Genomic DNA, 461,373 nt, shown 5'->3' on the forward strand with positions numbered 1-461,373 from the left:
GGGTCCAGTCGGCGGAGAACTGGGCTCCGACGTTCAGGGCCGCGTCCACGAATCGGCCACGCAGGGCGGCACGGGTGTCGGTCGGCGGGTTGTGCACGGCGTATTCCACGTCGTCTCCTGTCAGCAGCTCACGCATTTGGTTGCGGGAAGTCAGCGAACCGTACAGGCGGCCATTGGCGATGTCGTGGTAGTCAAGCTCAAGCTGTTCCATCTGGGCGAAGGTGACGTCCGGGCGACGGCGTTTGAGCGCATCGAACAGACGCTTCTTGGCGGCCCAGTCCACGCGGTCGGCGAGCGCATCGTATGCACCACGCTCCAGTGCGTCCAGAACGCGGCTCCACTCCCCCATAATCGTGACGATCGTGGTGGCCGGCAGCGAACTTGCCAGCGCATCGCCATGGGTTTCGATGAAGGCCTTGACTGCCGCATAATACCGGCGCTGCAGACCCAGTGCGGACACGGATTCGCCTGATTCGAGCGTCAGTTCGGCGTGCGGGTCGTCGAGGAATCGGCTGACGGTGCGATTGGCCGCAGCCGGGTCGGCGAAGGCGCAGTGTTCAAAACCGGACGGGGTGCCGAGGCGGAAGGCATCTTCGATCGCGCACAGCACAAGGTGCGTGACGGCGAGCTTCATCCATGTGGACCATTGCGAACGGTTCGAGTCGCCGATGATCACATGCAGCCGACGGAAGGAGTCGGGGTCGGCGTGCGGCTCGTCGCGCGTGTTGACCATCGGGCGGGAGCGGGTGGTGGCCGAGGAGACGGCCTCGTCCAGGAAGTCCGCACGCTGGGTGATCTGGAAGCCGTCCGGAGTCACGCGGCCGGCACCGGTGTACAGCTGGCGGGTGATCAGGAACGGCAGCAGCTGGTGTTCGATGGTCTCCAACGGCACAAAGCGGCGGACCAAGTAGTTTTCGTGGCAGCCGAAGGCGTGGCCGGCGGAGTCGACGTTGTTTTTGAACACGTGGATCGTGGCGTGTTCGCTGTAGGATTCGCGCAGCTTGCGCTGGGCCTTCAGGGCCAGATTGCGCATCACATGTTCGCCGGCAAGATCCTGCCCCAAGGCCTCGCGCGGGTCACGGGCCTCGGCGGTGGCGTATTCGGGATGGGATCCGACGTCCAGATACAGACGTGAGCCATTGGCCAGATACGTGTTGGTGGAGCGGGAACGGGAGACGATGGGCTGGAACATGGTCATCGCCACCTGGCCGGCGTCCACGGGGCGTTCGGCACCGGTGACGGCCACGCCGTATTCGGTTTCGACGCCGAAAATACGGCAGAACCCGTCCATCTCGGCGGATGGTACGGGTTCCGTGGCGTGCAGGGAGCGGGTGCCGCTGTCACGCAGTTGGGGCATCACTCGCCGCCTTTTTGCACGAAGCTGTTGACGTATTCCTCGGCGTTGGTTTCCAAGGTGGATTCGATGTCGTCGAGGATGTCGTCCAACACGTCGGCCTGGTCGGTGGACTCGGTTTGGGCGGCGGCCTGCGTGGTGGCGAGGGCGTCGTCTTCCTGGGTCGCGGCCTGCTGTGCTTGAGGTTGTTCGAATTGTTGTGGCATGTTGTCTTCTTTTTGGGCTGTCAAACTCCCCTCAGTCAGCCTTCGGCCGACGGCTCCCCTCACCCGAGGGGAGCCGGAGGAGTCAAAAAAATTATCGCTGGTTGATGGAGTCGGGCCACGGATACTGCTGCAGGTAATGCTGCAGTTCGCGGATGATGAGTCCGTTGGAGGCCACTACATCGTTATCGTGACGCCAGTGGATACGTTCGCCGTCCCAACGGCTCAGCGTACCCTGCGCCTCCCAAACCACCACGGTGCCGGCGGCGATGGCGGGGATATCCCACACGTGCAGCATCGGCTCGAAGTAGGCGTCATAGGTGCCGTCGGCCACTTTGCACAGGTCGAGCGAGGCGGGGCCCACACGCTTGATGTCGGCCGGGCGTCCGGCGAGCGAGGAGGCCACGTCGAGCGCGCGCTGCGATTCGTCGGGCAGGAAGGACATGCCGTAGCTCAGCACGGAACCGTCCAGCGAGGAGGTCATCGACGGCACGACCTTGTCGCGCTTCTCACCGACCGCGGTTTTGTGGATGCGCACGGCACCCGCTCCCCTGGCGGCCAGGTAGGTCAGGCCGAGGGCCGGGGCATGCACGATGCCGATGATCGGCTTGGGCTCATTGTCCGGGCCGAATTCGAACAGGGCGGCGGTTACCGTCCATTCGCTCATGCGGCGTATGTAGTTGATCACACCGTCGATCTTGCCGATGTACCAGTAACGCTGGCCGGGGCGGCTTTCGGCGGGTCGGGTGGTCCAGAAGCCGTCGAAGTGGGCGATGTCGGCGATTCTGGCGCTCATAAAGCGCATAATCTTGCTGTCGACTTCGAGCTTATAGCGGGGACCACGATCCGCGTTCTCGGTGCTCGACTGGGCGAGGTTACGCGGATTGAGCTGGTCGTGGAGGGCATGCTGGCCGGCTTCTTCGAGAAGGCCGGCGACTTTGAGCGCAAGGTTGCGCAGGTCCTGTGGGGTCTCTTCGCGTGTTTCTTCCATAGCTATCAAGTCTATCGTTCGGCGTTGATGGCCAGCGACTTCAGCAGATCGATGGCGTGTTCGGCTGAATTGAGTTCGGTTTCGCAGTGCGCCTTGGTGAAGGCGAGCGGGTCGGAGATGTCGAGGGAGAACAGGTGATGGTCGGTAGCGGCCATATGGCCGGCATTGCCGTAGAATTCGACAGCCTCGCCCTCGTCTGCGGCGCGCGGGTCGCGAACAGTGAGTCGGGACCAGCTGGCGGCGGCCACCTCATCGCCGAATCGTGCAACGAGTTTCGCCCTGAGCCAGGCGCGGGTGTCTGCCGGCGGTTCGGTGGCGGCGCGTGCGATGTCGGCGGCGCTCACCACCCGTTCGGTGCGGGGTTCGAGTTTGGTGAAGATGCTGTCCGCGGGGTCGAGCGCCGCCCATTTCAGTTCAATGACCTTCAGTCGCGGATCATTCCATCCGTTAGCCACGCTGGGCGCAGCTGCCGCGGTGATTTTGCGGCGCAGTTTTTCGAGCAGCTGCCATTTGAGCAGCCATTCGATGCGGCTGGCCTCACCGGTCATGGCCAGGCGTTCGTCATCGTCGGCGGCATGGCGGATGGAGGCGCAGTCGATGAGCGCCTGCTGCCACATCGCCATGATGGATGTGGTGGATTTGTCCGACCAGGCGGGCTCGCCGGCGGTGTCGGCGCCTTCGACCAGTGCGGCGACCTGGTAGACGGCTTGGCGCAGTTTGAGCTGGATAAGCCATGCGTTGGTTTCGCCGCCGTTGGCCAGCGGCAGGCTTGCGCCCAGCGTCAGGTCATGGGAGATGGTGTGCATGGCTTCGACCGGGTCGGCCAGTTCGAGCTCGTCGAGGAAGACGTTCAGATCGAATCCGGCTTCGTCCGCGTGTTCGAGCAGCCACAGCAGCATGCTCGTGGTGCCGAGTTTCAGGGCCTGCGGTACCTCCATGCGGTTAGCGTCGCCAACGATGACGTGCAGGCGGCGGTATGCGTCGGTGGAGTGGGATTCGTCGCGCGTGTTGATGATCGGGCGTTCGAAGGTGGTTTGCAGACCGACTTTGGCATGGATGTAGTCGGCGCGCTGGCTGAGCTGGTAGCCCGGGATCTCGCTGTTCTCGCCGATTCCCACGCGGCCGGAGCCGGCGTAGATCTGGCGGGTGACGAAGTGGAGGGTCATCAGGCGCGTGACCAAGTCGAATGGCACTGAGCGGGCCATCATATAGTTCTCGTGCGTGCCCCAACAGGAGCCCTTGCCGTCCACATTGTTGCGATGCAGGGCGATGGGGGTGCCGGTCTGTGTGCGGGCGCGTTCGGTGGCGGCCTGCATGATGAGGTCTCCGGCGTGGTCATAGCGGACCGCTTCGAACGGGTCGGTGGTTTCCGGTGCCGAGTATTCGGGGTGGGCGTGGTCCACGTAGACGCGGCCGCCATTGGGGGCGATCACGTTGGTGATGTTGAGTTGTGGGGCGTCGGTGAGCATGTCCGGGCGGGCGGCGGCGCGTTCGAGGCGAGTGCCGCGCGCGTCGTTGACCGGGTCCTCCTGCCGGTAGTCCCAGCGGATGGATTTGCTGTGGCTGTCCGCGGCGCCGTTCACCACGTCGAAGGACAGTTGCACCGGGTTGTAGCGGTCCGGGGTGTTCAGGGATACCGCGTATTCGGTTTCGGTGCCCATCACTCGTTTGACGGTCATGTAGTGCTCCTTGAGCTTGAGCTATTCGGCGGTGCGGATGCGGCGGATCGGGTCCATGCCGTTGATGCGCGACCATTGTTCGGGGTCCACGTCGGTCATGGAATCGCGGGTCTCGCGGTATTCGTCTTCCACGGCGGCGGCGAGCAGCGGCACGGTGAGCGCCACGTCCGAGCCGGTTTCGATGGATTCCTTGACCGCTCGGGTCTTGGCCCGGTCCACGATGTTCTTGAGCATCGCGCCGGAGACCACGTCGGCCAGGAAGAGCGCATGCCACTGGCCGTTCTCCTCCTGCACGTCGCATAGATGGCGGCGTTCGGAGGTTCCGTAGATGTCATGCACCAGCACGGCGGACAAGGCGTGCGCGTCGACACCATTTTCCAGAGGCAGGTCGTCGGTGAGGTAATGGTCCACGATGGCGATGGCCTGATTGGTTTTGGGCCGGCCGACGCGAATCTTGACGTCGAGACGCCCCGGTCGCAGCACAGCCGGATCGATCATGTCCACGCGGTTGGAGGCACCGATCACCATCACATTGTCGAGTGATTCCACGCCGTCAAGTTCGGAGAGGAACTGGGGCACGATCGTGGTCTCCACGTCGGAGGAGACGCCGGAGCCGCGGGTGCGCAGCAGCGAATCCATTTCGTCGATGAAAACGACCACCGGATTGCCATCCGCGGCGCGTTCGCGGGCGCGCTGGAAGATCAGGCGAATCAGCCGTTCGGATTCGCCGACGTATTTGTTGAGCAGTTCCGGGCCCTTGACGGACAGGAACACGCCTTTAACGCGGGGTTCGGCCGGGCTGATCGAGCCGTCGCCATTCGAATCGTAACCACCCTCGCACAGGGCGTTCGCCACGGCCTTGGCGATCATCGTCTTGCCGTTGCCGGGCGGGCCGTACAGCAGCACGCCCTTCGGCGGCTTCAGATCGTAGCGCTCAAACAGCGCACGATGCCGGAACGGCAGTTGGACGGCGTCCCTGATACGACCAATCTCACTATCCAAGCCGCCGATGTCGGCGAACGTGACGTCCGGGGTCTCCTCCAGCACCAGATCCTTGTCGCCCTCGGCGGGCAGCGCTTCGATGGCGAGGCGGACGGACGGATCGACGATGATGCGGTCGCCCTGATTGATGCCCGCATACGCGAGCGCGCCGGAACGGCGGATGAGCACGGGATTGCCGGAGGCGTCGGTAACGATCAGTCGACCATCGTCAAGTACCTGCTTGACACTGCGAATCTGGCCCACGGTGTCAGCGTCGCGCTGCTCGACCAGCACGAGCTTCTCGTTGAGCATCACGGTGGCCCCGGCGGTCAGACGGGCGGCGTTGACGTCGGATGCCACGGGCACCACCATGCGGCGGGTGCCGGAAATGACTTCGGCCGACGCGTGCTGGATGCCGTCTGCGTCGGTGCGGGTGGAATCGACCTTGACCATGGTGGCGAAGGTGAGCGGCGGCTGAGCGAGCTGGGCGAGCCGTGACTTCGCCTTGGTCAGTTCCTTGCCGGCACGGTTCAATGCTTCGGCGAGCGCATGGTTCTTGGCCATCAGGCGATCGTTCAGCGCGGCGAGATCTTCGGTGTCGCTCATGCGGGTTCTTCGCTTCCCTTCTATCCGGGATTTTCGGCAACTTATGGCAGTCGGCAGACCCTATTCGTTGCCGTCGGCGGATTTCCTGTTACGTATCACAGTACGCACTTTTCGCACCACGAACCATACGATGACCACAATCACGGCCGCGATGACCACGTCCTCGAACACGCCGAGCGCGCCTTGAATCGAGCACCACTGGTCGCCGAGTAGGTAACCGGCGGAAACGAGGATGGTGTTCCACACGGCCGAGCCGAGCAGGGTCCAGCCGGTGAAGTGCAGGAAGTTCATGCGGTTGAACCCGGCGGGAATCGAAATCAGCGAGCGTACCACGGGAATCACACGGCCGATGAGCACCGACCATGTGCCGTATTTGGTGAACCAGTCGTTGGCTTTGCTCACGTCTTTGCGGCTGACGCCGGGGATTCTGTCTGCCGCGAGATTGATGCGATGCAGGCCCACCCAGCGGGAGATGCCGTACAAGGTCCAGGCACCCAGTACGGAGCCGATGGTGGCCCAGATGATTGCGCCCGGCAGACTCAAGGTGCCGCGTGCGGCGGTGAAGCCGGCGAGCGGAAGAATGACTTCGGACGGGATGGGCGGGAAGATGGATTCGAGGGCGATGGCCAAGGCCACGCCGATACCGCCGATGGTTTCCATCAGCATGATCAGCCAGTCGGTGATGGTGCCGATCAGGCCGGGTTCGGTGGTGGTGCAGATGGGCGTAGGGTCGGTCGCAAGAATAGTGGCGGCTGCCATGGAAAAACTCATAGAGGGCATTGTCCCAAGGTTTTCCCAGAATCAGGAGCATGACGCAAGAAGATGTGCATTTTATTGACAAGTCCGCCGAGAGCGAAGTTGGGAGCCCGGCTGGTTCTGCGGTTTTTGTGCCGACGCTGAGCGAGCCCGGCCTGCTGGTTATGGATGTGGACTCCACGCTCATTGACGAAGAGGTTATCGACGAGTTGGGCGTGGTGGCTGGCTGCGGTGAGGAGATTGCCGGAGTGACCGCACGCGCCATGCGCGGCGAACTGGAGTTCTGCGACGCCTTGCGTGCTCGTGTGGCGCTGCTGAAGGGGCTGCCGGTTTCCGCGTTCGATACGGTGCATGACAAGCTGCATTTCACCAAGGGTGCGCTGGAGCTTATCGACACGCTGCATGAACACGGTTGGAAGGTCGGCGTGGTGTCCGGCGGCTTCCATGAAGTGGTCGATATGCTGGCGGCCGAGGGCCATATCGACTATTGGATCGCCAACCGGCTTGAGGTTGCCGATGGGTGCTTGACCGGCAAGGTGCTCGGCGAAATCGTGAGCAAGACCGTGAAGTTGCACGTCTTGCAGACATGGGCGGACCGTTTGGGTATTCCGATGAGCCAGACCGTGGCTGTGGGCGATGGCGCCAACGATATTCCGATGATTCAGGCCGCCGGTCTGGGTCTCGCGTTCTGTGCCAAGCCAAAGACCCAGCTCGCCGCCGACAAAACCATCAACGACCGCGACCTAACCCACGTACTCGATTACCTGCGCCGGTAAAATTTTACCGACCTCGGCTCCGGCACTTATAGTTGAGCCATGACTACTTCAGGCGCAGAACAGCTGACGCTTGCGGGGCTGGCTCCCCGCAAGCGGCGTAAACGTGCGCCTGCGGAGCATACGCCGGCCGAGCAGCATCCCATAGCGCAAGTCGTGCTGGATGTGCAGGCGCTCCACCTCGGTCAGACATTCGATTACTTCATTGATGAAAAAGACAGCGAGGCCGCACAACCGGGTGTGCTGGTGCGCGTGCGGTTTGGCGGTCAGAGGGTCAGCGGCGTGATCTGGGCACGCACCGATACCAGCGATACGCCGCGCTCTTCGATTCGCTATATCGAGCGAGTGCTAAGCCCCGATGTGCTGGTTCCCGCTTCGATGCGTGAGGATATCGGTCTGGTTGCCAAAGCCTATGGCGGCACACGGGCCAATATTCTGCGTTTCGCCGTGCCACCGCGCGTGGCCAAGGTAGAGACCGAGCAGCGGTTGGCCGCGTCGTTCCGTCGGCCGGTCGGCGGCTCATTGCCGGATAATACGCAGGGTGGTTTTGCCGGGCGTGGCACCAATCCCGATGGGACCAAACCTGCTGGCTCTACCTTTGCCGTTGCCAGTACCGTTTCGGAGGGAGCTGCGCAGGGGTATCGTCGTCTGACCGCCAATTACGCCGATGTCAATGTGCTTCATGACGCGCTTACCGGTCAACGTTTCCAATCTTTTGTGTTTGATTCGTTGCCCGGTGCACAGGAGTGGCAACGAAACATGGCATGGATGGTGGCCACTGCGTTGAGTGCCGGTAAGGCTGCCGTAGTTGAATTGCCCACCATGCGCGAGGTCGAAGACCTGATGCCTATGCTACGCAATTATGGACTCAAACCGTTCGCCCCGGCACCCGCCGGCGGCTGGGTGGGCGACGTCGCCGTGCTCAATGCGGAGACCATGCCTGCGGCCGACCGGTATCGCACGTATCTGGCCGTGGCATTGGGCCAGGTGAAGGTGGTGATCGGCACCCGCGCGGTGATGTATGCGCCGGTTGCAGGCCCGGCACTGTTCGCCATTCTGGAGGATGCCGCCTATCAGAACATGGACGGTATGATGCCATATCCACAGGCCCGTGGCGTGATGCGGCTGCGCGCCAAGTCCCATGGCGGCGTGTTCGTGGCCATGGCCAATGCGCGCACCCCGCAAAGCCAGTGGGAAAACACCGGCCCGGATACGGTGGAGACCCCGGTAAGCGGCTATTCCACCGCGATTCACCCGCTCGCCTCGCCGCTGAAGGATGCGACGCCTTGGGTACGTTGGCTCAATCGCGATGAGCTTGCGCGTCTTGCCGACCCGTCCATCGGCGCACGTGTGCCGCATACAGCTGTCCGCGTGCTTTCCAAAGCGCTGGAGAGCGGCCCGGTGCTGTTGTCCATTCCGCAAGACAATGTCAGCGAGACCTTGAGCTGTGCGAAATGCCATCGTCAGGTGCGCTGCGCCAAGTGTTCCGGACCATTGCAACTGCCGGCCGACCGCCGGGACTCCACACCGCGATGCCGCTGGTGCGGGGCTGCCGCCATCAACTGGAAGTGTCCGGGCTGTGGGCATGAACGTATGCGCGTGGTGCGCGTGGGTGCTGCAGGCACTGCGGCTGAACTGGCCGGATTGTTCCGTGGCGTGCCAGTAGTTTTGTCCAGCAAGACGCAGGGTCTGGTGCGCGATGTGGCTTGCCAGCCGATGATTGTCATCGCCACTCCCGGTTTCGAACCGCGCGTGCGTCCGATCAGTGCCGAGCAGGGAACATCCGGTCATGAGTATCGCGCAGTGGCCGTGCTCGACGCTTGGACCAGCCTGTATGCGTTGGGCGTGGATGCTCGGTTGGATACGTTGACCGCGTGGATGCGTGCGGTGTCGTTGTGCGCGCCGCGTTCCCGTGGCGGCCAGGCGTTGATTCTCGGCGAAACCGACCCGGCCATCGCCCAATCGCTGATGCTCTGGGATTCGAGGATTCTTGCAGCCAAGGATCTTGAGGAGCGTGTGGAGACCGGTATGCCGCCGGCCGTGGCCGCCGCCTGCGTGTGGGGCCGCCGTGATGCGGTGATGACGCTGATGCAGCGTATCGGCGCCCTGGGCGGCGATTGGACGGCCTGCGGCGAGCTGCCCGGCATGTTGGGCCCGGTGCCGATCGCGCAACCGGACACGGTCGACGCCCGGGAGCTCGAAGCCACGGCCGACCGGGTGAAGGCAGTAATCCGTGTGCCGCAGAGTCGGCGAGCCGAGCTGGCGGCCCGACTGCACCGGGAAACCGCTCGTCATGTGGCGTCCCGCGAACCCGGCGAGCTTCGCTTCCGAGTAGATCCCAAAGACCTGATCTAATCGTCTTCAACACGTGAAACGATAATTACGGAACGAACATCGCTATAAGGAGGACACCATGAAGGGCTGGCCTGGAGAGCCGGATATGGATTACGACGTGCTGGTCGCGGACGGCGAGGCCGCTGCGAACGCCGGCAAGCCGATCACCGACGTGATCTTCGATTTCGGCAACGTGCTGATTTACTGGGATCCGGCCGCCGTACTCATCCCCCGCTACAGCCAGAAGACCATCGACGAATTCCTCGACAACGACATCTCCGGCTTCTACGATGCCAACGACCTGATGGACGGCGGCACCAGCACCGACGAGGCCATCGCCATCATGCGCCGTGACAAGGGCGATAAGTGGGCGGACATCCTCGACTACTACATCAAGAACTTCCGCGACTCCCTGACCGGCATCGTGCCGGGCGCGCGCGTGCTGGTCAATGACCTGAAGGCCGCCGGCATCGGCGTGTGGGGCCTGAGCAACTGGGAATCCAGCCTGTTCCACGTGGCCGAGGAACAGTGCGATATTCTGCAGCAGCTTGATGGCAAGCTCGTCTCCGGTTTTGTCAAGCTGCGCAAGCCGCACAAGGAAATCTACGAGGCCGCGTTGAACCAGTTCGGCATCAATGCCGATGGCGCGTTGTTCATCGACGACAAGGCCATGAACATCGTCGGCTCGAATGCGGCCGGCATCCGTGGCGTACGTTTCCAGGATCCGGTCAAGCTGCGTGAACTGCTCATCGCCAATGGCGTGAACATTCCGGCCGTGCAGTGAGCATCGACATTTCAAGGAGGACCATGCTCAAACTCGTATTCGCCGGCACCCCCGACGTGGCGGTGCCCTCGCTCAAGGCCTTTGCCGCCGACCCACGCTTCGACGTGGTCGGCGTCATCACCCGCCCCGACGCGCCTACCGGTCGCGGCCGCAAACTCACGCCCAGCCCGGTCAAGGCGAAGGCTCTGGAACTCGGGCTGCCCGTCATCGATCTCAAACCCCGCTCCCCCGAATTCATGGAGGCGTTGAACGACCTGCATGCGGATATCGCCGCTGTCATCGCCTATGGCAATATCCTGCCTAAGAACGTACTCGACGCAGTACCCATGGGCTGGTACAACCTGCATTTCTCCAACCTGCCAAAGTGGCGTGGCGCCGCTCCCGCCCAGCGTGCGATTTGGGCAGGCGACCCGACCACCGGCGCCGACGTGTTCAAGGTCGGCGAGGGCTTGGACGATGGCCCGATCGTCGCTTCCCTGACCATCGAACTGACCGGCCGTGAGACCTCCGGCGAACTGCTTGACCGTCTGGCCGAAGAAGGCGCACCCATGTATGTGGATGCTCTGGCCGCCGTCGGCGAAGGCACCGCCACATTCACCGCGCAGCCGGCCGAATGCCTGGAATATGCGCACAAGATCACGGTGGAGGACGCCCGCATCAGTTGGACGGACGAGGCCGGAGCCATCGACCGCCAGATTCGCGCCTGCACGCCACATCCTGGGGCATGGACCGAACTGTTTGCGGAGGGGCCAATCGCCGATAATGACGGGTCAACCGCTAAATCCCTCACCCTGCATATCCTCGCCGCGCAACCGGCCGACCAGTCCAATCCCAACACTCCGGCCGATCTCAAGCCCGGCGAGCTGAAGGTGGGCAAGAAGAACGTGTGGGTTGGTACCGGCAGCACGCCGCTGGAACTCACCCAAGTCAAGGCGCAGGGCAAGAAGGCCATGCGCGCCGCCGACTGGGCCCGAGGCGCACGCCTCTCCCCCGCCGCCTGCGTGCGATAACAAGCAATATCGCTCCCGTCATCGGAAGCACAGCAAAAAGCCCGGCATCTTCGCGAGGAAGATACCGGGCTTTTCAGCTATACAATCGGCGATCAGTCGAGACCGGAGAGCTTGTTGATCAGCTCCGGGTCACGCGTCGCACCCTTGTCGGCCGAGCGGGCGAAGGCGGCGTACGCCTTCAGCGCTTGGGAGACGTGGCGGTTGCGGTGAGCCACGTAGCCGTCGCCGGCCTCGAGTTCACGGCGACGCTCGTCCAACTGCTCGTCAGTCAGTTCGACGTTCACGGAACGGGCTTCGATATCGATATCGATGATGTCGCCGTTCTTGATGAGCGCCACCGGGCCCTTATTGGCAGCCTCAGGCGCCATGTGGCCGATGGCCAAACCGGAGGAACCGCCGGAGTAGCGACCGTCGGTGAGCATGGCGACCTGCTTGCCGATGCCCTTGCCCTTGACGAAGGAGGTCGGGTACAGCATTTCCTGCATGCCCGGGCCACCCTTCGGGCCTTCGTAACGAATCACAAGCGCCATGCCGGGCTTCAGGGTATCGTTCAGAATGACCTCGATGGCCTGCTCCTGGGAGTCGACCACCAGAGCCGGTCCACGGAACTTCCAGATCTCCGGCGGAACACCGGCGGTCTTGACCACGCAGCCGTCGGGGGCCAGGTTGCCGCGCAGCACGACGAGGCCGCCTTCGTGAATCTCCGGGTGGTTGATGTCGTGGATGGCGCCGTTGGTACGGTCACGGTCGAGCGAGTCGAACAGGGTGGTGTGCGTCCACGGCTCCGGGGAGATGATGTGGCCAGGAGCGGCCTTGTACATCTGCTGGGCTTCCTCGGTGCAGGTCGGGCGCATGATGTCCCAATCAGCCAGCTTGGCTTCCAGCGTCGGGTAGTCGATGGAGTGCACGTTGGTGTGCAGCTTGCCGGCGCGGTCGAGCTCGCCAAGGATACCGGTGATGCCGCCGGCACGGTGCACGTCGGAAATCTCCCACTTGCCGGACGGCGAGGCCTTGCAGATGCACGGCACGGTGTGGGAAATGCGCTCGATGTCGTCCAGGGTGAAGTCCACGTCGGCGGACTGGGCCATGGCGAGGATGTGCAGCACGGTGTTGGTGGAACCGCCCATGGCCACATCCATGGTCATGGCGTTCTCGAAGGCTTCCTTGGTGGCGATGGAGCGCGGCAGCACGGAATCGTCGGAATCGTCGTAGTACTGGTGAGCGATCTTGACGACCTGCTTGGCGGCACGCTCGAACAGGTCCTTGCGGTAGGAGTGGGAGGCGAGGATGGTGCCGTTGCCGGGCAGGGCCAGGCCGATGGCCTCGGTCAGGCAGTTCATCGAGTTGGCGGTGAACATGCCGGCGCAGGAGCCGCAGGTCGGGCAGACGGTCTTCTCATAATTGAGCAGTTCCTCATCGGAGACGCTGTCGTCGGCGGTGGCGTACATCACGTCGATAAGGTCGGTGCTCTTGACTGTGCCGTCGGCGAGCACCGTGGTGCCGGCCTCCATCGGGCCACCGGAGACGAACACGGTCGGAATGTTGAGGCGCAGGGCTGCCATCAGCATGCCCGGCACGACCTTGTCGCAGTTCGGAATGCAGATCAGGGCGTCGGCGCAGTGCGCGTTGCACTGGTATTCGACGGTGTCGGCGATGATGTCGCGGGAAGGCAGGGAGTAGAGCATGCCAGTGTGGCCCATGGCGATGCCGTCGTCCACGGCCATCGTGTTGAACTCGCGCGGAATGCCGCCGGCTTCCCTGATAGCCTCGGAAACGATGCGGCCGACCTTGTTGAGGTGGACGTGGCCGGGCAGGAACTCATCGAACGAGTTGGCGATGGCGATGATGGGCTTCTTGCCCATGTCGTCTCCGCTGACGCCCGCAGCACGGTAGAGGGCTCGGGCGCCTGCAAAGACGCGCCCTGACATAATTTTTGCAGATCGCATTTCAGTCATGGCTCTATTCAAGCCTTTGCGAGGGACACGCCACTTGTCAAGAGTCGAATAATGGAATCGGCAAAAACGTAACGTTTCTTACACATATTTTTTGGAATACATTCCTCTGGCGAGAGTCCGGTATAGGGCTGACAGAAGTCCCCCCAAACGGCTACACTTGCTTCGGCTGAGATAGATTTTCCAATGTTTGGAGATAAGAACAATGGCTTTTGGTACTGACCCGACACCCGACGGTCTTGCAAACCCGCCGATCGACGACCTGATGAAGCACGCCGATTCCAAGTACGCGCTGGCCATTTTCGCCGCCAAGCGCGCACGCCAGATCAACTCCTACTTCACGCAGCTCAACGAGGGCCTGCTGCAGAACGTCGGCCCGCTGGTCGAATACCAGAACAACGAGAAGCCTCTGTCCATCGCCTTCCGCGAGATCGACGATGGTCTGCTTGAGGAGACCTTGGGCGAGGACGACGCCAACGAGGGCAACTGATCGATTCCGACAATTCGTTTGGATTGTTTGGACAGTTCGTCGCCGAATGATGGTTTGAGAGTTCTCTCACAACTGATTTTGAGCGACACGCTTGCCTGAGTTATCGCAATCAGCTATAACTCATCATCAGGAGCGAACAAGACGTAAGGCTCGAGCCACCGCGCTGGTTGGCACGAGCCTTTATTTATGCCCGCTTCCGCAGTAACAAGTAAAAATTGACACCGTATCATTGTGCCTCGCATCCCGCGGGGCGATAAGTCCTGAAGAAAGGGATGATATGACAGAAGAACATCGGCTTATCTCCGCCGAATCCGTGACCGAAGGCCACCCTGACAAGGTCTGCGATCAAATCTCCGACGCCATTCTTGATGATCTGCTGGCCCAGGATCCGTCCAGCCATGTGGCCGTGGAGACCTCCGCCGCCACCGGCGTGTTCCTGGTCTTCGGCGAAGTCACGTCCAAGGGGTACTGCGACGTGCAGTCCAAGGTCCGCGAAACCCTGCGCAACATCGGCTATACCTCTTCCGAAGTCGGCCTTGACGCCGATTCCTGCGGCGTGGTCGTGGCCATCACCGAGCAGAGCGCCGAAATCAACCAGGGCGTTGCCCGTCTGACTGGCGATCAGGAGACCGCCGCCAGCCGCGAAGAACGTTACGAAGCACAGGGTGCCGGCGATCAGGGCGTGATGTTCGGCTACGCCACCGACGAGACCCCGACGCTGATGCCGCTTCCGATCTACTTGGCACATCGCCTCGCCTTCCGTCTGACCGAGGTGCGCAAGTCCGGTGAAGTGCCGCACCTGCGCCCGGACGGCAAGACCCAGGTAACCATTGAGTATGACGATAACGATAAGCCCGTTCGTCTGGACACCGTGCTGATCTCCACCCAGCATGATCCTGAGGTTACGCAGGATTGGCTTGCTGTTGAGCTGAAGAAGCACGTGATTGACCCGGTGCTTGATGAGGTGCTGGGTTCCAAGGTGCCGCATGACAACTACCGCCAGCTGGTCAACCCGACCGGTTCGTTCATCCTGGGCGGCCCGGCGGCCGACGCCGGTCTGACCGGCCGCAAGATCATCGTCGACACCTACGGTGGCGCCGCCCACCACGGCGGTGGCGCGTTCTCCGGCAAGGACCCGTCCAAGGTCGATCGTTCCGCCGCGTACGCCACCCGTTGGGTTGCGAAGAACATCGTGGCTGCCGGCCTGGCCCACAAAGTCGAGATCCAAATCGCCTACGCTATTGGTGTTGCCGACCCGGTATCCGTCAACGTAGAGACTTTCGGCACCGAGCAAGGCGTGACGCGCGGCCAGATCACCGCCGCCGTACGCAAGGTCTTCGACCTGCGCCCCGCCGCCATCATCGACGAGCTCGACCTGAAGCGCCCGATCTACTTGAAGACCGCCGCGTATGGCCACTTCGGACGTACCGACGTCGAGTTCCCGTGGGAAAAGACCGACAAGGTCGAGGAGCTCAAGGCCGCGATTGCTGCGGAGTGAGGTGTTCTAATTAGGGCAGGGAGACCATGAGAATAGGGGGCTTTCCGTGCAATCCACTATGACGTGCCGCTCCTCGTGTTCGCCGCCTCGAAGGTGAGGAGCGAGCGCTGATTCCTCTCGGGCCGACGCATCGACGCGGCCCGAGATGGACCAAAATCCAGAATAACCGACATTCGCCGCTGTTCCGTTTTTCGCCCAAGGCGTATCTCTTCCCGTATCTTGAGGTGCATCATGTATTGTCGCGGCTAACCAACCGGCGAAACGCGGCATGTTTCGCATTTTGGGCGAAAAGCCCAAGGCCTACAGGAGGTATTGATGACGTTCGTTGCACGGTCGGTGCGCTATGTGCTCAGAAAACGAGTGCGAACCATAGTGCTCCTCATAGTACTGACCATCATAACGGCGAGTATGCTATCCACGATCGCGGTTTCTCGGGCAGCTCAACAGGCCGCCGGACGAATCGAGAAGGAAGCGGTCGGCGGGTTCGTGCTGGCCAGCAACCTGCAGGGCAGCATGCTCACGCCTCGCGGAGGTGGCATGGTGCGTCCCGCCGACGTGCGCAGGATCGCCCAACTGCCCGGGGTCGATTCGTATATGGTCCGTCAGAACGCCACCGCCGATCTCGTGGGGGCGAATGTGGCGAAGGTCCCCGGCGGCGATGATTACGATGCGACCAAGGAGCAGCAGTTCGGCAACGCCGCCAACGTCATAGGCACGAATGATTCGTCGAAACTCAACGTGTTCACGTCGCGCACGCTCGGCATGGCCGAAGGACGGCATCTGAAGGCCTCCGACAAGTACACGTCGATGATCCATGAGGATCTCGCCAAAGCCAACGGGCTCAAAGTCGGAGACACGCTCACGCTCAAGGCCAACGCCTACGACGCCGACAACGAATCACATTCGACGGCGACCGTCAAGACCACCATCGTGGGCATATTCAAGGGCGACAGCGCCAGAAAGGTATCCAGCCGAGCGGAACTCACCGCCAACACCATCTACACCGATCTGGATACCACACGCGATCTGTACCAGTACAAGGACGGCAAGGAAATATACCAGGACGCCACCTTCGTGCTGTCCAAGGGCGTTGACGTGGAGAAGACCATGGACGCCGCGAAGAAACTCCCGGTGGATTGGAACAACTATCAGATCACGCGCAACGACCAGTATTCGTCGAGCATGCTGCATGCCGCCCGCGGCGTGCGCTCCATGATGCGCGGCGCCCTGATCGGCGTGACCGTCTCGGCCGTGCTCGTGCTCAGTCTCATGCTGCTGCTGTGGATGAACGACCGCCGTCAGGAGATGGGCATACTGGTGTCCCTTGGCGTCGGCAAGCCCTCCCTGGTCGCCCAATACCTCGCCGAGATGGTGCTGATCGGTCTGCCGTCCCTCGTCCTCGGCTGGCTGTGCGCGCAGGGAATGGCCCAATGGCTCGGCACCACGGCGCTCCATTCCGTGAACGCCTCCGCGGCGAAGGAGCTGAACAGCATGGGGCAGGTCGGCGGCGATCTTGAATCCAGCATGTCGGTGCGCACCCTGGATTCGCTCACGGTGTCGGTCGATGGGACCGCCATGCTGTACGTGGCGCTCGGCCTGTTGGCGGTGATGCTGGTGTGCGTCGCGGTGGCGTGCATGCCGATGCTGCGCAAATCGCCGCGAGACCTGTCGGAGATTCGATGATGAGCATGAATGTGTGGAAGCGTGCCACGTTGGCGATCGTGCGCAAGCCGGTACGCAGCGGCATCATCGGTCTGCTGATGCTGATGGTCTTCACGAGTCTGGTGGCGCAGGTCGGAGTCTCGACGGCCCTGCGTACCATGTCCGACAGCATCGGCGCGGGCATGGGCATAGGGTTTACCGTCAGCGCCGGCGAGAATCCCATCAGCGCCGAGGAGGCGAGCCGGTTCTCGCATATCCCCGGTGTGACGAAGACCGCCTATGCGACGAAGACCTTGGCGCAGGTGGATGGCGCGCGCCCGGTCATGCCCCGGCAGGGCCCCCGGCTGGACTCCGATCTGGGCATGCAGGTCAGCGTGCTGGGCACCACCGATTCCTCATTGTCCGAGGAATTCCAGAGCGGCCTGTACCGCCTGGAGCAGGGCCGCCATATCTCGGGCGACGGCGACGATGTGCTGGTCCACCGCGACTTCGCGCTGCAGAACGGCCTATCGGTCGGCTCGACATTCCGTCTCCGGCAGGAGGGGCGCAACGCCACGGTGCGTGTGGCCGGGATCTTCTCCGGTAACGTGCAGGCCCAAAGCCCCCTGCCCTCGGACACTTCCGAGAACCTCATCTATTCGGGCAGGCGAGTGACCTCCGCTCTGACCGGCAACGACCAGATCGGCATGATCCGATGCCTGTCGGATAATCCGCAGGACCTGTCCGCGGCGGTCAGTCAGGCCAAGACCATGGCCGGTGGCAAGTACGACGTCACCGACGATTCGGCCCGGCTCTCCGGCGTCCTGCAATCCGTGCAGACGGTGCGTGATCTGGTGCGCATGGTGCTGCTGTCCGTCTGCCTCGCGGACGTACTGGTGCTGGCGATGGCGCTGGTCTTCTGGATTCGCTCACGCATCCATGAGATAGGCACGCTTCTGGCCCTCGGCATCGACAAGATGCGGATAGTCGCACAGCTCGCCATCGAAACCGGACTCATGGCGGCGGTCGCCGCCCTGTGTTCGCTGGGCACCGGCGCCATGCTGTCGGGATACGTGTCTTCCCGACTGTTGCGCGATTCGGGCGTCGCGCCGTTGGAATCGTTGCACGTGGAGGCCTTGCCGCCTGAGCAGACGGTGCTCATCCTGCTGCTCGGATGCGCGGTCATCGCCGTGGCCCTTGCCGTGTCATGCGCCGCCGTGCTGTCCAAATCCCCGAAATCCATTCTTTCCTCTATGCGTTAGGAGTCACCAATCATGTCTAACTGTCTGCAACTGGACCATGTCGATTACGCCTACGGCGCGGCGAAGATCCTTGTTCTCTCGGATGTCAGCGCGGATTTTGAATCCGGGAAGATGTATGCGATCACCGGCCCGTCCGGCGCCGGCAAGAGCACGCTGCTGTCGCTGCTGGCCGGCCTGGACGCCCCCTCCCGGGGAGTGGTCCGCTTCGAGGGGGAGGACATCGCCGCATCGGGTTATGCGAAGCACCGTCGGGAGCACGTGTCCCTGGTGTTCCAGGACCATAACCTGATCGACTACCTCACCCCCGAAGAGAACCTGCGGCTGGTCAGCGCCAAGGCCGATATGAAGATCCTCGAGGAACTGGGTTTGAGCCGTGAGGAATCCAAGCGCAACATCATGCACCTGTCGGGCGGCCAGCGTCAACGGGTGGCGGTCGGCCGCGCGCTGGTCGCCCCGGGCCGCGCGATCCTCGCGGACGAGCCGACGGGCAGCCTCGACCCGGAGATGACCGACGAGGTGATTCATCTGCTGCAGCACGCCGCCCATCAGCTCGGCAAATGCGTGATCGTGGTGACGCATTCCAAGCGCGTCGCCGACTCCGCCGATGTCGTGCTGCGTCTCAGGGGCAAGAAACTGATCCGGGCGTGACTCACCTGGGCCGGGCGGCACCCATACACCGCTTCGGCATTTCGGCACCCGGCGACCCGCTTCGCGCTGCCACCTCCCTTTGTAAGGGAGGTGGCAGCGCGAAGCGGTGACCCGCAGTCGTAAGACTGCGAAACACACAACATCGGCCACAGGCCGATTCCTACAGCTGCTTCGCCACCCAATCGACGATGTACGGGGCGACTTCCTCAATCTGGTCGATGGCGACCTCGAACTCGTGCTTGCCGCCGTACCACGGATCCACCAGATCGATCTGATCTTCGCGGCCGGGCTTCGGCTTGGGCAGATTCGGGTCGAAGCTGCGGTACATGTGCACTTCGGCGCGCTTGCCGGACGGCAGCATGCGCAGTAGGGCGCGCATGTGGGAGGCGGTCATCGGCAGGAACAGGTCGGTACGGTCGATTTCCTCACGTGAGATGCGGTGTGCGAAGTGGTCACGCGGAATCTCATCACCATAGCCACGTTCGCGTAGCACGCGCACGGCACGCGGGTCGATCGGGTGGCTCCACTCCTCGTCGGACACACCACTGGATTCCACGTTCACCTGGTCGCCAAGACCGCGCTCATTAAAGAAGTGACGCAGAATGATCTCGCCCATAGGCGAACGGCAGATATTGCCGGTGCAGACGGTCATTACGGTGTAGGGCTGGGTATTGCTCATAGCTTTGAATAAATCCTCAATCGGACTTCAACGGGCCGCACACGGCCCGACTGTATTGTTGGGGTCGAATGAATATGAATCCGGCTCATGCCGCTATAAAGGGCATAAGCCGGATTCGCATGCTCACTTGGTTTTAGCCAAGATACGGAAACGATAGGAATCGATGCCGGACTCCTCCTTGGCGGGCGTATGCCACTCGCCCACTTCGGCTTCCCGCCACATCCCGGCCTCGACCAGCGACGCCATATCAGGCGCGTAGCTGTCGGCATCCACGGTGGCGGCCAGATCAGTCACATAGGCTTTGTCCGCGAACGGCAAAGCCTCGGCGAACAGCTGGGCACCGCCGATGATCCAAATCTCCGAACGGTCCAGACCGTCGTCCGGAATCGCCTCCTGACGGGCCATATCGAGCGCGTCGTCAAGACTGGTGACCACAGTGGCCCCCGGCGCACGGTACATCGGATCGTGGGAAACGACGATGTTGTCGCGGTTGGGCAACGGCCGGTACTTGACCCCCAGCGATTCCCAAGTCTTACGACCCATAATCACCGGATGGGAGACGGTCAGCTCCTTGAAATGCTTCATATCCTCGGCACAGTGCCAAGGCATGCCGCCATTGAGGCCGATGGCACCGGCGCGACCTTCCTTGTCGCGGGCTTCGGCCCAGATAAGATTCACCGAGAAGGTCTTGGGATAATCGTCACCCCAGTCTTCTTCAGTGGCAGACAGCCCGGCAGATCCGGGCTCGGGTTCGTGATAGCCGCTACGGCTACTGTCATGCTCCATTTCGCTTACTCCTCCTGGATTGCGGAACTGGGCCTTAGTGTAGTGGACAGCGAAGACTCGGGGTCCGTCACCTTCACAGTCTTCGCTGTCCACGAAATGGTAATCAGCATCAGACCGCAACAGGTGCCTTAATAGTAGGGTGATGCTGGTAGCCGACGACCTTGAAGTCCTCATACTGGTAGTCGAACAGAGAATCGGCCTTACGGATCTCGATGGTCGGGTACGGGTAGGGCTTGCGGCCCAGCTGCTCAAGGAACTGGTCGACGTGGTTGTCGTAAACATGGCAGTCGCCGCCGGTCCAGACGAATTCGCCCGGCTTGAGCCCGGTCTGCTGCGCCATCATCATGGTGAGCAGCGAGTAGGAGGCGACGTTGAATGGCACGCCGAGGAACATGTCACAGGAACGCTGGTACAGCTGGCAGCTTAGCTTGCCGTCGGCCACGTAGAACTGGAAGAGCGCGTGGCAGGGCGGCAACGCCATCTTCTCCACCTCGGCCGGATTCCACGCGGAGACGATCATGCGGCGCGAATCCGGATGATGCTTGATGAGGTCGAGCACATTGAAGATCTGGTCGATGGTGCGATTCGGGTCCTCGGGGGTCGGCGCGGGCCAGGAACGCCACTGCACGCCATAGACCGGGCCCAGATCGCCGTTCTCGTCCGCCCACTCATCCCAAATATGCACGTTGTGCTCCAGCAGCCAGTTGATGTTGGAGGAACCCTTCAAAAACCACAGCAGCTCATAGGCCAGGCCTTTGAAGAACACGGTCTTGGTTGTCAGCAACGGGAAGTACTTCGACAGGTCAAAGCGCATCTGCTGGCCGAACAGGGAAATCGTGCCGGTGCCGGTGCGATCGGACTTCAGCGTGCCTTCGGTCAGGATCTTGCGCACCAGGTCCTCATAGGGCATCGGAATGTCCGTTTCGGGACGTGCGGGGATACGGGAGCGAATATCTGCGAGTTGTTCTTCGGTCAAAGCCATGTGCACCAGTGTAGCTTAGGGGCATAATAGAGAAGTCCAATGATGCGGGAGAGCGGCCAGGTGCCGCGCTCCCCCGCTGGCATGGCGATGGGCCAGATCGTCGGCGGCTGAAAATAAAGGAGCAGCTATGGGTAAGCGACTGTGGGTTGAGCGCAACAAAGACGGTTCGTGGGATGCGTTCAGCGACGATGGCGCACACATTAAGTTCGGCAAGGATCGCGGCCAGTTCACGCCGGGCGATCTGATGAAGGTCGCGCTGGCCGGTTGCGCCGCGCTGTCCAGCCAGTTCGCCATCGAACATACGCTGGGTGAGGGCAAGGGTGCCAAGATTGTGGTGGATGGCACGTACGACCCTGAGAACGACGCCTACACCGGTTTCGAGGAGCAGGTGGTGATTGATGCTTCCGACGCCGGGCTGTCCGAGGAGGATGCCGACAAGCTCAAAGAGCGCGTCACCCGCCATATCGACAAGGGTTGCACAGTCAAGCACACCTACGTGCAGGAGACCCCGGTGCGCATGAACGTCACTGTCAAGCACTAGGGAAACACAGCAAGGCCGGGGGAAGGGACGGCGGCCGCACCGCATCCCTTCCCCCGGCCGTCTTGGCGACGCCCCGTCGCAGGACCCATCGCGTCCGGAGTCTAGTGCTTGTCGGGATCGATGGTCTTCTCGATTTGCCGCGCGACCTCGGGTTCGGCCGCAGGCACCGGTACCTCTTCGACGCCGGCGATATCCTCCAAGGACTTGGTGGGTATCTCGGCGGGCGAGCTCGGCACGGTGTCGAGACGCGATTCCGCGGCCTCAACGTACTTGCGCGGCACCACGTACACCGGGCCGGCCGCATGCTGCAGCAGTCCCTGGCTGGTGGAGCCCAGCAGCAAGCCAGTGAAGCCGCCACGACCACGGGAACCGACAACAACCACATCGTGATCGTAGCTGGCCTTGGTCAGTGCGCTGACGGCCGGGCCGGAAACGATCCGCTTGTTGATCTTCAGATCAGGATGCGATTCCTGCAACGGCTTGATACGCACCTCAAGATCGTCCTTGTAGGACTCCATGACGGCGTCCTCGCCATCCACGCCCTTCATGTTCGGCACGGCGGAAATCACGTCCAGTTCCGCACCCCAGCATGTGGCGAAGTCGGCGGCAATATCCAGTGCCTTCAGCCCCCACTTGGATTCGTCGGAGCCGACGGCCACCTTGGTGATTGTGTTGTTCAGGTGCATCAGGTTACCGTCATCATCGGTGTACGGCACCACCACAATCGGGCAGTAGGCGTATGCCGGCAGCGACGAGGACGTGGTGCCCAGCAGACGCTCGGCCAGACCGCCCTTGCCACGGTTGCCGATGACGATCAGATTGTAGTTACGCGACAATTCGACGAACACCGATGCCGGATCTCCGGTAACAATCAGTGTGGCGGCTTCGACGCCCTGCTCGTCTGCGATGGCCTTGGCCTTGGACAGAATCTCCTGAGCATCGGAATGTGCGGCGTTATCGTCCCCCATCGCCGTGTAAGTGGCATCGAACGAAACGGCGGCATAGCTCGGCAGGGAATATGCGCAGACAATCTGCAGCGTCAGCCCCGCGTGCTTTGCATAATTCGCGGCCCACCATGTTGCCTTGTAACTGGCATGCGACCCGTCAACGCCGACGAGAATGGCCTTGTCGTTAATCATGACGACCTCCTTGAAGGTATCCGCGGCACGAATACCGCGTATCTCCAACAATACCCCGCGACACTCGGTTTGGCCGGTATCCTCCGCTCAAAAAGATATTCGTGTATACGAAAAAAGGCACATCCCACAGGACGTGCCTTAATACGAATTCGCTTACCGCATAATTCTTGTCACATCACGCGGCGAATGGAATATCCAGCTCCACCGAATACGGAAACGCCGCTTACTGCCGTTCCCTGCACCGGGTTCATAGCATTCATCACCTGTCCGTTACCGATGTAAATGGCCGCATGAGTACCATTCGCAAGAATGTCACCCGGCTTGGCATCCGCCAAGCTTGCGATCGGAGTACCCACAGTGGCTTGAGCACCAGAGGTTCGCGGCAGGGAGATGCCAAACTGGGAGAAGACGTACTGTACAAAACCAGAGCAATCCCATCCTGCCGGAGTGTTGCCGCCGGCAACATACGGATAGCCTTGGAACTTCAGTGAGAAGCTAGCAAGCTCAGCGCCAGTGCCAGTCATCTTACCCAAGTCAACCTGTGGAATCGACGCACGCTGTTCAGAGCGGCTGGCTGCCGCAGCAGCAGCGGACTGGGCTGCCGCAGCTTCATCAGCGGCTTTCTGAGCCGCCGCCGCAGCAGCAGCTTCCTTCTCGGCCTGAGACTCGGTCTGTGGCACATCAAGAGTCTCAATGCCACCCCATTTAGAGTTCTCGTCAACCGAAGTGGAGGTGGATTCGGCGAACAGATTCTTCTTCACCGAACTCGCCTTCGGGAAAGAACGTGAGGACACCACAGCACTCGTCTGCGCGGAATCGGCAGAGGCAAACGGGGCTACGCATGCAAACATGGCACCCGTGGCGATAACCGCCACTGATGTGGAAATAATATTCTTAACGTTCGTCATCAGCGCCTTACCTTAGCACACATGGGTCGATTTTATAACAGGAATATCATTTCGAAGATGATGTCGCGGGTGTATCACTCGGCAGGAGAACGCAACAGGCCTCGGGTACCGATTGGCATCCGAGGCCTGCAATATATCAATCAATAAGACTACATCACGGGATACGCACCACGATGGTGAGCTTTTCGGTCATGGCACTAGCGAGAGCCACGCTATGGCCATTCCATCCACCATGGACCGCCTGACCGTTGCCGACATACAACGCCACATGATCGTAGTGTGCACCACCGTTCCATCCACCGGTGTTGGCATAAATCAGAATATCGCCCGGCTGCAGGGACCCGTCTGTAACTACGTGGCCACCAGGAACATTGACGTACTCTTCAGGCCAACCGTGGAAGTTAATGCCACGGGCCGCCAACGCTTGACTGACCAATGCGGTGCAGTCCATGCTCTGTCCGATCAACGAGTAGGCACGGTCAACGGAAGCAGCGGCACCAGCGGAAACCGAACCACTGGCATCGGAATAAGTAACAGAAGAGCGAGACTCATTACGGCTCGCGGCGTTGGCCTGATCCCGAGTCGCCTGAGCCTCGGCCTCCGCCTGCTTCTTGGCCTCCTCTTCGGCAACCTTCTTGGCCGCTGCGGCATCCTTTTCCGCCTGAGATTCCGTTTGCGGCACATCGAGGTTCTCAATGCCACCCCAATCAGCATTGTCCTCAACGCTCGTGGCAGTGGCTTCAGTCGTCAGATCTTTGCGCACCTGGGTATACGAGGGGAAGGACTTGGTGGAAGTCACAGTAACACCCTCAGCTGCAGTTGCTGTAGGAACAAACATAAACAAGCAAGCACAGGAGACAATCGCGGCAACAATGGAAGAAGCTACAGTTCTAGTCTTCATAGAACCATCACCCTACACGGTGCGCATTAACTCGTACAGGATGGAAGGAATAAAACACCTCGGAGCTATTGGGATATATCGGCGTGTCGGCATAGGTCAGTTCGGACTAATACGCGGCCGCAACACTTGAAATGTCATTTCGCGCGAACGATTGCCGATAGGGCGACGTCACATCCGAACAGCAATCATCGAATGTAAGCCAATGAAATGAATCAGTAGTGAACGTACTGGAGCTTACCGGCTTCGGCGGCGCTGAACGTACGGGTCGAAATCACGCCCAATCCCTTGGCATTGGATTCGGAGATCTCAATGGAGCCGTCGGCATTGATCTTTTCCAGAACGGCAACATGGCCGTACGTGCCATCGGCATTGGCCTGGCCAGGAGCGAACACCACAGCATCACCGACATGGCGAGGAGTGTTGTCCACCCAATAGCCCAGAGCGGAAGCTGACGCCGCCCACTCGCCACCATTGCCGAAGTTGCCGCTGGAAGGCAGTCCCAGTTCGGCACGACGCTGGTACGCGTACCACGTGCACTGACCCCACGGATAGTTGTTGGAGTTGGTGCCAACGGCATGGTTCGGGTTGAAGCCAGCCGGCACAGCATCGCCATCGACATCCATGAGAGCCGACACCACAGGATTGTTCGCATTATTGCGATTCATCAGCTTGGCGTCCAAGGTGCTGTCTGATTTGCTCAGCCCCCAACCGCCTTCATTGGTGGACTGTGCGGTAACGGAGGATGAACTCAAATCCATACGTGCTTCTGAACGAGAAGCCGCAGTCACATCGCTGATGCGCTTAATCTGCGTGGTCGTCGTGGCCGGATCAGCCACGAACGGGTTCACGGCGTCTTCATTGCTGGAAAACGCGAGAGCGCCTGCGGCCGTGCCGACCAGAGCAGCCAGTGAGGCCGAGGCAAGAATATGGCTACGGTGTTCAGCGGCACGAGCGGCCTCACGAATGGAACGACGAGTCTGGGGAGCGATTTCGTTGATCTTCTCGGCAATGGCCGGATCAAGCCCCAAAACAACAGCGTCGCTACCAGCGGATTGCACCGCGCGCACGGCACGAACGGAATGAGAACCCTTGCCGGAGGCAAACAGTGCCTTCGCTAAGCTGAACTTCTGGCGCGAGACCGTGGTCGCTTTATGCGAAGCATGCTTCATACTACGTTAACTCCTTGGATGGGTTCGGCGGGGTCATTGCGATGACCTCGTATGACCGTCACGATTGAGTACTGTACAACAAACAGAGGTCAATCCTCAATGCGATTCCCTGCCATCCGGGCGTGTCAAACGATTTACGTAACCGTGCGGCAGGGTGAAAGACTGCCTTGTTTCCGCCCGTTCACGAACCTCACTATCCGGTTATCGGAAGAATCACTAACTCATGTCATTCCGACACACCGTAGCCATGATGTGCTGCGTACATTCTGCACTGCATTCCGCATTGCCACCACTGCCGCCCGGCACCCCGGAATTCCGCAGTAGCCCCGCAGTAATCCCGCACACCGAGCATTATCCGCGATATTCCCCAACACTGGTCTACCCTTGAAACCATGACTATCACACTGAGTATTCCCGAGTCGCTGAAGCCCGAAGATGGTCGCTTCGGCTCCGGTCCCAGCAAAATCCGCCCCGAACAGATCGCCGCGCTCGATGCCGGCGCCACCACCCTGCTTGGCACATCACATCGCCAGGCACCAGTCAAGCAACTGGTCGCTTCGATTCGTGAAGGTCTGCGCGAGTTCTTCCACCTGTCTGAAGGGTATGAGGTGGCGCTTGGCAACGGTGGTGCCAGCGCGTTCTGGGAGATTGCCTGCGCTTCACTGATCACCCGTCGCGCCGCATTCGGCACGTATGGCTCGTTCAGTGCCAAGTTCGCCGCGTCCGCCGCGAACGCACCCTTCCTTGAAGACCCGGTGCTGTTCCCCGGCGAGCCGGGCACTTACCGTCTGCCTGAGCTCACCGAGGGCGTGGACACATATTGCTGGGCTCACAACGAGACCTCCACTGGTGTGGCCGCCCCGATTCGCCGCGTGGCCGGAAGTCGTGAAGCCGGTGCCTTGACCGTCATCGACGGCACCAGCGCAGCCGGCGCTTTGCCTGTGGACATCAGCCAGACCGACGTCTACTACTTCTCACCGCAGAAGGCCTTCGGTGCCGATGGCGGTCTGTGGGTCGCCATCCTCTCCCCCGAAGCTATCGATCGTGCGGCAGGCGTCGAATCAAGCGCTCATCTGGAAGGCGCACATCGCTGGGTGCCGCCGTTCCTCTCGCTGACCACGGCACTGAACAACTCCCGCAAGGATCAGACCCTGAATACGCCCGCCGTGGCCACCCTGATCATGATGGAAAACCAGATTCGCTGGCTCAACAACAACGGCGGCCTCGCCTGGGCCACCACGCGTTGCGCCAAGTCCGCATCCATCCTGTACTCGTGGGCCGAGCGCTCCGAATACGCCGCTCCGTTCGTCGTCGATGCGGACGCCCGCTCGAACGCCGTGGTCACCATTGATCTGGACGAGCGCGTCCAGGCCTCCCAGATACTGTCCATCCTGCGCGAGAACGGCATCGTGGACGCCGCCGGCTACCGCAAGCTGGGCCGCAATCAGCTGCGCGTTGGCGTGTTCCCCTCGGTGGAGCCGGCTGATGTCATGGCCTTTACCAAGTGCGTCGACTATGTGGTCGAGCACCTGTGATGGAGGTCTATGCCTCGCATGGCCGACCATATATGCCATGCACATTGATCGGTCTCAACTGATACCGATTGAATAAATCGTAGGGAGGGATGTTTGACGCCCCTCCCTACTCTTACTACAGTGCATGAGTATGAAGTTCGCGCCTCTCATTGACCCTGCCGTCCGCAAGCCCGCACCCAAGCCCGTACGGGTGGATCTGCGAAAGGTGTTTGCCATCGGTACCGGTCTATGGATTGTGGCGTTGATTGTCGTGCTGATTCTGCTGGCCGTGGGCTACAGCGTAATGCCGTTGGTGATTATGTGCGTGGCCGGTGTCATTATTGGCTTGCTACTGCTGATTTGGGAATACTTCGACCGCTGGGACTACCGCCGCCTCGGACAGTAATAAAGTTCACTGCGCCAACGGCAACGTCAGGCTGAACGTACTGCCTTGCCCGGGCGCGCTCCATACAGTCACATCACCATGATGGGTCAGCGCCACATGCTTGACGATGGCCAGGCCCAGTCCCACACCCTCCGCCGTGCGATTGCTCTGTTCCGCACCCCGATAGAACCGCTCGAAGATGCGCGCCTGATCCTTCTTAGCGATGCCCGTGCCTTGGTCGATCACGCGAATCACCGCACGGTCGCCATCCTTGTCTTTGGATGCGGACACGCTGACCACGCCATTTTCCTTGGAATAGCCGATGGCGTTTTCGATGAGCTTGGTCACGGCGCCGTCGATCTGGTCCGCCTCACCATTGATGACTAGATCATCGTCGCCCTTGATGTTCAGCTGCACGCCAGCCTCGGCTGCCTGCGGCTCTAGTCGCGCCGCCGTGGCCCTGAGCTGTTCCATAACGTTCAGTCGGTTGGCGGAAGACGGCGTAATCGGCTCCTGTGCGCGTATGAGCAGTAGCAAATCGGACACCATATGGTTGAGCTTGCTGCAGCTGGAACGCACCTGGCGGGCATCGGCAGCCACCTGCTGTTCGTCCAGATTGCCGGACTCCAGCGAATCGGCGAGTTTGGCCAGAGCTTCGGTGGGGCCCAACAATTGCTCGGACACATTGGTAATAAACGAGTCACGCACTTGAGCGAAACGAATCACGTCACTGACATCGGTAATCAACACGATAACGAACTGCTCGTTGATACGCCCCACAGTCACCTTCAGCCAGTTGGGGCGGTGGACGGACTGCGTGGCGACGTGATCGCCCTTGTTCTGGGCCACGACGTACCGCTCCGGAGTATCGGTGGTCAAGTCGAACTGGCGCTTGCCACCGGACTTGCGCGCCTCGTGAATGGCATCCAGCACTTGCTGCTGGGCAATGGCGTCATCCGACACCACACCCAGGCGGTAGGCGGCGGGATTGCAGCGGACCACCTCGTCGTGCTCGTCGACCACCACGGACGCACCCGGCAGCATGGACAGCAGCGTGGCAGTGTCGTCGGACAGATCGTCATTATCGTCATCATCGGCCAGCGGCGATTCCACGTACACTCGATGTGTCGCAAATCCCACGATGAGCGTGATGATTCCCACCACAAATAAAACAGCCGCGACAATAAGAGCAATCGCGGCGACGAGCGGCATCTGTGTCATGCCCCCATTCTTTCACACCACACGCTGGGATTGCGGTTTCCCGGCACGCCGGTAACATGAATTTCAGGTGAACAACCCAATGAACAGTAGAACAACTTGAGGTTGCCATTACCTACGTTGAAGTGGGGAGCAAGTACTGGAATAATACACTGGTACAGGTTGCAGTAAGCAAGCATGAAAGGCTAGAGAAATGCGCGTTATTTTCAACGAGGAGCTGAAGCAGGTTGCCGATGACCTCGACCGTATGGCGCAGGACGTGCGCAAGGCGATCAACGGCGCCGGGGAAGCCCTGCTGAACCAGGACATTGAGGCTGCACAGACTGTGATTGACGGCGACATCGAGATCGACGCCCTGGAGTCCTCCGTGATCGACCAGTGCGTCAAGCTTCTCGCCAAGCAGAACCCGGTGGCCACCGATCTGCGTGTAGTCGTTTCCACCATGCGTCTGGCTTCCACGTTCGAGCGTATGGGCGATCTTGCCCGCCACGTGGCCGAGGCCGCTCGCCGCACCTACCCCGCCGCCGCGATTCCTGAATCCGCTCAGCCGGTGTTCGCCGAGATGATCGACTTCCTGGACAACACCGCTGACCAGCTGGTGGCTATGCTCTCCGATCGCGATGCCAAGACCGCCGAGGCCATCATCCTGGCCGACGACAAGCTGGACAACCTGCACCACCAGACCTTCGATCTGGCGCTGTCCGATGACATCACCCGCCAGCAGACCGTGGATATCGTGCTGCTGGGCCGTTTCCTGGAGCGCCTCGGCGATCACGCCGTGTCCGCCGCCCGTCGCGTGGTGTACATCGTCTCCGGCTTCGACCCCACCAAGGAACCGGCCCGCGATGAAGGCACCGACATCGACTGATTGGGAGCCTGTCCTCACATTGGGCGAATAACTGAACACTTGTCCTCCTATGGTTTGAGGAGGATGCCCGAAAGCGGCGATCCGGCTACGGCTGGACGCCGTTTTTTGTTGCTTTTGGGCGGTACATCGGCGTATCCATGGGGCGGCAAAACACCCATAGGGCGGTAACTTGCCCATGGGGCGGTTTGAAGGATATGTGAAACCGCGGAATTAAGCCATTCTGGCATACCGCCCCATGAGAGTTTTACCGCCCCATGAGGGTTTTAACGCCCCATGAGGGTTTTACCGCCCCATGAGGGTTTTACCGCCCCATGGGGTGATCACCGCCCCATGGGGATTTGGCAGGCATAGCAAAGGGGAGCCGCACGTTATGTGCGACTCCCCTTACAGCTTGTACCGTGTTAGCGGCTTAGGCTCACTTCTGGCCCTGAGCGGCGACGGCGGCGGCACCGGCAGCAGCAGCCTCCGGGTCCAGGTACTCGCCACGCGGCTTGATCGGCTTGAAGTTCTCGTCCAGCTCATAAAGCAGCGGGATGGCGGTCGGGATGTTGACCTTGGCGATCTCTTCCTCAGACAGGTTGTCCAGCATCTTGACGATGGCGCGGAGGGAGTTACCGTGGGCAGCAATCAGCACGGTCTTTCCGGCCTTGAGCTCCGGCTCGATAGCGGATTCGAAGTACGGCTTCACACGCTCAACAACGTTGGCCAGGCACTCGGCTTCCGGAACCGGATCGCCGGCGTAGCGCGGGTCGTTGTTCTGGGCGTACTGGTCGTTCGGGTCGATCTCGGGCGGCGGGGTGGCGTAAGAACGGCGCCACAGCATGAACTTCTCATCGCCGTACTCTTCGCGGATCTCGGTCTTGTTCTTGCCCTGCAGAGCGCCGTAGTGACGCTCGTTGAGACGCCAGTCACGCTGAACCGGGATCCACAGACGATCTGCGGCATCCAGAGCGATGTTGGCGGTGTTGATAGCGCGACGCAGCAGGGAGGTGAACACAATGTCCGGAAGGACGTTCTTCTCCTTGAGCAGCTCGCCGCCACGCTTGGCTTCGGCTTCACCCTGTTCGGTCAGCGGAACGTCGACCCAGCCGGTGAACTGATTGGTTTTATTCCATGCGCTCTGTCCATGACGGAGCAGTACTAGTTTGTAGGTCATACGGTTCAGTCTACCGCCTCGCACACCCAAAGACGAGTGTTTTCTCGATTATTCGAGTTATGTTTATGCAACATCTCACATTCCGTTGCACAACCATCTGCGTTCAGCTACGGAAACAAGACCATCAGGGCAAACATAACGGTATCCCATTCATCATTCCCGACTTACTGGAATACTCGCATAAAGAATCCATTCGCCATCCTCTTTGCTGGTGTTGAGCACACCTCCGATACTGTCAATCCATTGGGCATGCATCCGCAGACCATTCCCGGATCCCCTTGAACCACGATCTTCGGAATTATCGACCGTCAGATTTGCAATGCCATTGGCCTGCGTGATGATTACCTCATCATTTTTTTCTTCGATAGTCAGAAGATACGGAACGTTTTTATCCGCATATCTACTGATATTGGTGTAGATCTCGGTAATCAACCCCGATATCCGAGCTGTCACGTCAGCTGAAACACAAGCTGTTCCAGCTGCCACTTTCGATGTTCCGCCAAATCCGAGTTTACGCAAACGAACATCTCCTAAGGCACACGCATCCACAAACATATGCCATCCGTCAGGCGAAGACGATTTCGACAAGTCATCCGTTTGGGGAACCGGCCCTGCAGCAAGAAGCCTAATGACCTTATGCACATTATCCAATGTGTTCATCGCCGCTTCATTCACATCATTCCAATCACGCTGCGGAGCTGCGCCATCCTCAATGTTTTTTTGCGCAGTGAATGCAATGAACGACAATCCGCTACTAACCGTGTCATGTGTCCTGCTGGCAATCGCATCATTCTTGCGCATAATGGCCATTCGCTCTTCAATTTGGCGCATTTGCACATTTCGTGCCTTCATAACAAGTAATAGCGCACGATGCGCCTGAACGAATACAACTATCGCTAAATATGTGAGATATATCAAGCAGACAAAACTTTGCAGCCATCGCAGTACCACCTGATCTCGTAAATAGCTGTCCCCAACCTTCAGCAGAAGTAATATCGCCACTGGAATGATAATTACGAAAAAGAGTGCGAGCAGGTCGTTATCAGCCACTTTCTCCATGGAGATAATCATACGGTGCCAAACTTTTGCGGATACGTCCCGATGCGTCTTCCCCTTATGTAAAGCAAGAACCACATCATGCATGATTGAAAGAATCAAATACCCTACGGTCACCACAAGAAGCAGCAGCGACACCATTAACCAGAAGGGATCAGCATCTTGCCGATACATGTAAGCTGCAAGAAAGAAACCAGACACCAACGGCAATGCCTTTATCAGAAAAGACTTGACGGACGCAACATCTCCCTGCGTCTCATGCAACAGTTTCTCCAGCTCATTATCAAAGTCACGCAAAATTCGTTCCCCCATCTAGCCAAATGGCAATGGCCTGACCGCGACTCGCCGCACCTAATTTACGAAGCATGCGGGTCGTCAGCGTTTTAACGGTGTTTACGGAAATATCTAGCTCTTCAGACACATGCACAGAAGTGTGACCTTGAGCATACAGCTGCAAAATCTGCGCTTCTCTGACGGTAAGCGAGGCAACATCGCATGGCTCGTCGGTGGCATCATTCAGCAAAGCGTGCGCCTGCTCGCAAGTATGGAACGCGCATTCCAGACCGGTTTTATTCCATATCCCTCCCTCATGTATCGCATGAATGGCCCGGACCACACTTTTCAGATCACGCTTCGCGATGATGCCTTGCGCACCGGCATTCGAAACGGACGGAGCATATACTTCCATGGGAAACGACGTAATAGCCAGTATTGGCATCAATGGCGTTCGCAAGCGAATCCGGCGCACAACTTCAACACCTTCCATATCAGACAAAGACATGTCAGCAAGAAGCACATCCGGACGTTTCTTTTCATTCAGACAGAGTTCGATCGCTTTCCTCCCCGCCGTCACGGTCCAAGCAATCCGAATGACGGGTTCATGTCTACGTAGATACGCGGTCAGCGCACCAATCGTCAATTCATCGTTGTCGACGATTCCCAACTTCAATACGTCTTCCATGGCTACCATACAACACCTTTTTCGCCTTTCAGGCCAGCCATGTCGCGAAAAAAGGTGACAAAACGATATCTGACACCGATCATCGATCTATCTTGGTTCATAAAAGGAAAGAAATTATGGGAAATAACAAAAAGAAATTAACAGCAGTTCTCATCACTGTTATCATCGGCGGCAGCAGTCTCCTGGTGGGGGCTGAATCTGCAATGGCTGAAGATATTGCGCCGATCTATACGGCCCATACGACCTCTTCATACTCAGACCTCCAGTCTCAAAATGCTGAAACCTACTCAGGAGAAAGCCGAATCGGACTCTCTGCTGTTGCAAAGAGCGTGCTCAAGGTCTGGAATAAACTTCCAGCCTCGGCACGAAAAGCAATTGGAAAATACACAGGGCTCAGCGGATTCCTTGCTGCCATCGATCATTTCACGGGTACAGAAGAACAAGTCATCTACAGTGCCTGTCGATACGTAGGAATGGATAACACAACCGCACAAACTGTTACAAAAATAATTACTTTGTTTATTTGATTATCTTAACTCAATATTAAGGAAAAAAGATGATTAAAGGTATCAAAATAGCAATCTCTTCTTTTATTGCATGCACGATTATTCTTTCAAGCGCTAACGTTGCTAACGCTTCAGAAGCTGAATTCGTGAATCATCCCCACAGTATAAGCAATACACAAACCTTGCAGGAGGAAGAACTTCAAAGAGGCCTGGAATTGATAATGGAAATTCCCGACGATGTCCTCGGAGAGGGGAATGCAGCAACTCGTCTCTGGATGCAGGAACACGACTTCAACGAACAGCCCATGGGTCGCGCCAGTGTTGGCGGATGTGTGGCGGCAATCGCTGCAGTGATCGCCTCTACCGCGTTCCCTGCGGCAAAAATTCTGAAAATTAAAAAACTCATCAAATCTCTGGGCGGCGTTGTGGAAGCGGTTAAGATTATAGCCGGAGCATCCTTCAGCTATGAGAAGTTACATGCTCTCGGCGGAGCCGCATCTGCCCTAGCTGCGGAACTGCTCGGAATCGATGGCATCAAGAAACAATGCTTCGCTTAATTAAGCACATATGAGAATCTGGAAGACGATTGCAGTGTGGTCACTCTTTGCGCTGGGGATCGTTTTGTCGATAAGCAGGCAATACAACTTTGCAATTATATCGTTCCTCGCTTCGGAGACCTTGGCCTTCCTGCATGACAACAAATAGTGGCGGCGGGCTGGAATCGTTGTTTTCCGACCCGCCATCCACTGCCCCCCGGCATTTCACCGCCTAAACCAATATCGACGAAGTCACGTAGACCAGGGCGAGCGCCAGCGAGGCAAGTGTACAGAGCGGTAGTGCTTTGCGGTAGGTTTTTCTTGCGATTGCGCATAATGCGGCAATTTGCGCCGCGCACAGTATGGCAATAACTGCGATTATTACGATCAGCGGAATGCTACTGGTTGCATATATCGACGATTGCAACAGATGGTGCAACGCAAGCAATGCCGAAATAATCAGGATTACGATAGTGAAGATAGTGCCGTTTCGCAGCCCCATTGCAGTCATCCACGTATGTTTTCCGTGATTGCGGTCAGATTCGATGTCACGCAGATTGTTGACGCACAGCACAGCAACCGAAACCAATCCCGCAGCTGAACCACCAAGCAGTCCACTCGCCGAAACCTTGCCAGACAACGCGAACATGGTGCCACAAGTGGCGACCAATCCAAAGAAAATGAATACGGAAACCTCACCCAGACAGTGGTAGCCGTAGGGGTGTTTCCCACCAACATAGAACCAGCCGGCCGCCAGACATGCGATGCCGACCAGAATGAACCACCAATAGCCGGTCAACGCGATGACGGCCAGACCGCACAGGCAGGCGATCAGCGCGTTGATTCCGGCCGCGGCCAGCACCTTCTTGGGACTCACGCCGGATGCGACAAGCCGGGCGGGACCCTGCCGACGCCGCGATGACGGAAGCGTTCCCGATGCCGAATCCGGTTCCGTGGACGGTGCTTCCGCAAACGATCGCGCCGTATCGACGGCACGTCCCTCGTCGGTGCCACGCACGCCGTCGGAATAGTCGTTCGCAAAATTCGCGGCGATTTGCAGGAACAGCGCCACGCAGCCGCACAGCACCGCCACCAGCACGAACCAGCCTGCGGAGCGCTGGCATTCGCCGGCCAACGAGCCGAATCGCATCTCCCCCAGATCATGCTGCCCACCGAAGAACGGGCACGGATCATGCCATGCATCACCGCCACGCGAGTATCCGGACACGCCCGGCCATGACAACGAGGCCCCGATGATCACCGGAGCGACCGACAACGGCAACGTCTTCGGGCGAGCGCCGCGAATCCAAGTCGATATGTGCATGAGCGCCATTCTACGTGCGGTTGCGCTTTCCTGACACCACCATTGTCGGGTGAGCCACATGGCGATCGCCCGGCTGCGCGTTCCAACGTCGGACTTCGCCACGGCACGCCCGGTATGGGTTCCGACCGAGTTCCCGGAGAATCACAGCACAGGCGGACATCAAGCGCAATGGAGCCGTCACCCGCTCGGGTGCACGAAGCCGAAGGGGATTTGAGCATATAAGGTCCATTGTCCATCCTCGAAACTGGCGTTCAGCACCCCGCCCATCGATTCGATGATCGAATGATGCAGCTTCAGCCCTCGCCGCGAAGGCTCCAGACCTTCACGTTCCTTGCATGAATCGTATTGCATGACCGTCACCGACTCGGCGGCAACGGTGACGAATACGCCATATGGCTGCGCAGGATCCGCATGCTTGGCGATATTGGCATAGAGTTCGGCAATCAGATTGAAGACCTCCTTGCAAGCAGGATCCTCACAGCCCATGCCGGCAGGGAACTCGCCATCCAATCTCGATTCCCCATACAAACGAAGACTGTTCATGCGCTCATCACCCTGGGCCATCATGGTCCGCATCCGTTCAGCCGGAGAATCCGTTGTACGCTTCCGAATCTTCGAACCCACTTGCCCAGCAGTCCACCCATCACCTTCATTCCCGGCATCGGTGGCACCGGTATCCTCATGTCGCAGCAGATCAATCACCGCATGCATCTCATCCAACGCGCGTTGCGCCGTATCGTTGACGCGATTCCAATCAGCCGCCTGCCTCGAACCATCGGCGGCGGATTCCTGCAGTTTGTTCTGCGCAAGAAAAGCGATGTACGACAGTTCTCCCGTAACGGAATCATGGATGCGACTGGCAATGCGATTATCCCGTTCGACAAGCCTCACACGCTCGGCGAGCTCATCCACACGTCGATTCCGATCGGCGACGATCCGCCTCACCTCACGCACAACCAAAGTCAGGGCGAACCACGCGATATACAAGGCATACAGCACCGCCGCCGCGATATTGACCCCGATGACGAATTCGGGTTCCAGACCAATCACGTGGATGCAAGATGCGCCGATCACCAGCACAAGAGGGACAATCACGGCGACAATGCCGAACAACCGATCGTTACGTGGGGGACGCGCGTCCTCCACGCCGCCAGGAGCCTTGGCCGCACCGCGAGATTTCCTTCTCATCGCAGCCAAGAATCCTCGCGCCGACGACCACTGAACATATACGCTATATGTCACCATCATCATAACGCAGATCCACAGGTAACCAACCCAGATATCGTTATGGGTGAGATTCCATAGCACCAGACAGCCCGCCGCGCACAGCAGCAACGGCACCGCTACCGCCATCATGGTCATGGACGAGCGTGCGGATGATATCAGATCGGACCAGATGGCATCGAATTCGTCGGATGATGCATCGCCCTGTTCCGTTTCCGACGAATGCTCTTCGGACTTCCGCTCAAGCATTATTTCCACTCGTTCCATCAGCCATCCATATGGCTATGGCCTGGCCTCGATTGGAAGCGCCAAGTTTCGCAAAAATACGATGGGAATACGTTTTGACCGTATTCTCCGTCAACCCCAGATGATCAGCAACCTGCTTGGAAGTAAGACCCCGCGTAAACAATCCGATCACGGCCTCTTCACGCTCCGTCAATCGAGGCTTCCGCCCCTCATCGCCGTGCATGGCGCGTCGATGGGCCTCCGTAGCCGGAAGGAACAGCTCGGCAACATCGCTTTCAACGCCATGAGTCCACGTGCGGTTCTGCAATACGACGCTGATGGCGTTGCAGATTGCGTTCAAATCACGTTTGGCGATGATGCCCTGCGCTCCGGCACGGGCCGCCGATTCGGCATACACCTCCAAAGGGAAAGAAGTAATTGCCAGGATAGGAGTTTTGGCGGTACGTTCCCTGATCGAGCGGATAACCCATTCCCCGGAAAGCCCGTTCAGCGACATGTCCGTGATCAGAATGTCGGGGCGCGTGCGATCGGACAAGGCTGCGGACGCTGCGCGTCCGGCGTCATCGGTAGTCCACGCCACTTCAGCCCCCAACAGATTATTGCGCAACCATGTACGCAACGCGGCCAACGTCAAATCATCATTGTCGAGTATCGCAATCGATGCGGCTTCATCTTCGTCCATAACGCCTCTTCAAAAGCATATTCGATGTCATCTCAATCATTGCCGCACCTTGCCCGCTACGCAACCTCCGTCATCCTTTCGAGCGACATGTCCCCCAGCCGGGCGACAACGCTACGCAACGCAAACCTCTTGGCTTTACATTAGTCACCAACGCATCGCCTGATGCGTCACTGAGCAATCCAGGAGGTTACTTCATGCATCTAGACACAAACAGAAAAGCAGTTGCTTCATTGCTTTCCCTCTCCCTAATCACCGGAATAGGTTTTGCCGCCGGTACGGCTACGGCAATGGCCGATGAACCATCAACCGCATCGAGCGCCGTTCCGTCAGCCGACTCTGAAATTCAACGTGACGCCTTGAGACATGCTGGTTTTACCGACGAGGAACTCACCCAGATCACCAATGATGAAGCTACGACATTGTATGAGGCTCTTATCTCAGGCAATCATGCTCTTGACGAACATGCACCCGCAACAAGAGGAGCATATTCCAAGCTCGCAAGAGCGATTCTTAGGATCTTCAACCAACTCCCCGCTTCGGTTCGCAAGGCCATTGGGCCAATCGGCAAATTCTTGGATTACATCGACCATTTCACCGGCACAACTGAGCATATCATTTACAGTGCATGCAAGGCGGTAGGGATGAATGATTGGTGGGCCAACTTCGTCACTAAGACAATCATGCTGTTCCTATAACAGTCATAGACATAAGGCAGGCATCCAATGACTCCACCGAAGAACCAGCCACAGGAAGACCCCAGAAATACCTGGAAACGGTATGTTCTGGGTAGTATCTGCCTGCTGGGAGCGATAGCAACGGCCGTGCTGTTCTTTCTCGATCTCAAAAACGGCTGGCTTCGGCGAGCCGTCACCTCCGCGATAGCGACCATAGTATTGCTTGGATACTTCGTTCGGGCGTTCCCTCCCGCAGACAAGAGCAATGCAGCCGCTTCAGAGAACATGGATGATTCGGGTTCCGAAAGAGATGATGATAATGCTTAAACCCAATACCAAACGATCGCGCACAAAGTCCGTATGGACGATCGTGTTGCTTTTCCTGGCGCTTTCCTCCATTCCGCTGTGCATCGTCGACCTGTCTCAAGCCGAATGGGCATCCGCGGCGGGAGAAGGAATGGCCGCCATCGTGCTGTTGGGATTCGCTTGGGCCGAATATCACGATTCCGCGCATTCGGGTACAAGCCGCGCATATCGCGAAGCACGCTCACGCTACGATGCGTGGGTGGAACAGAGGATGTATCGCCAGATAAGCAGAATCACGCTCATCGCGTGCGCGTTGACATGGACGGCATCGGTGATCGCGTATAAGGCAACGGGAAACACGGCGACGCTGTCCGTCGCGTTGGGAGCGGCACCGGCGATCATCGTCAATCTCGCACTCGCCCCGATACTCAGCCTGTGGTACGGCCATCGCTTCGAGAAGACCCACGACGGAGAAGCCACGTGGTTTCTCAATCCCGAACGGTGATGCATGGGCCAGTCCCCTGAGCCAGTACCGTCAAACAAGAGCGGGGCCATCGGAATCGTTATGATTCGAAGGCCCCGCTCTTTTGGCATACGCGTCTCAGTTCAGCGGCTTGACCAGCGGGAAGGTGATGGTTTCGCGGATGGTGGCGCCGGTCAGGGCGATCAGCAGACGGTCGATGCCCATGCCCATGCCGCCGGCCGGGGGCATGCCCACGCCGAGAGCCTCGAGGAAGTCCTCATCGATGTCGCAGGCCTCTTCGTCGCCGGCGAGTGCGTCCTTGGCCTGGGCCACGAAACGCTCACGCTGCACGATCGGGTCGTTGAGCTCGGAGTAGCCGGTAGCCAGCTCGAAGCCGCGCACGTACAGATCCCACTTCTCGACCACACCGGGCTTGGTACGGTGGCCCTTGACCAGCGGGGAGGTTTCGACCGGGAAGTCGCGCACGAAGGTGGGCTCGTAAAGCTTGTCCTCGTAGAAGTGCTCCCACAGGTGTTCGACGAGCTTGCCGTGGTTCTCCACGTCGTCGCGCTCCACGCCGAGCTTGTCGGCGATGGCGCCCAAATGCTCAACGGAGGTGCCGGGATGCTCAGGGCCGCCGTTCGGCACGATTTCCTCGCCCAATGCCTCGGACAGCGAATCGTACATGCTGATGGTCTTCCATTCGCCGCCGAAGTCGTATTCGGTGCCATCCAGCAACGTCACCTTGTGGCTGCCGAACACGTCCATGGCGGTCTTCTGCACAAGCTCCTTGACCAGCTGGCCGATGGAATCGTATGTGCCATACGCCTGATAGGCCTCGACCATGGTGAATTCGGGGGCATGGGTGGCGTCGACGCCCTCGTTGCGGAAATCGCGGTTGATCTCGAACACGCGATCGATGCCGCCGACCAGGCAGCGCTTGAGGAACAGTTCCGGGGCGATGCGAAGGTACAGGTCGAGGTCGAAGGCGTTCATGTGCGTGGTGAACGGGCGGGCGGCCGCGCCACCGTGCAGGGTCTGCAGCATCGGGGTTTCGACCTCGAGGAAGTCGTGGTCGTCAAAGGTGCGGCGCAGGGAGGCCACGGCCTTGGAGCGGTTGCGCACCATGTTGCGGATGTTCTCGTCCGCGATCATGCCGATGTACGGCTTGCGGGTGCGGGTGTCTTCGTTCAGGTCCTTGTGCAGGGCCGGCAGCGGCTGCAGGGCCTTGGAGGCGATGGCCCATTCGGTGGCGAACACGGACAGCTCGCCGGTCTTGGAGGCGATGACGCGGCCCTTGAGGTACAGGTGATCGCCAAGGTCGACGAGCTGCTTGAACTGCTTGAGCGAGTCGGCGCCAATCTCCTTCTTGGAGATCATGCCCTGAATCTTGGTGCCGTCACCGGCGGACAGCTGCACGAAGCACAGGCCGCCCGCGTTGCGCAGGAACAGCACGCGGCCCGCGATGCCGACCATGTCTTCGGTTTCCTCGCCGGCCTCAAGCCTGCCGTCATATCGGGCGCGAATCTCCTCGATGGTGTCGGTGACGTCCAAGTGCACCGGGTAGGGGGCGATGCCGGCCTCAAGCATCATCGCGCGCTTGGCCACGCGCATCTGCACCTGCTCGGGATGCCCCAGCGGGCCGAACTCCTTGTTGGAGGGGTCCACGGCTTCGTCCAGCGTGGCACCGGACTTGACCTTCTCGCGGATGGTGGCGTCCTGCTTGAGCAGCATTTCCGCACGTTCGACGGTGCTCATCTGCGGGACGGCCGGGGTTTCGTTCTCAGTGTTTTCGGTATTTTCGACAACTTCAGCCATGATTCATCAGTGTACGCAAGGCCGGCGATTATGAGCCCGGCAGACCGCACGGCCATCTGAACACCCGCTCACATGACGCAAAACCGGCTCTGCACAAGGCTTGAGAGACCTGTACACATGGCGAATCCATCATCACGCAACACTCGCGACATGCCGATTTGCATTGTCCACCACCACAATGTAATATCTACGTCTGTTGCCAAACGGGCTGTAGCGCAGCTTGGTAGCGCGCTTCGTTCGGGACGAAGAGGCCGCGGGTTCAAATCCCGCCAGCCCGACAACTGGACCGGATTGTTGAGGAATCAGCAATCCGGTTTTTCGTTTCCTGCCCCAACAATCAAACCAAGCGATCGAACAGCGGTAAACAACCCGCCGCACACAGCGACAAACCGGCGCGGCAAGCCCCGTATTTGTTGGCGGACCACCGTAATATATCGCTCGAATCAATCGATTGCCGCACTGTTTTTGTAAGTAATACTGAAGTAGTTAGAGGAACCATGAAGAAGAGTCTGCTTGCACTGGCTTCGGGCGCGTTCATTCTCGGTGCCGCCGAGTTCGTGATGATGGGCATTCTGCCGCAGGCCGCGGCCGCCACCGGCGTGGACATCCCCACCGCAGGCCATTACATTTCCGCGTATGCGATCGGCGTGTGCTTCGGCACGCTGATTCTGGTATTCGGCCGCAAGGTGCCGCCGAAGAACCTCATCATATTGTTTATGGTGATTGCGCTTATCGGTAATCTGGCCTCCGCGTTCTCGGTCAATGCCGCCACGCTGATTGTCGCGCGCTTCATTGCCGGCCTGCCGCACGGCGCATTTTTCGGCACCGCCACACTCATCGCCAAAACCTTGGCCGACAAGGGCAAAGAAGCACAAGCCGTATCGGTAATGGTCACCGGCCAAACCGTAGCCAATATGCTCGGCGTACCGGCGGGCACCCTGATGGCTGAGTTCCTATCCTGGCGCCTCGCATTCGGTATTCTGGCTGCATGGGCGGCAATGACCATCGTGCTAGTTCTGGCATGGATCCCCTTCGTTGCGCCGATTAAGGACGCCGGCATCGCCGGTCAGTTCAAATTCCTTACTCGTCGTGGACCGTGGGTGATTCTGGCCGCCGTGTTCACCGGCAACGCAGGCGTGTTCTGCTGGTGGAGCTACGTCTCCCCTTGGCTGCAGAAGACCGGTGGCTGGTCGTCTAACCTGGTACCGCTATTGATGATGCTTGCCGGCTTCGGCATGGTGATAGGCGGTCTTATCGGCGGTCGCATCACAGATAAATGGCGCCACGCCGGCACTGCCGCGCTGGGTCAGACGATTTCCTGCATCGGCTTGCTGATGGTTTTGCTACTGCCGGGAAACCAGGGCACTACTGCTTTGCTGACCTTCTGGATCGCCTTCGGACTGTTCTTCATCTCCGCTCCGCAACAGCTGTTGATGACCGAAGCCGGCCAAGGCGGCGGCGAGCTCATCGCCGGCGCAGCCGTGCAGGTGGCCTTCAACTTCGGCAATGCCATCGGCTCGATTGTCGGCGGCGCGATGCTCACCACCTTCTCGATGAACTATCGCTATACCGGTCTGGGCGGTATGCCGCTGGCTCTGCTTGCCGTAGGGCTGCTGGCCTTCTACTCGTGGCGCTGCGAAACCGATACCGACGCCATTCACCGCATGCGCGAAATCCAAGTATGAGACCGGACGTCACATTCACGCATAATCAGCGGAATGTGACGTTGCTCTCTTCTTACTGAAGTTCATCTGCGGTTCGTTTTCATTACACACGTATTCCACCTTGCCTTTCTAAGTTCTCACTATGAAAGAGCATCTTTCCTGATGCCTCATAAAGGAAGGGAATACAGTGAAACCCATCAGGTTCACGGCGAGGATGATCTCCGCACTCGTCGCCGCAGCGACGCTGTCCAGCGTTGCGATTGCGACCACGACGGCTTCTGCAGATGAATCCGTACCGGCAGCGTCCACGGTCGGTATCAGCGGCATCGCCGCCAGCGGCGCCACGGATGCGTTCAGTGAAACCAAGTACGCGGCCACCACCGAAGGCCGTTACGAAGCCTCGGTCGACGCGAATGACGTCACCGGCTATGCAGCCGTTCCGCAGACGCGTGCAGCCAAGCCGAATCTTGTGCAGCTGCTTGGCGAATATGACAGCTACTGGCAGCCGGCCACCGAAACCGCTGGCGGCAAGGTGCTCAACAAGACCGTGCTCGATCACGATGACGCCTACATCCAACAGATCAACAACGCCGCCGCCGAAGACGGAGACGGCACGACCGCTACCGCACAGCAGCAGCGCGCTCTGGTGGACGCGGATATGAGCGCCGATGAGACCTTGCCGGACTCCCTGGGCCCGGTGCTCGGCGAATATTTTTCCGCTGGTCTGGCCGACGGCAGCCTGAAGAAGGTCGCGGACATCTTCAAGTACGATACAATCTCCACCTCTACCGCCAAGAAGCACTTCCAGCATCCTCGTCCTTTCGAGGATCGCACCAATGGCGGCAAGAACGACATCACGAACATCAACGAGAACATCATGCGCGTCCCCGACTGGACTGACGCCCAAGGCAACGCGCATTCCGCCGAATACGACGGGCTGGTCGGTTCCGGTTCCTTCCCGTCCGGCCACACCACCGGCGCATACTCCTGGGGCGTGGCTCTGGCAGGCATGCTGCCACAACTTGCTCCAGAGATCCTGACACGCACCTCCGAAGCGGGCAACAACCGCATCGTGCTCGGCGTGCACTATCCGCTCGACATCATGGGCGGCCGCATCGACGGCGAAGTGGCAAACGGCTACTACTGGGGCACTTACTACGACAAGTACGTCAAGCCGGCATCCGACCAGCTGCAGTCCTATCTGGCAGCCAAGTGCGTGGCGGACGGCCACGCCACCAAACAGGACACCGATTACGCGACTGTGACCGAATGCGTGAACAACCTTGGCGCGAACGCCTCCAACGGTTACCAGAACGCCTTTGTGGATGCCGTGAGCAAGGAGCCCGTCACCGACCGCGCCTCGGCGTTGCGCGTCTACACGAACCGTCTGACCTACGGTTTCGGCAAGACCACCGCCGGCACCGCATTCACCGCGCCTGAAGGCTCTGCCGACTTGTTGAAGATCGCGTACCCGAAGTTGCACCGCGACCAGCGCGAAGCCATCCTCGCCAAGACCGCGATTGACGGCGGCTACCCGCTGGATTCCTCATCCGACGGATGGCAGCGCATCAACCTAGCCGCAGCTCTGAGCTCCACCGTGACGTTGAACGAGAACGGCGATGTCGTCAAGGTCGAGCCCGGCGCAGCCACCCCGTCCGTGATCGGCGAGGAATACGCCGACAAGGGCAACCACCCGGATTCCGACAACGGTGGCTCCGGCAACCCCAGCCAACCCGGTAAGGACGCCAAGCAAGTGACCGTGTTCGACATCACCGACTTCCACGGACACATCGAAACCGGCCAGTGGGTCGAAGCCGCTTATCAGAAGCTTGCCGTGCAGCACAACCCAGGCAACAGCGTGTTCGTCTCCAGCGGAGACCTCGTGGGTGCTTCCCCATTCGAATCCTCCTATTTCCAAGACACTCCGACGCTGAACATGGCAAAGGCATGGGATCTGAGTGTGAGCGCCTTGGGCAATCATGAGCTCGACAAGGGCACTGCAGACTTCAACAACCGCATCGCCGAACCGAAGTACGGCATCGACTGGGTCGCCGCCAACATCACCGGCGGCTCGCTGACTTCCGACCGTCTCAAGCCGTATACCATCAAGACCGTCAACGGCAAAAAGGTCGCCTTCGTCGGTGCCATCACCTCCGATCTGAAGAACGTAGTCTCCCCCAGCGTGATGCAAGGCGTCACGGTGACCGACCCGGTTCAGGCTGTGAACAAGGTGGCCGACCAGCTGTCCGATGGCGATGAGTCCAACGGCGAGGCCGATGCGGTCGTGGCCCTGATCCATGAGGATGGCGACACCATCGCCTCCGACGGCGACGGTCTGGACGCTAACGTCGATCTGGTCTACGCAGGCCACAGCCACCGCAACGAGTACGGCACCACCACCAAGTCCGGAGCGCCGATCATCGAGGCCGGCAAGTACGGCCAGGATGCAGCTGTCCAGGATATGTACATCGAGGGTTCCGGCAAGGATTCCAAGGTCACCGTGCAGAACGCCTCCCAGTATGACGTGACGTACGTGACCAACAAGGACGGCACCGCTCCGGCCAAGGGATTCGAGGGTGACGACAACGGCCCGGCCGCCAAGGTCTACAAGCAGGCTCAGGCGGATTCCGCCGAGGCTGGTAAGAAGGTCGTCGGCACCATCGACAAGTCAGCGAATTTCGCCAAGGGCAACTGGAGCGCCGAAACCCAGCTCGGCACGCTGAACGCCGATGCCGCACTCGAATCCGCCAAGAAGACGCCCGTGGGCGAGAAGGCCTCCATCGGCTTCATCAATCCGGGCGGTCTGCGCACCGACAACCTCGATCTTGACGGCGACAAGCAGATCACCGTCAAGGAGGCGTACAGCATGTTGCCGTTCGGCAACGATAACAGCGTGGTCACCCTCACCGGCAAGCAGCTGAAGGACGTGCTCGCCCAGCAGTGGCAGATCAAGGACGGCAAGTCCAATGTGGTCCGTCTCGGCATCTCCTCGAACGTGACCTTCGTGTACACGCTGGTCGAGGACGCCAACACCAAGGCACCGGTCGCCACCGTCTCCGACGTGTTCGTTGACGGCAAGCAGATCAAGGACACCGACACCGTGACGGTCGCCGGCAACTCCTTCCTGTTGACCGGCGGCGACGGCTTCACCGGTTTTACCGCGCAGGGTCAGCCGCAGCTGACCGGCACGGTGGACGTGCAAGGTCTGATCGACTACCTTGCCGATCACAAGGATGTCAAGGCCGATGACTCGCCTGCAGGCATCGAGCTCAAGTCCTCCTCCGTTGAAGGCACCAAGGCATCCCTGACCTTCGACCTGCCGGTCTACGCGAATGGCCCTAAGCCAATCGCCCTCGGCCTGTATGCCAACGGCGTGGACTTCGGCGTGACCAAGCTCGGCAGCGCCAAGCCGTCTGAGTTCACCGTGGCCAAGACGCTGAGCGCCGATGAAGCCAAGACGTTCGGCGGCACCGTCTCCACCGTCAACCCGCAGCTGCTTTACACGGACGCCGAGATCGCCGCCGCCGAAAAGGAGCACGCCAACGGTTCCGGCGAACAAGGTGGGAACAACAACCAAGGCGGCAACAACAACCAGAACGGCAAACCCAACGCCGACAAGAAGCCGACGGCCAAGCCGAACAAGACCGATCTGCCGGGAACCGGTGCTTCCATCGCTGGAATCTTAGCCGCAGTCAGCCTGCTCGCCGCCGCCGGTGGCGTGACCATCGTGCTGCGCCGTCGCCAGCAACGCTGAACGATTGTCCGACGCCTGTACAGGTACGGCAATAACCGATAACTGAATACCGAGGAATAGCCCCGCACGTCATAGCATGTGGGGCTTTTCCATGCCTGTTGAGCCTATTTCCACTGAGGACGACAACGGGGAAAACGACAAGCACATACACCAGCTCCGGCAGCCGCCGCACACTGTAACGACACTCACATCGGCGGTCTCCAAATCGTTCACAGTACGCTGGAACCTAGCAATAATCGGTATCTCACGACGAAGGAGATTATGTATGGCCGATGATGCGATGGACGCGCGGCTGGAGCAGGCACTGCTCGGCATGCAGGCGAAACACGCACATGATTTCGATGCGCCTGAAAACGGCCCGGCGGCTCAGGGCGGCAACGAACTGCATGACTTTGACGTGAACGAATTCCTCCACGGCCTCGACGCCATCTTCGACGCCCACAACGCCGCAGAAAAGGCGGGCCCGTATCTTGAACAAGCGGCGGTCGACGCGGAAAACGCCGGAGACGAAGCCGGACTGCTGACCGTGCTCAACGAGACGATGGGGTTCTACCGCTCGCAAGGCCGTCACAAGGAGAACCAGTGGATCGTGCAGCGCGCGCTTGAGTTGGCCCTGCACATGGGGCTTGAGGGTACCGAAAGCTGGGCCACTACGCTGATCAATTGTGCCACTGCCATGCGCGCGGCCAAGCGGTACGATCAGGCCGAGGATCTGTATCATCAAGCGTTGGATTGCGCCAATAAGAACTTCGCTCCCAACGACCGACGCCTGGCTGCGCTGCATAATAACCTCTCCATGTTGTACAGCGAAACGAACCGATTGCCACAGGCGGAAATCGAGCTCAGGCAGGCGTTGCACATCGTTGAGGCGGCGAGCGTGAATCCTGATGCCGACATCGACGTGGCCTCGTCGAACACCAATCTGGCTCTGGTACTGCTGCAGGAGAGCAAGCTCAAGGAAGCGCACATCCATGCCACCAAAGCGTTGACCATCTATGAGACTGGCAAGCTGACGCACTCGGCGCATTATGCCTCCGCATTGGCTGGCTGTGCGCAAGTGCTGTATGTCGAACACCGATATGGCGAGGCGGCCTCTCATTACCGCAGCGCTTTGGCGGTGATCGCCGAATGCTATGGCAAGGACACCGATTACTATCGCGTCACCGAGGCGAACCTGCGCGAAGCCGAGGCGCAAATCGGTAACGATGACGTGCATGCAGCGAACAGCGCCGATGCAACCAGCACCGAAACTAATACCAACACCGATGCCACTGCCGAAATCGCTGTGTCCGGTCTCAAATTGGCACGCGCGTTCTGGACACAGGTGGGCAAGCCGATGATTACGGCACAGTATCCGCAATACGTGGGCCGCATTGCCGCCGGACTGGTGGGGCATGGTTCGGAATGCTATGGCTTTGACGACGCCTATTCTCAAGACCATGATTTTGGCCCACGCTTCTGTCTATGGCTTACCGATGATGATTATGAGGCGATCGGCGAGCAGCTCGAGGCCGATTATGAAGCACTGCCACGCGGGTTCACGATGGACGCGCAAGGCCGTGTGACATTTATCGATATACCGTTCTCCCCCACCACGCCCCGCGCACAAGGTGCCAACCGCCGTGACGGCGTGTTCCGCATCGGCGACTTCTTTGAGTCGATCACCGGGTATCGCACTGCGCCCGCGCAAACCGCGCCGCACGAGTGGCTGATGCTGGCTGAATCGACTCTGGCCGCAGCCACCAATGGCGAAGTATTCGCAGACCCCACTGGGCAGTTCTCCAAAACACGCCAAGGGTTCAAGGATATGCCCGACGACGTGCGGCTTGCCTTGATCTCCAAGCGACTCGGCATGATCGCCCAGGCCGGTCAATATAATCTGCCGCGTTCGTTGAAGCGCGGCGACGGCGCGGCCGCATGGCTGTCCATCCACGAGTTCGTGCAGGCCACCGCCTCGTTGGTGTTCCTGGTTAACGTGCCGATGGTGGTGGGCTATATGCCGTATTACAAGTGGCAGTTCGCAGCATTGCGCAAGCTGTCTGGCTCGATGTTCGCGCTGTTGCCGAACGTGGGCGAACAGTTGGAAACCGTGATGCGATTGAGTTCGACAGCCTGCTATGGCGGGGCCGGATTCGGCGAAGGCGGCAAGGGCGCGGCTCCAGCAATCGAGAAAATCAACGATGTTGTGGAGCAGATTGCGGTGGATATCGTCAGGGAACTCAAACGCGAACACCTGACCACGTCCGGCGAGACCTTCCTCGAATGGCAGCGCCCGTATGTCGAGGACCACATCGCCTCTGATGATCCGGTGCTTAAAAGTTTGTAGATTCAAGCTCCCTCTGTCACGGCTTCGCCGTGCCATCTCCCTCATCAGAGGATTAGTGAAAGGAACGTCGATGACCAACGAACTGACTGATGATGAACTGCGCGAGGCTATTGTGCGCCATGAATGGGATCAGTTCCAGCGCACCAACAATGAGGGTGGACGCGCGGCATGCCAAGGCAACTGGCCGGTGTTCCACCAGATGCGGTTGGCCCAGTTCCTCACATGGGAACGGCCATTACTCACCAGCTATGCCGCTGATCTTGATGCGGCCGACCACGTGGGCCGCAACCTCGTGACCGAAAAATACGGCCGCATGATGGCCTCCACCGCGCCGGAAGATTTCACGAAGAACATAGAGCCGTATATTCCGCGTCTCTCTGAAGAGCGCGTGGCCCGTCAGGAACAGGTCATCGCCCAGCAGGTCGCCTGGGCCAAGGATTTCCGCGAGCGCTACCCCAAGCTCGGCGAGGCGATGCGCGTACTCACCACCACCGACGACACACCATCTGCCACCTCATTCGAAACCTATCTGCGCGGCGAGCTTGGTACGTATTCCGACCAGACCTTCGAACGTTACGAAGCGATGATTGGCGAGCGGGCCGCAGCCAGCCTGCAACGCAATATCACTGAGGAAACCTTGTTGCACACGGTCCAGCTCGGCGGTTTCGACACCTTGGAGGAGGCCGAAGCCTCCCAAGCGTAATACTCAGCCATTCACTGTGTACCGGACACCCCGACTGATGTACGCCGGCCGGCCACACCCAGGCCAACGCAATCTGCCGATCACCCCACACCCAGACCACCAACGCAGCTTGCCCGCCAGGCCCCATTGACCGGCACACATCGGCAGAATTACAGTGAGAATAGGCCCCAGAATGCCAGTGTCATCAGTGTGGTGAGAGTGCCGAGCGCTACCATCACGCATATGACGCGCCGTACACCGACGATATCGGCGCGGCAATACCAGACACGTTCCATTTCCCACGCAAACAGCACCACCAACAGCATGGTCGCTATTCGCAGCACCACCCATCCGACGGCAAACAGCCGCGGTTGAGGCATAACCAATACAGCCGATACGCCTACGGCGCTCATATAGCCGTACAACAGCCCAGTAATCACCATCACCGCTGTGCCGATACCGGCAGATAAGCCGGCAATGCCGTGCAACATGAGCCGCGGGGCGACCCCCAGCTCACTCGGCGTCGCATGCATGGCACGCACAGTCGCCACACTACGTCGCCCGGCCAGCAACGTCTGTAGCCAAGAAAACACAGTCAAGCCAATACCCAATATCGCCGCCATCACGATCAGCACGGGCCCTGCCACCATCAGACCGGCCAGCACGCCGAGCGAGCCGACGATACCGGATCTGGTACGTTGCGGCGCGGCGAAGCGCTGGTGAGGTGTCGCACCGGCGACTTGGGGCGTTGCCCATCCATCGGCTTTGGTTCCGGCAGTCACACCGTTCACCCAATTTTCCAGCGCTTGCGTATAGCCTTCGGCCAATGGCAGGTTCGGGGTGAATAAGCCCTCACCAGCCCGCATCTGATGGTTGCCGGCAAAATAGCGTACGGTGACGTTCTCGTTGCCGGACTTGTTGGCCGTGGCGATGATCCGCTGCGCCCCCTGTTCGATGGGCATGGCCGTATCGTAGGTGCCGTAGTTCACCAGCACCGGCATGGTGAGGGATTTCAGATACCGGTCGGCATCAAAGTCGGCATAGGCTAGATCGAATGGCGCGTAGTCCAGCGACATCAATTTGGCCATGTCTTTGACCACGGGCTTGGGCGCGCCGGCCTCATGCGTATAGGCGCTGACAGCCATGGCCATTTGCTCACGTCCATTGAACACCGGTGCGGATGTAAGTATGGCAAAGGCAATGTCTTGCCGTTTCGAGGTTAGAATCGTGGCAATCCAGGTGTCTTCGGATTCGGCGTAGATGCCGGTTTTGGCGGGGTCCACGCCGCTTATGCCACGCAACACGTCGAGCGAACGCCCGTAGTCGCGAGCAAAACGCGGGTAGTCGCGATGCAGCACGGTGTAGTTGTCGTTGCGCTTGGCCGGCACCAAGGTCACGATACCGGCAGAGGCCATGGCGTTGGCGATATCGCCGAAATCCTCGGCACCGCTGGTACCGGACCCGTGAATGAACAGACAAGCCGGGCGTGGCCCGGGAGCGTCGACCGGTTCACGTAGTACGGCGGGTAGCGTGACGCCATCGCCGGTCTTGATGGATAGTCGGGTTTCACGCGTACGATATCGCCCCTCGTGGGGAATGTTCGCATGGGCAGGGGTGATGGTGGTGTCGGCAGAAGCGATAACGATGTGCTTGGTGTAGGGCCGTGTGTTCCATTGCGGCATCATCGCCCAGCCAAGTGTGGCGAATACCAGCGTCATCGCCATCGCGGTGGCGATGACGCTCGCTACCCGCCGCGCCGAAATCCGTTTCATAGTTACTATGCCTCCCCCATCAGCATAGAACGGTCGGCTCCCGTCATAATGTGATTCTACTGGGACCGTAATGCAATGGTTGTAACGCTATTTTCTCTTCTTGACGGCACCGACTATGGCCCATACAACGGCCACTATTACCAGAATAAGTCCCACTACGGCGCAGATAATAGCCGTCAGCAATTGCGGATTCGGCGAGAACAGCGAAATCATCCGATCCGGAGATATGTACCCGAAAACCAGCGCGATCACGCCGATAATCACGCCTAATAGTCCGAATACCACAGTAGGCGCGCTGATGCTCTGTTTCTGGATGTTCTTGGCACTCTTGACATCCTTAGCATTCTGGACGTTCTTGGCGCTCCCCCCAGACTGGCATGGTTTGCCGGCGGTCTGAGACTGCTCATAGGAAGGTTGCGCTGAAGATGCTGCGTACATCGGTACATCATCGGCAGATGGAATCGGCCCACCATCCCCCTCCACGGCATCGGCAACTGTTTCCAGGGCAATCCGATCTGTGGATGGTTCGATGGGCGATGGAGAGGCAGTTGTCGCCTGCGTATCCGCATCCGAGACCGACGCATCCGCATGATTGTCGGTGACGGGCAGCACAGACGTTTCGTCATCATCAGCTGCGGATGGCAGCACCGTGGTATCGGTTCGGTCATCGACGGTCACCATGGTTGTTGTCGCGGTGGTCGCGTCGGTTTCTGAAGGTATGGCCGTGGTCGGTGTCGCATCCTCGATGGAGGCGAATTCCTTGGTTTCATCAGTCATGATTCCATCTCCTGGTTGTAACGGCTTGATCATTCCGATTGTTCGGTTGTGTTCTTGCTTGTACTGTTGCCGTCGTATATATCGGCAAGCGGCTGGAACGTGGAGCCTCCCCAATCGGAGGCGTACACCACGTTGACGCGTGCTTCCACCGCATAGGGAATATTGATTTTTAGTTCTGGGCCGTTGTCCGGCATGGCGGATTCCTTATCCAACCATTCGTAATCAGGCCCATTCATGGGATTGGTGGCGCTTTCAGCTTCGAAGAAACCAAAGCTTAGACCCATGTAGTTGTTGTATACCATCTCGTATTTGCCGCCAACGCCACTCGAAGTGGAGTAGGAGTCGGCGGTGCCGAAGGCGTAAGTGCAGGAATCCGGCAGAACGATATGCACTTGCGCCTGTGTTGCGGCTATGGTGATGGTACCGACCGGGCAATTACTGATGGAAGTTTTGCCATCCAGCATCTTCACCGTGTGCGGCCCATGTGTCTTGCCCCAATCGGACCAATCAATGATCGCCTGATCGGTGTTGTAGTTTTCACCGCTGAACGCCACACCTTGCTGCAATGTTTCGAACGTGGCATCGCTGGCATCGGCAACGAAGATGCCATCCTTTTGCACATCGTTCATGCCATCGCTGTTTCTCGCACTGACAGATTGGCTCAGTGAAACAACAGTATTGATGCCGCTGGCACCAAAATCACGGTAGTACACGCCAGACGTGCCTGAAACGATGGTCATGCAGAGCGCGCATCCACCGGCAACCAGTCCGAGAGGAATCAGACCACCGGTACGCCGTCCTTTGAATCCGAGAATGATGACCACCAGCCCCATCACTATGCATACTGCGGCAATCCAGATGGTGCTCAGACGCATAATGCCGATAATGCCCATGTCGTTTACCCAAATCAGTCCCATCAGACCGGCAAAGGAGAGGAAGGTAAGGCCCAGTATGCTCAAGACCACGATTGGGCCCGCCGGCTTGCGGCGCTTGGACTCGGTGGGGGCATAGGCCGTCGCGTTCATACGGTCGGGGGCAAGCGGCCCGTTGGGTACTGTGCTGGGCATCACGCTGGGAACCGCGCCGGGCACCGACTGATAGAAAGGCTGTGAAACAGGCTGTGAAACACTAGTCTCGGTTCGTGAAACAGGTTGTGAAACAGGTTGCGGAGCTGAATACAAAGGAGATTGAGGGACCGGTTGCGCGGCTGGATATGAGACAGGCTGTGGAGCTGGATATGACACAGGCTGTGAAACCGGTCGCGTCGCAGATGCCCTGAATCCGTACCCTTCCTGCTGGCGAATGCCGCTCTTGGCTAACAACCAAAGCGCTAAGGCGGCGAGCGCAATACAAACCCACCCCGCACCTGGAATCACGATTGCCACGGCGAGGAACAGGAAGCATCCAAGACAATTCCAGTCCCATTGGCCGGCAATGAGGTCCTCGGCCAAGATGTGCCCATCGCGTACATCCGGCATCAGAAACCAGCCGAGTGCGTACAGAGCTGCGCCAAAACCGAAGAACAATGTACATACAATCACCAAAGCACGTACTAGTGTGGGGCTCCAGCCAAGCCGTAAAGCGATGCCGCTGCATACGCCGCCGATCCACCGGTCGTCGCCGCGAACCAGTCCACTGGATCGCACCCAAGTGAAGAAGCGTCGCGATGTCTTGTTTTTTTGCGGACCAGGCTGCGGCTGTGGCTGATACGGATTCGCGTTTGGATTGCTCATGATTCCATTACACCGCCCGACCACTGCCACAACGCTCGGGGAACACCCTGATTGTTCCCTGAACACCGGGTAAAACCCCGGCCGCAACGCCCTGAGCGCGGCACAATAGGAGTATGACGTCATCTCCCGAACCATTGCTGCCTGCGCGCATGCCGTTGATGCGCCCCCGGCAGGGCCGTTGGCTCACCGGTGTGTGCAAGGGCATCGCCCTGCACTTGGGCATCGGCGTGGCATGGATTCGGATTGCGTTCATCGCACTGACCTTCCTCTACGGCGCAGGCATCATCGCTTATGTATTCCTGTGGGTGTTCATGCCCGCCGGAGACCCGGTGACGGCTGCAGCTCGCACAGTGCCCGTTGATCAGGCGCCGCTTGCGCGAGGCAATCAGTCACTTGCCGCCCATGACGACGAATCGGCTGCCGCACCGGAATCATTGTCCGAGGCCATCCAACGTGCTCCGAAACCGGCCGTCGTGGCATTGGCCGGTTTCGCGTTGATGGCCACTGGACTGTTGCTCACCAGCACCGGTGCGGATGTCCAGATTGTGCTTCCGCTGCTGGTAGGGTTGGGCGGCATCGCACTGGCATGGATGAATCTTAGTCCGCGAGGCACGCAGCTGTTGTCTATGTTGGGCGGCATCGCACTGATTTTCATGGGATGGGCATTGTATGTGCATAATGTCAGCATTCCTGGGTGGGGCGCCTCTCCTCGACGCATTGTTGCCAGCGGATTCATGATGATCGTCGGTATCGTGGTGGCGGTGATGCCGTGGGCGAACGCGATGCTGCAACGGCTCACCCACGAGCAGGCATTGAAGGAGCGCGAAGAGGAGCGCGCGGACATGACCGCCCATCTGCATGATGGCGTGCTGCAAACGTTGGCGCTGATTCAGCTGCACTCCGAGGAATCGACCACCGTATTCGCCCTGGCGCGTAGCCAAGAGCGCGAGCTGCGCGAGTGGCTGTATCAGGAACGTTCCACATCGGATCGTTCGGTGGGAGCCGGATTGAAGCAGATCGCCGCCGAAGTGGAGGACGAGCACGGCAAGCCGATTGAGGTGGTCACCGTGGGCGACGCGCGGCCGAGCGCCCAGACCGATGCGCTGCTGGACGCCACCCGTCAGGCGTTGGTCAATGCGGTCACGCATGGCGGCGAGCCGGTGTCTTTGTATTGCGAGGCCAGCGACACGATGGTTGAAGTGTTCGTGCGCGACCATGGCGAAGGCTTCGATATGGACGCCATTCCGCCCGACCGGCTGGGCATCCGCGAATCGATTATCGGCCGCATCAAACGGCGCGGCGGTACAGTGGAGATAGTGTCCAGAGCCGGCTGGGGCACCGAGGTCAGAATGCATATGCCGATCGCGCTGAAAGCGGCGCAGGGAGAACATCGATGAGCGAGAACGAGACAGCCAAGATTCGTGTGGCCGTGGTCGATGACCATGAGATGTTCCGTGCGGGCGTAATCGCCACATTGCGCGATTCCTTCGATATCGTCGGCCAAGCGGCGGACGTGCCCGGTTCGGTGGCGATGATCGCACAGACCAAGCCGCAGGTGGTGTTGCTGGATGTGCATGTGCCCGGCGGCGAGGGTGGCGGCGGTGCCGAGATCCTCGCCAAATCACGCCCCTACTCCCCCACTACCGTGTTTCTGGCGTTGTCGGTTTCGGATGCGCCGCAGGATGTGGGGGCGGTGATTCGTGCCGGTGCCCAGGGCTATGTGACCAAGACGATTACCGGCGCTGATTTGATTTCATCCATCAAGCAGGTGCATGAGGGCTATGCCGTGTTCTCGCCGAAACTGGCCGGTTTTGTGCTTTCGGCCTTCCAGGGTGTGCCGGCGGCGGGGTCTGATGGCGGCGCTGATGGTGCGGCACGGGCTCATGATGAGGAGCTGGACCGGCTGTCCGCCCGCGAGCAGGAGGTCATGCGGCTGATCGCGCGTGGTTACACGTATAAAGAGGTGGCGGCCGAACTGTTCATTTCGATCAAGACGGTCGAAACGCACGTGAGCTCGGTGCTGCGAAAGCTTCAGCTTTCGAATCGCACCGAGCTCACCCGCTGGGCCGCCGATAGGCGCATTGTGTGATAAACGACAGATGAGCTCCCTCATCAGAGGGAGCTCATCTGCTCATATCACTCCGCGTCGCGGAAACCGTTGGGGTTCTTGGTCTGCCAGTTGAGGGAGGAGGAGGCCATGTCGTCGATGGTCAGCTCGGCCTTCCAGCCAAGCTCCTTCTCCGCCTTGGAAGCGTCGGCGTAGCATGCGGCGATGTCACCGGGGCGACGCGGCTTGATCGTGTACGGAATCGGATGGCCGGCGGCCTTCTCGTAGGCCTTGATAACCTCAAGCACGGAGTAGCCGTGGCCGGTACCCAGGTTGTAGACGAACACGCCTTCCTTGTCGATGTGGTCAATGACGGCCACGTGACCCTTGGCCAGGTCGACCACGTGGATGTAGTCACGCACACCAGTGCCGTCGGGCGTGTCGTAGTCGTCGCCGTAGACCTGGACTTCCTTGAGCTCGCCGACCGCGACCTTGGCCACGTACGGGGTGAGATTCGCCGGAATACCCTTCGGGTCTTCGCCCAGCAGACCGGACTCGTGTGCGCCGACCGGGTTGAAGTAACGCAACAGCACGATGGTCCAGGACGGATCGGCCACATGTACGTCGCGCAGAATCTGCTCCTGGAACAGCTTGGAGGTGCCGTACGGGTTGGTGGTGCCGCCGGTCGGCGTCTCCTCGGTAATCGGCAGTTCCTTCGGCGTGCCGTACACGGTGGCGGAGGAGGAGAAGATGATCTTCTTGACGTTGTGCTTCCTCATCGTCTTCAGCAGCACAAGCGTGGAGTACAGGTTGTTGTCGTAGTATTCGATCGGCTTGGCCACGGACTCGCCCACGGCCTTGAGACCGGCGAAGTGAATGACCCAGTCGATGTTGTTTTCGGTAAAGACGCGTTCCATAAGCGCCTCATCGCGCACGTCACCATCATAACGCTTGACCGGCTTGCCGGTGATCTGCTCGACGCGCTCAAGCGCCACAGGAGACGAGTTGCCGTAGTTGTCTACGGAAATAACGTCGTAGCCCTTGTTGAGCAGTTCGATGTCGGTGTGGGTGGCGATGAATCCGGCGCCGCCCGTAACCAGGACAGTGGTCATGTTTCCTCCTTTGGAAGGACTTGCCTTCGGTTTTCCTTCAGTATTGAGCTTACTTCACCACGCCGGTTTTACCTAGCGACGAAGCCAAGCCCCTCAAGAAAGGCCCGCGTGGCGGTTTTCCGCTTGAACACGGCCGTGTTGCCGAGGATGCGGTAGCAGACGCTGCCGAGCTCGTCGTGTATGGCTTGGCGAATGGCCTCGCGGTCGCGGTTTCCGGCCAATGTTTCAGCGAGTTCGCCCCATTCGAGACTGAATTCGCTGACTTCATCGGGCAGGTCGCGGCCTTCGGCGAGCGCCTCCTCGACGATGCCGAGCTGGTCGACGAGCCGTCCGGGCAGGATGAACAGGCCTTGAGCCTCGATCAGTCCGATTGGTTCCTGCTTGACCGGCCAGTATTCGGGGTGTGCATGGAAGATACCTTCCGGATACTCGTCGCTGATCGCATTGTTGCGGAAGATGAGACTCATCTCATAGCCGCGTTCGGTGATGATTGCGCTGGGCGAGAGGGCGGATTGGCGGTTGCCGTCCGCGTCATGGCTGGCGATGCCGTTCGCCGCGTCGTCATAGCCGACCCATGCCTCGCGGATGATGTCGGATACATCGATGATGCTCTGGCGGTTTTTCGACACCACGCGCACGGCGGTGCCGGGCCAGTCAAGGATTTCAACCACGGCGTCCGGATAGTCGGCGAGCGTGAAGGCGGACCAGGTGGCGGCCTTGTGCATCGGGAGCAGTTCACCGCCGCCCTGGTAGTGGTCATGGGCGAGCACCGAGCCGCCGATGCGAGGCAGCGCGGCGTTGCATCCGAGGAAGTATCCGGGGAAGCGGTCCACGAAGTCGAGCAGGTGGCCGAACGTGTCACGATCCACGTGCATCGGCGTGTGATCGGCATTCACGCAAATGCCGTGCTGGTCGAAATATCCGTAAGGCGAGAACTGCCAGAACCACGGTTCCCCGCCGAGCGTGACCGGCAGGGTGCGCAGGGTGCGCTTGTCGCGTCCCGCAAAACCCTCGTTCTCATGGCAGATCGTGCATTTCGGATACCCGCCGGCCACGGCGTTGCCCGCCGCCGCCTTCTTCATGTTCTTGAATTCGGGCTTGGCGAGGTTGATGGTCACCGTCAGGCCATGCGAATCGAACCGCGGATTTCGGTCGAGTTGGGCGCGCTTGACGTAGTTGTTGGCCACGCAGTAGTCGTAGAACCATTGCATCGCGGCCATGCCGCCGTCCCGATGCTCGACAAGCCGGAACCGGTCGTCAAGGTCGGCGGGACTGGCGCAGAGCAGCCCCATGACGATGTCGGCGTACATCGGGCCCTCCTGCGCTTCGAACAAGCCGCAATCCACCGCCGCGGCGCGAAAAGCGGAGAGCAAGGCGTCGGGAACGATGCGGGCGCGACCGACAGACCCCTCGGGCCCCTGTGCGCAACAGTCCTCCTCACCGCGGCACGGACGACACGAGGTCGCTTCGGCACCGGGATAGGAATCCAGGTCGAACAGGGCGAAAATCCGATTCCGCGCCCAGTCCGCGTTGCGGGGATCGAGGTCAAGGTGGGCGAGCGCATAGTCGATCAGCGCGTCGATGCTTGCGTACACCGTGGTCAACCGATCGTTCATCGCACTCCCTCCGCAACGCGGGCTCGGACATGATGCATCTGCCGGGAGCTCACTTGGTCGTCTCCATGACGTCGGCCACGATGGCGCGGGTCTCATCGGCTCGCTGCTCCATCTCCCTCACGAGCTTGATCTGGGTGCGGGAGCGCACCAGGTTATGCTCGGGGTACTTGGTGGCGAAGTAGACGTCGCCTTCCAGGTAGTCGGCAAGGAACCGCATGCCGCATTCCATGGTGAGCAGATTGCCGCTGAAAGGCAGCAGCTCGGCCTCACGCTCGGTGACGCTGCCACGCAGTTCGCCCACGAAACCTTCCGTATAGGCGCGGAACAGGTCGGTGCTGAAATGCACCTTGTCCAGATCCCGCTCATCCTCCAAGGCCGTGGACGCGCCGAAACGGATGGAATCGCCGAAGTCGAAGAGCATGGACCCCGGCATGATGGTGTCGAGGTCGATGATCGCACGGGCCTTGCCGGTGGTGGCATCCATGAGGATGTTGTTGAGTTTGGTGTCGTTGTGGGTCACGCGCAGCGGAATCGAACCGTCCCTGAGCCCATCCATCACGACGGCATACTGGTCGGCGTGGCTCAGATAGAAGTCGATTTCCGGCTGGCATGCGGCGGCGCGGCCGAACTTGTCCGCGGCGAGGGCGGCCTTGAAGTCCTCGAAACGATGCGGGGTGTCGTGGAAGTGGGCGATGGTTTCGGTCAGCTGGCTGGCGTCGAATTCAGACAGGAAGTTCTGGAAGTCGCCAAATGCGCGGCCGGCCTCACGGAACACGTCCGGGTTCGGCACGAGGTTGTATGACATGGTGTGTTCGATGAACCGGTAGACGCGCCATGCGCCGCCATCAATCTCGGCCCAGGTGTCGCCGGAGGTGGTGCGCACGATGTCCAGCGTCTCCTTGCCCTTGGCTTTGAGGGCGGAGGTGACCAGTTCGACATTGCGCATCAGATTCACCGTATCGGGGAAGATACTGGTGTTCATCTGCTGGAGGATGTAGCGGGGGCCGTCCGTGGTCACCAGATAGGTGGTGTTGATATGGCCGTCTCCGTAAGGTTCGATGCCGGTCACGGCACCTTCCAGCGCAAAATGCGAGGCGATGCCGAATAGAACTTCATTGCTTTCGGTCATGATGAGTCCGTTCTCCAAAACGCGGGATCAGGCTTCACGCCAGGCGATACCGCTGTCAGGCAGGTCGAAGTCCTCGGTGGTGCCGTCGGCCAAAGTCACCGTGGTCTTCTGCGGCTGATCGGTGTTGTTGATCACGCAGTACAGGCCCTGTGCGGGGAAGTGCGCGACCTCGCATTCCGGGTTGGATGAACTCCATGCCGCGTACTTGTCTTCGTTGTGGGAGGCATAGAACAACACGCGTTCCAGCAGTCGGGCGTTGGCCGCCGAATAAGGCAGTCCGGAGATGTACACGCCGCGGCCCTTGCCGTAGTCGTTGGTCGCGAGCTGCACCTGACCGCCGTCCGCGCGCAGCAGGGTCACGTTCTCGTTGACCGGGTACGTGTTGAGCACGGGTTCGCCGAAATCGATGCCTCCCAACGGCTTGATGGATTGGCCACCGCCGCAGCCGCTCAGCGGGGTGCGGTAACCGGCCTGTTCCCATGCCTCACGGGCCGCCGGGTCGACCGGCACGTCGGCGGTGATGAAGTGGTCCGGCACCACCGGCGGGAAGTACTTGTCCACGGAGAGGGTTTGATAGCGTTCCTCGTCCACGCCAAGCACATCGGCCAATTGGAAGAAACGACCCGACTGGAAACGCGGCGCCGAACTCGGCTCGCCCACGCCCACGAACGCGCCGCCGCCACGCACCCAGGCGCGCACGGTTTCCACGAGCTTCGGGTTGGTCCACACGTCGCCGCCGGTGAATGCGGTGTCGACCGGGCCTCCGTTGATGATTACGTCGATATCGCTATCGATGCCATGCTCGAGCACGTCATCGAAACTGATGAACCGCACGTTCACGCGCATGCCGGACAGCGACTCCAGGATGCCGTAGTAGGAATAGGTCTGCTTGTTGGGCAGGGCGTGCGCCACGGTGAACGCCATCCAGGAGCGCATCTTGCCCCAGGAATTCAGGATCGCCACGTTGAGCTCGCCTTCGGCGGCCACTCCGCCGGTGCGGTCATGGATGTCGCGGAACTCGTTGGCGATGTGGGTCACCGTGTCCACGAACTTCGGGAACTTGGCGGCCAGGGAGAGGTAGCCGCCGTAGCCCATGCGGCCGATCGGCGAGCGCAGGATCGCGCGGCGGGCCTTGCGCCAGTTGTCGAGGCCTTCGATGCTCGGATCGTTGCCCTCGTAGAACGTGTCGGGGAAGAAGTACGGCAGGAAGCGGCCTTCGGTGTACCTGACGCCCGGAATATCGGCGATCATGCGGGTGGTGGTGCCGTCGCCGATGGATCCGACCACGGCGTCCAGGCCAAGCTCGTCGAATCCATCCTTGTACGGTTCGGTGCCGATCCACTGGTCGCCGAGGAACATCATCGCCTCTTTGCCGGCGGCGTGGGACATGTCGGCGAGCTGCTTGACGTTTTCGCGCACGAAGCCGGAGAGGAAGTCTATCCAGTCGCGCTGGGCCTTTCTGGGCACACGCCATGCGGAGTTGTAGGCACCGCCGTCCACGAAGTCCTCCGGGCGCAGGCGGTAGCCGTACTTGGCTTCGAAATCATCTAGCGCACGCGGGCTTACGGTGCAGGCGCAACCGAACCAGTCGACGACCTTTTCGCGGCGCTTCTCATCGAACAGGAGCGTGAACTGGTAGAAGAACGTGGTGAATCGCACCACATCGGTCTGCGGGCTGTCCTTAAGCCACTGCTCGAACGTGTCGAACACGAACTTGCGGGTGGCCGGATGATAGATGTCGAACGGGATCTCGTGTTCCTTGTCGCCCCAGTCGTTGGTCAGATGGTTGTACATCTCGACCGGGTCCCAGATGATGTAGGCCAGGAAGCTCACCGTGTATTCGTGCATCGGCACGGCCGCGGTCACGTGCACGGTGTCCTCGCCCGGGTCGAGCGTCCAGCCGGACGGGTCCACGACCTCGCCCGTGGTGCGGTCCACAACCTCCCAGTACTTATGCGGGTCGGCGTCGCGGTTAGGCTTGAGCTGTTCCTCGAAGAAGCCGTCCATCAGCGGCACATCCACCGCGTTGGACTCGGCCAGGATACGGGCGGTCAGCAGGTAGACCTGCGGGGTCTCGTCCATGTGCAGGGTGATCCACTCGTTGTGGGCGCGGGTCGGGAAGTAGGCGCTGTAGATCTTCTTCCCGAGAGCGAGCACTGCCTCGTCCAGATGCGTGCCGTCGGAGTTGCGGATGGCGTCCGCACCCCACAATTCGGCGAGTTCCTTGGTCTTTTCGGCGAAATTCTCTTCACTGGGTAGCGTGAAGCGGCCGGTGCTGGTCATGAGTGCTCCTTTGCATTGCGGTTTTCAAAACATGTGGCGACAACATGTCGCACGGTAATGGCCGACGTCATCGTGGACTCTGAGGACCTGACTGCATGTGTCCTTGACGCCCACGATGACGCCGGACGACTGGGATATACGCCACTGGGATCATGGAGGGAATGTCGCCCGGCATGGAGGCAGTGGATGACATGTCGGAAAGACGGCACCATCGGCAGCGGGAGGGAAATACGCTGCGCGGTGCCGGCGCTCCCGAAACGAAGACCGGCCTTCACGACGAAGCGACCAGACACATCGCGGCCGCAGTCGGGCAGTCCCGTTCTCCGTGCTTCCGCGGCACGATCACCATGCGACGTCATACGCCTACTCCTTCGTAGCGAGCCGACACTTCACCGCGACGGCTCATGGCTAATATATGCCTTCGTTCCTTTATTGTCAACTTAACTAACAATTATCGCGAGCCTCGACGGAAGAACCGACGTATCCATGATGCCCAACACATGACTCATCGACGAGCACCGCAGGGAGAACATGAAAAAGCCCCGGGCAATCCGGGGCCTTGCCACACAAAGCGGACAGAGCGAGATTCGAACTCGCGGAGGGTTGCCCCTCAACGGTTTTCAAGACCGTCTCTTTAGACCGCTCAGACATCTGTCCTATGTTGTGCACAACGGCACAATCAGCCATTATAGCGAAACATGCCGAACAGTCACCTGAACGGAACACGCCGCCATCGCAGCGAACGCCGGGCGACCATGCGAGTCGACATCAACTCGCGCGCCCGGGGAAGCCCGCGTCCATGCGCGGACTCCCCCATCATCTGCTCAGGCCTCCCACTTCGTCGGCTCGATGACTTCCTTGCCGCCCATGTAGGCGCGCATGGCCTGCGGAATCTCGATGGAGCCGTCCTTCTGCTGGTGGTTCTCCATGATGGCGACCAGCCAACGGGTGGTGGCCAGCGTGCCGTTCAGGGTGGAGACCGGGCGGGTGCCGCCGTCTTCCATACGCTCGCGGATGTTCAGACGGCGAGCCTGGTACTCGGTGCAGTTCGAGGTGGAGGTGAGCTCGCGGTAGCGGCCCTGGGTCGGGACCCAAGCCTCGCAGTCGAACTTGCGGGCGGCGGAGGAGCCGAGGTCGCCGGCGGCGGTGTCGATGATGCGGTAGGGCACCTCGACCTTGGCGAGCATCTCCTGCTCCATGGCCAGCAGGTGCTCGTGCTCCTTGTAGGAGTCCTCCTGCTTGGCGTAGACGAACATCTCCACCTTGTCGAACTGGTGGACGCGGATGATGCCGGAGGTGTCCTTGCCTGCGGCACCGGCCTCGCGGCGGTAGCAGGAGGACCAACCGCAGTAGCGCAGCGGGCCGTTGCCGAGGTCGAGAATCTCGTTCTCGTGCATGCCGGCAAGCGCCACTTCGGAAGTGCCGACCAGGTACTGGTCATCGGGCTCACGCAGGCGGTAGATCTCGTCGGCGTGGGAGTTCAGGAAGCCGGTGCCGCGCATGACCTCGGGGCGCACGAGCGTCGGGGTAATGGCCAGCGTGAAGCCGTGCTCCTCGGCCTGATCCACGGCCATGGTGAGCATGGCGATCTGCATACGGGCCACCTGGCCACGCAGGAAGTAGAAGCGGGAGCCGCCAACCTTGACGCCACGGCGCATGTCGATGCCGGCCACGCCGGTGCCGAGGGTCAGGTGGTCCTTGGGCTCGAAGCCTTCGGCCGCGAAGTCACGGATCTGGCCGACCTTCTTGACGACCACGTAGTCGTCCTCGCCGCCTTCGGGAGCTTCGGGCTCCACGATGTTGGAGAGCTTCCACATGGCGGTGGTGTATTCCTCGGCGGCGGAATCGGCCTTGGCCTTGTATTCGGCGACCGTCTGGGACAGTTCCTTGGTCTCGGCGATGAGCTTGGCCTTCTCGTCCGCCGGGGCGGAGGCGACCTTCTTGCCGATTTCCTTCTGCTGGGCACGAGCCTCTTCGAAGGCCTTCAGCGCTTCACGACGTGCGGTGTCGGAGGAGAGCACTTCGTCGACGAGTTCCACGGACTCGCCGCGCTTGCGCTGGGATTCCTTGACGATATCGGTGTGTTCACGGATGAATTGAATATCAAGCATGGGCACCAGACTAGCCGCGTAAGCAGACACCGACAATGGCCGAATGTGCGGGAGTAACGCGGAAATCACAGGGAAGCCCGGGAAAGTCCGCGGACGGGTCCACCCGGCCAATTTCGTCAGATGAGACGCGATTGAACCATGATTGCGCCCCACGGGGCTGTTGCGTGCAGGAAATGTTCACGTACGGCGCACCATGGCCGTAAACGACCTCCCCACCGATAACAATAGGAGCCATGCCTCAGCCTGCCCTCACCGTGTTTCTGATCATCGCCGCAATCGCCATTGTGGCGGCGCTCATCGCCGTCATCGTCATCGCCCTGCGCGCGCAGCGCCGCCGCAAGCTGGCTCAGACGCTGGAGAAGCGCCGGGACGACGAGGTGCAGTACGCCTTCATCGTGAATCCGTCCAAACCGCAGGCCGAAGCCCGCCGGCTGCATATCCAGAGGTTCTGCGAAGCCAAGGGGCTCAATCGCATCCGCTTCTACGACACCCAGCTTGACAAGGACGGCAGGGTCTGCGCGCTTGAAGCGCTGGAGGACGGCGCCGACGTAGTGATCGCGGTCGGCGGCGACGGCACGGTGCGCACGGTGGCGAGCGCCGTCTCCGGCACCGGCCATGCGCTGGGCATCATCCCCATCGGCACCGGCAACCTGTTTGCCCGCAATATGGGCGTTCCCGTGGACGATATCGACGCCGCGCTGACCGTGGCCACCTCCCACGGCTCCCGCCTGGTGGACATGGGCCGTCTCACCCTGCTCGACCACCCGGAGGACGACCACGGCCACGCCTTCCTCATCATCGCCGGCATCGGTTTCGACGCGGCCATGATCGACGACACCAACCCCGAGCTCAAGGCGAACATCAGCTGGCTCGCCTACTTCGTGGGCGGCGTGAAGAACCTGTTCGCGCCGAAGTTCCGCGGCACGCTGACAGTCACCAGCGCCGACGGCTCGACCCACACCATCAAGAATCTCGATTTCCGCACGGTGATGGCCGGCAACTGCGGCCAAATTCCCGTGTTCTCGCTGATGCCGGCGGCCTCCTATGACGACGGCCTGCTGGACTTCGAAATCATCGACACCACTGGCGGCATCCTCGGCTGGGCCAACCTGTTCGGCGACGTGGTGCACCAGACGATCATCGGCAAGCCCGAGCAGAACCCGCTGTCCACGAATTCGACCATCGAGCAGGTGCAGGGCACCAGCGCCGAAATCACGCTGGAGAAGCCGGCCAAGGCACAAGTGGACGGCGACATGCTGCCGGAAACCCGCCACATCCGTTTCTCGGTGGATCACCGCGCGCTGATCGTGCGCGTGCCCGACGCCTCCGCGTTGGAAAAGACCGCGCAGGCCGCCGCTTCGAACGCCACCTCGGATTTCGCCGAAATGACCGGCACACTTGAGCCGATTCGCTGATTCACTGGCTCATATGCGCCAGCCGCGGATGGTCGGGAATATCCGAGGAACGGTTCTGATTCGTTTGATCCGTGACTCGTGCCACATGCAATGTCAGGTAGGCAACCTCGTCTTCGGTCAGCGTGGTATCGAGGCGCAGCTCAATAAGGGATGCGATAAGTCTCGCGCATTTCGAGGCTTTTGCATAGGAGCTCATAATCGAGGGAATGATTGCCTCCGGCTCCCTGCTGAGCTGCTCATGCTGATGAATACGCACGAACAAATACCGAAGATGGGTGATGAAACGGCCGACATTAACCGAATGCTCATCCAGCTCGATGTTATAGGTGCTTTCGATGACGGCGAGCAACTGTTGGATGACGCCGGTCATCATATACGTAGGAGAAAGGTCGCCTGTGGAGAAGCCGGCATTCACAAAATGCAGCGCAAAAGCAACGCTCTCGCTGGGATCCAGCGCATCGTCCAATCTGCGGTTCAGCGCGGCGAGCAGTGCGCAGCCCTGCTGGTATTCACGCTCATACAGCGAACGAATTTCCGAGTTCAGCGGATACGGCACAGGCGGAATGCCGTTCTTGGCGCGGCGTAAAGCACCACACACATGATCCGCGAGCGCCATGACCAACGTCGAGCTTTGTGCAGCCTCTGAACTCAGGCCAATCTCACCCATGGTCTCGGAAATGAGACGAATGATTTCAGGAGGAATATCGCCCAGCAACTGGGCCATATGGTCAGGGTCACGGCCTTGAGCCGGCACGAACACACGAGCCACTTTGGCATCGTCAACTGTCATGCCGGGCTTGGCCTTGAACCCCAGACCCCGGCCGGTAAGGATGACTTCGCGCCCCCGATCCTTCGCCAGGACGACGTTGTTATTGAAGACGCGAAGTATTTCCATGACATCCCTTCCGTTCGGGATCTTCAGGTTACGGTTGCGAACCGACCATGATTACTGTTCGATGGCGATGACTTCGTCACCGGCCGCGACGTTCACATCCGTCTTCGGAGTAACGGACTTGAGCGCTGCGGTGTTCAGTACCGTAACCAGCGTAGTGGTGCTGAATCCAGCCTTCTTGACTTCGTCGAGATCGACAGTCGCCAACAGGTCACCGGCATTCACTCGGTCACCCTTGGCCACATTCACCACGAAACCATTGCCATTCATCTTAACCGTATCAATGCCGACGTGTACCAGCACTTCAATGCCATCGTCGGTCTTGAGACCAAACGCATGGCCAGTCTCAGCAACGGTCTGCAGCACACCGGACACCGGAGCCTTAACCGTGCCGTCAACCGGCTCGATGCCCACGCCCTCGCCGAGGGCACGAGAAGCGAACACCGGACCGCCGGCATCGTCAAGGGATACCACGTGGCCCGCAATCGGAGCGAACACGGCGGAAGTGGCGGTCGCAGCGGCAGCCGGAGCATCGGCAACGGCAACAGCGGCGGTTGCGGTAGCGGTGGTGGCGTCACCACCGTTCACAGCCTTGGCGGACTGAGCCGCGGCACGGGCCTTGGCTTCGGCTTTCTGCTCCGGAGTGCGGTAGTCAAGCATGATAATCATAATCATGGCGGTGAAGAACGACACTGCGATGGAGACGCCGTAAACCCACATCTGGTTGAACACCGGCACGGTGAGCAGCGAGGTGAAGGCGAATGCAGTAGTGGTCACGCCGTGCACGGTCTCGCCGGAGGCGACGGTGGCCGGGAAGAGCCAGCCCATGACGGCGATTACGACGCCGCCCACGCCGCAGCCGACCAGCATACGGGAGTAAATGAGCTTGTAACGCAGGTGGATGCCGTAAAGGCTCGGCTCGGAAACGCCACCGAGCAGGCCGGCGGCAAGAGCACCGACGGAGGTCTGGCGCATGTCCTTATCCTTGTCACGGATGGAGAGGAACAGCACACCGGCAGTGGCACCGAAGCAGGCGAAGTTCCACACGCCCATCGGGCCCTGAATGAAGTCGTAGCCCAGGGTGTTGATGTTCATGATCATCAGAGCGTTCAGCGGCCAGTGCAGACCCAGCGGCACCAGGAACGGGTACAGCAGCGGGATTGCGATGGCGAAGATGAACGGAGCGTGTGTGTTCATCCAGGCGAGTCCGGCGCCGAGGCCGTTGCCGGCCCACACACCGATAGGTCCGATGATGAAAGCGGTGAGCGCACCGACGATGATCATGGAGAAGAAGGGCAGGAAGACCATCTGGACGCTGTCCGGAATGATCTTCTTCAGACCGTGGTACACGACCGCGAGCACGGCGACCATCAGCAGCGGCACGAACACGTTGCCGGAGTAGTCGGACAGCTGCATCGGCAAGCCGAACACCGTGGCGGTGCAGGAGGAGGTGCCCAGCGTGGTGTTCTCCACACACTTGACGGCGTCGCCCCAGGTCTTGGTGTCAGCCAGGGAGGCGAACTGCGGGGTCATGAGCATGCCCATGATTGCGCCGCCCAGCCACGGATCCACTTTGAGCTTGTTGGCGGCATTGTAGGCGACCATAATCGGCAGGAAGTAGAACACACCCTTCCAGATGGCCTGCACGAACACCAGGCCAGTGGTGGCGGTGTCGTTCGGAATCAAGCCCAGGGAAATGCACAGGTTGACCAGTGCGATGATGATGGACGCGCCAAGCAACACACCCAGAATCGGGCGGAAGGAGTCGGCCAGGTATTCGAAGAAGCTATCGAGCCATGCGACCTTGCCGCGGGCCTTGGAACGAGCGGCGGCCTTGACCTCCGCATCGGTCGGCTCATCGGCATTGTCGTCGACGGTGCCGGCGCCGAGACCAGCCATCTCGGGCAGGTGCATGATCTGCTCATACACGGAGGCGACCTGACCGCCGATAACGACCTGGTATCGGTCGCCGGACTGCGGCACGGCGCCCAGCACGAGCTTGTTGGCGTCGAGCGTGGCGTTGTCAACCTTGCCGGCGTCATTGAGTTCAAAACGCAGTCGCGTGGCGCAATGCGTCAGCGACTTGATGTTGGCCGCGCCACCGACACTAGTGACGATCGCCTTGATATCGTCTTGATGCGACATCTCTTACTCCATTCCTTTTCCACGGTTAAGCCAGCGCCTACCAGAGGAACCACCCTGTTCCTGAGCATCTGCGTTCCAGGAACCGGCAGTCACGCCAAATAACAGAAAAGACCTGAGATGTGGACGCCATCATGAATACACATGACTACGCCAACATCTCAGGTCTTGCCTCAACATTCGAGTAACAACCCTGCTAATTACTGACTGAACAGCGATTATAACGAGCTGAAAACAATCCGGCAAATCACACATATGGCCAGAGCCTGCCTATACCTCGAAACATAAGACGAGAGTAAGGAAGAACAGGCTTTAATCGGCGATGAACATCCGGCGTGTCTTTCTTGGACGATGCATCCGCAATGAGACGGCACGCAAGCCCACGCTTAGGCTCTTTGTGCCAGATGCGCGCCACCGCCATACACTTATTCGCACAAAAGTTGACAACTTTTAACATAATCTTGCCCCAGACGGCAAAAAACGTGGCAGAATGAAAGTATGGTAGCAAACAATGCGGGTCAGCCCGCCACCCCAGCAGATCTGATTAATGTCGATGAGGTTATCGGCAAATACTATGACCTCGTCCCCGATCCGGAAGTCCCCGAGCAGCGTGTCATCTTCGGCACCTCCGGCCACCGCGGATCGTCCCTGAAGACCTCGTTCAACGAGGCCCACATCATCGCCATCTCCCAGGCCATCGCCGAATACCGCAAGAAGGCCGGCGTCACCGGCCCGCTGTACCTCGGCTCCGACACCCACGCGCTGTCCGGCCCGGCCAAGAAGACCGCCATCGAGGTGCTCGTCGCCAACGGCGTGCACGTGCGCGTCGACTCCCGTGACGACTTCGTGCCCACCCCGGTGGTCTCCCAGGCCATCCTGACCCACAACCGTGCGGCCGACGGCACCCAGCGCTTCGAAGGCGAGGGCCTCGCCGACGGCATCGTCGTCACGCCGTCCCACAACCCGCCCACCGACGGCGGCTTCAAGTACGACCCCGTCACCGGCGGCCCGGCTCCGGCCGAGACCACCAACGCCATCGCCGCCCGCGCCAACGAGCTGCTCGGCGACTTCAAGTCCATCAAGCGTGTGCCCTACGAGGAGGCCATCAAGTCCGAGTACGTCGAGGGCTTCGACTTCCGCGAGCACTACGTGGACGACCTGGAGAACGTCATCGACTTCGACGTGATCCGCAACTCCGGCGTGCGTCTGGGCATCGATCCGCTCGGCGGCGCTTCCGTGAACTACTGGCCGCTCATCAACGAGAAGTACGGCCTGAACATCGGCGTGGTGCGTCCTGAGGTCGACCCGACCTGGCGCTTCATGACCATCGACCACGACGGCAAGATCCGCATGGACCCGTCTTCCCCGTACGCCATGAAGGGCCTGGTCGACGAGCTCAACGCCGGCGCTTGGGACAAGTACGATCTGGTCGGCGGCACCGACCCGGACGCCGACCGTCACGGCATCGTCTGCCCGAACTGGGGCGTGATGAACCCGAACCACTACATCGCCGTGTGTGTGGAATACCTGTTCGGCGGCAACCGTCCGGGCTGGCCCGAGGGTGCGGCCGTGGGCAAGACGCTGGTCTCCTCTTCCCTGATCGACCGCGTGGCCGCGGCGATCGACGCGAAGGTCATCGAAGTGCCGGTGGGCTTCAAGTGGTTCGTGGACCCGCTGTTCAGCGGCGAAGTCGCCTTCGGCGGCGAGGAGAGCTCCGGCATGAGCTTCCTGCGCAAGGACGGCCGCGTATGGACCACCGATAAGGATGGTCTGATCCCCGACCTGCTGGCCGCTGAGATCACCGCCAAGACCGGCAAGAACCCGGCCCAGCTTCACCAGGAGCAGGTCGAGCGCTTCGGCGAGTCCTGGTACAAGCGCGTCGACACCCCGACCACGCTGGAACAGAAGGCCAAGTTCGCCAAGCTGTCCGGCGACGACGTGACCGCCTCCACCCTGGCTGGCGAAGACATCAACGCCAAGCTGACCGAGGCACCGGGCAACCACGCCAAGATCGGCGGTCTGAAGGTCACCACCAAGGACAACTGGTTCGCCGCCCGTCCCTCCGGTACCGAGAACATCTACAAGGTGTACGCCGAGTCCTTCGTCTCCCCCGAGGCTCTGGACAAGGTGCTCGACGAGGCCACCGTCGTGGTCGACAAGGCCCTGAGCGAGTGAAATCGCTGCGTTAGTCGCGTTCACAGCAACCAATAAGGCTCTGCATTGGATTCATACAATCCACTGCAGAGCCTTATTTTTTCGACCACTGAAACACGCAGGTCAACGGTTCTCCTCATGCACCATGACTGCATTTTCTCAACATCACTGCAGGGCAGGACGGCCATATGACCGCGAAACGTTCGACTGCCTACATTATGACCGAGTTTCCCATCATCATTGTGGGGTCACAGCGGCCAGATGACCACCGAAGCGTTCGGTCGGCTTGCATCATGGTCGAGTTTTAACATCGTTGTGGGACGCCACGACGAATTTGCCCATTCCAGAGTTGCCATCCCACAAAAGCGTGGGACAACAGCTAAGTCAATCGTTTTACATTTCCCCCATCCCACACACTCAAACTGGAAACCCCGGAAAGACGCCATTCCTGCCACACCCGTCACAGCCATTACCCGAGGGGCCGTGGGACGCCACGCAAAAATCGGCAAAACACGCGTAGCGTCCCACACCCATTGGCGCAAATCCACGCTCAATGCACCGACAACACCCCCAATCGACCACTATGACACATTTCCCTCCACAATCGAACACTAGTCATTCACGAAATCCATCACTACGAGGCATCGCAATCGAACGGCATGCAATATCAAGCACACACCACAACAACAGCTCGTACAAATATTGCCTTTACATCAGTCCGTTTCGAACATCATGGTCACAGCAGGCTCTGCGCCAACTCTTCAAGAGACATGGCAACTACATGAAACTCGAATACGGCACCGCGCGAAGCAAGCGCCCTCGCCACGTTGAAAGCGAATTCAGCACGAGCATCCTCGTTAGCGATACTTGCCGCCGTGGCGACGAAGACCAGCCATCTCCGCCCGACCAGCACACCCCTTTTCTCTTGGTCACGGCGCCATTGAGTCTTACTCGTACGATGATGATCGCCATCATATTCAACAGCGACCTTGAACTCTGGCCACGCTAAGTCCAACGTTATGGGAGCTCCAGATGCAAAAGCCGCGTCCGGCACCACATAGTTCGCAACCGGCTGTGGAATCCCATGCGCTACCAGAGAGAGTCGTTCTTCTGATTCTTTGGGCGAATCAGCACCAGGTGATATCAGAGGCAATGCTCGAACGCAGGACGGGCGCCCTCTGAATCGGGTAAATTGCTCCACGAACTTCACCAGATCCTGATAGATTGCAGCAGCATCACGATCCTTAGCCAATACCGGCTGTTTGCTCGTAGCAGTGATGACGGCATCCCCGAGCACAATCAGAGACTCAAAAGAAACATACGGGGCAAGTTGAGCCCATACGTGAAACAGGTCCAGCGCAAACACGTGTTGGTTCATTTCCACATTGGCGGCTTTAGCCGCATGTTTCCAAATATGCGTTTGCAGTGGTGCATGGCGTGTACGAAACCGCTTGCTCTTAACGCTGGATACAGTGTGCAGCTTGGCCGAGTCGAGGTCGCAATCGGCGGGAATCGGTACGGATTGCAGAGCGAGGGAAGTGGTCATGCCGAAAAGCAGCTTCTTGCCCGCCCGTTTCGCTTCCTCAGTGCAGCGTGCGACCATGTCGCGTTTGCGCTGAGCAAGGCTTTCGCTCATGGTCAGTGCCGCCGCAGAATCATGTGCACCACTGTTTGGCGATGACGAGTCGCGAGAAGTCGGGTATTTCGAGTCAGCAGAAAATGACCCCGCAAATTCGGGCGGAACAAAAACTGCCTCCGATTCTTCCGGAGGCGGATCGTACATAGAGTCTGGCAGAGCTCCATAGTTGGTGATGCCGTCGGTCATGCTGTTCATGACACCACCATATGGGTAGTGGGTGCGGAAACGGAAGCCGATCCGAGGTATGTGGTCCTAGCTTCACTTACGCACATCTATTGTGGATAACCATGTAGACACCTCACTTATACACATAGTTATCCACCTCTTCAACCCTGATTTGACACACTAACTGCATCTGATATGATTACAGTATCATAACTGTACACATTATAGTTACAGTATCGACTCGGCAAGGAGGTCGTTTCATGAACGGCGACCATTCACTGGCAGTGCACGCATTGGTCTACCTTGACCATCGCGCCACACACCTGCCCAGTCATATCCTGGCCGAAAACATATGCACCAATGCGGCGCGCGTGCGCAAAGTAATGCGACCGCTCGCCTCAGCCGGACTCATCGCCACTAAACAGGGTGCTGAAGGCGGGTACGCTCTGGCCCGGCCCGCCGCCGAAATCACTTTGCGCGCGGTAGCGGAAGCCACCGGCACCACTTTTGTGGAAGTGAACTGGACACCGGGCGACGTACAAGAGGATTGCTTGGTGTCATCTTCAATGGGCGCAGTGATGGATGACATCTATGCCGGGCTCAACCGCACTTGCCTCGAACAACTCGAACACACCACCATCCACGACATCACCGAACAGATATTCAGCGAGCACAAAGGCGAATAATCCCGCGCATCTCCCCTAGCCAGCATCAGTCGACAACGCTTCGGCAGTCAAAGAAGAAAATCGGCACAGCACGGCGCACAACACATCAGCACAACACACTCTTACCACTCGAATACGTAAGGAAGTAACCATGTCCACCAGCACACCCAATGCCATCAGCACGCCCGACACCATCAGCATGCCCAGCACCTCCCCCACTATCACCACCGACGCCCTGATCATCGGATTCGGCAAGGGCGGCAAAACCTTGGCCGCCAAGCTCAGCGCAGCCGGCCGCAAGGTCGTCGTCGCCGAGGCAAGCGCCAACATGTACGGCGGCACCTGCATCAATATCGGATGCTTGCCGTCCAAGTCACTGATTTTGTCCGCCGAACAGGCGCGGCGGGATGGCGCGAACAGTACTCCCGAAACCCGCGAAGCAGCGTTCGAGGCTGCTATCAAGGAGAAGCGCCGCGTCACTTCGATGCTGCGCGACAAGAACTATCACAAGCTCGCCGACCAAGACAACATCACCGTAATCACCGGCCGCGCTCACTTCACCGGCCCTCATAGCGTGGAAATCGCCACCGCTGAGGGCCCGGTCGCCGTGACCGCCAGCAAGATCTTCATCAATACCGGTGCCACGCCGCGCATTCCGGATATTCCCGGTATCCGCACTACGCCCGGCGTCTACACCAGCACTGGACTGATGGATCTCGACGATATGCCGCAGCGACTGGTGATTATCGGTTCAGGATTCATTGGACTTGAGTTTGCCTCGATGTTTGCCGATTTCGGCACGGCGGTTACCGTGCTGCAGCACAATGCCGAGTTCCTGCCGCGCGAGGATGCGGATGTGGCGGCCGCGATTCGCGCACAGCTGGAAGCGCAGGGCGTCAAGTTCCTGTTCAACGCGGATACCAAGGCCATCGCGCCTGCTGCTGACGGCGGCGTCAGGTTGTCCGTTGCGGTGAAGGGTATGACTCGCGGTGCATCGCAAGCTTGCGATTCCACCCCCGCCGGCACCGGGAACGCTCATACCGATATCACCGGTGCCACCGACGCCACCGGCACCACCGACACTGCAACAACCACCAGCCCCACTAGCAACCCGACCGATCACGCCACGATGTCACACGTTCAAACGAAACCATCAGACGATGGCGAGCCGCGGTTCGCCGAACCGGCTGAAGCCCGATTCTGCCTGACCACCGACGCGGTACTGGTGGCCACCGGACGTACGCCGAACGTCGAGGGACTGCATCTTGAGGCGGCTGGCGTGGAGCTCACCGAACGCGGTGCTGTGAAAGTCGACGAGCTTCTGCGCACCACAGCAGCCGACATTTGGGCTCTGGGCGATGTGAACGGCGGCCCGCAGCACACGTACATTTCACTGGACGACTATCGCGTGGTGTGGTCGCAGCTCAATGGTTCCGCCCGTCCGTACACGGTGAAGGACCGCAAGCATGTGCCGTCGAGCACATTCCTCGCCACGCCTTACTCTCGCGTGGGATTGAATGAGCGCGAGGCGAAGGCGGCCGGATTGGATTATGTGGTCAAGCGATTGCCGGTGGCCGCTGTGCCGAAGGCCCAGGTAATGCGGCGACCGGATGGTCTGATGAAGGCGATTGTGGAACGCAATACTGGCCGCATTCTGGGTGCGATGCTGCTTTCCGCCGAGTCGCACGAGGTGATCAATATCGTCAAGTTGGCGATGGATCTTGACGCGCCGGCCAGCACGTTGCGCGATATGGTGTTCACGCATCCGACGATTGCCGAGGCACTGAACGACTTGTTCGCGTAGTTTGTCCGCATAGCACGCCCGCGCAGCATGACCCGCGTAGCGCGACCCGCAACAGACTCCCCTAATGCGCGCGAAGGTCCTCATCGATGTAAACCGATGAGGACCTTCGCGCTGTTGTCATGATACGTACGTGACAGCAATTACATCCGAACCAGCCGTTACTTCAAGCCGAGCTTACGGTCCAGAATGTCGGAGGCCTCCAATCCCAAGCGGCGTCGGATGAACCAGCCAAGACCGAGTGGCAGGCCCGAAGCCAAGGCCACGCCGTCTGAACCGAGTGCCACGGTTTTGGCGTTGTCTGCGATAAGCATGGTGCCCTTGGATGCGGCCGTGGAGGTCGAACCATCGCTGTCCGCCTCTGGTTTGAGGATTTCGACGTTGCCGTCACTGGTTTTGCACAGTCCCTTATTCTCATTTCAGATACCGGATGCACCATTGTCGCCGACCTCACCCGCAGAGAGGAAATGTCTTGTTTTTCTTGTGGGCGCTCACTATTCACGCGCGATGGCATGTTTTTCAAGCAAAGTCAGTAGGTGTGATGTTATTCACACTCTTCACTACGTTGTTTTGCCTCGCACTGGGCAACCCCACTTCAGCAAGAGATTGCACAGCTTGCGTTAGGGTGGAGAACATGACTATCACAGTATCCACAGACGGTTCCGCATTAGGGAATCCAAACGGGCCAATGGGCTGGGCCTGGGCCGATCATGAGCCGAACACCGGCGGCAAGCCCGGCCATAAGCACGACGACCACGGCTACGACGCCGGCGGCGCGACCAACGGCACCAACCAGATTGGCGAACTGTGCGCAGTGTTGGAAGCTTTGCGAGCGCATCCGGGCCCCGAGCCATTGCTCATCGAGTCGGATTCACAGTACGCCATCAATTGCTCGACCAAGTGGGTCAAAGGCTGGAAGAAGAACGGCTGGAGAAATTCGCAGAAAAAGCCTGTGAAGAACAAAGAGCTTATTCAGGCGATCGACCGTGAAATCTCGCAACGCCCTGGCCCGGTGGATTTCCGATGGGTCAAAGGTCACGCCGGCAACGAGGGCAATGAGTTGGTCGATGAACTGGCACGCACCTATGCGGGCGATTGCCGTTCAGGTGCGCGCGATGGCTATCTGCCGATTGAAGGCTGGCAGTCGCTGCTGGGCTCCGAATACGCACATGGCACCGATGTGCCTCCAGACGTGCAGTTGGTATTGGACGGCAAGGCAGATGCGGCAAGTTTGCGCAAACCGGCTGCGGCGACGGATCCGACGGATGTCACAAGGCCAGAGACCAAGTCTTCGTCCCCCTTAGCGGCACAATCAGCGCACCCTGTACAATCAGCGCACCCCGTACACCCCGCAAAGCCCAGTGGGCTGACGGTATCCGGTACGCTGACCTTCTCCCCCGCGCCGAAAACGAGCCCGTATTTCAACGGGCAGCCGATGCCGATCAAAGGCAGCATCGAAATCGAAGGCTATGTGGACGGCGACGGCAACCTGACCATCACCAACGCACCATTCATACGACACTAACACCCAAACACACGAATATGTACCGCAATCGGACACGATGGCACAAAATCGCTCATTCGCGTTAGGATAGGAGATAAGGCTTCACGCCGTTGATCCGTGCGGCGGAGGCAAGGATGGCAAAGGAGAAACCATGGATAAGGCACAGCAGGATGCGCTGAAGAAGGCGGCCGGCATCGAAGCCGCCAAGCTCGTTGAAAACGGCATGATCGCAGGCCTCGGCACTGGTTCGACCGTGAAGTTCCTGGTGGACGAGCTCGGCCGCCGTCATCAGGAGGAAGGTCTTGAGTTCACTGGCGTGACCACTTCCCGCCGCACGCAGGCCCAGGCCGAGAGCTACGGCATCAAGATCGTGGACATCGACGACGTGGACCACATCGACGTGACCATTGACGGTGCCGACGAAGTCGACAAGAACTTCAACGGCATCAAGGGCGGCGGCGCTGCTCTGCTGTGGGAGAAGATCGTGGCCACCAACTCCAACCAGATCGTGTGGATTGTGGACGAGTCCAAGGTTGTGGACACCATCGGCAAGTTCCCGCTGCCGGTCGAGGTCATTCCGTTCGGCGCTGGCCACGTCATCAAGAAGTTCGAGGCCTGCGGCTACAAGCCGGTGCTTCGTCTTGACGCCGACGGCAAGGAAGTGCGCACCGACGAGAACAACTTCGTGGTGGACCTGCACCTGGAGCGCATCGATCACCCGCAGGAGCTGGCCGAAGACCTGATCAACACGGTCGGCGTGGTGGAGCACGGCCTGTTCCTCAACATGGTCGACAAGGTCATCGTCGGCGACCCGAACGGCCCGCGCGTGATGACCAACGCCAACAAGTGATTGTCTCACATCACTAAGCTTTTCCAAGCCCGCATCTGCACATCGCAGGCGCGGGCTTTACTGTTGCCCGAACAAGGCAAAGAGCCAAGCAAAAAGAGAAATCCCGCGACCATAACGATCACAGGGTTTCTAATGCCATGATTGCAGGTAAGACTACTTACGCTGGTGGCGGGTCTTACGCAGCAGTTTGCGGTGCTTCTTCTTGCTCATCCGCTTGCGGCGCTTCTTGATGACAGAACCCATCTGAAGCCTCCATTTCGATTAATCGTAAAAGTTGCAACTCGCACTATGATACACGTGTTGCCAGACAGAGGGAACCAGTATGTTGCCGATAGTCCGCATATGCCCTGAACGCAGTTGAGGCATCCACATCAGCAATGCGGGTGCCCCAACGTTCATAAGTTTGTGCAGCAGCTGACAGCCGATATTAGATACTACATCGGGAACTTCTGATAGAAGCGATCGACCGCTTCCTTGGTACCGGTAGCTTGGAAGACCACGGTATCGTTCTGCCAGATGGCAACGGCGTTCTTGCTGTTGGAGGCATCGGCCTTCACCACGTACGCGCCCGTGACGTTGCCGGAAACCTTGACGTTGCCGGATGCCGACTCATCGCCGGTCTGCGCAGCGACCAACGCATCGTACTGGGTCTTGGCATTGTCCGCCGACGACCACTGCGCGGCGACCAGCGTGACATCCTTGGCGGCATCACCAGTGGAGTAGGTCAGAGTGTACCCCTCGAGCGGCGACGCGGAATTCCACGTCGTGGAGGCAACCGCCTTGGTACGCGCGTAATTCAGCACGCTGTCCGGCATGGCCTTCAACAGCTCACTGGCATCATCCGGCAAAGCTGTGGCGTCGATAGTCGGCTTGGTCGGCTCGGATGATTCGGTTTTCTGCTGGCTGTTTTGGGTGGTAGTGGAGGTGCCATCATTCTTCTGGATGGCCCAACCCGGCCACACAAAGGCCGAAAGCACTGCCAGGATAATCACAACAGCTGCGGCAACCACCACTGCAATCAACTTGCCATGGGATTGTGTGGTCGAGGAGTTCTCACTATTAGTCATGCCCCGATTCTCTCACAGCCGCGTGACGCTAGGCGGCCGTAATCTTAGTCGTTGTGCGCAAGCCGCGTGAAACTCTTACGAACGGTAAAAATTTACCGTCCGCTGGTGTTTGGGTTAGGGTGAGACCATGGCGAAATCAAGTGTGCAGTATGTATGTTCCGAATGCGGTTGGAACGGGCCGAAGTGGTACGGCCGTTGCCCCGAGTGTGGTCAGTGGGGCACGGTCGAGGAATTTCACGAGGCTCGGCCGGCGGCAGGCTCTCGTACGGCCGCTCCCGGCCGAACATCACGCACGCAGTCGGTTACGGTTGCCAACAACGCCAGATCTGCAGCCCGTCCGATTACCGAAGTGGGCACGGAAAGCGTCGAGCGGCTCGGTACCGGATTTTCCGAATTCGACCGTGTGCTCGGCGGTGGCGTGGTGCCGGGTTCAGTGACGCTGATAGCGGGCGAACCGGGTATCGGCAAGTCGACATTGCTGTTGCAGACGGCCGGCAATATCGCGCGCGTTGTGGCGGTGGACAGTACGTTCCGAGGGGCAGGTCAGCGGTCTGACCAACAGTCGAGCCGGGCGCAGGGCGGCACATCAAACACGGTGTCGACACAGGACAACACAGCATCAACGCACGCCAACACCGTGCTGTACATTTCCGGCGAGGAATCACAGGCGCAGGTTCGTTTGCGCGCTTCCCGCATCAACGCGGTGGAGCCGAACTTGTTACTGGCCTCCACCACCGACCTGTCCACAGTATTGGGGCTGATCGAACAGAACAAGCCGGCCTTGGCCATTGTGGATTCGGCGCAAACCATCGTCTCGCAGGAGGTCGATGGCATTTCCGGCGGTTCGACTCAGGTGCGCGAAGTGGCAAGCGCGCTGATAGATACCGCTAAGACACTTGACATTCCAGTATTTCTGGTTGGTCATGTGACCAAGGACGGTTCGATTGCAGGCCCGCGCACATTGGAGCATCTGGTCGATGTGGTCTGTCAATTCGAAGGCGACAGCGAGACTGCGCTGAGAATGCTGCGAGCGGTGAAGAATCGTTTTGGTCCGACCGATGAAGTCGGCTGTTTCGACATGAGCGGTGAGGGCATCGAAGAGGTCACCGATCCCGCCGGATTGTTCCTGTCTGGAGACGGCCCTGATGCGGCCAACGCGGCACCCGTGGAAGGCACCTGTGTGACGTTCACATTGGAGGGGCATCGCAGTCTGCCTATCGAAGTACAGGCTCTGGTCACCACGTCAGTGCTGCCCACACCTCGACGTGCGGTCAATGGCGTGGACCCCAGCCGTATCGCCATGCTGGTCGCGGTGCTCTACCGCCACAGCAAGCTCAACCTGCTGTCCAACGACCTGTATATCTCCACTATTGCCGGAGGCCAGGCCAAGGAGCCCGGTTCCGACTTGGCGATAGTGGCGGCACTGGCGAGCGCCGCCACGTCAAAACCCATTGCTCGAGCCACGTGTGCCATCGGGGAAATTTCCCTGACCGGTCAGGTGCGCCCGGTACCGCGTATGGAATATCGCCTTCGCGAGGCCGCGCGCCTTGGCTTTACGACGGCGGTCATTCCTCCTCTGCGCAAGCCAGTGCATGTCGAGGGACTTCGGCTGGTGGAGTCCAACACATTGTCCGACGCATTAGACGCCTTGGGAGTGCGTAAATAGCCCTGAGATATGCCTCAGGCGGTAAGACGCTTGGTCTCTTCGACGTTGCGCTTGAGTTCGTCAACGAGTTGGTCGGGGCCATCAAACTTGACCTGCGGGCGCAGGAAACCGATGAATTCAACGCGAACCTTATGGCCGTACAGATCAATCCACTCATCGGTGATGCAGTAGGCCTCCACTACGCGTTCGTTGAGTCCTGTTTTCTCGCTGAAGGTGGGTTTGGTGCCAATGGAGATGGCGGCGGGCCAACGGTTTTCACCATCTACCAGCCAACCGGCATAGACGCCGTCGACCGGAATGTAGCCTGCAATGTCGGAGCCAAGATTGGCGGTGGGGAATCCGATGGTGCGGCCGCGCTCCTCACCGTGCACCACTTCGCCTTCGATGGCGTGCGGAGCACCCAGAATGGCGTTGGCATCTTGGATTCGGCCATGAGCCAGCAGGTAACGCACATTGGTGGAGCTCCATGCGCGCATTGCCTTGGCCTGGTTCTTCTTGCTCCATGCACGGCGCTCGGCCTTGGTGGCATTGGCCAGCGGGTCGACGGGCTCTCCCCATCCGCTCGGGGCTTCCGGCTTGAAATCGCGCGGAATACGCACTTCGCCCGGGCCACGGTCATCGACCACGTCAAGTTCGAATACACCGGTGGCGACGGCAAGATTGGCGATATGCTTCACATCACCTTCTCGTCCCTTGCCCATGGCGGCATCCTGCCCGAGGACCAACGTACGCATGCCCAGCTTGCCGGTGAGTCGGCCAAGGAAAAAAATGTATGACATGGCTGCGAAGGCCAGCGTGTAGTGCACGACCAGCACATGGTCCACGCCGAACTGTTCCATGCGGTGCAGTCGATCATCCACACTGGTCAACGCTTCGGCATCCACATTCTGCGCCGCAGGTTCCTCGCCATGGTGCGAGGCGGCCCAGCCGTGCACGAATGCGGGGCGCGGGTCAAACAGAATCACCACGGAAAAAGCACCATGCTGGTGCGCGAGTTCCACCACGCGCTTGATCACCGCCTGATGACCCAAGTGCATGCCATCAAATGCGCCCAATGTCACCACGGCCTTCTTGTCGTTACTGAACGAGGGCCATTCAATCGAGCCTTCGGCGTCAGGGGTCAGGTGCGTGATATCCATCAGTGTGCTGTTCCTTTTATCCGTACGATGTTATTCGTGCAATATAGGCGTTGTTGTGCGCGGCCTGTATCAAGCTGCACTTTTCACCGCGTCCACTTTACGCGAGGGGGAATACGGTGACCGGCTTGGCCTGATGAGCGTTGGCACGCTCGATAATCGCCGCCACATCATGCGTTTGCGGCACAATGGCGGCAGTGGGCTCGCTGATCGCACGCTCGATACGGCGGCCGAAGCGTAATTCGCTGGCCTCCTCAGGAGTGATGTCAAGCGCCGGCATCGCACCTCGAGCGGCCTGTTCCATGGTGAGGGCATGGTCAAGCAGCCAGTTGCGGCGCTCGTCACCGGCAAGACCTTCAGGAGTGTCCAATACGCACTTGTTGCGCGTGACGGTTTGCCCTTCCCGATTAGTGAACGTCTTCTGATCGGTATGTGCGGTGACGGTATGGGTTCGCGTGTCAAGCATCGCCTCAGGAGCGATAAGTCCGCTGGCATCGTCCGGCAACGCGAATCGGCCGACTCGCGTACGGCGCAAACGGGTCAGGTATCCGCCGACGCCAAGTTCATTGCCGAGGTCGCGGGCGAGCGCGCGGATATAGGTGCCCGATGAACAGCTGACCCGCACGTCAACATCAAGTGCGGGAATCGCTCCCGTGTTCGCGTCTTCCCTCAATGGTTCAGCGGCCTGCTCCCCTGCTACGAATCCGCTGCGGATATCCAGCACAGTGAATTCGCTGATGGTCACCGGGCGAGGTTTGAGTTCCACCTCCTTGCCTTCGCGAGCCAAGTCGTAGGCACGCTGGCCGTTGATTTTGATGGCGGAGAACGTATTGGGAACTTGTTCTATATCGCCGGTGAAATTGGTGGCGATGGTGCGAGTGAGCAGATCTTGCCATGAGGCAGTTGGTAGCGCCGTTGGTTCGCCGCTCTGGCCGCCCTCGGTCAGCTGCGCTGACAGCGTTTGCCAGCGGGAGCGGGCTTCATCATCGACAAGCACCTCACCTTCGGCATCGTCGGTAGTGGTGCGCAGGCCGAGGCGTATGGTGGCCTCGTAGGTTTTGTCATGCGCCACGATGGCGTTGAGCAGTCGCGTGGCGTGGCCGAAGGCGATGACCAGCGTGCCAGTGGCCATGGGGTCAAGGGTGCCGGCGTGACCGACCTTCTTGATGTGCAACGCGCCGCGTACGGCGGCAACGGCGTCGAAACTGGTCACGCCTTGCGGCTTGTCGATGATGAGTAGGCCGCTGGGGGTTGTTTGAGGCATATGTGGTGTTCCCTTGTGTTGCATGCCTTCGGTATGGTCTCTCCCTCCGTCTTGGCACAGCCGAGACACCTCCCTCGTCAGAGGGAGGTCAGAGGGAACTACTCGTTGTCGGGATTGGATTCCTCGTCGAAGTCGTCAGAGTCGTCTTCGAAGTCGTCGTTGGGCTCGTCGTCGTGCTTGTACGGATCGGCGTCGCCGGCGTACTGGGCGGTGGCGCGGGCGCGGGCGAGTTCTTCGTCACGCTTCTTGGCCACGGCGAGAATGTCTTCGATCTCGTGAGCCTCGCCGGGCACTTCATCGAACACGAATTGGAGCTGCGGAGTCAGGCGCAGGCCAGCCTTGTGGCCCACCAGAGAACGCAGGTGGCCCTTGGCCTGATCGAGGGCCTGCTGGGCGCGCTTGCGTTCGCCTTCCTCATGGCCTTCGTGGCCGAGCTGGGTCCAGTAGACCTTGGCGATCTGCAAATCGTTGGTCACACGAACTTCGGTGACGGTGATGCTGGCGAGTCGCTTGTCATGCAGTTCGCGCTCAATGGAGGAGGCGACGACACGCTGAATCAAGGCCGCAATACGTGCGGCGCGCGGGTTGGTTCCTGCCATAGGAATTTCCTTTTCTAGACTTGAGCCCCCTCTGACGAGGGGCTGCCGAACACAGTGAGGCTGGGGGAGAGAAAATCATGGAACTACCATGTCTCTCCCCCAGCCAGCCTGCGGCTGACAGCCCCCTCGTCAGAGGGGGCTTAACAATGACTACTTGCGCTCGACTTCCTGCATCTCGAAGGTCTCGATGATGTCGCCGAGTTCAATGTCGTTGAAGGTGCCGAGGTTGATACCAGCCTCGTAGCCTTCCTTGACGGACTGAACGTCGTCCTTGAAGCGACGCAGCGAGGAGATCTCGAGGTCGTTGACCGTGGCCACGCCGTTGCGCAGGATACGGCACTTCGTACCACGCTTGACCTCGCCGTCCTGCACCATAACGCCGGCGATGTTGCCGAACTTGGAGGAGCGGAAGATCTCGCGGATTTCGGAATGGGAGGTGACGACCTCTTCGTATTCCGGCTTGAGCATGCCCTTGAGGGATGCCTCGATGTCTTCGATCGCACGGTAGATGACCGAGTAGTACTTGATTTCCACGCCCTCGCGCTCGGCGAGGTCCGCGACCTGACGGTTCGGGCGCACGTTGAAACCGATGATAACGGCCTTGTCGACCGTGGCCAGGTTGACGTCGTTCTGCGTGATCGCACCGACGCCGCGGTGGATGACCTGGATGCCGACCTCGTCGGATACCTCGATCTTCATCAAGGAATCCTCGAGCGCCTCGACCGAACCGGACGAATCGCCCTTGATGACAATATTGAGCATGTCGATCTCGGACTCGGCGAACTTCTTCTTGAAGTCCTCGAGGGAGACGACCTTGCGACGCTTGGCCAGCTGGGCGGCACGCTCGGTGGCCTGACGCTTCTCGGCAATCTGGCGAGCGGCACGATCATCAGAGGCGACCAGGAAGAGGTCACCGGCGGTGGGCACGGAGGTCAAGCCCAGCACCTGAACAGGTGTGGACGGACCGGCTGCCTCCATCGGCTGACCGTTCTCGTCAAGCATGGCACGCACGCGGCCGTACGACGTGCCGGCCACGATGGCATCGCCCACATGGAGTGTGCCGGACTGCACGAGCACGGTGGCCACGGCACCACGACCCTTGTCGAGTCGGGCTTCGACGGTGGCACCACGGGCGTCCATGTCGGGGTTGGCGCGGAGGTCCAGCTCAGCGTCAGCCGTGAGCAGCACGGCTTCGAGCAGCTTGTCGACGTGCAGGTTCTGCTTGGCGGAGATGTCGACGAACATGGTGTCGCCACCATACTCTTCAGGGACCAGGCCGAACTCGGTGAGCTGGCCGCGGACCTTCTCCGGGTTGGCACCGGGCACATCGATCTTGTTGACGGCCACGACGATCGGCACCTTGGCGGCCTGAGCGTGGTTGATGGCCTCAACGGTCTGGGGCATCACACCATCGTCGGCGGCGACCACGAGGATCGCGACATCGGTGAGCTCGGCACCACGGGCACGCATGGCGGTGAACGCCTCGTGGCCAGGGGTATCGAGGAAGGTGATCTTGCGCGGTTCGCCTTCAAGGTTCACGGTGACCTGGTAGGCACCGATGCGCTGGGTAATGCCGCCGGCCTCACGTGCGATGACGTTGGTCTTGCGGATGGTATCCAGCAGTCGGGTCTTACCGTGGTCGACGTGGCCCATGACGGTGACGACCGGCGGGCGAGGCTTGAGATCCTCGTCATCCTGCAGTTCTTCCTCGTCAAGGTTGATGTCGAACTGCTGGAGCAGTTCCTTGTCTTCCTCTTCTGCGGAGACGAGCTGGATGTTCCAGCCGATCTCTCCGCCCAGAATCTGGAAGGTCTCCTCATCCAAGGACTGGGTGGCGGTAGCCATCTGACCCAGGTGGAAGAGCACGGTGACCAGCGCGGCCTGGTTGACGTTGATCTTCTCCGCCAGATCGGCCAGGGAGGCGCCCTGACGCAGACGGATGGTCTGGCCGTTGCCGTTGGGGATGCGAACGCCGCCGATGGTCGGTGCTTTCAGCTCCTCATACTCATGACGCTTTGCCAGACGGTTCTTACGGGCCTTTGAGGACTTGCCGCCCTGACGGCCGAATGCGCCTGCGGCACCGCCGCGACCACCACGACCGCCGCCACGTGCGGGACCGTTGCTCGGTGCGCCGCCGCCCTGGAAGTTATTGCCGCCTTGGCCCCCACGGAAGCCGCCGCGTGCGCCGCCCTGACCGGCACCCTGGGAGCCGCCGCCCTGACCCGGACGGTTGTGGCCCCACTGGCCGGGACGCGGACCGCCCTGACCACCTTGGCCCGGACGACCGCCACGGAAGCCGCGGCCCTGCCCCTGGCCTTGGCCGGGACGGCCCGGACGACCGCCACGACCGCTATCAGCAGTCGGACGAGCCATCGGATGCGGACGCGGAATATCACCCGGCGTCGGGGTGTGCATACCCTGCTTGCGGGAGAACGGGTTGTTGCCCGGGCGCGGGCCCTGAGCGTGCGGGCGCGGAATCGCGTTTGAAGCGGCATTGCCGCCATTGGCACCGGCGCCGCCCTGAGCGTGCGGGCGCGGAGCCGAAGCATTGTCGCGGTTGTTCTGATGCTGCCCCGGCTGGCCATTGTTCGGACGGCCCTGGTTGTTACGACGATCGTTGTTACGGCGATCGTTCGGGCGACTCTGACGACCGTTCTCGCGGCCTTCGCGATTATCGCGACCATTCTCACGGTTGTCGTGCTGACCGTGGCGGCCGGGGGTCGGCATGCCGGGGCGTGCGCCGCCCTGCGGACGCGGTGTCGGTGCGCCCGGAGTCGGAGCCTGCTGATGTGCCGAGGCGGGCGATGCCTGACGTGCGGGAGCGGCCGGAGTCGGTGCGGAAGATGAAGTGGAAGCCGGGGCCGAAGGTGCGGCCGGGCGGCGCTGCTGCACGGGCTTGGCAGCCGGCTTTTGTGCGGAAGATGCGGGCTTGGAATCACCCTTGGCGTTGTCCTTGGCGAACTCTGCCTTCAGACGCCGGGCTACCGGCGGTTCAATCGTAGAAGAAGCGGACTTGACGAATTCTCCCATGTCCTTAAGCTTCTCAAGCACGGTTTTGCTATCGACATTCAAAACCTTAGCCAGTTCGTATACGCGTGGTTTCGCCACTAATTACTCCTATTCTGTGACCACGCGCGTGCATGGGCGTGGTCAGTTGGTGATGACGGCAAGCCTACCCTGTCTCATCGTGCGACCATGATCGTGTTACCTCGTCTCTGGTGTGGGCGATTTCGCGCACGCTGCGCCAACCCACATACGCCAATCAAGCATACTCATAGCGCTGGATAGCGTAGACGCAGCGAGCCGCGCCATTGCTGACGCGGCTCATATCAGGAAATAATGCGCCCTGAAGATCATTCGCCTTCAAGTCCGGCGGCCTATTCGGCTTCCGGAGCAGCAGCCTCGGCCGCAGCCTGGGCGGCCTTTTCGGCGGCGACCTTCTTGGCATGAGCCTCGGCGGATTCGATGCCGATCTTCCAGCCGGTCAGCTTGGCTGCCAGTCGTGCGTTCTGGCCTTCCTTGCCGATGGCCAGGGACAGCTGGTCGTCGTGGATGAAAGCGATGGCGGTCTTATTCTTCTCACTGATCACCTGCACGCCGGTGGCCACAGCCGGGGACAGCGCGGCTGCCACGAACTTGGCCGGATCGTCGGAGTAGTCGACGATGTCGATCTTCTCCGGGCCAAGGTTCTCCATAACGGCACGCACGCGAGCGCCGCCGGGGCCGATCAGCGCACCCTTCGGGTTCACGCCATCGGTGTTGGCCTTGACCGCGATCTTGGTGCGGGCACCGGCCTCACGAGCGATGGCCATGATGGACACGGCACCGGAGACCAGTTCCGGCACTTCACGCTCGAACAGCTTGCGGACCAGCTCCGGGTGGGAGCGGGACACCACGATCTCCGGGCCCTTGATGCCACGGGCCACGTTCACCACATACACGCGGATGCGTTCGCCGTGGCGGTAACGTTCGCCGGGCACCTGCTCACGGCGAGGCAGAATGGCTTCGACATCGCCCATCGCGACATGCACGTTGGAGGGGTCGGAAGCATCCTGCTGGATGATGCCGGTGATGAGCTTGCCCTTCTGACCGGAGAACGCGCCGAACACCTTCTCATCTTCGGCGCGGCGGAACAGCTGGGTGATGACTTGGCGTGCAGTGGCGGCGGCGAGACGGCCGAAGTCACGCGGGGTGTCATCGTATTCCTCGCCCAGCTTGGGAGCGGGGTAAGGGTCGTCTTCGGTGGGTTCGACCGGGATTTCGTCGGCGGCCCACACGGTGAAGTTGCCGGAACGTTCGTCAAGCTCCACGCGCGCGTGCTTGGCGGCGTGCGGGGTCTTGAGGTAGGCGAGGCGCAGGGCCTCTGCCAGCGCATCATCCAGGGTTCCGGGGTCGATTCCTTGCTCGGCGGCGAGCTTGTGTATTCCTGTCAGGTCCAGTTCCATCGATCCGTACCTCCTATGAAGTTATGCGGCGCATGGCCTATGAGTGGTCACAGTTAGCTATTAGTGTAGGTTTCCATGCAGACACGCTTCTCTTCAGGACGGTTTACCCGGCGCTTGGCATCCGCACTATGCGCGAGCGCGATGCTGTGTTCGCTTTCGGCGTGTTCGATGCCGCGACTGGCCGGACGGGCCGAGGCGGAAGCTCAGATGAGCCCTTGCGAGAAAGCGATGACGTTGGCGGACTACGCCACCCATCCGGCTGAAGGCACGCCGTTATTGGAGCAGTATGCCACCGGTCTGGCCGCTCCCCTGGCTTGGATTGACGTTGCCGGGTATTGTTCGGGTCGTTTTGCCGAGGGAACGTTACGTGACGCGCAGACCAAGCAATGGCTGACTTTTCTGGCCGATAAATTCGGGCAGTCCGCGCCTGAGGTGACGCCGGCGCGTCTTGATGGCGTCACGTCCGCCAACGTTGACCGATCGGTATTGGATGCGATGGCCGTGGCCGAGGATCGCGCCGGATTCGCTATCGAGGTCTTGGCCGCACGAGGACAGACCGCTGGGGCTACGTTGGCGTTGAGCGATATGCATAAGACCGCCGGGCAGCAGCTGGTGTCGCTGGCCAATGGCAATTTTGATGATTCCGGCGCACAATCCAGTTCTTCCGGCCAAAGCGACCCCCGCCAAAAGGTCTATGCCATCGACCAGCTACTGGCCAACCCCACCACCATCGCCGACAAGGCAAGTGGCCAAACCGTACCGACCGCCGCCGCCATCGAAATGGACTGCGCCCGCGCGCAGATCAAGGCTGTGACCGAATCGAAATCTTCCACCGAGAGCGATACGCTGCTCATCCTCGCCGCACTGGCCGCCAAGCACGCCTACACCGCGTTCCAACTTGGCTACCCAGCGACTGACGCCGCATTATTCGAGTAGACCCACACTGCGGCATATGCCTTTTCCCGCAGTGGCGTATAAGACGACCAGTACAAGACAATAATCTGTAGTTTTCACTCATCTGTAGCCGTCGAATATGTCGTCGTACGATTATCGCAATACGCACTCCCACATTTTTCCCCCGTATTATGTGTTTGCCTCTCACATTTTTCGGGGAAAAAAGTGAGAGATGGTCGATGAAAGCCACACGTCCGACAGCCACCGGTGACGAGTAGTCATGCATCTTCGTCTTGTGGGACGGCAGAGAAGTTTGACCATTTTCTGCGTGCCGTCCCACAAAAACGTGGGATAGCAGAAGCATCAATCGTTTGCCGTCTGCGGCATCCCGCACCGTCGGCCTTCAAAACCGCAGAATAACGCCAATTCCCATTACCAACCATGGTCGTCCAGGGGAGACACTGTGGGACGGCAGACAAAAAACGCCGAAATCCACGTGGCGTCCCCCACACCTCGTAAAACTCTCACCCTGAAAAGTACTACAGGCGCAATATGCAAAGCTACAACCCTATACCATCCGCAACTCAATCGAGGTACGTGCTCGCCGTAGCATGCTGCGGCACACACCGTCCACAAAGCCAATGCGGATTGTCAGTGAGCAAGTCGAGTCGAGGCACGTTCCACCAATGTGAAATCGGTGGTGTACGTACGGGCCGGGCCTGAGTACCCTTCGATGCGGTCGATAAGCATGTCAACGGCATGCTTGGCATAATCGTCGATATGTGGATCAATGGTGGTCATCGCCGGCACCGAGTACTTGGCTTCCGGCACGTTATCGAAGCCGACAACTTGTACATCGTCAGGTACACGCAAACCACGTCGTTGGTTCCGGGGTTTAATCTCAAAAAGGGAGGACGGCCGTTTTGACCGTCCTCCCTAGCAATGGCGGGCAACCGGATGTCAGTCGGCGTCGGTGGTGACCTTGAAGCCGTTGTCTTCCGCGTATGCCTTGAGCTTCTGCTGCGCCTTGGCCATGGCCCCGACCAAATCACCCTTCGCGTTCATCTCAGGAACGATAACGTCGTTGAACACGACCTCCACCTGGGACATGAACGGGAGATACTCCCAATCGGTGTTGACCTTGTCCATTGAATCGAAGTAGACGGCGTTGACATCATCATTGGCGTAGTAACCGTCGGTCTCCTTCTTATTGCGCTGGTTCTCATCGTCCTGATAGACGGAGGCCGCCATGAAGAAGTTGCCGTTGTTGGTATCCTGCCATGACTGGATGGCATCCTTGTCGGAATCAAGCCAGTTGATGAACGCGAGAGCCGCCGCCTGCTTCTCCTTCGGGCAAGCCGCGGAGACGCTCATCATGGAGCCGACGGAAGAGGACTGGTAAGGCTGTCCTTTCCAGGACGGTGGGGCAGCAACCACCATCTTGCCTTTGAGGCTCGGGTTCTGCTCCTTGTAGGTGTTGCCCATCCAGTTTTCATTGATGAAGGTGGCGTAACGACCGTCATTAATCGAACGGTTGAACTCGTCAGTGAAGACGGTACCGCCTTCAAGGACGCCATCCTTCAGGCACTTCTGCAGGAATTCCGTGAATTCCTTTGCTTTTCCGCTGTTCATAGTCAGCTCGACGTCGTCCACGGAATTAACCTTCCACAGACGCGCTCCAACGGAACGGTAGAGGTTAGTGAAGAAGGAGATGTCGGATCCCAGGATTCCCATATATTTGTTGGAATCTTCTTTGTGGAGCTTAATGCCCTCGTTGTAGATGTCTTCCCAGCTTTCTGGCACCTGCAGGTTATGTTCGTCCAGAATATCCTTTCGCACATAGTTGGCCAATGGTGTGGCGTCCTGCGGCGCACCGTAGAGGCCGCCGGCGTAATGCACCTGAGCCCATGCAGTCTTGGTGTATAGCTTGCTCCATGCCTTTTCGATGCTATCGTTGGCAAAATTCAGCAATGCACCCGAAACCGCGAACTGCTGGAATTTATTAGCGCTCATCTGCACGACGTCGGGAATATCCTTCTGGGCTTGAACGACGTTCTGGAACTTGGTGAAATGATCCTCCGCGGCACCGGTGTTGACAAAGTTGATTTTGATGTGCGGGTACTTCTTCTCGAATGCCTTGACAGTGGGCTCCATCTGCTTGGCGGAATAGGCCCAGACGGTCAGTTCGACGTTCTTCGAGGTGTCGGTCAGAGCGGTTTCGACGTCCTGCGCGGTCACATCGCTCTTGGCCTGGTTCCCATTAGTGCTGGAACCACATGCCGAGATCCCGGCCGTCATTGCCAGCGCCGCGATAGCGGCCACAAGCCTGATACTCTTCTTCATGATTACTCCTTTGTGTGTCATGAATTACTATTTTGTTGTTTTCCAAAAGGGCGGATGCCGCACGGTCGCCAAGGCAACGAATGGGTGATCGTAGGGACCGTGCGGCCGAAGGTTCACTGCTTGACAGAGCCGGCCGCGAGGCCAGACTGCCAGTACTTTTGCAGGAACATGAATGCGATGATCAACGGAACAACTGCGATAAGCGAGCCCGTGATGATGAGGTTGTTCGGAACCTGACCGTTGGCAGTTCCCTGGGCACCCATCTTCAGCCACATGTTCAGACCGACCGTCAACGGATAGTCGTTGGTGTCCGAGAGCATGATCAGCGGCAGGAAGTAGTTGTTCCAGACACCGACCAGCGTGAACAGCAGTACGGTGACGAAACCTGGAGACAGCAGCGGGAAACCGACCTTCCAGAAGATGGTCCAAGTGTTTGCACCGTCCAGTTTCGCGGCTTCGATCAGCGAGACCGGAATCGAGGTCTGCGCATAGATGATCATCAGATACAGGCCGAACGGCGTGGCCAGCTGCGGAATAATCACGGCCCATGGAGTGCCGACCAGCCCGATCTTCGAATACATGAGGAACAGCGGCACGGTGATTACCGTAGAAGGAATTGACATGAATGCCAGAGTGACGGCCAGCAGGGCGTTACGTCCAGGGAATCGCATGGTGGCGATGGCATACCCGGCGAAAGTGGCAATGATGGTTGCACCAACACCTGCTACCACTGCGTACATGATCGTATTGAACAGCCAGCGGGTATAGGCGCCATTCTGGTAGGAGAACGTATCCTGCACGTTCTGCCAGAACACATTCTTGTCATCGAACCACAGGCCGAAAGAGCTGAAGATGCCCTCACTGGTCTTTGTGGAAGAGAAGATGACCCACAGCAGCGGCACGAGGCAGTAGATGACCATCACAGCCATAATGATGTGCAGCAGCCAGTTGAGCACACGCTGCTTGCCGGTCAGCTTCGGAGCCGGCTCACGCTGCTGCATGCGCTTGTAATGCTCGCTTGCCTTGAGCGCCAGTTTGGCGTCTCTGCGCTGCAGCGACTTGGAACGTGGTCTTGCGATTGCTTCACTCATCACTTGTTCTCCCACTTGTTGCCGATGATCTTAACGACGGCGACCAAGGCCATGACGATGATGCCGATGACCAGAGAGACGGCAGCGGCATAGTTGACGTTCTGGCCATTGAATGCGAGGTTGTAGGTGTAGATGTTCGGCGTATAGCTGCTGTTGATCACGTCCGGGGCGGAAGTACGCAAGATGTTCGGTTCGTTGAACAGCTGGAGCGTGCCGATTACAGAGAAGAGGACCGTCATCACGATGGTGCTCTTAATCTGAGGGATCTTCACGGACCAAGCGATGCGCAGCTCCGAAGCGCCGTCAATACGGGCAGATTCGTACAGGTCGTTCGGAATGCCGATCAGTGCAGAATAATAAATCAGCATGTTATAGCCAAGGAAGCACCAAGTGCAGATGTTCGCGATGGCGAACAGCATGAGCTGCTTCGACAGCATATTAGGAGCCGCTACGCCAAACATGCCGGCGATTTGTCCAAAAAGACCATACTTATCGCCGTAAATGTATCCCCACATCAGCGCCGCGATGACGCCTGGGACGGCATAAGGCAGGAACAGCAGGATTCGCGGCACCGCGATATGGCGGATCCTCTGGGAGTCCAAGACGAGCGCCGCCACGAGGGACAGAATCAGATTCATCGGAATCTGGATCGCCGCGTAAATCAGCACGTTCTTAAAGCCGCCCCACAAAGCCTCATCCTTGAACGCTCGGATGAAGTTGTCGAAGCCCGCGAATGTGGTGCCACCGAGAAGGGACTGCTTGAAGAAGCTGAGATAAAGCGCGTAGAACATCGGGACGATCATGCCGAACAGGAAGACCACCACGTATGGAAGACAATACAATATGCCTATGTATTGGCGCTTCGGCTTGCGCATCACGGAAGTATCCGGTTGCGCCGTTGCATTTGTCATAGTTTTTCTCCTAACCCGTCTGAATGAGCCTGCCAACAACATCGTCGCCATTGCCGTTTCATCCATCGGTACGTCCTTCAATGTACAAGGCTTTAAAAAAAAAAGCAAATAAAACTTCATCGCGCGTGGCGAAATTTTCGTTATCTTGTTTCCCCGCCTTAGAAGGGCTTTACTGCAACGATATGCACAAATCGCACTCATCGAAGAAACAGCAGCCAATCCATGGCTGCAGCATCCATCTCCGCTATATAGGCAGCAACACGCCGATAGAAAAGCTGTTCTAGAGTAGCGAAAATTTCTCTACTCTATATGTAACGTTTTTTGCAGCGTCGCACACGAAAAGAGAAGAGCCGGGGGGCGGTGACGTTTTGTTGGACTTCGTTGTCTGAATGGTCGTTCGCAACGACAGCACGCACGTTCAGGCGACGAGCCCGAGCTCGATGCGTTTGCCCATGATGCTCATCCCGTATTCGAGTTTGATGCGCTTGTCCCTGTACCAGACCATGTACTCGTCGAGCATTTTGGTGAACCCGTCGATGGTGACGCCTTTGAAGCTACGCATGTGGAAGAATTGTTCCTATAGCCCTTCAAAGGTGAGGTTCCGCAGAAACAAAAAGGGTTCCGGGACAAACCCGGAACCCTAAAGGCGGATAAGGCGAGATTCGAACTCGCGGAGGCTTTCACCTCACACGCTTTCGAGGCGTGCTCCTTAGACCGCTCGGACACTTATCCATGCTGCCAAAATGGCAACTTGTTCATTATGCCACATTCTGCCGACCTGGCAAATCGGAGTTTCGCTGAGCAAGTCTCAAGTGTATGCCGCTTGAGACATGTCAGATCACAATCCCGGAATTCGCCCGAAGCGCTGGCATTGCGTTTACGCGCCAAGCACTCCGACAGGAATTACATACACTCCATCATCGCGTTGATACGCGAACTCGCCGACCCCCACCAACACCGCCAAGAACTCCGGTTCACGGGTTCGCGCACTCGGATTTCTCAGCAGTTTCCCTTTCAGTCTGCATAGATTTGCCGCTGCCTCAGGGACTTTATCCTCACTGGACTTAATCTCGATGCCGCCCCACCGTCCATCGGACAATTCAATAATGGCATCACACTCCAGACCGGAATCGTCATGATAATACCGAACCGGTTCTATCCCAATATCGAGGAGAGATCTCGCATACACCAACAGATCGCGGATGCATAGATTCTCAAACAGAAACCCAAAAGTCTGCCAATCGCCGATAAGAGCAGCAGGACTCATGCCCAACATTGCCGCCGCAATGGAAGGATCGGCAAAATACCGACGCGCCTTGGTCTGGAGTCGCTTTGGATCCCGTGCCGGTGGGACCCAGCCCTTTATCGGATCGATGACGAACATGTTCTCGAACATGGCCGTATACCCGGATACCGTTCTCTCCGAAATGAAATCGTCAAGATTTTCTTCAGTACCGTACATATCCTTACGCAAGGTTTTGAATGTCACAGCTTGACTGATATTGCGCGCAAGCGAATCCAGCAGACGACGAGCCACATCAGGATCCTTGCCTTGCTTGGGCACACTCTCAGTCAGCGTGAGTCGCATGTATTCCCGAATCAGAATCTGTGCGTCAGATACAGGCATAGCCACCGCCTCCGGCCATCCACCTCGGCATACGGCATCCAACAACATCTGTGTATTTATCTCTGATTTTGCAGCGGCGAACTTATGTTCAAACAGTCCACTGAGACTTACCGCACCTGTCGAGAGTCCGGACTCATATAAAGTCAGAGGATTCATACGGATACGTCCGATTCGTCCCGCACCACTATGGTTCGGCCGATTCTCATTGAGAGGAGTGGATGAACCGGTCAGAATCCACTGACCTTTATTCGCGGAGTCATCGTCGACGTGATGACGGACTTCATCCCATATAGCTGGGGCGAGTTGCCACTCATCCACGATATGAGGTCTATCTCCCAACAGCATCAATGACGAATCCGCCTTAGCCGCAGCCAAATTGTTATTGCGATCCACATAGGTAATGCTGGCTGCATGGGCCCGCGCAGACCAAGTTTTCCCGCACCACTTGGTGCCGGTAATCTCCACCGCGCCAAAGATGCGCATATATCGTTCGATCTGTGCATCCACGATACGAGGGCGATAGGCTTTCGGCTTGATGTCGCCCGCCAGAGAATCGGCCATTCCGCGCACCTCCCGTTATTTCACGTCCGCCATCGCAATAATCCGAATTTCCCAACTACCAAAATCCGAATGTTGCAACGACGAAAATCCGAACTTTCTAACTACAATAATCCGAATTTCTCAACTACCAAAATCCGAATGTTGCAACGACGAAAATCCGAATATTGGTGGTGGTAGAAGCGGTGACGGGGCCACTCTGCATTGAGTGGTCTCTCCCTCAGTCTCGCTACGCTCGACAGCTCGAACGCAATTAAGGACAGCTTTCCAGCTGCCATTTTATTTGCTCACCGTCGTTCGCCTTCGCCTAAAAACGCCTCCGGCGTTTTCTTCACGGCTCAGCTCATCAGAGGGAGCTTGGATCTCGTCCTTTACGCCACCTGTTCGTGGACGGAGGCGTTGACCCATTGGGTCTGCTGGACGTTGTAGCCGGAGAAGATGCCGATGTCGAGCATGCAGTCGCGGTAATCGCGGCCGTGGGCGATGGTGATGTAGCTGTCGTCCACCAATCGGTTATGCGTGGGATCCAGTCCGACCCATCGGCCATCCTGATACACCTCGACCCAAGCGTGGGTCGCGCCCTCTCCCCCAAGCAAACCGGCAATGTAGCGCGCGGTCAATCCCACATGCCGGCACACGGACAGCATTACATGGGCATAATCCTGGCATACGCCCTTGCGCTGGGCCAAGGCCTGTTCGGCGGTGGTGCGAATCGTGGTGGAACCGGGCGTATACACAAACGCCTTGTAGACCTCATCCATCACTTCGGCGGCCTGCTGCACCGGAGTGGCGTCGGCAGGCAACGCAGCCAAGCGTTCGCGGCATACGTCGATCATCGCCTCCACGTTCGGGCCGGGAATGGTGAGCGCTGAATTGAATCGGTACAGCGGTTTATAGGCTTCCTTATGGATATGCGCATTGTCCACGAAGGCGATGCCGGTCACCGAATAGCTGAATATGTCGTGCGGCTCGGGGATGAATCCGGTCATCACCACGGAGCCAAAGGAGTCGATGGTGGTTTCGAGTTCGGTTTCGGGCTGAATCTTCACTTCCACGTCAATCACCTGTTGGCGAGGGCCAGTGGCGGGAATACAGCGAAGCTGGAACCTGTGATCGGTGACCGGTGCGCTGAAGGACAGCTTCATCTCATAGTCGAACACGAGTTTTTTCACAACGTCTCCTGCACTTACACACAAGCCGGCAACCGGCACATTCTCGGGATAACAACACTACAGCCATGGCTGAGGTATGGTCCGCGCGCTCACAGCCCACGCATATATTCCGGCAACCTGCTGATACGCATCGGCCGGCACTCGGGCGCACGGTTTTTTCGCCATACCACCATAGCATTTGAACCCGTCAGGGCGAACGTCGGGTTAGGGGCGCTTGGCATCCATGTTCATGGAGCTCAGTGAGCCCATATCTTTGATGGCTAGGGCGCTGACACGGCCGGAATAATCGTCAAGGTACTTCTTCAGCAGGTCGGCGACTTCCTGATATCCGCGAGACGGCAGCTGACCGACCAGCCAGCTCAGCCCATCGGTGAAGCAACTGGGCAACGGCATGCCGTCGAGGATCATCGAGTAGGAGGCGAGCTTCCTAAGCGGGGCTTCCATCTCCTCCATCGTCAAACCGAAGCGCGTGTACAGGTCGATGCGCTCCAGATACTTGCCGATGAAGATGAACGCCTTCAGCGTGGGGTCGACCGGCGAGTTCTCGATGCCGCCCCAGAAGGCGAGCATGTCATCGGTAATATCGCGCTGCTTGTAGATGTCCTCGGCGTCGGCCGCGTATTTGGCGGCATCGGTGATATTGGTCATCGCCAACTCCACGTACTGCAACAGACGCGAGCTCAATTCCGGGCGCAGAATCATGGCGTTGTTGAATGCGGAGGTTACGGCCGACCGCACCGAATCAGGGTTGGACCCGTCGTACAGGAAGCTGTTCACGAACCCGTCGAAGTCCTCGAAATCTTCGGGCAGGTCGAGTGCGTGAGCGAACGGACGGAAGGCGTCCACATCGGTGTCCATCACGCGATCGTAGAACGGGAAGAACTGGTTCAGCGTGGTGAAGGCGCGCTCGGTGTACCGACCCAGCCAATACAGGTTGTCTGCCTTGGATGCGGTAACCAGAGACAACGAGTGGTGGCGGGACTGGCTCAGCAGGTTCGCCACATACGTTTCGGCACCGTACTCGTGCTCGACGCCGGATTCGGGTGCCAACACCCACGTATCCTTGAATCCGCCACCCTGCGACGAGTTGACGATCATCTGGCCGGGCACCGACGAGTATCGAGTCAAGCCCGAATACCACACGTGCGTGTTTTTGCCGGTGACCACGAAGGCACGCAGATCGCATTTGCGCGGCGACATCTCACCGGTCTTCGGGTCCACCACATCGATATCGCGGAACTGAATCACCTCTTGGGCGATGAATCGACGAGGTTCCTCCTTGATCCGGTTGGCGAGCTCCTCACGTGCGGCGGCATCCAGCGACGAACCGAACACCACGCCGTAACCACCGGCTTCGGCCACATCCTTGATGACCAGCTCGCCCATACGATTCAGGACTTCCTTACGGTCGGCCTCGAACATCGGCATATACGTGGGCGCGTTGTTGAGAATCGGTTCCTCGCCGAGATAGTACTTGATCATCTGCGGCACGAAGTAGTAGATGGCCTTGTCATCGGCCGCGCCGTTGCCCGGCGCGTTGACGATGGCCACGTTGCCCGCGCGGTAGGCGGACAGGATACCGGGCACGCCGATCACCGAATCCGGGTTGAAGGCGAACGGGTCGAGGAATTCGTCGGACAGGCGGCGGTAGACCACGCCCACGCGGTGGCGTTTGCCGGCGTAGTCGAGGAAGTAGACCTTGTTGTCCACCACTTCGAGGTCTTCGGGGAAGGCCAACGCCGCACCGGTCTTCTCCGCCAGATAGGCGTGCTCGAAGAAGGCGGAATTGTAGCGTCCGGGGGTCAGCACCACGGCGATGCCTTCGGTGGAGACGAAGTCCATGGCCTTGCGCAGCAGGCGCGGGTATTCGCGATTGTCGCGAATGTGCACGTCGCGGAACAGGCGTGGGGAGATGCGGCGCTCGATGTCGCGCACGAACAGCGGGTAGCTGGCGCCCGAGGGGATACGCAGGTTGTCTTCCAGCACCCACCAGCGGCCGTCCTCGCCTTGGACCAAGTCCTCGCCGGCGATGTGCGCGAAGATGCCGCCGGGAGGGGTCACGCCGTTGACCTGCGGGAAGTAGCCGGCCGAGGTGTATACGTATTCCTCCGGCACCACGCCGTCATGGATGATGGCCTTGTCGGAGTAGATGTCCTTCAGATAGGCGTTCAGGGCGTTGACGCGCTGCTTCAGGCCCTTCTCCAATTCGTCGTATTCGTCGGATTCGATAATGCGCGGCACGGGATCGTACGGGAAGAGCCGGTCATGGTATTCGCCGTTCTTGTAGATGCCGAAGCGTACGCCGTTGCGGGACAGCTCGCGGTTGATCGCCTCGCGACGGTTTACCAGTTCATGGGCCAGTCTGCGTGCTGCGGATTCGATCATCGTGCCTGCTCCTTGCTGTGGCGGCTTCTGTGGCCTCAAGCGGTTAGGCGTTTCGAGCGTACGCTGGCGCCACAAGCCGCAACCGGGTTTGATGGTTACAACCTAAGTCGGGCCCGTTTCAGCAAACGCGCGAGAATGTTACAGGCAGGTCACTTCGCCGGCCGCGCGCATCTTGCCGATCGCACTCGTCTCGCCGACCGCACTCGTTACAATGAATGGCTATGACACGACTGCGCATTGACTTGGCCTACGACGGCGGCGGATTCTATGGCTGGGCCAAACAGCCCAATCTGCGTACGGTGCAAGGCACCATTGAAGATGCGCTGCACAAGGTGCTGCGGGTGCCGGCCGATGACGCGGCCGAACCGTTACGCTTGACGGTGGCTGGGCGCACCGACACCGGTGTGCACGCCTCCCACCAAGTGGCGCATCTGGATGTATCCGATGAGGTACTGAATCGCTGCGTAGGACACATGACCATTCCGGTCACCGAGGCGCTGACCCGCAGACTCAAGGCCGTGCTGCCTCCGGACATCGTCATTCATGGCATTGCCGTGGCTCCGGTCGGCTTCGATGCCAGGTTCTCCGCATTGGAGCGCACTTATGTGTATCGGGTCGCCGATCGTTCGTCTGAGGTCGACCCGCGCCTGCGCGGATGCGTGCTTACCGTGGATGAAGCGCTGGATCTGGAGCTTATGAACCGCGCAGCCGCATTGACCATCGGCCTGCACGATTTTGGCTCCTTCGCCACTCCGAATCCGGGAGGCACTACGATCCGTGAAGTCAAGACCGCCTATTGGCGGCGGGCGCCGATCACTCCCCTGGTGCCGGATGAGATGGCATCACATGAAGCATATCGGACTCCGTCGCTGGAGTCCGGACTGGCGGTGTTCACGATTGTGGCGGATGCCTTTGCCCGTAATATGGTGCGGTCCCTGGTCGGCTCATGTATCAAAGTTGGTTCAGGACGCAAATCACTGGAGTGGTTTGCCGGTAAAATGGCCGAGCCAGTGCGTGAAGGCTCAAGCGGGCCGATTGCGCCGCAGGGCCTGACTTTGGAGCATATCGCATACCCCGTCGATGATCAGCTGGCCGCAAGAGCCGAGGCCATTCGAGCCGTACGTACGTTGTAGATTCTATGAAACAATGCAAAAGGGCTGGAACCCAAACGGATTCCAGCCCTTTCAGCTAGCTTGGCGAAAGCTATTCAGCTCACTCGGCCTTCTCGGCGTCAGCGGGAGCCTCAGCCTCAACGGCGGCGGCCTCCTCGACCGGAGCCTCAGCCTCAACGGCCGGAGCCTCTTCTTCGGCAACCTTGGCGGCGGCTTCAGCTTCCTTCACAACAGCCTTCTTGGCAACCGGCTCGGTGACGAGCTCGATCACAGCGGCCGGAGCGGCATCGCCAACGCGCGGGGCGATCTTGACGATACGGGTGTAGCCACCTTCACGCTGCTCCATCTGCTCGGCAATCTGGGTGAACAGGATGTGCACCACGGACTTGTTGCGGATGACGCGCATCACGCGACGGCGGGAGTGCAGATCACCGCGCTTGGCGAAGGTGATCAGGCGCTCGGCCAGCGGACGAAGACGCTTGGCCTTCGGCAGCGTGGTGGTGATGCGGCCGTTCTGGAACAGGCTGGTCGCCATGTTTGCCAGCATGAGGCGCTCGTGTGCGGGGCTGGAAGCCAGACGCGGGCCCTTCTTAGGTGTAGGCATTGGGTTTACTCCTTATATGTCCGTTCTTCAGGCAAGCAGGTGGGCATATGCCCGAACTTCCGCTTGCCTAGTGAACGAACGATTGGTCAAAGAGGCAGATCACTCGTCTTCCGGCGAGAAGAACGTGCCACCTTCGAGATTATTGGTATCGAAGGCCATCGGCGAGGACTTGAGGCTCAGGCCCAGGGTCTGCAGCTTCTCCTTGACCTCATCGATTGACTTCATACCGAAATTGCGGATGTCGAGCAGGTCCTGCTCGGTGTGGGAGACAAGCTCACCGATGGTGTGGATGCCCTCGCGCTTGAGGCAGTTGTAAGAACGCTGCGTCAGGTTGAGGTCCTCGATCGGAACGGCCATCTCGGGGTTGGTCTCCTCGGCCACCGGGGCCGGACCGACCTCGACGCCTTCAGCCTGGGCGTTGAGCTCACGGCACAGGCCGAAGAGCTCCACCAAGGTGGAACCGGCGGAAGCCACCGCGTCACGCGGGGAGATGGCGGGCTTGGTCTCCACGTCCAGAATGAGCTTGTCGAAGTCTGTGCGCTGTTCCACACGGGTGGCCTCGACCTTGTAGCTCACCTTGAGTACCGGGGAGTAGATGGAATCAACCGGAATACGGCCGATCTCATCGTTGTCCTGCTTGTTCATCTGGGCAGGAACATAGCCACGGCCACGCTCGACAGTGAACTCGATCTCGAGTTCGCCGTCGTCGGCGAGGGTAGCGATGCGCTGCTCCGGGTTGGCAATGGTGACGCCGGCCGGCGGGGTGATGTCCCCAGCCACGGCTTCGCCCTTGCCGCTCTTGCGCAGATACATGACCACAGGCTCGTCGTATTCGCTGGTGAGCACGATGCCCTTGATGTTCAGCAGGATCTCGGTGACGTCTTCCTGGACGCCCGGCAGAGTGGTGAACTCATGCAGGGCACCGGAAATACGCACGGAGGTCACGGCAGCACCCGGGATGGAGCTCAGCAGCGTGCGACGCAGCGAGTTGCCGAGCGTGTAGCCGAAGCCAGGCTCGAGCGGCTCGATGGTGAAGCGGGAGCGCTGCGGATTCAGAGATTCCTCGGTAAGAGTCGGACGCTGTGCAATAAGCACTGTGGTTATCCTTTCAGCTTGAACTCGGTGGTGCACTCACCGGTCAGGCGGTTTTGGATGGATTTGGTATTGCTGAGTGCTCAGACGCGACGACGCTTCGGAGGACGAACGCCGTTGTGGGCTTGCGGGGTGACGTCGGTGATGGAACCAACTTCGAGGCCCGCAGACTGCAGGGAACGGATGGCGGTTTCACGACCGGAACCCGGGCCCTTGACGAACACGTCGACCTTCTTGACGCCGTGTTCCATCGCCTTGCGGGCGGCGGACTCGGCAGCCATACCAGCGGCGTACGGCGTGGACTTACGGGAGCCCTTGAAGCCGACATCGCCACCGGACGCCCAGGACACCACGGCGCCGGACGGATCGGTGATCGAAATGATCGTGTTGTTGAAAGTGGACTTGATGTGAGCCTGGCCGACCGGGACCGACTTGCGGTCGCGACGACGGGGCTTACGAGCGGCTTGCTTAGGCGCTGCCATTGACCCTCGTTTCCTAGTAACGAACTTTGTTGTTGACGTTCGGGCGATGGGATGGAATCATCCCGTGGCCCGAATCATGCCACCGACTACTTGGTGGCCTTCTTCTTTCCGGCGACCGTGCGCTTCGGGCCCTTGCGGGTACGAGCATTGGTCTTGGTGCGCTGACCGCGCACAGGAAGTCCCTTACGGTGACGCTGGCCTTGGTAGCAGTTGATCTGAATCTTGCGACGAATATCTGCATCGACTTCACGACGCAGGTCACCCTCGATCTTGTAGTTGGCTTCGAGGTAGTCACGCAGCGTAATCAGCTGCTCGTCGGTGAGATCCTTGACGCGGATGTCCGGGCTAATACCGGTCGCGGCAAGCGTTTCCTTGGCACGAGTGCGACCCACACCGAAAATGTAGGTGAGGGCGATCTCGATGCGCTTCTCATTGGGGATGTCGACTCCGGCAAGACGTGCCATTGCGATTCCTTCTTGTTGCCGTAGGTCTTGCACCCGCTCGCCCGGTTACCCGGCACGGGCCTACGTACCCGTGGTTCAGTGTCGTTCCCTTGCGGGAAGCACTGTGAGAGAGTGCCTTATTTACTTAGTGCCGCTGGAGAATCTGCTCTCAGCCCTGACGCTGCTTGTGGCGCGGGTTGACGCAGATCACCATGACGCGGCCGTGACGGCGGATCACGCGGCAGTTTTCGCAGATCCTCTTCACGCTAGGGCTGACCTTCATGGTTATCCTTTTCTTGTGTACCTTTACTTGTAACGGTACGTAATGCGTCCGCGGTTCAGGTCGTAAGGGCTCATTTCGAGCACGACACGATCCTGCGGCAGAATACGAATGTAGTTCTTACGCATTTTGCCGGAAATCGTGGCGAGCACGATGTGCTTGTTCTCGAGTTCAACGCGGAACATCGCGTTAGGCAGTGCTTCCACGACCTGTCCTTCGACTTCAATCACACCGTCTTTTGCCATGTGCCTCTAGTCCTATTCCGTTGGATGATTACTATGGCATATCCGAAGACACACCAACTGTCAACTATATACGCACATACCCCTGTACGAACACTCGGCGTGTCGCACAGGGGTATGGAAACGTTGATGTGGTATTTCGGCATCACTCCGGCTTGTTGGCCGGGCTGCCGAACCTACTACTCAAGGTGGCTGATGATACGGCCGCTGATCTCGTCGATGTCGCCGACGCCGTTGACCACGACGAGCAGACCGCGAGATTCGTAGATGTCGAGCAGCGGAGCGGTTTCCTTCTCGTAGGTCTCCAGGCGCTTGGCGATGGCCTCCGGAGTGTCGTCAGCGCGGCCCTGCTCGGCGGCGCGCTTCTTCATACGCTCCAGCAGCACGTCGCGGGCGGCTTCGAGGGCCACCACGTGGTCGAGCGGAGTGTCGAGGTCGGCGAGCATCTCGTCGAGAGCGGTGACCTGGGCGGCGTTACGCGGGTAGCCGTCGAGGATCCAGCCGTTCTTGCAGTCTTCCTTGGCCAGACGATCCTTGACGATCTTGTTGGTCAGGGAGTCAGGAACCAGCTCGCCCTTGTCGGTGTAGCTCATCGCCTCAAGACCGAGTTCGGTCTTGTTTTTGATGTTGTAGCGGAAGATGTCGCCGGTGGAGATGGTGGGGATGTTGAAGTGCTCGGCGAGCAGAGCAGCCTGGGTGCCCTTGCCCACGCCCTGGGGGCCCATGATGAGCAGACGCATGGTGGTCTCCTTTTGTGTCGGTTATTAATACGGTTTCGGCTCCCTTGGTTAAGGGAGCCATTGAGTTATATGTGGAAGAAAGATTGCTCCGTCGTGGAACAGTCCACTGGACTGTTCCACTCCTCGCGCGCCCGCCTGCCCATTGCGGGCGGCCGCTGCCAAGCGGGCGTCAGCCTTCTTTGTGGTCCACGTTTTCGAACAGGAAGCCGGTGTACTGGAACTGTTCGGTCTGGGCCTTGGCCTGACGCAGGGTGTCGAGGCCCACGCCCGCGATGATCAGGATCGTGGTGCCGCCGAACGGCAGCTTGGCGTTGAGTCCGAGGGCCATGATCAGCACGGTCGGGATCAGGGCCACGAACAGCAGGTAGACGGCACCGACGGTGTTGAGTCGGTTCATCACGTAGGTCAGGTAGCGGCTGGTGGCGTTGCCGGCGCGGATGCCGGGGATGAAGCCGCCGTACTGCTTCATGTTGTCCGCGGTCTCGTCCGGGTTGAACGTGATCGACGTGTAGAAGAAGCAGAAGAACACGATCATCAGCGCGTACAGCGCGATGTACCACACGGAGGTGGTGTTCGCCAGGTTGGCGTTGATCCACTTGACCCAGGACTGGTCGGACTTGCCGAACTGGGCGATCAGGGTCGGGATGGCGAGGATCGAGGAGGCGAAGATCGGCGGAATCACGCCGGACATGTTGATCTTCAGCGGCAGATAGGTGGAGGAGCCGCCGTACATCTTACGGCCGATCATGCGGCGCGTGTACTGCACCGGGACGCGGCGCTGGCACAGTTCGACGAAATCGACGAAGATGAGGATGACCACGAGCACGCCCACGACGATGCCGAACTTCAGCCAGTCGCCGTTCTTGCCGTTGGTGCCGTAGCCGATCTCCCACAGCTGCGGCAGGAAGCCGGAGCAGATGGACATGAAGATCAGGATGGACATGCCCTGGCCGATGCCCTTGTCGGTCACGAGCTCGGCCATCCACATGATCAGACCGGTGCCACCGGTCATGATGAGGACCATGACCACGAGGTTCCACACGGAGCCGTCCGGGATGACCTGGTCGCAGCGGTAGTTGAACAGGGCGCCGGAGCGGGCGGTCACCAGGATGGTGGTGGACTGGAGCACGGCCAGGCCGATGGTCAGGTAACGGGTGTACTGGGTGAGCTTGGCCTCGCCGGACTGGCCCTCCTTGTGCAGGGCCTCGAAGCGGGGGATGACCACGCGCAGCAGCTGCACCACGATGGACGCGGTGATGTACGGCATGACGCCCAGCGCGAAGATGGACAGCTGGAGCATGGCACCGCCGGAGAAGAGGTTCACCAGGCCGATGAAGTTCTCCTGGGAGGCGCTGCCGATGGTGGCCATGCACTTGTTCACCACGTTGTAGTCCACGCCCGGGGTCGGGATGAACGATCCGATGCGGTAGACGATGATGATGAACAGGACGAAGAGAATCTTCTTCCTCAACTCTTTGGTCTTCAGGGCCTGGATTAGTGTCCTCACCTGGATTTCCTCCCTATAGCGCGCCAATCACGCGAAATACACAAACTAACGAACGAGCATAGTCTACAGTGCCTACTTCGGCCACTTCATATCTCGCGGATGTTACCTGAATTATGCTCCGTCGTACTGAACGGGGGGAAGCATACTCAAAACGATCATTGTGTTGAGACTGCTTCTCTGCGCTCAGAACAACAATTCTTTAGAAAAGGGAACCCCCGTCCACCTATTGGCGGACGGGGGTTGTACAGCCTATTGCGCTCCCCGTAGGACTAATCAGTCCTCGGAAACGGAACCGCCGGCGGCCTCGATCTTGGACTTGGCGGAAGCCGAAGCCTTAACACCCTTGAGGGTGAAAGCCACGGTGGTCTCGCCGTCGCCCAGAACCTTCACCGGAGCGTTGTCACGAACAGCGCCCTTGGCGATCAGGTCGGCCACAGCAACCTCGCCACCCTCGGGGAAGAGCTCCACGAGACGAGCGATGTTGATGACCTGGAACTCGACCTTGAACGGGTTCTTGAAGCCACGAAGCTTCGGCAGGCGCATGTACAGCGGCAGCTGGCCGCCTTCAAAGCCCGGACGCACGTGGTTACGCTTCGTCTGGCCCTTGGCGCCACGACCGGAGGTCTTACCCTTGGAGCCTTCACCGCGGCCCACACGGGTGCGGTCCTTCTTGGCACCCGGGGCGGGCTTCAGGTCGTGCATCTGCAGGATTTCGTTATCTGCCATAATCAGTCAACCTCCTCAACGGTGACCAGGTGACGCACGGCGTTCACCAGACCACGGTTGGCCGGGGTGTCCTCGCGGACAACGGTCTTACCGATCTTGTTGAGGCCGAGGGTCTTGACGGTGGCGCGCTGAGCCGGGGTACGGTTCACGATGCCGTGGTGCAGGGTAATCTTCAGGTTCTTAGCCATGAGTATCACTCACCATCCTTCTCTTCGGCGGCCTTAGCGGCAGCAGCCTCTTCGCGAGCCTTGCGAGCCTCGGCAATGCCGGCGGCACGGGCGCGCAGCAGAGCATCGGGAGCGACCTCGTCGAGCGCCAGGCCACGACGGGCGGCGATCTCCTCGGGCTCTTCGAGCTGCTTGAGGGCGTCGACGGTAGCGCGCACCACGTTAACGGCGGTGGCGGAGCCCATCGACTTGGTCAGTACGTCGGTGATGCCCGCGCATTCCATGACGGCGCGCACGGAGCCACCGGCGATTACACCGGTACCCGGGGCGGCCGGACGCAGCAGGACGGTGCCAGCAGCGTCGTGACCCTGAACCGGGTGGGTGATGGTGCCGCGGACGCGAGGCACAGAGAACATGTGCTTCTTGGCGTCCAGCTGGCCCTTGGCGATGGCGGCCGGGACTTCACGGGACTTGCCGTAACCGACACCCACGGTGCCGTTGCCGTCGCCGACCACAACCAGTGCGGCGAAGCTGAAGGTACGGCCACCCTTGTGGGTCTTGGACACACGGTTGATGGTCACCACGCGATCGAGCAGCTCGTCGCCGTGGTTTTCTTCACGACGGTTACGACGCTCGCCGCGACGGCCTTCACCGCGCTGGCCACGACGACCCTTGCGGTCCTCGTTGTTGGATTCGGTCGCCACAGTGTTCTGAGTTTCTTCAGCCACTTGGGTTTCCTTCGTTTCGTTGTCGCTCACAGTGCAAGACCTCCCTCGCGGGCGCCATCAGCAACGGCTGCGACGCGACCGGTGTACTTGTTGCCACCGCGGTCGAACACGACTGCGGTGATGCCGGCAGCCTTGGCCTTCTCGGCGATCAGCTCGCCGACCTTCTTGGCGGCCTCAGTCTTGGTGCCTTCGAAGCCGGCGAAGTCGGCCTGAAGAGTGGAGGCGGACACCAGGGTAATGCCCTTGGTATCGTCGACCACCTGAGCAACCATGTGACGGTTGGAGCGGGTGACCACCAGGCGCGGACGCTCGGGGGTACCGGAGATGCGCTTGCGGATACGCGCGTGACGGCGCTTGAGAGCTACCTTCTTGCCTTTTCCGAGAATAGCAACGCTCATATCACTTACCAGCCTTTCCAGCCTTGCGCAGGATGCGTTCATCGGCATACTTGATGCCCTTGCCCTTGTAGGGTTCCGGAGCGCGCAGCTTGCGGATGTTGGCGGCAACCTGGCCCACGACCTGCTTGTCGGTGCCTTCGACAACCACGTGGTTGGCGTCGGTCACCTTCAGGGTGATGCCTTCGGGCGGGTTGACGGTGATGGTGTGGGAGTAGCCGAGGAAGAACTCGATGCCCTTGCCCTTGGCGACGGCGCGGTAACCGGTGCCGACGATCTCAAGAGTCTTGGAGTAGCCATCGTGAACACCCTTGACCATGCCGGCCATGATGGAGCGGGCCAGACCGTGCTTGGCACGGGTCGGACGCAGGTCATCAGCGGCGGTCAGGACGATCTCGTTGCCTTCAACGGCAGCGGTGATGTCTTCCGGAACCACGTAGGAGTCAGAACCCTTGGCGCCCTTGGCGGAGAAGTTCTGGCCTTCAATCTTGACTTCAACGCCAGCAGGGATGGCGATGGGGAGCTTACCAATATGCGATGCCATGTTTCAGCTCTCCTTTCTCACCACACGAAGGCGACAATTTCGCCGCCAATGCCTCGGTCGAGGCATTCCTTCTGAGTCAGCAGTCCCGAAGAAGTCGAGATGATGGCGATACCCAGGCCACCGAGCGGCATCGGCAGGGAGTCGGACTTCGCGTAACGACGAAGGCCCGGCTTGGAGATGCGCTTGATGCCCTGAATGGAACGCTCACCGTTCGGACCGTACTTGAGGGTGACCTCAAGAGTCTGGCCGACCTTGGCTTCCTTAGCGGTGAAGTCCTTGATGTAGCCTTCGCGCTTCAGGATCTCGGCGATGTTCGCCTTGAACTTGGAGTACGGCATATCCACGGTTTCGTGCTTGGCCGCGCTCGCATTACGCAGACGCGTAAGCATGTCTGCGATCGGATCTGTCATTGTCATTTGGGCTTGTTGCCCTTTCTCGCTATGGTTTCCGCCGCCCTCACGCTTCTTCTAGAAGCGTTCGGGCCGCGGACCTTCAGCGTCGATGTTTACCAACTGGACTTCGTAACGCCGGGCAGTTCACCGCGGTGAGCCTTCTCACGAAGGCAGATGCGGCACAGGCCGAACTTGCGGTAGACGGAGTGGGGACGACCGCAGACCTGGCAGCGCGTGTAAGCGCGGACCTTGAACTTCGGCTTGCCGGCCGCCTTGTTCTTCAGAGCGGTTTTTGCCATATCAGTTCTCCTTGAAGGGGAAGCCGAGGTGCTTCAGCAGCGCGTAAGCTTCCTTGTCGTCCTTGGTGGAGGTCACCACAGTGATGTCCATACCGCGCACGTGATCGATCGAATCAGGATCGATCTCGTGGAACATGGACTGCTCGGTGAGACCAAAGTTGTAGTTGCCCTGGCCATCGAACTGGTGGCCGTTGATGCCGCGGAAGTCGCGGATACGGGGCAGCGCGAGGGTCAGCAGACGGTCCAGGAACTCCCACATGCGGTCGCCTCGCAGGGTGACGTACGCACCGATGGCCTGGCCTTCACGCAGGTGGAACTGCGCGACGGACTTCTTGGCCTTGGTGATCTTCGGCTTCTGGCCGGTGATCAGGGTGAGGTCCTTGACGGCACCTTCGATGAGCTTGGAGTCGCGGGCAGCGGCACCAACACCCATGGAGACGACGACCTTCTGGACACGGGCAACCTGCATCGGGTTGGAGTACTTGAACTCCTTCTCGAGCTCAGGAATGATCTGCTCGTTGTACTTGACCTTCAAGCGCGGGGTGGCCGGCGCTTCGACAGTAGTATCGGTCATGCCAGCTCCTTTCCGGACTTCTTGGCGACGCGCACGCGCACGGTCTTCACCTTGCCGTCACGCGCCTCTTCCTTAACGGTGATGCCAACGCGGGTCGGCTGCTTGGTCTCCGGGTCGATGACCATCACGTTGGAGCGATGGATCGGAGCCTCAGTGGAGACGATGCCAGCCTGCTGGCCCTGCTGCGTTGCACGCACGTGCTTCTTGACGATCTGCACGCCTTCGACGATCAGTCGATCGTTGGAGAGCACCTGCTTGACGGTGCCTTCCTTGCCGCGGTCCTTGCCGCGGATGACCTTGACCAGGTCGCCGCTCTTGATCTTGGCTGCCATGTCAGATCACCTCCGGGGCGAGGGACACGATCTTCATGAACTTGTGCTCGCGCAGTTCACGACCGACCGGTCCGAAGATACGAGTGCCCTTCGGTTCACGGCCGGAGCCGAGAATGACAGCGGCGTTCTCGTCGAACTTGATGTAGGAACCATCCGCACGGCGGGATTCCTTGACGGTACGGACGACAACGGCCTTAACCACGTCGCCCTTCTTGACCGACCCGCCAGGAATGGCGTCCTTGACGGAGGCGACGATCACGTCGCCGATGCCGGCATAGCGTCGCTTCGATCCGCCGAGCACGCGGATGGCGAGGAGTTCCTTCGCACCCGTGTTGTCGGCGACATGAAGCCGCGTTTCCTGCTGAATCATTGATTCTCCTTAGCCGAGCTGGTTCTCCCCATTTACCGGGGCATCGTGGTTGCCCATAATGCCCCGGTAAATGGCGAGCCTTGCCGAACTTTACTTACTTGGCGCGCTCGATAATGGATTCGAGACGCCAGCGCTTGGTCTTGCTCAGAGGCCGAGTTTCCATAATACTCACGAGGTCGCCAATGTGGGCGTCGTTGTGTTCATCATGGGCCTTGACCTTGCTGGTGGAACGAACGACCTTGCCGTACAGCGGGTGGGTCGAACGCTGCTCGAGCTCGACGGTAATCGTCTTGTCCATCTTGTCGGACACGACGTAGCCGCGGCGAACCTTACGGAAGTTACGCTCTTCAGCCATAATCACTTCTCCTTGGATTCGGTAGCGGCCGGCTCCTGGCTGATGCCAAGCTCACGCTCGCGAAGCACGGTGTACATGCGGGCGATGTCGCTCTTGACAGCCTTGAGACGGGCGGTGTTCTCGAGCTGACCGGTGGCGTGCTGGAAGCGCAGGTTGAACAGCTCTTCCTTGGACTTCTTCAGGAAGCCTTCGATTTCCGCGTTGGTCTTCTCGTTGAGATTCTTGATGGAGTAATCAGCGGTACCGACTGCCATCAGATATCACCACCTTCACGTGCGATAATGCGGCACTTCATCGGGAGCTTGTCGATAGCGCGGCGGAGGGCTTCCTTAGCGACGTCCTCGGACACACCACCGATTTCGAACATCACGCGACCAGGGCGCACGTTCGCAATCCAGAACTCCGGGGCACCCTTACCGGAACCCATTCGGGCACCGAGCGGGTGCTTGGTCAGCGGACGATCCGGGAAGATCGTGATCCACACGCGGCCACCACGCTTGATGTAGCGGGTCATGGCGATACGCGCGGCTTCGATCTGACGGTTGGTCACGTAGGCTGGGGCGAGGGACTGGATGCCGAAATCACCGAAGTTGATCTCGTTGCCACCCTTGGACATGCCAGAACGCACAGGGCGGTGCTGCTTGCGGTACTTAGTCCTCTTGGGGATAAGCATTCTTGCTCACTCCTTCGTTTCTGCAGCCGGAGCGGCCTCGGCGGGAGCCTCAGCCTTGGGGGCTTCGGCGGCCTGCGGGGCGGCGGAACGGTTGCCACGGCGCGGGCGGCGATCGCCACCACGACGGCCCGGACGGTTGTTCTGCTGAGCCTGCTGCTCTTCGAACTCGGATTCGGTCATGTCGCCCTTGTAGATCCAGACCTTGACGCCGATACGGCCGTACGTGGTCTTGGCCTCGAAGAAGCCGTAATCGATGAGGGCGCGGAGGGTCTGCAGCGGAACGCGGCCCTCACGGTAGAACTCGGAACGGCTCATTTCCGCACCGCCGAGGCGGCCGGAGAGCTTGATGCGGATACCCTTGGCACCGGCGCGCATGGCGTCCTGCTGGGCCTTGCGCATGGCACGACGGAAGGTGACGCGGTTGGTCAGCTGCTCAGCGATGCCCTGAGCGACGAGCTGGGCGTCCAGCGCGGCGTTCTTGACTTCGAAGATGTTGAGCTGGACCTGCTTGCCGGTCAGCTTCTCGAGCTTGGCGCGGACGCGCTCAGCCTCGGCGCCACGACGACCGATCACGATGCCCGGACGGGCGGTGTGAATGTCGACGCGGACGCGGTCGCGGGTGCGCTCGATGACGATGCGGGACACGCCAGCGCGCTCGAGGTCCTTGCTCATCTCCTTGCGGATCTGATCATCCTCAAGCACGAAGTCGCGGTAGCGTTCGCCGGCCTTGTTGGAGTCGGAGAACCACTTGGAGCGGTGGTTCTCAGTGATGCCCAGACGGTAGCCAAACGGATTGATCTTCTGACCCATCTTTAGCGGGCTCCTTCCTTGTTAGCCACGACGACCGTGATGTGGGAGGTGCGCTTGTTGATACGAGCGGCGCGGCCCTGGGCACGAGCGCGGAAGCGCTTGAGGGTCACACCTTCGTCAACGTAGGTCTCCTTGATGTACAGGTCGTTCTCGCGGAACGGCTCGCCGGCCTTGTCGGCCTTCACGCGAGCGTTGGCGATGGCGCTCTCCAGGGTCTTGCGGACCGGCAGGGCCGCAGCCTGAGGGGCGAACTTCAAAATGGTGACGGCTTCGGTCGCCTTCTTGCCGCGGATGAGGTCGACCATGCGGCGAGCCTTGCGCGGCGTCACGCGGACGTGACGAGCGATTGCTTTAGCTTCCATGTTCTATTCCTTATCCTTAGCGACGGGCCTTCTTGTCGTCCTTCACGTGACCCTTGAAGGTCTTCGTGGGGGCGAACTCACCCAGCTTGTGACCAACCATGGCCTCGGTGACGAACACCGGGACATGCTTGCGACCATCATGAACGGCGAAGGTGTGTCCGATGAAATCAGGGGTGATCATCGAACGACGGGACCACGTCTTGATGACGTTCTTGGTGCCCTTCTCGTTCTGCTCGTCGACTTTCTTCTGCAAGTGGGCGTCGACGAAAGGGCCCTTCTTGATGCTACGAGTCATCTTCTCGATACTCCCTTACTTGCGGTTCTTGCCGGACGGACGGCGACGAACAATCATCTTGTTCGAAGCCTTCTTCGGACGACGAGTACGAACCTCGCCCTTGCCCCACGGGGAGACCGGCGGCTTACCACCGCGGGTACGACCGCCGTGCGGGTGGTCGACCGGGTTCATGGACTCACCACGGGTGATCGGACGGTGGCCGATCCAGCGGGCGCGGCCAGCCTTGCCGAGCTGAATGTTGGCGTGGTCCTCGTTGCCGACCTCGCCGACGGTAGCGCGGCAGCGCGCGTCGACGTTGCGGATTTCGCCGGACGGCATACGCAGCTGAGCGTAGGCGCCATCCTTGGCGACGAGCTGAACGGCAGCACCAGCGGAACGAGCGATCTTGGCGCCACCCAGCGGGCGGAGCTCGATGGCATGAACCACGGTACCGGTCGGGATGTTCTTCAGCGGCAGGTTGTTGCCCGGCTTGATATCAGCCTGAGCACCGGTCTCGATGACGTCGCCCTGCTTGATGCCCTTCGGCGCGATGATGTAGCGCTTCTCGCCATCTGCGAAGTGCAGGAGGGCGATACGGGCGGAGCGGTTCGGATCGTACTCGATCTCGGCAACCTTGGCGGGCACGCCGTCCTTGTCCCAACGCTTGAAATCGATGAGACGGTACTGACGCTTGTGGCCGCCGCCGCGATGACGGGAGGTGATACGGCCGTAAGAGTTACGACCGCCGGTCTTGGACTTCTTGCGAACCAGCGACTTCTCAGGCGTAGAACGAGTCAGCTCGGAGAAATCCGAGACGGACGCGTTGCGGCGGCCTGCGGTCGTCGGCTTATAAACGCGGATAGCCATAATGTAGTTCTTCCTTTAACTTTTCTCGGCTAGCCTTCAGTTACCAAAGATGTCGATCGTCTGGCCCTCGGCGACGGTCACGATCGCACGCTTCTGGGAAGCGCGCTGGCCGAAACCGGTGCGAGTGCGCTGCTTCTTGCCAGCGCGGTTGAGGGTGTTGACGTTCGTCACCTTGACCTTGAAGATCTCTTCGATTGCCTGCTTGATCTGCACCTTGTTCGCATCCGGAGCCACCACGAAGGTGTACTGGCCACGGTCGGAAGCGGCGTAGCTCTTCTCGGAGACGACGGGCTTAAGAATCACGTCGTGAGCGGGCTTGTGAATAGCGACCATCTAAATCAGGCCTCCTTCGGCTCGGTCTTGGCAGCCACGAAAGCCTCGAAGGCTTCCTTGGTGAAGACCACGTACTGCGAGGTAATCACGTCGTACGTGTTGAGCTGATCGACGAAAATCGGGTGAACGGTCGGAATGTTGCGCACGGAGAGCCACTCGTTGATGTTGTCGCGAGTGAAGACGACCGTGGTGAACTTGTCCGCGGTGATCGGGGCCAGGGCGGCGACAGCGGCCTTGGTGGACGGCTCGGTGATACCGAACTCCACCACGGCAACGCGACCGGCGTTGGCGCGATCGGACAGGGCGTAGCGCAGAGCTGCGGCCTTCATCTTCTTGGGGGTGCGCTGAGAGTAGTCACGCGGCTGCGGGCCGAACACGGTGCCGCCGTGGTACCACTGCGGTGCACGGATGGAGCCCTGACGAGCACGACCAGTGCCCTTCTGCTTCCACGGCTTCTTGCCGCCGCCGGAAACCATGCCACGAGTCTTGGTGGCGTGGGTGCCCTGACGAGCAGCAGCGAGCTGAGCGGTGACAACCTGGTGGATCAGCGGGATGTGAGCCTGGACATCCTCGGCGGAAACGCCGAAGAGAGCCTCAGGAGCTTCAACGGTGCCGGTGGCCTGGCCCTTGGCGTCGGTGACGTTCAGAGTAACGTTTGCCATGGTTTATCAGGCTCCCTTCACAGCCGAGCGGACGAGAACGATGCCGCCCTTGGGGCCAGGAATGGCACCCTTGATGGCGAGGATGCCGTTCTCGACATCAGCGGAGACGATGGTCAGGTTCTGGGTAGTGGCGGTCACATGACCCATGCGGCCGGCCATACGCTTGCCCTTGAGAATACGGCTCGGAGTGGCGCATGCGCCCACAGAACCGGGACGGCGCTCGTTCTTGTGAGAACCGTGAGTACGGCGGTAGGACTTGAAGCCCCAACGCTTGATGGTACCGGCGAAGCCCTTACCCTTGGTGGTGCCGGTCACGTCGACCTCAGCACCCTCTTCGAACAGGTCAGCGGCCAGTTCCTGGCCGGCCTCGAACTGATCGACGTCATCGGTGCGCACTTCGACGAGGTGGCGACGCGGGGTGACACCGGCCTTGGCAAAGTGGCCAGCCAGCGGCTTGGTCACCTTGGTGGGGTCGATGGCGCCGTAGCCGAGCTGGACAGCCTTGTAGCCGTCAGATTCCTCGGTCTTCACGGCGGTCACCACGTTGGTGGACACGTCGACAAGAGTGACGGGCACGAAGAAGCCGTTCTCGTCCCATACCTGGGACATGCCGAGTTTCTTGCCCAGCAGAGCCTTGCGATTAGACATAATGCTTCCTCCTCCCTTACAGCTTGATTTCGATGTTGACGTCCGCAGGCAGATCGATGTGCATCAGGGAGTCCACGGCCTTGGGGGTCGGGTCCACGATGTCGATGAGGCGCTTGTGAGTGCGCATCTCGAAGTGCTCGCGAGAATCCTTGTACTTGTGAGGAGAACGGATAACACAGAAGACGTTCTTCTCGGTCGGCAGCGGAACGGGGCCAACAACAGTTGCGCCCGCGTTCGTCACCGTTTCGACGATCTTCTTCGCCGATTGGTCGATGACCTCGTGGTCATAGGACTTAAGCCTGATGCGGATTTTCTGTCCCGCCATTGCCGTCCGCCCTTTCTAGCGATGTTCGTTGTACTGTTTACCAACCTGCTTCTAGGGCACCGGCGCGCATGGCCTCCCTTGGACATACGTCCTCTGGCGGTCATCCGACATCAGTGCGCGGTTTCCGGCTGTCACTTCACTTGAAGTGGCTCCCGGCCCGCGCTCGCTTTTTTAATTCCAATTTGCGAGCCCAAATCAGGCAACTTGTTTATTCAAGCATTGAGGTGGGACAGCGCGGAGGAATTCGCGCGTGTCGCGCTCATGCCGTTCGTATTACCTCGCGGCATAGCCGCTCCGCGTGTCGCCTACCAACATCCTTCTGAGGCTTACCTATATATAGTGGTATAGCTCACGTTGGCGAATATGGATTGATTAATTGAGTTGGATGGTAACACGAATTACTCTTAAGGCTCGTGACACAATCACTGGCAAAGAACATCAAACCTATTCGTGAGCACGGCGCCAACGTGTTATATCAGCACGGCACTCTGGCCTTACTCGTGCCGGGGCTGCTGGAAGGTACCACCACCATCGGCGAATTGCTCAAGCATGGCGACACCGGCATCGGCACCGGCGAGGGCTTGGACGGCGAGCTCATCATCCTGGATGGCGTGGCATACAAGATAGGCCAATCCGGTGTGGCCGAACGCGTGCCGGACGACTTCACCATGCCATTCGCCAACAGCCATCGCGCGGCCTTCCAGTACCAGTGCGAGCGTCATGATATCGGCCTAGAAGAGCTCAACGATAAGATCGTCAAGGCGAACGGCCGCGCGAACACGTTCTTTTCGGTAATTGTGCGCGGCACGTTCAGCTTCATCAAGACGCGCGCGGTCATCAAGCAGCAGGCACCCTACCCCACGCTGGTGGAGGTGGCCGACCGGCAGGCCGTGTTCCTGCGCCACGACGTCAAGGGCACCATGCTCGGGTACTTCTCCCCCGTGATGTTCCACGGCGCGGCTGTGGCCGGATTCCACGAGCACTTCCTGTCCGACGACAAGACGTTCGGCGGCCATGTGCTCGATGCGGTGCTTGAGCGCGGCAAAATCTACAGTCAGGTGTTCGATACCTTGGTGCAGCATCTGCCGGTGGACGACCCTGATTATCGCAACCACGACTTCAGCCAAGATCCGATAGCCGAGGCCATTTCCAGCGCCGAGGGCGATACTCAACGAGATTAGTCTCGCATAAACACAATGTGAGCCAAATGAACATTTCCGAACAATCGCACATGTTGCATAATGGCGGAAGCACTGGCTTCTCGCACTTCCTATGTTCGATTGTCGCAATGCAGGTCTCACATCTTTCTTATTGAGAACCATTCGCTGCGATATCATGACAGATATGACTTCCCGCCGCAAGACTCTTAAACGCGATTGGTTCGACAACCAACCTGGCGCATGGGTAATGGTTATGCTACCCGCTGCGGCTGAGGAAGGAGCGCTCGCTGTGGGGCAATGCCGTGTCGGCCATGGCCACGGTGATCGCGTCGTTTGGCAGCGCTGTTGAGACGGCATGTGTTATGCCCATCAACGCAGCACATGCCTCGTGCGCAGCCGCTGATGTCACCGCCACACGCGCCGCCGGATTTGAGCCAGATATTCGACCTTCACGCCTGGTGGCCTGCGGGTTCATTGCCCGTGAACGGGCTGATTGCCACTGTGCTGTTTGCGCTGACGCAGTATGGGTCGGTTTTGGTGGTCAAAACCATGATCCGGGAACGCGGGGTGGCGGCTTCGTGGGTATGGCATGTGGCGCTATTGCTGCTAGCCGCCGTGCCGGCTGGACGCAGCCCGTATCTGATTGCGATGACTGTGCTGCTGTTGGCCCGCGCCGTTGCGTTGCCGGGTTACACGGCGCACAATCTTGAAGCCCGTGGTGACCGGCATTACCGAGGCGTTTGCCAGCTTTATTGCTTTTGGCTGCATTATTGCGGCGATTTAGCGACGCTTCAGCGATTCCATGGGGCGGTAATTCCCTCATGGGGCGGTAATTGGCCCATGGGGCGGACGGTAAAATTTTACCTTCCGCAGAATAGAGCCGTTTTCGTACACCGCCCCATGGGGTTTTCACCGCCCCATGGGCAAGTTACCGCCCCATGAGTGGGTTACCGCCCCATGGAGGTACCTGCTGGCTGAGGGAGCGCCACATATGCAAAGGAGCCCGGCCCCTGTAATGGGGTCGGGCTCCTTGTGTCGCGCTATGCAGCCACTAAGCTGCAACACCGCGGTTGGTGGCTTGATGGTGCCAGCAACCACAAACCGCCTGCAATCAGCGCTCGGAGGCTTCCTCAATGGCGGCCTCACCCTCGCGCTCGATGCGCAGCTTGTGGCCTTCCGCCTGGGAGACGCCGTAGTAGGCACCGACGGCGATGTCCTTCATGTCGTTGATCAGCGGGATGCGCGGGTTGGCCGGGGTGCACTGGTCCTCGTAGGCGCGCATGCCGATCTGATCGAGCACGGACCAGAAGTAGTCCTCGTCCACACCGCAATCCTGGAAGCTCTTGTTCATGCCGAGCCTGTTGTCGCGGTAGTCCTCGACGGCCTTCGCCAGGTTCTCCACGGCTTCGGCCGGGGTCTTGCCGGTGTCGATGCCGAGGTTGCGGGCGATGTCCTGGTAGCGTTCCGGGGCGATGTACTTGTTGTACTTCGGCCAAGAGGTGGGCTCCTCAGGGATCTGGCCGTTGTAGCGGATCACGTACGGCAGCAGGATGGAGTTGGTGCGGCCGTGGGCGATGTGGCACAAAGCACCGATGGTGTGGGCCATGCCGTGGCACATGCCGAGGAACGCGGAGCCGAATGCCATGCCGGCCATGGTGGCGGCGTTGTGCATCTTCTCCTGAGCGTCGGTCTTGGCCAGACCAGGCTCGCCGTTGACGGACTCAGCCAGGTTGTCCCAGATGAGCTTGGCCGCGTGCAGGGCCATGCCGTCGGTGAAGTCGTTCGCGTACACGGACACGTAGGCTTCCATCGAGTGGGTCAGGGCGTCGAAGCCGGCGTCGGAGGCCAGCTTGCGCGGCTGGGTGCGAGCCAGCACCGGGTCCACGATGGCCACGGACGGGGTCAGCGCGTAGTCGGTAATCGGGTACTTGTAGCCGGTCTTGTGGTCGGTGATGACCGCGAACGGCGTGACCTCGGAACCGGTGCCGGAGGAGGTCGGGATGCACACGAGCTTGGCCTTCTTACCCAGCGGCGGGATCTTAAAGGCGCGCTTACGGATATCGAAGAACTTCTCGCGCACGTCGGAGAAGGCGATTTCCGGGTGCTCGTAGAGCAGCCACATGATCTTGGAGGCGTCCATCGGGGAGCCGCCGCCGACCGCGATGATCGTGTCCGGCTCGAACTCCTCGCGCATCATCTCAGCGCCCTTTTCGACGGTCTCGACGGAGGGCTCCGGCTCGACGTAGTCGATGATGCGGAAGGTCACACGGTTGGAGCGGGCGCGCAGCTGGTCGATGACCTTGTCGACAATGCCGAGCTGCTCCATGACCTTATCGCACACGATGACGGCCTTCTCGATGCCGTACATGTCGCGCAGGTACTTGATGGCGTTCGGCTCGAAGTATGTCTTGGCCGGGATCTTGAACCACTGCATGTTGTTGTTCCTCCGAGCAATGCGCTTGATATTAACGAGATTCACGGCCTGCACGTTGCCGGACACCGAGTTGCCGCCGTAGGAGCCGCAGCCCAGGGTCAGCGACGGGGCGATGGCATTGTAGATGTCGCCGATGCCGCCAAGGGAGGAAGGCTGGTTCCAGATGATGCGGCAGGCGTGCATACGGACGCCGTACTCACGCACGAGCTCCTGGTTGTTGGTGTGGATGGCGGCGGTGTGGCCGGCACCCAGCTTGAGCATCTTCTCGCACATCTCGAAGGCCTGCTCCTTGTCGTCGGCCTTGAGCACGGCCTGCACCGGGGCGAGCTTCTCGTGGGTCAGCGGCTCGTCGTCGGAGACTTCCTTGCACTCGGCGGCCAGAATGGTGGCGTCGGCCGGAATCTCGAAGCCGGCGGCCTTGGCGATGAACTGCGGGGACTTGCCCGGCACCACGGAGTTCAGCACGGGCTTGACGCCGGAGCCGGCGGTGCAGCCGAACATGTACTGTTCCAGCTTGGCCTTCTCTTCGGCGTTGACGAAGTAGGCCTTACGGACCTTGAGCTCCTTGATGAGCTGGTCGTAGACGTCCTTGTGGGCGATGATGGCCTGCTCGGTGGCGCAGATCATGCCGTAATCGAAGTGCTTGGAGAGCACCAGATCGTTGGCGGCACGCACGATGTCCACATCGGAATCAACATAGGCCGGGGCGTTGCCGGCACCCACGCCGAGGGCGGGCTTGCCGGAGGAGTAAGCGGCCTTGACCATGCCCGGACCACCGGTGGCGAGGATCGTGGCCACGCCCGGGTGCTGCATCAGCGCGCCGGTGGCCTGGATGGACGGGTGCTCGATCCACTGGATACAGTTCTCGGGAGCACCGGCCTCGATGGCGGCGTCGCGCACGATCTTGGCGGCCTCGATGGAGCACTTCTGCGCGCCGGGGTGGAAGCCGAAGACGATCGGGCAGCGTGTCTTCAGGGCGATGAGGGACTTGAAGATGGCGGTGGAGGTCGGGTTGGTAACCGGAGTGACGCCGGCGACCACGCCGACGGGCTCGGCGACCTCATCGATGCCCATCACGTCGTCTTCACGGATGATGCCGACTGTCTTCTGGCCGGCCAAGTAGTTGGTGACGTGCTCACAGGCGAAGATGTTCTTGGTGGCCTTGTCTTCCACAAGACCACGGCCGGTCTCGTCGACAGCCATCTTGGCGAGAACGAGGTGCTTGTTCAGAGCGGCGATGGAGGCCTTGGCGACGATACGATCAACTTGCTTCTGGTCGAGGTTCTCGAATTCGTCGAGAGCCTTCTTGGCACGGGCAACCAGCGCGTCAACCTCGGCCTCAGCTGCGGCCCGCTTCTCTTCCGGGGTCGGCTTGGCGGCTTCGACCTTCTTCTTTGCTTCTGCCACTTGGGGTCCTCCTCGATCTTCTTGGGGTATATGGCAAAGTTCTGGGCCATCGCCTCGTCACCTCAGTTGCACCAGCGGGATACCGCCTCAGTAACCGAAAATGACCGGTGATGCGTTGTCACACTGCATATGTGACCTGAGTCACAATATACCGAACGGTCCAGCGCGATGCATACGCACAAAATCGACGGCGTTTCACGTTTGATATTGAACAGTTTTTGTTAAGAGTTGTGCGAAATATCGAACAAATCCTCACTTTATTCGGCGATTTGGTACTTTTCGTTCACTTTTTGCCGAGAATCAAACGCCCGCGAACAACACAATACAAGAACTTTTTTAAAGTAAGTTTTCAAAAGCACTCATTCTCTCCACATTTCTAGAAAATTGATTTAAAAAAGTACCCAAAATCGCCTACAAATATACGATTGTTGCCTCATAACCTCCGCGTCGAGGCACATGAAAGCCACTTTCATAAAGTATACTTGCATATATCTCATCGCACAAAGGGGTAACTATGAGGGCAATGCCATCGACCGCAGTGAAAGCGCACAACCGTAGTGCCATGACCCAGTATCTGTATGGCCATAGCCATGTCACCAAACAGGAATTGGAACGCGAACTCGGTCTCAGCCTGCCCACCATCACCCAAAATCTGCGCGCCCTAGAAGATGACGGACTCATCCGCAAAGGCGAACTGCAGGATTCCACCGGCGGTCGCAAGGCGCAAAGTTATGAGTTCAATCCCGATCATCGCACTGCCATCGGGGTAGTGATGCGGTCCAACGAACTGCGCCTGTGCGCGATTAACCTGTACGGCAACGTCATCGAGAAACGCAACGAGGCCCTGCCTTACCGCAACACCAACGTTTACTACCAGCGTATCGGCGACATCATCAACAACTTCGCCGCCGACGTCGAAAAGAAGCACGGCAAGGCGCTCGGCGTCTCGTTCGCCATCCAAGGCATACTCTCCCCCGACGCCACCACCATCACCTTCGGCACCATTATGGGCAACACTGGGCTCACGCTCGAAACCATCAGCCAATCGGTCCATTACCCGTGCATGATGATCCACGATTCCGATGCCTCAGCCATGGCCGAACTCTGGTTCGACTCCACGCTCACCGATGCGGTGTGCGTCTATCTGGAGCGACGCCCGGGCGGCGCGGTGATCGTGGGAGGCAAGCTGTATCAGGGCCCGAACCAGTGCAACGGCGCCATCGAACACATGACGCTGGTGCCGGGCGGCCGCGAATGCTACTGCGGCCAGCGCGGTTGCATGGACACCTACTGCTCGCCGGAGACCTTGCCCGAGGATTACGAAAGCATTCCCGGCTTCTTCAGCGTGCTCGAGCAGGGCGAACGGCATCATCGCGAGCGCATGGATGAGTGGCTGGATTACGTGGCGCAGGCCATCGTCAACGCGCGATCCATCATCGCGGGCGACGTGATTGTCGGCGGTGAAGCAGCCCAGCATCTTGAAGACAGCGACATCGAGGATCTCAAGGCGCGCGTCATCAATCGTAGCCCGTTCGGCACCGACCATTTCAATCTGCGCAAAAGCTACCGCGCCGAAGATCAGAACATCATCGGTGCCGCGTTGCGGTTCGCCGAGAATTATCTCGACGATATCTGTGGTGCTGCGGAACGCGGCAGGAAATCAAGGGCTTCCACCAAAAGTGACAACACGTCTACAATGGAGGTATGAAAAACCCACCGTTGCATCGTTACGCCACTCGCCCAGGGCTGTACTTCACTGACGACGGTGGAGCTGACGCCGTTGTTCGTTCCGAAACCGCCGATCAGGTTTGGCTATGCGTACTGGAGCCCATTGATGAGCCCGGCGCTTTCTTCCAAGACGCCATCCGCCTGTTCGAGGACCCGAATATCTCCTTTATCCAGCAGATTCATGAGTTCCCGGTATGCACGCGCATTATCGAACATTTGTATCTGCGCGAGACCCTGTTCCGCATGACCGGGCCGAACTACGGCCTGTGGTACGTGCACCTGCCCAAAGCATGGGACGGCATGCGTTATGGCTACCGCGTGGACGGCGCATGGGACCCGAAACACGGCGTGCGCTTCAATCCATACAAATTCCTGCTTGACCCGTATGGCAAGGGCATCGACGGCTCCATGGAGCTCACCCCCGCCGCCTTCTCCTATGAATGCGATGTCGTGGACCGCAAGGTAATCGGCTCGGCATACGGTGCCATGAGCACCGTAGACTCGCTCGGCCATGCGCCGGTGTCCGTGGCCATCGACGATCGCGACATCCACAAGCACGAGGCCGATCCGCAGCACCCGCATGTGCCGTGGCGCAAAACCGTCATCTATGAGATGCACGTCAAAGGCTTCACCGCCAACGCACCGTGGCTGCCCGAATCATTGCGCGGCACCTACGCCGGACTCGCCCACCCCACCACGCTCGCCTATCTGCAGGGTCTAGGCATCACATCCATCGAACTGCTGCCGATTATGGCCAAACAGGACGAGCTCTTCCTGCAAGAACACGGCCGCAAGAACTACTGGGGCTACTCCACTCTCAGCTACTTCGCCCCCGAACCCTCCTACGCCACTAAAGCCGCCCAGGAGAAGGGCGCGGCCGCCGTGCGCCAAGAAGTCATAGACATGGTGCGCGCACTGCACGAGGCCGGCTTCGAAGTCATCATGGACGTGGTCTACAACCACACATGCGAAGGCGGCGTCGAAGGCCCGACGGTCTGCTGGCGCGGCCTCGACGACCTGGCCTACTATCGCCATCAAAAATCCAATACCGGTCGACTCGAAGACACCACTGGTTGCGGCAATACGCTGGATTTCACCAACACGCATGTGGCCACCTTTGCCATCGACTCATTACGATACTGGGCCAAGCGTATCGGCATAGACGGTTTCCGCTTCGACCTTGGCGTCTCGCTGGCCCGTCTGGAAGGCGAATTCACCCATCATCACCCGTTCCTCTACGCCCTGCGTTCCGATCTGCTGCTGGGCAACCTGAAGCTCATTATGGAGCCGTGGGATCTGGGCAACCTCGGCTGGCGCACCGGCCAATTCTCCGTGCCGTTCGCCGAATGGAATGACCGCTTCCGCGACACGGCCCGCACCTTCTGGCTGGAAGATGTGGACGGCGGCTCCGATTTCGGGCGTATCAGTTTGCAGGAGATGGCCACACGACTCTGCGGCTCAGCCGATCTGTTCGCCACCGAACCAGGGCGTGGCGCTCCGGCCTCCATCAATTTCGTGTCCTGCCACGACGGTTTCACGCTGACGGACCTCACCAGATACCGCTCCAAGCACAATGAAGCCAACGGCGAAAACAATAACGATGGCTCGTCGGTGAACCATTCCGCCAATTTCGGCGTCGAAGGCGTCTCCGATGATCCAGACGTCATCACGGCACGCGAACAGGCGGCCATGAACATGATCGGCATGCTGCTGCTCTCGCTGGGTACGCCGATGATGCTCGCCGGCGACGAATTCCGCAACACACAGGACGGCAACAACAACGCCTACTGCCAAGACAACGACATCACGTGGCTGAAGTGGGATTGGATGTATTCCACCAACAAGACACGCGAGATGCGCCGCTTGAAAACCGTGTCTCGACTGGTGGCGCTGCGTAAATCACTGGACCTGTATCACCACGAGGATTTCTTCACCCGACTGACCCAGCTCGGCCTGCTCAAGCCCTCAAGCCGCGTGCAGTGGTTCCTGCCCGACGGCACCACGCCGATGGAGCGTGACTGGTTCGATTTGGGCGTACGTAGCTTCACCATGCGATTGCTGTCCAACAGTGAGGTGGACGTGTGCATTGTGGTCAACGGCACCGCTGATGACCGCGCATTCCGCCTGCCGCCAGACACTCACTGGACGCCTAAATGGTGCTCGGCCGAAATCAACGGCCGCCGAGCCGGGCATGGCACTCAGGTCGAGGAATGCGATTTGAACGGTGACACCGCCGTCTGGACGCAGCATGTACCGAACGCCAGCGAGACAGTACGCAAGCTGGTCGAAGAAGTGGCCATGCAGCGTACGGAATCCTCGACTGAGAATGAAGCGGATGTCATCGAATTCGCGATGCCAGTAACGGATCACGCCGCAAACGGCACCTCGTCCGCGCCTCGGGATGAGGTATCAGCTGATATGCCTGATGCCCCTGTGGATGACACGCCGGACACTCCCGTCGACGACAATGTCTGGACCATGCCGGCGCTGAGCATCACGCTGATGAAGCAGGTGTGAGTCACACTCAAAACGGCACGACATAAACACAAAGGCTCTCCGTGGAATTCCACGGAGAGCCTTTGTATGCTCGGTACAGGACAAGCGAAATTAACGCTTGGAGAACTGCGGGGCGCGACGTGCCTTGTGCAGACCAGCCTTCTTGCGCTCCACGACGCGAGCGTCGCGGGTCAGGAAGCCAGCCTTCTTCAGGGCGGCGCGGTTGGCATCACGATCGATGGCGTTCAGAGCGCGGGCAACGCCGAGGCGGATGGCGCCGGCCTGGCCGGTGGTGCCGCCGCCGTCAACGAGGACGATAGCGTCGAACTTGCCTTCGAGCTTGAGCAGAACAATCGGAGAGTTGACCTCACGCTGCAGCAGCTTGGAGGGGAAGTACTCCTCCAGAGTGCGGCCGTTGATGGTCCACTTGCCGTCACCCGGAACCAGACGGACACGGGCGACAGCCTCCTTGCGGCGACCGGTGCCGTAGCCCGGCTCGATCGCGGAGGTGCCGGTGCCAGCGCCAGCGTTGGTCTCGGTGGTGTAGTTGGTGAGCTCCTCTTCGGTCTCGACAACCTGGGAGTCGTTGGTGTTTTCAGCCATGATTCTTATCTCCTCTCAGGTTTCACTTGGCCTGCTGCGAGACCTGGGCGATCTCGAAGACCTGGGGCTTCTGCGGGGTGTGCGGGTGCTCGGCGCCACGGAAGACACGCAGGCGGTCGAGCTGCACCTTGGCCAAACGGTTCTTCGGCAGCATGCCCTTGACAGCGTTCTTGATGATGCGCTCGGGGTTCTTCTCGAGCAGCTCGGCGTAGGAGTCACGACGCAGACCACCGGGACGGCCGGAGTGCGAGTAGAGTTCCTTGCCCATCTTGTTGCCAGTCAGAGCAATCTTGTCGGCATTGATGATGATCACGTGGTTGCCGGAATCGGCGTGCGGAGCGTAGGTCGGCTTGTTCTTGCCGCGCAGCAGAATTGCAGCCTGGGTGGCGAGACGGCCGAGCACCACGTCGGTGGCGTCGATGACGTACCAGTCATGAGTCAGATCAGCTGGCTTCGGAGTGAAAGTTTTCACTGGATTACCTTTTCTATATTGTGTTCCGGGTCTCAGCTGCTTGGCGTGGCTTGGTCAGGGCCGCATCCAAGAGGCATCGAACCTCATTATCCGTGGGCTCCCTGAAAGTCCTCGATGGCGAGTGGGATAGCGCTTTGAAGGACCCCTTAGGGAAACACAACAATCCACTAGTATATCGCCGGGCTTGACATAGGGCAACTGGGGACACTCCACTGGGTTTATGGCTTCTCTTCCCCTATTTATGGTCTCTCTCCCACCCACTTCGGCTAACCGACTCACCTACGGTGAGGCAATTCCCTGCCTTCTCTCAGCTATCGCTTCGTTCAGGCCTCGTCTTCGGACAGTCCACTGGACTGTCCGCTTAACGACTCGGCTCGTCAGGGGAGGTAAAGCGGGTCAGGAATTGAAGATCTGGGCGAAGCGTTGGACACCGGGGGTGTCGAAGAGGGTTTCGAGCGGTACCACGTTGCCCTTGGCGTCGGCCAGCGGGATGCGCCAGTTCGGGTATTCGTTGTTGGTGCCCGGCTGGTTCTGCGCACGCTTCTCCCCCACCGCGTCGGTGATCGAGGCGGCGAGCAGCTTGCACGGCGAACCCTTCAGTGCGCGGTACAGCGCGTCGACGATATCCGCTTCGTGATCCTCACGATGTTCGGCGAAGTCGGCATCAAGATAGCCCTGCTCGACCAGCATGGCCAGCATCGCATCCTGCTCGGCCTTTGCGGAGGCTTCGAATTCCTCGGCCGGGCCGGTCAGCAAGCCCAGACGCTCACGAATCTTGACGTGCTCGTATTCCAGGTAACCGGCGGTCGGCGGCAGATCGTGCGTATTCACGGAGGCCAATGCGTACGGACGCCACTGGGAGGGGCGCGGAACACGCCGTCGCGCTGCTCGAACCATTCAACGGCGCAACCGAGAACACCGTGGCTCGACAGGGAATCGGCCACATGGTCCGGCACCACGCCGAGGTCCTCACCTACGACCACGCCGCCGGCGCGAGAGGCCTCGATGGCCAGAACGCCCAGCATGATGTCTGAGTCGTAGTACACGTAAGCGCCATCCATAGCCGAACGGTTCTCGGGAATCCACCACAGGCGGAACAAGCCAAGGATGTGGTCGATGCGCACCGCACCGGCACGGGCGAACATGCCATGCACCATATTGCGGTAGGTCTCGTAGCCGGTGGCCTCCAGATTGATCGGGCTCAGCGGCGGCTGGCTCCAGTTCTGGCCTTGCTGGTTGAACATGTCCGGCGGTGCGCCGACCGTGGCTCCCTTGGCGAAGCGCTCGGGATTCCACCACACGTCAGCGCCGGAGGGGTGCACGCCGACGGCCATATCGGACATGATGCCGATATGCATGCCGGCGTCCTTGGCTGTCTGCTGGGCGGAGGACAGCTGCTCGGCGGCAGTCCATTCCAGCCAGCGGTAGAAGTCCAAAGTGTCCGGGTACTGCTTGCGCAGATTGGCGATTTCCGGGGAGTTGCGGTTGAACTTGCGCTCCCAGTTGCTCTCCTCGCCGTTGGGCGCCCCCCACTTGTCGTAGCACAGGCACCACGTGGCATACGCCTCCAAGTCGGAACCGTAGTCCGCCTTGAATTGGTCGAACGCGCTTTGGCGTTCGGCGGTGCGGCCGGCCTTGAAGATAATCCACAGGGCGTGCATCTTGCTGTGCCACATGGCGTCACGGTCGATGAGCTGGGAATCACCGTTCAGCGGTTCGGTGTCGGCATGCAGCCCGTCGACGGCGTTCTTGTCGCCCTCGCTGAGCGTGGCATATTCGACGATCGCCTCGGGGCGGATGTACGTGAAGTTGATCAGGCGACGGCTTACCGGCAGATACGGCGACGGGGTGAGCGGGGACACCGGCTCGGCGGCATGCACCGGATTGATGAGCACGAAGTCGGCACCGGTCTTCTGCTTGGCATCCACCAGCATGGTCTTCAGATCCTCGTAATCGCCCACGCCCCAGGAGTTGGATGAGCGAATCGAGTACAGCTGGGCCATCCAGCCCCACAGACCGCCGCCCTTCATCGGGTCAAGCAGATCGACGCGATCAGGCGCACTGATCAAAGTGGCGTCTTGCACACGGTCGGCGACCTTGACATGCAGCGTATGGTAACCGATCGGCAGATCGGCGGGAATGACCACAGCCGCATTCGAAATGAACGTGCCATCCAAGTCGTAGGCCTGGGATCCATCTCCAGGACCAACTTCAACGGTGCCCTGATATGGCTCGCCATTCTCCAGCGTGATGCTCGCCGAAGGCACGTCCAGAATGCCGGTGTTCACCAGCACCCGGTCCTCGCTACCGGCGATATGCAGCACGGTGGGTGCCACCAATCGGGAGTAACGCTCGTTCAGAATGCGTCGGATGGCGATGAGTTGGGCGTTCTCGCTGGAGGCGTCGATGCCCAGCGCTGCCAGCACCTCGATCAGGACGTCATCGTCTATCTCGTGGTAGTCATGGCTCATGCCCACATAACTCGTGCCGACACCGACCAACTTGGCCAGTCGAATCAACGGACGGGCCAGACGCTCTTCACTCTCGGTAATCTCACTCATAGCCCCAGTCTAACGCCGTTTGATTGCGCCACACCGTAAGCAAAATGCCGTGATTCCGCCAAATTATGTACTTTTAGCCCTCACACAGTGAGATGTGAGCGCTCACAATGGTAGATAGGGGGTGATTGCCGCCCAAATTTGCGCGGCAAAACACAGCAACAGTGTGCTTAGCGGCGGCTTTCCACGGCGTGCCGCACTTCGGCCGAGGGGTCGTTGGCCAACTTGGCAAGCATCGCTTCGGACGTATTGGGATTCAGCGCCACGGCACGGCGGACCATCGAGGAAAGCACCGCCGGTGCTCCCTCTTCGGATTCGGTGCCAAGTACGCCCAAGAAATCCAATGTCTCCGCATCCGCAGTGGGGTCCTGCGCGCCCTCAAGCCGCATCTTCCAGCTGGTGCGCTTGTTTTTCAACGCCGTATCCCGGACCTCGGGCACCGGGTCCTTGGTCAGGCGGCCGACCAGCCAATTCTTGTCATCCCCGTTGGCGGCCACGGCTTGACGCACGGACGGTTCGGGGTCTTCGGAGAGTTTGACCAATACGTTCGGGAACGGCATGGTGTCGGCGAGGAACACGCGATCGGCCACCGGGGTGTGCGGGTTGCCGGCCACAGCCTCCAAAAGTGCGGTGGCGCGGGAGAACGCCGCCTGATCGGCACGGTCAGGCAACGGCCGACGGGCGAATTCGGACAGTTCGGCCGGGTCGGTGGAATGACGCAGACGCTCGTATGTAGCGGTCAGCGGTTCGAAATCCACCGGAGCGGCGGACTCGGCTGCGGCCCGCGCGCCTTGGTCCTGCTGCTGGGCGTCCGTGTCGGTTGCGGCCTCGGTTGCGGCCTCGGTGGGCTGGGTCTGCTGGCTGGTGGTGTTCTCGTCGGTCATGATGCCCAGCTTAGTCATACAGGCGTCACGCGAGCGGAACCGGAATGTTGACCATGTCAATCGGATCCGGCACCACCGCGGCATTGAACGCTTCCCGCACACGCTCCTCGAATCGCGCGCAATCATCCTGCGGCACCACCGCGGTCAACTCGACGTTCGCCGCATACGATTCATCCTCCTGACTGCCACCGAGCTGCGCCAGAATCTGCTGGAATCGGGCCAGCTGCGGGTATTCGAGGCGAACCCGGTATCGCTTGGCGGTCATGATGCGGGCGGCGCGGGCGGCTTTCATCGCCAATGATGCGGCGGATGAGTACGCGCGGACCAGACCACCGGAGCCCAGCAGAATACCACCGAAATATCTGGTGACGGCAACCACGCAATCGGTGGTGCCGGACTGCTTGAGTACGTCGAGAATCGGCTTGCCGGCGGTACCGGACGGCTCGCCGTCATCGCTCATGCGTTCGGACAGTCGCCCATCCGCGCCTCCGCACACGGCGGCATACGCCACGTGTCGGGCTTTCGGATGCTGCTCACGGATCGCGGCCACGAACGCGAGCGCCTCGTCGAGCGTATCGACATGGGCGGCGTCGCCGATGAATTCGGACTTTTTTTCGACGAGCGAATCGTGGGCGGGATCGTCGGGCGTGTTGAGAATCGTCTGCATGAGCGTGTTCCGGTGGTCGACTGGCTGGGTGTTCGACTGAGCGCGAGGCCAGGCAGGGCTATCAGCGTTCGGAGACGACGACGTTATAGTCCTCGCCGGCGAAGTAGGCGGTCAGGCAGGCGATCATCTGGCGGGTGAGCTCCTTGAACGCGCCGTCGGTACGCCAGCCGACGTGCGGGGTCAGGACGATGCCGGGCACATGGCAGATGGCGTCGTCGGCAGTCAGCGGCTCGTGGTCGAACACGTCGAGTGCGGCGGGAACATCGCCCTTTTGCAGTCGGGCAAGCAGCGCACCGGATTCGATGACTTCGGAGCGGGCGGTATTGATGAACAGGGTGCCGGGCTTCACATGCGCAAGGTTCTCGGCGGTGACGATGCCGCACGTGGCGTTGTTGAGCGGCAGATGGACGGAGATGACGTCGCTGGTTTCGATGAGCTCGTTGAGATCGTCGACCGGAGTGGCGCCGGAGCGTTCGAAATGTTCGGGCGGCACATGCGAATTCCATGCGGCGACCTCCATGCCGAAGGCGCGGGCGATGCCGGCCACGGTGGCGCCGATGCCGCCCAGTCCGATGATGCCCATGCGACGGCCGGCGAGTTGCAGTCCATCGCCGCCGGCCCACGCCCAGTTGCCGGCCTTGACGTCCTTATCGAGTTGGCCAACGCGGCGGATGAGCTCGAACAGAAGGGCGAAGGTGTGCTCGGCCACGGCGTGATCGCCATAATGTTCGGCGTTGCAGACGCGGATCTTCAGCTCGCGCGCCTTATCGAGATTGATGTAGCTGGCGACGCCGGTACCGCAGAACACGATGCACTTGACGTGCCCCTGCTCGCTGATGGCGTGCAGCAGATCATCCGAAATGTGGTAGCCGCCCACCAGCAGGGCGTCGGCATCCTTCAGACGCTCGGCTATGGTCGCCTCGTCGGACGTGAATTCCTCGAACATACGCACGCGGGCAACGTCGTGGAGCGCGGGGAACTGGGCCTTGATGGGCTCGATCATCGCGTCGAGCACGGACGGCATCACGACGAGGGGCAGATCGGTGCGTTCGCTCTGGGTTTCGTAGATCTCGGTCATACGCTCCACCTTAGAAGGGCGGCGGGAGATTGGAACGAAACGCACCGGACCTCGCATCGATCGGCGCGGCGGCCGACGCATCGGCCGACACACCGCCCTCAAACACGAAAAAGCCGGAAACCGTTGGAAATCAGCGGTTCCGGCTCTGCTCGCGGAGTCAGAGGGATTCGAACCCTCGAGCCGTTTACACGACTAACACCTTAGCAGGGTGCCCCTATCGGCCACTCAGGCATGACTCCACGTTACGCAATAATGCGCAACAGCAAATTACTGTACCACGTCCTGCGGATACGACGTGCCGAACGACACATTATTGGCCGTCCGCGGGCGCGGCATCGCCGGAGAACGTAACGATAACCGCGCAAATCACCAACACCACACCGATCACGATAAGCACCACGGGAACATGGTTGAGGATACCGACCACTGACTTCTTCATGAGGTTTACGCTACTCGGAGAGCAGGGACAGCGCGCAGTGGCTTGGAAGGCGTTGCGGACAGTGACGCAATGTGGACGATTCCGTGGAATCGCACCCACCATGCGAAACAGCCGCACAGTGCGCAAACCCTTGGAATTCCGGTGATATTCGGCATTATGACAATGAGCGCCGCGCCATGCGCGCCACATAGTGAGCATGACCTCGTTCGGCATTCCTACAATGGTGGTATGAGCACCGCACCGAGACTTGAGGCCGCCAAACGCGATTGGGGTCACGACGAGACCGGATGCACCGTGCTGCATATCGACATGGATGCCTTCTATGCCTCATTGGAGGTGGCGCGCAACCCCGGGTTCAAAGGCAAGCCGGTGATCATCGGCACCGGGCCGCGCGCGGTGGTGTCCGCCGCGAGCTACGAAGCCCGGAGATACGGCATCAATTCGGCGATGCCGGCCGCGCGCGCCCATCAGTTGTGTCCGAACGGCATTTTTCTGCCAGTGGATATGGCGTATTACCGCATGATGTCGCACCGAATCATGCATGAGGTGTTTTTGACCGTCACCGACCGGTTCGAGCAGGTTTCGGTGGACGAGGGCTATATGGATGTGTCCGCCGCACTGCTGGAGTGGGGGCGGCCGAGCGCGATCGGCGCGTGGATTCGCGCTCAGGTGGCCGAGCGCTTCCACGTGACGTGTTCAGTGGGTATCGCCTGTAACAAACTGGTGGCCAAAATGGCCTCGACCAATGCCAAGCCGGACGGCATGCTGCTGATTCCGGCGGCCCGCTCGGCTGAGTTCGTGCAGATGATGCCATTGCGTGGCATTCCGGGCATCGGGCCGTCTTTGGAGAAGCGGCTTAATGCTTGGGGCGTGCATTCGGTGGCTGAATTGGCTCAGCTGGATGAGGCTGCATTGACTCGTGCCACTGGCTCCCCGGCTGCGGCACGTGGATTATGGGCGGCCTCGCACGGGTTGGATTCCCGCAAAATTACCACGGTGCGCGAGGAGAAATCCATTGGGTCCGAGGAAACCTTGGCCGAGGATACGCGCGATATGCGCGTGGTGTGTGGGCTACTGCGTTCGGCCTGCGACGAAGTAGCCAGCACGCTGCGGCGCAAGGGGCTGGTGGCGCGCACGCTGACGGTGAAGTTGCGGTTCGCCGACCTGAGCTATCAGACCCGGTCTTTTACGATGGAGCGGCCGACCGATACGGCCGGCGTGCTGTACCCGGAATGCGTGCGGCAGCTGAAAGTCATGCTGGGGCTACCGGCCTCGGCGGAGTCTGCCACTCCCCTGCCCAAAACTATTCGCTTGGCCGGTATGAGCACGTCTTCGCTCAGTGAGGCGGCGGCTACGGCCGTGCAGCCTTCACTGGATGACATGCTCGAAGAGGCCGACAATGCCCGCGTCCAGACCTCACAGGCACGTTTGCATGATGCCGAGGCCGCACTGGACGCTGTGCGCCGCAAATTTGGCAGCAAGGCCGCCCAGTTTGGGGCGTGAACGGCTCAACGCCACTTGCGATCTCATTACGCCGTGAGACGTTCGCAGGCGGAGCGGATGGCCTCGTCGGTGGCGGTGGCGGAGAAACGCAGGTAGGCGGGAGCACCGTAGAATTCGCCGGGGCTGGGGATGATGCCGATCTTGGCGAGCTCGGCCATATCGGCCCAGCAGTCGCCGGACTTGGCCTTGACCCATACGTACAGCGCGCCGGAGGGCATTTGTGCCGAATAGCCATATGCCTTCAGTGCGTCAACCAGCGCGGATAGGCGGCGACGGTAACGCCCCCATTGCTCGTGCACAGCGGCTGTGCCCTTCAGACCTGCGGCCATGGCGGCCTGCACCGGGCCGGGGATAATCTGGCCGATCTGCTTGCGGTATTCGGCCATTTCCTTGACCAGCCGGTAATCGCCGGCAATCAGAGCCGTACGGTAGCCGGCCATGTTGGACTGCTTGGACAGCGAGTAGAGCACCAGGATGCCAGCTGCCGAACCTTCACACACATGTGGATTCAGGGCACATGGCGTGGCGGAGAGACTGAATGCGGTATCGGAGGCGGGCTCGTTGGATTCGGCCACCGGTGCGGCAGGCACAGACGCAGCAGATGCAGACGCGGCAGGCGCATAGGACGCGGCTGTATTGCGGCGCACCGAACGCCAGTCCATTAACGCATAGCATTCGTCGGAGAGCACCACGGCACCGATGCGACGGGCAGCAGCCACGATGTCGGTCAGCCAGTCAGCGGAGATGACCTCGCCGGAGGGATTACACGGCGAGTTGATCCAGATGGCCTTGACGTTCGGAATATTCACCCAGGAATCGATGTCGGTCACATCATCGACTTTGACCACGGTGGCGCCGGCAAGTTGGGTACCGATTTCGTAAGTCGGGTAGGAGACGGCCGGTTGGACGACCACATCGCCTTCGCCAAGGTGCAGCAGGCTGGCCATCAGCGCCACGGCCTCCTTGGAACCCACGGTGGGTACGGCGGCAGCGTTGATGGATTTCAGATCCACCCCGCGCAGTTCGCGGAACCATGTATCGATAGCGGCCTTAAGGTCGGCGGTGCCGGCGGTGACCGGGTATCCATGGGCGTTGGGGGCGTCTGCGCCGGCAACCAGCGCCTGCTGGACACTGCTCGGCACCGGGTCCACGGGGGAGCCTACGGACAGGTCGATCATGCCACCCGGCACGGTTTTGGCGGTGGTTTTGAAGCCGGCGATACGAGACCAGTCGTATGGCGACGAATATGCGTGGAAGCCCATGAGAACCCCTTTCTTGGACGGTATGTTCCTAAGATACGACGAACCCTCGGCCGTGATAGACCGAGGGTTCAATCCGAACTATGCGCTGTGTGCAGCGCTTATCCGCAAATCAGCTTACTGGTTCTGCGGCGGCAGCGCGGCGACCTGTTCCGGGTCTTTGCCGATTGGGCCATTGGCGGAAGCGCCGCCCAAATCGCCGACTTCAGCGAAGAAGTTGATAGCGGCATCCTTGTACCAAGCCCACTCGTCCGGCAGATCATCCTCATAGAAGATGGCCTCGGTGGGGCACACCGGTTCGCATGCACCGCAGTCGACGCACTCGTTGGGGTTGATGTACAGCGAGCGGGAACCCTCGTAGATGCAGTCGACGGGGCACTCGTCCACGCAAGCCTTGTCCTTGACATCCACGCAAGGCTGAGCGATCACATATGGCATGGAATCCTCCTTAACAGATACTGGTACGAGGGTACGCGCCCGTTGGGACGCTCCTCGCTCTCAGCCGTTAACGGCCTTATCGGTTTCGGCGGACAGCGTTTCGGTCAGGTCGCCCTTGCCGAGGCGCGCATGCCAGTAGCCGTAGCCGAAGTAGATGGCGACGCCGACCACGAGCCACACCACGAAACGAATCCAGGTGAGTACGGACAGGTTGAGCATCAACCAGAAGTTGGCCACGGCGATGAGGATCGGAATCCACGGGTTGCCGGGCATCTTGAAGGCACGCGGCAGGTCGGGGCGCTTCTTGCGCATAATCGGGATGGAGATGGCCACCAGCGTGAAGGCGGACAGGGTGCCGATGTTGACCATGTCGGAGAGCACGCCGATGTCGAAGAAGGCGGCCACGAGCGCCACCACCGCGCCGACGACGATCTGCAGAGCGGCCGGGGTGCCATGCTTGCCGGTCTTGGACAGACCGCGCGGCAGCAGACCATCGCGGCTCATGGCGAAGACGATACGGGTCAGGCCGAGCAACAGCACCATAACCACGGTGGCCAGGCCCAGCACGATGCCGAAGCTGATGATCTTGGCGGCCCAGTCGGCGCCCACCAGTTCGAAGGCGGTGGCCAGCGAGGGGCTGTCTTGCTTGGCGAGATCGGCATAGGAGACCATGCCGGTGGTCACCACGGCCACGAGCATGTACATGACGATGATGAGCAGCATGCCCACACCGATGCCGAGCGGCACGTTCTTGTGCGGGTTCTTGGTCTCCTCGGAAGCGGTGGCCACCACGTCGAAGCCGATGAACGCGAAGAACACGAGTGCCGCGCCCGAGAGGATGCCGGGCACGCCGTACACGGATGGGGTCATGCCGGTGGCGAACTGCCACAGCGGCTGGGTCATCAAACCAGTGACGGCGGAGGAGCCTTCCACGGTGGAGGCCGGCTGGCTCGGCGGAATGAACGGGGTGAAGTTGGAGGCCTTGACGTAGAAGAAGCCGACGATCACCACAAAGAACACGATGGCGATCTTGAGCACGGTCATAGCACCGTCCACGCGGGCGCCGATCTTGGTGCCGAATACGAGCAGCGTGGTAAAGAACGCCACGATGATAATCGGGGCGATATCGATATGGAAGGAGCCGAACGTCAGGTTGGTGTTGGCGTTCCAGCCCATCAGGCGCATGAAATCGTTGAGGTATACGCCCCAATACTTGGAAATCACGGAGCCGGCCATCAGCATCTCCAGGATCAGATCCCAGCCGACGATCCAGGCCATGATCTCGCCGACCGTGGTGTAGGTGAAGGTGTAGGCGGAGCCGGCCACCGGAATCATCGAAGCGAATTCGGCGTAGCACATCACGGCTGCGCCGCACACGATGCCGGCGATCAGGAAGCTGATGATTACGGCCGGGCCGGCGTGGAAGGCGGCGGCCTGCGCGCCCACCGAGAAGATGCCGGCACCCACGGCTACGGCCACGCCCATGATTGACAGATCCCACCAAGTCAGGTTGCGCTTGAGCTTGCGGCCCTCTTCACCCGTTTCGGCAATGGTCTGTTCGACGGATTTCGTACGGAACAGTTGCATAGTGCTCTTCTTTTTCTCTGTTGTTTGCGCACCGAATGCGCACAATACCGACAATCGAGTATAGAAGAGCCCGTGTGTCTTGTATATTAATAAGACTTAGAGTCCGCAATATATGGGATTAATACCCCACTCCATCGATCAATAGCGCGATTACAGCACACCGACGCAGACCGGTTCGGGCACCAAGTCCACTCCGAACGCGCTCTTGACTGCCTGCTGAACCGCGCGCGCCAAAGCTGCGATATCGGCCGCGCTCGCTCCCCCACGATTGGTCAAGGCCAGCGTGTGCTGCGTGGATAGACTGGCCGGCGCGTCCGCATCGACCTTATATCCCTTATGGCAGCCGGCATGGTCGATGAGCCAGGCAGCAGACGTCTTGGTGCCGGGAGTGCCGTCGGGCAGAGTCGCGTCAAACCTCGGCGCATCTTCGGGCAGGGCCGCCGCTTGGTCGGCGGTCAGAATCGGATTCATAAAGAACGAGCCGCAGCTGTGGCGATTGTAGTCGGGAGCAGGCAGGCCGTCATCGCCAACGGGAATGCCGGCGGCCTCATTGAGGGAGGCCAGACGCTCCAGATCGGTCAGGATATTGGCCTCGCGCTTGGCGGTGGCCATGTCGGGCAAGGCGTAGCGAGTGGGGTCCTCAAGCATGCCTTTGGCGGCACGTACTGCGAGCACGGCTTTGCGGATGTCGGCGGTGGCCATACGGTCGCCCACTTCGACGCCGAGCGCTTTGGCAAGCTGTCCGTAACCTACCGTGCCTTCGGCCGAGTGGGTCAGGGCAAAGGTGACGGAGAGCACCACGTAACGTGGCGTCGGGAAGAATCGGTCGGCCGGCTGGCCGGGACCGGCGTACATGCTGGCCTTCAGTGCGGAGTATCGATAGCCGAATCGAAGATCTGCTGGCGTGAGGTCGCGCGTGGCTTTGGTGTCTCGATCCCAGACTTCCACCGATTCGACCGAAGTGGCGACTTCCTGCCCGTAGGCGCCAATGTTCTGCACCACGGAAGCGCCGACTGTGCCGGGAATGCCGGACAGTCCCTCGACGCCCTCGAGCCCGAGCTCTACGGTGAAGGCCACGAAATCATCCCAATTGGCACCGGCCTCGGCATTGACATGCACGGTGCGATCCTCGCCCTCTACCGGCGCGGCTTCGTCCGGCACGGTGATGAGACGTCGGGCGTCTCGAACCACCACGCCGTCGAAAGGCTTATCGGAAACAAGCAGGTTGGACCCGCCACCGATGACGACCAGAGGCAGGCCTTTGGAATCGGCATCCTCCACGGCTTCGATGAGCTCCACGCGCGTGGTCGGCTCGATGAAATGGGCGATGGGTCCGCCCACGCCCATGGTGGTGATGTCTGCAAAGCTTGTCATGGCTTCCTATCTTAGTGGCGCAGGTGCGATATCGGGGCAATCATCAGCTGAAACGGCAGAACGCCCGCGCCACCTTCGTTCAGACGCGGGATCTCTGCCGTTTCTCATGCGATGCGGATACTGATTCCACACCCTGCCACTCGCCTCTGGAGCGAATACGCAAAAACCCGGCCGAATGGGCCGGGTTGTGTAAAGCTGTGATGCTTGCGATCAACGAGTCTCGCGGTGCACGGTCTGCTTGCCGCAGCGCGGGCAGAACTTCTTGAGCTCAAGACGGTCGGGCGTGTTACGACGGTTCTTAGTCGTAATGTAGTTACGCTCCTTGCACTCGGTGCAGGCCAGCGTGATGCCCGGACGGATGTCGGCGCTCTTAGCCATTGTCATTCACCTCTGTGTTCTTAGGTATAGTGCGCGCCCACCGGTTAGCAGGCGCGATTTGTAGCGAGGAAGAGGCTCGAACTCTTGACCTTACGATTATGAGTCGTACGCTCTAGCCAGCTGAGCTACCCCGCCAGAGAGCCCCGAGTGAGAATTGGACTCACGACCTCTTCCTTACCAAGGAAGTGCTCTACCACTGAGCTATCGGGGCGTGGCGGATAGTGGATTCGAACCACTGAAGCACGAAGCGGCTGATTTACAGTCAGCTCCCTTTGACCGCTTGGGAAATCCGCCAGTCTGTTTCCCGCCGCGGTGTTTGACCTCAACAGGCAACTTGGCTATATAACCACATATTTTCCAAGTACGCAAATCGACCTCTACGCGAACCTTGTTTTACCGCGGAATTCTGCGGTTTTATCGGCGTGTCTCACAGCGTGTTTTCAGGGTCCGCTTCGGCCCTGCAAACAGCCCCGACCAAGGCTGCACCCCGCACTTCACCCAATCATTTTTCTTATATGATGCTCCAGAACCTTGCAATGGCGCGGTTTTCGAGCGGCGTCGCCTGTTTGCGGCGGCACAGCGCATGCTGGCATGCTGGGTGCATGGCTTCTGATCTTGTACATCACGGATAATCATTCGACGACCAGCCGCTCGGATTCGGCACGCTGGCCATTCGCCTCGGTAACGGGGTCGACGCCAAAACCGGCGCGATCCGTCGCCCCATCACGCTGGCGAACACCTACGCGCTGTGCCCTACGACCCCTCGGCCTTGGCGATTGCCAAGCATCTCGAATCGCTGGATGTGGTGCGTTTCGTGGAGTACCCCGGTCTGGAATCGCACCCGCACCACGAGGTGGCGGTCAGCCAGCTGGCCCGCCCGGACTCCGGGTTCGGCGGCGTGCTGTCGTTCGGCCTCGACACCGATCATGACGGGCACAACCGGTTCGCTTCCAAGCTCAATGTGATTACGTCTGCCGTGTCGCTCGGCCATGACGAATCGCCGATCGTGTTCCTCGGCGAGGATGACGAGCGCCAATACCTGTGTACCCGTCTGAGTTCCACCGCGGCTTCTTCCGTCTGGCCGTGGGGCTGGAGAATACGGACGATTTGATTCGCGACATCGATCACGCGCTGGTGGAGGCCGGATTCGAGGTGTGAGACCGCATCGCGCGCACGATTTCGGCCTCTTCCGCCCTGCTGCCGCCGTCAGTGAGTCACAAGATGGCTCGGTGACGACGATGGCAGGGCTTCTACGTCGGCACAGGGACAATACCTGGCGGTCTGCCGACGATGACGGCACTTATCGTCGGCAGACCGCCAGTTTTTGGACCGTCGCCGACACAAAACGCCGATTTGCCGTTGGCAATGGTCCAAAGACTGGCCCGATAACGACACCAACGCGGCTCAGCATCGGCACATCGCCATTTCGTGGCCCACTGCCGACGCTGGCCTCAGGCCACGGCACTCAGCGTCGGTAGAGAGACAACCATTGGCACAGCGCGACGACACCACGAACCTGCGACACGGAAAAAACAACATACCGTCGATCCACTGCCGTCTTGTGCAAAATGTCTTAAGCCGCTCGGCCAAATCGCCGACTAAGCCTCTTCCATAGGGATCCCAATCCGTTCCCCAGTGCAGATGCGGTGCAACGCCGAACTCAACTACGTTGCACGCATGTACCTTTATGCATAGCAGGCATGGCTGGGCGTTTGGTGGGAGCGGTTTTCGGCTCCCCTCTCTGAGGGGAGCCCCTTTCCGCCTGGCAAGAGAAAACCCCGACTGTCCGCGGGAACAGTCGGGGTTGTTGAAGTTCGCTAGGCGACTAATCAGCCGAGGATGGCGAGAATGTCGCGGGCGCCGACGATGAGGTAGTCCTCACCCTCGTAGTGGACTTCGGTGCCGCCGTACTTGGAGTACAGCACCTTGTCGCCGACCTTGACATCCATCGGGATGCGCTCGCCCTTGTCGTCACGACGGCCCGGGCCAACGGCCAGGACTTCACCCTGCTGCGGCTTCTCCTTGGCGTTGTCCGGAATATACAGACCGGAAGCGGTCTGGGTCTGGGCCTCGGCCTGCTTGACGATGATCTTGTCTTCCAACGGTGTGAGCTTAATCGACACTGTGGGTCACCTCGTATCTACTTGTAGTTCGATAATGCCGCGCCAGAACGCCTCAAGAGGCTGACGATCACTTGCGTTGTCCCTTTGCGCTAGGACACATCGTAGCGCGATTATTAGCACTCTGCCAACTCGAGTGCTAACGCTGTGAGAGAAAATCGGCGAATCGCAACGCTCAGTTGCCGCGGCGGGCAAGAATGGAGTCCAAGCCTGCGCCCAACGAATCGGTGGTCGCCGCTGGCGCTTCGACGTCGGCACGCTCCTCGGATTCGTGGAATGCAGCTCGCTGGGCGGCGTTTGCAGCCTCGTCACCGGCGTCCGTAGCGACGTTCGTATCGGCATCATCGCGCTGCTCCGACTCAGTGTCTACAGCGTTTCCGGCGCCGACAGCCTTGCCCGCATCGGCGGCCTTGGCATCGTCCGCGGCCTTGACGGCTCGGGCCTCGTCAATCAACTTCTCCGCCACTGCGGGTTCGACAGGTTCCGCCTTGGACACCTGACGGGTCGACTTGATCTCCAAGCTCTCCGGAGCGTTGTCGGCGTTATGCTCTCCACCCAAAGTGAAGGAAATGAGATCCTGCGAGGTGGCCATATCGAAGACATCCAGTGCCCGGGCGGGGCGTACGCTGGCCAGTTCCGACGTAGCGTCGGCAGCGGCATCGTCGCGCTCATCACGCTCGTCACGCACCGTAAGCGATGGTTCAACTCGAGGGGCGACGGACTTATCCGACTTAGTCGACTTATCCGTGCGAGCGGAGGCATCGGGCGCGGCGGAAGATTCACTGGTTTCGGCAGCGGACTTACGGTCAGCGGATTCATCGACCATAGCAGACGGTTCGGCGGCAGGCTTATCGGCGGCGGACTGTGCAGTATCAGACTTATCAGGCTGTTTGGCGTGCTCTCCCGCGACCTGATATGCTGCGGCGGACTGACGCAACGCCTTGGCCTTGGCCTGCTCAATCTCGGCATCGCGTAATGCGCAGCGAATCTGCCGTTGTTCCATGACCTCGGTGACAGCATCCTCAATCTGCTCGGCAGGCGCAGTTACGGCCGCAACCGGTTCGGCCTTGTTCACGCGCTTGCTGTCCTTGGACTCGGCAGACGGTTTCTTGGACCAGCCCGTACCGCTATGGGTCCGCTCGTAGCGGACCACCTTGCGCTCCCATTGCCGGGCCTGGCGTGAGGCATTGGCTCCCAGCACCAGCAGCAGCAGCAACAGCACGAACGGAATAAGAGCAAGCAGCGGGCTGAAATGCAGGGGGAACGATACGGCAAACACCAACACGGTTATGGCAAGCAGGCATACGGCGAGAATCTGCCGGCGGCGGATGGCCGCGCGGCGCAGTTCCCGCACATGGGCGATGTGCTCAGGTGTCAGCCTCGCTGACGGTGTTGATGCTGGCATTGCTGCCCCTTTCGCCTTATACGGCTTGATGTCTCCGAATCGTCTGCCGTTCTCTGCATCAACGATATGCAGAGAAGGCGAATAACGATCCTGCCGATGCTCGTCCACACGTTTCATGCCGTTGGCCGTACGTACGGGCAGCCATACAACGATAATAATCGCCACAATCACCAGCACGACGACAGTGCTCAGTGACTCATAACCCATAGAGTCAAGAATAGGAGACGTACCGACGAACTGGGGCTTTCCGCCCGGGCGTGTCGGAGCGGAATTCTTCCGGTCGACGCTTATCTGGAACCGGCGGCGGCGAGTCTGGCAGAGAACCCTTGCCCCATATCTTCAGCCAACAGCGCAAACGTTACGTGATCGCGCCACTGACCATTTACATACATATACCGCTCGCGCAGTCCCTCATGATGGGCTCCGACCTTACGCACCACAGCCAAAGAACGCGCATTATCCGGCAGAATGGCGATTTCCAGCCGATGCAACGCGGGCCCGAATGGGTCTCCGAGCGCCCAATCGGCAAGCATGGCCAGTGCCATCGGCGCGAATCCGTGGCCGGCGTACCGTTGATCGACCCAATAGCCAACCACGCCGGTACGCATGGCACCATACGCTATGGCTCCCAACGAAATCTGGCCGACGATACGCATCTGGTATTCGATGGCGAAGATCACGCCGACGCCATGCTGCTCGTTACGGCGCTGCCGCTGCACCCATTGATTGAATGTGATGGAGCCGCCACGCATCGGGTCACCGGATTCCCAAGGTGCCAGCCAGTCGTTGTTGCGCCAGCGCACTTCGTTCCAGCCGTCCTCATCATCCATGGTCAGGGGGCGCAGGACTATCGGAAAACCGGGATGGGTGAGACGTGGCGGGCGAATCTGGTGGTCCAGCTTGAACGCCTCTTTAATCGACTGGAAAACTGACACGGCCTTTATTGTAGCCATATGAAGGTCTTGCGCCGCTACCGTGGCCACTTTCGTTTTACGGTGGAAACACTAGACTGTGCGGTATGAGCGAAGTGGGCAGTGGCATGAATATCGGCAGCGACCACAGCGGCACAGAGAAAACAGAGAAGACGGATAAAGCGACGCTGCGCCACCATATACTGTCTCGGCGCAAGCGCGTTCCAGCGGAAGAATGCGGAGCGGCCGGCGAATTGCTGGTGCGACGGTTCCCAGCACACATGATTCAGGATGGTCCCACAGTGGCGGCATATGTGTCGATGGGTTCGGAAATCGAAACCCGGCCACTGTTGCGATGGCTGCTGGCCCATGGCTGCCACGTGTTGGTGCCACGGTTGGGGTCTGGGTTGGAAATTGGCTGGAGTGTGCTGGATTCATTGGAATCCTTGCGCTCGATGGATGCAGTGGGTGGCGCGAACAATGCCGGTAGCTGCAGCTCTCCCAGCACCGTCCATCGCGGACCCGATGAGCCATCCTCTAGCACCGTCCATCACAGACCGGACGAGCCAACTGGCGCAGTTCTACCGCCCGAAGCGTTGGAGAAGGCCGATCTGGTCATCGCTCCGGCTTTGGCAGTGGACCCGCAGGGCAATCGTCTGGGGCGTGGTGCCGGCTGGTATGACCGGGCCTTGGCTCGCCGCAAGCCCGCATGTCCCCTGATTGCGGTGTGCTGGCCGTGGGAGGTGTTGGACACCGATTTGCCGGCCGAACCACATGATGTGCCGGCCGACGGAGTGCTGACGCCGGAGGGATACCGGCGGCTTAGCTCATCGGGCCGGTTGAGCTGACCGGCCGGCCAAGATACTCGGCGCAAGCCAGACTGACCAACCAGCCACGCACACTGGCCGATGGAACCAGAGTGGCAACAGCAAGCTGGCTAGTAAGACCGTAACGCCAATGTGTCAGGGCGGCGACTAGGATATGAACGGTTGCAAGGCATGGTGTTGCACGCCATGCGCGAGAAATATGACTTTGTTGGAGGAATCCGTTGCCTACCTATCATTACCGTTGCAAGAACTGCGGCTATGACTTCACCGAACAGCAGTCGTTCAATGACGACCCGATTACCGTGTGCCCCAAGTGCTCGCAGGAGCAGGTGCACAAGGTGTATTCCGCCGTGCCGATTGAGTTCAAGGGTCACGGATTCTACCGCACCGACAAATCCGGCAAGTAAGGTCGGCTCCCCGTTTTTCCTCGGTAAAAGATGGTGTCGACGGCGGTATGCCGCGGATATTGGCACTACGGGCACTGTCTGTTGCACGGGTTTGAAGCGTTGTGGATAACTTGGCAAGCTAGAACCACATAGGTCGATTCAGCTTGCGCTTACGAAAAACTTCAGGTCATCATGGTTGCATGGTGACCTTTTCGTTTATTAAGCCGCCTGCGCGCGGTTCATTGCGGCGACGGCGCATGGCGGATGCCTTGCGCCGACTTACTGCTGCGTTGTGCGTGGGACTCGCAGTGTTGTTTGGGCTTGAAGCCGTATTGGCCGTGGTAGAGACCGAGCCGATGGTGGTGGCCGCTCGTTCGATTCGACGGGGTGACATTATTCTGGCCGTCGACGTTCAGTTGGCTGCTATGCCGGTATCTGCGATAGGCCCGTCTTGGGCGGGCAATATTGAGGATGTGGTGGGCAAGGTGGCGCAAATCGATATCGAAGCAGCCGATCCCATTTCCACGCATATGGCCAGAGATGCGCCCGTAACACCGACCGGCACTACGGTGATTGAAGTCCGCTTGGCCAGTAGCGTCGACGATGTATTGGCCGGCGATCGGGTGAGACTGGTTTCCGCCGTCGGTTGCGAAGGTGCCGATTGCACGCTGGCCGAGAATGCCACGGTGATGAATGTCGGCAAACCGGATACGACTGGCGCATTGGGAGTCAACGACCGACTGGTGTCGTTCGCAATGCCACCGGAGGCCGCGGCCAAGGTTATGGAGCTGCAACAGGCCGGAGCGATTATGGCCGTTGTGCGCTAGGAAGCGGAATCGGCCTTCGGCCGATGCTGTGTTTTCCTCAGCCGTAGGGCTGCGGAAAACACAGAGTTGGGGCGCACAGAGTGCGCCCCAACTTCTACTCGCGCTCATTGAAAACAGCCCAGTGTGGCGGCAGTTCGCCGAGGATGCGTTTGTCGTCGTCGGATTGCCGTTGTTGGTTGGTCTGCATGTCTCCGGGCTCGAGTTTGACGCCGTCAGCGTCAAACTGCTCAGTGCCCTTCATCACCACGCGCTTGTGCTTGCGCGGTGTGCGCCGTGTAGCCGAGTATTCCGCCATGATTATTCAACCTCGCGGTAGATCTCGCCGATACGGCTGACGATACGGTCGACTTCCTTATCGGGGTTCACAAAGGCGGCGACACTCCAGACGGTCATCACATTCCAGCCCAAGGAAATGAGATCCTGTGCCGACAAACGATGACGCCTGCGCGTGGATTGCACGGACATAAAGTTCGCGTCATCGGTCTGCACGGCCAAGGCAAACGGCTTGTCCTTTAATCCCACCACGAGCGGAATCTTCACGCCCTTGTCGAATCCATAATCAACAGCAGCGTTCAGTCCTCGCGCGCGCAACCTGTCGGCGATATCGTCGAACAGCACGTTGCCGCCTGCCGCACCACGCAGTGGAAGCACCGGACGGTCGTCAAGCTGTTCGGCCCACGTCAACATGGTCTTCAGGAACCGAGAACCGGACTGGTGCAGTCGTTCTTCATCCAAATCTTCGGAACCAAAGGCCGACACAATATCCAAGCTGTGGTCCGCCAATGCCAGGGCATCCAACAACAGTCCGCGACCGCCTGTGCTTTCGAGCGGGCCGAACTGCTGAAGCAGACGTCCATGCGTGGTTTTCGCATAGCACATCGACAGAATCACGTCAGTGGCACGACCTCCGGCCACGTCACGCAAGGAAACCAGCCGCACATGGCGCAGGAATCGGCCCATCGCCTTGGATTTGCCTGCCAACGATTTCAATTCGGCACCCAAGCGTGTGCGGAATGCGTCGGTCAACGTCACGACCACAAGTCGATAGCTGGAAGGAACCACGGCAAAACCGGCGGCACGCTGTGTAATCAGACGCACCACTTCATCAATCTCCGGCTGGCTGGATTCCACCAGGCCAGAAGACATAACCGGCACACCGCTCGCTTCCACACGGTGGAATCGCACCTCACCGGCAGCCGGCTCGGTGGCCACATCATAGCGAACAGGACCATATCCCTCGGATTCAAGGAATGCGGACAGGCGCGGCGCACGGCGAGACGGGGCAGCATCCACCTCGATATGAGGCAACGTGTCGATCAGCTGCTTGACGCTTTCGCTGGTTACCGTCGCGCAGTGGGCGATCACCACCACCTGCTGCACGCGGCCGATGATGGACAGCAACTCGATAGCGGGAATGTGCGCGCACGCATCGAGAATCGCCACATCAGCCAGCACACCCGGCTCGGTGAGTGCGGCGAGCGTACCCGGTGCGGCCACCAGAATCGGCTTGGCCGCGGCCAGAATCTCCGGATGATCACGGCGAATCCTGCTCAGCGACACACTGGAGCGCCCTGCCAGCACGGTGTGCATCTGGTTGGCTTCCTGAGTGCGGGAGAACAGCATGTCGCACAGGCGGCGCATGGATTCCTGCGACACCATCGGTCCGATGGAGCGCACGTGCTCCACATCGACCTGTGCGAAGCGGTCGGATGCGGTCTGCAGCGCGGCACCATCCTGGTTGGAGATGATGGCGGACGAACGCACAATGTCCTCAAACACGGTGGTCCACCAGGCCAGCTGCACTTCGCCGCGCACCTGCTCAACGCTCACTCGGCGAGCGTTGAGATCGGCGACCAGCTCGTTCAGTCCGGCAGAGGCGAATTCCTGCTCCAGCAGGCAACGCTCCGGCAAGGTGTCCAGTGCCTTGCGATCATCCAGCAGTGCTTTCAGGCGTGCTTCCACCTTCTCGAAATCGGCGGTTTCCAGATTGCCACCAGCGGGTGTGGTGGAAAGCACGGTATCCAGCGCGGTCATATTGCTGACCAGCGCCTCTTGGGTGGAGATGATCTCGTCGAGCTTGCTGGGCAGCACCGGCCAACCGCCGTGAGGCACGAACTGATGCCACTGCTCCCCTTGCTTGGCGACTACCTTCAACGCTTCGTGCAAGTCCTCGACCTGCGCGCCGACGCGCAACAGATCCTTGGCTTCCTTGATGTGGCGGCGGCGCTCCCAGAATCCCATCGACGTGCCTTCGGCCTTGCGCTGGCTCTTCGGCTTGGTGGCCTCGATCATGGAGCTGATGTCTCGCTCGAAAATCTCCGGCTGGAACACGTCAAGCACTCGTCGCAGATTCTTCAAAACCGTAACCTGACGCTCCCACTCGCGGGTGGTGGGAGGAACCGGGAATCCGCAGGTCTGCACGGTGCGTGTCACCTGCTCACGGGTGGCGGGCAGGAAGCGACGCAGCAAATCGTCCACGCGCTGGTAGTCGGTTACTGCCTGTTCTTCAGTGGTGATGGACGCCTTGTACCATGCGGTGTCTTCCGGGCCGATGGTGTATTCGCCGAGCTCGCCGGCGCGTTCCATCTTGCCGATCCATGTGTCAATATCGTTGGCGATGCTCAGGGCACTTGACTCGTCAAGTCGAACGTGGGTGGCAGGGTGCGTCGGGAGCACGGAGATACGGGCCAGATTCTGAATGGTCTCGTATGCGGACACATTCCACTTATCGTTGCCCCCGTGCAGGTCGCCCAAGTAGCGGGTCAAGCGCGAGCGCACGCCCACGAGTTCGTCGGCCAGCTGGTCGAATCGCTGGGTGGCGACTCCGGGCTGGAATCCGACTGCGGCAATCAGCTGCTTATCAAGCGCGGCGTTGGCGTGTTCATCGGATACATCCAGTACCTGCGCCTTCATCTCATTGGCGGAGGCCGTCTGGATGAACAGACGCTTCTGCTCGGCCACGCCGGGCACGTACAGCACGGAACGACCATTCATCAGGCAGCGCGATGCGATGGCCACAGCCTGCTCCGCGGTGCCCTTCGGGAAGGTGCCGTCGACCACGATGCTATGGCCGTTGGCGGCAAGCGACGCGGCATATCGCACCGTATTGTCCACATCGCCGACTTCGTACTCGGCATGCGGGTCTACGTCGAAAGGACTGTATTGCGGAATATTGGCGTCTTTGAGCGCGGTGCGGGCGGATTCGTCGCCGGCAAGCGCGTCCAACAGCACATTGCCGGTGGGGCCGTTCTCCAGCTGGTCGATAAACTGTCGGCTTTCGCTGATCATCTGCGACGAGGGGTCCATGAAGCATCCGAGCACAATCTGGCGCTCGATGGCGAAGTCGGAAATACGCTCCGATGCTTCGGACGAAATACGGGCGAACATCGCGGAAGTTTCGGGAGTGCCACTGTCATAGCTGGCACCGTCAAACAGGGAATCCTCATCCAGGAACACCCCCTGCTCACGCAATGCATTGACGAACGCGGCGTTCAGGGTCACGCGACCGGTGAATCGAATGGTGGTCGACAAGCCATCATCCGCGATCGTGACGCTCACCGGGTACAACAGTACCGGCAGCGCGTTGCCCTTCCACGTGGCCACGCCGACCACGAGCGACAACTCCGCCACGCCGGAAATCCTGCGCTTGGCGGCCTGGTCATCCAGTACGCGCCCGATATGGCGTTCGGCGGCCTTAAGCACACCCGTGTCACGGAACAACGAATCCAACCGGACATGGCCGGAAGCGAACAGCTGGGCGATGCCGGAGGGATGGGCATGGGTCATCTCCAGCTTCGCGGCCAGCTGATTCACATCCTCGAGCGGCGATGGCGGCTGCATGCTGCGGTATTGGTCACGCCAGCGACGGATGCGATTCAGACCTTCCGTGAGATTCTGGTTCTGAGTCTGGCTCTGGGTCATCTCTCGACTCACTTTCCAACCGCTTCGCGGTATTCCTGATAGCCCTTGTTGTGAGACAGGGCTTCGTCAATATCGGCCTCGCCACGGGCGGCGAGCCAAGAATACATGTCATCGTACAGGTACGGATTCATGGCGAGGAACGCCAGCAATTCAGGATGACGGGCGACTTCGAACTGAACATTGAAATCTTGCGTGGTTTTTGCCTCGTCAGAGGTCAGGCCATCGACTTCGACTGCCGGCTCCTGTGCTTTCAGCTCGCCCTTGGCCACACGCTCGAACACCGAGCCGGGCTCGAAGACTGGGGTGTGTACGCCCGTGGAGTAGATATCAGACGCTTCGGAGACCGACTGCTGGGCGGTTTCGGTTTCGGCAGCCGGCTGCTGGTCTGCTACGCCTGCTGCGGTGGATTCTTGATATGCTTCGGCTGCGGTCCGCTGCTGATCGTCCGGTACGTCAGCTGCCGGCTGGTCGGTTTCAGACTGGGCGGTTGCCGGCTGAGCGGTCTCAGGCTGGGTGTTTTCAGACTGGACGTTTTCGGCTGACTTGCTTGCGCCAGCCGCTGCATCGGATTCAACAACCGCCGCCGATGCCACTGCCGGCTCGCTTGTGCTGGGAGAGTGCTTAACGACAGCATGGGCGATGGCATCTACCGGGACAATACCGGAGATTCTGCTGTGCTTGGACGCGGGCGCTACGGTCGACGACTCAGGCTCAGTTTGCTGCTTCGGCAGTACCACGGAGTCCATGGCCTGCTGGGTTTTGCGTTCGGTCTCCTGCTCGGCATGCTGGGCCAGCGCATCCGCGAACAGGTCACGGGGTATGGCCGGCTCATCGTTTTTCGTCACGGGCTGCGTGATATTCAGTGAGCCAAGTTCAAGTTCGTCAACCTTGCGTCGCACATTATCCGCGCTGAAGATGGCGGTCGGCTCGCCGGCCCGCAAATCAAGAATATCGTCGACGGACATATCCGCCGCATCCGGCTCCTGCGGTGCTTCGTGAACCGCATAGCCAAACAAATCAGGCACCTTGAGGTCGAGCGGCTTTGCCACTGGATCGTCGAGACGAATGAAGTCCGCAGGCACATCACCGAACTGCATGCGCATGGGAGACGCCGGCAACAGGAACTCGGTATTGGCCGGCAAGCGCAACAAATCGCCATTTTCCCGCACCACATACGATCCATTGGTCGATCCAAGATCGCGGACCGAGGCTGTACCGTTGCTCTTTACCGTGAACATGGCGTGCCGTTTGGACATCGATTTGGTTTGATCGGCGACGTCAAGGCGGGTGTTGCCATCATCGGCAAGGGGGCGTAACGGCTTACGGCCGATTTCCACGCACTCCCCCGGCTTGACGCTGATCCGGTCGACACCGTTGATCTTCACCGTCCACTCGCTCACCGTGACCGCCTTCCTGGACACACTATTTGAACACACTATGTGCCATTGTGTCATCTTTTACCGGCTTTTGGCGGATTACTGGGCACAGAATTGACAACTTTCGCTCATTGCCAGCTTTGTGATTCCACGCCGGATCGCGTTCTCCGCCTCGCCCTCGTCAACTAGTCTACTCAGTATGCGGAAACCCCGCAGCCTGAAACACAGGTGCGGGGTTCCTCGAAAAGCTGTGATTGCGGCTTATGCCGCACAAATCACTTGAGCTCGACGGAGGCACCAGCCTCTTCCAGCTGAGCCTTGGCCTTCTCGGCATCTTCCTTCTTGGCCTTCTCGAGGACGGCCTTCGGAGCGCCGTCGACAAGAGCCTTGGCCTCGGCCAGGCCGAGGGAGGTGATGGCGCGGACAGCCTTGATGACCTGGATCTTCTTGTCGCCGACGGCGGAGAGGATGACGTCGAACTCATCCTTCTCTTCCTCGGCCGGAGCGGCGGCACCGGCAACAGCGGCGACGGCGGCGACCGGAGCGGCGGCCTCGACGTCGAACTTCTCCTCGAAGGCCTTCACGAACTCGGAGAGCTCGACCAGGGTCATCTCGCCGAAGGCTTCCAGCAGCTCATCGTTGGTGTACTTAGCCATTATGGCTTCCTTTCAATCTTGGCGGCGGACGAAGTGGTAGATCCGCTGCCTAATAAACCTTATTGTTTAAATTATCGAAGCGACTGATTCATGCCGTGAGGGCGTAAATCAGGCAGCCTTCTCCTGCTTTTCGCGCAGGGCGTCGATCGTGCGCACAGCCTTGGTAGGCAGGGCGTTGAACAGGTACGCGGCCTTGGCCATCGATGCCTTGATGTCGCCGGCGAATTCGGCAAGCAGCTGCGGGCGAGACTTGAGGTCTGCCAGCTTCTTGGCGCCCTCGGCATCGTAGACAGTGCCGTCAGCGGCGGCACCCTTGATGACAAGAGCCTTATTGTCCTTGGCGAAGTCACGGATGACCTTCGCAGCCTCGATGAAGTCGCCCTTCACGAAGGTGATGGCGGTCGGGCCGGAGAGAATCTCGTCGAGACCCTCAATGCCCGCTTCCTTGGCGGCGATGCGTGCCAGCGTGTTCTTTGCCACGGTGTAGGAAGTATCGCGGCCTAGCTTTTCACGCAGATCGGAAATCTGCGGAACGGTAAGCCCGCGGTACTCGGTCAGGTAGACGGCGTCAGCGTTACGGAATTCTTCCGTAAGCTGAGCGACTACCGCTTCCTTTTCGGGCCTCTTCATGGCGTTCCTTCCTAAGTCGGCCGTTGACTTGGAGTTCGGAACTTTCGGCCGGGCAACAAAAAAGCCCTGCACACAGGCAGAGCAATACAATCTCGCGAAGCGACCTTCGCCGGCCCTTGACGGGCTTATATCTCTCAACCTGCGCTGGCTTGGCGAACCAAACTTCGGAAATGCGCTCGCGCGCACTTCAACCAACGGTCTGTGGTTTACAGATGATTAGACTACGGATGGTCAGCGACATTGCAGAATTCGGGCGTGTCGCGGGGCGTTACATCGCGGCGGCGTACTGGGCTACGGACGCGGTGACTTCCTTCAGATAGTCGAGCGAGCGACGCCAGTGGCCGGGCACCTCGATCGAATGGTTGGCATCCGGGCATTCGTGCACGTGCGGGGTGAGCGCGTTGGCGCGGGCTCGATCGTAGAACGGATCGGCGGTGCCGGCGCAGATCAGCGGTGCCGGGCCGGAGTATCGGGAGCTGGCGGCGTGCGACTGGCCGGCCAGTTCTGCGCGGATGATCGCCCTTGCTTCGGCCACGCTCGGGGCCTCGGATTCGGCGACGATATCATCGCCGACAGCCGGCACCGGAATCACCCGGGCGGATGGATCGAAGTCGGCGTGATGCAGCACCGGGGTCAGCAGCACGAACGGCAGACCGTAGTGTGAGGCCACATGTGGGTAGGTCATCGTCGTCAACGACTTGCCGATCAGCAACAGGCGAGGGCCGGACGGGGTGTCGGAATCACCGGCTTTACCCGCGCCGGACTCGCGCGCGGCGGCCACCCAGCCGTCAATCGCCTGATTGAGGACCGGAATCACCGTGGACAGGTCGTCGGAAGCGTTGCGTACGTTCATGCGGTCGATTCGCCAGCCGGCCTCGACCAGAGCCTGGGCCGACCAGTAGAGCAGCGGGCGGTCGCAGTTGTAGCCGGTGCCGGGCATCAGCAGTACGCGGCCGTACTCCTGGCCGGGTTTGACGACGTTCTTCTTCCAAGAGGTGATGCTGACTTCGACGGCCGGCTTCATCGCGCGCCTTCCTTCCACGGGTGTGCCCTGCGTGTCCCCTGAGTTGTTCCGAATTATTCTGGCAGTCAGTCTACTCCCGGACCCGTTCACGTTACCTTCACAAGCTATAATCGGCCACGGTTCTGATTGGGTGCGCAACACCTGACGCGCGTTGGGCAGGCCGATCAGGGCGAGTCGCAATTCTCGCCGGGGCCAGCCGCAGCATTATGCGCGCGGTGCGCAGCCCCGCATAAACCCAAGGAAGTAGAGAGTAGATGGAGAAATTCTTCCATTTGAAGGAAAACGGCACGACCGTCTCGACTGAGATTCTGGCCGGCCTGACCACGTTCTTCGCGATGGCCTACGTCATCGTCGTCAACCCGCAGATCCTGTCGCAGACGGGCATGCCGTGGGGCGGCGTGTTCCTGGCCACCATCATCGCCGCCATCATCGGCACCCTGGTCATGGGCCTGTTCGCCAACGTGCCGTACGCCCAGGCCGCCGGCATGGGTCTCAACGCGTTCTTCACCTACACCGTATGCTTCGGCCTCGGCTTCACCTGGCAGCAGACCATGTGCATGGTGTTCCTGTGCGGCCTGATCAACATCCTCATCACCGTCACCAGAATCCGCAAGATGATCATCCTGGCCATCCCCGAGCCTCTGCAGCGCGCCATCGGCGGCGGCATCGGCCTGTTCGTGGCCTACGTGGGCATGCTGAACGTCGGACTGATCAAGTTCACCCCCGGCGACCCGAAAGCCGCGGCCAAGGGAGGCGCCGTGGCGGCGACCCCGGGTCTGGCCGATTTCAACGACAAGGTGCTGTGGGTCTTCCTGATCGGCCTCGTACTGGCCATTGTGTTCACCGTGATGAAGGTTAAGGGCGGCATGCTGCTGGCCATCGCCATCACCACCGTGATTGGCATCCCGTTCGGCGTGACCACCTGGTCCAACTCGCAGTCCATCAGCGAAACCTTCTCCCAGCTGCCGCAGACCTTCGGCGCGATCTTCTCCGCTGAGGGCTTCCCGGCGCTGTTCTCCGACGTCTCTAAGCTGCCTCTGGTCATCGTGACCATCTTCGCCTTCTCCATGTCCGATACGTTCGACACCCTGGGCACTTTCATCGGCACCGGCCGCCGCACCGGCATCTTCTCCGCCGAGGATGAGAAGGCTCTGGAGAACGGCCACGGCTTCTCCTCCAAGATGGACAAGGCCCTGTTCGCCGACTCCATCGCCACCTCCATTGGCGCTATCTGCGGCACCTCGAACACCACCACCTACGTCGAGTCTTCCGCTGGCATCGCCGCAGGTGGCCGCACCGGCCTGACCTCCGTGGTTGTGGCGATCTGCTTCGCCCTGTCCGCGTTCCTGGCCCCGGTCGTCTCTGCCGTGCCGTCCGCCGCGACCGCCGGCGTGCTGGTGATCGTCGGCTGCATGATGGCCGCCTCCCTGAAGGAAGTCAGGTGGGACGACATCGCCGAGGCCATTCCGGCGTTCTTCGCCGCCGTGTTCATGGCCTTCTCCTACTCCATCTCCTACGGCATCGCCGGCGGCTTCATCATGTACTGCATCGTGAAGACCTGCAAGGGCAAGGCCAAGGAGGTTCACCCGATCATCTGGATTGTGGCCGCGCTGTTCATTCTGGACTTCGTGTGCATGGCGATTCTGTAACGCTGATTGACAACGGATTAGCCTTTAAGGATTAATCCGCCGCCATACGGCATAAAGGCCGGGCTCTCACAAGGGCCCGGCCTTTGTTGTTGCCACAGTGATCAACGCCCATGAGTACCTTCGATGATCATCCGCCATTCAATCAACGGCTGGCCATGACTCGGACATGGCGCGGCACGGCAAGCGGATTTTGCTGTTGGGCAACAACAGACGAGAGAATAGATCCGGTCGTGAGCAACAGGATAGGTGCCATGCGGTGCCGTGTACAAACTGTTGTCAGTTGTCAACGCTTTTTAGCGTGGCTCCAATCATCTTAATGGCTGTTTTCCGCCATTCTTGATGCATGAGAATAGTTGTCAACTGACAACTGAATGTACATGGCAGCAGCACGAGTGCCCTATTCAACATCGAAATATGTAGCGCGAAGAAGCCGAAAAACCAAAAGGCTTCTATACCGAATGAAACGGTATAGAAGCCTTTTGGTTTGCGATTAAGCTCTTCTCACCCGAGAGAAGCTAGAGAACGATCAGTCCTCGAATGCCGAACCGTTAAGCGGGAAGCCCGGTGGGCTTCCCGTAGGTGAGGGGAGCGGCTATGCCGCGACCGATCCGTGAGAGGGCTTTAGTCCTCGAACGGATCAAAGTCGCGACGGACGCGGCGACGCGGGCGCTCAGTACGCTCTTCGCGGTCAGCGCGGTAGTCGTCGTAGTTGTCGTCAGTGGCATAGCGCGGGTTGCGGTCCGAGCCACGGCCACGGCCGCCACGGAAACCGCCACGGCGGTCATCACGATCGCCACGGTCATCACGATCGGCAGAACGACGGCGACGCGGACGATCATCATCACGGGAGTCGCGAGCATCACGGTCATCACGATCATCGAAGTCACGGTCGGCAGAACGACGGCGACGCGGACGATCATCATCGCGATCATCGCGATCGAAGTCACGGTCATCGGAGCGACGGCGACGCGGACGGTCGTCGTAATCATCCTCGAAGTCATCGGAGCGACGGCGACGCGGACGGTCGTCACGATCGTCGAAGTCACGGTCATCGCGATCGGAGCGACGGCCACGGCCGCCACGGCGATCGTCACGATCACCACGGCCACGGCCGCCACGGCGGTCATCGCGATCGCCACGGCTCGGTCGGGCGTTGTTCTCCTGATCCTCGAAACCAGGGATGGCCAGGGAGATCTTGCCGCGATCATCGACACCCTGAACGATCACCTCAACGGTGTCGCCTTCCCTGAGCACGTCTTCGACGGCGTCAATACGCTCGCCGTTGGCCAGGTTGCGGATCTGGGAGATGTGCAGCAGGCCGTCGGTGCCGGGGGTGAGGTTCACGAAAGCGCCGAACGACGTGGTCTTGACGACCTTGCCGTTGTAGGTTTCGCCGGCCTCGGGCACGTGCGGGTTGGCGATGGAATCGATGATGGACTTGGCCTTCTTAGCGGCCTCGCCACCCTCGGAGGAGATGAAGACGGTACCGTCATCTTCGATGGCAATTTCAGCGCCGGTATCTTCCTGAATCTGGTTGATCATCTTGCCCTTCGGGCCGATGACTTCGCCGATCTTCTCAACCGGGACGGAGGTGGTGATGATGCGCGGAGCGAACTCGCTCATCTCGGCCGGGCCGTCGATGCACTCGTTGATGACCTCGAGAATCGTGGCGCGGGCTTCCCTGGCCTGCTGCAAAGCGGCGGCCAGGATATCGGCGGGGATGCCGTCGAGCTTGGTGTCGAGCTGCAGGGCAGTGATGAACTCGGAAGTACCGGCCACCTTGAAGTCCATGTCGCCGAAGGCATCCTCGGCACCCAGGATATCGGTGAGGGTCTTGAAGATGTGCTTGCCATCAACGTCGCCGGACACGAGGCCCATGGCGATGCCGGCAACCGGGGCCTTCAGCGGCACGCCGGCAGCCAAAAGGCTCAGCGTGGAGGCGCACACGGAACCCATCGAAGTGGAACCGTTGGAACCGATGGCCTCGGAGACCTGGCGGATGGCGTAGGGGAACTCTTCGCGGCTCGGCAGCACCGGCACGAGAGCCTTCTCGGCGAGGGCACCATGGCCGATTTCGCGGCGCTTCGGGGATCCGACGCGACCGGTCTCACCAGTGGAGTACGGCGGCATCTCGTAGTTGTGCATGTAGCGCTTGGACTGCGGACCGGACAGCGCGTCGATCTGCTGCTCCATCTTGAGCATGTTCAGGGTGGTGACGCCCAGAATCTGAGTCTCGCCACGCTGGAACAGGGCGGAACCGTGCACGCGAGGCACAATGTCCACCTCGGCGGACAGGGTGCGGATGTCGCGCAGGCCACGGCCGTCGATGCGGTAGTCCTCGGTCAGGATGCGGCGACGCACGATCTGGCGCTGCAGTTCCTTGAAGGCGTTGCCGAGTTCCTTGTCCTTCTCGGCGTCGTCCATGTCGGTGAACTCGTCCGCGAGCACCTCGCGCACGTGCTCCTTGATCTCGTGGATGCGGTCCTGGCGCGGCAGCTTCTCGGCGATGGAGAGGGCCTCGTTCAGATCCTGATGGGCGATCTCGTCGATGCGGGCATACAGCTCGTCGGTGTACTCCGGGAAGAGCTGGAATTCCTTGGTCTCCTTGGCGGCGATCTTCTTGAGCTCATCCTGAGCCTCGCAGATCACCTTGATGAACGGCTTGGCGGCTTCAAGACCACCGGCCACGACCTCCTCATCGGGCTTGGTCTGACCCTCGTCATAGATGAGGTGCCAGGCGTTCTTGCCGGCACCCGCCTCGATCATGGCGATGGCAACATCACCGTTCTCGATCACGCGGCCGGCGACCACGATCTCGAACACGGCGCGCTCACGCTCGCTCCAACGCGGGAAGGCGACCCACTGGCCGTCGATCAACGCCAGACGCACACCGGAGACCGGGCCTTCGAACGGCAGGCCGGAGATCATGGTGGAGGCGGAAGCGGCGTTCAGGGCGATGACATCGTAAGCGTCATCAGGGTTCACGGCGAGCACGGTCTCGACGACCTGCACTTCGTTGCGCAGGGTGTGCGGGAACAGCGGGCGCAGCGGGCGGTCGATGATGCGGCAGGCGAGGATGGCCTCGGAGCTCGGGCGGCCTTCACGGCGGAAGAACGAGCCCGGAATCTTGCCGGCAGCGTACATCTTCTCTTCAACATCGACGGTCAGCGGGAAGAAGTCGTAGTTCTCCTTCGGGCTGGAACCGGCGGTGGTGGTGGACAGAATCATGGAATCGTCGTCGAGGTAGGCGGCCACAGCGCCATCGGCCTGCTGGGCGAGGCGGCCGGTCTCGAAGCGCAGCGTGCGCTTGCCAAACGATCCATTGTCGATTACGGCCTCAACGGCCTTGATTTCGGGACCCTCCATAGGGTTCCTCCTTCTTTAATTTTCTAATTATTCCTACATACTGTGCTGCGGTTTGGCGACTCGCTTGAACCGCAACTGTCCTCTTCAGCGGACGTCACATACCTTGTTTCGACTGGCCCCTTGGCCGTCGTTCCTCGTGTCAACCCCTTCATTCGGGTTCTCCTGTCGGCCTTACCTGCTGGCCTATCCTCTAACCCTCTTGCCGTTGTTGCCGTTGGCTGGCGATATGTAAAACGCCCGAGCACCATCCTAGGTACTCGGGCGGAAGTCTTCAATTATCGACGCAGACCCAGACGCTCGATGAGGGAACGGTAACGGTTGATGTCAACGCGCTTGAGGTAGTCAAGCAGGCGACGACGGTCACCGATCATCAGCTGCATACCACGACGGGAGTGGTGGTCGTGCTTGTGCTCCTTGAGGTGCTCGGTCAGGTCGGCGATACGCTTGGACAGCAGAGCCACCTGGACCTCGGGGGAACCGGTGTCACCTTCGTGCGTCGCGTACTCGTTGATAATCTGGGTCTTCTCGTCAGCCGTCAGTGCCACGGCGTCCTCCTTATTGTGTCGTTGCGCGGTGTTTCGTGCAGGTTCGCTCGAAACGCTCTCTATCCGCGGGCGAAATTACGCCAAATGAAAACTATACGGCAGGGGCCGGACTGGGGCCTCATGAGCCGAGGGTGTAAGGGATAAGGTGTAAAGGGTAAAGGTTTAAAGGCGTAAGGGTGTAAGGGGACACTCACTCCTGCCGGTACAGCCGCGAATACAATCCGCCGGCCTGCAGCAGTTCGTCATGCGTACCGGATTCGACGATCTGCCCATGATCCATGACATGGATGCGGTCGAAATCCCGAATCGATGCGAGTCTGTGCGCCACGACGATGCACGCATTGTCGGAGTCGAGCAACGCCGTCATGACATGTCGCTCGGTATCGTTGTCCAGAGCACTGGTGGGTTCGTCCATAAGTAGGAAGTCCGGTCTTCCGACGACCGCACGCGCGATGGCGACCTTCTGCCGTTGGCCGCCGGACAGGTTCATGCCGCGTTCACTGACCATGGCGTCCAAGCCGACGACCGGATCCATCATCCCCTCGTTGATGCCGGCAACCTCGCACGCCCTGACGATGTCGTCATCCGTCAGCCACGGACGGTGCAGCGTGATATTGTCGCGCAAGGTTTCGTAGAACACCGTGGATTCCTGATGCACATACGCCAGCCTGCCGGCCTTCCATCGGCTGTCCGCGTCGTAAATCCGGCATCCGCCGTCGTTGATGGTCACCGTGCCACAGACGGGTTCGATGAGTCCGGCGAGCAGTTTCAGCAGCGAGGCAAGCAGCATCGTCGCGACCAACGGCGGGAAACCGCTTTGGGCGGCGAGCGACCCATGGTCGACCATATAGCCGGTGCCTGCGGGCACGATCAATGTCAGTCCCTGGACGACGAGCGAGGACAGCAGGCTCAGACCGATGGCGGGCATGTTCCGGCGGAGGAACCCGGTCAGGATGGAGACGGTTCCGCTACGAGGCCGTATGGGAATGGTTGCGCAGCCGTCGTTTGTCGGTTGCGGAATCAGCACCGCGCCAGAACAGTGGGCCGCGAGTTCGCCGGGCGTATAGGCATGGCGCCCATTCGCCGGGTCAGCGATGCGCCTTGTTCGATAAACGGGACACGGTGGCGATGCCATGATCTCATGCTTGCCGTCCGTGCGCGGGAAGGCCGAAGTCGACGTGCGTGCGGTCACGCCCGAGCGTGGACGCCTTGGTGAACGCCTCATAGTCGTCGAATTCGGCGAGCATCATATCCTTGACGAGGTGTTTGTCGTCAAGGATGATGATCCGGTCGGCCACATTCCAACAGTATTCGAGGTCATGGGTGACGGTGAGCAAAGTGCGCTCGTCGGCGCGAAGCTGGTTGACGTAATCGACGAGCAGCGAGCGGGTGATCGGATCGATGGCGTTGCTTGGCTCGTCGAGCATGATGACATGCGGGTCGAACAGCATGCCGGCGACGATGCCGACCCGTTTGCGCAGACCGGTCGAGAGTTCCGCCACCTTCTTGTCGAGATGCCCCTCCAATTCGAAGGCACGGACGAGCGGCTCATCCTCCAGCCGTTTCGAGTCGACGGTATGGCCGCCGTCCGCGATTCCCTTGCCGGACCGGAACAGCAGTTGCCGGAAGTGGATGTTGTCACGCACGGTCATCGTGCCGACGAGATTGCCGTTCTCGGTCATCTGGAACACGTCGCGCATCGACGGCACCCGACGCCTATCGATCACGCATCGCCCTTCACGTGGGCGCAGCAGTCCGACGATGAGTCTGAACAGCGTGGTCTTGCCGACGCCGTTGTATCCGAGGATCGCCAGCGACTGGCCTTCCGGCACGGTGAAGTCGATGTCCTCCAACACGGTCTGTTTCTTCTTGTAGCCGAAAGTGACGTGTTCGACGGCGATGATGGCATGTTCGCCGTTGTCGGTGCGGTCGGCGTGGTTGATGTGGTCGGCGGTCATATTGTCTTTCCTTGTCGTCGATTCGGTTGTGTTCGTATCCGTCATGTCCGGATGTCACAGCTCGATATTGGTGTTGATAAAATATCGACAGAATACTCCGGTTGAAATACCGATGGCGACCACTACCAATACGACATAACCAACCGAGAACAGGCACAGCGGCATCACGTTGACGACCACAAGCATATATGCCAATTGGAGCAGGACCGCAATCAACACCAAAACCAGTTGTGCCATTGTCGGATCGCTGTTCCGGGAGACATAAACCATCGGCATTGCGCCCAAAGAACAGACGATTGTTCCTAAGACTGATACGATAAGAGCACCAATTGCATCATCTGCTCCAGCGGTTATCTGAAAGCCTGATGACAAAACACGCATAAAAGCCAGATTTAAAAGCACGGAAATCACTGTCAGGATAACAGGAAACAGGCATTTACACCAGCAGTAGCTCCAATAGGAACGACCAGACTGTGTATAGAGCTCAAACAGTCCATCTCGGAAATCCTGATACAGGATGGAGACCATCACCGAGCATGACGAACAGATGAAAAACGGTCCAAACAAGACAGCCCAAGTAAATGGGTCTAGAATGCCTGCGCCACTGACACCCATCTCCACGAATATTGCCGTGACCATAAGGATAAGAACCATACCCCAGTTCTTGAATGACTGGAAACATGCCTTGCAGTCACGAAACAGAATCGCCTTCATGCCACTTCCCCTTAACGATAACAAGTGTCAGGTATGGGTAATCATCGTACTGATACGTTCTTCAGAAATGTATAATCGGTACGTTCTTCAGTATACAAGGCTTAAAAAAAAACAAATAAAACGGCTATTCGCTGTTTGTGGTGGGTGATGGTCAAGTGGTGGCGACGGCTTTGAGGTCGAGTCTGCCGCAGGTCAGGTAGATCATGGTGGCGGAGTGGTCCATGTTCCTGAAGCCGCGGGCCCGTCGTTTGACGTTCCGGATGACGCCGTCGGCGCCCTCGAGCACGGCGTTGGCGTACGGGTGCCCGAAGTAGGCGACGATCTCGGCGAAGCGGCGTCGGACCATGCGGGCGAAGTCCTTCATCGGCTCGAGCCCCGAGTGCATCATCCACGAGCACAGGCGATGCAGGCGCACCCACGCCTCGGACGGGGTGCGGCTGTCCGCGTAGACGTCCTGCAGGACCTCGCGCATCCGGCAGGCGCGGCCGGTCCTCAACCGTCGCCCCGTCAGGTTGCGCCTGGCCTCCACCTGCAGTTCGGCCAGGCTTTCCCCGTTCCTGAGCCACAGGTACTCGGCCCGTTTGAGCAGCGGGTCGGAGCGGCCCTCCGTCTTCCCGGCCTTGTCGACGGCCCCATTGGCGTGCCTGGCCACATGGAACCTGTCGACGATCCGCCGCGCATGGGGCAGATGCCCACGGATGCCCTTCCGGGGAGCCCGGGCTCATGTCGCAGGCGACCAGACGCACATACTCCGGGACCCCGTTGTGGCCCATGAAACCACGCGAGAACCGTTCGACCGTGGCCGGGTCCCTGCCCGGCGTCACGTTGACGACATCGTGCTCCACGAGACCGGCGACCACGGTGATGCAATCGCGGCCCCCGCGGCCGGTCCCGTCGATGCCGACGGCCTCCACACCCATGTAGCCCTCCAGCCTCCTCGCCTCGTCGACGTAACGGGCGACGGACCGCCACAAACGGGTATCGGTCTCGTCCAATTGCCCGGCGAGCGTGCCGGCGGGCAGGCGGCGGGCCACCTCCACCGCCCACGCCTCGAACAGGAGCGTGAACCCGCCGCCCGGCCTCGCCCACGGGACGGGCACCGTCCCCACCCCGTGCTCGGGACACGTGACGCGGGGCATGGCGGCGTGGATGAACGCCTTGCACCGGAAGAAGTCCGGATGCCGCCACACACGCCCCCGCCTGTCACGCACCGGGCAGGCGTCTTCCCGGCAGCCTGTCCCGGGACAATGGAAGCGGGCGCCGGGCTCGAAGCCGATCATGATGCGCAGCTCCCGCCGGCCGCCGTCGGCGTCACGGAAGTCCACGGACCCCACCTTCCAAGGTGACTGCAACCGAAGCGCGGCGGTGAACAGGTGAGAGGCATCCATGCCTCCAACCTACCCGACCGGCATCACCCCGCACCCAAACCACCCACCACAAACAGCGAAAGGCCAACAAATATAACACATCATATAAGTACTGAAGGGAGCAGCACACGGTTTGCGCGGTGGTGAGCAGTGAGTGGTGAGTACTGAGCGACGTACGGCGACTCACGTACGCTCACACAGTGGTGAGCAATCCGCCAAACAACACCACGAGCAGGGCGATGGTTTCAATCACGAAGTACAGAATGAAACTCGCCCAGCTTTTGGTCAGCACGTTCAGCGGCGAGGTCTTCCGGATAATCACCAGCAGACCAACAAACACCAGGGCATATACGGCGATGCCGATCGCCGCACCCATAATGCCCAGGTTCGCGGCATTCGCCAGGCCGGCCTGCTTGCCGTAGACCACGTACGTGGAATACCAGAAATTGAGATTGAGCATGCTGAGTCCCGCGATGAACTGCTCGCCGGCCAACCCGATCACAAATACAATCAGCCACGGCCAGGACGGCGAGACGACCACCGCCATCGCCAATCCGACGTACGCGATCACCACGGCCACCCAACCGACCAGCGCGATGCCTTGCGGAGACACTCCCCCGAGCACGGCCACAATGGAGTCAGTATTATTTACCGCCAACGAGCGACCGAACCAGTACGGCGCGATGATGGCGCACAGTACGGCAAGAATAATCAGCGCCCAACGCAACGGATGCGAACGACGGCGCTCGATATCCGCCAGAGACAAATCGGTCTCGGGTATGGAAGCCTCGGGGTGCTTGGAAACCTCGACGGTCTCTAGTTTGCCGCCCACGATTTCCGTCGCCTCGTTAGGTTCTTGCTCGTTGGATTCCTGCTCCATGCACCGCCTCGCCGATTACCTGCTCATTGCCGATTATTGCGATGCCCATCTTAGCGTGCGTGTTGGGCAAGTCTCCGATACGATCGATTACTCGCCCTGGTCCTCACCATGATCCTCGCTACGATTCTCCTTATCCGAATCCGCGGGAGCAACGTCATTATTGCCCGCAGACAAGCCCCGCTCGCCCGATTCGCGTTTCGGAAGCGAGAAAGATGATGCCCTGCTCCCCCGTCGCCCGCCATGCAGCAAAGCCTCGAGCATATCGACCTGCCGCTCCAGCTCATCGATACGCCGTATTTGCTGAACAATCAGCAGGTCACGTAAATCATTGTTCTGCTCTTTGCGGGAGATGGGGAAGATGATGGCGCGGCGTTCGGGGGATACGTGGAAATCGGATTCGCTGCCGGCTTTCGCCGTAATCGCGGCACCCTCCGCCTCACGCCACTCGTTCGAAGTATCTGACGTTCCAGCGGTTCCCGATCGATAAAACTTCGAATGTGATACCCCCCCCCCGACTGTTTTTCTCGGCGGGTTCCGGCGCTTCGGCACCCAGGATTTCATCCTGTGCCTCGCGCCAGCGGGCAAGGCAACGTTCGATGCGCTTGTACCCGATCAGGGCGGAATCGAGCCCGGCCTCACGGAACAAACGCACCGGTGAGGCACCTTCGTTATAACGGGTCACGCAATACCGTTTGAAGTCGTCAGTGTAGGTAATGCGTTTCGAAGTGGCTTCCGCCACCGCCGGCAACGACTTCAGGTACTTGATCTCTTCGGGGCTAAAGGCCCCTCCACCGACAGTCATTTTCATCCCCTACACTCTCTGGAAGGTTCGTCCGCACCCCTAAATATGGGGGCATGTCATAGTTTGGGATGATAGTACTTGTTATACGGACTTTTCTAACCCCTAGTAGGGTAGGTTTCATCCCCGATAAACTGCTCCTTGCCTCATTGCCGGCACTCCCCCCTATTATCACCCTTGCGGGAAGGTGCAACATATGCCGCTTTTCTTACGTGAACCGGTGGCCGGTAGATGACGGTGGCTCCGAAATTTCGGATGGAACAAGTTTTTGCGTCAATAACACAAGTTTCCCCTCAAACACGGCATTTCTAGTACCCATTGACACAAGTTTCTGCGTCAATAACACAAGTTTTAGGTACTATGACATAGATTTCTGTGTCATATGACACGAGTTTCGTCCCGATAGCATGCTTTTCACGTAAAATAACGTACGCTTCAAGCCGATAACACAAATTCTGGTTTTTCACTGTTTGTGTTGGAGGACTGTGGTGCGAGGCGATGGCTACGGAGTGAATTGGGAATCAGGGCCTTTCGCCTGTCCGTCACAGTTCCATGGCCGCAATCTCCGTAAGTTACCTTTCTCAATGAACAACGAATAACTCAAATTTCTGATACTACGACATCGCTTTCGTCGAGGAATAATACAAAAGATTGAATAGTATCTCACGTGTTTCGGATTACTATTCTACAAAGAATCAACCACTTATATGCAGTAAAAAAACTCTTATAATGGAAAGAGTGCCTCTAACTGCCTATGAACCCCTGTTCCGAAAGAGTTATGAAAGGGCTATTCCAGATTTGAAGCTCTTTATTGAACGGTGATTTTCAGCCTCATCAAGCCTTAATCTAATCAAGATCGACTCGATCAAATAGTAGGTGACTGTCAGTCCCAAGGAGTGACGGTCACCTTTTTAAGATATCACGATATCGATTTAAACGATTATTCGTCACTCGAATGAATCAATTCACTGGCAACCATAAAATCTGTTCGAGATCGATTATGCAAAGTTAGCACATCTTGAAGGCCAATAGTTGCATTGTCATCCCCCAGCAGACTTTTTACTAAATCCGCATAGGGATCCCCTGCCAACATATGAGGACAAAGTCGATGATTCGGTCTCATAAGACAGTCGAGATACAGGTATCCATAATAATTCATGTACGGGAATATCCTCGTAGCTGCAGGAATAGTCGAGGGACAATTATTACCGATATCTGCCACTCTTTTCTTATAGTCATTGAGGATCTTATCACGCTTCGATGTATTACGACCCGTTACTAATGCATTTTTATATTCATCCCATGCATCAGCCGTCAATTTTTCCAAGAGCACATTGAAATCATCAACTGTTTTTTATAAGATTTTTTCTTCGGCAGGCTTCCGAAGAAAATCCCAAATTGTTTCGACTTAAGAAATGCTAATAACGCATCAGCAGCCGTACGTTCCGCAATCTTCTTACAGCCATCAGTCTTTCCTGAAGCGAAATCCATCACACCTTTGAAGAACAGGTAGGGGATTTGCCCCCATTGCGAGGCATATCCAAGATGATTGCCTTCCATCTCATAGCCAATCGTCTTATATTTGCCTCTGCGAGCAACATTCTCCCAAAAAGCGTCATAATCTGCAATCTGCTCGCCACAAGCTACAGGGCCGATATGCACATTGAATGAACCGCCCGGCATAGTATTTTGCTGTTGCATCATTTCAATAACTTCTGGCTGAGTGGGAAGTTGATCAATTCTTGCATGCACCACAAAATCATTGACAACCTGATTAAGCTTTTTGTACACTGGAGATGTATTTATTTCCGGTAGAAATTCTCCGTTCTCTTTTTTTCCTGAATCAAGTGAATATACCGAATCTGCAACAATAACATCACACAAATGGGTACGTTCAGGATCTCCCGCACATACACCACACATGGTCAACATCGAAGGGTGATAAGTATCATTGATATGATTAATTACCGGCGCAACTGAACTTCCCTCATTGGCAGCTGAAGCTAACATAATTTTCAGCAAATGTGATGAATCCGTTTTTAAAACACCAATACGAACAACGCCAATTTGGCTATCACAATTGGTTTCCCAATTTATATCATAAAAATCTTGTCCTATTTTCTCGACGGCAACCCCCTCCTCAGCTAGGGCTGTAATAATCACAATATCTATATCATCCATTGCCATATTGCACCTTTGATTCTGGTTATGTCGAATTTGAAAAAAGGAGGCGAGCGAGGTTGGCACTTCACTCGCTTCCAATTGGGGTCAATTCACTGATGAATTAGACCACGCGTTCATTGCTCTCGATTCACGCGTTGAGGGCGCGCTTGGTGGAGCGGGACTTGGCGAACACGGTCGCGGCAACACCGGCGAGGAGCACGGCGACCACGGTGAACAGCATGGTTCCGGCGGCACCGGTGAGCGGCAGCTGGGTGATGGACTTGACGTTCAAGACCGTCTTGTTGGTCGTGTTGACCTGATGGAGCGTGTCAACGGCCAGAGTGCCCTCGCCGCCGTTCGTACCGATGGTCACGGTGAAGGTGACCTTGAAGTTCTCGGCGTAACCGGTCGGGGCCTTGGTCTCCTGAACGGTGTAGGTGCCTTCGGCGAGGCCGCGGACAGCGACCTTACCAAGGGTCTTCTGTGTTCCCTTGCCGTCGGCTGAGGTCAGGGTCTCGTTACCGTTGGCGTCCGGGTAGTAGACGCCGTTGGCGTCCTGGGAGAACTTGATGAAGGTCTTGCCTTTATCGGCGGAAACCTTGAACTCGGCACCGGCCAGGCCCGTGGCGTCGTTGCCGACACCGATCTTGGTGAAGTCGAACTTGCCGAGCTTCTTGACGACAGTCGTGCCTTCGCCGGTCTGGTCGTTATTGTTCTTCACGGTGGCCGTGTTGGTCACCTGGTCGACGGCGTCAGAGGTCACGACGCCCTTGTAGGTCACCTGGATGGTCTTGCCGGCGTAGTCCTTCACGTTCGGGAACGCGATGGTCGTCACGGTGCCGTTCTCGTCGGAGGCGGAACCGTTCTGGGTCAGCGTGTAGTCGGTGTCCTTGGCCAGGGTCTTGTCGGTGCCGTCGGTGTTGCCTTTCTTGACGACGACCGTGAAGTTGGCGTTGTCCTCGGCCACGTTGAGGCCCTTGGATGCGGCATCGGTGATGGTGTACTTGTAGGTGTCGTAGCCGGCTGCTGCGGGCGGGACGACGGCGGTGATCGTGTAGTTCACGGTGTCGCCCACGTTCACGGTGCCCTTGCCGTCAGCCGTCTTGGTCGGCGGCGTCGGGACGTTCTCGTCCTTGGCGTTGAACTGGCCCAGCGTGTCGATGTTGTGCTGGCCGTCCTCGGTGTTCAGCGTGATCTTCGTGTAGGTCTTGCCACCGTTGGTGATCTGGGTGGCAACCAAAGCGGACTTGCCGGCCGTCTTTGCCGTGCTGGTCACGAGGAACCAGCCCTCGGTGGCGGTGATCACGCCGTTCACGGCGGCAGTGCCCTGCTCGCCCGCGGGGATGCGCTTCGTCAGCTCGTCGGTGAACCTACGGGCGGTGGCGGCATCGAACGTGGCCACGTACGCGGCCGGGTTCTCGGCGTACTCGGCGGGAACATCGTTCTGCTGGCCGCCGTTGGCCGCGTCGGCCGCCTGGTACACGGCGTCCTTCCACGCGGCGACGGTGTTCACTTCGACGGACGTGGCATTCGGGGCCGTGCCCTGGACGTTATCGAACGTGGCGAACTTGTAACCCGTGTACGTGTAACCCGCCTGGGCGTTGTTCACCGTAATCGTGGCCTGGTCAGTATCCGCCGCGTTGGCGGTGGCGGCACCGAACGCCATGCCACCCAACAGGGTCGCCGCAGCAGCGACGCCCGCGAAAAGCTTCCTCAACTTCATGAGAAACCCTCTCTTCCTTAACTTGTTTACTACTTGTTTTCTGCAATCACGGAGGCTAAGAACCCTTTTTCACAAGGGGCTTCGCAATCCGCAAATCTTTAATTGCTCTTTTCGGTCTGAGGGAAGTCTCCTGCGCCCCCAGTCCGGCTCCGCCGGCCAGCTCCCCTCAGGGAGGGGAGCCAGGAACGGGCTAGACGAGTTGACGCTTGCGCCACACCGTGTAACCCGCAGCAGCCAACAAGGCCATCAGACCCAGGCCACCGCCACACACCAGCCAGTCACGGGCCGAACGACCACCGGTCAACGGCAGGGAAGACACAGCGATGTACTTGTTCATGAACGTCGGGTTGTTGTCGTTCACAGTCGCCGCCCACTGGCCGTCATCGTTCTTGGCAATGGTCACCGTCACCGTCTTCGTGCTGCCGTCGTAACGCCAGCCAGCTGGGACATTGGTACGGTCCTCCGTCACATTGAACTTGTAGACGAGCTGCGTGGCGTTACCGGTCGGAACCCTGAACTTCAGGTCCCCATTGCCGAAGCCAACCGTCGCGCTCGCGCCGCTAGCAGTCAATTCGCCCTTGGACACAGTCGTAGTCAGTCCATTGTTGACCAAGCCGGTAACGTCAGCACACTTACCAGCATTCGCATCCGTGCTATCCACGCACTTCAGGTTGAAGCTGAAGTCCGAATTAGCAGCATGTCCCTGCACAACCTTCGTCACCTTGACATCCGAAGCGGGCAAGGCCACGTAAGAAGGTGTGTTGGTTACCGTGAAGGCACCGGATTGTGCGGTCAGACCTTGTAGCTTGAGGTCAGTCTTATCGACCTTGGAGTCATAGCCTTCAACCTTGACCTCGGAAACCGAGTATGCGTGCCCCTCAGGGCCGGCAGACACCGTAAACTCGTGAGTCCAGTTGCCGGCGGCATTCAGCGTTGCTGAACCATTGGCATAATCCCTGCCGTCCTGCTTGAGCTGGACCTGCACGGAATCATCCGCGTGATTCTCGCTGCCGTCGGACCAAGTCTTCGTCACCGTGATCTTGGAGACCGGAAGGGTGATGGTCGGCTTCTGCGGGTAGAGGGCGGTCTGCGGATTGCTCGTCGTCGTGCCGCCCTGCGAGGAGGTCACCACGGTCCTGTAGCCGACAGTAGCCCCGGGGTTGTCGTTCGTGAAGTAGCTGTTCGCGTTACCCTTGTTTGGATCGTCCGTGTTCGCCTCATCACTCGCGGCGTCCTTCTCAGGGGTTGCCGAGGCAGCGTTGTCGAACGCAGCCTGCGTCGGCTTGACATTGAAGCTCACCGTGTAGGTGACGCCGTCCTCAAGCTTGCCGCCGTCGGACGTGACCGGCCAAGACACGGTGCCATCAGCCGCAACCGTCGCCTCCGGGGCACCAGCCCACGCCGCGGTCTGGCCGTGCTGGGTCTTCGTGTACGTGAAGCCCGCGGGCTCTCCATTCACGGAGGCGCCGTCGGAGCTCACGACCCAGCTGGACAGCTTGTCGTGAATCGTCACGTCGGCGTACTCTGCCGTCTTGGTGATCTCCTGGCGGATGGACTCGAAGATGTTGTTCAGCTGGTCGGCATCCGTGGCGGCCTTGTAGTAGCTGCTGTTGTCGGCGCGATTGCCAAGCCTGTTCCACGCCGTGGCATTCGGATAGTTACTGGAGACAGCGTGCATATAGGCGTTAAAGCGATTGTTCCAGTTGGTTGACGTGTTGTTCGGGTTCGCGTCGCCGAACACTCCGATGGAGTAGACGGTTGCTCCCGCATCCTTAAGCACCTTCGCGTTTCTCACCGCACCATTTGCAACCGAATTCTCGAACTCATTACTACTCGTCGGTTGTCCGTCCGTGAAGAAGATAATAACCTTTTTCGCATCGGTGCGCGCGTTCTGCAGTGCGACTCGAGCTTTCTGAAAACCGTAGTCAGCCTGCGTGGCTCCCGCAGCGTTCAGCGAGTCGACTGTACTTGTCAGACCATTAAGATTCGACGTCAGATTTGTCACAATCTGGGAGTTGTTATAGCGCTGCCCCCAACGATAATCCCAATAAGTGTCGTTACCCACATTATCGGAAGCAGTACCGGCAAACTTCACCAACGCGATGCGGTTCTGCAGGTTCTGGTCGGTAATCTTCGCGTTCTCGTCGGCCGTCGCCTTGATGAAGTTATTGACCGCGGTCTTGAGCGAGTCAATCTTCGTAGGCTGGTTCCAAGCAATCTTTTCGGCCATCGAACCGGACACATCCAGCACCAGCACGATGTCGAGCGGCTGGTTCGTCACGATCTCGCCCGTACCCGCGCTCTTCGCACCGGTGACGTTCAATGCCACCTTGTACGTGCCGTCTCCATTGGCGGTAACGGTCTTCTCGCGGGCCGGAGCAGACAACGTCGGATCATCTGGCACACCGTTTGTTCCCTCGGTGGAAAGAGGAGTGGGCACGCTGGCGGCCGCCTTCTCATCGGCGGTCTGCGATTGTGTTGTGGAGGCATTCCCATCGTCCGCCATGGCGGTGGCGCTTACCCCAGCCACGCCGGCGACGCCGCCGAGCATCGCCACGGCGGCAACGACGGCCACTAACCGCTTGCCTCTCCTGCCCGCTGCGGCCTCTACCGCTGCGAACCATTCTGCAATTCTCTTCATAGCCTTGTCCGTCTCTCTTACAATCGCGTACGCCAGAACCTGGCGTTACACGTACAAGGCGTTATGCTATTAATCAGAAAGTGCGAATGCGTCCACCCGGATAGGGGAAGATTCTTACCCGATATTGGTAAAGACCTTGGAATTTTCGGAAAGTGACACCCCGCCGCCCCCCCGCGATAACGCACCTTTTCTTCTCGACGGGGCGTGTCGTTCCCACCATCCGGGAACGGAGGCGGATTTGCCACCGCTACGTGGGGTACGGAGTTACCAACGACCGTCAGTATGCCACTGCTCCGTGTGCGTGCAGTATCACACACCATCACACACCGCTACGCATACGCGGAGACACACTACATGTAATTTCTGTGAACGCAAACATACGACTCACCGAGCGGTGTGTGATGCTGGTGATGGCTGGCGATGATGGCGCGGGCGGTGTTGCGAGCGACGCTTTGGTCGCGATCCTATATATGAGGTTCGTAAGGTACGGATCTACGTTACATCGCGGGCGGAAAAGGCCTTATTCCTTGGTATACCGCTGTTGGCTAATTCGTGCTACTGCCCTATATCCTGATTTTCGGTGTTTTCAGGGTATAGAAAAATCCCCGTAGAGCATACTATGCTCTGCTTTTGATGATTATCGAAACATAGAACATGCTTTGGCTCAATCGTCATATGCCCGAAGTGGCAACAATTACAAGTTATCCCGCACCATCGCAACGACATCATGATTGATTTTGTTGATGCCGGGGTCGGCAAGCATCTCATCAAGAGTCATCCAGCGGCAGTCCTTGGCACCAACATGGAACTCAGTGAAACGCCAGGCGTCAGGCATTACCGTTACGCTAGCGCGGTATAGCGTGTATTCGTAATAACGGAGGCTTCTGCTGTTTTCGTGGGTTAGATTGCGGGTTGTGGTAGGTGCATGTCGAGTCCGCCGTATCGGAGCCATGGTCAGGGCGATGAGGTTGTCGACGTGGTGGAAGCCGTAGGCCATGCGGATGGCGGCCTTGATCCGGTTGTCGGACGCCTCGAGCCTGGCGTTGGAGTAGCCGAGTTGGATGGTCCTGAGGATGTCGGGGCGTCAGCGTCGGATCTTTCTGGAGAGTTCGACGATCTCGGGTATGCGGCTGCGCGAGGCCCGGAACACCCAGTGGTCGAGTTCGCCGCGCGCCTGGTCGAGGGGGGTCTGAGCAGGATGCACAGGAGTTCCTTGAGCTGCCAGGCGCGGTAGAGCCGGCCCTTCGGGTCCGTGTTCCCGATGGCGCCGAGCGCGTCGTTCTGCCGGTCGGTCGGGTCGTCCGGGTTCTTCAGGACGGCGTACTTGGCGCCGCGCATGCGCTTGGTCACCTCCTCGTCGCCGGCGCGTCTCGCCTGGTTCCACAGGCGTCTGCGGACCTGGTCGAGCGCGCCGGTCATCCAGGAGACGATGTGGAACCCGTCGAGCACGCGTTCGGCGTTCGGGCAGTGCGCGGCGACGCATGAGTCGATCCAGCGGGCCCCGTCGCCGGCGACCACGCGGATGGACGCCTTCCGCTCCTCGGCGAGCCGCCGGAAGAACAGGTCGAACACGTCCCCGCCGTACCCGTCGTGCGCCCAGACCACGCGGTGACGCTCGTGGCCGACGACCACCGTGATGTACGTATGGCCTTTGCGGTGGCTGGTCCCGTCCACGCCGATCGCCGTCAGCCCGTCGAACGGCGACGGCATCGCCGTCCTGAGCCGATCCGCGACCCTGCGGGCGATGTCGCCCGCGGCGCGCCACGCCACGTGCAGGAACCGCTGACGGTCTTCCGGTTCGCGACGCCCATCAGCCACGCGCACTCCGCCTCGAAATCCCTCGTGAACCGGCTGCCCGGTTCCGCCCACGGCACCCAGGCGACCACGACGCCGCATTCCGGGCAGTCCACGCGCGGCATCGAGGCGACCAGTCCGACGCGCCAGCAGCCGAAATCCTGATGACGCCAGCGACGCACGCCGCCGCCTTGGCCGTAACCGTGGCGTCTCCTGCCGCCCCGGTCACATCTGCGAGCGCCAGGGCTTTTCATATCAGAAACTAGAAATCTTGTAAGAATAAACAAAAACACCCCGGTCGCTCATCTGCGAGCGCCGGGGCGTTTGTGACTGTTTGCCCTATCGAATGATTTTTGCTTTTGCGTTGAAGTATGGGGCAGACCCGAATTCATCGTGCTTGGTTGCGGTTAATTCTATTGTTCTACCGTCCAGGGCGGCGATGGTTTCATACGCTTTCATTCTGGAGCTGAATTCTGCGAGAATTTCGCCGTCCTGAGTTTTCAAAACGATGCTGGGCTTAGTTCTGTCATCGACGGCCAATACGCTGACTTCTTTCGCATCTAGGTTTCCGCTGGGTATTTCCAGAATCTTTTTGCAAGCTGGTTGCGTGATTTTGAATTTCAGTTGGCTTTGCGTTGGCGCTTGGGCGATGCTGTCCCCCAGCATGTCGTAGAACACGTCTTCGCTGATGATGTTGAGGTCTTGTCCGGCGAGTTGGAGTTTTTCGGCCTTGAGCCATTTGCTGCTTTTGGAGCCTTTGAGGGCGGCATTGTAGTCGGTGCTGCCGGTGATGAGGTAGTTGGTGTCTTTGGTGACGGTTTTACCGTTGATGCCACCGAGGTTGGTGACGGCCTGTTGTGCGTTGGCGCGGGTCATTTTCTTGAGTGCGCCGGTGAATACGAATGTGAGGTTTTCGAATGCGGGATCAGGGGTGACTTCGTCCTGTGGGGCTATCTGCAGCAGTTGATCTCCGCCACGGAATAGCGAAGATAAGCCTCTGCGGCTGCGGCCATCTCCGGCCGGGAAGGGAATGCCGTTCTCATTCATGTGCCGAATCATCCACCGATAGCACGCGATGGTCTGTTCCACATCGGCGAGCGCTCTATGCTCTTGGTCTTCGGCGATATCGAATCTGACGATGAGGTCTTGCAGTCGGTTGTGACGTTCTTCGGGGTAGAGGTATCTGGCGAGCCGGAGGGTGTCGATGAAGTCGTTGCCGACATACTTGCCACAGATATCTTCGGCGTTGTCATAGAGGAAATTGATGTCGAAGTTGACGTTGTGGCCGAGAATCAGGCCGTCGCCCATCCAGTCAAGGAATTCGGAGAGCACGTCGGCGAGCGTTGGCGCGTTTTTTTACCATGCCGTCGTCGATTCCATGGATTTCGGTAACGATATTCGGGATATGGCGACCAGGGTTGATGAGTTGTCCGTACCGGTCGATGGGTTGCCCGTTTCGGACTTTGATGGCACCGATTTCGATTATTTCGTCCAATCGTGGGTCATATCCCGTGGTTTCGAGGTCCAAGGCTACGTAATCTTTTCTGTCGGCCAGTACGCTGGCCCCTTTGTGTTCTCTGGGTATCATGCCTCCAACCTCGTTGTTCGTTCGGCCGACTCGATGCGGCTTGATTAGGTTCAAGCGCCGTATATACGGAATCGCCCCGGCCGCTCTTTGCGAGTGCCAGGGCGGTTTTCAGTATTTGGTGAGTCGACTTTTGGTGTCTTCTCGTTCGGGTCGTTGTGGCGGTGTGCCGCTGTCGAGGTATCCGTTTTGCGAGAGGGCTTGGTATGCGATGTCCGGGAATTCGCATACAAGGGCGCTGATTTGGCGGGTGCGGTATTCGGCCCGGCTCTGTTCGATGGCTTGCTGCCATTGCGGCTGTGCGTCGATGCCGAATTCGTAGATTGCCATTTGTAGGACGTCTTCGAGTCCGGGGCGGAATCGGTCTCCTCCTACCGGGAAGTGGAGGGAGGAGAATGTGGGGAAGGTTCCTTTTTCAAGGAACGCTTTTCGTCTGTTCTTGCCCTGGCTTTTGCTGCCGCATGCGAGCATCGCTTTCGTGGCGCTGTCGTTGCTGGCGTGAATGTTGATGTGGGCCGCGGGAATGGCGCTATGGGGGTCGCGCACGAAATCGTAGTGGATGATGGGTGCGGGGTCGCTTTCGGCTCGCAGCGTGATCGCAGACTCATCCACTTGGAGGTATGAATTCGAGTCGCGGCAGGAGCATTGGTAACGGTACGAGAGGCGGAGTATGGTGCTGCCGCCCACGGTGAGAGAAATGCCTTGCGGATCCCGCGTCTTGATCAGATAGCTGGCGCTGCGTTTTTTGCGTGCGCCCTGCGGGTCGGCGGTGTATTGCCCGTCCGACGGTTGGCCGAGAACCTCAGTGAGCATGTTCTCGAGTCTCTGGGCGAAATCGATGGCCTGTTCCTCGGTCTGGTCGGATTCCGTGCTCATCGGCCCTCTAGGAAGTCGAGATCCTCGAGGTCGTACAATGCGATGCGCTCCTCGAGAGTAAGTCCGATGAGGTCGCGCTTCTGAGAAAGCTGTTCACGAGTGCCGTACTTGCCTTCGAGGACATTCCTGCGCTTTCGGATTTCCTCGCTGTCCAGCATGACCGGCCTGCCGATTTTATGGGCCTTTGGAGCCACCGCCACTGCAGTCATGTCAGTCTCCTTTCGGCTTGTCATCACGTCTCCGTATGCTCAATTTACACACTTTTGATGAACTTATGCACATTTTCGGCCAAAATGTGCATAAGTTCGGCTCATTCAGGTCGCCCGCGCGTGTCGCAAAATGATACGGATGTGGCACCATGAGTAACGCATGTATGACGGTGAACTCCACCAGATGGCTGCCGAGCTCAACGCCCCTCGTTCTCTCACCCGCCTCTATGCGACATATTTAGATTCTACCGTTCGACAGGCGAGCGCTGGAGACGTTTTTATTTGTTCTGCTCCATTCGTTGTTTGAGTTGTTCTGGGGTGAGGCTTGACAGTGACGGGTCTCGTCTGAGTCTCTCCGCTACGTTGTGGTCTCTCTTGAATCTGATTATGTCCATTGTCTCGTATCCTTCATGTTTCAGGTATTCTTCGAGCAGTGTCATGGGGTATTCGAACTGGGCTCCGTCCCTGATGTAGGAGTCCGCTTCTTCCATGCTGTCCACTCCGAACCATTTACGGAGCAGTTCGTACATTTTCTGCTTGTCTGCGCCAAGCTCGGCGAATGCCGCGGTGGCTCGTTCCATATCACGGCGAAATTGGCGACTCGCCCCTTCGTTGCTCATATCGGCGTCATGCCGACCGGCCATTTCGCGTGCGAAGGCCAGACCATTGTCTTTGACCCATTTCACGATTTTGCCCATTTTTCCGTTCTCTCGTTCCGGCATCATGCCCCCAACCTCGTTGTTCTCTCGGCCGTCTCGATGCGGCTTGATTAGATTCTACCGCCGTATATACGGAATCGCCCCGATCGCTCTCTGCGGGCGCCGGGGCTTTGGCTTGACGGAATCAGGGTATTCAATGCGATGATCAGCGCGACTATTGTGCATGTCAGGAAATCGGTGCTCAATCCGCCAACGAAAATCAGCAGGGCGAATATCCATACTCCGATTGCCAGAATACGGAACATGACCATACCGATGGTTCGCCTTTGTCTGCCGATCGATCGGGCATGAAAAAACCCCGTCGCCAGTGGCAATCGGGGTGGGTACAATGGTAAATATACCTTGGTAGGCGTATGTCGTCAAGTATTCCAGCATGTCACCATTCTGCTGGCTTACGCGCAAACACGTATTTTCCGTCGACCATTCCGTTGACTTCATCGGGCAGTTGGTGAGCTTTAAAATCGGCTGGAGAGAGAGCTTTGTTCCAGCTGCCAATTCTGTTCTGCGCATTACGGAATGGTTTCAGACTGCCCGCGATCGGCCCTTTATGGGGATTCAACACTCCAACAGGTATACGTTCTCGCGCAATGCGTATGGGTTCCGACAGATCGGAGTCGTTAGTCAGAACGAGAGCTGCATCGATTGTGTTCTCGTACATGTCGCGCAACAGTCTTGAAGCCACATTTACATCGGAGCCCTTCTCCTCAATTCGTTGTATATCCACTCCGACATGGCCATTCCGGAGTGAGATGGGCCAATTCTGTGGACCGCGTGGCATTATCCTGCTGAACTGCTGCGCCGTTACGCTCAGCAGTTGAGGCACTCGGCTGCGTGATAACTTATCAACCATGAAGGCATAATTGCTGCGAACTACGTAATGCCCCAAAACGATTTCATCTACCGAACCAGACGCACGCAATGCTTTCAGATAGAAATTCTGGTCAATCGCCGCCGACTGCGAGGAAGAGGCGTTCACACGAGCGGTGCAATAGACCACCGTCAGAGAGGCGTTGGGATCCCAATACTGCGCATACGGCTGTAGCATTCCACGTATGTCAAGCCATCGCCATTCAGGCGTCGAACGCCCCATATGCGAACGCATTCCGTAATACAGATTAAAGCCATCTATATAGGTTCCCACGCGAAATTGACTCATAGTTAACAATTCTACTGGTTATTATTCTAAAATTCATCTCCACTTTTTCCGGCTGGCGTCCGACGCAAAAACAACGGCCAGACGCTTCCTTGTCGTCTTATCATTATCCTGATTTTCTACCGGTTTTACATGCACTTGTTACACCATGTGCGAGTAATGGAGAACATTCGAATAGGCACATCCAGATCTTTGCCGTTCTGACTTGCATAACTTACTTAGTTGAGCTATAATTATTATGTAAACAAAAACGGAACAGTGGAAGGAGGTGAGACATGGATGAGGTCTGGAAAGCGATAGAAGCCATCGGCTCCCTGCTTGTCGGAATCGCCGCAGTCATCGCGGCGGTGAAATCCAAAGGCGATGAGCCGTCACCCGTACCGAAGCCCAAGCCGCCGCATATACGGCGAAGGCCTCGCCGGTAGTACAAGAGCCGCAGATTCCGAATAGTCCTAGTATCCGGAGCTGCGGCTCCCTATCCCCAGACTAATCCATGGAACATCATGAACACAACAAACGCATACAGGCTCGTCTCGCTGATATGTGGCGCGATGTGCCTCATTCTCGCCATCGGCGGTCAGGCCATCGCGGCCGGAACCTTCGGCATGGCCGCCGGGGTGTTCGGCTATCTGTCGGGAGGCCGGAAATGAGCACCGCAAGATATCTCAGCCTCAAGGAGGTCGGCGAGCGCATCGGCACGAGCAATCCGGCCGCGAGGGGGTATCATCTGCCGGAACCGGACGCACTGATCGGCACGACTCGCGGCTGGCTTCCGGAGACAATCGATGCGTGGAACGCCGCCCGCCCCGGTCGTGGTGCGGGCGGCGGAAGGCCGCGCAAGAATCGCAATCAGGCCGATTCCCCCACCGCCTGACGAGCCTTGTCGGCGAGCGCCGCAAGGCTTGCGGCGGACCAGTGGGTGTATCCGGCCGTCGTGCTGATTTTTGCGTGGCCCATCATCGCTTTTCTCGCGTCTTCCGGGGCTCCGGCTTCGGCGAGGTGCGTGGAGAAGAAGTGGCGGGCGCTTCGGATGGTGACGTAGGGCAGTCCCGCGTCTTCGAGAGAGCGTTTCCAGCGCCGGCGTTCCACGGTGTTGGTGAGCGGGTGTCCCTCGCGCGTGAATATGAGCTGGCCGGGCTGGCGTTGCCTGCGTCCGACGAGCGCCCAGAGTCCGAGCCACGTCTGGTTGCTGACGGGAACGAACCGGTTGCCCTGCTTGCTTTTTGGTTCGACGAGCCAGAAGCATCCCTCGTAATGGCGGGAGCGGAGCCAGTTGGGCACTTCTGCATCGGATCTGAAGCGTTGGAGCTCCCACATGATCTGGATTCCGTGCACGCCGTCGACGGTGGCGAGCTCTTCGGGCAGGATGGCGAATCTTTCGGCCTCTCTCATGCCGGTCTCGAACATGATGTTCCACATGAGGCTCCACATTTCGCGGTCGTCGTCGGTATCTGCCAGGTGGCTGTATTTGCGACGCTTGGGGTCGAGTGCGGCCTGCGCCGCCCGGGCCGGCTGTCCGGGTTCGAGGATCTGGGTGGGCTGCAACTCATAGCGCGGCGGTGTTGCGGCGAGCGCCGGGTTCGATGGGATGAGGCGTTCGCGGACCGCTGCATCGAGCACCTGCCTGAGTCTGAGATAGTGGTTGTGGACGGTTTTGCTTCGGTGTTCCTTGGCGAGTTTGGCGCACATTCCGTCGATGGTGGCGGGGGTTATTCTGTCGAGTCGCATTCCGCCGATGACGCTGCGGATGGTGTTGCAGTCGGATCGGTAGGTTTCGAGGGTGCGGGGTTTGACGTTGGGCGCGATGGTGTTGAGCCATCGGTCTATCCACACGTCGAGGGTGGGGACGTCTGCGAGGGGCAGATCGCCTTCTCGTTGAAGTTTGTCGAGCTTGGTCTGGAGTTTTTGTCGGGCGGCGGTCTTGGTCTGCGCCTGCGCCTCGATCCAGCGGCGTCGTCCGGTTCGTGGATTGACGCCGGCGCTCTTCTTCGCGTGCCAGACTCCGTTGTCGTCGCGCCATTCGCTTCCGCTTCCGTTGGGTCGACGGGTGTTCTTCTGCTGTGTCATGGGCTTCAGGCCTCTTCCTTTTCGTGCGGTCGAGGTCAAACATTAGGTCAAACATTTCGGGCGGAAATTGGTGGACTTGGGCGGAAAACTTGCATCGGCATGTTTTCCGCACCGAAAACACCGAAGGCCGCAAACCCAAGTAATTCCAAGGGTTTGCGGCCTCTTTCAGTGGAGCGGATGACGGGAATCGAACCCGCGTAATCAGTTTGGAAGACTGAGGCTCTACCATTGAGCTACATCCGCGTTAAGCGTCGCTTTTGGCGACTTGAGTTATTATACATATTTCTTCGAGGATGGCAAACGCGTGTGGTTGCAGCAGGACCAGCCAATCTAGTTGATGGATTGCGGCTTTGCCGAGGACTCCCCTCAGTCGCCTACGGCGACAGCTCCCCTCAGAGAGGGGAGCTAGAAACCGTCGAAATCACAAATGGGTGAGCTGAGACTCGTATGGTTGGAGGTCGGCGTCCATCGCGTCCAGAATCACGAACCAGCAGTTTTCGGGCAGCGAGTCGAGCTTGTCGATTTGGTTCTTGAGCAGACGCACGTCGCGGCTGGCGAGCGCGCTCCACAGGTTGACCATGATGGAGACGTTGTATAGCATGTGGCACTCGGGGGCCTCGGGCGTGCCGAAGTAGGCGGCGAGGTCTTCGTTGGTGCCGAGCTTCGGGTCCACGGTGTCGAAGTCCTGGACCGCATAGCCACCGTCGTTGTTCGGGTGCGGCATGTCAATCAACGGCATCAAGTGCAGGTAAGTGAGCTTCTGCTCCTTCAAGTACGGAATCTTGTCGGCAAGTTTCTTGAGGTCGCCGGCGAACAGGTCGGTGTACATGGTCATGCCGAACATATCGCCGCGCTTGCACCAGTCCGGATCCTGCCTGTGCCGACTGGTTGCTTTGAGCCACCGGAAACTCCTTTGTCTCTATCCGTTGCCCGCATCAATCGTTTGACGTATTGTATTACAATACATCAAACCGGTTCGATAATCACAACCCAAGACTCGCCGAGCCACCGGCGCTATTCCACAGAAATCGTCACCACCGCGGAAGCAATCGGACCATCGTGGCTCAGAGAAATATGGATATGCGGCATCAACCCCGCACCGAGAGCCGAGCGCTGCGCCGAACGCGCATTCCGCCGCTCCTGCATCACTGCATAAGGCCCGTTATCGGAAGCAGGGGAACAAGCAGAGGAATAGCGAGCGCCGGCAGCCGAATTCGCGTAATCAGTTTGGAAGACTGACGCCGCCCCCTTACCCAGAGACACATGCGGCACACCACGGGAATCATCCAAGATCTCGATTTCAGGCCACGGGAAATTATCAAGCGTGAACGGATAGGGGGCATTGCCAAGATAATCGCACCACGCTTTGAGGAACGCCTCCTTGCCCGCCCATTTGGCGGCCAGATGGACGGCCTCGTCATCGTTCTTCAGCCGTGCACGATCCGCCGCCTGACGTACCTCACGAACGGAAAACAGCGAGCGCATGCGCGAGCCGGATTCAGACAGCTGCTCGGCGAATGCGGCGACGTCAACCACGTCATGACCCAAACCAAATGTGCCCATAGCACCCATTATCAGCCATTCAACACGTTTACAACACATCCAGAATAACGAGGTTCACACGGAACGCGGCATCCACAAACGAAAACCCTCGGCCACCCCGCAAGCTGAACTCTGAAAGTCAACACCAAGTCAAACTTTTGACCAACGGTTGGCACAGCGTAAAATGGTGATATTCCAACCGACACTCCGATACGTAAATCGATTGACGTCAAACGTTTGACTTTTTAACGTGGTTAACATAACGATCCAATGAAGGACAACTTCACAACAACCAACCACAACCAGCCAATGAAGCCAGCAAGGAGGTAGAACCGTGGTCACAATGAAGCAAATCGCCAATCGCGCCGGCGTTTCCATCTCCACCGTCTCTCTGGTGCTCAACAACCGCGATATCGGCCGCGTCAGCCCCGATGTCGCCGAGCGAGTCCGCGCCATCGCCGACGAACTCGGTTACCTGACCAACCGTCTGGCCAGCGGGCTACGCACCAGCAGTAGCCGCACCATCGGATTCCTCAGCGACGAAGTGGCCACCACGCCGTTTGCCGGCCGCATGATTGAGGGCGCGCAAGACGCCGCCCGCACACTCGGATATCTGCTGCTCACCGTGGGCATCAACAGCGGAGCCAAAAGCTCCGATCGCGAAATTCTCACGCTGCGGCAGTTCGGCGTGGACGGCTTCATCTACGCACGCATGTTTAACCAGAAGACGATGCTGCCTCAATCGTTGCAGGGCTGCAAAGTGGTGCTCGCCGATTCGACCGATGCCGCCGAAGTAGCGCCCAGCATCGTGCCCGACGAGCACAGCATTGGATTCAAGGCCACAAGCCATCTCATCGACGCCGGCTGCACCCGCATCGCCTACGTGGGCACCATGCACAATATGGTCGCTCAGCCCGGGCGAGTGTCCGGCTACATCGACGCCCTCTCCGAGCACGGCATCTCGTTCGACCCAGAACTCATGATCAACATGGACACCGGCAGCGACGCCGCCGCCCGCATGCCCGCGTTCTTCGACAAACACCCGGATGTCGACGGCTTCTTCTGCTTCAACGACACCCGCGCTTGGGCCATCTACACCGAGGCCACCCGTCGCGGGCTGATTATCGGCAAAGATATCGCGGTGGTTGGCGTCGACAACCACCAGGTTGTGGCCGAAGCGCTGGATCCGCCGCTTTCCACTGTGGAACTGCCGCATTACGAGATGGGCTACTGGGCAGTAGGTAAGCTGGCCTCGCTCATCGAAGGCGAGGCACCCGATCCCTTTCCTCGTGCCGGATACCCGGTCGAGAAGGTTCAGCCGCCGCCACTGAGCGAGCAGTCACCCCAGATTGAATGCCAGCTGCGCATCAAGCAATCCTGGGTCCGGCCCCACCCCCAGCGATAGCCTGCCCAAAAATCACGCATCTATCCTACTTGATCCGGTTTCGACTGTATGTCGAACCGGTTCGACCCCATTATTCAAGGAAGAAAGAAACAAGAGATAAGGAGGAGCATCATGCCCCATACCATCCGACGCTCAGCCGTCAAAGCTCTGGCCGCAACGCTTGCCATCGCAAGCCTTGTGACCGTGGGCGGCTGCGGTGAGGCGGAACGCGCGGCGGCGAAAGCCAACGCCAATGAAATCACCATCTGGACGCACACGGCAGGCAGCGAAGCCGAGCTTGCCGGCGTGCAGCAGATCATCGATGACTACAACGCCAGCCCAGACAAGAAGGCCACCGTCAAACTACAGTCCTTCCCGCAAAGCTCGTACAACGACTCGATCATCTCCGCCTCATCCGCCAACAACCTGCCCTGTCTGATCGACGTGGACCAGCCGAACACCCCGTACTGGGCGTGGGCCGGCATCCTCGCCCCGCTCACCGACAAGGACCTGTTGTCCCGCGCCGACGACCTGATGGAATCGGCCAAGGGCACGTGGAACGACGACCTGTACACCGTCGGCTATTTCGATGCCACCATCGCCCTGTTCGCCCGCAAGTCGGTGCTGGACAAGCTCGGCGTCCGCGTGGCTACGGTCGACGAGCCGTGGACCAAGGCCGAAATGGATGACGCATTGGCCAAGCTCAAGGCAAGCGGCGAATGGACCTACCCGTTTGAAATCGGCACGGCCGATAACAAAAGCGAATGGTATGCCTACGCTTACGCACCGATTTTGCAGTCCTTCGGCGGCGACCTGGTGAACCGCACGGACTACCAGTCGTCGGACGGCGTGCTCAACGGCAAGGAAGGCAAGGAATTCGCCCACTGGATGCGCGACCTCGTGGCCAAGGGCTACATCTCGTCCAAGGGCGGCTCCGACACCGCGCTCGACTTCGTGAACAATAAGTCCGGACTGCTGTACGGCGGCATTTGGTCGATGAGCACTTTCCAGAAGTACGCCAAGGATTACGACGACATCGTGGTTATGCCGATGACCGACTTCGGCCACGGCTCGGTGACCGGCGGCGGCTCGTGGACGGTCGGCATGACCCAATCCTGCCCCGCACCTGAAGCCGCGCAGGACTACATCCGATTCTCCCTGCAAGACAAGTACATCGCCAACATAGCCAAGGCCGGTATGAACATCCCGACCACCGAAGGCGCACAGAAGCTCGTGCCCGAGTTCTCCGACGGCGGCGACATGCAGATCTTCACCGAGATTTCGAAGAAGTACGTCAAAATGCGCCCCGAAACCCCGGCATACAATTTCATCTCCACCGAGTTCCGCAAGACCATCGGCGACATCATGAACGGTGCCGACGTGGACACCTGGCTCGACAAAGCAGTCAACCATATCGACGGCAACATCCAAGGCGCCGACGGCTACCGGAAGAACTGAGAGGGACCAACCATGACCACTGCAACATCAACCGCAACCACTCGCGGTACGTCCGGTACCGGAGTCGGTGCCGACAAAACCGGCACCCCCGGAACCAGCGCCGGCAAAACCGGCACCGTCGCCACGCGCCGGAAGTCCACCGCCGAACAGCGCCATGAGAACGCCGTCGGCTGGGCGATGCTTCTGCCCGCATCCATCCTCCTGCTGCTGTTCATCGGCATTCCGGTGATTCTGGCCTTCGGACTGGCATTCACCAACGCGCGCACAATCAGCCCGAACCCTACCCGGTTCATCGGCATCGACAATTTCACCCGACTGTTCTCCGACCCGACGTTCTGGTACGCGCTGCGTAACGTGGCCGTGTTCGCGGTCGTCGTGGTGCCCGTCCAAGCCGGGCTCGGCCTGCTGCTCGCCGTGCTGATCAACAAGCAGGTGCGCTCCTCCGTGTTCTTCCGCACGGTCTACTTCCTGCCCGTCGTCACCTCGATGGTGGTCGTCTCCCTGCTGTGGATGTTCATCTACCAGAACGACGGCATGCTCAACCAGGTCATGGCCAAACTCACCTTCGGGCACTGGCAGGCAGTCGACTGGCTGAACGACCCGCGCACCGCAATGGGCGCGATCATCGTCATGTCCATCTGGCAAGCGGTGGGCCAGCACATGCTGATCTGGCTGTCCGGCCTGCAGACCATCCCCGGCGAACTGTACGAGGCCGCCGAACTGGACGGCTGCAACGCCTGGGAGCAGTTCAAGAACGTGACCTGGCCGTGCCTGCGCTCCACGCGCAACATGATCCTCATCACCATCACCATCGCCGCGATGAGCCTGTTCACTCAGATCAACATGATGACGCAAGGCGGCCCGCGCGACGCCACCACCACCGTGGTGTTCGAGGCTGTGCGCTCCGGCTTCCAGCAGCAGGAGATGGGCTACGCCTCCGCGATCACACTCGTGTTCTTCTGCATCATCATGGTGATCACCGGCATCCAGCGTTATCTGACTCGAGAGAAGTAAGGAAAGGGACTGACGATGAGCAACGCAACAACTATGGCCGCATCCCCGCAGGCCGACCAAACCGCGCACGACAAGCGCACGTCGAAAGAAGCCAAGAAAGTCGCCTACAAGCACAACCGGCTGTCCGTGGGCGGGTGGATCGTACGCATCCTGTTCGCCTGCCTGTTCGCTTTCCCACTGATCTTCATGGTTGTCAGCTCGTTCAAACCGGACGATGAGATTATGGCGGACCTCGGCTCGTTCAAGGCGTTCCTGCCGGTGGGGCACATTTCGCTCGACAACTACGCGCAGGTATTCACCCGCGTGCCGGCCTCCACCTTCCTCATGAACTCGGTGATCATCACGCTGGTGACCGTGGTGCTTGGCGTAATCGTCAACTCGATGGCCGCCTTCGCCATCCAACGTCTGCAGGTGCGCGGCAAGAAGATCATCTTCACGTTCATTCTGGCCACATTGATGGTGCCGTTCGAGACCTACGCGATTCCGCTGCTGTGGTGGGTCAACCAGCTGCCGCGCCCGGTGGTGGACCAGTTCGGCCTGTACTTCACGCGCGGATGGATCGACACGCTGCCCGTGCAGATCGTGCCGTTCATCGCCAACGCCTTCTCCGTGTACCTGTACATGCAGTATTTCGAGACGATTCCTAAGGATCTCGACGAGGCCGCCCGCGTGGACGGTGCCGGCTGGTTCCGCATCTACTCGCGTATCGTGATGCCGCTGTCGGGCCCGGCCACCGCCACCGTGGTGATTTTGAGCTTCCTGCCCATGTGGAACCAGTACGTCTGGCCGCTGATGGTAGTGCAGTCCGAGAGCCTGAGGCCCGTGATGATCGGCGTGCAGTACTTCCAGCAGATGACCACGTCGTGGGGTCAGATCATGGCATACAGTTCACTGATCACCGTGCCGATCATCATCGTGTTCGTGATCTTTCAAAAGCAATTCGTCAGCTCAATCGCCTCTTCGGGAGTAAAGGGCTGACGCGTTAAGCAAACAGTCCTGTGGACTGTTTGTAGCGTCAGCCTGAGCGAGGCGAAAGCCAAGCGAAGGCAACACTGAGCCTCGCTGAAAGCGAACCCACAATTGCAGGGCCGAAGGCGAATCAATACGTGCTGGGTGGGATTTCCCTTTTTGCCCATCCGGCGCCTTTATATCCAGCAATTCCCGGTATCGAAAACTCAAGGAGTCCTCTTATGACCATCATCAATGCCGATGGCTACACCGCGTTCGAGGCGTTTGCCGAATATTCCGGAGGTGCCAATGCTGCCCCGGCAACCCTGCGCTTGACCCCGGCAAATCCGAACACACCACCGATCGAAGCCCACCTGACTGCCGCCGACCGTCGCATGCGACTCACCCTGCCAATCAAGCCCGGCGAGCAATACGCACTACGTTGCGAAGGCCTGACGCTGGGCTTTGCGTACCTGACTGGAGGCGCGAATCTGCTGGATCGAGGCATCCGCATCATCACCCCGGATACGCGCGCCACCGCGCACCGGCCGAGCGCACATTTCGAACCGGCCCAGCACTGGATGAACGACCCGAATGGACTGTGCCGTTTCCAAGGGCGCTACCACATGTTCTATCAGTTCAACCCGTACGGCTGGCAGTGGGACAGTATGCATTGGGGCCACGCGGTCAGCCGCGATTTGGTGCACTGGACAGATCTGCCGATCACGCTGCTCCCGCAAGAAGATCTGAGCCGTGACGGCTCGCTGAGCGGCGGGGCATTCTCCGGTTCGGCCGTAACCGTGGACGAGACCGGGCATATCGTGCCCGGCGATGAGGCGAGCGCCATTCGCATCTTCCTGACCCGTCACTGGGAGTGCCGCGGCGACCCCGGCTCTGTGGTGGAAACGCAGACCACAGCCATCAGCACCGACGGCCTGTCCTTCAGCCCGGAGACCACGGTGATTCGCCGCCCGAACGAAGATTTCGGCCTTGATTTCCGCGACCCGAAAGCTGATAACACGTTGTTCGATGGTACCGCGCTTGCGGGCACTCCCACTATTGTGGTGGCCACAAATCTACCATCCGGCGAGGCACCAGCCGCAGGAGACTCCGGCTCCACGCCGCGGCCGGAAGGCGAATACTGGTACGGCGATGGTGCGTTCGCCGCCGCCGGGGAGCAAGAGCCTGACCCAACCCGCACGCCTGCATTGGCATTGTTCCGTGCCACCGACACCAATTTAGGCAAGGCCGCATGGGAGTATGCCGGTCCACTGCTGTTCGAGACGGGACTCGCCGAAACCTATACCTACGAGTGCCCGGATGCCTTCTCGCTGGACGGCTCGGCGGTGGCGGTCGGATCGATGATGAAACTGCATGATTCGACCGGTCGTTTCCAGCCAATTCGCTGGTACACAGGCGTTATCGCGGATTCGCTCGACGCTCCGCGTCTGGACGTGCAGCACACCGGTTGGTGCGATTTCGGCTCATGCTATTACGCGGTGCAATCCTTCCTCGATCGTCATACGTCGGTGAACGGCACCGACGTGGACCGTCGTATTGCCATCGGCTGGTTGTGCGACTGGTTCGGCGTACGCATCGAACGGCCTGACTATGCCAATGGCGTGATGAGCCTGCCACGCGAACTGCACGTGGTCGATGGTCGGCTTATCTCTCGCCCGATCCAAGAGGTCTACGACCTGTTGGTGGGCGATGTTCTTACTGCAACGCCAGCAGGCAATAGCAATACGTTCCAAGTGCCCAATCACGCTTATTACGCGGATATCCGCCCCGAACTCGGCTCCGCGTTCTCTGCGACACTGGTTTCGGGCACACGCACTCAGCCGGATGGAGCCACGGCCGAGGTCTCGCTGCGATTGGTCAGCGACGGCGCTGCCGTGCACCTGACCTCCACCGGCCTACCGACTGACAGATTCGACTATGTGTCCGCCACCAAGCAGATCGAACGGGTCGAGGTCTTCTACGATCACGGTGTGGCCGAAGTGTTCGTCAACAACGGCGAAGACGCAGGCGCGATTCTCTTCGATTGCGACACTGTCAACGCCCCGGATTTCACCACCGAGCTGACCGTCACGGAGCTCAGCGGGACTATCACCGTCCACGAGCTGCGCAGCACCCGCTAAAACATAACCCATATCTCAGTCGAGGGGCGTGATCAGCGCCCCAGACATCTATCTGCGTTCAAAGAGGTACATTCGGGGTCTTGCGGAATGCTATCTGCTTTCAAAGGAGTACCTAGACTGCAAAACTGCGAGTATGGTCGTTGGAATATCAACGCTCATACTCGCGATGTCAGAGTTTCGATACCCCTTTGAAAGCAGATAGTATTCCGCAATCAGGCAAATGTACCTCTTTGAACGCAGAAAGACCCTCCTTTGAAGGAGGGGCTTTCGTATGTTCTGCATATTTCTCTCACTGAGTTTGTGCCAGCGAGAAAGCTCCAGGGGGAACTCCCCTCACCCGCTTCGCGGGAGCTCCCCTCAAAGAGGGGAGCCGAGATCCGGTGCGCTACTGGCTCCCCTCAACCGAGGGGAGCCAGAGGAATCAGGCCTCGTAGTAGCCGTCGGCACCGAGGCGGGCGTCCGGGTTGAGGAGCATCGCCTTTTCGACCTCGTGGTGGTCGTAGCCACGGTGATCCTCGCGGAAGCGACGGTTGTCGATCGGCTCGTAGAGCGCGGCGCGACCCATCATGCCTTCCTCGAGGTGACGCTGGCCGGCGGCCAGGCGGGCGTTGGCACGCTCACGCCAAGCTTCCAGCGCGGCCTCGCCATCGGCCTTGGCCACGGCCGCTTCGAAGGCACCCGGATGAACCAGGGCCACGAAGCCGGAAACATGTCCGAAGCCGAGCGAGGTGGCCAAACCGGCCTTGACCGGGCGACCAGCGGTCTCGCGACCGAACTCGTCCTCGCCACCGCCGATGCGCAGGGGCTTCCTAACCCAGACCATGTGGTCGTCGCGCTGGAGCTTCGGATCCACGCAATCGAGCGCCGCGTTCGCCGGAATCACGCCGGACTTGAACAGCTGCGTCAGACCGTTGACCTGGAAAATGCAGGCACCACCCTTGGCGTGGCCGGTAAGCGTCTTCTGCGAGATCACGAACAGCGGGTTGCCGTCGGTGCGGCCGATGGCGTGGGCCAGCGTGTTGTGCAGCTCGGATTCGTTCGGGTCGTTGGCGTTGGTGGACGTGTCGTGCTTGGAGACCACGGCGATGTCGTCGGCTGAGACGCCGAGCTTAGCCAGGTCGTGCACGAGCTTGGAGTCCTTGCCACCGAGGCCGGCAGCCAGGGCACCGAGGCCCGGAGCCGGGATCGAGGTGTGGGCACCATCCGCGTAGGAGTGGATGAAGCCGACCACGGCCGCGACCGGCAGGCCGAGCTTTTCGGCGATGTCACCGCGGGTCACGAGGATCGTGCCGCCGCCCTGGGATTCCAGGAAGCCGCCACGGCGACGATCGTTCGCGCGGCTGAAGAAGCGCGCGTCGATGCCCTTGCCGTACATTTCCTCTGAATTGGCGGTGGCGTTCATGTTGCCGAAGCCGATCACGGATTCCACGCCGATGTCGTCGATCGCGCCGGTGACCACGAAGTCGGCCTTGCCGAGGGCGATCTTGTCAACGCCCTCTTCAAGGGAGACGGCCGCGGTGGCGCAGGCGGAGACGGGCTGGATCATGTTGCCGTAACCGCCGATGTAGGACTGCATCACGTGAGCCGCGACCACGTTCGGCAGGGCTTCCTGCAGGATGTCGGTCGGGATCTCGTGGTTGAGGAAGCGGTCGAGGTACAGCTTGCGCATCGACATCATGCCGCCGAAGCCGGTGCCCTGGGTCGAAGCCACCAGCGAGGGGTGGATGGACTCGAGGATTTCGGCCGGAGTGAAGCCGGCGCCCAGGTAGGCGTCCACAGTGGTGACGATGTTCCACAGGGCGATCTTGTCGACGTCGCCGACCATCGAGGCGGGAATGCCCCATCGGGTCGGGTCGAAGCCCTTCGGGAACTGGCCGCCGACTGTGCGGGTCATGGTGGCGCGGCGCGGCACGCGGATCATCGAGCCGGCGTGGCGGGTCACGTTCCATTCGCCGGATTCCTCATCCGGGGCGATGGTGGTGTGAGCCTCGTCCAACTTGACGTATTCGGCGGCGACTTCGCGGGTGGGCACAGAGAAGGTGACGTCGTGGTCGAGGAAGACCTCAGCTTCTTCTGCGTCAGCACCGTCCTTGTAGTCGTTGCCCATGCCTTCCTCGAACGGGCGGATGCCGGAGCGGGCCACGACCTCGTCGTGGTAGCGCTCGGCGATGTCCTCTTCGGGCACGAGGTTGCCGTCGGTGTCGTACCAGCCGGGCTTCGGGCTGTCGGCCCAAGTCAGCAGACCCATGTTCCACGCAAGTTCGAGCACTGCGCCGGCGCTCAGGTCGACAGTGCCGTCCGAGTGGATGCCGAGCTCGGCCTGGGTGCGCGTACGACCGGAGCCCCACGGGCCCAGCTCACCGACGGAAACGATGACGATTTCGTCTTCCGGATTGGCGGTGACGTTGGTCCAGTCGTTGAGGTCGACCGAAGCCTGCTTGGTGACGATCGGGGTGGGCAGCGCCTTGATTTGCTGCCCACGCGAGGAGTCGGACAGTCCAGTGGACTGTCCGGCGACGGAGCCATCCGTTTCCTGAGACGAGGCCGCAGCAGCTTCCTTCTCCGCATCGGCCATGGCCTCCGCGCGCAACGCCTTGATGTCGATGGGCTCGGAGCCGAGGCCACCGGTCAGGTCCACATCGAGCGGGGCCTTGAGGGCCTGCTCGCGCGATTCGGCAGTGCACAGGTCGAGCAGCTTGGCCGCAATCTGTGCGGTGGAGTAGGTGTGGATGCCGTGACGCTCAACGACGGCGACCAGCGGGTCGTTACCGCCCATCAGGCCGGTGCCACGCACCCAGCCGATCTTCGGGTGAGCGAAGGTGACGCGGCTCGACCACACCTTTTCGGCGCGGGCACGGTTGACGATGGCGTCAAAGGCGCTCTTGACTTCGCCGTAGGCACCGTCGCCGCCGAATACGCCGCGGTTCGGGGAACCGGGCAGCACCACGTGGAGCTTGTGCTGCACGTTGGTGTCGGCACCGATGTGGCTGAAGCCGACGATGGCGCGTTCCACGCCCCACAGCATCAGTCGCGCCTGTGATTCGAACAGGTCGCCGGAGTCGGCGAGCGTGCCATGGACCGGCGGAGCGGCGAACGGGAAGAACAGGGTCGGCTCCCACGCGGGCTTCAGAATCGTGGTGGTGGCACCGGAGGTCTTCTTCTGCTCGTGGCCCACCCAGTCGACCAGAGCGTCGACGTCGCGGTAGCTGGAGAGGTTGGCAGGAACCAGCCACAGCTTGGCGTTGCCGGTGGCGTGCTCGCGGTAGGCCTGCTTGGCCCAAGCCTTGATGGACGGCTTGAAGCTGTGCGAGGTGGCCACCACAGTGGCGCCGCCTGCGAGCAGGCCTTCGACCACCTGAGCGGCAATCGAGTTCGGGCTCACGCCGGTGACAATGGCGATGTCGTTCGCGTAACGGGAGGCGTTCTTGTTGGAAGCGACCTGTTCGAGGGCCTCGGAGCCGGCCTTCTGGAAGGCGGCCTTAAGCTCCTCGCTCTCCGACTCGTTGGCGAACCACTGGGCTTCGGCGGCGATGGTCTTGCCAAGGCCGATGAAGCTGCCGTTCAAGGCGGCGGGGTCGTTGCCGTAGTAGGCGCGGGCGAGGTCTTCACGGGCGGAGGCCCACCGGTCATCGAAGAGGATGGCCTTGTTGGCGTCGAAGCGCGGAGCGACCTGCTTGGGCCAGTCGGAGCCAAGTTCGGCTTCGACCGCGGCCACGACGGCGGCGTTCTCGTCCTCGGATTCTTCCGGAGCCGGAGCGGTCACGCCGAGCTCGTTCAGCACGAAGCGGGCGGTGGCGGCGAGCACGCCGTTGGAACCGGTGACCTTCTCGGCGAAGGCGTCGAGCGCGGCGGAATCGACCACAGCGCCACCAGCGGCACCACCGGCGGACGGCAGGGCCACGGCAACACCCTTGAGCTGGGCGACGACCTCAACGGCCGCATCGATCAGCTTGTCGGCTTCCGGCTTGTTCTGCACGGCATCGGTGGGCAGCTTGGCCAGGTCGCCGCCACGGGAGCTGGCACCCTCGCGAGTGTCGAGCAGCAGTGCGGCGAGCACGCTGGCCACCCAGCCTTCGCCGAGCTGCCATACGTTGGCCACACGGTCGCGGATGTACTGCTGTTTGACGCCGGCGGCACCGAACAGCGAGCGCAGGCGGTCGCGCAGCGCCTCGGAGAGCACGGCACCGAACGGCTTGTAGTTCGGGGCGGCCTTGTTGACGATTTGGGCGAGCTTGTCGAGCGTCGCTTCAGCAGCACCGTCCACGCTGGCGACTCCCAGCTCGGAGCTGATGTCCATGAGCAGCTGGTTGCGGCGAGAAGAGACACCGTTGGTCAGGGTGTCGGTGGTGTCGTTGCTGCCGATCTGGTCGAGGCGTACCTTGGCGGAGTAGGCCATGAGTACGCCGATAGCATCGGAAGCCTTGAAGGGCAGGTCGGCGACGGCGGCACCAGACGGTGCGCCAGCAGCGGCCTGCCCTGATTGCAGGCCGCGCGAGGAGTCGGACAGTCCAGTGGACTGTCCGGCGACGGAGCCATCCGTTGTCTGAGCAGCCTCAGTCGCGGCATTTGCCGGAGCAGCACCCGAGCCAAGCTTGGCGACGGCGGAACCACCGGCAGGAGCGGTTTCGACCGGGGCCGAGGCCGCAGCCTCTTCCGGCTCGTCGTCGGGAACCAGCGAATCGGTGTCGGTCATGTAGACGCGGCCTTCATCGCGACCGACGTTGTAGACGACCGTATCGTTGCCGGCGAACTCGGGCAGACGCAGGGTCTTGGTACCGAGGTTGGCCAGGGTCGGGGCGTTGCCGAGGCCGACTTCGACGTATTCTTCCACGCCGAGGCCGCCCTGTTCGCGCTGACCGAAGAGCAGCGTCTGGGTTTCAATCCAACGCACCGGGGAGGCGAACTGCCAGGAGAGCAGTTCGGTCAAGAGCAGACGGCCGAGCTGCTGGTCGTCGGCGGCGTAGGAATCCCACACGGCCGGGTCGTCGAGCGCGGCCTTGATGCGTTCGGACGGCACGGCTTCGAGGATCTTGGCGGCGAATTCCTTGGTCATCTCGAACGGGGTGGCCACCAGGTTCGGGATGTAGCGGTCCACCAGACGGCCACGGTAGTCGATGTAAGCGGGAAGCAGCGCGTCGAGCTTGTCGCGGAATTCCGGCACGCCCTTGCGCAGCAGCGTGGAGTGGAACGGCACATCGATGCCGGGCACCAGCATGAACGCGGGCTTGCCACCGAATGCGGCCACGCGGCGGGCGGAATCGGCCTTCAGGGCCTTGAGTCCGGCGATCGTACCGGCGATGGCGTACTGCTGGCCGGCGAGGTTGTAGTTCACGATCTCCAGGAATTCGCCGGAGGCCTTGGCCACGGATTCCACGTATTCCTTGACGTGCGCGTCGTCCACACCGAACTGGTTCGGACGCAGGGCACCCATGCGGTAGTTGGAGCGACCCTGTGCGTCACGCTCGATGAGGTGGTGCATGGTGGAACCACGGTGGAACACGAGCTCCAGCACGGTTTCCAGCGGAATCACATCGGCGAACGCGGACAACGCATTGTATTCGCCGAGCGAGTGGCCGGCGAAGTAGGCGGGCCAGATGTCGGCGCCGGCTTCGCGCAGACGGGCGGTCTGGGCAAAAGCAACCGTCGCGAGCGCCACCTGCGTGAACTGCGTCAGGTTGAGCAGGCCTTCGGGGTGACGGTAGGTCACGCCGTTGGCGGTGAGCTCCTTCGGGTTATCGCGCACGAGGCCCAGGATCGAGAAGCCGAGCTTGGAGCGGGTGAGCTTGTCGGCGCGCTCCCACACGTCGCGGGCGGCGGCGGACTTGGCGCGCTCGTCCAGAACCATGCCCTGCTTCTGGATGCCCTGGCCGGGGTAGACGAAGGCGGCGCGCGGCGCACGGACCAGTGCGGTGCCGCGGGAGACGAGCTGGCCGTCGATACGGCAGGTGACTTCGAGGGTCATGCCGCCGTGGCGCACTTTGCCGACGCGCTCGACGGAGATTTCGACGGTGTCGTCAAGCTGGACCATGCCGTACATGTTGTAGGTCCAGCCGGCAATCTCGTAGTGGGCACCCTTCTCGTCGGTCGCCTGCACGGCGTGCTGGGCGGTGGCGGACAGCCACATGCCGTGCACGAGCGGGGCGGCCAGGCCGGAGATGCGAGCGCCACGAGTGGAGGTGTGGATCGGGTTGAAGTCGCCGGAAGTGCGGGCGAAGGCGGTCATGTCGTGTGGGGCGACGACCTTCACGCGGCGCAGCAGACGGCGCGGAGTGGCCTGCACTACTTGCAGGCCGCGCGAGGAGGCGGACAGTCCAGTGGACTGTCCGGCGACGGAGCCATCCGCTTCCTTATTCAGGAGGGCACCACCATACTCGGGGGCGTCTGCCGGCAAAGCATCGGAGTAGACGCGGCCGCGGATCGCGAAACGCTCGGTTTCGCGGGCAAGCGGCGTGCCGTCGGCGGCGGTGTGGGTCACGTGGATGGTGACCACGCGGCCGGAGGCGGACTCGAAGTAATCCTCGGCCCAAGACTTCAGGGTGATGGTTTCGCCGGTGTGCTTGAGCAGGTCCTCCTCGTTCACCTCAAGTTCGATGAGGTGGTCGAGGTGGACGGCGTTGAGCAGGCCTTCAATCACCGGGTAGCCCTTGACGTACACGGAGCCGAGCGCCGTGTAGATTGCCGGCCAGGCAGGGCCGACCAGCGCATCGGGGGCGATGCGGCTGGGCTGCAGGGTGGTCGGCAGAGCGGCGCCAGTGGCCGCTTCGTGGTCGAAGCCGAGGTTGGCGGACAGGGTGTAGGTTGCGGTTGCGGTACCGAACGGACGCTCGTCAGAGGTCTTGCCGTCAAGCTGCGGCATCTCGGTGAGCTTGTCGCCGGTGATGGCGGTGTTGCCGATGCCTGCGGTGGCGGCGAGCATCGCGTAGACGTCCGGAATCAGGCGTTCGCGGTCCACGACCGGCACACGGCCGGGCTCGGTGCCTTCCACGATGAGCGGGATGACGATATCGCGCACGGCGTGCTTGGAGGTGCCGCCGTCCGGGTCGTTGTCCCAGTAGGTGTCGAGGTGGATGTCCAGATCGTACTTGCCGGCCGCGGCGTCAAACGCGCGGATCTCGTAGTACTGGTCGCCCAGGGCGGTGCCGTAGGCCGGGTTGTCGGTGATGTGGCCGACCCAGGAGATGTTCGGGGACTTGCGGATGAAGTCTTCGGCGCTGGTGGCCTCGCCAAGTGCGGCGAAATCGTCGTTCTCAGCGGCATCGGCGGCTTGCTGTTCGTCCTGCACGCGCTTGATGGCGGCGGTTTCGAAGCGGCCGAGGATGTCGGCGATCGGCTCGTCGATGGTGGTGATGCCGGCAACGGAGATCGGGCCGGGGATGGCACGCACGGAATCGGCGGAGTAGCGCTGGTCTTCGGACTGCCAGAGCTGGTCCTGACCCCACCAACGCAGCAGGTCGTTGTCGATGACGGGTACGAACGGCATGGGCTTGGGGTATTCGCGCACGAGCACCGGGAACCAAGCCACGTCGGTCGGGACCACCTTGAGTTCGGCGGTCTGCGGGTAGGCCAGTGCGAGCTTTTCGAGCGCGGGGGCCGGGTCGGCGAGAATGTCGTCGTGGGTCAGCAGGCCAGCGGCATCTGCCTCTTCAGCAGAAACGCCATCAGCGGCGAACAACTTGGAGGTGAATTCGCCGGAGTCCGTGTCGTTCACACGGGCTTCGATGCGCTGCAGCAGGTGCTGGAAGCGGTCGGCGTAAGTCGGGTCGACCCACGGGAAGGCGAGTTCGGCGAAGCGCCGCGCCCACTCAAGGTAGGTCATGGAGGCCAGGTCGCCGAAGTAAGGCTTGGCGGTCTTGTTCAGGGCTGCGATGATTTCCTTGCGGCGGGAGTCGAGCTCTTCGGGGTGCTTCATGACGCGCACGAGCAGACGGCCGCATTCGGCGGAGTCGTTCTCGAGCTCGTAAATGTCGGCGTGCAGGCGGCTCAGGCCGGAGGACATGCCACCGACGGACTTGCCGGACGGCACCCAGTGGGCGGCCTGCGGGGCGAACACGTCGTCGGACTTGGCGTCGGCCGGAATACCGGGCGTCTTGACGAGCAGCTGCTTGACTTCGGGGCTGGTGTGAGCCTCCTTGGCGGTCATCGCGGCGGTACCGATAAGCACGCCGTCGACCGGCATGTCGGGCAGGCCGTAGGCATGGGCCCACTGGCCGGAAATGTAGTCGGCCGCGCGTTCGGGGGTGCCGATGCCGCCGCCGGCGACCAGCACGAGGTTGTCGCAGGCGCGCACTTCGGCGTAGGTGGCGGCAAGCAGGTCATCCAGCGCTTCCCAGCTGTGGTGGCCGCCGGCTTCACCGCCCTCGACCTGAACCATGATGGTGGTGGGGGACACGGCCTTGGCGATGCGCACGACCTGGCGAATCTGGTCCACGGTGCCGGGCTTGAAGCTCACGTACGGCAGACCGTCCGCCTGCAGCGACTCGATCAGGGCCACGGCTTCGTCCAGCTCGGGGATGCCGGCGGAGACGACCACGCCGTCGATCGGCGCGCCGGAAGCACGCTTCTTGGGCACGATGCGGGAGGAACCGAACTGCAGGTTCCACAGGTAACGGTCCATGAACATCGCGTTGAATTCGACCGTGCGGCCTTCCTCCAGCTCGTCTTCGAGGGCGGCGATGTGGCGGTCGAACACTTCGGCGGTCACCTGGCCGCCGCCGGCGAGCTCGGCCCAGTAGCCGGCGTTGGCCGCGGCGGCCACGATTTCCGGTTCCACGGTGGTGGGGGTCATGCCGGGCAGCAGTACCGGCGGCTTGCCGGTGAGCTTGGAGAACTTGGTGACCAGCTTGGCGCCGGCCGGGGTGTTGATGACGCGCGGGGCGAACGCCTTCCAGTTCTGGGTGCGCTCAGGCTCGCTTTCCAGCGTGGAGAGCGTGGAGCGTTCGGACAGCGTGGTGGCTTCGACCACGCCGATGCCGGTGCCCTGCACCACGTTGCCGATCAGCTTGCCAAGCGTGTTGCCGGGGCCGAGGTCCACAATCCACAGCTTGGCCGGGTCGGCGGCGTTGAACAGCGCCTTGACGCGGGCATTCCAGTCCACATGGTTGAGCAGCACTTCCGCAGCGAGTGCGCGGGTGCGATCCTGGTCAAAGCCGCAGGCGCCGGCCCAAGACACGGTCCGCTCAACAGCTTCGGCCATGAGCGGAGAGTGGAAGGGCAGGGTGACTTCGAGGTATTCGAGAGTGGGGTTGAACACAGTGCCGCCGTGGAGCTTCTGTTCACGCAGCTTGGCCTGGTGCTTGTGCTCGCGCTCGGCTTCGAGGGCGAGTGCTGCCAGGTCTTCCGGGTAGCCGGAAAGCACGTGGTGGTTGTCGGAGTTGGTGACGGCGATGGAGATCGGGCCTCGGGCGTTGTTCACGCGCTTGACCAGAGCCTCAACCTGTTCGCGGGTGGCGCCCTTGACGGAGAGCATCGGACTGGCCTCGCCATACTTGGGGTTCAGGCCCAGTTCGCGCACGCGGCGGGTTCCGGCTGCACCGATCAGGGCGGCCACGGCCAGAATCTCGTCAAGCGTGGCGCCGGCGGCCTCGATGGAACCGGCGGCCTCGATGGCACGGGCCATGTGCACGGCGAGCACGCCCTGGGAGTGGCCGAGCACGGCAACCGGCTTGGCGGCGGCCACACTGTAGCCAAGGTGTTCCAAGTCGAGCAGGGCGCCGAGCTGGGTCAGGGCCACGCCTTCCACGGACGCGGTGGCGTCGGCTGCGGCGCCGAGGCGGGCCGGGTTCGGAGCGAAGCCGAACAGGTCGACCGGACGGCCGGTGGTGGTCAGCAGGTCGGCGGCGACCGGGGTGAGCAGTCGGTTGGCTGCGGCGATGTGGCCGCGCAGGGCCTCGTCAAGGCTGGGATCGGTGGTCTGGTCTGCCAGGGCTACCGGCCACGGGGTGGACTGGCCGGCGAAGGCGAGCGCATGGGGCTCGGTGGCCAGGCGATTGAGGAAGAAGGTGGTCATTGCTTTCCTTACTTGTGTTTGGTTGATGTCTTCAGAAATCAGAGGGGCTGGTTGCCGTGGTGTTTGGTGGTGCGCTTGACGCGCCGCTTGGTGGCGAGCGTGGCCAGCGATTCGACAATCACCTCACGGGTCTGTTCGGGGTCGATCATGCCGTCGATCTGCCCGATTTCCAGCGACAGGTTCGCGTTGACGGTGCTGGTCTCGTACTCCTTGATGTACTTGGCCCGCAGCGCATCGACGTCCTGCCCGGAGGCCTTGGCCTTGGCCAGGTCGTGACGGTGGATGATGTTCACCGCGCCGGCCGCGCCGAGCACCGCGATCTGGGAGGAGGGCCACGCGAAGTTCAGGTCCGCGCCGATGGCCTTGGAGCCCATCACGATGTACGCGCCGCCGAACGCCTTGCGCAACACCACGGTCACCATCGGCACTTGCGCGTTGGCGTAGGCGTAGATCACCTTCGCGCCGCGGCGGATGATGCCGGCGTGTTCCTGGTCGGAGCCGGGCTTGTAGCCGGGCACATCCACGAGGGTGACCACGGGCAGGTTGAACGCGTCGCACAGGCGTACGAATCGGGCGACTTTCTCGGACGAGTCGACGTCCAGGATGCCGGCGAGCACGTTCGGCTGGTTCGCCACGATGCCGACCGGCTTGCCGTCGAGACAGGCGAAGCCGACGAGCGCGGAGGCGCCGAACAGTTCCTGTACCTGCACGAATTCGCCGTAATCGACGATGCAACGAATCACTTCGAGCATGTCGTAGGGCTGACGTTCGTTGGCGGGCACGATGGTGGCGAGTCGCTTGGCGGTCTCGCGTTCGGCGCGGGTGACGGCGTAGGCGTAGACCGGCGGCTTGCTTTCGCTGTTGGACGGCAGGTAGGCGAGCACGGTGCGCGCATAGTCGATGGCGTCGGATTCGTCCTCGCCGAGGTAGTGGGCCACGCCGGACACCCGGTTATGCACTTCGCCGCCGCCAAGGTCGGCCATGGAGATGGTCTCGCCGGTCGAGGCCTTGACCACGTCCGGCCCGGTGACGAACATGTTCGAGTTCTCACGGGTCATGATGATGAGGTCCGTCAGAGCCGGGCAGTAGACGGCACCGCCGGCGCAGGGGCCGAGAATCAGGCTCAGCTGGGGCACGAAGCCGCTGGCCTCGCAAGTCTTGCGGAAGATACGGCCGTACTGGGTCAGAGCGGCCACGCCCTCCTGTATGCGGGCGCCGCCGGAGTCCACGATGGCCACGATCGGCACTTTGAGGTCGATGGCCATGTCCATCAGTCGGCAGATCTTCTCGCCTTCGGCGGTGCCGAGGGTGCCGCCCTTGACGGAGAAGTCCTGGGCGTAGACGGCCACTTTGCGGCCGTAGACCTGGCCGAAGCCGGTGATGACAGCTGCACCGGCGTTACCGCCGGCGATGTTGCCGCCCTGGAAGCGGCCGATCTCCTCGAACGTGCCGGTGTCGAAGAGCAGGTCGAGGCGTTCGCGCGCGGTTTTCTTGCCTTTGGCGTGCTGCTTGTCGCGGGCGCGCTCTTCGGCGGCGCGGGCCAGTTCGGCGGCCTTGACCACGGCGGTGCGCAGCGGCTGGTGGGCCGAGGGCTGGGCGGCGTTGGCGACCGAGGCCGCAGCCGTGGCCTTCACGGCCGGCGAATCCATGATGTCAGTCATTGCCACCCTCCTTCTTGACGTCGGCGGCCTTGGCCACGTCCAGCGTGACCAGCGTGTCGCCGGCCTCCACGCCGTCGGCCGGGCCAACGAAAATCTTCTTCACTTCGCCGGAGGCCGGCGCGTACACGTAGTTCTCCATCTTCATGGATTCGAGCACCACCAGAAGGTCGCCCTTGGCCACTTGCTGGCCTTCGGACACGTTGATGCGCGTGACCACGGCCTGCATCGGGGAGGCGATGATGCCGGACTTGGCGCCGTCGCCGGACTTGGCGGCACCGGAGGACACATTGTGCAGCCCCGCGCCGCGCAACGGCTGAGTGGGGCGCTTGGCACCGCGGGCGCGGGCCGAGCCGGTGATGTTCTCCACGATGTCGAGCGGCACGGTGAGCTTGACGCGGCGGTTGTTCATCTCGATGACGAACGTCTCCGACTTGGACCTGTCGGGCGCGGCCGGGGCAGCGGCACCCGGGGCGGCGGCCAAGGAGGCCGGCTGGCCGGAGGCGGCGGAAGCCGGTGTGCGGTTCAGGTACGTGCGTTCCAGCCACTTGGTGGACACGGCGAACGGATGGCCATGCTCGGCGGTGAAGTCGTCGTTGCGGAAGATTTCCTTGAACAACGGAATCGGCGTGGGCACGCCTTCGATCACAAGCTCATCGAGTACGCGACGCACACGGGCCACGGCATCGAGACGGTTCTGGGCGGTGACGATGACCTTGCCCATCATCGAATCGAACTTCGGGGAGATGGTGTCGCCCTGTTCCACACCGGTATCGATGCGCACGCCGGGGCCGGCCGGCCACTGGATCTTCTCCAAGGTGCCGGAGCCGGGGGTCAGGTTGGTGGCCGGGTCTTCGCTGGTGATGCGCAGTTCGAAGCTGTGGCCGCGCGGTTCGGGGGCACGGGTGAGCTCGCCGCCGGCGGCGATATTGAGCTGTTCGCGCACCAGGTCGAGGCCGCTGACCTCTTCGGAGACGGTGTGCTCCACCTGCAGACGCGGGTTGACTTCCAGGAAGTACACCTTGCCGTTCGGGGTCACCATGAATTCGCAGGTCCCGAGGCCCACGTAGCCGACCGTGGTGAACAGGCGGCGGGAGTATTCCTCGAGCGTGCTGATGATTTCCTCGGGCAGGAAGGGCGCGGGCGCCTCTTCCACAAGTTTCTGGTTGCGACGCTGCAACGAGCAGTCACGGGTGGAGTACACGGTGAAGTTGCCGTGCGAGTCGCGCCCGGACTGGGTCTCGACGTGGCGTGCCTTGTCCACGAACTTCTCGATGAAGTATTCCTTCAGATCGCCGCCTTGCAGCGCGTCGTGGTTCATGTAGAAGCGGCGCAGCTCCTCGTCGTCATGCACCACGGTGATGCCGTGGCCGCCACCGCCATCAGTGCGCTTCATCATGATCGGGTAGCCGTGGGTGTGTGCGAAGTCGAGCAGCGTTCGCACGTCGGTCACCGGTTCGGACAGGCCAGGCACCGGCGGCACTTTGGCGCGCAAGGCCACTCGGCGGGCGGTGATCTTGTCGCCCAAATCCACCAGCGCGGTGTGATGCGGACCCACCCAGATGGCACCGGCGTCCTCGACCTTCTGCGCGAAGCTCGGCACTTCGGAAAGGAATCCATAGCCAGGATGCACGGCGTCCGAACCGGTCTTGCGCAGGATGTCGATCAGCAGATCCTCGTTGAGGTACGTGTCCTTGTAGGTGTCGCCGGAGAGCAGGTATGCCTCGTCGGCCATGTCCACATAGCGGCTATTGCGGTCCTGTTCGGAGTAGACGGCCACGGTGGAGATACCCATCTCCTTGGCCGTGCGCACCACGCGAAGCGCAATCTCGCCTCGGTTCGCAATCAGCAGTTTTTTGACAGTATGAGCCATAGTGTCAAATTCTGCTTCTTATATAGGGAATAAGGCAATCCACGTTCTCACAAAAGCGTTCACGCCCTTTTGTAGGCATTAAACAAACGCGCACGTAGGTTTCAGCATCGTAACCGTTGGCAAAAATCGCCATCAAGACCGATATTGCAACGTTTGCAGCCATCAGAATCGACGTTACATAAGTTGACGCTACTACCCCATTCGTCAACTTACGACAAATCAAAATCGATAATTTTGTAACTTGATACGAAACCGCACGAAATCGAACACCTCTACGATGGCAACCGTAAGTTCAGGGGAAGGCTCACAGCAAGCGGGCGCAATGCGGCCGGCCAAGGCCGATTCGGCACAGGTCAGTTCGCATCGTATCCGCTTGATTTCGCATCATATGCAGTTTGCATGCGGTGTGGAGCGTCCGCAATATGGACAATCCGCACCGCCATCATGCCGCGAAACGACCGATCCCCTTCATTCATCGCATACCGTCCGCCATTCACGGCGATATCACGCAAACATAGGGGCGTACGCCTTCGGCTTCGTCATCCAGTCCGCGTTGACCGGTGCACCGCTCGCCGCCGTGGCCCTGGCCTCCATGGGCTTCGTTGTCGACGACGCCATCAAGGCCGTGGTGGTCTCTCTGGCCACCGCCGGCCTGTCCAAGCTCGGTCGCTGACCTAAGCTACTAGCTAGCTACTGGCCGGCTATTACAGCACTCCCACATCGGCGGTGCGGACCGTATGGTCCGTGCCGTCTTGTGTTCTCAGGATCAGTGAGGCGTCTTCGTTGAGGCCGATGGCTTCGCCGGTCAGCGTGGTGCCGTCCGTGAAGTGCGCCTCGACCTGACGGCCGCGCGCCCAGCACACCGCCTTCATTTCCTCGCGCAACGACTCGGCCTGGCCCTTCGGGTCGGCGATGAACTTCGCCAACCGCTCGCGGAAGCCCTCGACCTGACGTTCGGCCACCGCATCGCGCATCTCGCCGAACGACGGCAGCCCGGAGACATGCAGCTGCAGCGAGGTCGATTGCGGCGTGGGCAGCCGGCAGGCGCCCAAGGCCAAGTTCAGGCCGACGCCGAACACGATGACGACGTCGTCATCGGCATCAGCATCAGCATCAGCATCAGTACCGGTACCGGACGACGGCGGAATCACCAGCTCCGAGAGCAGCCCGCCCAGCTTGAGCCCGTGGCAGAACACATCATTCGGCCATTTGAGCTCAAGAAAGCAGTCCGACTGGTTTGGCGCAGCACCATACTCCTCGATCATGCCGTTCAGCGCATCCAGCGTGACCAGTCCGGCGATCATCTGCAACCAGCCGTTGACGGATTCATCGGTGGCGATCGCGCGCGGAATGCGCACGGCATAGGACATCGTCGAGCAACGGCCGGGCTGACTGACCCACTTGTGACCATTGCGGCCACGGCCGGCGGTCTGCCGGTCGGCGGCCACCACGACCACCGCCAGTTCGCCATCCTGGTGGTCGGGCAGCGTCAACGACCCGTCGCCGATCATCTGTGCGGCCAGCGCGTTGGTCGAATCGGTTTCGTCCACGGCGACCACATGATCCGCGACGGCTGTAGTTCTGGGTAGCTGCGGCGTTGCAGCTTTCAATGCAATCATCATGGACACTACGTTACCTCGGTTGCGCCGTTTTTTACCCGCGATATTCCATGGAAAGCGCAAAAAATCAACCACTTTCACCCACATAGCCCGTGTTAACGTTCACAACTTCGGAAATTCCGCATTCGCCGAACCCACGCATGCACCCGGCCGTCGTATTGGCTTGCGAACAATGGCAATGCCCGGCAGACATCGAATATCAACCGTTGACCTGTGCGGCTACCATATATTGTCATGACGTCACCAGCCACCGCGAAGCTTGCCGCCGTATCCAGCCGCCAATCCCACCCGCATCTTGCGCGCGTGGGCGCTGCCGCGCGCTGGACACTGGCCGCGCTGGCCTGCCTGTGGCTTGCACTGTGCACGGCGGTCGGCCCGCTGTACTGGGACGAGGAGAACGGCACCCTCGCCCATTGGAACTGGGCCAATACCGCAATATCCGTCGTGTCATTCCTGATATATCTCGGAATCATCACACTGATGGTGCGATTCGCAGCAGGCCAGCGCATACTGCCGAGGGCTATCGGCGAGCGCCTACGTCACCATCAGCAGAATAGCGAAACATCACGGCCCGCCGCCGATCAGCAGGCCAGCCAACCAGCCAAGACCCGTCGTACCGTTCGCGCTATCGTCACGTCCACCGTCACTGTTCTGGACCGCTGGATCACACGCGGCACGAACCGGTTCTGGAAGCTTATGCTGGTGTTTTTTGTCGGCTGGCTCTGGGTGCCTGCCACGCTGCTTGCCGCATTCGGCGCTGATGTTCGTTCACAGATCCGTGAATTCAGCTGGGCCTGGAACCAGTGGACCGGCCTGAAACAGCCCTATATCGGCTTCTTCTCCTTCGTGCCGATGGACATCTACCCCACTGCGCACTACATGTGGCCGTCCGATCCCACGTATCTGACCGACCAGCACAATGTGGTACTCACTGTGTTCTATGGCGCGATAGTCACGTTTGCGAGGCATCTGACCGGCTCAAACGATGCCGGCATCGTGACGTTGGCTGCCCTGCAGACGCTGTTCGCCGTGTTCTGCTGCGCTGCCGCCGCCAATCGATTCCTGAACCGGCCTTGGATAGGAAAAACGGCAACGGATTCCGCCGTTCCCCCACAGGCCGGAGGATTGGCTCGATTCCTGATTCTGCTGTTCTTCATGGTCTGCCCGCTGGCCGTGTTTTCCACTATCTCCATCACCAAATCGCCGCTGTTCGCGTTCTCGTTCGTCTGGTGGTTCAGCGTCTGGTATGAACTCGTCCAGACCTGGCACCCCGTCGGCACCCGCAAACATCCTCAGGCCACTGCCATCGCCACGCCCGTCCACTTGCCGCGCCACAGTTTCATCGCCTTTATCCTGGCCACATCGGTGATGCTGATTTCCGCGAAATATGCGTGGTACATCATCGCCCTACAAATCGTGCTGGCTCTGATCGCCGACCGCAAGCGCTGGGCGACTTACGTCGTGGCGCTGCTCATCCCCACCGTACTGATTCACGGCGGCATCTCCTTCGCCATCTCCTCTGGCGCGATCATCGGCGGCGACCCAATCGAAAGCCGCGGCGTACAGCTGCAGATGATCGCCCGCGTGGCCCAGCGCAATCCGGACGGCATTTCAGACGAAGCCAAAAAGAACCTCGCGCCCGTCTTCAATCTCGATCAGATGGCCGACGCTTACTCCCAGCAGGATGCCGACCCGGTGAAATCCTCCGGTATTCAGGCCAAGAAGGTCAGCTACAAGTGGCGCACGGTGACGCCCGAGGATATGACCAATTTCAACAAGGCATGGTTCGAAATCGTCAAGGACAATCCGATCATCGCGTTGGATGCGCTGCTGGCCAAATGCTTCGGATACTTCAATGTGAACGATCAGCCGTACGTATCGATGGATTATTACGTGACCAGCGATTACGTGCAGAAAAACTCCACATGGATCAAGGATTACAACCATGTCTGGCGTGAGCACATCGCCGGCTTCACTCGCATATGGGGCAGCATTCCCGTACTCGGCTGGCCCACGCACGGCAATTTCTACGTGGTGATGACATTGCTGATCGGCGCGGCCGAGGTGATTCGCCGACGTTGGCTCACCCTCATGACCCATATTCCGCTGCTACTGCTGATGGGCGTGATGATTACCGCGCCGGCCAATAATTTCGAGCGGCACATGTTGCCGGTTGCGTTTGTATTCGGATTCGTGGTGCTGACGTATTGGCGAGAGTCTTTGGCTGAAAGGCAACGCCAATCAGCGACGCTACACTAGTGACTATGTCAGATTTTCTCGAACTTCTTGCTGCCGACGTTGCCGATTCGTCCGGTGCGTCCGGTACGCCCAGTGCGCCCGATTCATCCGGTTCGACCGCACCCGGCATCGCCGCGACCAACCGCGTACGCACCGTGCTGTTCGAGTGCCTGTTCAATCATCTGGCCGACGAACGAGTGGAGTCCCTGTTCACCATCCTCGGCTTCGAGCATGACTTCGATTGTTATGCCATCGCCGGATACCCTGCCCGGTCCGCCGCACGTACGGCCAAGGAAATCGAGAAAATCGTGGCCGATTTCGGCGGTGTGTGTCTGACCGCCAAGCGCCCGATCGGCAACAGCACCGCCGTAGTGGCGTTGATTCGTCCGGTCGGTGCGGCCACGCCGGAAATCATCTGCAATACCATAGCCCCGTCGTTCGCCGCCGATCGGCCAATCGCCTTGGGTCCGCAGCGCACCGGTGCCGATGGCGCGATGCGTTCGATTCAGGCCACGCTCTACTGTCTTCAGGCCGCGCCGGCTCTGGCCGCCACCGTGCAGCCATTGCCGCGCCCGTTACGCACCGACGACGCCCTGCCCGAACGCGCGTTGATCGGCGACGCGGACGCCCGTGACGAACTGGTCCGCGTGGTCTACGGAAGCCTGACCGCGGCCGGCCCGGACGATCCGACGCTGCTCACCGTCTCCACATTCCTAAAGTTCGGTGGTTCGCTCGAAACCACGGCCAAGGAGCTCAACGTACATCCCAATACGATTCGCTACCGTTTGAAGCGCGCCGCCGAATCCACCGGCTGGGATGCCACCGACCCGCGCGAGGCGTACGTGCTGATCACCGCCATCGCGCTGGGGCTGATGGCGAACTGATAGCGAACTGACGTAGGAGTGAATACAGTGAATACTCTGAACCGCACCTCCAATCATCGGACATGAATTACTCCAGTCCAACAATTGGGATGCGGCTCACGCAGGTGATTGAAAATGGGATGGGTACGGAACAATTGATTTCGCCATACCGTACCTCAGGCAATATCTGCGCGAGCATGCCGTCTACATCCGCACGCATGGATGGCAGGACGTCCCTATCGCCGGGTCGACTCGCGTTCGATCAGACGGTAGCCGACGTTGACGGTTTGCGGGTAGAACTCGTCGTCGGGGTGCTCGATGCGGCGCATGAGCAGCGACACGGAGGTGTTGGTCACGCCGCGGAAGTCGGTCGCCACGGTGGTGAGGGTCGGCACGTTGTATTCGCCGGATGAGATGCCGTCGAAGCCGATCACGAGCACGTCGCCAGGCACGTTCACGCCGCCGGCGCCGCTCCGACCGTCGAAGCACTGCCGACCGGCACCAACGTTGCCGTCACCGTGGTGCGTACGGCCGACGAGGCGCGTGTGATCGTCACGTCGGAGGACGGTACCAACACCCGCGTCTACCACATCAACTTTTCCGAGAACTCCAAGTAAGTGAGGTGATGCCCATCAGACCAATCCCCGAGTTCCGCACCTCCGGTTTCCATCCTGCTTAGGATACGCAAGGCCCTTCCCCCACCTATGGAGAGGGGAAGGGCCTTGCGTATCCGGTCATCAGGTATCCGGTCACCGGCCCATGCCGAGCCGGCCCACCCGAACGGAGTCAGGCGAACAGGCCCTGCAGCGCCAGGAATGTCCTTCAGGCCGGCTTACGCGCCACAGCACGCTTGGCCGCTGCGACGATGTCCGCAGCGGCCAAGCCGTACTGTTCTGCCAGATAGTCGGCCTTGCCGACCTGGCCGAAGCGGTCGTGGACGCCGACGAATTCCATCGGCACCGGCTCATGGCGTACGACGACCTCGCTGACGGCTGCGGCCAAGCCGGTGGTGATGCTGTGGTTCTCAGCGGTCACGATCGCGCCGGTGTCGTAGGCTGCGTCGATAACGGCACGCTCGTCGAGCGGCTTCCAGGTGAACATGTCGAGCACGCGCACGACGATGCCTTCATGGTGCAGCAGTTCGACGGCCTTGAGGGATTCGACCACGCACCAACCGGAGGCGATGATAGTCACCTCGGCACCGGGCTCGGAAACCAGGGTGGACGCCTTGCCCACAGTGAACTGGGTACCGGTCTCGTACACCTTGGTGCAGGACTTGCGCACCAGACGCATGTACTGCATGCCATAGGTTCCGGCCATCCAATCCATGACGGAGTTGAGCATGGTCGCATCGGTGGGCTCGATCACCGTCATGGTGGGGATGGAACGCATGATGCCCATGTCCTCGAAGGGCATGTGGGTGCCGCCGTTGGTCTGGGCGGTGATGCCCGGATCGGAGCCGATGAGCTTGACGTTGGCTCCCTGATAGGCGCCGGAGATGAAGACCTGATCGGTGGCGCGGCGGGACATGAATGGAGCGAAGGTGTGTACGAAGGGCACCTTGCCGGTCAGGGACAGGCCTGCGGCCACGGAGACCATGTTGGCTTCCTGGATACCGCAGTCGATGGCGCGGTTGGGGAAGCGCTTCAGAAAGGGCTTGGTGCCCATGGCGCCCATCAGGTCGGCGTCCAGCACCACCAGGTCCGGATCGTTTTCCGCTAGGGCGATGAGCTTGTCGCAGAAGGCGTCGCGCATGGCCTGCGGCTCGGGAATGAGTTCATTGACGATCATGATGTTTCGTTTTCCTTGATTGTTCGACGTTGTGTTCGACTCGGGCGGATTGCCGCCCCGAGGTTCGGATTCGTGCAGGTGTCACTTGCCCAGCGGGCTGGATGCCTTGATCTTCGCCACCTCGGCCTCGGTCATCTGGTCGATCTGGCGGATGGCCTCATCGCGCTGTTCGGCGCTGATCGTGGTCGAATGGCCCTTGGGCTGGCCTTCGATGTCCTTCCATCCCAGACCCTTGAGCGTGTTAAGCACGATGACGTTCGGCTTGCCATCCGTCTGCTCCTTGGCGCGTTCGATGGCGTAGAGAATCACCTCCACGTCGTTGCCGTCCGTGAGGTTCTGCGCATACCAGCCGAAGGAGGCGAACTTGGCGGCCATGTCACCCATGTCGCAGATGTCGGCGCAGAAGCCGTCGAGCTGGAGCTTGTTGTAATCCACGAACACGGTGAGGTTGTCGAGTCGCTGCTGGGCGGCGAACAACGCCATCTCCCAGACCTGACCCTCCTGGCTCTCACCGTCGCCGACGATTGCGTACACGCGGTTGGACTTGCCGTTCATCTTCATCGCGGCGGCCACACCGGCGGCCACGGAGACACCCTGGCCGAGAGAACCGGCGGTGATGTCCACGCCGGGCACCTTGAGACGGTCGGCGTGACTGGGCAGATTGGTGCCGTTCTGGTTGAGCGTGGCGAGCCATTCCTTCGGGAAGAAGCCCTTCAGGGCGAGCGTGGCGTACAGGGCGGGGGCGCAGTGGCCCTTGGACAGAGCGAACCAGTCACGACCTTCCCAACGCGGATCGTCGACACGAACCTGCATCTCTTCGCCGTAGAGTACGGCGAGCACGTCCGCGATGGACAGCGAGCCGCCGATGTGTCCGGTGCCGAAGACGGAGATCTCCTTGACGGTCTCCTTGCGTATCTCACCGGCGAAACGCTTGAGTTCCACGAGTCGTTCGCGTGGAATGTTCGGCATGATCATTGATTTCCTCATCTCTTAGATAGGGGTGACAGGTGAATGCCCGGCCCGCTCGTCCTCACGCCCATCGGAAGGAAGGCTAAGCGGTCGGACGGGTGATGCGGGTCGGATGTGATCGTTGGTCCGTTCAGCGGCGCACGGGTGCGCGGCAGCCGATGGCCGCCTGAGCCGCAGCCAGTCGTGCGGCCGGTACGCGGAACGGCGAGCAGGAGATGTAGTCGAGTCCGGCCTGTTCGCAGAAAGCGATGGACTTCGGGTCGCCGCCGTGTTCGCCGCACACGCCGAGTCGCAGGTTCGGACGGGTGCGTCGGCCAAGCTTGGACGCGATTTCGATGAGATGGCCCACGCCCTTGGTGTCCAGGTGCGCGAACGGGTCCTCATCGAGGATGTGCTTGGCGTAGTAGTCGGGCAGGAAGCGTGCGGAATCGTCGCGGCTGAAGCCGAACGTCATCTGCGTCAGGTCGTTGGTGCCGAAGGAGAAGAACTCGGCGCTGGCGGCGATTTCGTCGGCGCGCAGTGCGGCTCGCGGCGTTTCGACCATGGTGCCAATCTGGCACACCATCGTCAGGTCGTCGGCCTGGGCGAGTATGCGGTTGACGGTCTCCTCGACCTGCTGCTTGACATAGTCAAGCTCGCAGCGGTTGACAACGAGCGGCACCATAATCTCCGGGGCGACCGTCCACTGCGGGTGGCGGCGCTTGACGTTGATCGCGGCCTCGATGACGGCCTGCGCCTGCATGCGCGCGATCTCCGGATAGGTGACGGCCAGGCGGCATCCGCGATGGCCCATCATCGGGTTGACCTCCTTGAGCTCCTCGACCACCTTGGTGATGTATTCGGCGTCATGGCCGGTCTGAGCGGCGAGTTCGGCCACAGCCTCTGCGGTCTTGGGAATGAACTCGTGCAGAGGCGGGTCGATGAGGCGCACGGTAACCGAACGGCCCTCCATCGCCTCGTAAAGGTTCTCAAAGTCCTCGCGCTGCATGGGCAGGAGCTTGTCGAGCGCGCGACGGCGCTCCTGCTCGTTGGAGGCCACAATCATCTCACGGATGGCGGCGATGCGGTCGGATTGGAAGAACATGTGCTCGGTGCGGCACAGGCCGATGCCTTCGGCACCGAATTCACGGGCCTGCTTGGCGTCGGCCGGGGTGTCGGCGTTGGCCCGCACCTCCAGACGGCGGAAGCGGTCAGCCCAGCCCATCACTCGGCCGAATGCGCCGGAGATAGAGGCCGGCACAGCGGCAATGCGCCCGGCGTACACCTTGCCGGCATTGCCGTCCAGGGAGATCCAGTCGCCTTCTGCCACGGGCGTGCCGCCGATCGCGCAGCCGGTGATATGACCCGTCTCGTCCTGTTCGAATTCGATGCCGGACAGACCGGACACGCAGCAACGGCCGATGCCGCGGGCCACTACGGCCGCATGGCTGGTCATGCCGCCGCGAGCGGTGAGCACGCCCTGTGCGTAGTGCATGCCGTCGATGTCTTCGGGCGTGGTGTCGAGGCGGACGAGAATCACCTGTTCGCCGCGCTTGGTCCATTCGACCGCGTCCTCGGCGCTGAACACCACACGCCCGGTGGCGGCTCCCGGCGAGGTGGGCAGGCCTGTGCCGAGCACGGTGCCACTGGCCAACGCCTTAGCGTCGAACTGCGGGTGCAGCAGCGCGGTGATGTACTTGGGGTCGACCGAGCAGACGGCTCCCTCCTGGGTAAGGATGCCCTCGTCGACGAAGTCGCTGGCGATGCGGAAGGCTGCCTGCGGCGTACGCTTGCCATTGCGCGTCTGCAGCATGTAGAGCTTGCCTTCCTCGATGGTGAACTCCATGTCCTGTATGTCCCGGTAGTGCAGCTCCAGCTTGTCGACGATGTGCGTGAACTGCTCGTAGACGGCCGGGTTCTGTTCCTTCAGGTGGCTGATGGCCTGCGGGGTGCGGATGCCGGCCACGACGTCCTCACCCTGCGCGTTCATCAGGTATTCGCCGAACAGGCCCTTCTCGCCGGTGGAGGGGTTGCGCGAGAACGCCACGCCGGTGCCCGAGTCGGCGGACATGTTGCCGAAGACCATGCGTTGCACGGTCACGGCGGTGCCCCAGGTGTCGGGAATCGAGTTCATGCGGCGGAAGTAGATGGCGCGTGGGTTGTCCCAGGAGCGGAACACAGCCTGCACGGCCTCCATAAGCTGCTCGATCGGGTCGGTGGGGAACGAGCGTCCCACCTGACGGCGGTATTCGTCGAGGAAGAGACGCACGAGGCCTTCGAGATCCTCGGCGGTCAGATCGGTGTCCTGCTCGGCGCCGCGTTCCCGCTTGAGCTCGTCGAGGGCTCCCTCGAAGCAGGCCTTGTCGAGACCCATGACCACGTCGGAGTACATCTGGATGAATCGACGGTAGGAGTCCCATGCCCAGCGGGCGTTGCCGGTCTTCTCGACGAGCGCGCGGACCACGTCCTCGTTGAGTCCGAGGTTGAGGATCGTGTCCATCATGCCGGGCATCGAGACGCGGGCGCCGGAGCGCACGGAGACCAGGAGCGGATTCTCAGGGTCACCAAGCCGCTTCCCCAAAGATTCTTGCATTTCAGACAAAGAATCAAAAATCTGGGACTTAATTTCGTCATCTACCTTGCCGCCGTCAGCAAAGTAACGCACGCACGCTTCGGTGCTGACGGTAAAGCCTTCCGGCACCGGCATGCCCAGCTTGGTCATTTCGGCCACGCCGGCACCCTTGCCGCCCAGAAGGTTGCGCATCGACGCGTCGCCTTCCGAGAACTTGTATACATACTGTTCGCCGCTGAAACGCATGTTCAGCCTCTCTTACTGTCGGTCTGGTGCTTTTGCGCACGGGTTGGATGAGCCCCGGCTGCCGTGCCGTGGACCAGGAGCCGTTCGGCTTGCTCTCCGGTCGGCCCCATGAAGAACAATCTACGCGCCACCACCACGACTGTCAAACCATTTTACGGACATCTTGTCCATAAAGTGCAAAAGTGACAGACAACCATAAAAACGCGTCACAACGCACGCGGACACGCCATCCCCGACGACATCTCACCGACATGGCGGCGCAACGGGAACCCGCCCAATGCAACCGCACGCAACGTTTCGGCGAAGAACACACCACACAGTGGAACCACCGCACGCACGGAACCGCCTCGCGAAGCATGGACACACCCCGCGGATCCGCACCGACGCAAAAGGGCCGCACCCGGCACATGCCAGATGCGGCGCCCCTATCTCTCTTAGGAAAATGATCCGGAGGTCAGCCCGCGACCGCGCTTCTCGCCTCACGCTCGATCTGCTCGAGGCTTTTGCCGCGCGTTTCGGGCACGAGGACCTTGACGAAGATCCAGCAGCCCACGTTGATCGCGGCAAACAGGAAGAACGTACCGGAACCGCCGATCAGGCTCAGCAGAATCGGGAATACCAGTGAAAGCAGACAGTTGGTGATGTTCATGGCGATGTTGGCGTAGCCCACGCCACGAGCACGAACCGCAGAGGGGAAGATCTCGGCGAGCAGCAGCCAGCAGACCGGAGCCACCATGCCCTGCACGAACACGAGGTAGATCATCATGAGCACGATCATCACCCACGCGGCCGCCTGAGAGCCGGGGTTGGCGTTGACGAAGATGTAGCTCACGCCGATGGCGACCAGGAAGACGACGGTGCCGGTCAGACCAACGAGCATGATCACGCGGCGGTCGATCTTGTCGATGAGGCCAAGGCCGCCGACGATGGCGGCGACGGCGGAGACCGCGATCACCGGGACGGTGGCCACGATGGACATGGACGAGTCGAAGCCGAGGGTGCTGGAGAAGATGGTCGGTGCGTAGTAGTTGATCATGTTCTGTCCGCCGACTTGGTTCATGAGAGCCACGCCGATGCCTACGATGAGCACGCGGCGCAGCCACGGTTCACGGAAGCTCATGCGCTTGGCCGGACGATCCGCATCCGCAGCGGGCTCGGTGTCGCTCATCGATTCGTAGGCGGCGCGGGCCTCCTCAAGGTCGCGGGTCTCGACGAGTTCGCGCACTGCGGCGGCGTCAAGTCCGTGACGGGCAAGGTAGTACGGACTGTCGTGGATGACGAGCGAGACGACGAGCAGCAGCACGGCGGGCACGGCTACGGCCCACATCATGGCTCGCCAACCGGCTCCGGACAGGTTGAGCACCGCGTTGACGGACACTGCAAGCAGCTGGAAGACCACAATCATCACCGAGTTGACGGACACCACGCGGCCGCGCTTGGTGGAGGAGGTCATCTCACCCAGATACAGCGGGATGATGGTGGAGGTGAAGCCGATGGCCAGACCCATCACGAGGCGACCGATGCACAGCACCACCAGATTCGGGCTGACCGCGCAGACGATGGTGCCGGGGACCGCGAGGGCCGCGCCGGCGAGAATCATCTTGCGGGGGCCGAGCACGTCGTTGAGCACTCCGGAGAGGAAGGACCCGATGACCGCGCCGAGCAGCAACAGGGATGTGATGACGCCCTGCTCCCCGGTAGTCAGCAGCCCACCTTCGCCCGAGCCGATGTTCATGGTGATCAACGCGCCGGAGAGTGCCGTCAGCGTGTAGCCATACAGGCCGCCGCCGAAGACGCCGAGTATCACCATCAGCGTGGTGTACCGACTGCGCTTCGCCGCGAGCGCGGCGAGGTCCATATCATCCGTTAGTTCAGCAAATGACGCCATTGCCATCATCCTCCCGATAGTCTTTCAACCGAAACAATCAGACTTCATTATCGATTTTCGGTCATTACGTTCATACTATATTAACAGTGAACCCAATTACGCCTTTTTCCTACTTTTTGGCACTCTAAACCGGATTTTATGTCCGTTTTTTATGAGGTAGCTTACATATAATGGAGACATCCAACCAATTCTGACCCATTCATCGTCGAAAGGAACCATCATGCAGGTCATCTACGCCACCGTCCACGTCAAGGACGAGAACAAGACCGAGTTCGTCCGCATCATGACCGAGCTGGTCACCAAGTCCGCCGCCGAGCCGGGCTGTGCCGGCTACAACCTGCTCCAGCGCGAGGACGATCCGAACGAATTCGCGTTCGTGGAGTTCTGGCCCACCGAAGAGGCCCATACCGCCCACTGCGACACCGAACACTTCCAGACCCTGTTCCCCCAGGCCTGCGCCCTAATCGAAGGCGAAGTCGAAGGCATCATCAGCAACGTGCTGGTCTGACCTCCTGCAATCTCTTCCCCGCGTTTATTCGCATATGGCCTCGCATATGACCTGTATAAGGTCACATGCGAGGCCATATATATAAGGTCATATGCATGCCGCGAACGACCGGTCACGGGTCGTCCACGGCAAACGGGTCAGCGTTCGCCGTAGCGAGAGATGAAGAAGTCGGCGATTCGTTCCAGCGGCACGCCCTTGGTCTCCGGCAGACGGACCATGACGAACAGGAAGCTCGCCACGCAGCATGTGGCGAAGATCAGGAACGTGGCACCCATGCCGATGGCCTCGCGCATCAGCGGGAAGACTAACGAGACCACGAAGTTCGCGGCCCACAGCGAGAACACGGAGATGCCGGTGCACGCGGCGCTGTACTGCGGTGGGAAGATCTCCGAGTTAAGTACCCAAGTGACCTGGCCGACCGTTGCCTGGAACACGAAGATGTAGATGAACACGATGACCAGAATCGTCATCGGCGCCCACGCCGCACCGCCGCACAGCATGCTGATGAGGGCCACGGCGAGCAGGCAGGCCGCGCAAATGGCGAGACCTCCGCATTCAAGGGTCTTACGGCCGAGGCGGTCGACGCTGACCAGACCGGCCGCGGCGGCCACGCAGGAGACCACGCCAATGACCACGTTGCCGATGAGCGCGGCCTGCTGGCCGAAGCCGCTGTCCTGCAGGATTTGCGTACCGTAATACATGATGGCGTTGATGCCTGCAAACTGCTGGGTGACGCCGAGCATGCAGCCGGTGATGAGGATCTGCAACACCCACGGATGGGAGACGGCCTGCTTGATGCTCGCATGTTTACCGGATTCCTCTTGAATGGAGGTGCGCAGCAACCGCAGATCGGTCTCCGCCTCTTCGGCGTTGCGGGTTCGCGCCAGAGACTCGAGCGCAGCCTCCTCCCGTCCCTTCGTCATAAGCCACCGCGGAGCTTCGGGCACGCGCATGAGGCCGATCCACAGGCCGATGGCAGGCAGCGAGGCCAACACGAATGCCACGCGCCACACCCAGGCTATGTCGGCGAAGGACACACCGAGCACAGCGTTGACGGAGAAGGCCACGAGCTGTCCGATCACGATCATCAGGCCGTTGAGCGAACTGATGGTGCCGCGCAGCACCGAAGGCGAAGTCTGCGCCAGATACATCGGAATGACGGAGGAGACCAGACCAACCATAAGGCCCACCGCGATGCGGAACAGGAGCATCATCGGCAGGTTGACGGACAACGCGCAACCGACCGCGCCGACGAGGAAGACGCCCGCGGCGGTGCCGAGCAGTCGCTTGAAGCCGAACTGGCCGGCCAGGGGACTGCCGAATACGGCGCCAAAGGCCGCACCCAAGGTCAGCGCTCCGGAAACCAGACCTTGGCCAAGGGAGTCGAGACCGAGCTGGCTGGGGTCGGCCATGAAGTCGAAGGACCCGTTGATGACGGCGGAATTGTAGCCGAACAGGAACGAGCCGAGGCAGATGATGAAGGCGATGCGCCAGATGGCACCGCGCGAGGTTTGTGTACGGGTATCGCCGGATGGCATGGGAATGGCCTTTCTTGCCGTGCTGATGGCATGCAACGCGATGTGGCCGCGTGCCCGCACCGGATGGCACGGGCGCGCGGCCACATCACTTGGGAAGGAAAGGAAAGTGTAAATGAGTTGACTTCAAGGGGAGGGAGCTCCCCGCCCGTTGAACAAGAAAGCATCAGACGGGAAGCTCCGAAAGAATGCACGCTGGCGGCAATCAAACGCCGAGCGTGTCCTTGATGTACTTGCGAGCGCGCAAAGCGTACTCGAACGGATCGGCCTTGGCCGGATCCTGCTCGGCCTCGACAAGGAACCATCCCTCGTAGTCGGACTCGACAATCGGGGTCAGGATGGTCTTGAAGTCGCCCTGGCCGTCGCCCGGGATGGTGAACACGCCGGCGAGCACCGCCTGCAGGAAGCTGAGCTTCTCATCCTTGACACGCTGCAGCACGTCCGGACGGATATCCTTGAGGTGGAAGTGGCCGATGCGGTCCTTGTAGCGGGTGACGATGTCGACCGGATCCTCGCCGGAGAACTGCAGGTGGCCGATGTCAACGAGCAGCTTGACCTTATCCGGGTCGGTGTTCTCCATGAGGCGGTCGATTTCGGCGGCGGTCTGCACGCCGGTACCCATGTGGTGGTGGTAGGAGACGATGGTGCCGGTGTCGGCGGCGATCTCACCGAGACGGTCGAGGCCCTTGGTGACCTTGTCCCACTCTTCGGCGGTGAACTCAGGCTTGCCGTCGAAGACCGGAACGTCCATCATTCCCTGGATGGTGTTGCCCTGCTCGCACAGGTTGATGTGGTCGGCGCCCAGGGAGTTCATGTAGTCGCGGAAGGCGATGAAGTCCTTCTCGACCTGTTCCAACGGCTGGGTGGTGAAGTAGGTGCCGAACCACGCGGAGGCGATGCGGATGCCGCGCAGTTCGAGCTGGTGCTTGAGGACCTTCGGGTCCTTCGGGTACTTGTTGCCGATCTCGGTGCCTTCGAAGCCGGCCAGAGCAGCCTCGCTGAGGATCTGCTGATACTGGGTCTCACCACCCAGCTCGGGAAGGTCGTCGTTGGTCCAGCCGATCGGGGCGATGCCCACGTTGATCTTGCTCATGATGTTGCCTTTCTGATTGTTTCCGATTGAGAACGGACCGCTCACTCAGCGGTGTAGAAGGCCGGGGCATCGATGAGCTCGATGGCCTCGGTGGTGCCGCCGTTGGCGATGGAGCGCAGAGCGGCGTCGGCGGTGACGGCGGCCTGGTAGCCGTCCCAGGCGTTTGGGCCGACCGGCGGCCGGCCGGCGGCGACGCGCTTCATGAAGTCCTCGAACTCGTAGTCGTAGGCGGTGATGAAGCGCTCCTTCCAATCGGTCAGGATGGCGGTGGAGTACCGGGCATCCTTTCGGATGGCGACCTGCGCGACGGTCGGCAGCTCGGCGACGCCCTTCTCGCCGATGATGTCGCACTTGATGTCGTAGCCGTACTGGCAACGAACGAAGGCGCGAAGCACGATGTTGATGCCGGTGGTGGTCTCAATGACGATCACCTGCGGGTCGTGGATGGACGGATCCTGCACGGCGCTGGTGGCCTTCGGCAGGTAGACCTTGACGTTCTTATAGGTGTCGTTGAGCAGCCAGTGCATGATGTCCATCTCATGGATGGCGGTCTCGACGATGTTGCGGGAGGAGTCGTAGTTGGCGGGCTGCATCTGGTTGAAGTGATGACAGTCGGCCATCAGCGGCAGACCGATCTCGCCGGAGTCGATGATCTTCTTGAGCTGCTGGTACTCCGGGGCGTAGTGGCGCATGAAGCCCACCTGCAGCAGGCGGCGGCCCTTGGACTGCTCCAGCTCCATGATCTTGAGGCACTCGTCGGCGGCCAGGGCCAGCGGCTTCTCGCAGAAGGTGTATTTCTCGGCTTCGAGGGAGGCCATGACGATCTCGAAGTGAGCCTCGTTGTTGGCGGTGATGACGACGGCCTCAACCTCGGGATCGTTGATCACCTCATGGTAGTCGGCGTAGTCCTTGGCCTCGATGCCAAACTTGTCGAGAGCGGCCTGGGCGCGGCCCGGCACAACATCGTTGACCGCCACGACCTCGACGTTCGGGATGGTGTTGGCCAGACGGTTGAGATGGTCAGAGCCGATGGCGCCGATGCCGATGATGCCGACCTTGATGGTGTTTGCCATGATATTGAACCTTTCCTGTTGACCCCGCCACGATGTGGGGCCTTAATATATTGTGTTGATTGGTGGGTTTTGCGGGGGTCTGGAGCCTGACGCCGCCGCCCGAGGCACCGGCGCCAGGAAATTCGGTGAATGGATCCGAGCCGTCTGACCGTTATGGTCGAATGCGACCGCCCGGACTCCGGCCCGTGACTACTCGACGGGCTTGACGTTGACCTTCTGGCCGGTCTTGAGGGCTTCGAGTGCGGCCTGGGCCAGACGGATGGCCTTGATGCCGTCCTCGAAGGTGCACTCCGGGGTGCCGCCGTTGCGGACCTTGTCGAAGAAGGAGACGATTTCGGTGCGGTAGGCCTCGCGGTAGCGCTCCAGGAAGAAGTGCTCGGGAACGTCGCCCACGACGCCGTCCTTGGTGGCCACCACAGTGGTGGAGGTGTGCACGTTGCCGGCCACGGCCACACCCTTGGAGCCAAACAGCTCGATGCGCTGGTCGTAACCGTAGGCTGCGCGGCGGGAGTTGTCGATCACGCCGATCATGCCGTCCTCGAATTCGAGGGTGACGATGGCGGTGTCGATGTCGCCCAGCTTGCCGATCTCGGGATCGACGAGCACGGCGCCGAGCACGGAGACGGTCTTGACGTCGCGGCCGGAGATGTAGCGCACGATATCGAAGTCATGAATCATCATGTCCATGAAGATGCCGCCGGAGATCTTCACATAGTCGGCGCTCGGCGGTTCCGGATCGCGGGAGGTGACCTTGAGCACTTCGCCCTTGCCCAGAGTGCCGGCGTCGCGCGCTTCGGCGATGCGGCGGAAGTTGTGGTCGTAACGACGGTTGAAGCCGGTCTGGAACAGGGTGCCGGTCTCCTTGACCACATGGTAGACGTCGAGGATTTCGGCGTCGTCGGTGCCGACCGGCTTCTCGCAGAAGATGGCCTTGCCGGCCAGGGCGGCGGCCTTGGCGATTTCCATGTGAACGTCGGTGGATGCGGTGATGAGCACGGCCTCGACCTGCGGGTCGGCGAGCACCTCACGGTAGTCGGTGGTGAACTTCTTGGCCGCCGGGAACTGCTCTGGATAGGTGTCGTCGGCCTTGAGATCGCAGATCCAGTCGATGACGACATCCGGCATAGTGGAGACGTTCAGGTAGTGCACGAGACCGATGCGGCCCAGGCCGATCATGCCGATATGGATGGGGTTCATGCGTTCCTCCTTTGGAACTTCCGGTATTCACTTGTCGCTGGTTTCCATGAGATGAACCGTTTTTGTTCTCTCACTTCATCGAAGCTGATACAAATAAACCGCATTTTCGAAGTGAATCCAAACTAGAACAGCGACACAAAACAATAAAAAACAGACATTACGTCCATAAAATGAAAATACTGTCATCAAACAGTACTTCCGGGACACAACAGCGCTTCGCCGCCCCGTCCGGCCGCCCAAGCCCGAAATAAGCCTAATAGGCGAGGCAATCCTCGAAACAACCGACTTCGAATCCACGCCAGATGCAATTACACTTAAGGTTATGAGGAACGCGATTCTCCTGATCAACCGCATGTGGTGCTACGACTTCAGCACCGTCCTTCAGGTGTTCGACGGCGACATCTCCCCCATCCAAAACACCGACAACCATCTGTCCATCCTGTCCCCGTTCGAGCATGTGCGACTCAATCACAATGTCGTGGTCACACCCGAAGCCCTTGGCGATCCGGAAGGATACGACCTGGTCATCACGCCGGGATTCTTCCATCCGACGCCGATGTTCAGCGAATCGAGCAACTTCCTTCAGCCGCTGTGGCACGGGCAGCCAGCCTGCGAGATGGCCCGCCAATGGCTGATACGGGCGCATGCCGCCGGGGCCGACGTGGCCTCGCTGGGCACCGGTACGTTCTTCCTAGGCTGGGCCGGGCTCATCGACGGCGTGGAGGTCACCACACACTGGATGTTCAGCGACATCCTGCAGCGTCGTTTCCCGCATGCCATCGTACGCCCCGAATCGCTGTTCGTGCACGATGAGGCGCATCGCATCTGGACATGCGGCGGCGGCACTTCGTCGCTGGATCTATGCCTGACGATAATGCGCCACCAGTACGGCCAGGGGCTCGCATCATCAGTCTCGCGCACGTTGCTGACCAGCGGCGCGCGCAGCAACAACAATCCCCAATGCATCCCCGAACGCAGCAGCGGAAGCGAGCGCAAGGACGTGGCGCTCAGCAAGATCACGGCGCCGGTGCTCGCGCATCCGGAAAAGCCATGGACGGTCGACTCGATCGCCGCGCTGGGCAACATGTCGGCTCGCACGCTGCAGCGACGCTTCCAGATGGAGTACGGCAAGTCCGCGATCCAGTGGCTGCTGGAACAGCGACTGGCGATAGCCCGGGAGCTGTTGGAGACCACCACGCTCACCACGAACATGATTGCCAAACGTGTGGGCATGTCCAGCAGCGATCTGCTGCGCAAGAACTTCCAGACGCATTTGGGGATGAGCCCGGCACAGTACCGCAAGCAGTACAACGCGCGGCGCAATTCGTCCGGCCGTGAGGCGTCCCACATCGGCAACAAATAGGCCACCCCGGCAGACACGCCATAAGGAGAGGCCTCAGCCACAGGAGCCCCTCAAGATATAGGAGGCCGGCAGATCGCGCAATGGAACGAAAAGCCGTGAGGCCCCCACACGCAGGCAGGAAGCGTGTGGGGGCCTCACAACGTTGACACAACCTCCGATCCGCACACAAAAAGAGTAAAAGAGTGCGGCGGGTGGACAGTCCCCGAGGGGACTGGGGAATCAGATGCGGGCTAGGATGCCCCGACCGACCTCATGCGTGGAGCGCTTCTTGGCGGAGTTCTCACGCGCGTCGGCCTCGACTGCGGCGTCGATGCGATCGGCGGCCTCATCGTAGCCGAAGTGACGCAAGAGCATGCCTGCGGACAGAATCGCCGCGGAGGGGTTGGCAATGCCCTTGCCGGCGATGTCCGGTGCGGAACCGTGAATCGGCTCGAACATGGACGGGTGTTCGTTGGTCACGTTGATGTTGGCGGATGCGGAGTAGCCGATGCCGCCAACGACCGCACCGGCCTCGTCGGTGAGGATGTCACCGAAGAGATTATCGGTGACGATCACGTCGAAGCGGGACGGGTTGGTCACCAGGAAGATCGTGCATGCGTCGGCATGCAGGTAGTCCCAAGTGACGTCCGGGTATTCGGCGGCGACCTTGTCCATGACGTCGAGCCACAGACCACCGGCGTAGACGAGCACGTTAGTCTTGTTGACCATGGTCACATGCTTCTTGCCGCCGCGCTTGCGGGCCAGTTCGAAGGCGTAGCGCACGGCGCGCTCAACGCCGAAACCGGTGTTCATGGAGATCTCGGTGGCCACGGCCTGTTCGGTACCGCTGCGGATGTAGCCGCCCATGCCCGAGTACAGGCCTTCGGTGCCTTCACGCACCACAGCGAAGTCGATCTCACCGGGGTTGGCGAGCGGGGACTTGACGCCGGGGTACAGCTTGGAGGGGCGCAGGTTGATGGCCTGATCGAACGCGAAGCGCAGCTTGATAAGCAGACCGCGTTCGAGGATACCGGACTTGACGCGCGGGTCGCCGACGGCGCCGAGGAGGATCGCGTCCTTCTCGCCGATGGACTCGAGGTCCTCGTCGGTCAGCAGGGTGCCATCGCGCAGATAGCGCTCGGCGCCGAGATCGTAATCAGTGAACTTGAACTCGACTTCATCACCGGCGGCCTTGACGAGGGCGGCCTGCGCCTCGGGCGTGACCTCCTTGCCGATGCCATCTCCAGCGATGACTGCGATGTTCAGAATCTTCTTTGATCTGTTTGTGGACATAGCCATCACGATAACCCCGTCTTCGCAAACGCGCAACTCATAATTTCAGCTTTTTGGGATCTTATTCCTATTTTTACTTTTATGTGTCCGTAATAATCGGAGTACAGCTGATTTGTCTACATTTTCTGGATATATATTGCCAGTTACGCAAAACCGTAATTATATACTGGGCTCGTCAGCGCGGCAATGCGCATCCCCTTCCAGAACGCACAGGAGCATTCCATGGACCACTATTCCCTCGCCATACGCGTCGCGGCCGAAGTCGTCGGCACCGCCATTCTTGTGTTGTTTGGCAACGGTGCCGTCGCAGGCGTCTCGTTGAAAGGCACCAAGACCTTCCACACCGAATGGACCGTCATCGCAGCCGCCTATGGCTTCGGCGTGACCATCCCGAGCTTGATGATCGGACCAATCTCCGGTGCGCACATCAATCCGGCCATGACCATCGCCCAGGCCACGCTCGGCCTGTTCCCCTGGTCCGAGGTGCTGTCGTACATCCTCGCGCAGTGCGCCGGCGCCACCATCGGCCAAATGCTGGTCTACATCGCCTATCTCCCCTTCTATCAGCGCACCCAGGACGCGGACGCGATCTTCGGCACGTTCGCCACATTCGACGCCGCGGAAAGCAAAGTCAATTACTTCGCCAACGAGTTCATCGGCACGATGGCGCTCGGCCTGTGCGCCATGGCCTGCCTGTCCAGCTCGTGGGGCCAGGAGAACCGGGCCGTGGCGATTCTCGTGGTCGGTCTGGTGATCTGGGGCCTGATCTATGCGCTCGGCGGCCCGACCGGACCGTGCCTGAACCCCGCCCGTGACCTGATGCCTCGATTGCTGCATACGATCCTGCCCATCGAGCACAAGGGTTCCTCACGATGGGCGGAAGCCTGGATTCCGGTCGTGGCGCCTACGCTCGGCGCGATCTGCGGCATGGCGCTCTTCACGGCGTTCGCCTGATCGCAGCCAGTCACAGACAAGTCAAGGAAACGCCAGAGCGCAAATCAGCAGTCGCCAAAACGTCGCGGCCACAATCGCACAGGCAGTCGCAATACAAGCAACACCGCGGCAAATAGTCGCGAACAAACAGCGACAAACCAAGGGCCCGTCCGTACATGTGGACGGGCCCAAATTTTTCGTAACGCAGCGTTACCAGCGATTATCGGCGATTCCCCCGATACATTCAGCGGCGTGCCGGCGGTCACAGCCCGGTCATCAGCCGGTCGGCGTACCGACGCAGTGCCTCGGCGAGACGGTCGCGGTTCGGTTTGACATAGTCGATGAATCCGCCGAGAGACAGGCTGGCCATGGCGTAGGGGGAATCGCCCCTGAACAGCGGCACGCCTACCGAACACACACCGATGGTCACGTCTTCATCAGAGAAGGCGTATCCCAGTTCACGGGTCCGTTCGATGTCCTGACGCAGCTCTGTCTCGGTCACCAGAGTGTTGAGATTGTATCCGCGGAAAGGAGCCTTGGCCAGATAAGCGTCGATGACGTCCGGATTGCTGTACGCCAGAGCCACACGCCCAGCCGCGCCGCCGTAGAACGGCAGTGTGCCGCCGGGACGCAGGATGAGTTCGTCGATGCCACGGCCCTGCGCGCATTCCACACAGATCGTCTCTTCACCGAACACCAAGGACAAGAACGAGGTGACCCCCACCTCGGCGGTGAGCTCGGCCAGCACTTCGGCGCTGCCCCGCCATTCGGTCAGCGAGCGCCGTGCCGCATCCGCAAGACCCAGCCAGCCCAAGGACAGCGAATAGGCCACCGCTCCGGAGGATTCCACCAATCCCACATTGGCCAGGCCGTCGAGGATGCGGTAGGCGGAGGAGCGGGGGATGTCGCATCGTTCCGTGATTTCGGACGGTTCGATGTCATTCTCGTCCGCAAGCACCTCCACGACCTTGCCGGCCTTGGCCAAAGCTCTGGTGGGCTCCTGATTCGACGCTTTTTGTGCCATCGTCGATTCCTCTCCCTCGATGTGCTATCCGTTAGGCTTCGTCGTCCGCGATGTCAGCGCCGCCGTCCGTGGCATCCACGGTGCCCCCGGCGTCTACGTCACTCATGTCATCCGCGCCATCATCCGCCGGCTTGTCTTCATCGTCCGACGACACCCCGACCTCGGGGACGATGCTGGGTATGAACTCGCCCACATGCACGTCACCGGTCGCATCCGGATCATAGCCGAGCCCGTGGGAGACTTCCGCGGCCACAGCCAGCAGTTTGCCCACCTCGTCCGGCGTTTCGCCCCGGAGTACGGCCTGTTCCAGCTCACGGGGAAAACCGCTGAGGCACACGGCGGCGCACAGTGCCCCCTGATGGTTGAACACCGGTGCCGCGATGGTCACGACGCCCGGCACGGTGAGTCCGAAATCGTAAGAGTATCCAGCCGCGCGAGTGACCTCACGCATCTGCGCCATGCGATGATGGAAGGTCGACTGTTCGCCGCCGGCTTCGGAGGCGAAGCGATAGTGTTCCACGGCCTCGTCGAAGCGTTCGTCACCAAGGAATGCGAGTAGCACTTCAGAGGGGGCTCCGGAACCCATCGGCAGCGAATAACCAGGCTGCGGCGCCTGCAGCAGATTCATGCCCGCGCGCCGCATTTCGATGCACACCGAACGCAAACCCCGACGCACGAACAGGCTCCATGTGCCCATATGGTCGCGGTGCCGGCGGAAGCTCACGCGCGCCACGTCCTGCACACCCAGCCGCGATTCGATCTGCCCGCCGATGCGCAGGCAGGCGAGCCCCAACCGGTATTCGCCGCGTTTGGCGGCGTGCTCCACCCAGCCAAGCGCCACGAGGTTCGCCAGAAGCCGGTACATGGAACTGGACGATTCGCCCACATAAGAGCTAATGGTCTTGATGTTGGACGGCCCCAGCTGCGCGAGTGCGTCAAGCACGGCTCTGGTCTTGACCAGCACTTCGACACTGCGTTCGTCGTTGGACGCCTTGTCTCTCACGATATCGTCTTCCTCATTCGTCATATTGCCTAACTATAGCCTGAAAAACAGGAAAGCAGTCCGAATTCCGGTATTCCCCGGATTTCGGACTGCGTATCCTTGTGGTTCGGCAATCACCGCCCGTCATGTCCGTCCCCTACAACAGGCGGCACGGCGACGGGTGGTGGAAATCAGGGAAGGTCAGGAGACCACCAGCGTGTACTTGGTGTTCATGTATTCGTAGATGCCTTCGGCACCGCCCTCACGACCCACGCCGGACTGCTTGACGCCGCCGAACGGCACACTGGCGTCGGAAAGCACGCCGGAGTTGATGGCCAGCACGCCCGCCTGGGCATGCCGCTGCACCCATTCACTGCGCTTGATGGAGGTGGTGAAGGCATAGAACGCAAGCCCGAACACCGTGTCGTTGGCCGCCGCCATACCCTCCTCGTCAGTGTCGAAACGGGAGATCGGCAGGACGGGACCGAAGATCTCGTCGGTGAATACCTCGGCATCGCGCGGCACGTTGTCGAGCACGGTCGGTTCGAAGAAGCACGGTCCATGGCCGTCCCGATGGCCTCCGGCGACCAGCGTGGCACCATGGTCGACGGCGTCGGCGACGATGCGCTCCATGCGCTCGACGGCCTGCTCGTTGATCAGGGCACTCACATCGACCTCTTCGCCCATGCCGTCGCCCACGGTGAAGTCCTCCACCGCCGCCTTGAGCTTGGCGACGAACGCCGGAGCGATGCCGTTCTGCACGAGGATTCGGTTGGCTGCCGTGCACGCCTGACCGTTGTTGCGGAACTTGGCGAGCAACACGCCCTCGACGGCCTTGTCCACGTCGGCGTCGTCGAACACGATGAACGGCGCGTTGCCACCGAGTTCCATCGACGTGCGCAGCACCTGGTTCGTGGCTCGGGCCATCAACGCCTTGCCCACGGAGGTGGAGCCGGTGAAGCTGATTTTGCGCAAGCGCGGGTCGTCGAGCAGCGTGTTCGAAATCGCGGTCGAATGCTTCGACGTGACGAGGTTGACCACGCCTGCCGGCACGCCGGCCTGACGCAGCACCTCGATGAGGGCAATCGTGGTCAGCGGGGTGGCGGAGGCTGGCTTGATGACCGCGGTGTCGCCGGCGGCGAGCGCCGGGCCGACCTTGCGCGTTCCCATAGCCAGCGGGAAGTTCCACGGGGTCACCAGATAGCAGGGGCCAACCGGATCGTGCGTGACCAGTCCCTTGCGGCCGTCAGGCAGATGGAAGGTGCGTCCATAGGTGCGCATTGCCTCTTCGGCGAACCACTTGAGGAATCCGGCGCCATAGTTGACCTCGCCGAGGGCTTCCTTGTAGGTCTTGCCCATCTCGCGGGTCATGAGTTCGGCGAAGATGGCCTTGTTGTCCATCACCGCCTCGTAGGCGGCTTCGAGCACCGTGCGGCGTTCGATCGGGCTGGAGGCGGCCCATACTTCAGCGGTGGAGGCCGCCGAGTCGAGGGCGCGCGTGGCATCCTCGGTGGTTCCGTCGCTCACGGCGAACAGCGTCTCGCCAGTGGAGGGGTTGTCGACGTCGAATGTGGCGCCGGAGGCCGTGGGCTCCCAACGGCCGTTGACGAACAGGGTGTTGCCGGGTTGCGGGAGCAAATCGGCAACGGGATTGGTCCAAGCCATGATGGTGTCCCTTACTTCGTTGTAATGAAAAACAAACGCGCCGGCGGAGGGGGGGGGGGGATAAGGTAGGTTGGAGAAGCACCTTCCGCCGGCCCGTTATGTGATGGATGACGCGAAACGTGTCCGGTTTATCGGAGGAGGACCAGGCGCGTGCGTCAAGATTAATCAGAACTCGATGACCTGGCGCAGCGCGCGGCCCTGATCGAGCTCGTCCATGGCCTCGTTGATGTCATCGAGGCGGATGTGGTGGGAGATGAGCTTCTCGACCGGCAACTTGCCGTCAAGCCACATCTGCGCGTACTTCGGGATGTCCACGGTAGGCACTGCGGAACCGAGGTAGCTTCCCATGATGGTACGGGCCTCACCGGTGATGGTGGCGGTGGTGAACGCGGCCTTGACGGTAGGCTTCGGGAAACCGACGGTAACGGTCTTGCCGCCGACGTCGGTGAGGTTGAAGGCGTTATCGAGCGCACCGGGCGCACCGGCCGCTTCGATGACGATCGGAGCCTTGATGCCCTTGGCCAGAGCCTCATCGATGGTGTACACCTCGGTGGCACCCATGTCGAGTGCGCGCCCGAACTTGGAAGTCGTTCGATCCACGCCGATAACGCGGCCCTTGCCCAGGCCGGCGGCGGTGAGCACTGCGCTCATGCCGACGCCGCCGAGGCCGACGACCATCACGTCCTCACCGTCCTGCGGGTTACCGGCGTTGAGCACGGCACCACCGCCGGTCAGGACCGCGCATCCGAGCACGGCCGCCACATCGGCGGGCACTTCGTCTGGAACCGGCACCACGGAGCGACGGTCGACCACGGCATAGGTGGCGAAACCGGAGACGCCGATGTGATGGTAGACGATCTCGCCGTCACGGTGCAGGCGGATGCCGCCGTTCATCAGCGTGCCTTCATTGTTGGCCTTGGAGCCCGGGATGCAGGGCAGCTTGCCGTTCGTCTTGCAGTTCTTGCACTCGCCGCAACGGGGCAGGAATGCGAGGGTCACATGCTGGCCAACATGGAAGCCGGTCACGCCCGGACCGAGCTTCTCGATGATGCCGGTGCTCTCATGACCGAGTAGCATCGGTGTCTGACGAGGGCGCACACCGTTGACGACGGACAGATCAGAATGGCAGATGCCGGAGGCGGTGATGCGGACGAGCAGCTCGTCCTCCTGCGGCTCATCCAGTTCCAACTGACATACGCTAATCGGACGGGACTTGCCATAGGGAGCGGGCATTTCCATGCGCTCGAGCACGGCACCGGTGATTTCCATGATGATTCCTTTCGTATTAGTTACGTTGTGATTGGATTGCCGTCGCGTCCGCGGCGGCGGTCGTGACGATGGTTGCGGATGGGTATGTGATGCACGGCGATGATGGTGACGTCGGCTGCAGCGTCAATCCGCTCCGGTCACGCCTCGCCGGCCCGGTCACATCGGCAGACGCGGATTGCGCGGCACGTCCTTGAGGGCCTCGTTGACCCATACCTGATCCTCGCGGATGGTCACGCGCCAGTCGCGTTCGCCGGCGCCGCCCATCACGTTCAGATAGTAGAGGTCGTAGCCGGGTACGGCGATCGAGGGGCCGTGCCAGCCGTACGGAATGAGCACGGTGTCGCCGGGGTGGACTTCGGTCATGATGTCGAGCGGGCGGTCGTCAGCGCTGGAGGCACCCTGATAGGCCATCGGGCGGGCGGCGTCGGTGGCGCCGTCGATCGGCTTCATGTCGAAGTAGTAGATCTCCTCCAGCGCGGTCTCGTGCTCGTTCTCCACGTCGTGCTTGTGCACCGGGTAGGAGGACCAGGAGCCGGACGGGGTAATGACTTCGCACACCAGGAAGCGTTCGGCGGCGATGCTGTTCATCATGCCGAAGTTGCGGGCCTGACGGGAGGTGGGACCATTGCCACGCAGCACGACCTCGTTGTCCTCGGCCTTGACCAGCTGGTCCGGATACTTCGTCGCGGCCGGAGAGGTGGCCACGGCCACGCGGCCATCGCCGAGCGCGGTGATGTCGATTGCGCTGCCCACGCCCACGTACACGACGTCCGTGGGACCGGAGAAGACGTCCTTGCGGCCTCGCAGATGATATGCGCCGTCGTCGGAGGTGACGTCGTAGCTTCCGGAGAGCGGAATGACCAGACGCTCCTCGTCGGCACCGTCGAGGTGCAGCACCTGACCCGCCTTGATGTCGGCCACCTTGAGGCCGGTGTACGCCCAGCCTTCCACCGGAGCGGAGTCCACCGTGCCGAGGGACACCTCCCAGTCGCCCTGAGCTGCACTGCCGTTCGGATACACCCATTGCGCCATTGCAGTCATCCTTTCATATTGCGAATTTCAGACATTCAGTCCATTAAGACTTCAACTAGCATACGACGCCTCTCCAGCCTCCGTGTCAAAAACACCGCTATTATTGCGATACAAGACGGTTTTTTCTGCTTTTTTGACAGAAAGCGTCGCTTGCATCAGAAAACACCCATCTTTATTTCTGTTTATTAAATTCCGCGTCTCATTAACTGTTATATTCTTCTTGGAGCTTACAGCACTGCGGGGCCCCTGCCCACAACCCATCGAAGGCAGACCATCCGAAGCACCGGCCCCAAGGCGACGAAGCTGATGACCGCCGCGACAACGAACGGTCGCGACACGCTTTCAGAAAGGAACAATACGATGGCAAGCAACGGGAAAGTCACCCTGACGGTCGGACAGGCGATTGTCCGATTCCTCGAGGTGCAGAAGGTCGAGCGCGACGGCAAGGACAACACATTCTTCGGCGGAGCACTCGGCATCTTCGGCCACGGCAACGTGGCCGGCATCGGTCAGGCTTTGCTGGAGGAAGTGGACCGCTTCCGCTTCATCCAAGGCAAGAACGAGCAGGGCATGGCGCATATCGCGGTCGGCTACGCCCGTCAGATGAACCGTCTCGGCGCGATGGCGGTGACCACATCCATCGGCCCGGGCGCGGCGAACATGGTCACCGCCGCCGGAACCGCCACCGTGAACCGTCTGCCGCTGCTGCTGTTGCCCAGCGACTACTTCTCCACCCGCCGTACCGGTTCCGTGCTGCAGCAGATCGAGAACGAGCAGTCCAACGACATCTCCGCCAACGATTCGTTTAAGGCCGTCAGCCGCTACTGGGACCGCATCGACCGCCCCGAACAGCTGGTGCCGGCGCTTATGCGCGCTATGGAGACGATGACCAATCCAGCTACGACCGGTGCCGTGACGCTGTGCCTTCCGCAGGATGTGCAGGCCGAGGCCTATGACTTCGATGAGGATCTGTTCCGCGAGCGCGTCTGGCGTGTGCCGCGCGTCCGCGCCGACGTCGATGCGCTGCGTGACGCCACCGAAGCGATTCGCGCCGCGAAGCGTCCTCTCATCATCGCCGGCGGCGGCGTGGTCTACTCCGAGGCCACCGAAGCGCTTGAGGCGTTCGCCGAGACCACCGGCATTCCGGTCGGCACCACGCAGGCCGGCAAGGGCTCCATCGCCTATGAGCACCCGCTCAACTCCGGCCCGATGGGCGCGCTCGGCTTGAGCTTCGCCAACAAGCTGGCTCACACCGCCGACCTGATCATCGGAGTTGGCACCCGCTACACCGATTTCACCTCCGCCTCGAACACCATGTTCCAGAACCCGGATGTGAAGTTCGTCAACATCAATGTTCAGTCCTTCGACGCGCACAAGGAGTCCGCGATCCCGGTCGTGGCCGATGCTCGCGAGGCCCTGAAGGAGTTGCAGGCCGAGCTCGCCGGCTGGAGCGTGCCGGACGAGTACCTGGCCGAGGCCAAGGAGGCAGCTATCGAGCAGCGCGAAGCCGTCGAAGAGCTCATCAAGCCGATTCCAGGCGATCATGAGCTGGGTCAGAAGGAGCTCATCGGCATCGTCAACTCCTTTGCCCGCAAGCAGGATGTGGCGGTGAACGCCGCAGGCTCCATGCCTTCCGACCTGCAGAAGCTGTGGAAGCCGGGCACGCCGCTCGGATACTCGGTCGAGTACGGCTACTCCTGCATGGGCTACGAGATCCCTGCCGCGCTCGGCATGCGTATCGCCGATCCGAATCGTGAGATCTTCACGTTCATCGGCGACGCCTCGTTCATCATGTACCATCAGGACGTGCTCACCGCCGTACAGGAACATGAGAAGATCATTCTGCTCGTGGTCGATAACGGTGGCTACGGATCCATCAGCTCACTGTCCGTCAAGGTCGGCTCGCAGGCTTTCGAGACGAAGTACTTCTACCGTGGCGAAGATGGTCGTCAGGACACCACCAAGCCGCTCAAGGTGGACTTCGTCAAGATTCTCGAAGGCTACGGTGTGAACACGTACACCGCTGCCACCGCCGCCGAGCTACGCGACGCGCTTGGCAAGGCAATGGACGCCGACGAGATCACCGCGATCTGCATCGAGACCGATCCGGTTGTGCGCGACGATACCGCCGACGCTTTCTGGGAGGTCGCCACTCCGCAGGTGGCCCACATCGAATCCTCGATCAAGGCTCATCAGGAGTACCAGAAGGTGCGCGACGAGGCTCAGCGCCTGTACCTGTAAGGTCCCGGCACCGCAGGGGCGGCAGGGCGTCTAGGAACGCGCCCGTCTGCCGGCCTCGTCTAGAGAAAGAGGAAGAAAGAGGGGCTGATTCCTTGGGTGAACTGCGCCCCGGAAGTTGGACGTGGTTTATTAAGGGTACCTGATTAGGCTATGAGGGACATGTTCCGGAATTCCTCCGGGGTGTGTCCCTCCAGTTGTTTTTGCCTTCGCTTGGTGTTCCAGTGGACCATGTACGCGTCCAGCCCGGTTCTGAACTCCTCGTACGAGGCGAACTCGCGGCCTGTGTAGAACTCGTCCTTGAGATGACCGAACACCTGCTCGGTGGCGGCGTTGTCGATGCAGTTGCCCTTCCTGCTCGCGGACCAGGGGGGGTAGGCCCAAGACGCTGAGGCCCAAGGACGCGAGATACCCCCCCCCACGCGCGAGTGTCCCGATATGCGGGAAGCCCCGGTACCTTCAAGGTATCGGGGCTTCCTGTACGTGTGATGCGGCGGCGTGCTACTCTCCCACACCCTGTCGAGTGCAGTACCATCGCCGTGCCAGGCCTTAGCTTCCGGGTTCGGAATGGGACCGGGCGTCTCACCTGGGCCATGACCGCCGCAAATCTTCTCTTATACGGTCAGACACCAAGGTCTGCCGGCCTTGTGGCGGCCCGGGAACCGGACAGGGGACGCGATTGCCGTTGATGTTGCTTCGTCTTGCGCCATTCCCGTGCTCATTGCCATACGGGATGGTTTGCAGGAGGATGATGCGGTCCCCGAACGAATCGGGGAATAATAGTGTTGCCTTTCGTCCGTTAGTACCGGTCGGCTCCACCCCTCGCGGGGCTTCCACGTCCGGCCTATCGACCACGTGTTCTGCATGGGGACTACAGCAGCTCGAGGCTGCACGGAATGCTTATCTTGGAGCAGGCTTCCCGCTTAGATGCTTTCAGCGGTTATCCCTTCCGAACGTAGCCAACCGGCCGTGCCACTGGCGTGACAACCGGCATACCAGAGGTTCGTCCACCCAGGTCCTCTCGTACTATGGGCAGGCCTCCTCAACATTCCAACGAGCGCAGAGGATAGAGACCAAACTGTCTCACGACGTTCTGAACCCAGCTCGCGTGCCGCTTTAATCGGCGAACAGCCGAACCCTTGGGACCTGCTCCAGCCCCAGGATGCGACGAGCCGACATCGAGGTGCCAAACCATCCCGTCGATATGGACTCTTGGGAATGATCAGCCTGTTATCCCCGGGGTACCTTTTATCCGTTGAGCGATGCCGCGTCCGTACACCGGCACCGGATCACTAGTCCCGACTTTCGTCCCTGCTCGGACCGTCGTCCTCGCAGTCAAGCCCGCTTGTGCACTTGCACTCGCCACCCGATTGCCAACCGGGCTGAGCGGACCTTTGGGCGCCTCCGTTACTCTTTGGGAGGCAACCGCCCCAGTTAAACTACCCGCCAGGCACTGTCCCTGAACAGGATCACTGTTCGAGGTTAGACATCCAATGCGAACAGAGCGGTATTTCACCTTGCGGCTCCGCACGATCTGGCGACCATGCCTCTCGGCCTCCCGCCTATGCTACACAATCCACACCGAATGCCAATACCAAGGTATAGTAAAGGTCCCGGGGTCTTTTCGTCCTTCTGCGCTTAACGAGCATCTTTACTCGTACTGCAATTTCGCCGAGCTCCTGGTCGAGACAGTGGGGAAGTCGTTACGCCATTCGTGCAGGTCGGAACTTACCCGACAAGGAATTTCGCTACCTTAGGATGGTTATAGTTACCACCGCCGTTTACCGGGGCTTGAATTCACCGCTTCACCCGAAGGCTGACGGATCCTCTTAACCTTCCGGCACCGGGCAGGCGTCAGTGCATATACAGCGGCTTGCGCCTTCGCATGCACCTGTGTTTTTGGTAAACAGTCGCTACCCCCTGGTCTGTGCCACCCCCAAAAGCTCCCCGCGCGAGGCGGATCACCATCGGGGGTCTCCCTTAAACCGAAGGAACGGGAGTGATTTGCCGAGTTCCTTGACCAGGATTCGCTCGATCGCTTTGGTATTCTCTACCTGACCACCAGTGTCGGTTTGGGGTACGGGCGGCTTCGAGCCTCACGCCGAAGCTTTTCTCGGCAGCCGGGATCACCGGATATCGGGCCATAAGGCCCCCACCATCGCACCTCGCCCACACGCCCCGCGGATTTGCCTACGGGACGGGCTGCGTGCTTGACCACGGAAAACCACCTCCGCGGCCGGCTACCCTTCTGCGTCACTCCTGCGCTGACCTACTACAAGGATCGGTCCCAACAGGCCCAGGCATCCCACCCCCGAAGGGGAAGCAAGCCCGGACCCGGAGGTTAGTACTCCAAGCCTCGGTTCTGGCGGCTGAAAGCCGGTACGGGAATATCGACCCGTTCATCCATTCGACTACGCCTGTCGGCCTCGCCTTAGGACCCGACTCACCCAGGGACGATGAACGTGGCCCTGGAACCCTTGGTCATCCAGCGGACGGGATCTTCACCCGTCTTTCGCTACTCATGTCTGCATTCTCACTCCCATGAAGTCCACGGCGCGTTCACACGGCCGCTTCGCCCCTCATGGGACGCTCTCCTACCCAGTACAAAATACTGCCGCGTCTTCGGTGGTGTGCTTGAGCCCCGCTACATTGTCGGCGCGGAACCACTAGACCAGTGAGCTGTTACGCACTCTTTCAAGGATGGCTGCTTCTGAGCCAACCTCCTGGCTGTCTATGCGACTCCACATCCTTTCCCACTTAGCACACGCTTCGGGACCTTAGACGACGGTCTGGGCTGTTTCCCTTTCGACGACGAAGCTTATCCCCCGCCGACTCACTGCCGGGATACACGTCACCGGTATTCGGAGTTTGGTTGCTGTTGGTACCCGATACGGGCCCGCAAGCATCCAGTAGCTCTACCCCCGGGACGCAATGACCCGACGCTGCACCCAAATGCATTTCGGAGAGAACCAGCTATCACGGAATTTGATTGGCCTTTCACCCCTAACCCCAAGTCATCCCCCCGGTTTTCAACCCAGGTGGGTTCGGTCCTCCACACGGTCTTACCCGCGCTTCAACCTGCTCAGGGCTAGATCATCCCGCTTCGGGTCCAGGACACGCGACTCAAACGCCTTTTAAGACTCGCCTTCGCTACGCATACCCCACACGGGTTATGCTCGCCACATGCCACTGACTCGCAGACTCATTTTTCGATAGGCACGCCGTCACCCCACGAAGAGGCTCCGACGGATTGTAGGCGCACGGTTTCAGAGACTGTTTCACTCCCCTCCCGGGGTACTTTTCACCTTTCCCTCACGGTACTCGTTCGCTATCGGTCAGACAGGAATATTCAGGCTTACCCGACGGTCCGGGCGGATTCGCACGGGGTTCCACGGGACCCGTGCTACTTGGGAGACGCGATCGGCAGACCATGCGCGTTCAGGTACGGGGCCCTCACCCTCTGCGGCCCGGTATTCAACCCGGTTCCCCTGACACATGGTTTTCTAAAACTGCCGGCCGGCCCGTCGGAGCCGGCGCACGCGATCCCGCAACACCCCACACGCAACCCCCGACGGGTATCACACGCGCAAGGTTTGGCCATCATCCGCTTTCGCTCGCCACTACTCACGGAATATCCTTTCCTGCAGGTACTGAGATGTTTCACTTCCCTGCGTACCCCCCGGCCGAAGCCGGTACCGACCCATGACGGCCGGTGGGTTCCCCCATTCGGAAATCCTCGGATCAAAGCCCTGTAGGCGGCTCCCCGAGGCTTATCGCAGCCTCAAACGTCCTTCATCGGTCCTGTCTGCCAAGGCATCCACCATACGCCCTTGCAAGCAACACACACCATGAAGGTGCATGGCCGCAAGATTCCTCTAGCAAATTCCCAGACGACAAATCATCACACTAAAAATGATCACAAAACGATCGAAACGAACAATAGAGTTCGATTCGAAATCAACAGCAAAACAAAGATTCAAAACCATTGTTTTGCTCGCGTCCACTATCCAGTTCTCAAGCCACCACGCACCGCCACGCCATCACGCCGGCACACGGCCGGCCCGCAGGCGCGACGGGCATCGAATCGCGCCAGGCAAAAGCCTGGGGTGGCGATCCGGGAGCCCAAAAGCGCATCCATACCACTCCGGCACCCACCGCACGACCGGCAGGGCAAAGCCAACGACGTCTTCCACACCAGCAACCCGTCCACACGCGACCATCGCGCGGGAGGGTCCGCACCGGACGCCGAACGGCATCCTGTATTCTCCGTAGAAAGGAGGTGATCCAGCCGCACCTTCCGGTACGGCTACCTTGTTACGACTTAGTCCCAATCACGAGCCTCACCTTAGACGGCTCCATCCCACAAGGGGTTAGGCCACCGGCTTCGGGTGCTGCCCACTTTCATGACTTGACGGGCGGTGTGTACAAGGCCCGGGAACGCATTCACCGCGACGTTGCTGATTCGCGATTACTAGCGACTCCGCCTTCACGCAGTCGAGTTGCAGACTGCGATCCGAACTGAGACCGGTTTTCAGGGATCCGCTCCGCGTCGCCGCGTCGCATCCCGTTGTACCGGCCATTGTAGCATGCGTGAAGCCCTGGACGTAAGGGGCATGATGATCTGACGTCATCCCCACCTTCCTCCGAGTTAACCCCGGCGGTCCCCCGTGAGTTCCCGGCACAATCCGCTGGCAACACGGGGCGAGGGTTGCGCTCGTTGCGGGACTTAACCCAACATCTCACGACACGAGCTGACGACGACCATGCACCACCTGTGAACCCGCCCCGAAGGGAAACCCCATCTCTGGGATCGTCGGGAACATGTCAAGCCCAGGTAAGGTTCTTCGCGTTGCATCGAATTAATCCGCATGCTCCGCCGCTTGTGCGGGCCCCCGTCAATTTCTTTGAGTTTTAGCCTTGCGGCCGTACTCCCCAGGCGGGATGCTTAACGCGTTAGCTCCGACACGGAACCCGTGGAACGGGCCCCACATCCAGCATCCACCGTTTACGGCGTGGACTACCAGGGTATCTAATCCTGTTCGCTCCCCACGCTTTCGCTCCTCAGCGTCAGTAACGGCCCAGAGACCTGCCTTCGCCATTGGTGTTCTTCCCGATATCTACACATTCCACCGTTACACCGGGAATTCCAGTCTCCCCTACCGCACTCAAGCCCGCCCGTACCCGGCGCGGATCCACCGTTAAGCGATGGACTTTCACACCGGACGCGACGAACCGCCTACGAGCCCTTTACGCCCAATAATTCCGGATAACGCTTGCACCCTACGTATTACCGCGGCTGCTGGCACGTAGTTAGCCGGTGCTTATTCAACGGGTAAACTCACTCACGCTTGCTCCCCGATAAAAGAGGTTTACAACCCGAAGGCCTCCATCCCTCACGCGGCGTCGCTGCATCAGGCTTGCGCCCATTGTGCAATATTCCCCACTGCTGCCTCCCGTAGGAGTCTGGGCCGTATCTCAGTCCCAATGTGGCCGGTCGCCCTCTCAGGCCGGCTACCCGTCGAAGCCACGGTGGGCCGTTACCCCGCCGTCAAGCTGATAGGACGCGACCCCATCCCATACCGCGAAAGCTTTCCCAGAAGACCATGCGATCAACTGGAACATCCGGCATTACCACCCGTTTCCAGGAGCTATTCCGGTGTATGGGGCAGGTCGGTCACGCATTACTCACCCGTTCGCCACTCTCACCACCAAGCAAGCTTGATGGATCCCGTTCGACTTGCATGTGTTAAGCACGCCGCCAGCGTTCATCCTGAGCCAGAATCGAACCCTCCACAAAAAGAATGCGAAGAGACATCGACAGATGACTCTCAAAACAAAAATTGACGAGCACGTCCTTAAGGAAGGACGCCCTCAAAAAACCTCACCCCTCATCAAACCCTCCCGGGTACCCGACCACCACGACAGGCGATCAGGCGAGGAATGAACTGGCAATCATTGACTATAAAGAAGTAGTACAAACACGCTCTTGAGTTCTCAAACCACCACCACTCACCCACCTCACAGCCCCCACCGAAGGGAACCACTCGCTGAGCGGCAGCAAGGAAATAACTTACACGCATGTTTGGATTCGCGCAAATCGAGGCGCGCAAAAGCCGAAGGAATCGTTGCAATCACACGGTTCCTTCGGCGTGTCGCAAGCAGCCTATTTGCACTGTTCTGATACCAGAATAATCCGTCTTTGCATTGCCGATGCGTAACAAATTCATGTGTTCACCGGCGTGTTGCAAGAATTCGATTGCGTGACCATCCAGGTTCACCTTCTCGCAACCGGTCATCGCATATGCAAAAAGGGACTTCCCTTTACGGGAAGTCCCTTTCACTAGCTATTGAAGCTCGCTAGCCTCAGGCCAGGGTGTTCGGGTCAACCGGAACGCCCGGGTTCATCGTGGAGGTGATGGTTGCCTTGGTCAGGTAACGGCCCTTCACGGTGGCGGGCTTCAGACGCTTGACTTCGTCGGCCACAGCCTTGAAGTTCTCATCCAGAGCGGACTCATCGAAGCTCATCTTGCCGATGAGGAAGCTCAGGTTGCCGTTCTTGTCGACACGGAACTCGATCTTGCCGCCCTTGATGTCCTTGACAGCCTTGGTGACATCCATGGTCACGGTGCCGGTCTTGGGGTTCGGCATCAGGCCACGCGGACCGAGCACACGGCCCAGACGGCCGACCTTGCCCATCATGTCCGGAGTAGCAACCACGGCGTCGAAGTCGAGGAAGCCGCCCTGAACCTTTGCGATCAGGTCGTCATCACCGACGATGTCGGCGCCAGCCTCGGTGGCCTCGGTAGCCTTCGGGCCACGGGCGAACACGAGGACCTTGGCGGTCTTACCAGTGCCGTGAGGCAGGTTGACGGTACCGCGCACGAGCTGGTCGGCCTTACGCGGGTCGACGCTCAGACGGAACACGGCCTCGACGGTCTGGTCGAAGTTGTAGGCAGGCATGCTCTTGAGCAGAGCGATGGCCTCGTTGGCGGTGTAGAGGTTGTTGCGATCGACGCGCTCAGCGGCTTCGCGGTACTTCTTGGAACGCTTTACCATCTGTCCTTCTCCTTATCAGTCCGTAACCGTGATGCCCATCGAGCGAGCGGTGCCCTCGATGATCTTCATGCCGGCCTCGATATCGCGAGCAGACAGATCTTCCATCTTGGTCTCGGCGATTTCGCGAACCTGCGCCTTGGTGACAGAGCCGACCTTGTGGGTCAGCGGGTTCTCGGTACCCTTCTCAATGCCAGCAGCCTTCTTCAGCAGAGCTGCAGCCGGCGGGGTCTTGAGAACGAAGGTGAAGGAACGATCTTCGTAAACGGTGATCTCGACAGGGATGACCTGACCCATCTTGTCCTGCGTCTGGGCATTGTATGCCTTGCAGAAGTCCATGATGTTCACGCCATGCGAACCCAGAGCCGGGCCCAGCGGCGGGGCCGGGTTGGCCTTGCCAGCCTGGATCTGGAGCTTGATCAGCGCCGAGACTTTCTTCTTGGGAGCCATATTATGGTTCTTCTTTCTATAACGCGGTTCGAATGGTCGCCGTCCTCAGGTTCGGCTGTCTGCCATCATGCTCGGTCTTGACTCATTATTTATCCGTGCATGCTGTAGGCAATCGGCCTGTGGTCGGTCTCCTCCCGCAACTTATATTGCTGTGCTGTGCTAGCGGGTCTTCCCTCCAGACACAAGCTTTCCTATTATGCAAATCCACCCGGACAACACAAAAAGCCCGACCACGATGGTCGGGCTCTGCAAAGTTTGGGGTTAATCTAGCTTCTGAACCTGGTGGAAGCCAAGCTCCACCGGCGTATCACGGCCGAAGATGGACACGAGCACGGTGAGCTTCTGAGTGGTGGGCTCCACGTCGGAAACAACGGCGGCCATGGTGGCGAAAGGCCCATCGGTGACGGTGACCTGATCGCCAACGGCGTAGGAGACTTCTACCTTGCGCTTCTTGGCGGCGGCGGGCTTGTCGCCGGCGGCCTTGAGTGCCTCGGAAGCGATCATCGGAGCCATCATCGCCACGACTTCCTTGCGGGAGAGCGGCGCCGGATCCTTGGTCGGGCCAACGAAGCCGGTCACGCCTTCGGTTTCGCGAACGATACGGCGGGCGTTCTCATCCGGCCACATACGAATCAGCACGTAGCCTGGAACACGCACGCGGGTGATGACCTTCTTGCCCTTTTCGGTGTGCTTCTCGACTTCTTCCATCGGCACCTCGACCTGGAAGATCTGGTCTTCCATGCCGAAGGAGGCGACGCGGGACTCGATATTGGTCTTCACGCGCTTCTCGTAGCCGGAGTAGGTGTGCAGCACGTACCACTTGCCATCAAGGGAACGCAGGGACTTGGAGAATTCGTCAACAGCCTGCTGACCTGCATCGGTTTCCTCGGCCTGCTCGGATTCGTTGACTTCTTCCTCGTCCTCATCCAGAGAAACGGTCTCGGTCTGAGTGGAAGCAACAGGAGCGGATTCAGTCACGGCCGGAGCGGCGGACTCAACATCTGCATTGTCGACGGATGCGTCAGATTCTGCGGAAAGGTCAGCAACCGGTTCAACCGGGGCAGCTGCCTCATCGGCAGCAGCTTCGGAAGCCTCGACAAGAGGCTCCTCAGCCGGCACGGCGTCGAGGTTCTCGAGATTCAGTTCATCACTCATGCGTTGTTATTCACCTTAGGTTGTGCGGATCAGCCGAACACCCACAGCACGAGCTTGCCCAGACCGAAGTCCATGCCCGTGACGAGGGCCATCAGCAGCAGCACGAAGATAAACACAGCCAGAGACCAGAAGAACAGTTCCTTGGCAGTAGGGGTTACGACCTTGCGAAGCTCGTCGATGATCTGCTTGATAAACAGACCGATACGCATGAAGACATTCGGCTTGACTACCTTTTCGCCGTTGTTCGTCTTAGCCATTCCGTACCTCGCGTCAGCTGCTTGATTATTGAAAACTTGGCAGGGAAGGCGGGACTCGAACCCACAACCTACGGTTTTGGAGACCGTTGCGCTACCAATTGCGCCACTTCCCTAGGTGAAAATCCACCTCGGCGTGCATTCCGTAGAGAACGCTTCGCCATGGCGAAACCGCCAAGTTGTTATAGTAACGGCTCCGGTGGATTATCGCAAATCGCGTGTCGCGCGCGTGGCATGTGCGGGGCACGCGACTCTTCTCAGTTAGCCCATTCCTTGAATCGACGCATGCCTTCGGCTAGGTCTTCGTCGGCCAGTGCGTAGGAGAAACGCAGGTAACCGGGAGCACCGAAGGCCTCGCCGGGGACGGCGGCCACGTGGGCCTCATCCAACAGTGCGGCGGCAAAGTCAGCGGACGTATCGGACACTGTGCCCTTGGGACCCAGCGGCTTGCCAAGCAAAGCGGTGATGTCCGCAAAAGCGTAGAACGCGCCGGTCGGAGTCGGGCAGTTGACGCCCTCGATATCGTTCAAGGCGGTCACAATCGCACGGCGGCGCGCGTCAAAGGCCTTACGCATCTCGTGCACCTCATCCAGCGGACCGGCCACAGCGGCCAAAGCAGCACGCTGGGAGATGTTGGCCACATTGGAGGTCATATGCCCCTGCAGCTTGGTGGCGGCCTTGGCCACCTCAAGCGGCGCGACCATCCAGCCGACACGCCAGCCAGGCATCGCATAGGTCTTGGCCACGCCGTTCAGCACCAGCAGCTGCCCGCGGCATTCCGGCACGGCGGCACCGATGTAGGTGGTGTGCGCGTCGTCGTAGTTCAGGTGCTCGTAGATCTCGTCGGAGATAACCCAGATGTGGTGCTCGACGGCCCAACGACCGATCGCTTCCACGGTTTCCGGCTTCCAGACGGCTCCGGTCGGGTTGTTCGGGGAGTTGACGATGATTGCCTTCGTATGCTCGGTACGGGCCGCTTCCAGCGCCTCAAGCGAGGGCTCGAAGTTCACGTCGGCACCGGCGAATACTTCGACCGGCACGCCACCCGCCAATTTGACGGCTTCAGGATAGCTGGTCCAGTACGGAGCGGGGATGATGACCTCATCGCCATCGTTGAGCAAGATCTGGAAGGATTCATACACGGCCTGCTTGCCACCGTTGGTCACCACAACCTGGTCGGCGGACACCTCGTAGCCGGAATCGCGCAGCACCTTAGCCGCAATCGCTTCGCGCAGCTCGGGCAGGCCCGGCGTAGGCGTGTACTTGTAATTCTTCGGGTCGAGGCAGGCATCTGCCGCAGCCTTGACCACGTTTGCGGGGGTCGGGAAATTCGGTTCACCTGCGCCGAAGCCGATAACGTCAAGTCCGGCGGCCTTCATGGCCTTGGCCTTGGAATCGACGGCGAGCGTAGCGCTCGGTGCCACAGTGTTGATACGGTCGGAAAGAGTCTGCCATTGCGCCATAGTCATGGCTTCCATGCTAAACCTACAGCACGAAAAATCGCCAGAGCCGCACTATGGTGATGGGATCTGTCGTGTGACAGATCCCATCAGTCACACAAGTACAAGATTGTCGCGATGAACCAGTGGGTGGGCGTACTGGGGGCCGAGGAAACGCTTGAGTTGGGCGGTGTTACGCCCGAGCATCTGCGGAATTTCTTCGGAATCGAAGCCGGCGAGGCCTCGGGCCAGGTGTTCGCCGCTTTCGGCATCGATCCAGACCGGATCGCCGGCGGAAAAATCGCCATGCACTTCGAGCGCGCCAGTAGCCAGCAGCGAGGCACGCCCGCCGCGAATAGCCTGGCCGGCACCCGCATCGACCACAATCGTGCCGCGCGGGTCGGCGGCAAAACCAATCCACAGACGGCGTGATGAGCCGCGGGCCTTAACCGGTGCGAACACGGTGCCCACCGGATCGCCCATCATCGCAGGGCCCGCGTTCGAGGCGCAGGTGAGCACCGTGGGGATGCCGGAGACGGCCGCCACGCGCGCGGCCTCAAGCTTGGTGACCATGCCACCGGTGCCGACCTTGGAGCCGGAGCCGGAAACCTGGATGTCGCCAAATGCATCGATAACGTTGGGCACATATTCCACACGGCGGGAGCCGGGCTGGGAAGGCGGTGCCGTGTATAGCGCGTCCACGTCGGTAAGCAATACCAAAGCTTCCGCGCGAACTAGGTTCGCAACCAATGCGGACAGACGGTCGTTATCGCCGAATCGAATCTCGTTGGACGCCAGCGAATCGTTTTCGTTGATAATGGGGACCACACCAAGGTCCAGCAATCGGTCCAGCGTGCGTTCCACATTGCGGTACTGGGTGGCACGAATCGTATCTTCGGCAGTGATCAGAATCTGGCCGACGCGAATACCGAAACGGCCAAAAGCAGTCTCGTAGCGAGCCATGAGCAAACCTTGGCCGACCGCTGCGGTGGCCTGCTGAGTAGCCACGTCGGCCGGGCGTTCGTCAAAGCCCAGCGGGCCGAAGCCGGCCGCAATAGCACCAGAGGAAACCAGTACTACACGCCCGCCCATCAGTCGTATTTGGGCAAGGGCGGCGACCAGAGCGTCGAGCTTGTCCGGGTCGAGGTGACCGCTCGGCTGGGTCAGCGAGCTGGAGCCGACTTTCACGACAATGGTTCCGGCTGCTGCGACCATGCGCCGCACCTCGGCCTGACTTGGAGTGCTCATTTATTCCTCGGTTTCACCATCTTCGCTGGACTCACCGTGGCCGAAGAGGCTGTTCTCATCATGGCGATCGTCGTCAACGGTCGGGTCGGCCCAGTGGCCGGCCTTGCGTTCGGCCATCATCGCGTCGCGCACGGCGGCACGGGCGTCCATCATCTCGTGGTATTGGGCACGACGTTCGGCGTTGGAGCGGCGGTGCGTGCGCGGGTCCTGCTCTTCGAGACGCAGATCCTTGCCTCGGGCACCGAGGTTGGAGCCGTCGAGCATTTCAGCACCGGCGGAGATGGTCGGATCCCAATCGAATTCGACCATACGGGCACCACGACCGATGCGCACCTCGTCACCAGGGTGGGCACCCTTGCGGCGCAGCTCATCTTCCACGCCCAGCTTGGCCAAGCGGTCGGCCAGATAGCCCACGGCCTCGTCGTTGTCGAAGTTGGTCTGCATGACCCAGCGCTCCGGCTTGACGCCACGCACCTCGAAGAACACTTCGCCATTGCCGAGTTCGCGGCGCTCGACCGTGAACTCAAGCGCACTGCCGCCCTCGTCAGCGCGACGCGGACGGCGGCCCTTGGTCTCCAATGGCTTGATAACCACGCGCGTCTCCTCTTCGGCCTGCTCGCGGTTGGCCACTTCCTCACGCATCTCATGCACCAGCGCAGACAACGCGAAGTTGAGCTCCTTCAGCCCCTCATGAGAGGCGGTGGAGATCTCAAAGACCTTCAGCCCGAGTTTCTCGAACTCCGGACGCACGAACTCGGCCAATTCCTTGGCCTCGGGCACATCGATCTTGTTCAGAATCACGATGCGCGGGCGTTCGGGAATCGGGATGGCGCCCAATGGCAGTTCGAGCTTGTCGGCGTAGAGTGCCAACTCGTTTTCCAGCGCGTGGTAGTCGGACATCGGGTCGCGGTCCGGTTCAAGCGTGGCACAATCAATCACGTGGGCGATGATTTCGGTACGTTCGATGTGGCGCAGGAACTCCAGTCCCAGGCCCTTGCCTTCAGAGGCACCAGGAATCAGTCCCGGCACATCGGCGATGGTGTATCGAGAGTCGCCGGCGATGACGACGCCGAGATTCGGCACCAGCGTGGTGAATGGGTAGTCGGCGATCTTCGGCTTGGCGGAGCTCATCGCCGCAATCAGGGACGACTTTCCGGCCGAGGGGAAACCGACCAGCGCCACGTCGGCGATGGACTTCAGTTCCAGAATCACGTCGCGCTCTTCACCGAGTTCGCCGAGCAGGGCGAAGCCGGGGGCGCGGCGGGTCTTGTTGGCCAGGGCGATGTTGCCGAGGCCGCCGGCACCGCCCTGGGCGACGACGCAGCGGTCGCCCTCGTGGCGCAAGTCGGCGAGCTGTGCGCCGGGATGCTTGGATTTGCCCTGTTCGCCGCGCGCCTCAAAGACGACGGTGCCGCAGGGCACGGGCAGAATCAGATCCTCGCCCTTGGAGCCGTCCTTATTGTCGCCCAAACCCATGGTGCCGCTGCCGGCGACACGATGCGGCATGAAACGATAGTCGAGCAGGCTGGTGGCGTTACGGTCGGCCACGAACACCACGGAACCGCCGTCGCCGCCATTGCCGCCGTTAGGACCGGCCAACGGCTTGTATTTCTCACGACGGATGCCGGCCGAACCGTTGCCCCCATCGCCGCCCTTGACATGGACGGTTACTCGATCCACAAAATCACTCATATTGATTACCTTACAAAAAAGCCGCGTCCTTACGGGCGCGGCTTGAAAAAGCTTGACGCTATATCGCTCAGGCGATGACGTCGACAACCTTGCGGTCGCGACGCACACCGAACTTCACGGAGCCATCGGTGAGGGCGAACAGCGTGTGGTCCTTGCCCATGCCGACGTTGTGGCCCGGGTGGAAGTTGGTGCCACGCTGGCGAACGATGATGTTGCCGGCCACGACGGCTTCGCCGCCGAACTTCTTCACGCCGAGGTATTGCGGGTTAGAATCGCGACCGTTGCGAGAGCTGGACGCACCCTTCTTATGTGCCATGATTCATGGTCCTTTCTATAACTCAGGCAATCGCCGTGATCTTGACGATAGTCAGCTTCTGGCGGTGACCCTTGCGGCGAGCAACACCAGTCTTGTTCTTGTACTTCTGGATGTCAATCTTCGGGCCCTTGGCTTCGTCGTTCACGACCTCAGCCTTGACGGACACCTTGGCCAGATCGGCGGCGGCAAGGGTGACCTTGTCACCATCGACAACGAGGGAGACCGGGAATTCCACGGTATCGCCCTTCTTGGCGTCGAGACGGTTCACGAGGATGACGTCGCCAACCTCGACCTTTTCCTGATGGCCACCGGCCTTCACAATCGCGTACATTATCGTTCCTTTTATGTTTTGGAAAGCTACCTTGCCTAACACGCACCGAGCCTGCGGTCAGACACCGAGTTTCGAATCTACACCACCATGCGGACTAAATCAAATGATTTTGTCCGCGTGTCAAGCACGACACACCTGTTACTCTTCCGCTTACTCTTCCGCCGTGTTGTTGGCAGCGACGGCAGCGGCGGCAATCTGAGCCAGTTTGGCTTTGACGTCGGCGCTGGAACCAGCCGGTTCGGGAGCGGGAGCGGTGCCGCGACCGTGCTTGTTGGTTTTGACGAACGGGTCGCCACCGCGAAGCGCGTAGGGATCGTCGTAGTCGGCCGAAACGGTCGGCTGATCATGCAGGATGAAACCACGGCCCTTGCAGGTCGGGCATTCCTCGGAGAACGCCTCGACCAGACCCTGGCCGATGCGCTTGCGGGTCATCTGCACCAAACCAAGCGAGGTGACTTCGGCCACCTGATGCTTGGTGCGGTCGCGTGCCAGGCATTCGACCAAGCGGCGCAGCACCAGATCGCGGTTGGCGGGCATGACCATATCCACATAGTCGATCATCACCATGCCGCCGATGTCGCGCAGACGAAGCTGGCGGGCGATCTCTTCGGACGCCTCCAGGTTGCAGCGCGTCACCGTTTCCTCCAAGGACTTGCCCCGGCCGATGAAGCGTCCGGTGTTCACGTCGATGGTGGTCATGGCTTCGGTGCGGTCGATGACGATCGAGCCGCCGGACGGCAGGTAGACCTGACGCTCCATGCCCTTACGCAGCTGGGAGTCGATGGACCACTTGTCGAACACGTCCTTGCCTTCATGTTCGGCCGGGTCCCACCGCTCCAGCTTGTCCTTCAGATCGGGGGCCATGGTGTCCAGGTATTCCTCGATGCGGCCGTAGACCTTGTCACCTTCCACGATGAGCTTGCTGAAGTCGTCGTTGAAGATGTCGCGCACCACGCGGATGGCCACGTCGGGCTCGCCCTGCAGGAGCTTCGGGCGCTTGCCGTGCCAGAATTCCTCGCGCTTGGCGTTGATGCGCTCCCACTGGCGGACCAGTGATTCAAGATCCTTGACGATGGCGTCTTCGGATGCGCCCTCGGCTGCGGTGCGGATGATCACGCCCATGTCTTTCGGGGCGATCTTGGAGACGATGTTCTTCAGACGGCTGCGTTCGCGCTCCGAAAGCTTGCGACTCACGCCGGTCATGCCGCCGGATGGCACGAGCACCAGGAAGCGGCCGGCGAGCGTGACCTGAGAGGTCAGGCGGGCACCCTTGTGGCCGATCGGGTCCTTAGTGACCTGCACGAGCACCGGGTCGCCGGACTTGAACGCCAGCTCGATGCGGCGCGGCTGGCCTTCGAGACGAGCGGCATCCCAGTTGACCTCGCCGGCGTAGAGCACGCCGTTGCGGGCCTGGCCGATATCCACGAATGCGGCCTCCATGCTGGGCAGCACGTTCTGCACGCGGCCAAGATAGATGTTGCCGACGGTCTGTACTTCCTGAATGTCGGAGACGTAATGCTCGACCAAAACATTGTCTTCCACCACGGAAATCTGGGTGTGCTGTTCCTTCTCACGCACCACCATCAGGCGGTCCACGTTCTCGCGGCGTGCAAGGAAGTCCTGCTCCATGAGCTGGCTCTGGCGGCTGCGCTCACGACGGTTGTCACGGCGGCGCTGCTTCTTGGCCTCAAGACGAGTGGAGCCCTCCACATCAGTGATCTCGTCGATGTACTGCTGTTTGCGGGAGCGGCGGACCAGCGGCTGTTCGCTGTTCTGACTCTGGTCGTCGGTGCCCTCGCCGTTCTTGCCGCCGCGGCGGCGACGGCGACGGCGAGTAACGGTCTGCTCCTCATCGTCCTCATCGCGATCACGGTCATGATCATCACGATCGGCACGATGGCGGGAACGCGTATCCTCGGCATCGTTCTCGGCGGTATCGTGCTCGCCGTTGGCACCGGTTTCGCCGCGTGAGCCGCGACGGCGGCGACGGCGCGAACGGGTGCGGATGGCGTCGGATTCTTCGTCGCCCTCCTCTTCGGCAATCGGCGAGTAGGCGATATCGTCCAGCTCGAGGTCTTCCTCAATCTGCTCGACTTCGGCGGCTGCACGGCGCTCCTGGGCGTTCAGGCGGCGGGAGCGACGGGAACGGCGAGAGTCGGAAGCGTCATTGGAATCGAAATCATCATGGTCCGCGTTGGCGCTGGCATTGGCGTCACCGGCGGCAGCGTTGCGGCCACGATCGTCACGGTCGTCACGGCGGCGGCTGCGCGGCTGCGCGTCGTCATCATCGTGGCTGCGCGAGCGGCGGGAGCGACGAGACGGACGTTCGTCGGCGTCAACATCGTCATCACGAGTGTCAGCGGTATCGTGCGCATCCACAGCGGCGGGCAGTACCGGTTCCTGGAAGAGCAGGGACGTCATCGGCTTGCCGCGGCGCACGGTCTCGTGACCAAAGGGCAGGGATTCGACCGCATCGAACAGGCGCTCATCCGGGGTGTCCTCGTGCGTATCCGCAACTGCACGGCGAGAGCGGCGGCGAACCGGGCGGTCCTCGTCGTAATCGTTATCGTCCACAACCGAACGGCGACGGGAACGTGGGGCGTCATCGTCATCGAAATCATCGACACTGACAGTGCGGCGCGAACGACGAGGACGATCATCCTCGCTATACGCGTTGACCACTGTGGAAGCGGCGCGGCGCGTACGGCGACGGGTTGGGCGTTCGGCGGAATCCTTGGAATCGCTGGATTCATCGGAATCGCTGGAATCGGCCGCAGTGCCGGCATCGGGAAGCGCGGGGGCTTCGAACAGCGGGGTGCGTTCCTGCACTTGCAGTTCCAGAGAAGCGCCGGCAGCACCGGTGCCGCGAACCACGCGACGGCCGCCGCGACGACGGCGAACAGGTTCGGCGGGCTGGGAGGCGGCGGCAGGCGCAGCGTTCACGGCTGCAGCCGAATCGGCATTGGATACGGTTGAATTATCGGTTCCGTCGTTGACGAAACCTTCACGGTTGTCAGTGGGCACAATGCTCCTCGCGGCGCGCTGCATCACGACGCCTATTTCCAGGCCTATACGCTTGGCTCACACCACGCTCTCACCGTGGCCGCGCGAAAACGCGCCGCGTAAAGGCAACTTCGTCTCAAGTCTGTCCTGCGGGTGGCGGACACCGGCGCTTGCGTTGTCTCATTCTCGAGAGCCGCAAGGGGATCGACGCCATCTCACACGCTGATGGTTATGCAGAACCACCATCCTTTAGTATGCCACATATTTTGTGCGGGCGTGGCCCGGCGAGGCTGACGTTCTCTCGGCTCCCCTCCCTGCGGTGACAGCTTCCCTCAGGGAGGGGAGCTAGAGAGGTGTCAGACCAGCCAGTCGGTAAGGATTGCGGCCATGGCGGTCAGATCGGATTCGGGCACCTGCTCGTCGTGCTTGTGAGCCAGCAGCGGATCGCCGGCACCGAGATTGACGGCCGGGATACCGAGCTGAGAGAAGCGCGCCACGTCGGTCCAGCCGAGCTTGGCCAGTGGGTCGCGGCCAGTGCGCTCCTTAACCAGTCGGACCAGATCCTGGGCGAGCGGGGCGTTCAGACCCGGGCGCGCGGAGGGGCTTTCGTCCTTCATTTCGATGCCGTAGTCCTCGAACACGCCGCCGGTGGCCACATGCTCGCCATTGCCGAGTTCGGCACCGGCGTCCGCGCCCATCATCAGGGCTTTGGCCTCGGCCAGCGACTTGTCCGGGGCGAAGCGGTAGTTGACGTGCACGCGGCATTCATCCGGAATGACGTTCGTGCCTTTGCCGCCGGAGATCAGCGTGGCGTTGAGGCCCTCGCGATAGTCGAGCCCGTCCACGTTCACGGTGGCCGGCTCGTAGGCGTTGAGTCGGTTCAGAATGTCGGCCGCCTTGTGGATGGCGTTCTCCCCCATCCACGCGCGGGCGGAGTGCGCGGCCACGCCGTGGGTCACGACGTCGAAACGAATCGTGCCGTTGCAGCCGCCCTCGATGCCGCTGTTGGTGGGCTCGCCGATGATGGCGAAATCGCCGGTGATCCAATCGGGATGGGCCTCGACGACTTTGCGTAGGCCATTATTTTCGGCGACGACTTCCTCATGGTCGTAGAAGACGTAGGTGAGGTCGACTTTCGGGGTGGTTTCCGGCGTGCGGCCGTCGAGCGTGGCGGCAAGGTAGAGCATCACTGCGTCGGAGGCCTTCATATCGGTGGCACCGCGGCCCCACAGCACGCGGTCTTCGGGATGAGCGTGGGCGATTTCTTCGCGAATCAGCGAATCGCCGGGCTCCAGCCACTTTGGTGGGAAATTGTCGATGACCGGCACAGTATCGAGGTGCCCGGCCAAGATCACACGGCTCGGCTTGCCGAAGTCGGTGCTGGCCACCACTGTGTCACCGTGACGGCGGACGGTCAGGTGTTCCTGCCCGCCCAGGAAGGCCTCAGCCTCGTCGGTGAGGGGGCCCTCGTGGTCGGACACGGAGAAGTTCTCCATGATCTGGGTGAGCAGGCTGTTCAGCTGCTCGGCAGTGGATGCGGTGCGGTTCAATTCAAGCGTCATGTGACCAGCGTACCGCGTGGGCGGCGGGCCCAGCACACCCACTACATGAGATTTTGCGGCCGAATACATTTTTATGTGCCACACTGGGGTGGCGAAAGGGAGGATTATGTCAGGTCTAATCAGCGCCATGCAAGGCTTCTGCGTTATCGGCATCGTGATTGCGGTGGGATATGTCGCCGCACGAATGCGAATCGGCGGGCCGTCCGCTCAGATGGTGCTCAACCGTTTCTCCTTCTTCGTATCAAGCCCGTGCCTGATGTTCGCGATTCTCTCCAAGGAGCCGATCTTCGACATCTTCCACCCCTCGATTATCGTGGCGTTCTTCTCCGCCGTGCTGGTGGGCGTGGTGTTCTTGGTGCTCAACCGCATGTTCTTCCACCTGAACGCCCCGGACGCCACCATCGGCGCCCTGAATTCGATGTACCTTAATTCCAATAACATCGGCCTGCCAATCGCCACCTACATTCTGGGCAATCCGGCTCTTGTGGCACCGATTCTGGTCATGCAGCAGGCCATCTTCACACCGGTGGGCCTGACCGTGCTGGACGTGACTACCAAGGGCAAGGTCTCCATCAAGGAAATCGCCAAGCAGCCACTGCATCAGCCGCTGCTTATCGGCTCGCTGCTAGGCATTGTGGTCTCTGCGATTTCCGCGAAAATCGGCTGGTTCCCGGTGCCGAAATTCATTTTCGACCCAATCGACATGATCGGCGATTCGGCTGTGCCGATGATCCTGATGGCGTTCGGCATGTCCCTGCACGGCACCAAGCCGCTGCAGCAGAAGGGCGATCGACCGGCCATCTTCACGGTCGCGGTCCTCAAGAACATCATCATGCCGATCATCGCGTTCCTGCTCGCCTACTTCGTGATGGGCTTCCGCGGCTCCGAGCTGTACGCCTGCGTGGTGCTCGCCGCTCTGCCCACCGGCCAGAACGTGTACAACTACGCGGCCCGCTACAACGTGGGCCTCACCTTCGCGCGCGACGGCATTCTGATGAGCACCATGACCAGCCCGGTGTTTATCGCGATCATCGCGGCGCTGCTGAGCTGATCTCAGTCATCGGCATGGCAATCGGCGAGGTTCACACCGGCGTCCATGAGAATGCCCATGATCTCGAGACCGCTTGAAGCGAATCCCCATGAAATCGAAGATGTGTTTGGAAAAAATTACCATCTGACATGGAATTTTTCGCTTACGCGAGGTAAACTAGTAGCACATCGACGGTTGCGGGAATGCCCTGCGGCCACGATTGACGCCGTGGCGGGGTTGCCGCGGCGTCAAGGCAACAAGCAAGGAGGCTTCATGCTCAAAGGTATTCCGAAAATCATCCCGCCGGAGCTGCTGAAAGTGCTGTGCGAGATGGGTCATGGCGATCAGCTGGTCATCGCGGACGGCAACTTCCCAGCCGAATCAATCGGCAAGAACGCAATCGTGGTTCGTATGGACGGCCACGGTGGCGGCGAGATCCTCAAAGCGATTCTGACGGTGTTCCCGCTTGACACGTATGTGGACAAGCCGGCGACGCTGATGGAAAAAGTGCCGGGCGATACGGTTGCGACGCCGATCTGGGATGTGTACGCGGGCCTCATCAAGGAGCATGACGAACGCGGTGCGGATGCGATTGGATCGCTTGAGCGCTTCGCGTTCTATGAGCAGGCGAAGAACGCCTACTGTGTGATTGCCAGCGGCGAGTCGGCGCAGTACGCGAACCTAATCCTGCAGAAGGGAGTCGTCTTCAACGCGGAATAACGCAAGATAACGCTTGACGGCGCTGACGGCACCGGAATATCAGCCGTCAGCCGCAGTACCGTTTACCAACACATACCGATACGGCGAGGAAAGGGAGACCTCGCAGTTGCGGACGAATGATTCCGTCCGCAACTGCGAGGTCTCCCTTTCCTCGTGCTTGCCTCCTCGTACTCGTCTGTTTGTGTACCGCACGAAATCGTTTGCGCTATTCGGCAAAGCACCCCCCTCATCAGAGGGGGCTTGGGTTTAGTCGATGTTGTACGCGCGACGGGCGTTGTTTTCGAAGAAGTCCTCGTCCTCGCCGAACGTGTCCAGCATGAGTTGGAAGTGCGTGGCAAAGGTCGAGTTGAGTTCCACGACCGGCCAGTTGGAGCTGTACAGCACCTTCTTCGGGCCGAATGTGTCCCGCACGTATTTCACGATGTCCGGGCCCACCGGGTTGTCGCCGGAAACCTTGATATACGAATTCGGCAGTTCGGCCAACGCTGCGAGCGCGGCGCACGATTCCTCATCAAGCCCGGGCACGTTGCCGAGATGATCGATGATGACCGTCACTTCGGGAACCTGCGCGAACGCCTTGGCCATGTCGCCCAGTTCCGGGCCACGGTTGCACAGCTCGAATGGCAATCCCTTGGCGGCCATCGCGCGTAGACCGGCGATGAATTCGGGTTCGAGCGCACGGCCCCGCGGCTCGGAATCCACATGCAGCGGTTCCCTAATGCCATCGGCATTAATCGGGACACGCATCCAAGGGCTTACCCGTCCTTGCAACATGCGCTTCAAGATCAGAGGACTTGCATTCTCGTACAGCAGCCGGTCCTCAAGCTCATGGTCGGCCGCGTCAACCTCCACGTATACGCCGCCGAGGAAATTCACGCCAAATTTGGCGTACTGTGCGGCTAGGTCTTCAATCGTGTACTTGTGTTGCAGCGAGGGCAATCCTGCCAGCCATGGCAGATCCTGCGCATCCGGATCCCAGATATGGAAGTGGGAATCGATTACGTTGAGTGTCATGTCAGGCCTCCTTCAGACCGATCTTGGAACCCCAGAATGCGTACCAAACCAGGAAGAGGAACAACGGAACGGTCGCCCAGAGCATCACGTTCATGCCGGCCGCATCGGTGATCGCACCGTAGACGAGCGGGATAATCGCGCCGCCGACGATAGACATCGTGATCAGACTGGAGCCGGTTTTGGCCGCGGCGCCCTTCAGATGAGTCAGAGCGAGGGCGAAAATCGTGCCGTAGGCGATGGACATGAAGAAGTACAGAGCGATAAACGTGATGACCGATATCTTACCCAATCCCATGGCGGTGAGAATCATGAGGATCGTGGCACCGATCATGTAGAAACCGAGGATCTTGCCTGGCTCGAACTTGGCCATGAACGGGGTGGTGACGAATCGGCCAATCGTGTACATCAGTGTAAGGACGGCGAGGAACGTGGCGGCCATGCCGGCGCTCATACCCTCCCACTGCTGCTGCGCGAACGTGGAGAACGTGGAGAAGCCGATGGTCTGCAGACCGACGTACACGAACTCGGCGATGACGCCGAGGACGACCCACGGCTTCTTGACGAGCGCGCCGATTGAGCTGTCCTGAGCAACGCCGCCGGCCGCTTCCTCCTCGTCGCCCGGGGGCGAAGGGAGCTTGGCGACGACGAACACGGCGATGACGATTGCGAGAATCACGCCGATGACGATGTAGAACATACGGGTCTGGCTCATGAAGGCGACCTTGGACTCCTCGAAGCCGGGGTCACCGGGCTTGGCGGAGGCGGTGTTGCCGAGAATCATGCCAAGGATCAGCGGGCTGACGACCGAGCCGACCGCATTGAAGCTCTGTGCGAGGTTCAGGCGGAAGGATTCGCCCTTCTCGTCGCCGAGCTTGATGATATAGGGATTGCAGTTCGCCTCGAGCGAGGCGGCGCCGAGCGCGATAACGAACATGGCGAGCAGGAATAGGCCGTAGCTCAGAGACGTGGTGGCGGGTATGGTCAGGAACGAGCCGATCACGAAGAAGATCAGGCCGCAGATCATACCGCCCTTATAGCCGAAGCGCTTGGCGACCATTGTCGCCGGAATGGCCATTACGAAGTAGGCGCCGAAGTAGGCGACCTGCAGCAGCGAGGATTCGGTGCTGTTGAGGTTGAGGTAAACGGCGAACGGATCGCGGATGGCGCTGACGAGGTTCATCGTCAGGCCCCAGGTGAAGAACAGTAGCGTGACCAGAGCGAATGCGATGATCCAGCTCTTGCCCCCGGTGGACTTCGACGTCGTCGTCGGAGTGTTGGATGCCATGGTTTCTCTCCTCCTTGAGAGTCACGCGCCGCATGGAGCATTCGGACGCGGCGCGCGATTCGGTGCTGCATTGTAAGGCTCCCCATAGAGGCGGAGCCGACGGTTCGGATGTGACCGGTACGAGTTTACCCTCCCCCGGTCACACCCCATGAAAATGGCCTATCAGGCCATATATGCCCCGTTTCGGACCATTTCGTATCTCTCGTAGGATGTGCGCCGGACCTCGAAGTCAGGCAAGCGCACGGTCAAGGTGGACGTAGCCGCCGTCGACGAACACCCACTGGCCGGTGGTGTGGCTGGAGCGGTCGGAGAGCAGGAATGCCGCTTCATTACCGATCTCTTCGGTGGTGGTCATGCGGTGCTCCAGCGGGATCTTGTCGGTGATCACCGACAGGCGCGCCTTCTGTGCGGCCTCGTCACCGAAGGTCTTGATCCAGTCGGCATACAGCGGGGTCCAGCATTCGGAGACAACGATGGCGTTGACACGCACCCGGTCCTTGACGAGAGCGGCGGCCCATTCGCGTGTGAGTCCCAGGATCGCGCCCTTGGCGGCCGCGTAGGCGCTGGTCTTGCCTTGGCCGGTAAGCGCGGTCTTCGAGGAGATGTTCACGACGGCGCCATGGCTTTCCTTGAGATACGGCACGGCCGCGTGGACCAGCTCGTAATAGTGAGTCAGGTTGCCGTGGATCGATTCCTCGAATTCGCGCCAAGTGGTGGTTTCGAGATCCTTGTTGTCGTTCTTGCCGGCGTTGTTCACGATGCCGTCGATATGGCCGTACTTCTTGTAGGTCTCCTCGACGATGCCGGCGATCTTGTCGGTGTCGTTCAGATCAAGCAGATGCACGTCGTATTCGGTCGTGTACTGCTCGATATCCTTCTTGAACTCCTCGAGCGCGCTGTCCGAGCGGTTGATCACCACCGGAATCGCGCCTTCCTGGGCCAGTTGCAGCGTGATGCCTTTGCCAATGCCCTTGAAGCCGCCGGTGATGATGATGACTTTGCCTTCGAGATGCAGATCCATGGGAACTCCTTCGTCCATCCTTATTCTGCGTTTCATGGGTGTTCCATGTCACGCCCGGCCGGGGCTTCGGCACCCCAGCCGGAGTGGTTGTGTGTTGTTGTGTTAAGTTGTGTTGTTCAGTTATGAATTTCCAGTTGCGGTCAGCCGCGATACAGGTACTTCTCGGCCGTCTCCAGCGTCATTTCGGTACCGTTGCCCGGAGCGGTCGGAGCGACGTAGTTGCCGTCCTTGATCTCGGTCGGGTGGACGAAATGTTCATGCTGGTTATCGACGTATTCGATCATGCGGCCGTCCATCGTGCCGGACACGGCCACGTAATCGAACATCGCGAAGTGGCATACGGCCTCGCACAGGCCCACGCCGCCGGCGTGCGGGCAGACGGGCTTGTTGAACTTCTTCGCGAGCAGGTATTCGAGCACGATCTCCTGCGGACCGGCCACGCGGGTGGCGTCGATCTGCATGATGCCGAAGGCGTTCGCCTGCAGATACTGCTTGTACAGGATGCGGCTCTGCATCTGCTCGCCGGTGGCCACCTTGATGGGGTTGATGGCGCGGGCGATGGTGGCGTGGCCGATCACGTCGTCGGGGCTGGTCGGCTCCTCCACCCAAGCCAGATCGAAGTCGTGGAACTTGTTGATCCAGTCGATGGCGGTGGGAACATCCCACACCTGGTTGGCGTCCACGGCAAGACGCACGTCGGGGCCGATGGCTTCGCGGGCCTTGGCCAGGCGACGCAGATCGTCGTCGATGTTCTGGCCGACCTTGAGCTTGATCTGCTTGAATCCCTTGACCTGCGTCTCCTCCTTGGCGAGCGCGACCATCTTCTCGTCGGAGTAGCCGAGCCAGCCGGGGGCGGTGGAGTAGCCGGGGTAGCCGACCTCGAGCAGGTGCTTGATACGCTCGGCCTTGCCCTTCTGCCCTTCCCGAAGAATCTCAACGGCTTCGGCGGGCGTGAGCGCGTCGGTCATGTAGCGGAAGTCGAGCGTGGAGACGAGTTCCTCGGGTTCCATCTCGCCCAACAGCAGCCACAACGGCTTGCCGGCACGCTTGGCCTTGATGTCCCACAGCGCGGAAAGCACGGCGCCGATGGCCATATGCTCCACGCCCTTCTCAGGGCCGAGCCAGCGCAATTGGGAATCATGCACGAACAGATCCCATGCAATGCGCATGTTGTCGAGCAGTTCCTCGGTGTTGCGCCCAATCAGCACCTGCGACATCGATTCGATGGCCTTGCAAACCACATCGTTGCCGCGGCCGATGGTGAACACGAAGCCGACGCCCTTGATACCGTCATCCGCGCTGGTGGAGATCTCCACGTATGCGGAGGAGTAGTCGGGATCGGGGTTCATCGCGTCCGAACCGGACAGCGTCTGAGAGGTGGGGAATCGGAAGTCATACGTCTTGACTTGGGTGATGGTACTCATGTGTTCGGGCTCCTTCGCCTTGGTGAACCATTGCCTTCAGCATACCCCTTGATTTAGAAATTTACAAACCCAATTACGAAAATTTTTCTCCCAGAACACGCGAAGTAAGGAAAACTACGAAAAAATGCGGCGTTATGGGCCATAATGGTGAACAGAGGCAATGGCAGAGAGGAGCGGTGATGGCCAACGACAATCCCACGCATAAGCTCAAGGTCGGTGATCTGGCGAAGATCGCCGGTGTCTCCCCCTCGACCGTCTCCAAGGTGATCAACGGCCGGCCCGGCATCTCCGACGAGACGCGACGTCAGGTCGAACAGGTGCTGCGCGAGCATGGTTACTCGCGCCCGCTGGTGAGTACCAAGCTCTCCCCCACCATCGAACTCGTCGTCGAGTACATCGCGCACAACGGCACGATGGAACTCATCAAATACGCCTCGCACTGGGCGCAGCAGGCGGGCCTCGCCATCACGGTCACCCAGACCAACCATGGCGATGCCACGGAAGACTGTTTCCGCGGCATCATCGATAGGAATCCCCAAGGCGTGATTATGCAGCAGATGGGCGGTCTGACCACTCAAGCGAAGTCTTTGTTGAAATCACGCAGTATTCCCGTGGTCATCATCGACCCAATCGATACCGTCGATTCGGATGTGATGAGCGTGTCCATCGATAACTGGACCGCAGGATACCAGGCCGGCAAACACCTGCTGTCGCTCGGCCATCGACGCATCGCCGTCATCCGGGGGCCGGCGAACCTACAGACCAGCATCGCGCGCTATAGCGGATTCACCGTCGCTCTGCAACAGGCCGGGGTGGATCTGCCGGAGTCCTATATCGAACAGGGCGACTACTTTCCCGCCGAAACAAGCTATGAAGCAGCCTGCCGGCTGCTGGAACTCCCCGACCGACCCACCGCGATTTTCTGCTGCAACGACTTGTCGGCGGTAAGCACGTATCGCGCGGCACGTGAACATAAGATTCCGTTGCCCAAACAGTTGTCCGTAATGGGGTTTGACGACATTTTCCCCGCTGATCAGCTCATGCCTTCGCTGACCAGCGTGCACCAGCCGTTCAGCGAAATCGCACAACGTGCCGTGCAGATGATCATCGACAACCGCAATGACAATCCGGGCGATATGCACGTCATCCTTCCCACCAGCGTCGTCATCCGGGAAAGTACCGTACCGCCTCAGTCATCAGCCCGATAATCGGCCAGATTCAAGCTGGCCGCCACCCGATTGGACGCGAACGCGCCGATGGAAACCAGCGCATAGCACAGCACAAGCCCGCCGAAGAAGCTGGCCAGCGTGGCCGGTTCGGTCATCGAAGCGGCGAACAGAGGGGCCATAAGCAGCATGGAACAGCCGCCGGCCACGATCACCACGATGTTGAGCGGGGTGAGTACCTCGATGAATCGCGCACGGTTCAAGGTCTTGACATCAGTGCCTTCCAGCACCAGCATGCGGTATTCGCCGGCTTGATCGTAGACGCTGCCAGCCTGCATCACACCGGAGCTGACCGCGGCAAGCACAGCGGCGAACACGAGGGTCAGGATGCCGCCCGTGCCGATATCGCGAATGAACACGGTGGATGGATCATTGGTGTCGCCCACCACAGCGGCCGAGCCAAGGAAGCCACAGATTGACGTGATGCCGGCGATGAACACGGCCAACGCAATACCGGACACATTGCGCCACGCACGCTTCGGATTGTCGAGAATCCTGCGCATGGCAATCATCGTGGCCGCATCCTTGGGCCGCTTGGCCTTGGCTTTGGCGCGAGCGGTGACCACCCAGGAGCCCACGAGGTTCACCAGCGCGAAGCACAGCAGTATGAAGCCGATGATCACGCCGTACATCACTACTTCACCGGCCTGAGCCAGCACCATCGGATTCTTGAACAGAAGAACGGCAATCACCATGATGACGGCGAACACCACCACACGCCAGCCGGACGGCAGCGTAGTCGCAACGCGTGAAGTGACGCCGAGTGGCGTGATGGCCACGCGCCGAAGCGTGACCAGCGAAGAGATCAGCGCCAACACGGTCACGCCAACAAGCGTAATGATCAAGGCAATCGGCCCCACCCACAGTTGCTCGAACGTAAACGTCTGATTCTGGAAATGCAGCAACATGATTAGGGGGATCAACACGCAGTACCCCGCGATGCCAATCAGCGCCCCCACCAAGGCCTGCCCAGCCGCATCAAGCGCCGTAAGGCGAATAACTTGCCCCGTGGTCGCGCCTGCCAAGCGCAGGGATGCGAGCCGAGCGTCACGACGGGACGCAGCCAATCGCGCGGCGGAACCGGCAAGCGCCACGAACGGCACAATCAGCAGCAGGCAGGCAAAGAACGCCAGCACGACATATGCCGTGGCGTATTGATCCAGGCTGTGGGGATTGGCGATACGCTGCTTCCAGATTTCCGCTGTTCCGGGTTTGCAAGCGTCGAGATTGATTGCGCATCCAATGGTGTGGTCGGCGGAGGCGCGCCACATGAACCCATGCACGCCGCCCAAAACGGTGAGGAAGATAGTGGTGGCTGCGGCAAAAGCAATGATGGCCAACACCGAAGTATGACCCGCACTGCCACGCGAGCCGGGGCGATGGAACAGCCGCCACAGAGCGAATGTGCTCATCGTACGCCTCCCAGCTGGCCGTCCTGCATGGTCACGGTGCGCGAGCAGAACGAAGCGACGTTGGGGTCGTGGGTGACGACGACCACGGCGGAACCGTTGTCACGCGCTGCGGCCATCAGGATGCCCATCACCTCACGCCCGGTGGCCTGATCGAGGGCACCGGTCGGTTCGTCGGCGAAGACCACGGCAGGTTTGACGGCGAGCGCACGGGCGATGGCGATGCGCTGCATCTGTCCGCCGCTCATCTCCCCCGGCCGGTGCGTGGCGAGCGCGCGCAATCCCATGCGTTCCAGCCACAGGATCGCCGTGTCGGTGGCGGTGCGGTAGGGCATGCCGTCAAGCATCATCGGCAGGGCGATGTTTTCGACCGCCGGCAGTTCGGGCAGCAGCTGGCCGGATTGGAAGACGAAGCCGAAGGCGTTGCGGCGCAGTTTGGTGCGCTCGGCGTCGCTCATGCGGCTCAGGTCGGCACCACGGAAGGTCACTGTGCCGGCGGTCGGCTTAATGATGCCGGCGAGCGCGTGCAGCAAAGTGGATTTGCCGGAGCCGGACGGGCCCATCACTGCAACCGTCTCGCCCTCGCCCAGCACAAAGTTCACGTGGTTCAAGGCAAGCGTGTGCATGGTGGGCATGACGAAGCCCGGTTGGATGGGCTGATTCGGTTGCCCAGCACCGGGTATTCCTGCGGTGCCTTGGGCGGCGGGGTTTGCGGGAGCCGGTGCGTAGCCGGCACCTGTGCCGGCGGGAACCACACCGGTGACGCCGTGCCCGGCTTGCGCGCGGGCCATGCTGGCGGTGTAGTCCATGACCAGGTCGTGGGCCTCGATGACCGGGGCCCACTGCTGGGTGTGCGATGCCGGCTGCTGGAACTGTTGGGGTTGCTGAGAGTGCTGAGGCTGAGCCGCCGGTCCCGGCGCCGGCTGAGTCTGCTGCAATTGCGATGCTGCTGTATTCATACTCCCGAGCGTACGGAGCGAACGCCCAGCCGACCATCGGGCTGCGGTATGAACCTTTCTGGATTACCGGCCCGCTCCTCATCCGCAAGGATTAGAGATACGCAGTCGACGCGACAATCCATATATCAGATGTTCATTGCTCGAGAAGACGAGGAACAGTGGAAGACCGGTTCGGAAGCTGGAACCACATAGGCCGGTTCGGCTGGATATGCGAATCGCACGCACGGTATGTTCAGGGAACCAGCGCGCTGCGCGCCTGTACATCGAACAGACCAAGCAAAGGAGCCCACATGGCCATCGCAATCGACATCCCGCACACACCAATCGTGTCCGTACAAAAGTCGTACAACAGGAGTATGACTACAGAGAATAACAAGAACAGTCGTTTTGAAATGAGACTCACCTAAGAGCAACGTTCCAGAATCGACCAAGCGGCCGAGTCCAAAGGCATGACTTCGTTGCAATGGGCATTATCGAATCTGCTCGCCGCCGCAGATCGGGACATCCATGAAGCTCATATCATTCGGCTCAACAGTAAAGCGTGGAATGATTTCACCGCAGCATTAAACGAACCTATGGGCCTACGTCTGAATGAATTGTTGGAGCGTGATCCCATATGGACGTGACCAACTTCACTGAGCCTCGGCACCTGACTGCGAGCGAGGATATTTCTGGTTTCGACTGCGGCCTGCCATTGGTCAATGATTGGCTGGTTTCCACACACTAAGTGCATACAGCATTGAGCATTCGGAAGCTCCCGGTTGGCCGAACCCCATTCCCGTAATTTTGCTAGGCATGATGGGCGTGGATATCAGATTTCAAACCATGCACGTCGACAGTCAGTTACTCCGAGATGCGGTATTTCATTCTCTGAACGATATGATTTTCGGCATATCCCTGAATCATCTAGAATGTTTACTCCGCTCAATGTCCACAATCACCAATGATTAATGGCTGGAGACCGCTATTTGACGCCGACCATTGTCTGAATCGCATTCAGACACAACACTCCTCATTGCGCGCAGACCAGCGAGTTCCGCCGAGTCGGCGATGTGTCTCTTCGGCGGTTGATTTAGGATTTTCCGCATGCGACAGCTGACCACACCGCTAAAAATGCCATTTTCGCACTGACTTGGGGCGGAGGTCGTGGTGAAACGCACGAGGGAACGTGTGTCATCCGATATGGTCATGCCCGCCAGACATTGAAGCGTCCTGTCTATGCGCGGTTGATGTCCCGGTGGCGGGGTCAATCGATCGACATACGAACCGGGACAGATTCGGCTGTCCCGGTTCGGGATTTCGGCCTCTTTTGGCGAACCGGGACAGGCCCTTCCATGAACACCCGATATATGCAAATCCAAAACCCCGGAATTCCGCCATTCCCCGACGGCGACCATCACACGATAGGGCGTCAGGTGAATGAGATTCTGTCCCGGTTGCCCAAAAAGAGGCAAAATGACGAACCGGGACAGCAGAATCCGTCCCGGTCCACACGCGGTTCACACGGCATTACCCAAGTGAACTCATCGGCAAAACATTGGCCCAGCCAACACCACTACCGATGTCCAGCACAGGCCAGCTCGTCCAGGCGGGCGGCGAAGCGGGGCCAGTCGGTCTTCATAGCGGTGAGGAGCTTGCGGTTGGGCACGTCGTCAATCGGGACCCAGCAGATTTCCATGCTTTCGTCGTCGTTTGCCTTGGGCTCGACGGTGTGGCCGGGCTTTTCAAAGGCAAACACGGTGGTGTAGGCCCACGGGCCATGGTCCTCGCGGTAGGAGCCGACCACCTCGATGTCTTCGGGGGTGATGTTGGCTTCCTCGTAGCTTTCGCGCAGCGCGCCCTCGATGGACGATTCGCCGTCCGCAGTGGCACCGCCGGGGATACCCCACGTGCCGCCTTCGGCGCTCCACGCGGCGCGATGTTGCATGACCACGTGGGACACCTTGCCACTCACCGGGTCGCGGCGAGCCAGCAGGATACCGGAAGCACCGTTGGCGCCCCAATGCTTGCGGCCGCAGGCGCAGTCCACCCAGCCATCGCCGGGCTGGTGTACGTTTTCGACCGGCGGCAGAATGCCAGCGTGCTGGTTGCCCGATGCCTTGCTTTCCGGTTCCAGTTCACCACGGCCGACATTCCACAGGTCGGTCCACGTGATGCCCAGTTCGCCGGCCAGATGCCGGGCCAACGGCAGGCTGAGGCCGATGATGCCGTGCGGATCGCCCTCAATGCTGTCGATGAACGCACCACCGAAGCCTTCCAGCGTGAACGATCCGGCGACTTCCAGCGGCTCGCCAGTGGCAATGTACCGTTCGATGTCGGCATCGGTGAATTCGCCGAAATGGACTTTGGCGTGGCTTGCGCCGCGCACGGTACGTCCGGTCGCGAAATCGATCAGGCAGTGGCCGGTCCACAGTTCGCCGGTCGCGCCGCTCATGCGCTTCAGTCGTTCTCGGGCCACGGCTTCGCTGTGCGGCTTGCCGTAGCATTCGCCGTCCAAGAGGAACATCGAATCACAGCCGAGAATCAGCGGGCCGACTGTCGCCTCGGTCAGTCCCGGCTGTCCGGCAATAGCGGTGGCGATGGGTTCGGTGACGGTCGGCATATCGATGCCGGAGAAGTCGCGCGTGGTGGCGATTTCCGCCTTGGAATAGTCAATAGGCTTGCCGGCGGCGGCTTCACGCAGGTCTTCGACGGCAGCTTCGCGTTCCGAATCCTTGATCTCCTTGGCCTTGAGCGGGTAGGCGATCACGCGGTCACCGGTCGCGGCGGCGGCAGTATCGGCCACATCACGATACGCACGATGAACGGCCTCGGCCTTGGCCACGGCCAGAATCATCACGCGCTGCTTGATGCTCAGATCGTCGACGGTGACGCCTTCTTCACGGGCGGCCGCTTCCAGCGCAGCAGGCTCATCCACGTGCGAGACGCGAATTGTGGGGCAGATACCCGCCGAATACAGCACGTCACGGCGAGGCTTGGACTTGGAAGCAAGAATTAGCGGAATGGACATGACTTAATTCCTTATGCTCCCGCTGGCGGGAGCTGTCGAACGAAGTGAGACTGAGGGTGGTCTCTGCCGGTATGGCGGACCACCCTCAGACCGCCTGCGGCGGCCAGCTCCCGCCAGCGGGAGCCTTCTCCTCGACTTAGCGACGCTCGATTTCGACGCCGGCGGTGTTGATGGGCAGGTGAAGCACACGCCAATGGCCGGAAGCAAGCTGCTCCGATGCGATCTGGTCGATGGCTTCGCGGGCATTGCCGTAATGCAGCACGAGCACGCAGGGGCCGGCACCGGAGACTGCGGCGGCATAGCCCTTGGAGCGGAAGAGCGCAATGAGCTCGGTGGACGGCGGCATCAGGGCACCGCGATACGGCTGGTGCAGTTTGTCCTGCGTGGCGGTGAACAGTAGCGCGTTGGACTGGGCCTGGGCGGCCGCAAGCTCGTCGGCGAATGCCGATTCACGGGTTCCGTCAGCGCAAGCGCACGTATCGGTATCCTGAGCCGGGGCAGCGGCGACGCCGGACTTGCCCTGCTGGGCGGCCTGGGCCAGCACCACGGGATTCATCGCAGCGGGCAGCAGACCCACGCGAGACACGTTGTAGACGGCGTCCTTGTATGGCAGTTCCCTAGGCAGCGCCTGACGGGCCTTCTCAGTGGACAGCTCATAGTCGGGCACGAACACGGCGGCGGTGATGGACGGGTCCACCGGGTAGTTGACGGCGTGGAATCCGCCGTGCAGCGGTTCACCACCAGGAACGGCGACCGAGCCGACGCCTTCCGCGGTTTCGAAGTCCCAAGAGACGGTCAGGCCACCGAACACAGCCGGGGCCACATTGTCCGGGTGTCCTTCAATCTGGGCGGCCATATCGAAGATGGCCGGACGGTTGAGGTCACCGGTCTGGGCAAAGGCCGCGGCGGCGGCGATGCCGGCCACGATGGCCTCGGCGGAAGAGCCCATGCCACGAGCCTGAGGGATGTTGTTGGTCGCTTCCAGCGTGAAGCCGAGTCGGCCGAGGCCGAACGTGGCACAGGCACGGCGGAAGGTGGAGACCACGAGATGGGTTTCGTCGCGTGGGAGGGTGTCGGCACCCTCGCCGTGGATGATCACGTGGGCAATGCCGTCGTTCGGGTCGTCGTTGAGCGTGAAAGTGAGCTCGTCATGGTAGTCGAGCGCCAGACCCACGGTATCGAAGCCGGAGCCGAGGTTGGCGGACGTGGCGGGCACGCGCACGTGAACGCTATTGCAGATTGGATTCATGGTTGTTCCTTAAAAAGGAGCTCCCCTTGTCAGGGGAGCTTGGGTATTCAGCTTTCACCGTTCGACCGCCTCATCAGAGGGAGCTTAGGTTTGTCAGTCCAGCACGCGCAGGATGGACGGGTCGCCGGTGACGAAGTCGAGCGCCTGCACGGCCTTGACGGTGTTGCGCAGGGTTTCCTCGTCGGTCAGGTGGGTCACGACGCGCAGCTGCTGGATCTCGCCGTCGTAGCCGGGGTCGGTCATGGTGGGCTTCAAGTCCTGGTTCACACCGTTGATGGAGACGCCGTTCTTGGCGAACTCGGCGGCGATGGCGGCCAGCACGCCCGGCTTGTCGTGAATCAGGAAGCGCACGGCGAATGCAGCCTTGGAGGCGGTAATCGGAGCCTTCGGCAAATTCTTGTACAGCGGGATGGCCGGACCGGTGCAGCCGGCGGTGATGTGACGGGCTTCGGTCACCACGTCGCCCACAACGGCGGAGGCGGTCGGAGCGCCACCGGCACCACGTCCGTAGAACATGAGGTCGTCGGCGGCATCAGCCTTGACGAACACGGCGTTGAAGGAGCCGTGCACGGAGGCCAGCGGGTGGTTCTCGTCGATCAGGGCCGGGTAGACTCGGGCGGAAACGCCAGCCTCGCCGTTCTCGACCACGGCGAGCAGCTTGATGACCTTGTGTTCGGCGGTAGCTGCGGCGATATCGTCAGCGGTGATCTTGGTGATGCCTTCAACGGACACGTCGTCGATGGTCACGGAGGTGTGGAAGCCGAGGGTGGCCATGATGGCGGCCTTGTTGGCGGCATCGTAGCCTTCGATGTCGCCGGTCGGGTCGGCTTCGGCATAGCCTTTGGCCTGGGCGTCCCTCAGGACGTCATCGAACTGGAGACCCTTGGTGGTCATCTCATCGAGGATGTAGTTGGTGGTGCCGTTGACGATGCCGAGCATGCTGGTCACCCTGTCGCCGACCAGGGACTCGCGCAACGGCCGCAGGAACGGGATCGCGCCGCCCACGGCGGCTTCGAAGTAGATGTCGACGCCTTTGGCTTCGGCGGCGGCGTAGATCTCGGGACCGTATTTGGCCAGCAACGCCTTGTTGGCGGTGACCACGGAGGCACCGGATTCGATGGCGGCCAGCACGAATTCACGGGCCGCGGTGGTGCCTCCGATGAGTTCGATGACGATGTCCGAGTTGGTGGCCACGCTCATGGTGTCGGTGGTGACGATGGACTGGTCGATCCATGGGAACGCCTCGGTGGCCTTCGGATGGCGGCATGCGACGCCGGTGAGTTCGATCGGACGGCCGATGCGAGCGGACAGTTCGTCCTTCTGCTCGACGATCAGACGCGCCGTCTGGGAGCCGACGGTGCCGGCACCGAGCAGGCCGACGCGGATCGGGGTTTCATCGTTGCGAGCCAATTCAGGGTCCTTCCAAAAAGTTTTCTATATCCCACCGCTATTTTACGGATTATTTCCGACAGCAGTTGGGAGATTCCAATTGCTTCGCTGCTCCCCTCGGTCACCTACGCCTGACAGCTCCCCTCTTTGAGGGGAGCTGGCTCGCGCAGCGAGACTGAGGGGAATTCTCATTCGCTGACGTCGAGGTTAAGTAGGTCGTCTACGGTCTGGCGACGGAGCATGACGTGCGCGCCGGACTCGCTGACAGCAACCACCGCCGGGATCAGCGCCTGGTTGTAGTTGCTGGCCATGGTGCGGCCGTATGCGCCGGTAACCGGCACGGCGAGAATGTCACCGCGCTTCAAATCGGCGGGCAACTGCACCTCGTGAACCACAATGTCGCCGGATTCGCAGTGCATACCGCACACGCGGGCGAGCATCGTTTCAGCGGAACCGGTGCGATTCGCCAGACGCGCGGTGTAGTCGGCACCGTAGAGTGCCGGACGAATGTTGTCGGACATGCCGCCATCCACGGACACGTACACGCGCTCGGCAATCGGGTTGCCGGCACTGTCTTTGACATCGGACAAGTGCACGTGCTTGATGGCGCCCACGCGGTACAGGGTTACGCCGGCGGGCGCCACGATGTAGCGGCCGGGCTCGAAGCTGATGGCTGGCGCGGGCATGCCGAGCGCGCGGTTGGTGCTGTTGACCGCATCCGCCAAGCGAGTGAGTTCCACGTCAATGTCCATTGAATCTTCGCCATCGGTGTAGGCCACGGAGTAGCCGCCGCCGAGGTCGATTTCGGGCAGGATGTAGGCGTCGGTGGCCCACAGGGTCTTGCGCAGCAGCATCATGCGCTTGGCCGCGTGAATGAAGGCGTCCGCATCGTGGATGTTGGAGCCGATGTGCGAGTGGGCTCCGACCAGTTCGAGTACGTCCTGGTTGGCGAGGATGATCTTGAGCACGGCGATGGACGGACCGTCCGCAATGGCTTCCATCGCGGCGGCCAGCGCCTTGTCTGTGTCGGAGACTTCCTCGTGGCTCAGGTCGTACGGGTACTTGACGTCGTAGTGCAGCTCGCGCTCTGATTTCTCGGTCTTTTCCGCGCCATTTTCCGGGGAATGCGTCGCAGAGATACGCGCGTTGGTAGCGGCAGGAGTCACGTCTTTGAGGGCGTTCAGCACGTCGAGCACAGCGGCGTCGGCCCCGGCGGCCAGCAGCGGCACGCCGAACTTCTGGTCCTCGTGAGCAGTGGAGATGTACTCGTGGCCGCCGGCGTGGACACCGACGGTGACGCGCAGCATCACACGGGCGCGTTTGCCGAGCCTGCGGGCGATGGCAGCAACGCGCTCCGGCTCGTCGGGCTCGTCGATCACGATTTTGGCGAAGCCCTGTTCGATGGCCAGCGCGATTTCCTCATCGGACTTGTTGTTGCCGTGCAGCACCAGACGACGTCCGGGAACGCCAGCGGCGAGGGCGATTTTCATCTCGCCCATCGTGCAAGTGTCCACAAACATGCCGGCCTCGGTGACCAATCGCACGACTTCTTTGGACAGGAACGCCTTGCCGGCAAAGCTCACGTGCGTAGTGGAGGTGTCGAATGCTTCAGCGGCAGCGCGCACGAAGTGCCTGGCACGTGCGACTACTTCATCAGTGTCGATGAGATAGAGCGGCGAGCCGAACTCGTCAAGCAGCGATTCGGCGGTACGACCATGAAATTCGATGGAGCCTTCGGCATTCACAGCCGTAGCGGCCGGCCAAATTGGAGAAATAGGCATAATCACATCTTCTCGGGGGCGGTGACGCCGAGGAGGTCGAGGCCGTTGGCGATGACCTGCTGGACGGCGTCATTGAGCTTCAGGCGGGCGGCGGCACGGGCCGGCTCCGGGTTCTTGGCGATCTCCAAGGCCTTGCGAGCTTCGTCGTCGCCACGGGTTTCCGGATCAGTCAGGGCCATCGGCACCACGCGCTCCACGTTGTACCACTTGTGATAGGTGGCGGCCAGTTCTTCGAGGTAACGGGCCACCTTGTGCGGCTGGCGGTCGTCGGCCGCAGTGGCGAGCACGCTCGGGAACTGGGCGAGGGCGGCGAGCACTTCGCCGTCGGCCTCGGTGTCGAGCAGGGCCAAGTCGGCACCCTCGTAGCTGATGCCGGCAACGGCTGCGTTGCGGTCCACGTTCTTGGAGCGGGCGTGCGCGTACTGCACGTAGTACACCGGGTTGTCGTTGGTGTGCGAGGCGAGCAGGGCCAGGTCGATGTCGAAGTTCTGGTTGTAGTCGGAGCGGGCCAGCGAGTAGCGGGCGGCGTCCACGCCGACCACGGAGACCAGATCGTCGATGGTCACGACGTTGCCGGCGCGCTTGGACATGCGCACGGGCTTGCCGTCCTTCATCACGTTGACCAGCTGGCCGATGAGAATCTGCATGTTCTTGCCGGGCTCGTCGCCGAAGGCCGCGCACATGGCCATCATGCGGCCGATATATCCGTGGTGGTCGGCGCCAAGCATGTAGATGGCCACATCGGCCGGGTTTTCGCCACGGTGACGCTTGTCCCAGTAGTAGGCGATGTCGGCGGCGAAGTAGGCGAACTCACCATTGGACTTGATGATCACACGATCCTTGTCGTCGCCGTGCTTGGTGGATTCAAACCAAGTGGCGCCGTCCTTGTCGAAGATGTCGCCGCGGGACTTGAGCTCTTCGATGGCGGCGTCGACCTTGCCGTCGGCGTACAGGCTGTTCTCATGGAACCAGACGTCGAAGTTCACGCGGAAGTCCTTCATGGACTTCTGAATCTCGTCGAACATCATCGGTACAGCGCGCTTGCGGAATTCCTCGCGCACTTCGGTGTCGGCCTCGCCGAGCGGTTCGCCGTCGTCGTTCAGGCCTTGATCCTGGTGGGCCAGTGCGGTCAGGTCCACGCCGTCGGACTCGGCTTCGGCCTGAACACGGGCGGCGATCTCGTTGATGTAGGCACCCTTGTAGCCGTCGCACGGGGTTTCGGTCTGGTAGCCGGCCTCACCGAGGTTGTTGGCCTCAGCCCAAGCGGCGACCAGCGACTTGGCGAAGCGGTTGATCTGCTCGCCGTGGTCGTTGAAGTAGTATTCGCGCACCACCTTGGCGCCGTTGGCCTCAAGCACGCGGGCCATGGCGTCGCCCACCGCGGCCCAACGGGTGCCGCCGATGTGAATCGGACCAGTGGGGTTGGCGGAAACGAACTCGAGGTTCAGGGTTTGGCCGCCCAGATGGGCATTACGGCCGTATTCGTTGACCTTGTTGAGGTGCTTGTCGCCATCAACTGCTGGGGCTGCGGCAAGCACGGCATCCACCACGGCTGCAGCCGAGGCGGAATCAAGGGTGATGTTGATGAAGCCGGGGCCGGCCACCTCGACCGTGGCGATGCCGTCGGCTTCAGCGAGCGCGGCGGCGAACGGCTCAGCCAGATCACGCGGCTTCATGCCGGCCTTCTTGGCCAGCTGCATGGCGATGTTGGAGGCCCAGTCGCCATGCGCGCGGTCCTTCGGGCGCATCACGGCGAGCTTGTCGACGGGCGGAATCAGCTCGTCGGTCAGCGTACCGGCCTGGCCGGCGGCGACGAGGTTGTGGGCAATGCTGGAAATCAGTTCACTTAAGGCTTCAGGGCTCATTCTTCTAAGGATACCGAGAACGGCGACACTTGCGGCTCGGTATGCCTATATGCCGTCAATCGAAAGATATCGAGAAAATTCGGCAAACCGAAATCGCTGGAAACATTAAGTTTGCTGAAATGGCGCGAACGTCATGTAATGGTTCTGTCTTATAGTGACAGAACCACTAGTTCATACTGAACTGTCACTACACTTTTGTACCAAATAAGAATGGGTCAACCGTTCTGGCATAATACAGTGAAGTCGGAAACAGGATGGTATACGTTCACGAGGTCGCCCGGATCCGACTCGGCGACGAAGCGAGGTACGGGAACTGTGGTGGGGATGCGCGATGTCGCCAAAAAGGCTGGAGTATCGCTAAGTACAGTCTCACTGGTGATTAATAACGGTGAGCATGTGTCCGACGACGTGCGTTCACGCGTGGAATGGGCCATGGACGCATTAAATTATGTTCCCAACGAACTAGCGCGCAATCTCTCAAAAAATCGCACCAATATGGTCGGCGTAATCATGCCGACACTTCGGCATCCGTTTTTTGCGACATTGTTTGCTTCATTGCAGACTGCGCTTGAGGAGCGCGGCATGCTCGCTCTGCCATGTTCGACTAGCGACATGAAGCGTGGCGAGGAAGAATATATCGATATGCTCCGACGCCGCATGATGGACGGCATTATTATGGGCGCACATACGTCTCATTCTTCCGACTATTGGACGAGTATCGGTCGGCCCATCGTCGCTTTCGATCGATATCTTGGACCAGGAATACCAATGATCGGCTCAGACCATGGACTTGGCGCAAAGCTAGCCGCCGATATAATAATCCAGTCGGGAGCGAAGCATGTAGTCAATTTGTCCGGCCCCTTATCTCAGTTTCATGATTTACCCCGCGCAGTGGTGGATTTCGGCGGATTGACAGGGCTCAACACATCTTTCCCTTCGCTTGAATATTATGCCGAAATCGACGAATTGCTTAGGGAAGCAGGAATTCGTTGGAATTACATGGAAGCCGGCGAAGTTGATGACTTTGCAGCGCACGAACGCGCAGCGCACGAAGTTTTTGAACAATTTCCTGACGTGGATGCCATCGTATCGTCCGATATAGTGGCTTCACTTTGTATGCAGGAAGCCCTCCGCCGAAATATCAACATCCCCCATGATTTGCAGATCATCGCTTATGACGGCACATTCGTTGCGAAAATCGCCGGAATGCGAATGACCGCCATTCGTCAGGATTTTGATGCCATTGCTTCGACACTGTCCCGCTATTTGCTTGATGAGATTCAGGGGAAACCCACTAGCGAATTGGAAGATTCATACGCCCAAGTGCTACCTATGACCGTCCAACTTGGGGATACCACTCGCTGATATCGCCTTTATACTCATCCCGCGTATTTATTCACATTTGATCCCTGAATGCACGACACGCCGTCGAACCGGTTCGAGTTAAGCCATTTCAACCATTCAAGGACTTATTCAACTTGCATTCGAACCGGTTCGAATTTATCATGTAATCACCTGCTCAAGTGATCAGGGGATGGCGACTCCGCTAATCGCCAGTAAAACACACGGAAGTGTTTGCAAAGGAGATAATGATGAGAACCAAGAAAATCATAGCGTTCCTCGGATCGATGGTAATGCTCGCCGGCGTCTCGGCATGTGGCACAAATGACCCCACTGCGAGCACCACCTCTGATGGCAAGACAATTATCAAGATCCAGACATTCAACAACTACGGCTACGGTAAATCCACGGCAGAGCGCCCCGGCGCAAATTTGTGGGCCGAATACGAAAAGCAGAATCCGAACGTGAAAATTGAGGAAACGGTGGCCTCCAGTAGCGATGAAGCTCGCACGGCCTTCAATACCGCAATCTCCTCCGGCTCGAATGCATACGATATCTACGGCGTCGACATCTCTTGGATGCCCTCTATCCGAGCCATGGCGGACAAGTTCACGGATCTGAGTAGCTACACAAAAAACAACAGCTGGCCGGATTGGGTCCGTCAGGGCGGCGAATCCACAGATGGCAAGCTAATCGGAGCTGGAACGGATATCGGCCCAACCGCTCTATGCTACCGCAGCGATCTCTTTGAGAAAGCTGGCCTGCCAACGGATCGCGAACAGGTGAAAGAACTCTTCGGCGGAGACGACGCCACATGGGACAAATTCTTCGAAATCGGTCAATCATACACAGAAAAGACCGGTAAGCCTTTCATTGATTCATTGTCTGATATCTCCTACGTTATGAAAGCTCAGATGGAGGAAGTATACGTATCTAAGGATGATAAAGTCATTGCCGCGGATACGGACATGAAGAACATGTACGACATGCTCGCCAAGAATGTGAACATCTCCGCTGGTTTGTCCACCTGGTCTGATGATTGGAATGCCGCGTTCAAGGCCGACGATGGCTTCGCCGTGCTGACCTGCCCCGCTTGGGAATTGAACAACGTGAAGGGTAACTCCGGAGAGGACTTTACCGGCTGGGATGTTGCAGACGTAACACCCGGTGGTGCTGGTGCCAATCAGGGCGAATCCTGGTTGGTGGTTCCCGAATCGTCTCCGGTGAAAGGCGAGGCCGCTAAGCTCGTTGCCTGGTTGACCGCACCCGAACAGCAGGCCAAAGTATTCGCCGCTGCCTCCAACTTCCCAAGCTCGGCCGACGCTCAGAAACTCGACAAGGTTAGTGGCAAATTGGATGAATACTTCAACAACGCGCCCGTCGGCGAAATCTTTGCCAACCGCGCAGCCGCCATTAAGCATGTGCCGTACATGAATGGCCAGTATTACGACATCGACACTAAGTTCGCTGACGCTCTCAATCGTCTCGATGTGACGAAGGAGCAGAGTGCTTCCCAGTCTTGGAAACAATATGAGGATGATGTGAAGGCTCTGTCCTGAGCGCCTAAATCCACATAACTAAGAGCGTCGGTATGACATTCGTCTGAAATGCCATACCGACGCTCATCGATAATCCGTAGTTCATTGATCCTTTCGAGGAATCGGAGCCAATCATGAGTCTTATATCGCGTAAAGCCTCTCGCGGGGGAAGTACCAAATTCGCGAATCTTGCCTATAAAAGCACCCCCTATATGTATATCGCACCATTCTTCATCGTGTTTGCGGCAGTTGGTCTGTTCCCGCTGCTCTATACCATGTGGGTGGCTACAAGGAATTACAACACCATCACCGGAGACGCCGGCTGGGCCGTATGCGGCTCCACATGCGGTAGCAGCGATGCAACTTGGCTAGGCAACTTCCAATGGGTGCTTCAACAACGCGACTTTTGGGTTGCGCTTCGCAACACATTCTCGATCTTCTTCATTAGTACTATTCCTCAGCTAATTGCCGCGATATTCATCGCCTGGGTGCTTAATGCGAACCTTAAGGCAAAAACATTCTGGCGCATGGGCGTTTTGCTCCCATATGTCGTGGCTCCTTCTGCAGCCGGCATCATTTTCTCCCAGATCTTCTCCGACAAGATGGGCGCCTTCAACGTGCTGATTCAAGCCATTGGCATGCAGCCAATTGCTTGGCACGCTAACACTCTAGCCTCACACATCGCTATTGCTACCATAGTCAATTTCCGCTGGACCGGATATAACTCGCTAATCATCCTTGCCGCCATGCAGGCTATTCCCAATGATGTCATGGAGGCCGCCGTAGTGGATGGTGCCGGTAAATTAAGAACCTTCTTTTCCGTGACACTACCAATGCTGCGACCCACACTGATATTTGTCGTCATAAACTCCACTATCGGTGGCTTGCAGATATTCGACGAAGTCCAGATGTTCCATAATGGCACATCTGGGTACGGTGGACCGAACCGGCAATATCTCACTGTTTCGCTCTATCTATGGGACTTGGGTTTCAACAAAGTGACCATCGGCCAACCAAATCTTGGCCGCGCGGCAGCTGTTGCATGGCTACTATTCCTTGTAATCGTATTCGTCGCAATGATCAATTTCATGTTGACCAGATTGCTGGCAACCGGAGACTCTTCCGCAAAGTCTCGCAAGCCCAAGCGTTCGTGATTACACCAGCCTTCGCCTATATGTGAAAGGAGCATCCTATGTCTTTGATGTCGAATAAACGCAACAGTGGCGAAATGAGCGTTGCCGCTATCGACCAAATCTACGGCAAATCCGTTGCTAGAGCCGCTCGCAAAAAGCGCGGTTCACTAAGCATGTCAGGTGGCGAACGCCATCCAGGATGGGGAAGTTACGTAGTACTGGTGGTATTCATTCTGTTTTTCCTGTTCCCCTTCTATTACGCGATATCCATCGCCTCCCAAGACAGCCCTAGCAAGCAGTACGGCGTACAAGCATTGATTCCTGGCGGCGCCTTATTCGAGAATGTAGCTACTGCATTCAGAGAAATCAATTTCTGGCAGGCTCTAGGCGGCACGCTATTCGTGGCCACCATCACCTCATTCTCCACGGTTCTGTTCAGCACTCTTGCCGGCTTTGCTTTCGCTAAACTCCGCTTCCGCGGCCGCAATGGACTGCTGACTGCAGTAATCGCAACTATGACGATTCCTCAACAGCTTAGCGTTGTTCCCCTGTATCTTTTGGCCACCAAGGCCGGTCTCTACGGCTCTTTGTGGGCAGTGGCAATCCCTGCGCTGGTCAGCGCATTCGGAGTGTTCTGGATGACCCAATATCTGCAAGACGCACTGCCATACGAACTCGTTGAGGCAGCCAGAGTGGATGGAGCTTCGATGATTCGCACATTCTGGTCGATTGCACTGCCAGCAGCCCGACCGGCTGCCGCGATGTTGTTCCTCTTCACTTTCATCGGACAATGGACTAACTACTTCTGGCCGATGCTGATTTTGGGACCAAACAAGAACAGCATGCTCACAGTGGCGTCTTCCGCACTCAAGGGAGCACATTTTACCGACTATACATTGGTGATGTCAGGCGTTCTGCTGACCACTGCACCGCTACTCGTCCTATTCGTCATTGCAGGCAAGCAGCTGGTATCCGGCATCATGGCCGGTGCCGTGAAAGGCTGATATTAGTTGGTGCTGTGCTCGCTGACGAACGCAGCACCAACCGATTGTCATCGTAGACAGAAAATACAAGGAACATTATGACGACTTCATTGACTTATATGCCACTAAATGCACATTGGACATTGCACGCAATCGATTGCCGCAAGGCACCCAAATCATTGCGAGACGTTCTTCAGCATGGTATTCCAGCCGAGGTACCCGGCGAAGCCACGTTAGACTTGCTACGCGCCGGCATAATCGATGATCCATTCGACGGCGACAATGAGAGCAAGCAGCAGTGGATCGGCGATATGGATTGGTGCTTTACCTGCCGGTTCAACTGGCATAACGATGGCTCCCAACGTCATGACCTTGTGGCTCTTGGCCTTGATACATGCGCACATCTTGTGCTGAACGGAGTGCCAATTGCGTTCACAAACAATGCGTTTCGTTCATACCGTTGGGACGTGCGCGAACAACTTCACGAAGGCGAAAATGAATTAACCATCACTTTTCTCTCTCCAGTGCGAGAATCTGAGCGTAGACAAGCCCAGCTGGGAGCTTATCCACACGCCTATCCGCACGCTTTCAACCAAATTCGAAAACCCGCCAGTTCTTTCGGATGGGATTGGGGCATCGATGTGGCCAACGCTGGCATCATCCACAATATCGGCATTGAATCATGGTCGGGCGCTCGCGTTGCGTCCGTCCGCCCGATAGTAGACGTGAAGGCTGATGGCACTGGCGTACTGACTACATATGTCGACATCGAACGCGCCGACACAAGCAATGCCAATGCGATAAACATGACGGTGAGCCTGAACGGGTTCGAAACCGCCGAACAATCAACAACGCTGATTGACGAACACACTACACGTGGCATTATCTCCACTACAGTACGTAATGCGCATCTGTGGTGGCCAATCGGATATGGAAAACAGCCGTTATATGAAGCAACAGTTGTCATTGATTCTTCCTCCGATCAGGGACATGAAGCATACGACATGTGGAACGGACGCATTGGATTCCGATCAGTTCGACTGAATACCGAAGCTGATGAAATCGGCCGCGCTTGCGAAATCATCGTCAATGACGTTCCAATTCATGCACGCGGTTATAACTGGATTCCGGACGACGCTTTCATGTCGCGGCTCGACCACAAGACTTATGAGCGTTCGATTCAGGATTTGGTTGACTCCCATTCCAATATGGTGCGAGTATGGGGCGGCGGAACATACGAAACGGAAGACTTCTACGAACTTTGCGATAAGTATGGCATCATGGTTTGGCAAGATATGATGTTTGCCTGCGCCATGTATCCAGAGAATCCAGGTACCAAAGCCGAAGTCGAAGCTGAAATCCGTGAGCAGATCATCAGGCTGTCTCCCCATCCCAGTTTGGTGATGTGGAATGGTTCAAACGAAAACTACATGGCCTACGTAGATTGGCCGTGGTTCAAACCAGGGTTGCGGGATGATACGGAATGCCCCGATCAGTATGGACGCTCCGAAAAAGGCTGGGGTGACTACTATTACTCCGAGCTGTTCCCAACGCTGATGAAAGAATTGGATCCCACTCGTATTTACACTCCCAGCGCGCCAATGAGTTTCACGGACCATAAATCGCCAAACACAGATCGTGATGGCACGACACATATCTGGGATGTGTGGAATGACGAAGATTACTTCCGATACGCCGATTACATCCCTCGCTTTGCCGACGAATTCGGCTACCAGGCACCGCCCGCATGGAGTACGTTGACTCGTGCTGTTCACGATGCGCCTTTAGAGCCATTCGGTAAGCAAATGCTCGTACATCAAAAGGCCGAATTCGGCAATGAAAAACTTGCAAAGGGCATGCGTTCACATCTGACACCGGGAACTTTCGACGATGACTACATCGACGCTCAAGGTAATCATAGTTGGCTGATACCCTCCGATAAATGGGAGAACATCGAGGATTGGCATTGGGCTTGCCAACTGCAACAAGCGCAGGCGATTCGATTCGGCGTGGCACACATGCGATCGCTGGAACCAATAAATGCCGGAATTCTCATTTGGCAGTTAAACGATGATTGGCCTGTAATCTCATGGTCTGCCGTAGATTATGACGGGCATCGTAAGCCCTTATGGTACATTTCGCGTGAGTGCTTTGCTCCACGGTTCGCCAGTATCCAACGCAGCGTATCCAATGCGGCTCGCACCTCCCGTCAATGGGCAGCCAAACGATTGCCATATGACTGCTTGGCACTGCATATCGCGAACGACACTCGCGATTCGTGGAGCGGAACATGGGTCGTACAACGAGTTACTTTGAATGGCCAACAACTTGCAGAATGCCAATATCCGGTAGATATCGCGGCTGGGGGTCATGTACGCATCGAATTAGACGCAGCTCTCGCGGCATTCAGCTCCCTCTCAGATGAGATTCTGATCGCGAGGACAACAGACGGGAGCTTCGCTCGAATCATTTACAATCCCGCCGAAGTGATCGATCAAAATCTTGCCTCAGACCCTTTTACCGCAACGGCAATTCCCGTCGAGGAAGGATACCTGCTGACGGTAGAGGCTCATAACTATGTACGCGACCTATTCTGCATGGTGGATAAAGTCGATTCCAAGGCCAGAGTGAATGGTGGCATGGCCAGCCTGCTACCGGGCGAAACACTGCAATGGCTAATCCATTCCGATCACAACGTTCCCCCTGAAGCATGGACGAATCATCGCACACTAAGGTCGGCCAACGATCTCCATGAAGCTCAAATTCATAGAGAACTGACCGATATCGCCGGCATGACCGTCAAATAATCAGACGAATATTTCAAGGAGATGAGACAATGACGATATCATTCCCGCAGAATTTTATATGGGGAGTAGCGACCTCCGCATACCAGGTGGAAGGTGCGACGAGTGAGGATGGACGAGGAGAGTCAATCTGGGATCGGTTCTGTACGAAACCTGGTGCCATCAGCGACGGATCTTCGGGCGCAGTGGCATGCGACAGCTACCACAGATATGCCGAAGACATCACGATTGCACAGCAGTTGGGTGTAAAAGCCTATCGGTTGTCGATAGCTTGGCCACGCATCGTGCCTCAGAGAGACGGCAAGATTAATCAAGCGGGTATCGATTATTACCGCCGTCTACTCGATGCTTTACGAGAGGCTGGAATCGCCCCCTTTGTAACATTATATCACTGGGATTTACCTCAATATTTGGAAGACAACGGAGGCTGGTCTAATCGCGAAACCGCTCTGTGCTATGCGGATTATGTCAAAACCATGGCTGAGGCACTTGGCGACCGCATTGCAGTATGGACAACCCTGAATGAACCTTGGTGTACGGCATATCTGGGTTATGGCAACGGCATTCACGCTCCCGGAATTCAGGATTACGGCAAAGCTCTAGCGGCTGTACATCATCTGAATCTAGCCCATGGGCTGGGCGTCCAGGCCATTCGATCAGTTATAGGAGACACCGCACGTACCAATGTGGTGCTGAATTTGGCTACCAATGTCATAGATGAAGATACGGAAGAAAACCGGATTGCCAAGCATCGCGCGGACTTAATCGCCAATGAGGTATTCCTTGGACCGATGTTCGAGGGGTGTTACGATTCCGAGATTTTCAAAGTGACCGAAAACGACTCAGATTGGTCATTCATCGCTGACAATGATTTGAGCACAATCCATCAGCCGGTAGAATCACTCGGCATCAATTACTACTCCAGCGCACACGTACGTCATGCCGGTCTTTCGAGTACTCGAGTCAGTACACGAAACCCGTTGCCGGCACAGGACATAGTCGAAATTTTGCCGCCTACTGGGGAATTAACCGCCATGGGCTGGAACCAAGAACCACAAGTTCTGACTGCTGAATTGCTGGGGTTGAGTCGTCGCTTCGAAAATCTCAAACTGGTGGTGACGGAGAATGGCTCAGCATGGAATGATGTTGTGAGCGCTGATCCCGCGATGCCGAATGGGAAAATCATACATGACACACAGCGAGTGAATTATCTGAATCAGCATATCGCAGCTGTCGCCGAGGCAATGGACCAAGGAGCGAACGTCACCGGCTATTTCGCTTGGTCGTTGCTTGACAACTTCGAATGGTCATTAGGCTATGAGAAACGTTTCGGCATTATTGGCATCGATTACGCCACTCAAGAGCGCATATGGAAAGATTCAGCTTTGCGTTATCGTGAGATAATAGCCGCTAATGCCGTGTGACAGATGAATGGAACGTACTATCACGCCTACACCTATCACCACGACATAAGCTTCACTTTCACAAGCAAATAAATATCGCAACGAGCTCTGTAGATTGACGGCATAGTGCCGTACATGCAAAGCATGGCTGTGTTACCGCGGGGGCAGTGGATTGTGTGCAATCCACCGCCCCCCTGCAATGTTCCGAAACATACCAAGCGAAAATCGGCCATCAGCAATCCCCTGAAAACGTTGAGGGCTCGCCGGAACCGCTATACATACCGTCGATCGGTATGTATAGCGATCGGCAACGCCGCATACCGCATACCGGAGGGAGGCCAGCACGGCACGTAACGCACACCCCGAGGTGACGCGCAATCGCATTCTCGACGCCGCGCAACAGCTGTTCATGACCAAAGGCTACGAGCACACCTCCATCCAGAACATCGTGGACAAACTCGGCGACCTCTCCAAAGGCGCGATCTACCATCATTTCAAATCCAAGGAAGACATCCTCGAAGAGCTCACCAACCGGGACAGCGACGTGCAGGACGACTTCAACGAATCGGTAATGGGCCGCAGCGACCTCACCGCTCTCGAAAAGTTCCGCATATTGTGGCGCCATTCGATGACCGCACAGGACCATGTGCAGATCATGCGCGCCGCCATGCCCATGCTGAGCGACCCGGTTTCGTTCGCCGCAAACATGCGGATCTGGAGCAAGCACCTGCCCGAACGGTTCCTGCCGCTGATTGAAGAGGGCGTCAAGGACGGCTCCATCCCCACCGCATATCCGCGCGAGGCCGCCGAGCTGCTCTCGCTCCTGCCCAACTACTGGCTGATGCCGTATTTCTATCCGGCGACCTTGCCCGAGATGGAGCACCGCGTCCGGTGTCTGGCAGCCATGCTCAGCGCGATTGGCGTGCCGATTTTCGACGACGAACTTATCGAAATTACCGCCAGAGGCATGATGATATTCGACAGGCTCCCCTCAGTCGCCTGCGGCGACAGCTCCCCTCAGAGAGGGGAGCCAAGGAAAGGCTCACAATGAACACAGCAATAAAACGCAAGAACGACAACAGCACCCAGCGCCCGCTGCGTTCCCGCGACTTCGTGCTGTTGGTCGCCGGCCAGGGTATTTCGCTGTTCGGCAATATGATGCTGCAATTCGCGATGTCAATGTGGGTGCTGGACGAAACCGGCTCAGCCACCATCTTCGCCTCGGTGCTGGCAATCTCCATCGTGCCGACCATCCTGCTCTCCCCGTTCGGCGGTGTACTGGCCGACCGCGTCAACCGCCGCACCATCATGGTGGCGCTCGACGCCATCTCCGCCGTGCTCGTGCTGGCGAGCGCCATCGTCTTCGCCTCCACGGGCTTCCATATCGCGTCCATCGCCACCATGCAAGTGCTGCTCGCCGTGCTCGGTGCCTTCGAAACCCCGACCGTGCAGGCCGCGCTCCCCCAGATGTTCCGGCAGCACGGCCCGGCCACCATGCGCCAAGGCATGGCCGTGATCAATCAGGTCCAACAGCTGAGCAGTCTGCTGCCGAGCTTCCTCGGCGGCGTGCTGTACGCGATGTTCGGCATCCGCCTCATGATGATCATCACCATCGTGAGCTTCGCCGGAGCGGCCGCGCTCGAATGTTTCATTCGCCTCGGCGCCCCGGATCGCGGCGACGAGGAGCTGCCCACTCCACTTGAAGACCTCAAGGCAGGCGTACGATTCCTCATCAGAGACCGGCCGAATGTATTCAAGCTGCTACTGTTCGCGGCGGCACTCAATTTTGTGCTTATCGGCTATTCCGGCGTTGGCTTCCCGTACACGATTCGTACGGTGCTCGGCTTCGACGCCACCATCTATGGCATTGCCGACGGCCTGATCGGCGTATCCGGTGTGGCGGGCGCCTTCACCACCGCCCTGTTCACCGCGCTCACCGTGCTGATGGTTCCGCTCGCCGAGCAGTTCGAGGACTGACGATCGGCGCGCACGCCACATCCCGTCAGCCAGTCATATTCGTCGCCCATAATTGAATCACCGCACAAAAAGGCACGAAAGAGGTACCTATGGCCACGCTCAACCCCCAATCATTGGTCACGTTGTGGCAGATCGAACAGTATGGTTCGTTCTCCGCCACGGCCAAGGCCACGGGTTGGTCGCAGCCGGCCATCAGCCAGCAGATCAAAAAGCTGGAGACACAGTGCGGTTCGACTCTGGTGCAACGCACCTCGCATGGTGTGGAACTCACCGCCACCGGTTCGATGCTCGCCCGCCACGGCGAGGCCATCGCCGATCGGCTGGAGCGGGCGGCCCGTGAGGTCGAGGATTATCGGCATCATCGGTTTGCTCACCTGCATTTGGTGGCCCCACCATCAATCTGCTCTACTATCGCGGCCCGTACCGTGGTCAAGCTCAGTATGTTCACGGACATCGAGCTGAGCCTGATTCAGATGGAGCCGCCGGAGGCGATCGGTCTGATTTCCCAAGGCAAGGCCGATGCCGCCGCCGTGTTCCGCTACAGCAGCATCCCGAACTTCCTGCACATCGGCGACGACCTGACCTTCCATTCGCTGGGTTACGATCCGATGCGACTGCTGGTGCACCGCTCCAGCGGCATCGCCAAACGATTCGAGGAGACCGGCGAACCTGTGTCGCTGTCCGCCGCCAAAGACGAGCATTGGATCGCCGGTTGCCCCACCTGCCGCGCAAATTTGGTGAAACTGGCCACCCGTGCCGGATTCAAGCCGGATATCCGCCACTGCACGGATGATTACTGGGCCACGCAGAACCTGGTCGAGGTTGGTATGGGCGTCTCGCTGGTGCCGGCGCTCGATACGCATATCAACTTGCAGGGCGATCTGGTGGCCTGTCCCATTGCCGACGATTTTGCGGCGCGCGAGGTCGGCATCGTGACTCGCGCCGGCGACCATCGCCCAGCGCTTGGTTCATTGCTCGAGGAGCTCGAGCGCACGGCACTCAAATATTTGAGTGCCAAGTAGTCGCACAGCGATAAGCAAGCTTGCGAGCGCCATCACGATTTCGGGGAGCCAGACCGTTGAGCGGCCCTTCTGCACCGGGAACAATGGCATGTTATGAGCATGAACAACATTCCCCAGTCAACGACTGTGAGCAACGCAACCGCCGGCGCCTCTTGCTTTGATGCCAATCACATCGACGTGACGACCATCGAGGATCTGGAGCAGGTCGGTTCGGATAAATGGACCCGTTACCCCGGCTGCATCGGCGCATTCATCGCCGAGATGGATTACGGTCTGGCACCATGCGTGGCCGAAGCCATCGAAGAGGCCACTGAACGTGGCGCGCTCGGCTACATTCCCGACCCGTGGAAGAAGGAGGTCGCCCGCTCGTGCGCCGCATGGCAGCGCCGCTACGGCTGGGAGGTGGATCCAACGTGCATCCGCCCGGTGCCGGACGTGCTGGAGGCGTTCGAAGTGTTCCTGCGCGAGATCGTGCGCGCCGGTAACTCCATCGTGGTACCGACTCCGGCCTATATGCCGTTCCTAAGTGTGCCGCGTCTGTATGGCGTGGAGGTCCTTGAGATTCCGATGCTGTGCGCGGGCGCCGGCGAGAGCAGCGGGCGCAATGATGAATGGCTGTTCGATTTCGACGCCATTGAGCAGGCGTTCGCGAACGGCTGCCATGCCTTCGTGCTGTGCAACCCGCACAACCCGATCGGCAAGGTATTGACGCGCGAGGAAATGCTGCGATTGTCCGATCTGGCCGCCAAGTACGACGTGCGTATATTCTCCGATGAGATTCACGCGCCGTTCGTCTACCAAGGCCACACGCATGTGCCATTCGCCTCAATCAACCGGCAGACGGCCATGCAGGCTTTCACCTCCACTTCAGCCTCGAAGTCGTTCAACATTCCCGGCACCAAGTGCGCGCAGGTGATTCTCACCAATCCGGACGATCTGGAACTATGGATGAGGAACGCGGAATGGTCCGAACACCAGACGGCCACCATCGGTGCCATAGCCACCACTGCGGCCTATGACGGCGGCGCGGCATGGTTCGAGGGCGTGATGGCATATATCGAGCGCAATATCGCACTGGTCAACGAGCAGATGCGCACGAGATTCGCCAAGGTGCGCTATGTGGAGCCGCAGGGCACGTATATCGCGTGGCTGGATTTCTCGTCACTGGGCATCGATGACCCGGCCGACTATTTCTTCAAGAAGGCCAACGTGGCGTTGACAGACGGCCGTGAATGCGGCGAGGTCGGGCGCGGTTGCGTGCGTATGAACTTCGCCATGCCCTACCCGCTACTGGAGGAATGCTTCGACCGCATGGCCGCCGCGCTCGAGGCGGACGGGCTGTTGTAGAACAAAATCGCGGCTCCCCTCAAAGAGGGGAGCCGCGGAACGGCCGAATTAGTCGAAGTCGGCGCCGAGGGCTTCGAGTTTGCCGCGGAAGTCGGCGTAGCCTCGGTCGATCAGGCTGATGCCGTGCACGTCCGAGGGACCGGACGCGGCCAAGGCCGCGATCAGATGGCTGAACCCACCACGCAGGTCCGGCACGTCGATGTCGCGTCCGGTCAGCGGGGTCGGTCCGAAGATCACGGCGGAATGCTTGTAGTTGCGCTGCCGGAAACGGCACGGCAGCGAGCCCAGGCACTCGCGGTACAACTGGATGGTGGCACCCATCTCGACCAGCGGCTTGGTAAAGCCAAAGCGGTTCTCATACACGGTCTCGTGCACAATCGACAGGCCATTGGCTTGTGTCAGGGCCACCACGAGCGGCTGCTGCCAGTCGGTCATGAAGCCAGGGTGCACGTCGGTCTCGATAGCCACGGGCTTGAGGTCGCCGCCCGGATGCCAGAAGCGGATGCCCTTGTCCGTCACCTCGAACTTGCCGCCCACCTTGCGGAACACGTTCAGGAACGTGATCATCTCCGGCTGGGTCGCGCCCTTGACGAAGATGTCGCCGTGCGTGGCAAGCGCGGCGGACGCCCAGGACGCGGCCTCGATACGGTCGGTCAGTGACGTGTGCGTGTACCCCTGCAGCTCCTTGACGCCTTCAATGCGGAAGGTGCGGTCCACGTCCACGGAAATAATCGCGCCCATCTTCTGCAGCACGCATACCAAATCCATGATCTCCGGCTCGGTGGCCGCGCCCGACAGTTCGGTCTTGCCCTCGGCCAGCACGGCCGCCAGCAGCGTCTGCTCGGTGGCGCCCACCGACGGGTAGGGCAGGTGGATCTTCGCGCCATGCAGGCCGTTGGGCGCGGTGATGTGGATGCCGTCCTTGTGCTCCTTGTCCACCGTGGCGCCCAGCTTGCGCAGCGTCTCCAAATGGAAGTCGATCGGGCGCCCGCCGATTGCGCAGCCGCCCAATGCCGGAATGAACGCCTCGCCCAGACGGTGCACGAGCGGGCCGGAGAACAGGATCGGGATGCGCGAGGAGCCAGACAGCGTGTCCACGTCAGCCACATCGGCCAGCTGAACATGAGAGGCATCGATAGTCACAATGCCCTTTTCGCCGTCCACATCCACGTCCACGCCATGCAGGCGCAGCAAATCGGACACCACATGCACGTCACGGATCTCCGGCACGTTCTTCAGCACCGACTTGCCCGGCGCCAGCAACGCGGCGACCATCGCCTTGCTCACGAAGTTCTTCGCGCCGCGCACCTTAATCGTGCCAGCCAGCGGCTTGCCGCCTTCAACATGCAGCACGTCATCCGGGTTCTCAGCCACGCCACTCTCCTCAATCAATCAATCAAGATTCAAAAATGCTACCGTCCAGTTTGCCATAAGCCATGTGCCGACTCCGTGAAATGCCTCAGCCGAACTTTGATCACCGTGCACAACGGATTCCACACCCCGCCGAATCAAACCAATAACGTGATCTTCCTCACATTTGCCGCCACGGCGTTCTCCATACTTCTACGCTACGATTCAGGGCAATGGCATCAGACGCCATGGCCACAAGCAAAGGAGCATTTATGACCACAGTCGCCGTCATCGGCTGCACGCACGCCGGCACGTTCGCCACCACCTCGATTCTCGCCGAGCACCCCGATTGGACCGTCCATGTTTTCGAGCGCAACGGTACGCTGTCCTTCCTCTCCTGCGGCATCGCCCTGTGGGTGGGCGACCACGTGTCCGACCCGAAGAAAATGTTCTACTCCTCCCCTGCCGCTCTGGCCGAAGCCGGCGCGACCATGCACATGCGCACCGACGTGACGTCCGTGGACCTCGGCGCCAGAACCCTCACCTACCGCGCGCTGGACGAGGCCGGAGACCCCGCCGAGCAGACCCTCGCTTTCGACAAACTGGTCGTGACCACCGGATCGCGCCCGGTCATCCCGCCAATCCCCGGCATCGACAGCCCGCATGTGCTGCTGTGCAAGAACTGGGATCACGCCATCGCCATCAAGGAGAAGTCGAAAACCGCCAAGTCCGCGGTGGTGATCGGTTCGGGCTATATCGGCGCGGAAATCGCCGAGCAGTTCAGCGTCACCGGCGTCAAGACCACGCTGGTCGACGGCCTTGATCGCCCGCTGGCCAATAATTTCGATAAGACCATCACCGATCAGGTGGCGGCCGCGTTCGAGGAGCACGGCGTCACGCTCGCGCTCGGCCAGAAGGTGGTCGAGTTCCGCGACAATGACGACGACACCGTCACCGTGGTCACCGAAAAGGGCGAGTACACGGCCGAGATGGCGATTCTGGCCGTCGGCTTCCTGCCGAACACCGACCTGCTCAAGGGCAAGGTGGACATGCTGCCGAACGGCGCGATCGTGGTCGACGACTACATGCAGGCGTCCGTGCCGGGCGTGTACGCCGCCGGCGACTCCGCCACCGTGTTCTACAACCCCACCGGCCAGCACGATTACATTCCGCTGGCCACCAACGCGGTGCGCCAGGGCCTGCTGGTGGGCCGCAACATCGAGACGCCGACCGTGAAGTACATGGGCACGCAGGCCACGTCCGCCGTGCAGCTGTACGATCTCTCGCTCGCCGCCTCCGGCCTGACCTGCGCCGGTGCCGAACGCCGCGGGCTCACGGTCCGCGAAACCTCGCTCACCGAGGATTATCGCCCGGACTTCATGCTCATCACCACCCCAGTCACGTCGATTCTGACCTGGGACCCGGAAACCCGCAAGGTCAAGGGCGGCCAGTTCTGTTCCAAAGCCGATATCTCCGGCGCGGCAAATGTGATTTCCATGGCGATTCAGGCCGGCTTCACCATCGACCAGCTCGCCAACGTGGACTTCCTGTTCCAGCCGAACTTCGACAAGCCCGTCTATTACGTGGGTGCCGTGGCCATGAAGGCGGCGGCCGAGTAAGACGGCCGTACTCACCGCAAAAAGAAACCCCGGCGTGATGGGCGCCGGGGAGAGAAAGGAGAGAAGAAAGAGGTTAAGTTATGCAGCTTGTTCGGCCGTGATTACATATAACAGCAACAGGTTCAATGCAACGTGGGCACTGGCTGGGAATCGTCTGGGAATCACGGCCCGTACAGGCTGTTTCTTGTTTCTGGAGCCGATCTACCGGCCGGCTTTGATCTTGTGGGCCAGTTCGGCGTCCCACATCGCGCCGGTGGCGGACATCACCGAGTCCGCGCCGGCGTCACGGTACGCCTGGTAGTCGGCGGGCGAGACCACGCCGCCGACGCCGTTGATCGCGAAATCGAGCCCGAGCTTTTCACGAATCGCGGCCAGACGGGCGACCATGTCGAGGCCGGCGCCACGAATCGCATTGCCGCATACGCCTGAACGGTCACGGCCTGCACCGGGCAGTGCCTGATCGCCATTGGCATCGACCAGTTTGGCGGAAATCGTATTGATGGTGCTGAAACCCTGCACAGTGCCGTGGCCCACGGTGGAACGCACCATAAGCTCCAGAGCGTCGTCGCCGGGGATGTAGGCGAGCTTGACCATCAGCGGAATGTCGCCAATCTCCTGCTTCACGGCCTCAGTGATGCGGCCTACGAGCAGCGGATTGTGGCATAGCAAGCGGTTATGGCCCTCGTTGGGGCAGCTGGTGTTCATCACCATGAGCTTGGCACCGGTTTCTTTGACCAGGCGGGCGGTAGTGGCATGGTCGGCGATGTATTCCTCCTCGCTCATGCCCTCCACACGCGAGCCCTGGAAGCTCGGGACCAGCACTTGACCGGGACCGGCGGCCTCGATGGCGGCGCGCATGTCCGGCTGCCAGGTATCCGGGCTTTGCGAGGGCACGCCGAAGCTATTGGAGATGGAGATCGGAGTCTCGTAATTGGTGTCGGCGAGCACGCCCTCGTCCAGTTCGGCGCTGCCCGGTGTTAGTGAACCGTCCGCCGACTTGGGGTGTACGGCGAGCACGTTCGGGAACGGGTTGCAGCCCCAGGCGCGCGAACGCACGGTTTTGTAGGTCGCCAGATCGAAGCCCATGCGGAAGGCGGCCGTGGTGAAACGGCTGTTGAGCAGCGGGCCTGCGGGAATGCCGAAAGGCAGGTTGACCGGCTGGCCCAGAAAAGTGGCCAAGGCACCCTCGCTGGTGGTTCCGGCGGCATCGGCACCGTTGCCATCCTTCAGCGCCTCGGCAAACGCGCCGAACGGCCCTTGCTCATAGTTGTCTTCGTAGCTGCGGCTGACATCGTAAAACGGCTCAAAATCACTCATGCTTCAACGATAGGCCACGCCCCGGCCCACAACGCACGATGGGCCAGTCGCCCACGGCTACACGATGCCGCGGTCGGCCAACGGCCCTGGGCCTGCAATTATAGACTCGCCTTTCGGCGAGGCTCAATGCTGGCCTCGCTGCTGTCGCAGCTCGGCACAGGGCCTGCTGAAAGCCCACTGGGCTTTCAGCAGGCCGATCGCGGCTAAATAATGCCGCGATCGGCCAACGGCCCTGTCCAATCATCGTCCGGCTCGCGGGCGGACTCGATGGTCTCCTCGGGCCAGTGCTTGGCGGGAATGGTCTTGGGCTTGAAGGGGAACTTTTCGGCGCGCATCTTTTCGTAGGCGGCGATGTCGTCCTCGTGCTGCAGTGTCAGATCGATGTCGTCGTAGCCGTTCATCAGACGCCAACGCACGTAATCGTTCACCTCGAACGGCAGGGTCACATCACCGCAAGTGACGGTGCGAGTCTCCAGCGAGACAGTCATCTCGCGACCAGGCTCTTCCTCCAGCAGCTTCCACAGGAGCTCGACGGACTCCTGCGGCATAATCGCGGCCAGCACGCCGTTTTTGGCGGTGTTGCCGTAGAAGATGTCGGCGAAGCTCGGCGCGATGACCACGCGGAAACCGTAATCGTGCAGCGCCCACACGGCGTGCTCGCGGGAGGAGCCGATGCCGAATTCGGGGCCGGCGACCAGAATCTGGCCCTTACCGGCGTATTCCGGCTTGTTGAGCACGAAGTTCGGGTCTCGGCGCCATGCGTAGAACAGGGCGTCATCGAAGCCGGACTTGGTCACGCGCTTCAAGAACACAGCGGGAATGATCTGGTCGGTATCGACGTTGGAGCGGCGCAGCGGCACGCCCACGCCGGTCAGTGTGGTGAGTTTTTCCATAACAATTTTCCTTTCGGGGATCTCTCCCCCAGTCAGTCCTTGGCTGACAGCCCCCTCGTCAGAGGAGGCTCATGTGTATTGACTCAGAGATCGGCGGGGGACGAGATTGTGCCGCGGATGGCGGTGGCGGCGGCCACCGCCGGCGACGCCAAATGCGTGCGCGAGCCCTTGCCCTGACGGCCCTCGAAGTTACGATTCGAAGTGGAAATCGAGCGCTCGTTCGGTACCAGCTTGTCGGGGTTCATGCCCAGGCACATCGAGCAGCCGGCGTTGCGCCATTCGGCACCAAAGTCCTCGAACACCTTATCGAGGCCTTCCTTCTCCGCCTGCAGACGCACACGGGAGGAGGCCGGCACCACGAGCACGCGGTGAATGTTCGCGGCCTTGTGACGGCCTTTCATGATCGCGGCGGCCTGTCGCAAATCGTCGATACGGCCGTTGGTGCACGAACCAATGAACACGGTGTCCACGGCAATGTCCTTGATCGGCATGCCGGGCTTGAGCCCCATGTATGCGATCGCGCGTTCGGCGGCGGCGCGCTTGGTGGCGTCGGCGATCTTGTCCGGCTCCGGCACGGAGGCGGTGATCGGCAGACCTTGGCCGGGGTTGGTGCCCCACGTCACATATGGACCGAGCTTGGTGGCGTCGATGTCCACCACCTTGTCGAATACGGCGTCGTCATCGGTCTTCAGCGTCTTCCAGTACGCCACGGCCTGATCCCACAGTTCGCCTTCCGGCGCGTGCGGACGGCCCTTCAGGTACTCGAACGTGGTCTCGTCCGGCGCGATCATGCCGGCACGCGCACCAGCCTCGATGGACATGTTGCACACGGTCATGCGCTCGTCCATGGTGAGGTTGCGAATCGCCTCGCCACGGTATTCGATCACGTATCCCTGGCCGCCGCCGGTGCCGATCTTGGCGATGATCGCCAGAATGATGTCCTTGGCGGTCGCGTCCGCGGGCAGCTTGCCCTCGACGTTGATGGCCATGGTCTTGAACGGCTTCAGGGACAGCGTCTGCGTGGCCATCACGTGCTCGACTTCGGAAGTGCCGATGCCGAACGCCAGCGCACCGAACGCGCCGTGCGTCGACGTATGCGAATCACCGCACACGATGGTCATGCCCGGCTGAGTCAGGCCCAGAATCGGGGCGAACGCGTGGACGATGCCCTGATCGGCGTCGCCCAGCGGGTGCAGGCGCACGCCGAACTCCTTGCAGTTCTTCTCCAAAGTCGTCAACTGCAGTGCGCTTGTCTCGTCCGGGTTCGGGCGATCGATATCAACGGTCGGCGTGTTGTGGTCCTCGGTGGCGATGAGCTGGTCCACATGGCGCGGCTTGCGGCCGGCCAAGCGCAGGCCCTCAAACGCCTGCGGACTGGTGACCTCATGCATGAGCATCAGATCGATGTACAGCAAATCAGGAGCTCCGTCGCTGCCCTTGCGCACCAGATGATCGGCCCAGACCTTCTCGGCCAGTGTCGTTCCCATAGTGATTCCTCCAAAAAATATCGCGCGAGGCATTGTGTTCGCGCCTTGTTCGTGGTATTAGCCTATGTGCTTGCGATGGGCCCAGCCATGAGCATGCCGGATATTGAGATACGGTCAAATGACGGCCTCAATATGGCTCGGATACGACTCGAACATGACCTAGGCATGACTCGGTTCCGCTCCAGACATGTCTCTTCGGCATCCACGAACGCCCTTTCAACTTCATGACCACCCTGTGAGACACTTCCCTAATTTGCCATTTCACTATGTGAGATGGCATAATCGCCCTTATTATGACTGATTCCCAAGAAGAACCATTGAACAACAGCTTGACCGAGTCCGAGCCGGTTGAAGACACCACCACCAAGGACGATGGGGAAATCCATTCCGGCGTTGGCGTCCTTGATAAAACCGTAAAGATTCTTGACGCACTGGAGTCCGGCCCGTCCACGCTGGGACAGCTTGTGGCCGCCACCGGCCTCGCTCGACCGACCGCACATCGTTTGGCTATTGCATTGGAACGCCACCGTTTCGTACTGCGCGACCAGCATGGCCGATTCGTACTCGGCTCCCGTTTCGCCGAACTTGCCGCCGCAGCAGGCGAGGATCGTCTGCTGACCGCCGCCGGCCCTATCCTGCAGACCCTGCTCGATCGCACTGGCGAGTCTGCGCAGATTTACCGCCGCCAAGGCGATCAGCGCGTGTGCATCGCCGCTGTGGAACGCGCCTCCGGCCTGCGTGATTCCATTCCCGTGGGTGCCATGCTGTCGATGGAAGCCGGTTCCGCCGCCCAGATTCTTCTGGCTTGGGAGGATTCCGACCGTCTGCACCAGGGATTGCGCCACGCCAAATTCACCGCCACCAAGCTGGCCGCTGTACGCAAGCGCGGCTGGTCCGAGTCCGTGAACGAGCGCGAAGAGGGCGTGTGCTCGATTTCCGCCCCGATCCGCAACGCCTCCGGCCAGGTCATCGCCGCCATCTCGATTTCTGGCCCGACCGGCCGCATGGGCGCCGCCCCCGGACGCCGCTATGCGCCGCTGGTGATGGCCGCCGGCAAGTACCTCACCGAGGCACTGGTCAAAGCCGTTCGCTGAAACATACCAGTCAATCCAACCGATAGCCCAACCGGCAGAAATCCCGCGTCACAACGAAAGAGACGCGGGATTTCTGCCACTAATCGTCCAACACAGCGGAAGGCCACCGAAACCTCGAATACTTCGCGCCGCTTTCCGCCTCTATCAGGAACAGTTACCTGAATAAACCGGACAGTTGACTCCATAGCGACGGCTTGCGCAGCAAATCATCGCCCTCGCCCTCGCCAGGCGCGGTCTGATTCACCGCATAGGTATAGGCGCGTTTGGAACTGGGCTTGCCCACCAGTTCGCCAAACTCCAGCAATTGCGTACGCGGCTCGTAAGGGTGACGGATATCAAATTCGATCAATCGCGTGGCGCGTTTGGCCGGAGCCGGTCCGTACGTATTGAATCCGCAGGTTGGCGTAGCGATAAGCAACAGACCCTCATGTTCGCCGACGAAACCGTTGCGATGATCATGACCAGCTACGACGCCGAAATACCCCTCGCGCAGCAATTCGAATTCGCCTGACGTATCAGGGCAGGATATGCCTTCTCCCAAATATCCGCCGGGCTGGGTTTGCAATTCGTCCAGCACGTAGTAGGTATCGGCGTGCGAACGATAGCCCTGCATGGCAAACGCCGCGTTGGCCGCCACCGGCTTCAGCACGTTGTAATACTCGGGCATCGGCATGTGCTGGAACACCATTGATTTCGCACCGATACGGTCGGGCACGGCGTTCAGGAAGGCGAGCGCTGCGGGCGATGGTGTGCCGAAGCCGCCGCCATGCACGTAATCGCCGGAGTCAAGAATGACCAGACCCAGCACATTGCGCGTATGGTCAACGTCCATAACCGGCAGCGCGAAGGTGCCTGGTTCACCGGAGCCAGTGGCACCAGACAGCGTCTGCACAACACCACCCGCTCCACAGGTGTATGCAATCTGGTTCGGCAAGGTCTCACTCGGCGGATTGACACAACCGGGGAACTCGCGATAGATACCGTCCAGTTCCGCATTGCTTAGCCCGCATTGGAAATCATGGTTGCCGTACGTCACGGCCCACGGAATGCCGCGCGCCGCCAACGGCTCAGTGAACTGGCCAATGGCCTTGCGCACCAGCGCTCGGGTATGGTTCAGCGCGGATTCGGCAATAGGTTCGTCACACCAGCGACGTTTACGGAATGAATCGGCGAACGCCGGATCGTAGCCGGCGATCTGGTTGCCGGAGAAAATCACCAGATCAGGCCGTGCGGCATCAAGGCTGGCCTCAATCAGGGCGATGGTGTCTTTGGAGACTTTCGGCCCATCCTGAATGTCGGCAATCTGCAGCACGCGGAACTTGCCGGAATAGTGGAATTGCAGTCGTCCGAGACGCGCAGAGATAGAGACCGGGCGGCCGTCTTCGGCATCGGCCGGCTTGATACGGGGTTTCGACGACATCCCCTCTGGCGTACGCTGTGTTTCCGTCATGCCCTCCACTGTACACACAAACGAAAAGGCCCGCCGGAGCGAGCCTTTTCTACAAGTTCAACTACTGGAGCAGAATCTCTGCACAACATCATCGTTGTAACGGTAAGTCTTTCCAATGCCCGTCCAACGTAACAGTCCTCGTGACCATACACTATTTGTGGGCTCTGCTCTGTTCAGTTGTCCTTGTACCTCATAATCTATTCATCACTCCCGTTTCTCGCAACCTGCAGAGAGTCGTTGTGCGTTTTTTATCACAACTGTTCAATCGCACTTTCTGACTATCGGAAAACGAGCTGAACTGTTCACATCGAACCCGTCTGATGTTCGGTTTCGTTCGTTTCACCGCCGCTCACGGCGTGTCGCAAGCACGCTAGCACACTCAAAACCAACCAACACCGAACTAACATGAACACCCGTTGAATTCTGGCGCGTTCAGTCGTTTTCCGGCCACGCCAGAGCTTACGATATAGGCTATGGCACAGATATTTGACGCACCCTCGAAGGCAATTCTGCGCAGCCAAATCGCAGAGCATATTGCCGAAAACGACAACAACGACCGCCGCGTCGATCAGGAAGGCGAGGCACCGCTGCCCAAGGACCGTTTCTTCGACCGCGAGCTCAGCTGGCTCAAGTTCAACCAGCGCGTGCTCGAATGTGCGGAGAACGAAGACATGCCCCTGCTCGAGCGCGCCAACTTCGCCGCGATCTTCGCCTCGAACCTTGACGAGTTCTTCATGGTCCGCGTCGCCGGTCTGAAGCGCCGTATCGACTCGGGCATCGCCGTGCCGTCTGCCGCCGGCCTGAGCCCGCGTCAGCAGCTGCGCGCGATCAGCGAGACCGCACACCGTCTGCAAGACGAGCACGCACATTACGCGATCGACACCATTCTGCCGGAATTGGAGAAGGAGCGCATCGTCCTGCTGACGTGGGACAAGCTCACCTCCTCCGAGCAGGAGCGCCTCTCGCGCTACTACCGCCAGCAGGTGTTCCCGGTCCTGACGCCGCTCGCCGTGGATCCGGCCCACCCGTTCCCCTACATTTCCGGCGGTTCCATCAACCTGGCCGTGATTGTGGAGAACCCGGCTTCCGGCAAGTCGCACTTCGCCCGCGTCAAGATCCCGGGCAACCTGCCGCGCCTGGTGCCGGTGGACGACATGACCGACGAGGAGTCCAAGGACGAGCGTTACGGCTTCATCGCCATGGAAAAGCTCATCGCCGCGCATCTGGAATCCTTGTTCCCGGGCATGATCATCAAGGAGGCCTGCTCCTTCCGCGTGACTCGTAACGAGGACATCGACGTGGAAGAGGATGACGCCGAGAACCTGCTCAACGCCATGGAGAAGGAGCTGTTGCGCCGCCGCTTCGGACCGCCGATCCGCCTGGAGATCACGGACACCACGAGCCCGTTCCTCTCCCAGCTGCTCGCCGACCAGCTCGGCGTAAGCCAGGACGAGGTATACCGTCTGCCCAGCCCGCTGGACCTGACCGTGCTCTTTGAGCTCGGCAGCGTGGACCGCCCGGACCTGAAGAACCGTCCGTTCGTGCCGACCACGAACCGTCAGATCGCCGAGGTCGAGTCCTCCCGCGCACAGGATATTTTCGCCGCCATCCGCGAGCGCGACATCCTGCTGCATCACCCCTATGACTCCTTCTCCACTTCCGTGCAGGCCTTCCTTGCGCAGGCCGCCGCGGACCCGAAGGTGCTGGCCATCAAGCAGACCCTGTACCGCACCAGCTCCAACTCGCCGATCATCGACGCCCTGATCGACGCCGCTCATGCCGGCAAGCAGGTGCTGGCTTTGGTGGAAATCAAGGCTCGTTTCGACGAGGACGCCAACATCGCGTGGGCCCGCAAGCTCGAACGCGCCGGCGTGCACGTGGTGTACGGCATCGTGGGCTTGAAGACCCACTGCAAGCTCATCGAAGTCGTGCGTCAGGAAGCGGACGGTCTACGCCGCTACTGCCACGTAGGCACCGGTAACTACAACCCGAAGACCGCGCGACTGTACACCGATCTGGGTCTGCTGACCTGCGACCCGGTGGTCGGCCAGGATCTGACTCGTCTGTTCAACCAGCTCTCCGGTTACGCGCCGAAGTCCAGCTTCCACCGTTTGCTGGTGGCCCCGCGCACCGTGCGCACCGGTCTAATCCAGCGCATCCGCCGCGAGGAGGACGCCGCCCGCGCCGGCAAGGAGGCCTGGATCAAGATCAAGGTCAACTCCATCGTGGACGAGAAGACCATCGACGCCCTGTACCGTGCCTCTCAGGCCGGCGTGAAGATCGACATCGTGGAGCGCGGCATCTGCGCTCTGAAGCCCGGCGTTCCCGGTCTGTCCGAGAACATCCGCGTACGTTCGATTCTCGGCCGCTTCCTGGAGCACTCCCGCATCTACGCCTTCTGCAATGCGGACGGCCCGCAGATCGGCGAGGGTCCGGCTTCCGGCCCGGAGGTCTACATCGGTTCGGCTGACCTCATGCACCGTAACCTTGACCGCCGTGTGGAGGCTCTGGTGCGTGTCACCGCCCCGGAGCAGATTGACGGGCTCATCAAGTACGTGGACCTGCAGATGGCCGACTCCACCATGAGCTGGCACATGCAGCCCGACGGCACATATGTGCTGCACACCAAGGACGACGAGGGCCGCCCGCTGGTCGATAGTCAGGAATACCTGATTCGCAAGCACCAGCGCCGCCCCAATTCGCACAACTGATTTCACTCGATGCTCCCTGTCAACGCAAGCTGACTGAGGGTGGTTACGATGCCCGGCTCCTCTTTCGAGAGGATGCCGGGCATCGTCGTTCCATGCGCAAAACTACGTAGCAGCGGTCCAACGTGACCTACAATACAAGAGATGGGTACGAACAGTATGAGACGAATCGTGGAAGCCGCCGGCGGTATTCTGTACCGGTGGAAGGATGATGCCGAGCCGACGCAGGCATCATCTCCATCAGTGAAATCCAATATTGCCACCGATGGCACCATCATCGCGAACACCACGGATTCTGACGGCGAGACCACGGCAGCACCCGGCGCATCGGACGCGGCTCCCACCCCGGACCCGGCACAGGCCGACAGCCCAGCCACGGCGGACAACGTACTCAACCGCATCGAACTGTGCGTCGTGCATCGCCCGAAATACGACGACTGGAGCTGGCCGAAAGGCAAGGTCGATCCAAACGAATCACACCGGCATGCCGCCGTGCGCGAGATCGGCGAGGAATCGGGCCTGTCCGTGGAGCTTGGCCCCTATCTGGGTGACATCGAGTACCCGCTGTCCGAAGAGGGCATCAAACAGCGCCATACCAAGGATCGGTCGGCGGACACCAAGCACATCCAGTTCTGGATGGCCACGCCAATCAGCGCCATCGACAATCTGCGGCGCACCCATGCGTTCGGCCCGGTGCATCGGGCGGACATCGGCGAAATCGACGAAGTCCTGTGGTTGACGCCGGCTAAGGCCCGCAAGAAACTCAGCCATTCCACCGATAAGGACATCCTTGCGCTATTCGTTGACCGGGTGCAGGAGGGCGCGCTTGACGCCGTGCCGGTGATTATCGTGCGCCACGGCAAGGCAGAAGCGCGCAAGCTGTGGAAGGGCTCGGACGAGAACCGTCCGATCACGCCGCGCGGCGCGGCTGCGGCATACGCGCTGAACCGCGAGCTGGCGTGTTTCAATCCGACCCGACTGGCCACGTCGCCTTGGGTGCGCTGCCAGGAGACATTGGAGATGTTCGCGTGGCAGACCGGACGAGACATGGTTCATCTCGACCCGCTCACCGAAGATGCATACGCCGCTGCGCCGGACACCGCATGGGAGTGTCTACTCAGCGAAATCGAGTTCGCACTTGAGCGCCGTCAGCCTACAGCGATATGCATGCACCGGCCAGTGATTGGGGGTATGTTCGAACACCTGCGCAGCATGTGCGTTGCGCCGTCTCTGAGCAAACGCCTGATTGCCAAGACACCGTTTATGCCGACCGGCACGGCGGTGGCGCTGTTCATCACTCCGACGCCTCATGGTCCCAAAATCATCGATATTCAGAAGGTTCAACCGCTTGTCTACTAGACCCGCATTTCCTGATTCATCCAACTCCTCGGCCGCTGCCGCCGCGGCTCATGCCGCGCACAATGGTGCCGCCGGCAGTCTGGGCCCAGGCTTCGGCTCGCTGCGTGCGGCCGGAGCGGCATTCGGACCTGCTCGCATGGGTTCTTCACGCCCCTCGCGCCCGGCTCAGCTCGACCCGGCTGTGGCCGATGGATTGGCAGGTGGCATGGACCCGCAGGCGTTGAGCGAGATGAGCCATCTGTCCGCTGCCGCATTGCTGGATCGTGTGCGCCATAGCGAGGACCCGGCGGTTGTTGAGCGGGTGCTCACGTTGGTGGAGACGGTCGGCGTGGATGAAATCGCCGAACTGTGGAGCGATGCTGAGCCGGATTCGCTGCCTGGTGTGCTGTGGCGACTGTATATGCTGCGTACGTGGATGCGATCGAATCGCGACTCAATCGCGCATCTGTGGCGTTTGGGCGAGCCGGTGGCCACTACCGCCTCCGCCATCGCCGGCGTGGATCAGGCTCCCAGTGAAGATGACATCGTGCGATTGGCCGATTCGATTCTCTCCGGTGCTTTTGTGGGCGATTTTGCCGTGGCGCTTGAACGTGCGGCGGCGTTTACCGATGTGGTGGCGTTGGGCTTGCGTATGGAGGCGCGGCGCATGGTGACCCGGGCCGAGGCCAATGGCGCCTTCTCCTCGGATGCCGATGAAAAGGCGGTGCGCACCAAAGCCGCCCGCCTTATGCACACCGCCGGCAGCCTCATGGCCACCGCCAAGGATTTCCAGCACGGCGCCAACCTCTGGCGTCGCGGACGGTTGGAGTAAACCCTGCTCCGGGCTCCCTCTGATGAGAGAGCTGTCACGGGCGATGCCCGTGACTGAGGGAGAGACCCACCAACCGCACCCCAACAATCAGCTACCGGCCAACACCACCCCTTCCCCGGCGCGGCGAGACCCATCGCAAGCTATACTTGGTATCCGCGTCGGACCGTGCTTAAGCCCCGGGCTCCATTTTTTGCCGCCGCGAGCGGCCCTTGCGCCGACAGGCGCTTTCGCGGTTCGGCGCTTCTCTTCTTTTAGCTGGCATTCCTGCACAGCACAACTAAGCAGCCCATCAGCGAGAGACTGGGGGCGTGTGTCCATGACCGCCGATCGCAGGAACGAACAGGCCCGTCCGCTATGGACCGCATCTTGCGGTTCAGGCGGACGGGCCTTATGGGAGGATTGGGAGCGGGAGATTAGTTCTTGGCCGCCGGCGTCTCCTCGTTGATGGCCTCGACGGCCTCCACGGTCTGCGCCTCATCGTCGACGATCTCGCCGGAAGCGAGCTTGGCTTCGAGCTCGTCAACGATCTGCGCGTGCATCTTCTCGTCGATCTTGACCTTGAACCAGAACACGACGAGGCTGAGGATGATGAGAACAAGCGGGATGTAGAAGGCGAAGGTCTTGAACGTGGTGATGTTGGACGCGGTCATGTCGGCTGCCGTGGCATGACCGGTCATGCCAGCCGCGAGGGCAACGGCACCGACCACACCGTTGGACATCGCGCCGCCGATCTTGTCGAGCATGGGACGCACCGACAGGGTGACCGCCTCGTTGCGCTTGCCGTTCTTCAGCTGGCCGTACTCGATGGAGTCGGTCAGCGACAGGATCGCGGTCATCTGGATGAACTGCGCAGGCACATAGAAGAAGATCAGGGCGACGATGACGACCGGCAGGTTGCTGGAGAACAGGGCGAGCATCGTGTAGCCGATGATCATGGAGACCATGCCGCCGGCGAACAGGTAGCGACGGGGAATCCAGCGGTTGAGAATCGGGTACAGCGGCGCCATGATGAATCCGGCGATCAGCGGGATGATGCCGGTGACGGAGAAGGCGGCCGGCTCGTCAAGCACGAACACGAAGAGGTAGTACATCACACCGGTCGTGATGACGTTTGCGATGGCGTACAGCAGGTAGGACAGGGCGACCCACAACAGCTGGTCGTTCTGGAACAGGGCCTTGAACGCCTCGAACGGGTTGCCGTTCTTCTGGGCCTTGGCGCGCAGCGCGTTAGTGCTTTCCTTGGTGCCGAAGGCGACGGCCCAGGCGGTGATCAGGCCGAGGAGCGCGACGATGAAGCCGAAGGAGGTCCATCCGGCCTGGCCCTGGCCCTTGGCGCCGGTGAACGTCCAGGTGAAGTAGCTGACGATCGGGATGACGATGACGGTGATGCCGTTGTAGCCGATGGAGCCGGTGAAGGTGCCGAGGGCGGTGTAGGTGGAACGTTCGTGGGAGTCGGAGGACAACGCCGGAATCATGCCCCAGTAGGAGATGTCACGCAGGGAGTAGAACACGTCGAGCACGATGAACGTGATGACGAACAGCACGATGAACAGCGTGGTGTTCACGTTGACCAGTCCGAACATACCGGAGAAGATGAGCATGATCAGCACGGAGGAGACCAGACCGCCGATGAACTGCCACGGGCGGAAACGGCCCCACTTGGTGGTGGTGTTGTCCACGAGGTTGCCCAGCAACGGATCGATGAAGATCTCGGCGATGCGGATAACGACGATCAGGCCGGTGATGACGGCGATCATCTGGGCGGCGAGAGCCTTGCTGTAGCTGACGAACAGGCAGCTGGTGACGTACGTGACGAAGTACGTGCTCATTGCGTTGTAGAAGGCAGCCTGCCCCAAGTTGCCGCATGCGTAGGCGATGCGCTGGCCGAGCCCGCCCTTCTTGCGGACGTCGCCGACCGCGGTATTTTCGTTGCTCATTAGTCTCCTCCTTAAGAATCCAGAGCATGGAACTATCTCTATTAGATAATCACTTGCCGACAGGTGACACACCGCCGGCTCCGACCTCAAGGCCCGAACCAGCATGGGCATGGGCCTGGACATGACCGCCGATCGCAGGAACGAACAGGCCCGTCCGCTATGGACCGCATCTTGCGGTTCAGGCGGACGGGCCTTATGGGAGGGATGGGAACGGGAGATCAGTTCTTGACTGTCTGCGTCTCATCGCCGACGGCTGCGGCGGCTTCGGCGGCCGCCACGGGCTGCGCCTCATCGTCGACGATCTCGCCGGAAGCGAGCTTGGCTTCGAGCTCGTCAACGATCTGCGCGTGCATCTTCTCGGTGATCTTGACCTTGGAGACGAACACCACCAGGCTGAGCACGATCAGGATGAGCGGGGCATAGAACGCGCAGATCTTGAAGACGTGGATATTCGTCGGGGTCATATCGGCGGCGGTTGCGTCACCCGTCATGCCGGCCGCAAGGGCGATGAAGCCGACGATGCCGTTCGACAGAGCGCCGCCGATCTTATCGAGCATCGGGCGGATGGAAAGCGTAACGGCCTCGTTGCGCTTGCCGTTCTTCAGCTGGCCGTACTCGATGGAGTCGGTCAGGGAGAGGATGACCGTCATCATGATGAGCGTGCCGGGAACGTAGAAGAGCACCAGCGCGATGAAGACCAGGACGATGTTGCTGGAGAACAGGGCGAGCATCACATAAGCCACGATCATGGAGACCATGCCGCCGATGTACAGGTAGCGGCGCGGAATGTACCTGTTCAGAATCGGGTACAGCGGGGACATGACCAGGCCCGCGATCATGGCGATGACACCGGTCGCGGAGAAAGCGGCCTGATTGTCAAGGACGAACTTGAACAGGAAGAGAAGCACACCGGTGGTGGTCACGTTCGCGATGGCGTACAGCAGGTAGGACAGGGCGACCCACAGCAGCTGGTCGTTCTGGAACACAGCCTTGAACGCCTGCAACGGACCACCGTTGTCTTCGGCGTTGGCGCGAAGGGCGCTTTGGTTTTCCCTAGTGCCGAAGGCGACGGTCCAGGCGGTCATGATGCCGAGCACCGCGACGATGATGCCGAAAGCGGTCCAACCCGACTGGTGCTCGGCGTTCTCGCCGGTGAACACCCAGCTGAAATAGGTGACGACCGGAATCACGAGGATGGTGATGGCGTTGCCGCCGATGGAGCCGGTGAAGGAGCCGAGGGCAGTGTAGGTGGAACGTTCGTGGGAGTCGGAGGACAACGCCGGGATCATGCCCCAGTAGGAGATGTCGCGCAGGAAGTAGAACACGTCAAGCACGATGAACGTGATGACGAACAGCACGATGAACAATGTGGAGTTAACGTTCACCAAGCCAAACATGCCGCTGAAAACCACGGCAAGCAGCACGGAGGAGACCAGACCGCCGAAGAACTGCCACGGGCGGAAACGGCCCCACTTGGTGTTGGTGTTGTCCACCAGGTTGCCCAGCAGCGGATCGACGAAGATCTCGGCGATGCGGATGATCACCACGAGGCTGGTGATGACGCCGATCAGCTTGGCCGCCAGCGCCTTGTCAACGCCCGAGAACAGGCAGCTGGTGACATACACGATGAAGTACGTGCTCATCGCGTTGTAGAAGGCGGCCTGACCGAGGTTGCCGAACGCGTAGGCGATGCGCTGGCCTAACCCGCTCTTCCTGCGGACGTCACCGTCCGCGACATTTTCGTTGCTCATTAATCTTCTCCTTAAGAACCCAGAGCATGGAATCACTCATTGATTTTGTAAAGTAAGCATACAAGTTTTATCACCGAAAGTAAAAAACATTAGTAAACGGAGATAAACAGCGTGTCGCAAGGATGGGATAACATGAGCTGAACCGAGACATTGCATGGACGCGGCGCAGCGTCGACGGCAAGCAGTGCCAATGATTTGGAAGCGGTAAACGTGATTTGCGTTTTATATAAACACTGTTTATCCTTTTCGGTAAAGGAGGCCCCGGCCTCTTCCATAATATCATTCACAACGAGGTAATGACAGAAAGCAGGAGAACATGACAGACGTCACACATGTCGATCGCGCATCGCAGGCTTGGCTGACCGACCCGACGGTGTTCGAGGTGAACCGGACTCCGGCCCATTCCAGCCACAAGTGGTATGCCCGTGACCCCCAGAGCGGACAATGGTCCGATCTCAAGCAGAGCCTTGACGGCGAGTGGCGGGTCGAGGTCGTTCAGGCCGCCGACATCAACCTCGAAGAGGAACCCTCGACGGCCGAGTCGTTCGACGACTCCTCGTTCGAGCGTATCCAGGTTCCGGGCCACCTGCAGACGGCCGGTCTGATGAACCACAAGTACGTGAACGTCCAGTATCCGTGGGACGGCCACGAGAACCCGTTGGAACCGAACATCCCGGAAAACAATCACGTCGCGCTCTACCGCAGGAAGTTCACCGTCTCCACCCCCGTGGCAAACGCCAAGCAGGCCGGCGGATCGGTGTCGATCGTGTTCCACGGCATGGCCACGGCGATCTACGTGTGGGTCAACGGCGCGTTCGTCGGCTATGGCGAGGACGGCTTCACGCCCAACGAGTTCGACATCACCGGGCTGCTGCACGACGGGGAGAACGTCGTGGCCGTCGCCTGCTACGAATACTCCAGCGCCTCCTGGCTTGAGGATCAGGACTTCTGGCGTCTGCACGGCCTGTTCCGCTCCGTCGAACTCGCCGCCCGCCCGCATGTGCACATCGAGAACACGCAGATCGAAGCCGATTGGGATCCCGAGGCCGGCACCGCCTCCCTCGATGCCGCGCTGACCGTGCTCAACGCGACCGACGCGGCCACGGTCCGCGCGACCCTGAAGGACGCCGACGGCAACACGGTGTGGCAGACGACGGGCGACGCGGAGGCGCAGACCGCGATCTCCAGCGGGCCGCTGCCGGGCATCGAACCCTGGAGCGCCGAAAGCCCGACACTGTACGAACTTGACGTCGACGTCATCGACCAGGCGGGAGACGTCATCGAATGCACGTCCCAGAAGGTCGGTTTCCGCCGCTTCCGCATCGAGGACGGCATCCTGACCATCAACGGCAAGCGCATCGTGTTCAAGGGCGCCGACCGCCACGAGTTCGACGCCGAACGCGGCCGCGCCATCACCGAGCAGGACATGATCGATGACGTGGTCTTCTGCAAGCGCCACAACATCAACTCCATCCGCACCTCGCACTACCCGAACCAGGAACGCTGGTACGAACTGTGCGACGAGTACGGCATCTACCTGATCGACGAAGCCAACCTCGAAGCCCACGGCAGCTGGTCCCTGCCCGGAGACGTCCTCACCGAGGACACCATCGTGCCGGGCAGCAAGCGCGAATGGGAAGGCGCCTGCGTCGACCGCGTCAACAGCATGATGCGCCGTGACTACAACCACCCGAGCGTGCTGATCTGGTCGCTGGGCAACGAATCCTACGTGGGCGACGTGTTCCGCGCCATGTACAAGCACGTGCACGACATCGACCCGAACCGTCCGGTGCACTACGAGGGCGTGACCCACAACCGTGACTACGATGACGTCACCGACATCGAGACCCGCATGTACTCGCATGCCGACGAGATCGAGAAGTACCTGAAGGACGACCCGAAGAAGCCGTACCTCTCCTGCGAATACATGCACGCCATGGGCAACTCCGTGGGCAACATGGACGAATACACGGCGCTCGAACGCTACCCGAAGTATCAGGGCGGCTTCATCTGGGACTTCATCGACCAGGCCATCTACGCCACCCAGCCCGACGGCACCAGGAGCCTGCGCTACGGCGGAGACTTCGGCGACCGTCCGTCCGACTACGAGTTCTCCGGCGACGGCCTGCTGTTCGCCGACCGCAAGCCTTCCCCCAAGGCCCAGGAAGTCAAGCAGCTGTACTCGAACGTCCACATCGACGTGACGAAGGACTCGGTGTCCGTCAAGAACGACAACCTGTTCACCGCCACCGGCGACTACGTGTTCGTCCTGAGCGTTCTCGCCGACGGCAAGCCGGTCTGGCAGTCCACCCGACGTTTCGACGTGCCCGCCGGTGAGACCCGCACGTTCGATGTCGCATGGCCGGTGGCGGCGTACCGCGCCGACGCCCGCGAACTGGTGCTGCAGGTTTCGCAGCGTCTCGCCAAGGCGACCGATTGGGCCGAAAGCGGCTACGAGCTCGCCTTCGGACAGGCCGTGGTGCCCGCGGACGCCACCGCGACGCCCGACACGAAGCCGGCCGATGGGACCATCACCGTGGGCCGTTGGAACGCCGGCGTGCGAGGCGCCGGACGCGAGGTCCTGCTGTCGCGCACCCAGGGCGGCATGGTCTCCTACACCTTCGCCGGCAACGAGTTCGTGCTGCGCCGTCCCGCAATCACCACCTTCCGTCCGCTGACCGACAACGATCGCGGTGCCGGTCACGGCTTCGAGCGCGTCCAGTGGCTGGGCGCCGGACGCTACGCCCGTTGCGTGGACAACGTGCTCGAGCAGATCGACGACAGCACGCTCAAGGGCACGTACACGTACGAGCTCGCCACCGCGCAGCGCACCAAGGTGACCGTCTCCTACACGGCCCACACCGATGGCCGCGTGAACCTGCACGTCGAATACCCTGGAGAGCAGGGTGACCTGCCCACCATCCCGGCGTTCGGCATCGAATGGACGCTGCCTGTGCAGTACACGAACCTGAGGTTCTTCGGCACCGGCCCGGAGGAGACGTACCTGGACCGCAAACACGCCAAGCTCGGCGTGTGGAGCACCAACGCCTTCGCCGATCATGCGCCGTACCTCATGCCGCAGGAGACGGGCAACCATGAGGATGTGCGTTGGGCCGAGATTACCGACGATCACGGCCACGGCATGCGCGTCAGCCGCGCCGATGGCGCCGCGCCGTTCGCGGTAAGCCTGTTGCCGTACTCCAGCTTCATGCTCGAGGAGGCCCAGCATCAGGACGAGCTGCCGAAGCCGAAGCACATGTTCCTGCGCGTCCTTGCCGCACAGATGGGCGTCGGCGGTGATGATTCCTGGATGTCGCCGGTGCACCCCCAGTACCATATCCCGGCGGACAAGCCGATCAGCCTCGACGTCGATCTCGAGCTGATCTGATCAGAATTGATCCGATAATCCACCGCGCAAACGATGTGGCCCCCACCTCCTCACAGGAGGTGGGGGCCACATCGTTTGCGCGGTCCTCGTCAGTCCAGCGGATGCGCCGCGGGGACGAAGCCGTCTTGGACGGCCACCTTGGTCAGCTCATCCGTGCCGATATGGTTTTGGATGATCTACCTGCGGACAAGCCCCTTGAACGGCTCGTCGGGAGACAGTCGGACCTGCGTCGCGTCGGTGCCATCGACGATCAGGGTGATCGTCGCGGGCTTCGTGCAGCGCAGCGTGTATTCGATGGCGTCGTCCGTCCAGGAGGCATCCACCGAAAGGCCTCCCCTGGCGCGCAGGCCATGGAAGCTGCCTTCACGCCAATCCTCGGGCAACGCGGGCAGGATGCGCACCATGCCGTCATGACTCTGGACGAGCATCTCCGCCAGAGCCGCGGGGAAGCCCAGATTGCCGTCGATCTGGAATGGGGGATGCGCACACATGCCGCTGGCATACACGCCGCCGCCAAGCAGATCGGTTTCGGCGTCGGCTTCGACCGGGCGGAGGAACATGCCGATGATGCGTTCGGCGTGCTCAGCGTCCCGCAGACGCGCCCACATGATCATGCGCCACACGATGCTCCAGCCGGAACCGTCGTCGCCACGCACTTCGAGGGACTTTCTGGCGGCCTCCTCCAGACGCGGGGTGTTCGCGGTGATGCCTGCGCCCGGATGCAGTTCGTACAGGTGGGACAGGTGACGGTGATGCGGATCCGCCTCGACGAGTTCATCGTTCCATTCGAGGATCCTGCCATCGGATCCCACGCGGACAGCCGCCAGCTTCGCGCGGGTGGATTCCGCCTCCCGCACCAAGGCCTTGTCGCCGTCATCCAGGTCGGGCAGGGTTTGCGCCGCGTGGATCAGATCATCGAGCAGATTGCGCACGATGGCCGTGGTGTTTTCGCTGGTGTGGGCGACGGCGATCGTCTCGCCGTCCACGACGAAGTAGTTTTCCGGCGATGTCGCCGGAGCCGGGGCCAGACCGTGTTCCGTATCCGACAGAAAATCCATGCAGAATCGCGCGCTGTCCCGCATGATCGGCCAGATGGAAGCCAGATACGACTCATCCTGGTTGAACAGGTACTCATCGAACAGGTTCCGGCACATCCACGCCTGGCCGAACGGCCAGAACGCCCACGTCGGCTCTCCGTTCGCCGGCAGCGCCCTGCGCCAGATATCGACATTGTGGAAGACCGCGGAACCACCGCATCCGAGGATGGCGCCGGCCGCATCATGCCCCGGTTCCAGCAGCTCCCCGTTCATGGCGACGAGCGGTTCGATGAGCTCCTTGAGGGCGCATGGGCCGGTCATCCAATAGTTCATCTCGATGTTGATGTTCGTCGTGTAGGCGCTATACCAGTTCGGGAAGTCCTTGTGGTTCCAGATTCCCTGCAGATTCGACGGCTGGGTATGCGGCCTGGACGAGGAGATCAGCAGGTATCGGCCGAAATCGAACATCGCCTCGGAGAGCGTCTCCAGACGGTGCGGCGTATCCTCCTTGGAGCGCAGGATCTCGGCGAACGGCACCTCCTCGTCGTCGTCATGGGCCGGGCCGAGACGCACGCCGACCCGGTCGAAGAACCGGCGGTAGTCGGCGACGTGACGGTCAAGCATCGCCCGCGAATCGGACGGCCATGCGGCGACGGTCGCGCCCAGTCGATCGGCGAGCACCGTCATGTCCCGCTCCGGCTGTTCGGCGCTGCCCTTGAACCCGCTCAGGCTGCGGAACCGAAGCGACAAGCCGGTGACGCCCGAGCACTGCAGAATATCATCGATCACCGTGATCTCGCCGCCCGTGACGGTGAGGGAGAAGGCACCGGCATACGCCATCCCGATGCCGTTCTGCTCGTCCTCCCATGGATTATCGGTGACATGGGCCAATGATCCGACATTGAGCCCGGGCATCTGCCCCATGACGACGAGGGTGGCCTGACGCGCATCGGAATCAGACCCCGACGATATCCGGGTCTGCTTGAGAAAAGTGCCGGTGACGCTCACACTCGCATCGACCGGCGCGCTCGACGACATCTCATACACCAGCAGATCATCGGGAGCGCTGCACCATGCGTCGACATGGACGTCGGCGGCGCCCAGCCGGAACGATTCGCCGGCGAGGGCCCTCGCGAGGTCCAGGCTGCGCTTCACATGCTTCCGTTCGCCGGCCTCCGACGAGTACCGGATGCAGGCCGTGCCGAACGGCTCGTATATCTGCTCGTCCTTCTCCCGCTGCGTGGCGTCCTGGATGATCCGCGTGGCCGACACGTAATCGCCGCGCGACGACGCCTGACGGGCTTTGGCCACGATCTCGGGCGTCAACGGCGAGGTCTCCGCATGCGGATAGCCCGACCAGAGGGTGTCGTCGTTGAGGTACAGCACATCCGCGTCCGGTTCGGAGCACAGGACCGCCCCCATGCGACCGTTGCCGAACGGGATTCCTTCCTCCCAGTGCGGGGAAATCCCATCGAAAGTGAGTTTCATGGTGCTACCGCCTTTATATTCCTATACGCCCTCAGATGCGCACGGCAGCCGCGCGGCTGATCATCGGCGCAAGCCTCGAACCGTCCACGTGAAGGGTGACCGAGGACACCTCGACATCGTCGAAGCGGAGTATCCTCCGGTAACCCACCGTGCCGGCCTGGCCGAGCACGCGTTCGGTGCCGTCAGGCAGCGCACCCGTGACGCGCAGATGCTCGATGCGCTGACCGTGCTCTATGGCCTCCTCGATCACGATGGCGTTGATCGTCGTGGGCTGCGGGAGGGTGAGCGTGATGGCGGGGGCCGCATCGTCGGCGTCCGGGCGCCAGAACGTGTCCCGATTCCCGTCGACGAGATGCGCCGCGGCGTCGGAGGCGCTGCTGGTCTTGGCTTCGCAGCGGACCGAGGCCAGCGCTTCACGGAACTCGCTGACGCGGCGGCCCAATCCCTTGAGCGACTGCACATCCGGTTCGGCGAGCAGACCTTCCGGCGAGGGAGGAATGTTGAGCAGCAACGATGAATTGCCGCCTACCGCGGAAAGCCAGAGGTCGAACAGCTGATCGGCGCTCATGACCTTGTCGTCCTCGGACTGGTGGTAGAACCACCCGGGGCGGATGGAGGTGTCGACCTCGGCCGGGTACCAGCAGACGTTGTCCCCGTATCCGGCGACCGCCTCACGGCTGCCGAGGTCGTCGTCCTGGGAGCTGACCGTGGTGGCGAAGGATGCGTCATCCTCCTGCTGCGACTTCTCCATGGTCAGTTCCGCCGAACGCAGGCGGCGGGGCACGACGCTCCATTCGTTGTCGCGCACATGCCCGGCCTCGTTCCCGGCCCAGCGCACGTCGGGGCCGCACACGGAAATCACCGCATCGGGCTGGAGCGAACGGATGACGTTGTAGTAACGATCCCAGTCGTAGTACTGGGTCTTGCCGTTCTTGCCCTCGCCATTGGCGCCATCAAGCCAGACGGAGAAGATCGGCCCGTACTGGGTGAGCAGCTCGGTCAGCTGGCCGACGTAGAAGTCGTCGTACGCCTTGCCCTTGCCGTAGGATTCCTCGGTGCGGTCCCACGGGGACAGGTACACGCCGAACTTCAGTCCGTGACGCCTGGCGGACTCGCTGACCTCACGAACGAGGTCGCCCTTGCCTTCACGCCACGGCGACGAGGCGACGGTGTGCCGCGTCAATCGGGACGGCCACAGGCAGAATCCGTCGTGGTGCTTGCACGTCAGGATGACGCCGGCCATCCCGCCGGCCACCAGCGCGTCCATCCACTGGTCCACGTCCACGTTCCGCGGGTTGAACAGTGCCGGATCCTCATGCCCAAGACCCCACTCCCTGTCCGTCATGGTGTTCATGCCGAAGTGCAGGAAGGCGTACATCTCCATGCGCTGCCAGGCAAGCTGGCGCGACGATGGGCGCACGTTCGCGAGATAGTTCAGGTTGATGCCCGCATCTGCAGGATTGTTCATTATATTGCTCCTATTCGGTTATTAGCGAATGACGCCTTTTCTGATGATGATGTTCGCATACTGCGATTGTTCGCCGGTGGCGACGATGCAATAGGACCTGCCGGCCTCCTCGTAGAAGGTGAACCGTTCCAGCATCCCGATGCCCGCTTGCTTGCCGGGCTCGTGCCTGTCGATGACCTGACGGTACCGGTCCCATATCGGGGTGTCCACGGTGTCTCCGGGAACCTTGTCCATCAGCAGCACCGGGTGTTCCGTGTATTGGTCCAGCGGTATCAGCTGCAGCACCGCGTCGAGCAGCGGCTCGATGGGCTGGCCGTCATACCTGATCACGTGGGATCGGACGCCCACCGATTCGGCGGGAAAGTGGGCGTCCGCAAGGACTATGGCATCGCCGTGGCCCATCTCGCTGAGTATCTTCAGCAGATCGGGCTGTATGATCGGCGGTATTCCCTTCAGCATCGTTCCTCCCTGTCCGTCTTCGGGACTATTCGACCGTCACTTGTCCAGGATGGCGCGGATGGTGCGATACTGCTCGTCGGTCAGCTGCACGGCGGGCTCGTGGACGGACGTGTCGATGGGCAGTCCCTTGGCCTTGACCGCGCCCTTGATGGCGCTGATGAACAGGTCGGCGGTGTCGTACAGGCGCATCAGGTAGGAGACGCGCTCGGCCGCTTCGACGACCGCGGCGTGATCGCCGGCCTCCCATGCGCGGTGCAGTTTGACGAACGTCTCGGGTTCCACGTTGGTCAGACCACTCAGCACGCCGTTGCCGCCGCTGATCCGGTTGACGATGTAATACTCGTCGAATCCGGACAGCACGCTGAACGACGGGTTCACCTTGCGGACGGCCGCGATGACCTTCCTGGTGTGGCTGATGGTGTCGACGGTGTCTTTGATGCCGACGATGTTCGGGTTCTCGCCGGCGAGTTCGGCCACCAGCTCGGGCGTGAGGTCGTTGCCCGTTCGGGCCGGGAAGTTGTACAGGACGACGGGCAGGGTCGTCGCCTTGGCCACCGCCGAGAAGTACCGTTTCGCGCAATCCGGGGACGGGCCGAAGTAGTACGGGGACACGGCGAGCAGCGCGTCGACTCCGGCCGCTTCGCTTTCCGCCGCCAACGCCTTCACGTTGTCCAGGTTGGTGTCTCCCACGCCGACGAGCACCTTCATGCGTCCGGCGACCTTCGAGACGGCGAAGCGAGCCGCTTCCGCCTTCGTCTTGACGTCGATGGCGTAGAATTCGCCGATGCTGCCGAACAGCAGCACGCCGTCGACGCCCGCGTCGACGAGGTGGTCGAGGTGCTTGCCCCAGTTGTCGTAATCTATGGTTCCGTCCGCGTTCATGATGGTGATGGAGGGGCAGAACACGCCTTCGAACATGGCGTTGCTGGTCATGATATTTTCCTTTCGACGATATGGTGGTCGTTGCGCTTGCGGCGGCGAAGAAATCCGCGGGCCGAGCGGTGTTGAAGCGATGAATCGAAAACAGGGGATCCGGACGCGCGAACACGAACCGATGATCCCCTGTGCGGTATCTCCTAGCCGAGTGCCCGATCGAGGTGGACGTATCCGCCGTCGGGGAAGACCCATTGTCCGGTGGTGTGCGACGACCTGTCGGACAGCAGGAACGCCACGGTGTCGGCGATCTCCGACGTCTCGGTCATGCGGTGGCCGAGCGGGATCTTGCTGGTGATCTTCTCAAGCTGCGCGCGCTGCGCCTGCTCGTCGCCGAACGTCTTGATCCACTGTGCGTACAGCGGTGTCCAGGCCTCGGCCACGACGACGGCGTTGACCCGGACCTCGTCCGGGGCGAGGGCGGCGGCCCATTCGCGGGTCAGTCCCAGAATCGCGCCCTTCGCGGCGGCGTAGGCGCTGGTCTTGCCCTGACCGGTCAATGCGGTCTTGGAACCGATATTGACCACCGAGCCCTTGCTGGCCTTGAGCGCCGGCACGCACTGATGGACCAGCTCGTAGTAGTGGGTCAGGTTGCCGTGAATCGACTCCTCGAACTGACGCCACGACGTGGTCTCGAGCGCGAGATTGTCGTTCCTTCCGGCGTTGTTGACCACGCCATCGATATGGCCGTGCTTCTCCATGACCGACTTGACGATGGGGGCGATGTCGTCGGTGTTGTTCAGGTCGATCAGATACGTGTCATACGAGTCGGTGATTCGTTCAATGTCCTGTCGGAATTCGTCGCCGGCACCGTCATCACGGTTCAGCACCACAGGAATGGCGCCCTCCTCGGCCAAGCGCAGCGTTATGCCCTTGCCGATGCCTTTGAAGCCTCCGGTGACGATGATCACCTTGTCTTTAAGATGCAGGTCCATCTCAGGTCCTCCCGACCGGTCAGTCCTTGTGCAGGTACTTCATGCATTCGTCGATCTTCATCTCCGTGCCGTTGCCCGGAGTGAGCGGAGCGACGTATCGTCCGTTCTTGATGACGGTCGGATGCACGAAGTATTCATGCTGGTTGTCCACGTATTCGACGACGCGGTCCTCCATCTCGCCGGAGACGGACACATAGTCGAACATCGCGAGCTGGCTGACGGCTTCGCACAGGCCGACGCCGCCCGCGTGAGGGCAGACCTTGACGCCGAACTTCTTGGCGAGCAGGTATTCGAGGACGATCTCCTGGGGACCGGCGACTCGGGTGGCGTCGATCTGCATGACCTTGAAGCTGCCGGCCTGCAGGTACTGCTTGTACATGACTCGGTTCTGCATCTGTTCGCCGGTGGCCACCGGAATGGGGTCGATGGCCTTCTGAATCGCGGCATGGCCGAGCACATCGTCCGGGCAGGTGGGCTCTTCGACCCATGCGAGGTCGTAGTCCTTGAATTTGCCAATCCATTCGATGGCCTGCGGCACGTCCCAGACCTGGTTGGCGTCGACGGCGATGGCGATGTCCGGGCCGACCGCTTCACGGGCGAGCTTCAGCCTGCGCAGGTCGTCCTCGAGGTTCTGGCCGACCTTGAGCTTGATCTGCTTGAAGCCCATGACCTCGGTCTCCTGCTTGGCCAGGCGGACCATCTTCTCGTCGGAGTATCCGAGCCAGCCGGCGGCGGTCGAATATCCCGGATAACCGACTTCCTTGAGGTGGGCGATACGCTCCGCCTTGCCTTCCTGGGCGGCGCGCAGGATATCGATGGCCTCCTGCGCAGTGAGGGCGTCGGTCAGGTAACGGAAGTCAAGCGTCGCGACGAGCTCTTCAGGCTCCATCTCGGAAAGGAGCAGCCAGAGCGGCTTGCCGGCGCGCTTGGCCTTGAGGTCCCACAGAGCCGAAAGCACGGCGCCGATGGCCATGTGCTCGACGCCCTTCTCAGGGCCGAGCCAGCGCAGCTGCGAATCGCGCACGAACAGATCCCATGCGAGACGCATGTTGTCGAGCAGTTCCTCGACGTTACGACCGATAAGGGTCTCGGACATGGAGTCGATGGCCCGGACGACGACATCGTTGCCACGGCCGATGGTGAAGACGAATCCATTGCCGGAGTCACCGGCATCCGTGGAGACGACGACGTAGGCGGAGGAGTAATCCGGATCGGGGTTCATGGCATCGGAGCCCGAGAACGTGGCCGATGTCGGGAACCGGAAATCATACGTGCTGACTTTGGTGATAACGCTCACAGTGCGCTTCCTTCCTTGGAATATTCATATCGTTTGAAACAGATGACAGACAATCAGGTTGCCATCAGGTATCGCCAAGCGGAATCAGTTTATTCATACTGAAAGACAACGGGGAATGAATCTGGCGACGTCGAATCCGTCGTCCTTGCCTCATCGTTTCTTCTCCAACGGCTCAATCACCCGCACGTCCATGCCCGGCATTTTGCCCCACGAATACACGGCCACCATGGTGAAGAAGATCGGCACCGCCGGCCCGAACGCCATCATCAGACCGGGCCACGTGTAGTAGGACCACACCGTGGCGAGGAAAAGAGCCAGCACAATGAAGCTGCACAACGGGCGTGCGACCACCATGACCAGCGACGTGCGCACCGTCCATAGCAGATTCTCATTGAAATTGATGTGCACGGACCAGCTGAGGAACACGAACAGGCCGTACAGCACGTTGAGCACCAACAGCACGCCGGATACGGCGGTCCCCACATAGCCCAGGTCGTTGTTCTGCACGAACCAGTATTCCCAGATGAGCAGCAGCCAGATGATCGTCTGCGGCCACCCCAGCTGATTCGCCGCGCCGATCTCCTCCAGCCATGCCTGATGGAACGTCGTCCATGTACGCTTGATGGTCCAGGAGCGATCTTCGACATCGAGCAGCCACTGGCGGAACACCGAATACGACGCGGCCACGGAGGGAAACAGCCCACCCAAGACAAAGCCAAGCAGCGTGTGCAGCACGAAGGCGACATTCACCACAGCCACCATCATGATGATCCGGCAGATGAACTCATACCCCACAGCCAGACGCTTCATAAAGCCCCTACCTCCTTCATGCGGGAAGCCGCATGGATCGCTACAAAACAATTGGCGGCATCCACTCTCATGGAGCCGCCAATGGCATTACACGTCACGGGCGGGTTTCGTTGTGTGTCGTGCAACGAAACCCCCGACGATCAGCCCTTCACGGCACCGATCATCACGCCCTTGTTGAAATACTTCTGCAGGAACGGATACAACACCAGCAACGGCAACGTCGACACGATGATCACGCCGTACTTGATCTGGTTCGCGAAATCACGCTGCTGCACCACGTCCATGCCACCCGAACTCTGACCGGTGATGTTCGTCTGGTTCGACAACAGGATGGAACGCAACACGTTCTGCAACGGCAGCTTGTCCGCGTCGCGGATGTACACCAAGCCAGTGAAGAAGTCGTTCCAATGACCCACGAAGTAATACAACGTCATCACCGCCAGGATCGCGGAGCTCAACGGCAGCACGATCCGCAGGAAATACCCGAAATACCCCAGGCCGTCGATCTGCGCGGCGTCGTGCAGGCTCTCCGGGATCGAGCTCTCGAAGAACGAACGCGCCACGATCAGGTTCCACACGCTCACCGCGCCCGGAAGGATGAACACCCACACCGAGTTCAGCAGACCCAGCTGCTTGTACAGCAGGAAGCTCGGGATCATGCCGCCCGAGAAGAACATCGTGAACGTCATCAGGAACAGGATCACGCGGCGCGGCTTGAACTCGCGGCGAGACAACGCGAACGCCGCCGGGATCGTGACCAGCATGTTCAGGGCCGTGCCCGCCACCGAATAGAAGATGGTGTTGCGGTAGCCGACCCAGATCCTCGAATCGGTGAACACCTTGGCGTAACCGCCGAAGTTCATCTTCGCGGGCAACAGGAACACCTTGCCCTGGCTGACCATCGTCTGGTCCGAGACCGAGGCGATCACGATGAACCAGATCGGATAGACGATCGCCACCACGACCAACGCGATCAACAGCCAGATCACGATGTCGACGACCCAGTCGGACACGCTCCTCCTCTGCCTCAGCTTCGGGTTGAACGGGATGTCGTCCGACCCCGCGCCGCGGACCGGCGCCGGATTGATGGATGTGCTTGTCATAATGGACCCTCCCGCCCGCTAGAAGATGCTGGTGTCCGACGCCCTCTTCGAAATGAAGTTGGCGAGCACCAGGAAGAAGAAGTTGACCACGGTGTTGAACAGGCCTATGGCCGTCGTGTAGCTGAACTGGTTGCCCAGAATACCCATGCGGTACGTGTACGTCGCGATGACCTCCGACACGGACAGGTTCATCGGGTTCTGCATCAACAGCACCTTCTCGAAGCCCACGTTGAGCACGGAACCCATGTTCATGATCAGCATGATGCCCACCGTCGGCATGATCGCCGGGATATCGACGTAGCGGATGAGCTGCAGACGACCGGCCCCGTCGATCTTCGCGGCCTCGTACAGGGACAGGTCCACCGAACTCAACGCCGCCAGATAGATGATGCAGTTCCAACCCATGTGCTGCCACACCTCGCTGATCCAGTAGATCGGCGTGAACAGCCCCGGCTCGCCCAACAGGTCGGTGCCCGGGAACAGGCGCCCGATCATGCCCGTGCTCGGCGACAGGAAGATGTTGATCATCGACACGATCACGACCGTCGAGATGAAGTGCGGCATATACGTCACCGTCTGCACGAACCCCTTGATCTTCGACGACGAGATCTGGTTGATCAGCAACGCCAGCACGATCGGGGCGATGAACCCCATGACCAGCGTCCACAGGCTGATCCGCAACGTGTTGACCATGATGTTCACGAACATGCCCGACCGGAAGAACTGCTCGAAATACCGCAGCCCCGCGAACCTGCCGCCCATCAGACCCTCGACCGGATCGAAATCATAGAACGCGAGACGAAGACCGTACATCGGCACGTACGCGAACAGACCGACGAACACCAACGCCGGCAACGTCATCAGCCACAACGCGCCGTACCGACGGAAATGACGCCCCAACCGCACCGGCAACGGCGCGGAACGAGCCGCCAACGCGTTATCCACCACTTCACCCTGCTTCACCACAGACATAAAAATCCTTCCCACGTCCGTCCCGCCCGCCACGCGAACGCGCGACGGACGGGACGACCCGCTCATGCAACGGCGGAACCGCTACATCACTTCTTCGTGTAGATGTCGTACCACTTCTGCCAGATCTTCACGTTCTCCTGCAGACCAAGGCTGTCGAGCTGCTTGCAATACGCATCCCACTCCTCGTCAATACCACCCTTGGACATCCAAGTAGCAGTCTTCTGCATGGCGACGTTGGAAATCTGGTTGTAGTTGCTGGCCAACGTGGTGTTGTCGTCCGCGTCCGGGTTCACGTAGTCCGGAATGTAGTCCTTGACGGGATCGAAGTTGCTGCGCTGCTTCTCATACACCTTGCTCGCCTGGTACAGGGCGTCGCTACCGGCATCGCCCTTGATGGTGACCTCGTCGGGAATCCAGCCGGCGGGGTAGGACAGGCTCGGGGAGGTGTTCTTCTTGCGCATCTCGATAAGCTTGTCGTTGTCCACGGTGTATTCGTGCTCACCGGTCTTGGTCACGGTCTTGCCGAAGGAGCCGTAGAACTGCTGCACGGAGTACTTCTCGGAGTACATCAGGTTGAGCAGCTTCAGCGTGGCGTCCTTGTTGGCGGCGCGCGCGGAGACGGCGGGGCCAGCGGCGTCGAATTCGCTCGAGGAGCCGTCCCACACGGTCTTGTCCGGGGAGACGCCCGGGGCGGACGGCACCGGGATGGGGATGTACTGATCCTTGAGTGTTCCGAAGCTCGCATCCTGGGACCATCCGAACGACACGCCGGTCTTCGCGGTCTTGCCGTCGCTGAGCTGGTCGGTATCGCACGCATCGAACGTCTTGGTGGCCCAGTCGGCGGGGATCAGGCCCTCGGAGATGAGCTTGTGGTAGTACTTGACGACCTCCTTGTATTCGTCGGAGGTCAGGAAGCTCTTGACCACGCCGTTCTTGGCGTAGAAGCCGGTCGGGGACGCGCCCTTGTTGAAGCCGGTGACGATGCCGGTGGAGTTGAGCAGCAGCATCGGGCTGTAGTAGGTGAAGTAGCTGTCGAGCTTCCTGATGTTCATCGGGATCTCGTCGGCCTGTCCGTTGCCGTTCGGGTCCTGGGTCTTGAACGCCTTGAGCACGTTCTCCAGCTCGTCCCACGTGGTCGGCACCTGCAGGCCCAGCTTGTCAAGCCAGGTCTTGTTGATGAACATGTGCTGGCCAGTGCCGGAGTAGGACTTGCCTCGGGACGAAGGCAGGGCGTACATGTGGCCTTCGGGATCGGTGGTGAGTTTCTGCGCGTCCGGCTTCTCCTTGAAGAACTGCTTGACGTTCGGCATCTTGTCGAGATCCTTGCTCAGATCCTCGAACAGGCCCGGGAACTGCGCGGCGTTGGCGGGAAAGAACGCATGGAGGCTGACGTCCGCAATCTTGCCCGCGGCCAGGGTGGCGTTCTTCTGCTGGGCCCAGGCGTCCTCGCTGACCTCCTGCCACTCGATCTTGCAGTCGCAGTCGGCCTCAAGGTCCTTGGCCCACTGCATGTTGGCGATCTTGTCCGTGGCCGGCCTCTTCACGACCAGAACGCTCACGATCGGCTTGCCGTCGGCGGTCGTGGTCGGCTCCTTGCTGCCGCCGCATGCAGCCAGCGAACCCAGCAAGGCGACGGCGCACGTGATGGCGCCCGCCTTCAATGCGGTTCTTCTTCTCATTGTCTCTCCTTTGAAATTATGATCCTGGATGCGCCCGCCACGTCTGCGAGGTGGACGCACCTAGGATAAGTCTCGGGAGATATTTTGTCAACGTCCTTAACATATATGAAATATCGGCACCGTTTCGCTATGCCTCAGCACCCTCCCTCACCAGACAGCGGAAAACCGCCGATTCCGTCGACGTTCAGCTGGCCGTTGAGCCAGTCGAGCGAGATACGGGTGTACATAATGTTATTATTATCACCTTCATACAGCAGGCCATAGCCGCCGCCGGCCTTGTGGCTCAATGCGGCGATCACCGAATACGCCATCGCCCCCGTCGTGAACCGTCGGCCGGCACTCCAGGTTTTGCCGTCATCGATCGAGACGCGCACGAGTCCATCGATCCTGTCCGAAGGCGACGAGGAGGAATACAGCAGGACCTTGGCCCGCGCCGACCCCTCGGGGGCATCGGGAAACGCACGGGCAATCTGCGCGTTGTTCTCTGGATCGGGCAGCTGCGTTTCACGGATCACCGGACCATACGTGGCGCCACCATCCCGGGAGATGGCGACGTAGCGGCAACCGTTTCCATCGGAGGAACGCGAGTTCAGCATCACACGACCATCGGAAAGTTCCACGACTTTGTTCTCGTCCATGTGATCGCCGACGGGGGTGCCCGCATGCCAGGTTGCGCCGTGATCGTCGGAGAAGACCGATACCGCACGGTAGCGGCCGTCGAGCTCCTTGATGGTGTACTGCTGGATCAGGCGCCCCGCATGCTCGCCATACGTGAGCTGGATGCCGGCACCGGAAGAAGCGAACCGTGAAATCCATGATTCGCTGTTCGTGATGTCGGCGGTGATGATGCGCGGCTCGCTCCACGTCACGCCATTGTCGATGGAACTGGTGACGGCGGCCTGAAGCACCGTACGCGCAGAGGGATCGACGCCCGCCTGGGAGGTTCCGAAACCGGCGTCATAGGATTTGACGAAGAACAGGAACACCTCTCCCGTCTGCCGGTCCACCACATAGGACGGATCGGAATACCCGTATTTGTCGACGCCATCATGCCCGGCGGCCACAACATGCTGTGGCTCGAATGAGCGGCCGCCGTCTTTGGAGATACGCTGCACGATCGAATTGGCTTGCGGGGCATCCTGGCAGTTATGGGGCCGCGCGTCGAACGCCGCGAGGATCCAGCCGTTGGGCGCCTCGGCAAGGGCCGGAATCCGGTAGCAGGCCACACCGTAATCGCCTGGAGCCGCCAGACTCATCGCTCCGTCATGGTTCGCGCCGCACACAGTATTGTTCGTATTCATCATCCCGTTCTCCGTCATATTCGCTCACTCCTGTTCATCGCCTTGATGCCGCCCGGCGTCCACGGGCAATCTCCGTTCACGGCCAAGCGGCACCCCGGCGCATTCCGCAACATTGCGGTGTGCCATCCCGCGGACCTACATGGGTTGGGGGAAGGAGAAGGTCCGCGGGATGGCACGTCATCATCACTCGGTGGACGCATCGACCTGTTCCACCGTGCGCGCAAGCTCGAAACCGCATGCACGCAACACGTTCGCAATGGCTTTCACATTGTCGCCATGCAACGCCAACACCGGTTCGGGCATCTGGTTGGTGTCGAACACGCCCAGCAACGCCATCGCGGTCTTGAACGCGCCCACGCCGGAACCGAATCCCTGGACGCCGGATGGCGCCAGGACAATCCGCATCAACGAGGCGAGCTTGTTCTGCTCCTTGCGCACCGAATCCCAATCACCGTTCCGGTAGGCGTTCCACATCGCAACATAGCCATATGGATCCACATTGGCCAAGCCGGGCACGCTGCCGTCCGCACCGGCCATATACGCGCCATCGACGACGACTTCCTGACCGGTCAGCAACGTCAGCGGATGACCGTTCTCCTCGTTGTCCCCAATCAGGAAACGGAACGCCACATCATCGTTCGACGAGTCCTTCACTCCGGCCAGCACGCCATCACGCCCCAAGCGGATCAGCAGATCATTGGGCAGCTTGGTATGCACGCATACGGGGATGTCGTATGCGAACAGCGGCAATTCAGGCACCGCGGCGTGAATCAGACGGAAATGCCTCTCGATCTCCGCCACGCCGCCCAATGCGTAGAACGGCGCCGTGGCCACGATGGCGGCGGCTCCCATCTCGCGAGCCGCACGAGCATGCTCGATCACACGATTGGTCTCCGTGTCGATGCACCCCGCCAGCACCGGCACTCGGCCGCCGGCAATCTCAATGGCCGCGGCCAGTATCTCACGACGTCGCTCATCCGTGGAGAACACGACTTCGCTTGAGGATCCGAGAACGAAAAGTCCATTGACCCCGGCCCCAATCATGCGGTCGATCGAGCGCCTGTAGCTCTCCACATCGAGACGATGATCCGCGGTCAATGGAGTGACGACCGGGGGAATGACCCCACGAAACTGATTCATAGTGTGAATCTCCTTGTTGTATTTGTGCTTGTCTGGTACGCGAGACAACACCGCATCCGCTCCGCATGAGCGAACCGCACCCGATCGTTGATCCGAATTCCTCCAGTTCAACAATTCGGGTGCGGCTCACATCTCGGAGTCGCAAGCACTGCCTCGCAGCAGGTCTGCGCTCACGGCACCATCACTTCGTGTAGGTGTCGTACCACTTCTGCCAGATCTTCACGTTCTCCCGCAGACCAAGACTGTCGAGCTGCTTGCAATACGCATCCCACTCCCCGTCAATACCACCCTTGGACATCCAAGTGGCAGTCTTCTGCATAACAACGTTGAGAATCTGGGTATTATTACTACTCAGCTTGTTATTGTCTTCGGGGCTGGGGTTCACATAGTCCGGAATGTAGTCCTTGACGGGATCGAAGTGGCTGCGCTGCTCATCATATGCTTTATTCACCTCAAGCAAATCATCAGCATTGGTATCGCCCTTAATGGAGACTTCGTCGGGAATCCAACCCGTAAACCGATCAGACAGACCAGGGAAGAGGTTGTCCTTCATCAGCTGACTGGTCTTCTCTGCATCCACGGTGTATTGATGATTGCCGTTATCAGTAACCAACTGTCCAAACGAGCCAAGGAACTGCTGCACGGAGTACTTCTCGGAGTACAGCAGGTTGGCCAGCTTCAGCGCAGCGTCTTTGTTCGCAACATGCGATGAGATGGAAAGTTTGTTGCCGTCAAATTCGCTGGACGAGCCATCCCACACGGTCTGGTCCGGGGAGACGCCCGGGGCGGACGGCACCGGCATGGCGATGTATTGATCCTTGAGCGTTCCGAAACTCGCATCCAGCGACCACCCGAACGACACGCCGGTCTTCGCGGTCTTGCCATCACTGGTCTGATCCGAATCATACGCGTCGAGAGCCTTGGTGGCCCAGTCGGCGGGGATCAGGCCCTCGGAGATGAGCTTGTGGTAGTACTTGATGACCTGCTTGTATTCGTCGGAGGTCAGGAAGCTTTTGACCACGCCGTTATCCGCATAATAGCCGGTAACCGTCGGCCCCTTGTTGAAACCAGTGACGATGCCGGTGGAGTTGAGCAGCAGCATCGGGCTATACCAAGAGAAGTAGCTGTCGAGCTTCTTGATGTTCATCGGGATCTCGTCGGCCTGTCCGTTACCGTTCGGGTCCTGGGTCTTGAACGCCTTGAGCACGTTCTCCAGCTCGTCCCACGTGGTCGGCACCTGCAGACCCAGCTTGTCAAGCCAGGCCTTGTTGATCATCATATTTTGACCAGATCCGGAATAGGACTTGCCTCGGGACGAAGGCAGGGCATATATGTGACCGTCAGGATCGGTGATAAGCTTCTTGGCATCCGGCTTCTGCTTAAAGAAGGCCTTGACGTTCGGCAGCTTGTCAAGATCCTTGCTCAGATCCTCAAACATGCTTGGATATTGAGCAGCATCAGGCACTCCAAAGGCGTGGAGGCTTACATCCGCAAGCTTGCCCGCGGCCAGGGTGGCGTTCTTCTGCTGGGCCCAGGCGTCCTCGCTGACCTCCTGCCACTCGATCTTGCAGTCGCAGTCGGCCTCCAGATCCTTGGCCCACTGCATGTTGGCGATTTTATCCGTACTGGGTCTCTTGACTATTAAGACACTTACAATCGGCTTGCCATCAGCGGTCGTGGTCGGCTCTTTGTCGCCGCACGCAGACAACGAACCCAGCAAGGCCACGGCGCACACAACGGCACCCGCCTTCATCACGGTTTGTCTCCTCATCGTCTCTCCTTTGACATGATGATATTTGAGCGCATCCGCCGCATCTGCGGGACGGACGCACTCATGATAGGCACGGGAGATGGAGTTCGTCAACATTCTTAACATATATGTGAGTCGCGCCACACATAGTCATTCCCGCCACCATGTAATCCACTAAACAGAACGCAGCACGTCAAAACCCGCTCCCGCGGCTTCGGGAACATGGACTGCTCCAGCACCATGATCTACCTGACCCGCGGCAGACCCGGCCTCAACACCGCATCCGCTCCGCATGAGCGAACCGCACCCGATCGTTGATCCGAATTCCTCCAGTTCAACGACTCGGGTGCGGCTCACATCTCGGAGTCGCAAGCACTGCCTTGCAACAAGGCTTGTACCCACGGAACCGTCACTTTACGCAAAGGTCGTACCACTTCTGCCAAATCTTGATGTTATCCTGAAGGCCAAGGCTGTCGAGCTGCTTGCAATACGCATCCCACTCCTCGTCAATACCACCCTTGGACATCCAAGTGGCAGTCTTCTGCATGACGGTATTGAAAATCTCAGCATTGCTTGTATTCAACTTTGCCGCATCAGCCGAATCCATATTGACGTAGTCGGGAATATAGTCCTTGACGGGATCGAAGTTGCTGCGCTGCTCCTCGTACACCTTGTTCACTTCAATCAGCTCATCGGCGTGACTATCGCCTTTGATGGTGACTTCATCAGGAATCCAACCCACCAGCAATTCCGATAGGCCAGGATACTGGTTATCACCGGTCAATTGGCTCAACTTGTCGTTATCCACGGTGTACTCGTGCTCACCGGTCTTGGTCAAGGTCTGCCCAAACGAACCGAGGAACTGCTGCACGGAGTACTTCTCGGAGTAGAGCAGGTTGGCCAGCTTCAGCGCAGCGTCCTTATTCGCGGCATGCGCGGAAATCGACAGTCCGGCAACAGACAGCTCACTGGAGGAGCCGTCCCACACGGTCTGGTCCGGCGAGACGCCCGGGGCGGACGGCACCGGCATGGCGATGTACTGGTCCTTGAGCTTGCCGAAATTGTCGGATGGAGACCAACCGAACACCACGCCGGTCTTCGCGGTCTGACCATCACTAATTTGGTCCGCGTTGTAGGCGTCATCGTCCTTGGTGGCCCAGTCGGCGGGGATCAGGCCCTCGGAGATGAGCTTGTGGTAGTACTTGATGACCTGCTTGTATTCGTCGGAGGTCATGAAGCTCTTGACCACGCCGTTCTTGGCGTAGAAGCCGGTTTCGGACGCCGCGCTCATATTAAATCCGGTCGAAATACCGGTGGAGTTGAGCAGCAGCATCGGGCTATACCAGGTGTAGTAGCTGCTTTCGAGCTTCTTAATGTTCATCGGGATCTCGTCGGCCTGGCCGTTGCCGTTCGGATCCTGGGTCTTGAACGCCTTGAGCACGTTCTCCAGCTCGTCCCACGTGGTCGGCACCTGCAGACCCAGCTTGTCGAGCCAGGCCTTGTTGATCAGCATATGCTGGCCCGTGCCGGAATAGGACTTGCCGCGCCCTGTAGCTATCGAATAAATCTTTCCCTTGGTATCAGCAGAGAATTTTTCAGCTTCCGGCTTCTGCTTAAAGAATGCCTTGACGTTTGGCAGCTTGTCAAGATCCTTGCTCAGATCCTCGAGCATACCGGGATATTGGTAAGCATCAACGGCACCGTACCCATTCAGGTTCACGTCCGCGATATCCCCAGAGGCCAAGGTGGCGTTCTTCTGCTGCCCCCAAGCTTCTCGAGTCACTTCCTGCCACTCGATCTTGCAATCGCAGTCGGCCTCCAGGTCCTTGGCCCACTGCATATCAGCCATCTTTTCCTGATTGGCGTTCTTCTTGACCAGAACCGTCACAATCGGCTTGCCGTCAGCCGTCGTGGTCGGCTTCTTGCTGCCCCCACACGCAGACAGCGACCCCAACAAGGCCACGGCACACACAACGGCACCCGCCTTCACCATAGTTTGTCTTCTCATCGTCTCTCCTTTGACATGATGATATTTGAGCGTATCCGCCGCATCTGCGGGACGGACGCACTCATGATAGGCACGGGAGATGGAGTTCGTCAACATTCTTAACATATATGTGAGTCGCGCCACACATCGCCGCTGCCGCCACCACGTAACCTGTTAAATGGAACGCAGCACGTCCGCCGCGCGCCATACCACACGTTGGATGCGGAACAGCGGGGCGATATCCTTGGCTGCATCGTCAAGCTTGCCCTGCGTGGCGCCGGGCAAGGACTCGGCCACGGTGAAACGGTTCGCGACGGACCCGCGGCAGACCCAGCCTCAACATCGCATCCGCTCCGCATGAGCGAACCGCACCCGATCGTTGATCCGAATTCCTCCAGTTCAACAATTCGGGTGCGGCTCACATCTTGGAGTCGCAAGCACTGCCTTGCAACAGGTCCGCGCTCACGACACCGTCACTTCGTGTAGGTGTCGTACCACTTCTGCCAGATCTTGATGTTATCCTGAAGGCCAATGCTGTCGAGCTGCTTGCAATAGGCATCCCATTCCTCGTCGATGCCGCCCTTGGACATCCAAGCAGCAGTCTTCTGCATAACGGTGTTGTTAATCTCCGCATTGCTTGTACTCAACTTCGCGGAATCGGAAGGATCCATATTATCCATATTGACGTAGTCGGGAATATAGTCCTTGACGGGATCGAAGTGGCTGCGCTGCTCCTCGTACACCTTGTTCACCTCAATCAGTTCATCGGCGTGAGTATCACCCTTAATGATGACTTCATTGGGAATCCAACCCACCAGCAATTCCGACAAACCAGGGTAAAGATTATCCTTAGTCAGCTTGTCTAACTTGGCGCTGTCCACAGTATACTTATGCTCACCGGTCTTAGTCAAAGTCTGACCAAACGATCCGAGGAACTGCTGCACGGAGTACTTCTCGGAGTAGAGCAGGTTGGCCAGCTTCAGCGCGGCGTCCTTGTTCGCGGCATGCGCGGAAATGGTCAGCCCAGCAGGAGCCAATTCGCTAGAGGAACCATCCCACACGGTCTCATCCGGGGAAACGCCCGGAGCAGAAGGTGCCGGCATAGCGATGTACTGGTCCTTAAGCTTGCCGAAATTGTCAGTCGGAGACCAACCGAACACCACGCCGGTTTTCGCGATCTGGCCGTCACTAATCTGGTTCGCGTTGTAGGCGTCATCGTCCTTGGTGGCCCAGTCGGCGGGAATCAGCCCCTCGGAGATGAGTTTGTGGTAGTACTTGACGACCTCCTTGTATTCGTCGGAGGTCAGGAAGCTCTTGACCACGCCGTTCTTGACATAATAACCAGAAGTGGATACGCCTTTGTTGAAGCCGGTCGGGATGCCGGTGGAATTGAGCAGCAGCATCGGGCTATACCAGGAGAAACCGCTTCCAAGCTTCTGTATGTTCATCGGGATCTCGTCGGCCTGTCCGTTGCCGTTCGGGTCCTGGGTCTTGAACGCCATAAGCACGTTCTCCAGCTCGTCCCACGTGGTCGGCACCTGCAGACCCAGCTTGTCGAGCCAGGCCTTGTTGATCAGCATGTGCTGGCCCGTGCCGGAATAGGACTTGCCGCGCGCAGTGGCTATTGCATAGACTCTACCCTTGGAATCAGTCGAGAATTTCTTAGCTTCCGGCTTCTCCTTAAAGAACGCCTTGATATTTGGCAACTTGTCGAGACTCTTGCCTAGATCCTCAAACATTCCCGAATACTGGTAGGCGTCAAGGGAATTAAATCCGTTAAGGTTCACGTCCGCGATATCCCCAGAGGCCAAGGTGGCGTTCTTCTGCTGTGACCAAGCTTCTCGAGTCACTTCCTGCCACTCGATCTTGCAATCGCAGTCGGCCTCCAAGTCCTTGGCCCACTGCATATTGGCGATCTTGTCCTGATTGGCGTTCTTCTTGACCAGAACCGTCACAATCGGCTTGCCGTCAGCCGTCGTGGTCGACTTCTTATTGCCACACGCAGACAGCGAACCCAGCAAGGCCACGGCGCATACCGCAGCACCCACCTTCATCGCGACATTCCTCATTGTCTCTCCTTTGAGTCGATGATGACTTCGGTTGCGTCCATCACGCCTATGAGATGGACGCAACCATGATAAGTACGGGAGCCCGCATTGTCAACAGCCTTAACATATTTGCATCAGGCCCGCTCGCACCGCCGCTCCCGTCACCACGCAACCGGCTAAATGGAACGCAGCACGTCCGCCGCGCGCCATACCACGTGTTGGATGCGGGCCAGTTCCGACTGCCGGCTGACCTCATGCCAGAGCCTCGAATACCGTTCGGTCCAGCATTCCAGTTCATCGGCCAACTTCGCCGCATCGATTCCGGCCTCATCCTGCCGCACCACGCCATGCGCAGCCAACAACGCCAACCCGACACGGTTCAGCAGACGCTGACCGTCGATGGCTAACGACCAGACCGCAGCGGAGGAGGGATCACCGGCCACGCGGAACAGCTGAGTGATATCCTTGGCTGCATCGTCAAGCTTGCCGTTCAATTCCCGGCCCGCGAGAATGGAGTCACGCAACGTCCGCAGCATCGAAACGCGAGCATCCGCCAACCTTGCCTGACCAGACTGCGGCAAATCATTCCGATACGCTTCCAGACAGCCCATGACCCGCACGATCTCCGTATTGCATCCGCCACGGCCGTCATCCAGTTCCAGGTAGGTGACGAGATCGCTCCACGAGAATCCGCCTTTGGCAGAAGCGCCCCTGAGCGCACCGACCACGCTACCAGTATGGTCGCCGTATTCGATGGTGGATATGCGTGACAGCATATCGGCTTCGCTGAGCTCGGCATCCGGATTCCAGGATTGCTGCGCACCGAAGATCATGCCCGGAACCGACATGCGGGGATCGTTGACGTGTCCGAAATCCCCCCAATCAGTGACCAGCATCCCCGAAACATCATGGGCGCGGCCATGGCGCGCCATCCTGGTGATGTTATTCCACGCATCGTCGATCCGCGGAATCAGCGCATTCCAGCACCACACCGCCGGGCACACCATCTGCGTCGCGCCGGCATCGGCGAGAGCTGCCGTTGTGCCATCATCCACGTTGGGCTCATACTGCCAATTCAGCCAGGTGATGTTCTTGGGAAGCGTATCGATGATCTCAGGGTGCTCGAGCGCGACATCGGCCCACACCATGACATCATGCCCACGATCATCAACATGGCGGCACAGTCGCTCGACGAAATCGGCATACATCGCGCCAACGCCACGTTTCGCCGATTCCTGCTTCGACCTCCCCTTGCCGAGATCAAACGTCTCATCGGCGCAGATATTGAACTTCCGCGAACGGAACAACGGCATCAGCTCATCAATCAATGATGTCGAAAACTCATAGGACCGCTCATCGGTGATGTTGAGCGTATGGTGCGTCATTCGCTCGATCAGGCTGAAAGGACGATCCGCGTCCTCCGGAAACTCTCCCAGATCACGTAGTTGCCGCGTCCGCAGCGCGGTGTAATGATGCCCGAACGTCGACACGGAGGGCACGAGCTCTATGCCACGCGCCGCGCAATAGGAATCAAGCTCGAGAATGTCGGACGAAGTCAGCGGATCGGCGCCACGCCACACTTCGCTAAGACCATTGAACTGGAACGTATGCTCGATGTACAACTGGAATTGGTTGTACTTGTAGAAGCACAGGCGATCCACCCACGATTTCAGCCAAGCCATAGAGGGCACACGGCCACGAGTCACGTCCAGATAGTAACCGCGGGTCGAGAACGCCGGCCGATCCCTGATGACCATGCACGGTATCGTCAAACCAATCTGGCGAATAATCTGACGCAATGTCTGCACGCCATCGCGAACGCCTTCGAACCCCGAACCGGTGATCACAACACCATCCGGCGAGACCTCAAGCACATACGACCAGTCATCGAGCGAAGGACTGGTCCGCAAAGTCACCTCCCGCTGAACTTCTCCGGAGGCCACCTGCCAGCGGCCTCCGCATACGCGCTTAATGTCGTCGGCAAGCTGACGCGCAAACACGGCCTCCGCATCATCCGCGCCTCGTTGCTCCACAACCGTTCCCGACAACGGCAACGAGCATGTTCCCACCAGCGGCTCGACATTCGTCGGCTCCGGTATGACATGCCATTCCAATGTTGGTTCCTGCACCATAGCAGCCACATATCCTTTCGACCTCTGCATCGAGATAGAGCCTTCTGGCCCTCAGGACATGATAGCCGTCAACGGGGTCAACGGACACGGTTGCGGTCAGTCCCGGAAAGTGGCCCCGACCCCACCGGCATCCGCCGACGCGGCAGCGCATACATCCACAATGTCATCGACCATCTGCCGCAAGGTAGGGGCGGTGATGGTCGCAGGCAAGGATGGATCAGGCTCGTGGATGAACGCGGTAAGTCCACCGGCGGCACGCACCGGAGCGATATCGTTCGTCCAGTAGTCGCCGATGCTCATCACACCCAGCTCGCCCGTCCGTCGGCGAACCGCCGACAGCCTTTCGATCACCTTCGGCCATCCGCCTGGCTTGGCGGCACCGGCGATGATGCCATCGAATCCTTCGAGCACGCCCAGACGGTCCAACGTCTCACGCAGCCCGATCATCGGCGAGTTCGTGACCAGCACGCGGCGGCAACCCAACACGCCCAACCGCTCCAAGAGGGATTCCAACCCCTCGGGCGGACGCACGTCGAACGTGCCTTCGGCCAACATTCGACGCGAACGCATATACGCATCCTGCGACTGCTCGGCGGTCAGACGCCCTGCCGCATGAGCCTGCACGACGTCATAGGCATCCGAATACTTCGGCATATCCACCGGACATGCCAGAAACCGCTCCAGCTCATCGTTCAACGTGGCCGCGTCATCACGATCAAGATGCGCGCACACCGCCTCGGCGTAGGCCTTGACCGGACCATCGCCGAGGCATACCGTGCCGTCGAAATCGAAAGCCACCGCGAATGCCGAATCACCGTTCACAGCTCTACCATCCAATCCTGCATCGCACCATTCGCCGGAATACAGCGGTCACTGTTCCCAATCCGAATCGAACGTCGGCTTGAGCGTGCTCAGCGAAGACTTGACGTCACCCGCACCGGAAAGCACGCTCTCCAAGGACTTCTGCACATCGTCGCTGGCCTGTTGCATGCCGGGCGTCAACGGAATGGTGAACAGGTTCTTGGAGGCATCAGCCAAGATGGGCGCAATGGCACTGCCCGAGTTGGCATACTTGGCATCGGCGATCGCGGACTTGCGCACAGGAATGTAACCGGTACCGATCGCCCACTCGATCTGGCTGTCCTTGGACGTCAGGAACTTCTCATACAAATAGGCCGCCGTGCGCTGTTCGGGGCTGGCCGAGGAGAACATGTAGATATCGGTGCCCTGCTGCATCGTGTGCTTCGCCGGATACGGCACCACACCATATTCAAACTTGCCCTCGGCGCCCTTCTTAACGAAGGATTCACCGGCGTTGGACCCAACATACATGGCGACCTTCTGGTTGGAGAACGGACCGGACATGTACTTGTCGGTGCCGGCGATGCGGAAGTAGCCATCCTTGACGCCTTTGTCGTAGTAGTCGAAGGCCTTGGCGGACTTCTCGCCGGTCACATCGAGGCCCTTGCCGAACGTCACCCCCTCGTTCTTCATATAGGTGATGTAGTAGTTCGACAGCGAGTCGAAGCCCGCGCCGGGAATGCCCTTCGCGCTCTCGATTTTCTTGGAGGTTTCGGCGAGCTCGTCATACGTGGTGGGCACCTTGAGTCCCAGCTCGTCGAGCATGGTCTTGTTGTACCACAGCACCTCAGTGGACTTGTTGAACGGCATGCCATACGTCTTGCCGTCGATCTTCACGCCATCGCGCAGGCCGGGCAGCACATCATCCCAGTTGTCGAATGCAAGATTGCCGTCCTTGGACGTGATGTAGGGGTCAAGGTCAACGACCTGATCATCGGAGATCGCGTCGACCAGCCAGCTCGGGTACGCCTGAGTGATGGTCGGCAAATCCTTCGGGCTCTGCATCGTGGCGGTGAGCTTCTGCTGCAGGTCACTGTAGCTGGACTGGTTCTGCAAAGTCACCTTGATGTTCGGGTTCTGTTTCATGAACGTATCGGTCAGGCTCTGCAGGGTCTTCTCCTGGTTGCCTGTCATGCCGTGCCAGAACGTGATCTCAACGTTTCCTTTGATGTCGGAGACGATCTTGTCGGATTGTCCACCATCGCTCGCCGCGTTGGTCGAGCCGCATCCAGATAAGGCTAGCACGCCAGCCATCAATGCGGTCAGCACCGCTTTCGCACGCATATTACCGTGTAGTGTCATGATTCCATTCCTTTTCTGATTCCATTGGTTTCCGTTTGCTTGTTTCTTTTCCTGTTTCCCGTGGAACGTTCCCCGGAAAAGTCTCGGCAAGGACGCAACCGGCAACACGCCGGTTCACAGCTCACAGCTCAACAGTCAACCCCGGTTCGGGCAAGACCATCGCTCCATAATCGTTGCGATACCGTTCGGGATGCTCGCCATGCACCGGGAACAGCAGACGGGGACGCACCGCATCGATGATCTCGAACGCCTTCTCCACCGTGGCGTGCCCGGAGCACGAAATCGTGACGGCTTCGACATCCTGATCGGCGAATCCTTGGAAGAACGGCTTATACGCGGGGTCGTATTCTCCGAGAGGCGCGGCACCCGTGTGCACATACAATCCGTTGCGTCGAAGATCGTGCAGATGTGCGGCTCTCGCACGATCGTCGAGCTGCCACAGATACGCATCCTGATCGGACAGCAGTTCATCGAACGGAATCTCCAGCGTCGAGTCGAGCGCCGAATAATCACGGTCATCATTCAGACGGTAGTAATGCACGGGGTCACCGGTCACGGAAGTGTAGACGAAAGCCGCGTACGCACTGAGCACGACGGTGCGCGGACTGGACGCGATGATGTGCTGGATTCGTTCGATGTTCGTCAGATAGTAGTTGAACGTGATCTGACGATGCGGATTGTCCCGAACGAGCGCCTCGATGCGATCGCACACCTGCTGCTCGGTGGTCTCCGGGCGGTCGACGGGATCGCCTGGCTTGCGGAAGGAGATCGACGTGCCTTCCATGATGAGCGCATCGGCACCCGCGTTCGCCTGGAGGAACGCACGGGTGTCATGCTCAAGAAATCCGTGGAAACGAATGTCGCCCGTGTACGCGATGACCGCGTCAGGCGTGACGACGCGCAGACCGGACGCACCGTAGGCATCGTGGTCTACGGGCATGACCGTGACCGAGATGGAACCGACACGCACGACGCCGTTGGGCTCCACGCCGGTGATCGGCCGAGTATGGCTGCAATCCTTGCGATACGGCGGGAAATCGAAATCGTCGTTCACGTTCATGGCTTCGAGCACCCTCTTGGTGTTCTGCGAAGCGTAGACGGGGATGGCGGAATCGATATAGTTGAGCATCTTGGAATGGTCGAGATGCGCATGCGAGACGAAGACCGCACTGTGCGCATACGGGTCCGCAGACCAATGGTGACCGGGCACGTCTATCGTGCGGTCGAATATCGCCGGCAGATACGGTACGTAGCCTTGCGAGATGAGATCGGCGAGATCTCGGGGCTGCTTGGGAGCGGCAGGGTTATATTCGCAACCGCAGTCGAACACGATGCGGCTATCGCCATAGGACACCTCGATGAGATTGCCTCCGATCGTGCGGATGCCCCGGTAGAACGTGATGCGCGTTTTGTCGCGCAAATCGTTATCCCTTGATGCCATTGCTGGACACTCCTTCGATGATTTGCTTATGGAAGATGAAGTACAGCACCAATATCGGCACAATCGTGGCCGTGCTGGCCGCCATCTGAAGTTGTACCGCCGTACCGGTCTCAGTAGCGAACGCGCTCAGACCGTTGCTGATCAGACGCATATCCGTGCTGTTGGTGACGAGAATCGGCCAGAGGAACGAATTCCAGCCGCCGATGAACAGCAGCAACGCCATGGTGAACAGAGCGGGCCTGCTCATCGGAATCATCACTTTCCAGATGAATTCGAGATCACCGCACCCGTCGACCTTCGCCGCGTTGTAATATGCCGCCGGCATGGACGACAGGTACTGCTGCAGATAGAAGATGTAGAACACGCTTGCCAAGGAGGGCAAGATCAACGCCCAATACGTGTCCAGCAAACCCAGCTGGTTGATCGTGCGATAGTTGGTGAACACAACGACCTCATACGGCACCATGAGCAACGCCATCATGCCCATCATCAACGCCTTCTTGAAACGGAAACGCAACCTTACCAAGGCGAAGGCCGCAAGTACGGTGGTGATGATCGTGCCCAGCGTCGACAACCCGGACACCAGTACCGTGTTGAGAAAATAACGGGGGAACGGCGCCTGCCTCATGGCTTCGACGAAATTGTGCCACTGCGGGACGTGAGGCACTATCGTCGGCGGGATGCTCGTAACCTCCTGATAGGTCATCAGGCTGCTGGACAGCATGTACAGGAACGGGAAGAGCGTAAGCGCCGCCATGACGATGACGAACACGTAGACCAGACCCTTACCGAGAAACCTCACTTCGCCAGCCTCCTCAATACGATGCCTTGGATGATGGTGAAAGCCAGAATCACCAGGAACAGCACCACCGCCGCGGCCATGCCCTGCCCATACTTGTTGTCCACGTAGAACTTGTTGAACACGTAGAACACCGCCGTCGTGGCGCTATCGCCGATACCGGCCTTCCCGTTGAACAAGGCGTACACCTCCGTATACACCTTGAAGGAATTGATGAAATCCACGATGGACAGGAACGTCAGAATCGGCACCATCTGCGGCAACGTGATCCGGCGGAACTTCTCCCAGGCCGTGGCACCGAACATGTCGGCCACCTTGTAATATTCCTCGTCTATGCCGCGCAGGCCCGACAACAGAATGATGATGTTGAACGCCAGGGACGACCATATGCCGAAGATGATGAGCGTGGGCATATTGAACTTCGGATCGTTGAGAAAATCATAGGGTCCAAGGCCACACAGACCCAACACGTAATTGACAAAACCGTAATCGCCGTTGAACAGATACCGGAACACCATGCCGATGGCGATCACCGAGGTCAGATAGGGGATGAAGAACAGGATTTCGAAAACCCTGCCTCCGCGAAGCTTTCCATTGATGGCCACGGCCACCGCCATTGACAGCACCAGCCCGACCGACACCACGACGAATGCAAACAGCGCCGTATTGGCGATGGCCTTGCGGAATTCGGGATCCGCGAACACGAAAACAAAATTACGCATTCCCACAAACCGTTGACGGGTCAACGTCCCGCCCTGCAGCGACATGATGAAGATACGCACCAGGGGAAGCAGATTGAACACGGTGATCAGCGCCAAGGCCGGGAACAGCAACAGCCACGCATGGGGCTGCCGCTCGGCGGAATATCGACCCGAGCGATGAGATTTCCCTCCCCCGCCCTCATTCAGGGCAGTCACCGCAATCGACTTCTCGCGCCTCTCTTCCATATCAGTACACCCTCGTTCCATCCTCGGAGAACAGATATATATCGTCATACCCGATGGCGAACGCGACCCGTTGCCCTTGGCGGATTCCCGTGCGTGCATCGACCACGCTGCGCGCATGTTGCCCGCCGGCGTCAAAATGCAGGACGGCATAACGGCCAATCATTTCCAAAGACTCGATCTCGGCCTCAAACGCCGGCTTGAATCCATCGGCATGCCCTTTCACGGGCTCCGTCAGGAAATATTCAGGACGAATGCCGACCTTGTAGCGCTCCTCCGTCAGCATTCCGCCCGCGGCGCCGGCGCGGAACCGGGAACCATCAAGATCCGCGAGCGCGATGTCGAAGGCCTTTCCCCGCAGCATGCCGTCAGAACGGTCGAATCTCATGTCGAAGATATTGATGATCGGACTGCCCATGAACTGCGCCACAAACAGGTTGGCCGGGTCGAGATAGAGTTTTTGCGGATTGTCGTACTGCTGCACCACACCCTCGTTCATCAGCACGATGCGATCGGAAATCGACAGCGCCTCCTCCTGATCGTGAGTGACGAAGATCGTGGTGATGCCCGTCCCCTTGACCAGACGGCGAATCTCCTCGCGAATATGCAACCGTAGACGCGCGTCCAAATTGCTCAACGGCTCGTCGAGCAGCAGCACCCGGGGAGTCTGCACGAGTGCACGAGCGATGGCCACACGCTGCTGCTGCCCGCCCGACAACGCGGAAGGTTTCTTGTCCGCCAGATTCTCGATGTTCGTCATGTCCATGAACTTGTGGGCGATCTTCGCCGCCTCTTCCCTGCTGCGGCGATGTTCTCCCACACGCAGCGGAAACATGACGTTCTCCAATACCGTCATATGCGGGTAGAGGGCATAATTCTGGAAGACCATCCCGATGTTGCGATTCTTGGGATGCAGTCCGACGACGGATTGGCCGTCGATGGCGATATCGCCGGAAGTGGGATCCAAAAGACCCGCGATGATGTTCAACGTAGTGCTTTTGCCACAGCCGCTGGGACCAAGCAGGCAGACCAGTTCCCCGTCTTGAATATCAAGGCTGATATCCTTCAGGGCCTCATATCCGTTCTCATACACCTTCCTGAGATTCTTGATTGAGATTCCCATATCCACCCACTCCCATATTTCGGCGTTTCGGCGGCGATCAGCACCAGCATGACACGAGGAGATACAGCGGGGGGAGAAATTCATCAGGACTATACGCGCACAAGTCAGAGAATTCATTTTGTTCACATGAAGTTCAGACGGCCCCGGACACCCGCCCGCCACTGACGTCACGGCATCCGCCGGACTGATACAATGCTCGTATCGTCGCAGCGACACATGGCGGCCGGGAGGTGCATAGTGAGAACATACGAGAACGCGCAGGAGCTCAAAAAGGAGATCGGCGCGACGTTTCGAAAATACATTGCGGAGTTCGACGACATTCCGGAAGCCCTGAAAGACAAGCGCATCGACGAGGTCGAGAGGACCCCGGCGGAAAACCTCGCCTATCAGGTTGGTTGGACCACCCTGCTGCTGCAATGGGAGGATCGCGAACGGAAGGGCCTTCCGGTGCGAACGCCGTCGGACGAGTTCAAGTGGAACCAACTCGGAAAGCTGTACCAGTGGTTCACCGACACCTACGCCCACCTTTCGCTGCGGGAGCTGAAGGGCATGTTGACCGACAACGTCGACGCCATATACGCCATGATCGATGCGATGAGCGAGGATGAGCTGTTCAAGCCGCATATGAGGCAATGGGCCGACGACGCCACCAAAACGGCGGTATGGGAAGTGTACAGGTTCATTCATGTGAACACCGTCGCCCCGTTCGGATCGTTCAGGACGAAGATCCGCAAGTGGAAGCGGATGGCCCTATAGGTTCGGCGCGGCCTACAACCGTTGCAAACTAGTTTGTTTTGGTTTGTAGGACGGTCTTGCGATCGTCCGCTCCAAGTCTCACGCCGCTTGCGTGGCTGCTTGGTTCGCACTTCACCGGGATCTGCGTTGCACGACGTGATGCGTCGTTCCGTCTTCCGTCCCCTCCATGCGCGTTTACGGTCTCCGGGGCACTCCCGGCGACCTGGATGTTGACGGCCGCGTTCAAATCACGGTCGATGGACAGTCCGCACTCCTCGCAATGGTAGACGCACTCGGACAGGGACAGTTTGGTTTTCACCGTCCCGCAGTTCGAGCAGGTCTTCGAGCTTGGATACCAGCGGCCGATGATGTGGAGTCCAGCGCCGGTGCGTGCGGTCTTGTAGGTCAGTTGGCGTCGGAACTCCGCGAATGCGGCGTCCTGAATCGATTGGGCGAGCCTGTGGTTTTTGACCATGCCCGCCACGTTCAGATCCTCGATGCTGATGTCCGAGTACGTGTCGGCGAGCCATGTGGTCAGCTTGTCCAACATGTCGCGGCGCTGATTGGCGACACGCGCGTGCAGTCGGACGACTCGTTCCCGCGCGTGGGCGCGCCGATGCGAGCCGGGCTGTCTGCGGCTCAGCGAGCGTCGCGCCCGCTTAAGACGGCGTTCATTGGCCTTGAGCGTGTGCGGGTTGGCGATCGTGGTGCCGTCCGAGAGCGTCGCCAAGGATTTCACGCCCAGATCGATGCCGACCGCCCCTTCCCTCGGCGTTCGTCTCGCCGTTGGGTCGGCGCGTTCGACGGTCAACGCGGCGTGCCAGCGTCCCGCACGGCACGACACCGTCATGCGCAGCGCCCTGGCCCCGTCCACGCGTCCTGCGACGTTCTCCATGCAGTGCACGCGGCCGATGCGCGGCAGTCTGAGCGCCTTCGGATCGGCCCTGACAAGGCCGAAGCTGCCGGTCGTGTACGCGAACCGCGGCGTCTCCCGATCCTTCGCCTTGAATCTCGGGAACCCGACCCTGCGGCCCTTCCGTTCGCCCTTGCGGCTTTTCGACCAGTTCGACAGGGCGTCGGACAATGCCTCCAGACCACTGTTGTAGGCTTCCTTACTGTTCTCCCGCCACCACGGCGTCCCGTCCGCATCCACGGCCAGCGTGCCCTTGTTCGCGTTCCACCAGCGGCGCAGCGCATACAATGTCCATTCCAGCTTCCCGCCGGTTTCGATGGTCTCCTTGACGTGGGCGAGCCCCGCATTGTACGCGAACCTGGCCGCCCCCGCGTGCGACAGTATCAGGCGTTCCTGCACGGGCGTCGGATCCAACGCCACCTTGACGGCCTCAAGCATCATGCGCCGCCTTCAACGCGGCCTTCGCCTTGTTCCTCGCCGCGCGCCGACCGTACAGGCGGGCGCAGAACGAGGCCAGCACCTCGGTCATGTCCCGCACGAGATCGTCGTCCAGCTCGGAATCGTCCACGACGATGAGCCGCTGCCCCTGCGCCGTCAACGCGGATTCGACCAGTCCCGCGTTCATGCGGGCCAGGCGGTCGCGATGCTCCACGACGATCGTGCCCACGGTCGGGTCGGCGAGGGTGCGGTTCAACTTGCGGCGTTTGTCGTCCATGCCGGAACCGGTCTCCGACACCATCTCGACGTCCGACGCGCCCAGATCGATGGCGAACGCCTTACGCGCGATTCTGTTGAAGCACGGCGTGGCAGCGGACGAGATGTATTACGAGCCGTTTGCGATGTGATGTTCGGGAGCGCGGGAGCGTAGCGTATCGAACGTATAGGTAACGAAGTGGGAGGTGTCTCGCCGGCTGATTGCTTGGCGAGACACCTCCCACTTGGCATTGCTCCCCTCAGCCTCACCTCGTTCGGCAGCTCCCCTCAGAGAGGGAGCAATATGGGTCATATCATGGTTCTGGAATCTCCAGCGGGAAGCTACGCAGACGCCTTAGCCCAAACGCAGTGTTGGCTCCTCCTCGGAGAGGGAAGCCAACACTGAGATGGGAATTAGTGCTGACATGAGTCAGCAATCATTCTTAGTGGCGGAGCATTTTACGGGCGGTGGCGAGGGCGGCACCTGCGGCGAGGAACAGCACGGTGATGCCGGCGAAGACGCTCACGTCAGCGCCAGAGTTGGCCAGCTTGCCGTTGGCCTTGGACGCGTTCTTGGACGTGCTCGGCTTCTTGTTGCCGTTGTTCTGGTTCTGGCTGTTGGAGCCGGCGTTGTTCTGGTCGTTGCCGGTGTTGGAACCATTGTTGGAACCGTTGTTGTTTTCGTTGCCGTTGTTGTTGCCACCGTTGTTGTTCGGGGCCTCCTGCTTGACGACTTCAGCCTTCTGACCGGGCTCGACGCTCACCACGTTGCCGTTGGCGTCAAGGGTGACCTTAGAGCTGAAGGCGACGGCGAGGTTCAGGCGCTGCCAGCCGTCGGAAGTGGAGTCGAGCGGGTAGCCGGACTGGATTTCAGTGCGGGCCAGCACTTCGCGGCGCTGGTCGGCGCTCAGGGTCGGGAACACGGTACGCAGCAGAGCCTCGGCGCCAGCAGGCACGCGGGCGGCCTGATCGGTGGGGCCGACCGGGTCGAAGCCGTAGGTGAGGCGCTCGGTGTACACGTCCACGGCGGACTTGACATCGGTGACGGGCTCAGTGGCGACCTGATCGGTGTTGAGGTTCTTGTAGCCGTTGGTGGTGGTGGCCTTCGTGTTGGCGATAATCTCGTCAAGGGTGTTGCCGTATCCGGCTTCTTGGCCGCGCTTGGTCAGGTAGTCGCGCAGTTCCTGCTGGGCGGGCTTGACGACCTGCTCGAAGAAGACGTCGTCGTTCAGACGGCCGGCGGCGGAAGCCTCACCGACGATACGGCCGCCCATGATGTCCATCGGGTAGTGCACACCAAGCACGATGCGGTTGTTGCCACCCTCGGCGGCACGGGCTGCAATCTGCGGGGCGAGCTCAGGCATCAGGGCAGCCAGGGTCAGGCCGGACGTGTAGAACGCCATCGTGTGGCCGGACGGGAAGGACTCGGACTGCACCAGACCGCCATAGCCATTGGCACGGTCGACATTGCGGAAATCATCGTGGAAGCCGGCCACGCGCTTCAGAGCGAGCGCAGGAGCCAGTCCCTTCAGGTCGTTTTCACCGTTGGCGCTGCGGTCGATAGAGTCGCCTTCAGCGGTGTTAAGCGACGGACGCGGGTAGTTGAAACCATGCTTGGCGCCAGTCACCGGGATGTAGCCGACCATGTCGTTGAGCAGCTTGCCGGTCTTGGCCAGCGGCACATTGCCATTGGCATCTGCTTCGTAGCCTTCATAGAACCATTCGCCGATAATCGGACCGAAGGCATCCCAGTAGGTTTCGCGATTGTTCTGGGCACCATCAATGACGGCACGCTGCTGCTGGGTGTAGTGGTCGTCCACCTTCACACCATTGGTGTTATCGGCGTCAGCCTTGTTGTTGATAGCCACGGTCAGGTCATCGCTCTTGCCAAGCACTGCAACGCCGGCATCAGTGACGCTGCCGTGGGATGCAGTGGTCTCGTCATTGTTCGGGTTGGCCACCGGAGTCCAGTAGTTGTTGAACTCCTTGAGCAGTACCTGCGGATCGGCCTTAGCGATGTCAGACGGGTAGGTCGGCTGGTCGTCGGCCATGGCGGCCGGCACCACAGCCGCGAAGCTGGCGGCGATGGTGGCAACGGCGGCGATCCCGGCAAGCGCACGCTCGCACTGAGTGAATACGGACATTGTCCCTCCTCATCAATATCGGTCTGTATTGATGCCCTTCCTCTTGGCATCGATCGACGAAAACGCCGGCACCCAAATGCATGAGCGCTGATGGGAACGCTTTCGCTGACCAACGTTAGCGAATGCGACATGGCCGCAATGGTTAAGAACCATGAATGTCATATGGCCGCTAATTGAACAGCACGAGCCAACAATGTAGTCATGGTTCAGCGACTACTGCCTGTGGCCAAGGTGTTTTCCGGCAGAGCTGCGGGTAGGCTGGGAGCTATGGAATTGCATGTACTGAATCATCCGCTGGTCGAGCACAAGCTCACCGTGCTGCGCGACAAGAACACCCCTTCCTCCATTTTCCGCGAGCTCGTCTCGGAGCTTGTGATGCTTGAAGCCTACGAGGCCACGCGCAACCTGTCCGTGGTCGCCGCGCCGATCGAGACGCCGGTCGCCCCGATGACCGGCAAGAAACTGGCCGAACCCCGTCCGATCATCGTGCCGGTGCTGCGCGCGGGCCTCGGCATGCTCGACGGCATGACCCGCCTCATGCCCACCGCCGAAGTCGGCTTCCTTGGCATGAAGCGCGACGAGGAGCATCCCACCCAGCAGGTGACGTATGCGAACCGCCTGCCCGATGATCTGTCCGGCCGCCAGTGCTTCCTGATCGATCCGATGCTCGCCACCGGCGGCACGCTGGTCGCCGCCACGCACTATCTGGCCGAACGCGGCGCCAAGGACGTGACCGCGATCAACATCATCGCGGCGCCTGAAGGCATCAAGTACGTCGAGGAGCACATCGACCCGTCCATCGAATTCAAGGTCGTGGTGTGCGCGGTGGACGAGAAGCTCAACGACAAGTGCTACATCGTGCCGGGGCTGGGCGATGCCGGCGATCGTCTCTACGGCGTCATCGACTGACGCATGAACATCGACATCGTCTGCGTCGGTCGGATCAAGGAACGGTATCTGACCGACGCCATCGCCGAATATTCCAAGCGGCTCTCGCGCTACTGCAAGCTCAACATCATCGAGGTGGCGGATGAGAAGACGCCCGAACACGCCTCTGAAGGCGTTGACCGACAGATCAAGGCCAAAGAAGGCGAACGCATCGCCAAGCATCTGAAACCGGGCGCGTTCGTGATCGCCTTGGCCATCGACGGCCAGATGCTTTCCTCCGAAGGTCTGGCCGCGAAAGTCAGCCAGCTCGGCATCCAAGGGGTCAGCCATATCCAGTTGGTGATCGGCGGATCCATCGGTCTTGACGAGGCGGTGCTCAAACGCGCCGATTACAAGCTGAGCTTCTCGAAGATGACGTTCCCCCATCAGCTCATGCGCGTGATTCTGCTCGAACAGATTTATCGCGCTTATAAAATCAACGCTGGCGAGCCGTATCACAAGTAAAACACCATACCTCATGGGGCGGGAAATCCCCCATGGGGCGGTAATTGCCCCATGGGGCCGTAAAACCCTCATGGGGTGGTATCCCAAAATGGCTTAATTCCGCGGTTTCACATATTCTTCAAACCGCCCCATGGGCAAGTTACCGCCCGATGAGCCTGTAACCGCCCCATGGGCACATCAATAACGCCCTCAACCTCACACTGCGTCGGGGCCGAACGCTTCGAAGATGTGGCGGTCGAAGTAGGGGGCGCACTGGGCGAGTTCATCGCTGCTGCGCACGGTCCATGAAACCGGCATCGCACCCATCGAACGAGCGAGCCTGACTTGCGGCGAAGCGCCACCGGTCCAGTCATAAGCCACGAAATCAGGACGAGACAGCCAGTCGAACGCCAGTAAGCCGGCGGCCCATTCAGCCGCACCATTCTTGCTCAGCTTCGCCGGCCAGCTCAGCTGACCGCGGCACACCTCAGGGTGATGCTCCTTGTACCAATTCACCGCGCCCGGGTGGAAGGATTCGATCACGTACGGGCCGTCATACGCCTCAAGCAAGGCGTGGCCCTTTTCCATGAGCTCTTCGCTACGCTCATCCCAAGCCCTGTTGTTGCTGAACTTGTATTCCACAATCAGCGGAGCCCGGCCGGCCACCACGTCCAGCACATCGGAGAACAGCGGCACATGCTGGTAGTGCCCCCTTCGGCGCGGCGGACGTCGTGACCGCCAGCGGCGGGTTCGCATCGGCGCCCGGCAAGGGCTCGGCCTTCAAGTCACCGGACTTGCCGTTCGGGAACAGCGGAATACGGGTCAGATCTTCGATGCGGCGCGGTGCTCAAACGCGCCGATTACAAGCTGAGCTTTTCGAAGATGACGTTCCCCCATCAGCTCATGCGCGTGATCCTGTTGGAGCAGATCTATCGCGCATACAAGATCAACGCTGGCGAGCCGTATCACAAGTAACAGCGCGCGCCCCGATCATGCGGGGCATGGCAAACGGCCCGCAGCTCCGAAAACCTCCGGGGCGGCGGGCCGTCGTCATTGTCGCGGCATAGGGACCGCGACCACATCACTTCTGGGACAGCGAGTTATTGTAATCGTCCAAATCCGTCTGCAACGCCTTGACCTGATCGCTCAAAGCCTTCTTGGGATCGGTGCCTTCGAAGATCTGTTCGACGGCCTTCTCCACGCCCTTGCGGGCCTGCGGCATCACACCTGCGGAGCACCCCTGGGTGGCGGGAGTGAGCTTGGTGTTCTGCAACTGCTTGACCGCCACATCGAACTGCGGGTACTGCTGACGCCACTGGGCGTCCGCCGGCTCCTCGAGCGCCTTCTTCGAGGTCGGGAAGTAACCGGTGCCGGTGTGCCATTCGGCCTGACGCTTCGGGTCGGAAAGGAACTTGACGAACTGCCAAGCCGCCTGCTGCTCCTCGTCGGAATGCTTCACGTTGGAAATCCACAGGGAGCCGCCGCCGATGATCGGGCCGGAGTTGTTCTTCTTGATCTTCGGGTAGTTCCCCACACCGACTTCGAAGCCCTTCTGCTTGGCGGCGTCCATCACACCGGCCAGATCGGCGGTGGATTCGATGGTGATGCCGATGTTGCCGGTTTCAAAGGCGTTGATGGCCGCCGTGGTATCGGAACCGGTGTTGCCGGAGACGCCGGAGTCGACCATATCCTTCCACCACTTCATGAACGTGACTGCGGCGTCGTTGTCGAAGTCGAACTTCGACACGCGATCCTTGCCACGGCCGTTGTCGGGACCGCAGTACTGCTCGCCACTGGCGGCGATCTCCTGCTCCAGGTACCAGCCGTAGACGGCGGCGTTGAAGCCGTACTGTGCGGGTCCGCCATTCTTCTCGGAAAGCTTCTCGGCGGCGGCCTTCACTTCATCCAGCGTTTCCGGTGCCTTGTTCGGGTCGAGCCCGGCCTTCTCGAACAACGTCTTGTTGTAGTACAGCACCGGCATGGAGGTGTTGAACGGCATCGAATACAGCTTGCCGTTCACGGTGTAGTACCCGGCCACGTTCGGCTGCAGATCGGAGGTGTCGTACTTGTCTTTATCGATGAAATTCTGCATCGGCGTGATGGTGCCGGAATCCATCATGAAGCGCGAACCAATGTCGTAGATCTGCATCAGCGTCGGCGTGGACTGCGACTGCACGGCCGACTTGTATTTGGTGATCGCTTCATCATACTTGCCTTGGTACAAGCCTTTGACGGTGATCTTGCCCTTGTTCTGCGCGTTGAACTCATTGATCATCTTGTCCAGCACCTGACCGTTCGTGCCGGACATGGAGTGCCAGAAGTTCACGGTCACGGAACCGTCGGACTCTTTGGGCGTAGGGACGTTGGCGTTCGAAGCGGTATCCGATCCGCATGCCGCCAAGGAAACCATGGAACCCACCGCCGCGATGATGGCGATGGCACGGGTGGCAATCTTGTTCATTCTTATTCGTTCTCCTCATAAGCCGCCCGCATGCCGGATACGACACGGCCGACGGACGGTGATTGGTGACAGTCGGCCAGCGAGCGCCGGCCGAGGGATGGTGATTGACGTCAACATTCAGCTCGGCCAATGGTCGGCGACGTCAATGGTTGGTTGTTGTCGGTATTGAGTTATGAATCACAAATCATTTGGTCGAACCAGCAGTCAGACCGCGCACGATCTGGCGCTGCCCGAACACGATGATGAACAGCGTGGGGATGACGGCCAGAACGGCGCCGGCCATTACCAGTCCCGGGTTGAAGGCATCGGGCGACTGCAGCTGCGTGATGCCGATCTGGATGGTCTGCATCTGCGGTGTCTCCGTGACCAGCAAGGGCCAGAAGAAGGCGTTCCAGTGAGTCAGGAAGGTGTAGATGGCCAGCGAGGCGATGGCCGGGCGGCTTAGCGGAAGCACTACGGACCATAGCAGACGCAGGTTCGAGGCGCCGTCGATGCGCGCGGCTTCCACCAGCTCCATCGGGAACTGGCGCATGAACGAATGCATCATGAACACGCCGAATCCACTGGCGAGGAACGGAAGCACCAGCGCGAGGAAGGTGTTGCGCAGCCCGAGCGAAGAGATGGTCAGATAGTTCGGGATGATCACGGATTCACCCGGAATCATCATCGTGGACAGGAACAGCACGAACCACACGCGACGGCCCTTGACTTTGAGGATCACCAGCGCATACGCCACCAAAGTGGAGGTGAGCACCTGCGCCACGGTGATCACCAGCGTGGCCCCCAGCGAGTTGACGTACTGGCGCATGAGCGGAATGATCTGCGCCGCGGTGGCGAGATTATTCCAGGTGATGCCATGCACCGGCCAGACGGCGGGCGGATAGCTGGCGATGTCCTCCTGCTTCATCAGCGAACCGGCGAACGAGTAGTACACCGGGAAGACCACGAGGAAGGCAAGAAACAACAGCATCAGCACGCCGAAGATTTTCGAGGCGATGTATTTGGCGCGGGAAAGGCTCAGCGAGCCGGTCGCGCCGCGCGACACGGTACCGGAGGGAACGGAAGCGGTCATTGGTTATCCACCTGCTTTCCAACAGTGAGGAACTGGATCAGGGTGATGACGGCGACCACCACGATCAGCACCAACGCCTCGGCCGAAGCGTAGCCGAAATTGGAGCTGTTGTTGGCGAAACCGTGCATGTAGATGTCGTACACCAGCGTGGTGGTGGAGGCGTTCGGGCCACCCTTGGTGAGCACATGAATCTGGCCGAAGCTTTCCAACGACTGGATGGTGTCGGTGATGATCAGGAAGAACAACTGCGGCATGATCAGCGGAATCATGATCGAGGTCTGCAGGCGTAGACCGGAAGCACCGTCCAGACGAGCCGCTTCGACGATTTCCTTCGGAACCGAACCAAGACCGGCAAGCAACACCAGCACGTTGTAGCCGATGTTCATCCACACCGTGGTCATGGCGATGGCCGGCATCGCGAATTTCGGGTCGGTGAGCCAACCCACCGGCTGCATGCCGATTTTCTGCAGTGCGGCGTTGAACAGGCCAGTGGCCGGATTGAAGAAGGCGGAGAAGATGATGGACGCGGCCGACACCGAGTAGGCGAACGGCAGCGCGAAAATCGTGCGGAACACACGATTGACGGTGGATTCCTTGTTCAGCATCAACGCAATGACCAGCGACAGCAGAATCGTGGGAATCACCGTGTATACGGCGAACATCAACGTATTGAGCATGATTTTGCCGAATTCGGGATCGCTGAACACGCGCTGGAAATTGCGCAGTCCCACGAACGTGCTCTGTCGGCCGAGAATGTCGGTGCCCGACATGGACAGCACGAACGTGCGAATCAGCGGATATACCACGAATACGAGGAACACGATGGCCGCGGGCGCAAGATACAGCGACGACGTCACGTCGCGCAGGGTGAATCGCGCCTTGGCACGGGAACCCGCGCCATATGACGGCGGGGATTGGCTAGGTTTTTGGATGTGTGCGACTGCCTGAGACATGCAAAGGCCCCTTCCGGTCGAAGACCGTTTATGCATTTTTCCTATGGACGGTTACCTCGTTCAGTGGTACCCCAGCAGTCGACGCCCCTGGATCGATATCACTGAGAATTCAATATGGCTTCATCGCCATTACGTCTGATATTCGCCTCGTTCACCGCCCCGTCACGGCATGCCAATAAACAGGCCGCCCACCACGACAAATGTGGTGGGCGGCCTGTCGGGAACCAGTAAAGCGGTTTACCGTTCGTCGGGCACGAACGCCTCGAAGATATGACGGTCGAAGTAAGCGTCGCATTGGGCGAGTTCGTCACGGCTGCGCACGGTCCACGACACGGCGGTCGCGCCCATCGCGCGCGCGAGCCTGACCTGCGGTGACGAGCCGCCGACCCAGTCGTAGGCCACGAAATCGGGGCGGGACATCCAGTCGAACACGAGCAGGCCGGCGGCCCATTCGGTCACACCGTCCTCCTTGATGGTGGCGGGCCAGCTCAACTGTCCGCGATTCACTTCGGGATGGTTGACCTTGTACCATTCCACGGCACGGGGGTTGAACGATTCAATCACGTACGGGCCTTCGTACTGGGCGAGCAGCGCGGCACCCTTGTCCATCAGTTCGTCGCAGCGCCCGTCCCAATGGGCGTTGTCGTCGAACTTGTATTCCACGATCAGCGGAACGCGGCCATTCACCACCGCAAGCACGTCGGAGAACAGCGGCACATGCTGGTAGTAGCCGTCCGGCGCGGCGGACGGCGTGGTGACCAGCGCCGGCACCTCCTCGGCGCCGGGCAATGGTTCGGCGACGGCATCGCCGGGCCGGGCCGTGGGGAACAACGGGATGCGCGTCAACTCGCCGTAGGTGAGGTCTTCGATGCGGCGCGGATCGCCGGCCACGCGCTTCAGGTCGGGGTCATGCACGACGACCACCTGACCGTCGAGTGTCAGCTGCAGATCGAGTTCTATGCCATACCCGGCCTCGCAGGCGGCGGCGAAGGAGGCCAGCGAATTCTCGGGGGCGATCGGGCCGGCCTCGTTGGCGGAACCGTAGCCGGCTTTCTCGGCCATGCGGCGGGCGAGCGCCACATAGTCGCCGGATTCGGCGGCGTACCGATGGGTCAGGCCGGAACCGGCGTCGTGCAGACCACGGTGGGCGTACCACGCATCGGGCACCGAAGGCACGAAGTTGCGGCGCTTGTCGTTGAACGAGCGCGGCGCAAGCGCCCAGGCCGCGGTGCCCGCGGCAACGGCGCCGCCGATGATCACATTTCTGAACAGTTTCGATGAAGACATACGTTCCTCCCGTGTCGGACCAATCATCCACGCTCAGCCTACCGCGGTCCGTCACCTCGGCACGCAACGTCACGCCGGCTGACGGCACGTTTTTGCGCGGCCCGGCGGCCCGCGCTCACAAGGCTTCGGCCAGCCATGCCGGCGTGTGCGGCGAGGCCGGATCCAGGATGCGATCGTCATGCGCGCCGCGCAGCGGCGTCCAGCTGAAATCGGCCAGCAGATCGGCGGGCGGACAGGCGATGGGATCGGGCCGTAGGCGAAGCAGCCACGCACAGTAGCCGATGATCTGCTCGGGGCGGACGCCGCGCGCCCGCAGGGCGCCCATGTCGAGCGACCGCTCTCGTTTGGCGAGGCGGCGTCCGGCCGCATTGTCGATCAGCGGCAGATGCGCGTATGCGGGGCACGCGGCGCAACGGCTTGCGGGCCGACCGGCGGCGCACGGGTCGATGCCGCCATGTTCCGGTTCAAAGCCGCCCTCCAGCAGGCACCTGCGAATCCGCATCTGCAATGCGGTGGAGCGCAGCAGGTCACGCCCGCGCACGATGTCGTCCACGCCCATGTCGAGATCATCGACCACCACGGCCAACTGGTATCCGAACAACCCATCGGCCCGGCGAATCACGCAATCGCCCACTTCCCGGGCCAGGTCGTATCGACGCGGCCCGTAGACGCCATCGGCGAAGGCGACGGCCTCCTCAGGCATGGCGATGCGGATGGAGTGACGGTCGCCGCGCGTCAGGCGGGCGCGCACCTGCTCGGGATGCTCGCGCAGCAGGCGGCGGCATGTGCCCGGATACACCGTGAAGCCGTCTCCCTCGTTGGGCGCCGACGCCGCGCGGATATCCGCGCGCGAACAGAAGCAGGGATACAGCACGCCTTGCGAGCGCAGGCATTCCAGCGCATACTCGTATCGTTCGGTGCGCTGGGACTGGAACATCGGCTCACCATCCCAGTCGAGCCCGAGCCAATGCAGGTCGTCCATCATGAGCCGGTCGGCGCCGGCGACCACGCGGGGCCCGTCCACGTCTTCGATGCGCATCATCATGCGTTCGCCACGGGAACGGGCCGAGAGCCATGCGCCCAGCATGGCGTATATGTTGCCGATGTGCATGCGTCCCGACGGCGTGGGGGCGAATCGTCCGGTCACCGGTCTTCCTGAATCCCGTCCACGCTCACGGACTGGTCGTCGCCGGACGGATCGTCGCCGCCCGAACGTGCGGTGAGCTCCAGATGCTCGCCGCCGGTCTGGTCGACGAGCACGGTGTCGCCGTCGTGGACCTTGCCGGCCAGCAGCATGCGGGCCAGCTGGTCGCCCACTTCGGTCTGCACCAGCCTGCGCAGCGGACGGGCGCCATACGCCGGATCATACCCGGTGTTCGACAGCCATTCGCGGGCCGCCGCGGTGACGTCCAGCGTGATACGCCGGTCGGTCAGGCGCTGAGCCACCCCGGCCACCTGAATGTCCACGATGCCGCCGAGCTCATCGCGGGTCAGCGGGTGGAACATGACGATGTCGTCCAGACGGTTCAGGAACTCCTGCTTGAAGCTCATGTGGACGGCGTCCATCACGGCCTTCTTCTTGGCGTCGGCGTCCATGTCGTCGTTCACGAGGAACTGCGAGCCGAGATTGGAGGTCATGATCAGAATCGTGTTCTTGAAGTCCACGGTCCTGCCCTGGCCATCGGTCAGGCGGCCGTCGTCGAGCACCTGCAGCAGCACGTCGAAGATCTCCGGGTTGGCTTTCTCGACCTCGTCGAACAACACCACGGAGTACGGGCGGCGGCGCACGGCTTCGGTCAGCTGGCCGCCCTGCTCGTAGCCCACGTAGCCCGGAGCCGCACCGATCAGGCGCGAGACTGAAGCCTTCTCCATGTATTCGGACATGTCGATGCGGACCATGGCCTTCTCGTCGTCGAGCAGGAAGTCGGCGAGCGCCTTGGCCAGTTCGGTCTTGCCCACGCCGGTGGGGCCGAGGAACAGGAACGAGCCGGTCGGACGGTTCGGGTCGGAGATGCCGGCGCGAGAACGGCGCACCGCGTCGGATACGGCGGCGATGGCTTCCTTCTGTCCGATCACACGCTTGCCGAGGTAATCCTCCATGTGGAGCAGCTTCTCGTTTTCGCCCTGCATCAGGCGTCCGACGGGGATGCCGGTCCAGTCGGAGACGATGCCGGCCACTGAATCGGCGTCCACGCGGTCCGGGACCATCGGTTCGGCGCTCGGCTGCCCGGCGCCGGAGTCTTGGGTTTCGGCGTCGGCGTTCTCCGCTGCGGCAAGTTCCTTTTGGATGGATGGGATCTCGCCGTAGAGAATCTTCGAGGCTTCCGCGAGGTTGCCTTCACGGGTGTACTTATCCGCCTGCACACGCAGGTCATCGAGCTTGGCACGCAGGTCGCCGACCTTGTTGTGGCCGGCCTGTTCCGCATCCCAACGCGCCTTGAGACCGCTGAGCTTCTCGCGGGTGTCCGCGAGTTCGGCCTGCAGCTTGCCCAGACGCTCCTTGGACGCGGGGTCCTCGGCTTTCCTGAGCTGCATCTCCTCCATTTCGAGACGGGTCACCCTGCGTTGCAGTTCGTCGATCTCCTCGGGCGAGGAGTCGAGTTCCATGCGCAGGTGGGCGGCGGCTTCGTCGACCAGGTCGATGGCCTTGTCCGGCAGTTGACGGCCTGAGATGTACCGGTTCGAGAGGGTCGCGGCGGCAACCAGCGCGTCGTCGCCGATCGTCACCTTGTGGTGCGCCTCGTAACGCTGTTTGAGGCCACGCAGGATGGCGATGGTGTCCTCCACGCTTGGCTCGCCCACGAACACCTGCTGGAAACGGCGTTCCAATGCCGGATCCTTCTCGATGTTCTCGCGGTATTCGTCCAGCGTGGTCGCGCCGATCAGGCGCAGTTCGCCGCGGGCCAGCATGGGCTTCAGCATATTGCCGGCGTCCATCGAGCCCTCGGCCGCGCCGGCGCCGACGATGGTGTGGATCTCGTCGATGAAGGTGATGATCTGGCCGTCCGCGTTCTTGATCTCGTTCAGGACGCTCTTCAGGCGCTCTTCGAATTCGCCGCGGTACTTCGAGCCGGCCACCATGGAGCCCAGGTCGAGGGAGATGAGCTTCTTGCCTTGCAGCGTGGTGGGCACGTCGCCCGCCACGATGCGCTGGGCCAGGCCTTCGACGACGGCAGTTTTGCCCACGCCCGGCTCGCCGATCAGCACCGGATTGTTCTTGGTACGACGGGAGAGGATCTGAATCACGCGGCGGATCTCCTGGTCGCGGCCGATGACCGGGTCCAGCTTGCCTTCCTTGGCGGCGGCCGTCAGGTCGGTGGAGTACTTCTCCAGGGCCTTGTATGAGCCTTCCGCGTCCGGGCTGGTGACTTTCGCGCCGCCACGCACACCGGGCACGGCCTTGCGCAGGGAGGCGGCGGTGACGCCGTTCTTCTCCAGGATTTCGGCCGACTGGTTCGGCTTGCTGGCCGCGATGCCGATGAGCAGATGTTCGGTGGAGACGTATTCGTCGCCCATCTGCTGCATTTCCTTCTCGGCCTGGGCGATGGCGGCGGTCAGCTGACGACTGGCCTGCGGCTGTGATGTGCTGGAACCGGATGCGCTTGGCAGGGCGACCAAGGCGTTGCGCACCGCCGCGCCGATGGCCTGCGGGTCTCCGCCCGCGGCTTCGATCAGCGAACGCACCACGCCGTTCTCCTGGCGCAGCAGCGCGTCCATGACGTGCAGGGTTTCGACCTGCGCGTTTCCCGCGGCGGACGCACTCTGGATGGCGTCGCCGACGGCCTCCTGGGCCATGGTGGTGAACTTCTGTTCCATATCGTATTCCTCCATATCATGCGGTCCGCGCAGTGCGGCTCGCAGGCTTCGAAAGTCCTGCGAGCGTTGCGGCAGACCGCAACTTGTCGTTGTCTGATATGGTCAACCGACCTGGAACCCATTCTATTCCCAAAACTTGAGTGCATGTGACTCAAGTTTTCATGTTTCGCAATATCCCACCCCCCTCTTCCACAAGATCAGACGAATCTTTGCCACATTGCCCAGTGAAGAATCCATAGAAGCATTCCTGCGGTAGAGCGGAATACTGCTGGTTGTCTTATGAACCTGGAATGAAGTTGCCAGTCAGTTATACTACCTGTCTGGATTTGTTGGAACCGAGGAAAAGGATGGAGATGAACTGATTGCTACTCTGAAACCGTAAGAACAGATTCGGAATCCGTAAAGGAGATATTAAGATGCGTATCAGAAAAGCAGCAGTAGATGATTTATCAAGAATCGCTGAGATATATGTATTCAATAACAGGATAAACTTCTTCCCCATATTCAAAGATGAAAGCTTTTCTTTTGGGGAGTTACAAGTTGTTTCATTGATAGATAGTTACTTCAAAAAAGACGAAATCATCAATAACATATATGTATCCGATGATGGACTGATAAAAGGTTTCATTCAAATGAACAGAACAGAAATCTGTAAACTATATGTAGATACGTCTTTCCAAAGTGAGGGGATCGGCAATGAACTGATCGAATTCGCAATTAAAGAGCTCCATGCGAATAATCTATGGGCATTAGAGAAGAATTTTAGGGCAATTTCTTTCTACCAGAAGCATGGCTTTCATTTGACAGGTCAGAAGAAGTTTGAAGAAGACACCACCGAATATCTTGTTAAGTTAGAAAGGTGATACCGATAAGGCCCGAAATCCTCACCATGACTGACACTGTGGAGTATGGTCAGTTGAAAACCGGCAAGCGCAACGAGGCAGTCATCCTCTCCGTCAGGCCCATGCCTGACAAAATCGCGGGCGTTCCACGCCCACAAGCCGCACCCCGATCACCGGTCCGGGAAACCCGGATTCGATTAATCGCGGGTGCGGCTTTTTCGTACGCGTAAAATCGCGTGCGGCAGCGGCGTGGATCGGACGGCACGCCCCACATGATGCAGGTGCCAAACTCACGCACGCACCACAACGTTGCGCAGATCGCCTATGCCCTCGACGTGCACGATGGTCTCGTCGCCTGGGTCGAGGTGGCCGGAGGCGTTCGGGGTGCCGGTCATGATGACGTCACCAGGCAGCAGCGTGGAGAACGACGAAATCGCGGCAATCTGCTCGGGGATGCCGTGAATCAGGTTCGCGGTGGTGCCAGACGCCATCGGCACATCCTCGCCGTTCAGCGTGAAGGAAATCTTGGCGTCCCTCCAGTCGAGGTCGTCGCGCATCACAATCCACGGGCCAAGCGGGCAGGAGGTATCGAAGCCCTTGGCGCGAGTCCACGTGGGGTCGATGCCCTGCAGATCGCGCAACGTCACGTCGTTCACGCAGGTGAAGCCGAGCACGTAATCCATCGCGTTCTCGACGGTCACGTTCTTGGCGATGCGTCCCATCACCACGGCCACTTCCGGCTCGAAGTTCATGTCCTTGGAGCAGACCGGGTACACGATCGGATCGTCGGGGCCGATCACCGAGGTGGACGGCTTGGTGAAGATCACCATGTCCTCCGGCGCGTGGGCGATCTCGGACCGTCCGGCCTCGTGCATGAACTGGGCGTGCGCCTCATAGTTCTTGGCCAGGCCGTAGACCTTGGAGGGGATGACCGGGGAGAGCAGGCGGATGCCGTCGCCGTCGACCGGGTAACGAGTGCCGGTGGGCTTGACCTGGTCGCCGGCCAGCGGGTGGCCGTCCAGTTCGATGAGGTAGTCCTTGCCGTCCGTTTCGTCCTTCTGCACGAAGGCGTAGCGCGGCGAATCATTCAAAGAAAAACGTGCGAGTCTCATGGTGCCAAGCCTACTCCTTGGCGGTTCCTTCCGCAGAAGCATCCGTCCAAGGAGCAAGCAGACCGGCCTTCAATCGACCAAAACGCACGTTCGCTGGGATTGCTACTTTTCGGTCCAGGTTTTGTCGTACAGCGACTGGCCGCTTTGCGTGTGCATGATGACGCGCAACGATGCCTTGCCGCTGGAGGCCTTGCACATCGAGCCCAGCAGATTCGCGGTGGATTGATAGGTGCTGTCCATAGCATCCAGTGAGGAAGCGAAGGTATCGCCTAGCGAGGCGTAGCTGTCGTCGAGCACGTACTCGTACACCAAGGTGTCACCGTCGACACGGTAGTTGAAGGTGATGCCGGTGTCTGCAAACGTATCCGCTTTGGATTCAATAGAGTCCTTGAATTCCGAAGAGTCGACGAAATCCTGAATCGAATCGTACAGCCCATAATCACCGTCGGCTAAATCGTCATGGGTTTCGCCCAACGTATCGTCCAGCGCATCGTCAAGATTATCTTGAGCTTTGCTCTTATCGCTGCTATCACCGTTGCCCGAAGAGGACTGACTATAGGAGGAATCGGTTTTCGCCTCATCTATAGCCTTGATGGCATACGAGGCACCGCCGACAATCAGCGCGATGACCAGTATTACCTGTATCACCATGCCCGCCGCACTGATGATGATGCCGGCGATGGCCAAGCCCTTTCCCTTGCCGCCCTGTTTCTTAATCTGGTCGAGGCCCACGATGCTCAGGATCAGACCGAGGAGTGAGACAAGGAACGAGCAGATAAAACCGGCAATAGCCAGGCCGTTGTACTTCCGGTTCGCTTCAGGCGGCACACTGCCGTAAGAACCAGACCATCCCGGCTGGCCGTTCGGTTGGCCGCCTTGCATATACGGGTTATAGGGCGTTTGCGGAGGCACGGCCCCGCCGCCCGGATATACCGGAGCACTACCGCTGCCATAGACCGGAGGAACCGATCCGCTTGCCGGAGCCGCCCCCGGATAGGGCGAATTGGGTGCTGCCGGTGCGGGCGCAGGCGCAGGTGCTGCCGGTGCGGGCGCAGGCGCAGCGGCAGGAGTCACTGGTGGCAAAGCCTGCGTAGGCGGTACCGGCTTATTGGCCTGCGCAAAAGGCTGGGTGGGCTGCTCGGCAGGTGTAAACGCCTGCGTAGGCTGCCTAGCAGGAGTGAACGCTTGAGTGGGCTGTTCGCCCGCTGCGATTGCTTGGGTTGGAGCATTGTTGGCGGCGGTTCCCGTTTCCGCTGTCATCGCATTTAACGGCTCAGTCGGATTGGCGTCAGCTTGCTGCCCTGGCACCTGGCCGTTCGGATTGACATTCGGATCAGTCATGACATGCACTCCTTCAACTGCATCGCACCCTACTTGCGAGATGCGCCCCTCGTCTTACGCGCCACATTGTGCGTTACAGACAACTGTACTCCTCGTGGCGAGCCTTAAGTACCCCAGGAAATTTGTCCCCGTCATCGACGCGACGTGGCACTTTACCAATTCAGTCAAATAATTTGCGAATTCCCGCACGATATCATATTCGCGCCCAAACATCAGCAATCCAGCAATAGTTGGATGCAACTGATTATCTTTGGTAGAACGAGCGAGCGCCTGTAGACGCACGAGAAAATCGTCGTCATTCAAATTACGCCATGGATGGTTTGGCCGAATCCGCTGAAAATAAGAACGGTACGAGACAATCGTGCCTGAATCCAATGCAGCACTACCCAAATCTTCCACGATACGAAGATCCTGAGGAGTGTCACTGCCATCGCGAAACATTGCTTTGACTTCATCCCGGTCGCAATGGTAGTCACCCATAGACTGTCTGGTAATTTGTCTTTGGCCTTTTTCGCCTCAATACAATTATCTTCTCGAAGTAGCCTCACATCCGACTCGGAAAGGCCGGCAAAAGAAATCAACTCAATAACGTCAGAATTCGCCACTGTATACGCCTTTCCGCCAGTTTACCGCCACTTTATACGCCTTTCCGCCAGTTTTTCATTCTGGGGAAGCCGAGCCATGTTCGAGCAGCGCCACCCCCCCCACTTGCAACGTTAAAAACACAGAAGCCCGAAACCGGCTATTGCCTCAGCAATATTCAGTCGGTTTCAGGCTCAATCGTTAATCCTCTGGCGAAACGCTGGTCTACTTCTTCAGCAGCGGGGCGACCTGCTCCTCGTAGGCGGTCAGGGCGGTGTCGATCACCTGGTGCATGTCGTAGTACTTGTACGTGCCGAGTCGCCCGCCGAACACGGTCTTCGGCTCGGCCGCGGCCTTGGCCTCGTACCGCGCGTACAGGGCCTTGTCCGCATCGGTGTTGATCGGATAATACGGCTCGTCGCCACGCTCGGCAAAACGGCTGTACTCCTCCCACACCACCGTCTTGTCCGGATTCTGCCGCTCGCGACGCTCCGGATTGAAGTTCTTGAACTCGATAGCACGAGTGTACGGCACGTCCGCGTCCGAGAAATTCATCACCGGGCAACCGAAATGGTCGCCCTCATCGTAACGGACCTCCTTGAAGTCCACCGTCCTCCACTTCAAGTCGCCAAGCTCGTAACCGAAGTAACGGTCCACCGGACCCGTGTACACCACCGGCACGCCCGCGGCCCGCAGGGCCTTCCTGTTGTACGGCTGGGATTCGTCGAAGAAATCCACGCCCAGCGAAACCGTGATGCGCGGATCGTCGATCATGCGCTCCATCCACTTCGTGTAGCCGTCCGCGGGCAGACCCTCCCACGTGTCCTTGAAATAGCGGTTGTCGTAGTTGAAGCGCACCGGCAGACGCTTGACGATCGACGCGGGCAGCTCGGCAGGATCGGTCTGCCACTGCTTGCCCGTGTAGTTCTTGATGAACGCCTCGTACAGGGGACGTCCGATGAGCTGGATGCCCTTGTCGTTGAGGTTCTGCGGATCGGTGCCGGCCAGCTCGCCCGCCTGCTCGGCGATAAGCTTCTGCGCCTCGGCCGGCGTGTAACGCGCGTGGAAGAACTGGTTGATGGTGCCCAGGTTGATCGGCAGCGGATAGACCTCGCCGTCATGCGTGGCATACACGCGATGCACGTAGTCGGTGAACGAGGTGAAACGATTCACGTAATCCCACACACGCTTGTTGGACGTGTGGAACAGGTGCGCCCCGTACTTGTGGATCTCCGCGCCGGTCTCCTCATCCATATACGAGTAGGCGTTGCCGCCGATGTGGTCGCGCACGTCGATGATATGCACACGGGCACCCGCATGCTCCACCGCCTGCTGCGCCACCGTCAGACCAAACAACCCAGCACCCACAACAACCAAATCAGGATACTTCACGGAATCAGTACGCGCGTCTGCCATGCCTCGCGTTCCTTTCAATACGAAACTTCTAAATACGATGTTCGGATTACCACCATACTATCGCCACGGCCATGACGGTACTCGCCGGAGCCGCCGACGTGCGGCGGCCACGGCGCTCACCGCGCATCCAGCTCCGCGAAGGATGAGTCGGAGACGGCGGTGTAGTATTTCGCCCCATGCGGCTCATCGTCGGTTTCAAGCCGCGTGACGCCGAGCCGCCGCAGCGCTTCGCCGTCACGGGCGGTCGCCGAGGTGACGAGCGTGGGCCGGGCGCCTTCGGCATGCAGCCGCATCCACCGTTCGAAGATCGAGCCGCCCGGGCCGCAGGCGCCACGGTTGAGCGGGTTGCCGTTCTCATCGACTTCGATGACGACGGCGGCGTCATTGCCTCCGGCTGCGGGCTTGTCCCGATACTCCTGCGCCATCTCGGCGAAGGCGCGGCCGATTGGTTTGATGTTGCCGTGTTCGTCGAAGAGGCCGAGAGCGTGCTCGAAGGGCGGGAAATCACTCATGCGCGAGTCCACGTCATGCGAGCACCACCATGTGACGCCCCACAGATTCGGGCATTGCGCCGCCTTGGCGATGGTGTCGCGGCAGAATTCCGGGGTCTGCTCGGCTTCGAGCACGTTCTGCGGGGCGCCGACCTCCTGCAGCCATACGGGCCTGTCGGGGTTCCGGGCGAAGGCTCGGGAAAGCTCGGCCAAGTAGAGCGCATGCGCGGTGCATTCCTCGCTCATTGCGCCATAGCCTTGCGCGGTGCCGTTGAACACCCACGAGTGGATCGTGGTCATGTCGCCCAGGTTCGCGGCCTGCATCGGCGTGAACGGATGATGGTCGAGATACCATACGCCGTCGTTTTCGCTGTGCAACGCCACGTGCTTCCTGCGGTCGACGACGGCCAGCAGATCGGCCAGCCAGGCGTCGATGCGCCGGGATGAGGTCGCCATTTTGGCGGGATGCGGACGGTCGGAGAACTGATTGAGTTCGTTGCCCAGGGTGAGCCCCCGGAACGCCGGCTCCTGGGCCAGCTCCCCGTACAGTTCGGCGACGAGCGTTTTCTCCGCCTTGACGGCATCGGCATCCTCGAACATGTTGCCGCGATGCCAGGTGACCAGCCATGACGGCAGGAAGTCGAAGCTGGACAGATGCCCTTGGAACACGTCCACATAGGCGTCCATCCCCTGCTCGCCGGCGATGTGCACCATGCGGCGTACATCGGCGATGGCCTTGCGATTGATCCATGTGCGGTTGGGTTGCAGGTAGGGCCACACCGGGAAGACGCGCACATGGTCCATGCCCAGGTTCCTGATGCGGCGCATGTCTTCCTCGACGCTCGGCCAGTTGGGGTCGAGCCAGAAGTGGAACCAGCCGTGGGATGGGGTGTAGTTGACGCCGAATCTCATGCGCATCATCCTTTCATCCTTTGATGCCACCGGACTCCACGCCCTTGAAGAAGTAGCGCTGGAAGACCAGGAAGAAGATCACGATCGGCACGAGCGCGATGACCGTGCCCGCGGCGATCAGGCGCGGATCGGAGACGAACTGGTTCTTGAGCCGGTTCAGTCCCACGGTCAGCGTGTACACCTTGTCATCGGACAGGATGATCAACGGCCACAGGAAGTCGTTCCATGCGCCGACGAAGGCGAAGATCGTCACGACGGTCATCGTCCCCTTGACTTGGGGAACGCAGATGTTCCAGAATCGTTGCCACACGTTGGCGCCATCCACCTTGGCGGATTCCTCGAGCTCGTTGGGGATGCCGGCGAAGGCGTTCATCATGAGCAGCACGTTCATCGCGCCGCACAGGCCGGGCAGCGCCGCGCCGATCAGCGTGTTCTGCAGACCCATGTTCTTGACGATGATGAACTGGGAAATCAGCAGGGTTTCGCCGGGGATCAACATGGCGCTGAAGATCAACAGCACGACCAGACGCTTGCCTTTGAAGGTCAGGCGCGAGAGCGCGTAACCGGCGCAGGTGGACCCCACGACGTTGCCGCATACGGCGATGGCGGCCACGATCAGCGAGTTCTTGAAATAGCTCAGGACGGGAATGCGGTTGAACGCCTCGACGAAGTTGCTCCACGTCGGATCCCGGGGAAACACGTAGGGCGGGACGGCGTAGATGTCGTCTCCCTTGCCTTTGAAGGCCAGGGTGAGCTGCCAGAACAACGGGCCGATCAGCACGAGGAAGAACAGGGTCAGCAACGCATACTGCGCGACTTTGTTCGATGTCTTACGCATCCTTGCTCATCTTCCTTTCGATGAGGAACTCGATGGCGATCAGGCTGCCGACGATCAGGAAGATCAGCATGCTGACCGCTCCGGCATAGCCGTATTTGGCATTGAGTCCGGTGCCGTAGTTCTTGACCAGCATGGTCATCGTGACGTCTTGGCCGCCCACGCCGCCGGTTCCGCCGGTAAGCACGTATATTTCGTTGAACACGCGGAAGGCCGCGGCGCTGGACAACAGCATGATGAGCACCATGGTGGAGCGCACGCCCGGCACGGTGACGTGCAGGAAGCGGCGGACCACGCCGGCGCCGTCGATCTCGGCGGCCTCATAGAGACCGGGGTCGATGTTGGCCAGCGCGGCCAGGTAGATGATCATGTAGTAGCCCAAGCCGGTCCAGATGGTGATCATCATCGCGCTGAACAGCAATAGCCAGCGATCGGTGAGGAACGGGATATAGTCCTTGATTGCGTTGACGGACTTCAGCGCGGCATTGACCACTCCCTTCGGGGCCAGGATATTGGTCCACACCAACCCGACGATGACCGTGGAAACGACCACGGGCAGGTAGAAGGAGGCCCGGAAGAACGAGAGGATCTTGGAATTGCCCGAGACCAGGGAGGCCAGAATCAGCGGCAGGATGACCATGAAGGGCACCACGCAGACCACGTAGAGCGACGAGTTGAGCAGGCCGGTGTGCACGGCCGGATCGGCCAGCATCTTGCGGTATTGCTCCAGTCCGACGAACGAGCCGGGACGGGCGAAGGTGGCGTCGGTGAACGACAGGCGCACCGTGTTGATGAACGGCGCGATGACGAACACCAGGGCCACGGCGAGCGCGGGCAGCACGAACAGCCATGCGGCGAAGCCCGTGCCTTCGTGGATGCGGTGCCCCTCATCCACGACGTCCACGCCGGCATGGCGGCGAGAACCGCCGCGCGCGGCGGCTTTGGAGGAGCTGCCGCGCGCGGAGGTCGTGGATCCGGTTGGAGTGGATTCACTCATGAGTTCAAGTCCTCATTGGCGATCTTGACGACCTTGTCGAGGGCTTCCTGGGCGGACTGCTTGCCCTGGATGGCGAGGGCGATCTGTTCGCGCAGGCTGTTCTTCGCGTTCTCGGAGAACGGGGCCGGGGAGGCGAACCAGTCATCGTCGAGCACGGCCTTGGAGGCGAGTTTGACGGCCTGATCCTGCATGGAGTCGCCGGTCGGGGAGAATGCCGGGTCTTCGACGGCCCCCTTGGCGGACGGGAAGGTGTGCGAGGACTTGCAGAACTTGGTCTGGTTCTCCTTGTTCGTCACGAACTCGGCGAACTTCAGGGCCTCTTCCTTGTTCTTGGCGTTCTTGGAGACGACGAGGGTCTCCATGGCGACGTTCATCTTGCCGCCTTCGCCGAGCAGACGCTCGGTGATGCCGAGATTCTTGTAGAGTTCCTTGGCGTTCTCCTCGAAGTCGGAGACCGAGTAGGCCGAACCCGCCAGCGAGGCGACCGACCCTTGCTTGAAGGCGTCGCCTTCGCCGGTCCACAGGTTGTTGAGCGCATCGGCGGACAGGGACTTCTCGTTGTACATGTCGATGTAATGCTGGACCAGCTCAACGCCCTTGGCGTCGTTGAAGGTGAATGCGGTCTGGTCGCCGTTCATGAGTTTGGCGCCGTACTGGCCGAGCGATTCGATCGTCGGGGTGGAAGCCACCATCGTGGTGCCGGCGCAGTTCTTGCCGAGCGTGGAGGCTGCGGCGAAGAACTCGTCCATGTTCTGCGGCAAGGCGTCGATGCCGCACTGGGTCAGGACCTTCTTGTTGTAGTACTGCACACCGGAGTTGAGGTACCACGGGAAGGCGTAGGCGCCTTTCTCGATGTTCTCGCCTTTGAAGGTCACGGCATCCCATGACGACTTGGTGAACTGTTTGGCGGCGTCGGGCGCCTCCGTGCTCAGGTTCATCAGCACCCCCGCTTTGGCGAGGCTGTAGGCGCCATTGGGGCTCATGTCCACGATGTCGGGCAGGGTGCCGGCTGCGGCGTCGGCGTTGATCTTGTCGGTGTATCCGTCGGCGGGCTGATCGATCCACTTGATCTTGACGTCCGGGTTCTCCTTCTCGAACGCGGCGATAAGGTCGTTGAAATACGGCGTGTAGGTATCGTTCTTCAGGTTCCAGGTCTGGAAGGAGACTTCTTTCTTACCGTCCGCCGTTGTCCCTCCGCCCGACGAACCGCAGGCGGAGACGCTTACCAGCGCCGCTACGGCGCAGGTGATGCCGAGAATTTTCTTAGTGACGTGCATGGGTTCTTCCTTTCCTTGATGAGACTCGTCCGATGCGCCGAGCTTCATTGATCGGGGCGTTTGGCCGGTGCCCCACGGCTTGGCACCCACCAGCTGTTGTTCGTCGTTGAACCGGTGGGTAACTAAACCGCTTTAGTATCATCTTACACCACACCGCCCAAGCATCGAGACATCCTGCGGAAACAGCGGAAAATCCCGGACGCGCCACCCCTCTTCGGCGTGTCGCCCTCCCCCACCCAAGAAGCATCCCTCATCGGCGCGGCATCGGTGCCGGGACAACAAAAAGCTAACGAACCGTGCGACCGTGAAGCAAATACCCTCCCCCGGCATGGCCGACGGTCGGCAGCGACCACAGTCGCAGACCCGCATCCAGGCAAGAAGGCATTCGTCGTCTGCGCGTATGGCGCGTTGAGCCTGATGCCATGACAAAGAGGGGCGCGATAGCGCTTACAACGCCATCACACCCCTCAAGGAAGTTGCATCATCTAGCGTACCAATGCGGCACCTTGTTCCCGGCACGGTACTCGCAAATTATGGGCGTCCCATCGGCATCCGTTCTTTGCTGGCCGACTTCGCTCTTCTTGCAGTATTGTCCACGAATGTTGTGTCCTCCGGCGTTTCCGCCGGCGCCCGAATCGGTATTACCGACATATCGACCGGTCACGGAATCAAACGTTGCATACGAGTTCCATTCAGGCACCCATGCGCTTCCATGTGCCATTGCGCCCGTATTCTGATCGAAATAGTAGTAGGCGCCATCCTGATAATGCAGCCCCTTCACCATTTTCCCGGTCACTCGATCATAGCGGACCCACTTCCCTCCGTTTGAACGGACATAGGTATCACCGTGATACATGGCACCCGTGGATGCATCAAACAAATACCAGCCCGTGTGATCGCCATCGTAATTCACGAAGGTCTCGCCATGCGCCATCCTGCCGGTCGACCAGTCGTAATACACCCATTTTCCTCCATTGGAATTGATGTACTTCATACCTTTCGCCATCGCGCCAGTCGTCTGATCGAAGTAGTACCAGCCGCCATACCGGTAATCCTCACCTTTGATCATATGGCCGTCGCCGTCATATCTGACCCACTTGTCCTCAGAAGAGAGATAGACATCCTTATCGTGAGCCATGGTTCCATCAGCATCAAACCAGTACCACGCATCACTATTCGGGTCATACACTTCCTTCGACCGCGCCATGGTACCGGAATCAAACCAGTAGCGTTCGCCATTCTGGTACATCCAGCCCGTATAGCCGGACTGCGATGCCGTCGCTAGTTCTTCCGCATCGGCTGCGGCAATGGGGACGGCAAACAATATGAAAGCCATAACTGCCGCGATAATCCCGCGAACGGTTTTCTTCGTCATGATAACCGCGATTTTCCTTTCATCGAATACACTGCGTACACGTTTGCAAGAGCACAGGCGCAACTCCCATGCCGCTCTACACTTACCGCGATATCCTACCAGCGTCGGTCTTCGTTTTCTTCTATCCAGAAGCGCCGAAAATCATAGGGGGTGCATAATTCACATGAAAAAGCACAGAAGAGCTACTCCCCACAAGAGACACAAGCATGGCTCATTGCCTTAGACCGTCTCAACTGACGTTGCTTGACCAGCTGAGGATAGAACCACTCATTGATCACCGGAACGCGATACAGCAACGCAGCACCGACAAGATCGATTGGCAAACGTACGATAAAGCTCAATAGGACTAGTGGCATATGGGGGAAAGCCGCGCGTAAGAAGCCAAGATACATCTGCCACGGCAATACATCATCTTCGACAAGATGCACGCACAGAATAGCTAGACTTGCTTGGCCAAGCTTACTGAGCCCCCCCGAGAAACATGTGATCCAGCAACTGAGAAATACCGATGACGCATAGCGTACCAGCCATACTGCCAACCACAGCCAGAACAGGGTGCGACCCATAATCATTCATGGCCATACTCATGCCGCCGAAAGAAACAACGTCGATTATCCAGATCAGAAGAGCAGCAACCCAAATATAAGGAATGCGTTTCACGCGACCAAGCACGTCATATTTCTTCGCAAGATAACCAAGATATAGAAACGCAACCGCACACATCCCCGATTGCACACTCCAAGGCAAGCACACATATCGGGATGAAATATATCCAAAAACAAAGCATGCAGCTACCCAGAACACGGTATGGGGAAGCTTGGCAAAAATATGCAGCAAAAGCCGAGCCCAAAACATGGCCAGCAAAAACCAGATTGCGCCAATACGGAACCCAACCGGCCAAAGTGTCAGGTTAGACACGTCACCGTTGCCGTACAATGCAGTCATCCCCCACGTTTGCAAGGCAAGTGCGCGACTCTCATGACGGAGGGTCGCCATGCAGGTTACACCAGCAAGAACACATAACGCGGTTACCGCATATGTGCACAATAATTGTCTTGATTCCTTCGCCCAACGGAATGCACGTTCTGGATGCATAAAATAACCGGCGAGTATAAAGAAAAGCGGCATATGAAAAGAAAAACAGAGCGAGATAGCAACCTGTGCGGCCCTATGGGGAATACAAAGATTGGCCTCAATCGCGCTATGCCCCAGTATCACAGCCAATATTGCAATACCTTTGGCAATATCAAAAAATCTAAAACGTTGCATACGCCATAAACCAATCACAGTAGCGAACATGTCTGCAAGCACAGGTAAACGCAATGAAGAGAATACCCCGCAGAAAACATATCCACAATTATGAGAACCTGCCCCTAATGGTATTGCCGAAGCAAATGAGACTTTGAATACCATAGGCCGCGACCGGAAGCAGCAATATGAAGAACGGCAGGGTGTAAATCCCTTTCGCTTCCCAGAACAGGTAACAAAGGAAGCCGCCGATAAAGGAAGCGCATACTAAAACTCTTGCATAAATCTGGGACGCATGATCGCCAATCGCCTTTTCCCTCATCATGGAATGGATAAGGCCGATCAATCCCACCAACGCCAGAAGATACACAACCGTTTGGAAAACATTCTCGTACCTGAGCAGGATTTCCGACCCTCGTCCTATCAGAAGGAACGAACCCAGTCCGGAAAAATGCCGAGCGGAATCACCTATCTCCGAATACAAAGACGTCATAAATGAGGGCTCCGACCACTCCGACGCGAGTTTCCCCAAGAAAAAGCGCAATCCTTCCTTCGGAGATTCCATAAATCCCATCACCCTCTCTCTGATGAAATCCTTTGAAATCTGCGTCTGAAGGGCATAGTTGTTACCTGTTTGATAAAACGCATCCAAAGAGAATCTGCTCCACCATCCAGGCGGCCTAGTATCCGGGCTCCCCAGTCCGAGGGCAATCCATGAAAGCATCGGCAACCCCTTGCCGAAATTCTCTCCGGTCCGAGCCTGCAACCAGACAGTTGGCAGCTTGGAAGAAGCATACATCACCAGAGCGGAGACCACGGAAACCGGCAGCTGCCATATGCGGCGGCTGTTCCAGACCGCAAAAACAACCGCCACGAGCACCGCCAGCACCACTATCTGATATGTTGTCTTGAAGATGGTGCCGATTCCACAGATGAGGAATCCGACAACAATCGTCAACGCACTAAGCCAGACCTTCTGCAGACGAAGCCCTTCCGCAATCACCCAAGCACCGCATATCGCGATAAAGAAACCAACGGCGTTGGGGTACACGAAGGCTGAAAACATCAGCAGGGGCACGCACATTGACACTAGAACAACGAAAGCCCCATGCCCTCGTTCATCCAAGCCCAGCAAGCTTCCCAAACGCCACAAGACCGCAACCAGTGCGGTGATAGAGACCGCGCTTACGATCTGAAAAGCAAGGATATTGTCTGTTCCAAACAGCGCAAACACTATGAGATACCACAGCATCGGTCCACTTTGGAACGGATAATAGCTAAAATACGAATAGGCGCTGGGAATGCTTCGACCGACACATTCCGCCTGCGTGGCACCCCTCGCGCAATAGCTTTCACTAAACTGCCTGAGGTCTCCCTTGAGCAGGATATCGGCGGCATCCATCAGACTTCGCGAATCCTGATACGTATATGACACCAGATTCAGTGATGTGAGCCAGATGATCTGCATCAGCATCACATACACCAAGAGCGCGATCAAAGCCCATCGTTTGGGTAACTTGGAAACCACAACCGCAAGCACGACAATTAAACCGCATAGCAGAATCGAACCCAGAAGAAACGCTATCGAAGGTGCACCAAAATGATAATCGACCTGTTCCGTAATACTGCCGAGCTGCGGACTGGCTCTTTTAAACGTCACAGTGAAGCAGATCGACAACGCAAGCAACAACAACACGACGGTAACTTGCAGCCCTAGGGCAATCTCAACAAGCCACCGCGGAAGCACGCAGCCGAAAAACGATCGCTCCTTATGCGCTTTTCTTTGCCTAACCATTACAACAATATCCCCTATACACCCGGAATATTCACTTCATTACAGCGTTGTTTCAACGATATACCGAGGACGAGCCTTGACCTCCAAGTATATTTTCGCAATATATTCACCAGTAATTCCGAGCGCAAGCAAAATGAAACCGCCTAAAATCCACATAGAACACATCATCGATCCCCAGCCGGCTACAGCATGCCCTGAAAAAACAGAGACGAGAGTATAGACCAGCATTGCGATTCCAACAAACACCGAGAACAAACCCAATCCGGTAATCATCGTCAACGGCTTCGTCGAGAAAGAGGTCACACCCTCCACCGCAAAAGCAACCATCTTCCTCAGCGGATATTTGGACTCTCCGGCAACTCGCGTTCCTCTTTTGTAGTACACCTTGGCCGTCTTGAATCCAAGCGAAGGAACCAATCCCCGTAGGAACAGATTCGATTCCTTGTACTGCGACAGGGCCTGCAGCGCCGTACGGCTCATCAACCGGTAATCGGCATGATCCGGCACGGTTTCCGTTCCAAGCCACTTCATCAGAGCATAAAACGCATGGGCCGTGCCACGCTTGAACGCGGTATCCGTTTCACGGTTGTCTCGCACACCATAAACGATTTCCGCTCCTTGCATATATTCCTGGACCATAGCGTCCACGGCATCGGGATCATCCTGCAGGTCTGCATCCATGGAGACCGCGGTATCGACATCCAGACTAAGCGCCCGCATCAGGCCGGCGAACAAGGCATTCTGATGTCCCCTATTGTGGGCGAGCTTAACGCCATGGAATACAACGGGATCATCTCTGTGCAGACCCTCGATCACGTTCCATGTCTCGTCAGAGGAACCATCATCAACAAAAATGACGATGCTGTCCTTGGCGATAGCATGAGAATTCTCGAGCTGACGAATCTTCGTCTTCAACGCACCAGCCGTCACATGCAATGCCGCTTCCTCGTTATAACAAGGAATCACAAACGCCAACGTCGGCTCACGTTTCACGCGGGAATTCTGTCCGTTCATCTTCACATCACTCGTCATGCTTGCAGTGTATACCACACCGACAACCCGGCCAAGAAGACTTCTACGACTTCGCCAACACCGTCCGCTTTTCGGCTGGAACGGTATTGCTGTGCCGCACAAGAATCGTGCGACACAGTCCATTCACGATATCGGTTATTTGGTGAGCATCGGGGCGACCTGCTCCTCGTAGGCGGTCAGGGCGGTGTCGATCACCTGGTGCATGTCGTAGTACTTGTACGTGCCGAGCCGCCCGCCGAACACGGTCTTCGGCTCGGCCGCGGCCTTGGCCTCGTACCGCGCGTACAGGGCCTTGTCCGCATCGGTGTTGATCGGATAATACGGCTCGTCGCCACGACGCGCGAAACGGCTGTACTCCTCCCCACACCACCGTCTTGTCCGGATTCTGCCGGTCCCGGCGCTCCGGATTGAAGTTCTTGAACTCGATAGCACGAGTGTACGGCACGTCCGCGTCGGAGAAGTTCATCACCGGGCAACCGAAATGGTCGCCCTCATCGTAACGGACCTCCTTGAAGTCCACCGTCCTCCACTTCAGGTCGCCAAGCTCGTAACCGAAGTAACGGTCGACCGGACCCGTGTACACCACCGGCACGCCCGCGGCCCGCAGGGCCTTCCTGTTGTACGGCTGGGATTCGTCGAAGAAATCCACGCCCAGCGAAACCGTGATGCGCGGATCGTCGATCATGCGCTCCATCCACTTCGTGTAGCCGTCCGCGGGCAGACCCTCCCACGTGTCCTTGAAATAGCGGTTGTCGTAGTTGAAGCGCACCGGCAGACGCTTGACGATCGACGCGGGCAGCTCGGCAGGATCGGTCTGCCACTGCTTGCCCGTGTAGTTCTTGATGAACGCCTCGTACAGGGGACGTCCGATGAGCTGGATGCCCTTGTCGTTGAGGTTCTGCGGATCGGTGCCGGCCAGCTCGCCCGCCTGCTCGGCGATAAGCTTCTGCGCCTCGGCCGGCGTGTAACGCGCGTGGAAGAACTGGTTGATGGTGCCCAGGTTGATCGGCAGCGGATAGACCTCGCCGTCATGCGTGGCATACACGCGATGCACGTAGTCGGTGAACGAGGTGAAACGATTCACGTAATCCCACACACGCTTGTTGGACGTGTGGAACAGGTGCGCGCCATACTTGTGGATCTCCGCGCCGGTCTCCTCATCCATATACGAGTAGGCGTTGCCGCCGATGTGGTCGCGCACGTCGATGATATGCACACGGGCACCCGCATGCTCCACCGCCTGCTGCGCCACCGTCAGGCCAAACAGGCCCGCGCCGACAACAACCAAATCAGGATACTTCACCGTATCAGCCATCTCACAACCTTTCAAACAACATTCACGCACGCAATACGCATTCTCACGTTCATATTACCGCTCATAGCGGAACGCGCACTGGAGGACCCTTTCACCCTTCGAAAATACGCGCCCACGTCTCCATGGAGGAAATTCCGTACGCGCGATACTGGGCCGACAGGCGCCTCCAATTCCTCAGAATCCGCCGAGTAAGGCGATATCCTTCAAGCATGCCTTGGCGGAAACGTTTGTTGTCACGTTTCAGCCACACCACCCCATTGCCATCCGCAGTAGTGACCAATGCGGAATTGACGTGGTCGAAGGCGAGCCACGTCCAAGCGGCATCTCGCGCGGAGATAGCCGCGTCCGGCCGCATGGCCTTATCGGGGTCAACGTTCCTGACGAAACTCGCGGCAATAAGACCGACTGCGGCCTTGTACCGACTTTTCATGGTGGAAGGATGATTCTTGGGGGACTCGACTTCGCTAACGGGCTCAGGGAACGCCTCAAAACTATCCTCGACCTGCGCATCGGGATACTGTGCACGCAACTCACGCACTTCGCCAAGCTTTGTCGGCAGACAATCGACCAGATATTGCGGCCCACGCATAATATCTTTCAACGCCATATGATGAAGCGCCATGGCCGAATAGACAAAGCGCAGACCCAAGCTGGCATCACCGTACAGGGTCTCCAACAGCATGCGAGGCGGCGTATCGGGGTACGTCAGCAAAGCCGCGATCCATCGGTTACGTTCGGTGAAGTACTCCTCCCAGGATCGGGCTGGATCTTTGTCATGCCACGCTTGGTGCCATACGGCCACACCCGGCAGGCAGACCGTCGGAAATCCCGCCTTCCCGGCCCGTAGACCGTATTCGATGTCATCGAACTTGATGAACACCGGCAGCGAAAGACCGATCTTCTTCATCACGGCGACCGGAATCAGGCACATCCACCAACCATTGAAATCCTCATCAATGCGTTGGTGCCGATCCGGCGAATCACGAAGTGGCTCCACCGAGAAATCATGGTTATACCCCATGCTCTTGGATGGATACATCCACATTCGTTGCGGATTGATACGTTCTCCCTGTGTATACAGCATGGTGCGATTATCCAGATGGAACATGCCCCCGCCGACGAGAACTGGACGAATCGTGTAATCGGAGAACTGGATGGAGCGAAGTATCGATTCCGGCTCGCTGACGGCATCATCATCCAGCAGCAAAACAAAATCACTGTCCCCGGCCTTCACCGTCTCATACATGCCACGTGAAAAACCGCCGGAACCACCTAGATTGGCCTGTTGGATATACGTAAGTTGTTTCCCAAGATCGGCGGAAACCTCCGTAAAACCTTCCTGCTCACACACCAAATCACTGCCCTGATCGGTGCAGTACACCGTGTCCAGCCTCTTTCGCAGCGCAGACGAACCCGCGATAGCTCGCAATTGATTCATGCAGTATGCGGCACGGTTGAATGTGGTGATCGCGATGGACATGGAAGTGTCATGTTCGGCGGTTCGCGCACTCCTGGGAACGGCCCAAGCGGCGTCCGTCACGGTCACCGGACCATCGAGAGATTCCGCGTCGAACCAGAAATAGCCACCGTCCATAAGACCGACCATCGGCACATCCACGCATACCGAAACAGCTGAATCCTCGGTCTGTACGACCCGTTCCGCCACCGGATAAATCAGACCGCGACCCGTTGAACGGAAGACGCTGATTTTCGCGTTTCCCACGATGGAGACAGTGAAACGTACAGTCTTCGCGGCCGTCCATCGCCGCCAATACGACGCCGGGAACGCATTGAAAAACGTGCACCCGGACATATGGCCACGATCGTTCAGCGTCAATGACGTGCGTCCAGTGATCGAGAACGAATCACAAGTGACGCCGGCCGAAGATCCCGCGCCGCGCAACAGCCGTTGCAACGTGGACTGATTCATGGAACCGAATTCCAGACGACGCATGTCAATACGGGAATCCAATGTGGTCTCCGCCGCATGCGGGCGGGTCCAGTCAATCGCATACAGGGGGAGGGTCTGTTCGGCATCCTTGACCGGATACACGACGCGCATCACCGTTTCCCAGACTACATTGTCATTCATCAACCGCACTCCCTCGACAACATGCCATCCACCGCCGCACCGTGCCGCAGATACGTTCTCTCCGGGATTCGCATATTCCCGGAGAGGAAGCGTCCACGAACGCGAATCGGGGATGACGTCCAACCGCTAATTCTTTGGTTCCTCGATCTGCGTAATCGTCAACGCCCTATCGCTCAACAACGCGTAATTACGATTGCGGGAATCGCGAATCACGAAGGTGCACGCATTGTCATCCAATGCCACGGCCACGGCATCGGTCATGCGATCGTCGCCGGGCGCGGGCGTACGCAGCGACGTGATGAGCCTGAACTCGCCATCATTGAACAGATTCAAAGGCATCTCGAAGTATACCGTCTGGTGCCCATGCTTCTCCATTTTGATTGTCTTTGCGCCGGTATCGTAGGTGATGCCGCCACGTCGAACATCATGCATGGCGATGGCCAGATAGAAATCACCGGGTTCATCATACTGATACTCGACGGCGAACGTAAACGTGTCCGAACTCTTAAGAATCAGGGGCGAGACACCGTATGTCCGCAACAACGGGCATCGGGCATTCAAGCCGTTGGGGTACTCGTCCTTGTTTTCGGAAACGATCTTCCTGCGCTGCTCCTGCTTTCGCTCTTCCGCTTCCAGATTGGCGAGAGTGTACTGTTCGGCGACCGTCTCCCTGTCACCGATCGCGGCGACGACGCCGTCCTGGATGAACATGGCACGAGTGCAGTATCGTTTGATGGCGCTCATGTCATGGGTGACAAGAATCACGGTTTTGGTCGGATCCTTTTTGATCTCCGTGAAATAATCATTGCACTTGCGTTGGAACGCCTCGTCTCCAACCGCCAGCACCTCGTCCAGCACCAGGATGTCACCCTGTGCTTTGATGGCCACGGAGAACGCCAGTCGGACCTGCATGCCCGAGGAATAGTTCTTGAGCTTCTGATCCATGAACTCATCAAGCTCCGCGAAATCGACGATGTCGTCGTACATCGCGTCGACTTGCTCACGAGAGAATCCCAGCAGGGCACCATTAAGGTACACATTCTCCCGGCCCGTCAATTCAGGATTGAATCCAACTCCAAGCTCAATGAATGGAACCAACTTGCCATGAACCCGAATCTCGCCATCATTGGGATAGTAGATCTGCGAAATCAGCTTCAACAGAGTCGACTTGCCGCCGCCATTGCGACCTACGATGCCAAAGAACTCGCCCTGATGGACTTCAAAGCTGACATCCTTGAGTACCGTCTGTTTTTTGTAGCCCTTCACGCCCTTGGTCCAGTTTATGACAGCCTGCTTAAGACCGGTCGCCTGCTCCGTTGGCAGCTTGAAGCTCTTGGAGACATGGTCCGCCGACAGCACAACCGGGGCCTTGGTGTAATCGTATTTCTTCACTGCACTGTTCTCAGCCATCACATGACCTCCGCAAACTTGCGACTATTCCGGCGGAAAAGATATATGCCGAGCCAAAGCAACGCGACCGTGAGAGCTATGGGGAACAATCTGACCCCCCAATTGCCGAACTGGTTCCAAATCGTCGGCTGCGTCTCCGGCGCAATGAAATTATGCCGGATATCCTGAATGGTCTGGGCAAACGGATTCAGCAACTCCAGACGAGCCGCATCAGCGATCCATCCTCCTCGATCAGTCACATACGTAAGAGGGTAGATGATAGGCATGCTGTAAAACACCAACTGCTGGAGCACTTCCCAAATATGGGCAATGTCTCGGAAATACACGTACATGGTGGCCATGAGCAGCGTCAGAGCCAGTGTAACGGCATACAGCTCCACGATATTGAACGGCAATAGCACGACACGCCAAGTGAGCCTCACTCCCGAAATCAGCGCAAAGACAAGGACAACCACCAAATTGATGGCATAGCCGATCAAAGCGCCGATAGTCGCGGAAACGACCACGATATAGTTGGGGAAGTGCACCTTGCGCAGCAAATCACCACGATCGACGACCGCACGCAAACCGACGTTCGTGGACTCGGTCACGAATTGCCATGAGCTGATGCCCAGAAGCAACACCACCGGATATGTGGACGTTCCGTCGGACATCCGCAGGAATTTGCCGAAGACCACGTACATCACGCAGAACATCATCAATGGTTTCAGAACCGACCAAGCGATGCCCAGGAAAGACCCCTGATAGCGCAGCTTGAAGTCCGTTTTCACCAAGCCACGCAGAACGGTCCATGCATAACCGTATCTGTTTCTTATCTTCTGTACCAACTGTTCCACGAATAGCATCCTATCAACGACGATTCCACCAGAAGCAAATGAGCATGAACCTGAGACGGACAAGTACTCCGACCCATTATTTTCGACGACGAAGATCTTCGCACTCGAATTCATCGTGAAGGGGCCTTGCCCTATCGAGACCCCTTCACGACAAACGACATCAGTTCATCTTCAGGTAGTTTTTCCAGTATTCCAGCGAGGTCAGTTCCGAACGCGCAGCGGCGTATTCCTTACGAAGACGCTCGATATTGGCCTTGTAGTACTTAAGGTCGTGGGCGTAACGCTTCTTGATCTCCTTGTAACGTTCCGCGTCCTTGGTGCGAATGATGCCCTTCCGGTTGTACCAGTCAAGAACAACAAGCTTGTGCTTCCCCCGGATGACCCCAGCGGGGTACAGCCATCCCTGCAACGGGATGATCGCATACCCGGAACCATCCTTCTTGAAATAACGCTGGTTGTTGTCGGAAATCAGGTCCTCGATACGCTCCGGAAGGCTGCGCGGCTTGTCCCCGTCGATCAGCTGGCGATCGACACCCGCGATACGCAGTCCATCCAGCTCGGGATCAGCGTCGATCTGCGACTGAAGCGTTGCGAAATCAACGAGCTGCTCCTTGTTCCGGTTTGCGGCCATGAAGCTCTGTTCCGCCTGTCCCGGCTTCTTGATGAAGGACGGTCCCTTCAGGAAATCCTCGAAGGCGTCCAGACAGAGCTCGGCGTTCCTATAACCGAACTTCTTGAGTTCGAGACGAATATTGTTGTGCAGCTCATACATGAAATCCGCCTTCGGAGCCATGCCGCAAGTCGCCTGGGCGATCATGGTGTTGCGCGTGGTCTGATACCGTTCCACAGCCGGGTTATAGCGCTCGAAGAACGACATATGCCATACGCAAAGGCTGTTCATGGTGATGAAACCGGTCTTGCAACGAATACCGTACTCGGCGTCATCGCAACGGACAAACACCGGCAAAGGCAGGCCGTTCTTTTCGATGACCGAGATCGGAATGCAGCAGTACCACCAAGCGGCATACATGTTCTTCTTCTGCCACTTTGTGGGAATGTACAGTTCGTTGTACACAAGATCCTCGAACAAGGTCAGACGCAGAGGCGGCTTGCACCCGGCGAAGGTACCCTGCGGGGTCATGTTGCCGATGTCTTCCCACTGGTCTTCGCCGACCTCGTAGTTCAGCATCGCGCCACTGATCATATCCCCGCGATATTCAGGCTTGAGAATGCGAAGCAGATTGTAGGTACGCTTTATGCTTTCGGGGGAAACGGCCACGTCATCGTCCATAAGCAGAATGTTCGTGGCCTTCGGTTCCTGCTCCATGGCGGTGATCATGCCCCGGGTGAATCCGCCGGCCCCACCGACATTATCGTTCGGAACCACCTGAACACGATCGTCGCTCAGCTTCTCCGCATCCAGTGTGCGCCCATTATCCATCACATACATGTGGAAATGCTCGGCGATGGAATCACCCGAGTTGATGATCTGGTCCTTGACCAAACCGATGTTCCGTTCGATGAACGCTTCCTTTTTGAACGTGGTCGTGGACAGCACCAGCTCTATGTCGTTCAGCGCCGCACTGGTCTCAAGAACGTAATAGCTATTGCGAATGGCCACCGCCCCTTCGGTCTTCACGAGAAAACCGAGGATCACCATATCGTCCGTGACTTCCAGCGGCAGGTCGACGGTCTGCCAATCGTCAGAAGCCATCAGTTCCGAGGAAACACCCTCAACGGGAATCGAACTATGCGCGAACGCATCGCCCATGGTCTGCTGCACCTTGCATGCCGCACCCTTGAGCTCAAGGTGCAACGCGAACTTGGCCGCAGTGGTGTACTTCCTCAGCTTCATCACGGACAGGGAATTGAAATACGTGCTGAAATCAAAGGTTCCGGCACCGGTCATCGTCCACTCGCCAAGATGGTCGTCAAACACGACGGGATGGTCGGAACGACAGTACAGCGACGGATAGGCGACAGAACGAGGATTGGTCTCCAGAAGGATATTCGCAAATTTCAAAGTCGGCATTCGACTACCACCTCATCTTTTTCAGGCCGTTACTTCTCAATCCAACAAAACAACTGTACAAAGCCTACTTCAATCATTATCGTCGTGCAATTCCGCCGCTTTCCCGATCGGCCCCGTCCCAACCCGCGCCAACGGTGCCGCGGGGGCCGCAAACGTCGCCGGTCGCTAAGCCGAATCACCGCAGATCAGGGTATATCGCGGCGGTACTCCGCCTGATCTGCGCAGAATACCGTTGAGCCAGTGCCGCACTCACGAATCCGCCCCCCGCAGGAGGCGCCGGGTGCCCGATTACGTTTCTGGTCCAGTGGGAACCCATCCGTATAACAGCCTCGTGCTTGACGTCGTAATATCCGGCATCCACCGATATGTATGAGCCTCCACAACCCTTCGCGGCCGCAAGGATGTGCGGATGGTAGCGAGTAGACAACCATCGTTGCCCGGCGCGAGCTGGAAAACCCTTTTCCAACACGTCAATGACCGGGAAGAAACGAAGATTCGAGTAACCGTGCCGGGCAAGATACGGCAATATCGGATAGTCGATCCGAGGATTGCATTCGACCACGCCCACGGCCTCGTCTTTCTTGACTCCCCAACGTTCCAGCGTGCGTTCAACCTGTTCGAACAGGGCACCGTCGTTCTCCACAAAGTCGGACTGCACGCACACCATCACATCGGGAAGACCCTCCGAAGATGAATAACAGCCTCTCAGCCCGTTGACGAAGCAATCATCCGGCGCCACGACGATATCAGCCTCTCCGCGACCGTCACTGCCCCTCTGCAACGCATGTCGAGTGGGCACGTCTCGGACGGTGAACATGTCGAACGACGATGCCGCCGACCTCGCGAATTCCAAGGAGGCTCCGCTGATCGGCATGAGCCCGAGACCAGTCGCGACCACCGGTATATTACGCGAGCGAGCCCACGGACCTACGGCCAGACGCGATAGATTGCACGTCCAGTCGCCACGCATATAACCGCCTCCGAGCATGTGCACGCTGCGGGCGCCGCGTTGCAATAATCTGATTCCACTCGCATAGTTCGGAGCAATGGATTCATCATCCAGCGCCCGCCTTACAAAAGCGGCTATATCGTTGATCGGCCCATCATAAGGCAGTGAATTTTCCGTGCCCAGCCTTCGCAATGTGTCCGTGAAAATGGCGTGCGGGTGCTTATCTTTCAGAATCACAGCGGCAGGACCCGGACGGGCGCAATCCACGACAACCGGCACGTCAGGATACCGCTCCCCGAGTAATTTGAGCCATTCTCCAGCGATTAGCTCATCGCCGTAATTCGGGTACCCCGGCTCCGCCACCAGATAAAAAACTCTTCCGCCTTGGCTCGCCTCGGCATCCTGCACGGACTTTCCGATACGCGAACGTAATGCGCGCAGCATGGACTTCATCGTTTCGCTTCCTCGAGGTACGTATGCCAGAACTCAAAAGAAGTCATCTCGTCACGGCATTTTCGATACGCCTGCCGAACATCGGTATCGTCCAGCAGTGTTTGGGCCAGTCGTTCGAAACGCTCTCGCAATTGCCCGTTGCGCGCCTCGTCCCGCACGCGCAACGCTCCACGCCTTCCGGTCGTGTCAACGGCCAAGGCTTTGCCCGCATCATGCAAGATTCGCCAAGGCCGGCACCATCCATCATTGGGAATGATCACCATCTTGTCATCGGATATCGGTTGTTCCTGAATCTGATGCGCTTCCACTGCCTCGCCCCTCTGCAAAACACGCCGGAGCTTATGACGGACACGGGCCATGAGGCGTGCGCGATCCCGTGAATCGGGAATGTCGGGCTTCTCGATGGCCTCGACGTTCTCGTCATTGGCGTTCAATTCCAGTGCAAAGATATCGATGGCATCGGGAGCATCGGGAATTTCCTCCAAGGGCGTCAAACGCTCTGCCTTATCCCGGGCTTTCCTGAACAAGTCTTCGCCCACAGGGCGACGATAATAATCAGGTCCCCTAAGATAATCTTCAATCGCATCACAGGTAAGCTCCATGGAAGCGTAGTCGAAGCGGCGACCGTGATTGATCACATTATCCCGCATGAGTTGAATCATGGTGGACATGCTGTGATGCGGATCCGGCGTAAAAGCCTCTTGGATCAACATGTTACGTGTGGCAAGATACACTTCCACCGCGGCGTTCCAGCGCAGGTCAAAAGCATCATGCCATACGCATACACCATTTATCGTGATGAATTTCAACGGTTCTTTCTCTTGAATGCGTGTCGCATATTCAACGTCATCCCTACGGTAGAACAACGGGATCGGCAGACCATAATCCGTGATGCGTCGTGCGGGGAAGCAGGAATACCACCATGCGGAGTACAGACCATCCGCATCGGATGCGGGAATAAGCTCCTCATTAAACGAGATGTCGTATTCGCGATCCATGATCAGACGCGGCTTGAAAGGTCGTAGATTCCGTTCAGGGGTTATCACACCGATATCTTCTTGCTGCATCTCAAAGTTTGCAGTAGAGAGCATCGCACCGGCAATGGTGGCCTCCTGATATTCAGGCCCTGCGTATTCCAACAATCGCAGAGAGCGCTTGAACGATTCCGGACAGACGGTAACGTCATCATCCATCAACAGCACATGCGTGGCCCAACCCGATTCCACGGCGTGCAGCATGCCTGCCGCGAATCCTCCGGCACCGCCCACATTCCCGTTGGGAATCAGCGTTACGGCAGGGTTATCGGCGCACACCGCCTCGGACAGGGTACGGCCGTTATCCACCACCGTCAGGCGGAAATGATCCCCCCACGCGACGTTGTCCAGCAGTTCTTTGCGAATCAGCTCGATGTTACGTGCGACTTGCCGTTCTTTTCGGTAAGTCGTTGTAATGATCTCGATACGGGTTTCTTGAGGCGACGGCAAGTCGGCATAGTACGCTGCATTCCGCACCGTGGCGGGATATGCATTCGTTGTTATTGTAAATGCGACCAACTGCGCGTCAAGTTCCTTGGGATAAGCGATGGTGTAGCGGTACCAACCATCTTGAGTTTGGGAAGGAGCATGGTCCGACTCACAGATGACACGCTTCTCGAGACGCCGATAGATCATCTCCGTCAAGGTGATATGAACCGGAGCGCTCGTCTCGACGATCAACGTCGGCGTCAGATCGTCGATTCCCGTGTAGCGCCGCCACTTCTTCAACGAAAAAGCGCCGAAATAAGTCATGAAATCCGCATAACTATATGCTCCGACAGTGAGTGTTCCATCACCGACCCCGGAATATGACGGTGACTTCACGTACAGCGGCAGAATCGCGCAGGACGAAAGAGACGGCTTCCAAACTGGACGGCTCAAGTCGACGAGCATAAACGGCACCTTCTAGATAAAAACCCTGTAACGGATTCAGATTACCATCAGGCCATTCGCACCGTCCATCCCTGCCGTCTCAATGCCGACCCCCCAGCCGTTGGCATGCGACGGTATGCTGGAATGGTGAACAGCATGGCGTGCGGCGGCGTATTCGGGCCGCGTAATATTCTGGTGACCGGCGGATGCGGCTTCATTGGCGCGAACTTCGTGCGATACGTGGCGCGGAACCATCCGCACGTGCACATCACCGTGCTCGACAAGCTGACGTACGCCGGCAATCCGGAGAACATCGCCGGCCTGCCACCGTCGCAGGTCGATCTTGTCGTGGGGGACATCTGCGACGTCGCGCTGTTGGAGCGTATCGTGCCCGGTCATGACGCCATCGTCCACTTCGCCGCGGAATCGCACAACGACAACTCCATCGCCAATCCGGAACCGTTCATCCGCACGAACGTGGAAGGCACGATGCGGCTGTTGGAGGCCGCCCGGAAACACGACGTGCGCTTCCACCACATCAGCACCGACGAGGTATACGGCGATCTGGCGTTGGATGATCCGGCGCGTTTCACGGAAGACACGCCGTATCGCCCCTCAAGCCCGTACAGCGCTTCGAAAGCGTCGTCCGACCATCTGGTGCGCGCATGGGTGCGTACATACGGCCTGCGCGCCACCATCTCCAACTGCTCCAACAACTACGGCCCATACCAGCATGTGGAGAAGTTCATTCCACGGCAGATCACCTCCATCATGGAGGGCGCGCGGCCGAAACTGTACGGCACCGGCGAGAACGTGCGCGACTGGATACATACGGAAGACCACTCCCGCGCGGTGTGGGCGATCCTCACCCGCGGGCGCATCGGCGAAACGTATCTGATCGGAGCTGATGGCGAGATGAGCAACATCGCCGTGCTGCGCATGATCCTGCAGCTGATGGGCCAGCCGGAGGATGCGTTCGACTGGGTGCGGGACCGTCCCGGGCACGACAGGCGATACGCAATCGACGCATCCAAACTGCGCGCCGAACTGGGCTGGTCGCCGATGCACACCGATTTCGCCGGCGGACTGCGCAACGTCATCGATTGGTATACGGAACACCGCGACTGGTGGGCGCCGACCAAGGAGGCCACCGAGGCCCGCTACCGCGCGCAAGGGCAGTGAAACGACGGCTGCTACAGGCGGCCCTTCCGCGGCAGAGCGACGTTGCGCAGCAGACGCTGCACGGGCTTGAGCACCACGGTATCGGCAATCACCGCAAATAGCAACGCCGCGAGCAGCGTGGCTGCGAACATCAGCACGCTGATGCCCGCGTACGACCATCCATCCGTGGGCGCGGGAATCCGCGGGCCGATCAGCACCTTGGACAGGGGCGAATGCACCAGATAGATCGTGTAGGAGTACCCCGCCAGCCAGGTGATCGCCCTGCGCATCCGCGCCGACGCCGGATGCACGTCGTACCGGAAGAACAGGAACACCGCGGCCACCACCACCGCGAAGGAAACCGTGAGCGTGCGGCCGACCTGGATCTGCTGGCCGGCGAACAGGTACGGCGTGGCGACGGTCCACGCCAGGGCGAACGGAGCCAACGCGTACAAACCATGCCGCATCCGCGTGGACGGCGGATAGTATTCCAGCACGAAACCGAGCAGATAGTAGACCAGCAGTCCCCGCCAGGGGAACGACTGCAGGAACGTCAACGGGTATCCGGCAAGATTGCAGATCTGCTCGGCGGCGGCCACGGCAGCGGCCAGGCCGATCAGCAGCCAGACACCCGACCGGCCTATCGCGCGCATCATCGCGGCCAGGAACGGCGTCGCCAACACAAACCCGGCAAGCATGAATACGAACCAATAGACGGAATCGTCATACCCGGAGAACAGGTCAAACAACGTTCCAGACACAGCGCCGCCAACCGAACGATGATCGATCACCAGGTAGGCGACGAATCCCATGCCGCCCGCATACAGCAGATACGGCACAATCAGCGAGACGAAACGTTTGTAGTAGTAGCGCACGTACGGCGCGAGGCTACCGGGATCGGCTTGGCCGGCACCGCCGCCTGTCCGGGCATCAGAGCCAGAACCCGGCAGGTTGCCCGACGAGCGGGTGCTCCCCAGCCGGCCGGCGTCGCACGTCAGGTTGAACCGGCCGGACACAATGATGAACAGCGGATTGCAGACCATGAACAACGCGAACAGCACGGATCGCACCGTTTCCGCGCCGCCGGTGAGAGCCATCTTGACGGGCATGTAGTTGTTGATCACGTGGACGCCGATGACCAGGCACATCGCCACCACGCGCAGCAGATCGTAGTTCACGTCGCGCGGCCGGCCGGCGGCACCGACAGCACCGGCGACACCGGCCGTACCGGCGGCGTCGGAAACGGAATCGGGCATGGTCATCACATGGATCCCGCCAGGGACTTCAGATCGACCGGGCAGCTGATCTGGCTCTTCAGATTGTCCAAGGTGTCCAGGCCGGCCGAGGGATCGGAGGACGCGCCCTTATGCGCGTCGTTCTTGCCGCCGTTCGCACCATCGGCGCCGTTCGCACCATCGGCGCCGTTCGTATCCGCCGAGCACTCATCGGTCACCTTGCCGTTGGAGCCCGTCTCGATGCCATCCGCATTCACCACCGGCGTGGTTACCGCGTTCAGTGGATGTGTGGCATCGCTGCTGACCCGAACGGTATAAGCAATCGTCAATTCTTTTCCGGGCTCGATCCACTGCTGGTTGAACATAATGTACTGACGGTCATACAGGCTCGCGGTGTTGGTATCCCATGAATCTATATCAGCCTGCACAGCGGTGATTTCGCCACCGTACGGGGCGGTAAGCACCACGCGGTACAACATGCCGCCGAGCACTGGATTCTCCGAGCCGCCATTAACGAAATCAGGCAACGATTCGGCCTTAGCCTTAGTCAGCGTGTTCTTCATGGTGAAGGTGACCGTGTATTCGTCGCCGAGCTGATCTTCCGTAAACTGACCCAGCTGCGTGTTACGCACGGCTGTCGTGATGCGCTTATCCAGCACGCCAGAATACAGGGCGTTCTGGCTGGCCGAGACGTCACCGCAAGTCTTTGTGACCGTGGTGGAGGTCTTCAGATACCAATCCTGCTTGCCTTGCTGCAACTCCGAAAGATAGATGCCGGTTTCAGGCACCTGACTGTCAGCAGACAGCTCACCACTGGCCTTATCGTCGATAAGTCCGGTGGCAATCAGCGCCTCCTGCTCATCCGGATCAGCCATCCATAGCTTGAAATGACCGCTAGCGCTGGTATCTCTGATTGCCTTCAACAGCGGGGATGCGGTAGAAGCATTCGCGTTACCAAGCACGTGGTTCATAATTGCTTGAGCCGCTTCGGAAACGAAGTTGTTCTGCTGCTCGAAGTCCGGGTAATCCGTGTACAGGTCCGAGGCGAAGAACGGCACCGTGGTGGTGCCATCCAGCACTCGGCCGTCCGAAAGCTTGACCTTGCCTGTGGCTCCCAGCAATGCCTGGAGGAATACGGGATCGAATGACAATACACCCGCTACGTTCTTGTCTTCGTTGCCTTTCTGATACAGCCACATGTATTTGTTCATCTGTGCCACACGCTGGAATTCGGGGTCGATGGTCGTGGTGGCCGGGTACTGGTCAAAAGTGTCGCCAAATACCTGGCGCTCCTTCAGCACCGTAGCATCCATTGGCTTCTCAGGAATGTCCCAACCAGAAGTGGTGGCGAAATCACCGATGGTAATCGTGCCCTTATCTGCCGTGATTGCGGCGATGGTGCCCACCATGCCGCCCGCCGAACGCAGCTCGGCCGGGTTCTGCACCATCACCAAATACGTGCGCTTGCCGTCCTCGCCAAGCAGCTGCGGTAGCAAGTTAATGAGGCCATCGTATTCGCTGAGCATCGAATCCACGGTCTTGAGCGCAGCCTTTTCGGATTCGAGCACGGTGGCCACCTTGGCGACGCTCGGAGTCGGCACCTTGTTGAGCTTGGTGAGCTGCTGCGAGATATCCTTATGCGCCTGCTTGACGATATCCGGCATATCCATCAGGGCGCTGACGTCCACCGAGCCATTCTTCAGGGAGAAGCCCTGCAATCGTTTGGACAGGTTCAGCAGATCAGTGAACGGACCGTTGACCAGCGTATCCACGGAAGCCAGCATTTCGCGGGCAGCGGTGATGTCGCTGCCAAATCGCGAATGGTCGCGGAAGAAGTCCCACTGCGGGCCGTTCAGCTCCTCGTTGAGATCATTGGTGGCATTGACCAACTCTTGGGAGATGTCCGACAGACTCTTATCGCTGCCGCAGCCAAGTGCCGAATTGGCCAGACCTTCGGCGGATGTCAGCACACGCTGCGCATCCGCGGCCATTCTCGAGACGGATGCCGCGTAGAGCGTGCCCACACAGGTGACGCTGGCCAGCAACGTCAGCAGCAGTACAACCACCACTCGCGCCCATATCGGTGTACGGCTGACCAGCGAACGGCCGTTGCCACCCACGTGCTGGGGAGTCAGGTTTACGGGACCCGTCTGCTGATTTGCAGCGCTATTCGTAGATGCGGAGCGATTGGATTTCCCGTTATCGGCATGGCGGCTTCTCCTACGCCCCACAGCCTTATGGCTCGAATGCCCTGAAGTGAATCGCATACTTATCCTACCCGAAAATCTGCTCAGCTCATACTCTTATCCAACGGCGCAAGGCCACGCTTCCGGATGCCGGACTCCGGGCGAATCCGGAATCGCAGACATGCCGGAGCACACGTGACGCCACGCATATCTCATGCCAGTGTACCGATGCCACCGAAATAGACCGAGGGTTTATCCCATACCGGGTGCAAATCCCCTCATGACCACCACATCGCTGTCAGAATGTTCTCAGACTTCATTGAGGGGTATAACAGTATTGCGCAAGAAAACGGTCACTAAACGCAACAATAGTTAAAGCCGTATTGATCTGTTCGGCTTAGGAGAACGGGAGAGGTAATTACATGTTCGTCCTCAGCAACGCCTGGCGGGCCCTGACACGTTCTAAAGGACGTACGGCCCTGACCGCGTTCATCACCTTGGCGGTCACCTTCGGCACAGTCGCCGGACTGGCCATCATTCAGGAAGATACCAACGCACACACCACCGCGTACGATCAGCAGAAGGCCACGTTGGCCATTCGCCCGACTGCGGCTACGTGGAAGAAGGTCTCCGCTACCGATCAGTCCTCCACCAGGCATTACATGACGTGGTCCACCTACAACGAGTACGCCGCACTCATCCAGTCGGCCGTCAGCTCGCTGAACTTCACGTTCACCGAGACCGCGCCGGCGCGCGTGAACGGCGACCTGAAGGCCCTCGACGGCGGTTCGCTGGGCACGGCCGGAGACGATGCGACCGGCGGACGGCTCATCTGGCGGGCGTTCTGGACCAAGGACGCCGCCACGGCCAGCGACCTCGGCGCCTACGCCATCGTGGACGGCAAGAACCTGACCTACGACACCCAGTCCTCCAACCCGGACGCCACCAGCGCACTGGTGTCGAAGGCGTTCGCCTCCGCCAACGGCCTGAAGGTGGGCGACACGTTCAAGGTGGCGACCGCCTCGGATCCCTCGACCACGGCCGAACTCAAGGTGCGCGGCATCTACCGGTACACGTCCGGATCCACCGTCGACAATCCGGTGACGGCCGCCCGCAACCGCGAGAACGCGATCTTCACCGCCTATCCGGCCTTCTCCAAGGCCGGACTCGACCCGCAAAGCGTCGACCAGAACACCCCCGGCTGGAAAGTGCCCGACCTGGACGTGACGTTTGACGTCAACAGCCCCGCCACATACCGGGCCTTGGTCGCCAACCTCAAGAAGGCCAAGCTGCCCGCCAAGGGTTACGCCGTGTCCTCCCCCTCGCTGGAGGCCTACACCGCCTCGCTGAAGCCGTTGGACAAGCTGGCCTCGCGGGCGAGGACCTATACGGCCATACTGGCCGGCGTGGGCGGCGTGCTGTTGCTCATCCTCGTGCTGTCAGGCGTGTGGGCGCCCAAGCGTGACGACGAAATCGGCATGGCACTGGTGTCCGGCGTCACTCGCGGGCGTTTGGGATGGCAGTTCATGCTGGAAGTGTTCATCGTCACCCTGCCCTTCTACGTAATTGGTCTGGTCGGAGGCGCGTTCGCCGCCAAGCCGATCGGACCTGCTCTGGCATCCGGCCATGCCATCCCGGTGACATCGGACCTGATTTGGACCATGGTCTGGTATGGACTGGGTTCAATCCTGATCCTGGCGATTCTTGCCGCCCTGCGCCTTGCGTTCTTCAGCGCGAACAAGCTGTTCGCCGCCGATGGCGACTGGGGCACCGTGAGCGAGACTGAGGCGATTGAAACGGCCGAAACCACTGGCGCTGCTGAGACCGATGAAGCTGCTGAGGCCACCGCTCATGATGCCGGCGAGGCCAATAAGACGACCACCACAACCGACGATGCGGAGGCACAGGCATGAGCGACAAGAACAACGATCAGGAACTCGAGAAGACCACTGACGCAACGGCTGACGAAGTGACTTCTGAGACTGAGACGAACGACGCCATTGAATCCGTTCCAGCTGGCTCCGTGCAGTTCAGCGTGACCTTCGATGACGTTGATGACGAAGGCACTGTTGACGATGGTATTTACAGCGCACTGGCATCTGCCGAAACCGGAGCAACCGACGAGACCAGCGAGGCCGAAGCAGACGCCATCGCTTCGGCCAACGCATCCGCCGAAGTGACCGAGCGCAATGCCGCCCGCGTCAACGAAACACTCCGACTGGCCAGAACCGATCACAAAGACGCATTGGCCGAGCATGCGGAGCCTCAGGGCAAAGCGACCGATCCCACCATGACGCTGGCCTCGCGTATCGATCGCGTGTTGGTGGGCGGCGGTTCCGACGACATTCTGCTCAAGACCTACCCGACCTTTGCCCTGAACAAGGTGACGGTCGCCGGCCCCAAGGGCAAGGTCAACATCCTCGATGACGCGAATTTCTCCTGCTATTCCGGGCACGCATACGCGCTGCTGATCAGCGACGACCCCGATTCGGGCATCACCGCCGACGCCAAGCGTCGCGCGCTGATGGGCGTGATGAGCGGTTTGACCACACCGGCGTCTGGCACGGTGATGAACAAGAGCGCCAACATTGTTGAGCTCGAGCCCGTGGAACTACGCGGCCACCGTCTGGGCATCGTACCGCAGCTGCACGCCGTGCAACCGAATCTCGACGCCGAACAAAACGTGCTGTACGCCATGAATGCGTCCAACCGCAACTTCCTGAAGCCCAAGCCGGTGATCGCCCGCGAACTGCTGGCCAAGGTCGGCTTCTCCGAGGCCACCAGTGGCGTGGCCGTCGGCACGTTGCCTTTGGTGCAGCAGCGTTTGGTGGCCATCGCCCGTGCAATCAGCACCGAGGCCGAAGTGCTGATCCTCGACGAGCCGACACGAGGGCTGAACGCGGATGACGAGGTGACCGTGTTCGCCGCGCTGGCCAAGCTGGCGCACACCGGTGACCCGAAGCATTGCGTTATCGTGCTCACTGTGTCACGCGAGATCGCCGAAGCAGCCGACACACTCTTCAAGATCTGATCTGTCCGGCAGCAATACACACCAGACACACCAGCACAGGCTCCTGAAGCTCACGATGTTCGGATACATACCAAACATCGTGAGCTTTTTCGATTTCGAGGGGCTGATTTGCGTGTTCCGGGAGGTCTACTTCCGTTTCAAGGGGCTGGTCATCCGCCAAACCCCGAGTATAAACGGCTTCATGCCAACGTCATTCCGCCGTTTTTACGCCGCGTATACTTGGGCACCAGCCCCTTGAAACGGAAGTAGACCTCAGGAGGATGCCGAATCAGCCCCTTGAAACGGAGATAGGCATGTCGAGATGTCCGAATCAGCTCCTGACAATCCTGATGCGGCTCATTGCCGCGCTAATCTGAGGATGAATCTGACCGTACGAGGCGAAACCTGATAATCATGACCGGATATATTCCCACACTGGAGCAGATCGACGAATTGCACCGCAAAATCGCGCCGTCCAAGGCGGCGTACGAGCTGGTGCACACGCATTGCGTGATTGTGGCGACCATCGGCTGCCAGATCGTGCGCCGGCAGAACGCGCTGTTCACGCGCCGCTGCACATTACCGAAGGACGCGGAGGTACCGCCCACCGCAGGCGTCACCGGCGGTCAGGTGCCGCCGCGTCTGCTTGACGAGCATTTGGTACTCATCGGCGGACTGCTGCATGACATCGGCACCTACCGCGTGTTCAAGCATGACGGCTCTGACGGCGAACCGCTCAAATTCAGCAAGAAACGCTACATTCTACACGGTCTTAAGGGCTACGAGTATCTGCTCGACGAGGGCGTGGACGAGTCCATCGCCCAGTTCTGCTGCAACCATACCGGCGTGGGACTTACGCGCGAGGATGTGGTGTGCCAGGAGCTGCCGTTGCCACCAGCCGACTATGTGCCGATGAATCTCGAGCAGGAAGTGGTGATGTACGCCGACAAGTTCCATAGTAAGTCAGTGCCGCCGAAGTTCCTGCAGGTCGAGGCGTATACGGCCCGAGCCGAGCGATTTGGCGGAGAGAACAAACAGCGATGGCTGGATCTGGTGGCCAAGTATGGCATGCCGGATATTCCGGCGTTGGCGGAGAAGTATGGGATGCGGATGATCTGAGGCTCAAGGCCCCTCGTCAGAGACGGCTTATGAAGCTATTTCAGATGGAACGGAGACGGTAGGTGCCGTTGCGGTTGGAGGCGATGATCATCTGGTCGTTCTCCAGCACGTTCCAGCCTTCCTGCTCATAGCCGGAAGAGGAGACCACCACACCGGCGGAGTCGCCGTTGTCGTCGCGCAGCTCACGGTAGCGCATCACACGGTAGTCGGCGGCCTGCTCGCCACGGCCATACTCATCGTAGATTTCCACGATGCGCGGGCTGGTCTTCTCACGACCGGCGGCGCACAGGGCGATGAGCTGGTCCTCGGACTGAATCATGCAGTTGTAGCTGGACTTCGGGTAGGCTTGGCGCAGTTCGCGCACGGCCTGGGCCACGGCCTCGTCGAGCGGGAAGCCGAAGCCGATGTATTCCAGAATCACCGCGAAGAAGATAGCGGAGTCGGAACGGCCGCCGGTGGAGAGGAACACGCTGTGGTTCACCGGGTATGAACGGTTGGTGACGATGTTGCGGCCATTGGCGTCCGAGATATCGCCGTTGTGGATGAAGCTCAGGCCGTTCGCATAGAACGGGTGCTGGTTCTCCATGATGAGCGGCAGATTGGAGCTTGCCAAGCGCAGGTGCCAGATGGCACCGCGAGACGGTTCGTCGGCCAGCGCCTCAAACGTGCTGTCATGACGGGCCGCGATGGTCGACTTGTAGATTCGGGTACCGGTTTCCGGAGTGGGTGCGCCGCCGTCGCGCACGTGCGGTGCTTCGGCGGGATCGGAAAGCTGGGCTACACCCCAGCCATCATTGTGGATTTCAGACAGTTCGCGGAAATCGCCGACATTGTCCCGACCCAACACCGCGTTGAGGCTCAGGTTGAAGCCTGCCGTCGCGTATCCCAGTAATCTGCACATGGCATTTCAACTTACCGAAACCGTGCGGCGACGTGCGGCGACTGTTATAGGCATTCTTTATAGAGCGCATCAGCGCCGCTGCAAACTGGTATGTTATCGCTTCTGTTTGGCGGAGCGCTGAGGCTTGGCGGCGGGTTTGCCGTTCTTGGCCTTGCCCTTATCGCCCTGCTCAGCGACCGCAGCGGCGGCAGCGGTCTCAGCGATCTTCCGCTCCTCGGCCGATACGGCGGCATCGAGCTCCTGTACCAATCGCCCGAGCCCGGACGTGGTGTCCATCGGGTCGGGGACGGCGGCCGGGTCGGCCACTGCACGAGTCGGCGTGGGCGTCGGGATGGTCTTGGCCGTATCGGTGCGCTTCAGACGCGGTGGGCGGCGGGTGGAGACGAACAGCGGCTGCACCTCGACCAGCGGGTTGTAAGGTGCCAGACCGAACCACTTAACCGGCGAGCCGGCCATGCGGCGGATTGCGTACTTGGCTTGCAACGACAGGGCACCGCGTGCGGAAACCTTGGATTCCGGCATCAGGGCCTTGTGAATCAGCACGTACCGGATGGTGCCGATGTCCGGATCGGCGTCGACCTTGGGGTAAATCGACTTCTGCTTAGGCAGTTCGCCGGTTTTGGACAGGTCGTGCATGATTTGGTGGATGTACGCAGGGATGGACTGCGAAACCTTGAATCCCAAACGGAAGCGCACGCGGTAGATGTAGTTCGTGCCGAAGTTCTCCACCGAGTATTCACGGGTGAACGGCTCGTCGGTGGTTTCCACGCTGACTGCCCACCAAGCACGGGCGCGCTTGGGGTGGTCGGCGAAGATGGAGAAGAAGATGTCCGTGTCGAGTCGCTTGGTTTCCGAGTCGGAGGTCAGGTACACGATGTTGTCCGCAAAATACGGGATGCGGAAATCACTGTGCAGCTTGTCGAGCGCGGGTAGGAAGTCGTTGGGCCGCATGTGACGGCGTTGCGCACGTTCGAGCTTGGTGCCCTCATTCCACGTGTACATGACGAACAGAATCGCGGCGGTCAGCAACATGGTGAACCAACCACCATGCAGGAATTTGGCCATAGACGCGATGAAGAACATAGCCTGAATCGCCAAGAACAGCACGGTGAACACGATGGCACCGACCCGCTTGCCGGAATGCCAGATGTGCACGCCGAGCAGCACGGTGGTGGTAATCATCGTAATGGTCAACGCCAGGCCGTACGCGGCGGAGATATGCTCGGAATCCTTGAAGATGGCGAGCACGGCGAGCGTGGCCACGCACAACACGCCGTTGACCACCGGAATGTACAGCTGGCCGCGCGTACGGGCCGGGTAACGCACCTGCAGATGGGGCATCCAGTTGAGGCGGGTGGCCTCGGAAACCATGGTGAACGCGCCCGTGATCAGGGCCTGGGAGGCGATCACGCCGGCCGTGACGGACAGGATCACGGCCAGGTACCGCACGTTCGGGGTCATCATCTGGAAGAACGGGTTGAGCGACTTCATCGCGGTGTATTGCTGGTTATCGCTATTGGCCAGCATCCACGCGCCTTGGCCGAAGTAGTTGAGCACCAGCGCAACCTTAATGAATGGCCAGGTGAAGTAGATGTTGCCGCGCCCCACGTGGCCCATGTCGGAGTACAGTGCCTCGGCACCGGTGGTCGAGAGGAACACAGTGCCCATAAGGGCGATGCCGGCAGCATTGTCCGGGCTGAACAGGAATTTGATGCCGTACACCGGGTTCAGGGCCGCGAACACAGACCAGTCGTTAGAGAGATTCGTGACGCCCACGATGGCGAGGAAGCTGAACCAGACCAGCACCATCGAGCCGAATACTTTGCCGATGCGTTCGGTGCCGCGCGACTGCACGGAGAAGAGAATCACGATGATCACGACGGTAATCATCAGGGTCAGGCTTGGGTTTTCGTCGAACAACCCTTCCAATGGCGGCAGGGTCTGCAAGCCTTCGACTGCGGAACTGATGGAAACCGCCGGAGTAAGTACCGAATCCGCGAGGAATGCCGCACCGCCGAGCATGGCGGGAATCGCGAGCCATGCGCCGTACTTGCGAATCAACGAGTACAGTGCGAAGATGCCGCCTTCGCCATTGTTGTCGATACGCATGGCGATGAGCACATATTTGACGGTAGTGATTAGTGTAATCGACCAGAAGACCAGCGACAGCATGCCGAGCACGGCCTCTCGGTTTACGCTGCCAAGCCCTCCCTGACCGGCAAGGAAGGTCTGCGCGGTGTAGAGGGGCGAGGCGCCGATGTCGCCGTACACCACGCCGAGCGCCACAATCGCCATGCCCCAGGTAACCTTGTCTGGACTGGATTGCAAGCGGGCCCACCATCGGCCGAGGCCGCCTTTCGACCATGCGCTGGCGATTTTCTCGGCTTCCTTGGTTTCGGCTTCCCTCTGCTTGGCGAGTGCCGCGCGCTCCTCCTTGGTGAGAGTGCGGCGGGACACCTTGGGAGCGTTGGTAAAGGTGTCGGCCCTCAGCAGTGCTTCTTTTTCCTGTCGGGCCTTGGCTTTGGCGGCGCCAGCCTGGGCTTTCTGGGCCTTTGAGGCTTCTTGGGCGCGTGCGGTCCTTTGGTTCGACTCAGCCATACGTTCAGTCCTCCATTGAGGTGGAGATCATCCCCCTCGCTTATGTCAGGTACATCATGGTAGACCTCGTTCACAATTCTGACAAATTTTACAAGTCAACACATCGTCTCTACACGCGCCGCGACGGCCGCACACCCGGCCCTCACAGTCCGTATACGGCGCGGGCGGTATCGCGGGTGCCGCGCGCCACATCCGCGATGGACAGGTCGAGCGTATCGGCCATGGCCCGCAAGGTGTAGGGGATCATATACGGCGCGTTGGTGCGCCCGCGGTAGGGCATGGGCGTCAGGTACGGCGCGTCGGTTTCGACCATCGCATGGTCCAGACCCACGATTCGCAGCGATTCGCGGATGCCGTCGTTGCCCTTGTAGCTCACGGTGCCGGAGAAGCTCAGATACCAGCCATGTTCGCGCGCGATCTCGGCCATCTCACGGTCGCCGGAATACGAGTGGAATACGGTGCGTTCGGGCGCGCCGTCGGCCAGCAGGGTTTCGATGACCTCGCGATGGGAGTCGCGGTCGTGAATCTGCATGGGCAGGCCCAGTTCCTTGGCTAGGGCGATATGCGCGCGGAAGGCCTCACGCTGCAGTTCCTTCGCACCTTCGCCGGTGCGGAAGAGGTCCATGCCGGTCTCGCCGATAGCCACCACTTGCTCGGGGTATGTGGTGGCGAGGCGATGTACTTCGGCGAGCGCGTCCTCGAAAGACGTGTCATGGTAAGGCTTGTATTTGAGGGGCAGACCATCCGGCCCCGGCACACCGCGATGCCCGTGGAGCACGGACTCATTGGGGTGTATTGCGAGCGCCGCGTGCACGTTACCTGGATGATCGAGGGCCATCTGGACGGCGGTCATCAGGTGCGGCAGCTCGCAACCGCAGTCGATGATACCCCCAATGCCGACAGATTGCGCCTGCGCCAGCAATTGGTCGACGTCGTACACCGGGACTTCGGGCTGTCCCTTCTCCTGCGCCTCATGGCTCATAGCGCGCGCGAAAGGGATTACGGAGGCCACGTGAGTGTGGTTGTCGATGGTCTGGGCGTCGTCCGGCAATGCTTCAGGTGCCGGGGCCCAGCTACGGTCGCGATGGTGGTGCTTGCTCATGGTTTCTCAGTGTAGGCTGTTTCTCAGTGTAGGCTACCGCCAGCAGGTGAACACGGCGAGTGCAAAAAGCACGATGGTGACGATGGGATTGGTGATGAGACTGAGCGCCTGACGCGTGGTGCCGTGGGTCATGCTTTCTGTTGGAGTGATGTTGAGGATGCCGCCGCAGTCATCGTCTTTTCGCGATTGCGGCGGCAATGTCATCTACACACTCGCCGTAAGCGATGTGCGCGGTGATAGATGCTCGCGGAAGAACGCCATCATTGCGTCATTGAGTTCTCCGCTGCCGGAATCCCACGTCATCAAGGGATAGTCATGAGGAATACGCTTGCCGTTGACAGACCGCAGATCATGCAGTTCATGATCGCAGTTCATCGAGCGCAGTAGCATCGTTGCGTACAGCGCATCGTTTTCCAGAAAATCATCGGTACTGGTGGAAAGCCATACCGGCGGATATGCGATTGCTCGCATCAACGATTCAGTACGCTCATATGGTGTTCCCTCCAATCGTGATATCAATGTTCGGAACGCTGGCCGCAGCTTCTCGAACAGCTCGCCGGAATCCGGGTAGAACGCATCGAACAGATGGTCATACACCAGCATGCCGGAGGTGAAACCGACTGATTGGAACCGCACATGATTACTATCAATCCCCAGAAGAGAGGACAGCTCCTCATTGGTCTCACACGCCAACAGGAACGTTCCCAGCAATGCGCCGGCAGAATCGCTGACCAGGAACAGTTGCTCAGCCGACAGCTGCCACCCATCACCATTGCTTACTAGCCATCGCAAGGCCGTCGACACATCAGTCAACATATCGAGGAAATCGCCCCCGGGTGCCAACGTATAGTTGGGGCACACCACGGCAAATCCTCGGCTGGCAAGCTGAGCGGCATACGCATTCTGAATTTCCTTGAATGAATAGAAGAACGCGCCACCGTGAATGTTGAAAATAACCGGAATATCACCGTCGCCGCGCAAGTATGCGTCCTTCGGCAGGAAAATATCCAACTTATGAGCACGCCCGCCATCGGTCATATAGTCGATATCCGGAAATTTCATCACGGTATCAGGCAACGCACTGCGGAAGTCCAGTCGGCGTACGTCACTGAACGCGTAGCTTGCCCGATGCTGCCGCACATAATCGATAAAGACTCGATACTCATCATCATCGGGTATGTCTGCGGTATCGGGAAGATCCTCGTCAAGGTAGGTCCATGTTCGGGCCAACCGTTCCTGTAGCGGCGTCAAAACACAAGTTCCATTCGTAGCGTGAATATCATTCAACGTGAAAGGAATTCCGTTGACAGAGAACGTCATTGCATCGTCGTCTTGATAACGCATCATTCCCCACCTCACTTCAGCTCAGCCTTCATATCCTCAAGCTCCACACCGTTGGTTTCCGGCAGAAACTTGACGACAAAGAAGAAGCCCAGCAATGCCATCAGCGTGTAGAAGCCGTACGTCCATCCAAGACCGATGCCATCACGCATAGGAGGATAAATCGTAGTGATAAGGAAGTTGAACATCCAGTTCGCGGCAGTCGCCACGGCCTCCCCCTTGGCACGGATACGATTCGGGAAAATTTCGCTGATGATGACCCAGACGGTGACGTTCGTAGTGGCACAGCAAACCAGGAAGAACGCGTAGGTGCATACGATGGAAATCCACGTCCACGTAATCGACAGGCTCAGAGTACCGTCAGCACTCAACTGTCCTTGGCCGAAGCCAATGGCCGTGATGCCCAGGAATACCGTCATCAGCAAAGTTCCGTATTTCATAAGATTACGGCGACCGACTCGATCGATAAGCACCATACCTACCACCGTGGCAACGGCGGCGAGCGTCGCACGTACAACAGCGATGGTCAGCGACGCCTGCTCGCTGAAGCCCAGCATGTTCCAAAGGCTGGAATCGTACAGCATGATGATATTCTGCCCGTTGGCCTGAGCCAGCAGAACGAAGATGATGGAAATCCAGACCACGCCCTTGAGACCGAACGTCTTACCGCGCAGTTCCCTGAAGGAAACCTTCTTCTCGTTCTCCTCGTTCTGGAACGACTTCTGGATTTTGGCGATGGTCACATCGGCATTGTTGTCACCGATGACGTCAATCAGAATGGTCTTGGCCTTTGCAATCTCGCCCTTCATAACCAGATAACGAGGAGTCTCTGGCAAAGCGAAGCATAGGAAGAACATGATAACGCCAGGCAGGGCTGTTGTCACTAGCATCCAACGCCATGCGTCTATCCCCATCCAGAATGGCATTTCAGCGCCACCGGATGCCACGACATAGATATCGTTGACGACCAGCGATGCGATGATGCCCAATGCGATGGCCATCTGCTGGAAGCTGGTGAAGAAGCCGCGTCTTGCTGCTGGAGAAATCTCCGAAATGTAAGCGGGGCCGATTGCCGAGGTGAATCCGACACCAAGGCCTCCGACGATACGGAAGATGATAAATATGGTGAAATTCGTCGTCAGACCTGTCACCAAAGAAGCTGCCACAAACAATATGGCGGCAAGCTCCAGTACACGAATTCGTCCCATACGATCGGCGACCACACCGGCGAACCATGCGCCGAACACACATCCCAGCAATGCGCTGGAGACCGAGAATCCGCTCATGGTACTGCTGAGTGCAAAACCGGAATCCGGACTGGCGATTGCGGTCACGGCGCCGTTGATGACCGACGTATCGTATCCGAACAGGAAGCCACCCACGGCTCCGATCGTACAGACGGCAATTAACTTGCCTTTAAGCTTGCCATCGATTTGAGACTGAGTCTGTTGGCTCATGATATTCTCCTTTGCCCGATGATGGACCTCGTCGCCCACCAGTAAGCCCCTATCGTATTGAGCGAGCATTTGCCGGTCATTGGCAACAGGGCTATGGGCGTGATAAAAATGAATGATTTTGTGACCGATGGTTCAAGGCGTCGTTGTCGTACTCGGAGGAAGCCTGATAACAATAAAAGCGGAGGCGAACTGACGCAGTGCAGTCGCCCATACCGCTTAATCACACCAACGGAGATGCCTATGAGTTTTGCAAGCATAATCCATCAGCATACGGTGATATCCGTGGACATCGGCGGCACCAAAATCGCCGCTGGTCTCATGTGCGTAGACCTCGACGAACAAGGAAGACCGCGGGACATGCCAGCGTTGATTCGACGGTACGTCATACCGACGAAAGCACGTCTCGGCGGCACCTCCGTATTGCAACGCGTCGTTCAAGCCATTCGCCAGTGTCTGGACGATGGTGAGATTCCTTTCCCACTATTGGGGATCGGTGTAGCGAGCGCAGGAGTCATTGACGGCAACGGTTCGGTGGTATCAGCCACTTCGTTGATTCCCGGTTGGGCCGGTATTCAACTGCAAGCCGAATTATCGGCAACGTTCAACGTGCCTGCCATCGTCATCGGAGATGTTCAGGCACACGCCCTTGGTGAAGCGCACTGGGGATGCGGACGACAATACCAATCACTACTGGTCGCCGCCATCGGCACCGGTATCGGAGGCGCGATAATCATCGACGGGAAACTGGTACGCGGCGTCCACGGAGCCTGTGGCCATATCGGCCATCTGCCGCATCCCGACGCCATTGGTATATCCTGCTCATGTGGATGTAAGGGCCATGTGGAGTCAATCGCCTCAGGTACCGGCATTGCCGATAATTATCGACGTGCTCTGCAACAGAACGGACACAATACTCTCCCCACCGACATCAGTGGACGCACTATCGCCGAACTGGCCAGTCAAGGTAGTACGGAAGCCGTAACCAGTATCACTCTGGCCGGCACGAGTCTCGGCGATGTTCTTGGCGGACTAATCAATGCCCTTGATCCCGATGCCGTGATCCTTTCCGGTTCCGTAGTCCATTCTGGAGAACTATGGATGAAATCTGTGAAACAAGGCATCCAAAGACAGACCTTGGGCATTCTTTCCCGAACACCGGTTTTGACAGGAACACTCGGCGGCAGAGCCCCTCTCATCGGAGCAACATCAGCTCTGTGCGCCGACCTCAGATCAAATAAGGAGCAGAAATATGAATACTAACGATACTTATTCGAAACGTCTTATCGATTCGCTCCACGGCAAACTGATAGTCAGCTGTCAAGCATATCCCGGCGAGCCAATGCGGCATCCCGAAACCATGGCCCAAGTCGCTCAATCAGTAGAAATCGGCGGCGCTGCCGCCATTCGATGCCAAGGTCTTGCCGATATCAGCGCCATCAAAGGCCAAGTAAAAGTTCCAGTCATCGGCATATGGAAGGAAGGCGATAACGGCGTATACATCACGCCAACGTTACGCCACGCCAGAGCCTGCATTATGGCGGGAGCCGACATTGTGGCACTCGATGCTACAGATCGGCCCCGGCCAGACGGTCTAACTCTGCAGCAGACCGCGCGGCAACTCAAAAGCGAGGGCGCAATACTGATGGCCGACTGCGGCTGCATCGAAGACTCCGATGCAGCCGTGGATGCAGGATTCGACATCATCTCCACCACGCTGGCTGGATACACCGATTCCCGCGCCAAAACAGAAGGACCGGATTACGAGCTCCTCGCTCAAATGCTGGAGCGGCACCCCCACGTACCGGTGATATGCGAGGGTAGGATACATACTCCGTCCGATGCGGCCAAAGCCATAGAAATGGGTGCCTGGGCAGCCGTAGTCGGTACCGCCATCACCCACCCCATGACGATAACGTCATGGTTCGCCGATGCAGTAAGGTCCTGATGGCGCACAAACCAACAGCGACCTAAGTAGGAGGCGATATGCAGTACGTTAAGGGCACCAATCAGGAACTATTGACCACATCACCGCAGTTCCCTGCCCTGGTCATCGCACATCAGGGATTCGACAAAGCCAGGTTGCATTGGCATGAAGGCTTCGAGGTGGTATACGTCCGACGCTGTCGGGCCACAGTGATGAAAGGCACCCAACGTTCGATGTATCATGCCGGTGATGTAGTACTGATTCCTCCACGCTGCCTGCATAGCATCGAACTTATTCAGGATCTTCGGCAACCATCAGCTGTACCGCAGGCGCTTTCCGTAACGATCTCGCCCACGGAGTTGCTACCGTCATATCCGTATATTACCCAAATCCAACAACAGCTGGATTACGACTACATTGGCGAAAAAGATCATCAACAATTGCTGAAATGCTGCGAACAAATGTTTGCGGCACTGATCAGCGGCAAGCAGACACGGTTCCTTGAAGCGAATTCCTGGTTCTATACCATGCTTACCAATGTTTTTGACTGCGCCAAACCATTGGCTGCAGCGAACCAAGAAGACACCGAGGATGAAACCATACTCCAGGATGGACGAGTCATTAGACGAATACGCCACTACGTGCAACGTCATTATCGCGAGCTCCTATCCACCGCACAGGTGTCGCAGAAATTCGGATATTCACGAGAGCATTTTTCAAGGATATTCAGCAAATATTCTGGAGTGACATTTAAAGACTACGTAACGCGTGTACGTCTGCTGGCGGCCTGCGATTTGCTCACCAACACGGATATGCCAATCAATCAAATCGTCCGGGAATCCGGATTCCCCAGTTCTCAAACCATGCGAGGATCGTTTGACCGCGAATTCGCATGCACGCCCAGCGAATATCGCTCTCGTTCGATGGAAGAATAATCGAGAATCATCTCCATTCTTACGAAGCGCGATATGGACGATACTGCAGTAGGAGTCCAATATGTCGCAGTCCCTCAAAAACGAACAAATCCGGTAGTGACTGAGAATCTTGGCATTACTACAACCATGGCACGAAGTTACTAATCCTCGCTCACTCCCGTCGAGAGGATGCTTTTCAACGATTCCGACGTCTGTATCTTCAGCGGGCGTTTCCCGGACTGAACGACGAGACCCGCATCCAGTATCTCCCCCACGTATGTTCTCGCACTTTGCTTGGATAGTCCGATTTGGCGGGCGGCGTCGTCCAGCGATATGGACTCGGTCGAATCGAACATCTCCTCCTGGATTACGCCGTATAGTATCGAGGCCGCTTTCGCAGACAGACCGTGCTTCTGCCTAAGCTGTTCGCAAATCGTCTCGCCCTTGTCAAGCTGGTCAACCATGATTTCGAGCTCGTCAATCAGCTCGTCCTGGGCTTCACGGATGAACCCGAGGAGGGTGTTCACGAAAAGCGTGAGCTCTCCGCAGTTCAGCTTAGCCTCCGCTTCCACGAACGCCTTGTAGTAGGCGTTTTTGTTCTCCGCAATGGTGCGCGACAAAGACAGTACCGTAGGCATGGTCAGATCATGATTCAGGTAAAGGGCCAGGAGATACCGCCCGGTCCTGCCGTTGCCGTCGTAGAACGGGTGAATGTACTCGAATAGGAAATGCGACATGATAGCCGCCTGCAGGCGAGGAATCTCGTCGGAGGTTGCGAGATGAATCATATCCGCGAGAAGCGCGCTGATATTGCCTTCGCCACTGACGCCGTTATGAATTGCAAGACCGTGCGGCCGCCTTGGCACCACCGTTGCGCAAACGGGTGATTTCAGCCAGAACGATGGATCAGTGCGCTTGTCGATACTCAGGTGAGCGGAAATAATCCAGCAGACGATCATCGCACAGGCGAACCAGCCGAGCAGCACCGCGCCCAGAATCGCGCAACCGGCAAGCGAGATGGCCGCCATCCTGCCGCCTTTTCTGCCTCATCAGCCCATTTTCTGCCTCATTTTGATAAAATATGATGCAGAAAAGTTCGTATGATGCAGAAAATGAGGCGGTATGAGATCATTCGACTACATCGAATCAGGTAAGACGTTGCTCACCCCGCACACCACGAGTTTGCTTGCCGCGATTCACGAGGCAAAAGGGCGCCAAAGCATACAGACAACGATCAGACCGGATATATTGGAGACGCTGGTTGCCGTCGCGCGCATCCAAAGCACAGATGCCTCAAACCGCATCGAAGGTATTTCCACCAGCGATAGCAGGCTCAACGATCTCGTCTCGGAGAAAGTCACACCGCGCAATCGCAATGAAGAAGAGATTGCCGGCTACCGTGACGTGCTATCGGCTATTCACGAAAGCCACGACTATATTCCGATTACCCCGAACGTCATTCTTCAACTGCACCGCGACCTCTTCCGGCACACACCACTGACCTTTGCGGGGCATTTCAAGGACAGTGACAACGTCATCATCGAACGAGATGCACACGGGACCAGCACCGTACGATTCGCCCCACCGTCCGCACTTGTCACACCGGAACTGATCGAACGCGCGTGTTCCGCCTACACGCAAGCAATCCGAGATGGACATACCGATCCATTGCTTGCCATCGCCATGTTCATTCTCGATTTCACCTGCATACATCCGTTCAATGACGGCAACGGCCGCATGAGTCGGCTACTCACGCTCCTGATGTTGTACCGCAATGGCTATATGGTCGGCAAATACATCAGTATCGAACACCTTATCGAGCAAAGTAAAAGCACTTATTATGAGGCGCTGGCCGCAAGCACCCAAGGATGGGACGACAACGCCAATGATTATGCGCCATTCACGAACTACCTGCTTGGCATCATACTGTCCGCGTGCAAGGAATTCGACGAACGCATCAATCTCACGGCAGGCGGCAGAGCGCAGGGAGCACCGCGAGTAGCCACCAAGGGAACGCGGATTGAAGCACTGCTTGATCGATCCCTAGTTCCACTCTCCAAGGCCGATATTCTCGCTCGCATGCCCGATACCAGCACCACCACCATTGAGCGCACGCTGAAATCACTGTTGGACTCCGGTACGATCATCAAAATCGGTGCCGGTCGCAGCACCCGCTATGTGAAACGCCGCTAAACGCATCCTTGTGCGCAACATCTCGTCACTCCTCCGGCGCCCCGCTGGCCACGCGAATCATCGCGTACTGCGACTCGTAGAGGCGGTAGTACGCGCCCTTGGCGGCGAGCAGCTGCGCGTGCGAGCCGTGCTCGACGATCTGGCCGTGATCGATGTAGAAGATCTCATCCGCGTTCTCGATCGTCGACAGACGGTGCGCGATGATGAAGCTCGTACGCCCCTTGAGCAGATGCTGCAGGCCGGCCTGCAGCGCCTCTTCGGTGCGCGTGTCGATGTTGCTCGTCGCCTCGTCCAGGATTAGGATACGCGGGTCGGCGAGCAGCACGCGCGCGAAGGCGATGAGCTGGCGCTGGCCGGCCGACAGGGTCGATCCGCGCTCCTCCACCACCGTGTCGTACCCGTCGGGCAGTTCCATGATGAACTCGTGCGCGTGCACGGCCTTCGCCGCCGCCCCGATTTCCTCGTCGGTGGCGTCGAGCTTGCCGTAGCGGATGTTCTCACGCACGTTGCCAGAGAAGATGAAGGTGTCCTGCAGCATCACGCCCATCTGCCGGCGCAGCGATGCGAGCGTCACGTCGCGCACGTCGTGGCCGTCGATCGTCACCGAGCCCTCGGACACGTCGTAGAAGCGCGACAGCAGGTTGATGATCGTCGTCTTGCCGGCGCCCGTCGGGCCGACCAGCGCGATCGTGCGCCCCGGTTCGACGTGGAAGTCCACGAGGTTGAGGATGTTGCGGCCGTCCTTCTCGTAGCGGAACACCACGTCGTTGAAGTCGACGCGCCCGCGGATCTGCGGCAGGTCCGCCGCGTCGGGCTTGTCGCGGATCTCCGGCGTGACGTCGAGCGTCTCGAAGATGCGCTCGAGGTACGCCGAGCAGGTGATGAGCTGGTTGTAGAAGTTGCCTATGTTGATCACCGGATTCCAGAAGTTGTTCGCGTAGCCGACGAACGCGATGAGCACGCCGGTGGTCACGTTCACGCCCCCGAAGCCCATCACGCCGACGAAGTAGATGAACGAGATGGTCATCACGGAGATGGTCTGCACGCCCGGCCACATGAGGAACTGGATGTGCACGGCGTGCATCCACGCGGAACGCACCTCGCCCTGCTGCTCCTGGAAGGTCCTGAACTGGGCCTGCTCCTGCGCGAAGGTCTGCGTGGTCTTCACGCCGGCGATCGACTCGTGGATGTAGGCGTTCAGGTTGCTCTGCTTGTTGGAGAGCTTCTGGAAGGCGCGCCGCTGGAAGATCTGCAGCACGCGCACCCAGATGATGAGCACCGGGAACAGGATCAGGCTCCACAGGGCCAGCTGCCAGTCGATCACGAACATCACGATCAGAGTGATCACGAAGGTGAACACGTCGGAGATCACGTTGATCAGACCGGAGCTCAGCGTGTCCGAAAGCGTGTTCACATAGTTGACCACGCGGATCAGGATCTTGCCGTGCGGGCGCGAATCGAAGTAGCTGAAGGGCAGCGTCTGGATATGCGTGAAGATATCGCGGCGCATGTCCTTGAGCATGAGCTGGCCGACGCGCGTGATCGCCACCGTGCGGTAGCGCAGCCCGAACTCGTACAGCACGATCAGCGCGGCGAGGATTACGGCGAGGATGCCGAGCTTGCCGAGGTCCTTGTTCGGGATCGCCTCGTCGATCATGATCTTGGTCAGGTACGGCACGGCGACGACGATGCAGCTCATCGAGATGACGACGACGAGAATGCGCGCCACCTGTGCCATATACGGTTTGAGATATTTGCCGACGCGAGCGATGTCGTGGAGGTTGATGGACTCCTCCAGCTCCTCATCCTCGCGGAATGTATTGCGTTGTGTCATAAGTCCTCTTCTAAAATCCCTGTGCAGCGCCGGACTGGAGTCCGAGCTGCTTGTGGTAGATGTCCCAGTAGCGGCCGTGTGCGGCCACGAGTTCGGCGTGGGTGCCGCGTTCGACGATACGTCCGTGCTCGAGCACCAGAATCAGGTCGGCATCCTTGACCGACGAGATGCGGTGGGCGATGGTGACGATGGTCTTGCCGCCGTCCATCTCCTTGAGGTGCTTCTGGATCTCCGCCTCGGTCTCCATATCGACGGCCGAAGTCGTATCGTCCATAATCAGGATCGACGGATCGTCCGCGAGCGCGCGGGCCAGCGACAGGCGCTGCTTCTGCCCGCCGGACAGGCCCACGCCGCGTTCGCCCACGACGGTGTCATAACCCTGCGGCATCGACCTGATGAAATTGTCCGCGCCGGCGATCTGGGCCATTTTCCGGATATATCGTTCGTCGCTATCATCGCCGGCACCAAAGCCGATGTTGCCGCCGATGGTGTCGGAGAACAGGAAGGTATCCTGTGCCACGATGCACACCTGCGAGCGCAAGGCGGCCAGCGGCCAGTCGCGTGCGTCGATGCCGTCGATGAGCACATGGCCCACGGTTGGGTCGTAGAAGCGGGAGATGAGGCTGACGAGCGTGGACTTGCCCGCGCCGGTTTCGCCGAGGATGCCGAGCTTGGAGCCGGCGGGCACGGTGAAGCCGAGGTCCTTGAGGATCGGGGTCTCCGGGTCGTCCGGGAAGGCGAAGCTGACGTGGTCGAAGCGGATGTCGCCCTTGATATGCAGCGGGCAGGACTTGCGTTCGGCGGACTGCTGGGCACCGGATGTTCCGGAAGCCCCGGGCGCTCCGGTAGCCCCGGTAGCCTCATCATCGTGCTTGACTTGCTCGACGATCGTGACCGCCTGCTTGACGGCTTCGACCGCGTCGGGCTTCTCCACGATGCGCGGCTGTTCGTTGAGCAGCTTGCGGATCTTGATGCAGCTGGCGTTGAATCGCTGCCAGTCGTTGATGAGCCAGCCGGACTGGCGCACCGGGCCGTCGATCATCCACAGGAAGGAGTTGAAACTCACCAGATTGCCGAGGGTCATGTAGCCCTTGATGACCAGAAAGCCACCGAGGCCGAGCGTGATGAGCTGCAGCGAGAAGCCGAGACCGTCCAGCCAGGGCATGTACCTGCGCGAGTTGTAGGCCAGGGCCATGTTGCGCTGCATGTAGTCGTCGTTGTGCTCGTCGAACTTTTCGGTCTCGTACGGTTCGCGCACGAATGCCTTGACCACACGGTTGCCCTCGATGTTCTCTTCGACCATGGAGTTGAGGGAGGCCAGCGAGTTGCGGATGGCGAAGAACAGCGGGTGGGCGTGCGTGGACAGGCCGCGCGTGAGCACAAAAATGAACGGCGTGACGCAGGCCAGGACGAGCGCGAGTCGCCAATCGATGGCGAACATCACACACAGGGCACCGATGAACATGACCACGCAGTCGGCGATCTGATAGCTCACCCAACTCAGGCAGTGGCGGATCGCGTCGGTGTCGGAGGTCAGGCGGCTCATGATGTCGCCGGTGCGTGTGTGGTTGAAGTACGTGAAGTCGAGCTCGTGCAGCTTCTCGTATTCGTCGGAGACGAGGCGGTAGACCGAGTTCTGGCCGAAACGCTCCATCCACATCTGGTAGCCGTATCGCGCGCCCACGCGGATGATGGTCATGAGGATCATCAGTCCACACAGACGTGGCAGTTCGTCGGCATGTCCGCCGACGATGACGCGGTCCACGATGATACCGGACAGAATCGGAATGGTCAGGGCCATCGTGTTATTGGCGATGAACAGTAGGAGCGCGCCTACCACGCGGGGCAGGTCTGGTTTGCAGTATGGCAGCACCCATTTGAGGTTGCTTGCACTGGTATTGATTCCCGGATCGACGTACATGTGAGGGGATCACCGTTTCTTGGGGATTGTTTGCTTATGGTATGGTGCGGCATGCTCCTGCGCCGCACGCGGCAATCGCTGCCGCCACGATTCACGATCAGCCGTGCTTCGCACTGCGCCTGTCATTGGCCGCACGACCGGAGCTCTCCTTCATCGGTCGAAGCACGTTCGACTTTCGCAAACGCGTACTAGTCTAGACGGCCTGCGTCCAATCGCAACAGCCCACAACTCTGCGTGTTCCCCGCATTAGCAACGCGGCACGGCCCGCTAAGCGCAACATTCCCCGGAATGTGTCGCTGCGCCCCCAAACAGGCCCAATTCGCGAAGCAGTCCCCGGAATGTGTCGCGCGAAACGTTGCGCATGCGGCAATGCACGCTCGAGACCTGTTGCATACCAGTCGACCAAATTATAGAATCATAATTAAGTAAATTACGATTCTATAATTTGCGCGTGTGCGCCAGGGCAGACAGCAAAGCAAGGAGACAAGGGCCATGTTCGTCGGGCGAGATAAGGAGCTTTCGGCACTGGAACGCCGCTGGAGCTCACAGCAGTTCGAGTGCGTCGTGGTCTACGGCCGTCGCCGCGTGGGCAAGACCACACTCATCAACCGCTTCCTCGAAGATCGCCCCACGATTTTCTTTTCGGCAATCGAATCCAGCGCTTCCAAGAATCTCGAATCGCTAAGCCGCAGCATTGCTCTGTATGAAAAGGGCTCAGAGGCGTTCGAGACAACGCCCGTATACCGCAGCTTTGAATCCGCACTGGAAGCGGTGTTCGCGCTGGCCGCAAAGCAACGCATCGCCTTCGTCATCGACGAGTACCCATATCTGGCTAAAGCAGACCGGACCATCAATTCGGTCCTGCAGCATGCCATCGACCGCCATAAGGATGACAGTCAGCTCATGATGGTGTTATGCGGCTCTTCCATGTCGTTCATGGAGCGCCAGGTGCTTGGGTATGAGAGCCCTCTATACGGCAGACGCACCGCTCAAATCAAAGTGGAGCCATTCGGCTACGCCGATGTCCGCAAGTTCTTGCCAAGATACAGCAACGAGGACGCCGCTATTGCTTACGGACTTACCGACGGTATCCCGCAGTATCTTCGGCAACTGGACGACGGCATCAGCATCCGAGACAACATCCGTTGGAACATCCTCGACCCAAGCTGCTATCTGTTTGAGGAGCCAGACAACTTGCTGAAGCAGGAGCTGCGCAGTCCGGCCGAGTACAACGCCGTAATCCAGGCCATTGCCTCCGGGGCATCTCGGTCGAACACCATCGCCACCGCATGCCATATGGAATCGTCCTCATGCGCCACCTATTTGCGCAATCTCATCGATCTGGGAATCGTTCGCAAGGAGACACCTTTCGGCGAGGACGCTCCTCGCAAGACGATCTACCGTATCGAGGACTCGTTCTTCCGATTCTGGTACCGATATGTGCCGAACAACATGTCCCTCATTCAATCCGGTCATGCCGATCTCACCGCCGACCGTGTTATGCGCACTATCTCCGACTTTATGGGGCAGGTGTTCGAAGACATCTGCGTTCAGTGGATATGGTCCCATAACGGTACCGAGGCATTGCCTTTCCTCATGCTTGATGCCGGACGTTGGTGGGGCGCCAATCCGACCACCCGCAGCCAGGAGGAAATTGACATCGTGGCTTCAGGAGAAAAACCGAAAACTCTCCTATTCTGCGAATGCAAATGGCGCAGCGTGCCATCCGGCCTGCAGCAGTTGGAAGTGCTGCGCAATCGCGCCAGACTGCTGCACCCCGAAACCAGCCATTACATGCTGTTCTCCAAATCAGGCTTCGACGAGCATGTCGCCGCCCGCGCGGCGCAAGACGGTACAGTGACGCTTGTCGATTTTGCGGATATGGATTAGTCGGTTCACTCCATTGCGGACGGTAAGGGTGAAGTAACAGGCTGGGTCAATGGACCGAACCGCTAGACCGGGCAACAGGCCCAATCCGTGACACATTCCCGGGAAAGCGGTGCGCGTTACATCACGCTCAAACAACCCAGCATATATATGGGCAGGTATTCGGTTCGGCCAACAGTCTCCACGTTGCCATCATGGAACACGTAGGCATGGGCAAACCGATAATTGTCGGTATCCAGTAGGTTGTTCATGGCCCGATGCCGCGTATAGTCCTTGCCCGATTTGATTTCAACCAGTGAAATATCATCCAGACCTTGCTGCACCACAAAATCAACTTCACCAATACGGTTCTGGTTGAAGTAATGCAGTTCCAATCCCTGTGCAAACAGTTCCTGAGCCGCTGCATTCTCGAAAATCGACCCGTAATTCATACTGGATCGGTGATTCACAATCTCTAAGTCCACACTGCGCATCAAACGGGAGGTCAGCAAACCGACATCGTTCATGTACAGTTTAAACGTGTTCTCGTCGGCATGCTCCGTCAGCGGGTATTCAGGGTCCTGCACGCGCGAAGTAGGCAAGGCGATACCTGCGTTCGCCAACCAATCGAACGCCGTCTGCATATGAGCGAACCTGATATTCTTGCCCAACTTGGAGAACTTGAATCGTTTGTTTTCCGCATTGAGCTGACTTGGAATCGCCTCGTAAATGCTCTTGATATGACGACGTTCCACCAAATCGGAGACATATTTGGTGATGTCGTATTCATAGGTATCGAATATGGCTTGCTGAGTATTGCGGACCTTGACAATATCGGCAGAATCCACGAATGACTGCACTGCGTCGGGCATGCCACCAATCAGCAGATACTTGTACCACAGGTCGGTGAGCCGTTCATGTAGATAATCGGGAACCTCCCGTCGATCCACATAACATTCACGCAGGGTATCGAGAGCGGACTGAGGCAGCCGGTATGCAGCGCAGAACTCATAGAAATTGAGCGGATACATACGCATCGTCTGCAGGAATCCCACCGGGATCGAGCGCACATTGAACACATCAATGCCCAGCAGGGAGCCAGAAACAATGACATCCAATCCTTTGGCGCCAGACAGGAATTTGGTCCACGTGAGCATGTCCTCACACGCCTGTATCTCGTCAAGAAACAGCAGAGTCTTGCCCGGCGTAATTTCCGTGCCGGAAAGTACCGATAACCGCAGTATCAGGTCTTCGGTGTCCTTGGCCTTGCTTACCGTTTCGGCCGCCTGAGGCATCTCGATGAAATTCACCTCAGCCACATGCTCATAATGGTCTGCACCGAACTGCTCAATCAGCGTGGTCTTGCCCACCTGCCGGGCACCCGTGACCAGCAAGCCCTGCTTGGTTTTACGGTTCTTCCAATTCAGCAACTGGTCATATGCATGGCGCTTGAGCATATTCCCCTCCTCTTTTGTGGAGAATGACTGAAAACACGCAGGTCATCACACAATCACATACTGATATCATCTTAGCATTCACGTTTTTACATATGCAAAACGCGCTTTGAGTCACAAAAAACACAAGAATAGTGAATGGTTCATTCACGTTTTACGTATTGTGCGCCGGGTCCTGTTCGAACGCACGCGCAACCCGTACGCCTCCGCCTACGAGGTGCTGCGTACCGACAACGACCAGCAGTGGTCGTACGTGGGGTCGCTGACCGATATTCTCGGCAATGGCCGTTACTCCTGGATGCACCTGGAAGGACCGGGATTGTTCCGCTACAACGATGCCGATGTCAAGACCATCAACGGCCGCAAGATGCGCTTCGGTCTGATGTGCGATCAGTACGCCGAGGCCGCCTTCAAGCTGTAAGCCTTAAGGCTTCGCCACTACAGGCCGGTTGCGGGCCATATCCCAAGTCAGCAACCGGCCGAACCATATCTCGCGGCTTCAGTCATCCTTCATCATCAGTATTCGGTAGCGGCCCTAAATCAGCTCCGCCATCCGGCTCATAATCACTCGCCAACCACGGGCGGAAGTAGCTCCCGACTATCCACAGTGGGACATTGGTCAGCCAATCCTGCTCCTTGTAATTCCGCATCGACGTACGGTAACCGCAAATCCCGTATTTGTCGCACAGCCACCTCAAGCTACGCTTATGACGCTCGGTACCAGCTTTGGCCTCCAACGGAATGATTGCGCCATTACCTGCAAAGACAAAATCAACTGCTCCCGTACTGTTCGCATTCGACCAGTACATCGGTGTGATGCCGGCGGCCACTAATTGCTGGCAAACATACTGTTCCGTTAACGCACCACGGAATTCGGTCAGCCCGTCATCACCAAGGACCACGCTTGCGGGAGTCAGATCCAGGGCCGCTGCCAGCAGCCCAACATCATGGAGATACAGTTTGAACGCGGAATCATCACGGTATGACGGCAATGGTGCCGCAGGTTTTTCGACGCGATACACCCGCAACGCAAGACCAGAATCGACAATCTGCTGAATCGCGGATTCATATTGCGCCGCCCGAGCGCCACGAGCGATGTGGCCGAAAATAAATTTATGATTCTCACGCGCCAGATGGGACGGAATCAAGGAAAACACCAAACGCATTTTCTCACTATCCACACCGGTTCTGGGATGTTTGGAAAAGTCCATGTCGTAATTGGATAACAATTCTTTCTGCACGGCACGCGCATGCTGATAGCCATCTTCTACAAATGTCTCAACGACTTCGGGCATGCCGCCAACAAAACAGTACTGACGAACCCTTCGCTCTAAACGTTCCGCAAATCCCCCAAGTGTCTCAATACGCTGGTTCCGGATGCGTTCGGCTATCACTCCATCACCGACCGCTTCCAAGAACTCCACAAACGTCATCGGATACATATCGATGGAGGTGACACTGCCAACCGGGAATGACAGGTCTTCGTGCTGAGCCATGCCCAGATAGGAGCCCGCTACAGCGACATGGAGATCCGGCATTTCCTCATGGAGCGCTTTCAACAGAGTCAGTAAATCAGGGATTTCCTGTATCTCGTCGATGCACAGCAGCGTCTTGCCAGGCCGAACGCGAACCCCATTAAACGCCTCCATGGAATCAAGCAACATGTGCACCGAATCCACACCTGTCAACGCAGCCTTTGCACCGCCATCGAACAAGTTGACATAAGAAAATGACTCGAACTTGTCCCGACCCAGCACCTTAAGCACATGAGTCTTGCCTACCTGTCTCGCGCCGCACAGCACTATCGGCTTGTGCTCCGTCGCTTCAGCCCATGCCGACAACCTGGTATAGAATATCTCAAGCATCGATGAATAGGGAGATGATCACAATGGCTGATTCCATCGGAACAGTCAACAACCAATCTTCAATACAGCCCAACGGTCACAGTTCACATAGCAACACCACCGAGTCGCTATGGCGCGGCACGGATTATGGCAAATGGTTCGTAGCGGATTCATGCACGTCGCTGTCATCAAGTATCCAAGGTTTCGCACTGCCACTCATCGCGCAGACCGTCACGGGCTCACCGGCACAGGCGACGCTGCTGGATTCAATCATGACCATGATATCGTCGGTATTGCGGCTGCCAGGTGGCGTGGTACAAGATAAGTACGACCGCAAAAAACTTATGATTGCGTTTGGCCTGATTGGTTTCGCACTGTTCGGCATATGCGCGGCCCTAGGATGGGCGGGATTACTCATATACCCGGTGCTGATGGTACTTGCGATATGCCTCGGCATACGCTCAGGCCTCCTAGGAACCACGAGCAACACGATGCTACGAGGCATCGTTCCCGATCAATTGCTGCCCAAGGCGTCAAGCCTCAATGATGGCCGCGATGCCGCCCTCGAACTCGCCGGCGCACCAGTAGGTGGCGTATTGATCGGCGGCGGTCTATGGCTGCCATTCGCAGTCAGCGCGCTGCTGAATCTATTGGAAACCGCGGCGGCGATGCGGATCACAAAATACTGGCATCGTGGCGGGCGGACCAATGCGGAGGGCCGCGCCCTTGCCGACGATGAGGCCGATGAGAATGGCGATGCGGCCAACATCACTCAGGCCGCTGACGAGCAGGCAACGACCACGACATCATCCGCGTCACAGTATTGGCGTGAGATGTTTTCCGGATTCCGCTGGCTTCTTAGCGAGCGATTCGAACGTCGCCTGATTTTGTCGAGCGCGCTGGCGTTCGCGTGCTTCAACTCGTTCCTGCTGATTACGGTGCTCTCGATCGGCTCCGACCCATCACATGTGGTGTCAGCCAGTTTCATGAACGTTTCTGTGTCTGTGGGCGTCATCGTTGGCTCGCTCATCTCTTCCGTGCTGGTTCAGCATGTGCGCGGCGGCATAGTCGCCGTATCGTTCTACGTGCTGATGAGCATCGGCGCGCTCGGCGCAGCGCTGGCTCCGTGGATTCTTGCGCGTATGGCGTTTCTGGCAATTTCGCTGCTGGCCCTACCGGCCGGCAATGCGGTAATCAACGGATTCCAATCATTGCTCATCAACAAGGAGCATATGGGCCGCGTATTCGCCGGCATGGGCATGATTGAGACGATTGCTGCCCCGGTGATCACATTTCTGTCCGGCATCGCCATGCAACACTGGGGTTACTCAGTCACGTCCGTGGCTTTGGGCTTGTGCATCGTGGCGGCCGCGATCCCTGCCGTGACAATGAGGGAATTGGTCACACTGCCTAAGCCGGATGGCTGGGAGGACCATATCCGCAAATCCGGGCTCACCAAGTTCTGACAACAAGTAAGGGCGACTATCTCCCGGATTTGTGACGCTCGGCAACCGTCAGCGTCACAAATCCGGGAAGAGGAAGGTGGATACGGTTTCAGCCGCGCGGGCAGCAAGGTGGACAAATCGTTGCCGGGGTGGAATCGCGGCAAGTATGCAAAAGCCTCCCGTTCGCGCGCGACGCATAAGCGCGCAAACGGGAGGCTTCCCAACCGCAGCATCATATGCAGAAATAAGGAGAGTAAGGCATATGCTGCCGCGGTCACACCCCGCCGGGAACCTGCCGCAGGCCGCGTCCGGCATCGAAAGCCTTGCAGTCGATGCGTGCGGCCGGCCGTTCCCGGCGCGGTGGCCATGTCAGACGTCAGTCAGACGTCATCACTTCTGCCAGCCGATGTCCTGCGGCAGGTTGCCGGCGAAGCCGGACGGGCCGTAGTTGGCCAGGCCCTTCTTCGCACCGAGGTACGAAGCCGGGTTGGAGACCGGGATGGTGCCGTACAGCTTGAGGGCTTCCTTCTCGGCGGCGTTGACGGCCTTGGTCTGCTCGTCGTAGTCGGAGAGGCCACCGGCCACCTTGACGAGCTTGTCGATCTTCTCGTTGCCCACGTAGGTGAAGTTGGACGGACCGTCGGAGGTGTACAGCTGCGGGGCGGACACCACGAAGGTCATGGCGCTCGGAGCCTGCCAAGCCATCGGCAGCACCTGGTAGTTGCCGGAAGTCATGGTGTCGGAGAACTTGGACTCGGCCACGTTCACGACCTTGACCTTGATGCCGGCCTTCTTCATCATCGCCTGGTAGGCGTTGGCGAGGGCCTGCTGGGTGGCGTCGTCACCGAAGAAGGTGAAGGAGATCTCAAGGGTCTTGCCGCCCTTGGCGTAGTAGCCGTCCTTACCCATCTTGTAGCCGTCGGCCTCAAGGGTCTTCTTGGCGTTGTCCACGTTGTACTTGGCTTCGGCGGGCAGGTTGTTCTCGTAACCCTTCTGGAACGGCAGCAGCAGCTCGGAGCCCGGCTGCTCGGCCTTCCAGTTCAGGCCTTGGAACTGCACGTTGTTGTAGGTGTTCACGTCGAAGGCCTGGGTGATGGCCTTGCGCACCTGCAGGTCGTCGAGCGGCTTGGACTTGCCGTTGTACTGGAGCACGCGGGTCTTGGTGCTGTAGCCGATGCGCAGCTGGGCGTCCTTGACGGAGCGGATGGCCTTGATGTCGTCCTTGGTGGAGGCGCTCACGGCGTCGATTTCACCGTTCTGGAAGGCGTTGAGGGAGGCGGTGTCGGCCATCTGCTTGTAGACGATCTTGTCCAGCTTCGGCTTGTTGCCCCACCACTTCTCGTTCGGCACGAAGGTGACCTGGGAGTCGGAGAAGGAGTCGACCTTGTACGGACCGGCTGCCCACTCGTTGTGCGGGTTCTTGACCCAGCCCTGGGTGAAGGTCTTCGGGTCGGCGGCCTTCGGGTTCACCAGAGTGCCGAAGACTTGCTGCCACGGGTAGTACGGGGTCTTGTAGGTCACCTTGACCTGCTTCGGGCTGTCGCCCTGCTCAACGCTGGCGATACGGTCGAAGCCGTCGGTGCTCGGCGGGTTGTAGTCCGGGTTGGAGCCGTTGTTGGCTTCCCACGTGGCCTTGAAGGCGGTCCAGTCGATGTCGGAGCCGTCGTTCCACTTGGCCTTCGGGTTGATGTCGTACTGCACGACCATCGGGTCCTTGCTCACGAGCTTCATGTCGGTCAGGAAGTCCGGGTTCACCTTAATCGGGGAGCCATTGACCTGGTCGGTCATGAGCAGGCTGGGCTGGTACCAGCTCCACAGCTCGGACATGTAGCCGGTGTTGCCGTCGGAAGACAGGTAGTTCCAGTTCGGGCCGACTTCGGTGATGGACAGGGTCAGCGTGCCGCCGTCCTTGACGTTGTCACGGCTCTGGTGGTTGTCGTAGCGCTCGGTGACCTTCGGCATGGGCAGGTCGCCGGTGTACGACGAATCGATGCCGGCCGGCGGTTCGGTGGCGCTCGAGGCGTTGCTGGAACCGTTGCCATTGCCCGCGCCGCAGCCGGCAAGCAGCATGGCAAGCGCCGCAGTGGCCGCGGCGAGCGCGGTCAGCTTACGTGTCTTGTTCATTGTTATTTCCTCCTCTATATGGTTCCGACCGTCATGCGAAATGGCATGCAACCTGATGGCCGCTCGGTCGGGAAGTGTCATACGGCCGCAGCGCCGGGCGTTCGCCGCGGCAGCGGGCCTGTTGTTCGGCGCTCAGCTTGGGCATGAGCGGGCAGCGGCCCATGAACGGGCAGCCTTCGAACGTCTCGGTGGGGCTGGGCACCTCGCCCTGCAGCACGATGCGCTGGCGGGTGCGTTCCGCCTTCGGGTCCGGCACCGGCACGGCGCTGATGAGCGCCTGGGTGTACGGGTGCAACGGGTGCTCGAACACGTCTTCGGTGTCGCCGGATTCCACGATGCGGCCCAGGTACATCACCGCCACGCGGCTGGAGATGTGGCGTACCACCGACAGGTTGTGGGCCACGAACAGGTAGGCCACGCCCAGCTTGTTCTGCAGGTCCTCAAGCAGGTTGATCACGCCGGCCTGGATGGACACGTCCAGTGCGGAGACCGGCTCGTCGAGCAGCACGAGCTTCGGGTTGACCGACAGCGCACGCGCGATGGCGATGCGCTGGCGCTGACCGCCGGAGAACTGCGTGGGGAAGCGGTCCACCTGGTCGGGGTTCAGCTCCACCAGACGCATGAGTTCACCGATGCGTTCGCGGATCTGCTCTTTGGAGTAGTGCTGGACCTTCATCGGCTCGGCCAGGATGTCGTAGATCGGCAGGCGCGGGTCGAGCGAACTCATCGGGTCCTGGAAGACGTACTGCACGGACGAACGCAGCTCGCGGCGCTTCTCGCGCGGAATCTTGTGTTCGAGCTTGGTGCCGAACATCTCGATCTCGCCGTCCTGCGGCTGCTTGAACTCCATGATCTCCATGAGCGTGGTGGACTTGCCCGAGCCGGACTCGCCCACGAGCGCCACGGTCTCGCCTTCGCGCACGTCCAGCGTCACGTCGTCCACGGCCTTGACCTCGCCGATCTTGCGACGCAGGAAGCCGCCGGCGGTCAGCGGGAAGGTCTTGCGCATGTGCTTGACGTCGAGCACCATCTTGCGTTCGTCGCGCGGGATGCCGGCGAACTTCGACTTGGCGGCCTCGGCCACCGTGTACACGTCGTGGAAGGTCAGGCCCTTGTCCACGATCTCCTGGGTGCGGTGGCAGGCCACGAACTGGCCCGGGCGGCCCGGCACCGGCTCCATGGCCGGCTCAGTGGTGTGGCATATGTCGGTGGCCAGCGGGCAGCGCGGCGCGAACGGGCAGCCCTTGGGCATGTTGACCAGGTTCATCGGGGAGCCCGGAATCGGCACCAGACGGCTGTTGCGTTCGCGGTCGGAACGCGGCACGGCACCCAGCAGGCCCATGGTGTACGGCATGGCCGGGTGGTCGAAGATGGAGTCGACGTCCGCCTTCTCGACCGGGCGGCCGGCGTACATGACGACGATGTCGTCGGCCACGCCGGCGATCACGCCCAGATCGTGGGTGATGAAGATGACGGCCGCGCCGGTTTCACGTTGGGCCTTGCGCAGCACTTCGAGCACCTGGGCCTGGATCGTCACGTCCAGTGCGGTGGTCGGTTCGTCGGCGATGATCACGTCCGGGTCGTTGGCGATGGCCATGGCAATCATCACGCGCTGGCGCATGCCGCCGGAGAACTCGTGCGGGAAGGACTTCAGGCGGTCCTCCGGGTCCGGGATGCCGACCAGGTTCATGAGCTCGATGGAGCGGTCGTGAATCTGCTGTTCGGTCATCTTCGGATTGTGGGTGACCAGCGCTTCCTTGATCTGGTCGCCGATGGAGAACACCGGGGTCAGAGCGGAGAGCGGGTCCTGGAAGACCATGGCGATGCCCTTGCCACGAATCTCGCTCATCTCAAGATCGGACTTGCTGAGCAATTCCTCGCCGTGGTAGGTGATGGAGCCCTTGACGCTGGCGTTCTTGTCCAGCAGGCCCATGATGGCCATGGAGGTCACGGACTTGCCGGAGCCGGACTCGCCCACGATGCCGAGGGTCTTGCCGGGGTACAGGTCGAAGTTCATGCCGCGCACCGCGCGCACAGTGCCGGCTTCGGAAGCGAAGCTGACGGTGAGGTCGCGTACTGAAATCACCGGTTCGGATGCCATGCCTTGCGCTCCTGTGGTGTCGGGGTTGGTGTTGGTTGTTACGTTGCTTGCGTTGCGTTCGTCGCTCATGATGTCCGTCTCCCCTCTCACTCGGCCTTGCCGCCGGAGCGGGAGTACGGGTCGATGGCGTCGCGCAGGCCGTCGCCGATCAGCTGCACGGAGAAGGTCAGGACGATCAGCACCACGGACGGGAAGACCAGCACCCACGGCGAGGTCTGCACCACGGACTGGCCGGCGTTGAGCAGCGTACCGAGCGAGGTGTCGGGCGCCTTGATGCCCAGGCCCAGGAAGCTCAGCGAGGTCTCGCTGTTGACCGCGCCGATCACGCCGAGCACGGTGTTGATGACCAGCACCGAACCCAGGTTCGGCACCAGGTGGCGCACGATGATGGTGAAGGACGGCACGCCCATGAACTTCGCCGCGCGGATGTATTCGCGGTCGCGCAGGCTCAGGGTCAGCGTGCGCAGCGTACGCGCATAGCCAACCCAGCCGAACGCGGTCAGGCCGATGGCCAGCCACAGCCAGTCGCTGCCGCCGGCCGCCATGCCGACGATCAGGGCGATGAGCAGGAAGGACGGCACGACGAGCAGCATATCCAGCAGCCACATGCCGACCTTCTCGAACCAGCCTTCGAAGAACGCCACGGCCGTGCCCACCAGGGCGGCGATGATCGTGGTGCCGATGGAGCTGAAGATACCGATGGTCAGCGAGCGGCCGAGGCCACGGATAATCATCGCGTACATATCCGAGCCACCGACCGTGGTGCCCAGCCAGTGCTGGGCGGACGGCGGCGAGGCGAGGGCGGCGAAATCGGGCTCGTCGTAGCTCCACTGGGAGAATTTCGAGCCGAAAATCGCCAAGAGAATCAGCAGGATCAGCACCACCAGACCTACCACGGCCGAGGGGCGGCGCATGAAGCGGCGCACGTACAGCTGCATGCGGCCGGTGCGGTGGAAGTCGTCGTTGCTGGAAGCCTCCTGGGCGTTCTTGGCGTCGGCGGACTGCGGTTCGCTGCCCTGCGGATCGGTGAGTTCCATATCCTGGGCGACGGCGTCGGAGACCATGTTCTCGTTGTCGTTCATCATGTTTGATCGTCCTTTGCGCGGGGCTCAGCTCAGTCGGATGCGCGGGTCAAGCCAGGCGGAGAAGATATCCGCCAGCAGCGCGCCGGTCAGCGTGCACACGCCACCGAACGCGGCCACGGCCACGGCACCGTTGATGTCGTTGTTGGCGATGGTCTGGGTGAAGTACATGCCCAAGCCGTTGATAGCGAACACGTTTTCGGTGATCACCGCGCCGGTGAACACACCGGCGATGGAGAAGGCCACGTCCACGGCGGTCGGAATCAGCGAGGTGCGCAGCGCGTGGCGGCGGATGGCCGCGTTGAGCGTCAGGCCCTTGGCGCGGGCGGTGCGCACGTAGTCGGCGTTCATGGTGTCGAGCAGGTACGTGCGCTGGGTGAGGTGGTAGCCCACCATGCCCGGAATCGTCATCACGATGGTGGGCAGGATCAGGTGCTGCAGATAGTCAAACACCCAGAGCACCGGGTTGGAACCTTGGTAGGAGTGCAGGCCGGTCACGAAGAACGCGCGGCTGCCCACGATATTGTTGAAGTTGATGGCCAGCAGCACCACCATCAGGCCCATGACGGCGGCCGGAACCACCAGGAAGAACGTTGCGGTGGTGTTGAGCACGCGGTCCTGCCACTTGTACTGGCGGATGGCCGTGTACACGCCGATGCTCACGCCGAAGAGGATGGAGAGCACGGTGGCGAGCGTCACCAACTGCAGCGAAGCGGAGATACGGGAGGCGATGGCCGGCGCCACCGGCGACTGATCCGGGCTCAGGCCCCAGTTCCACTGGGTGAGGATGCCCTTGAGCCAGCGGAAGTAACGGATGACGACCGGCGTCTGGTCGTTGATGTTGGCCAGATCGAGCGACCGGTTGATCGACGCGATCGGCGGATGCGGATTGCGCGACATGTAGTTCGAACGCGGATCCATGAATGCGCTGGCCAGGAAATACGTCATCGATACTGCCACAAACAGCATGATCACGTAGTTCACAATGCGTTTGATGATGTACTTGAACACCCAATCACCTCCCAAATAACTGAAAAAGTGATACCCCCCCCCGCTCAAATACCCAAATCAAGTTCATTATGTGGAATCTGGGTATTGACTTCTTTGACCTTTTTCTGTAATGGAAATCGTTAAGAAACCTTACTGGATATTGGGCAAACGCTGGATAAACATCCGTTTGTTAATTTTGTATTTCCCGAGCTTTTGCTGGACATGCTTTATACTTCCGTGTCAGTAGTCCGCCGACTCGGATGGTGACAGTCCCCGCCGCCGGCAGCAGAATATCCATCAGCATCATCAGCATCAGACAGGGGCATCATGACGACAGACGCCAGCGCACGGGCCATCAAACCCGAACTTCTGCGTACGTACACCGAAGACTTCAACAAGGACCGCGCCAACCTGATCGCGGCGAACGCGGCGGTTTCGGCCGGCGTGCTCAAGGCGGCCACCGACTATCGCGGCGTACGTGCGCTGCCGCGCGACTTCTCCATCGAACTCAAGCAGGGTTCGATCACCAATCAGGAGCGTTCCGGCCGTTGCTGGATGTTCGCCTCCCTGAACACGCTGCGTTACGAACTCATGCATCGCTGGAATCTTGAGGATTTCGAGTTCTCCGAGACCTACCTGTTCTTCTGGGACGCGATGGAGAAGTCGAACACCTACCTGGAGAACGTGCTGCGCACGCTCGACGAGGCGACCGATTCGCGTCTGTTCGAAGCCATCAACTGGGGCCCGTCCGACGACGGCGGCTGGTGGCAAATGTTCGCCGCCCTGGTGAACAAGTACGGCCTGGTGCCCAAGAGCGCCTACCCAGAGTCCGAGAACTCCCGTAATTCCGATGATTTCAAGCAGTACCTCAACTCCAAGCTGCGCGAGTTCGCAGCCGAGCTGCGCCGCCGTTCGGTTGCGGGGGCGTCTGAGGACGAGTTGCGCGCGTTGAAGGACGAATACATGGGCACCGTGTACCGCATCTGCGCCGTGTCGCTCGGCGAGCCGCCGGAGAAGTTCGACTTCTTCGCACGCACCAAGGATGACGCCGAGGCCGACGCAGACGGCAAGGCCGAATCCTGCAAGTGCGAGGGCAAATCCGACGCCAAGGCCTGCAAGTGCGGTAAGGACAAGTCCGACAAGCCGAAAACCGGCAAGGACGAGCGCACGCAGATTCGCGAGATCGGTATCACCCCGCTTGAGTTCTACAAGAAGTACGTGCCGGTGGACGTCAACGATTTCGTGACGCTGGCCAACGCCCCGCTCAAGAACCGCCCGTTCAACCAGCGCTACCGCATCCGCTTCAGCGCGAACGTGGCCGAGGCTGGCGATATGGAATTCGTCAACGTGCCGCTGGACGTGTTCAAGAAGGCCGCGCTTGACCAGCTCACCGCCGGCCACCCGATCTGGTTCGCCTGCGACTGCACGCAGTTCGCCCTGCGCAAGGACGGTTTCTTCGACCAGTCCGTGGTGCGCGTCGACCAGCTGTTCGGCACCGAATTCACCGGCGACAAGGCCACGGCCTCGAATACGGCGACAGCCCGAGCAACCACGCGATGACCTTCACCGGCGTGAACCTCGGCGAGGACGGCAAGCCGAACCGCTGGAAGGTGGAGAACAGCTGGGGCAAGGACGCCGGCAAGGACGGCTACTACGTCATGTCCGACGCCTGGTTCGACCGCTACGTCACCGAGCTCATCATCCGCAAGGAATACCTCGATGACGCCACCCGCGCCCTGCTCGCCGCCGAACCGGTCGAGCTCGACCCCTGGCAGCCCCTCACCCGCCGCTGCCGCTGACGTTCCGCTGGCGGGAGCATATATTCGAATGCCCCTTCTCCCTGTTCAGAGAGAAGGGGCATTACGTTATGCGAGTACGCCCGGCCGCACCTATTCGAGACTATCGCGGCTGAGCTGAGCAAAAGTGCCGTCATCATCGGCCAATTGCCGGTAGGTTCCGGCCTCGCTAATTGTTCCGAACTAGTTATCCACAGAGTTATCCACATCTCCCGCAAGCTAGAGCCACATACCCCGGTTTTCATAGCGAGCACGTGACCGCTGCGTTACGGTGGCGTCATGAACGACATATTGCCCACTCCACCGCCCGGCGTATTCGACGACGAACCGTCCGACTGGACCCGGCCCCGCACACCGCGCACCATCAATCCTGAGCTACGTTCATCACCACGTATGGTGAGTTCCGCGCCAACTGTGATTACAGGCCCTGTGTCGCCAGCAATGAGCGAAACCCTCACCCAACGTAAGCGGGAAATGCTTAAACGATGCACGGACGCCGCGCAACAGCTCGGGCAACCGGTGCTCTTCGGCATGACCACATCGCTGATACTGCAATCCGTGCCGCTTCCCAAGGATTGCGATATCAACCCCGCCGAGCTCCATACCGTCTCCGACTCACACCGCACACGAATACGTGCCATCGTGCCGCCAACGACACCACACATCTGGAAGCCGCTGAGCGATGCGCACAATGTGCGTATCAACAAACATGTGTACACACTGGATCTGATACACACTTGGGCACAACTCGCCACTCATATATCGCTCGAATCGCTGGTCATACTTGGCGACGCAATCCTTACGGCAATCGCCCGCAAGCCGGGTCTGGCGAACGGCCGCACTGCTGACGGCATTTATCAGGACTTCGTGCGGCAAGTCACCGAACTCCCGAAATTCAACGCAAAATCCAAGTGCATGATCGCTCTTGCATTCATTACGCCCCGCGTGGACTCTCCAATGGAATCAAAGACCCGCATCGCAACGACGAAATACGGGCTTCCGCCAGCCGTGACAAATTACACGGTGCCCGGCGCGACATTCAGCAACGGTGCGCCGATAACGCTCGATCTCGCTTGGCCCGAATTTCGCGTCGCCATCGAATATGACGGCGATCATCATCGCACCGACAAAAACCAGTGGCGGCGGGACAACGACAAGCGCGAACTGCTGCGACATCATCATTGGATCGTCATCATCGCCACTGCCGCGAACATGGCCGATGAGCCATCCCAAGCCGAACTCGCCTACCGGGTCGGGCGGCAGTTGGCATTGCGAGGTGCCGTATTCGATTTCACTTTGACGGCAACGCCACTCGATGAGATCGCCCGGAGGAGGCGACGAAGAGTATAACGTTTATCGCGAAAGTCGTACAGTATCCATGTTGCGCCGACGCTGCGCGACTCGGTGTCCGTGTCCGATGTCCCGGTAGCGATGTCAATCGATTTATGTGTGGACCGGGCCAGATTTCGCTGTCCCGGTTCTCCATTTCGCCCCTTTTTGAGCAACCAAGACAAAATTTCATTCACCTATCACCCCACCGTGCAATATTCGCCATCGTACATCGGTGGAATTCCGGGGTTTTGGGATTACGGATAATGGGCGTTTACAAGGGGGGCTGTCCCGGTTCCCAAAAAGAAGCCGAAATCACGAACCGGGACAGCGAAATCTGTCCCGGTAATCGCGTCAATCGGTTGCCGTCATCACCGGAACATCAACAGCGCATAGATCGAACGCTTCAATGCTCAACAGGCATGCGACCATACCGCGATAGCGATATTCCGACGGAAGTATGGGACTCACCACGCGACCAATATTATTTACTGAGCCTTGGTGCCTCGTGCTGGATGTGGCGGATCACGGCATCGGGGAAACCGGCGTGGATGTAGTCGGACAGCATCCGCAATAGCCTCTCGTCAAAGGTGTGCCGCTCATCGCTGCTGGCATCGACCAGGATAAAATCCCATGAGTATTCGGTGTCACCGTCGTTGATGATGAGCCCGCGGCCAGTGATTTTTGCGGCCAGCAACGCGGCGATCTGCATGGAGCCCCGCTTGATAAGGGCTGATTCCGCTTGGGTCAGATTGCCCGAAAATGTGACGGTATACATCATTAGTCCCCCCTTCTTTGTTATTTTCTAGAACAGCAATGCCTTATTGTAAACAGACAACACTCTGCCATAATCCTTTTTTCAATATGCGACCCTGGCATTCCCAGCATTAAAAAAGAAACCCGGCGGAGGGGGCCGCCGGGTGAGAGAGAAGAGAGAAGAAGAGTTCAGTTATGGGGTTCGAAGAACCTCGCCACCGGTATGAACTTCATTCCGTTGACATCTTCTATGTAACCGCCCCATGCTTGGCGAATTGATGTGCTTGTCTGGGAAAAGTCTTGGCGGAGTGTGACGAATTTGTGACGCCCGCCGACAACCGGCCTCGCTTTGTCGGGGCTTGGCCGCACATACGGCAACGGACCACCTCGCAACACTTCATGTGCGAGGTGGCCCGTCAGCTACGAGCTAGCAATGCCGAATCATTCAGCGGCGAGCTTGGCCTTCTCGGCGGCCAGACGCTCGGCTTCGGCGGCACGGCGAGCAGCCAACGCTTCATCGAAGCGAGCCAGCTCCTCTTCCACGGCCTCGGTCGGAATCTTGGCGAAGATCGGCGCGGGCTTAGGCACCACGGCGCCGACCTCGATTGCCTCGCTCTTCCACGGGTGCACGTTCACACCGAGCTCGTAATCGCCGGTGATAATCGGATACGTGAAGCCGGGCTTGTCGAGATCCTCGACTTCCTTGAGCTCAGGCAGCGGCGAGAAGGTGCCGGTGCCGCCGAGCGCCTCCCACACCTTCTGTGCGGAGTGCGGCAGGAACGGCGCAAGCAGGTGGTTCGCGTCAGACACGGCCTGAGCGGCCACGTGCAGCACGGTGCCGAGACGAGCCTGGTCGTCCTTAATCTTCCACGGTTCGGTGGCGGAAATGTACTTGTTGATGTCGCCGACCACACGCATCGCCTCGGACAGGGCGTGCTTCTGGTGGTGGGTTTCGATGGAGGAGCCGACCACGTCGAACGCGGCGGAAGCCTCTTCCAGAAGGCCACGGTCTTCGTTGGTCATCGAATCCTCGTCCAGCGGCGGAATCTCGCCGAAGTTCTTGTTGATGAGGTTGGCCACGCGGTTCACCAGATTGCCCCACGAGGAGGCGAGCTCCTCGTTGTTGTGGCGCACGAACTCGGCCCACGTGAAGTCGGAATCCGAGGATTCGGGGCCAGCCACGGAAATGTAGTAGCGCACGGCGTCCACGGGGTAGCGGGCGAGGATGTCCTTGACGTAGATCACGATGCCGCGGGAGGAACTGAACTTCTTGCCTTCCATGGTCATGAACTCGCTGGCCACCACCTGCTCAGGCAGGTTGAGCGGACCCATCGGGCCGGTTTCGCCGCCCTTGGAGCCCTTGCCGTTGTACGCCAGCATTTCGGACGGCCAGATCTGGGAGTGGAAGGTGATGTTGTCCTTTCCCATGAAGTAGTAGGCCGGGCACTTCGGGTCGTTCCACCATTCGCGCCACTTCTCCGGGTCGCCCTGGCGGCGGGCCCATTCGATGGAGGCCGACAGGTAGCCGATCACGGCGTCGAACCACACGTACAGCTTCTTGTTCGGGTTGTCGATCCAGCCCTTCACCGGCACCGGGATACCCCAGTCGATGTCACGGGTGATGGCGCGCGGCTTGACTTCCTTGAACAGGCCGAGCGAGAAGTTGATGACGTTGGTACGCCAGCCCTTGCGGGTCTCCAGCCATGCCTTGTTCGCTTCGGCGAGCGCCGGCAGGTCGAGGAAATAATGCTCGGTCTGTTCAAAACGTGGGGTCTCGCCGTTGATCTTGGAGACGGGGTTGATGAGCTCGTCCGGGTCGAGCTCGTTGCCGCAGGCGTCGCACTGGTCGCCGCGCGCGCCCTCGGCGTGGCAGATCGGGCATTCGCCCTCGATGTAACGGTCGGGCAGGGTGCGGCCGGTGGACGGGCTAATCGCCACCTGCTGGGTGCCCTTGTAGATGTAGCCGTTCTCCAGGCACTGCTTGAACATCTCCTGCACCACGTGCTCGTGGTTACCGGTGGTGGTGCGGGTGAACAGGTCGTAGCTCAAGCCGAGGTCGCACAGGTCCTTGGCGATCACGCGGTTGTAACGGTTGGCCAGTTCCTGGGCGGTGAGACCTTCCTTCTCCGCCTCGACGAGAATCGGGGTGCCGTGCTCGTCGGTGCCGGACACCATGAGCACATCATTGCCCTTCATGCGCTCGTAGCGCGCGTAGACGTCGGAGGGCACGCCGAATCCCGCGACGTGGCCGATATGACGGGGGCCGTTTGCATACGGCCAAGCAACATTCACCAAAACATGACTCATAAGGCTTGATTATCCGGCGCGGCGGGGACACGCCCGGATAGCTGCCACGCCGCCATCCTCATCCCACTCACCTATTCGCCCGCAACTCCCCCACATACTTATCCGTACACCTCTTGCGCGCTTATCCACATACGCATTCGCACACGTATCCGTACGCACATCCGCACGCACTTCCGCGCACATCCGCACACACTTCCGCCTGTCGATATCCACCGAGTTATCCACATCATTCGCGCACCTAGTGAAGTTATGCACTTATCCACCGTTTTCGCCTATCCGGTGGCGCGCAAGCCGCATTTCTGCATATTGTTCGGTCATGGATATCACAGCAGGTCCGATGACGGACATCACAACAGTCGCCTCGCCGGCAACCGCGCAGCCTGCGGTGCCGCCGATACTGTTTACCAAGGATCTGCCGGGACCGCTCAGCCTTAACCGTCTGGCCGACTTTGGCGCGTTACGTAAGCTCGACGATTCCGCCGGCTACTGGATCGAGCATTCGGGCACACTGTATGGTCGCGCAAAAATCGTCGCGGAGGTCGCCCCGTTTGGCACTGTGGTGTGTTCGATGACCGCCGCTTGGGTATGGCTGGGAGGCCCCGACTTTCCGAGCACCATAGACGTGATCTCCACATCGCACTTCCGCTCGGCATCCGTCAGCCGCCGCATCCGCGTATTCAAAAGATTGACGTTGCCGGAGCAAATCATCAAGCTCGGCGGGCTGCCTGTCACCACGCCAGCCCGTACGGCTTGCGACCTGGTGATGAGTCCTGAAGACATCCCCGATCCTTCCACCGTCAACGCACTGGTGTGTCAGCTGATGTCCGCGTACCAGTTTCGGCCAAACGACTGTCTGCAAATCGTCAAGGAGCATCGGCATCACAAGTATGCCGGACGCGCACGCATGTTTTTTGAATCGGTGCAGAAGGAGATTGACGAACCGGCTTTGGAGCAATGCGCATGACGAGGGGATTCATTGCCAGAGGCCATCGCAGAGGCCGCCATGCCGCTCACCGTTTACGGCATTTGCGGCAGGCGCAACGGTTGCCTCGCCACGCGGCGGCGGCACACTCATCCGAATCCGCATCTCGCGCAATCTCGGATATGACCGCACCACCTGAACCACCCATCAGACTTACGCCCGCGGTGGCATGTTCGCCCGATACGGATGTTGCCGTGCTCTGGCACATCGCATATCACGTGCCCGAACTGCGTAAATGGCTGGTTGCCAATCCCAAAGCCGACGCGCCTTTGCTGGAATTGGTCTCGCAGCGTGGTGGGCCTGGGGTCCGGCAGGCGTTGGAAATATTGTTCGAGTCGATGGAAGCGTAACGGGGAGATAATCGCCGGCTGCTGCGCTATCCCTTGATTTTCAGCACAGCCGCATACACCTGCTTGCGATTGGCCAACGATCCGTCAGCCAATGGATGCTCCTGCACCACTTGCGCGATGGCGTCCTTGATACGCAGGCCGTCCTCCAAAGCACGGTCGATGGCCAGCACGGCCATGTCCTCCACGCTCAGCGTGCTGGGCGCGGCCGCTTCGGCCTCCTCGTTGGACGCGCCGCCGATGACCAGCACCATCTCGCCACGGGGCGGATCATCAATCACACTTTGGCGAATCTCGCCAATCGGGCCGCGACGAATCTGCTCATAATCCTTGGTGAGTTCGCGGCACAGGGCCATCGGGCGATTCGGGCCGAACGCGTCCAGCAGATCGTCCATCGAATCGGCAATGCGATGAGGCGTCTCGTAGAACACGATGGTGCGGCGTTCGGGCAACAGCGTGCGCAGATACTGCACGCGCTCGGAATGCTTTCGCGGTAGGAAGCCTTCGTAGCAGAAGCGGTCGGTGGGCAGGCCGGAGAGGGCGAGCGCGTCGAGCACAGCGGAGGGGCCGGGCGCGCAGGTGACGGGCAGGCCGCGTTCGATGGCACGGCGCACGATGGCCAAGCCGGGGTCGTTGATGGTGGGCATGCCGGCATCGGACACGACGAGCACGGTGGCGCCGGTTTCGACCTGGTCGAGCAGGCCGTCGGCCTTGTCGCGCTCGTTGTGGTCGTGATAGGCGATGACGCGACCGTTCACATAGACGCCGAGGCGACGGGCGAGATCGTAGAGGCGGCGCGTGTCTTCGGCGGCCACGATATCGGCCCGCTCCAAGAGGGCCACCAGACGGGCGGAGGCGTCGCCAACGTTGCCGATCGGGGTGGCGGCGAGCACCACGGTGCCGGCGGGGATGGTCACGGCCGATTCGCGGGATTGGGCGACGGCGGATTCGCCGGCATGAACTTCATCATTGCGTTCAGGCACCTGCGTCACGCTACCGTCAGCGTCATACTGCTCATTCAACTCATCTGCGCTTGTCATACTCCCAGTATTGCCCATGCCACAGAGCAATCCACGACAATCCATGGCGGAATCGAGGCATTCTCCCTTTGCAGGGGCTGATTTCACATGTTCCGGAGGTCTACTTCCGTTTCAAGGGGCTCCTCATCCGGTGAAGCACCAGCACAAACGGCTTTGACGCAACGCTATTCCGCCATTTTGGCGGCATATCTACTTGACCATCAGCCCCTCGAAACGCAAGTAGACCTCCGGCAAACCCCAAATCAGCCCCTTGAAACGCGAGATGGCACAATACCAACGAAGACAAATGAAAAGACCCTCTGCGGTGGAATGAATGCAGAGGGTCTCGTGGAGCTGACGGTAGTCGAAACCGCGACCTCTTCGATGCGAACGAAGCGCTCTACCAACTGAGCTACAGCCCCTTGGATGTTACTTTGCTCCGCAAAGCAACTCGCAACAATATAGTACGGAGTGCGGTCAAACGCAATTTGACGCCGAAGTGTCGCACACATGTCGGCACGGTAACGTTTCGGTGCAGGCACCCGGATCAAGCGCCGACGCGCCGCACGCTCTACGATGGTGGCATGACTGGCCCGACACAACGACCGCACGACCGACCGCCGCACGACCGACCGCACGTGCGGCTGACCGACCGTCTGCCGCACGTCGCTGCTTTCCCCGATGCGCTGGGCACCGGGTTGCTGCTGCATACCGATGTCGCGCTGGATGACGGGCTCAGTAACCGCATCGATATGTTCATCAGCACCTATGAAGCCGCATTGTCCCGGTTTAAGGATGATTCGACGGTCGGCCGGATGCGCACGGCCACGCATGGCGGCACGTTCGATTTTCCCGACTGGACATCGGGTCTGTTTTGCCTGTACGACCGCCTGTTTGCGGCAACCGATGGGGCGATCGACCCGTGCGTGGGCGAGGATTTGATTCGGCTTGGCTATGACGAGTCGTATTCGTTTACGACTGCGCCAGATGCCGCCGAACATGCAGGCGCGATCCACGGACGAGCCGTTTGGTCAGCCGACGTTGAGCGGCACGGCACCACACTTATCACCCACAGCCCAGTCGCGCTCGATTTCGGCGCGTGCGGTAAGGGGTATTTGGCGGATTTGCTTGCGGGGATGCTGGGTGATGGCGCGGGTCACCCTCAACCCATTCAATACGTCATCGACGCCGGGGGTGATTTGCTAGTGCACACGGACGAACCAATCACCATCGCCCTTGAAGATCCTGCCGATCCGGCCAACGCCGTAGGTGTGGTCGAAATCAGCCAAGGTGCATTCTGCGCGAGCTCCCCCAGCCGCCGCCACTGGTCCGACGCCGCCGGCCACCAGCTCCACCATCTGCTCAACGCCATCGACGGTCTGCCGGTTGACGATGTAGCCGCCACATGGGTGGCCGTCATGCCGCACGCAGCATCTTTGAGCACCGCACTGGCCGACGGACTCGCCACAGCCCTGTTCACTACCTCGGCCGCCCAGTTACGCGCTCACTTCGATTTCGAATGCGCCATCCTCAACGCCAATCGTGCCGCCGCACAATCCCCCAATTTTCCGGGCGGTTTTTTCACACACTAATGTACGAAATCATCAGTATCACATCCAGTGGAGCATTCCCTCGGGCGGACCGATGGGTTGCTCCCTTCAGTCAGCTACGCTGACAGCTCCCCTCGGAGAGGGGAGCCGAGTATAGCTAATCCGCTAATCCGCTAACGCAGGAAACAATCCGTCAGTCAGCGAGTGCGAACTGGCTGTTGTACAGATCGGCGTAAAAACCGCCCGCAGCCAGCAGCTCGTCATGGGTGCCGCGTTCGATCACATCGCCGTGGTTCATGACGAGAATCATGTCGGCGTCACGGATCGTGGAGAGGCGATGGGCGATCACGAACGACGTGCGCCCCACGGTCAGCGCGTCCATGGCCTTCTGGATCAGCTCTTCAGTACGGGTATCGACCGAGGACGTGGCCTCGTCGAGAATCAGGATCGGCGCATCCTGCACCATCGCGCGGGCGATGGTGAGCAGCTGCTTCTGCCCCTGGGACAGCGACGACTTGTCATCGAGCACGGTGTCGTAGCCGTCCGGCAGCGAACGGATGAAGTGGTCAAGACCCACGGCCTTGCACGCATCCTCGATCTGCTTGTCGGTCACGCCGGGCTTGGAGTAGGCGATGTTCTCGCGCACGGTTCCGCGGAACACCCACGTATCCTGCAGCACCATGGAGAACTGGTCGTGCACGTTCCAGCGCGGCACGGACTTGGTGTCCACGCCGTCAATCGCAATCGAGCCGCCGGAAATCTCATAGAAGCGCATGAGCAGGTTGACCATGGTGGTCTTGCCGGCACCGGTCGGGCCGACGATGGCGACCTTCTGCCCGGCCTTGACGGAGGCGGAGAAGTCGTGGATGATCGGCTTGCCCGGCTCGTAGCCGAACTGCACGTGGCTGAATTCCACGTCGCCCTTCACGTCGCGCCCGCCCGCATGGTCCGTGCCGAGCAGGGCCTGCTTGCCGGATTCGTCCTCCATCTCCGGCTCCTCAAGGAAGCCGAACACGCGCTCGGCGGCCGCCGCGCAACGCTGCAGGTTCTGGAAGGCTTGGGCGAACTGCGCCAACGGCTGGGTGAACAGGCGGATGTACATCATGAACGCCACGATCACGCCGAACTCGATCTGGCCGTTGAGTGCGAGCGCCGCGCCCACCACGCACACCACCACGTAGCCGAAGTTGCCCACGAAGTTCATGAGCGGCATCATCAGGCCGGAGAGGAACTGCGACTTCCAACCCGACTCGTAGAGGTCCGCGTTGTACCGTTCGAAGCGGCGGATGGAATCCGCCTCGCCGTTGTACGCCTTGACGATGAGGTGACCGGCGTACATCTCCTCGACGTGGCCGTTGACGTCGCCCAGAGCCGTCTGCTGCCGGGCGAAGTACTTCTGGGAGGCCTTCATGATGACCATCATGATGATCAGGCCGATGAGGCTGGCACCGATGGCGCACAGGGTCATGATCACGTTGTTGTAGAACATCATCACCAGCGCGCCCACGAACAACGTCGCCGAGGTGATCAGCGAGCCGAGCGACTGGCCCAGCGTCTGGCCGATGGCGTCCACATCGTTGGTGATGCGGGACAGCACGTCGCCGTAGCTGACCTTGTCGAAGTATTTGAGCGGCAACCGGTTGATCTTGACCGAGATCGATTCGCGCAGCCGCTGGGCGGTGCGCTGGGTGACGTTGGCCATCATCCAGCTCTGCACATAGCCGAGCACGGCGTATCCCGCGTACAGGGCCACCAACGTCCAGGCGATGTGGCCCACCGCGCCGAAATCGACCGAGCGCATCACCGGCCTACCGTTGACGATGGCGGGCAGGCCTTTGACGATCTCGTTGGTCATGTCCTTGAGCTTGTCCGGGCCGACGATCTGACAGACGGTGCCGATCGCGCCCAGGATGAGTGCGACGATGATGACGGGAAGATAGTTGCGGCAGTAGTTCACGAGTTTGCCCATGACTTTGCCGAAATCATGGGGCTTTTCGACGGCGCGCCTGCCGCCCATTGGTCCTCTTGGCATGGTGTTCAGTCCTTTTCGTTGTGCCTTGCCCCTCCGGTGAGGGGATGTCCGCGTGGGGGGGGAAAAAAAATGCCTTACGCCGTAAGCTCCGACTGGCTGAGCTGGGATTCGGCGATCTGGCGGTATACGTCGCAGTGTTCGAGCAGTTCCCGGTGCGTGCCCTGGCCCACGACCTTGCCGTCGTCGAGCACGACGATGCGGTCGGCGTTCATGATGGTGCCGATGCGCTGGGCCACGATGAGTTTGGTGGAGTCCTTGGCTTCGCGGGCGAGCGCGTCGCGCACCTCGCGGTCAGTCTTGAAGTCGAGCGCGGAGAACGAGTCGTCGAAGATCAGGATCTCCGGATGCCGGTACACCGCGCGTGCGATGGACAGTCGCTGCTTCTGGCCGCCGGACACGTTCGAGCCGCCCTGTGCGATCGCGGCGGCGTATCCGCCGTCCATGCGCGCCACGAATTCGCTGGCCTGCGCCACGTCGGCGGCGGCCTTGACGCGCTCCATCCGCTCGGCCGGCAGGCCGGCGTCCTGCGCGGCCTTGTCCGCGGAGAGCAGTGCGGTCTCGTGCTTGCGGCCGGAGGCGGTGGAGCTGTCCGTCATCTCGACCTCCGCCGGGTCGCCCGGCTGATCGCCGTAGCTCACGTTGGAGGCCACGGTGCCCTTGAACAGCACGGACTGCTGCGGCACGTAGCCGATCTTGTCGCGCAGGGTCTTCAGGTCGTAGTCGCGCACGTCCACGCCGTCGACCAGCACCTGGCCTTCGCTGACGTCATAGAAGCGCGGCACGAGGTTGATCAGCGACGATTTGCCGGAGCCGGTGGAGCCGATGAACGCCACGGTCTGGCCTTGCGTGGCGGTGAAGCTGATGCCTTCGAGCATCGCTTCGCGCGAGTCCGGGTAGGTGAAGCCGACGTTGCGGAATTCCACGGTGCCGCGCTGGCCGGTCTTGGCCACGTCGGCGGCGGTCTTGGTGCCGTTGCCGACGATCGGCTCGGTGTCGAGCACTTCCATGATGCGCTGCGCCGAAACGTCGGCGCGCGGCCAGAGCACGAACACCATGCTCATGAGCAGGAAGCTCATGATGACCTGCACGGAGTAGTTGGAGAACACGACCATGTTGGAGAACACGGTGAGCTTGTCCTTGAGCCCGGCGGCGTCGATCAGGTAGGCGCCGATCCAGTAGACGGCGAGCATCAGACCATTCAGGACGGTGTTCATCAGCGGCATCATGAACGCCATGACGCGGTTGGTGAACAGCTGGGTTTCGGTGAGGTCCTTGTTGGCCTTGGTGAACTTGGACTCCTGGTAGTCCTCGGCATTGTAGGCGCGCACCACGCGCAGGCCGGTGAGGTTTTCGCGGGCCACGAGGTTGATGTTGTCGGTCAGGGCCTGCATCGCCTTGAACTTCGGCATGACCATGGCCATCATGATGGTGATGGACACCAGCAGGACCGCCACGGCGATGCCGGTGGCGAGCGTCCATTCGAAGCCTTCGCCGGCGATCTTGCATACGGCCCATACGGCCATGATCGGCGACTTGACGATGAGCTGCAGACCCATGGTGATGAACATCTGCACCTGCGTGATGTCGTTGGTGGAGCGGGTGATGAGGCTGGCCGTGGAGAACTTGCTCATCTCGGCCGGTCCGAAGGATTCGACCTTGCGGAATTCGAGCGAGCGCAGACGCTGGGTGAACGAGGCGGCCACGCGCGCGGCTATGTAGCCGGTGACGACGGCGCACGCCACGGAGCCGAGCGAGATGAGCAGCATCTTGCCGCCCGCGATCCAGATGTCCTTCATGTCGCTGCCCGGCGTCTCGACCAAGGTGGTGATGTCTGACATGTAGTCGGGCAGTTTCAGGTCGAAGTAGACCTGCCCGACGATGGTCAGCAGGGCGACAAGCATCTGACCGATCTCCGCTTTGGAGAGGTATTTCATGATGCGGAACATTGATTTCCCCTTGTATTGGTGTGGTTGACGTGAATGTGGTGTGGTGTTCGGTTGGTTGGATTAGTGGTGTTGATCGGTTTCCGTTGTCTGAATAGTTTCCACGGTTTGGTTACTTACACTGTGAGATATTACGCATGACTCTGGGCATTCGCTGTGAGCCCCCGGGATTACGCTCTGCGCTCAACCGAGGGGCGAACGGGGCCGCCCGCGCCCGGCGCGGGGCAGACGGAGCCTCTACCGTTCGTCGCCCCGCGCCCGTCCGTCCTGCATATGCTCGGCCACGCGCCGGTCCCGTTCGGCGAACGCCTCGCTCACCTGCTCCGCGGTCGGCCTCGGCTGGCCCGGATGGCAGATCGACATGTACGTGGTGAATTCCGAGAGCAGTTCGACGAACGCGCGCGTGCGCCGCTCCCCCATCTGCGAGAAGATCCAGCAGATCGCCGAACGCATCTCGTCCATCATCCGGCGGGACTGCTCGCGGCCGGAATCGGTAAGGTTCACGCGGATGATGCGGCGATCATCGGGGTCGATGTCGCGCGTGACCCAGCCTTTCTTCTCCAACGCCGACAACACCGTGGAGATGCGGCCGGAACTGGTCTGGAGCGCGGCGGCCAGCTGCGATGGCGACTGGGTTCCCTTGATGGACAGCTCCCGGAGCACGAACTGCTCGCCGTGGGCCCCGCGGGTGAATTCCCTCTGCATCTTCGAACGGTTGCCGCATACGCTGGCATACAGTTCGCTGACCGCCTCCTGTTCGAATCCCATGCGGGCACCATCCGTTTCCGTTCATTGTGCGGCGAAGCGCCGCGGACGCCCCCACAATAGCTCACACCGTAAACAATTCAACACCGCAAGCCAATTATCGGCGCCGCAGGGCGGGGCGGCGCGGCGGCGAACCCCGGCGCCCGTCACCGTCCGCGGTTCAGCGCGGCCTTGAGATCACGGCTGCGGTAATGCTCGCGCAGCATCGAGAACCCGCCGAACCCGATCAGCCACACCAGACCGGCGATGGCCGAACTGCGGGTGTCGTCCGCCAGGAACAGCGTCAGGTAAATGAACACGAAGAACACGATCGCCACCGTGTTGAGCACCTTCCACGCGGGCATGACGAACCCGTCCGCGATGAAATCGGCGGAACGGCGGTACCTGCGATGCGCCAGCAGCGTCAGGATGTAGATGAACAGGAACACCGCGGAACTGGCGGACGAGAACAGCACGAACGCCCCCGAGATACCGGGGATGGCGTTGACGATCGGTGACAGCAGTATCAGCGCCGCGGACACCAGGATGGCGCGGGCCGGCACCTTGCGATCGGACACCTTGCCGAGCTTGTTCAGCATCGGGTTCGGCGACACCTCGGACAGCTGGTACAGGTGGCGGCCGGCGGAATACAACAGCGAATTGAGCGACGAGGACGCGGCGGTGATCACCACGAAGAACACCAGGGCGGACGCCCAGTTCAACCCGGCATACTGGAACACCATGATGAACGGGGAGGCGAAGGAGCCGTCCTCGTTCGGCTTGAACGAGGTCCACGGCACGATGCACATGATGGCCACGAGCGCGCCCACGTAGAAGATGAGCACACGCACGATGATCTCGTTGACGGCTTTGGGCAGCACCTCACGAGGATTCTTGGTCTCGGAGACGGTGACGCCCACGAACTCGAGCAGCTCATAGGCGAAGAACACCATCTGGAAGCTCATGAGGAAGGCCATCCAGCCGTTCGGGGCGAACGAGAAGCCGGCGAACAGGTTGTCGAGTCCGGCGTGGCCCGCCGGGCTCACATGATCCACGCCATGAATCCGCGCGGCCGGGTAATGGTAGCCGATCACGATCATGACCACGGCGGTGACGATCATCGCGCCGATCAGCGTGATCTTGATCATCGAGAACCAGAATTCCACCTCGCCGAACACCTTGACGGCGATCAGGTTGACGGACACCAGCGACACCAGGAAACACAGCTCGATCAGCCATTTCCAATGGGTCAGGTCGATGCCGAACGTGTCGAAGAAGGTGATGAAGTACGTGGAGACGGCCGTGATCTCGGTCATGCCCAGCAGCACGAGCGCGGCCCAATACGTCCAGCCGGCGAAATGCCCCCATCCGTTGCCAAGGTAACGGGTGATGAAATTGATGAAGGTGTGCTGGCTGGGGTCGCGGTACATCATCTCGCCGATGGCGCGCATCAGGAAGAACATGATGACGCCGACCAGGATATACACGAAGACGATCGAGGGGCCGGTCAGCGCCAGCGACTTGCCGGACCCCAGGAACAATCCGGTGCCGATGGTGCCGCCGATGGCGATGAACTGCACGTGGCGGTTGTTCAGGCCGCGCTCCATCTCGTTGGTCCGGTCCAGGCTTTCGACAGACTTGAGTTTGCCCGTAGCCTGCTGTGCACCACCATTCACATTCGTATCGGCCATACTGATTTCATTTCTCTTCTCCGCCGCCCGATTGTTACGCACCGGACGCGATACTCGTTCAAAACAAGTTCAGACTGTATCACCGAAATATGTCACGAAAACGCTCAGCTCAAGAATACATGCGATGATGCTGTAAGTATTCCGCCAAAAAAGTTCAATTCACCAACACCAAATTGAACTTCCGTCTCTATTCCACGGACTTGAGCGAGCTGACCGGGTCTACGCGATCGAGCACTGGGTTGGTGAACAGCTGCACCAGCAGCGCGAACGCCAGCGTCGCCACCACGGCAATCGCATAGCTGTACCAGTGCACTTCCACTTCGAAATACAGCGACGGCATATTCAACGCAGCAGTCAGTAATCCGCCTATCCACCTGCCAAGCGGCAGACCAACCACCACACCCATACCGGTCAATATCATCATCTCGCGGTTCACGTAGTTGTGCACCTCGCGGTCATAGAAGCCCAGCACCTTCAGTGTGGCCATCTCGCGGATGCGTTCGGACACGTTCGTATTGGCCAACGTAAACAGCACCACCAGCGCCAGACCGCCGGCGAGCCCCACAATCAGCGCCACCACGGCACCCATCAGATCGAACTTAAACGTGGCGGCCAGATGCGCACAGCTCACGGCCTTGAGCACCGACGATTCCTCGCCCAACCGATCCGCATATTCGGCCTGTTCGGTCTCGGAACCTTTCAGCTTGACGAGCATCGCGTTCCACGTCAAGGTCGAGGCAGTGCCATCCCCCGAAGCCGAAGACGTCACACCGTCGGCCGCAAACTTCTGGTCGTACAGTCGCTCACTGATGTACACATCAGAGCCAACAAGATTGCGCGTCACGGCCGCGACCTGCACCTTGGCCCGGCTGCTGCCGCCATTGCCCAGCGTGACGGTGTCGCCGGCATGAATATTCAGCGAGTTGGCGGCGGACTGCGACACAATCACGCCACTATCGTCCAACGCTACAGTGCCACCACCCGCTTTGCCGAAGATATTGGGCAGTCCGAACCATTCATCATCGCCGGCTTGTTCCAACGTGACCATATCGTTCAAGATATTCAGCGAATCGTTGGGCACGGTCATCAGCTGCACGGTTTCGCTTTCCTGCGCCGCATTGCTCATTTCGCCGCTATCCACGCGCAGATTCAGCGTTTCGGTGGCCTGGCCATCTTCTGCCACCTGCTTGCGCATCGCGGCGGCGTTATCGTCATTGGCCACCACCATCAAGTCATACTGGTAGATCTGCTCATATTGCTTGACGCCAATCGTGTCGACGGTGTCGTTAATCGCAAATCCGCAGATAATCAGCGCTGTGCAACCGGCCACGCCGCCCACGGTCATAATCAAACGTGACTTGAATCGGAAGATATTGCGCGCAGTGACTTTGCCGAGGAAGTTCAGCCGGCTCCATACCGGGCGAATTCGCTCCAACAATATGCGAGCGCCCGTCTTCGGCGCCTTCGGCCGCATCAGCGCGGCGGGCGTGTGCCGTATCTCCTCGCGGCAGACGAGCGCGGTGACCACTCCCACACCGACCACGAACAGCACGATGCCGGCCGAGCCGTACAGCCAGTCGTATTCGAGTCGTACACCGGGCAATATATACAGTCCCTCAATCACCACCAGCAGGAATGCCGGGATGCCGAGGAATCCGACCAGCAGACCGATGCCGCCGCCGAGCAGGCAGGCGAGCAACGCGAACAGCAGATACCGGCTGGACACGGCGAGTCCGCCATAGCCGAGGCCAAGGTAGGTACCGATGAGTCCGCGGTCTTCCTCGACCATGCGGGTCATGGTGGTCAGGCTCATGAGCACGGCGACCAGCAGGAACACAATCGGGAATGCGCGGCCGATGGATTCGATGGAACTGACATCTGATTTGAGCGAGCTGAATCCGTCGATCGAGGCGCGCGTCTGCACATACCAACGTGCGTTGGCCACATCGTCGATGCGCCGTTGCTGCTTGGCGAATTCGCTTTCCGCTTCGCTTCGCTTCGCATCGAGTGCAGACTGCGCATCATCCAGTTTCGCCTTGCCGTCCGCGAGCTGTTGTTCGCCTTCTTTCAGCTGCCGCTCGCCTTCTTCGAGCTGCTGCTTGCCGCTGGCCAGTTGGGCGGCCTGCGCTTCAAGTTGCGCCGACTGGGTTTCGAGGGTTGCGGCATTCGCTTCGAGTTCCGCGGATTTGGTATTGAGCTGTGCCTCTCCTGCAGCCGCTTCCTGTTCCTTGGCGGTCAGTTGCGCGTTCTGCTGGTCCAAGGTGGATTGTGCGGGGGCAATGGTTTCGTTTAATGTGCGCTGCAAATCGGCTTTCTGCTGGGCCAGACTGTCTCGCTGCGTTTGCAGTTCCGTTTGCTTGGCGGCCAGCTGTTGCCGCAGCTCACTGATTGACGGCACTTCAGGCAGGGTAATGCCAAGGCGCGCGAGCAGTTGCTTGATGGCCTGCCATGTGGGTGAGTTGAAGTCGATATTCGGGTCAAGTTGCGCCAGTAGATTGTCGGCCTGTTGAATCATGGACAGCATCTGATCAATTTGTGCCACGCCTTGGTCGATTTGGATGATGCCCTGTTCGATTTTCGTGCGATTGGCGGTCAGTTCCGTTTGCGCCGCATCGAGCTGTTTGCGAGCCGAGGTGAGCTGCGCTTTGCCCGATTCGAGCTGGGTGCGCGCTTCGGCTATCTGCTGGCGACCTTGCGCGATCTGTTGACGGGCCGATGCAATCTGCGCACGTCCATCGGCGAGCTGCCGTTCGCCATCGGTAATGGTTGTCCTGTTGTTCTCCAATTCGGTACGGCTATCTTGCAATGTCGTTTCGTTGGCTTCCAGCTCGGCCCAGTTGTCGTCGATCTGCTTCTGGGCTTCGTCCAGCTGCTCGTTGGCCTCGTCTTTGGCATCGTCCAGTCTGCGCTGCGCGCTGGAGACGATCTGTTGACGACGGGCTTTCTGGCGTGTGGCCTGTATCTGATGCTCGATATGGTCGGCCACGGTTTTGACGGCTTCATCGTAGGCATCGGAAAACGTGTCAAAATCGGACGCACCAGTGACGGCAACCGATATCGCAGTGTATATATTGCCGGTCACGCCGTCGCTGGGTGCAAAGAACGTATAGTCCTCGGATGAGGTGGACCGGAAGGAGGTCATGCCCGAATAGCCGTCTGGATTGTTGAGGTCGCGCGGGTCGAGTACGACGCCGGTGATGGTGAGTTTCGTGGGGAACTGCGGGGATTGCTCGGCGTCGGCGTCCGTATTGGCATCGTCAGTCTCCGTGGCCGCTACCGATATGACGGATGAAGAGGTGTCTTGTGGCGTCACAGTAATGGTGCCGCCAATCTTGAGTCCGCTATCGTTCAGGAATTGCTGCGTAACCGCCACTTCGCCGGCCTTGTTCGGCAGTTTGCCCTGCCGTATGTACGGCTGATTAAGCCCTTCGGTACCGATTTCCTGCATGGTCACGGTTTTCTTGGTGCCGTCCACCAACGTGGTCACCGTCTGAGAACGTTCGGGCTGCACGGTTTGCACACCGTCGATTCGGCGCAGTGCCGCTGCATCATCACCGGTCAGGCCGTATGTGGATAGCACCTGCAGGTCATGCAGTCCCTGCTGATCGTAAAAACGACCGGCCGCCAGAAAAGCATCGCGGCATCCGGCGTAGATGCCGGTCAGCACGGCCACGCCAAGCAGCGTAATGACGGCGATCGAGACGAACCTCTTCCAGCTGCGCAGCCAGCAACGCAACGTATCTTTGGCAAATACCGCAGAAACGCCCACTCCTCGACCGCCGCTATCGTCGAGGGTCCGCCGTTTCACAGAATGTTTCACAGGTTGTTTCACGAATCGCCTCGCTTGTTTCACGGGGCGTTTCACAGAGTGTCTTGCAGTGAGCATCGCCAATCACCTACCATTCGATATCGGCGATGGGCTGCGGCGTTGCGTTGACCTCCTCGCTGGTCACCTTGCCGGAGCGGAAGCGAATCACTTTATGAGCCATCGGTGCAAGCGCGGAATTATGCGTGATGATCATCACGGTCATGCCTTGCGTTTGGCAAATATCCTGCAGCAGTTGCAGTACTTCCTTACCGGTCTCGTAATCGAGCGCACCGGTCGGCTCGTCACACAACAGCAGCTTCGGCTTTTTGGCAATCGTGCGGGCGATGGATACACGCTGTTGTTCGCCGCCGGACAGTTGCGCTGGGAAGTTCCCCATGCGCTCCCCCAACCCGACCTTGCACAAGGTTTCCACCGGGTCGAAATGGTCGGGACAAATCTGTGAGGCAAGCTCCACGTTTTCCAGCGCGGTAAGGTTCGGCACAAGATTGTAGAACTGGAAAACGAAGCCGATGTCGTTGCGCCGATAGGTCACCAAATCGCGCTTGCGCAATCCGGTGATATCGCGATCGCCCACAATAACACGGCCGGAAGTCGCGGCATCCATGCCGCCCAGAATGTTCAACGCCGTGGTCTTGCCTGCGCCCGACTGGCCGAGGATGACGCTTAGCTCACCTTGATCGGCGGTGAAACTCGCCTCGTCGAGCGCTCGAATCACACTGCTGCCGGAGGGGTATTCCTTGACCACATGATCGAATTCGATATACGCCATCACGCACCTCCGACAGTTCCCACCACGGCGCGTCACATCGGCGAAGCCGTCTGCGTTCCCTTGTTCCCTTCCAGTAAAACAACACCATGACGGTTGCGCAACCAGCATATGGATCGTGAGTCGCCGGTCTCGCCCAGTGGCGGTGGGCGTTGCTATCACGCCATACGGCGTTTTACAATGGCGGGCATCGCGCATGGCGGGGTCGCCATCCATGCCGATAGTCAGAGGAACCTGGGGAAGGGCATCATGAGCACCAACGATACGTCCGAACAACCGCGCGAAACCGACGATGTGCCGGTGCCGGCCACGCTGCGCAAGTCACTGAAGAACCGTCATATCCAGCTGATTGCACTGGGCGGCGCCATCGGAACCGGCCTGTTCTATGGTTCCAGCGAAGCCATCGCGCTGGCCGGCCCCTCGATTCTGCTCGCCTACTTGGTCGGCGGCTTCGCAATCTTCATGATCGTGCGCGCGCTGAGCGAAATGTCCGTTGAGGATCCGGAGGCGGGCGCGTTCAGCTACTACGCCACTCGCTACTGGTCCAAGCGCGCCGGCTTCATCTCCGGTTGGAACTACTGGTTCAATTACATCCTCGTCTCCATGGTGGAGCTGTCAGTGGTGGGGTCGTTTGTGAACTACTGGTTCCCGGCGATTCCGACATGGGTGTCGGCGGCCGTGTTCTTGGTGATTATCTGCGCCGCCAACCTGCTGGGCGTCTCCAAGTTCGGCGAGTTCGAGTTCTGGTTCGCCATTATCAAGATTGTGGCCGTGATCGCCATGATTATCGGCGGCCTGGCCGTCATCATCTTCGCTCTGCCCACCACATCCGGTATCAAAGCGAGCTTTGCCAACTGGTTCACCTTGGAAGGGGGCTTCTTCCCGAACGGTCTCATGGAGCAGACTAAGGACGGCACCTGGACCGGTCTGTTGATGGCGCTTGTCGTGGTGATGTTCAGCTTCGGCGGCACCGAGCTCATCGGCATCGCCGCCGGCGAAACCGAGGACCCTCGTCGTACGATTCCCCGCGCCACCAATGACATTATCTGGCGAATTCTCGTGTTTTACATTGGCGCGCTCGGCGTAATCATGGCCGTAATACCGTGGAACACCATCGGCGGAGACGATGCTCCCAGCCCGTTCGTGCAAATCTTCGATTCCGTGGGCATCCACGCGGCCGCCGGCATCCTCAACTTCGTGTGCCTGACCGCCGTGATGAGCGTCTACAACTCCGGCCTGTACGCCAACTCCCGCATGCTGTATTCGCTGGCCAAGCAAGGCAATGCGCCCGCGTATCTGGGCAAGCTCAACGCTAAGGGCGTGCCGGTGGCCGGCGTGCTGACGTCCGCCGTGATCACCGCCATCGCCGTGGTCGTGGTGTTCGTGTGGCCCGAGTTCGCGTTCAACTATCTGATGTCGATTGCCACCATCGCCGGCATCATCAACTGGACGATGATCATGTTCACCGAGATGAAGTTCCGTAAGGTGGTCGCCGCGGGCGGCGCTCCCGAGGATTCCGAGCTGGCCGGCAAGTCCGGCAAGGAAGCGCTCGACGCGATTCACTTCAAGCTGCCGTTCGCTAAGGTGACCCCGTGGGTGGTGTTGGCGTTCTTGGCACTGGTGGTGGTGCTCATGTGCTTCTCCGCCAGCTACCGCGTCGCCGTCATCGCCGGCGTGATTTGGCTCGCCATTCTCTTTGCGGCCTACCAGCTCACTCAGGCGAAGAAGTAGAGCCTCATTTGCGAATAGCTCTCAGAATACGCCGCTTGACATTTGCATCTATGGTCTCATTTGGGTCAAATTCCTCTAGGTAACGCGGGATACCGCCCAGTATCGCGTAGGCCAGCGCCTTATCCTCGTTGACTGTCCGCTAGCTGCTTAGCGTTGCATACTATCGGGAGAATCCACAGGATCGGCGAGATATGGCTTGAAGACGCGCTCGGTGACGGGGATATGGAGCATCAGCATGGTGCCGTAACCAAGGATCACCAGCAGGAACAGTCCACCGGGCATGTAGAACCAGCTGGCCACCAGCAGCGCCACGAACACGGCATCCACGATGACCAGGGCCACGGTCATCGCGATGTGGGAGATGCCGAAGATGAAGGCGTTCTTCAAGGTGCCGGCCGCGGTGTTCTCGAAGCGTGCCTGAAGCGCGAACACCCATTCGAAGCCGATAAGCCAGAGGATGGTCAGCGCGAATTTGATGATGAGCAGCGGCGTGATCTGCAGGACGATCCATGACCAGACCAGTGCAATCAGCACCACCAAGAACGGCAGCCACAGCAGCGTGGCTTTGATGAAGTTGGTTTTGAATGACTTGAAGTAGTTGGCGGTTACGCCTTTGCCCTCGCCCTCGATGGAGCGGCGGCAAGCATCATGGCCGGCAGTCAAGGCCGCACCGATGGTGATGAGCGGAATCGAAGTGACCAGCATCAGAATGTTGATCCATACGCCGTCAACAAGATTGCTCCACGCGCGCATGAATTTCGAGTCCGGTGCCAGCCAGTTCATCAACTACTCCTTGTGCTGCTCTTGGCTCCCCGCCAGATTGTCGGGCTCAACCCTTGACCGCGCCGCCTTCGGCCCTGCAATTACGGACTCGCCTACGACGAGGCTCATCATTAGCTTCGCCGCTGTCGCGGCTCAGCCTGGAGCCTGCTGGAAGCCCACTGGGCTTCCAGCCATGGGCTGACGACGCGAGTCGTCAGCCCTTGACGGCTCCCGCCATGACACCAGAGACTATATACTTCTGGCATACCAAGTAGAAGACGATGATGGGGATGATGGCCAGCACCAGGCAGGCCATCATGGCGCCCATATCCACGGAACCGTAGCCGCCCTTGAGGTATTGCACGGCGACCGAGATGGTCTTGTACTTGCCGAGGTCGAGCGTCAGGTACGGCAGCAGGTAATCGTTCCAGATCCACATGGCTTCGAGGATGGCCACCGAGACGATCGACGGCTTCATGATTGGCACCACGATCTGGAAGAAGATGCGCGGCACTGACGCGCCGTCGATCATGGCGGACTCCTCAAGCTCCTGCGGGATGCCCTTGATCACGCCGGTGAAGATGAACACGGCCAGACCGGCCCCGAAACCGAGGTACACGATGCACAGGCCCCACGGGGTATTGAGCTTCAGCATGTCGGCGATCTTGGAGAGGGTGAACATCACCATCTGGAACGGCACGATCATGTTGAACAGGAACAGGGTGTAGAGCAGCTTCGCAGCCCAGTTGTTCACGCGCACGATCCACCATGCGCACATCGAGGTGCACACCAGAATCAGCACCACCGAGCCGACGGTGATAAGCAGCGTCCAGCCGAAGGAGGCGAAGAACTGCGTGGTCTCGATGCCACGCACATAGTTCTCAAGTCCTACAAACGCCTTGCCGGTCGGCAGGGAGAAGGCGTTCTTGGAGATGTACGCCTTCTGCTTGAAGGAGTTGATCAGCACCAGGACGATCGGGAAAACCCAGAACAGGGAGACGACGGCAAACAGCACGGTCCATAATGCGCCATGCTTCACAGGCTTGTTCTCGTTCATCAGGCTGCCACCTCCTTGCTCGTGGTGAGCTTGTTCTGAATCAGGGCGATGACCGCAACCAGGATGAAGAACAGCACGGCCTTCGCCTGGCCGACGCCTTCCCAGCCCATACGGCCGTAGAAGGTGCGGGTGATGTTCAGCGCCAGACCTTCAGACATGTTGCTCGGCGCACCGTTGGTCAATGCGAGGTTCTGGTCGTAGAGCTTGAAACCGTTGGTCACGGTCAGGAAGGAGCACACGGTGATGGACGGCATCATCAGCGGGATGATGATGCGGAACATGGTCTGCCGTCCGTTGGCGCCGTCCACGGCCGCGGCCTCCAGCACGTCGGTGGGCAGGGCCTGCAGGCCGGCGATGTAGATGATCATCATGTAGCCGATCTGCTGCCAGCACACCAGGATGACCAAACCCCAGAACCCGTAGGACGCCTTATAGGTCAGGGCGCGGCCCCAGTGGGCCAGTACGCCGTTCAGGAGCAGCAGCCAGATGTAGCCCAGGATGATGCCGCCGATAAGGTTCGGCATGAAAAATACCGAGCGGAACAGCGTGGATCCCTTGATCGCCTTGGTCAGCATGTAGGCGATGGTGAAGGCGATCACGTTGATCACGATGGTGGTCACGATGGTGAACGCGGTGGAGAAGCCGAGCGCGTGCAGGAATTCCTTGTCCTTCAGCGCTTTGCCGTAGTTCTTAAGCCCCGCCCATTCACCGTCGGTAACGGTGGTGAATTCGCAGAAGCTTAAGTAGATGCCCATGATGAAGGGCACCAGGAACCCGATGATGAATGCGGCGAATGTGGGGAGCGCGAACAGCGCCCACCATCTGCGTATCGCCTTGCCAGCCATGCTGATCATGACTTTTCCTCCTCCTTGAGTCCGCTGCGTTGCGACACTGCATCGTGCGCCGGCTGCGGAGTTCAACTCAATGCGAGCCTGCCGATCGAGAACCGCATGCACGGCCTGTTCTCATTCAAGCCTATGTTCATAGTAAACGTCGAATCATTATATGTCAAACGTTGTCATTTTCAGCGTTTCAAGCTCGAGCATACTCCAGCTCCAGCAATCTTCTTTCAACTAAGATGATGCCTATATAAAGCCAATCTGACGCCGTCATAGACACTTTGCAAACGTTTGTAATACAATCGTTGTCATCACCGCAAATCAATCAATCAGCATGTACACTGGAGTCAGTTGTGCATGTGTATTGCGATTTTCCATTCAACGCAAGGGGGCTGCAATGGCTACGAGCATTCAGGATGTCGCCCGCGAGGCCGGCGTCTCCATCTCCACCGTCTCACGTTCCTTCACCAGACCGGATCTGGTGTCGGCCAAGACCCGCGAGCGCGTGCTCGCCATCGCCGACAAACTCAATTTCTCACTCTCCCGCTCGGCTGCGGCCCTGAAATCCGGCCGCGCCCTGCGCATCGCAGTACTGATGAGCGGCCATATCCGCCTGTGGTTCACCGCCTCGGTCATCGAGGGGCTCAACGAGGTGCTGCACGCGCAGGGCTACGATATTTCGGTATTCCAGATTTCCAGCATCGAGGAGCGCAAGGAATTCTTCGAGATGTTGCCGGTACGCCGTAACGCCGATGCCGTGATTGTGGCGTCTTTCGATATCGACAACAACGAAATCGCGCAACTGGCTTCGGTCGGCGTGCCGATCGTCGGCATCAATTCGGTCGAGCCCGAAGCCCGCGGCTTTACCGCCGCCGTCAATATCGACGACGTGCAGGGCTCCACGCTGGCCGCCCGCCATCTTATCAATCTCGGACATCGCCGCATCACCTATATCAGCACCAATCGCGAGGTGTCGCTGAGCTTCTCCGTGCAAAGCCGATTCGACTCATTCACCGCCTGCTGCCGCAGGGAAGGCATCGAGCCGCAGGTCATCGTCTGCAAGGTCGATGACGATGGACGTTATGAAATCAGCGACGTGGTCGACCAACTCATGAGCCAAGACGAGATGCCCACCGCCATCGCATGCCAGGAGGATGGCATCGCTTTGCCGCTTATGTTCCAGCTGGAGCGCAATGGATTCTCCGTGCCCGGCGACGTCTCGCTGGTCGGCTACGACGATAGTTTCTACACCGGCGATATCGGCCTGACCACCATCCGCCAGGATCCGGCGGAGATGGCCCGCGTGGCAGCCCGCATGACGCTCGACCTCATTGACGAGAAGCCGATTGAGCAACCCTATATCGTGTTCCCGGCCCAGCTGAAGGTCCGCTCCTCCACCTCCCGCGTTAAGTAGGCTCACACAACAAAGCCCACCATAGAAAAAGCGTGAGGCAACCGCACAATAACGCTCAATCGCACATTGTGGGAAATGGCGAAAAATCGCCAATCCATGGACCCACAGTGTGCGATTGGCCGGGTGTGTGCCTCACACTTTTTCTGCGGCGGCCGATTTTGTGCAAGACTCAGCAATACAAAGCGGCGCCCCTGGAGAAGGAAAGGCAGGGGCGCCGCGGATTGTCACTTATCGGCTATGGGACTCTATGAGACTCAGTGCGAGGCCTCGTATTCGGAAGCCCAACCGTCCACGAAGGCGGTCTTGACGGCATCCCACTTGCCGGTGCCCTGCGCGTACTCGAGCAGCGCCTGGCCGACCTTGTTCTTCCATTCCTCGGACGGCATCATGGTGAAGTTCCAAGAAACCTGGGTCTTGCCGGACTCCTGGTCTTCCACGGCGGCCTCGGTCAGCGGGTTGTCGCTTTTGACGTCATCGAAGGTCTTGAACGGGGTGGTGAAGCCCATGTCCTGAGAGAGGGCCTTCTTGCCGGTATCCGAGGTGATCACCCACTTGAGGAAGTCCTCGGTGGCCTTCTTGTCGGCGTCGGAGGCCTTGTCATTGATACACCAGTAGTTCTCGGAACCGGTGGTCAGACCCTGCTTCTCCTCGCCCTTGACGCCGATGTAGATCGGCATCATGCCTACCTGATCGGCGGTCATGCCGGCCTTCTGCAGGTCGGTCCAGGCCCAGGTGCCGTTCTGGTAGAAGGCGGCCTCGCCGAGCGCGAACTCGGAGTTCGCATCATCTCCGGTCTTGGCGCTCAGCTGGGTGGGTTCGGTGGTGGAGTCGGTGATGTACAGGTCGAAGATCTTCTTGTAGTTCGGCAGGTAGGTGCCCTTGATCTTGGCCGGCTGCTCGGTGACGTTGCCATCCTTGAACTCGTAGTAAAGCGGCAGATTGGCCAGGTGGGTCTTGAAGCGCCAGTCGGAGCTGGAGTCGAAGCCGGCGGAGGTGAACGCGCCCTTGATGCCGAGCTCGTCCTTGCGGGCCTGCATGTCGTCGGCCACGGCCTTCAGGGTGTCGAAGTTGTCGATTTCGTCCATGGACGTGGCCTTGGCGCCATCCAGCGCGAAGTACTTGTTGAGGATGTCCTTGTTGTAGATCAGGCCGTAGGTTTCCATCACATACGGCACGCCGACCACCTTGTCGCCATCCTTCAGGGCCACATCCTGGTTGGCGAGCTCCTTGTACACATCCGTATTGGACATGTCGGCGGTGTACTTCTTCCAGTTCTGGTAGCCGACCGGGCCGTTGACCTGGAACAAGGTCGGGGCGTCGGTTTTGGCGATTTCGGACTTCAGGGTCTGCTCGTAGGTACCGGAGGCCGCGGTCTGCACCTTGACCTCAACGCCCTTTTCCTTGGCGTATTCCTTGGCCAGAGCAGTCCACTGGTCAGCCGCTTCCGGCTTGAAGTTCAGGTAGTAGACCTTGCCCTTGGCGTCATCGCCGGAGGTCGAGCTTCCGCAGGCCGCCAAAGTGCCGAGGGACATCGCAGCGACAGCCGCCATCGCGACTGCTGACTTGACTGTACGATTCATCATCGAACCTTTCTCTTTCATCGTCGATCCCGGCCGTCCCCGGTCGGGACAGGTACGCTAGCACGCACCTTTACGACTATCGACATGCACTATTATGCAACGGTTTGCTTCTTTTTGCAAACGATAGCAATAGTGGCGCGTCATAAATCATCATTTTCAGGCCATTGTCAACAGATATTCTATTACTTCAGCCTTTTTGCCTCATTATCGCAATGCAAGCGTTCGCAATCATGAGAGCGCTAACATATCTTTCATGGCAATCGATTGCCACTTATACCCATCAAAAACAACACGCCGACGCTATCGTTTGCAAATCATTTATCGACATACCGCAATTCCCACCACAAACAATAAAGGCCCGCCCGCAGTAGCGGGCAGGCCAGCGTAATCACAGCGCAACCGGGGCTAGGCGTTCCACCGTTCGATGACGTTATCTCCCTTATAGACGCTGAGCACCGAGTAGTGCGCCGTATCCAAACGCAGCAACCGCGCGAAATGCGGGTCCACGCCCAGCCATTGCGAGGTGAGGATGCGCAGGATGTGCGCATGAGCCACCAACAGCACATTATGGCCGTCTTTCAGAAGCGGCGTAATCTCATCGATGGCGCTCTTGGCGCGTGCCGCTGCTTCTTCCAGCGTCTCGCCAGGCCCGGCATGAACCGGCACCTGCTCGCCCGAAGGCAAGGTCTCGACCCAATCGCCCTCCAGCGTGGGCGTCAGCGATCGCGGCCCGTCACGCCACACATCCCATTCAAAACCGCTGGCCTCACTCACCTGCTGGCGCGTACGCCCCTCGGCTCGGCCGTAATCCCATTCAGCGATGCCGTCCAACACACCATGGTCCGCAAAACCAGCCAATTCAGCGGTTTGGCACGCCCGCTTCAGCGGACTGGAAAACACACAGCCCTGGCTGAATCCTTCGGGGAAAGCTTCGCGCAGGCGCCTTCCGGCATCTGCTGCCTGCTGCTCGCCGACCGCGGTCAACGGGATGTTCGTGCGCCCGGTATGCTGCCCGGATTCGCTCCACACGGTCTGGCCGTGGCGCAGCAACACCAAAAATCCGTTGCCGCCACGAGAGTTCTCGACGGCAACGGTGCCGTTCACGTTCTGTTCGCTCATGCCTCCACTCTAGTCTGCGCTCGTTCATGACTCCACCATTAACGCCCATCTTTTGCGCTGAGATGATTGAGATGCTATTAGACTGAGAGTCATGAGCGACGAAACGAACACCGACTTCCCCTCCAGCGCCGACCGCGCGGTCGACAGCCTGCACCGCATCGACGAGAAGGTCAATAAGTTGCGCGAGGACCGACTCAACGACCCTGATTCTCTGGGCGACAAGCTCATCAAGTCGGCAGCCCCAGCGCTGGCAGGCTTGGTTGCCGGTAAAGTATTCCAGATGATATGGGACAAGGGCACGAGCAAACGCAATCTGCGCAAGGGACTGGCGGCAGACGCGCCGCAAGGTCTGGCAATGAGTCTGGCATTCGCCGCCGTTTCGGCCGCACTCGGCGCAGTGGTTTCGCAGCTGTCGGATCGGGGCTCCAAGGCGTTCGTCGACCACCGCCATCGCAAGCCCAGCCGCTAATCCCCCGGTTGGATGATGGTTTCTGTTGGTTGACTGATGGCTCATCGCTGGAATTTCGTCAAGGAACCATCAGCCAATCGACAGGAACCATCAGTCCAGCACAGTTCCGCCACACAATATCGGCATTTCACTGTGAGGTAATTCACCGTGGCGTCCGGCGTCTGCCGTGCGACAATAAAGCCATGGTTACCAACGCAACAATCGAGGCTCTTCTGGGCCGCCGCTCCATCCGTAAGTTCAAGGACGAGGCCATCGACGACGATACCCGCGCCACGCTCGAAACCGTCGCCCAGCATGCCGCGTCCAGCCAGTTCCTTAACGACTGGTCCGCCATCCGCATCACCGATCCGGTCATCAAAGCCAAGCTCGCCGAATTCGGCCATCAGCCGTATATTGCCACTGCGCCGCTGCTGTACGTGTTCGTCATCGACGAGCACCGCAACGCGCGCATCGCCGAACGCAAGGGCATCGATCCCGCTTCCGACGAATTCCATCTCAAGTACAGTTATCGCTTTACCCAAGCTCAGAACGACGCAGTGCTGGCCCTGCACGCCATGGAGACCGCCGCCTATTCGCTGGGACTGGGCTGCGTGATTCTCGGCTCTCTACTCAACAACATCCCCGGCCTTATCGACGTGCTGAATCTGCCGGAATACACGTATCCGGTGCTGGGTCTGGCCATCGGCAAGCCTGATCAGAACCCGACCGTCAAGCCGCGCATGCCGCGCACGATGCAGTTCTTCGAGAACACCTACCCGGCTGACGCCGATGGAGTACTCGACCAGCTGCCCGCCTTCGACGAAGAAGTTCACCGGTACTACGATCTGCGCCAAGCCGACCGTCCGGTGGACGCCTTCAGCGATCAGGTCGTCACAATCAGTCGGCAGGATGTCAGCCATCAGACGCTGCTCGACAAGGCCGCCGCTCAGGGCTTCCGTCTGGTTTAGTGAGACCAGGACCAACGAGATAGGCTCGGATGGGCTCGTCACTGAGTCGTCTCAGTCTCAGCACTGCGACGACTCAGTCCCAACACCTCAACATTTCATCACCGGATACCGGCAAAATTGCACAACCATCCCGCCGGTGTCGCACTATCAATGAGCGTCCACATATCAGTCCCATTATGCGGACAATCAAGGGTCAGTTTTGCAAGAAAACCCGCCAAACCAGCAGTATCCGCACCAGTGGTGGGAATAGACTGCATGTGGCTGCAATGACTACGAACCGGAAAAGAGGGACTGGATGCGGACAGTTTGGCAAGTCTTTCTGCGCGATTGCAGACGTATCTTACGCAATCCCGTTGCCGTTGTGGTGACGCTCGGCGTAGCAATACTGCCCTCGCTGTACGCATGGTTCAATATTCTCGCCAACTGGGATCCCTATTCAGCCACCGGCAATCTGCAAGTGGCCGTAGCCAATGAAGACCAAGGCACCACCAACGATCTGGTCGGCCATCTCGATGCGGGCCGGCAGGTCGTCAAGAAACTCAAGCAGAACGACGAACTCGGCTGGCGCTTCGTAGACAATGAGGAACAGGCCGTACACGGCGTGGAGACCGGCGAATACTATGCAGCCATCGTGCTGCCCAAGGATTTCAGCGCCAGCTTGGTCGAATCGGTGACCGGAACCTCCAAACAGCCGAAAATCAAGTATTACGTCAATGAGAAGAAGAACGCGATCGCGCCGAAAATCACCGACACCGGTGCCACCACCATCGATGAGCAGATCAACTCCGCCTTCGTCACCACGGTAGCCACCACCGTTGCCTCGGCCGTTTCCGAAGCGGGAGACGATCTCGACCAAGTCACCGGCAAAGTCCAGCACGATACGATCGATGATCTCAATACGGTGATGTCCACGCTGAACACCGTTCAGGATTCACTCACCGACTTACAGGACACGCTGGCCCAGTCAGACACGATTCTCGCCGACGCCAAACAGACCACCGCCTCACTCAAGCAGACCGTCGCGGCCGCTCAGAAGGCCTCCCGCCAGTCCGGCACACTGTTGGCGGAAACACAGGCCGGGTCACAAGCCTTCTCCACCACACTGGTCGGCGCGCTCGACACCAGTTCAGCGCAACTCTCCGGACTGGCCGTTCACGTCAACAACGCCGCCGGCAGCATCACCGGCTCCTTCAACAGCGCGCAGAACTCCGTCGACACCATCACCAACACACTTTCGGCTCCACTGAACGCCACCCAAACGTCAATCAGCGATCTGAAAAACGCACTGACCAAAGCCGGCATCGGCAAAGACACCACCGACCCGGTCGGCCAGAACATCTGGAAACAAATCGATGCGCTCGACTCATTGATCAGCACACAGCAGACACAGCTCAACACCTTCCATACCGACACCACACAGTTCATCAACTCCGGCAAAGACGCCACCACGAATCTTTCCGGAGCCATGACCAACACCACCACCGGCGGCATCGCGGCGCTGAATACCGCGCGCGGCTCGCTGACCGGCACCGTGATGCCATCGCTCACCTCATCATTGAACAGTTTCGCCGCCCTGAACGGCACGCTGGATGGCACGTTGACTTCGTTGTCCGGCACCTTGGATCAGGCCGACGGGCTGTTCGACCAGCTTGTCGATACCCTGAACCAAACGAAAACCACCATCAGCAGCACGCAGGATTCGCTGCGCCAGGTGGCCAGCGATGTCGCCACCGTACGCACCGATATCGCCACGCTCGATAGTTCCGCCGCTTACCAGAAAATCCGGGATACGCTGCATCTGGATGACAAGGGATTCGGCGAGTTCATGGGCAATCCCGTCGCTCTGACCACGAAAGTCGTGTACGCCATCGACAATTACGGGTCCGCAGTCACCCCGTTCTACACGAATCTGGCACTGTGGGTAGGCGGTTTCGTGCTGATTGCCATCTACAAGCTTGAGGTCGACCGCAAGGGCATTCGCCGTATCACCGCTACGCAAGCATATCTTGGCCGCTGGCTGCTGCTGGTCACCATCGGATTCCTGCAAGCCGTCATCGCCACCATCGGCGATTTGGTGCTCGGCATCCAATGCGAGCATCCGCTGCTGTTCATCTTGGCCGGAATCTTCTGTTCGTTCGTCTACATCAACATTATTTATGCACTGGCCGTGGCATTCCGCCATATCGGCAAAGCCATCGCCGTAATTCTGGTCATTGTGCAGATACCCGGTGCCTCCGGCCTGTATCCGATTGAAATGATGCCGAACTTCTTCCGCGAACTGCACCCGTGGCTGCCCTTTACCTACGGCATCAACGCGATGCGCGGCCCGATCGCCGGCCTGTACGCGAACCATTACTGGCTCGACATGCTGCACCTGTTCTGGTATCTGCCGGCGGCGCTTTTCGTGGGACTTGTCGTACGCCGGTATGCGATGAACCTGAACGCGCTGTTCGACCGTCGTTTGGGAGATACCGACCTGATGATCACCGAGCACAACAGCATGGTGAACGAACAGGTGAGCTTGAACTCCGTATTCCGCACGGTGTCCGACAGCAAGGAACTGCGCGATATCATCGCCCATCGCGCGCACCGGTTCTTCGCACGGTACCCAAAGATGATCGTTGCCGGCCTGGCATTGCTGACCGTACTCCCGTTCGTATTCCTGGTGCTGCTGTTCGTCACCCAAGAGAAAATCGCCATGCTGACCTCCTGGATTCTGTCGATTATTCTTATCGACGCCTATCTCATTGTGGTTGAATACGCACGCGAAACCTACGCCGTGCAGCTTGGCGTCAGCGCCATGAGTGCCGACGAGTTCCGCAATGTGATGCTCAACGGATATGTGTGGCGGCGTTTCCACGGCCACGGACGTCACGAAGCGGCGATGGACAGCGATCCGGATATCGGCGAAACCACTGAACGACTCACACTGTTCGGCGATCAGGCCGCCGAGCCGACTGCGCACACCGCACAGTCCGAGCAGTCCGGTCAATCTGGGCAGCCTGAGCAACCCGGTCAGTCCGGGCAGTCTGGGCAAGGAGGCGCACGATGAAGCTTATCTGGAAAATATTCGTACGTGACGTGCGCCAAGCCACCCGCAATGTGATCGCCGTAATCGTGGCTATGGGATTGGTGATTGTGCCGGCACTGTACGCCTGGTACAACATCGCCGCCAGCTGGGACCCGTACGGCAACACCAAGGCCTTGAAGGTCGCCGTGGCAAACGTGGATAAGGGCTATAAGTCCGATCTGATGCCGATCACCATCAACGTCGGCGAAACCGTGACCAATACGCTCAGGGCCAATCATGACCTTGACTGGCAGTTTGTGGATCGTGCTAAGGCCATCGATGGCGTGAACTCAGGCGAATACTATGCCGCGCTGATTATTCCAAAGAGCTTCAGCTCCGATATGATGACGCTGTTTTCACCGAAGATCAAGCACGCCAAGCTCGAATACTATCTCAATGAGAAAATCAATCCAATCGCTCCGCATATCACCGACCAGGGTGCTACCACCGTGGCCACGACCATCGACCAGACATTCGTGAAGACCTTGGCGAGCGTGGCGCTGGATTTGGTTTCCAACGTGGCCGATTACGCGCAAAGCCCGCAAATGGAGCAGTACGTCAACAACGCCACCAGTCATATTGCTACCATGTCGTCTCGTTCGACCGGCACTGCGTCGCAGATGGATTCCTATGCCAATCTGCTCGGGGCCGCCAACAGCATCATTGATTCCACCGATAAGCTGCTGGGGTCAACAGGCTCAGCTGCGGACACAACCAAAAAGGCGTTGAAACAGACCCGCAACGGCGTCTCCAGCCTTGACAAGGCATTGTCCGGAGCCACCGATGGCGTCGGTACGGCATTGCAGCAGGCCGGTTCATCCTACGACACCATTGCCAAGCAAATCGATGCCGCTTTTGCCGATGTGGGCTCACAATCCTCACAGATATCAAACAAGCTAACCGATATGCAATCCAAAGTGGAGGCTCAGGCCGACAGCTTTGGAAAGTATGCCGCCGCTTTACGAGATCTCGCCAAACAAGCGGCTTCACTGCCCGTGGGCGGAGATACCGTTGCCGCTCAACTGAACGCGGCTGCAGACCAAGCCACAAAGGCGCAGCAGAGCATGCAGCAAGCCGCCACCGCGTTGGGCGATGCGGCCACGCACATAGCAAACGGCACTGCCGATGCCGATACAGCGCGTCGAGATCTGAAATCACAAATCGCCGCCGCCAAACAATCGATTACTCAGGCTTCAGACACGTACAAGAGCACGCTGAAACCGCAACTGAACAATCTGACCTCGTCCATGGACGAAGTGGCCACGCAGGCAAGTTCCGTAATCGACGGGCTTGCGTCGACCGTCAGCAGCGTGTCAGGTCTTTCTGGCGGCGTTTCAGACAGCCTGACGGACATCCAGTCGGCCTTGACTGACGCAGCTAACGCTTTGACCCGTTCGGCGAAGAAACTCGACAACTTGTCTTCCCAACTCGCCTCTATCACCAGTGGCGGCACCAACGACCTGTCTGTGATTTCCTCTGCGAAGCCCGATGCCATTGCTTCCATGCTGGCGGCACCCGTAGCGGTCGACCGCATCGCGCTCTATCCCGTTGCCAACTATGGTTCCGCGATGGCTCCGTTCTACACGATTTTGTCTATTTGGGTCGGTGCGATCATTCTGGTCGCCATGTTGAAAGTATCGATTTCCGACCATGAGAAGGCTCGTATCTTAGGATTGGGCAATGATCTGCCGCTCGGTTCGGGAGTGGGTCTTCGCGAGGCCATGATTGCCGGGCGGATTGCCGGACCGGCCGCCGCGTTGGATGTGCTGAAGAAGCCGCGTGCCGAGTCTTCCGGCAATGCGCGGCAGTTCGGTTTACGCTTGCACCACGAATATTTCGGCCGATACATGATTTTCGGTTTCCTTGCTTTGCTGCAGGGCACGCTGGTGTGCCTCGGCGACATGTTCTACCTCGGCGTGCAGTGCGAGCACCCGATCCGGTTCATGATGGTCGGCTGGCTGACCGCGCTGGTGTTCTCGAACATCGTGTACACGTTGGCCCTGTCGTTCGGCGATATCGGCAAAGCCATCGCCGTGGTGCTGCTGGTGATGCAGGTGGCCGGCTCCGGTGGCACGTTCCCCATCGAGACGTTGCCCCCGTTCTTCCAGGCCGTTTCCAAATGGCTGCTGTTCCCCTATGCGGTGGACGCGATGCACTCGGCCATGGCCGGCTCGTTCGGCATGGAGTATTGGGTTTCCATGGGCAAACTCGCGTTGTTCCTTGTTCCTTCGCTGCTTCTGGGGCTTATGCTGCGCAAGCCGGTGATCCGCCTGAACGATTGGATCATCCGCAATCTGGAAAGCACCAAGGTGATGTAAGTGCTGGACGGAGTGTGTCCGAGCGCCCTGAACGCTTAGCAGCCTACGACCTGGCGTGTTTGGACCGTAACCTGTCTCAGACACGGCGTTGGCGAGGCCTGTGGAGCTTCTGACGCTAACGTCTACGTGGCTTGTAGCCCTTTTTACGACTGTGTGGTTTGAGTTGCTGGTTCAGCGGCACATGCCGGTAACTGGATTGTGGATCGCGATGCGTGAGGTGCCAGCATCCGCAGTATTCGCAACGGTACACCCATAGCTCGGCTCCGCGCTCGATCAGGCTTTGATCAGCGGCACGCTGAGCCTGTGCCTTATCGTGATACATGATTTTATTCGACGTAGCGCAACGTTTAGGGGTGAAGTAATGCATAGCAGAAGCCAGTGTAGAGCGACCCCATAACCAAGCCAGTTTCTGGCTTTCCTCTGGAGGGGAGCTGTCTGCGCGGCGGACCAGGGTGAGGCCCAAGACGCTGAGGCCCAAGGACGCGAGATACACCCCCCCGACGCGCGCGAGTGTCCTGATATGCGGGAAGCCCCGGTACCTTCAAGGTATCGGGGCTTCCTGTACGTGTGATGCGGCGGCGTGCTACTCTCCCACACCCTGTCGAGTGCAGTACCATCGCCGTGCCAGGCCTTAGCTTCCGGGTTCGGAATGGGACCGGGCGTCTCACCTGGGCCATGACCGCCGCAAATCTTCTCTTATACGGTCAGACACCAAGGTCTGCCGGCCTTGTGGCGGCCCGGGAACCGGACAGGGGACGCGATTGCCGTTGATGTTGCTTCGTCTTGCGCCATTCCCGTGCTCATTGCCATACGGGATGGTTTGCAGGAGGATGATGCGGTCCCCGAACGAATCGGGGAATAATAGTGTTGCCTTTCGTCCGTTAGTACCGGTCGGCTCCACCCCTCGCGGGGCTTCCACGTCCGGCCTATCGACCACGTGTTCTGCATGGGGACTACAGCAGCTCGAGGCTGCACGGAATGCTTATCTTGGAGCAGGCTTCCCGCTTAGATGCTTTCAGCGGTTATCCCTTCCGAACGTAGCCAACCGGCCGTGCCACTGGCGTGACAACCGGCATACCAGAGGTTCGTCCACCCAGGTCCTCTCGTACTATGGGCAGGCCTCCTCAACATTCCAACGAGCGCAGAGGATAGAGACCAAACTGTCTCACGACGTTCTGAACCCAGCTCGCGTGCCGCTTTAATCGGCGAACAGCCGAACCCTTGGGACCTGCTCCAGCCCCAGGATGCGACGAGCCGACATCGAGGTGCCAAACCATCCCGTCGATATGGACTCTTGGGAATGATCAGCCTGTTATCCCCGGGGTACCTTTTATCCGTTGAGCGATGCCGCGTCCGTACACCGGCACCGGATCACTAGTCCCGACTTTCGTCCCTGCTCGGACCGTCGTCCTCGCAGTCAAGCCCGCTTGTGCACTTGCACTCGCCACCCGATTGCCAACCGGGCTGAGCGGACCTTTGGGCGCCTCCGTTACTCTTTGGGAGGCAACCGCCCCAGTTAAACTACCCGCCAGGCACTGTCCCTGAACAGGATCACTGTTCGAGGTTAGACATCCAATGCGAACAGAGCGGTATTTCACCTTGCGGCTCCGCACGATCTGGCGACCATGCCTCTCGGCCTCCCGCCTATGCTACACAATCCACACCGAATGCCAATACCAAGGTATAGTAAAGGTCCCGGGGTCTTTTCGTCCTTCTGCGCTTAACGAGCATCTTTACTCGTACTGCAATTTCGCCGAGCTCCTGGTCGAGACAGTGGGGAAGTCGTTACGCCATTCGTGCAGGTCGGAACTTACCCGACAAGGAATTTCGCTACCTTAGGATGGTTATAGTTACCACCGCCGTTTACCGGGGCTTGAATTCACCGCTTCACCCGAAGGCTGACGGATCCTCTTAACCTTCCGGCACCGGGCAGGCGTCAGTGCATATACAGCGGCTTGCGCCTTCGCATGCACCTGTGTTTTTGGTAAACAGTCGCTACCCCCTGGTCTGTGCCACCCCCAAAAGCTCCCCGCGCGAGGCGGATCACCATCGGGGGTCTCCCTTAAACCGAAGGAACGGGAGTGATTTGCCGAGTTCCTTGACCAGGATTCGCTCGATCGCTTTGGTATTCTCTACCTGACCACCAGTGTCGGTTTGGGGTACGGGCGGCTTCGAGCCTCACGCCGAAGCTTTTCTCGGCAGCCGGGATCACCGGATATCGGGCCATAAGGCCCCCACCATCGCACCTCGCCCACACGCCCCGCGGATTTGCCTACGGGACGGGCTGCGTGCTTGACCACGGAAAACCACCTCCGCGGCCGGCTACCCTTCTGCGTCACTCCTGCGCTGACCTACTACAAGGATCGGTCCCAACAGGCCCAGGCATCCCACCCCCGAAGGGGAAGCAAGCCCGGACCCGGAGGTTAGTACTCCAAGCCTCGGTTCTGGCGGCTGAAAGCCGGTACGGGAATATCGACCCGTTCATCCATTCGACTACGCCTGTCGGCCTCGCCTTAGGACCCGACTCACCCAGGGACGATGAACGTGGCCCTGGAACCCTTGGTCATCCAGCGGACGGGATCTTCACCCGTCTTTCGCTACTCATGTCTGCATTCTCACTCCCATGAAGTCCACGGCGCGTTCACACGGCCGCTTCGCCCCTCATGGGACGCTCTCCTACCCAGTACAAAATACTGCCGCGTCTTCGGTGGTGTGCTTGAGCCCCGCTACATTGTCGGCGCGGAACCACTAGACCAGTGAGCTGTTACGCACTCTTTCAAGGATGGCTGCTTCTGAGCCAACCTCCTGGCTGTCTATGCGACTCCACATCCTTTCCCACTTAGCACACGCTTCGGGACCTTAGACGACGGTCTGGGCTGTTTCCCTTTCGACGACGAAGCTTATCCCCCGCCGACTCACTGCCGGGATACACGTCACCGGTATTCGGAGTTTGGTTGCTGTTGGTACCCGATACGGGCCCGCAAGCATCCAGTAGCTCTACCCCCGGGACGCAATGACCCGACGCTGCACCCAAATGCATTTCGGAGAGAACCAGCTATCACGGAATTTGATTGGCCTTTCACCCCTAACCCCAAGTCATCCCCCCGGTTTTCAACCCAGGTGGGTTCGGTCCTCCACACGGTCTTACCCGCGCTTCAACCTGCTCAGGGCTAGATCATCCCGCTTCGGGTCCAGGACACGCGACTCAAACGCCTTTTAAGACTCGCCTTCGCTACGCATACCCCACACGGGTTATGCTCGCCACATGCCACTGACTCGCAGACTCATTTTTCGATAGGCACGCCGTCACCCCACGAAGAGGCTCCGACGGATTGTAGGCGCACGGTTTCAGAGACTGTTTCACTCCCCTCCCGGGGTACTTTTCACCTTTCCCTCACGGTACTCGTTCGCTATCGGTCAGACAGGAATATTCAGGCTTACCCGACGGTCCGGGCGGATTCGCACGGGGTTCCACGGGACCCGTGCTACTTGGGAGACGCGATCGGCAGACCATGCGCGTTCAGGTACGGGGCCCTCACCCTCTGCGGCCCGGTATTCAACCCGGTTCCCCTGACACATGGTTTTCTAAAACTGCCGGCCGGCCCGTCGGAGCCGGCGCACGCGATCCCGCAACACCCCACACGCAACCCCCGACGGGTATCACACGCGCAAGGTTTGGCCATCATCCGCTTTCGCTCGCCACTACTCACGGAATATCCTTTCCTGCAGGTACTGAGATGTTTCACTTCCCTGCGTACCCCCCGGCCGAAGCCGGTACCGACCCATGACGGCCGGTGGGTTCCCCCATTCGGAAATCCTCGGATCAAAGCCCTGTAGGCGGCTCCCCGAGGCTTATCGCAGCCTCAAACGTCCTTCATCGGTCCTGTCTGCCAAGGCATCCACCATACGCCCTTGCAAGCAACACACACCATGAAGGTGCATGGCCGCAAGATTCCTCTAGCAAATTCCCAGACGACAAATCATCACACTAAAAATGATCACAAAACGATCGAAACGAACAATAGAGTTCGATTCGAAATCAACAGCAAAACAAAGATTCAAAACCATTGTTTTGCTCGCGTCCACTATCCAGTTCTCAAGCCACCACGCACCGCCACGCCATCACGCCGGCACACGGCCGGCCCGCAGGCGCGACGGGCATCGAATCGCGCCAGGCAAAAGCCTGGGGTGGCGATCCGGGAGCCCAAAAGCGCATCCATACCACTCCGGCACCCACCGCACGACCGGCAGGGCAAAGCCAACGACGTCTTCCACACCAGCAACCCGTCCACACGCGACCATCGCGCGGGAGGGTCCGCACCGGACGCCGAACGGCATCCTGTATTCTCCGTAGAAAGGAGGTGATCCAGCCGCACCTTCCGGTACGGCTACCTTGTTACGACTTAGTCCCAATCACGAGCCTCACCTTAGACGGCTCCATCCCACAAGGGGTTAGGCCACCGGCTTCGGGTGCTGCCCACTTTCATGACTTGACGGGCGGTGTGTACAAGGCCCGGGAACGCATTCACCGCGACGTTGCTGATTCGCGATTACTAGCGACTCCGCCTTCACGCAGTCGAGTTGCAGACTGCGATCCGAACTGAGACCGGTTTTCAGGGATCCGCTCCGCGTCGCCGCGTCGCATCCCGTTGTACCGGCCATTGTAGCATGCGTGAAGCCCTGGACGTAAGGGGCATGATGATCTGACGTCATCCCCACCTTCCTCCGAGTTAACCCCGGCGGTCCCCCGTGAGTTCCCGGCACAATCCGCTGGCAACACGGGGCGAGGGTTGCGCTCGTTGCGGGACTTAACCCAACATCTCACGACACGAGCTGACGACGACCATGCACCACCTGTGAACCCGCCCCGAAGGGAAACCCCATCTCTGGGATCGTCGGGAACATGTCAAGCCCAGGTAAGGTTCTTCGCGTTGCATCGAATTAATCCGCATGCTCCGCCGCTTGTGCGGGCCCCCGTCAATTTCTTTGAGTTTTAGCCTTGCGGCCGTACTCCCCAGGCGGGATGCTTAACGCGTTAGCTCCGACACGGAACCCGTGGAACGGGCCCCACATCCAGCATCCACCGTTTACGGCGTGGACTACCAGGGTATCTAATCCTGTTCGCTCCCCACGCTTTCGCTCCTCAGCGTCAGTAACGGCCCAGAGACCTGCCTTCGCCATTGGTGTTCTTCCCGATATCTACACATTCCACCGTTACACCGGGAATTCCAGTCTCCCCTACCGCACTCAAGCCCGCCCGTACCCGGCGCGGATCCACCGTTAAGCGATGGACTTTCACACCGGACGCGACGAACCGCCTACGAGCCCTTTACGCCCAATAATTCCGGATAACGCTTGCACCCTACGTATTACCGCGGCTGCTGGCACGTAGTTAGCCGGTGCTTATTCAACGGGTAAACTCACTCACGCTTGCTCCCCGATAAAAGAGGTTTACAACCCGAAGGCCTCCATCCCTCACGCGGCGTCGCTGCATCAGGCTTGCGCCCATTGTGCAATATTCCCCACTGCTGCCTCCCGTAGGAGTCTGGGCCGTATCTCAGTCCCAATGTGGCCGGTCGCCCTCTCAGGCCGGCTACCCGTCGAAGCCACGGTGGGCCGTTACCCCGCCGTCAAGCTGATAGGACGCGACCCCATCCCATACCGCGAAAGCTTTCCCAGAAGACCATGCGATCAACTGGAACATCCGGCATTACCACCCGTTTCCAGGAGCTATTCCGGTGTATGGGGCAGGTCGGTCACGCATTACTCACCCGTTCGCCACTCTCACCACCAAGCAAGCTTGATGGATCCCGTTCGACTTGCATGTGTTAAGCACGCCGCCAGCGTTCATCCTGAGCCAGAATCGAACCCTCCACAAAAAGAATGCGAAGAGACATCGACAGATGACTCTCAAAACAAAAATTGACGAGCACGTCCTTAAGGAAGGACGCCCTCAAAAAACCTCACCCCTCATCAAACCCTCCCGGGTACCCGACCACCACGACAGGCGATCAGGCGAGGAATGAACTGGCAATCATTGACTATAAAGAAGTAGTACAAACACGCTCTTGAGTTCTCAAACCACCACCACTCACCCACCTCACAGCCCCCTAGGAAGGGAACCACTCGCTGAGCGGCAGCAAGGAAATAACTTACACGCATTCGCAGACTCGCGCAAATCGGGCGCACGAAGATAAGCCCAAATCGTTGAAACGACAGGCTTCGCTCGGCGTGTCGAAATCGACGTTTCGCACGTCCATATCTTCAGTCTAGAACTAGATATCGTCGAAAAATGGATTGAAAATTTTGGTCGATGGGCGTGTCGCGAATTACCTCTTACGGCGCATGTGATGCACCGCCAATTACCGGAATCATCATTGATCCAGTACACCAATAAGGACCATTATGTTCGGATTACTATATGCTCGCCAGTCGTGCACCAATCAACCGCCTGGTAGCGATGCAGTTGCCGTATTGCTTGCCTTGGCACGACCAACGACTGAATGGCATCAGCACATTCAGAGTCGCCGATTCAATCCATGCATCGCAGCACAGATCAGTCGTGGTCTCACGGGTATGGGGAGGCTCCGTTGCCGTGTGGGTGCCGGGGGTGTCCTGTTTGTGTCCGGGTATGCGGGGAGGTCCCGGTGCCTGTGTGGGTTTGGGTCGGGGTTGGTTTCGGATATGCGGGAAGCCCCGGTACCTTCAAGGTATCGGGGCTTCCTGTACGTGTGATGCGGCGGCGTGCTACTCTCCCACACCCTGTCGAGTGCAGTACCATCGCCGTGCCAGGCCTTAGCTTCCGGGTTCGGAATGGGACCGGGCGTCTCACCTGGGCCATGACCGCCGCAAATCTTCTCTTATACGGTCAGACACCAAGGTCTGCCGGCCTTGTGGCGGCCCGGGAACCGGACAGGGGACGCGATTGCCGTTGATGTTGCTTCGTCTTGCGCCATTCCCGTGCTCATTGCCATACGGGATGGTTTGCAGGAGGATGATGCGGTCCCCGAACGAATCGGGGAATAATAGTGTTGCCTTTCGTCCGTTAGTACCGGTCGGCTCCACCCCTCGCGGGGCTTCCACGTCCGGCCTATCGACCACGTGTTCTGCATGGGGACTACAGCAGCTCGAGGCTGCACGGAATGCTTATCTTGGAGCAGGCTTCCCGCTTAGATGCTTTCAGCGGTTATCCCTTCCGAACGTAGCCAACCGGCCGTGCCACTGGCGTGACAACCGGCATACCAGAGGTTCGTCCACCCAGGTCCTCTCGTACTATGGGCAGGCCTCCTCAACATTCCAACGAGCGCAGAGGATAGAGACCAAACTGTCTCACGACGTTCTGAACCCAGCTCGCGTGCCGCTTTAATCGGCGAACAGCCGAACCCTTGGGACCTGCTCCAGCCCCAGGATGCGACGAGCCGACATCGAGGTGCCAAACCATCCCGTCGATATGGACTCTTGGGAATGATCAGCCTGTTATCCCCGGGGTACCTTTTATCCGTTGAGCGATGCCGCGTCCGTACACCGGCACCGGATCACTAGTCCCGACTTTCGTCCCTGCTCGGACCGTCGTCCTCGCAGTCAAGCCCGCTTGTGCACTTGCACTCGCCACCCGATTGCCAACCGGGCTGAGCGGACCTTTGGGCGCCTCCGTTACTCTTTGGGAGGCAACCGCCCCAGTTAAACTACCCGCCAGGCACTGTCCCTGAACAGGATCACTGTTCGAGGTTAGACATCCAATGCGAACAGAGCGGTATTTCACCTTGCGGCTCCGCACGATCTGGCGACCATGCCTCTCGGCCTCCCGCCTATGCTACACAATCCACACCGAATGCCAATACCAAGGTATAGTAAAGGTCCCGGGGTCTTTTCGTCCTTCTGCGCTTAACGAGCATCTTTACTCGTACTGCAATTTCGCCGAGCTCCTGGTCGAGACAGTGGGGAAGTCGTTACGCCATTCGTGCAGGTCGGAACTTACCCGACAAGGAATTTCGCTACCTTAGGATGGTTATAGTTACCACCGCCGTTTACCGGGGCTTGAATTCACCGCTTCACCCGAAGGCTGACGGATCCTCTTAACCTTCCGGCACCGGGCAGGCGTCAGTGCATATACAGCGGCTTGCGCCTTCGCATGCACCTGTGTTTTTGGTAAACAGTCGCTACCCCCTGGTCTGTGCCACCCCCAAAAGCTCCCCGCGCGAGGCGGATCACCATCGGGGGTCTCCCTTAAACCGAAGGAACGGGAGTGATTTGCCGAGTTCCTTGACCAGGATTCGCTCGATCGCTTTGGTATTCTCTACCTGACCACCAGTGTCGGTTTGGGGTACGGGCGGCTTCGAGCCTCACGCCGAAGCTTTTCTCGGCAGCCGGGATCACCGGATATCGGGCCATAAGGCCCCCACCATCGCACCTCGCCCACACGCCCCGCGGATTTGCCTACGGGACGGGCTGCGTGCTTGACCACGGAAAACCACCTCCGCGGCCGGCTACCCTTCTGCGTCACTCCTGCGCTGACCTACTACAAGGATCGGTCCCAACAGGCCCAGGCATCCCACCCCCGAAGGGGAAGCAAGCCCGGACCCGGAGGTTAGTACTCCAAGCCTCGGTTCTGGCGGCTGAAAGCCGGTACGGGAATATCGACCCGTTCATCCATTCGACTACGCCTGTCGGCCTCGCCTTAGGACCCGACTCACCCAGGGACGATGAACGTGGCCCTGGAACCCTTGGTCATCCAGCGGACGGGATCTTCACCCGTCTTTCGCTACTCATGTCTGCATTCTCACTCCCATGAAGTCCACGGCGCGTTCACACGGCCGCTTCGCCCCTCATGGGACGCTCTCCTACCCAGTACAAAATACTGCCGCGTCTTCGGTGGTGTGCTTGAGCCCCGCTACATTGTCGGCGCGGAACCACTAGACCAGTGAGCTGTTACGCACTCTTTCAAGGATGGCTGCTTCTGAGCCAACCTCCTGGCTGTCTATGCGACTCCACATCCTTTCCCACTTAGCACACGCTTCGGGACCTTAGACGACGGTCTGGGCTGTTTCCCTTTCGACGACGAAGCTTATCCCCCGCCGACTCACTGCCGGGATACACGTCACCGGTATTCGGAGTTTGGTTGCTGTTGGTACCCGATACGGGCCCGCAAGCATCCAGTAGCTCTACCCCCGGGACGCAATGACCCGACGCTGCACCCAAATGCATTTCGGAGAGAACCAGCTATCACGGAATTTGATTGGCCTTTCACCCCTAACCCCAAGTCATCCCCCCGGTTTTCAACCCAGGTGGGTTCGGTCCTCCACACGGTCTTACCCGCGCTTCAACCTGCTCAGGGCTAGATCATCCCGCTTCGGGTCCAGGACACGCGACTCAAACGCCTTTTAAGACTCGCCTTCGCTACGCATACCCCACACGGGTTATGCTCGCCACATGCCACTGACTCGCAGACTCATTTTTCGATAGGCACGCCGTCACCCCACGAAGAGGCTCCGACGGATTGTAGGCGCACGGTTTCAGAGACTGTTTCACTCCCCTCCCGGGGTACTTTTCACCTTTCCCTCACGGTACTCGTTCGCTATCGGTCAGACAGGAATATTCAGGCTTACCCGACGGTCCGGGCGGATTCGCACGGGGTTCCACGGGACCCGTGCTACTTGGGAGACGCGATCGGCAGACCATGCGCGTTCAGGTACGGGGCCCTCACCCTCTGCGGCCCGGTATTCAACCCGGTTCCCCTGACACATGGTTTTCTAAAACTGCCGGCCGGCCCGTCGGAGCCGGCGCACGCGATCCCGCAACACCCCACACGCAACCCCCGACGGGTATCACACGCGCAAGGTTTGGCCATCATCCGCTTTCGCTCGCCACTACTCACGGAATATCCTTTCCTGCAGGTACTGAGATGTTTCACTTCCCTGCGTACCCCCCGGCCGAAGCCGGTACCGACCCATGACGGCCGGTGGGTTCCCCCATTCGGAAATCCTCGGATCAAAGCCCTGTAGGCGGCTCCCCGAGGCTTATCGCAGCCTCAAACGTCCTTCATCGGTCCTGTCTGCCAAGGCATCCACCATACGCCCTTGCAAGCAACACACACCATGAAGGTGCATGGCCGCAAGATTCCTCTAGCAAATTCCCAGACGACAAATCATCACACTAAAAATGATCACAAAACGATCGAAACGAACAATAGAGTTCGATTCGAAATCAACAGCAAAACAAAGATTCAAAACCATTGTTTTGCTCGCGTCCACTATCCAGTTCTCAAGCCACCACGCACCGCCACGCCATCACGCCGGCACACGGCCGGCCCGCAGGCGCGACGGGCATCGAATCGCGCCAGGCAAAAGCCTGGGGTGGCGATCCGGGAGCCCAAAAGCGCATCCATACCACTCCGGCACCCACCGCACGACCGGCAGGGCAAAGCCAACGACGTCTTCCACACCAGCAACCCGTCCACACGCGACCATCGCGCGGGAGGGTCCGCACCGGACGCCGAACGGCATCCTGTATTCTCCGTAGAAAGGAGGTGATCCAGCCGCACCTTCCGGTACGGCTACCTTGTTACGACTTAGTCCCAATCACGAGCCTCACCTTAGACGGCTCCATCCCACAAGGGGTTAGGCCACCGGCTTCGGGTGCTGCCCACTTTCATGACTTGACGGGCGGTGTGTACAAGGCCCGGGAACGCATTCACCGCGACGTTGCTGATTCGCGATTACTAGCGACTCCGCCTTCACGCAGTCGAGTTGCAGACTGCGATCCGAACTGAGACCGGTTTTCAGGGATCCGCTCCGCGTCGCCGCGTCGCATCCCGTTGTACCGGCCATTGTAGCATGCGTGAAGCCCTGGACGTAAGGGGCATGATGATCTGACGTCATCCCCACCTTCCTCCGAGTTAACCCCGGCGGTCCCCCGTGAGTTCCCGGCACAATCCGCTGGCAACACGGGGCGAGGGTTGCGCTCGTTGCGGGACTTAACCCAACATCTCACGACACGAGCTGACGACGACCATGCACCACCTGTGAACCCGCCCCGAAGGGAAACCCCATCTCTGGGATCGTCGGGAACATGTCAAGCCCAGGTAAGGTTCTTCGCGTTGCATCGAATTAATCCGCATGCTCCGCCGCTTGTGCGGGCCCCCGTCAATTTCTTTGAGTTTTAGCCTTGCGGCCGTACTCCCCAGGCGGGATGCTTAACGCGTTAGCTCCGACACGGAACCCGTGGAACGGGCCCCACATCCAGCATCCACCGTTTACGGCGTGGACTACCAGGGTATCTAATCCTGTTCGCTCCCCACGCTTTCGCTCCTCAGCGTCAGTAACGGCCCAGAGACCTGCCTTCGCCATTGGTGTTCTTCCCGATATCTACACATTCCACCGTTACACCGGGAATTCCAGTCTCCCCTACCGCACTCAAGCCCGCCCGTACCCGGCGCGGATCCACCGTTAAGCGATGGACTTTCACACCGGACGCGACGAACCGCCTACGAGCCCTTTACGCCCAATAATTCCGGATAACGCTTGCACCCTACGTATTACCGCGGCTGCTGGCACGTAGTTAGCCGGTGCTTATTCAACGGGTAAACTCACTCACGCTTGCTCCCCGATAAAAGAGGTTTACAACCCGAAGGCCTCCATCCCTCACGCGGCGTCGCTGCATCAGGCTTGCGCCCATTGTGCAATATTCCCCACTGCTGCCTCCCGTAGGAGTCTGGGCCGTATCTCAGTCCCAATGTGGCCGGTCGCCCTCTCAGGCCGGCTACCCGTCGAAGCCACGGTGGGCCGTTACCCCGCCGTCAAGCTGATAGGACGCGACCCCATCCCATACCGCGAAAGCTTTCCCAGAAGACCATGCGATCAACTGGAACATCCGGCATTACCACCCGTTTCCAGGAGCTATTCCGGTGTATGGGGCAGGTCGGTCACGCATTACTCACCCGTTCGCCACTCTCACCACCAAGCAAGCTTGATGGATCCCGTTCGACTTGCATGTGTTAAGCACGCCGCCAGCGTTCATCCTGAGCCAGAATCGAACCCTCCACAAAAAGAATGCGAAGAGACATCGACAGATGACTCTCAAAACAAAAATTGACGAGCACGTCCTTAAGGAAGGACGCCCTCAAAAAACCTCACCCCTCATCAAACCCTCCCGGGTACCCGACCACCACGACAGGCGATCAGGCGAGGAATGAACTGGCAATCATTGACTATAAAGAAGTAGTACAAACACGCTCTTGAGTTCTCAAACCACCACCACACCAGCAAGACGGAAAACCAACCAGAGGAAGGAACCCGCCGCGCCGAGCGGCAACAGGTGAATAACTTACACGAACACACGAACACACGCAAATCGAAGCGCGCAAGAACCTAAGGAATCGGCGGAATAGCGCGGTTCCCTCGGCGTGTCGCACAGAGCCCACTTTGCTCTGATGAGGCTAGGTTAACTCCTCAAATGTTTCTGAAAAGCATCAAATCCACTATGCGGCTGGCGTGTCGCGAGAGTTTTCAGCTAGTCGGCCCTGCGTTCATCTCTCGGCAACCACACTGCCGGCGCACAATCGGCACATGACAGCGCTCCGTCATCGGATTTCGTTCATGAATCGCGGGTATACCTGTGGTTATGACCAAGAAGATTGCTGTATTAACCGGGGCGGGCATTTCCACGTCCGCCGGCATCCCTGATTTCCGCGGTCCGGACGGTGTGTGGACCAAGCATCCTGACCAAATGAGCGTTTACGACATCGATCTGTTCCTGCGCAACAAAGAGGACCGCGAGTACTCCTGGCGCTGGCAAAAGGAATCGCCAGTATGGAATGCGCAGCCCGGCACTGCGCATAAGGCGCTGGTCAAGCTGGAACAAGCCGGCATGTTGACGCTGCTGGCCACGCAGAACTTCGATGCACTGCATGAGAAGGCCGGCAACAGCGACAACGTCATCGTGAACCTGCACGGCACTATCGGCACCTCGCATTGCATGAAGTGCCATCAGGAATATGCCACGGCGGACATCATGGCCCGTTTGGATGAAGAACCCGATCCACATTGCCATCGCAAACTGAAGTATCGTGGCGATATGCCATGCAATGGCATTATCAAAACCGATGTGGTGTATTTCGGTGAGGCGCTGCCGGACGGAGCGATGGAGAAGTCGTACAGCCTGGCCACCAAAGCCGACGAACTATGGGTAATCGGATCGACCCTTGAGGTATACCCGGCGGCGAGCATTGTGCCGGTGGCCGCGCAGGCGGGCGTGCCCATCACCATTATGAATATGGGTCACACGCAATATGACCATCTTGCGAGCCGCTTGATTCATGAGGATATCGCCGTCGCGCTGCCGAAGTTGGTGGACGAGACGATTGCGGAGAACAAGTAGCTACTGTCGGCGAAGCCGACTGAGGGGAGCTCCAGTCCGAAGCTCCCCTCAAAGAGGGGAACCAGATTATCCCACCTTGTCTCAGTCGGCTCCGCCGGCAGTGACGAACAATTCATGATTATTGTTCAGCCACCCACCTGCGTTCCGCGCTATCTCCCGCCAGCGGGAGATATTGGACATCAGTAGATGCGCTTAGGGCTAAAGCCAGCTTCGCGCAGAGCCGCAAGGATGCGGTCAATATGGTCAGGGCCGTTGGTCTCGACCGTGACGCCGAGAGACACTGCGTTGGTGTAGTGGCCGGATGCCTTGAACTGGTCGTGATCAAGCTGAATGACGTTGGCGCGCTGCTCGGCAAGCAGGGTGGCCACCTTGACGAGCTGACCCGGAGTATCCGGCAGCTCGACCTCGAAGTTCATGATGCGGCCGCGGGCGATCATACCTTTCTGAATCACAGCACCCATGGTCACGGTGTCGATGTTGCCGCCGGACATAATCGGCACCACCACGTGCGGGCCGGTGGCGGCGGCGAACTTGCGCGAACGCAGGTTCAGGTGTTCCAGCGCAGCCAGCGAAACGGCGCCGGCCGCCTCGACCACCAGCTTGTGCTTCTCGAGCATGAGCAGAATCATTTCGTTGATGTCACGCTCGGTGACGGTGACCAGATCGTCCAGGAACTCGTTGATCAGAGCGAAGGGCAGGTCGCCGGGGTGCTTGACTGCAACACCTTCGGCGGAGGTAACCACATGGTCAGCCGGAGACACACGACCCGCGGCCAGCGAGTCCTTCCATGCCGGGGAGCCCTCCGGAATCGCACCGATTACGCGCACTTCAGGCTTGAATGTCTTGATGGCGAGCGCCACGCCGGCACCCAGGCCACCGCCACCGAGCGGCACGACCACGTCAGTGACGTTCGGCACGTCTTCGAGGATCTCCAGACCGATGGTGCCTTGGCCGCAGATGACTTCGTAATCGTCGAACGGCGGCACGTAAATCATGCCTTCCTTGTCGGCGAGCTCAGCAGCGTGGGCGGCGGATTCGTCGAACACATCGCCGTACAGCACCACATCGGCGCCGTAGGCCTTGGTGGCATCGACCTTCAGCGGCGGGGTGATCTGCGGCATGCAGATGGTGGCCTTCGCACCACGCTCACGGGCCGCATAGGCCACGCCCTGGGCATGGTTGCCTGCGGATGCGGTGACGATGCCACGGGCGATCTGCTCTTCGGTGAGCGATGCGATCTTGTTGTACGCGCCGCGAATCTTGAAGGAACCGGTGACCTGCAGGTTTTCCGGCTTCAGGAGAATCTCATGACCGGTCATCTCGCTCAATACCGGCGAAGGGATAATTTCCGTATGACGGGCAGTCCCTTTGAGACGTTTGGCGGCCAGCTTCAGTTCGGCTGCATGATCACGCTGCAGCGCCTTCAAAACATCCTTTTGTTCCATAGCTTTTAATTGTATGGCGCGGGGACACCGAAAACAGTGGCTTATCTCGCTAACGAGCGCTCATTTACGGTAATTCCCGTTCGTAATCAGCTTTCGAGGGGCTGATTTGGCTTCGCGGGGAGGTCTATCTCCTCTTCGAGGGGCTGCCCGATCGTGCAATGCGTGAGTATGACACATCATTTGCAGCGGTATT

At 59.8% G+C, this 461,373-nt stretch carries 345 protein-coding genes, 10 tRNA genes, 9 rRNA genes, 19 pseudogenes and 1 riboswitch (1 of these 384 only partly in view); of the genes and pseudogenes, 106 read left to right on the top strand and 277 right to left on the bottom strand.

Annotated elements, in window-relative coordinates; all coding sequences use genetic code 11:
* The 6 genes from pafA to MMB48_RS09405 form a co-directional block, all read right to left on the bottom strand.
* Positions 1–1,357: the 5' portion of a Pup--protein ligase gene (pafA, locus tag MMB48_RS09380; RefSeq protein WP_032745404.1), read on the bottom strand. Its footprint begins 101 nt before the window's first position; the window shows 1,357 of its 1,458 coding nt (coding positions 1–1,357); it begins with the start codon at positions 1,355–1,357; its stop codon lies beyond the left edge, outside the window.
* On the bottom strand, positions 1,357–1,560 hold the full coding sequence (locus tag MMB48_RS09385) for a ubiquitin-like protein Pup (RefSeq protein ID WP_032745405.1): 204 nt from the start codon (positions 1,558–1,560) through the stop codon (positions 1,357–1,359). The genes pafA and MMB48_RS09385 overlap by 1 nt, the downstream gene beginning before the upstream one ends.
* 91 nt (positions 1,561–1,651) lie before the next feature.
* A complete protein-coding gene (locus tag MMB48_RS09390) occupies positions 1,652–2,548 on the bottom strand; it encodes an inositol monophosphatase family protein (RefSeq protein WP_032745407.1) in 897 nt (298 codons plus the stop codon).
* 11 nt (positions 2,549–2,559) lie between these two features.
* Positions 2,560–4,227, bottom strand: a complete 1,668-nt coding sequence (gene dop / locus MMB48_RS09395) for a depupylase/deamidase Dop (RefSeq protein WP_032745409.1) — start codon at positions 4,225–4,227, stop codon at positions 2,560–2,562.
* A 21-nt stretch (positions 4,228–4,248) separates the two neighbouring features.
* A complete protein-coding gene (gene arc, locus MMB48_RS09400; protein ID WP_136527166.1) occupies positions 4,249–5,814 on the bottom strand; it encodes a proteasome ATPase in 1,566 nt (521 codons plus the stop codon).
* A gap of 60 nt (positions 5,815–5,874) precedes the next feature.
* Positions 5,875–6,573, bottom strand: a complete 699-nt coding sequence (locus MMB48_RS09405; RefSeq protein WP_014485138.1) for a DedA family protein — start codon at positions 6,571–6,573, stop codon at positions 5,875–5,877.
* Positions 6,574–6,623: 50 nt separating this feature from the next.
* Here MMB48_RS09405 and serB point away from each other — a divergent pair, with 50 nt between their 5' ends.
* Genes serB through fmt form a run of 4 tightly spaced genes read left to right on the top strand, consistent with a single transcriptional unit; the run spans position 6,624 to position 11,471 of the window.
* Positions 6,624–7,346, top strand: coding sequence for a phosphoserine phosphatase SerB (serB, locus tag MMB48_RS09410; protein WP_032745410.1), 723 nt, complete (start codon positions 6,624–6,626; stop codon positions 7,344–7,346).
* Positions 7,347–7,385: 39 nt separating this feature from the next.
* Complete coding sequence (locus MMB48_RS09415) at positions 7,386–9,698, top strand: primosomal protein N' (protein WP_032745412.1); 2,313 nt, start codon at positions 7,386–7,388, stop codon at positions 9,696–9,698.
* 58 nt (positions 9,699–9,756) lie between these two features.
* Positions 9,757–10,461 (top strand): HAD family hydrolase, encoded by a 705-nt coding sequence (locus MMB48_RS09420; RefSeq protein WP_032745413.1) that lies wholly within the window; start codon positions 9,757–9,759, stop codon positions 10,459–10,461.
* A gap of 23 nt (positions 10,462–10,484) precedes the next feature.
* Positions 10,485–11,471: a methionyl-tRNA formyltransferase gene (fmt, locus tag MMB48_RS09425; RefSeq protein WP_032745414.1), complete on the top strand. Its 987-nt coding sequence runs from the start codon at positions 10,485–10,487 to the stop codon at positions 11,469–11,471.
* A gap of 92 nt (positions 11,472–11,563) precedes the next feature.
* On the opposite strand, the gene ilvD is transcribed toward fmt, so the two are convergent.
* Positions 11,564–13,426: a dihydroxy-acid dehydratase gene (gene ilvD, locus MMB48_RS09430; protein WP_080714938.1), complete on the bottom strand. Its 1,863-nt coding sequence runs from the start codon at positions 13,424–13,426 to the stop codon at positions 11,564–11,566.
* Positions 13,427–13,628: 202 nt separating this feature from the next.
* On the opposite strand from ilvD, the gene rpoZ reads away from it, so the two are divergent.
* The 5 genes from rpoZ (at position 13,629) to MMB48_RS09455 (ending at position 18,962) form a co-directional block, all read left to right on the top strand.
* Positions 13,629–13,913 (top strand): DNA-directed RNA polymerase subunit omega, encoded by a 285-nt coding sequence (gene rpoZ / locus MMB48_RS09435; protein WP_032745417.1) that lies wholly within the window; start codon positions 13,629–13,631, stop codon positions 13,911–13,913.
* Between the two features lie 222 nt (positions 13,914–14,135).
* Positions 14,136–14,195, top strand: a riboswitch (SAM riboswitch).
* A complete protein-coding gene (gene metK / locus MMB48_RS09440) occupies positions 14,191–15,411 on the top strand; it encodes a methionine adenosyltransferase (protein WP_032745419.1) in 1,221 nt (406 codons plus the stop codon). (Overlaps the previous riboswitch by 5 nt.)
* Before the next feature lie 315 nt (positions 15,412–15,726).
* Positions 15,727–17,094 (top strand): ABC transporter permease, encoded by a 1,368-nt coding sequence (locus tag MMB48_RS09445; RefSeq protein WP_032745420.1) that lies wholly within the window; start codon positions 15,727–15,729, stop codon positions 17,092–17,094.
* Positions 17,091–18,314, top strand: a complete 1,224-nt coding sequence (locus MMB48_RS09450; protein WP_032745422.1) for an ABC transporter permease — start codon at positions 17,091–17,093, stop codon at positions 18,312–18,314. The genes MMB48_RS09445 and MMB48_RS09450 overlap by 4 nt, the downstream gene beginning before the upstream one ends.
* A 12-nt stretch (positions 18,315–18,326) precedes the next feature.
* Complete coding sequence (locus MMB48_RS09455) at positions 18,327–18,962, top strand: ABC transporter ATP-binding protein (protein ID WP_032745423.1); 636 nt, start codon at positions 18,327–18,329, stop codon at positions 18,960–18,962.
* Between the two features lie 160 nt (positions 18,963–19,122).
* Here MMB48_RS09455 and MMB48_RS09460 read toward each other — a convergent pair whose 3' ends face one another.
* From MMB48_RS09460 to MMB48_RS09470, 3 genes are all read right to left on the bottom strand, one after another.
* A complete protein-coding gene (locus MMB48_RS09460; RefSeq protein ID WP_012578405.1) occupies positions 19,123–19,641 on the bottom strand; it encodes a low molecular weight protein-tyrosine-phosphatase in 519 nt (172 codons plus the stop codon).
* 123 nt (positions 19,642–19,764) lie between these two features.
* Positions 19,765–20,427 carry a dihydrofolate reductase gene (locus MMB48_RS09465; protein ID WP_014485141.1) on the bottom strand — a complete coding sequence of 221 codons (663 nt, stop codon included), beginning with the start codon at positions 20,425–20,427 and terminating at the stop codon, positions 19,765–19,767.
* A 109-nt stretch (positions 20,428–20,536) separates the two neighbouring features.
* The gene (locus MMB48_RS09470; RefSeq protein ID WP_080714953.1) at positions 20,537–21,337 is read right to left on the bottom strand and encodes a thymidylate synthase; all 801 of its coding nucleotides are present in this window, start codon (positions 21,335–21,337) and stop codon (positions 20,537–20,539) included.
* A 199-nt stretch (positions 21,338–21,536) separates the two neighbouring features.
* Between MMB48_RS09470 and MMB48_RS09475 the strand changes: the two genes are divergently transcribed.
* Complete coding sequence (locus MMB48_RS09475; RefSeq protein ID WP_007052358.1) at positions 21,537–21,950, top strand: OsmC family protein; 414 nt, start codon at positions 21,537–21,539, stop codon at positions 21,948–21,950.
* Between the two features lie 101 nt (positions 21,951–22,051).
* Here the strand turns inward: MMB48_RS09475 and MMB48_RS09480 are convergent, their stop codons facing one another.
* The 4 genes from MMB48_RS09480 to MMB48_RS09495 all read right to left on the bottom strand — a co-directional run bounded on the left by MMB48_RS09480 (position 22,052) and on the right by MMB48_RS09495 (position 26,067).
* On the bottom strand, positions 22,052–23,089 hold the full coding sequence (locus MMB48_RS09480) for a universal stress protein (RefSeq protein WP_032745426.1): 1,038 nt from the start codon (positions 23,087–23,089) through the stop codon (positions 22,052–22,054).
* 170 nt (positions 23,090–23,259) lie between these two features.
* Positions 23,260–23,997 carry a C40 family peptidase gene (locus MMB48_RS09485; protein WP_032745427.1) on the bottom strand — a complete coding sequence of 246 codons (738 nt, stop codon included), beginning with the start codon at positions 23,995–23,997 and terminating at the stop codon, positions 23,260–23,262.
* Positions 23,998–24,151: 154 nt separating this feature from the next.
* Positions 24,152–24,898 (bottom strand): NlpC/P60 family protein, encoded by a 747-nt coding sequence (locus MMB48_RS09490; RefSeq protein ID WP_012578410.1) that lies wholly within the window; start codon positions 24,896–24,898, stop codon positions 24,152–24,154.
* A 212-nt stretch (positions 24,899–25,110) separates the two neighbouring features.
* Entirely contained in the window at positions 25,111–26,067 is a 957-nt protein-coding gene (locus MMB48_RS09495) for a CHAP domain-containing protein (RefSeq protein WP_032745429.1), read from the bottom strand.
* Positions 26,068–26,459: 392 nt separating this feature from the next.
* On the opposite strand from MMB48_RS09495, the gene serC reads away from it, so the two are divergent.
* Together serC and MMB48_RS09505 are read left to right on the top strand one after the other, a co-directional pair.
* Complete coding sequence (gene serC, locus MMB48_RS09500; protein WP_032745431.1) at positions 26,460–27,602, top strand: phosphoserine transaminase; 1,143 nt, start codon at positions 26,460–26,462, stop codon at positions 27,600–27,602.
* 130 nt (positions 27,603–27,732) lie between these two features.
* Positions 27,733–27,987, top strand: a complete 255-nt coding sequence (locus MMB48_RS09505; protein WP_013141263.1) for a DUF2530 domain-containing protein — start codon at positions 27,733–27,735, stop codon at positions 27,985–27,987.
* 6 nt (positions 27,988–27,993) lie between these two features.
* On the opposite strand, the gene MMB48_RS09510 is transcribed toward MMB48_RS09505, so the two are convergent.
* Positions 27,994–29,187, bottom strand: coding sequence for a sensor histidine kinase (locus tag MMB48_RS09510; RefSeq protein ID WP_032745432.1), 1,194 nt, complete (start codon positions 29,185–29,187; stop codon positions 27,994–27,996).
* Between the two features lie 190 nt (positions 29,188–29,377).
* Between MMB48_RS09510 and phoU the strand changes: the two genes are divergently transcribed.
* Positions 29,378–30,052 carry a phosphate signaling complex protein PhoU gene (gene phoU / locus MMB48_RS09515; protein ID WP_012578414.1) on the top strand — a complete coding sequence of 225 codons (675 nt, stop codon included), beginning with the start codon at positions 29,378–29,380 and terminating at the stop codon, positions 30,050–30,052.
* A 415-nt stretch (positions 30,053–30,467) separates the two neighbouring features.
* On the opposite strand, the gene MMB48_RS09520 is transcribed toward phoU, so the two are convergent.
* From MMB48_RS09520 to MMB48_RS09530, 3 genes are all read right to left on the bottom strand, one after another.
* Positions 30,468–31,208, bottom strand: coding sequence for a phosphoglyceromutase (locus MMB48_RS09520; protein ID WP_007052347.1), 741 nt, complete (start codon positions 31,206–31,208; stop codon positions 30,468–30,470).
* A 153-nt stretch (positions 31,209–31,361) separates the two neighbouring features.
* Positions 31,362–32,561 (bottom strand): hypothetical protein, encoded by a 1,200-nt coding sequence (locus MMB48_RS09525; RefSeq protein ID WP_229773857.1) that lies wholly within the window; start codon positions 32,559–32,561, stop codon positions 31,362–31,364.
* Positions 32,554–33,234 carry a response regulator gene (locus tag MMB48_RS09530; protein ID WP_032745433.1) on the bottom strand — a complete coding sequence of 227 codons (681 nt, stop codon included), beginning with the start codon at positions 33,232–33,234 and terminating at the stop codon, positions 32,554–32,556. Before MMB48_RS09530 ends, MMB48_RS09525 begins: the two co-directional genes overlap by 8 nt.
* Positions 33,235–33,341: 107 nt before the next feature.
* On the opposite strand from MMB48_RS09530, the gene MMB48_RS09535 reads away from it, so the two are divergent.
* Both MMB48_RS09535 and MMB48_RS09540 read left to right on the top strand, forming a co-directional pair.
* On the top strand, positions 33,342–33,752 hold the full coding sequence (locus tag MMB48_RS09535) for a hypothetical protein (protein ID WP_050496320.1): 411 nt from the start codon (positions 33,342–33,344) through the stop codon (positions 33,750–33,752).
* 29 nt (positions 33,753–33,781) lie between these two features.
* On the top strand, positions 33,782–34,288 hold the full coding sequence (locus tag MMB48_RS09540; protein ID WP_050496321.1) for a hypothetical protein: 507 nt from the start codon (positions 33,782–33,784) through the stop codon (positions 34,286–34,288).
* 211 nt (positions 34,289–34,499) lie between these two features.
* Here MMB48_RS09540 and menA read toward each other — a convergent pair whose 3' ends face one another.
* From menA to MMB48_RS09555, 3 genes are all read right to left on the bottom strand, one after another.
* Entirely contained in the window at positions 34,500–35,591 is a 1,092-nt protein-coding gene (gene menA, locus MMB48_RS09545) for a 1,4-dihydroxy-2-naphthoate octaprenyltransferase (protein ID WP_409337985.1), read from the bottom strand.
* Between the two features lie 177 nt (positions 35,592–35,768).
* A complete protein-coding gene (locus MMB48_RS09550) occupies positions 35,769–36,953 on the bottom strand; it encodes a sensor histidine kinase (RefSeq protein WP_217906302.1) in 1,185 nt (394 codons plus the stop codon).
* 103 nt (positions 36,954–37,056) lie between these two features.
* The gene (locus MMB48_RS09555; protein WP_032745437.1) at positions 37,057–37,743 is read right to left on the bottom strand and encodes a helix-turn-helix transcriptional regulator; all 687 of its coding nucleotides are present in this window, start codon (positions 37,741–37,743) and stop codon (positions 37,057–37,059) included.
* Positions 37,744–37,937: 194 nt separating this feature from the next.
* On the opposite strand from MMB48_RS09555, the gene MMB48_RS09560 reads away from it, so the two are divergent.
* Genes MMB48_RS09560 through MMB48_RS09570 form a run of 3 tightly spaced genes read left to right on the top strand, consistent with a single transcriptional unit; the run spans position 37,938 to position 39,228 of the window.
* Positions 37,938–38,438 (top strand): hypothetical protein, encoded by a 501-nt coding sequence (locus tag MMB48_RS09560; protein ID WP_032745438.1) that lies wholly within the window; start codon positions 37,938–37,940, stop codon positions 38,436–38,438.
* 27 nt (positions 38,439–38,465) lie between these two features.
* Positions 38,466–38,744, top strand: a complete 279-nt coding sequence (locus MMB48_RS09565; RefSeq protein ID WP_032745439.1) for a hypothetical protein — start codon at positions 38,466–38,468, stop codon at positions 38,742–38,744.
* Positions 38,737–39,228 carry a hypothetical protein gene (locus MMB48_RS09570; protein WP_032745440.1) on the top strand — a complete coding sequence of 164 codons (492 nt, stop codon included), beginning with the start codon at positions 38,737–38,739 and terminating at the stop codon, positions 39,226–39,228. Before MMB48_RS09565 ends, MMB48_RS09570 begins: the two co-directional genes overlap by 8 nt.
* Before the next feature lie 96 nt (positions 39,229–39,324).
* Here MMB48_RS09570 and lysS read toward each other — a convergent pair whose 3' ends face one another.
* Positions 39,325–41,004, bottom strand: a complete 1,680-nt coding sequence (gene lysS / locus MMB48_RS09575; RefSeq protein ID WP_032745442.1) for a lysine--tRNA ligase — start codon at positions 41,002–41,004, stop codon at positions 39,325–39,327.
* Positions 41,005–41,208: 204 nt separating this feature from the next.
* Between lysS and MMB48_RS09580 the strand changes: the two genes are divergently transcribed.
* The 5 genes from MMB48_RS09580 to MMB48_RS09600 all read left to right on the top strand — a co-directional run bounded on the left by MMB48_RS09580 (position 41,209) and on the right by MMB48_RS09600 (position 49,451).
* Positions 41,209–41,282, top strand: a tRNA-Pro gene (locus MMB48_RS09580).
* 219 nt (positions 41,283–41,501) lie between these two features.
* Positions 41,502–42,689, top strand: a complete 1,188-nt coding sequence (locus MMB48_RS09585) for an MFS transporter (RefSeq protein ID WP_012578424.1) — start codon at positions 41,502–41,504, stop codon at positions 42,687–42,689.
* A 166-nt stretch (positions 42,690–42,855) separates the two neighbouring features.
* Complete coding sequence (locus tag MMB48_RS09590; protein ID WP_230581296.1) at positions 42,856–46,422, top strand: 5'-nucleotidase C-terminal domain-containing protein; 3,567 nt, start codon at positions 42,856–42,858, stop codon at positions 46,420–46,422.
* Positions 46,423–46,687: 265 nt separating this feature from the next.
* A complete protein-coding gene (locus MMB48_RS09595) occupies positions 46,688–48,748 on the top strand; it encodes a DUF4037 domain-containing protein (protein WP_136527168.1) in 2,061 nt (686 codons plus the stop codon).
* A gap of 70 nt (positions 48,749–48,818) precedes the next feature.
* Entirely contained in the window at positions 48,819–49,451 is a 633-nt protein-coding gene (locus MMB48_RS09600) for a DUF4125 family protein (protein WP_032745446.1), read from the top strand.
* 149 nt (positions 49,452–49,600) lie between these two features.
* Here the strand turns inward: MMB48_RS09600 and MMB48_RS09605 are convergent, their stop codons facing one another.
* From MMB48_RS09605 to MMB48_RS11735, 3 genes are all read right to left on the bottom strand, one after another.
* On the bottom strand, positions 49,601–51,202 hold the full coding sequence (locus tag MMB48_RS09605; RefSeq protein ID WP_032745448.1) for an alpha/beta hydrolase family protein: 1,602 nt from the start codon (positions 51,200–51,202) through the stop codon (positions 49,601–49,603).
* Positions 51,203–51,289: 87 nt separating this feature from the next.
* Entirely contained in the window at positions 51,290–51,979 is a 690-nt protein-coding gene (locus MMB48_RS09610) for a hypothetical protein (RefSeq protein ID WP_032745450.1), read from the bottom strand.
* A gap of 29 nt (positions 51,980–52,008) precedes the next feature.
* Positions 52,009–53,712, bottom strand: coding sequence for a PspC domain-containing protein (locus MMB48_RS11735; protein WP_168928619.1), 1,704 nt, complete (start codon positions 53,710–53,712; stop codon positions 52,009–52,011).
* 113 nt (positions 53,713–53,825) lie between these two features.
* Here MMB48_RS11735 and MMB48_RS09620 point away from each other — a divergent pair, with 113 nt between their 5' ends.
* Positions 53,826–55,109: an ATP-binding protein gene (locus tag MMB48_RS09620; protein WP_012578431.1), complete on the top strand. Its 1,284-nt coding sequence runs from the start codon at positions 53,826–53,828 to the stop codon at positions 55,107–55,109.
* A complete protein-coding gene (locus MMB48_RS09625; RefSeq protein WP_011068769.1) occupies positions 55,106–55,801 on the top strand; it encodes a LuxR C-terminal-related transcriptional regulator in 696 nt (231 codons plus the stop codon). The genes MMB48_RS09620 and MMB48_RS09625 overlap by 4 nt, the downstream gene beginning before the upstream one ends.
* Positions 55,802–55,848: 47 nt before the next feature.
* On the opposite strand, the gene galE is transcribed toward MMB48_RS09625, so the two are convergent.
* From galE to serS, 6 genes are all read right to left on the bottom strand, one after another.
* Positions 55,849–56,871, bottom strand: coding sequence for a UDP-glucose 4-epimerase GalE (gene galE, locus MMB48_RS09630; protein WP_032745455.1), 1,023 nt, complete (start codon positions 56,869–56,871; stop codon positions 55,849–55,851).
* A gap of 68 nt (positions 56,872–56,939) precedes the next feature.
* A complete protein-coding gene (locus MMB48_RS09635; RefSeq protein WP_032745456.1) occupies positions 56,940–58,487 on the bottom strand; it encodes a UDP-glucose--hexose-1-phosphate uridylyltransferase in 1,548 nt (515 codons plus the stop codon).
* Positions 58,488–58,536: 49 nt separating this feature from the next.
* The gene (gene nahK, locus MMB48_RS09640; RefSeq protein ID WP_032745457.1) at positions 58,537–59,616 is read right to left on the bottom strand and encodes an N-acetylhexosamine 1-kinase; all 1,080 of its coding nucleotides are present in this window, start codon (positions 59,614–59,616) and stop codon (positions 58,537–58,539) included.
* 27 nt (positions 59,617–59,643) lie between these two features.
* Positions 59,644–61,899, bottom strand: a complete 2,256-nt coding sequence (gnpA, locus tag MMB48_RS09645; RefSeq protein ID WP_032745458.1) for a 1,3-beta-galactosyl-N-acetylhexosamine phosphorylase — start codon at positions 61,897–61,899, stop codon at positions 59,644–59,646.
* A 572-nt stretch (positions 61,900–62,471) separates the two neighbouring features.
* A tRNA-Ser gene (locus MMB48_RS09650) sits at positions 62,472–62,556 on the bottom strand.
* Positions 62,557–62,723: 167 nt separating this feature from the next.
* A complete protein-coding gene (gene serS, locus MMB48_RS09655) occupies positions 62,724–64,010 on the bottom strand; it encodes a serine--tRNA ligase (RefSeq protein WP_032745459.1) in 1,287 nt (428 codons plus the stop codon).
* A gap of 233 nt (positions 64,011–64,243) precedes the next feature.
* Between serS and MMB48_RS09660 the strand changes: the two genes are divergently transcribed.
* Positions 64,244–65,425, top strand: a complete 1,182-nt coding sequence (locus MMB48_RS09660) for a diacylglycerol/lipid kinase family protein (protein ID WP_032745460.1) — start codon at positions 64,244–64,246, stop codon at positions 65,423–65,425.
* A gap of 1 nt (position 65,426) precedes the next feature.
* Here the strand turns inward: MMB48_RS09660 and MMB48_RS09665 are convergent, their stop codons facing one another.
* Positions 65,427–66,320, bottom strand: coding sequence for a PRD domain-containing protein (locus MMB48_RS09665; protein WP_032745461.1), 894 nt, complete (start codon positions 66,318–66,320; stop codon positions 65,427–65,429).
* Positions 66,321–66,371: 51 nt separating this feature from the next.
* Positions 66,372–68,462: a glucose PTS transporter subunit IIA gene (locus MMB48_RS09670; RefSeq protein ID WP_032745462.1), complete on the bottom strand. Its 2,091-nt coding sequence runs from the start codon at positions 68,460–68,462 to the stop codon at positions 66,372–66,374.
* A gap of 495 nt (positions 68,463–68,957) precedes the next feature.
* On the opposite strand from MMB48_RS09670, the gene pgm reads away from it, so the two are divergent.
* Positions 68,958–70,634 carry a phosphoglucomutase (alpha-D-glucose-1,6-bisphosphate-dependent) gene (gene pgm / locus MMB48_RS09675; protein ID WP_032745463.1) on the top strand — a complete coding sequence of 559 codons (1,677 nt, stop codon included), beginning with the start codon at positions 68,958–68,960 and terminating at the stop codon, positions 70,632–70,634.
* A gap of 715 nt (positions 70,635–71,349) precedes the next feature.
* Here the strand turns inward: pgm and MMB48_RS09680 are convergent.
* Positions 71,350–72,447, bottom strand: coding sequence for a hypothetical protein (locus MMB48_RS09680; RefSeq protein ID WP_012578446.1), 1,098 nt, complete (start codon positions 72,445–72,447; stop codon positions 71,350–71,352).
* A 230-nt stretch (positions 72,448–72,677) separates the two neighbouring features.
* Between MMB48_RS09680 and MMB48_RS09685 the strand changes: the two genes are divergently transcribed.
* Both MMB48_RS09685 and MMB48_RS09690 read left to right on the top strand, forming a co-directional pair.
* Positions 72,678–73,103, top strand: a complete 426-nt coding sequence (locus MMB48_RS09685; protein WP_032745465.1) for an RrF2 family transcriptional regulator — start codon at positions 72,678–72,680, stop codon at positions 73,101–73,103.
* 130 nt (positions 73,104–73,233) lie between these two features.
* Complete coding sequence (locus tag MMB48_RS09690; RefSeq protein ID WP_080714940.1) at positions 73,234–74,886, top strand: FAD-dependent oxidoreductase; 1,653 nt, start codon at positions 73,234–73,236, stop codon at positions 74,884–74,886.
* Between the two features lie 158 nt (positions 74,887–75,044).
* Here MMB48_RS09690 and MMB48_RS09695 read toward each other — a convergent pair whose 3' ends face one another.
* Complete coding sequence (locus MMB48_RS09695) at positions 75,045–75,197, bottom strand: hypothetical protein (RefSeq protein WP_168928620.1); 153 nt, start codon at positions 75,195–75,197, stop codon at positions 75,045–75,047.
* A 374-nt stretch (positions 75,198–75,571) separates the two neighbouring features.
* On the opposite strand from MMB48_RS09695, the gene MMB48_RS09700 reads away from it, so the two are divergent.
* Positions 75,572–76,408: a ribonuclease H family protein gene (locus MMB48_RS09700; protein ID WP_032745466.1), complete on the top strand. Its 837-nt coding sequence runs from the start codon at positions 75,572–75,574 to the stop codon at positions 76,406–76,408.
* A 130-nt stretch (positions 76,409–76,538) separates the two neighbouring features.
* The gene (gene rpiA, locus MMB48_RS09705) at positions 76,539–77,237 is read left to right on the top strand and encodes a ribose-5-phosphate isomerase RpiA (RefSeq protein WP_012578451.1); all 699 of its coding nucleotides are present in this window, start codon (positions 76,539–76,541) and stop codon (positions 77,235–77,237) included.
* Positions 77,238–77,390: 153 nt separating this feature from the next.
* Here the strand turns inward: rpiA and MMB48_RS09710 are convergent, their stop codons facing one another.
* Together MMB48_RS09710 and MMB48_RS09715 are read right to left on the bottom strand one after the other, a co-directional pair.
* Positions 77,391–77,480, bottom strand: a complete 90-nt coding sequence (locus MMB48_RS09710) for a 30S ribosomal protein bS22 (protein ID WP_004268639.1) — start codon at positions 77,478–77,480, stop codon at positions 77,391–77,393.
* Positions 77,481–77,671: 191 nt separating this feature from the next.
* Entirely contained in the window at positions 77,672–78,304 is a 633-nt protein-coding gene (locus MMB48_RS09715; RefSeq protein ID WP_012578452.1) for a hypothetical protein, read from the bottom strand.
* A gap of 127 nt (positions 78,305–78,431) precedes the next feature.
* Here MMB48_RS09715 and MMB48_RS09720 point away from each other — a divergent pair, with 127 nt between their 5' ends.
* Positions 78,432–79,970 (top strand): DNA repair protein RadA, encoded by a 1,539-nt coding sequence (locus MMB48_RS09720; RefSeq protein WP_032745467.1) that lies wholly within the window; start codon positions 78,432–78,434, stop codon positions 79,968–79,970.
* Positions 79,971–79,984: 14 nt separating this feature from the next.
* On the opposite strand, the gene ribF is transcribed toward MMB48_RS09720, so the two are convergent.
* The 5 genes from ribF to nusA form a co-directional block, all read right to left on the bottom strand.
* Positions 79,985–81,109 (bottom strand): bifunctional riboflavin kinase/FMN adenylyltransferase, encoded by a 1,125-nt coding sequence (ribF, locus tag MMB48_RS09725; RefSeq protein WP_032745468.1) that lies wholly within the window; start codon positions 81,107–81,109, stop codon positions 79,985–79,987.
* A gap of 97 nt (positions 81,110–81,206) precedes the next feature.
* Positions 81,207–82,370: a tRNA pseudouridine synthase B gene (locus tag MMB48_RS09730; protein ID WP_032745470.1), complete on the bottom strand. Its 1,164-nt coding sequence runs from the start codon at positions 82,368–82,370 to the stop codon at positions 81,207–81,209.
* Positions 82,371–82,468: 98 nt separating this feature from the next.
* Positions 82,469–82,969, bottom strand: a complete 501-nt coding sequence (gene rbfA / locus MMB48_RS09735; protein WP_032745472.1) for a 30S ribosome-binding factor RbfA — start codon at positions 82,967–82,969, stop codon at positions 82,469–82,471.
* Positions 82,970–83,119: 150 nt separating this feature from the next.
* Positions 83,120–86,077 (bottom strand): translation initiation factor IF-2, encoded by a 2,958-nt coding sequence (gene infB / locus MMB48_RS09740; protein ID WP_032745474.1) that lies wholly within the window; start codon positions 86,075–86,077, stop codon positions 83,120–83,122.
* 269 nt (positions 86,078–86,346) lie between these two features.
* Positions 86,347–87,414, bottom strand: a complete 1,068-nt coding sequence (gene nusA / locus MMB48_RS09745; RefSeq protein WP_032745476.1) for a transcription termination factor NusA — start codon at positions 87,412–87,414, stop codon at positions 86,347–86,349.
* 207 nt (positions 87,415–87,621) lie between these two features.
* On the opposite strand from nusA, the gene MMB48_RS09750 reads away from it, so the two are divergent.
* Complete coding sequence (locus MMB48_RS09750; protein ID WP_032745478.1) at positions 87,622–88,350, top strand: hypothetical protein; 729 nt, start codon at positions 87,622–87,624, stop codon at positions 88,348–88,350.
* A gap of 609 nt (positions 88,351–88,959) precedes the next feature.
* On the opposite strand, the pseudogene MMB48_RS09755 reads toward MMB48_RS09750, so the two are convergent.
* The 9 genes and pseudogenes from MMB48_RS09755 to MMB48_RS09795 all read right to left on the bottom strand — a co-directional run.
* Positions 88,960–89,193 (bottom strand): annotated as a pseudogene (locus MMB48_RS09755) (substrate-binding domain-containing protein); the annotation flags it as partial.
* Positions 89,194–89,268: 75 nt separating this feature from the next.
* Positions 89,269–90,651, bottom strand: a complete 1,383-nt coding sequence (locus MMB48_RS09760; RefSeq protein ID WP_032745482.1) for an ABC transporter substrate-binding protein — start codon at positions 90,649–90,651, stop codon at positions 89,269–89,271.
* Between the two features lie 113 nt (positions 90,652–90,764).
* A complete protein-coding gene (locus MMB48_RS09765; protein WP_032745484.1) occupies positions 90,765–91,742 on the bottom strand; it encodes a carbohydrate ABC transporter permease in 978 nt (325 codons plus the stop codon).
* Positions 91,742–92,653, bottom strand: coding sequence for a carbohydrate ABC transporter permease (locus tag MMB48_RS09770; RefSeq protein ID WP_032745485.1), 912 nt, complete (start codon positions 92,651–92,653; stop codon positions 91,742–91,744). The genes MMB48_RS09765 and MMB48_RS09770 overlap by 1 nt, the downstream gene beginning before the upstream one ends.
* A 418-nt stretch (positions 92,654–93,071) precedes the next feature.
* On the bottom strand, positions 93,072–93,215 hold the full coding sequence (locus tag MMB48_RS09775; RefSeq protein ID WP_179960134.1) for an integrase: 144 nt from the start codon (positions 93,213–93,215) through the stop codon (positions 93,072–93,074).
* An 85-nt stretch (positions 93,216–93,300) separates the two neighbouring features.
* Positions 93,301–93,385: transfer RNA gene (locus tag MMB48_RS09780), tRNA-Ser, on the bottom strand.
* Between the two features lie 145 nt (positions 93,386–93,530).
* Positions 93,531–94,841, bottom strand: a complete 1,311-nt coding sequence (locus MMB48_RS09785) for an ATP-binding protein (protein WP_032745486.1) — start codon at positions 94,839–94,841, stop codon at positions 93,531–93,533.
* A gap of 368 nt (positions 94,842–95,209) precedes the next feature.
* On the bottom strand, positions 95,210–96,010 hold the full coding sequence (locus MMB48_RS09790; RefSeq protein ID WP_008783616.1) for a transglutaminase family protein: 801 nt from the start codon (positions 96,008–96,010) through the stop codon (positions 95,210–95,212).
* A 204-nt stretch (positions 96,011–96,214) separates the two neighbouring features.
* The gene (locus tag MMB48_RS09795) at positions 96,215–98,395 is read right to left on the bottom strand and encodes a circularly permuted type 2 ATP-grasp protein (protein WP_032745488.1); all 2,181 of its coding nucleotides are present in this window, start codon (positions 98,393–98,395) and stop codon (positions 96,215–96,217) included.
* 221 nt (positions 98,396–98,616) lie between these two features.
* Here MMB48_RS09795 and truA point away from each other — a divergent pair, with 221 nt between their 5' ends.
* Entirely contained in the window at positions 98,617–99,528 is a 912-nt protein-coding gene (gene truA, locus MMB48_RS09800; RefSeq protein ID WP_032745490.1) for a tRNA pseudouridine(38-40) synthase TruA, read from the top strand.
* Positions 99,529–99,607: 79 nt separating this feature from the next.
* On the opposite strand, the gene rplQ is transcribed toward truA, so the two are convergent.
* The 29 genes from rplQ to rpsJ form a co-directional block, all read right to left on the bottom strand.
* Positions 99,608–100,111: a 50S ribosomal protein L17 gene (gene rplQ, locus MMB48_RS09805; RefSeq protein ID WP_032745492.1), complete on the bottom strand. Its 504-nt coding sequence runs from the start codon at positions 100,109–100,111 to the stop codon at positions 99,608–99,610.
* Between the two features lie 99 nt (positions 100,112–100,210).
* The gene (locus tag MMB48_RS09810; RefSeq protein WP_032745493.1) at positions 100,211–101,206 is read right to left on the bottom strand and encodes a DNA-directed RNA polymerase subunit alpha; all 996 of its coding nucleotides are present in this window, start codon (positions 101,204–101,206) and stop codon (positions 100,211–100,213) included.
* An 80-nt stretch (positions 101,207–101,286) separates the two neighbouring features.
* Complete coding sequence (gene rpsK, locus MMB48_RS09815; RefSeq protein WP_003829907.1) at positions 101,287–101,685, bottom strand: 30S ribosomal protein S11; 399 nt, start codon at positions 101,683–101,685, stop codon at positions 101,287–101,289.
* An 86-nt stretch (positions 101,686–101,771) separates the two neighbouring features.
* Positions 101,772–102,149 carry a 30S ribosomal protein S13 gene (rpsM, locus tag MMB48_RS09820; protein WP_007053047.1) on the bottom strand — a complete coding sequence of 126 codons (378 nt, stop codon included), beginning with the start codon at positions 102,147–102,149 and terminating at the stop codon, positions 101,772–101,774.
* A gap of 148 nt (positions 102,150–102,297) precedes the next feature.
* Positions 102,298–102,411 (bottom strand): 50S ribosomal protein L36, encoded by a 114-nt coding sequence (rpmJ, locus tag MMB48_RS09825; RefSeq protein WP_003808136.1) that lies wholly within the window; start codon positions 102,409–102,411, stop codon positions 102,298–102,300.
* Positions 102,412–102,434: 23 nt separating this feature from the next.
* Positions 102,435–102,653: a translation initiation factor IF-1 gene (gene infA, locus MMB48_RS09830; protein WP_003808114.1), complete on the bottom strand. Its 219-nt coding sequence runs from the start codon at positions 102,651–102,653 to the stop codon at positions 102,435–102,437.
* 176 nt (positions 102,654–102,829) lie between these two features.
* Positions 102,830–103,390 (bottom strand): adenylate kinase, encoded by a 561-nt coding sequence (locus tag MMB48_RS09835; RefSeq protein ID WP_012578467.1) that lies wholly within the window; start codon positions 103,388–103,390, stop codon positions 102,830–102,832.
* 169 nt (positions 103,391–103,559) lie between these two features.
* Entirely contained in the window at positions 103,560–104,897 is a 1,338-nt protein-coding gene (gene secY / locus MMB48_RS09840; protein WP_012578468.1) for a preprotein translocase subunit SecY, read from the bottom strand.
* Between the two features lie 273 nt (positions 104,898–105,170).
* Positions 105,171–105,623, bottom strand: a complete 453-nt coding sequence (gene rplO / locus MMB48_RS09845; protein ID WP_008783622.1) for a 50S ribosomal protein L15 — start codon at positions 105,621–105,623, stop codon at positions 105,171–105,173.
* A gap of 2 nt (positions 105,624–105,625) precedes the next feature.
* Positions 105,626–105,811: a 50S ribosomal protein L30 gene (gene rpmD, locus MMB48_RS09850; protein WP_007053043.1), complete on the bottom strand. Its 186-nt coding sequence runs from the start codon at positions 105,809–105,811 to the stop codon at positions 105,626–105,628.
* Between the two features lie 5 nt (positions 105,812–105,816).
* Positions 105,817–106,548, bottom strand: a complete 732-nt coding sequence (gene rpsE / locus MMB48_RS09855; RefSeq protein WP_007053804.1) for a 30S ribosomal protein S5 — start codon at positions 106,546–106,548, stop codon at positions 105,817–105,819.
* On the bottom strand, positions 106,545–106,916 hold the full coding sequence (rplR, locus tag MMB48_RS09860) for a 50S ribosomal protein L18 (RefSeq protein ID WP_007053041.1): 372 nt from the start codon (positions 106,914–106,916) through the stop codon (positions 106,545–106,547). The genes rpsE and rplR overlap by 4 nt, the downstream gene beginning before the upstream one ends.
* A gap of 1 nt (position 106,917) precedes the next feature.
* Positions 106,918–107,457 carry a 50S ribosomal protein L6 gene (gene rplF, locus MMB48_RS09865; protein WP_032745495.1) on the bottom strand — a complete coding sequence of 180 codons (540 nt, stop codon included), beginning with the start codon at positions 107,455–107,457 and terminating at the stop codon, positions 106,918–106,920.
* Positions 107,458–107,474: 17 nt separating this feature from the next.
* Positions 107,475–107,873: a 30S ribosomal protein S8 gene (gene rpsH / locus MMB48_RS09870; protein WP_003829896.1), complete on the bottom strand. Its 399-nt coding sequence runs from the start codon at positions 107,871–107,873 to the stop codon at positions 107,475–107,477.
* Between the two features lie 89 nt (positions 107,874–107,962).
* Complete coding sequence (locus MMB48_RS09875) at positions 107,963–108,148, bottom strand: type Z 30S ribosomal protein S14 (RefSeq protein ID WP_003814530.1); 186 nt, start codon at positions 108,146–108,148, stop codon at positions 107,963–107,965.
* A gap of 1 nt (position 108,149) precedes the next feature.
* Complete coding sequence (gene rplE, locus MMB48_RS09880) at positions 108,150–108,722, bottom strand: 50S ribosomal protein L5 (RefSeq protein WP_007053039.1); 573 nt, start codon at positions 108,720–108,722, stop codon at positions 108,150–108,152.
* On the bottom strand, positions 108,719–109,054 hold the full coding sequence (gene rplX, locus MMB48_RS09885) for a 50S ribosomal protein L24 (RefSeq protein ID WP_007053803.1): 336 nt from the start codon (positions 109,052–109,054) through the stop codon (positions 108,719–108,721). The genes rplE and rplX overlap by 4 nt, the downstream gene beginning before the upstream one ends.
* A gap of 1 nt (position 109,055) precedes the next feature.
* Complete coding sequence (rplN, locus tag MMB48_RS09890; RefSeq protein WP_003829893.1) at positions 109,056–109,424, bottom strand: 50S ribosomal protein L14; 369 nt, start codon at positions 109,422–109,424, stop codon at positions 109,056–109,058.
* A gap of 94 nt (positions 109,425–109,518) precedes the next feature.
* Positions 109,519–109,779 carry a 30S ribosomal protein S17 gene (gene rpsQ, locus MMB48_RS09895; RefSeq protein ID WP_007055338.1) on the bottom strand — a complete coding sequence of 87 codons (261 nt, stop codon included), beginning with the start codon at positions 109,777–109,779 and terminating at the stop codon, positions 109,519–109,521.
* Positions 109,780–109,781: 2 nt separating this feature from the next.
* Positions 109,782–110,033, bottom strand: a complete 252-nt coding sequence (gene rpmC / locus MMB48_RS09900; RefSeq protein WP_003829891.1) for a 50S ribosomal protein L29 — start codon at positions 110,031–110,033, stop codon at positions 109,782–109,784.
* Positions 110,033–110,452: a 50S ribosomal protein L16 gene (gene rplP / locus MMB48_RS09905; protein ID WP_012578470.1), complete on the bottom strand. Its 420-nt coding sequence runs from the start codon at positions 110,450–110,452 to the stop codon at positions 110,033–110,035. Before rplP ends, rpmC begins: the two co-directional genes overlap by 1 nt.
* 6 nt (positions 110,453–110,458) lie before the next feature.
* Positions 110,459–111,262, bottom strand: a complete 804-nt coding sequence (gene rpsC / locus MMB48_RS09910; protein WP_007053036.1) for a 30S ribosomal protein S3 — start codon at positions 111,260–111,262, stop codon at positions 110,459–110,461.
* Between the two features lie 2 nt (positions 111,263–111,264).
* The gene (rplV, locus tag MMB48_RS09915) at positions 111,265–111,624 is read right to left on the bottom strand and encodes a 50S ribosomal protein L22 (RefSeq protein ID WP_007053035.1); all 360 of its coding nucleotides are present in this window, start codon (positions 111,622–111,624) and stop codon (positions 111,265–111,267) included.
* Between the two features lie 16 nt (positions 111,625–111,640).
* Positions 111,641–111,919 carry a 30S ribosomal protein S19 gene (rpsS, locus tag MMB48_RS09920; protein ID WP_003814508.1) on the bottom strand — a complete coding sequence of 93 codons (279 nt, stop codon included), beginning with the start codon at positions 111,917–111,919 and terminating at the stop codon, positions 111,641–111,643.
* Between the two features lie 15 nt (positions 111,920–111,934).
* On the bottom strand, positions 111,935–112,765 hold the full coding sequence (rplB, locus tag MMB48_RS09925; protein WP_012578472.1) for a 50S ribosomal protein L2: 831 nt from the start codon (positions 112,763–112,765) through the stop codon (positions 111,935–111,937).
* A gap of 36 nt (positions 112,766–112,801) precedes the next feature.
* Positions 112,802–113,098, bottom strand: coding sequence for a 50S ribosomal protein L23 (gene rplW / locus MMB48_RS09930; RefSeq protein ID WP_007053033.1), 297 nt, complete (start codon positions 113,096–113,098; stop codon positions 112,802–112,804).
* 5 nt (positions 113,099–113,103) lie between these two features.
* Positions 113,104–113,760, bottom strand: coding sequence for a 50S ribosomal protein L4 (rplD, locus tag MMB48_RS09935; RefSeq protein ID WP_007053032.1), 657 nt, complete (start codon positions 113,758–113,760; stop codon positions 113,104–113,106).
* Positions 113,761–113,766: 6 nt separating this feature from the next.
* Positions 113,767–114,408 (bottom strand): 50S ribosomal protein L3, encoded by a 642-nt coding sequence (rplC, locus tag MMB48_RS09940; protein ID WP_032745498.1) that lies wholly within the window; start codon positions 114,406–114,408, stop codon positions 113,767–113,769.
* 16 nt (positions 114,409–114,424) lie between these two features.
* Positions 114,425–114,733, bottom strand: coding sequence for a 30S ribosomal protein S10 (gene rpsJ, locus MMB48_RS09945; protein WP_003827292.1), 309 nt, complete (start codon positions 114,731–114,733; stop codon positions 114,425–114,427).
* A 413-nt stretch (positions 114,734–115,146) separates the two neighbouring features.
* Between rpsJ and budA the strand changes: the two genes are divergently transcribed.
* Both budA and MMB48_RS09955 read left to right on the top strand, forming a co-directional pair.
* Entirely contained in the window at positions 115,147–115,914 is a 768-nt protein-coding gene (budA, locus tag MMB48_RS09950; RefSeq protein WP_012578475.1) for an acetolactate decarboxylase, read from the top strand.
* A gap of 91 nt (positions 115,915–116,005) precedes the next feature.
* Positions 116,006–116,677 (top strand): annotated as a pseudogene (locus tag MMB48_RS09955) (hypothetical protein); the annotation flags it as partial.
* 327 nt (positions 116,678–117,004) lie between these two features.
* Here MMB48_RS09955 and adhE read toward each other — a convergent pair.
* Positions 117,005–119,734, bottom strand: a complete 2,730-nt coding sequence (gene adhE / locus MMB48_RS09960) for a bifunctional acetaldehyde-CoA/alcohol dehydrogenase (RefSeq protein WP_032745499.1) — start codon at positions 119,732–119,734, stop codon at positions 117,005–117,007.
* Between the two features lie 514 nt (positions 119,735–120,248).
* Between adhE and MMB48_RS09965 the strand changes: the two genes are divergently transcribed.
* Both MMB48_RS09965 and glgX read left to right on the top strand, forming a co-directional pair.
* Positions 120,249–121,442: an ROK family transcriptional regulator gene (locus MMB48_RS09965; RefSeq protein WP_032745500.1), complete on the top strand. Its 1,194-nt coding sequence runs from the start codon at positions 120,249–120,251 to the stop codon at positions 121,440–121,442.
* Positions 121,439–123,979 carry a glycogen debranching protein GlgX gene (glgX, locus tag MMB48_RS09970; protein ID WP_032745501.1) on the top strand — a complete coding sequence of 847 codons (2,541 nt, stop codon included), beginning with the start codon at positions 121,439–121,441 and terminating at the stop codon, positions 123,977–123,979. Before MMB48_RS09965 ends, glgX begins: the two co-directional genes overlap by 4 nt.
* A gap of 90 nt (positions 123,980–124,069) precedes the next feature.
* On the opposite strand, the gene rpsI is transcribed toward glgX, so the two are convergent.
* The 8 genes and pseudogenes from rpsI to MMB48_RS10010 form a co-directional block, all read right to left on the bottom strand.
* Positions 124,070–124,561 carry a 30S ribosomal protein S9 gene (gene rpsI, locus MMB48_RS09975; protein ID WP_003829868.1) on the bottom strand — a complete coding sequence of 164 codons (492 nt, stop codon included), beginning with the start codon at positions 124,559–124,561 and terminating at the stop codon, positions 124,070–124,072.
* 22 nt (positions 124,562–124,583) lie between these two features.
* The gene (gene rplM, locus MMB48_RS09980; RefSeq protein WP_029679968.1) at positions 124,584–125,033 is read right to left on the bottom strand and encodes a 50S ribosomal protein L13; all 450 of its coding nucleotides are present in this window, start codon (positions 125,031–125,033) and stop codon (positions 124,584–124,586) included.
* A 396-nt stretch (positions 125,034–125,429) separates the two neighbouring features.
* Positions 125,430–127,594 (bottom strand): annotated as a pseudogene (gene malQ, locus MMB48_RS09985) (4-alpha-glucanotransferase).
* 167 nt (positions 127,595–127,761) lie between these two features.
* Complete coding sequence (locus MMB48_RS09990) at positions 127,762–128,493, bottom strand: AbrB family transcriptional regulator (protein WP_032743499.1); 732 nt, start codon at positions 128,491–128,493, stop codon at positions 127,762–127,764.
* A 7-nt stretch (positions 128,494–128,500) separates the two neighbouring features.
* Entirely contained in the window at positions 128,501–129,142 is a 642-nt protein-coding gene (locus MMB48_RS09995) for an IMPACT family protein (RefSeq protein WP_032743500.1), read from the bottom strand.
* A 61-nt stretch (positions 129,143–129,203) separates the two neighbouring features.
* Positions 129,204–130,220 (bottom strand): D-2-hydroxyacid dehydrogenase family protein, encoded by a 1,017-nt coding sequence (locus MMB48_RS10000; RefSeq protein WP_032743502.1) that lies wholly within the window; start codon positions 130,218–130,220, stop codon positions 129,204–129,206.
* A 152-nt stretch (positions 130,221–130,372) separates the two neighbouring features.
* Positions 130,373–130,459, bottom strand: a tRNA-Ser gene (locus MMB48_RS10005).
* Positions 130,460–130,530: 71 nt separating this feature from the next.
* Positions 130,531–130,659, bottom strand: coding sequence for a hypothetical protein (locus MMB48_RS10010; RefSeq protein WP_265074931.1), 129 nt, complete (start codon positions 130,657–130,659; stop codon positions 130,531–130,533).
* A gap of 228 nt (positions 130,660–130,887) precedes the next feature.
* On the opposite strand from MMB48_RS10010, the gene dinB reads away from it, so the two are divergent.
* Positions 130,888–132,162: a DNA polymerase IV gene (gene dinB / locus MMB48_RS10015; protein WP_032743504.1), complete on the top strand. Its 1,275-nt coding sequence runs from the start codon at positions 130,888–130,890 to the stop codon at positions 132,160–132,162.
* 26 nt (positions 132,163–132,188) lie between these two features.
* Here the strand turns inward: dinB and MMB48_RS10020 are convergent, their stop codons facing one another.
* From MMB48_RS10020 to MMB48_RS10055, 8 genes are all read right to left on the bottom strand, one after another.
* Positions 132,189–133,424, bottom strand: coding sequence for an aminotransferase class I/II-fold pyridoxal phosphate-dependent enzyme (locus MMB48_RS10020; RefSeq protein WP_032743506.1), 1,236 nt, complete (start codon positions 133,422–133,424; stop codon positions 132,189–132,191).
* 114 nt (positions 133,425–133,538) lie between these two features.
* The gene (fdxA, locus tag MMB48_RS10025; protein WP_012578487.1) at positions 133,539–133,859 is read right to left on the bottom strand and encodes a ferredoxin; all 321 of its coding nucleotides are present in this window, start codon (positions 133,857–133,859) and stop codon (positions 133,539–133,541) included.
* Positions 133,860–133,919: 60 nt separating this feature from the next.
* Positions 133,920–135,446, bottom strand: coding sequence for an amino acid permease (locus MMB48_RS10030; RefSeq protein WP_012578488.1), 1,527 nt, complete (start codon positions 135,444–135,446; stop codon positions 133,920–133,922).
* 150 nt (positions 135,447–135,596) lie between these two features.
* Entirely contained in the window at positions 135,597–136,820 is a 1,224-nt protein-coding gene (locus MMB48_RS10035; RefSeq protein WP_032743507.1) for a UDP-N-acetylmuramate dehydrogenase, read from the bottom strand.
* Between the two features lie 210 nt (positions 136,821–137,030).
* Entirely contained in the window at positions 137,031–137,198 is a 168-nt protein-coding gene (gene rpmG / locus MMB48_RS10040) for a 50S ribosomal protein L33 (protein WP_007053013.1), read from the bottom strand.
* Between the two features lie 61 nt (positions 137,199–137,259).
* A tRNA-Met gene (locus MMB48_RS10045) sits at positions 137,260–137,333 on the bottom strand.
* Positions 137,334–137,337: 4 nt separating this feature from the next.
* Positions 137,338–137,409: transfer RNA gene (locus MMB48_RS10050), tRNA-Thr, on the bottom strand.
* 1 nt (position 137,410) lies between these two features.
* A tRNA-Tyr gene (locus tag MMB48_RS10055) sits at positions 137,411–137,492 on the bottom strand.
* Positions 137,493–137,946: 454 nt separating this feature from the next.
* Between MMB48_RS10055 and MMB48_RS10060 the strand changes: the two genes are divergently transcribed.
* Entirely contained in the window at positions 137,947–138,309 is a 363-nt protein-coding gene (locus MMB48_RS10060) for a PLP-dependent transferase (RefSeq protein WP_230581156.1), read from the top strand.
* 718 nt (positions 138,310–139,027) lie between these two features.
* Here MMB48_RS10060 and groES read toward each other — a convergent pair.
* The 3 genes from groES to MMB48_RS10075 form a co-directional block, all read right to left on the bottom strand.
* Entirely contained in the window at positions 139,028–139,321 is a 294-nt protein-coding gene (gene groES / locus MMB48_RS10065; protein ID WP_007053011.1) for a co-chaperone GroES, read from the bottom strand.
* A 172-nt stretch (positions 139,322–139,493) separates the two neighbouring features.
* Positions 139,494–140,930: a hypothetical protein gene (locus MMB48_RS10070; protein ID WP_032743508.1), complete on the bottom strand. Its 1,437-nt coding sequence runs from the start codon at positions 140,928–140,930 to the stop codon at positions 139,494–139,496.
* An 80-nt stretch (positions 140,931–141,010) separates the two neighbouring features.
* Complete coding sequence (locus MMB48_RS10075) at positions 141,011–141,676, bottom strand: GNAT family N-acetyltransferase (protein WP_032743509.1); 666 nt, start codon at positions 141,674–141,676, stop codon at positions 141,011–141,013.
* Between the two features lie 65 nt (positions 141,677–141,741).
* Here MMB48_RS10075 and MMB48_RS10080 point away from each other — a divergent pair, with 65 nt between their 5' ends.
* The 3 genes from MMB48_RS10080 (at position 141,742) to MMB48_RS10090 (ending at position 143,674) form a co-directional block, all read left to right on the top strand.
* On the top strand, positions 141,742–142,482 hold the full coding sequence (locus MMB48_RS10080) for a 5-formyltetrahydrofolate cyclo-ligase (protein ID WP_172664372.1): 741 nt from the start codon (positions 141,742–141,744) through the stop codon (positions 142,480–142,482).
* Positions 142,483–142,682: 200 nt separating this feature from the next.
* A complete protein-coding gene (locus MMB48_RS10085) occupies positions 142,683–142,868 on the top strand; it encodes an FmdB family zinc ribbon protein (RefSeq protein WP_013141327.1) in 186 nt (61 codons plus the stop codon).
* A gap of 236 nt (positions 142,869–143,104) precedes the next feature.
* Complete coding sequence (locus MMB48_RS10090) at positions 143,105–143,674, top strand: SAF domain-containing protein (protein WP_032743512.1); 570 nt, start codon at positions 143,105–143,107, stop codon at positions 143,672–143,674.
* Positions 143,675–143,768: 94 nt separating this feature from the next.
* Here the strand turns inward: MMB48_RS10090 and MMB48_RS10095 are convergent, their stop codons facing one another.
* From MMB48_RS10095 to MMB48_RS10120, 6 genes are all read right to left on the bottom strand, one after another.
* Entirely contained in the window at positions 143,769–143,969 is a 201-nt protein-coding gene (locus tag MMB48_RS10095; protein ID WP_012578495.1) for a hypothetical protein, read from the bottom strand.
* A 2-nt stretch (positions 143,970–143,971) separates the two neighbouring features.
* A complete protein-coding gene (locus MMB48_RS10100; RefSeq protein ID WP_012578496.1) occupies positions 143,972–147,595 on the bottom strand; it encodes a helicase in 3,624 nt (1,207 codons plus the stop codon).
* Between the two features lie 8 nt (positions 147,596–147,603).
* Positions 147,604–148,995 (bottom strand): FHA domain-containing protein, encoded by a 1,392-nt coding sequence (locus MMB48_RS10105; protein WP_032743513.1) that lies wholly within the window; start codon positions 148,993–148,995, stop codon positions 147,604–147,606.
* Positions 148,996–149,246: 251 nt separating this feature from the next.
* Complete coding sequence (rplL, locus tag MMB48_RS10110; protein WP_012578498.1) at positions 149,247–149,627, bottom strand: 50S ribosomal protein L7/L12; 381 nt, start codon at positions 149,625–149,627, stop codon at positions 149,247–149,249.
* 108 nt (positions 149,628–149,735) lie between these two features.
* Complete coding sequence (rplJ, locus tag MMB48_RS10115) at positions 149,736–150,257, bottom strand: 50S ribosomal protein L10 (RefSeq protein WP_007053001.1); 522 nt, start codon at positions 150,255–150,257, stop codon at positions 149,736–149,738.
* A 268-nt stretch (positions 150,258–150,525) separates the two neighbouring features.
* Positions 150,526–151,281, bottom strand: a complete 756-nt coding sequence (locus MMB48_RS10120) for a hypothetical protein (RefSeq protein WP_032743514.1) — start codon at positions 151,279–151,281, stop codon at positions 150,526–150,528.
* Between the two features lie 254 nt (positions 151,282–151,535).
* Here MMB48_RS10120 and MMB48_RS10125 point away from each other — a divergent pair, with 254 nt between their 5' ends.
* Entirely contained in the window at positions 151,536–152,930 is a 1,395-nt protein-coding gene (locus MMB48_RS10125) for an NCS2 family permease (protein ID WP_012578500.1), read from the top strand.
* Between the two features lie 621 nt (positions 152,931–153,551).
* On the opposite strand, the gene MMB48_RS10130 is transcribed toward MMB48_RS10125, so the two are convergent.
* The 21 genes and pseudogenes from MMB48_RS10130 to MMB48_RS10230 form a co-directional block, all read right to left on the bottom strand.
* The gene (locus MMB48_RS10130) at positions 153,552–156,296 is read right to left on the bottom strand and encodes a polyribonucleotide nucleotidyltransferase (protein WP_032743516.1); all 2,745 of its coding nucleotides are present in this window, start codon (positions 156,294–156,296) and stop codon (positions 153,552–153,554) included.
* 275 nt (positions 156,297–156,571) lie between these two features.
* On the bottom strand, positions 156,572–156,841 hold the full coding sequence (gene rpsO, locus MMB48_RS10135) for a 30S ribosomal protein S15 (RefSeq protein ID WP_007053775.1): 270 nt from the start codon (positions 156,839–156,841) through the stop codon (positions 156,572–156,574).
* Positions 156,842–157,031: 190 nt separating this feature from the next.
* On the bottom strand, positions 157,032–157,976 hold the full coding sequence (locus tag MMB48_RS10140) for an ATP-binding cassette domain-containing protein (RefSeq protein WP_080714662.1): 945 nt from the start codon (positions 157,974–157,976) through the stop codon (positions 157,032–157,034).
* A gap of 4 nt (positions 157,977–157,980) precedes the next feature.
* Positions 157,981–158,799, bottom strand: a complete 819-nt coding sequence (locus MMB48_RS10145) for an ABC transporter ATP-binding protein (RefSeq protein ID WP_032743519.1) — start codon at positions 158,797–158,799, stop codon at positions 157,981–157,983.
* A gap of 54 nt (positions 158,800–158,853) precedes the next feature.
* Positions 158,854–159,513, bottom strand: a complete 660-nt coding sequence (locus tag MMB48_RS10150) for a hypothetical protein (RefSeq protein ID WP_032743521.1) — start codon at positions 159,511–159,513, stop codon at positions 158,854–158,856.
* A gap of 151 nt (positions 159,514–159,664) precedes the next feature.
* Positions 159,665–160,901, bottom strand: a pseudogene (locus tag MMB48_RS10155) (ISL3 family transposase).
* 172 nt (positions 160,902–161,073) lie between these two features.
* Positions 161,074–161,760 carry a teichoic acid transporter gene (locus tag MMB48_RS10160; RefSeq protein ID WP_012578510.1) on the bottom strand — a complete coding sequence of 229 codons (687 nt, stop codon included), beginning with the start codon at positions 161,758–161,760 and terminating at the stop codon, positions 161,074–161,076.
* Between the two features lie 436 nt (positions 161,761–162,196).
* Positions 162,197–162,568, bottom strand: a complete 372-nt coding sequence (locus tag MMB48_RS10165; RefSeq protein ID WP_230581170.1) for a hypothetical protein — start codon at positions 162,566–162,568, stop codon at positions 162,197–162,199.
* A gap of 931 nt (positions 162,569–163,499) precedes the next feature.
* Positions 163,500–163,886 carry a hypothetical protein gene (locus MMB48_RS10170; RefSeq protein WP_136527184.1) on the bottom strand — a complete coding sequence of 129 codons (387 nt, stop codon included), beginning with the start codon at positions 163,884–163,886 and terminating at the stop codon, positions 163,500–163,502.
* Positions 163,874–164,746: a hypothetical protein gene (locus MMB48_RS10175; protein WP_032743637.1), complete on the bottom strand. Its 873-nt coding sequence runs from the start codon at positions 164,744–164,746 to the stop codon at positions 163,874–163,876. The genes MMB48_RS10170 and MMB48_RS10175 overlap by 13 nt, the downstream gene beginning before the upstream one ends.
* Positions 164,747–164,870: 124 nt before the next feature.
* Positions 164,871–166,445, bottom strand: a complete 1,575-nt coding sequence (locus MMB48_RS10180; RefSeq protein ID WP_032743636.1) for a SpaH/EbpB family LPXTG-anchored major pilin — start codon at positions 166,443–166,445, stop codon at positions 164,871–164,873.
* A 190-nt stretch (positions 166,446–166,635) separates the two neighbouring features.
* A complete protein-coding gene (locus MMB48_RS10185) occupies positions 166,636–169,020 on the bottom strand; it encodes a VWA domain-containing protein (RefSeq protein ID WP_032743635.1) in 2,385 nt (794 codons plus the stop codon).
* 760 nt (positions 169,021–169,780) lie between these two features.
* Entirely contained in the window at positions 169,781–170,149 is a 369-nt protein-coding gene (locus MMB48_RS10190; RefSeq protein ID WP_235685106.1) for a transposase, read from the bottom strand.
* The gene (locus tag MMB48_RS10195; RefSeq protein ID WP_235685098.1) at positions 170,041–170,904 is read right to left on the bottom strand and encodes a transposase; all 864 of its coding nucleotides are present in this window, start codon (positions 170,902–170,904) and stop codon (positions 170,041–170,043) included. Before MMB48_RS10195 ends, MMB48_RS10190 begins: the two co-directional genes overlap by 109 nt.
* Positions 170,905–170,909: 5 nt before the next feature.
* A pseudogene (locus MMB48_RS11740) lies at positions 170,910–171,134 on the bottom strand (ISL3 family transposase); the annotation flags it as partial.
* Positions 171,135–171,219: 85 nt separating this feature from the next.
* A complete protein-coding gene (locus MMB48_RS10205; RefSeq protein WP_050496211.1) occupies positions 171,220–172,212 on the bottom strand; it encodes an exonuclease domain-containing protein in 993 nt (330 codons plus the stop codon).
* The gene (locus MMB48_RS11745) at positions 172,193–172,468 is read right to left on the bottom strand and encodes a PolC-type DNA polymerase III (RefSeq protein ID WP_080714679.1); all 276 of its coding nucleotides are present in this window, start codon (positions 172,466–172,468) and stop codon (positions 172,193–172,195) included. The genes MMB48_RS10205 and MMB48_RS11745 overlap by 20 nt, the downstream gene beginning before the upstream one ends.
* A gap of 108 nt (positions 172,469–172,576) precedes the next feature.
* Positions 172,577–173,341, bottom strand: coding sequence for a hypothetical protein (locus MMB48_RS10215; RefSeq protein WP_032743632.1), 765 nt, complete (start codon positions 173,339–173,341; stop codon positions 172,577–172,579).
* On the bottom strand, positions 173,338–173,550 hold the full coding sequence (locus MMB48_RS10220; RefSeq protein WP_032743631.1) for a hypothetical protein: 213 nt from the start codon (positions 173,548–173,550) through the stop codon (positions 173,338–173,340). The genes MMB48_RS10215 and MMB48_RS10220 overlap by 4 nt, the downstream gene beginning before the upstream one ends.
* A 278-nt stretch (positions 173,551–173,828) precedes the next feature.
* Positions 173,829–174,275, bottom strand: a complete 447-nt coding sequence (locus tag MMB48_RS10225; RefSeq protein ID WP_060620157.1) for a hypothetical protein — start codon at positions 174,273–174,275, stop codon at positions 173,829–173,831.
* A gap of 370 nt (positions 174,276–174,645) precedes the next feature.
* The gene (locus tag MMB48_RS10230; RefSeq protein ID WP_136527183.1) at positions 174,646–175,425 is read right to left on the bottom strand and encodes an NYN domain-containing protein; all 780 of its coding nucleotides are present in this window, start codon (positions 175,423–175,425) and stop codon (positions 174,646–174,648) included.
* Positions 175,426–175,925: 500 nt separating this feature from the next.
* On the opposite strand from MMB48_RS10230, the gene MMB48_RS10235 reads away from it, so the two are divergent.
* Positions 175,926–176,072 (top strand): hypothetical protein, encoded by a 147-nt coding sequence (locus MMB48_RS10235; RefSeq protein WP_154536770.1) that lies wholly within the window; start codon positions 175,926–175,928, stop codon positions 176,070–176,072.
* Entirely contained in the window at positions 176,069–176,296 is a 228-nt protein-coding gene (locus MMB48_RS10240; protein WP_032742388.1) for a hypothetical protein, read from the top strand. The genes MMB48_RS10235 and MMB48_RS10240 overlap by 4 nt, the downstream gene beginning before the upstream one ends.
* Here MMB48_RS10240 and MMB48_RS10245 read toward each other — a convergent pair.
* The 4 genes and pseudogenes from MMB48_RS10245 to MMB48_RS10260 form a co-directional block, all read right to left on the bottom strand.
* A complete protein-coding gene (locus tag MMB48_RS10245) occupies positions 176,272–177,489 on the bottom strand; it encodes a tyrosine-type recombinase/integrase (protein WP_032743626.1) in 1,218 nt (405 codons plus the stop codon). The genes MMB48_RS10240 and MMB48_RS10245 overlap by 25 nt on opposite strands.
* Before the next feature lie 169 nt (positions 177,490–177,658).
* A tRNA-Gly gene (locus MMB48_RS10250) sits at positions 177,659–177,732 on the bottom strand.
* Between the two features lie 238 nt (positions 177,733–177,970).
* Positions 177,971–178,363 (bottom strand): annotated as a pseudogene (locus MMB48_RS10255) (alpha-amylase family glycosyl hydrolase); the annotation flags it as partial.
* 140 nt (positions 178,364–178,503) lie between these two features.
* Positions 178,504–179,052 carry a holo-ACP synthase gene (locus MMB48_RS10260; protein ID WP_032743625.1) on the bottom strand — a complete coding sequence of 183 codons (549 nt, stop codon included), beginning with the start codon at positions 179,050–179,052 and terminating at the stop codon, positions 178,504–178,506.
* Between the two features lie 313 nt (positions 179,053–179,365).
* On the opposite strand from MMB48_RS10260, the gene MMB48_RS10265 reads away from it, so the two are divergent.
* The 5 genes from MMB48_RS10265 (at position 179,366) to MMB48_RS10285 (ending at position 185,976) form a co-directional block, all read left to right on the top strand.
* The gene (locus MMB48_RS10265; RefSeq protein ID WP_032743623.1) at positions 179,366–180,436 is read left to right on the top strand and encodes a LacI family DNA-binding transcriptional regulator; all 1,071 of its coding nucleotides are present in this window, start codon (positions 179,366–179,368) and stop codon (positions 180,434–180,436) included.
* A gap of 111 nt (positions 180,437–180,547) precedes the next feature.
* A complete protein-coding gene (locus MMB48_RS10270; protein ID WP_032743622.1) occupies positions 180,548–181,873 on the top strand; it encodes an extracellular solute-binding protein in 1,326 nt (441 codons plus the stop codon).
* A gap of 12 nt (positions 181,874–181,885) precedes the next feature.
* On the top strand, positions 181,886–182,887 hold the full coding sequence (locus MMB48_RS10275) for a carbohydrate ABC transporter permease (RefSeq protein ID WP_032743620.1): 1,002 nt from the start codon (positions 181,886–181,888) through the stop codon (positions 182,885–182,887).
* Between the two features lie 15 nt (positions 182,888–182,902).
* A complete protein-coding gene (locus MMB48_RS10280; protein WP_032743619.1) occupies positions 182,903–183,865 on the top strand; it encodes a carbohydrate ABC transporter permease in 963 nt (320 codons plus the stop codon).
* A 212-nt stretch (positions 183,866–184,077) separates the two neighbouring features.
* On the top strand, positions 184,078–185,976 hold the full coding sequence (locus tag MMB48_RS10285) for a glycoside hydrolase family 32 protein (protein WP_050496208.1): 1,899 nt from the start codon (positions 184,078–184,080) through the stop codon (positions 185,974–185,976).
* A gap of 421 nt (positions 185,977–186,397) precedes the next feature.
* On the opposite strand, the pseudogene MMB48_RS11750 reads toward MMB48_RS10285, so the two are convergent.
* From MMB48_RS11750 to MMB48_RS10305, 5 genes and pseudogenes are all read right to left on the bottom strand, one after another.
* Positions 186,398–190,447: pseudogene (locus MMB48_RS11750) on the bottom strand (beta-ketoacyl synthase N-terminal-like domain-containing protein); the annotation flags it as partial.
* A 191-nt stretch (positions 190,448–190,638) separates the two neighbouring features.
* Positions 190,639–195,982, bottom strand: a pseudogene (locus MMB48_RS11755) (fatty acid synthase subunit beta domain-containing protein); the annotation flags it as partial.
* Between the two features lie 38 nt (positions 195,983–196,020).
* Positions 196,021–197,643: an acyl-CoA carboxylase subunit beta gene (locus MMB48_RS10295; protein ID WP_032743616.1), complete on the bottom strand. Its 1,623-nt coding sequence runs from the start codon at positions 197,641–197,643 to the stop codon at positions 196,021–196,023.
* Positions 197,636–199,513: a biotin carboxylase N-terminal domain-containing protein gene (locus MMB48_RS10300; RefSeq protein ID WP_032743615.1), complete on the bottom strand. Its 1,878-nt coding sequence runs from the start codon at positions 199,511–199,513 to the stop codon at positions 197,636–197,638. Before MMB48_RS10300 ends, MMB48_RS10295 begins: the two co-directional genes overlap by 8 nt.
* Before the next feature lie 704 nt (positions 199,514–200,217).
* Positions 200,218–201,135 (bottom strand): biotin--[acetyl-CoA-carboxylase] ligase, encoded by a 918-nt coding sequence (locus MMB48_RS10305; protein WP_032743647.1) that lies wholly within the window; start codon positions 201,133–201,135, stop codon positions 200,218–200,220.
* A 231-nt stretch (positions 201,136–201,366) separates the two neighbouring features.
* Between MMB48_RS10305 and MMB48_RS10310 the strand changes: the two genes are divergently transcribed.
* The gene (locus MMB48_RS10310; RefSeq protein WP_032743611.1) at positions 201,367–203,391 is read left to right on the top strand and encodes a DUF6020 family protein; all 2,025 of its coding nucleotides are present in this window, start codon (positions 201,367–201,369) and stop codon (positions 203,389–203,391) included.
* Between the two features lie 5 nt (positions 203,392–203,396).
* Entirely contained in the window at positions 203,397–204,254 is an 858-nt protein-coding gene (locus tag MMB48_RS10315) for a helix-turn-helix domain-containing protein (RefSeq protein ID WP_032743609.1), read from the top strand.
* Positions 204,255–204,469: 215 nt separating this feature from the next.
* On the opposite strand, the gene MMB48_RS10320 is transcribed toward MMB48_RS10315, so the two are convergent.
* The 5 genes from MMB48_RS10320 to MMB48_RS10340 all read right to left on the bottom strand — a co-directional run bounded on the left by MMB48_RS10320 (position 204,470) and on the right by MMB48_RS10340 (position 211,678).
* Positions 204,470–204,823, bottom strand: a complete 354-nt coding sequence (locus MMB48_RS10320; protein WP_050496207.1) for a substrate-binding domain-containing protein — start codon at positions 204,821–204,823, stop codon at positions 204,470–204,472.
* Between the two features lie 232 nt (positions 204,824–205,055).
* Positions 205,056–206,024, bottom strand: a complete 969-nt coding sequence (locus tag MMB48_RS10325; protein ID WP_050496206.1) for a transketolase family protein — start codon at positions 206,022–206,024, stop codon at positions 205,056–205,058.
* A gap of 81 nt (positions 206,025–206,105) precedes the next feature.
* On the bottom strand, positions 206,106–206,999 hold the full coding sequence (locus MMB48_RS10330) for a transketolase (protein ID WP_201786872.1): 894 nt from the start codon (positions 206,997–206,999) through the stop codon (positions 206,106–206,108).
* A 124-nt stretch (positions 207,000–207,123) separates the two neighbouring features.
* Entirely contained in the window at positions 207,124–209,790 is a 2,667-nt protein-coding gene (gene ppdK, locus MMB48_RS10335; protein ID WP_032743606.1) for a pyruvate, phosphate dikinase, read from the bottom strand.
* 454 nt (positions 209,791–210,244) lie between these two features.
* Entirely contained in the window at positions 210,245–211,678 is a 1,434-nt protein-coding gene (locus tag MMB48_RS10340) for a sugar porter family MFS transporter (RefSeq protein WP_168928628.1), read from the bottom strand.
* Between the two features lie 220 nt (positions 211,679–211,898).
* Here MMB48_RS10340 and MMB48_RS10345 point away from each other — a divergent pair, with 220 nt between their 5' ends.
* The gene (locus MMB48_RS10345; RefSeq protein ID WP_050496205.1) at positions 211,899–212,186 is read left to right on the top strand and encodes a putative quinol monooxygenase; all 288 of its coding nucleotides are present in this window, start codon (positions 211,899–211,901) and stop codon (positions 212,184–212,186) included.
* A 137-nt stretch (positions 212,187–212,323) separates the two neighbouring features.
* Here the strand turns inward: MMB48_RS10345 and MMB48_RS10350 are convergent, their stop codons facing one another.
* From MMB48_RS10350 to iolG, 4 genes are all read right to left on the bottom strand, one after another.
* Positions 212,324–213,724, bottom strand: a complete 1,401-nt coding sequence (locus MMB48_RS10350; protein WP_032743603.1) for a sugar porter family MFS transporter — start codon at positions 213,722–213,724, stop codon at positions 212,324–212,326.
* A gap of 202 nt (positions 213,725–213,926) precedes the next feature.
* On the bottom strand, positions 213,927–214,814 hold the full coding sequence (iolE, locus tag MMB48_RS10355; RefSeq protein ID WP_032743601.1) for a myo-inosose-2 dehydratase: 888 nt from the start codon (positions 214,812–214,814) through the stop codon (positions 213,927–213,929).
* A gap of 41 nt (positions 214,815–214,855) precedes the next feature.
* On the bottom strand, positions 214,856–215,887 hold the full coding sequence (locus tag MMB48_RS10360) for a Gfo/Idh/MocA family protein (RefSeq protein ID WP_032743600.1): 1,032 nt from the start codon (positions 215,885–215,887) through the stop codon (positions 214,856–214,858).
* A 189-nt stretch (positions 215,888–216,076) separates the two neighbouring features.
* Positions 216,077–217,084 (bottom strand): inositol 2-dehydrogenase, encoded by a 1,008-nt coding sequence (iolG, locus tag MMB48_RS10365; RefSeq protein WP_032743599.1) that lies wholly within the window; start codon positions 217,082–217,084, stop codon positions 216,077–216,079.
* A gap of 322 nt (positions 217,085–217,406) precedes the next feature.
* Between iolG and MMB48_RS10370 the strand changes: the two genes are divergently transcribed.
* Entirely contained in the window at positions 217,407–218,447 is a 1,041-nt protein-coding gene (locus tag MMB48_RS10370; protein WP_065474010.1) for a GlxA family transcriptional regulator, read from the top strand.
* A 219-nt stretch (positions 218,448–218,666) separates the two neighbouring features.
* On the opposite strand, the gene MMB48_RS10375 is transcribed toward MMB48_RS10370, so the two are convergent.
* Positions 218,667–219,719, bottom strand: a complete 1,053-nt coding sequence (locus MMB48_RS10375; RefSeq protein ID WP_032743642.1) for a 3-isopropylmalate dehydrogenase — start codon at positions 219,717–219,719, stop codon at positions 218,667–218,669.
* 222 nt (positions 219,720–219,941) lie between these two features.
* Here MMB48_RS10375 and MMB48_RS10380 point away from each other — a divergent pair, with 222 nt between their 5' ends.
* Entirely contained in the window at positions 219,942–220,673 is a 732-nt protein-coding gene (locus MMB48_RS10380; protein ID WP_032743596.1) for an MIP/aquaporin family protein, read from the top strand.
* A gap of 241 nt (positions 220,674–220,914) precedes the next feature.
* Here the strand turns inward: MMB48_RS10380 and MMB48_RS10385 are convergent, their stop codons facing one another.
* From MMB48_RS10385 to iolB, 5 genes are all read right to left on the bottom strand, one after another.
* On the bottom strand, positions 220,915–221,676 hold the full coding sequence (locus tag MMB48_RS10385; protein ID WP_032743594.1) for an IclR family transcriptional regulator: 762 nt from the start codon (positions 221,674–221,676) through the stop codon (positions 220,915–220,917).
* Positions 221,677–221,707: 31 nt separating this feature from the next.
* The gene (locus MMB48_RS10390; protein WP_050496204.1) at positions 221,708–222,703 is read right to left on the bottom strand and encodes an IclR family transcriptional regulator; all 996 of its coding nucleotides are present in this window, start codon (positions 222,701–222,703) and stop codon (positions 221,708–221,710) included.
* Between the two features lie 156 nt (positions 222,704–222,859).
* Positions 222,860–224,323 carry an NAD-dependent succinate-semialdehyde dehydrogenase gene (locus tag MMB48_RS10395; RefSeq protein ID WP_032743593.1) on the bottom strand — a complete coding sequence of 488 codons (1,464 nt, stop codon included), beginning with the start codon at positions 224,321–224,323 and terminating at the stop codon, positions 222,860–222,862.
* 165 nt (positions 224,324–224,488) lie between these two features.
* A complete protein-coding gene (locus MMB48_RS10400) occupies positions 224,489–225,592 on the bottom strand; it encodes an alcohol dehydrogenase catalytic domain-containing protein (RefSeq protein ID WP_032743592.1) in 1,104 nt (367 codons plus the stop codon).
* A 156-nt stretch (positions 225,593–225,748) separates the two neighbouring features.
* Positions 225,749–226,624 carry a 5-deoxy-glucuronate isomerase gene (iolB, locus tag MMB48_RS10405; protein WP_032743590.1) on the bottom strand — a complete coding sequence of 292 codons (876 nt, stop codon included), beginning with the start codon at positions 226,622–226,624 and terminating at the stop codon, positions 225,749–225,751.
* 360 nt (positions 226,625–226,984) lie between these two features.
* On the opposite strand from iolB, the gene iolD reads away from it, so the two are divergent.
* On the top strand, positions 226,985–228,865 hold the full coding sequence (gene iolD / locus MMB48_RS10410; protein WP_032743588.1) for a 3D-(3,5/4)-trihydroxycyclohexane-1,2-dione acylhydrolase (decyclizing): 1,881 nt from the start codon (positions 226,985–226,987) through the stop codon (positions 228,863–228,865).
* 143 nt (positions 228,866–229,008) lie between these two features.
* Here iolD and MMB48_RS10415 read toward each other — a convergent pair.
* From MMB48_RS10415 to dapE, 16 genes and pseudogenes are all read right to left on the bottom strand, one after another.
* Positions 229,009–229,227 (bottom strand): annotated as a pseudogene (locus tag MMB48_RS10415) (IS3 family transposase); the annotation flags it as partial.
* Positions 229,228–229,350: 123 nt separating this feature from the next.
* A 5S ribosomal RNA gene (gene rrf, locus MMB48_RS10420) occupies positions 229,351–229,467 on the bottom strand.
* Positions 229,468–229,641: 174 nt separating this feature from the next.
* Positions 229,642–232,706 (bottom strand): 23S ribosomal RNA (locus tag MMB48_RS10425).
* Between the two features lie 428 nt (positions 232,707–233,134).
* A 16S ribosomal RNA gene (locus MMB48_RS10430) occupies positions 233,135–234,659 on the bottom strand.
* Together the 16S, 23S and 5S rRNA genes form the textbook arrangement of a ribosomal RNA operon.
* A gap of 566 nt (positions 234,660–235,225) precedes the next feature.
* On the bottom strand, positions 235,226–235,918 hold the full coding sequence (gene rplA, locus MMB48_RS10435; RefSeq protein ID WP_012578523.1) for a 50S ribosomal protein L1: 693 nt from the start codon (positions 235,916–235,918) through the stop codon (positions 235,226–235,228).
* A gap of 15 nt (positions 235,919–235,933) precedes the next feature.
* Positions 235,934–236,365 (bottom strand): 50S ribosomal protein L11, encoded by a 432-nt coding sequence (gene rplK / locus MMB48_RS10440; protein ID WP_003829785.1) that lies wholly within the window; start codon positions 236,363–236,365, stop codon positions 235,934–235,936.
* A 261-nt stretch (positions 236,366–236,626) separates the two neighbouring features.
* Complete coding sequence (nusG, locus tag MMB48_RS10445; protein WP_032743906.1) at positions 236,627–237,520, bottom strand: transcription termination/antitermination protein NusG; 894 nt, start codon at positions 237,518–237,520, stop codon at positions 236,627–236,629.
* A gap of 29 nt (positions 237,521–237,549) precedes the next feature.
* The gene (gene secE, locus MMB48_RS10450; protein WP_032743905.1) at positions 237,550–237,777 is read right to left on the bottom strand and encodes a preprotein translocase subunit SecE; all 228 of its coding nucleotides are present in this window, start codon (positions 237,775–237,777) and stop codon (positions 237,550–237,552) included.
* Positions 237,778–237,814: 37 nt separating this feature from the next.
* Positions 237,815–237,890, bottom strand: a tRNA-Trp gene (locus MMB48_RS10455).
* A 141-nt stretch (positions 237,891–238,031) separates the two neighbouring features.
* Complete coding sequence (locus MMB48_RS10460; protein WP_080714736.1) at positions 238,032–239,237, bottom strand: pyridoxal phosphate-dependent aminotransferase; 1,206 nt, start codon at positions 239,235–239,237, stop codon at positions 238,032–238,034.
* Positions 239,238–239,327: 90 nt separating this feature from the next.
* Positions 239,328–240,461, bottom strand: coding sequence for a glutamate 5-kinase (gene proB, locus MMB48_RS10465; protein ID WP_032743902.1), 1,134 nt, complete (start codon positions 240,459–240,461; stop codon positions 239,328–239,330).
* Complete coding sequence (gene obgE / locus MMB48_RS10470) at positions 240,462–242,153, bottom strand: GTPase ObgE (protein ID WP_032743900.1); 1,692 nt, start codon at positions 242,151–242,153, stop codon at positions 240,462–240,464.
* Between the two features lie 67 nt (positions 242,154–242,220).
* The gene (gene rpmA / locus MMB48_RS10475) at positions 242,221–242,469 is read right to left on the bottom strand and encodes a 50S ribosomal protein L27 (RefSeq protein WP_007053061.1); all 249 of its coding nucleotides are present in this window, start codon (positions 242,467–242,469) and stop codon (positions 242,221–242,223) included.
* A gap of 22 nt (positions 242,470–242,491) precedes the next feature.
* Positions 242,492–242,800 carry a 50S ribosomal protein L21 gene (rplU, locus tag MMB48_RS10480; RefSeq protein WP_012578529.1) on the bottom strand — a complete coding sequence of 103 codons (309 nt, stop codon included), beginning with the start codon at positions 242,798–242,800 and terminating at the stop codon, positions 242,492–242,494.
* A 150-nt stretch (positions 242,801–242,950) separates the two neighbouring features.
* Positions 242,951–245,848, bottom strand: a complete 2,898-nt coding sequence (locus tag MMB48_RS10485; protein WP_032743899.1) for an Rne/Rng family ribonuclease — start codon at positions 245,846–245,848, stop codon at positions 242,951–242,953.
* Between the two features lie 311 nt (positions 245,849–246,159).
* The gene (gene dapE, locus MMB48_RS10490; protein WP_032743915.1) at positions 246,160–247,365 is read right to left on the bottom strand and encodes a succinyl-diaminopimelate desuccinylase; all 1,206 of its coding nucleotides are present in this window, start codon (positions 247,363–247,365) and stop codon (positions 246,160–246,162) included.
* Positions 247,366–247,471: 106 nt separating this feature from the next.
* Between dapE and MMB48_RS10495 the strand changes: the two genes are divergently transcribed.
* Positions 247,472–248,416 carry an AEC family transporter gene (locus tag MMB48_RS10495; RefSeq protein WP_032743897.1) on the top strand — a complete coding sequence of 315 codons (945 nt, stop codon included), beginning with the start codon at positions 247,472–247,474 and terminating at the stop codon, positions 248,414–248,416.
* Between the two features lie 252 nt (positions 248,417–248,668).
* Positions 248,669–249,115, top strand: a complete 447-nt coding sequence (locus MMB48_RS10500) for an RbsD/FucU family protein (RefSeq protein ID WP_012578533.1) — start codon at positions 248,669–248,671, stop codon at positions 249,113–249,115.
* A gap of 246 nt (positions 249,116–249,361) precedes the next feature.
* On the opposite strand, the gene MMB48_RS10505 is transcribed toward MMB48_RS10500, so the two are convergent.
* From MMB48_RS10505 to MMB48_RS10520, 4 genes are all read right to left on the bottom strand, one after another.
* On the bottom strand, positions 249,362–250,129 hold the full coding sequence (locus tag MMB48_RS10505; RefSeq protein WP_032743896.1) for an amidohydrolase family protein: 768 nt from the start codon (positions 250,127–250,129) through the stop codon (positions 249,362–249,364).
* 1 nt (position 250,130) lies between these two features.
* Positions 250,131–251,414 (bottom strand): MFS transporter, encoded by a 1,284-nt coding sequence (locus tag MMB48_RS10510; protein WP_032743894.1) that lies wholly within the window; start codon positions 251,412–251,414, stop codon positions 250,131–250,133.
* Between the two features lie 229 nt (positions 251,415–251,643).
* A complete protein-coding gene (locus MMB48_RS10515; protein ID WP_012578536.1) occupies positions 251,644–252,435 on the bottom strand; it encodes an SDR family oxidoreductase in 792 nt (263 codons plus the stop codon).
* A gap of 140 nt (positions 252,436–252,575) precedes the next feature.
* A complete protein-coding gene (locus MMB48_RS10520; protein WP_012578537.1) occupies positions 252,576–253,859 on the bottom strand; it encodes an enolase C-terminal domain-like protein in 1,284 nt (427 codons plus the stop codon).
* A gap of 179 nt (positions 253,860–254,038) precedes the next feature.
* On the opposite strand from MMB48_RS10520, the gene MMB48_RS10525 reads away from it, so the two are divergent.
* Complete coding sequence (locus MMB48_RS10525; protein ID WP_032743891.1) at positions 254,039–255,067, top strand: LacI family DNA-binding transcriptional regulator; 1,029 nt, start codon at positions 254,039–254,041, stop codon at positions 255,065–255,067.
* Here MMB48_RS10525 and MMB48_RS10530 read toward each other — a convergent pair.
* Together MMB48_RS10530 and MMB48_RS10535 are read right to left on the bottom strand one after the other, a co-directional pair.
* Positions 255,049–256,497: an FtsX-like permease family protein gene (locus MMB48_RS10530; RefSeq protein WP_032743890.1), complete on the bottom strand. Its 1,449-nt coding sequence runs from the start codon at positions 256,495–256,497 to the stop codon at positions 255,049–255,051. The genes MMB48_RS10525 and MMB48_RS10530 overlap by 19 nt on opposite strands.
* Positions 256,494–257,453, bottom strand: coding sequence for an ABC transporter ATP-binding protein (locus MMB48_RS10535; RefSeq protein WP_032743888.1), 960 nt, complete (start codon positions 257,451–257,453; stop codon positions 256,494–256,496). The genes MMB48_RS10530 and MMB48_RS10535 overlap by 4 nt, the downstream gene beginning before the upstream one ends.
* 419 nt (positions 257,454–257,872) lie before the next feature.
* On the opposite strand from MMB48_RS10535, the pseudogene MMB48_RS10540 reads away from it, so the two are divergent.
* Positions 257,873–258,079 (top strand): annotated as a pseudogene (locus tag MMB48_RS10540) (DUF1778 domain-containing protein); the annotation flags it as partial.
* Between the two features lie 929 nt (positions 258,080–259,008).
* Here the strand turns inward: MMB48_RS10540 and MMB48_RS10545 are convergent.
* The 5 genes from MMB48_RS10545 to argS all read right to left on the bottom strand — a co-directional run bounded on the left by MMB48_RS10545 (position 259,009) and on the right by argS (position 266,747).
* Positions 259,009–260,463 carry a Maf family nucleotide pyrophosphatase gene (locus MMB48_RS10545; RefSeq protein WP_032743887.1) on the bottom strand — a complete coding sequence of 485 codons (1,455 nt, stop codon included), beginning with the start codon at positions 260,461–260,463 and terminating at the stop codon, positions 259,009–259,011.
* Positions 260,464–260,599: 136 nt separating this feature from the next.
* Complete coding sequence (locus tag MMB48_RS10550; protein ID WP_032743886.1) at positions 260,600–261,712, bottom strand: homoserine kinase; 1,113 nt, start codon at positions 261,710–261,712, stop codon at positions 260,600–260,602.
* Between the two features lie 93 nt (positions 261,713–261,805).
* Positions 261,806–263,122 (bottom strand): homoserine dehydrogenase, encoded by a 1,317-nt coding sequence (locus MMB48_RS10555; protein WP_012578544.1) that lies wholly within the window; start codon positions 263,120–263,122, stop codon positions 261,806–261,808.
* 167 nt (positions 263,123–263,289) lie between these two features.
* Positions 263,290–264,882, bottom strand: a complete 1,593-nt coding sequence (locus MMB48_RS10560) for a diaminopimelate decarboxylase family protein (RefSeq protein WP_012578545.1) — start codon at positions 264,880–264,882, stop codon at positions 263,290–263,292.
* A 2-nt stretch (positions 264,883–264,884) separates the two neighbouring features.
* Positions 264,885–266,747 (bottom strand): arginine--tRNA ligase, encoded by a 1,863-nt coding sequence (argS, locus tag MMB48_RS10565; RefSeq protein WP_032743885.1) that lies wholly within the window; start codon positions 266,745–266,747, stop codon positions 264,885–264,887.
* 315 nt (positions 266,748–267,062) lie between these two features.
* Between argS and MMB48_RS10570 the strand changes: the two genes are divergently transcribed.
* From MMB48_RS10570 to MMB48_RS10615, 10 genes and pseudogenes are all read left to right on the top strand, one after another.
* Positions 267,063–268,112 carry a LacI family DNA-binding transcriptional regulator gene (locus MMB48_RS10570; RefSeq protein WP_032743884.1) on the top strand — a complete coding sequence of 350 codons (1,050 nt, stop codon included), beginning with the start codon at positions 267,063–267,065 and terminating at the stop codon, positions 268,110–268,112.
* Between the two features lie 224 nt (positions 268,113–268,336).
* Positions 268,337–269,647, top strand: a complete 1,311-nt coding sequence (locus MMB48_RS10575) for an ABC transporter substrate-binding protein (RefSeq protein ID WP_230581202.1) — start codon at positions 268,337–268,339, stop codon at positions 269,645–269,647.
* A gap of 113 nt (positions 269,648–269,760) precedes the next feature.
* On the top strand, positions 269,761–270,780 hold the full coding sequence (locus MMB48_RS10580; RefSeq protein ID WP_080714734.1) for a carbohydrate ABC transporter permease: 1,020 nt from the start codon (positions 269,761–269,763) through the stop codon (positions 270,778–270,780).
* A 38-nt stretch (positions 270,781–270,818) separates the two neighbouring features.
* Positions 270,819–271,763, top strand: coding sequence for a carbohydrate ABC transporter permease (locus MMB48_RS10585; RefSeq protein ID WP_032743883.1), 945 nt, complete (start codon positions 270,819–270,821; stop codon positions 271,761–271,763).
* Positions 271,764–271,840: 77 nt separating this feature from the next.
* A complete protein-coding gene (locus MMB48_RS10590; RefSeq protein WP_050496229.1) occupies positions 271,841–274,549 on the top strand; it encodes a glycoside hydrolase family 2 protein in 2,709 nt (902 codons plus the stop codon).
* Positions 274,550–274,578: 29 nt separating this feature from the next.
* Positions 274,579–275,970 (top strand): GH1 family beta-glucosidase, encoded by a 1,392-nt coding sequence (locus MMB48_RS10595; protein ID WP_032743882.1) that lies wholly within the window; start codon positions 274,579–274,581, stop codon positions 275,968–275,970.
* A 346-nt stretch (positions 275,971–276,316) separates the two neighbouring features.
* On the top strand, positions 276,317–277,000 hold the full coding sequence (locus MMB48_RS10600) for a TetR/AcrR family transcriptional regulator (protein ID WP_032743881.1): 684 nt from the start codon (positions 276,317–276,319) through the stop codon (positions 276,998–277,000).
* Positions 276,997–277,902 (top strand): annotated as a pseudogene (locus MMB48_RS10605) (MFS transporter); the annotation flags it as partial. The gene MMB48_RS10600 and the pseudogene MMB48_RS10605, both read left to right, overlap by 4 nt.
* A gap of 113 nt (positions 277,903–278,015) precedes the next feature.
* Positions 278,016–278,948, top strand: a complete 933-nt coding sequence (locus MMB48_RS10610) for a LysR family transcriptional regulator (RefSeq protein ID WP_032743880.1) — start codon at positions 278,016–278,018, stop codon at positions 278,946–278,948.
* Positions 278,949–279,041: 93 nt separating this feature from the next.
* The gene (locus tag MMB48_RS10615) at positions 279,042–280,295 is read left to right on the top strand and encodes a MalY/PatB family protein (protein WP_032743879.1); all 1,254 of its coding nucleotides are present in this window, start codon (positions 279,042–279,044) and stop codon (positions 280,293–280,295) included.
* 48 nt (positions 280,296–280,343) lie between these two features.
* Here MMB48_RS10615 and murA read toward each other — a convergent pair whose 3' ends face one another.
* Positions 280,344–281,669 (bottom strand): UDP-N-acetylglucosamine 1-carboxyvinyltransferase, encoded by a 1,326-nt coding sequence (gene murA / locus MMB48_RS10620; RefSeq protein ID WP_012578549.1) that lies wholly within the window; start codon positions 281,667–281,669, stop codon positions 280,344–280,346.
* Positions 281,670–281,917: 248 nt separating this feature from the next.
* On the opposite strand from murA, the gene MMB48_RS10625 reads away from it, so the two are divergent.
* Positions 281,918–283,264, top strand: coding sequence for an FAD/NAD(P)-binding oxidoreductase (locus MMB48_RS10625; protein ID WP_032743878.1), 1,347 nt, complete (start codon positions 281,918–281,920; stop codon positions 283,262–283,264).
* Between the two features lie 201 nt (positions 283,265–283,465).
* Here MMB48_RS10625 and MMB48_RS10630 read toward each other — a convergent pair whose 3' ends face one another.
* From MMB48_RS10630 to leuC, 3 genes are all read right to left on the bottom strand, one after another.
* On the bottom strand, positions 283,466–284,581 hold the full coding sequence (locus MMB48_RS10630; RefSeq protein ID WP_032743877.1) for a diguanylate cyclase: 1,116 nt from the start codon (positions 284,579–284,581) through the stop codon (positions 283,466–283,468).
* A gap of 203 nt (positions 284,582–284,784) precedes the next feature.
* The gene (gene leuD, locus MMB48_RS10635) at positions 284,785–285,474 is read right to left on the bottom strand and encodes a 3-isopropylmalate dehydratase small subunit (RefSeq protein WP_032743876.1); all 690 of its coding nucleotides are present in this window, start codon (positions 285,472–285,474) and stop codon (positions 284,785–284,787) included.
* Between the two features lie 83 nt (positions 285,475–285,557).
* Positions 285,558–286,961 (bottom strand): 3-isopropylmalate dehydratase large subunit, encoded by a 1,404-nt coding sequence (gene leuC / locus MMB48_RS10640; protein ID WP_032743875.1) that lies wholly within the window; start codon positions 286,959–286,961, stop codon positions 285,558–285,560.
* Positions 286,962–287,254: 293 nt separating this feature from the next.
* Here leuC and MMB48_RS10645 point away from each other — a divergent pair, with 293 nt between their 5' ends.
* A complete protein-coding gene (locus tag MMB48_RS10645; RefSeq protein ID WP_014485184.1) occupies positions 287,255–288,055 on the top strand; it encodes an IclR family transcriptional regulator in 801 nt (266 codons plus the stop codon).
* Between the two features lie 154 nt (positions 288,056–288,209).
* Here the strand turns inward: MMB48_RS10645 and MMB48_RS10650 are convergent, their stop codons facing one another.
* Complete coding sequence (locus tag MMB48_RS10650; protein ID WP_032743874.1) at positions 288,210–289,505, bottom strand: metallophosphoesterase family protein; 1,296 nt, start codon at positions 289,503–289,505, stop codon at positions 288,210–288,212.
* 473 nt (positions 289,506–289,978) lie between these two features.
* Here MMB48_RS10650 and MMB48_RS10655 point away from each other — a divergent pair, with 473 nt between their 5' ends.
* The 3 genes from MMB48_RS10655 (at position 289,979) to MMB48_RS10665 (ending at position 294,383) form a co-directional block, all read left to right on the top strand.
* A complete protein-coding gene (locus MMB48_RS10655; RefSeq protein WP_032743873.1) occupies positions 289,979–292,216 on the top strand; it encodes an RNA degradosome polyphosphate kinase in 2,238 nt (745 codons plus the stop codon).
* A gap of 156 nt (positions 292,217–292,372) precedes the next feature.
* Complete coding sequence (locus MMB48_RS10660) at positions 292,373–293,572, top strand: NUDIX hydrolase (RefSeq protein ID WP_032743872.1); 1,200 nt, start codon at positions 292,373–292,375, stop codon at positions 293,570–293,572.
* Complete coding sequence (locus MMB48_RS10665; protein ID WP_032743871.1) at positions 293,562–294,383, top strand: hypothetical protein; 822 nt, start codon at positions 293,562–293,564, stop codon at positions 294,381–294,383. Before MMB48_RS10660 ends, MMB48_RS10665 begins: the two co-directional genes overlap by 11 nt.
* Before the next feature lie 413 nt (positions 294,384–294,796).
* On the opposite strand, the gene MMB48_RS10670 is transcribed toward MMB48_RS10665, so the two are convergent.
* Both MMB48_RS10670 and MMB48_RS10675 read right to left on the bottom strand, forming a co-directional pair.
* A complete protein-coding gene (locus tag MMB48_RS10670) occupies positions 294,797–296,320 on the bottom strand; it encodes a glycoside-pentoside-hexuronide (GPH):cation symporter (RefSeq protein WP_012578559.1) in 1,524 nt (507 codons plus the stop codon).
* Positions 296,321–296,538: 218 nt separating this feature from the next.
* The gene (locus MMB48_RS10675) at positions 296,539–298,071 is read right to left on the bottom strand and encodes a glycoside-pentoside-hexuronide (GPH):cation symporter (RefSeq protein ID WP_032743870.1); all 1,533 of its coding nucleotides are present in this window, start codon (positions 298,069–298,071) and stop codon (positions 296,539–296,541) included.
* 316 nt (positions 298,072–298,387) lie between these two features.
* Here MMB48_RS10675 and MMB48_RS10680 point away from each other — a divergent pair, with 316 nt between their 5' ends.
* Positions 298,388–301,459: a glycoside hydrolase family 2 TIM barrel-domain containing protein gene (locus MMB48_RS10680; RefSeq protein ID WP_032743869.1), complete on the top strand. Its 3,072-nt coding sequence runs from the start codon at positions 298,388–298,390 to the stop codon at positions 301,457–301,459.
* Positions 301,460–301,635: 176 nt separating this feature from the next.
* On the opposite strand, the gene MMB48_RS10685 is transcribed toward MMB48_RS10680, so the two are convergent.
* The 23 genes and pseudogenes from MMB48_RS10685 to MMB48_RS10795 all read right to left on the bottom strand — a co-directional run bounded on the left by MMB48_RS10685 (position 301,636) and on the right by MMB48_RS10795 (position 330,468).
* Positions 301,636–303,984, bottom strand: coding sequence for a glycosyl hydrolase family 95 catalytic domain-containing protein (locus MMB48_RS10685; protein WP_032743868.1), 2,349 nt, complete (start codon positions 303,982–303,984; stop codon positions 301,636–301,638).
* A 31-nt stretch (positions 303,985–304,015) separates the two neighbouring features.
* Positions 304,016–305,428, bottom strand: coding sequence for an alpha-L-fucosidase (locus tag MMB48_RS10690; protein ID WP_409337984.1), 1,413 nt, complete (start codon positions 305,426–305,428; stop codon positions 304,016–304,018).
* Positions 305,429–305,473: 45 nt separating this feature from the next.
* Positions 305,474–305,911 carry an RbsD/FucU family protein gene (locus tag MMB48_RS10695; protein WP_032743866.1) on the bottom strand — a complete coding sequence of 146 codons (438 nt, stop codon included), beginning with the start codon at positions 305,909–305,911 and terminating at the stop codon, positions 305,474–305,476.
* 36 nt (positions 305,912–305,947) lie between these two features.
* Positions 305,948–306,844 (bottom strand): dihydrodipicolinate synthase family protein, encoded by an 897-nt coding sequence (locus MMB48_RS10700; RefSeq protein ID WP_032743865.1) that lies wholly within the window; start codon positions 306,842–306,844, stop codon positions 305,948–305,950.
* A gap of 143 nt (positions 306,845–306,987) precedes the next feature.
* On the bottom strand, positions 306,988–307,779 hold the full coding sequence (locus MMB48_RS10705) for an SDR family oxidoreductase (RefSeq protein ID WP_012578566.1): 792 nt from the start codon (positions 307,777–307,779) through the stop codon (positions 306,988–306,990).
* Between the two features lie 19 nt (positions 307,780–307,798).
* Positions 307,799–309,076 (bottom strand): enolase C-terminal domain-like protein, encoded by a 1,278-nt coding sequence (locus tag MMB48_RS10710; RefSeq protein ID WP_032743864.1) that lies wholly within the window; start codon positions 309,074–309,076, stop codon positions 307,799–307,801.
* A 150-nt stretch (positions 309,077–309,226) separates the two neighbouring features.
* Positions 309,227–309,886: a YesL family protein gene (locus MMB48_RS10715; protein WP_012578568.1), complete on the bottom strand. Its 660-nt coding sequence runs from the start codon at positions 309,884–309,886 to the stop codon at positions 309,227–309,229.
* Between the two features lie 140 nt (positions 309,887–310,026).
* Positions 310,027–310,989 (bottom strand): carbohydrate ABC transporter permease, encoded by a 963-nt coding sequence (locus MMB48_RS10720; RefSeq protein ID WP_012578569.1) that lies wholly within the window; start codon positions 310,987–310,989, stop codon positions 310,027–310,029.
* An 18-nt stretch (positions 310,990–311,007) separates the two neighbouring features.
* Positions 311,008–311,961, bottom strand: coding sequence for an ABC transporter permease (locus MMB48_RS10725; protein WP_012578570.1), 954 nt, complete (start codon positions 311,959–311,961; stop codon positions 311,008–311,010).
* An 86-nt stretch (positions 311,962–312,047) separates the two neighbouring features.
* The gene (locus MMB48_RS10730; protein ID WP_136527126.1) at positions 312,048–313,640 is read right to left on the bottom strand and encodes an ABC transporter substrate-binding protein; all 1,593 of its coding nucleotides are present in this window, start codon (positions 313,638–313,640) and stop codon (positions 312,048–312,050) included.
* 197 nt (positions 313,641–313,837) lie between these two features.
* A pseudogene (locus tag MMB48_RS10735) lies at positions 313,838–314,914 on the bottom strand (sialidase family protein); the annotation flags it as partial.
* A gap of 210 nt (positions 314,915–315,124) precedes the next feature.
* On the bottom strand, positions 315,125–316,081 hold the full coding sequence (locus MMB48_RS10740) for a dihydrodipicolinate synthase family protein (protein ID WP_032744767.1): 957 nt from the start codon (positions 316,079–316,081) through the stop codon (positions 315,125–315,127).
* 181 nt (positions 316,082–316,262) lie between these two features.
* Positions 316,263–317,852, bottom strand: a complete 1,590-nt coding sequence (locus MMB48_RS10745) for an ABC transporter substrate-binding protein (protein WP_136527127.1) — start codon at positions 317,850–317,852, stop codon at positions 316,263–316,265.
* 388 nt (positions 317,853–318,240) lie between these two features.
* The gene (locus tag MMB48_RS10750; protein ID WP_012578577.1) at positions 318,241–319,839 is read right to left on the bottom strand and encodes an ABC transporter substrate-binding protein; all 1,599 of its coding nucleotides are present in this window, start codon (positions 319,837–319,839) and stop codon (positions 318,241–318,243) included.
* Between the two features lie 153 nt (positions 319,840–319,992).
* Positions 319,993–320,115: a hypothetical protein gene (locus tag MMB48_RS10755; RefSeq protein WP_012578578.1), complete on the bottom strand. Its 123-nt coding sequence runs from the start codon at positions 320,113–320,115 to the stop codon at positions 319,993–319,995.
* A 176-nt stretch (positions 320,116–320,291) separates the two neighbouring features.
* Positions 320,292–321,887 carry an ABC transporter substrate-binding protein gene (locus MMB48_RS10760; protein WP_012578579.1) on the bottom strand — a complete coding sequence of 532 codons (1,596 nt, stop codon included), beginning with the start codon at positions 321,885–321,887 and terminating at the stop codon, positions 320,292–320,294.
* 155 nt (positions 321,888–322,042) lie between these two features.
* Entirely contained in the window at positions 322,043–323,998 is a 1,956-nt protein-coding gene (locus MMB48_RS10765; protein WP_032743942.1) for a beta-N-acetylhexosaminidase, read from the bottom strand.
* Positions 323,999–324,094: 96 nt separating this feature from the next.
* The gene (locus tag MMB48_RS10770) at positions 324,095–324,820 is read right to left on the bottom strand and encodes an HAD family hydrolase (RefSeq protein ID WP_032743944.1); all 726 of its coding nucleotides are present in this window, start codon (positions 324,818–324,820) and stop codon (positions 324,095–324,097) included.
* Positions 324,821–324,868: 48 nt separating this feature from the next.
* The gene (locus MMB48_RS10775) at positions 324,869–326,161 is read right to left on the bottom strand and encodes an ABC transporter substrate-binding protein (RefSeq protein WP_050496233.1); all 1,293 of its coding nucleotides are present in this window, start codon (positions 326,159–326,161) and stop codon (positions 324,869–324,871) included.
* A gap of 121 nt (positions 326,162–326,282) precedes the next feature.
* Positions 326,283–327,602 carry an MBL fold metallo-hydrolase gene (locus tag MMB48_RS10780; RefSeq protein WP_032743947.1) on the bottom strand — a complete coding sequence of 440 codons (1,320 nt, stop codon included), beginning with the start codon at positions 327,600–327,602 and terminating at the stop codon, positions 326,283–326,285.
* Positions 327,586–328,404: a carbohydrate ABC transporter permease gene (locus MMB48_RS10785; RefSeq protein ID WP_032743948.1), complete on the bottom strand. Its 819-nt coding sequence runs from the start codon at positions 328,402–328,404 to the stop codon at positions 327,586–327,588. The genes MMB48_RS10780 and MMB48_RS10785 overlap by 17 nt, the downstream gene beginning before the upstream one ends.
* Positions 328,401–329,348 carry a carbohydrate ABC transporter permease gene (locus MMB48_RS10790; RefSeq protein ID WP_032743949.1) on the bottom strand — a complete coding sequence of 316 codons (948 nt, stop codon included), beginning with the start codon at positions 329,346–329,348 and terminating at the stop codon, positions 328,401–328,403. The genes MMB48_RS10785 and MMB48_RS10790 overlap by 4 nt, the downstream gene beginning before the upstream one ends.
* A 1-nt stretch (position 329,349) precedes the next feature.
* Entirely contained in the window at positions 329,350–330,468 is a 1,119-nt protein-coding gene (locus MMB48_RS10795) for an ABC transporter ATP-binding protein (RefSeq protein WP_032743950.1), read from the bottom strand.
* Positions 330,469–330,705: 237 nt separating this feature from the next.
* Here MMB48_RS10795 and MMB48_RS10800 point away from each other — a divergent pair, with 237 nt between their 5' ends.
* Positions 330,706–331,224 (top strand): ClbS/DfsB family four-helix bundle protein, encoded by a 519-nt coding sequence (locus MMB48_RS10800; RefSeq protein WP_032743951.1) that lies wholly within the window; start codon positions 330,706–330,708, stop codon positions 331,222–331,224.
* A gap of 28 nt (positions 331,225–331,252) precedes the next feature.
* On the opposite strand, the gene tnpB is transcribed toward MMB48_RS10800, so the two are convergent.
* From tnpB to MMB48_RS10815, 3 genes and pseudogenes are all read right to left on the bottom strand, one after another.
* Entirely contained in the window at positions 331,253–332,554 is a 1,302-nt protein-coding gene (gene tnpB, locus MMB48_RS10805) for an IS607 family element RNA-guided endonuclease TnpB (protein ID WP_032743971.1), read from the bottom strand.
* Positions 332,547–332,894 (bottom strand): annotated as a pseudogene (locus MMB48_RS10810) (IS607 family transposase); the annotation flags it as partial. The pseudogene MMB48_RS10810 and the gene tnpB, both read right to left, overlap by 8 nt.
* A 358-nt stretch (positions 332,895–333,252) precedes the next feature.
* Positions 333,253–334,953 (bottom strand): phosphatase PAP2 family protein, encoded by a 1,701-nt coding sequence (locus tag MMB48_RS10815; RefSeq protein ID WP_050496234.1) that lies wholly within the window; start codon positions 334,951–334,953, stop codon positions 333,253–333,255.
* Positions 334,954–335,220: 267 nt separating this feature from the next.
* Between MMB48_RS10815 and upp the strand changes: the two genes are divergently transcribed.
* Together upp and rlmH are read left to right on the top strand one after the other, a co-directional pair.
* A complete protein-coding gene (upp, locus tag MMB48_RS10820; RefSeq protein ID WP_032743953.1) occupies positions 335,221–335,862 on the top strand; it encodes a uracil phosphoribosyltransferase in 642 nt (213 codons plus the stop codon).
* Positions 335,863–335,865: 3 nt separating this feature from the next.
* The gene (gene rlmH, locus MMB48_RS10825; protein WP_032743955.1) at positions 335,866–336,345 is read left to right on the top strand and encodes a 23S rRNA (pseudouridine(1915)-N(3))-methyltransferase RlmH; all 480 of its coding nucleotides are present in this window, start codon (positions 335,866–335,868) and stop codon (positions 336,343–336,345) included.
* A gap of 195 nt (positions 336,346–336,540) precedes the next feature.
* Here the strand turns inward: rlmH and MMB48_RS10830 are convergent.
* A pseudogene (locus MMB48_RS10830) lies at positions 336,541–337,168 on the bottom strand (glycerophosphodiester phosphodiesterase); the annotation flags it as partial.
* Between MMB48_RS10830 and MMB48_RS10835 the strand changes: the two are divergent.
* Positions 337,165–337,299 (top strand): annotated as a pseudogene (locus tag MMB48_RS10835) (23S rRNA (pseudouridine(1915)-N(3))-methyltransferase RlmH); the annotation flags it as partial. The pseudogenes MMB48_RS10830 and MMB48_RS10835 overlap by 4 nt on opposite strands.
* A 106-nt stretch (positions 337,300–337,405) precedes the next feature.
* Here the strand turns inward: MMB48_RS10835 and MMB48_RS10840 are convergent.
* The 6 genes from MMB48_RS10840 to clpB all read right to left on the bottom strand — a co-directional run bounded on the left by MMB48_RS10840 (position 337,406) and on the right by clpB (position 345,913).
* The gene (locus MMB48_RS10840; protein ID WP_032743956.1) at positions 337,406–338,785 is read right to left on the bottom strand and encodes an ABC transporter substrate-binding protein; all 1,380 of its coding nucleotides are present in this window, start codon (positions 338,783–338,785) and stop codon (positions 337,406–337,408) included.
* A gap of 184 nt (positions 338,786–338,969) precedes the next feature.
* Positions 338,970–339,857: a carbohydrate ABC transporter permease gene (locus tag MMB48_RS10845; protein WP_032743957.1), complete on the bottom strand. Its 888-nt coding sequence runs from the start codon at positions 339,855–339,857 to the stop codon at positions 338,970–338,972.
* Positions 339,854–340,810 carry a carbohydrate ABC transporter permease gene (locus tag MMB48_RS10850; protein ID WP_032743958.1) on the bottom strand — a complete coding sequence of 319 codons (957 nt, stop codon included), beginning with the start codon at positions 340,808–340,810 and terminating at the stop codon, positions 339,854–339,856. Before MMB48_RS10850 ends, MMB48_RS10845 begins: the two co-directional genes overlap by 4 nt.
* Before the next feature lie 237 nt (positions 340,811–341,047).
* The gene (locus MMB48_RS10855) at positions 341,048–342,097 is read right to left on the bottom strand and encodes a glycerophosphodiester phosphodiesterase family protein (protein ID WP_032743959.1); all 1,050 of its coding nucleotides are present in this window, start codon (positions 342,095–342,097) and stop codon (positions 341,048–341,050) included.
* A 115-nt stretch (positions 342,098–342,212) separates the two neighbouring features.
* Positions 342,213–343,244 (bottom strand): glutamyl-Q tRNA(Asp) synthetase, encoded by a 1,032-nt coding sequence (locus tag MMB48_RS10860; RefSeq protein ID WP_032743960.1) that lies wholly within the window; start codon positions 343,242–343,244, stop codon positions 342,213–342,215.
* The gene (gene clpB / locus MMB48_RS10865) at positions 343,241–345,913 is read right to left on the bottom strand and encodes an ATP-dependent chaperone ClpB (protein WP_032743961.1); all 2,673 of its coding nucleotides are present in this window, start codon (positions 345,911–345,913) and stop codon (positions 343,241–343,243) included. The genes MMB48_RS10860 and clpB overlap by 4 nt, the downstream gene beginning before the upstream one ends.
* Positions 345,914–346,329: 416 nt before the next feature.
* Here clpB and MMB48_RS10870 point away from each other — a divergent pair, with 416 nt between their 5' ends.
* Both MMB48_RS10870 and MMB48_RS11760 read left to right on the top strand, forming a co-directional pair.
* Complete coding sequence (locus tag MMB48_RS10870; protein WP_032743962.1) at positions 346,330–346,776, top strand: GNAT family N-acetyltransferase; 447 nt, start codon at positions 346,330–346,332, stop codon at positions 346,774–346,776.
* A 17-nt stretch (positions 346,777–346,793) separates the two neighbouring features.
* Positions 346,794–346,898 (top strand): annotated as a pseudogene (locus MMB48_RS11760) (MFS transporter); the annotation flags it as partial.
* Between the two features lie 147 nt (positions 346,899–347,045).
* Here MMB48_RS11760 and MMB48_RS10875 read toward each other — a convergent pair.
* The 19 genes and pseudogenes from MMB48_RS10875 to MMB48_RS10965 form a co-directional block, all read right to left on the bottom strand.
* Positions 347,046–347,867, bottom strand: a complete 822-nt coding sequence (locus tag MMB48_RS10875) for a fumarylacetoacetate hydrolase family protein (RefSeq protein WP_032743965.1) — start codon at positions 347,865–347,867, stop codon at positions 347,046–347,048.
* 102 nt (positions 347,868–347,969) lie between these two features.
* Positions 347,970–349,208, bottom strand: a complete 1,239-nt coding sequence (locus MMB48_RS10880; protein WP_032743966.1) for a DUF4854 domain-containing protein — start codon at positions 349,206–349,208, stop codon at positions 347,970–347,972.
* A 299-nt stretch (positions 349,209–349,507) separates the two neighbouring features.
* A complete protein-coding gene (locus MMB48_RS10885) occupies positions 349,508–349,813 on the bottom strand; it encodes a hypothetical protein (RefSeq protein ID WP_032743967.1) in 306 nt (101 codons plus the stop codon).
* Between the two features lie 202 nt (positions 349,814–350,015).
* Positions 350,016–351,206, bottom strand: a complete 1,191-nt coding sequence (gene glf, locus MMB48_RS10890) for a UDP-galactopyranose mutase (protein ID WP_151497898.1) — start codon at positions 351,204–351,206, stop codon at positions 350,016–350,018.
* A gap of 116 nt (positions 351,207–351,322) precedes the next feature.
* Positions 351,323–352,609, bottom strand: a complete 1,287-nt coding sequence (locus MMB48_RS10895; RefSeq protein ID WP_032744265.1) for a glycoside hydrolase 5 family protein — start codon at positions 352,607–352,609, stop codon at positions 351,323–351,325.
* 13 nt (positions 352,610–352,622) lie between these two features.
* The gene (locus tag MMB48_RS10900; protein ID WP_032744262.1) at positions 352,623–353,447 is read right to left on the bottom strand and encodes a carbohydrate ABC transporter permease; all 825 of its coding nucleotides are present in this window, start codon (positions 353,445–353,447) and stop codon (positions 352,623–352,625) included.
* Positions 353,440–354,441, bottom strand: a complete 1,002-nt coding sequence (locus MMB48_RS10905) for a carbohydrate ABC transporter permease (RefSeq protein WP_032744261.1) — start codon at positions 354,439–354,441, stop codon at positions 353,440–353,442. Before MMB48_RS10905 ends, MMB48_RS10900 begins: the two co-directional genes overlap by 8 nt.
* The gene (locus MMB48_RS10910; protein ID WP_032744260.1) at positions 354,438–355,718 is read right to left on the bottom strand and encodes an ABC transporter substrate-binding protein; all 1,281 of its coding nucleotides are present in this window, start codon (positions 355,716–355,718) and stop codon (positions 354,438–354,440) included. Before MMB48_RS10910 ends, MMB48_RS10905 begins: the two co-directional genes overlap by 4 nt.
* Positions 355,719–356,199: 481 nt before the next feature.
* Positions 356,200–357,093 (bottom strand): hypothetical protein, encoded by an 894-nt coding sequence (locus MMB48_RS10915; protein ID WP_032744258.1) that lies wholly within the window; start codon positions 357,091–357,093, stop codon positions 356,200–356,202.
* A 459-nt stretch (positions 357,094–357,552) separates the two neighbouring features.
* Positions 357,553–358,506 carry an acyltransferase family protein gene (locus MMB48_RS10920; RefSeq protein ID WP_234884542.1) on the bottom strand — a complete coding sequence of 318 codons (954 nt, stop codon included), beginning with the start codon at positions 358,504–358,506 and terminating at the stop codon, positions 357,553–357,555.
* The gene (locus MMB48_RS10925) at positions 358,451–360,136 is read right to left on the bottom strand and encodes a hypothetical protein (RefSeq protein WP_230581230.1); all 1,686 of its coding nucleotides are present in this window, start codon (positions 360,134–360,136) and stop codon (positions 358,451–358,453) included. The genes MMB48_RS10920 and MMB48_RS10925 overlap by 56 nt, the downstream gene beginning before the upstream one ends.
* A 39-nt stretch (positions 360,137–360,175) precedes the next feature.
* Positions 360,176–361,168 (bottom strand): glycosyltransferase family 2 protein, encoded by a 993-nt coding sequence (locus MMB48_RS10930; protein ID WP_032744252.1) that lies wholly within the window; start codon positions 361,166–361,168, stop codon positions 360,176–360,178.
* A gap of 135 nt (positions 361,169–361,303) precedes the next feature.
* A pseudogene (gene glf / locus MMB48_RS10935) lies at positions 361,304–362,483 on the bottom strand (UDP-galactopyranose mutase).
* A 91-nt stretch (positions 362,484–362,574) separates the two neighbouring features.
* A complete protein-coding gene (locus tag MMB48_RS10940; RefSeq protein ID WP_032743851.1) occupies positions 362,575–364,575 on the bottom strand; it encodes a glycosyltransferase in 2,001 nt (666 codons plus the stop codon).
* Positions 364,576–364,701: 126 nt separating this feature from the next.
* Positions 364,702–365,985 carry an ABC transporter ATP-binding protein gene (locus MMB48_RS10945; RefSeq protein WP_032743850.1) on the bottom strand — a complete coding sequence of 428 codons (1,284 nt, stop codon included), beginning with the start codon at positions 365,983–365,985 and terminating at the stop codon, positions 364,702–364,704.
* Positions 365,985–366,821 (bottom strand): ABC transporter permease, encoded by an 837-nt coding sequence (locus MMB48_RS10950; protein ID WP_162859149.1) that lies wholly within the window; start codon positions 366,819–366,821, stop codon positions 365,985–365,987. Before MMB48_RS10950 ends, MMB48_RS10945 begins: the two co-directional genes overlap by 1 nt.
* Before the next feature lie 160 nt (positions 366,822–366,981).
* Positions 366,982–368,853, bottom strand: coding sequence for a glycosyltransferase (locus MMB48_RS10955; RefSeq protein ID WP_032743849.1), 1,872 nt, complete (start codon positions 368,851–368,853; stop codon positions 366,982–366,984).
* Positions 368,854–369,028: 175 nt separating this feature from the next.
* On the bottom strand, positions 369,029–370,255 hold the full coding sequence (locus MMB48_RS10960; protein ID WP_032743848.1) for a polysaccharide pyruvyl transferase family protein: 1,227 nt from the start codon (positions 370,253–370,255) through the stop codon (positions 369,029–369,031).
* Entirely contained in the window at positions 370,252–372,183 is a 1,932-nt protein-coding gene (locus MMB48_RS10965; protein ID WP_032743847.1) for a glycosyltransferase, read from the bottom strand. The genes MMB48_RS10960 and MMB48_RS10965 overlap by 4 nt, the downstream gene beginning before the upstream one ends.
* Before the next feature lie 135 nt (positions 372,184–372,318).
* Here MMB48_RS10965 and rfbB point away from each other — a divergent pair, with 135 nt between their 5' ends.
* Entirely contained in the window at positions 372,319–373,344 is a 1,026-nt protein-coding gene (gene rfbB / locus MMB48_RS10970; protein WP_032743861.1) for a dTDP-glucose 4,6-dehydratase, read from the top strand.
* Between the two features lie 11 nt (positions 373,345–373,355).
* On the opposite strand, the gene MMB48_RS10975 is transcribed toward rfbB, so the two are convergent.
* Both MMB48_RS10975 and MMB48_RS10980 read right to left on the bottom strand, forming a co-directional pair.
* Entirely contained in the window at positions 373,356–374,585 is a 1,230-nt protein-coding gene (locus MMB48_RS10975; RefSeq protein ID WP_409337983.1) for an acyltransferase, read from the bottom strand.
* Positions 374,585–376,678 carry a DUF4012 domain-containing protein gene (locus MMB48_RS10980; protein WP_032743846.1) on the bottom strand — a complete coding sequence of 698 codons (2,094 nt, stop codon included), beginning with the start codon at positions 376,676–376,678 and terminating at the stop codon, positions 374,585–374,587. The genes MMB48_RS10975 and MMB48_RS10980 overlap by 1 nt, the downstream gene beginning before the upstream one ends.
* Positions 376,679–377,166: 488 nt before the next feature.
* Here MMB48_RS10980 and MMB48_RS10985 point away from each other — a divergent pair, with 488 nt between their 5' ends.
* From MMB48_RS10985 to MMB48_RS10995, 3 genes are all read left to right on the top strand, one after another.
* Entirely contained in the window at positions 377,167–378,657 is a 1,491-nt protein-coding gene (locus tag MMB48_RS10985) for an ABC transporter permease (RefSeq protein ID WP_032743845.1), read from the top strand.
* A complete protein-coding gene (locus MMB48_RS10990) occupies positions 378,654–379,775 on the top strand; it encodes an ATP-binding cassette domain-containing protein (protein WP_032743844.1) in 1,122 nt (373 codons plus the stop codon). The genes MMB48_RS10985 and MMB48_RS10990 overlap by 4 nt, the downstream gene beginning before the upstream one ends.
* Positions 379,776–380,168: 393 nt before the next feature.
* Positions 380,169–380,873, top strand: a complete 705-nt coding sequence (locus tag MMB48_RS10995) for an HD domain-containing protein (RefSeq protein ID WP_032743843.1) — start codon at positions 380,169–380,171, stop codon at positions 380,871–380,873.
* A 40-nt stretch (positions 380,874–380,913) separates the two neighbouring features.
* Here the strand turns inward: MMB48_RS10995 and MMB48_RS11000 are convergent, their stop codons facing one another.
* The 6 genes from MMB48_RS11000 to MMB48_RS11025 all read right to left on the bottom strand — a co-directional run bounded on the left by MMB48_RS11000 (position 380,914) and on the right by MMB48_RS11025 (position 388,272).
* Positions 380,914–381,774 carry a class II glutamine amidotransferase gene (locus tag MMB48_RS11000; RefSeq protein ID WP_032743842.1) on the bottom strand — a complete coding sequence of 287 codons (861 nt, stop codon included), beginning with the start codon at positions 381,772–381,774 and terminating at the stop codon, positions 380,914–380,916.
* Between the two features lie 93 nt (positions 381,775–381,867).
* Positions 381,868–384,372: a KUP/HAK/KT family potassium transporter gene (locus MMB48_RS11005; RefSeq protein WP_032743841.1), complete on the bottom strand. Its 2,505-nt coding sequence runs from the start codon at positions 384,370–384,372 to the stop codon at positions 381,868–381,870.
* Between the two features lie 142 nt (positions 384,373–384,514).
* On the bottom strand, positions 384,515–385,474 hold the full coding sequence (locus tag MMB48_RS11010) for a TatD family hydrolase (protein ID WP_012578620.1): 960 nt from the start codon (positions 385,472–385,474) through the stop codon (positions 384,515–384,517).
* 33 nt (positions 385,475–385,507) lie between these two features.
* Positions 385,508–385,678 (bottom strand): hypothetical protein, encoded by a 171-nt coding sequence (locus MMB48_RS11015; protein ID WP_155270624.1) that lies wholly within the window; start codon positions 385,676–385,678, stop codon positions 385,508–385,510.
* Entirely contained in the window at positions 385,679–386,821 is a 1,143-nt protein-coding gene (locus MMB48_RS11020) for an alpha/beta hydrolase (RefSeq protein ID WP_032743840.1), read from the bottom strand.
* Positions 386,822–386,829: 8 nt separating this feature from the next.
* Positions 386,830–388,272, bottom strand: a complete 1,443-nt coding sequence (locus tag MMB48_RS11025; protein WP_050496228.1) for a sugar porter family MFS transporter — start codon at positions 388,270–388,272, stop codon at positions 386,830–386,832.
* Between the two features lie 240 nt (positions 388,273–388,512).
* On the opposite strand from MMB48_RS11025, the gene MMB48_RS11030 reads away from it, so the two are divergent.
* From MMB48_RS11030 to MMB48_RS11040, 3 genes are read left to right on the top strand one after another with little or no spacing between them, the layout of a single operon-like run.
* Positions 388,513–389,532, top strand: a complete 1,020-nt coding sequence (locus MMB48_RS11030) for an ROK family protein (protein WP_032743839.1) — start codon at positions 388,513–388,515, stop codon at positions 389,530–389,532.
* Positions 389,522–390,217, top strand: coding sequence for an N-acetylmannosamine-6-phosphate 2-epimerase (locus MMB48_RS11035; RefSeq protein WP_032743838.1), 696 nt, complete (start codon positions 389,522–389,524; stop codon positions 390,215–390,217). The genes MMB48_RS11030 and MMB48_RS11035 overlap by 11 nt, the downstream gene beginning before the upstream one ends.
* A 38-nt stretch (positions 390,218–390,255) precedes the next feature.
* On the top strand, positions 390,256–391,131 hold the full coding sequence (locus tag MMB48_RS11040) for an AraC family transcriptional regulator (RefSeq protein ID WP_032743837.1): 876 nt from the start codon (positions 390,256–390,258) through the stop codon (positions 391,129–391,131).
* A 140-nt stretch (positions 391,132–391,271) separates the two neighbouring features.
* Here the strand turns inward: MMB48_RS11040 and MMB48_RS11045 are convergent.
* Positions 391,272–391,964, bottom strand: a pseudogene (locus tag MMB48_RS11045) (Fic family protein); the annotation flags it as partial.
* Positions 391,965–392,232: 268 nt separating this feature from the next.
* On the opposite strand from MMB48_RS11045, the gene MMB48_RS11050 reads away from it, so the two are divergent.
* Entirely contained in the window at positions 392,233–393,303 is a 1,071-nt protein-coding gene (locus MMB48_RS11050; protein WP_032743836.1) for a Fic family protein, read from the top strand.
* Positions 393,304–393,328: 25 nt separating this feature from the next.
* On the opposite strand, the gene MMB48_RS11055 is transcribed toward MMB48_RS11050, so the two are convergent.
* Together MMB48_RS11055 and MMB48_RS11060 are read right to left on the bottom strand one after the other, a co-directional pair.
* Entirely contained in the window at positions 393,329–395,137 is a 1,809-nt protein-coding gene (locus MMB48_RS11055; RefSeq protein ID WP_032743835.1) for an ABC transporter ATP-binding protein, read from the bottom strand.
* 10 nt (positions 395,138–395,147) lie between these two features.
* Positions 395,148–397,058, bottom strand: coding sequence for an ABC transporter ATP-binding protein (locus MMB48_RS11060; protein WP_032743834.1), 1,911 nt, complete (start codon positions 397,056–397,058; stop codon positions 395,148–395,150).
* Positions 397,059–397,550: 492 nt separating this feature from the next.
* On the opposite strand from MMB48_RS11060, the gene MMB48_RS11065 reads away from it, so the two are divergent.
* Positions 397,551–398,948, top strand: a complete 1,398-nt coding sequence (locus MMB48_RS11065) for an ATP-binding protein (protein WP_032743833.1) — start codon at positions 397,551–397,553, stop codon at positions 398,946–398,948.
* A 116-nt stretch (positions 398,949–399,064) separates the two neighbouring features.
* Here MMB48_RS11065 and MMB48_RS11070 read toward each other — a convergent pair whose 3' ends face one another.
* The gene (locus MMB48_RS11070; RefSeq protein WP_032743832.1) at positions 399,065–400,381 is read right to left on the bottom strand and encodes an ATP-binding protein; all 1,317 of its coding nucleotides are present in this window, start codon (positions 400,379–400,381) and stop codon (positions 399,065–399,067) included.
* Between the two features lie 106 nt (positions 400,382–400,487).
* Here MMB48_RS11070 and MMB48_RS11075 point away from each other — a divergent pair, with 106 nt between their 5' ends.
* Positions 400,488–400,799 (top strand): hypothetical protein, encoded by a 312-nt coding sequence (locus MMB48_RS11075; RefSeq protein WP_230581199.1) that lies wholly within the window; start codon positions 400,488–400,490, stop codon positions 400,797–400,799.
* A gap of 82 nt (positions 400,800–400,881) precedes the next feature.
* Here MMB48_RS11075 and MMB48_RS11080 read toward each other — a convergent pair whose 3' ends face one another.
* Entirely contained in the window at positions 400,882–402,243 is a 1,362-nt protein-coding gene (locus tag MMB48_RS11080; RefSeq protein WP_032743830.1) for an ATP-binding protein, read from the bottom strand.
* A gap of 23 nt (positions 402,244–402,266) precedes the next feature.
* Here MMB48_RS11080 and MMB48_RS11085 point away from each other — a divergent pair, with 23 nt between their 5' ends.
* Positions 402,267–403,688, top strand: coding sequence for an MFS transporter (locus tag MMB48_RS11085; RefSeq protein WP_032743857.1), 1,422 nt, complete (start codon positions 402,267–402,269; stop codon positions 403,686–403,688).
* A 369-nt stretch (positions 403,689–404,057) separates the two neighbouring features.
* Here the strand turns inward: MMB48_RS11085 and MMB48_RS11090 are convergent, their stop codons facing one another.
* The 4 genes from MMB48_RS11090 to MMB48_RS11105 form a co-directional block, all read right to left on the bottom strand.
* Positions 404,058–405,791, bottom strand: a complete 1,734-nt coding sequence (locus MMB48_RS11090; protein ID WP_032743829.1) for an ABC transporter family substrate-binding protein — start codon at positions 405,789–405,791, stop codon at positions 404,058–404,060.
* Between the two features lie 31 nt (positions 405,792–405,822).
* Positions 405,823–407,961 (bottom strand): ABC transporter ATP-binding protein, encoded by a 2,139-nt coding sequence (locus MMB48_RS11095; RefSeq protein ID WP_136527107.1) that lies wholly within the window; start codon positions 407,959–407,961, stop codon positions 405,823–405,825.
* Between the two features lie 17 nt (positions 407,962–407,978).
* Entirely contained in the window at positions 407,979–408,929 is a 951-nt protein-coding gene (locus MMB48_RS11100) for an ABC transporter permease (RefSeq protein WP_032743855.1), read from the bottom strand.
* A gap of 72 nt (positions 408,930–409,001) precedes the next feature.
* Complete coding sequence (locus tag MMB48_RS11105; protein WP_032743828.1) at positions 409,002–409,985, bottom strand: ABC transporter permease; 984 nt, start codon at positions 409,983–409,985, stop codon at positions 409,002–409,004.
* 306 nt (positions 409,986–410,291) lie between these two features.
* Between MMB48_RS11105 and MMB48_RS11110 the strand changes: the two are divergent.
* Both MMB48_RS11110 and MMB48_RS11115 read left to right on the top strand, forming a co-directional pair.
* Positions 410,292–411,763: pseudogene (locus MMB48_RS11110) on the top strand (C1 family peptidase).
* A 276-nt stretch (positions 411,764–412,039) separates the two neighbouring features.
* Positions 412,040–413,110, top strand: a complete 1,071-nt coding sequence (locus MMB48_RS11115) for a hypothetical protein (protein WP_032743827.1) — start codon at positions 412,040–412,042, stop codon at positions 413,108–413,110.
* 463 nt (positions 413,111–413,573) lie between these two features.
* On the opposite strand, the gene MMB48_RS11120 is transcribed toward MMB48_RS11115, so the two are convergent.
* Together MMB48_RS11120 and metG are read right to left on the bottom strand one after the other, a co-directional pair.
* Entirely contained in the window at positions 413,574–413,870 is a 297-nt protein-coding gene (locus tag MMB48_RS11120) for a hypothetical protein (protein WP_032743826.1), read from the bottom strand.
* Between the two features lie 416 nt (positions 413,871–414,286).
* Complete coding sequence (metG, locus tag MMB48_RS11125; protein ID WP_029679870.1) at positions 414,287–416,152, bottom strand: methionine--tRNA ligase; 1,866 nt, start codon at positions 416,150–416,152, stop codon at positions 414,287–414,289.
* A gap of 316 nt (positions 416,153–416,468) precedes the next feature.
* On the opposite strand from metG, the gene MMB48_RS11130 reads away from it, so the two are divergent.
* Both MMB48_RS11130 and MMB48_RS11135 read left to right on the top strand, forming a co-directional pair.
* Positions 416,469–417,116, top strand: coding sequence for a hypothetical protein (locus MMB48_RS11130; RefSeq protein WP_032743824.1), 648 nt, complete (start codon positions 416,469–416,471; stop codon positions 417,114–417,116).
* Positions 417,107–417,484: a hypothetical protein gene (locus MMB48_RS11135; RefSeq protein WP_179960175.1), complete on the top strand. Its 378-nt coding sequence runs from the start codon at positions 417,107–417,109 to the stop codon at positions 417,482–417,484. Before MMB48_RS11130 ends, MMB48_RS11135 begins: the two co-directional genes overlap by 10 nt.
* A 26-nt stretch (positions 417,485–417,510) precedes the next feature.
* Here the strand turns inward: MMB48_RS11135 and rsmI are convergent, their stop codons facing one another.
* A complete protein-coding gene (rsmI, locus tag MMB48_RS11140; RefSeq protein WP_032743823.1) occupies positions 417,511–418,521 on the bottom strand; it encodes a 16S rRNA (cytidine(1402)-2'-O)-methyltransferase in 1,011 nt (336 codons plus the stop codon).
* Positions 418,522–418,849: 328 nt separating this feature from the next.
* A tRNA-Ala gene (locus MMB48_RS11145) sits at positions 418,850–418,922 on the bottom strand.
* A 162-nt stretch (positions 418,923–419,084) separates the two neighbouring features.
* Between MMB48_RS11145 and MMB48_RS11150 the strand changes: the two genes are divergently transcribed.
* The gene (locus MMB48_RS11150) at positions 419,085–420,092 is read left to right on the top strand and encodes an FAD:protein FMN transferase (RefSeq protein ID WP_050496227.1); all 1,008 of its coding nucleotides are present in this window, start codon (positions 419,085–419,087) and stop codon (positions 420,090–420,092) included.
* A gap of 151 nt (positions 420,093–420,243) precedes the next feature.
* Here the strand turns inward: MMB48_RS11150 and MMB48_RS11155 are convergent, their stop codons facing one another.
* The 6 genes from MMB48_RS11155 to MMB48_RS11180 all read right to left on the bottom strand — a co-directional run bounded on the left by MMB48_RS11155 (position 420,244) and on the right by MMB48_RS11180 (position 431,058).
* Positions 420,244–422,082 carry an ABC transporter ATP-binding protein gene (locus MMB48_RS11155; RefSeq protein ID WP_032743822.1) on the bottom strand — a complete coding sequence of 613 codons (1,839 nt, stop codon included), beginning with the start codon at positions 422,080–422,082 and terminating at the stop codon, positions 420,244–420,246.
* 74 nt (positions 422,083–422,156) lie between these two features.
* Complete coding sequence (locus MMB48_RS11160) at positions 422,157–424,028, bottom strand: ABC transporter ATP-binding protein (protein WP_032743821.1); 1,872 nt, start codon at positions 424,026–424,028, stop codon at positions 422,157–422,159.
* Between the two features lie 234 nt (positions 424,029–424,262).
* The gene (locus MMB48_RS11165; protein ID WP_032743820.1) at positions 424,263–424,793 is read right to left on the bottom strand and encodes a MarR family winged helix-turn-helix transcriptional regulator; all 531 of its coding nucleotides are present in this window, start codon (positions 424,791–424,793) and stop codon (positions 424,263–424,265) included.
* A gap of 143 nt (positions 424,794–424,936) precedes the next feature.
* Positions 424,937–426,460 (bottom strand): amino acid permease, encoded by a 1,524-nt coding sequence (locus MMB48_RS11170; protein WP_032743819.1) that lies wholly within the window; start codon positions 426,458–426,460, stop codon positions 424,937–424,939.
* A gap of 187 nt (positions 426,461–426,647) precedes the next feature.
* On the bottom strand, positions 426,648–430,268 hold the full coding sequence (locus MMB48_RS11175; RefSeq protein WP_032743818.1) for an FtsX-like permease family protein: 3,621 nt from the start codon (positions 430,266–430,268) through the stop codon (positions 426,648–426,650).
* 88 nt (positions 430,269–430,356) lie between these two features.
* The gene (locus MMB48_RS11180; RefSeq protein ID WP_032743817.1) at positions 430,357–431,058 is read right to left on the bottom strand and encodes an ABC transporter ATP-binding protein; all 702 of its coding nucleotides are present in this window, start codon (positions 431,056–431,058) and stop codon (positions 430,357–430,359) included.
* A 246-nt stretch (positions 431,059–431,304) separates the two neighbouring features.
* Between MMB48_RS11180 and MMB48_RS11185 the strand changes: the two genes are divergently transcribed.
* On the top strand, positions 431,305–432,786 hold the full coding sequence (locus MMB48_RS11185; RefSeq protein ID WP_032743853.1) for an amino acid permease: 1,482 nt from the start codon (positions 431,305–431,307) through the stop codon (positions 432,784–432,786).
* Positions 432,787–432,933: 147 nt separating this feature from the next.
* On the opposite strand, the gene MMB48_RS11190 is transcribed toward MMB48_RS11185, so the two are convergent.
* The 3 genes from MMB48_RS11190 to MMB48_RS11200 all read right to left on the bottom strand — a co-directional run bounded on the left by MMB48_RS11190 (position 432,934) and on the right by MMB48_RS11200 (position 435,459).
* Positions 432,934–433,569, bottom strand: a complete 636-nt coding sequence (locus MMB48_RS11190; RefSeq protein WP_032743816.1) for a YesL family protein — start codon at positions 433,567–433,569, stop codon at positions 432,934–432,936.
* A 193-nt stretch (positions 433,570–433,762) separates the two neighbouring features.
* Positions 433,763–434,605, bottom strand: coding sequence for a carbohydrate ABC transporter permease (locus tag MMB48_RS11195; protein WP_012578661.1), 843 nt, complete (start codon positions 434,603–434,605; stop codon positions 433,763–433,765).
* Positions 434,605–435,459, bottom strand: a complete 855-nt coding sequence (locus MMB48_RS11200; protein WP_032743815.1) for a carbohydrate ABC transporter permease — start codon at positions 435,457–435,459, stop codon at positions 434,605–434,607. The genes MMB48_RS11195 and MMB48_RS11200 overlap by 1 nt, the downstream gene beginning before the upstream one ends.
* Positions 435,460–435,841: 382 nt before the next feature.
* On the opposite strand from MMB48_RS11200, the gene MMB48_RS11205 reads away from it, so the two are divergent.
* Entirely contained in the window at positions 435,842–436,858 is a 1,017-nt protein-coding gene (locus MMB48_RS11205) for a LacI family DNA-binding transcriptional regulator (protein ID WP_032743814.1), read from the top strand.
* A gap of 254 nt (positions 436,859–437,112) precedes the next feature.
* Here MMB48_RS11205 and MMB48_RS11210 read toward each other — a convergent pair whose 3' ends face one another.
* Together MMB48_RS11210 and MMB48_RS11215 are read right to left on the bottom strand one after the other, a co-directional pair.
* Complete coding sequence (locus tag MMB48_RS11210) at positions 437,113–438,459, bottom strand: ABC transporter substrate-binding protein (RefSeq protein WP_032743813.1); 1,347 nt, start codon at positions 438,457–438,459, stop codon at positions 437,113–437,115.
* Between the two features lie 384 nt (positions 438,460–438,843).
* On the bottom strand, positions 438,844–439,557 hold the full coding sequence (locus MMB48_RS11215; RefSeq protein WP_010081321.1) for a histidine phosphatase family protein: 714 nt from the start codon (positions 439,555–439,557) through the stop codon (positions 438,844–438,846).
* Positions 439,558–439,648: 91 nt separating this feature from the next.
* On the opposite strand from MMB48_RS11215, the gene MMB48_RS11220 reads away from it, so the two are divergent.
* The 4 genes from MMB48_RS11220 (at position 439,649) to MMB48_RS11235 (ending at position 446,361) form a co-directional block, all read left to right on the top strand.
* A complete protein-coding gene (locus MMB48_RS11220; protein WP_032743812.1) occupies positions 439,649–440,026 on the top strand; it encodes a DUF4235 domain-containing protein in 378 nt (125 codons plus the stop codon).
* A 182-nt stretch (positions 440,027–440,208) separates the two neighbouring features.
* Complete coding sequence (locus MMB48_RS11225) at positions 440,209–440,973, top strand: nitroreductase family protein (RefSeq protein WP_032743811.1); 765 nt, start codon at positions 440,209–440,211, stop codon at positions 440,971–440,973.
* Positions 440,974–441,268: 295 nt separating this feature from the next.
* Positions 441,269–444,025, top strand: a complete 2,757-nt coding sequence (locus MMB48_RS11230; protein WP_080714718.1) for a YhgE/Pip domain-containing protein — start codon at positions 441,269–441,271, stop codon at positions 444,023–444,025.
* Positions 444,022–446,361, top strand: coding sequence for a YhgE/Pip domain-containing protein (locus tag MMB48_RS11235; protein WP_032743810.1), 2,340 nt, complete (start codon positions 444,022–444,024; stop codon positions 446,359–446,361). The genes MMB48_RS11230 and MMB48_RS11235 overlap by 4 nt, the downstream gene beginning before the upstream one ends.
* Before the next feature lie 115 nt (positions 446,362–446,476).
* Here the strand turns inward: MMB48_RS11235 and MMB48_RS11240 are convergent, their stop codons facing one another.
* The 7 genes from MMB48_RS11240 to MMB48_RS11270 form a co-directional block, all read right to left on the bottom strand.
* On the bottom strand, positions 446,477–446,728 hold the full coding sequence (locus MMB48_RS11240) for a hypothetical protein (RefSeq protein ID WP_032684148.1): 252 nt from the start codon (positions 446,726–446,728) through the stop codon (positions 446,477–446,479).
* A 203-nt stretch (positions 446,729–446,931) separates the two neighbouring features.
* Positions 446,932–447,048, bottom strand: a 5S ribosomal RNA gene (gene rrf, locus MMB48_RS11245).
* Positions 447,049–447,222: 174 nt separating this feature from the next.
* Positions 447,223–450,287 (bottom strand): 23S ribosomal RNA (locus MMB48_RS11250).
* Positions 450,288–450,715: 428 nt separating this feature from the next.
* Positions 450,716–452,240, bottom strand: a 16S ribosomal RNA gene (locus MMB48_RS11255).
* An 855-nt stretch (positions 452,241–453,095) separates the two neighbouring features.
* Positions 453,096–453,212, bottom strand: a 5S ribosomal RNA gene (gene rrf / locus MMB48_RS11260).
* A 174-nt stretch (positions 453,213–453,386) separates the two neighbouring features.
* Positions 453,387–456,451, bottom strand: a 23S ribosomal RNA gene (locus MMB48_RS11265).
* Between the two features lie 428 nt (positions 456,452–456,879).
* Positions 456,880–458,404: ribosomal RNA gene (locus tag MMB48_RS11270) — 16S ribosomal RNA — on the bottom strand.
* 575 nt (positions 458,405–458,979) lie between these two features.
* Between MMB48_RS11270 and MMB48_RS11275 the strand changes: the two genes are divergently transcribed.
* Positions 458,980–459,735 carry an SIR2 family NAD-dependent protein deacylase gene (locus MMB48_RS11275; RefSeq protein ID WP_007051834.1) on the top strand — a complete coding sequence of 252 codons (756 nt, stop codon included), beginning with the start codon at positions 458,980–458,982 and terminating at the stop codon, positions 459,733–459,735.
* A 179-nt stretch (positions 459,736–459,914) separates the two neighbouring features.
* Here the strand turns inward: MMB48_RS11275 and ilvA are convergent, their stop codons facing one another.
* Positions 459,915–461,180 (bottom strand): threonine ammonia-lyase, encoded by a 1,266-nt coding sequence (ilvA, locus tag MMB48_RS11280; protein WP_032743484.1) that lies wholly within the window; start codon positions 461,178–461,180, stop codon positions 459,915–459,917.
* Between the last annotated feature and the right edge of the window lie 193 nt (positions 461,181–461,373).

The organism is Bifidobacterium sp. FKU, assembly GCF_026016385.1.
GTDB lineage: Bacteria > Actinomycetota > Actinomycetes > Actinomycetales > Bifidobacteriaceae > Bifidobacterium > Bifidobacterium infantis.

Excerpts from the sequence above, each read along its gene's own strand:
- truA (WP_032745490.1), top strand. The coding sequence starts at position 98,617 with ATGACACGACTGCGCATTGACTTGGCCTACGACGGCGGCGGATTCTAT.
- rplO (WP_008783622.1), bottom strand. The coding sequence starts at position 105,623 with ATGGCAGATAACGAAATCCTGCAGATGCACGACCTGAAGCCCGCCCCG.
- MMB48_RS10285 (WP_050496208.1), top strand. The coding sequence starts at position 184,078 with ATGACCATCATCAATGCCGATGGCTACACCGCGTTCGAGGCGTTTGCC.
- MMB48_RS11235 (WP_032743810.1), top strand. The coding sequence starts at position 444,022 with ATGAAGCTTATCTGGAAAATATTCGTACGTGACGTGCGCCAAGCCACC.
- infA (WP_003808114.1), bottom strand. The coding sequence starts at position 102,653 with ATGGCAAAAGACGGTGTGATTGAAGTCGAAGGACAGGTCGTGGAAGCA.
- MMB48_RS11050 (WP_032743836.1), top strand. The coding sequence starts at position 392,233 with ATGAGATCATTCGACTACATCGAATCAGGTAAGACGTTGCTCACCCCG.
- MMB48_RS09995 (WP_032743500.1), bottom strand. The coding sequence starts at position 129,142 with ATGCAGACGATTCTCAACACGCCCGACGATCCCGCCCACGATTCGCTC.
- MMB48_RS09450 (WP_032745422.1), top strand. The coding sequence starts at position 17,091 with ATGATGAGCATGAATGTGTGGAAGCGTGCCACGTTGGCGATCGTGCGC.
- MMB48_RS10920 (WP_234884542.1), bottom strand. The coding sequence starts at position 358,506 with ATGGTATTCAAAGTCTCATTTGCTTCGGCAATACCATTAGGGGCAGGT.
- rpsC (WP_007053036.1), bottom strand. The coding sequence starts at position 111,262 with ATGGGTCAGAAGATCAATCCGTTTGGCTACCGTCTGGGCATCACTGAG.
- MMB48_RS10715 (WP_012578568.1), bottom strand. The coding sequence starts at position 309,886 with ATGAAGCGTCTGGCTGTGGGGTATGAGTTCATCTGCCGGATCATCATG.
- MMB48_RS09405 (WP_014485138.1), bottom strand. The coding sequence starts at position 6,573 with ATGGCAGCCGCCACTATTCTTGCGACCGACCCTACGCCCATCTGCACC.
- MMB48_RS10275 (WP_032743620.1), top strand. The coding sequence starts at position 181,886 with ATGACCACTGCAACATCAACCGCAACCACTCGCGGTACGTCCGGTACC.
- MMB48_RS10125 (WP_012578500.1), top strand. The coding sequence starts at position 151,536 with ATGGAGAAATTCTTCCATTTGAAGGAAAACGGCACGACCGTCTCGACT.
- MMB48_RS10485 (WP_032743899.1), bottom strand. The coding sequence starts at position 245,848 with ATGCAGCGCGCCGCGAGGAGCATTGTGCCCACTGACAACCGTGAAGGT.
- rplU (WP_012578529.1), bottom strand. The coding sequence starts at position 242,800 with ATGTACGCGATTGTGAAGGCCGGTGGCCATCAGGAAAAGGTCGAGGTT.
- rplL (WP_012578498.1), bottom strand. The coding sequence starts at position 149,627 with ATGGCTAAGTACACCAACGATGAGCTGCTGGAAGCCTTCGGCGAGATG.
- MMB48_RS10695 (WP_032743866.1), bottom strand. The coding sequence starts at position 305,911 with ATGCTGAAGGGAATACCGCCGATCATACAGCCCGATCTGCTGAAGATA.
- MMB48_RS10815 (WP_050496234.1), bottom strand. The coding sequence starts at position 334,953 with ATGTCCGTATTCACTCAGTGCGAGCGTGCGCTTGCCGGGATCGCCGCC.
- rbfA (WP_032745472.1), bottom strand. The coding sequence starts at position 82,969 with ATGGCAGGAACCAACCCGCGCGCCGCACGTATTGCGGCCTTGATTCAG.
- MMB48_RS11095 (WP_136527107.1), bottom strand. The coding sequence starts at position 407,961 with ATGAGCGACGAACGCAACGCAAGCAACGTAACAACCAACACCAACCCC.
- rplN (WP_003829893.1), bottom strand. The coding sequence starts at position 109,424 with ATGATTCAGCAGGAAACGCGGCTTCATGTCGCCGACAACACGGGTGCG.
- rlmH (WP_032743955.1), top strand. The coding sequence starts at position 335,866 with ATGAACATCGACATCGTCTGCGTCGGTCGGATCAAGGAACGGTATCTG.
- leuD (WP_032743876.1), bottom strand. The coding sequence starts at position 285,474 with ATGGAAAAACTCACCACACTGACCGGCGTGGGCGTGCCGCTGCGCCGC.
- MMB48_RS10095 (WP_012578495.1), bottom strand. The coding sequence starts at position 143,969 with ATGGCGGAATACTCGGCTACACGGCGCACACCGCGCAAGCACAAGCGC.
- MMB48_RS09535 (WP_050496320.1), top strand. The coding sequence starts at position 33,342 with ATGGGAAATAACAAAAAGAAATTAACAGCAGTTCTCATCACTGTTATC.
- MMB48_RS10270 (WP_032743622.1), top strand. The coding sequence starts at position 180,548 with ATGCCCCATACCATCCGACGCTCAGCCGTCAAAGCTCTGGCCGCAACG.
- MMB48_RS09570 (WP_032745440.1), top strand. The coding sequence starts at position 38,737 with ATGCTTAAACCCAATACCAAACGATCGCGCACAAAGTCCGTATGGACG.
- menA (WP_409337985.1), bottom strand. The coding sequence starts at position 35,591 with ATGCACATATCGACTTGGATTCGCGGCGCTCGCCCGAAGACGTTGCCG.
- MMB48_RS11275 (WP_007051834.1), top strand. The coding sequence starts at position 458,980 with ATGACCAAGAAGATTGCTGTATTAACCGGGGCGGGCATTTCCACGTCC.
- ilvA (WP_032743484.1), bottom strand. The coding sequence starts at position 461,180 with ATGGAACAAAAGGATGTTTTGAAGGCGCTGCAGCGTGATCATGCAGCC.
- MMB48_RS09555 (WP_032745437.1), bottom strand. The coding sequence starts at position 37,743 with ATGGACGAAGATGAAGCCGCATCGATTGCGATACTCGACAATGATGAT.
- obgE (WP_032743900.1), bottom strand. The coding sequence starts at position 242,153 with ATGAGTGATTTTGTGGATCGAGTAACCGTCCATGTCAAGGGCGGCGAT.
- MMB48_RS10075 (WP_032743509.1), bottom strand. The coding sequence starts at position 141,676 with ATGGCTACAATAAAGGCCGTGTCAGTTTTCCAGTCGATTAAAGAGGCG.
- rpsM (WP_007053047.1), bottom strand. The coding sequence starts at position 102,149 with ATGGCACGTCTTGCCGGAGTCGACATCCCCAATGAGAAGCGCATCGAG.
- MMB48_RS10985 (WP_032743845.1), top strand. The coding sequence starts at position 377,167 with ATGTTCGTCCTCAGCAACGCCTGGCGGGCCCTGACACGTTCTAAAGGA.
- rpmD (WP_007053043.1), bottom strand. The coding sequence starts at position 105,811 with ATGGCTAAGAACCTGAAGATTACCCTGCACCACGGCATCGTGAACCGT.
- MMB48_RS10915 (WP_032744258.1), bottom strand. The coding sequence starts at position 357,093 with ATGACGAAGAAAACCGTTCGCGGGATTATCGCGGCAGTTATGGCTTTC.
- MMB48_RS10350 (WP_032743603.1), bottom strand. The coding sequence starts at position 213,724 with ATGCCATCCGGCGATACCCGTACACAAACCTCGCGCGGTGCCATCTGG.
- MMB48_RS11100 (WP_032743855.1), bottom strand. The coding sequence starts at position 408,929 with ATGGAACTCACCGATCCGCAGGGCAGCGAACCGCAGTCCGCCGACGCC.
- MMB48_RS10385 (WP_032743594.1), bottom strand. The coding sequence starts at position 221,676 with ATGGCACAAAAAGCGTCGAATCAGGAGCCCACCAGAGCTTTGGCCAAG.
- MMB48_RS10725 (WP_012578570.1), bottom strand. The coding sequence starts at position 311,961 with ATGTCTGTGGTGAAGCAGGGTGAAGTGGTGGATAACGCGTTGGCGGCT.
- leuC (WP_032743875.1), bottom strand. The coding sequence starts at position 286,961 with ATGGGAACGACACTGGCCGAGAAGGTCTGGGCCGATCATCTGGTGCGC.
- MMB48_RS09490 (WP_012578410.1), bottom strand. The coding sequence starts at position 24,898 with ATGAAGACTAGAACTGTAGCTTCTTCCATTGTTGCCGCGATTGTCTCC.
- dapE (WP_032743915.1), bottom strand. The coding sequence starts at position 247,365 with ATGACGCTTGAATTGAACCGCACCGCATCCACTGCCGAGCAGCTGAAC.
- tnpB (WP_032743971.1), bottom strand. The coding sequence starts at position 332,554 with ATGCTTGAGGCCGTCAAGGTGGCGTTGGATCCGACGCCCGTGCAGGAA.
- MMB48_RS11055 (WP_032743835.1), bottom strand. The coding sequence starts at position 395,137 with ATGACACAACGCAATACATTCCGCGAGGATGAGGAGCTGGAGGAGTCC.
- MMB48_RS10840 (WP_032743956.1), bottom strand. The coding sequence starts at position 338,785 with ATGAACAAGATTGCCACCCGTGCCATCGCCATCATCGCGGCGGTGGGT.
- MMB48_RS10575 (WP_230581202.1), top strand. The coding sequence starts at position 268,337 with ATGATGAGAACCAAGAAAATCATAGCGTTCCTCGGATCGATGGTAATG.
- MMB48_RS10030 (WP_012578488.1), bottom strand. The coding sequence starts at position 135,446 with ATGCAACTGTTCCGTACGAAATCCGTCGAACAGACCATTGCCGAAACG.
- MMB48_RS09965 (WP_032745500.1), top strand. The coding sequence starts at position 120,249 with ATGAGGGCAATGCCATCGACCGCAGTGAAAGCGCACAACCGTAGTGCC.
- lysS (WP_032745442.1), bottom strand. The coding sequence starts at position 41,004 with ATGGCTGAAGTTGTCGAAAATACCGAAAACACTGAGAACGAAACCCCG.
- MMB48_RS09465 (WP_014485141.1), bottom strand. The coding sequence starts at position 20,427 with ATGGAGCATGACAGTAGCCGTAGCGGCTATCACGAACCCGAGCCCGGA.
- MMB48_RS09620 (WP_012578431.1), top strand. The coding sequence starts at position 53,826 with ATGACGTCATCTCCCGAACCATTGCTGCCTGCGCGCATGCCGTTGATG.
- MMB48_RS10850 (WP_032743958.1), bottom strand. The coding sequence starts at position 340,810 with ATGTCTCAGGCAGTCGCACACATCCAAAAACCTAGCCAATCCCCGCCG.
- MMB48_RS10535 (WP_032743888.1), bottom strand. The coding sequence starts at position 257,453 with ATGAATACAGCAGCATCGCAATTGCAGCAGACTCAGCCGGCGCCGGGA.
- rplC (WP_032745498.1), bottom strand. The coding sequence starts at position 114,408 with ATGTCTAATCGCAAGGCTCTGCTGGGCAAGAAACTCGGCATGTCCCAG.
- iolG (WP_032743599.1), bottom strand. The coding sequence starts at position 217,084 with ATGAACCCCATCCATATCGGCATGATCGGCCTGGGCCGCATCGGTCTC.
- MMB48_RS11240 (WP_032684148.1), bottom strand. The coding sequence starts at position 446,728 with ATGCATTACTTCACCCCTAAACGTTGCGCTACGTCGAATAAAATCATG.
- MMB48_RS10510 (WP_032743894.1), bottom strand. The coding sequence starts at position 251,414 with ATGGCATCCAACACTCCGACGACGACGTCGAAGTCCACCGGGGGCAAG.
- MMB48_RS09670 (WP_032745462.1), bottom strand. The coding sequence starts at position 68,462 with ATGTCGCATCAAGACGATATCAAGGCGATCGTCACTAGTGTCGGTGGC.
- upp (WP_032743953.1), top strand. The coding sequence starts at position 335,221 with ATGGAATTGCATGTACTGAATCATCCGCTGGTCGAGCACAAGCTCACC.
- MMB48_RS10700 (WP_032743865.1), bottom strand. The coding sequence starts at position 306,844 with ATGACCAGCAACGCCATGTTCGAAGGCGTGTTCTGCCCCTCCATCACC.
- rpmJ (WP_003808136.1), bottom strand. The coding sequence starts at position 102,411 with ATGAAGGTCAGCCCTAGCGTGAAGAGGATCTGCGAAAACTGCCGCGTG.
- MMB48_RS10245 (WP_032743626.1), bottom strand. The coding sequence starts at position 177,489 with ATGACACAGCAGAAGAACACCCGTCGACCCAACGGAAGCGGAAGCGAA.
- MMB48_RS09475 (WP_007052358.1), top strand. The coding sequence starts at position 21,537 with ATGGGTAAGCGACTGTGGGTTGAGCGCAACAAAGACGGTTCGTGGGAT.
- iolE (WP_032743601.1), bottom strand. The coding sequence starts at position 214,814 with ATGAGCAAGATCAACGTGGGCATCGCCCCGATCGGCTGGACCAACGAC.
- MMB48_RS10900 (WP_032744262.1), bottom strand. The coding sequence starts at position 353,447 with ATGCGTAAGACATCGAACAAAGTCGCGCAGTATGCGTTGCTGACCCTG.
- rplX (WP_007053803.1), bottom strand. The coding sequence starts at position 109,054 with ATGGCAGCCAAGATCAAGAGCGGCGACCTGGTCAAGGTCATCCGCGGC.
- rplQ (WP_032745492.1), bottom strand. The coding sequence starts at position 100,111 with ATGCCTACACCTAAGAAGGGCCCGCGTCTGGCTTCCAGCCCCGCACAC.
- rplJ (WP_007053001.1), bottom strand. The coding sequence starts at position 150,257 with ATGAAGAGGCCCGAAAAGGAAGCGGTAGTCGCTCAGCTTACGGAAGAA.
- dinB (WP_032743504.1), top strand. The coding sequence starts at position 130,888 with ATGAGCACCGCACCGAGACTTGAGGCCGCCAAACGCGATTGGGGTCAC.
- proB (WP_032743902.1), bottom strand. The coding sequence starts at position 240,461 with ATGAGCACTCCAAGTCAGGCCGAGGTGCGGCGCATGGTCGCAGCAGCC.
- MMB48_RS09775 (WP_179960134.1), bottom strand. The coding sequence starts at position 93,215 with ATGCGTAGCTTCAAAGGCGTCACCATCGACGGGTTCACCAAAATGCTC.
- MMB48_RS09460 (WP_012578405.1), bottom strand. The coding sequence starts at position 19,641 with ATGAGCAATACCCAGCCCTACACCGTAATGACCGTCTGCACCGGCAAT.
- ilvD (WP_080714938.1), bottom strand. The coding sequence starts at position 13,426 with ATGACTGAAATGCGATCTGCAAAAATTATGTCAGGGCGCGTCTTTGCA.
- MMB48_RS09505 (WP_013141263.1), top strand. The coding sequence starts at position 27,733 with ATGAAGTTCGCGCCTCTCATTGACCCTGCCGTCCGCAAGCCCGCACCC.
- MMB48_RS10905 (WP_032744261.1), bottom strand. The coding sequence starts at position 354,441 with ATGAGTGAATCCACTCCAACCGGATCCACGACCTCCGCGCGCGGCAGC.
- MMB48_RS10705 (WP_012578566.1), bottom strand. The coding sequence starts at position 307,779 with ATGGACCTGCATCTTAAAGACAAGGTGATCATCGTCACCGGAGGCTTC.
- MMB48_RS10240 (WP_032742388.1), top strand. The coding sequence starts at position 176,069 with ATGAGCACCGCAAGATATCTCAGCCTCAAGGAGGTCGGCGAGCGCATC.
- MMB48_RS09770 (WP_032745485.1), bottom strand. The coding sequence starts at position 92,653 with ATGACAAATGCAACGGCGCAACCGGATACTTCCGTGATGCGCAAGCCG.
- MMB48_RS09680 (WP_012578446.1), bottom strand. The coding sequence starts at position 72,447 with ATGAACAGCATGACCGACGGCATCACCAACTATGGAGCTCTGCCAGAC.
- rpmC (WP_003829891.1), bottom strand. The coding sequence starts at position 110,033 with ATGGCAGTCGGTACCGCTGATTACTCCATCAAGAATCTCAACGAGAAG.
- MMB48_RS10875 (WP_032743965.1), bottom strand. The coding sequence starts at position 347,867 with ATGAGACTCGCACGTTTTTCTTTGAATGATTCGCCGCGCTACGCCTTC.
- MMB48_RS10960 (WP_032743848.1), bottom strand. The coding sequence starts at position 370,255 with ATGAAGTCCATGCTGCGCGCATTACGTTCGCGTATCGGAAAGTCCGTG.
- MMB48_RS10745 (WP_136527127.1), bottom strand. The coding sequence starts at position 317,852 with ATGAGGAGACAAACCGTGATGAAGGCGGGTGCCGTTGTGTGCGCCGTG.
- MMB48_RS09600 (WP_032745446.1), top strand. The coding sequence starts at position 48,819 with ATGACCAACGAACTGACTGATGATGAACTGCGCGAGGCTATTGTGCGC.
- MMB48_RS11120 (WP_032743826.1), bottom strand. The coding sequence starts at position 413,870 with ATGATGTATACCGTCACATTTTCGGGCAATCTGACCCAAGCGGAATCA.
- MMB48_RS10315 (WP_032743609.1), top strand. The coding sequence starts at position 203,397 with ATGTCAGATTTTCTCGAACTTCTTGCTGCCGACGTTGCCGATTCGTCC.
- iolD (WP_032743588.1), top strand. The coding sequence starts at position 226,985 with ATGGCAAGCAACGGGAAAGTCACCCTGACGGTCGGACAGGCGATTGTC.
- MMB48_RS10765 (WP_032743942.1), bottom strand. The coding sequence starts at position 323,998 with ATGGTGCAGGAACCAACATTGGAATGGCATGTCATACCGGAGCCGACG.
- MMB48_RS11030 (WP_032743839.1), top strand. The coding sequence starts at position 388,513 with ATGAGTTTTGCAAGCATAATCCATCAGCATACGGTGATATCCGTGGAC.
- MMB48_RS10545 (WP_032743887.1), bottom strand. The coding sequence starts at position 260,463 with ATGTCCATTCCGCTAATTCTTGCTTCCAAGTCCAAGCCTCGCCGTGAC.
- MMB48_RS09445 (WP_032745420.1), top strand. The coding sequence starts at position 15,727 with ATGACGTTCGTTGCACGGTCGGTGCGCTATGTGCTCAGAAAACGAGTG.
- MMB48_RS09835 (WP_012578467.1), bottom strand. The coding sequence starts at position 103,390 with ATGCGTCTGCTCATCATGGGCCCCCAGGGCGTGGGCAAGGGCACCCAG.
- dop (WP_032745409.1), bottom strand. The coding sequence starts at position 4,227 with ATGACCGTCAAACGAGTGATGGGCACCGAAACCGAATACGCGGTATCC.
- MMB48_RS10550 (WP_032743886.1), bottom strand. The coding sequence starts at position 261,712 with ATGAATCCAATCTGCAATAGCGTTCACGTGCGCGTGCCCGCCACGTCC.
- nahK (WP_032745457.1), bottom strand. The coding sequence starts at position 59,616 with ATGACCGAAAGCAATGAAGTTCTATTCGGCATCGCCTCGCATTTTGCG.
- MMB48_RS11010 (WP_012578620.1), bottom strand. The coding sequence starts at position 385,474 with ATGAGCAAGCACCACCATCGCGACCGTAGCTGGGCCCCGGCACCTGAA.
- MMB48_RS11165 (WP_032743820.1), bottom strand. The coding sequence starts at position 424,793 with ATGGGATTCGAACAGGAGGCGGTCAGCGAACTGTATGCCAGCGTATGC.
- MMB48_RS09610 (WP_032745450.1), bottom strand. The coding sequence starts at position 51,979 with ATGACTGATGAAACCAAGGAATTCGCCTCCATCGAGGATGCGACACCG.
- MMB48_RS10260 (WP_032743625.1), bottom strand. The coding sequence starts at position 179,052 with ATGGGCACATTTGGTTTGGGTCATGACGTGGTTGACGTCGCCGCATTC.
- argS (WP_032743885.1), bottom strand. The coding sequence starts at position 266,747 with ATGAGCCCTGAAGCCTTAAGTGAACTGATTTCCAGCATTGCCCACAAC.
- MMB48_RS10525 (WP_032743891.1), top strand. The coding sequence starts at position 254,039 with ATGGCCAACGACAATCCCACGCATAAGCTCAAGGTCGGTGATCTGGCG.
- MMB48_RS10380 (WP_032743596.1), top strand. The coding sequence starts at position 219,942 with ATGGACCACTATTCCCTCGCCATACGCGTCGCGGCCGAAGTCGTCGGC.
- MMB48_RS10650 (WP_032743874.1), bottom strand. The coding sequence starts at position 289,505 with ATGACGGAAACACAGCGTACGCCAGAGGGGATGTCGTCGAAACCCCGT.
- MMB48_RS11745 (WP_080714679.1), bottom strand. The coding sequence starts at position 172,468 with ATGATACCCAGAGAACACAAAGGGGCCAGCGTACTGGCCGACAGAAAA.
- MMB48_RS09685 (WP_032745465.1), top strand. The coding sequence starts at position 72,678 with ATGAACGGCGACCATTCACTGGCAGTGCACGCATTGGTCTACCTTGAC.
- rplB (WP_012578472.1), bottom strand. The coding sequence starts at position 112,765 with ATGGCTATCCGCGTTTATAAGCCGACGACCGCAGGCCGCCGCAACGCG.
- MMB48_RS10955 (WP_032743849.1), bottom strand. The coding sequence starts at position 368,853 with ATGCCGACTTTGAAATTTGCGAATATCCTTCTGGAGACCAATCCTCGT.
- MMB48_RS10790 (WP_032743949.1), bottom strand. The coding sequence starts at position 329,348 with ATGGAAGAGAGGCGCGAGAAGTCGATTGCGGTGACTGCCCTGAATGAG.
- MMB48_RS10280 (WP_032743619.1), top strand. The coding sequence starts at position 182,903 with ATGAGCAACGCAACAACTATGGCCGCATCCCCGCAGGCCGACCAAACC.
- MMB48_RS09660 (WP_032745460.1), top strand. The coding sequence starts at position 64,244 with ATGCCTCAGCCTGCCCTCACCGTGTTTCTGATCATCGCCGCAATCGCC.
- MMB48_RS10225 (WP_060620157.1), bottom strand. The coding sequence starts at position 174,275 with ATGATGCCGGAACGAGAGAACGGAAAAATGGGCAAAATCGTGAAATGG.
- MMB48_RS10940 (WP_032743851.1), bottom strand. The coding sequence starts at position 364,575 with ATGAATGACAATGTAGTCTGGGAAACGGTGATGCGCGTCGTGTATCCG.
- MMB48_RS09695 (WP_168928620.1), bottom strand. The coding sequence starts at position 75,197 with ATGCTTATCGCAGACAACGCCAAAACCGTGGCACTCGGTTCAGACGGC.
- MMB48_RS11080 (WP_032743830.1), bottom strand. The coding sequence starts at position 402,243 with ATGCTTGAGATATTCTATACCAGGTTGTCGGCATGGGCTGAAGCGACG.
- rsmI (WP_032743823.1), bottom strand. The coding sequence starts at position 418,521 with ATGACAAGCGCAGATGAGTTGAATGAGCAGTATGACGCTGACGGTAGC.
- rfbB (WP_032743861.1), top strand. The coding sequence starts at position 372,319 with ATGGCGTGCGGCGGCGTATTCGGGCCGCGTAATATTCTGGTGACCGGC.
- MMB48_RS10080 (WP_172664372.1), top strand. The coding sequence starts at position 141,742 with ATGAGCGAAGTGGGCAGTGGCATGAATATCGGCAGCGACCACAGCGGC.
- MMB48_RS10345 (WP_050496205.1), top strand. The coding sequence starts at position 211,899 with ATGCAGGTCATCTACGCCACCGTCCACGTCAAGGACGAGAACAAGACC.
- MMB48_RS10070 (WP_032743508.1), bottom strand. The coding sequence starts at position 140,930 with ATGGGTTATGAGTCACTGAGCACTGTCGTCGTGCTGGTGATTGTGGCG.
- MMB48_RS09560 (WP_032745438.1), top strand. The coding sequence starts at position 37,938 with ATGCATCTAGACACAAACAGAAAAGCAGTTGCTTCATTGCTTTCCCTC.
- MMB48_RS10500 (WP_012578533.1), top strand. The coding sequence starts at position 248,669 with ATGCTCAAAGGTATTCCGAAAATCATCCCGCCGGAGCTGCTGAAAGTG.
- MMB48_RS09470 (WP_080714953.1), bottom strand. The coding sequence starts at position 21,337 with ATGCCCTATGAGGACCTGGTGCGCAAGATCCTGACCGAAGGCACGCTG.
- MMB48_RS11225 (WP_032743811.1), top strand. The coding sequence starts at position 440,209 with ATGGTTACCAACGCAACAATCGAGGCTCTTCTGGGCCGCCGCTCCATC.
- MMB48_RS10230 (WP_136527183.1), bottom strand. The coding sequence starts at position 175,425 with ATGAGTCAATTTCGCGTGGGAACCTATATAGATGGCTTTAATCTGTAT.
- MMB48_RS10590 (WP_050496229.1), top strand. The coding sequence starts at position 271,841 with ATGACGACTTCATTGACTTATATGCCACTAAATGCACATTGGACATTG.
- MMB48_RS10150 (WP_032743521.1), bottom strand. The coding sequence starts at position 159,513 with ATGAAGGCGATTCTGTTTCGTGACTGCAAGGCATGTTTCCAGTCATTC.
- MMB48_RS10775 (WP_050496233.1), bottom strand. The coding sequence starts at position 326,161 with ATGACACTACACGGTAATATGCGTGCGAAAGCGGTGCTGACCGCATTG.
- MMB48_RS11190 (WP_032743816.1), bottom strand. The coding sequence starts at position 433,569 with ATGAACTGGCTGGCACCGGACTCGAAATTCATGCGCGCGTGGAGCAAT.
- MMB48_RS10870 (WP_032743962.1), top strand. The coding sequence starts at position 346,330 with ATGCGTATCAGAAAAGCAGCAGTAGATGATTTATCAAGAATCGCTGAG.
- fdxA (WP_012578487.1), bottom strand. The coding sequence starts at position 133,859 with ATGCCATATGTGATCGCTCAGCCTTGCGTGGATGTCAAGGACAAGGCT.
- MMB48_RS10375 (WP_032743642.1), bottom strand. The coding sequence starts at position 219,719 with ATGTCCACAAACAGATCAAAGAAGATTCTGAACATCGCAGTCATCGCT.
- MMB48_RS11180 (WP_032743817.1), bottom strand. The coding sequence starts at position 431,058 with ATGGCGTATATCGAATTCGATCATGTGGTCAAGGAATACCCCTCCGGC.
- MMB48_RS09665 (WP_032745461.1), bottom strand. The coding sequence starts at position 66,320 with ATGGAAATACTTCGCGTCTTCAATAACAACGTCGTCCTGGCGAAGGAT.
- nusG (WP_032743906.1), bottom strand. The coding sequence starts at position 237,520 with ATGAGTGATGAACTGAATCTCGAGAACCTCGACGCCGTGCCGGCTGAG.
- fmt (WP_032745414.1), top strand. The coding sequence starts at position 10,485 with ATGCTCAAACTCGTATTCGCCGGCACCCCCGACGTGGCGGTGCCCTCG.
- MMB48_RS11065 (WP_032743833.1), top strand. The coding sequence starts at position 397,551 with ATGTTCGTCGGGCGAGATAAGGAGCTTTCGGCACTGGAACGCCGCTGG.
- MMB48_RS09690 (WP_080714940.1), top strand. The coding sequence starts at position 73,234 with ATGTCCACCAGCACACCCAATGCCATCAGCACGCCCGACACCATCAGC.
- MMB48_RS10925 (WP_230581230.1), bottom strand. The coding sequence starts at position 360,136 with ATGGTTAGGCAAAGAAAAGCGCATAAGGAGCGATCGTTTTTCGGCTGC.
- MMB48_RS10010 (WP_265074931.1), bottom strand. The coding sequence starts at position 130,659 with ATGAAGAAGTCAGTGGTCGGTATCCTCAACCATGTTCCCGTGGTGCTT.
- MMB48_RS10175 (WP_032743637.1), bottom strand. The coding sequence starts at position 164,746 with ATGGCAATGGATGATATAGATATTGTGATTATTACAGCCCTAGCTGAG.
- MMB48_RS09510 (WP_032745432.1), bottom strand. The coding sequence starts at position 29,187 with ATGACACAGATGCCGCTCGTCGCCGCGATTGCTCTTATTGTCGCGGCT.
- MMB48_RS09540 (WP_050496321.1), top strand. The coding sequence starts at position 33,782 with ATGATTAAAGGTATCAAAATAGCAATCTCTTCTTTTATTGCATGCACG.
- MMB48_RS09625 (WP_011068769.1), top strand. The coding sequence starts at position 55,106 with ATGAGCGAGAACGAGACAGCCAAGATTCGTGTGGCCGTGGTCGATGAC.
- MMB48_RS10360 (WP_032743600.1), bottom strand. The coding sequence starts at position 215,887 with ATGGCAAACACCATCAAGGTCGGCATCATCGGCATCGGCGCCATCGGC.
- MMB48_RS10990 (WP_032743844.1), top strand. The coding sequence starts at position 378,654 with ATGAGCGACAAGAACAACGATCAGGAACTCGAGAAGACCACTGACGCA.
- MMB48_RS10630 (WP_032743877.1), bottom strand. The coding sequence starts at position 284,581 with ATGAGTGATTTTGAGCCGTTTTACGATGTCAGCCGCAGCTACGAAGAC.
- ppdK (WP_032743606.1), bottom strand. The coding sequence starts at position 209,790 with ATGCGTTTCAGCGGCGAACAGTATGTATACAAGTTCTCGGAAGGCGAC.
- MMB48_RS11060 (WP_032743834.1), bottom strand. The coding sequence starts at position 397,058 with ATGTACGTCGATCCGGGAATCAATACCAGTGCAAGCAACCTCAAATGG.
- rplD (WP_007053032.1), bottom strand. The coding sequence starts at position 113,760 with ATGGCAAACGTTACTCTGAACGTCACCGACGCCAAGGGCCAGGCCACC.
- MMB48_RS09385 (WP_032745405.1), bottom strand. The coding sequence starts at position 1,560 with ATGCCACAACAATTCGAACAACCTCAAGCACAGCAGGCCGCGACCCAG.
- MMB48_RS10505 (WP_032743896.1), bottom strand. The coding sequence starts at position 250,129 with ATGACACTCAACGTAATCGATTCCCACTTCCATATCTGGGATCCGGAT.
- serB (WP_032745410.1), top strand. The coding sequence starts at position 6,624 with ATGACGCAAGAAGATGTGCATTTTATTGACAAGTCCGCCGAGAGCGAA.
- MMB48_RS11150 (WP_050496227.1), top strand. The coding sequence starts at position 419,085 with ATGACTGGCCCGACACAACGACCGCACGACCGACCGCCGCACGACCGA.
- MMB48_RS10880 (WP_032743966.1), bottom strand. The coding sequence starts at position 349,208 with ATGACTGATCCGAATGTCAATCCGAACGGCCAGGTGCCAGGGCAGCAA.
- MMB48_RS10965 (WP_032743847.1), bottom strand. The coding sequence starts at position 372,183 with ATGCTCGTCGACTTGAGCCGTCCAGTTTGGAAGCCGTCTCTTTCGTCC.
- serC (WP_032745431.1), top strand. The coding sequence starts at position 26,460 with ATGACTATCACACTGAGTATTCCCGAGTCGCTGAAGCCCGAAGATGGT.
- MMB48_RS10035 (WP_032743507.1), bottom strand. The coding sequence starts at position 136,820 with ATGACAAGCTTTGCAGACATCACCACCATGGGCGTGGGCGGACCCATC.
- MMB48_RS10340 (WP_168928628.1), bottom strand. The coding sequence starts at position 211,678 with ATGGCGTCATTTGCTGAACTAACGGATGATATGGACCTCGCCGCGCTC.
- MMB48_RS11005 (WP_032743841.1), bottom strand. The coding sequence starts at position 384,372 with ATGGCTGAGTCGAACCAAAGGACCGCACGCGCCCAAGAAGCCTCAAAG.
- MMB48_RS10580 (WP_080714734.1), top strand. The coding sequence starts at position 269,761 with ATGAGTCTTATATCGCGTAAAGCCTCTCGCGGGGGAAGTACCAAATTC.
- MMB48_RS11170 (WP_032743819.1), bottom strand. The coding sequence starts at position 426,460 with ATGGCCGATACGAATGTGAATGGTGGTGCACAGCAGGCTACGGGCAAA.
- MMB48_RS11230 (WP_080714718.1), top strand. The coding sequence starts at position 441,269 with ATGCGGACAGTTTGGCAAGTCTTTCTGCGCGATTGCAGACGTATCTTA.
- MMB48_RS10370 (WP_065474010.1), top strand. The coding sequence starts at position 217,407 with ATGAGGAACGCGATTCTCCTGATCAACCGCATGTGGTGCTACGACTTC.
- MMB48_RS11000 (WP_032743842.1), bottom strand. The coding sequence starts at position 381,774 with ATGTGCAGATTACTGGGATACGCGACGGCAGGCTTCAACCTGAGCCTC.
- rpiA (WP_012578451.1), top strand. The coding sequence starts at position 76,539 with ATGGATAAGGCACAGCAGGATGCGCTGAAGAAGGCGGCCGGCATCGAA.
- MMB48_RS10145 (WP_032743519.1), bottom strand. The coding sequence starts at position 158,799 with ATGACCGCCGACCACATCAACCACGCCGACCGCACCGACAACGGCGAA.
- MMB48_RS09420 (WP_032745413.1), top strand. The coding sequence starts at position 9,757 with ATGAAGGGCTGGCCTGGAGAGCCGGATATGGATTACGACGTGCTGGTC.
- MMB48_RS10595 (WP_032743882.1), top strand. The coding sequence starts at position 274,579 with ATGACGATATCATTCCCGCAGAATTTTATATGGGGAGTAGCGACCTCC.
- MMB48_RS10235 (WP_154536770.1), top strand. The coding sequence starts at position 175,926 with ATGAACACAACAAACGCATACAGGCTCGTCTCGCTGATATGTGGCGCG.
- MMB48_RS11015 (WP_155270624.1), bottom strand. The coding sequence starts at position 385,678 with ATGACATTGCCGCCGCAATCGCGAAAAGACGATGACTGCGGCGGCATC.
- rpsJ (WP_003827292.1), bottom strand. The coding sequence starts at position 114,733 with ATGGCGGGACAGAAAATCCGCATCAGGCTTAAGTCCTATGACCACGAG.
- MMB48_RS11115 (WP_032743827.1), top strand. The coding sequence starts at position 412,040 with ATGAACGACATATTGCCCACTCCACCGCCCGGCGTATTCGACGACGAA.
- rplP (WP_012578470.1), bottom strand. The coding sequence starts at position 110,452 with ATGCTTATCCCCAAGAGGACTAAGTACCGCAAGCAGCACCGCCCTGTG.
- MMB48_RS09700 (WP_032745466.1), top strand. The coding sequence starts at position 75,572 with ATGGGCTGGGCCTGGGCCGATCATGAGCCGAACACCGGCGGCAAGCCC.
- glgX (WP_032745501.1), top strand. The coding sequence starts at position 121,439 with ATGAAAAACCCACCGTTGCATCGTTACGCCACTCGCCCAGGGCTGTAC.
- MMB48_RS09485 (WP_032745427.1), bottom strand. The coding sequence starts at position 23,997 with ATGACGAACGTTAAGAATATTATTTCCACATCAGTGGCGGTTATCGCC.
- MMB48_RS10930 (WP_032744252.1), bottom strand. The coding sequence starts at position 361,168 with ATGACGAGTGATGTGAAGATGAACGGACAGAATTCCCGCGTGAAACGT.
- MMB48_RS10330 (WP_201786872.1), bottom strand. The coding sequence starts at position 206,999 with ATGATCATGCCGAACATTCCACGCGAACGACTCGTGGAACTCAAGCGT.
- MMB48_RS10220 (WP_032743631.1), bottom strand. The coding sequence starts at position 173,550 with ATGACTGCAGTGGCGGTGGCTCCAAAGGCCCATAAAATCGGCAGGCCG.
- MMB48_RS10655 (WP_032743873.1), top strand. The coding sequence starts at position 289,979 with ATGGCACAGATATTTGACGCACCCTCGAAGGCAATTCTGCGCAGCCAA.
- MMB48_RS09730 (WP_032745470.1), bottom strand. The coding sequence starts at position 82,370 with ATGCCTCAAACAACCCCCAGCGGCCTACTCATCATCGACAAGCCGCAA.
- MMB48_RS11195 (WP_012578661.1), bottom strand. The coding sequence starts at position 434,605 with ATGAACGAGAACAAGCCTGTGAAGCATGGCGCATTATGGACCGTGCTG.
- MMB48_RS10740 (WP_032744767.1), bottom strand. The coding sequence starts at position 316,081 with ATGAATCAGTTTCGTGGGGTCATTCCCCCGGTCGTCACTCCATTGACC.
- MMB48_RS11025 (WP_050496228.1), bottom strand. The coding sequence starts at position 388,272 with ATGAGCCAACAGACTCAGTCTCAAATCGATGGCAAGCTTAAAGGCAAG.
- MMB48_RS09635 (WP_032745456.1), bottom strand. The coding sequence starts at position 58,487 with ATGAACGATCGGTTGACCACGGTGTACGCAAGCATCGACGCGCTGATC.
- MMB48_RS10165 (WP_230581170.1), bottom strand. The coding sequence starts at position 162,568 with ATGAAAATGACTGTCGGTGGAGGGGCCTTTAGCCCCGAAGAGATCAAG.
- rplK (WP_003829785.1), bottom strand. The coding sequence starts at position 236,365 with ATGGCTCCCAAGAAGAAAGTCTCGGCGCTGATCAAGCTCCAGATCCAG.
- MMB48_RS10180 (WP_032743636.1), bottom strand. The coding sequence starts at position 166,445 with ATGAAGTTGAGGAAGCTTTTCGCGGGCGTCGCTGCTGCGGCGACCCTG.
- MMB48_RS09565 (WP_032745439.1), top strand. The coding sequence starts at position 38,466 with ATGACTCCACCGAAGAACCAGCCACAGGAAGACCCCAGAAATACCTGG.
- MMB48_RS10325 (WP_050496206.1), bottom strand. The coding sequence starts at position 206,024 with ATGATCGTCAATGAACTCATTCCCGAGCCGCAGGCCATGCGCGACGCC.
- MMB48_RS10530 (WP_032743890.1), bottom strand. The coding sequence starts at position 256,497 with ATGAGCACATTCGCTCTGTGGCGGCTGTTCCATCGCCCCGGCTCGCGT.
- rpoZ (WP_032745417.1), top strand. The coding sequence starts at position 13,629 with ATGGCTTTTGGTACTGACCCGACACCCGACGGTCTTGCAAACCCGCCG.
- MMB48_RS10795 (WP_032743950.1), bottom strand. The coding sequence starts at position 330,468 with ATGGGAATCTCAATCAAGAATCTCAGGAAGGTGTATGAGAACGGATAT.
- MMB48_RS11205 (WP_032743814.1), top strand. The coding sequence starts at position 435,842 with ATGGCTACGAGCATTCAGGATGTCGCCCGCGAGGCCGGCGTCTCCATC.
- rpmG (WP_007053013.1), bottom strand. The coding sequence starts at position 137,198 with ATGGCTAAGAGCGCCGACATCCGTCCGGGCATCACGCTGGCCTGCACC.
- rpsI (WP_003829868.1), bottom strand. The coding sequence starts at position 124,561 with ATGGCTGAAAACACCAACGACTCCCAGGTTGTCGAGACCGAAGAGGAG.
- MMB48_RS09495 (WP_032745429.1), bottom strand. The coding sequence starts at position 26,067 with ATGAAGCATGCTTCGCATAAAGCGACCACGGTCTCGCGCCAGAAGTTC.
- arc (WP_136527166.1), bottom strand. The coding sequence starts at position 5,814 with ATGAGCGACACCGAAGATCTCGCCGCGCTGAACGATCGCCTGATGGCC.
- rpmA (WP_007053061.1), bottom strand. The coding sequence starts at position 242,469 with ATGGCACATAAGAAGGGTGCGTCCAGCTCTCGCAACGGTCGCGATTCT.
- MMB48_RS10945 (WP_032743850.1), bottom strand. The coding sequence starts at position 365,985 with ATGGCTGAGAACAGTGCAGTGAAGAAATACGATTACACCAAGGCCCCG.
- MMB48_RS11135 (WP_179960175.1), top strand. The coding sequence starts at position 417,107 with ATGCGCATGACGAGGGGATTCATTGCCAGAGGCCATCGCAGAGGCCGC.
- rpsH (WP_003829896.1), bottom strand. The coding sequence starts at position 107,873 with ATGACAATGACAGATCCGATCGCAGACATGCTTACGCGTCTGCGTAAT.
- galE (WP_032745455.1), bottom strand. The coding sequence starts at position 56,871 with ATGACCACTGTCCTGGTTACGGGCGGCGCCGGATTCATCGCCACCCAC.
- MMB48_RS09605 (WP_032745448.1), bottom strand. The coding sequence starts at position 51,202 with ATGAAACGGATTTCGGCGCGGCGGGTAGCGAGCGTCATCGCCACCGCG.
- MMB48_RS10100 (WP_012578496.1), bottom strand. The coding sequence starts at position 147,595 with ATGACCCAGAGCCAGACTCAGAACCAGAATCTCACGGAAGGTCTGAAT.
- MMB48_RS11220 (WP_032743812.1), top strand. The coding sequence starts at position 439,649 with ATGAGCGACGAAACGAACACCGACTTCCCCTCCAGCGCCGACCGCGCG.
- MMB48_RS11090 (WP_032743829.1), bottom strand. The coding sequence starts at position 405,791 with ATGAACAAGACACGTAAGCTGACCGCGCTCGCCGCGGCCACTGCGGCG.
- MMB48_RS10395 (WP_032743593.1), bottom strand. The coding sequence starts at position 224,323 with ATGGCTTGGACCAATCCCGTTGCCGATTTGCTCCCGCAACCCGGCAAC.
- MMB48_RS10675 (WP_032743870.1), bottom strand. The coding sequence starts at position 298,071 with ATGAGCAACGAAAATGTCGCGGACGGTGACGTCCGCAGGAAGAGCGGG.
- MMB48_RS09715 (WP_012578452.1), bottom strand. The coding sequence starts at position 78,304 with ATGACTAATAGTGAGAACTCCTCGACCACACAATCCCATGGCAAGTTG.
- secE (WP_032743905.1), bottom strand. The coding sequence starts at position 237,777 with ATGGCTAAGACGAACAACGGCGAAAAGGTAGTCAAGCCGAATGTCTTC.
- MMB48_RS10750 (WP_012578577.1), bottom strand. The coding sequence starts at position 319,839 with ATGAGAAGACAAACTATGGTGAAGGCGGGTGCCGTTGTGTGTGCCGTG.
- MMB48_RS11130 (WP_032743824.1), top strand. The coding sequence starts at position 416,469 with ATGGATATCACAGCAGGTCCGATGACGGACATCACAACAGTCGCCTCG.
- MMB48_RS10780 (WP_032743947.1), bottom strand. The coding sequence starts at position 327,602 with ATGGCATCAAGGGATAACGATTTGCGCGACAAAACGCGCATCACGTTC.
- MMB48_RS10120 (WP_032743514.1), bottom strand. The coding sequence starts at position 151,281 with ATGAAGCCGGCCGTCGAAGTCAGCATCACCTCTTGGAAGAAGAACGTC.
- MMB48_RS10160 (WP_012578510.1), bottom strand. The coding sequence starts at position 161,760 with ATGGAGCAGGAATCCAACGAGCAAGAACCTAACGAGGCGACGGAAATC.
- pgm (WP_032745463.1), top strand. The coding sequence starts at position 68,958 with ATGGTAGCAAACAATGCGGGTCAGCCCGCCACCCCAGCAGATCTGATT.
- MMB48_RS10300 (WP_032743615.1), bottom strand. The coding sequence starts at position 199,513 with ATGGCTCATACTGTCAAAAAACTGCTGATTGCGAACCGAGGCGAGATT.
- MMB48_RS10645 (WP_014485184.1), top strand. The coding sequence starts at position 287,255 with ATGACTGATTCCCAAGAAGAACCATTGAACAACAGCTTGACCGAGTCC.
- MMB48_RS10625 (WP_032743878.1), top strand. The coding sequence starts at position 281,918 with ATGACCACAGTCGCCGTCATCGGCTGCACGCACGCCGGCACGTTCGCC.
- MMB48_RS10680 (WP_032743869.1), top strand. The coding sequence starts at position 298,388 with ATGACAGACGTCACACATGTCGATCGCGCATCGCAGGCTTGGCTGACC.
- MMB48_RS10685 (WP_032743868.1), bottom strand. The coding sequence starts at position 303,984 with ATGAAACTCACTTTCGATGGGATTTCCCCGCACTGGGAGGAAGGAATC.
- MMB48_RS10390 (WP_050496204.1), bottom strand. The coding sequence starts at position 222,703 with ATGACGAATGAGGAAGACGATATCGTGAGAGACAAGGCGTCCAACGAC.
- MMB48_RS09765 (WP_032745484.1), bottom strand. The coding sequence starts at position 91,742 with ATGAGTGAAGCAATCGCAAGACCACGTTCCAAGTCGCTGCAGCGCAGA.
- MMB48_RS09750 (WP_032745478.1), top strand. The coding sequence starts at position 87,622 with ATGAGCCCTTGCGAGAAAGCGATGACGTTGGCGGACTACGCCACCCAT.
- MMB48_RS10495 (WP_032743897.1), top strand. The coding sequence starts at position 247,472 with ATGTCAGGTCTAATCAGCGCCATGCAAGGCTTCTGCGTTATCGGCATC.
- serS (WP_032745459.1), bottom strand. The coding sequence starts at position 64,010 with ATGCTTGATATTCAATTCATCCGTGAACACACCGATATCGTCAAGGAA.
- MMB48_RS09760 (WP_032745482.1), bottom strand. The coding sequence starts at position 90,651 with ATGAAGAAGAGTATCAGGCTTGTGGCCGCTATCGCGGCGCTGGCAATG.
- rplV (WP_007053035.1), bottom strand. The coding sequence starts at position 111,624 with ATGGAAGCTAAAGCAATCGCTCGTCACGTCCGCGTGACGCCGCGCAAG.
- MMB48_RS09550 (WP_217906302.1), bottom strand. The coding sequence starts at position 36,953 with ATGACCATGATGGCGGTAGCGGTGCCGTTGCTGCTGTGCGCGGCGGGC.
- MMB48_RS10560 (WP_012578545.1), bottom strand. The coding sequence starts at position 264,882 with ATGCCTATTTCTCCAATTTGGCCGGCCGCTACGGCTGTGAATGCCGAA.
- MMB48_RS11155 (WP_032743822.1), bottom strand. The coding sequence starts at position 422,082 with ATGCCAAGAGGACCAATGGGCGGCAGGCGCGCCGTCGAAAAGCCCCAT.
- MMB48_RS09990 (WP_032743499.1), bottom strand. The coding sequence starts at position 128,493 with ATGACTAAGCTGGGCATCATGACCGACGAGAACACCACCAGCCAGCAG.
- glf (WP_151497898.1), bottom strand. The coding sequence starts at position 351,206 with ATGGCAGACGCGCGTACTGATTCCGTGAAGTATCCTGATTTGGTTGTT.
- MMB48_RS09720 (WP_032745467.1), top strand. The coding sequence starts at position 78,432 with ATGGCGAAATCAAGTGTGCAGTATGTATGTTCCGAATGCGGTTGGAAC.
- MMB48_RS09875 (WP_003814530.1), bottom strand. The coding sequence starts at position 108,148 with ATGGCAAAAACCGCTCTGAAGAACAAGGCGGCCGGCAAGCCGAAGTTC.
- MMB48_RS10610 (WP_032743880.1), top strand. The coding sequence starts at position 278,016 with ATGGCCACGCTCAACCCCCAATCATTGGTCACGTTGTGGCAGATCGAA.
- MMB48_RS10855 (WP_032743959.1), bottom strand. The coding sequence starts at position 342,097 with ATGTCTTCATCGAAACTGTTCAGAAATGTGATCATCGGCGGCGCCGTT.
- MMB48_RS10400 (WP_032743592.1), bottom strand. The coding sequence starts at position 225,592 with ATGGAAATCACCGGTGCCGTGCTCGAGCGCATGGAAATGCCCGCTCCC.
- MMB48_RS10615 (WP_032743879.1), top strand. The coding sequence starts at position 279,042 with ATGAGCATGAACAACATTCCCCAGTCAACGACTGTGAGCAACGCAACC.
- MMB48_RS11040 (WP_032743837.1), top strand. The coding sequence starts at position 390,256 with ATGCAGTACGTTAAGGGCACCAATCAGGAACTATTGACCACATCACCG.
- MMB48_RS09795 (WP_032745488.1), bottom strand. The coding sequence starts at position 98,395 with ATGATCGAATCCGCAGCACGCAGACTGGCCCATGAACTGGTAAACCGT.
- MMB48_RS11020 (WP_032743840.1), bottom strand. The coding sequence starts at position 386,821 with ATGATGCGTTATCAAGACGACGATGCAATGACGTTCTCTGTCAACGGA.
- MMB48_RS10310 (WP_032743611.1), top strand. The coding sequence starts at position 201,367 with ATGACGTCACCAGCCACCGCGAAGCTTGCCGCCGTATCCAGCCGCCAA.
- ribF (WP_032745468.1), bottom strand. The coding sequence starts at position 81,109 with ATGGATATCACGCACCTGACCCCTGACGCCGAAGGCTCGATTGAATGG.
- rplE (WP_007053039.1), bottom strand. The coding sequence starts at position 108,722 with ATGACCGATACTACTGTCGAAGCGCCGGCCACCCCGCGCTTGAAGGTC.
- gnpA (WP_032745458.1), bottom strand. The coding sequence starts at position 61,899 with ATGACCAGCACCGGCCGCTTCACGCTACCCAGTGAAGAGAATTTCGCC.
- nusA (WP_032745476.1), bottom strand. The coding sequence starts at position 87,414 with ATGGAACTGGACCTGACAGGAATACACAAGCTCGCCGCCGAGCAAGGA.
- rplR (WP_007053041.1), bottom strand. The coding sequence starts at position 106,916 with ATGAGCGTTGCTATTCTCGGAAAAGGCAAGAAGGTAGCTCTCAAGCGC.
- MMB48_RS11070 (WP_032743832.1), bottom strand. The coding sequence starts at position 400,381 with ATGCTCAAGCGCCATGCATATGACCAGTTGCTGAATTGGAAGAACCGT.
- rpsK (WP_003829907.1), bottom strand. The coding sequence starts at position 101,685 with ATGGCAGCGCCTAAGCAAGCCGCTCGTAAGCCCCGTCGTCGCGACCGC.
- MMB48_RS11215 (WP_010081321.1), bottom strand. The coding sequence starts at position 439,557 with ATGAGCGAACAGAACGTGAACGGCACCGTTGCCGTCGAGAACTCTCGT.
- MMB48_RS10760 (WP_012578579.1), bottom strand. The coding sequence starts at position 321,887 with ATGAGGAATGTCGCGATGAAGGTGGGTGCTGCGGTATGCGCCGTGGCC.
- MMB48_RS09480 (WP_032745426.1), bottom strand. The coding sequence starts at position 23,089 with ATGATTAACGACAAGGCCATTCTCGTCGGCGTTGACGGGTCGCATGCC.
- MMB48_RS10140 (WP_080714662.1), bottom strand. The coding sequence starts at position 157,976 with ATGGCATCGCCACCGTGTCCCGTTTATCGAACAAGGCGCATCGCTGAC.
- MMB48_RS10585 (WP_032743883.1), top strand. The coding sequence starts at position 270,819 with ATGTCTTTGATGTCGAATAAACGCAACAGTGGCGAAATGAGCGTTGCC.
- metG (WP_029679870.1), bottom strand. The coding sequence starts at position 416,152 with ATGAGTCATGTTTTGGTGAATGTTGCTTGGCCGTATGCAAACGGCCCC.
- MMB48_RS10090 (WP_032743512.1), top strand. The coding sequence starts at position 143,105 with ATGGCGGATGCCTTGCGCCGACTTACTGCTGCGTTGTGCGTGGGACTC.
- MMB48_RS10000 (WP_032743502.1), bottom strand. The coding sequence starts at position 130,220 with ATGACCGAGATCTACGAAACCCAGAGCGAACGCACCGATCTGCCCCTC.
- MMB48_RS11035 (WP_032743838.1), top strand. The coding sequence starts at position 389,522 with ATGAATACTAACGATACTTATTCGAAACGTCTTATCGATTCGCTCCAC.
- MMB48_RS10910 (WP_032744260.1), bottom strand. The coding sequence starts at position 355,718 with ATGCACGTCACTAAGAAAATTCTCGGCATCACCTGCGCCGTAGCGGCG.
- MMB48_RS09595 (WP_136527168.1), top strand. The coding sequence starts at position 46,688 with ATGGCCGATGATGCGATGGACGCGCGGCTGGAGCAGGCACTGCTCGGC.
- rplA (WP_012578523.1), bottom strand. The coding sequence starts at position 235,918 with ATGGTAAAGCGTTCCAAGAAGTACCGCGAAGCCGCTGAGCGCGTCGAT.
- MMB48_RS10295 (WP_032743616.1), bottom strand. The coding sequence starts at position 197,643 with ATGACTGACATCATGGATTCGCCGGCCGTGAAGGCCACGGCTGCGGCC.
- MMB48_RS11210 (WP_032743813.1), bottom strand. The coding sequence starts at position 438,459 with ATGAAAGAGAAAGGTTCGATGATGAATCGTACAGTCAAGTCAGCAGTC.
- MMB48_RS09585 (WP_012578424.1), top strand. The coding sequence starts at position 41,502 with ATGAAGAAGAGTCTGCTTGCACTGGCTTCGGGCGCGTTCATTCTCGGT.
- MMB48_RS09710 (WP_004268639.1), bottom strand. The coding sequence starts at position 77,480 with ATGGGTTCTGTCATCAAGAAGCGCCGCAAGCGGATGAGCAAGAAGAAG.
- clpB (WP_032743961.1), bottom strand. The coding sequence starts at position 345,913 with ATGGAACAGAAGTTCACCACCATGGCCCAGGAGGCCGTCGGCGACGCC.
- MMB48_RS10130 (WP_032743516.1), bottom strand. The coding sequence starts at position 156,296 with ATGGAGGGTCCCGAAATCAAGGCCGTTGAGGCCGTAATCGACAATGGA.
- MMB48_RS09785 (WP_032745486.1), bottom strand. The coding sequence starts at position 94,841 with ATGGCCGATTCTCTGGCGGGCGACATCAAGCCGAAAGCCTATCGCCCT.
- MMB48_RS09520 (WP_007052347.1), bottom strand. The coding sequence starts at position 31,208 with ATGACCTACAAACTAGTACTGCTCCGTCATGGACAGAGCGCATGGAAT.
- MMB48_RS11085 (WP_032743857.1), top strand. The coding sequence starts at position 402,267 with ATGGCTGATTCCATCGGAACAGTCAACAACCAATCTTCAATACAGCCC.
- rpsS (WP_003814508.1), bottom strand. The coding sequence starts at position 111,919 with ATGACTCGTAGCATCAAGAAGGGCCCTTTCGTCGACGCCCACTTGCAG.
- MMB48_RS10895 (WP_032744265.1), bottom strand. The coding sequence starts at position 352,609 with ATGAGATTCGGCGTCAACTACACCCCATCCCACGGCTGGTTCCACTTC.
- metK (WP_032745419.1), top strand. The coding sequence starts at position 14,191 with ATGACAGAAGAACATCGGCTTATCTCCGCCGAATCCGTGACCGAAGGC.
- rplW (WP_007053033.1), bottom strand. The coding sequence starts at position 113,098 with ATGGTCGCTATTCACAAGCCCGCTCACGACGTGATTCTTAAGCCCGTC.
- MMB48_RS11160 (WP_032743821.1), bottom strand. The coding sequence starts at position 424,028 with ATGTTCCGCATCATGAAATACCTCTCCAAAGCGGAGATCGGTCAGATG.
- MMB48_RS10215 (WP_032743632.1), bottom strand. The coding sequence starts at position 173,341 with ATGAGCACGGAATCCGACCAGACCGAGGAACAGGCCATCGATTTCGCC.
- phoU (WP_012578414.1), top strand. The coding sequence starts at position 29,378 with ATGCGCGTTATTTTCAACGAGGAGCTGAAGCAGGTTGCCGATGACCTC.
- rpsQ (WP_007055338.1), bottom strand. The coding sequence starts at position 109,779 with ATGGCTGAAGAGCGTAACTTCCGTAAGGTTCGCCGCGGCTACGTCGTG.
- rplF (WP_032745495.1), bottom strand. The coding sequence starts at position 107,457 with ATGGCATCGCATATTGGTAAGCTCCCCATCGCCATCCCTGCTGGCGTT.
- MMB48_RS10020 (WP_032743506.1), bottom strand. The coding sequence starts at position 133,424 with ATGGGCTTCCACGCATATTCGTCGCCATACGACTGGTCTCGTATCGCC.
- MMB48_RS11185 (WP_032743853.1), top strand. The coding sequence starts at position 431,305 with ATGAGCACCAACGATACGTCCGAACAACCGCGCGAAACCGACGATGTG.
- MMB48_RS09390 (WP_032745407.1), bottom strand. The coding sequence starts at position 2,548 with ATGGAAGAAACACGCGAAGAGACCCCACAGGACCTGCGCAACCTTGCG.
- MMB48_RS10520 (WP_012578537.1), bottom strand. The coding sequence starts at position 253,859 with ATGAGTACCATCACCCAAGTCAAGACGTATGACTTCCGATTCCCCACC.
- MMB48_RS09455 (WP_032745423.1), top strand. The coding sequence starts at position 18,327 with ATGTCTAACTGTCTGCAACTGGACCATGTCGATTACGCCTACGGCGCG.
- MMB48_RS09530 (WP_032745433.1), bottom strand. The coding sequence starts at position 33,234 with ATGGTAGCCATGGAAGACGTATTGAAGTTGGGAATCGTCGACAACGAT.
- MMB48_RS10515 (WP_012578536.1), bottom strand. The coding sequence starts at position 252,435 with ATGGATCTGCATCTCGAAGGCAAAGTCATCATCATCACCGGCGGCTTC.
- MMB48_RS09415 (WP_032745412.1), top strand. The coding sequence starts at position 7,386 with ATGACTACTTCAGGCGCAGAACAGCTGACGCTTGCGGGGCTGGCTCCC.
- MMB48_RS11200 (WP_032743815.1), bottom strand. The coding sequence starts at position 435,459 with ATGATCAGCATGGCTGGCAAGGCGATACGCAGATGGTGGGCGCTGTTC.
- MMB48_RS10845 (WP_032743957.1), bottom strand. The coding sequence starts at position 339,857 with ATGACCGCTTCCGTTCCCTCCGGTACCGTGTCGCGCGGCGCGACCGGC.
- MMB48_RS10730 (WP_136527126.1), bottom strand. The coding sequence starts at position 313,640 with ATGAGAAGAAGAACCGCATTGAAGGCGGGCGCCATCACGTGCGCCGTC.
- MMB48_RS10995 (WP_032743843.1), top strand. The coding sequence starts at position 380,169 with ATGACCGGATATATTCCCACACTGGAGCAGATCGACGAATTGCACCGC.
- MMB48_RS11735 (WP_168928619.1), bottom strand. The coding sequence starts at position 53,712 with ATGAGCAATCCAAACGCGAATCCGTATCAGCCACAGCCGCAGCCTGGT.
- MMB48_RS10305 (WP_032743647.1), bottom strand. The coding sequence starts at position 201,135 with ATGATGATTGCATTGAAAGCTGCAACGCCGCAGCTACCCAGAACTACA.
- MMB48_RS10670 (WP_012578559.1), bottom strand. The coding sequence starts at position 296,320 with ATGAGCAACGAAAATACCGCGGTCGGCGACGTCCGCAAGAAGGGCGGG.
- iolB (WP_032743590.1), bottom strand. The coding sequence starts at position 226,624 with ATGGCGCAATGGGTGTATCCGAACGGCAGTGCAGCTCAGGGCGACTGG.
- MMB48_RS10660 (WP_032743872.1), top strand. The coding sequence starts at position 292,373 with ATGAGACGAATCGTGGAAGCCGCCGGCGGTATTCTGTACCGGTGGAAG.
- MMB48_RS10460 (WP_080714736.1), bottom strand. The coding sequence starts at position 239,237 with ATGGCGCAATGGCAGACTCTTTCCGACCGTATCAACACTGTGGCACCG.
- MMB48_RS10975 (WP_409337983.1), bottom strand. The coding sequence starts at position 374,585 with ATGACCATGCCCGATTCCGTTTCCGACGCCGCCGGTACGGCCGGTGTC.
- MMB48_RS10720 (WP_012578569.1), bottom strand. The coding sequence starts at position 310,989 with ATGACAAGCACATCCATCAATCCGGCGCCGGTCCGCGGCGCGGGGTCG.